This is a genomic window from Chitinophaga deserti, assembly GCF_003149455.1.
Lineage (GTDB): Bacteria > Bacteroidota > Bacteroidia > Chitinophagales > Chitinophagaceae > Chitinophaga > Chitinophaga deserti.
Map to the genome: position 1 here is coordinate 230,687 of NZ_QFFK01000002.1, position 461,373 is coordinate 692,059.

A 461,373-nucleotide genomic window follows, 5' to 3' on the forward strand; every position below is an offset into this window, starting at 1 on the left:
GAAGCCCCTACGAGGTAGAGGGAGCACATCAGCACCAGTACGGCAAGCACCAGCTGCATGAAGGGCAAACCGCGGTTCAGGCGGAGGTATTGTGCCGGGCGGCCCATGGCCCAGGCAAACAGTACGCCGGGCACCAGGAATACGACGAACGTATAGAAAAACTGCGATATACGAAAAGCAGAAACCACGGAGGATTTAGACATTATAGCGGGGTCCTGCGCCTGTACCATCGTGTAGCCCCCGCTGATAGCCGGGAAGATGCCCTGAATGAGCACGCCGAATACTACAAAACAAACCGACATCAGTCCTAATAAAATCGCCAGTTGCCCAAACGGGGAAGCCTTCCGTATAAAGTCCATCATCTTTCGCTGTGGTAAATTTGCGTAAATTTACAGGGCATTTGTCAGTTTGCCGGATAAAAATTCTAACTGGCATTAATTATATGGTGAAAATTGGAGATATAGAACTGGGTGAGTTCCCGCTTTTGCTGGCGCCCATGGAAGATGTCAGCGATCCCCCTTTTCGTGCGGTCTGCAAACAGCAGGGCACCGACCTCATGTATTCAGAGTTTATTTCTTCGGAAGGCCTCATCCGCGATGCTATTAAAAGCCGCATGAAGCTGGATATATTCGAATTCGAACGGCCCGTTGGTATCCAGATCTTCGGGGGCGATGAAGAGCCTATGGCTATGGCCGCCCAGATCGTGGAGGCCGCCAATCCCGATCTCCTCGACATCAATTTCGGCTGCCCAGTTAAAAAAGTAACCTGTAAAGGTGCCGGCGCCGGCATCCTCAAAGATATTCCCAAGATGGTCCGCCTTACGCAGGCCGTCGTAAAAGCCACGAAGCTCCCCGTTACCGTCAAAACCCGCCTCGGATGGGACGATGATACCCGGAACATAGAAGAGGTCGCAGAAAGGCTCCAGGATGTGGGTATTAAAGCCCTCACCATCCACGGCCGCACCCGTACCCAGATGTATAAGGGGCATGCAGACTGGACCCTCATCGGCAAAGTCAAAAACAATCCCCGTATCCAGATCCCCATTTTCGGCAACGGGGATATCTGTACGCCAGAGCAGGCTGTAGCTGCCAGGGCTAAATATGGGGTAGACGGGATCATGATCGGGCGGGCAGCCATCGGCTACCCCTGGATCTTCAACGAAATCAAACACTTCATGGCCACCGGCCGGCATATGCCCCCGCCCACCGTGGCAGAAAGGGTGGCAGTATGCAAAGAACACCTCCGCCGCTCCATCCAGTGGAAGGGCGATGTGGTAGGTATCCTCGAAATGAGAAGGCACTATACGAATTACCTGAAAGGCCTCCCCCATATCAAGGAATTCCGTTCACAATTAGTAACTTGCAATACGGCCCCAGGCATAGAAGAAGTGCTGGATGCCGTAGAATATCAGTACAAAGATCATATATTTGAGAGGACGATGGCCCCAATGGCTGGCTTAGAAGCAACAGCAACATATCCGGAGCGGGAACTGACATGTGACGTTCCGGACTGACCCCAGAAATGAACCATATAAATTGCTTTCACAATGGCCACAATCAAAAACTTGAAAAACGAGGTCTGGAAAGACTTGCAGATTAAAAACAAATCTGCCCTGCGTAAGCGTTACGCAGTTTCCACCATGGGAAGAGTGATGAGTTACCAGGAAAGCAAAGAAGAAGGGCGGCTCCTAAACGGCTCTACCGTGGAAGGCTACACCGTCCTGAACATCAAACCGGCAGATACTTATCAATCCCTCTACCTGCACCGCGAAGTGGCGCGCCTCTTTATCCCCAAAACCTCCCGCACACAGAAATACGTTATCCATCTCGACTACGATAAAAAGAATAATAAAATCTCCAACCTCCGATGGGCCACCAAGGAGGAAATGGAACAGCATCAGCAGAACAGTCCGGCCAAGCTGGCTTACAAAGAGCAGCAGCGCCACCGTACCAAAGGGCTGAAGCTGAATATTGCCAAGGTAAAAAGCATCAAGCGCCTGCTGGATAAGCCGGGGCGCAAAACGATGAAGCAGATCGCGGAACAGTTTTCTATCAGCGAAATGCAGCTTTACCGCATTAAAAGTGGCGAAAACTGGAGCCACGTAACCCTGGATTAACGCCTGAGTCATCAGGAATGGTCATATATTTTGATGTTGTCTGACGATGGTCTCCGCCAAACGGAGACCATCGCCTTTTACGGGCGCTTGCAGGAACGGGGGTTTTGGTGTACCTTACTCTTCCAAATCAGTAGACTATGTCAGGCAAGAAAATCGCCATTATAGGCGGCGGCAACCTCGGTTCCGCCATTGCGGAGGGCCTCCTCAAAAGTGGCTTCTCCAAGGCAGGAGAAATCACCATTACTAAGCGAAACGTCGCCACCCTGGCCGCATTACGCGAGCAGGGCGTTCATGTTGAAACCGATAATGCCAAAGCTATCCGCGAAGCGGACGTGGTAGTGGTGGCCCTCAAGCCATACAACGTGAAAGAAGTACTCACCGAACTCCGCGCTAATTTCGATACAGAAAAACAACTGCTCATTTCAGTGGTTACCGGCGTTTTGCTCGACGACCTTGAAAAGATCACCCTTCCCGGCCTGCCCATCTTCCGCGCCATGCCCAACACCGCCATCGCCATACAGGAATCCATCACCTGCATCTGCGGCCGGAATGTAACCGAAGAACAGACCAATTTCGTGAAACAGATGTTTGACCAGCTGGGCGTTACCGTAGCTATCGACGAGAAGCTCATGGACGCAGCCACCGTACTCGGCGCCTGTGGTATCGCTTATGCACTCCGCTTCATCCGTGCCAGCATTCAGGGCGGAATCGAAATCGGTTTCGATGCCGCCACCGCCAACCTCATTGCCGCACAAACCGTTAAAGGCGCGGCAGAGCTCCTCATCAAAGGCAACCGCCACCCCGAAGCAGAAATCGATAAGGTTACCACGCCCAAAGGCTGCACCATCGCAGGCCTCAACGAAATGGAACACCAGGGCTTCAGCTCCTCCCTCATCAAAGGCATCACCAGCTCCTACAACAAGATCACCAAGGGATAATTCCCCCAACATATTTGCATAAAAACAACAAGGCCGGGATAAGAATATCCCGGCCATTTTATAGTTAAACCTACAACTGTTACACTGTTTGTAACACTATTGTTACTTATGCAAGTATTTTATCAGTTCATCATCGAAGCAGACTGCAAATCGCGTGATTCCAGCTCCTGCTCCGTAGGCGCCACCATCCGCTGACGGATGTAACGCTTCTTGGAAATACGGCCCATGCCGAACTTCGCCATCGTCTTATCCACCACCATATAAATTACCGGCACTACTATCAGCGTCAGGAACATGGATGTGATAAGGCCGCCGATGATTACCCATGCCAGACCATTCTTGGTCGATGCCACACCACCTGTTGCCAGTGCGATCGGCAACATACCAATCACCATCGCGATGGTAGTCATCAGGATCGGGCGGAGACGGGCATGGTTAGCATGGATGAGCGCGTCGTAAGTGCTCTGTCCTTCTTCCTTCATCTGGTTGGTGAAGTCTACAAGGATGATCGCGTTCTTCGCCACAAGCCCGATCAGCATGATCATACCCAGGATGGTAAAGATGTTCAGCGTATTGTTGGTAAGCGCCAGTGCCAGCAGGGCACCGATGATAGCCAGCGGGATGGAGAACATTACCACGAAAGGATAGATGTAGTTGTCGTACAGCGCCACCATGATCAGGTACACCATGATGATGGAAATGAGCAGTGCCATACCCAGTGTGGAGAACGAATCTCCCTGATTTTCAGCATCACCGCCCAGCAGGTAGCTAACGCCCATAGGCTTCGGCATGGTGCTCAGTTTCGCTACGAACTCCTGGGTTACGGTACCGGCAGGGCGGCCCATTACCTGGCTCTGTATGGAAACGGAAGTGCTTTTATCGCGGCGCTCCAGGCGGCTCGGACCAGACCCTTCGGTGATGGTAGCGAACTGCGAGAGCTTCACCAGCTCACCTTTATCGTTCTTAAAATCAATATTGGCCACATCCGCAATGTTGCGGCGGTTAAAGTCGCCATAACGGATGTTGATATCATATTCATACTCACCCTGGCGGAATTTCACTTTGGAGTCATCCGCAGTTCCGCTGAATGCCGTCTGCATCGTACCACCCACATTTTCCAGTGTGAGGCCGAGGGCCGACATTTTATCACGATCCACCTGCACATTGATCTCAGGGTTACCTTCTTCTACAGACAGTTTCACTTCCGTAGCACCTTCTATTTTCTGCAGTTCGGCCATACCCGCTTTCGCAAATTTGAACACACTGTCGAGGTCGGTACCCATTACGATCACATCGATGGGAGCGCGTTCTGCAGTACCCATGATGCTTACGGAAGTAGTTTTCACTTTCACACCGGGAAGGATAGCTTTCAGTTCCTTTTTGATGTGCGTAGCAAGGATGTCTGCAGCTTCACGCTGGTGAAGGTCTACCAGCTGCACGGTTATCTCCGCTTTGTAGGCGGTAGATTGTGAAGCACCGAAACCATCTTCTGAAGTCTGACCCACGGTGGTGATCAGCGAGGTAACTTCAGATTTCTTTTCAAGGAAGGCTTCTGCTTTCAGGGTAGCCTGGTTGGTTTGTTCGATGGATGCATCTTTCGGCATCTCGAGCATCACGATAAACTGACCACGGTCGCCTTTCGGGATAAACTCACCACCGATATATCCGCGGCCTACCAGCTGGAAGGACGCGATCAGGAGTGCAAATACACCTACAAGGGTAACGGTTTTATTTCTCAGCGCCCATTTCAGGCCACCGGTCATCCACTGCGTGAATTTATCCAGCTGGCGTTCGAACCAGAGAATGAATTTCTCGAAGAAGTTTTTACCGGTTAGATGTGTGAGCTTACCGAAGCGGGAAGCGAGCAGCGGTACGATGGTGAACGAAGTCAGCAGGGAGAGCATCGTGGATATCATAACCACCACGCAGAACTCACGGAGGATCTTGCTCACCAGTTCGTTCGTCAGTGAAATGGGGAGGAACACCACCACAATTACAAGCGTAATGGAGGTTACGGTAAACCCGATTTCCTTTACACCATCAAATGCAGCGCGTACTTTATTCTTACCCATCTCCATGTGGCGGTAAATGTTTTCGAGTACCACAATGGCGTCGTCCACAAGGATACCAACCACCAGCGAAAGGCCCAGCAGCGACATGAGGTTCAGCGAGAAGCCGAATAGTTTCATCCCGATGAATGTTGCTACCAGTGAAGCAGGGATGGAGATCATTACGAAGATGGCGTTACGTAAGCTGTGCAGGAACAACATCATTACCGCTGCCACGAGCAGTACGGCAATCACGAGGTCATGGATCACAGAGTCGGCAGACTCCAGGGTGAACACAGAGTTATCGTTCGCGATCTTGATCTTCAGGCCGGCTGCGGCATATTCTTTTTCGATACCGGCGATAGCCTTGTGTACCTGTTCAGATACCGTTACGGCATTCGCATCGGATTGTTTCTGTACCTGCAGGGCAATAGCTGCTTCACGATCTACACGGGCAAGCCTGTCTGCATCTTTCTGCGCATCCTGCACATCGGCTACATCACCGAGGCGCACCTGTGTGCCGGTGGAAGTAGTAGCGAGTACGAGGCCGCGGAGCTGGTCCACATCTTTATATTTACCTGCCAGGCGCACGAGGATCTGCTGATCGGTAGTTTTTACCTTACCGGTAGGGAAGTCGAGGTTGGCGTTGGTAACCGTCTGGCGTACCTGCATGATAGACAGCTTGTACGCTTCCAGTTTCTTAGGGTCGATGTTGATCTGGATTTCTCTTTCCTGGCCACCGATCAGTGTGATCTGGGCTACACCAGGCAGGCGGCTCAGCATGGGCTGGATGCGCTTGTCGATCAGGTCAAAGAATTTCCGGTCATCCATTTTCGCAGTAGCGGAAAGTGTCATGATCGGAAGATCATCAAGGGAGAATTTATTAAGAGACGGAGGTTTGGCATCGCCGGGCAGTTCAGCAAGGATAGCGTTCACCTTCCTTTGTGCATCCTGCAGGCCAATGTCTTCATCAGCATCGTTATTCAGTTCCACCGTAACCATGGAGAGGCTCTCGGAGGATTTGGAAGTCAGTTTCTTAATGTTTTCCATGGAAGCCACGGCGTCTTCGATCTTTTTCGTGACGGTGCTTTCCACTTCGGAGGGCGAGGCGCCCGGGTAAACGGTGGCGATGGTCACGATCGGGGAGGAGAACTTGGGCAGCAGCTCATAGTTCAGCGTCTTGTAACTGAGTACCCCCAGCAGCGTGAGGATGGTGAATAGCACCACCACAACCGTCGGCCTTTTTATCGATATCTCTGTAATCTTCATTGTGTCGGTTTGTTAAGTGAAGCAATCGTCTTACTGGGCCTGTACGGCTACTTTAGCACCGTTGGTCAGGTTGATCTGTCCGCTGATGATAACGGTTTCACCTTCATTCAGGCCTTCGCGGATTTCCACTTTTTCACCATAGATGCGGCCGGCGGTTACTTTGCGCAGTTTGGCAACGTTTCCTTCCATTACATATATCTGGTTGCTGTTAACACCGCCAACGAAAGCGTTGCGGGAAATAAGCATGGAGGGTTCCTGTTCAGGCATTTCGAAATTGGCAGTGCCATACATACCGGCTTTCAGTTGCTTGCCGGCGATGTTGATCACTTCCATTTCCACAGGGTAACTCAGGGTAGCATCGCCTTTGGCAGCGATGAACGTGATTTTACCGGTGTACTGGATTTCGGGGTAAACGTTAGTGGTCACATTCACTTTATCGCCCAGTTTGAGGTTGATCACCTGCAGCTCGGGAACGGTAACGCGCAGCTTAAGGCGGCTAACGTCTACGATATCGAACATTTTGGTACCTGCGGAGAGGTAGGTGCCTTTCTCAACATACTTGGCGTTGATGAATCCGGAGATGGGAGACTTCACATATGTATCGTTTACCTTACGGCTGGCAGCTTCGTAGCGGGAAACGGCCAGGTCGTACTGGAGGCGGGCATCATCCATTTGCTTCTGGGTAACGCCACCGGTTTTGAAAGCGGCTTCATACCTGTCTTTATCTACTTTCAGTTGTTGCAGATTGGCTTTTGCGGAAGCCAGGTCGGTACCTACGATTTCATCGTCGATACGTGCAAGGATCTGGCCCTGCTTTACAACACTGCCCTCGTCTACCATGAGTTGATTGATACGGCCGGCAGCTTCGCTGAGGTAGGTCAGTTCGCGGAACGGCTCAAAGTTGCCGTTGGCAGCGAAGTGCTGATCAAAATCCACACGGGTTGCTTTCTCGGTGAGTACGGGAATATCGCCGGTGTTACTTTGTTTAACGAATTCTGTTTTCGCTGCGTTGGCAGCTTTGTTGGCGTTCAGTTTGTAAATGATCGCCGCGATGGCTGCTATTGTTAAAATGCCGTAGATTAAAACTTTCTTCATGGCTTGCATTAGTTTAAGAGTGAGGGCAGGTTACCGTGTGATTTGATGAGGTCGAGCTCTGCTATTTTATATTGCAGCAGTGCTTCGTTATAGCTGTTCTGTGCTTCGGCAAGGGAAGTTTCTGCATTCAGCAGATCCGTGAGGTTTGCGAGGCCCAGGTTGTAGTTATTCTGAGTGGATGCGTATACCTCATCTGCGAGGGCTACGTTTTCCTTCTGCGTTTTGATGGTGGTCAGGCTGTTGAGGATGTTCAGCCGGGCATTTTCAAAAGCAGTGGTAAGATCCAGTTTATTGGCTTCCAGTTGTTTGGATACCTGCGCGAGGGTAAGCTCAGCCTGCCTTACGCGGCTGCGGCGGGCAAAACCGTCGAAGATGGGAATTTTCAGGGTGAGGCCAACGTTAGCCATGCCAAACCACTGGGCAGTAGTGTTACCACCTTTGAAGAGGTCGAACTTGTTGCTCAGCCCGTTATAGGAATACTGTGCGTTAAACGACAGCTGCGGGAAGTATTCGGAAACATAAGCCTTCTTCTGGAACTGCTGCAGCTCTTCCGTTTTCTTGAGCACTTTAAACTCCGTACGGTTTTCGAGGTTGAAGCTGCCAAAGTCCTGCGTAAGCGCAGCTTTCTGTTCGATATCGCTAAGCGCCATAGCCGGGAACTCCAGATCTTCGGTAACGGGCATGCCCATCACTACCTTCAGGTTGTTCTCATCTACTTTCAGCTGATTGATCAGTTGCGTTTTCTGTGTCTGGTAGTTAACGAGGTTCACTTTGATACGGTCCAGGTCAATACGTTTGGCCAAACCATTATCGAGCTGACTTTGCGTGGTGGCTACCAGCTTCGTCATTTTATCGATATTGCTCTGTACCACGTTTAGTTTTTCCTGGCGTACCAGTACTCCATAATAGAGTGCGGATACATTATATATTACCTTCTCTTTGGTTTGCTGTGTTTGCAGGGCATAATATTCTTCTCCGGAGCGGGCAGCCTGAAGGCCGGTGAATACGCTCTGGTTAAAGAGTTGCTGGGTGAGGGTACCGGAGGCGCTGGCGTTCCAGGTGGTACCTACTTCCAGTGCCATGGGTTTGCCCGGCTCGTTCTGGTTCATTTCGCCGGGGAGTACCATTACCTGTTTCTTGATGTTGTCGGTAATGCTTCCGGTGGCGTTAAGCTGGGGGAGGGCCTGTGCACGGATCTCAGAAGTCTTTTGCTTTCCGATCTGTTCTTCCAGGCGGCTCACGGCCAGCTGCTGGTTATGATCCAGCGCAAAACGGAGGGCATCCTGCAGCGTTAGCTGTTTCGATTGTGCGTAAACGTTCGTGGTCCAGGCAGAGGACAGGAACAAGAACGGTATGATCCATTTTTTCATGCTGTGTATTGTAACGATAGTGTTATGCGGTGATTGAAGAAGGAAGATATTGTTCCAGCAGCGCCTGGCCTTCCGGCGTGGCGATGCCATTTATATAATGAACGGTGATCTGGTACATGACATCGTGCATTTCAAACTGTGCAGCGGGGAACTGCACCGGGTTGAAGAGTGCGTCCATTTGCATGAGCCGGAGGTACACCATGATATCGGCCCGGAGGTTGTTGCGGTACAGCCCTTCGCGGATGCCTCTTTCGAGATTGCTGCGGATGATGGCGGCCACCATTTCGTCTTTGAAGTTCTTCACCTTCTTCCATGCGGAGGGGTGATACTTTTCCAGTTCGAAGAGGAGTACCGGGTTGGTACTGCGGGCCATCCTTTCGGTATGCCCTATGGAAAGCACCAGTTCCTCAATGGCATCGCGGCCGGCATCCTGGCAATCGGCCAGCTGGTTGCAGTAAGTACCGGTCATGAAGTTGGTAACTTCATCGATCAGCTCGTTTTTGTCGGAAAAATGCTCGTACACGGTTTTTTTGGAGATACCGCATTCCTTTGCGATGTCTTGCATCGTAATGCTTTTCACCCCATAAGTTTTGCACAAGCGCAGCGCTGTTTCCAAAATCCTGTCGCGCATCTTACTTTTTTAAAGAATTGATGAATATGTCGGCCAGTTGCACCTGCCACTCTCTCACTCTTTCAAACTCTGCGTCACTGATCTCTTCACTGATATCTTTGTTCACCAGTGACAGGCGCAAGCCGATCATAGCATGCATATACAAGGCGGCCACTTTTTCAGGCTCTGCAGTTACCAACTCACCACGGGCGGCGCCTTTTTCTATGATGTCCGTTATTAACTTAATCTCTCTTTCGCGTGCATTTTCGAATGCTTCATGGGCAAATCGTACCAGTTGCCTGTCTTTCAGCACCTTAAACAGTTCCAGCCGGCAGAATCTGCGGGCAAACTCGTGCCTTACTGCAATGAGCTCCATGAGTGCCTGCCGGGCGGTAGCTGCGGCGTTGGCTTTTTCCCGGAGATCCAGGAAGTAGGTTTCCCCGGCTTTTTCAAGGGCGGCAATGTGCAGCGCCTGCTTGTCGGGGAAATAGTAATACAGGGAGGCTTTGGAGCAATGGAGGTCCTCAGCGATTTCGCTCATGGTCGTTTTCGACGCACCATAGTAAGTGAACCGCTTCAGTGCCGCATCGATGATGCGTTCCCTCATTTCATCCCTGTTTTCAGTCAACATTAACTTTCTGACTTTTTTAGTTACAAAGTCAAAAGTAGAAAGATTTTCGAAATATGGTAAGCAGAGTTGACCATTTAACGCATTTTTAACGATTATGTGACAGTAACGGGTGTTGGAAGTTTCCGGGGTTTCAGAAAATGCAAGTGGTTGAAGAAGAAGGAAGTAACGATCAGTGGGAAATCTGAATATAATTGATTATCAATTACTTAATATAGAAAAGGGTATTTATTCGCACTTATACACAAAAGGGGCTTTTAAAATTACATATTAAAAACAATTGTGTAAAAACGTCATTAATATGGTTTTAGGCGAATTAGCTGCCTGCATAACGGTTTGAAGCTATCACCTGTTCGATTAAATTCACCGGCGGAAACAGGCTGATTTTCAATCAATATTTCTTTGCCGCACTTTCAAATTTTTCAAACAGGTGCCTTTCCTGAGAACTGTGATTTCTAATAAGTGAAGGTTAAAAGGAGAATAACAGCCTCCATTACACATTAAATATATTTGTGTAAAACTGTAGTTAATAAGGTTTTAGAAGGGCGCAAATGATGCATAACTCTTTCCTGGGCGAAAGAAGCGTATTGATAATCAACACCTTAGAACTTCGCGAGAAACTTCAGGGGAGCTAACACCTTCCATTATTGAGGGCTGCCTGTACCCAGTAGCCAGCCTTGCATTTTGGGGCACCTTAATTATCATTCAATTGTCATGTGAGCCACCTTTGAGATACCTTTGAGATACCTTTGAGCCACCTTTGAGATACCCTATATAGGGGTAGCTTTCAGGTAACTTATATATACCTTAAGAATGGGTATTAGATATGTAAGAAAGTCAATACCCCTACTTGCAGGTTACTTCAAAGCAAAGGTTGGTGGCATTGAAACGGCGGGTCAGGATATAAAAAAGGCCCCGGTGCATGGAGCACCGGGGCCGGAAAGACATTATATAGATATCACCTTTACTATTTCAGTTTCTCAAGGGCTGATTTCAGCGCTTCCAGCATAGCAGGGATCTCTTCCTTCACGCAGGTACCTACGCTGAGGCGGTACCAGGGAGAGGTGCGGTCGGAACCGAAGGCGTAGAAAGGCACTACCGCCAGTTTGGCCTCATCGAGGATGTAGCTGGTAACGGCTCCCTGATCTTCCAGTACTTTACCATCAGCGGTTTTCTTCCCTTTCAGGTCGAGCTTAATGGTGAGGTAGATGGCAGCCTGGGGGGCGATGGCGTCTACCGCATGGCCTGCTTTCTTCAGTCCGTCGAAGCCTTCGTAGATTTTTACGAGGCGCTCTTCCACTTCACCTTTGAAGTGAGCGAGGTATTTATCCACGTTTTCTTTCTGAACGAGATATTTGGCGGCAGCTTTCTGCTCGGCCATGGGGCTCCATGCGCCAACGTGGGAGAGGATGGATTTCATCTTGCTCATCACGTGTTTGGGACCGAGTGCCCAACCCACGCGCACACCTGTACCGGCGAAAGCTTTGGACATACCATCGATGAAGATGGTGTAATCCTTCATTTCCGGACGGAGGGATACGGGGTTGTAGTGCTGCGTATCGCCGAAGGTGAGTACCCAGTACATCTGGTCGAACAGCACGTAGAGGGGTTTTTCACCGGCGCTGCGGCTTTTATTTTCTTCCAGTACCATATCGCAGATCTCTTCCAGTTGCTTTTTGGCGAAGGTGGTGCCGGTAGGGTTCTGGGGAGAGCAGAGGGCGAGGAGGGTAGCACCTTTGAGGAGGGGCTTCAGCTCGGCCGCGGTAGGCATAAAGTCGTTTTCCACTTTAGTTTCCAGTACAACGTGCTCACCTTCCAGGAAGTGGGTGTAGTGGTTGTTGTTCCAGGAAGGGGTAGCGTAGATCACTTTCTCGCCACGGTCAACGATGGTACGGTAAGTAGCGTAAATGATGGGACGGCCGCCGCAGGAGATAACGATCTCGCTGAGGGGGTCGTAGTCCAGACCTTCCCTTTCGCTGATAAACCCGCCAACAGCTTTACGCAGTTCGAGGATACCATCAGCCGGAGGATAGTTGGTGTATTTATCCCTGTATGCCTGAATGATTTCGTTTTCAAACTCCAGGGGAATGGGGAAAACCTTGGGATCGAAATCGCCAATGGTGAAATTGTAAATCTTTTCACCCTTAGCCTGCTTTTCCTTGATCTCTCCTGCAAGTTTGATAATTTCGGAACCTATCAGCGTTTCGGCTAAATGAGACAGTTTCATATCCCTTGATTTAATTTTAAATGAATTGATGTTTTTTGCGCCCGCAAAACTAACCGATTTGTCAATAATTTAAAAGAATCCCGGCATTGTTTTCGATATTTTCAATATACACACTATTTTCATGGAATTCATTCAATAATTGATGACTTTACTGCGTTTTTGACAAGCGGCGTTCGTCTTTACCAATTTTGTTTGTGAATCGCAGATGTGGAAAAGCCGGGGGTGGATCATTGGCGAAACTTTCTATCTTTGTTTGCCTTACATTTGCAACAATTATTAAGTAACCTTATGAAGTTTATCGTTTCTTCCTCCACTTTACTGAAACAATTGCAACAGATCAGCGGCGTGATCAACTCCAATACTGTGCTGCCCATCCTGGAGGATTTTCTTTTCCAGATAGACAGGAATGAGCTGACCGTGGTGGCCACCGACCTGGAAACCGTCATGAAGGTAAAGCTTGAAGTAGAGGCCAAAGAAACAGGCCGTATCTGTATCCCCGCGAAAATCCTCATGGATTCCCTGAAGAATTTGCCCGACCAGCCGCTTACGTTCAATATTGATCTGAACTCTTTTGCAGTTGAGATTACTTCCGATAACGGTAAGTATAAGGTGATGGGTGAAAATCCGGAGAACTTCCCTAAAGAGCCTGCTGCGGAAGATGCAACAAACTTCACCATGATCTCGTCTGCCCTGCTCACTGCCATTACCAAAACACTGTTCGCTGTCAGCAACGACGATCTGCGCCCGCAGATGACCGGTGTTTTCTTTGAGCTGCACCCTGATAATATCACCTTTGTTGCAACCGATGCGCACCGCCTCGTGAAATACATCCGTACAGATGTTAAATGCCCTCAGGCCGATACCTTCATCGTTCCCAAGAAGCCGCTCAACCTGCTGAAATCCGCTATTCCGGACAACGACAGTGAGATCCGTATTGCTTACAGCAGCAACCACTTCTTCGTATCCCATCAAAATGCGCAAATGATCTGCCGACTGATCGATGCGCGTTTCCCTGATTATAAAGTAGTTATTCCTAAAGACAATCCTTACCGCCTTACCCTCGTTAAGAGCGATTTCCAGAACGCCCTGAAGCGTGTAAGCGTTTTCGCCAACAAGAGCACCAACCAGGTTGCCCTGAGCATTAGCGGCGCAGAACTGCAGCTTTCGGCCCAGGATGTGGACTTCTCTTTCGAAGGTAACGAGCGTATGAGCTGCCAGTACAATGGCGAAGACATGCAGATTGCCTTCAACGCCAAATTCCTCATCGAAATGCTCCACGCTGCCGAAGGTGATGAAATCACTATCGACCTCAGCGCGCCTACCAAAGCAGGCATTCTCCGCCCGGTTGAAAAAGCAGAAGAGGAAGACCTCCTGATGCTTGTTATGCCGCTGCTGATGAACAACTAAAAAGCTACGTAACCGTACATAGAAAAAGCCGCCTGGTATCAGGCGGCTTTTTTATTTCGTATGAAAAACCATTATATATTAAACAAATCCGGCATTTTTCTCAAAAGCTCCCGAATCCCTCCACGCTTATATTTTTCTTGTTATATAAATAAATCTATGAATGAAATCCTTCCTTCCTGCTGAAGAATTATCTGGGCTGAAATCCGCCACTATTGGGCAAAATGTCGTAATTTCTAAGTGAGAACAAGCATGGTTTTTCATAACTGATCCGCTTACACGACCATTTACCCTGAAATAATGAGTGAGTTTTTTGAACATATACCTTCTCATTACCGCACCGCGATGCTGGTGGCAGGCCTGGTAATTTTATGGTTGATTGAAGGAGTGATCCCGCGAATCAGGTTCGGCAACCACCGCCTCCGGCACGCCGGCACCAATTTGTTCTTTACGCTGACCACTGCTGTTGTGAACCTGGGGTTTGCCTTTATAATTGTAAAAGCATCAGACTGGACTACACATGAGCCATTCGGCCTGCTGTACCTCCTGCAACTGCCCTTATGGCTGCACGCCCTGCTGGCCGTGATGATGATGGACCTGATAGGTGCTTACCTCGTTCATCTGATACAGCACAAAACCGCGTGGATGTGGCATTTCCACAAAATCCACCATACCGATACGGCAGTGGATGCCACCACGGCCCTGCGCCATCACCCGGTAGAAAGTGTTTTTCGTGTAGGCGCACTGTTACTGGCCATCTTAATAACGGGCATCCCCATCTGGATGGTGATGTTTTACCAGTCGCTGTCTGCCCTTATGAGCCAGTTCAACCATGCGAATATTCATTTACCGCATTGGCTGGACAAGGGGCTGAGCTGGATCATCGTATCGCCCGACATGCATAAGGTGCATCACAGCCGTTACCAACCTGAGACCGATTCTAATTACGCGAATATTTTCTCCATCTGGGACCGCCTTTTCGGCACATTTGTGACAGTGAAAGATACCACCAGCCTGCGTTATGGGCTGGATGAATATCTGGATGAGCGTTATCAGCAAATCGGGCCTTTACTGAAGACACCGTGGGAAGATGTGCCGGTTACCAACCAGGCGCCTCAACAGACAGAATTACACCAATAGCCAATTTATTTGATCACTTATAATCCGTACAACAATGCACCACCCAACAAGTCTGCCCAAGATTGCAGGTTTTGCATCCATTTTCATCGGTGTTGTCACCGCAGCATTTTCATTTATCAGCAAATCATCTGAAGCAGCTATTTACATTGGCGCGGCAGGGGTTATGCTTTGCGTGGCATCCGTAATCATTGCCCGCAAGAATATTGATGAACTGCAAATGGCCATAGCCGGCCTGTTCCTGTCTATCGTAGCCACAGGAATAGGTATCTGGCAAATGTATAACCTGTAGGCAAGTAATGCTGAACCGCAAGTTCCTCCCTTCGGGCGCCGGTGCCTAGCCGTACCCGCCTAATGATGAACCTCCCGAATCCTGAATCGGGGAACTTGCGTTGCTATCCTGTTAACACCCGGTTTCCGCAGTGCCCCCTGCCGTCCTGCCACCTCCTTATATCCTTGAAACAACACAGCATAGTTATGCCGTTTCCTTACCGGAAGCAGTGTAGGTGTATTCACTCCTGTCCCCATCTGTAGTGCGGGGAAATTTTCATTGTTGCAAAATGTCGAAGTAGAAGATTGCATTAGCCGCCAGGGCTAATGAACTCCAACGCTGGTGATGTGGGAAGCTATTTCTTTTTCTTCTTTGGAGCAGCCAGGCGGGTGAAGGTTTCCAGGTGTTCCTGCGCCGCATTTACGGGATGCACCCGCAGGGCAGTGTCTGACAGTTCACGGATAATGAGCGTGTCTGTCTGCAGGAAAACAGTATCTGCTTTGGAATATCCTGCGAGGGCGTGCAGGAGGAGGGTATCATTTTTCAGGGTCCAGCTTTGGTATTTGAGGCTTTCCAGCATAATGGAAGACGCTTTGCCTCCTTTGCGGAGATGGAAGCCCAGCATAAGGGTATCCACCCCTTCGGCGGGCTGCACCCATTTGCCGGGCAAAAGGGCAGAGTCTATATGCACCGTATCCAATACAGGGGCGGGGTCCAGCGGCTGTTCTATGAAAACTGTATCGCTACCTGTAACGGCTACACTGTCTTTATGCGTTTCGCCTTCACCACTGTTACAGGCGGCGGCAAGGAGAAGAATCGCAGGCAGGAAGATGCGGGTCATACGAACGGTTGTTTATTATAACATATCAAAGATAGTGCTAAACAGCAGGTTGCGTTTCAATAGCACGGATAATACGGGCAGGATTTCCGCCCGCCAGCACATTGGGAGGAACATCCTTTGTTACCACAGCCCCTGCCGCCACCACCGAATTCTCCCCTATGGTAACTCCGCCAATAATGGTAACGCCCGCTGCAATCCATACATTCTTTTCAATCCTGATGGGCTTACCAATGGTAACGGCACGCCGCTGTACAGGGTCTAATGGATGCCCGGTTGTAATGATACTCACATTTGGGCCGATCATTACATCATTACCGATTTCAAGTCCGCCAAGGTCATAGAAAGTGCAGTTCTGGTTGATAAATACATTCCTCCCCACGCGTATTTCTTTTCCTCCCGCCGTATAAAATGGCGGGATCAGGATAAAACGGTCGTCCACCTGCTGCCCGGTAAGCTCGCTGAACAGCAGCCGTACCTGGTCTGCATCGTCGAAAGTTAAACGATTCATGGAAGCCGTCAGTTTCATCGCTCGCCTGGTATTGGATACCATCTCTGCAGACGCGGGCGTTTGCCGGTGAATAACTTTCACACCCTCATGATTCGTAGTTTCCATACAGTTAAAGTTAGTATTCTCGCATTGAAAAGGAAGGGATCAGTTATACAGTATTTGGAAATTGGAAGGTCAACACTTAGATTTGTGGTCACTTTAGGGGTGTTCCGGGGTTAGACCCGGAACTGAGATGATACCCTCAGTACCTGATGCAGTTCACACTGCCGTAGGGAAAAGTAATACTGAACTCCTTCTCACCACATCCTTAAAGTTTATTGTTTCACTTAAATTCCTTGTAAACATGGAAGTGCATGTAAACAATAAACTTTATGCGGTGCAGCCGGAAACCTCCGTGTCTGCCCTCTTACAGTTTATCCAGCTTTCTTCCGGAAAAGGCATCGCCGTAGCGGTGAACCGCCAGGTAATACCCAGGCCTGCATGGCCCAGTACCCTTTTGATGCCGGACGATCACATCACCATTATTCAGGCCACACAGGGCGGATAACGCCCGTTAATTCACTGCTCCCTTAATACCGAGCGGTAATGGTTCTTTGCGCCCTTCCTGAGCGCAGAGGCCCTCTTATGCCCATACGTAAACACTTAACTCATTTTATTATGCAAAACCTCATCACCCGCACTCCTTTTCCTGCCTCGCAGAAAATCTATGTTCCCGGATCACGGCCCGATATTCAGGTGGCCATGCGGGAAATTTCCCTGTCAGACACCCGCCTGCACGGCCGCCATGGAGAGCAGCGTCCCAATCTTCCCGTTACGGTGTACGATACCAGCGGCCCGTTTACCGACCCTTCCATAGTCATCGATCCCGCAATTGGTATCCCCCGCCTCCGGGAAAGCTGGATCGATGAACGGGGTGATGTATCCATCCTGCCCGCCCTTACATCCGACTACGGCCGTGCCCGCCTGCTCGATCCTGCCCTTGCTCATCTCCGTAACGGCCAGCCGCCCCTGCCAAGGAAAGCACTTCCCGGCTCCAATGTAACCCAGCTCCATTATGCCCGCAAAGGCATCATCACCCCGGAAATGGAATATATCGCCATCCGCGAAAACCAGCGTGCAGACAGTGCTTTCCGTGAAGGAAATCCCCTCTGGCAGCAACACCGTGGTACCGGCAATGCACCGCGCCTCATTACTCCGGAGTTCGTACGCAGCGAAGTGGCTGCAGGCAGGGCCATCATCCCCTCCAACATCAATCACCCGGAAGCAGAACCCATGATCATCGGGCGCAACTTCCTCGTTAAGATCAACGCCAACATCGGTAACTCCGCCGTCACCTCTTCCATCGAAGAAGAAGTAGAAAAAGCTGTATGGGCCTGCCGCTGGGGAGCCGATACCATTATGGACCTCAGCACCGGGAAAAACATTCATGAAACCCGGGAATGGATCATCCGCAACTGCCCCGTTCCCCTCGGCACCGTACCTATTTACCAGGCACTCGAAAAAGTGAACGGTAAAGCGGAAGACCTCAACTGGGAAATCTTCCGCGACACACTCATAGAGCAGGCTGAACAGGGGGTAGACTACTTCACTATCCACGCTGGTGTACTGCTCCGTTATGTTCCGCTCACGGCCAAACGTATGACGGGCATTGTTTCCCGCGGCGGGTCCATCATGGCCAAATGGTGCCTTGCACATCATAAGGAGAACTTCCTCTATACCCATTTCGATGAGATCTGTGAGATCATGAAAGCATACGATGTTGCCTTCTCCCTGGGCGATGGCCTGCGGCCCGGTTCTATTGCCGATGCAAATGATGCTGCCCAGTTCGGTGAGCTGGAAACATTGGGAGAATTAACCAAACGCGCCTGGAAAGAGGATATCCAGGTAATGATTGAAGGGCCGGGCCATGTGCCCATGCACCTGATCAAAGAGAATATGGACAAGCAGCTGGAGCATTGCCATGAAGCGCCTTTCTACACCCTCGGCCCTCTCACTACCGATATTGCCCCGGGGTATGACCATATCACTTCCGCCATCGGCGCAGCCATGATCGGGTGGTACGGTACCGCCATGCTCTGTTATGTAACGCCTAAAGAACACCTCGGCCTGCCGGACCGCGACGATGTTAAAACAGGTGTGATCACCTATAAGCTGGCGGCCCATGCGGCTGATCTCGCTAAAGGACATCCGGGAGCGCAGCACCGCGATAATGCATTGAGCCAGGCCCGCTTTGAGTTCCGCTGGGAAGATCAGTTCAACCTTTCCCTCGACCCTGATACTGCCCGCAGCTTCCATGATGCCACGCTCCCGGCAGATGGTGCCAAGGTGGCCCATTTCTGTTCTATGTGCGGCCCGCAGTTCTGCTCTATGAAGATTTCACAGGAAGTGAGGGAACACGCCGATCGTGAAGCTGCCATGGAAGAGATGTCTAAAGATTTCACCGCAAGGGGAGGAGAGATTTACGCATGATCTGGCTTATCACATCACCGCAGTTTCCGGTAAAGGAAAGCAACTGTAATCCGGCGCTCACTGAAATGCAGATCATCGAATCTGCATTCGGCGCCGGGTTACAGACATTGCTGCTGCGCAAGCCGGGATGGTCGGTTCATGCATATGCGCAGTGGCTGGAGCAACTCCCTGCCCGGTACCATAACCGTGTAATGGCAGCCACCCATCCTTCGCTGGTAGAAACCTACGGATTGAAAGGCCTGCACCTCAGTGAAGATGCCCGTGCCCGTATTGCTCCGTACGAATTACGGAAGTTAAGGGAAGCCGGCAGATGGATCAGTGCTTCCATTCACAGTGGAACTGCAGACACATCAGCTTATGATGCGGTGCTGCTCGGCCCGGTGTTCGACAGTATTTCCAAGCCCGGCCATTGTGCCCTGCAGTTCGATACCATTCCTCCCAATGCGCTGGCACTGGGAGGCGTGCATGCCGGAAACATTAGTGAAGTGAAGGCACGCGGCTTCTGCGGTGCGGCAGTATTGGGAGCGGTGTGGCAACATCCTGATCCTGTGCAGTCCGTTACTCTCTTAACTGAAATGCTGCGTTTGTGGCAGTCCCCATTACCTGTTCTAAAAAATACCCATCCATGAAGAATACCCGCTTACAACTGTTTCGCAAACTGATAAAACCCCTGTTGCCATGTCTTATGTAATGAGCCTTGCCGGCCTCGACCCATCGGGTGGTGCGGGGCTGCTGGCAGATATAAAAACCTTCGAAGCCTGGCGCCTCCGCGGCCTGGGCGTATGTACCGCACTCACCGTACAAACCGACACCGAGTTCCTCGGAGTGGAATGGCTCAGTGCAGACAGTATCATCAATCAGGCGCTGCCTCTCGTGCAGCAATACCCTGTGGATTACTGCAAAGTGGGCATCATTTCACACCCCGATACCCTGGCTGAGGTTATGACTGCCCTGCGTGCCGTACGGCCCGGTATCTCGTTTGTGCTGGACCCTGTATTGCGTGCCTCGGCGGGCTACGTTTTCCATACGGCTATCCATGCAGCATGGGCATCCATCCTGCCATCGCTCACACTCCTCACCCCTAACTACGACGAAGCTGTGGCTATGAGCGGCTTCCCTGATGGAGAGCATGGCGCACGGGCTATGGCCAAGCATTGTGCGGTATTACTCAAAGGCGGTCACCGCCCGTCTAAACCCGGGCACGACACATTGTTTCATGCAAACACGGAAACAGACTTTGCTCCATCTTCTGCCACCGCATATGCGAAACATGGCTCGGGTTGCGTACTGTCTGCCGCCATTACTGCCGCACTGGCCACGGGCATGCCCCTGCCCGAAGCATGCCGTGCAGGTAAAGATTACACGTTCCGCTACCTCATGAGCAGTCCTGCCCTGGTGGGCTGGCACGAATCGGAGGAGCGGCAAACCATTCACTATTAAACCGATTACAATGGAACGACTATTATACATTTCTCAGGAAACGCCCGGCGCATCGCATGCCGATAATATCCTGGCTGCCTGCGAAGCAGGATGCCGCTGGGTGCAGCTACGCATTAAATCCGGCGACCCTTCTGCCGCAGCAATCGCAGCCATGGAAATATGCCGTACATATGGCGCCACCCTTTCCATCAACGATCATCCCGAACTTGCAAAATCAGTAGGCGCCCATGGCGTGCATGTTGGGTTAAACGATATGCCGGTGGCTGAAGCCCGCGCTATTGTAGGGCAGCATATTCTGGTAGGCGGCACCGCCAACACACCTGAATATGCACTCACTCATGCAGCCGCAGGGGCCGACTACATCGGGTATGGCCCTTACCGCTTTACCACCACCAAGGAAAAACTAAGCCCTGTTTTAGGTATAGCAGGATACCAGCGGCTGATGGCAGCACAACCGGGCATCCCCGTTATCGCCATCGGCGGTATTGTAACTGAAGACATACCGGAGCTGCTGGAAGCAGGCGTTTACGGCATCGCCGTTTCCGGATTGATCACACATGCACGCGACAAGAAATCTACCGTGCAGCAAATCCTCGATTGCATATGGACGAACTCATAATTGCCGGGCAGGCTTTCACCAGCCGCCTGTTTATCGGAACGGGCAAATTCGGAGACACCGGTATCATGGAACGGGCACTTCTTGCATCCGGGTCGCAACTCGTAACAGTGGCCCTTCGCCGGGTAGATGCAGGGCATCAGCCCGATAATCTGATGGCCCATCTTCGCCATCCGCTATTCCGGCTGCTGCCGAACACTTCTGGTGTCCGTAATGCGCGGGAGGCCGTTTATGCAGCAGAGCTGGCGCGTGAAGCCCTGGAAACCAACTGGCTTAAACTGGAGATTCACCCCGATCCGCGCTACCTCCTGCCCGACCCGGTGGAAACACTGGCCGCTACAGAAGCCCTTGCTGCCAAAGGCTTTATTGTATTGCCATACATCCATGCCGACCCCGTACTGTGCAAACGTCTCGAATCTGCAGGTGCCGCGGCCGTTATGCCACTGGGTGCTCCCATTGGTTCCAATAAGGGCCTGTGCACCAAAGATTTCCTGGAGATCATTATTGAACAAAGTAATGTGCCCGTGGTAGTGGATGCAGGTATAGGCGCACCCAGCCATGCCGCAGCCGCTATGGAAATGGGAGCCGATGCCGTGCTAGTAAATACCGCCATTGCAGTGGCCGGTAACCCTGTGGCTATGGCAGAAGCCTTTGCTGCAGCAGTAGCCGCAGGAAGGAAGGCATACCTCGCCGGACTGCCTGCATCCAGCAATAGTGCACATGCCAGCAGCCCTGTACTCGCTTTTCTGGATGACGCTGATGACTTTAACACACACCAGTAAATGATGCATATGCCTACATTCGAAACCATTTTCAGGCAATATGAATGGGATGATGTGAAAGGTAAAATCTATTCCAAAACCACGGCAGATGTGGAAGTTGCGCTGCGTAAAAGCCGCCGTGGCACTGAAGATTTTATGGCGCTCATTTCCCCTGCCGCAGCGCCCTTCCTGGAAAGGATGGCGGCACTCAGCGGCCAGCTTACCCGGCAGCGGTTTGGCAAAACCATTCAGCTGTATGCACCTGTTTACCTTTCTAACGAATGCCAGAACATCTGCACCTATTGCGGCTTCAGCCTGAACAATCCTTTACGCCGCAAAACCCTCACCGGTGCAGAAATGCTCCATGAAATAGAAGCAGTAAAAAATATGGGCTTCGGGCACGTGTTGCTCGTAACCGGCGAAGCATGGCAAACGGTAGGTATGGATTATTTCTCCCGCGCGCTGCCCATCTTCAAACAGCACTTCCCGCAGATATCCATCGAAGTGCAGCCTATGGAAGAGGAAGATTACCGCGCCCTAACCCCGCTGGGCCTGCATTCCGTGCTGGTATACCAGGAAACGTATCATGAAGGGGATTATAAAAAGCATCATCCCAAAGGCCGTAAATCCAACTTCGCCTGGCGGCTCGAAACGCCTGACAGGCTTGGCAGGGCCGGTGTACATAAAATTGGGCTGGGGGTGCTGATTGGTTTGGAAGACTGGCGGACAGACAGCTTCTTCACCGCACTGCACCTCGATTATCTCCAACGCACCTATTGGCAAACGCGCTATAGCATTTCGTTCCCCCGCCTGCGTCCGTTTTCCGGCGGACTGCCGCCTAAGTCTATCATGAACGACCGTGAGCTCCTGCAGCTCATCTGTGCATACCGGCTTTTAAGTCCGGATGTGGAGCTTAGTCTTTCCACCCGTGAAAGCCCCCGTTTCCGCGACCATCTCGTTCCACTCGGGGTCACTACCATGAGCGCCGGCAGCCGCACCAACCCGGGTGGCTATGCTGTGGAACCAGACTCACTGGAGCAATTCGAGATATCTGATGAGCGCAGTCCTGCCGCGGTAGCTGAGATGATCCGGCGGCAGGGGTATAGCCCGGTATGGAAAGACTGGGATGATTTCGGGCATTAAAAACAGCGGGTTTAGACAATTTTATGGAAGTTCCGGTGCGAATTGATGGCGGGAGGCTAACTTTGCAGCATGGACCAGTCGAGTGGGAAGATTTATACGCTTCAATTCGGGTTGCTTTGCCTAAGCAACCTGCTATTCTCCGCCAGCTTCAACATGATGATCCCGGAATTGCCTGCCTACCTTACCAGCCTGGGCGGGGCCGATTACAAAGGGTATATCATCGGGCTTTTCACACTCATGGCCGGCCTGAGCCGCCCCTTTTCCGGAAAGCTTACTGATACCATTGGGCGTATTCCCGTAATGGTTTTCGGCTCTGTGATCTGCGTGATCTGCAGCCTGCTGTACCCGCTGGTAAGCACAGTAGGCGCTTTTCTGTTACTGCGCTTCTTCCACGGTTTCTCCACCGGCTTTAAACCCACCGGTACATCCGCTTATGTAGCCGATATGGTTCCATTTAACCGCCGTGGTGAGGCTATGGGTATGGTAGGACTGGCCAGCACCATCGGGCTTTCACTGGGGCCCTCCATCGGTGGATCCATCGCCAATGCATGGGGCATTGTAACAATGTTCCAGATCTCTGCTGTATTTGCCCTTCTGTCTGTCGTGATCCTCATCGGTATGAAGGAAACGCTGCATAACCGGCAATCCTTCAGGCCGGCGCTCCTAAAAATCTCCCGTCACGAAATATTTGAACCTGCGGTAATGGCGCCCGTGGTAATCACCTTTCTCACTTACTTCAGCTACGGTGCTTTATTAACGATTATCCCGGATTTCAGTGCCCACCTCGGGTTGCAGAATAAAGGGCTTTTCTTCACATTCTTCACGGCCAGCTCCATTGGCATCCGGCTGCTGGCAGGCAAAACATCTGACCGATACGGAAGGGTACCGGTATTGAAGATCGCAGCTACACTGATGGCGATATCGATGGTAGTGATTGGATTGGCGCATACGCCAGCGGTATTGCTTGCAGGGGCATTATTGTATGGGGTGTCGCTGGGTTTGAATTCTCCCGCCGTTACCGCCTGGACGATTGACCTTGGCTTACCCGAACACAGGGGCCGTGCATTGGGGAGCATGTATATTGCGCTGGAAGCAGGCATAGGACTGGGAGCATTTTTCTCAGCAGAATGGTATGGCAACAATCCGGAACACTTCGGGAAGGTATTCTTCATCATGGCGGGCGTTACCATTCTGGCAACCATCTATCTGCTTTTCGTGTACCGGAATAAATACGTCCGTTATGCGCGTAAATCCATCCGGTCGCACTACCACAAACCGCGTTAAAACCTTACAGCAGATTCGGCTACCCGCTGCAGTACAAATTTTACTTTCTCCACCACATCACCATCTTCCGTGGCGCGGATATGTACCGGTATCCTTGCCGGCGAGGCCTCCAGTCCCAGTTTTTTGAGCTGGTCGGCATCAGGCTCCACGATATAATCGCCGGGAGGCAATCCCAGATAGTTATAGAAACCATCCGGCTCACTGAGGGGCGAGGCTACCAATGTACCATCGGGCTTTCGTATCTGCACCCGGATACGGCCCAGTCCTTTGCGCTGGCTGGCTTCCTGCAGAAATACGTGCCCTGTAATTTCTCCCACCACCACTACGGGCACTTCCACAAGGCGTACCTGGTTAGGCTCGGCCATCACTTTGATAACTGGGTTACGGATCTTGAAGGCGAGGTTATCGAAGTTGCTATTATTTAGATCGATGAAGTATTGCACATAGGGCTCCATTTCCATGATACAAACAGAAGTGTCCTGCGCGCGGGGTACCAGTCTTCCCCCATTCACACTCATGCGCAGGCCCTGTAACTTAGGCTCACCTTCATCACGGTGGCTATTACCGTTCAGGTCGAGGAAAGCGTAAATAAGCAGGCCTCCGGTGCCCACCAGGCTACGGTTACTAAATGCGGTGTACCCTGTTTTCCCTTCATGCACGAAACTACCTCTTGCCGATTGCACGGTGGTAGTGGTACGATTGCCTTTCAACAAGGACAACCCGAGCTGCCCAAAGGAGAAATCCCAACGCAGCCCAACCTGGAACAACCTGGTATCGCTCCTGAAATTCTCCTCATACGCTGCATTCAGATATCCCCGGCGAAATATGTACTTGCCTACCTCGCACCTGGCAGACATTACTTCGTGACCAGTATAGGCATATTGTATCTGGGGCATCATCAGCACATTACCGGGAAGCCGGAAGGTGAGCCCGAAATTGCTGTATATGAAAGGATCTGCATCCCGCACAAATACCGCGTAAGTGTTAATACTCGTACCCACTTTACCGAAGGAGCCGGACAGTAACATGTCTGTTGTGCTGTAACGCGTATAGCTGGAAATAAGTTGGTTGAGGGTAAGCCTGGAGAACAGGGAAAACTTCTTTGCAAAGAATGGTTTGGCCACCATCACTTTCCGCTCTTCGCGGAAGGAGTAGATGATGGCGCGCTGGCCCTGTTTGTACCTGGTATATTCCGCATCCAGCTGAATGTTCGCAGGCAGGCGGTATGTAAGCAGCCCTTTCCCGCGTACCCCATGTGCATATTCCCCGCTCAGCAACAGGTTCTTCGCCAGCCGGATTGAAGTGGTCACAAATGGGATCGTATTAGCACCGGGGATGGAGCTTTTATGTTCCACTCCAGCCCCCAATGTAAGGAAGCGGGTGAGGCCGTATGAAGCCTGGCCGCGTGAAAAGAAACTGTTCACCGTATCTTCCACAAAGCCCGCACTGGCAGTGTACTCGAATTCTTTGTATGGCAGGAAATTGAAGGGTATGCTTACGTTTTCCTCCATGAGTCTTTCTTCTCCCCATGGCCCGTAAAACCGCAGCCTGATCTGTGAATTGCCATACACCAGCGGCACCTGAAAGGAATACAATCCATTGGCATCAGCTGTGGTATAATCCACCATTGCATTGTTGACGTACAGCTCCACCGTCCAGCCCGGTTCGGTAACATTAGTGAGGGTATATGTACCGAAGGAGCGGCGGTAAGTTGTGGGGGCGTTGGTAACCTGCACGCCTACCACGGGGTCAAAGATGGAAGAAATGGAATTGGTAAATATTTTTCCGGCAATAAACTGGCGCATCAGTGGCTGGTCATTATCCACATACCGCCAGCGGTAATATTGCTGCCGCCTGTCGAAGGGCCCTATTTGCCGCCTGTCTTTATCCGGCCCTGCGGGGATTTGATTATACGCGTAGTTGCTGTAGTTGAGGGAAACGGTGGCTTCGCCGCCTGCCAGTTGAGCGCCGGCCCGGATGTTAGCCCATACATCATTCCCTCCCGGGTTACGCTGGCTTGCCAGAACAGACCAGTCGGCCATCCCGAAGCGGAACAGTGAGAAAGAGCGTTTTATTACAATGTCCGCCTTCAGATCGCCCTGCAGCTGCCGGAGGTTACGCCGCATGAGCTGGCGGCGCATTTCTGTGATGGCGGGCATTTCCATCGTGGTTTTCATGGCCACGGAAAGACTCCTGAAGTTGAAGGTGGCCAGCAGTCCGAATACTGAGCCAAAATATTCCAGCCGAAGATAAATACCTGTTTCGGCCCGCACCAGGTCGTAGGGCTTCAGCAGGTAATGCTGGCCTTTATAGTGAATACGCCCGCCAGGCAGATCAATGAGGTAGGGGTTGGTTTCTTTTACAAAATACCCCGCTACAGAATCGCGGCCTGGCGTGAGGGTATGGCGGATCTTGAGGAAATCAAATACATCGGTGACAGATAGATAAGCCGTATCGTTGTTGATGAGGGCAGGAACTTCCAACCCTCCCAGGCCCTGTACCGACAGGTATACGGAGGTTTCATACAGGATGGGCACATCATCCCCCGGACCTTTCCCCGACGCTCCCCAACACCAGCAACAGGCACATACAAATGCCGCGATACGTTTTACGGCTCGCGGCAACAACCTGGTATGTGGGGTATGCTTCATTCCTGTATAAATGTCAGACTGAAGGTTCCGTTATACGCACCTACCGGATTCGACGGCGGGCTGCCAACTGTAAGGATACCGCCAACACGCACCAGGTTACGGGTAGGTGGAGTAGCGGTGGTTACAAAAGTATCAGAAGTGGAGAACTGCCCTATCGTCATCGTCATTGATCCGCCGTTGCTGCCATTTAATACTACAGCCGGCCCGCGTATGATATGAATAATGGTGCCCGGGTTGGCTTCCACTTCAAAAATGGCCGGAGCAAAAGGGTATCCCATATTAGCACCTACTACCGTTCCCATCACAGTACGTGTACCATCAGGAAAAATAGTGACCGTTCCTCCGGATGGCCCTGAAAAGAAAGCGCCGAAAATCAATCCCTGTCCCGGATCTACATGCACGGCAATGGGCCGCGGGGGCTGCTCCTGGCCGAGCACCGCCGTAGTAGCCGACAATAATGCCAGCGCTGCGATCCATTTTAAATATCCGTACCTGCTCTTCATTACATCATTTTTGTATGATCACTTTTCTGGTTTCTTTTTGATGGCCTGCATGGAACGTTACGATGTACATACCGGCACTATACCCCGAACCCAGCGAATGGCGCCCGCTTCCAGATAGTTCTTTCCGGAAAAGAAGCTGCCCGGTTATGCCGGAAACGGTAACAGTACATCTGTCTCCCTCCACATGCGCAAACGATCCATACAGCTGCCCCCCGTTGCTCCAGGCGCCGAACTCACCGGGCAGGTTATCATCCCCACCGCCCGTGCCATTGCGCGGGCCAAATACGAGGAAGAAGCGGTTACGATGATCGCCGGCGGAAACGTCTGTCCGGTATTGCGCTCCCATAATCATTTCGGTGGTGCGGCGTGCGGAAGAATCGTAGAGGTAGATGCGGCGGCTCGCCGGCATACGCTCCAGTGCTTCGGTGCGGAAAGTGAGCATCCCCGCACGCTCTGCTACAATACGCAGCGGCAGCGTATCAGTAAGTTCCGTACGATTTGGCCATGCGCAGATGGAAAGCTCCCGCCCGCCAGGCCCTTCCATGATGAGGTTGGGAACCCGGGCATCGGTATTTCGCATCTTCAGCGCGTCCATCTCTTCATCATATCCTTTGGTGGCGTGGTCGTCGAAATACAGCACTGCCGGGTCCTGCGGGAAGCCGTCATCCGCAAAGCCAGCAGAAAAGCGGAAGAGCGGTTCTACAGGTGGCGGGCGGCGGTGAAATACCGGCGCCAGATCATTGACCCTTACTGCATTGGTAGCCGTCAATGTGCCCGTTACAGGATACGCGCCATCGCTCACATGGATGAAGAAGCCCTGCATAGAGGGTACAATGCCGTTTGCCACCCCATCACTGGAAATTCCATTGATGTATGAACTGTATGTTCCCACATAACGGTCGGCCGTGCCTGCGTTGAAATAATAAACTGCATTATCGATGTTGGTGCGCGTCCAGCCGGTAACGGCATCCCAGTCTATGGGTGAGGGGTAGGGATTCCCCACCAGGTGAAACCCTTTCGTATACACGCGGTTATTGTTCAGCAGGGTAAGACTTACAGGAGCATTAGTGACCGTACCGCTCATATCCGCCGTAACAGGTGAAGTGGATACGCCGAGGTTAGCGGCATATCCCCGCATGGATGTAAGCGGGTTGGAGGTAGTGGTATAAGCCGTCCACCCCGAAGTGGTTTTGTTTTCGTCGTAGCTATATAACTCAGGGAATGTGGCGGCAAGGTTTACTTCATCTGCCAGCTCATTAACCGTGGCCGACTGAAAAGGCGAAGCGAAATATTTATAGCCGAACCCGGAGGGCAGATAGCGCTGCATGGTTACAGTTCCCGTCACCTGTCCGCCGCCGGCACCGTCTATGAGTGCAGTACGTACGGCTGTAGAGCCCAGGGTAAGGAAGTTCCCTGCGGCCAATGTACCTGTGGTGGCTTTAAGGATACCATTCACCAGCAATGTTCCACCCAGCGTTACGCCTGCAGGGTTATTAATCGTAAGGTTCCTGATTTCGTTACCTGCAAATACAGATGCCGGAATGGTTTGAGCCGTTGTGCCGTTCAGCTCCAGGCTTCCGTTAGATACGGTGAAGGTGCCGCTGTTAGCCAGTACCCCGCTTACTTTCAGCAAACCGGTAGTTACGATTACAGTAGCGCCTGATTGTATGGTGAGGTCGTTTGTAAGTGCGGTGCCGGTGGTAACATCCGGGTAATTAGGCCGGCCTGTGGGGATCACTACATTACTGGTTTGCACGGGCACTACGCCGGTAGACCAGTTCCCATTGGTATACCAGTTGGTGCTGAGGTTACCTGTCCAGTTTATGGCCGCAATCAGCTCTGCTACTGCCAGCATACCCAGTTCAGTTATCCCGGACAGTGAGATGGAGGTGGCGGTTACGGAAGTAACAGGGGGAAGTGTACGTGTGGCTCCCACAACGTTTACACCCTTCAGGTTTGCAGTAACCACGCCGGCATCAAGGTCAGTGGCGTTCCAGTTGAGGGTAGCAGAAGTATTAGTGAAAACGGTACCACCGTTTTCAAATGCCCAATATCGGTTTACGCTCTTTGCCGCATCCATTCCGGAAAGCGATAAACCGGAAATATCGGTACCAATCGTTCTTGCGGTAACACTACCCGCCGTGCTTACGCTGGCAAATGTGAGAGAGGCCGGTGCATAAATAAGACTATCCCCCACTTCAAAACTCCGTACTACACCGGTACCCGTGGCCACCTGTTTCCGCAACCTGCCAAACACCCAGCCCGTGCCCTGTGCAGCATTGGTTACTGCACCGGTCGCAGGAAGAATAACTGTGAAATCACTGGTGCGGATATTCCGTTGAATGAAATTGAGTGTGCCGTTCACAGTAAGGTCTGTGACAAGATTCACAAAGCCGGAGGGCTTCTTCACCGTAAAGTTATTAAATGCGCCGGTGCTGGACAGTTGCTGCTCACCACTACCGTAAAACACCATAGTGTTGCCGGTGTTAGTGAATGTTCCGCCCGTCATCGTCCAGTTGCCGCCGATACTGTCGGCAAAAGCACCGGGGATGAAGTTGCCGTTCGTCAATGTGAAATTGTTTATCACTTTCAGGATGCTTGCAGCGGTTTTATCACCTGCTGCAGATATGACGAGGTTGCCATAAGGCGTGGCTGTTGAAACTGTTTGAGTGGCGCCGGCATACTCCACGGTGCTGAGTGTATCCAGGTGGTAATCGGTAAAAACCGGAAGGGTATTATTTCCGCGGATGATAAGACGTGCATTGTCTTCAATGCTTAATAGTCCTGCATCTTCAGTTATCGCATTTGCCCCGATATCAAATATGCCGGACTCGATCTGTAAAGCCGTCACTGAAGTAATGGGTTTGGTGAGCGTCACCGCTATTCCGCTGCTTTTCCGGATGGTGAGATAATCCAGGTTAAACGATGAAAGAGTACCGCTGCCGATGGCGCCGGCCAGTGCACCGGTCATGGTAAGTACACCGGGCTCCCCAATATAGGTGCCGTTGTTCGTAAAATTGTGGCTGACATTATAATCCGCAACTGCAGTAATGGTTCCGGTAATCAGTACATCATAGAAAGTGGTAGTGGTGCTTCCGGTAATTGCACCATCGGTACTCGTTGAAGTGAGCGTGAAGTTGGAAGTGCCACCATTCAGCGTTCCGTTACTTTCCACATCTTCGCCCACAGTAAAAGTGTACGACCCGGCGTTGAACACGCCCGTGCTGCTGATGAGGAAGCTGCCGTTCATCGTCCAGTTTGCATTAGGCGTAACACCGGAAGAGTTGGTGATTGTTACATTATTCAAGGCAGCCGGTGCCCCGGTTACCGAAATGGCACCTGTGCCTCCAAACACCAGGTTCCCGTTACTGGAAAATGAAGTGCCCGTCAGCTGTATGGTGCCGGGTGCAGCCGGTAAGAAGTTGATAGTGCCGTTGCTGGTAACGGTACCGTTATTTGTGAAGGTGCCGTAAATATTATGTGTGCCGTTTCCGCTGTTGAAAGTAGCGCCGCTGCTGATGTTAAATGCCACCATCACGTTCCATCCCACACTGGCGGTTACACCTGCAGTATTATTGATATTGAGCGTAGCATAAGTGGGACTGCTGGTGGAATTAAGTACCGGCGCCACATTACCGTTAAAGTTCACAATACCGCTGGAATTAGATACAACGGCATTAATGAAACGAATCGTTTGTAACTGAAGTCCGGTAAAGGTAGTAGTGCCATTACTTGTGAGCGACCCGCTGTTGGTAAGGTCTCCGTTAACCGTAGCTACTCCCGCTCCCGCATCAAACGAACCGGTGGAGGTAATATTCAGTAATCCGTTGTACGTACAGTTACTACCGTCTACGGCATAACTGCCATAAACGGTTATCCTGTTGAAGGTGGTGCTGCCGGTAATGGTTTTGGATGTACCATTCAGGGTAAGCGTGCTGCTCCCTGGAGTGTAGGTGCCGCTGTTGATCCAGTTCCCGTATAGATTAACGGTATGTACATCTCCACTGAAAGTGCTGCCGTTATTGATGGTAATATTGCCGTTAACGGTTGCACTGGTCTGAAGTGTTTTAGCTGCGCCGCCCCCGTTACTGAATTCCAGATTACCATAAGTAATAGCTCCCGGCACGGCCTGCGCTACCGTTCCGTTAAACTGTACGGTGCTGGAAGTATTCAGGCTGTAGGAAGAAAATAATGACGGGAAGTTAGCGCTTCCGCCAACAGTAAGCAGGGTACCTGCTCCCATCTGCATGGAGCCGCCTGTGGCGGTTCTGTTAGCAGTAAAAGTACCCAGCGCCAGGGTACCGGTGGAAAGTGTAAGGTTACCGGTCAGGGTGATGTTACCCGTCAGCGATGCCGCACCGGAACTTTTATTGACAACGAAATGATTGAAAGGTGAGGCAGAAACATTCTGCGCTGCTGAACCGGATAATGATACCGTGCCCGAGCCGGGGGAGAAGGTGCCGGCGTTGCTCCAGTTACCTGTAACACCTATTGTGGAAGAGCCGCCAAGTAATGTAGCACCTGAAGCAATCGCCACATTCACTGCGCTGAGGTTAAAACCTTCCAGCGAAAACTGTCCGCCATTCACCGTCAGGTCTCCGGTCATAACAGATGCTCCTCCCAGTAAGCCGGTACCGCCTGTTTTCTGAAAGGTGAGATGGTTGTAATTGACGCCTGCCACATTCTGCGTACCACTGCCACTATAAACTACGGTGCCGCTTCCTCCAGTAAAGGTACCTCCTGTATAAATGTAATTCCCCCCTACAGTCAGCGTACCTGTGCCTGAAAAAATAAGGGAAGCATTGCCCCGCTGCTGCACATTCCCCGATACGCTTACACTGCCGCTGCCTATATTCAGATTAATAGACCTGTTATTGGTTCCTTCAGACATGAGGAAATCGCCATTCACCGTTATACTCTGATTTCCTGCGTTGATAGTATGCTGAGCATCTGCCGCCCAAGAGCCTGAAATGTTGCCACTCGTGGTGAGGGAACCGCCGCTCAGGGTGAGCGTTGCAGCTTTTACACTGGCAAAGTTGAGCCCTTTGATGGATACGGCTGTACTGATTACTGGCTGATTGAGGAAAGTGGAATCGCCAATGATCACGATATCGTTGACGCCGGGCGGGCGTGTTGGTGTTCCTGATAAGACAGACCAGTTGGCCAACGTGTTCCAGTCGCTGCTGATCTTGCCGTTCCACCGCACGATATTGGCAGTAGATGATAATGTCCACCGTCCGTTGATCGCTGTTAATGCACCTGCCGACACCCAGTTATCCGTTGTACTGTTCCCCGATTTACCCTGTGAAGCCCAGCTTCCACCTGAGTTCAGCCATACATTCATAGTACTTTCCGTATTTCCGTTCAGCTCATCATCCTCATAATGGAATTTCATGGATGCAAGTGCTAAATTCAATACGCCGGTAGAAGAAACCGTATACTCTCTGTTAATACTCGCGCCACCGGGAAAATCCGTTACCGGTCCTTTTTTGACAGTAACCGTTACAGACGTAAGTAATGTGGAAAGGGTAATGGTAAGTGTATTGTTCGGACTTTCAAATTCATACACACCTCCAATCAGTGTAAACCCGTGTTGCCTTGTTATAGTACCCATAATGATACCCGGGCCGGTGCGTGTGGTTGTGATAATGATTGCGTTACTCCCCGTATTAATCCATCCCGCATTCATATTTACTGTGGAAACGGTAGTATTGTTAAGCAGGTTAACGGGCGTAGTGCTGCTTGCCTTGGCAAGGGTCAGATTAGCGAAAGTATTTGTACCGCTGATATTGGAGGGCAGCGATCCTGCGAAAGTAATGGTCCCGGTTCCTGCAGTAAAAGTACCTGCCGTGGCCCAGTTACCATACACCGTGTGCGTTGAGCTTCCGGCACTGAAAGTTCCCCCGGCAGCAATATTCATATCGCCATTTACAGTGATAGCCCCGGCTGCGGTTTTGGTAGCACTCCCGCCGATAGTGAGGTGATGATAGGCACCTGCCCTTACGGATTGAGCGCCCGTTCCGTTATAAATAACCGTATTGGGAATATTGGATGTAACATCGAAAGTGCCGGCAGTAACCGTAAACACACCGGCAATGCCCAGCACAGCATTGGCCCCCATGGTAAGAGAAGTTCCGTTGACGGTTACATTAAAAAGATTCGCGGTTCCCCTTACGCTGCTGGTAGCGGTAAAGGTGGCAGTATTGGCCGTGGCGGTGAAACTACCGCCAACATCCAGTGCGTTATTGATGGTAAAATTACTGGCTGTAGAAATAGTGCCCGTTGGCTGTAATGTTCCAAACACAGCAGTGCCACTTCCTGAAATACTTTTAGACGTTCCGCTCATTATCACCGTACCGCCCGTGCCTGTAAAAGTGCCGGTAACCGTCATATTACCATTGACTTTGATTGTTGTGCCCATTGTGGTGGAGGCACCTGAGGCAATAACGAGGTTGTCAAAAACAATATCCGGTCCGGAGATGGATTTAGCGGCTCCGGTCATCGTGAAAGTACCGCCGGTTGCATGTGTAAATGCTCCGGGTTCCACATCTGCAAGATCGCCCGCAACATTAATAGCCGCATCTGCGGTAGCGGTAATATTACTGGCTGCAAAAGTAAGGTTGAAGTAATTATGTGTGCCTGTACCGCTGATGATGCCCCCGCCACCTGCCATGCGTATGGTACTCGTTGCTCCCGTATAGGTTCCCAGCACGGCGAAGTTCCCGGCGATGTTATGCACAAAACTTCCCCCATTGAATGTTGTGCTGTTACCGATGCTTACGCTCCCGTTCACCGTTATTGCAGAGGCAGCAGTAAAAGATACCGAAGTGGCAGTACCGACAGTACTGGTAAGATTCCCCTCCACCCTGAAAGCGGTTCCCGGCAGTGTTTTCACCGCTGCTCCTGTATTACCCGTCAGTAAAAGGTTGCCATATGTTTGGGACGACACCGTTTGCGTGCCGCCATAATACTCCACCGTGCTTGACAAACGAAGGTCTACACCTGCAAAATTCCCAGGGAAGTTGGAGGCCGACATACGCAGGGTAGCCCCATTAAAAACCAGCACCGCGCCTCCCGCAACAGTGGTACCCCGGTTTGCGGTGAAGCCCGCCAGGTCTAAGGCTCCTGATTCCACTTCAATCCTGCCGGTAGCAGTTGTGGTGGCATTCATGGCATTGAGGTTACCAGCCAGAGATTTGATGAACCCTGCTCCCGAAACGCGCAGGGTGGAATAGGTAAGGTTATTACGGACTGTCTGGTTCTTTGTGGTTGCACTATATACTACCACAGATCCTGCGGAGAGAGATACCGTTCCCGTATTGGCATAATTCGCTGCGTAAGTGGCCGCAGTTACATGTAAAACGCCCGTTGCGGCCACGGTTAAAGTACCCGTTCCGGAAACCACCGGTGGCGTGGCATTTTCTGCTGGTATCAGTGTACCGCTGACGGTAAGGTTCACGCTCGTTGAAAAATTCGACTGCATGGTAACGATACTGCCCGCGTTTACGCTCACTCTCCTGAAAGCGGTAACAGTAGTACCGCTGATTGTTTGATTTGCTCCCGCAAAGTTGACCCTTGAAGTGGTTGTAGTACCGGTATATGCGCCGCTGTTGGCCCAGTCCCCTTTTACCGTTACGGTAACGCCCCGGTGAGAAATGGAGCCGCCCGCATTAAGGGTGAGGTTACCGGATATTGTGAGTGCTTTGGAAATGGTGAGTACCGGAGAGCCGGTGGCGCTGATCGTCAGGTTTTTGGTGGCTGCGGAGGTTGAAATAGTAGGCTGAAAACTGCCAGTAAAGCTCCCGTCACCGATCACAGCATCTACTGTGGCGGATGGTACCCCGTTTGTCCAGTTAGACGCCGTGCTCCAGCTGGTGCTTGTAGTTCCTTTCCAGCTGGTGGTTTGCGCGCGCAGAGCGCCTGTACCTAAAAGGCAACAGGCCAGCGCCAGTTGTATCCATCGGCTATAACAAACGGTTTTCATGCATATGGTGTTGTACCCTTCAGGATTTTACGGGCGTAGCGTTAGTGCCGCCCAGGCCAGTGGGGTCTCGGATTTTTCGGGTGCTGTCATATAGGTCACTTCCAGCCTGCCCATCCTGTAATCGGGGCCTGCCGCCAGTGGTATCATGAGTTTTCTCTGTGTGGTGGGCGTGTAAACTGCCACGCCTTTAATTTCCGCCACCTGTGTTCGCTTGCCCTGCGGCGTTAAATAATCTACCCGCACATCGCCGTATACAGAAATGTTCCCTTTCCTTTTGAAGGTAACCTGCAACTGTTTCGCGGCGGGTGTTCCGGCCATCTGTAAACTGTCCAGGCTCACTTCCACATGCTGTTCTCCCGTACGGATGATGACAGGGATGGAAATACCGAAAACCGGTGTAAGCCGGATGGAAATACCCCCTTCGGAAGAATCCTTTTTACTGCCCTGGTCGCCCAGGGCTGCGGCAACCGGCTCTGCCCGCAGGTAAAGATGAGACCGGTATTCGCCGCTTTCCAGATCGCCGGTATTATATACCTGGAGCTTCACCAGCTGGGCCTCATTGGGCGGCAGCACCACGCTTCTGGGGAAAAAGCGTACAAACGGACTGGCAAAGCGCTGCCCGATTTCTGCTTCGGTTATCTGCTCAAACGATCCGTTTTCATGCATTTTGATCTCTATAAATGAAATGATATATCTGGCAGTATCGGAGCCGGTATTGGCGAGGTTGAGTTCATGCATTTTCTTTTTCCCGTCAAAAACCACGCGCATGGGGGTAATAAGCAAATTACCCTGGGCTTTAAGGGGAAGGGCTTTCAAACATCCCCCGGAAAGGAGAACTACTGTAATGATTTGGGTAATTAATCGGAGCTTGGAAGGCATGGGTCATCACATTTGGGAAAAAATAAGTCCGGGCCGCAACTACAGCAGCAAAAGCAATCGTAAAAACCTCCCGGACGGAAAGGGTCCTGACTCGGATTTAGTTATAGTTCACCGTTACGGTAAACGGAACTGTAGTGGCATAATCACCCGCAGGCTGCCCGGCAGCAACATTTAGCGTACCTCCTACATTTAATGTTTGCTCTCCATTGGTGTCGAGCGTACCATTGAGGGAAGGGGTACTGGTGAAAGCAGTTACTGTCATGTTTGGAGCACCTGTCAGTACCAGGTTCACGGCTGTAGACGGCAGGGTAATGGAGTAGGCATAGCCGGCCACCCCTTCTACCAGAAAAGAAGCAGCAGTTACCGTACCTGTTGTGTTAGGCAGGGTTACGCCGCCCGACGGTGTTCTCACACCAGCAGGTGTCATTACTACCGTACCGGGAACGGTGGCACTAACTGCTACATTCCCGAATTCCAGGTCCGTGTTCTTGGTAATTGTGATCGGTGTCACGATGGTTGCCGTGGCATTAGCGGTTGCCGAAGCGGATGCCTGTGCCTTGCTCTGGAGAGAAAATCCTACCAGTAATGTTGAAAAGGTCAATAAGAGGGTCGCGTTTTTCATATGCCCGTTTTTCGTGTGGTGAATCAAAGGTATGAGTGAGTTACACCCCAAAGGGGTGACAGCCACAGGGGGAAACTTATTGCTTAGAAGACGGTTCAGATACGGTTACAACATTCATTAACATTTCAGCCCTCCGATATGTTCACGAATGAAGGCTGAAAATGAGACTTTTGGCAGGCTCATACGCTGTTGTGCCAGCAGCCATACTTGCAATAGGCAGGAGGGGAGGAATTAACAACAATAGAAATTAATCAAAAATGCCCCGCTCAAAGCGCATTTTACCCAGAAATACCTGGGCAATGGCGGCGGCTTTTACTTTAGCGGTAGATATCCGGGGGCCGCTGAATAATTCATCAGCAGTAGCCGTCCAGAGTTCCATCCAGCGGTCGAAATGGGGCTTATCTACCGGCAGCGTGCGGTGCTTGGCATAAGGTGCTCCGAAATATTCCTTTTCTCCCAGCAGCTGTAATCCCCAGAATTTATACATGGTTTCCAGGTGGGCGGGCCAGGCCTGCGGCGCTATGCGCTCATTGAAAACAGGCCCCAGCAACTCATCCTCACGGATTTTGTCGTAAAAGGTATTAACCAGCAGCCGGATATCTTCACTGTGTCTGATGTCGTGCATGGTACAAAGATCGTACGCTATAAGGAATTAAATGATGACGACGGTCAATCCCGCTTACGGATAAACCCGATCTCGTCGCGGGCATCATCTTCCCACTGTATCATTTCTTCGAGGAACTTCCCGATAAACCGGTCTACGGATTCAACCGTCAGCTCTTCCGGCTCCAGGGTATCAAGCGTTTCATTCCGGGGCTTTTCTTCCGACATCCCGTCGATAAATGGGAAGCTGATCCAAACAACAATTTGCCCGTTGCGGGTTTGGGAGAACGACAGGAACCCGCCGATCTTCATTTTCTGTACCACACTGAAAGGCGATTGCTCCACAATGCCACTGGGTTCGTGGTCGAAAAGGAGGTATACTGCCTCGAGGCCCTGCATCATTTCATTGGCTCCTGCCTTCCAGTTTAGGGGGTGGCGGGCAATCACTTCATTGAGATGCTGAATGAGGAATGGCTTAGCCTGCTGCTGCCAGGCCGTACGGCGCTCTTTTACTTTCAGGAGTACACTGGCGTATTGCTCGGTGAGTTTTTTAATGGGTTCCATGCATCAGGGTTTTAAAAAAAGAGGCTGCATCGCCGGAGCGTCCTGCAGCCTCTCTGGTATATTTTTCCTTCCGGAAGAATTATAGTTTTTCGTACAGCTTGCGCAGGCGGTCGCGGGTCATAAGTGTTTGCCAGTCTTTACCGAGGGCATTTTCCCAAAGCGGAGCCAGGCCCATGGATACGTCGATCATTGTTTCGAAGTCAGCATCACTGAGGCCTTTGGTGATGTGCTGGGGAATTTCCACCTGGTGCTTATCCACCATCAGCTTAAATTCCTTCACGCCTGCCGGGTAAAACTCTTCCAGTTTGTCGAACACGATGCAGTTGCCTACACCATGTTTGGTACCCAGGAGATAGCTGAGGCCATAGCTCACCGCATGGGCTACGCCCACCTGAGAATAGGCAATGCTCATACCGCCGGCATAAGATGCCATCATCAGCTTTTCATCTGAGTCTTCGTCCCAGCGATCTTTCTTCAGGTAAATCTCCTGGCAGAGTTCCAGCGCCTTTTCGCCATAGGAGCGGCTGAAAGCGTTCAGGAACGTACCTTCCAGTGATTCGATGCAGTGGATGTAGCAATCCATCGCGGTATAGAAGCGCTGGTTTACAGGCGCGTTGGCGATCAGTTCAGGATCCAGCACAATCTGGTCGAAAGGTGTGAAGTCGGAGTTCATACCCAGTTTACGGGTAGGGCCTGTAAGCACGGTTGTACGGCTCACTTCAGCACCGGTTCCGGAAAGGGTGGGGATGCCGGCTTTATAAACACCGGGCATTTTCACGAGGTCCCAGCCTTGGTAATCGGCCGAAGAGCCGGGGTTGGTCATCATGAGAGAAACTGCTTTCGCCATATCGAGGGTAGAGCCGCCACCGATGCCGATGATGCCGCTTACTTCACCGAATTCGGCTTTCAGCTCATCACGCAGGCGGTCTACGTAAGTAGTTTTAGGCTCATGCGTTACGTCAATGAAAACAACCTTGTCTTTACCACGCAGGGGAATGCGGGAAACGAAGGGCTTGTTGCCTTCAAAGAAATGGTCCACAAAAAATATCATCGGCGCATCACCTTTACGGCGCGGGGCAATGATCTCATCGAGCTGGTTGAACGCACCCCGTCCGAAAATGACGTATCCTACCAGTTTAAAGTTTCTGAATTTCATGTTTTATCCCGGATTTTTTGTGTTTATAGTTGGTCCAGCAATCTGGAGGCTCTATCAAGATCTTCAGGTGTATCAATTTCCACACCCATATAGTCGGTAACGACCATTTTGAGGGGGATGCCCATTTCCAGATAGCGCAGGCATTCTACTTTTTCCGCAGCTTCCAGCGGCGTCATAGGCGTGCGGGTGAACCGGAGCAGGGCTTCGCGGCGGAAAGCATAGATGCCGATATGCTCGTAGTACACGGTGGGCACGTTTTTATCCCGCGGGTAGGGAATCACGGAGCGGGAGAACATGAGTGAGTTGAAATCCTTGTCTACCGCAACTTTCACGAAGTTGGGATCTTCAATATCTTTCCACTCTTTCAGCTCCTGCATGAGGGATGCCACCTGCACTTTTTTGCCGGCTTCTCCTTCAAATACCTGCAGTAGTTTTTCCAGCGGCTCGCGGCGGGTAAAGGGTGTATCTCCCTGAACATTCACTACGATATCCACATCGGTCATTCCTTCCACCGCTTCGGCGATACGGTCTGAACCGCTTTCGTGTTCGCGCTGGCTCATGATGGCTTTACCGCCATTGCGGGTGATTTCTTCAAAAATGATGTCGCTGTCGGTTACTACCATCACTTCGTCGAACACACCGGTATCACGGGTGGATTCGTATGTGCGCCAGATAACGGTTTTGCCTGCAAGCACTGCCATCATTTTGCCGGGAAACCGGGAAGCGGCGTACCGCGCCGGGATCAATGCGATTTTCTTCATGCCGGAAGTTTAAGATTACAACACGCTTTTAACGGCAGCCGTCAGTTTCTCAGCACGCTCGCGCACTTCCTCATCTGTCCATGCAAGACTGATCGGGAAGGAGATGCAACGGCTGATGATGGCGTCGGAAGCGGGGAATTGTTTGGTTTGGTATGCGGCCAGGTCTTTAGCCAGCTGTTCCGGGAATTTGGTGAGGGTAGCACCTTCCTGCAGGTGGTTCCACTTGCGGAAATAATGCCAGTTATTATCGAACCAATGGAATGCAGGCAGGCCGGCAGCTTTAATGGCTTTGGCGGCTGCACGGGCAGTATCCAGGTCGGGGAGGAAGAAGGAAAGATGGGTGCAGCTGTCGCCCGCAGGATCGGGGATACGGCGGAACTCCACCTGCGGAACTGTTGCCAGCGCTTCTTTTACGATACCGTAGTTATTACGGAGGATGGCAAGGAAGCGGTCCAGCTTACGGATCTGCGCAAGGCCCACCGCTGCGTGCAATTCGGAAATGCGGAAGTTGTATCCAAGATGCGGGTGGCCATCGGCGCCACGGTCTGCCCCGCCGAGGTGGTCGTGACCATGATCGGAGTAAGCATCGCATTTAGTATAAACGTCTTTATCGTTGGTGATGATCGCTCCGCCTTCGGCGCAGGTGATCGTTTTCACAAAGTCGAATGAGAAGGTACCGGCATGCCCGATGGAACCAAGAGCGCGGCCTTTGTGGGTGGCGCCGGTAGACTGGCAGGCATCTTCCAGCAGAATGAGGTTATGTTCGCGGCAGATGTCCATCAGTGCATCCATGTCGGCCATGGAACCACACATATGTACGGGCATCACGCATTTTGTACGGGGGGTAATAGCAGCGCGCACAGCATCAGGGGCCAGCGTCATGGTATCATCCACATCTACCAGCACAGGTGTAGCGCCTACAGAAAGCACTGCTTCGAAGCTGGCTACGAAGGTAAAGGTGGGCATAATGATCTCGTCTCCCGCACCCAGGCCAAGAGCAGCCATAGCGGTGGTAAGGGCGGTGGTGCCGCTGGAAGTCAGCTGCGCATATTGCACGTTAAATCGCTCGCAAAGCGCCTGTTCCAGTTCTTTCGCTTTCCAGATCCCTTTACGGGGACCGTCGAATCCGTAACGCATGTAAATCCCTGTTTCCAGGACGTCGTTCACTTCCTTTTTTTCTTCAGCTCCAAATAGTTCAAATCCGGGCATAATGCAAAATTTTTGTAGTCGTGCAAAGGTAGAACAATCCCGGAATGGAAAACCGATAAAAACCGTTAAACTTTTCTATAAAGAAACAGGGGTGATTTTAGCATACTCATTATGATTATCAATACAATACATAATTTTATTATCCGGAAACCACGGAAACCCGGGACAATAATACCTGTCCCGGCGGGATTTCCTTATTTTCATGCATACAACCATCAACACATGCGAAAATTCCTTTTATCAGCCGTCCTCTTTCTGACCGTAGCGGCCTCCTCCCACGCCCAGGACCCGGCAGAAGCGCGCATCCGCCAGCTTATGCAGGCACAACTTAAAGCTTGGAACAATGGCGATATCGTGGCCTTTATGGACACCTACTGGAAATCCGACAGCCTGTTGTTTATCGGCAGCAAAGGACTAACCTATGGCTGGCAGGCTACCCTCGATAATTACAAAAAAGCATATCCCGGGAAAGAAGGAATGGGTTCTCTCGCATTCGACCTGCTGGAATTCAAAAAGCTCGCTCCCGATGCGTATTTTGTAGTTGGCAAGTGGAAGCTCACCCGTAGTATCGGAAACCTGTCGGGACACTTTTCCATCATTCTCCGCCAGATCGATGGCGAATGGAAGATCGTGGCAGACCACTCCAGCTAAACCCGGAACCATGAAAAGAAAGTTTATCCTGATCCCCTTACTTTTTGCCGCCCTGGCGTGCCATGCACAATCTGATGCCGACATCCTCATCCGCAATGCCCGCATTGCCGACGGCACCGGTAACTCCTGGTTCTATGGCGAAGTGTCTGTTAAAAACGGTCGCATCCTCGCCGTAACCCGTCAGCCGCAAACCCTCAAAGCTGCAAAAATCATTGACGCCGGCGGCAGGATAGTAGCCCCGGGCTTCATCGACGTGCACACGCATATTGAAGAAGACGAGTTTAAAGTCCCTACTGCCGAAAGCTTCCTCCTCGATGGCGTTACCACAGTGGTAACAGGCAACTGCGGATCTTCCAACACCGACCTGGGGCGGTATTTCCGGCAGCTGGACAGTATGACCATTTCCATCAACGTGGCATCCCTCATCGGTCATAACGATGTGCGCCGTGCCGTAATGGGCAGTACCGACCGGCGCCCTACTCCCGAGGAGCAGCTCCGTATGGAAGCACTCGTGGAAAAAGCGATGAAAGACGGCGCGGTAGGCCTCAGCACCGGACTCATTTACGTACCCGGCAACTATGCCCAAACGCCTGAAGTGGTAGGCCTCGCCAAAGCTGCTGCACGCTATGGAGGGCTATATGCCACGCATATGCGCAATGAGGGCGATGCGGTGGAAGCAGCCATTGAAGAAGCGCTCACCATAGGCAGGGAAGCCAATATACCCGTGGAAATATCCCACTTCAAAATAGGGGGGAAGCAAAACTGGGGCCGCTCCAAAGTTACCATCGCCATGATTGAGAAAGCACGGCGCGAAGGCCTGGAGGTAACCATCGACCAATACCCTTACACCGCCAGCAGCACCAGCTTACGCACGATGCTGCCCGACTGGGCACTCTCCGGCGGGCACGATTCCGTTGTGTACCGCCTCACCACACCGGCCATACGCAAAAAGATTGCCGCGGAAATGACGGGCATCTACAAAAAACGTCGCCTCAAAAACCTCGACTATGCCGTGGTAGCCTACTTCGAAGCGGATACCACGCTGAATGGTAAGAATATTTCTGAGATCAATAAACTAAAAGGAAGGAAAACCACGATCCCCAATGAAGTGGAAACCGTGCTGGACCTGGTGCAGCAGGGCAGTGCGGGCATGGTGTTTCACGGAATGAGTGAAGATGATGTGAAACGGATCATGCAGTACCCCTTCAATATGTTTGCTTCTGATGCAAGCATCCGCGAATTCAATGTGGGAATGCCGCACCCAAGGGGCTATGGCACCAACGCCCGGGTGCTGGGTAAATATGTGCGGGAAGAAAAAGTGCTGGGGCTGGAAGAAGCGATCCGGAGAATGACATCGCTGCCGGCACAGAAATTCAGGCTGTCTCAGCGAGGATTGCTGGTACCCGGATATGTGGCGGATATCGTGATATTCGACCCCGCCACGGTAAAAGACTTATCTACCTTCTCACAGCCGCACCAGTATTCAACCGGGTTCAGCCATGTGATTGTAAATGGTGAGATAACGATAGAAAACGGAAAACATAACGGTACCCGGAAGGGGCAGGTAGTGCGGCTGGGCCGCTGATCAATCCATTTTATCTTCCGGCCCGAGCGACATCATAAAGCTGCTGATGAGTGACAGCACCACGCTGAACAGCAGTGCCCACCAGAAACTGTCTACCTTAAATCCTTTCACGAGGCTGCTGGCCCATAGTACGATGAGTGCGTTGATCACCAGGAGGAACAGGCCCAGTGTTACTACCGTTACCGGTAGTGTGAGGATCACCAGGATAGGTTTTACGATGAGGTTTAATAACCCCAGCACTATTGCGAGCAACAATGCGGTCGTGAAATCCTGAAGCTTAACGCCGGGAAGTAAATAGGCTGTCAGCAACGCTGCGAGCGCTGTTACGAGTAGCCGGATAATGATTCCTAACATTGGATAAGGTGTTAGTGCTTTATACAAAATACACAAAAAGCATGCTGAATGTTTAGCAGTGGCGCTATCAAATTACGATCAGCTCATAAAAATCTTCCGGACTGAGATACTGGCGCGCCAGTTGCTGCAGCTCTTCTGCGGAGATCGTTTTGATGGTGCGTATGTTGTTGTAGAAATAATTTTCGTCGAGGTCGTTCAGGATAAGATTCTTCCACCGCTGTATTACCTGGAAAGCACCATCGAGGTCACCAAGGATGGAGCCTATCATGAAGTTCCTTACCAGGCTCAGCTCTTCTTCCGGTATAGGCTCGTTACGGAGCTTATCCATTTCCAGATATATTTCCGCTATGGCTTTTTCACACACATCGCGCCCGGCTTCTGTAGTGATGTTCACTGCGCCTGCCTGGCGGAAGTTATACAGCTGTGAATGGATGCCGTAAGTATACCCTTTCTCTTCCCGGATATTGCTCATCAGTCTCGATCCGAAATACCCGCCGAATATGGTGTTCAGCACTAGCATCTTCGGAAAATCAGGGTGGTAGCGGTTCGGGAAAGGCCTTGCAACACGGATGCTTCCCTGTACGCCATTTTCATCGTTGAAGATCCTGTACTTCTTTTCTTCCGATGGCAGGATGGGCATTTCCGGGCGGATGTTATGCCGCTCTCCGTTCCACTGAGTAGAACCGAAATACTGGTTGAGCAGGGGAATAATATTGTCGGGCAAATTACCCGCGAGGAAGATCTTACAATTGCTGTACGTGTAATGCTGCATGTAAAACCCGCGGAGGCTTTCGGTTTGCAGGGCATCGTACGCCATCATGCTGCTTACGCGGCCGTATGGGTGAAATTCTCCGAAGAGGTATTTATCGATATGCCGGTTAGCCACAAACTCGCTTTTCTGCAGGTTCACCGCCAGCTTTTGCTTCATGTTCTGTGTAAAAATGGCAAGCTCCTGCTCCGGGAAAACCGGGTCAAGGATCACTTCCTGCAGCGTAGGCAGCAGTTCCGGAATATGGCGGCTGAGGCAATGAAGGGTATAGGTGGCGTTCTCATGAAAGCAGTTGCGGTTCAGGTAAGCGCCATAATACTCCGTCATTTCATTAATCTCGAGAGCAGAGTGCTTGCTGGTACCGTTCTTCATGAGGAAGTTGGTGGCAGAGGCAACCAGGTTCTCGGATTCGTACCAGCTACCGGCCGGGAACACCAGTTCCAGCTGCAGCGTTTCCTGCTCTGAGGAGCGTACTACGTATACGGGGATACCGTTATCCAGCCGGAATTGCTCCAGCGGCTTGAGTTGTATATCGAAATTTACTGCGTCTTTTATTGCGGGGGCCTGTCTTCTGTTGATCATAGTCTTAATTTCCTGCGTAATAATGGATCGTGTTGACATTGTTGGCGGCAAAGATGGCCTGCGCCTGGTCGCGGATATCCGTCACGGTTACTGCCTCGTACTTCGCGAACTCTGTATTCATATCACTGGCATCGCCGATAAGCTCATAGAAAGCCAGGTTGTTTGCACGGGAAAGGAGCCCCATGTCTTCGAATGCCAGCATGCTCTCCACCCTGTTCTTCACCTTCTGCAGCTCCCGCTCCGGAATAAGCTCATTGCGCAACTTATCCAGTTCTTCTTCTATCGCCTTCTCTGCATCTTTCATCTTCACTCCTTTCACCAGCTTGCCTTCGATGGCCATAAGGCCGGCATCCAGACTGCCAAAGTGATAACAATCGATATTACTGAATAGTTTCTTTTCTTTCACGAGTGCCTGGTGCAGTCGGGAGGAGCCGCCACCGCTGAGCACATCGCTTACCAGATCGGCAGCATAATATTTCGGATCAATGCGCGAAGGCATATGGTATGCCTTATACAAGGCATCCAGCGGCACTTTCGATTTGATCTCGAGGAAATGGGCCTTATCCTGCACGGGCTCCACCGGCAAGTTGCGCACATAGCGCTCTCCGCTGGGGATGTCGCCAAACCATTTCTCCGCCAGCTCTTTCACCTGTGCATGCGTTACCTTACCTGCCACAACAAGAATAGCGTTGCAGGGGCGGTAATGGCGGAAGAAGAAAGATTTCACGTCTTCCAGCTTCGCGTCTTCGATGTGCTTCAGTTCCTTCCCGATGGTCATCCAGCGGTAGGGGTGTGTGGAGTAAGCCAACTCGCGCATCTTGTGCCAAACATCGCCGTAAGGCTTGTTGATGTAGTGCTCCTTGAACTCTTCCGTTACTACTTTCCGCTGCACTTCCAGGCTCTTTTCCGAGAAAGCAAGAGAAAGCATACGGTCGCTCTCCAGCCAGAAAGCAGTTTCCAGGTTTTCTGCGGGCAGCTCTATATAATAATTGGTAAGGTCGTTGGTAGTATATGCATTGTTTTCACCACCGGCCATTTGCAGTGGTTCGTCGTATTCAGGAATATTGACGCTTCCACCGAACATCAGATGCTCGAATAAATGTGCAAAGCCAGTCTGGCGCGGATCTTCGTCCCGCGCACCTACATCGTACAGAACGTTCACCACTGCCATGGGAGTAGTCACGTCTTCATGCACGATCACACGCAATCCGTTATCCAGCGTAAACTTTGAGAAATGAACCATATGCCGAATATATAAAATTATTGACGGCATCCGCCGCAATGGCGGGCCGAAACATGCAAATCTACGACAAAAGCCGTTGCTTACAATATACTGCGGATAGGCAGCTGTTTTACCATCAGCTCGTTATTACGCATGAGGAGCAGCTTGGGGCGCGTGCCGATGTTCTTGAGGATATCGCGGTATAGCTGGAGGTTAGTGGTAAAATTATTATTGATGGCTAGCACAATATCACCCACTTTAAAGCCCGCCTTTTCTGCCGGGGAATTACGGATCACATCCGTCACCTCAATCCGGTTATCAATCAGGTAAATGATGAGCCCGGTGTAGGAATAATCGAACTGATCCCGGAAATGGGTATTGGGAATAATATGGATTTCCTTCTTCGCGTAATTGAGGGTAAGGTTGAAGCGCCGCAACAGATCGTTACCCACCATGCCCGCCAGCGAAGGGTAGGAGGTGATGTTGGTAATATCGTCAAACAGGTAAGTAGGAACGTTGCGGAAGTTGTAGTTGCCGATGCGGAACTCAGACATGGTGGTGATGTACATCTGCATTTTACCCCCGAGGCCCTGCGCTTCGGTAGGTATCACCTTAGCTTTACGCTTCACGAGCAGCGAGCTGTCTTTCACGAACTGGGTACTGAGCAGCAGGCACATGCCCGCGCCGGTATCAAAATAATAGCGGTGGTTGATGTTGCGCTTACCGCTGCGGAGCGGGGCGGTGATAACGGGGATAAACGTTAAGTTGGGCTTCATCAGATGCCCGCCGCGCGGGTACTTGAAAGCGCCGTTGGTATACATGGATATCTCTTCCTTGTCGTAATCTACCTGCATGATATAACGCGAAAGCAGGCTGTACCCGATGATGCCATCGATCTGTATGCCATATACCTGGCTGATGAGTTCGTAATTGTTGATATGGAAATCGAGGCTGTCCGCAGTGAGGCCGGGAAGGTGCAGGGTATTGTCTGCCGCATACACGATATTCTTGCTGGCCACCAGCCCGCGCACCACTTTATCGGAAGGGGTAAGCTTGAGGCCGAGGCGAACGCAGGTAGTAGTGTCGAGCGAGATGCCGGCGCTGCCGGTATCCAGGAGAAACTGGAGGGTATCGGGGTGATCGTTAAGCCGGGCCGACAATACAACCACGCCCCCGTAATACTGCTTGAAGGGAAAGCGGGCCACCAACCGTGCTTCGGGCTCTTTGGTGTTTTCGGTATCCTGGGCGGATATATTACTCGGGACATACAGCAGGCTCAGGATCAGGATGATAACGTGAAAAATGGATTTGGCTCCCATATTGATTTGAGGAAAGGTGCGGGGACGATTGCCGCCCCTTCCAGTTAAATTTAACACTTCCTCCGTTTTCTACCGCGCTGAAATCTTACAAGCGGCAAAATAATTTATGGGGATAGCCTACCTTTGCTGCTAAGATGCAATTACAGGATTTATACGGAAAAGCACAACGGTTCGAATTTCTGACGGCGGAAGAAGGCGTATTCATGTTTCAGAACGCGCCCCTGGCCGAACTGATGGAGATTGCGAATGAGTTGAGGAAGCAGCAGGTACCTTCCGGAAAGGTAACCTGGCAGATAGACAGGAACGTTAATACCACCAACGTTTGTACGGCCAACTGCAAGTTCTGCAACTTCTACCGGATACCCGGTCATAAAGAAGCATATATCACTGATATTGAGGAATATAAGGTTAAAATAGAAGAAACGCTGAAGTACGGGGGCGATCAGTTGCTCCTGCAGGGTGGCCACCACCCCGAGCTGGGCCTCAGCTTCTATGTAAACCTCTTCCGCCAGCTTAAACAGCTGTATCCCACGCTGCGCCTCCACACCCTCGGCCCCCCCGAAGTGGCGCACGTTACCAAGCTCGAAAAAAGCACCCACATCGAAGTACTCCGCGCTCTGAAGGAAGCCGGGATGGACTCCCTCCCCGGTGCCGGTGCCGAAATCCTCAACGACCGTGTCCGCCGCCTTATATCCAAAGGCAAATGCGGCGCAGCCGAGTGGCTCGATGTAATGAGGGCTGCGCATAAACTCAACATCGCCTCTTCCGCCACCATGATGTTTGGCCACGTGGAAACCGTGCTGGAACGCTTTGAGCACCTCGTCGATATCCGGCAGGTACAGTCCGAAAAGCCCGAAGGGCATTACGGCTTCACCGCCTTCATCCCCTGGACCTTCCAGGACGTGGATACCCTCCTGGCCCGTGTACGCGGTGTGCATAACACCTCTTCCGCAGAAGAATACATCCGTATGATCGCCATGAGCCGTATCATGCTGCCCAATATCAAAAACATTCAGGCTTCCTGGCTCACCGTGGGCAAGCAGGTAGCGCAATTGTGCCTCCATGCCGGTGCCAACGACTTCGGTTCTATCATGATCGAGGAAAACGTGGTAAGTGCCGCGGGAGCGCCTCACCGCTTCACCTACCGCTCCATGCAGGATGCTATCCGTGAAGCAGGTTTTGAACCGCAGCTGCGCAACCAGCTGTACGAGTACCGCAATATCCCGGAAACGATTCAGGAGCAGGTGATCAACTATTGATCCTACAAAACTTCAGATACACTGCCGGCCATTGCGCCGGCAGTTTTCGTTAAACCCCTTTCCGAACGTTAAAAATTGTCGTTTTCGCACCCTCATAATTTAAACTATTTTTACTATATTTAAACTATGCATAATCTTCTATTTATAGTAAATTTTGGCTTCTTTCCGGTACGCCTCAACTCCTGATCAAGTCCACCTCATCTCCACCTCATCTCCACCTTATCCACGCACTTAACTAATAGTTGTCCCGTAGTTGTCCCGTACATGCCCCATAGATAACTACTTCTAATTAAATAGATACCAGCTTGTAATTCCATTCTATATGCTTACAAACCATATTCCTTACCGGATCCTTCAAGACTCTTTCAGGGCTTCATGAGGCAGGACCACCTAACGGAAAACACGCAGTTTTATTGTGTTAACCTGTTGCATTGCAATCATTTACAAAACCTTAACAGTTCGGTGAAAGTAATGTTAAAACCCTCCCGCGCCTGTATCTTTTACAACCATTCCAACGTCTAACTGATATTAAAACACCAATACGATGAAGACCAAGATGAAACTATTGAGCGCAGGGATATTGACCGGACTGGTGTTATTCCTCGGCGCATGCTCCAGCACGAAAGTGACATCTTCCTGGAAAGAACCACAAACCTCACTGGACAAAAGCCAGAAGATCATGGTACTCGGCCTCGTAAACGACCGCGAAGGAAGATTGCGTGGACAGATGGAAAAAGAAATGGTGCTCGCACTCAAAAAGCAGGGCTACCAGGCCGTTTCCGCATACGATGAATTCGGGCCCAAAGCTTTTAAAGGGCTGAAGGAAGAACAGGCGCTGAACAAACTCCGGAAAGGCGATATCGATAATGTGCTGACGATTGTAATGCTCGACAAATCGAAAGAAAAGAGTTACGTTCCCGGTAACAACGGCATCTATGGCCCGTTCGGCGGACCCTATTACGGCCGCTGGTGGGGTTATTACAACTGGATGTACGGCAGGGTATATGAACCCGGCTATTACACCACCAACACCCGATACTTCCTGGAAAGCAACCTGTACAGCATCAGGGATAAGCAGCTGCTTTATTCCATACAGACCGAAACCTTTGACCCCGCCTCCGCCGAGCGTATGGCAGTGGTATACACAAACAAGGTGGTATCGGACATGGCTAAACAGCAACTTTTCAGCAGAAACTAAGCGTAGTACAGTACCGTCATAATCAAAATCAACAGGTAACTTGCCTCCGGGTGGGTTACCTGTTGGTATTTTTAGCCGGTTTTATTATGTTTACCCGCCTGACCATATGTTAGAAATACCTGTCAATACCGAAATCCGGCTGCGCCAGCTGCAAACGGAAGATGCGCCGGCCCTTTTCCGGCTTATACATGATTCCCGCAAAACCCTCCGGCGGTTCCTGCCCTGGGTCGATTACAATACTTCTGAAGATCATTCCCTCCGGTTTATTGAACTCATGTTCCGGAAATCGGATGAGCAGGAAGCTGTGGCTTTCGGCATCTGGCATAAGGATGTGCTCTGCGGCGTTATTGACCTCCATGGCTGGGATCACATCCTGCAGAAAGCAGAAATAGGGTACTGGATCGTGAATTCACACCAGGGCAAAGGCATCGTAACAGAAGCATGCCGCGCTTTAATTGATTATTCCTTTTCCACCATGCGGCTCAATAAAGTAGAGATCCGCTTCGTCCTCCAAAACGACAAAAGCGCGCAAATACCCATTAAGCTGGGCTTTGCGCGCGAAGGCATTTTACGGGAAAGTGCTAAGTTACATGGACAGTATGTAGACATGGTGGTGATGGGGATGCTCCGCCACGACTGGCAGAAAACCCGCACCTAGCACGCCTTAAATATCGCAGATCTGAACGCCCTGGCGGAGGGAGGCCAGTTTATCTTCCCGCTTGGGAACAAACTCCTGCGCCACGAACCCTTTAAAGCCGGTATCCACCACCGCTTTCATAATTGCGGGGTAAAACAGTTCCTGTGTTTCATCAATCTCATTCCGGCCCGGCACACCGCCTGTATGATAGTGGGCGATATACTTCTGATTCTCACGAATGGTGCGGATCACGTCTCCTTCCATGATTTGCATATGGTAAATATCGTAGAGCAGTTTAAAGCTATCTGATCCAACTGCCTTACAAAGCTCCACGCCCCAGTTTGTATGGTCGCACTGGTAATCTTTATGATCTACCTTACTGTTCAGCAATTCCATCACCAGGGTCACCTTTTTCTTTTCTGCATAGCCAATTACCTGTTTGAGACCTTCGGCGCAGTTGATGATGCCCTGCTCATCGCTGAGGCCATTGCGGTTTCCGGAGAAGCAGATGAGGTTGGTGAAACCCGCCGCCGCCGTTTTGTCGATCAATCCCTGATAGAATTCCACCAGTGGTTTGTGGTGTTCCGTACGGTTCCAGCCGCGGGAAATACCCCAGTCTTTATTGATGGCGCCCACCATGGCGCAGGTGAGGTCGTATTTCTTAATCGTCTCGAACTGTTCGGGCGAGATGATCTCGATGCTTTTAATGCCCATGTCGCGGGCCGATTTAGCGAGGGTTTCGAGAGGAATACCTCCATAACACCAGGCGCAAACCGAGTGATTTACTTTACCCTTAAGCGGCGCTCCCACAGCAGTTTCGTGGGCGGAAACGCGCTCGGAAAGGGAAGACAGAGTGGTGCCTGCCAATGCCATAGTCGCAACTTTTTTAATCGCATCTCTGCGGGATGAAGGTGTTGTCATAACGGGGAAGGTTTTACAGAAAGTGAAAGTACCTCTTTTTCCCGCTGAATGCAAGCCTGAAATATTGACTGCATACTGGCGGCGGAGCGCATCCAAATGACCAGTTGCATTCGTATATACAGGCAGCACGGGCAAGCATTTGGGGGAATTTTCGGCATGTGTGGCCCGGCGAAGTGTAACATTTTGGCGGGCTATTTGATTATATATATAAAACCCGTGTGTATGGAACGAAAATCTACTCCAAATCTCATCGTTTGCCTGGTGATGGACCTGATAGGTCTGGCCAGTTATGCGGTACCGCTGTTTGGGGAAGTGAGTGATGTGATCTGGGCGCCAATATCGGCAGTTGTATTCTACCGTCTTTTCGGCGGCCCTGTGGGCCTTTTCGGCGGTGCCTTCAACTTCATTGAAGAGCTGTTTCCCGGCCTCGATTTCATCCCTACCTTCACCATTGCACGCCTCGTTGTCTACCTCTCCAATTACTGGCAGGAGCAGGGCAAGAAGCGCATCTTTAACGATTTGTAAGGCGCCAGACGAGCTTCAGGCCAGACCAGACGCCGTCTACCGCACAAACCTTTACGTCTACCAGCCCTAACCCCAGGGCCACTCCCCGGATCACATCTTCCGTTATATCCGTGGGCAGGCCGGAGGATTTTTTCGGCCAGCTAACCCAAATCATCCCATCCTTGGGGATTTCATCTGCCAACACCGGCAATTCCCTTTCCAGCAAAGCCTTTTCCGAATAAAACGCATGTATCATATCCGCATCCTGCTGTACAATTACAGCAGTTACCGGCATGCCCGTCAGCAGTTCGCGGTAATGCGCCGGGGCATGGAGCACCCGCAGGCGGCTTGCTGGTTTAATGCCCAGCTTTTTGAACAGGGGAGTGCCGGAGTAGCCTTCCGTCATAAAAACGCATTTATGGGAAGTTACTCCATTTCGCAGTTCGTCAGAACCGCATGGGAGGCTGGTTGCCGTTTTGCCCGCCAAAGCGGTTAAAGATCCAGGTGAAGGACAGCATGTAATATCTGCGGAGCACCATGTTCCGGGTGTCTTCAATGTAGTTGTCGGCCACCGTACGGTTCACGCTCACGTTCTGGTTCAGCAGGTCGTACACCTGGAAGCGCAGGATACCCTGGCGCTTGGGCAGAAACGTTTTCGCTACAGAGCTGTTGATGCGGGTAAACTGCTGATTGTAACCCTCTCCACGCCCCGTAGTAGCGGTATAATGCACCTGGGAAGCCACCACCACATCCCACGGCAGCTGGATGCTCGCATCGAGGTTAAGGTCGTAGTTAAAGTACTTCGCATTGTTCTGCGGGTTAGCCGAGAAGCGGGCATCGTTGTAATTCACACGTGCCTCCGTTCCTAAAAAGAACTTGTCTTTCACCGACAGATTAAAATTCACGGTTTGTCCCACAGTGAGGTTGTTCGTGAAATTCTTCTTATCGTTTACATAACTGGGGTCGCGCCGGTATCCCACTTCTGTCGTAAAATTAAAAGCCAGCTTCTGCGACTTATCCAGCGGGAGGCCGGTTACTGCAAAGGCATTGAGTGAGTAATTCCCGTTCAGGTTCACAGGTTGCACTATCTGCACCCCATCCGGCCGGAGCGTGTTGCTGTTCACAATCTTGTTCAGGTGCATCATCCCCGTCATCCCCACAAAAAAGCTCCGGTAATTATCCTTGTTGAAAGTATTGTACGTGATGTTCAGCATGTTGTTAAAAGAAGGCTTCAGGTCAGGATTACCCAGGCGGATGAGCAGCCGGTTCGTAAGATCCGGTACAGGCTGCAACTGCTCCATGGAAGGCTGCTGGGTATTTCCTCTATACGACATTTTCAGCCGTTTGTTCTGAGAGAAATTATAGGCAAACTGGGCGGTGGGAGAGATGTTGGTTGTGCGCTGCTCAATGGTTTCTCCTTTGGTAAGGTTACGGCTTTCCAGGAAATTCTGCTGTAGGTTGAAGCCGAGGGTGTAGTTATACTTCAGCTTTTCAGTCCGCAGGTTAAGCCCTGCCTGATGGTAAGCATTGAGGTTATTAAAATGGTTCGTTAAACTATCGTTGAGAATGTCGTATTCCCCGCCGGGCTTGCTTCTGTCCCAGGTATACCGGTCGGAAGAGCTGAACGAATTATTGTATCCGTAATTGATCTCGAGGTAACGGTCGCGGAATACCGGCTCCGTATAACTGATGCGTACCCCGTAGTTTCTGGACATATTTTCCGCCTGCACTTTCTGATCAATGGTATCGAGACGGGTTTGCATATTATCAGAAAAGCGGGTGTATGCTTCGTTGAAGGTGGTTACATCACTGTTGTTATACGCCAGGTTGAAGTTGGCGCTGAGCGTGCGGCCCTTTTTCCGGAACTTCCTGCGGAAGAGAGCCCCGGTATTGATAATAGGCGTTTTCGTTTCCGTAAAAGTGGTACTGCGGTTAGTATTTACGGTATCACGGTCGTTATCAAGGGTGGTACTGAGGCGCTGTGATTGATTTTCGCTGTTATTGAAAGTAAGATTGGGTGTAAGGATCAATGAATAGAAAGAATCGATATCAGATTCTATGCGCATGTTTACATTGTGCGCCATAGCGGTATTCAACCCGTTATTTCCGCCGAATACGTAGCTGGAGGAATCTTTACTGAAGATATTCTGCCTGTCAGACGAGCCTTCTGATTCCGCCTGGCTGTTATTGACATGATAGCTCCCGTTCAGCCTGAACTTAGGGTTTGTGCTGTTGTTGAACTGCAACCCTCCGTTCCAGTTGCGGGTAATACCGCTGCCACCGCCGCCCATTCCGCTCATACCTTCTCCCAGACTGGTTCCGTTGGTATTGTTCCCGCTTCCGATGAAAGCATATTGCTTGTCTTTCCGGAATGCATTGATGTTCATATTGGCAGAAAACCGGCTATCGGTTCCATAGCCCGCTGTAGCCCTCCCGAAGAAACCCCTGCGCTTGTTTTCCTTCACAGTGAGGTTGATAACTTTTTCCGTTTGCCCGTCGGAGATGCCGGTAAACTGTGCCTGATCGCTCTTCTGATCGATGAGCTGTACTTTTTCGAGGATATCGGCAGGCAGGTTGCGTGTGGCCATTTTAGGATCATTCCCGAAGAAAGGTTTACCATCTACCAGCACTTTCTTCACCGTTTCCCCGCCGGCTTTGATGGTACCATCGCGCTCTACGGTGATGCCCGGCAGCTTCTTCAGCAGCTCTTCCACCACGGCATTCTCTTTCGTTTTAAATGAGCCTGCGTTGTATTCGATCGTGTCTTCCTTCAGGGTGATGGGTTGCCGATAGCCTTCCACATCTATCCGGGCCAGGTTAATCCCCTTGGGGACCATGGCAATGTTTCCTACCGAAATAGAAGAAGCAGTATCGGACACGAGGAGGTGGCGGGAGTAGGGGTCAAAACCCATGTAAGATACCACGAGGCGGAGAGGGCCGCGCAGTGTGGCGGTGAGGGTAAACCGGCCGAGGGAGTCCGTCACGGCATGTGCAGCCGTAACGGAATCCTTGCCCAACAGGGCCACCGGGGCATTAGGGAGTGCTTCGCGGGTAGACTGGTCCGTCAACCGGCCCGATAGCCGGTACTCGCGAAGCTGCGCACGGGATGCGGATGCCATCCCGATTGCCAATATGGTCAACAGGTATATCTGCCAGAGTTTTTTCATGAGGGGTGCTGTGTCTTTGTCTTAACTGGGTTTTACTCTGTGTCCTGGATCCGCTTCAGCTGTTCATTGTGAAATGCCTGCATGATGGACCGTTGTTTGTCTTTTAATTCCTGTGCCGTTAGTTTTTGCGCGTCACCGGGCAGTTGTGGCGCATCTGCTACGGGTTTCAGTTCTACTTTCTTCGCTGTATACGACCGTTTGCTGCTTTCCAGTGCCAGCACCACACCTTCGGGGGGCCACACTCCGTTTACGGGAGAAAACAACATGGGTATATCTGTCGTATACCAGATTACAAAAGATTCCTCGCCTACGTTGGCCGTTGCACGGTGGCAGCGGTATCCGGCAATCGTTTTCGTTTTTCCGCTCGTTTTTATTTCTGCCGCGGGCTTGTACGGTTCTTCAGAATACCATACGCCGGTAACGGCAGAATCCTTCCGCTCGGTAAGCACCGAAAGGAACCTTTTATTTATAAGGTCAATATACGTGGCATTACTGACAGGCAGGCGCAGTGATGATGACCGGTCGCTCATTTGCGGTCCGGGGCCTCCTGCGGCAACCGCAGTAGCCGCAAAAGCGGCTTCCCCTCCGCCTCCCGGAGCCCCCAGGGTCATCCGGCGTATCATATTACCCCCGTTCTCCATTTCCAGCCGGCCGAGCCCCCCGGCAAAGGTGAACGTCTGGGTGGTGGTAATGAGGTTCGGCATATCGGGCGGGGGCGTGTTGCTGGAGGTAACCGACCCGTCGGCCCCACGCATCACCATCCTGAACTGACCCGCTTCCAGTTTCGAATTCACCTCATATTCAATCACTCCGGATGGCTGCTGCGCCATTGCGGCAGCGGAGAAAGTAAGGCCCGCCGCCAGTAGTACGATCGTTTTCATGGCTTTTTTCTGTAAAGATGACGCAGTAAGGCCGCCCGGAGGGTTAACCACTCATAACGTTTGTTAATTAGTGTTAAGCGATTCACGGCCGTTGGGGCAGAATGAATAGCTTTACACCCATGCGCCACCGTATCAGAAACATCCTCGTACTCATGTCTGCCTGTATCATCGGCATCCTGGCCCTGCAAGGGTACTGGCTGTACCAGTCGTACCAGATACGGCTGCAGGAATTCCAGCGCGATACCAACGAAGCCCTCCGTACTGCAGTTTTTCACAAACAGTTCGGGGATGCCGGTAAAGTACTCGGCCAGGCTAAATTCAGTTTCACGTTCAATACTACTGCAGACAGTACTCCTGCTGTTGCCGCCCTGCCGGTGCATGTGGAACATTTTGAGGGAGACTCTGTAAACGTCGGTATCGCCGGCGGCACCATGATACGTAAAGGCATCGTAACTGCAGCTCCCGGAGTTCCCGCTACCGCCATGGAAGAATTTGTGGAAGCCGGCGCCGATGGCAACGTGCGATACCGCATGCTCCGCAGAGATACCAATGTAAAACGCCTTACCGATACCCTTTCCCGCCAGATATCCGATGTGCTCGTACGCAGGAACTTTTACCGCAACACCCTCACCATCGATCAGCTGGACAGCCTTTACCGCGCAGAGCTCGTTAACCGGGGCATCTTTACCAACTTCCGCCTCGATACCCTGAAGGCTGTGCCGGCAAAAACGCTGAGCTTTAAAAAGTCGCCCCTCCGCACGGGCGTAATCCCCTTTAATCCTGTCAACAACGTATTTGTATCCGCAGAGTTCGAAAGCCCCATGCCATTCATTTTAGGTAAAATGACCGGGAGCCTCACCGCTTCTGCCGTTTTACTCCTGCTCACCGTATGCTCGTTCCTGTATATGCTCCGCACCATCCTCCGGCAGAAAAGGCTCTCCGAAGTAAGGAACGATTTTATCAATAACATGACCCATGAGCTGAAGACCCCGATTGCCACAGTGTCTGCAGCAGTAGAGGCGCTGGAACGTTTCAACGCCCTCGACGATCCGAATAAAACCGCTACCTACCTCCGTATTTCCCGCCAGGAACTCCAGCGCCTGGGCGACCTCGTGGAGAAAGTGCTCCATATCGCCGCAGAAGAAAAGGAAGACGTAGCCCTCCAGATAGAAACCACAGACCTGAATGATATCATCGCCGATATCATTTCCAACCATCGCCTTAAATCCTCCAAGAAAACTGATTTCACGTACACACTATTATCCGACCCGCTCATCCAGGCCGATCCCACCCATCTTTCCCATGCCATCAACAACCTGGTGGATAATGCTATCAAATATTCGCACGACCATGTTGAAATAACCATACAGGTGGTACGCCGGCCGGGATGGGTGCGCATCACCGTGAAAGATAATGGCATCGGCATCCCCCATGCGTATCAGCATAATGTGTTCGAGAAATTCTTCCGTGTACCTTCGGGCAATCTGCATAATGTAAAAGGATTCGGGCTGGGCCTGAGTTATGTGAAGAAGATCGCAGAAAAGCATGGCGGTACCATCAAAGTAAAAAGCGAACCCGATAAGGGCAGCGAGTTTCAACTGGAAATACCCGCAGCATGAACCAACAGCCAACGATATTACTGATAGAAGACGAATGGCAGCTTGCTCAGATCGTTAAAGACAGTCTTGAAACTCGCGGTTTCCGCATGCTCACGGCTACAGACGGGGAGGAAGGCCTGCGCCTCTTCCGCCAGCAAAAGCCTGATGTGATTGTGCTGGATGTTATGATGCCACGCATGGATGGCTTCACCCTCGCGGCAGAGATCCGCAAAACCGATAAGCAGATCCCCATTATTTTCCTCACCGCCAAATCCCAGACGGCCGATGTGGTAAAGGGCTTCGAACTCGGCGGGAACGATTACCTGAAAAAGCCTTTCAGTATGGACGAGCTCATCGTCCGCATACGCTCGCTGCTGGCTCGTTTCAACGGACAGGCGGCACCAATGCCTCCGGAGGCGGATGAGATCATCATCGGCCAGTTCGTATTCAGCGCACCCAAACAAACCCTCACCCGCAACGGGTACACGGAGTACCTGTCGCACCGCGAATCTGAAGTGCTGTTGAGATTATGCCGTCATAAAAATCAGGTGATGGAGCGCCGCCCCGTATTGCTCGACCTCTGGGGCGACGATAACTTCTTCAACGCACGCAGCATGGATGTGTTCATCACTAAACTGCGCAGGTATCTGAAAGAGGATCCTAAGATTCAGATCGTCAATATCCGTGGGGTTGGGTATAAGTTGATTAGCTGAAGAGGTAGAGCACGTCTTCTTTGGTGAGCTTCTTGATGAACCCGGTATCGTCGGCAATAATGTCTTTCACCAGCGATTTCTTCCGTTCCTGCAGTTCCAGGATTTTCTCCTCCACCGTGTCTTTACAGATCATTCGGTAAGCGAAGATGTTCTTCGTTTGCCCGATACGGTGCGTACGGTCGATAGCCTGTTGTTCCACCGCGGGGTTCCACCAGGGGTCCACGATATAAACATAGTCTGCCGCCGTGAGGTTAAGACCCACACCACCTGCTTTCAGGGAAATAAGGAATACGCGGCACTCCTCATTGTTCTGGAAGTTCTGGATGGCGCGCTCCCTGTCCATAGTGGAAGTAGAGCCGTCGAAATACTCATAAGGGATCTTCTGGTGCGCGAGCCTGTCTTTAATAAGGCCCAGCATACCAAGGAACTGGCTGAACACCAGTACTTTGTGGTTACTGATATTCTCAGAGATCTCACGCGTAAGCTCATGGAGCTTCACGGAGTGGTTGGGATATTTCTCTGTTTCATTGAGGATAGCGGGTGAGTCGCATATCTGGCGGAGCTTCATAAGCCCCTGCAGAATGGTAAGCTGGCTGCGTTCCATACCCTGATCTTCTATCACACCCAATATCTTAGAGCGGTAGGAGTTGCGGTAAGCGTCGTAAATATGGCGCTGCTCCGGATCCATTTCGCAGAAGATAACCGTTTCGATCTTCTCCGGCAGGTCTTTTGCCACCTGTTCTTTTGTTCTGCGGAGTATGAAAGGATAGATGAGCTTCTTGAGGTGATCTTTCCTTTCCTGATCCTGGAACTTATCGATAGGTGTGGCAAATTCATTACGGAAGAAGTCTACACTGCCGAGCATCCCCGGGTTGAGGAAGTTCATCTGCGCGTAGATATCGAAAGTGTTGTTCTGCATGGGCGTACCCGAAAGCGCTATCCTGTTGCGGGTATTGAGCAACTGGGCTGCTTTGGTTACTTTAGACTGGGGGTTCTTGATCGCCTGCGATTCATCAAGTATCACATAGTCGAAATCGATCTTCATGAGCAGCTGCACATCACTGCGGAGCGTGCCGTAGGTGGTGATGATGATATCGAAGGCTCCCAGCTCTTCCGAAATACGGAGGCGGGCAGGACCGTGGTGGATATGATAAGTGATTTCCGGCGTGAACTTCTTGATCTCGTTCTCCCAGTTATAGATCAGCGTGGTGGGGCAAACCACCAGCATGGTAGCTTTATCGTGCGTGTTTTTATAATGCTGGATGAAGGTGAGGGCCTGTACGGTTTTACCAAGACCCATATCATCCGCCAATATACCTCCCCACTTCACCTCATCAAGGTAATTGAGCCACTGGAAGCCGCTTTCCTGGTAAGGGCGAAGGTTTGCTTTCAGGTTGGCCGGCAGGGGCTGGTTACGGATCTCATCAAACTTCAGCAGTTTACGCCGCTTTTCGTCCAGCTCTGCGAGTACGGCATCATCATCAATGAACTCATACAGCTCATCGATCACTGAGAAGTTGTACTTGCTCAGTTTGAGGCCGGCGCCTTTATCTTTTTCTTCCCCTATTTTAAAGAGGAGGGAATATTTCTTCAGCCATTCTTCCGGCAGCAGTCCGAGAGAACCATCTGCCAGCTGTACGTAATTCTGTTTATTAGCCAGCGCCCGTTTGATATCACGGATGCCTACTTTCTGATCGCCATACACTACTTCCACCTGCGCGTCAAACCAGTCTATACCGGAACTGATCTGCAGATTGGTAACGGGTTTGGAAGCAGAGAACCTGAAGTTGCGCAGCTGCTCGAAGCCAAACACGCGGACGTCCATTTCCTTCAGGGCGTCGAAGAAGAGGAAGAACCAGTTGTTCTTGAGCGCTTCTTTGGCACGGAGGAAGAAATAGTTGTAGTTGCTGTTAATGGCGAAGTTGGTATGCAGTGCGCGGATGCGGTTCACGAAGTTATCTTCCGCTTCCTTGTTCCGGTGGATGACCAGTACTTTGCTGCCTTCCTGAACGGTAATGCGCGTTTCATCGTTCCACTCCACATCGTGCCCATGATAGGAGAAGGCAGGCTGGATAACGAATGTTTCCCCCATTTCCTTGAGGTACACACGGCATTCGGGAATAATATCGTCTACCTCTGCCAGCAGGGATGCGTCGTATTGCACGGCGTAATCCTTACCCAGCGGGAGGATGGCTTCTTTCAGAAAATCCTGCCATTCTTCGCTCCGGACGCGGAGGGAATTATTCTCCTGGTATTGCAGCAGGTGAATGGAATCTTTAGGATTCGCGAAGTAATGGATGGTATTGTTATAAAGGAACAACAATGGGCTGGCCCACTGGTTGGCCGATACGTTTACGGATTCGCCTTCAATATCCACCCAGGCAGTTACTTCCACATGATCGCCGGCGTTACCCGCTTTGAAGTAAGGCTTCAGGGGATCACCTGATACCTGCAGCTGCTGGAGGTTCTTGGTTTTGAACGGCTGCCCGTCGCGCAGGATAAATACGAGGCGGTGCTCTGCAAGCATCGGGAACAGCTTGGCCAGCTTGGGCTGTAGGTATTCCACGATGAGTTCCATGGTTTCCATGGGCAGGCCCGATTCGCTTTCGTGCATGATGTTTTCCCAGATACCTGCGAAAGGAGAATTCTTATTGAGATACTTATTGACTTCGCTATGCTGCAGCTTACGGACGGGTGAGATCAGGTCGCGGTCTCTTTCCTTGAAAAGGTAAAAGTCCACATACTTACCAAGATCTATCCGGTTAACCAGTGAAACGAATTCGGTTTCTTCCTCGTTGGCATCGCCGCTCACCAGTTCCATCTGGAAGTAGGGGAACAGTTTATCGTTGGCATTGAGCACCACGCCCAAACGCCGTGTAACGGTGAGCGTTTCTTCCGGCTCAGGGGTATCCATTTTAGTAGCGGCCACTGTTTCCACCTTTTTAATGGTGGGGTCCAGTACGCGCAGGAAGGGTTTACCGTTGAGGTAGGAGAAGGCGAATTTGCCCTCCAGGGCATCGCTGAGGGAATAACCGTAAGAGGAAAGGAGCTTGTTCTTTTCTTTATCCCAGTTACGGAGCGTATCAAAATAGAAAGGGCCGTGGGCAGTGAGGAGCTGCAGGAATAATGCAGTCTTGTGAATACAGAGCGGATGCTCATGCTCATCACAGGTGCAATGCGTATCAAAGTTACGCTCTTCGTTGCGCTGCAGGATTAGGGGATACTTCTTCCCGTCAGCTTTTAGTTCGGCTTCTACTTTTTCGTCTTTGGCGGATTTGATAACAGCCTGTGTTTTACGCAGGATGCGGTCGGCCTCAGAGATAATATGATTGGATGTCAGCAGTTTGATGGTCTTGAGGTCTATCGACTTCATTTTGATCAATGTATGCTGCTGATCGTATTGTGTATCGAAAGCGTCGAAATGATTTCTGTCCAGCATTTCCTGGAGCTGGAAAAGGGCGGCGGCTTCGTGGCGGCAAATGTCTCCCAGGTTATAGGGGCATTGGCAGCGCACGCTCATGGTAGCCGGCTCGTTATATTTACTGATGGTTACTTTATAGTAGTTGGCATGTGTATCGCTCTTTACCCGGAAAGAAGCGGAGCGCAATACCGGATCACCTTCCAGCAGTTCTACACCGCCGGTGGCGAATATGCGTTTCCCCCTCCGGATCACCTCGTCAGTGCCGTTATTATATACATATTTTAATAAGTGGGGTAGCGACATGCTTTTCTTGTGATTGCCTCCTTTTGTATAAGCCGGGGTTATGAGACATTTGGCGCTGCCTGGTTCTACACTCGATTCTTCTGTTAAAACTTACACTGATCTGTACAATGACGGCTCATAAAAAGGCAATCCACAAAAGTAAGCAAAAAAAATCGAAATGAAAGGCTGAAACGGTCCTTAATCCGGCCATATCACAAAAAAATGTACACCTCAAATGAAAAAATATCCATTGAGTACCGGGGGGTCTGCGGTGTACTTTTGTATAAAATAATTCTATGGGAAACACCCTTTCTATCAACGATTCTAAAGGCCTTAACTGGGGCCTCACAATTCTTCGCGTGGGCGTAGGCGTACTGTTCTTTATTTTCGGATGGCAAAAGCTCTCCGGAGGTGCTGAATTATGGACCATGATCGGCGGTTCCATGAACTTCCTTGGTATTTCCTTCGCTCCAACGTTCTGGGGTTTAATGGCTTCCATTGCTGAATTCGCTGGCGGCCTTCTACTGGCCATCGGCCTCTTCACCCGCTGGGCTTCCCTCTCGCTCGTGCTTACCATGATCGTGGCGGTAATCCTGAAAGCCAATACCGGCAGCGGACTGGCAGATGTATCCTCCCCGCTGATGGCATTGCTGATCACCCTCAGTTTCACATTGAACGGAGCCACCAACTGGTCAGTAGATAATTACCTGGCGCAAAAGAAACAATCCGGCGCACTGGCATAACTGTCATTAAACCGGTACCAACCAAAAAGGGTGAGTTTTCATTATGAAACTCACCCTTTTACGTGTATGCTTATTAGCAATTATTTCTCTTTGATCAGCTCGCCGTTCTGCAGGATAGGCAGCACATTGGCTCCGTCTGGCGTAAGGCAGAAGCGGATATCTTCTTCCAGTCCATAGCGGGCCAGGCGCTGGAAGTGCGAGGCCTTCTTCATGAATCCGAAAAGATCGCCCTTCGCGCTATGGTACAGTGTTTCGGCAGCCAGTGCAGAGTCGCAGTTTACATCGAAATGTTCCTTGATGCGGCTCACCACAGCTCCGGCAAACAGCGTATCCTCCATATTCACCCTGTCTTTCCAGGCAGCACATCCCAAGATCACATTCTGCCCCTGGGAAATGAGGTATTCGCAAACGGAAGAAATATTCGGGAACGATCCGGTAATGATCTGCACCGCGTCTTTCGCCATATGCAGCAGTTTGGTACCATTCGTTGTAGTCAGTACCAGTACTTTACCTTCAATAAACTCTACCGGGTACTCGAAAGGGGAATTGCCGTGCAGCAGCCCTTCAGCGATCTTACCGTCGCGCTCACCCGCAGTAATGGCGTTGAGCTGGCGGCCGATGTTCACACATTCTTCTACCGTGGCTACCGGTATCACTTTAGCGGCACCGTTGTGCAATGCAGTACAGATAGTAGAAGTGGCCCGCAATACATCAATGATCACCACAATACTGTTCTTAACATCGAACAGGTGCAGCAGTGCGGGCGACAGGCATACTTCAAGCCTGGGTTTAGTAGTCTCGCTCATTCTTCTTTATTTAATCAAGGATCACACGCCACTTTTCGCTCTCTGCGTATTCCTTGATGATTTGATTGCGTTGTTCCAGCAAACGGCGCATGTATTTCCTCAGGTATAACTTCTCGAACCATTTCCCGAATACACCGTATGGCGTCCCGAATTCCATAATATCGATCATCACCGTTCCATTCTCGATTTCTTTGAAGAAATGTTCGTGCTTCATGTGCGTGAAGTCTCCCTGTTCCATTTCATCACAGAAAAAACCCGGCTTCTGCATGGAGGTGATCCTGGTGGTGAGCTCCCGGGTTTTGGCCAGGTGCTTTGCGCGCCAGGTCACCGTTTCATCGTATTCTATCAGCCCGTTGGTCCGCCCCCGTATAGCTTCTTCCTTAAGATGCGCCATACTGCGCTTGTGCAGGGTGATGCTCCGGCTAAGGTCGAAGACCCGTAGCAACGGTGCATGAATGACCGTGGTCAGATGAATACTTGGCATAGCGGTTATACAATTTTAAAGATATGGTCTTATGGTTGTTGCAGTAACGCTGCGCCGGGCCGGATTGGTATGCCTTCCGCGGGAATTATCCGAGGAAGGGCACTTTTACCACTTTTGCCTTCAGCGCCTTGTCACGCACAGCAATATAGATATCGGAATCCAATGCTGCAAACCCTGTTTTTACATATCCGAGTCCTACCGCTTTCTGGAGGGAGGGCGATTGTGTTCCGGAGGTTACCCTGCCAATCACATTACCTGCTGCATCCTTGATTTCGTAGTCATGACGGGGAATGCCTTTGTCTACCATCTCAAATCCAACCAGTTTCTGCTGCAGTCCTTCAGCTTTCTGCTTTTCGAAAATAGCGCGGGAGGGGAAGTCTTTCGTGAACTTGGTGATCCATCCCAGGCCGGCTTCCATGGGGCTGGTACGGTCGTCGATATCATTACCGTAGAGGCAGAAGCCCATTTCGAGGCGCAGGGTATCGCGGGCGCCGAGGCCTACAGGTTTAATATTATTAGAAGCTCCGGCAGCAAAAATGGCATCCCAGATCTTATCTGCCGCGCCGTCTTTATCTTCAAAGTAAATTTCCGCACCGCCGGCACCGGTGTACCCGGTAGCGCTGATCAGCACATTATCCACACCAGCGAAAGTGCCTTTCACGAAGGTGTAATATTTCAGATTTACGATATCCTTGTCGGTAAGGGTCTGCAGCACGCTGGTAGCGTTAGGGCCCTGGATGGCGAGCAGACAGGTTTTGTCGGAAATGTTCTCCATATCAACATTCTTCGTGTTGAACTTGCTGATCCAGTTCCAGTCTTTCTCAATATTGCTGGCGTTTACTACCAGCATGTAAGTTTTGTTTTCCTCGATGCAATACACGAGCAGGTCGTCTACAATACCGCCATCTTCATTAGGGAGGCAGGAGTACTGTGCTTTACCGGCAGTAAGCTTAGAGGCATCGTTGCTGGTTACCCGCTGGATGAGGTCGAGCGCATGCTCGCCTTTGAGGATGAATTCGCCCATGTGGCTGACGTCAAATACCCCTACACTGTTGCGCACGGCGGCATGTTCGTCGTTGATACCCGTATAGGAAATAGGCATGTTATACCCGGCAAATGGGGCCATCTTGGCGCCCAGCGCAATGTGCTTGTGTGTAAATGGCGTGTTTTTCATGTTCAGCTTTTTCGTTTTTGTTGTAACCCTGTTCAGAGCCGGGCAAATTTAGCATATAATTTATGGATTGGCCAACCGATGGCTCCGGGCCAGACAATCCCATGATAAATAATGAGTTCATCCCGGCTATTCGTCTTATTTTTGCCCAAAATACCGTTGGAGTGAAAAAGCTTTATCTCATCCTGCCCCTGGCGGGTATGGCGCTCACCGCTTACCCACAGAAAAAAGCCGACCGAAAAACCCTCGGCAACCTCCAGGCACATGTAGCCTACCTCGCCTCCGACAAGCTCGAAGGCCGCCGGACCGGCACCCCGGGCGAACAACTGGCCGCCACCTACATTTCCGGACAGATGCAGGCTATTGGCCTCAGCCCCAAAGGCTCCGATGGCTACCTGCAGCAGTTCACCGTCCGCGAAGGACTGGAAGCCGGCCCTAAAGCCCGGTTCTCCATCAACCAGCACCCCCTCAAACCCGGTACTCAATTCCTCCCGCTGCCCTTCAGCGCCCGGAAAAGCGCCAAAGGAGAAGTGCTCCCCGGCGTAAATGAAGTGGATAACGTGTGGCTGATCGATGTAAAAGCTTCGGAAGATGAGATAAACCCACATGCTTCCCCTCTCGAATTTTATCAGAAGAAAACGAAAGAAGCCAAAGAAAGCGGCGCCACCGGCATCGTATTCTTCAATGGTGGAGAAGACCTTCAGACCGTTTCCCGCTGGCTCGATCTCCCGGCCGAAATACTCGCCATCCCTGCCATCTGGGTAGGAGCGGAGGGCAGCAAAACCCTTTCGGCAGACGATGCCAACGGCTTCCAGCTCGATCTTCAGGCCGATCTGGCCCCTTCCAAACGCACCGGTACCAACGTGATCGGTTATATTGATAATGGCGCCCCGGCTACCGTAATCTTAGGAGCGCATTACGATCACCTGGGCTACGGGGAAGATCGTAACTCCTTGGCACCCGACGAAAAAGCCATCCACAACGGAGCAGATGATAATGCTTCCGGCACCGCCGCCCTCCTGGAGCTGGCCCGGATGCTGAAAGAATCCAAACTCAAAAATGCCAACTACGCCTTCGTCGCCTTCTCGGGCGAGGAATTGGGCCTTTTTGGCAGTAAATACTTTGCGGAGAAAGGACCTGTGCCCATGCAGCAGGTTAATTATATGGTGAATATGGACATGGTGGGCCGGCTGTCGGCCGATAAAGGTCTGCAGATCGGCGGATACGGAACCTCGCCCTCATGGGGCGAAGTGGTGCCGGCCGCACTCCCGAAAGGACTGAAAGTGAATTACGACTCCTCCGGACTGGGACCCTCCGATCATGCCTCCTTCTATGTGAAAGACGTGCCTGTGTTGTTTTTCTTCACCGGTACCCATGGAGACTACCACAAGCCAGGCGATGATGCCGAAAAGATCAACTACGACGGAGAGCTTACCATCGTAAAACTCGTTTACGGCATTGTCGAGAAAACCAACAGCCGCCCCAAACTTACTTTCACCAAAACCCGCGATATGCAGCCCATGGGCGGCGATAAAAAGCCTTTTACCGTAACGCTCGGTATCATGCTCGATTATACATTTAACCAGGGCGCCAAGGTAGAGTTAGTGAGTGATAACCGGCCGGCGAAGAAAGCGGGCATCCTCCCGGGAGACGTCATCGTGCAAATGGGTGACCATTACATAAGCGACCCCATGAGCTACCGCGATGCCCTGGCCACATTCAAAAAGGGCGACAAAACCACCGTAAAGGTGAAACGAGGCAGCGAAGCGAAAGTATTTGATATTCAATTTTAAGCCCGTTTTTATAACTTGCGACATGCGTTATTTATTTATAGCTTCAGCCCTGCTGGCATTATCTTGCAATCAGGCGCGTGAGCGTACGGATACCACGAATTACCAGGTGATCACCGAAAAGTGCTATGTGCTGCGCCAGCATCCCATACAGGATAGCGCGGTGAACGTGAAGAAAGACAGTATCGTGCAGTTTCTCAACGGGCGCGGCTTTGCAGCAAAGTTCATCGAAAAGGACAGCCTTATGTTCCGCCGCGCCAATGGCCTGCAGGTAGAAATCATCCTGCCCGATGCGCAAAGTGCCTGGGAGTCTAACGCCATCATCGTGTTCGACCCGCAGCAGAATCCCTTCTTCGTGAACCTGCACAAGGGCACGGCGCAGGTGGAGCACTATGCCGAAGGAAAGTAACGACGGAAATCAGACAGTAAGCCAATAATACTACCCTTGAAATATCCTAATCCCTGACCATGCATCAACACATTCGGGTAACGGCAGAAGCCGTTGTACTCCGGTACTCCTCTAAAGAAGGCATGATGGTGCTGCTAAGCAAGCGTACCATTCCTCCACATATATTTAAATGGGGCCTGCCCGGCGGGTTCGTCCGTAACGATGAGCCGCTGGAAGACTGTGTGCTGCGCGAGCTGAAAGAACAAACCGGGCTCAAAGCCAATTACCTTGAACAAATGAGCACCTGGGGGCACCCCGATCGAGATCCCCGTGGCCGCGTACTCTGCGTGGCGCATCTGGCGCTTGTAAGGCATTCGTCCAGTAAGATCGTGCTGGGAACGGGCACCCAGGAATCCCGATGGTATCCCGTACGTGAGCTCCCCGCCACCGCATTCGACCATGCCGATATCGTTGCCGCAGCCATAGAACACCTCCGCGTTCGCCTGCATACCGAACCGCTGGCATTTGAAATGCTCGACGAAAAGTTCCCCGTTTCGGAACTGGAGAAGTTATACGAATGGGTGTACGACCGCTCGGTAGACCGCCGCAATTTTCAGAAAAAGATCAACGGACTCGGTTTGCTGGCTGCCCGTCCGGAGAAGTTGAAGCATCCTTTACAAGGTCGTCCTGCTCAATTATATAGCTTCAACAGAGACAAATTCAGGGAATTGAAGGAAAGTGGCGCTCCGGTGGAAATATTCTCCTAATAAATTCATTATCAATTTAAATGGATTTTAACACAAAACAGATATTCAGAATATCCAAAATATCTTTCTTTTGTGTACATATTACAGGATTATATACCAAACCCTTACCAACACTGGGTTTCAGTATAAATGACCTAAACTGGTTGAAAATGAGGGGGATCAGGGCCAACTGGTGAATTTTAAGAAGAAGGGCACAGTAAATGCAGGGCACCAGACATGAAAAATTGTGGGCCGGGATCACTTCCCCTGATGACGGCGCTCACCAGATTAAGCGTGGCTGACATGTATCTTTAGTAAAACACATCCCGATATATTCAATCCCTATCCATGACCACATCCCGAATCTTTCAAATTTTTACACGGCCACAGGTACAGTTATTTTTGCTGGCCATTGCCTGCATTATCTGGGGAAGCAGTTATGCTACTCGTGAACCCTATTTTTCTGAAGCACCACTTCACCTGTACTGGCCGCATGTATATTATTATATGTTCGTGGCATTGCTATTCGAATCTTTCCTTTACAAGCTGGCGGAGAAAAACCTGTTATGGAAATGGCCGCAACGTTTCCATGTGGCGATCTGGTTTTGTTTTGCATTGTTGATGTGGTTTATAGAACGGATAAACGAAGATCCCCTGGCTCCCAGAGCGCCGTTTACGCATGTGGCGTTATGTATTGCGCAGTTCCTCATGCTGGCAGGCCATCTGGCGTTTTTTACGCTGCTCACGACCGCAATGGTTCGCGGGCTGCAGAAGGAGCGGAGGGGCTGATAATTATCCACACCCATCCTCCGAAAGCCAGTATTTGCGGGAAATAGGTATTTCCAGGCTGCGCTACTTTTCCACAGCATTATTCTCTGATTATTGCGTTTCCCTATTTTTGCTGCCCGCCTTAAAAAAGCGGTCCTTAGTAACTAATAAAAGAGACGATAACTAACGAACAGGCATATCTTACAATGTGAGACTTTCCTGTAGCAGAGCGTATATCCTGACCTATGAAAAACATCAAGCCACAATTCTCTCTTTAGATGCGCAAATTCCTTTTACCCTGGCGGTTCCATATATGGCTTGCCGTCATTTTCCTGCTTAGTATTGGCTTGATCGACAACGAGCATTTGTTATCGTGGCACTCCTTTGTATTATTGATGTTGTTTTACTACATCCCCGGAACCATGCTGCTTCTCTTGCAGGCTCTGTTCTACAGCCTCACACGCAACTACAGGCAATCATGCGTGTTTCAATACTTGCATATAGCTGCTATGGCAGTTTGCGTGGCAATTACAATTATCCAACCCGGGGCCTTGATTACATTTAATCCAGACGGGCATTATGATTTCCTTCTCACCTATTGCCTGTTATACGGCACCATCATATTTATCCTGAACCTCGTGATTGGATTTGTGCGGGGCACGAAAAACTAAACTATGAACAGAACGAATATATCCCGGATGCTCCTCCGGCCGGAAGGGCTTTTGACTTTAACCGCAGCTATTCTTCAGGTGAAGCATTGGTCGCTTGAAAGCCATGGCCTTCGCCTGCGGGGCAACAATTCCAACTTTGTAACTACTATTGTTTTTGAAAACTGGTATTCTCCCTTTGCTGTAGTGGCTTTGCTTTTCGCCGCGGGCTACTGGCTGGCAAGGCGCTTCCCGCAATGGGGGATTGCGCCTTATGTGTGCGGGGTTTCATTGTTCCTTACCCCCTTGCTGGTGTACAGACTGATCGTTGTATATAACATTGTGTATTTTACAGGAACTCCGTCTTTCTATCTGGCCGGCTTACCTTTCTATACATCCTTCTTGAATACATTGCTGATGCTTGCACTGATAGCATTTGTAGTTGGACAGTTAATATATATTGCCAAATGGGCGGCAGGGTATTTAGAAGAATTTAAAGCAAATGCATGAGTAGTTTACGATGGCTGATAAAGCCTGAGGGTTTACTTATATCGCTCGCCCTGTTATCCATTTGGGTACATGTATCTGTGATGTATCTGGGGCATACGATGCTGCTATGTTAATATGGGCTTTTGCCCCGCTGGCAGTTGCAGGGATCTACTACCTGACTCGTAATTATCGCCAAAGCCGCTTCTGGCAATATGTGCATATTGCTGGTTGCTTTATGCTGCTATTGTTATATTATTGCTGGTCGCCGTTAAATACTGATATTCACTATGAATTTTATTTTTTGAATGATTGGGATTTGAAGTTGGGATGTGAATCCTGTATAGATCAGTATATGAATCTCCTCCCGGTAGTCTCGGCGGTGCTGGCGATATTCTTTTTAGTGGGGCAAATTGCTTTTATAGGTACCCTCATTTATGGAATTGTTCGTGGTAAAAAAACAAGCAATGAATGACTCGAAATTCCTCAATTGGCTCATCCGTCCGGAAGTATTGCTAATTATCATGGCAGCTTTCTTTGCAACCAAGGGTTTAGTGTATTCAAATGAGGCCATAGACGCACATCTTCATGATACTTATTACATAATTGCCTGGCCGCTCTGGGCATTTCCCGGGCCTCTTGTACTATTACTATTTGCGCTGATATACTGGCTGACGCGGAACCTCCGGCAATGGAAAGCATTACAGTATTTCCATGTACTCAGCTTCTTAGTGGCCCCATTCCTGATTTCATTATTAACCACTGATAATAACATACCCGTATCCGGTTCCATACCTGATGACTATTTTGAACGGTATAACAATGTTCAGCGTTGGGGCACGGTTCTACTGGTTATATTACTACTTGGCCAGATCGCTTTCCTCATTAATCTGATTGCCGGCTTCATCCGGGGCAAAAAAAGTCCTGAAGAGGCACAATAAACGCGGTTGCGCCGCGGTGTTCGTTTTTTTTGCATCTTGCGGCCGTATGCGTAAAGTTGTATCCGTCCTGTCTTTGTGTTTACTGGCCACGGGTCTCAAGGCCCAGGATCCTCATTTGGCAACAAAAGCCGAAGATTCCCTGCTGGCTGCGAGGAAGCGCTCCTTCCTCCCGGTTCCCGTACTGGGTTATTCCCCGGAGAAAGGCTTCGAATTCGGTGTGGTGGCCCTATACAGCTACTATGGCGATAAGAAGAACCCCTCGCCGCTTACCCGGAACTCCTCTGCCAGCGTACTCACCACCTTTACCACCAACAGCCAGTTCAAGCTCGATCTCCGGTTCGAAAACTGGACCCGCGATAACCTCTGGCACATCCGTACCAACTTCCGCTACCACGATTTCCCCCTGTACTTCTACGGCATTGGCGATACCACCCATTACGATAACCGCTCTCTCGTAGGTAACAAGCGCTACAAGGTTTCCGCGGAAGCCGAGCGCCGGGTGAGCCGCCACTTTTACGCCGGACTGTCCCTGCTCTTCCAGCACGACAAATATTCTTCCGACGATCCAAAAGGCGTGTACCCCACGGCAGATCTCGTCGATAAAACGGGCGGATATTACACCTTCATCGGCGCTACCGGCATCTTCGACAACCGCGACAATCAGAACTATACCACCAAAGGCTCCTTTGTACGCCTTAACATTTCCTGGGCGCCAGACTTCCTCAGCACGCGGGCGCTCTGGCGCCTCGAGGGCCGGGCCAGCCACTTCTTCCAGCTGTCTAAGAAAAGTACACTCGGGCTGAACGGCTATGCCGTATCCACCCAGGGCGATGTGCCTTTTTATATGATGGGGGAGATGGGGAACGATAATATTATGCGGGGCTACTACACGGGCCGCTACCGCGACAAGAATTATATGGCTGCCCAGGCCGAGTACCGCTACTTCCTCGACCCCGGTATACGGGTCCGGTTCTGGTTTATTGACGCGCACCCTGTATTTGCTTTGGCCGGCTTTGCAGGTGCAGGCACTGTATTCTCCAACCGGAATATCGACATCAATCCCAAGCCTAACTATGGCGCAGGCATCCGCTGGTTCTATGATAAAAGCTCAAGGCTCACTGTCCGGCTGGATTACGGGGTAGGGGAGAAAAGAGCCGGGGAGAAACGCCAAAGCGGTTTCTACCTCTCAATAGCAGAAGCCTTCTAAGCTTCTTTTCTGTTACTCCTAAAGCATTGACAATTAGTACGATAATTGAATTTTGTATTTACCAGCACGCGCTTCCTGCAGGCTGGTCAGGTGGAATTGGAAATCTTTCAAGTTTAGAAATCTTCTAACCCTATTGAAGGTCACTCATGAAATTATTCAGCCAGATAGCTATGGCCTTTCGGCATTCTGCAATATGAGATAAGACCCCGTTAAATATCCACCAATACACCCGGGCTACCCATCTGTTACATCTTTAGTAAATTCAGATACTACAAAAACGCAAAGTCTGGGTCCCGGCCGGCTCCTATTGCCAAAGGCCAAAGGTTCCCTGTTCTCACTAATCAGCCAGCCACATCTAACAATACTTTTCCGCATCAAGTCCACCTCATGACCACCTTATACCCGCGATTGACTGCCTTTATACCCTGATTTCACCCGGTGTAGACTCGGTATTCACTTCCTTTGAACCTGTTCGGGCAGGTTGGGCCCAATCCTTAATCAGGGCATCTGATTTCCTTTTTCTAAGTAAATAACTTCCGGGAGTGGGCGGCTTCGTAGGTTTTTCCTTCAGTTATACCCAACAAAAAGGCAGCCTCCCTTTCGGGAAGCTGCCAGGTATGTAAGCTTTTTAATTTTTCCGGGGAATTACGGTTTTACGTATTTCACCATCGCATACAGGAACATCAGACCAAACAGGATGATGAAAAACCAACAGCCGTAGTGGCCGATCTTATTACCGATCTCGTAAAAGGAATTAAGGAAAACAGTCATCAACATGATATACAGTTTTAAGATTTCGACGGCAAGTTAGGGCATATTCCCCGTTTTTAAAAATTTCAAGACCCTTTTATGACAAGAATCAGCTCTTAGGATTTCTCCTTTTTCACGGTTTCCACCAGCTTGTACGCATACGCACCAACGTCTTGCCGGGGCGGATCGTGAGGGATACGGCTGATTTTCAGGTGATAGACATTCCCCTTTTCAAACTTGAATCCTTCAATTTCTCCCATCAGTTTATCCCAGGTACCTGCATCATCTTTCCGCTCACCATATTGCACCTGGTAGCATTTCACTTTACCGAACCCGGGGCCGTTTTCACATTCCTCTTCCGACTTTACCCAAACCATCAGCTCTTTAGCCGCAGGAGCAGGGGCTTCCTTCTTTTTGAGCGTAAGCCCATCCGTTCCATAATCATCTCCCAGGTACACGAGCGTTTCGCCATCCTGGCGGAAGATGAGGGAGTCTTTTTGCGGGTTACCGCTACCTACAGTTACGAGGGTGATCAGTATTTTACCACTGTCGAGCGTGCTCCAGTTGCCCATCTGCACAATCTCAGGTGTATAATTCATGTAATCGGTGGTCATCTGCGCATCATTGGTGGGCCGCAGCTTCAGGCCAATGAGGCGGCCGGGTGAGGAGGCTGCAGGCAAACTGGCTTCATAGTACCCGTCAAAAACCAGGGGCTCTGTAATAGTAGCCGTTGTGTCGGACGAGGCCTGCTTTCCACTGTTCTGACAGGCCGATAGTGCAAGAGCTCCGGCCATAAGCAGGGTGATATGTGTTTTCATGAACATGATTTTATGCGATAACAACTGAAAGCGGATTGGGTTGAATATTACTTACTGAATAGGGACATTTACCAGCAGGGTGCTGTTAAACAAATCGCCCGGCGCCACCATTTTCTCTTCCAGCGGAATGTTTTTGCCATACCGCTGCTTCATGACCGATTTCACAATGGGCGCCTGCAGATTATAAGATCGGAGCGGCTTAAGCGCGCACAGGTCGATCCCTACTGCGTGGTAAATTTTCCAGACCAGCTCTGAGCAATAAATTTCTGTATCCGTCCAGTTGAAATAGATATCGTACCGCTTCCCCATATAAGTTCCGCCAACATCCCCCATTTTGTGCAAAACTGCAGATGTAAGCAGGGAATCGGCTGCTTTGAGGCGCTTCACGGCAAAGCTCTTCCGGTTACGGAGGCGCCACAGTTCAAGCGTAGTAACGCTTACTGGCTGTACGGCTTCCAGGACCATCCATTTTTCGTTAGACAGGAAGAGGATGCCGCAATGCGTCCATTCGGAGCCGGTAGCTTGGCGGATGGCTTCACATTGGGCAGACTTACTGTCCTGAAAAACGATATCACCCTCACGCAGGTTGCTTTGGGCAGTTGCGGCATAAAAGGGCAGGAGGGCGAAGATGAAAAGAAGGCGGAAGTACATGTGTTTATATTAATGAATGACGTGCGTGAGTAAAATACCCGGCTCCACAAAGGCTTTAGGGCAATGCATCCGTATCCGGTGAAGCGCAGCATCTGCTGCAGACCGGCGGGTGTGCACACCTGCAACAATAGCCATTTTGTTATCCGCAGGCTTTTCATCTTCCGAAAGGCTGTCCCAGTATTCAATACTGAAGCATTCTTCGAAGGACGTGCGCGGGTAATACCCTCCACCGAAAAAGGTTGGAGACGGGTTAACCGGCAGAATGCTGTCGCGGCCCGGTATCCAGGTGCGTTCGAGCGTATCTGTTGGCCATTGAAGTCTTTTTGCTGCGCGAAGCATAATCTTTTGGAGCTGCAGATAATTATAACCGGTATCAGCAACGATAAAAAATGCTTCCATTTCTGCAGGTGTAACGTTATCTGCCGAATCAATAATAGATGCAACAGGGGCATTTGCGCCGGAAGCCGTAGAAACCTTTTTTGATTCGTCCTTCCGCGAAATGCCACATGCACCAGCAATTAACAGAATGGCCGGTAAAAGAATTGATTTGAACATAAGCTGGATGTATTGAATTCAAGCATCATATTCCACAGAATAAAAATACAACAGTAACTACATTAACCCGTCATCAAAAAACAACTTTAACACTTCAAATTAATTCAGGTCCGTACAATTACGCTTTATACATTATTTATATGTTTGTTGCGCGGAACAACTAGCCAGCTCTACCTATCCTATGAAGAATTGAAAGACCAGACTATGCACAGCTAAAGAATCAGCTTTACATCCTATTAACAATCAATGCGTTAACAAAAACTTTACGGAGTAAATAGTTGAAAAAAGGGTGAACGGTTTTACCTTTGCGTCACACTATTGACACAGGATTCACACCTACCCATTAACCGGATCCCTGCGTGGTAATTTTTGACCACTTCCCGAGAAGCCAACTTTTTTGACCGGTTCCCCGAAAAGCCAGCATTTTTTAACGCATTAAACCATTATCAGATAATGTCAAGACACAAGCGTCCTGCATATGCGGGAGTATTGTTGCTGTGCCTGTTGGCGGCAGCATGTACGAAGGAACCATTGGAACAGATTACACCACCGCCACCGGTACCAGTTAAAGACACCACATTCGCCATGAACAATCCTGTAGATGCCGCTTTGCTGCTAAGCCTCGTGAACGACGTGCGTTCAAAAGGCTGCCAGTGTGGCGATACATTCATGGCACCAGCACCTCCGATCTTCTGGAACCGTTCCCTGGAGCGGGCTGCGTACCTGCATAGTAAAGACATGAAGGACTTTAATTACTTCAGTCACCAGGATCGTGAAGGCCAGATGGCAGGCTTCCGCATCTCCAGTATGGGTTATAAATGGGCCGCCTGGGGCGAAAACATTGCGCTGGGAAAGCTTACAGAGAAAACCGTTGTGGCAGGCTGGTTTGGCAGTGTGGTGCATTGCAAGGTTTTAATGAACCCGCGCTTTACTGAAATGGGTGTAGCCAAAGTTGGCAACTTCTGGAGCCAGGAACTGGCTGCTCCTAAAGGAAAATAACAAGGCATCACATATAGCAAAACCATCATAGCGAACTGATTATTAATTTATTAATTTCGTTAACATATTTTTTGCAATCCCCCCGTTTGAATTTCAGGGTAAGGACTTACTTTTGAGTCCTGATTTGTTTTAGCCCTTTCCTCTGAAAAGCCAACGTGCTTAACCTCCTCCTATCAAAGACCCAGTACCTGAAAATTCAAACACTGGGATTATGTTACCGAAACTGGTTCGTTTTATACCTGTATTTGTCAGCGTATGTATGCTGCTGACTGCCTGTTCAAAAGATGTGGCTGTGGAGCCTGATGCCCCGGATACCGGAGCACCTTCCGATCCGCCAACAGTCATCATTGTAGAGAATCAGGCTAATAAAGATGCCGTGCTGCAGCTCGTCAATAATGCGCGCGCCAAAGGCTGCCAGTGTGGAGACACCTGGATGCCTGCCGTATCGCCGCTTACATGGAATACGCTCCTCGAGCTTGCCGCCGCACGCCATAGTAAAGACATGGCCGACAGAAAGTATTTTTCGCACAATACACCCGCAGGCACTACGCCTTCACAACGTATTACCGCTGCCGGATACAACTATAACTGGTGGGGAGAAAATATTGCCTCAGGCCCGCAGTCTGAAGCAGATGTTGTGAAAGGATGGCTCAACAGTCCGGGCCACTGTAAAAATCTCATGAGTCCCAACTTCCGGGAAATGGGCGTTGGCCGTACAGCTAACCTCTGGACGCAGGTATTTGCCGCACCTGCTGCACGTCAGTAACTCATGGAGGCGGCATCTTTTTCCGCCACATCCGCCACAGCAGGTACACAAAGCCCACTGCGCTTAGTACCAGCCAGGTGTAGAAGATGCCCATCAGCAATGGAGTGGAGGTTTCCGGAACAGCATAGCCCAGATAAAGGCCGAAAAAGATGTTGAACATCAGCCAGAACATGCCGATGAACACAGTGCGGACGATCCTGATGAAGAACATCATCAGCTGCCAGTCGAATTGATTACGGGAATCGTCGTCCATATACTAAAGTTACGGAATACATAGTTTACGCAGCGCGGCACTATCGCCCCGGAACACGTTAAAGTCCACCATAGTCCGGATACCGTTGACCCTTCCAATATCGGAATGCTGCCAGAATACCCAGTTCCGCGCACTGCGGGGCTTCTCTTTCTGATAATAATGTGCCACCCAAAGCGGGTAATCATCAAATTCTTTTCCCAGATACGTTTCGTAGAAGTGGATATTGGTATAGATAATGGGCTTTACGCCGTAAGCTTTTTCCATTTCCTCGAGCCAGATGCGTGCCGTGCTGCGGATAACAGCAGGTGGCTGATTGTTGTGTACTTCAATATCCAGCACGGGTGGCAGATCACCCGGTTCCAGCTGTACTACGTTCTTAAAATTGATTACCTGCTTGAGGGGGTCGCGGGTGGAGTAGAAGAAATGATAAGCGCCACGGATGATACCCGCATCGCGGGCTTTATCCCAGTTACGGCGAAAAGTGGCATCCTGGCGGGTGATGCCTTCGGTTGCCTTGATGAATGCGAAGGATATTTTGATATTATCCACTTCCATCTGCTTTACCGCACGCCAGTTCACATTCCCCTGGAACTTGGAGATATCGATACCGTGCACGGAATAATTGACCGGAATATCTATCCCGAATTCTTCGTAGCGTACAAATTCGGTGGGGGCCTGCTGCCGCAAAAGCCACCATATGCCCGTTCCTGCCAGCACCAGCAATAATATGATCAGGAATAACGCGCGGAGGCGTTTCCGGTTCTTTTTAGCCACTGTTTGGGATATTCTATCGGTTGTCCTTTGAAAAATCAGGAGCAAGTATAGGGCAATTTTCGCAAGCTTGCACGAAAGCCGGCTTTGTTGTTGTATTTTTATCGGCCAAACAGGCCACAATATGCCGAAACCGAATATCGACGACGCGCTCAATTTCCTCTCTAAGTTCACATTCCACAGGGCATGGAACGCAGGTAAAGTACTGGGCAGTTTTTATTACAGCAAAATGCGGAAGAAGCCCATTCAATGGGGCTATCCCATTTCAATATCCTTCGAGCCCACCACTTCGTGCAACCTCCGCTGTCCGGAATGCCCGAGTGGCTTAAGAGCCTTTACCCGCCCAACGGGTATGCTCGATAATCAGTTTTTCCGGCAAACGATCGATGAGCTTCACAAAGATCTCATGTACCTCATCTTCTATTTCCAGGGTGAGCCATACCTCAATACCTCCTTCCTCGACATGGTGAAATATGCTTCCTCAAAGGGTATATACACCGCCACGTCTACCAACGCCCATTACCTTACAGATGCTAATGCTAAGAAAACGGTGGAAAGCGGGCTGGACAGACTGATTATTTCTATCGACGGTACTACCCAGGATGTATACACGCAATACCGTGTGGGCGGCCATCTCGATAAAGTGATTGCCGGAGCGAAGAATATCGTTAAATGGAAAAAGGAACTGAATTCGAAGAAGCCTTTTGTGTTCTTCCAGTTCCTGGTAGTGAAGCCTAATGAGCACCAGATAGAAGATGTGAAGCGTCTGGCTGCAGAAGTAGGGGTGGATGAAGTGCGGTTTAAAACCGCGCAGGTATATGATTATGAAGAAGGCAACCGCCTGATCCCAACGATCGACAAGTATTCCCGCTATCATAAGAACGACGACGGTACGTATTCTATCAAGAACAAGATGGAGAACCATTGCTGGCGCCTCTGGCATTCGCCCGTTATTACATGGGACGGGCTGGTGGTACCTTGCTGTTTCGATAAAGATGCTACACACCGGTTAGGTGACCTGAAGCAGAGTAACTTCAAGACCCTCTGGCACAACGAGCAATACGTAAACTTCCGCACCCAGCTGATAAAGGGCAGGAAGCATATTGATATCTGCGCGAATTGTAGTGAGGGAACTCAGGTATGGGGGTAATTATTCCCCATCGGCTTCGGGTTCTGCCCCGTTTCTTTTTTTCCGGTGCCGCCTGTTCCGGAAATTATTGACCAGCTTCATGCCCAGTTTTACCCCGAGGAATTCGAGGGCACCGATGATCATGCTGTTCAGCACCGATTTACCGGCTCCGGATTTAAAGGCAGTTTTGGCTATGCCTCCTACAAGGCCAAGAACGCCACTGTTGGCGATACCCGGCATTACGGAGTTCATGGCCATGGAGCGGTAATTACCCTTCAGATGGTCTACACGCTGGCCCAGCTCATCTTCGAGCCTGAGGCGCTTGCGCTGGAGGCGTTCCACCTCTCTGTCGAGCATATCGATGTCTTTGATCTTAACTTTCGCCATGGGGGAGGGAGTAATGTTTAGTCATTCGCAGCCTGTTTTCTTGCTTCTTTTTTTTCTTCGGCACGCTCTTCCATTTCTTCGATCTCTTCAACCAGTTCTGAAGCGAGCATATTGGCAAGCGGGCGCTGGATAAGGGATTTACGGCCAATGAGGAGTACTACGAAAAGCAGCACAAATACGCCAGCGGCACACGAAAAGCCGAGGGTCATACTGCCGGATCTTTCTCCGATCCAGAATCCCAGTACCATACCGAGAAATACCACAACAAAGAAAAACAGCAGGAAAGCCATGATCAGCGAAAAGAATAATCCCATCGCTTTCGACAGCTTTCCTGCGGCCTGCAATTTGATAATGTCCAGCCGGGTTTCCAGGTATTCCCTGGCTACCTTGCCGGTTTCCGAAAAGTAATTGGAAAAGTTATCTTCCATGCAATGATTTTTTTAAGCGCTGAGGCCTCAGGTTAATTCGTTTTCGATCGCATCTTCGAGCTGTTGCTTCTTGCTGCGGAACTTGTCTTTCAGTTTATCGGCCTGATACTTCAGCTTACCTACAAGTTCGTCCTTTTTGTCGGAATTGAGGAAATAACCAACGGCCACGCCTACAGCGGCGCCCACAATAAAAGAAACGACTGCTTTTGAATTTCTGCTCATGGTATACGCGTTTTTAAAGTGAAAGAATTGGGTTTTCTGGAGTTGGGTTACCAGCACTCCATGTTGCATAATGGTTACAAAATTTGTTCCATAATTGTTCACCTGCCGGGCCAATTGGTTAAATCAGCATTATTCTTGCATTACACCCTCCGGCAACAGCACTTTGCAGAACTGTTAAAATGCCGTAGGTTTGAATAACACCCCCTTAATATATGAGTTACATCGACAACGACCGGCTTAAACAGATCGTTTTCCTGTTGATCATTGCCTTCCTGGGCATTATCCTTTTTAAGGAACTGTATGCATTTTTCCCCGGTTTCCTGGGGGCTTTAACCCTTTATATCCTTTCCCGCAGATGGATGTTCCGCCTGGTGGAATCCCGTAAATGGAAAAGGCCGTGGGCTGCTACGGTTATCATGATACTATCGTTCCTGGTTTTCCTCCTCCCCATAGGCCTGCTGGTTAACATGCTTACCTCCAAGGTAGGCTGGGCCATCAGCCACTCTTCCGAACTGATAGACGGGATGAAAGGCATGAATGAACAGTTGAAAAGTGCCACCGGGATCAACATAATGGCCGAGGGGCGGCTGGCCAAATTGCAGGAATATATCACCAATGTGCTGCCAGGATTCCTCGGTGCCACGTTTAACACCCTCACGGCTGTGGCCATCATGTACTTCATTCTTTATTTTATGCTGGTGAACGCCCGCGAAATGGAAGAAGCGCTGTATGAATACATTCCCCTGAAAGATGAGAATGTGGAGCTCCTGGCCAGTGAGGTGAAGAATATGGTGGTAAGCAACGCCATCGGCATTCCGCTGATCGCCCTCATCCAGGGCGTGGTTTCACTGGTGGGATATTTACTTTTCGGGGTTCCTGAACCGGTATTCTGGTTCGTGGTAACCAGCTTCACGGCTATGCTGCCGGTGATCGGTGCTGCCGCGGTGTATGTACCCATGGGGATTTATCTCCTCGCTATAGGCAGCACCTGGCAGGGTATCGCGGTGTTGGTTTACGGATTCGGAGTGGTAGGTACCTGCGATAACCTTTTCCGTATGATGCTGGCCAAAAAGATCGGAGATGTGCACCCGCTCATCACCATCTTCGGGGTAATCATTGGTGTGAGCCTGTTTGGTTTCGTAGGCCTTATCTTCGGGCCTTTGCTCATCTCCCTCTTTATCGTACTCATCCGTATTTACTCCAACGAGTATCTAGTGAAGAAGCGCGAGGTCAAAGTGGTGAAAACACACCCCACCAAAGAGAAAGTGATGAAGAAAGAAAAGGGCGAGTAAGCTCCCGGTTATTTATAGTAACTATTCTCCTGGATATATTTCCACACAGCGTCCGGCACCATGTACCGGACGCTTTTTCCTTCTTTAAGCCACTGGCGGATGCGGCTGCTCGAAAGATCGAGCAATGGAGCGTCCACAATTTTGCAGTTGGCGCCGAAGGTGTCGGTAACCGGGTGTTCCGGGCGGTTATAGATATATATCTCGTAGTTATCCAGCAGCTGCCGGTAGTTCTTCCACCGGGGGATGTTCTGGAAGCTGTCGCTCCCCATGATCACGGCAAATTGCTGCGTGGGGAACTTTTCGGTGAGATAAGTGAGGGTATCGATGGTAAATGAAGGCCTGGGAAGTGAGAACTCGATATTGCTGACGCGGAGCTTCGGCTCGTCGGCCACCGCCACTTCTGTCAGGTGCAGGCGGTGATGCTCGTTCAGTAAAGAGGCGGACTCCTTCAGCGGGTTGTGCGGCGATACGATAAGCCAAACCTTATCGAGGTCAGTATTGTACGCCATAAAGTTGGCGATGATCATGTGGCCGGTGTGCACGGGGTTGAAGGACCCAAAGTATAAACCGATTTTCATACCGGCAATATACAAGAAAATGCCATTTTACCCGAGGGGTTTGAAATGCTCGAACACATATCCGCAATTGCGGCAATAGTGAATAGCCCTGCATAAGGTAGACCCGAACGGAGACCGGAGGTAAGTATTATCACTGTTGCAATGCGGGCAGGCGGTATGCAGCTCTATCTCTGCACGCTCTTCTCCCTGCTGCAGCTGCGGGGGAGCAATCCCGAATTTCTTCAGCTTTTCATGCGCGCCGGCCGACATGCGGTTGCTGTTCCACGTAGCTTCCCGGTCTATTTCCACCGTCACTTTCGTATCCAGTTCCTTTTCCAGCGCTGTGCGGATGTTCTGCTTAATATAATCTACGGCCGGGCAGGCGGAGAAGGTAGGGATCATTTTAACGTGTACCCCTTCCTCCTCCAGACTAACGCCGGTGATCATGCCCAGATCTATGACGGACAATACCGGAATTTCCGGGTCCATCACCAGTTCTAGTGCTTTGTAAATATCAGATTCTTTGATGTTCATGGTGGGTAATTACCAGGTGGCCTGCGGGTCCATCCGGAAAACGGCACCCATTTCTTCCAGCAGCGGCTGCAGGTATTCAGTATGATATCCTTTCCGGCCGCCATAAACCGGTGTCACGGCATCTTCGGCAGGCAGGTTAAGCCCTGCGGCTGCACAAAGGTTATACACCCTGTCGAGCCACTGCTCTTTTAATATTGCTTCGCCGGGGTAGATCCCTTCGGCAGTTAATATCTCTCCGGCCTCATTATCGGGTTCGAAAATACCCAGCGCAAGCGGGAAGCAGATGTTAAGCGCCGTCTGCATACGTGCATAGCTTTCTTCACCGGCGCGGCAAAGCTGGGTGATCCAGGCATTGGCGTGGAGCGTATGGTATTTGATTTCTCCTTTAAGCTTTTCGGCCAGCGGGCGAAGCGGTGCAAAGGAGCTGTTGCGCAGTTGCTGATACCGGATGGTCTCAGCATGGTCGAACAGGAAGTGGCGCATGAGGCTGAAGTCGTATTCTCCGTTGGGGAGTTCCACGAAGTGGCAGCTGCGGTAATCTTTTTCGTTTCGGAGGAAGGCGAAGGTATCAGGATCCTGACCACCCAGATCTTCCTGTAATATTCTGTACAGCGCCCAGGCGTGGCCTATCTTATCCTGCGCCATGGAGGAGAAGGCAATGTCTTCTTCCATGATGGGACCGAGGCCGGTCCATTCCGAATTGCGGTGCCCCTGGATGAGGGCATCATCGGCCATGGAAGTCAGCAACCGGGCGAGGGCATCATTTTTTGTCATTCGTGGATTTTTTGAACTGGTTGATTTTTTCCATCACTTTAAATCCGCTGGCATCGCGGTAAGTCTTTTCTGCATTGTTGGCGAACATGTCTTCATCTTCGGCATTGAAAGCGAGGATGTCGGCACTGCGTACTACCCAGAGGTTGACGCATTTTTTGCGGCGGGCAAACTGTTCCTTGGCAAATACGAGTGCCAATTGGGCATTAGGTGCATGCACGCAACCTACATGCTCGTGATGGGCACCGCGTTTTTCCTGATGGAATACTTCGAAAGAGTTCCAGTTTTCGCCTTCCTGCACTTCTACAGGCTCACCGGAATCACGGAGATGGAGGCGGTTGACGCGGGGGTCTAAAGACGGTTGGGTCATAGTTGTGCGGTTGTAAAAATTAGGCTACAGGGGCTACGTTTACTTTCTGAGGCGTCATTAATGCTTTACGCACCCAGCGCCCATGCTCTTCTGCCCACTGGCGCACGCTCAGCCGTTCTGCGTTACAGGGACCGCCACCGTTGATTACTTTCTTGAAAAGATCCCAGTCGGGGTCCGAGAACTGCCACTTACCGGTAGCCTCGTCTTTCTTCAGTTCCGGATCGGGGAGGGTCATCCCCAGTTCCCGAATCTTGGGAACATAAGCGTCGAGGAACTGGTTGCGCATATCGTCGTTACTGGCCATTTTCACTTTCCATTGCATCAGCTTTTCGCTGTGAACGGAAGTTTTATCGGGAGGGCCAAAGAAGTGCATAATGGGTTGCCACCAGCGGTTCAGCGCATCCTGCAGCATTTGTTTCTGTGCAGGTGTACCGGTTGCCAGTTCAATGAAAGCATCGTGCCCCTGTTTCAGGTGAAAGCTTTCCTCATAGCAGATACGCTCGAGGGCACGGCAATACGGGCCGTAGGAGCCTTTCGCATTGGCCACCTGGTTCACGATTGCGGCAGCATCAATGAGGAAGCCGATTACCGTTACATCCGCCCAGGTTTCTGCCGGATAATTGAAAACATTCGAATACTTGGATTTACCGCTCAGCAGGTCATTGATCATGGCTTCCCGGCTTTTGCCGAGTGTTTCGGCAGCATTGTAGAGCAGCTGACCGTGGCCGATTTCGTCCTGTACTTTTGCGATGAGTGCCAGCTTGCGTTTAAAGCCCGGCGCCCGGGTGATCCAGGTACCTTCGGGCAAAGCGCCGATGATCTCGGAATGCGCATGCTGTTCAATGAGGCGGATAAGCTGCCTCCGGTATTCAGAAGGCATCCAGTCTCCCGGTTCGATTTTTTCGCCCCTTGCGATGCGGGCTTCGAATTCAGTCAGCTTAACGGGATCGTCGTGCAATTGTTCTTCCTTCAACTGCCGTTTGTTCGGTTCGTCGAAAATGTATCCTCCACCGTACATAATGGTGATTGTTTTGGTATAACGTAAATTACGCTTTTCCCCAGAACCCACCAATTTCCGTTCTCATGGCGGCTTTGCCGGATTTTTTTGGGTCAAATTGATTTGCGAACTTTAGGATACATGCGCCCCTTTTCCGTCATCTTCCTTTCCGCTGCAGGTGCAGTTTTGCCCGCATCACCCTCCGGCTTACTTCCGGTAGGGCGGGAGCAGGTGCTGAAGGTTGTTTTCGTGGAAGATCTTCGTCCTGCAGACCCGAGGTCCGACACCCTTTTCTACCACCAGGGCCATATTACTGCTGATGATTTCAGGGGCACTCCCGGCCCCGGGAGCCGTAGTGATGCAGTAAGTTTCACGAGCTTCGGGTTCGACGGTACCACCCGCAGCTTCCGGGACACCCTGGAAGTAAGGCTTACCCTCCAGGTATTCTGGGTACGCCCCGCCTCCTGGTCGCGTGTAATGCCCCCTTCCGGCCACATCCTCCGCCACGAACAGCTGCATTTCGACATCACACGCCTTGTGGCTGAGCGCTTTAGGAAGAAAATCCTGTCTATGCCCATGACGATCGACGATCACGACAGCCGCATTCAGTATGAATACCTCGAATCTTTCCGGGAAATGAACCGCCTTCAGGACGAATTCGACGACGAAGCCCATCATGGGGCTAATGACCTCGCAGAAAACAAATGGATATTACGCATCCGGCAGGCCCTCAGGCAGGAAGGCGTTACGCCCCCGGAAATGCCCTGAAATTGCCCCGGCGCCATGGATGAGGCTCGCACCTTCAATGCTTACGGAAAACCCCGTTTTATCAACGGAAAAGCCTAATTTCAATCTATATTAAACCACGCTTCAACTTAGCCATGAAAATGCTCCAGATGCTCTCCCGGTACGCCCTTGTGGGTGCAGCAGCGGTTACCACACTGCTCGCCTGTAAAAAAGATAAAAAAGACGGAGGCCCGAACGCCGAACAGAATAAATACGTGAATGAATGGATTTACGCGAATATGAAAGAGATGTATTACTGGTCTGCCAACATCCCCGCATCTCCCGATTATAAACAAACCCCTCCCGCATTCTTCAGCGCTTTGCTTAAAAAGCCGGAAGACCGCTACTCCTGGATCCAGGATAATTTCGAGGAACTATTGGCCAGCCTGAGCGGTGTCAGCAAAGAAAGCGGTCTGGAATACGACCTTTTCCTCGTTGGCAACCAGCCCTCGTACCTCGCGGGAATCGTGGAATATGTAAAGAAAGGAAGTCCTGCTGCCGCTGCAGGTATTGTGCGTGGCGATGTTTTCATCGAAGTTAACGGCCAGCCTGTTGCCTATACAGGCAAGCAGTCTGAAGTAAACGCCTTCGTGGATAAACTGGGCGCCAACCACACCCTCGGCATCCGCAAAGTCGTGAAAGATTCCAAAGGGGAAGACAGTCTCACCGCAGCAAAGGCGGTTCCCCTTACAGTATTAGAACTGGCAGAAAACCCCGTGTACCTCGATTCTGTATATACGATAGAAGGTCAGAAGATCGGATACTTTATGTACAACTTCTTCGCTCCGGATAAGGGAGACGAATCAGCGTCCTACGATAACCAGGTAGATGCGGTATTCGGCCGTTTCAAAGCCGCCGGCGTAAAGCACCTCGTGCTGGACCTCCGCTACAATCCCGGTGGCGATTCCCGTTCTACCATCAACCTCGGCAGCAACATCGTAAAAGGCCTTGATCCTGCAAAGGAATTCTTCCACCGCGATTTCAATCCTACGCTTCAGGCTGCACTGAAAGCAGAATACGGAGAAAGTTACTTCATAAGCAAGTTTACCGCAGAAGCTAATAACATCGGAAACAACCTCACCAGTTTCATCATTCTCACCTCTTCCGGCTCCGCCTCTGCAAGCGAGCTCATCATTAATGGCCTCCGCCCATACATGAATGTGTACCTGATCGGCGATACTACGGAAGGGAAGAACCTCGGCTCCTTCACATTGTATGAGGAAAACGATCCGAGGAACAAATGGGGTATGCAGCCTATTGTTTCCCGTGCATTCAACTCCCTCAACCAAAGCGATTATTCCAATGGCTTTGCACCGCAGGAGAAGTATGTGGAAACCCTGAACCTCGGTGTACTGGGCGATATCCGCGAGCCCCTGCTCAATAAAGCTTTGACAAAAATACTGGGTCATGCTCCCGCCAGAATGGCGAAGACCGATGCTCCCGGCAGCCGTACGATCATGAGAAAAGTAGGTACAAGCCGTAGCTTTAAAGCTTACAGCGGTTTGCTAACAGAACAGTTTCCAAGGAAATAATCATCTCACTTTATATAAAAAAAGGCGCCTGTTACGGCGCCTTTTTTTATGCTATTAATTTTGTCGCGGAATTAATTATTTATCCATCAGCCTTACTACCTCCAGCACTGTATTGGCCGCCTGATAGAAAAACGACGGATGAATACGGGAAAACTCATCACTGGCTTTATGATAATCCGGATGATCTTCCACACCGAAGTAGATGAACGGGATATTCTTTCTGTGAAACACGCCATGGTCGCTCTGGCTGGTCCAGTTCTGGCTGCCTTCCTCAGGCTTGTCGTGCCCGGTAAGCAATATGATCTTCGATTTGGCGGCAGCTGCCTGAATGTATGGTTTTAGCCGGGGATAATGGAATGTACCGCAGGCATAAAGTTCTTTCTTATCGTTGCGGCTTACCATATCGAGGTTGATGTTTGCCACCATCTTAGTGAGCGGCACCGGCGGCCTGTCCAGGAAGGCTTTGGCGCCCTGCAGACCCATTTCCTCGGCATCGAAGGCTGCGAATATCAGGGTATGGCGGGGAGGGTGTTTGGCGAACCAGGCAGCCATACCAAGAATAGCCGCCACACCGGATGCATTATCATCCGCCCCGTTGAAAATACTGTCGGCCTTATTAGCCGCGCCGTTTACACCGATATGATCGTAGTGGGCGGAAATAACGATCACGCTGTCGGTTTTACCGGGGATATAACCATACAGATTAGTGCCCATCGTGCGCACATCTCCACGGGTAAAGTAAAACGGCTGCTCATACGTGCCCGACATAGGCTTGATCCCCGCTTTTTTGAACCTGTCCAGCAAATAGAATTGCGCCATACGGTTTCCTTTGGTGCCCGTTTGTCGTCCTTCAAACTTATTGTCACTAAGGGTTTCCACATCATTCAGCAGCTGGGAAGAGTCTATTTGCGCAAAAGCGCTCTGCGTAATGGCAGCGCAGCATATCAGGGTCAGAAGTGTCTTCATCCGGATGGCATTTTCCCAAATGTAGCGAATAACGGCTGCTAAACATATGCAGTGCTGCCGGAGCGGTATAAAAAAAGCCGGCATCCTGTTGGATGCCGGCTGCTGTATGATCAATAACGATTATTAGATGAAGATGTTATAAACAGCCCAGCTGCAGGCATAGGCCAGGAGGGTCATGTACACGAACTGGATGATGGGGTACTTCCAGCTTTTGGTTTCGCGCTTCACAATGGCGAGGGTACTCATACACTGCATGGCAAAGGCGTAAAAGATCATGAGGGAAAGTCCGGTGGCAAGGTTGTAAACCGGCCTGCCATCGCTCCATTTAGCTGCGGCCATTTTCTCCCGTAAGGTAGCATCGCTTTCTTCTGTATCGCCTACACTGTAAAGGGTGGCCATGGTACCTACGAATACTTCGCGGGCCGCAAAGGAAGTGATGAGTGCAATACCGATTTTCCAATCATAGCCCAGAGGTTTCACTACCGGTTCAATGGCGTGGCCGAGGATGCCTGCGTAGCTGTTAGCCAGTTTGGCAGATTGCATTTCGTGGTTAATATCTTCGATGCGGGCGCTGTCGGTTTCATTGGCAAGAACCTGTTCGTACTTTTCATTTACCGCGTCCATCCTGCCAGCGGGGCCGTAGGAAGCGAGGAACCAGAGTACTACTGATATTACCATGATCACTTTACCGGCATCGGTGATGAAGATTTTCGCTTTTTCGATCATGGTGGTGCCTACGTTTTTCCAGCGGGGAGAACGGTATACGGGCAGTTCCATGATGAAATAACTCTTTTCGCGGATCTTAATAAACAGCTTCATCACGGCGGCTACGATAAACGCCATCACAAAACCCAGCAGGTACAGCGCCATCATGGCAAGCCCCTGCAGGTTAAAGATACCCAGCACAGGAGTATCCGGGATCACGAGGGCGATCATGATGGTATAGATGGGCAACCTGGCGGAGCAGCTCATGAGCGGGGTGATCATGATGGTGATGAGGCGCTCCTTCCGGTTTTCTATACTGCGGGCAGCCATGATGGCGGGTACCGCGCAGGCAACACCACTGATCAGCGGCATAACCGATTTACCGTTGAGGCCTACCTGGCGCATAAGCCTGTCGGTAAGGAAACTGATGCGGGCCATGTACCCTGTATCTTCGAGGATGGTGATCAGCCCGAAGAGGATCATGATCTGGGGGATGAACACGGCGATGCCTCCCAACCCGGCAATAACGCCGTTAATGAGCAGGTCGCTCCAGTTGTTTTCAGGCAGTATGCCGGAAAGCCATCCGCCCACTGCGCCAAAACCGGCCTCGATCAGATCCATGGGGTAGGAGGCCAGCCAGAAAATGCTTTGGAAGAGGAGGAACAACACACCCAGCAGGATAACGTATCCCCAGACACGGTGGAGGAGGATGTTATCTATCCTTTCCGTCTGGAGTTGCTGCTGCAGCGGGTCGGTTTCCACAACCGTACCGTTCATGATATGTTTGATGCGGGCATAACGTTGCATGATCTCGTCTGCCTGCACTTTGGTTTTGTTGAAACGCTGTGCCTGTAAAAGATTCCGGAGCTCCTGCTGCTTTGTGGCATTAATGAAAGGCAGCTCATCGTGATTGGCAGCCACGTGAAGCGCGGCATAATCGCTGGAAACAGGGAAGATCGCTTTCACCCCGTCGATCACTCCGGGGGCCAGCTGATGATTATCGATGAATTCACGTGCGGGAGAACTGAATTTTTCCTGCGCGATCAGTTCTATATTTTTCTTCAGTGGCTGAAGACCTTTATTCTTACGGGGATTGATGGCTACCACAGGCACACCCAGTTCACGCTCCAGCCCGGCCAGGTCTACTTCAATACCTTTCTTCTTGGCGATATCCATCATGGTAAGGCCGATGATTACGGGCATTTTGAGATCTATGATCTGCGAGCAGAAGAGCAGGTTGCGTTTGAGGTTGGATGCGTCGGCTATCACGAGGATCATATCCGGACGGTCCGGACCTTCCGGGTGAAGGAGCACATCATAGGTCACGTATTCATCTGCACTTTTAGGGTACAGGCTGTAGGTGCCGGGCAGGTCGATGATATTCGCTTCCAGCTGCGGCGATATGCGGGCGCTGCCGGTTTTCTTGTCTACCGTAACGCCGGGGAAGTTGCCTACTTTCTGATTTAATCCTGTCAGCGCATTAAAGAGCGAGCTTTTGCCGCTGTTCGGGTTGCCGACCAGCGCAATATTGATTGGTGCCTTCATCCTTATCTGTTCCTCCGGTTTTTTGAATATGCAAAACTAGCAATTAATAAGGGAGGGGAATGATCGGATCGGGAAAAAAGGGCCAGCGGTAAGCCTAAAAAGTAAAACCGCGGTGAAGACCGCGGTTTCTCAGGTTTTAGAAACTAAACTTATTGTGACGAATTGCTTTTTTAGGAAAGTACTGTTGGCGTGCGGAACAGGAAGCCGATGAAGCTTGCTGCTGCAGTTGTTTTCGGAAGGGGCGCAGCTACCGGAACTGTATCCGTCTTCGCAGGGGGCTGGTTACCATCCGGGCCCTGGTAGCGGTAGTTACGGTTCAGCGAATCGCGATGGTGACGCTCGGTGCCGGGGTTTGCGGGCAGTTCCCTTCTTTCCCAGTTACCGTTATCGTTCATTTTCAGATCGATACGCTCATTTTCATCCCAGTTATGCCCTTCATCCCACCAGCGGCCGTAACGGTACCCGTTGATGTGGTAGTGATCGCGAGCCTTGCGGTCGATGATCAGCTCCTTACCAGCGGGAACATATATCGTTAATACTACATGTTGCCCACGGTATTTTGAATTATGGCGGGGGATGGAGAAGCCGGTAGGCAGGTACAGCATGGAATCGTTCTGATTAACCTGGAAGGTAATCTGGCGGGCCAGATCCCTCGCTTCGGAGCTGCTGCCGCCGCGGGATCTCTTTGTGATCTCCATACCGAACTGATCGTTCGGGCTCTTTTCCATGTTGATATGGATCAGATCGATCACAGCAGTATCGTCAGTGATATGCAGATGGTCGAAGATATTATGTTCTTCTATATCCAGCAGATCATCCGCAGGGGATATAATGAGGCGGCCATTGGAGGGCTGCTGTAAGCTGATGGTTTCCCGAACACCGTTGCCGGTAGTGAAATCGCGTGACAATGAAACCGCGAGTGTAATGGCGAGTACGATACCGAGTATCCAGAAGAACCCGAGCGTCATGCCGGCATATTTGTTCGGCATCCTGTTGCCGGTGATTTTACGCACCAAGAAGAGGATAAGGCCGAGGATGGGAATCCCGATCAGGAGGGCAATAACCGGCCAGAAGAGCATGGCCTGCGTGCCGCCAACGAAAATGAGGTCTTTGATCGGCAGGAGGACCGCGGAAAAGGAGGCAGCGGTGATCAGGCCCGCAACCAGCACGAAGAGCATCACGAAACCGAAGAAGAGGAAGAACCCTTTGGCCAGCCAAACGATGGCGTTAGCCAATCCCCGGAAGAATGATTCGATGGCAGATCCGGCATCTCTACCGAACTGTTTTCCGCGGCCCGTAGAAAAATTTCGCATATCGTCCCCCATTCTTTCCATGCGGGCACGGATGGTGCTCATTTCTTCCTGAACGGTCGCTTTAATATTATTCAGATCCACCTTCTCCCCACGCATTTCCAGTTTCTCTGCGGTGGTTTCCGCTTCAGGCGTTGCAAACCAGAGGATCAGATAAAGAAGGATACCACCACCCCACAGCAGCGCTGTGATGACGAAGAGGATACGCAGCACCACGGGATCGATGCGGAAGTAAGCGGCAAGACCAGCGCATACGCCGCCTATCACTTTATTATCCGTATCGCGGTAGAAGCGTTTACGGGGGCGGATGTACTGGTCGTAGTTGAACTGCTGGTTTTCCTGTTTGCCCGCTCCGGAAGAAGCGGAAGCGTTGCCGCCAGCAGGCTGCTCTTCGCTGAATTGCTCAGGAGTACCCATGGAAGCCTTGATCTCGCTCACATCTTCATCAGTGATGCAATGGGCACCTTTACGGATCTTATCCTGGAACACCTCTGCGATGCGGCTTTCGATATCGCTCACAATCTCATCGGCTCCCTCTTCCTGCGAGAAGTATCGCTTGAGGCTGTCCAGGTAGAGCCGGAGCAGCTCATAAGCCGAATCCTCGATGGGAATCAGGCGGCTGGAGAGGTTTATGTTGATAATCTTTTTCATCACAAAATCTGGTTTTTAGGTTTTGGGTGGATGGTAATTTATTGATTTACATTTGGTTGAGTGAGCTGGTGAACAGCGTTAGCCAGTTCGTTCCAGGTGGCCTCCAGTACTTTATAAAAGGATTCCCCTTTATCTGTCATGGAGAAGTACTTGCGTGGAGGCCCCGAGCTGCTTTCTACCCAACGGTAAGTGAGAAATTCCGCATTCTTGAGGCGTGTCAAAAGCGGATATAAAGTCCCTTCCAGGATATCCAGCTTCGCTTCTTTCATTTTTTCAATAATGTCTGAAGGATAAGCCTCGCCTTGCTTGATGATGGACAGAATGCAAAACTCCAGCACCCCTTTTCTCATCTGTGATTGTGTGTTATCTATATTCATGGCAAGTGAGCTTTGTTTTTAAGCTGATCATTCAGCTTGACATAACAAAGATATGAACAATTTAGTACTGTGCAATGCCGAATACCGTTTAATGCAAAATAACTTGTTTAGAACATTACCGGCTTTGGGCATGTAATTGAATACAGGAAAGGGTTTGATGGGAATTCAGGGAAAAGGGAGAGGGGAATGATTTGTGATGAGCGGTAAATGCCAGGGATGAGTAATAGTTTCAAAAATTAACTATAAGTAACAGATTTATAGGGGTTTAAGGGTTATTTAACATTTTTTTGACCCGGAAAAGTATGTTTTATGATGTTCCTGGGTTACTTTTGCTTGAGACTAAAAAGTGTCTTATACAATTCATGAAAAAGTTAATCAGTATTTTCCTCTTTGGCCTGATGTGCATTCAGGTGCTTCCTATTAAGGAAGTAGGGAAACTGCTGTTTAATAATCAGATTGTGGAAGAACATGTGGAAGGCAGTTATGGCTCAAAGGGCATTAAGCTCGCGAGTGATCTGAACTGCCATCGTTATGGAGAAGGCGAAACTGAAATGAACCCCGCCCTTTTCCTGACCACATTCACCTACCGTTTATTTGAGGACATCCCTGCCGGCCCTGTGCAGGAGATTCAGACACCGCCTCCGAACGTGCTTTCTTAAGTACCGTTCGCGCCGCCTGTTCCGGGATTGGCGCATTGACTTTTCATTTTTTTATTTCTCGACACGGAAGACGCATCTGCATGGCCGGATAAGGCTGTTTCGATGTTTCCCTTCATGATCCCCGCACTGCAGGCGGCACCCATGATGCGGCAACTATAGCAAACAGGCTTTATTCAGGCGCAAATCGTTCCGGCATGGCCTGATTGACTGCGGCCGGCCAGAGCGCGCGATGCAGGCTCCGTATAAAAACAAAGCTACATGAGCAAGCAAATTCCTGCTATGTCCAATATTAAGGGCGACCTCTCTGCGGGGCTGGTGGTGTTTCTAATTGCGGTTCCCCTTTGCCTCGGTATTGCCCTGGCATCCGGTGCACCATTATTTTCAGGTCTTATCGCGGGTATCGTTGGTGGTATCGTGGTAGGTTCTTTCAGTGGCTCCCAATTAAGCGTAAGCGGCCCTGCGGCAGGCCTTACTGCCATAGTACTTACCGCTATCGGTAAACTGGGTGCTTTCGAATCATTCCTCCTGGCAGTAGTACTGGCCGGTGCTTTCCAGCTGCTGCTGGGCTTTATCCGCGCCGGGCTGATCGCCAATTACTTTCCGTCTAATGTTATTACCGGTATGCTCACCGCTATCGGTGTTATTATCGTTTTAAAGCAGATCCCCCATGCTTTCGGGTACGACAAGCATTCTGAGGGAGAACTTGCATTCATCCAACACGATGGGGAAAATACTTTTACCTCCATCCTGAGCACCATTAATCATATACAACTGGGCGCGGTTATCATTACCGTGGTTTCCATTCTAATCCTGTTGTACTGGCAGAAGGTTCCGAAACTGAAAGCCATCCCCGCCCCGCTGGTGGCAGTGCTGGTAGGCATCGGCCTTAACGCGCTGTTCATTGCCTCCGGCTCTACGCTGGCCCTGGAGCAAAGCCACCTGGTAACGCTCCCCGTTGCTGACTCTTTCAGCAGCTTCGTTGGCCAGTTCAGCCTCCCCGATTTCAGCAAGATCCTCGACAAGGATGTGATCATCGTTGCGGCAACCATCGCAACCGTGGCCTCCATCGAGACCTTGCTGAACCTCGAGGCTACTGACAAACTGGATCCGCTGAAAAGATATTCCGATCCCAACCGCGAGCTTCGTGCACAGGGTATCGGTAATATGATCAGCGGTCTCATTGGTGGTTTGCCTGTCACTTCCGTGATTGTGCGCTCATCCGCCAACATCAACGCCGGCGGCCGTACCAAAGCTGCTACCGTAATACACGGTATGCTCCTCCTGGTGTGCGCCGCCCTTATCCCGGTATTGCTGAACATGATCCCGTACGCTACACTGGCAGCCGTACTGCTGGTTACGGGTTACAAACTCTGCAAGCCCACTGTCTTCAAACAAATGTTCGCGAAAGGAAAGTATCAGTGGATCCCCTTCCTGGTTACCGTAGTGGTGATCGTGGTTACCGATCTGCTGATGGGTGTGGCCATCGGCCTGGGTGTAAGCGTGCTGTTCCTCCTCTGGGGTAACATGAAAAGCCCTTACTTCTTCCGCAAAGAGCATTACCGTACCGGCGATATGTTTGTACTGGAACTCTCCCAGGAAGTGTCTTTCCTCAACAAAGCCAACATCCTGCTTACGCTGGATAAAATGCCCGATAACAGCACCGTTATCATCGATGCCGCTAAAACGGTATACATCGATCAGGACGTGCTGGATATCATCCGGGAGTTTACCCAGATAAAAGCACCGCAGAAGCATATCAAAGTTGTGCTGCGCGGTTTTAAAGAAGCGTATAAAATAAACAATACAGACCATCTCTTCCTGAACGGAGAAAAAGAATCACCTGTTGCAGTATCCCACTCACAGGGCACGCACAAAGAATTGTTAAAAGAACTATCAGTCAATTAAAAAAATTATCGGAACATGAGAACACACAACAAACTCTCCCAGAGCAATACAACGCCGGAAATGGCACTGCAGATACTGAAAGAAGGTAATGAGCGCTTTGTAAGCAACCTGCGCTTCAACCGCAACCTGCTGCAGATGGTAAATGACACCAAAGAAGGACAGTGGCCGGTAGCTGCAATCGTTAGTTGCATGGATTCCCGCACTTCCGCAGAGCTGGTGTTTGATCAGGGCCTCGGAGATATCTTCAGCATCCGCCTTGCAGGTGCCGTTGTATCCGACAACGTACTGGGCAGCCTTGAGTACGCCTGTAAAGTAGCAGGTTCTAAATTCATCGTAGTGTTGGGCCATACCCATTGCGGTGCCATCAAAGGCGCCTGCGACCATGTGGAAATGGGTAACCTTACCGGCCTGTTGGGCAAAATCCGCCCCGCGGTTTTCCAGGAGAAAACGATTACAGAAAACAGAACATCCAAAAACCACGATTTCGTGGAAGCTGTTACAAATATCCACACCGAGCGTTCGGTGCAGGCTATTCTCGAACAGAGCATCATTCTCGCAGAGATGATCGATAACGGGGAAGTAGGCATTATCGGAGCCATGTATGATGTCGAAACTGGCGTGGTTACTTTCCATGAGCACACCAAACGGATCGGGCATCCGTTAGAAGTTGCGGAAAAAACAGCCTGACCCTGAAAAGTCAAAAGCCGGAAGAGCAGTCGCTTCCGGCTTTTTTTATGCTGTAATATTTTGTAGTCCTACATGAACTTATCGCCTTTATGGCGCTTCACTTCGGCAACATATTCCTTGATCTGCTGCTCGTTCTGCTTTTTGCAGATGAGTAACACATCGTTAGTATCGATCACGATCATATCATCCAGCCCCTGCAGCAGTACAAGCTTATCGTTGGGCGCTTTTACCATGCATTTGGTTGCATCTATCACCATCACGTTTTTACCCTGTACGGCATTCCCGAGATAATCCTTCTCCAGGTTCTCGTATGCGGAAGCCCATGTGCCAAGGTCACTCCAGCCGAAGTTGGAGGGGATCACATACACGTTATCTGCCTTCTCCATGATTCCGTAATCGATGGAAATATTGGTGCACTGGGAGTAGATACGCTCGATTGCCTCCTTCTCTTTGGGAGAATTCAGGGTATCGGCGCTCTGCACAAACAGCTCATCCATTTCAGGAAGATGTGCGGCAAGTGCCTGAAGTATGGATTTAACGTTCCAGACGAAAATACCTGCGTTCCAGAGGAAGTCACCACTTTTCAGGAAGGTTTTGGCCAGTTCCAGGTTGGGCTTTTCCGTGAACGTTTTCACTTTGTATACGTTGTCTGCCACCTGCTCAGTTTCGTACTGGATGTAACCGTAGCCGGTGTCGGGCCGGGTGGGTTTAATACCCAGTGTGAGAAGTGCACTGTGTTTCTGTGCGAACAGGAGGGCGTTCAGGCAGGTTGTGGTGAAAGACATGGCATCCATGATCAGATGGTCTGCCGGTGCGCAGATCATGCTGGCTTTGGGGTCTTTCTTGTGGATCTTATGGGAAATATATGCCACACAGGGTGCGGTATTTTTCCGCGAAGGCTCGCTCACAATATTATCCGAAGGAAGGTTGGGCAATTGCTTGGCCACCGTATCCGAATACTGATGATGGGTGACCACATAAATGTTTTCCTCGGGAATAAACTGGGCAAACCGTTCATAGGTCCACTGCAAAAGCGTTTTGCCGGTGTTCAGGATATCGAGGAACTGTTTCGGATAGTCTGTGCGGCTATAAGGCCAGAATCGGCTGCCAATTCCTCCGGCCATAATGGCCACGTAAAAATGGTTATTCAACGGTGTCATCGTTTAAATAATTCCTTCTCGGATTAAGTCGTGTAAATGTATAATTCCATGATACTGATCACCTTTCATGACCAATAATTGGGTGATGTCGTTCGTTCTCATCATTTCCAGTGCATTTACCGCCAGCTCGTCGTACTGGATGGTTTTCGGGTTGCTGCTCATAATGTCTGCCGCAGTAACGCCGGCGGCATCCATATTCTTTTCCAGCATCCGCCGAAGGTCTCCATCGGTAATAATGCCCCGGAGGCGGTCTTCTGCATCCACAACGCCGGTTACACCGAGCATTTTGGAGGAGATTTCCACAATTACATCGCGAAGCCCGCTTTCAAGGCGCACTTTAGGCACCTGGTGCTGGCGGCTGAGATCGCCTACCTTGAGATAGAGCTTTTTGCCGAGGGTGCCTCCCGGGTGGAACCGGGCAAAGTCTTCTGCGGTAAAGCCTTTCATCTCAATGAGGCAAACGGCCAGCGCGTCGCCCATTACCATTTGTGCCGTTGTGCTGGAAGTGGGGGCCAGGTTATTGGGGCAGGCCTCCTGCGATACGTACGTATTTAGCACAAAATGTGCCGATTGTGCCAGGTAGGAGTCGGTTTTCCCCACTATGGCAACCAGGGTGTTACCTAAATTGCGGACCAATGGTACAAGCACCTTGATTTCGGGAGATTCCCCGCTTTTGGAAATGCAAACCACCACATCTTCAGGCGTAATCATGCCTAAATCACCGTGAATGGCATCTGCCGCATGCATAAACAGGGCAGGGGTACCTGTGGAATTAAGGGTGGCCACGATCTTTTGGGCGATAATGGCACTTTTGCCGATCCCGGTTATCACCACACGGCCCGTGCAGGCCGCTATCAGCTCCACCACACGCTCGAAATCCTCGTTAATGTAGTGTTCCAGGCTTCCGATAGCTGCCGATTCCAGCCTGATCGTGCTTTTTCCTGTTTCCCGAATATTGACGGTTACCTTTTGTTTCATGCGACAAACACAAATTTATCATTTTTTAACCAAGCATCGCGATCCTGTAAATTATATTGACACAACGGGGTTTTTTAAGTAATTTCGTGTCCCCCAAAATTATATGTCAAATATATTTCATCTATGTGCAGCGTATTATCGCTGCAATTTCACTGGATCTAAATAACAAATGTGATGGCTGTTGCAAAGGTAAGTTTGTTGGATGCATTACACGAACATTTTGGGTTTGATACCTTCAAAGGGAATCAGGAGAAGATTATTAATAGCATACTTTCCGGAAAAGATACATTTGTGATCATGCCAACCGGCGGCGGTAAATCTCTCTGCTACCAACTGCCGGCCCTGATGAGCCCCGGAGTAGCGCTCATAGTAAGCCCGCTGATCGCGCTGATGAAAAACCAGGTAGACCTGGTTCGTTCTTACAGCAGCAAGGATAACGTGGCTCACTTCCTGAATTCTACCCTCACTAAGGCCCAGATCAAGAAGGTTCGTACCGATTTGCAGTCCGGCAAAACAAAAATGCTGTACGTAGCGCCTGAAACGCTTACGAAACAGGAAAATATCGACTTCTTCCGCGAGCTGGAGATTTCCTTCATAGCTGTGGATGAAGCTCACTGTATTTCCGAATGGGGGCACGACTTCCGTCCGGAATACCGGCGTTTAAAGGAAATGATCGAAATGATCAGCCCTAAACTCCCCATTATCGCTCTCACCGCTACCGCTACGCCTAAAGTGCAGAGCGATATCATCAAGAACCTGGAACTGCACGAACCGGCGGTTTACATGTCGTCCTTCAACCGGCCCAACCTCTACTACGAGATCCGTCCGAAACGCAAGAAGGAACAAACCATCAAGGAGATCGTTAAGTTCATTCACCTGCATAAAGACAAATCGGGCATCATTTACACGCTTAACCGTAAAACCACGGAAGAGCTGGCCGATATGCTCGTTGCCAACGGTATTAAAGCCGTTGCCTACCATGCCGGACTGGATGCCACCACCCGTGCCCAGAGGCAGGATATGTTCCTCCTGGAAGACGTGGAGGTGATTGTAGCCACGATCGCCTTCGGCATGGGGATCGATAAGCCGGATGTTCGCTTCGTGATCCACTACAACATCCCCAAATCCCTCGAAAACTATTACCAGGAAACCGGCCGCGCAGGGCGCGACGGGCTGGAAGGGAACTGCATCTGCTTCTATTCCTACCAGGATGTACAGAAGCTGGAGCATCTGATGCGCGATAAACCCCTTTCCGAAAGGGAAATGGGGGCACAGCTCATCAACGAAACCGTTGCTTATGCCGAAAGCGCCGTATGCCGCCGCAAAGTGATCCTCCATTACTTCGGTGAAAAATACGATACGGAGAACTGTGGCAAGTGCGATAACTGCCGTAACCCGAAAGAGAAAATCGAAGTCAAGAACCGTGTCGTTATAGCCCTGAAAGCTATCCAGTCTCTCGAAGAACGATTCGGCTCCGACTATGTCGTGAATATCATTACCGGGAAAACGAACCCCCAGATCACCACGTTCCGCCACGATAAGCTGGAGGTATTCGGAGAAGGGAAGGAGTTCGACGCCCATTTCTGGAACTCACTCCTCCGGCAGATGATGCTGGAAGGACTGATCGATAAAGATATCGAAGAATACGGCCTGCTCAAGATCACCGAAAAGGGCCGTAAGTTCATGAAAAAGCCCTACCTCATCCACGTGGCCCTCAACCACCAGTTCGAAGAGGAAGTGGCCGAAGAAGAAGAAAACGCCGCCGCAGAGCCACAGCCTGCAGCAGACCCCGTGCTCTTCGAAATGCTGAAAGATCTGCGTAAGAAAGTGGCGAAAGAGAAAAACCTGCCTCCCTTCGTCATCTTCCTCGAAACATCCCTGGAAGATATGGCCACCCAATTCCCTACCAACACCCAGGAACTCGAAAAGATCCAGGGCGTGAGCAAAGGAAAGGCCATCCGCTACGGTAAACAGTTTATCGACGTAATCTCCAAATTTGTAGAGGAAAATGATATTGTAAGGCCGGACGATTTCGTGCTGAAAAGCGTGGTTAATAAAAGCGGGCTGAAAGTGTTCATCATTCAGAACATTGACAAGAAGATGCCCCTTGAAACCATTGCCCGTAACAAAGAACTTTCCTACTCCCAGCTGCTCGATGAAATGGAAACCATCGTAGCCAGTGGTACCAAACTGAACCTGGACTATTGCATCGACGAAGAGCTGGACGATTACGCACAGGACGAGATACTGGAATATTTCAAAGGCTGCGAAACATCGAGCCTTGCTGTAGCGAAAGAAGAACTGGAAGAAGGCAACTATTCGATTGAACAGTTGAAATTAATGCGCATCAAGTTTTTAGTGGTTTATGGGAATTAAAGAAGTTAAACAACAAATAGGAGACGTACGTTCACAGATTGTGCATCACCCGCTGTACAGGCATTTGCGTACCATTGAAGACGTGCGGAAGTTCATGGAACACCATGTATTTGCCGTATGGGATTTCATGAGCCTGCTGAAAGGATTACAGGGTGCCCTCACCTGTGTAACCACTCCATGGGTGCCGGTAGGCTCTCCTGAAACAAGGTTCCTTATCAACGAAATAGTTACCGGCGAAGAAAGCGATCTGGATTCCACAGGCACCATGCATTACAGCCACTTCGAACTGTACATCCTCGCGATGGAGCAGGCCGGTGCAGATACATCCAGAATCAAAAACCTGGTGGAAGGGATCCGCAGCGGGAAGCCATTGAGCACATTGCTGGAAGGATTCCCCGCTTCCGTGAAAGGATTTCTTGAATTTACTTTCGAAGTAATCAATACCGGCAAGCCGCACATCATGGCTGCCGTGTTTACTTTCGGCCGCGAAGATCTTATTCCTGATATGTTCTATTCACTGGTGAAAGATCTCAACGATCAGTTCCCCGGAAAGTTCGATATTTTCATCTATTACCTCGAGCGTCATATCGAAGTAGACGGCGATCATCACAGCAAACTCGCAGAAAAAATGGTGGATGAACTTTGCGGAAGCGATGAAACCAAGTGGGCTGAAAGTGCCGCCTATGCTGTGAAAGCGCTGGAGTGGAGAAATAATTTATGGAATGGCATTTCTGCAAAAGCAGAAATTTTTGAATAATGTTTTGGAGTTTTCAATAATTGTCCTACTTTTGCAATCCCCTTTACAGAGAAGGGCGCCTTGGTGCGGTAGCTCAGTTGGTAGAGCAATGGACTGAAAATCCATGTGTCGCCGGTTCGATCCCGGCCCACACCACAGAAAAAGAGATCATCGAAAGATGGTCTCTTTTTTTTTATTGTAGCTGGCAGTCTATTTACCGGTTAATAATACTTCATCCCAATCTTGTTTTGCTCATTACAAGCTTCCTCGCAATGTATACCCCTCCCTTTTGAGCATTTGCCATAACAGATTGTGAAATAAATCCTTACCATCCATGGCCTTCCACAATTTCCCCCACCCATTCGGCGGTGAAGGCATCCCCTGATTTTGTTCCCATTCCTCTTCTAAAAGCAACATTTTCCATGATAGATCAGTAAAAAAATTCCCTCTTTTTTTAACGTTGTTGTCCCATTTTCATTTTCCCGTTCCTTATTCTATCATAACTACATAAAGAAATAAAAACGGGGTATATGAAACCAAACGAACAACACAAAAGAGCCTTAATTATATGGCTGGCAATCTATCCTTTGATAACGATTTTAACCCTGTTCCCGGGAGAATACCTGATCCACCTTCCTTTATATGTCAGAACGCTGATTATGACCATCATCGCTGTTCCGCTTATGTTTTACGGCATGGTTCCTATACTGAATAAATTGTTTCACATCTGGCTGAACAACTAAAATAGCGCACATACATCCTTATCATCAATAAAAAGATCAATATGTCAGACAAAATAAAACAAGCCATCATCAACTTTGTAAAGGGTGGCGACAACAGCGATGTTCAATTATTAGACAAAGTATTGCACAAAGACTTCCGGGTTACCAACAACGGCTTTATGGGAATACCAGGCGTAACCATTATCGGGAAGGATAAGTACCTGCAAAATATTCGGGACGGCATTTTTGGAGGCCTCCCAAGAAAAATGCAGATTGAATCAATAGAAGAAAGCGGCACCATCGCCATGGTGAAACTGCGGCTGGAAAGTTCAGAAAACTATTTTGTTTCTTACAATTCACTCGTGCTGGATACAGATAACGAATGGCGGATCGTCAATAATCTGGCAGTCGTTGAAGCAAAAAAGTAAGGCCGCTTTACATTTTTTCATGTTTTGTACGATTTGATAGCGCTGGTGTTTGATCCTAATAACTTTCCGTGTTTTCTAAAATATTCAACCTCACTTCCATTGCGGTTGCAGGAATAGAAATTGTGCCGCGGCGGGTTTAAATATCCTCCGATTCACCCCTGGCACCCCTCTGATGCGTCTTACGTATATTCAGTTACAACAAAATCATCCTTACATGGGAATCATCACTTCCGTTATCACTTTTAAAGGCAAAGTGGGCAATATGATTGCCTACGAGCGCAACGGCAAAACCTGCCTGCGCACTGTGCCTGAAACCGTCAGGCAAACGGCCAATACCCGCCGTTCCGCCAAATGGTTCGGCGCTGCCAGCCGTAAAGGCGCCCTTATCCGCAGCGCACTGGCGCCCGATCTCGACATCCTCTGCGATGGCCATGCCGTGAACCGGCTCAACAGTACCATCGTAACCGCTGGCAGGAACAACCACGCAGCCCTGAAAGGCTTCCGCTTCAATGGGCATACCGGCATCGAAAAGTTCTTCCCCGAGATGCCTGTCTTCTCACAGGATGGTAAGCTGCATATCCCCGCGCAGAAGCTACAGGGCTTTGGAGATGCGGTACGGATGGAGGTAAAGCTCATCGCCACCCGGATCGACTTCACCACCCGCAGCGTTACAGGGATGGATGCAGACGTGCTGCACATCGACCTGGAGCAACCTTTCACAGGAGCGGATTTAACAGTAAACGTACCCGGCAAAGGAACTTTGCTGGTGACCCTGCAGGTGAGGACCTTCCTGAAAGACGGGGTTTCCTACGACAGAAGGCTTAATGCCGCCGAAATCATCGCCGTGGAAGAAGTGGTAACCCCGGAAGTGGTAGCCCCCAAATCGCGCCCCAACAAGCGGCAACCCCACGCTTCACTGGTTACCAAACCCACTATAAACGGTCAGGACCCCGTTCCGCGGGAATAACCCGCAGCCATGAATAAGGATATTTTGTTGTAAGAAGTTCATTATCAATTCATACGGATCCACAATCTACCCGGCAGGCCATCCCTCCGAAAGCCATTCCTATGAGCAGAAGGCACCCTGTTTCCTCCTTACAGGCCTGTTACCAACTAAGCCTTTCCTTCAGATCAAATACTCATCACCTCCGCATCAAGTCCACCTCATGTCCACCTCATCTCCGAACTTAATTGCAGGTTACTACGTAGTTACTACACAGATACTATATAGATACCAGCATGTAACACCATACTTTATCCCTCTTTTAGCCCTTAATTATCCCCCTATTAACTGTGCTTTATTCCGCACACACCAGGTCTTGTCCTCCACATTGATCCCGGTCTGGCCTTAAACTCAACTCCTGATCACCCCACCGGCACGGCTTATATTCCCTCACAAAGAGGCGTCTCCACGGGAACTTACATCCCCCCGACAAGATTTCTACGCCCGATGCTGCTGCTTTGCCATTTCACAACTATCCCGGTCTGGCCTTAAACTCAACTCCTGATCACCCCACCGGCACGGCTTATATTCCCTCACATAGAGGCGTCTCCACCGGAACTTACATCCCCCCAACAAGATTTCTACGCCCGATGTTGCTGTTTTACCATTTCACAATGCACCCGGTACGGCCTTATGCACTACATCTGTAATCCCGCACACACCAGGTCTTGCCCTCCACATTGATCCCGGTCTGGCCTTAAACTCAACTCCTGATCACCCCACCGGCACGGCTTATATTCCCCCACAAAGAGGCGTCTCCACCGGAACTTACATCCCCCAATAAGATATCTACTCCCGATGATGCTGCTTTGCCATTTCACAACGCTCCCGGTCTGGACTTAAGCACTGCACCTGATTACCTAACCGTCAATGCAAACATGCACCTGAACAAAGTCATATCCACCGCGAATGCCCTGCTTCTACAATACCTCAGCTTCCACATTTGACACGCTGGGTTTAAACCCAATATTTGTGCTGTTTTTGCCCTCACATCACAGCCCTGCCTAATTCCTCCCGATGTTACCGCCAGTCTTTATACAAGTATTCCGGTCTGGCCTTATGCTCAACGCCATACTTCCCCGAGCCGGAGGCCGCTCCATCGCAACCTTCACATCTTCCACAGCCCACTGATCCCAAAACTCAACACTCCTTATACTTTTCAACCAAACCACGCGCATCTTTCAAATCCACCCATGCATTTCCGGTAAAAGAAAAGCCCGGCGCAGGCGCCAGGCTTTCCGGATACTTCTAACCTTCTTTATAAAGGAGCATTCACAGTATATACAAATGTTCTGGAGTTCATATTTAACCCCGTAGCCGGCACCAGTGAAAGCCAGATCCTCTTAATAGTTGCCGTAGGCTTCCAACGGATCACGAAGTAACCCGATCCTGCCTTTGGAGCTATCTGCACTTCTCCCTTAGGGGTTATAAACTCATAGTCCACACCTTCTACCGCCTGGTTAGGCTGCGTTGCCGTGGAGTCATTGACTTTATACTTTACCGTTAACGCCACAGGGAAACGCGCTGCTGCCTGTGTAATGGCAATCCTGATCGTATCGTTCGCTTCCACTGCCGGACGGAATGTGCGGGAAGTAGGATTGAAATCCATCCCGGCAGCCGTGAAATTGAAGGTCATCTTCTTAGTGTTTTCGTTTGGCTTTGCATCACCACCATTCAATTCCATCGAGAAGGATTTACCTGCGGCAGCAGGCTTCACTGAAAAGTAAAACCGGTGGTGGCTGCTGTTTGGGGGAATGCTCAGTTGCCCGAATGCATTCTCGAATTCGATATGATCCGGAGCTTTAGCCGTATTCTTCAACCCGGTAGTATCCCAGGTCATCTTCGTTTCTCCTGAAACCTGTGCAGATATCAGCTGCAGCAGGCCGCTGTCGCGCACCGCCACATTCGCAGTGTAGATGGTTTTAGTATTCACGTTAGATGGCGGATTGGAAAACTCTGCCAGTGCCGGACCGCTGTAAATAAATTCGTTGTCTTTCTTACAGGCAGTGAAGCAGAGCATGATGGCCAGGATACCGCCAGTGTATTGTAGTCTTTTCATGATTCGTTTTTTTGCTTGATCTGTTAATACAAGGGGTTCTGTACAAGTTTCTTGTTTACGTCCAGCTCAGCGAGGGGAATCGGCGCTACAAGTTTGAAATCATTATTATCGATCGTAGTCACCCCTTTAATGATTTGCTGGCCGGTACGCAGGAGGTCGAACAGCCGGTGGCCTTCAAAGGCCAGCTCTATACGCCTTTCCCGCAGGATGGCCTGTATAAGTTCATTATCCTCCAGGTTGGTGAGTGCGGGTAACATGGCACGGGTGTGGATTACGTTCAGGTCTGCCAGCGCATTCGGATCTTTACCGTTTATACGCGCACGGGCTTCGGCACGGTTGAGGTAGAGTTCGGAAACACGGATATACATAATATCGTCTCCTCCACGGTAAGCACGGGCTCCGGGCCATTTCTGTGTCCAGTTAACAGCCTGTCCTCCTTTATTCCCTGCAATAATGAGCGGGTTACGGCGGATGTCTTGTGGATAAAAGGCATTCAGCAATTCTGTCCGCGCAATTACATCCCCATAACCATTGTGCACGGGAGAAACATAAGCGAGATACTGGATGGAGTTAGTACCGAGAGCTTCATACGTTTCAAAGCGGGTACCGAAAATAATCTCCGGATGGAGGTTTCCCCACTTGCTTACATACGTGGCACTGTCGTTCACGAAATTGATTCGTACAGACGGGGTATTGAATGGCAGCTTACCCAGTGCTGCAGTAGCTGCGGCTTCTGCTCCGGCCCAATCTCCCTGATAAAGCAGTACGCGGCTTTTGAGGGCAATGGCTGCCAGACTGCTGGCCCGGAAAGGCCCTACCACACCGGTTACCCCTTCGGCACGGCTCAGTTTATTAGCAGCAGAATCAAGGTCTTTTACAATCTGTGTATATACATCCGCCACTTTTGCCCGTTCAGGGAAACCCGGGAATGCAGGATCGTTGGCATCAATGTTTGCTTCCAGCACAATAGGCACACCCAGCTCAAAATCGTGCATGTACAAAGGCGGACGGGCGTATGCTCGCACCAGGTCGAAGTGGTTCAAAGCACGCAGGAAGTAAGATTCCCCTTTGATCTGTTCACTCTCCGCAAAGGAAATACCCGGAACACCATCAATGAACTTGAAGATGTAATTACAACGGAAGATATTCTGGTAACAGGTTGCCCACAATACAAAATGCGAACCGCGTGTGTTCCTGGATTCTCCCACCAGGCGGTTGGAGTTGGTTGCGGCAATATCTGCATTATCTCCCAGCAGCTCCGACTGCAGAATGAAATCGCGCCCATAGTAGCTGGAAACACGCATGTTGTTGTATATAGAAACCAGCGTGGATGTAAATGCGTCTTTACTCTTGGCGGCGTCATCAAGATTCACTGCTTCACGAGGCTTTGTTTCCAATAACTTTTCGCAGGAAACCGAAAGAATGCCGATGCCGGCTATCAGGATATATAAAAATGTTTTTTTCATGTTGTGCTGTTTTAGAAAGTTACCTGTAGGCCGAAAATCACTTGCTTGCTTTGCGGATATACCCCAAAGTCGCCTGTAGTACCGTTGATCAGCTCGGGATCGTAACCGAAGTAATTAGACCAGGTGTAGAGGTTCATGGCAGTTCCGTAGATCCGTGCAGAACTCATACCCATTCTCGCTGCCGTTTTCTTCGGAAGGTTATATGCAAGCGTCAGCTCTTTGATGCGCATGTAATCTCCTTTTTCAAAAAACCGGTCCGATGTACTGTAGGCCGATCCGGTACCGGTAATGGCGCCGGGGTAGAATGGTTTGGAAACAGAGGTAACATCTCCGGGCTTCGTCCAACGTGCCCATTCAGTGGCTAATTGGTTACGGTCGATGGTACCGCCGGAGCGGGATGCAAATTGTTTATCCTGATTATAGATGTAGTTGCCACCAGAGTATTGCAGGAAAACGTTCAGTGAAAAGTTCTTGTAAGAAAACTCATTGGTGATACCTCCATAATAATCGGGGTCAAGCGTACCGTCGAGGTAAACACGGTCGCGGGCAGCAGTGTTATAGGTAATATTTCCAAGAGTATCATACCACATAGGGCGGCCATCTCCTGCATTCACACCGGCATAGCGGTAAGTAAAGATGGAGTTGATGGGTTTACCTATTACAGTGGAGGTACCGATGCGGTCTACACCGTCGAGCAGTTTGGTTACCCTGTTCTTTAAGAAGGTGTGGTTGAAGCGGGTTTGCCACACGAATTCACCGTTGATATTGATCGTCCGCAATTCCAGTTCAAGCCCGCTGTTCTTCAGTGACCCTACGTTCTGCAGAACGGTAGCAAAACCGGAAGTGTTCGGTAATGGTTTATTGAGGAGGAGGTTAGTACGGTTAGCGATGAAGTAATCCGCAACGATATTCACACGGTCGTTCAGCAGGCTCAGGTCTGCCCCGAAGTTGACGCTTTTGTTGGATTCCCATGTAAGATTGGATATGGCCAGCTGGGTAGGCGCGGCACCCGGCAGTCCTTCGTAGGTACCAGACAGGCCGAATAAGGCGCGGCTGGCATAGTTACCGATAAGACTGTTACCTGTTTCTCCATAAGAAATGCGCAGCTTCAGATCGTTCACCACCGGGTTATCGCGCAGGAAGGGTTCCTGTGTAGCTCTCCACATAAATGATACGGAAGGGAACATACCATAACGGTTGTTGGCCCCGAATCGGGAAGAGCCGTCGCGGCGAAGGGTACCGGATAATACATAACGGTCTGCGTAAGTATAGGTAGCCTGTCCAAATCCGCTCAGCATTTTCCAGTCGTTAAAACCTGCGCCTACACCGGTAGGAGTGGCCACGGCGCTGAGGGTGGTAAAGAGGTAGTTAGGGATACCGGTACCGCTCGCATTAATTCCTTTCAGCACATTATAACGGAATTCCCCACCGATCAGGGCAGAGATATTGTGCCTTCCAATTTCCTTGTTGAAGTTGAGTGTATGGTTCGTTTGCCAGTTCAGGATTTCTGTGTCATAGACGTTTACCCGGCCTACCGGTGCACCGGTGCTGTTTCTTGGGTCATCGAAATCATTTTCCTTGATGGTGGTATACTCTGCGCTAAGTGTGCCTCTGTAGATGAAATCATTACTCAGCTGGTAAATAGCGCCCAGGTTTCCGATCATCTTCATGTTGCGGGCCCTGTAAATGTTTTGGCTCCCTACCTGGAGGGGGTTGATGTAATAGCTGCCGAAAAGGCGCTCTCTGTAACTGCCATCATCATTATAGGGCGACGATCCCGGCCATATCAATATCCCGCCACGGTTAGGGTTGTCGAAAGATCCTGCATTGGCAACACCGTTCTGTTGAAACACGGAAATCAGCAGTCCGTTGGTCAGTTGCAGCTTACTGCTTGCTTTATGATCGAGGTTGAATTTAAAGGTACCGCGGGTAAAGTCGCTGTTCACCACCTGGCCCTGGAACTTGTTCAGGGAGCCGGAGAGGTAGAAGTTCGTTTTATCGTTGCCACCGGAAAGATTCAGTTCATAGTTCTGGATTTTGCCTTTGCGGAACAGCTCATCCTGCCAGTCGGTATTGGGAAGACTGTCGTACTTATTCGTTCCCAGCCTGGTAAACATTTCCCTGTCGGCATAGGCTCTTTTATCCGCCTCCGAACCATTGAAGGAATGATATAAAGATTCCCAGCCCAGCTGTACTACCTGCACTGTACTCAGTACGGGAACTTTTTTCAGCATGGTGGCGAAGCCGGAGTATGCACCCACACCTATTTTGGTTTTACCCGCCTTGCCTTTCTTGGTAGTAACCAGAACCACTCCGTTAGCAGCCTGCGCACCGTAGATAGACGCACTTGCAGGATCTTTCAACACCTGGATGGATTCTATATCATCCGGATTGATGCCTGCCAGTGCATTGGAGGTAGGAAAGTTACGGGTCTGGTCTCCTGAGTTGATCTGGATACCGTCTACGATATACAGCGGGTCGAGGCCACCGGTGATGGAACCCACACCCCGTACGCGCACAGAAATAGCGCCGCCGGGCATACCATTACTGGCTATAACCTGCACACCGGCCATCTTACCCTGCATAGCCCGGTCGAAGCTTTGTACAGGCCTGTTCTCAATATCCTTCTTTCCTACAGAACTAACCGCCCCGGTGCCATTGCCTTTGCGCTGCACCTGGTAGCCGGATACGATAAATTCATTGAGTACCTTATTGTCGGGCGACAATTGTACGTTCAGGACAGAAGAAGCGGGAATGGCGTTTTCCTGGGGAGTATACCCCACAAATGAAAAGTTCAGTGCCCGGAGGGTTGCCGGTACTTCCAGTGAAAACAGTCCTTCCGCATTAGTGATTGTACCGTTACCTGTGCCTTTGATAGCGACGGTTACTCCGGGGAGTGGAGCATTGTCTGTCGCATCGGTAACTTTTCCCCTGATTGTGCGTGATTGCGCAATTGCCTCGGAAAGACAAAGCAGCCACACTGCCAGTAGTAGCATTTTTCTCATAGGTCTCTCGTTTAAATTTCAGTTGATTTTGTATGCGCAAATTAGCTTGCCGCGACGTCATTTAGTATGCTTAGTTGCATCGGTAATGACATAAATTTATTTGTAAATCGTTAATTAACATGTTGTTGCAAAACGAAAGGCTGCTTTAAGCACCTGAATTGAAAGCCTTATTTGTTTCATTCCCCGATTATACCGTTCCGGCTCCGGAAGTCTTCATTTCGGCAAGCCGGTGTTTTCAGTAAAGGGCAGAAGGTTTAGCAAAATGAGCAGGCCTCTATACATTAAATAAATTCACATGCTTTCTCCGGGGTGATCCATAAGGGAGGTTGAGTCGTCATTTGATTTCCATTGATAAACAATTCAAACGTTGTAAACGATGGCCGGCTTGGTTTAGCAGGGTGGGTTAATTACATTTAAACATCCGGCGCAAAAGCTCCCGGAACCCATCCACATGAGAATTGGAAAAACTGTTACAACTGCGCTTTGCGGCCTGGCAATTGTTCTCGCATCCTGTGTTTCCACAGAAAAGGCTGCCAACGCTACCGTTCAATGGAAAAAGAAGAAAGTGCTCGTTTATACCAAAAACGGTAAAGGGTTTGTGCATGATAATATTCCCGAAGCGGTGAAAGCCTTTCAGAAGATGGGGAAGGATCACGGGTTTGCGGTAGATGTTTCCGAAGACCCTGCCGTATTTGATACCGGGAAGCTCCTGGCTTATGACGCGCTCGTATTCACTTCCACTAACAATGATGTTTTCGATACCGATGCACAAAAGGTGGCGCTCATGCGTTACATACAATCAGGAGGCGGATTCATGGGCGTGCATTCCGCCATCGGAACGGAACGGAAATGGGACTGGTTCAAACGGATGATAGGAGGGAGCTTTGCCTGGCATGCTAAATTCCAGAAGTTTCGCCTCGTAGCTGTAGACCCTTCGCACCCTTCACTGAAAGATGTGCCCCGTGTGTGGGAGCGGGAAGATGAATGTTATTTCACGAAAGAAATGTACGGAGGTATTCATCCGCTGCTGGTACACGACGTATCCAGCCTGAAGGATGTAAACGATACGGTACTCCTGCGCAACCAGGGTTCGTTCGGTAACTGGTACCCTGCTGCATGGCACCAGGTTTTTGATGGGGGATATGTTTGGTATACAACCCTTGGCCACCGTAAAGAAGATTATACCGATCCCGTATTCGTGAACCACCTTTATCAGGGTCTCCACTGGCTGGTGGGCCGTACCTCACAACGCAACCCCGCCAAAGCATACGCCACTTCTCCGCAAACACCGGTCGACTATCTACGTTAATAATATGAACATGAAGCAATACCGTTACCTGCTGGGTGCATCGCTGCTGATGGCAGCCTGCCAGCCCGGCCAACCAAAAGAAGAGCAAGACATGGTTCACCTGATCACTTTGGCACCCGGCCACTTCCATGCTGCACTGGTGCAAAAAACAGCCACTCCAGGGATAGACAGTGTAGTGCATGTATATGCTCCCGAAGGTCCTGAACTGGAAGCCCATCTCAATCTCATCAGTCAATATAACGGGAGAGCCGATCAGCCAACCAACTGGAAAGAAGAAGTATATACCGGTGCAGACTGGCTGGAGAAAATGAAAGCAGACCGTAAGGGAAGCGTAGTTGTACTCGCCGGTAATAATAAAGAAAAGACGAATTACATCAACGCTGCCGTGAAGGCTGGTATGAACGTACTTGCCGATAAGCCTATGGCCATCACCGAAGCCGACTTCAATTCTCTTCGTGCAAGCTTTGCAGATGCGGCCTCCGCCAAAGTGCTGCTATACGATATCATGACCGAGCGTTCAGAGATCACCAACATCCTTCAGAAGGAGCTGCTGCGCGATGCCACCGTTTTTGGTGAAATACAACCCGGCACACCGGAGCAGCCTGCTATAGAAATAGAGAGCATCCATCACTTCTATAAAATGGTGTCCGGCAAACCACTCCGCCGTCCTACCTGGTTCTTCGACCCCTCTCAGCAGGGCGATGCTTTGGTAGATGTGAACACACACCTGGTAGATCTTTCTCACTGGATGCTTTTCGACACAACTGCTCTTGACTATACTACCGACATCCGGGTGAATAAAGCCGTAAAGTGGAAAACACCGCTCACACGTGCGCAGTTCTCCACCATCACCGGTGCAGAAACATTCCCCGGCTTCCTGCTCCCTTATGTAAAGGATTCTGTAGCCGGTATCGCGGCAAACGGAACGGTAGACTATACTGTGAAGGGCTTCCACATCCGCCTTTCCGCTCTCTGGAATTTTGAAGCACCTGCAGGCGGTGGCGACACGCATTATGCAATTGCACGCGGTACCCGCGCCAATATCGTGATCCGCCAGGGTAAAGAAGAATCCTGGAAACCGGAGCTTTATGTAGAGCCTGTCGTAACCGATACTGCTTTTGCCACAGCATTGGAAGCTTCTGTAAAACGCCTCTCCGCACAACACCCCGGCATCACTATAGAGCCACAGGGCAAACGCTTCCGCATCCTCATTCCGCAGGATCTGAGAACTGGTCATGAAGCGCACTTTGCAGAAGTGCTCCAGCGCTACCTTGGTTTCCTCAAAGCCGGTGCTGTGCCTGCATGGGAAGTAAAAAACATGATCGCTAAATATTATGTGACCACCGCCGGCCAGGCGATGGCTACCGAAATCACTAAATAACTGTCATGCACGATTTCGATCTTTCCGGAAAAAGAGTACTGATTACGGGTGGTGGCTCCGGCCTCGGGCTGGCTATTGCCCACACCTTCGCGCGGTTTGGCGCCGAAGTGATAATAGCCGGCAGGCGTGCAGATGTGCTTGAGCAAGCTGCAGCTTCCATAGAAGGAAATATACGAACCATCGCCTGCGATCTTTCCCAGCTGGAAGTGATCCCCGAACTGATCGATGGTATTGAATCTGCTTTCGGTCCGTTGGATGTACTTATCAACAATGCAGGTATCCATCTCAAGAAAGATGCGCTCGACGTAACTGATTCCGAATTCGAGACCGTACTCCGTACTAATCTGCAGGCAGTGTTTGCGCTTTCCCGAGAAGCCGCCCGGCGGATGACGGCACGCAATAACGGCAATATTATTATGATCAGTTCAATGGCATCGAAGTACGGTATTCCCAAAGTGATTGCTTACACCGCCGCCAAATCTGCAGTAGAAGGGATGACTAAAGCAATGGCAGTAGAATGGTCGCCTTCTGGCGTGCGGGTGAACTGCATAGCACCGGGATTTATTGAAACCGAGATGTCTGCCAAAGCACTGAACAACGACCCCGAGCGCAAGAACCGTGTGTTGGGGCGTACACCCATGCGGCAATTGGGTAAGCCGGAAGATGTGGCACTGGCTGCAGTATTCCTCGCTTCTCCCGCCGCAGGTTTTATTACCGGAGCCAGCCTTGCGGTAGACGGCGGCAATTCAATCGGATTCTGATCACCCTCAATCATATTCCACATGCGACCCAAGAAAAACGCCGGCGGCGGATCGCGCCGGAACTTCCTTAAGAATGCGCTGGCCGGTGCGGCCGGTACAGTGGCACTGAGCCACATCCCAATGATTGTTCCGGCCCATGTTATCAATGGCCCCCTGGCGCCAAGCAACCGGATCAATATAGGCGCTATCGGCAACGGGCGCATCTCCCGTGAGCATGATATGCCCGGTGTCTGGAAGCATGATGCTGCCCGTATCATCGCCGTATGTGACCTTGATAGTAACCGCCTTCAGAGTGCACAAAAGCTCGTGAACGATTATTACACTAAAAAATCCGGTAAGGCATCTAACGGCGTGAAAGCGTATGCTAATTACCAGGAGCTTCTGGCCGATAAAGATATCGACGCAGTTATCATCAGCACGCCCGACCATTGGCACGTGATCCCCGCCGTAGCCGCAGTTCGTGCAGGGAAAGATGTGTATATGCAAAAGCCCGCTTCCCTCACTATTTCTGAAGGCCGCTATCTCAGCAATGAAGTACATAAAGCCGGACGCATCTTACAAATCGGCAGCCAGCAGCGCTCTATGCCACAGTTCAAAAGAGCATGCGAACTGGTGCGCAATGGCAGAATAGGGAAGGTGCATACCGTTTATGTGGGCCTCCCCATCGACGATCCTGCACAAAGCACTCCCGAAAAAGAAATGCCCGTTCCGGCCGGACTGCAGTACGACCAGTGGCTTGGCGAAACACCCTGGACGCCTTATACTCTCAAACGCGTTCATCCCACCAACGATTTCAGCAGGCCCGGCTGGCTCCGCTGCGAACAGTTCGGCGCAGGTATGATTACCGGATGGGGCGCTCACCATTTCGATATCGTGAACTGGGGCCTCGGCTATGAATATACCGGCCCAATCGAAGTTTCCGCCAAAGCGCAATTCCCAACTGCAGGAAACCTTTGGGATGTACACGGCCCTTTTGAATCAGAAAACATTTATGCAGACGGGGTGAAAGTGCTTGCCAGCAACAGCTATCCCAATGGCGTTAAGTTCGTAGGCTCGGAAGGCTGGATCTTCGTTTCCCGCGGAAACTATGCCGCTACGGCCAACGATCCCGCCAGCATGGCCAAAAACAGCAAAGCCCTCGATGCATCCGATCCCAAAATCCTGTCTTCGATAATAGGTGAAAATGAGATCAGGTTTGTTGATAGTAAAGATCATCATGGTAACTGGCTCGAGGCAATTCAAACCCGGCAGCAGCCCATCACACCCATCGAGGTCGGTCACAGGGCTTGTACTGTTTGCCTGCTGAATCACACAGCCATGAAACTAAAGCGCAAACTTTTCTGGGATCCGGTAAAGGAGCGTTTTATGAACGATGATCAGGCAAACGCCACGCTCAGCCGTCCGCAACGATGGCCATATGTGTTGGATTAATATTATTAAAGGCGGCAGTAGCCGCCTTTTTTATTGAGATTAACTTATCAGTTCGAACAATTCATTTTCAATAAATCCTTTTACTTTGTACTACTAGCTTAATAATCATCGTCTTTCGCTTATCCGTTGGCGGCCCCGTTTGCATCTGATACGATCATCCGGGCTTATCGCCAGGGATACAAATGACCTTAACTATGTGCTCCAAAAATCTGTCGTTACATCTGTTGCTCCTTTTTACCGGGATCAGTGCTCCCGCCTATGCTCAAAACCGCCTAACGGATTCACTCCAAAGGGAACTATCAAAACCGGCAATCTCTCCCGGCGAACAATCGCTTCTCTATAGCGAGCTTGCTGCCAGTCTTCGTTTTATGGCGCCGGATAAGGGAATTGAATATGCCCGGCGCGCCGCCTCTTATGCTCGCACCCAGGGCGATGGTAAGTTTGGTGTTCATGCTTACAATAGTCTTTCCCTTTTGCATTTGATGAAAGACAGTTTGCGCCTTGCCATGGTAGCAGCTGACTCCTGCGACTGGTTTGCTTCCCGGACAGAAGATCCCATTGCATTGGCTACAGCTGATTTTCGCAGGGCCGGTATTCACAATATTAATCACCAGCAGGAAGAAACGATTCTGTCTATCCAGCGGGTGTTCCGCCATCTTGGTAAGAAGGAGAATCTGCAGCTGGAAGCACAGGCTTATTATACAATGTATAGTGTATATGCTGAGCTGGACGATTGGGAGAACGAAGAAAAGTACGCCCGCCTTTGCCTGAAAGCAGCATTGCGCAGCAGGGATCCAAATTTAATCGTTACGGGCTGGGAAGCCATGGGCATAGCACATCAGTTCAGGTATGATAATACCGGCGACCGGCGCTTCCTCGATTCCACTTTGTATGCCAACAAACAGGCAATGAACGTTTCGCGGGATTATAAAGATGTAATGATCAATCCTAACGCCATCGCTGCATCGGCACTTAACACCGCTAATTCCTACTTCGAATATTTCGACGGCAAAATGGGTGATTCCGTAATGCTATACACCGGCATTGCCCTCAATGCAGCATTACTGAGCCGCAATGCCGCTATTATAGCCAACTGCTACGGCTTACTGAATGAAGAAGCCCGCAAGCGGGGCCGGCTGGATGATGCGGAAGCGCTGCTGCGCCAGGCCCTCGCTATCCTTGAGAAAGACCTCCGCCCCAATTACTACCCGCTAAGTAACATCTGCCTTTCCCTTGCCGAATTGCTGGAAGAAAGAGGCAGGCATCAGCAGGCACTGGTATATTATAAGAAGTACCTCGACTACTTTAAGAAACGGTATGATGCTGTTAAACTCCGCGAGAGCAAACGGCTGGAAGCACAATTCAGGTACGCTATGAAAGCGGAATCGCGGTCCGTTTCCAAAGAGCTGGGTATACTGCAGCGGGTGCAGCTTTATCTATATATAGGTCTGGCGCTATTGGGAATAATGGGCCTTGTATTTATGATACGGTCGTTCTACTACAGCCGGCGCTATGCCCGGCAGCGGGAAATGTTGCTGGTAAAAGAAAAGGAGGAAGCCCGCCTGCTCCTTCAACTTAAAACCGAAGAGGCCCTCCGTGCTTCCCTCGAAAAAAAGGAAGCAGAAAAGAAAGCCTCAGCGCAGGAAACCATTGCCCAAATCCAGACTGAAAAAGCCGACCGCCTGGAAGCATCTGCTCAGATACTCACCGAAGAGCAGGCCTGGCTAAGGAAAGAGATCTTAGCCGGCAATCTGCAGATCAATCAGAAGAATGATTTCTTTATGGCACTCCGCGAGCGGTTCGGAAAGTCCGTTCCCGACATCGATAAAATCTTTCTGCAGGAAAACCGGCAAAGCGAAGATTTAGATCAGATACGCCGCACATTGCGCGAACTGCACCCATCCTTCTTCCGCCAGCTGGAAGAAAAAGCCGGACAAAAACTCACCCCGCTAGAAGAAAAATACTGCGCATTCATTTACCTGAAACTGTCCAATAAACAAATGGCAGATATGCTTCACGTGGAGCCCAAGAGTATACAGATGTATAAATACCGCCTCAAACAAAAGCTCGGTCTCGATAAATCAGCATCTCTCGATGTATACATTCAATCCATTAATTAATTGGTTATCAATATAATAACTTTTTTTATGTAGAGTAGGCATGATGTAGATACCCTTTCCATCTGATCTTCCCGCCAATCCAACACCTTTGTGAAACGATTGAATTTGTATTGAATAGGACTATGATGACCCAAAATCAACAACCATCCCTGCGGGAAAAACTTTACGCATTATTTCAGATCGACCTTCCCATTCAGGGGGGCAGTGGTGAAGACTTATGTTCCGCAATTAAGATTGAATACACCGGCCCGGCGATGTTTGTTGCCGTGCAATATGAGGTGCTGGAACTTATTTTCCGGGAACGCAACCTGGAATGGGAGGTTCATGAACAGCGCCTTCACCGGGAAAACGGCCGTATATACGATGTCGTTCAGGTAATAGTCCTGAAAGACAATGATGAACACTTCCCGCAACTAATCGAAAACTATCATTTCGACATTACTGATTGCATTGAAAAAGATCTGACGGAAGACAGTCCTATCTGATTCGGCTTTTTGTGCGGCTGGTTTTTATTATTTTCGGACAATGAACCACGCCGCTATTCTGGCTACCCGTCTCTACCGTCAATTTCTATCCCGCCCGTTTCCCGGATCGCCGGCAGAAGTGGCGAGGCATTTATGTGCTATGCAGGCACAGGACTTCGCAGCGGCCAAGTGGGCCATCGGTCTACGTTGCCCCGGTATTACCGATGCGGATGTTGAAAAGTCGCTCGAAGCTTGTGAACTCATCCGTATATCCAGCCTCAGGGGTACGCTTCATTTCATGCATCCGGAAGATGTACGTTGGATTACCAGCCTGGTAATGCCGCGGGTAACTTCACAATGCACCGGCATGTGGAAAAAGCTTGCACTCGATAAATCCGTTTTCGATCGTGTTTTCCACATCATGCAGGATGCATTGAAAAACGGAGCAGCTCTATCCCGTGCAGAACTAAGGGTGATACTGGAAAAAAACCATATCGCTACCGGCGATCATCGCATGAATCAGTTTCTCACACTGGCGGGGCTCGAACAGGTAATCTGTTGCGGCCCGCGGCGTGGAAAAGAATTTACTTATGTACTGCTGGATGAATGGCTGCCTCACGTGCAGGCTAAACCTCCTAAAAATCCTTTGTCCGAACTGGCAGTACGATACATGGCTGGTCATGGCCCCGCCACTGCAGAAGACTTCTCCTGGTGGTGCGGATTTCCTGTAACTCAGTGCCGGCAGGCATTAAACGAAGCCAGCCAACAATTGGAAAGTTTTGTACTGGCAGATCAAACTTACTACCTCACACAGGGTGATCGTATAGAAAAACCAGACGGTAAACTGCGGTTGCTTTCCGGGTTCGATGAGTATTATATAAGTTATGCAGACAGGTCGCTGGTTGCGGGAAAAGCAGCGCAGGAAGTAATGTCGCCCCAGAACGGGATATTACCATATGTTGTAATTGCTAAAGGAAAAATTGTGGGAACCTGGCGCAGAGAAATCAGGAAGCAGCTGGTGGAAATGGAATATATACCTTTTGAGAAAACCAAAACAGGAGAGCGGGCATTATCAACCGCTGCTAAAACTTATGGTAAGTTCATGGGCTTAGCGGCAACATGGATTGAATAAAGATATTCAGTCTGGCCAAAGCTTATTGATTCGTTCCATGATGTAGTTCATCCGTTTCACTTTATCTTTCGACAGTTGTGTAAACTTTGTTCTGAACCGCTTCAGCTCTTGAGAAAACAATCCGAGGCGTAGTACATGGCGCTCCCATTTTTTCACGTGTCTTTTATTATGCAACATCCGGCATTATCCGTTTTTCCATGTATCCCAGCAGTAAACGGTTTGTTAAGGATGTGCAGGAAATAATTATTTTTGAATCATGACCACCAATTCCATTCCGCGGCAAGCCACTACATCCTGGCGATTGAAAGCTATTTTCACCGGCTCTGTCGGCAACCTCGTGGAATGGTATGATTGGTATGCCTATTCTGCATTCGCGATTTATTTTGCACCGGTCTTTTTCCCGAAAGGCAATGCCACCGCGCAGTTACTGAACACCGCAGCTATTTTTGCAGTGGGTTTTCTCATGCGCCCATTAGGGGGCTGGCTCTTCGGCTCCATAGCCGACCGCCGTGGCCGTAAAACCGCTATGACGCTTTCGGTACTGCTCATGTCTTTAGGTTCTTTACTCATAGCCTGCACACCCTCTTTCGCCAGTATCGGCGTGGCGGCACCCGTCATGTTACTACTGGCCCGGCTCATGCAGGGGCTCAGCGTAGGAGGGGAGTATGGCACTTCAGCCACTTACCTTAGCGAGGTAGCCGATCCTGCACGGCGCGGCTTCTTCTCCAGTTTTCAATATGTAACACTCATCGGTGGACAAATACTCGCACTCGGCGTTCAACTGCTTTTGCAACGCATCTTCCTCACTCCGGAAGAACTTGCAGAATGGGGCTGGCGCATCCCTTTCATTATAGGTGCAGCACTCGCAGTTACCGCATTATTCCTCCGCCGTAACATGCACGAATCAGTAAATGTTGAAACTAAAAAGAAAGACCGCGGATCCGTTAAAGCACTCTTCCGCCATCATCCCCGCGCAGTACTAACTGTAGTGGGTTTAACGATGGGTGGAACCGTTGCCTTTTATACATACACCACTTACATGCAGAAGTTTCTCATCAACACCGTGAAACTTTCCAAAGAAGAATCTACCCTTATTTCCCTCATTCTCGTTATCATATTTGCCTGCATGCAACCACTGTTCGGTAAGCTGTCTGATAAAATAGGACGCAAGCCGCTGCTGATAGGCTTCGGAGTATTGGGTACCCTGTTCTCCGTACCGTTGTTAACAGCAATCAGTCATGCCGGTTCTGTATACAGTGCCTTCTTCCTGATCCTTGCTGCGTTAGTTATCGTGAGTGGATATACGTCGATTAATGCTGTAGTGAAAGCGGAAATGTTTCCGTCGGAAGTGCGCGCGTTAGGTGTGGGATTTCCTTATGCCATCACCGTTGCTGTTTTTGGCGGAACCGCAGAGCCGATAGCTTTCTGGCTGAAAGATATCGGTCATGAATCTGGTTATTATTGGTACGTGACTTTCTGTATTTTCATTTCCCTGCTCGTATACGCATACTCGCGCGACAGTCGCAAAGATTCGTATATGGACAAGGAACAATTATAAATTCGTTGCTATGATGCCTTTCGCTGGAATGCCCTACGGCTATCCACCCGCTTACTGTTACCCCCTCACGGAAGGATGCATGTATATTTTGTTCGCACTTTGCTTTTTCCATGCCTGGAAGAAAGGAGTATCAACCATGGCCTATCTCATAGGTGGCCTGGGTTTCGGGCTGCTGCTGGAATATGTAAATGTTGCCACCAGTGCGGGTTATATATATGGTGAGTTCGGAGTAATGTTTGGTAATCATCCCAACGATATTCCACTTTGCATCGGTATGGGCTGGGCAGTAATTATGTATACTGCTCGCCTGGTAAGTGATGCAGCCGGGCTCCCGCTATGGGGTGCTGCAGCACTTGATACACTTCTTGCAATCAACATCGATTTATCGATGGACGTAACTGCTTACCGCCTGCACATGTGGCATTGGGACTGGGAGCACCGTGCCGGCATCGAGCATTCTCTTACCGGACAGTGGTTCGGCATCCCTTACGGGAATTTCTACGGCTGGCTGCTTGTTGTATTCTTCTATTCATCGTTTTCACGATTGCTGGAAAGGGCCAAAGTGGCAAAGTATAAGAGCTGGAAAATAGTTACCCCTTTGCTGGCCATTCTTGCATCGCAGGTTGCATTATACATTGCATTGTTTCCATTATCTGACTGGCTGAAGCGTTTCGGGGTTACCAGTGCACACCGGCTGGTGGCATTGTTAATATTATTCTCAGTGATAGCAGTACTGGGTTGGCGCAGGAGGCAAAAGGGCCGGCAAGAAAACCTGCCTGTGGTAACCTGGCTGGTGCCGGGATGGTTCCATTTATATTTCCTTGCCTGGTTTTTCCTGGCGGGTTTTTATCTTGAGAATCCAGTGATGACCTATTGGACGATTGCCAACCTGATTGCCGGCATAGTTATCCACATTTTGCTGTTCAGGGCATTGAGGCGGACGCAGGCCTAAATTTGATTATTTTTGTAGGAATATGTACCTCACACTTAAGGCACTTCATATCATTTTCATCGTAACCTGGTTTGCCGGGATGTTCTACATTGTGCGGCTTTTCGTGTATTACACGGAAGCGCAGGAAATGGAGGAACCCCGCCGCAGTATTCTTCAGGATCAATACCGGATCATGATGAAAAGGCTTTGGTTTGGGATCACCTGGCCTTCTGCTGTGCTTACATTAGTTTTTGGTCCGTGGGTAGCGCTGATGTTGGGAAGTATGCCGGTATGGCTGTGGATAAAACTCGCTTTTGTAGCAGGACTTTATATTTACTTCTTTTTCCTTCATGGAATATATAAAGATCTGCAGGCTGGAGTTGTAAAGCGCAGCTCTACTCAGCTGCGCGTCTGGAACGAAGTAGCTACTATTTTTCTGGTGGCTATCGTTTTCCTCGTAGTCCTCAAAAGTTTACTTAGCATGATGTGGGCCCTGGTTGGCCTTGCCATTTTTACTGCGGTACTGATGATCGCTATCAAAATCTACAAACGCATCCGCGAAAATAAAAAGTAAGCTGTTACTTTTTCCCCATGGTAACCTGCAGACTTAAGCCGGCGGAATACAGTTTAACTTCACCTTCACCCACACCGCCGAGTGGAATTTTTACATAGGGTTGTATACCCCAGTTCACACGGCCTTTTGTATTTTTCTCCCATCCCGCACTGATATTTAACACGGAAAAATAGTGCTGGTTCTGGTTACTAAAAACGCGTGTGCGTTTATAATAATTGGGATAATAGTAATCATATTTTTCGCGCAGCATGAAATACGTGGATACCCCTGCGCTCACATTCCATCTTCCTGCCGGGCGGTCAGCAAATACATAATGGATATTTAATGGCACATCAATCACATCACAATCTGCATCAATTTTAGTGTATGTTCCAGGGTATGGTGTGTTGTATTCTTTAGGGGAAGCTTTGTATAATTTTTTCGTGTAGGCTGCTCCTGTACTAAAATAGATCCGGTTATTCACATGATACCTGAGCAGTAGGCCTCCGGTAAATCCTGAACGCATACCAGTGAAAGACCGGGTGGTGTTAACATCCGGCCCAAAGTGGATACCACCTTCGAAACCCTTACGGCGCGGGGCTTTCCAGTTATCCCGTATATTATTTGCAAGCAGATTCGTGTCTGCGTTTTCCACATTTACTGGAGGTGTAAGCTGATTGTTTCCTGATTTATTGGCATCAGGTAATGGCTGCGAAGTCTTTTTATCTTTTCCGGTTACGTTAGCTAAAGGAAGGATAGGTTTATCCACATTACCAGGATCGCTTTTGGCAGAATTATTTTCCAGTGGAGTATTTGATGCCTTCAATGTATCGTTATCCACACGGTTCGCATCAGGAATTTGCTTTCTTATGTTGTCAATTTCATTTCCTGCATTGGGGGCCGACTTATTCACATTACCTGCCGGTAATGAATTATTATTCCGTTTAAACAGAGATAACTGATCTCCTGATTTTCTTCCATTCACTTTTTTATTGTTGGAAGAAATTGTTTCAGCAGGATCAGTTGCTTTATCCACATTCTGTTTTTTACCGGATGCAGAATTTTGATGTGTAACAATTGGCGATGACGAATTGCCGGATGGAAGTTTCGTTGCGGTAGAAGGGCTTTGGGAAATTATGTTTGTCTTAGCGGAATCAGTGCTATTGATTACTTCAGAATTATTTGAGACTTTTTCATTTTGTGTGATAACAGGAGCGGGGTTATCCACAGTTTGTGTTGCGAAATACCACCATCCGCTGATTCCTAAAAATAACACGAGTCCGCTCAGCCACCAGAAAAGTGGTCGGCGGCTGCGAGGTCCATCCAGCATTTTTTCCATTCGCTCCCAGGCCATGGGTTCAAATGGTGCTTCCGCATCTTGCAGCTTTTTTCGGATGTTATGTTCAAATTGTTCGCTCATGACGTTTGGACAGCGCCGATGGAACCGGTGCCGGAAATATTCATGGATGTTAAAGCTTCTATTTTTTCTTTGAGGATCCGTTTCGCCTTAAACAAATTGGATTTCGACGTGCCTTCAGAAATTCCCAGCATCGTTGCGATTTCATTATGCTGGAATCCTTCCACTACATACAAATTGAAAACGGTCCGGTAGGCAGGGGGGAGGTGTTGAACCACCAGCAGAATTTCTTCATAAGTCAGTTTACTAATTGCATGATCATCGGGCATGCCCAGATCGTAAACCTGGGTGATGTCTTCCGTAAAAGCGATTTTCTTTCGGCTACGCAAATGATCGATTGCTGTGTTGGCCATTATTTTGCTCAACCAGCTTTTGAAAGGTCGGGACGTATCGTAAGAATCGATGTGGTGAAAAATTTTCAAGAACCCGTCATTTAAAATTTCAATCGCCTCTTCTTTGTTATTCGCATATCGCAAACAGATTGCCATGGCATATCCGAAGAATTGCCGGTAAAGTGCTTCCTGGCTGGAGCGGTTCCAGTTTCTGCAGCCCGTTATGATTGCTGATATGTCCTGCACTGATTTTTTGTTCGGGTCCCGTAACCGCGGGAAATCGGATGGCTAAAATTTTTTTCGGGCGTTTTATATCTTATGTACGGATTTTAATTTCTGATAGTTGCCTCTCGATTAAAAAATACCCATGTAGACTTCCAATTTTTGGCTTATTTTCTCTCATTCAAATTTAAGCCTCTTTTTAGGCTTATTATTCAAACGAAGCTTATTTTGATATAACTACCTCAGTCATGAGGAGATCTTCGAAATTTGAGGACGTTTTTAATTTATTGAAAATCAATTAGTTATAATATTTTCTATCAACGCTCCATTTTTTCATGTGGAACATAAAAAAAGCGCTCCCGAAAGAGCGCTTATTTTTATTCGTTTTTACTTTTTTCTTAACGGCCCATATAAACCATGAGAATTTGTACATCGCTTGGATTCACTCCGCTGATCCTGCTGGCCTGTCCAAGTGTGCGTGGTTTGATGCGCGTAAACTTTTGACGGGCTTCATTAGAAAGTGAAACCAATTTAGAATAATCAAACGTTTCCGGAATTATAAGATCCTCCAATTGGCTCATCCGTTTTACCAGCTCATTTTCTTTCTCGATATACACATCATACTTCACCTGAATTTCTACCTGCTCTAAAACTTCTTTCGAGAAATTTTCCAGTGCTTTCGCCACCTTAGGCAAATGTTGTTGCATAGAAAATATGTCGATACCAGGGCGAAGGAGAATTTGATGCGCTCTTTGTTTCTGTGTAAGTGGCGCCGATCCGCTGGCTTGTAACCATGCATTTGCTTCTTCTGGCTCGAGTGGCAAGTCTTTCAAAATCGCTTTGATCTTATCCACACCTTCCAGTTTTTCCTTAGTTCGCGCCATACGTTCATCGCTAGCTAAACCAATTTCATGACTACGTTCGGTAAGCCGTAAGTCCGCATTATCCTGACGGAGTAATGTACGGAACTCTGCACGCGAGGTAAACATACGGTAAGGCTCATCGGTTCCTTTGTTGATAAGATCATCAATCAGTACTCCGATATATGCTTCACTGCGTTTCAATACGAGTGGCGCCTGGCCGGTTACTTTAAGGTGTGCATTTATGCCTGCCATCAATCCCTGGCAGGCGGCTTCTTCATAACCGGTAGTTCCGTTGATCTGACCTGCAAAGAATAGGTTAGGAACCTGCTTCGTTTCGAGTGAAAATTGTAATTGGGTAGGCGGGAAGTAATCATACTCGATCGCATATCCCGGGCGGAACATTCTAACATTTTCAAATCCGGCTACAAGACGAAGTGCTTTAAGCTGTACATCTTCAGGCAGAGAAGTTGAAAATCCGTTCACATAAATCTCTACTGTATTAAAACCTTCCGGTTCTACGAACAACTGATGCCTTTCACGTTCCGCAAAGCGATTGATTTTATCTTCAATCGAAGGACAATAACGCGGACCGATTCCCTGGATGCGACCCTGATACATGGGTGAGCGGTCAAAGCCGGTCTTCAAAATATCATGGACCTGTTCAGAAGTATAGGTGATCCAGCAGGAGCGTTGTTGATCCGGACGGATCTTTTCTACGTCCATATAACTAAAGCCAACGATTTCATCGTCGCCTTTTTGTTCTTCCATTTTGGAATAGTCGAGTGAACGTCCATCAATTCTGGGAGGGGTGCCTGTTTTAAGCCGGTCGCTTTCAAGACCGAGAGATACGAGTTGTTCTGTAATTCCGGTAGCAGCTTTCTCTGCTACGCGGCCTCCACCAAATTGTTTATCGCCGATATGGATAACTCCATTGAGGAAAGTACCGTTTGTAAGTACAACGGCTTTGGCAGAAATCTCATGGCCTAATCCGGTGATAACACCTTTACACTCTCCATTTTTAATGATGAGGCCCTTTACCATATCCTGGTAGAAGTCCACATTCGGAGTATTCTCCAGCGCTTCTCTCCATTTTGCGGCAAAAAGCATACGGTCGTTCTGCGTGCGTGGACTCCACATAGCGGGACCTTTGCTTCTGTTAAGCATCCGGAACTGGATCATGGACTGGTCGGTCACGATGCCGGAATAACCTCCCAGGGCATCAATCTCACGAACGATCTGGCCTTTGGCGATGCCTCCCATGGCAGGGTTGCAACTCATCTGGGCGATCGTTTGCATGTTCATAGTAACCAGCAGTACCCGGGATCCCATATTGGCAGCAGCAGCGGCGGCTTCACAACCGGCGTGGCCTGCACCAACAACAATAACATCGTAATCAGGGAACATATCTGAATTTTGGAAAGTGCAAAGTTAAGTCAAAAGATTGATGGACAGGGGAGAAGTTGAATAGTACCTGAGCCAATAAAGGAGATTGGATAAGCCTATAGGCAGGCATGGAGCTGATAGCAGGTATGTAATATAATAGGAGTGACTTCGATACTGGATGGCATCTATTTCTTACAGACTAATTCAAAGACACCTGTACCTCCAGATACTTACCTATCTGTTTCAGTCTATTTTCATGGGAGTATTTCAGCAGGGGGAATCCTATATATTCCTACCTGGTACCGTATATTAATGAGGGGTGCTCGTGGCATAACTTTATATCAATTCCCCATCAGGACCATTTGACCAGGAAATAGAGCATAATAGTGGACAAGGATTTGGCTGGCTTAAGCTAAAAAGCTTCCTTTTCAGAAGAGTTGCAGTCTGTTTTGCTTATTCCCTTTTAAGTATTCCCTGCCCGGAAGCCTGAATCCTAATAGTTAGAAGGCACCAAAGCTTCACCAGCACATCCCTGCTTAAATAGAAAACACTTCACTCTTATCGGAATTCAACATTGTAGATACCTTTCCTATTATAACGAACCTCTAACCAGGATAATAGCCGGTCGCTAATGAATACCAGGGATCCTTATTCAGGTCTTAAATACTTACTTCTGGTTCATATCTTCTACTTACGATACAGAAAACCTCTCTGGTAAGATAAATGCGCCTACATAAATTGGTATGATAACCCCTTAAACCCGTTTACAAGAGTAAAGTGTACAAGCTTCCCCACCAGATAGGGCTTACTTAACCATGGTATGAATTGTATCCTTTCAACCATGATTATCCTCTTTATTGTGCAGAGTAGAGGATACCCTTCCGGAATTACTGTGTTCATAAAAGACCCACCCAGGGGAAACATCTATAAAGCACCCAAATGCAAGCGCCTTACTACACTAACCTAAATTCTTTTAAACTTAACCTAAACACCCAATGGGCAGACTGGTTACCACAAGGTAAAATCAACCCCTTTCATTTTCTCACCCCTGACAACTCCCTTGCTGACAATAAAAACCAATTGGGAACACTGGCTTGTTTCTAAGAGAATAAACCAGGGACTACTTAGACCCCAGATTATTGACAAGCCTTCAATACCTGAGTAATATGGTTACAGGAGGGGGGTAGACCTTCTTTCCAGCACTCTATGCTCTAACTATACCCCAATACAACAGATCGATGAAGCTTAAGACCATGTAACCTACCTCTACCGGAACCAATTAAACTTTATTCATGCTTACAGGCTACCTATCTATGTCTGATAAACTATCGATAGGAGCCTCTATTTCGCCCAAGGGCCTTAAACCCTAAACCAATCAACACCTTTACACCTAATTCCTGTACCATATAGACTAGTAAGCCATGTAATCCTCTTATAATGAGCCTTTTTCCATACCCTTACACCAAGAATTCCCAATGAAACCCTATATACCAGGCATGTAAAGGCAGATTTCATCAGTGTAAATACTCTCAACTGGTTGCTGTCCCTTCCCGTGGTTCCCTACCCATTAACCTTAAGGCATAAAATGGCACTACTCAAGAGTATTATTTAAGGATGGCTTAGCCTTAGACCCAGACATAATACATTCCAAGCCCCGGAATACAATAATACCGGAAGGCAGATCTATCAATTCCATACATAAATAGCTACTACAATACCATAAACTGCATATTCCTTCCTCGAATAAGCTTAGGGACACATGAAATCCACACAAAGAGGGGCAATTACCCATTTCATGTCCATATATTCGCCAATCCCCCTGTATACCAGGCTGAATATGGCTATTCTGCCTGCCTTAATCAATAAGTAACTTAATATGCCATTTCATTTCTAGTAGTCCTGCTCAACTTGAGACTCTATCTATAGGTAATACACTACTATCTACCTATTGTTCCACGTGGAACATTCGAAACTTGGTATATTCCCCATGTTCCACGTGGAACATCAATGAAAGTGCCCTATCCCTACCAATCTATAAAGAGAAAACCCAGCCAATCCATTACCATACTCCGATTATCAATGTTTACCTAGCCCAACAGCATTCAAACTCCCTAATAGACACATCCCATAGCGGATTAGCATTACAAAACATTCGTAGCCCCTCAGAAAACCCTGAATCATATGGATCTCTATCCTAAAACATGTGGTTATACCCTAAAACTTAAATGCAGAAGCTATTCTTTGGCCTCATCAAGAGCTCTTTAAAGTACTTAGCCGATTAAAAGCAATAAAGGAACCTAATGTTCCACGTGGAACATGCTCACCTAAAAGAATTCCCTCATTTTTCTAGGTGGATCAACAGCAAACTGACTCTGTCGAAGCATAGCAACATATTGACCTGGCTATTAATAGGAACTAAGCAATATTCAGTTGAATCCATCCTCCTGTAATAGGGGATCGGGCCATACAAGCTTACTAATCCTCATAAAATCTTCTATCCAGGAAGAATCCAGGATTAAAACCAGCGGAATAGTGGTTATGGCACCTATTTAATCTCTCAATAAATGCTTTACCCCTTAAAAAAAGATCGTTTGGTTGGATTCAGATCCTAAATAGTGTTTAGAAACTTTACCAGAGGCTTTGAGTAACCTATAAACCTGTTACCCTCCTAACTCCTTAGCATAGAAATTTCATTATGCACGGTAGCATGCATATACAATAGTTATAGGTAGTTACTTCTGCTCCTAAATCTCATAATATCAGGCACGTAAACAATTGAATTATGAAGGGTATAACTCAATAGATATAAGTTAAAGGCAGAAACCGATACTGAAATCAATAAGTGGGAGGTAATAACAGGCCTTAAAAGCGATAACACGGGACAGAATAAACCAAAAGGGCTATTAAGAATCCTTACCTCGGGTTTTAACAAACATCAAACCTAGCACCAATATCAGAAACTGCAGTTAACTATAGAATATATCCAACAGCCGGCTGGCATAGAGACTCCAGGAAGTGAAAGGTAAACTCACATAAACTCCCATGTATACTGCAATCTAAACCCCTAATTTTACCCATTTCTATAGATACCCACTTTTACCTATTGCAAAAGCACCATAAGCCATTCTATTTTAAACGAACTGGCTGAAACAATTGCCCTCTTACCAAACTAACGAAGAATATATATGAATAACCAGTTGCGACAACTATACCAGTTAGATACTCAATGACCTAATACTGGGGAAATAAACAATTCAGGATACGAGATTGAAAAGGGGAGGGGAATGAACTCTTGCAATATCAGAAAGGCAGAATGAGGCTATAAGTTCCATTAGCGTCCAGAGATCAGGACTCTAACAAATAAAAAAGCTCCCGGTATCAGGGAGCTTAACAGATGATGCATTGATGTTCCACGTGGAACATTAAATATTACCGCCAAAATATGCGTTAAGGTTCTCTTCCTCCTTCTTTCGCATCAGCAATTCTTCCTTCTTGGACTTATCCTTATAACCACATAAGTGCAATGCCCCATGGAAAATAACCCGGTGCAGTTCGTAATCCTCAGTTACATTGAACTTCTTCGCATTCTCCTGTACTCTATCAATACTAATATAAATCTCCCCCTCGGTAACCTCAGGGTTATCCGATAGTTCAAAAGTTACTATATCGGTATATGTATCGTGCTGTAGAAACTCCTGATTGAGGGTTAACAGATACTCGTCGGAGCAAAATACATAGTGTAGACTTTCCAGCCCCTGACCTTCCTTCTTAAACAAATCTTTGAGAAATACCTTTAACCTGGTCCTTTCCTTAAGGCGAAGCTTCACCTCATGTGCAGTAAAATTGATTGCCATTTTGTAAAATTATGCCAAAAAGCATTTGACCCGACTGCTTTTTTTGCATTATGGCCGTTGAGCGGTACCTTTGCCCCGTAATAGCTGGGACGGTAGTCACAGATTGGTTTTAAACTCGCTCAACAAATAGTTATGATTAAACTTTCTTCCCTCACAATTGGTAAAAGTGCAGTAATCCGGGAATTTGAGAAAAGCGATCTTCATATAAAACTCATGGAAATGGGATGTATTCCGGGGGAAACAGTTAAAGTAGAGAAAATAGCTCCCCTCGGAGATCCAATCTCTATCATTGTTGCCGGATATAATTTATCCCTTCGCAAAACTGAAGCAGATCACATCTGGGTTGAAGAGGTTGCATTATAACCAGCCAAACTGAAAATATTCCAAAAGCCGTCTCGCTGAGATGGCTTTTTTTATGCTATTTCCAGACATGAACTTCCCAGTCTGAAATACCCTTTCAGAAAAAAATCGCCTGAATCAATCATCTCGACTATTTAGATATGATCCATGTGTAAATGCAAAATGAAATGTATGGCTTCAAATGCTAAATACTCAGATACAGACATACCTATCCCAGTCCGAATTTTCATTCAGAAAAATCATGTGCGAAACATCTCAGTAAAAGAATTACCTGGCTTTATATAACACCACAAATTATTGAACCCTCAACTCAATAATTTAGACAGCTGTATAAGCAGACATAGCAATCCCATTCCGAAATACTTCAGAAAAAAATGATCTCAAATAAATTCATTGAAACAGAACAGTCGAAGCGAAAGAAGAATTCTATTATGATCCCTCTATCATAATTTCCACTCCATTATATACATCAACAAACTGTATCTGCAGCAATAAAATTTACTGAGTAATTCATCCGAAATTGATTCATGCAAAAGGCATATCAAATTTTGCAGATGATGAACAATGCATGTTTACGCATCATCCAAAACATACAATCACAATTAGACATACCTTCTCCAGTCCGAATCCAATTCAGAAAAAATTCGTGCTGAAGTATATTCAATGAAAAGCTGTACAACTATAAATGCGATGCTCTCCTATGATCCCTCCATCATTAAGAAAACACTCCATTATATATAGACTTACATCTTGTTCAATAATTACACTCCAGACATCTCCAAATGCTCACCAGCATAATTGAACTGCCTCACATGGATTAATGGTTTATTCATCTATCACTTCCTAAACCAATTACATCCCGAAAGGACATAAGCTCTCCAGTCTGAAAAACATTCAGAAAAAACCACTTCCAAAAAACAATCGGGGAGGAGGAGACGGAGCGATTAAAAATCACTACACATACTTTCTCCTTCCGGATAATCTTCCAGAAAACTGAAACAATAATTCTTATGGAAGAAGCATGACCTCATGCCGTAATCCTGGTTAATGCATCTATCACTACATCCACCCCAATTCAAACCAGCTGAGACAAAACTTCCCCTATCCGAAAAATCTTTCAGAAACACAATTCCAAAAACTTCCAAATATTCAATGCAGCGCATCCTTAAATATCCAGGAGAGCGAATCTATCACTTCACACATCCATCATACCTAATGAATCAGCATGACACTTCATGTCCGAAAATCTTTCAGAAAAAAAACAATCCAAAAACAAATGAAACAGGTGAAGAATGTAATCGCCAAAAAAGTGGTGAATGAATCTATCACTTCATACATTCAACTCAGAAACGACAAAACACAATTCTCCCCGTCCGAAAATGCTTTCAGAAAAAGAAACAACCCGCAGCGATAATGATGTTCCATTCTCAAACAGAGGCGTTGGAATGTATGACTTCTTCCACCTGAGTTTTGGACATACTTTTCTCACTCCGAAAATCATTTCAGAAAATCACAAAACAATTCATCGGCAGATAAGAATATCACTTCGTAAAACCAACTGGCCGGATCTATCCATCCGTCAGCCAAACTTTAAGAAAAGACATGACTTACCCGTTCCGAAAAACCATTCAGAAAAAATACCGGTCAGCGGATCTCCTCGCGATAGACATCCACAAACCCAATCAAAAATTCCTGAAACCTATGAGGGAAAGAATTTCAGAATGCGGCAAAAATATCTGTTCCGGAAACCAGACAAAAGCAATAGTTATTCATGTGGAAAAATGTATCCCTTAAATGCGTAAAAATCAGGGGTAAAATAGCTCAATTCAAAAAATAACTCGCCAAATCCCCTACAGTACAGGGTTCATAATGTATATAAAATTGTTAATCATTAATATACCATCACTTTTTACAGCTTAAACTGTAAAAAGCATAAAAAAAACCGCTCAAATATGAGCGGTTTTACAAAGTTTTAAGCCAACACTTTACAATCCGGCTTGTGCACTTATTTCCAGCATACGGTCGATCGGACGCTTTGCAGCAATCCGCAGCGTTTCGTCCATTGTGATTTCCGGCTGCTCATACTCCATGCACAGATACAGTTTCTCGAGGGTATTAAGCTTCATATGAGGACAATCGTTGCAGGCACAGGCATTGTTTGGTGGGGCAGGGATGAACGTCTTGTTGGGGTTCTCCTTCTGCATCTGGTGCAGAATCCCCGTTTCCGTAACCACAATGTATTCCTTCGCATCATCGCGCTGGGTAAATTTCAGCAGTCCGGTCGTAGAACCCACAAAATCAGCGATAGCCAGGATGGGCGCTTCACATTCAGGGTGGGCAATGATCTTGGCTTTAGGATGACGTACCTTCAGTTTAGTGATTTTCTCCAGGCTAAAAATCTCATGCACCATGCAGGCGCCGTTCCACAAAACCATATCACGCCCGGTTTTCTTTATCAGGTATGAGCCGAGGTTACGGTCAGGAGCGAAAATGATGGGCTGGTCTTTGGGCACAGACTCGATGATTTTTTCAGCATTGGAGCTGGTGCAAATGATATCGGAGAGTGCCTTAATGCCGGCTGAGCAGTTGATATAGGAGATAACCAGGTGATCGGGGTACTGTGCCTTAAAGCGGGCAAAGAGGTCGGGCGGCGCACTGTCTGCCAGCGAGCAACCGGCTTTAAGGTCGGGGAGGAGCACTTTTTTCTGTGGACTGAGGATTTTCGCGGTTTCTGCCATAAAGTGTACACCAGCGAAAACAATGATGTCTGCATCAGTTTTGGCGGCCTGCTGACTGAGGCCCAGGCTGTCGCCTATATAATCGGCCACGTCCTGGATATCCGGCTCCTGGTAGTAGTGCGCGAGGAGGATGGCGTTTTTTTCCTTTTTAAGGCGTTCGATTTCAGCAAAGAGATCCAGGCGCACGTCCACCTCCATATCCAGAAATCCCTTTTTCTGCAAATTTTTTTTTGCTTCCGTTAACTCCATAAACATAGCTATAGATTAATTTTTCTTTTTAAAAAAGAAGAAAAGCCCACTACTATTAGGGGTGTGAATTTGGGGGAAACTTGTTTTTTCCCCTTGATACAAATGTAGTTGTTATTATTTTCTTGCGCACTATTCACAGGAAATTAACAACGGCATTCCGCGCCCACGCTGAATTTGGTCTGCTTTATCCACAGTGTTGACAAGCATTTTGTTGAACAACTTTTTCGGACGGCGAGTATTAAGAAAGTGTTAAAACAACCGGGTTTTACACATCGGAAATCTCCGGACCGGATCCGGCCAGAAAAACAAATTTAGTTTTACCTCCGCGGGGTGGTGGCTTTTCCCACAAAAAACAGCCTTAACAACAGGGTTATACACAGCTGTTGTGGAAAAAGCGACCCTTTTTTCTGAAATCATCTGCACCCCCGGTTTTTTTAATAATTTCAGTTTTTGACCCCGATTAATACACAATTTGTTGTGGATTATATAGATGTATTCCTTATTTTGTGGATAACCGCAACACCCGTTCCGCGAAAAAAATCTACCGAAACAGTACACTGGCGGCCGTCTAAACCTGATCTTTAACAACCAATACCTGTGCATTAAAACTTTATGAAATGTGGATAATGTGTGAATGAAGGATAAAAACCACCCCTCCTTAAACCTCTCAAACCCTCTACTGTATTGGCTTTTGGGGTAATAAAAGCTATTTTGCAGTTACAATTAAATTATTCTATTTTTGCTACCTCTTAAAATCAGACTATATATTATATGTCAGTTATTCAGAAAATCAGGGACAAATACGCTGTATGGATCATCGTATTGATCTGTTTGGCCATTGTGAGCTTTTTATTGCAGGACGTATTTTTTGGCAGAGGCAGCATGTTCGGCCAGTCTAATGTAGTAGGCAAGGTGAACGGAGTTGAGCTGAGTAATACGGATTACCAGCGCCGGATTGAAATGACCACGCAGCAAATGCAGCGTCAGTACCCCGGCCAGTCTTTCGATGAAGAAGCACAACAGATTTTCCGTGAACAAGCCTGGAATGGTTTCCTTAGCGAAAATATCATGGAAGAGCAGTACGCTGCCCTTGGCATCGTAGTTACCGATGCAGAATTGCAGGATGCTTTCAGCGCAAAGAATCCTCATCCCATGGTACGTCAGCAATTCACCAATCCTCAGACCGGTGAATTTGACCCTGCAATGATTCAGCAGGTTAACCAGGCTGCAAAACAGGATCCCAATGTTCGCGCACAGCTGCTGGATTTCGACCGCGCAATCGTGGAAACCCAGCGCAACGTGAAATATTACTCCTTAATTAATAAAGGTATCTACTATCCCAAATGGCTGGCTAAGCAACAGCAGGAAGATGCTGCTAAAAATGCCAACATCAGTTATGTACAGGTGCCTTACGTTACTATCGCCGACAGCACAGTTAAAGTAACAGATTCCGAACTCAATAAATACATCCAGGATAACAAAGGCCTGTTTGAAGTTCCGGAAGGCCGTAAGATCGAATACGTTTCTTTCGACGTACTGCCTACTCCTTCTGACTCCGCTGCTGCTTTCACCGAGCTCAACAAGCTGAAGGCAGAAATGGATACCACTCCCGATGTGGCTCAATTCGTAAAACTGAATTCTGAATATAATCAATACGACGGCTTTGTTTCCCGCAGCGCTATCCATGTGCCGAACAAAGATTCCATCATCGACCTGCCCACCGGCGGAACCTTCGGTCCTTATATCGATGGTAACATGGTGGTATATGCAAAAATGCTGGAGCGCAAAAACATGGCTGATACCGTGAAACTGCGTCAGGTATTGATCTTCGCTCAACAGGGTGCAGACTCTGTCGCTAAAAACCGTGCAGACAGTATTGCTACTGTAGTACGTGGTGGTGGCGATATCGCTGCTCTTGCCATCGCTTTCAGCCAGGACCCCAGCGCCAAACAAAATGGTGGTGAAGTAACCCTGGCCCCTCACACCGATGTTCCCCAGGAACTCGCCGAAGTGAAGAAATTCGCGTTTGACGGGACCTCCGGCGAAGTGAAAACAGTAAAACTCCCCATTGGTTATGCAGTGGTGAAGATTACTGAACAGAAAAACATCGGCCCCGCGCTGAAAATCGCATACCTCGGCAAACGTGTAGACGCCAGCTCTTCTTCAAGCAACGATATGCTTACTGCTGCTAACGAATTCGCATCTGCCAATACTTCCCGCGATAAATTTGACAAAACCATCCAACAGAAAGGTCTTGACAAACGGATTGCTGAGAACATCCAACCGATGGATTTCGTATTGCCTGGCCTTGGCTCTGCACGCGAAATCGTAAACTGGGCATATAGCGCCAATAAAAATGATGTGAGCCGCGTGTTTTCACTGGAAGACCGCTTTGTAGTTGCCGTACTCACCAGCATCCGCGAAAAAGGAACCGCTCCGCTCGACGAAGTGCGTCCTGCAGTAGAAGCAGAAGTGCGTAAGCAGAAAAAAGCAGAACAGATTATGGCAAAGCTGGGAACTCCTGCTAACCTCGACGCTGCAGCTAAAGCTACCAATCAGCCGGTACTCACTGCCGAAGGTGTTAACTTCTCCTCCTCTTACGCTCCTGCGCTCAACTTTGAGCCCCGCGTAATTGGTGCAGCATTTAACAAAGCATGGGGCACAAACAAAACATCCGCTCCCATTCAGGGTCAGGCAGGAGTATTTGTGATCCATGTGAATAACTACACCAATACTGACGCTCCTGCGGTAGATTACGCACAGCAGCGCCAGGCCTTCGAAGGCGGTATGCAACAACTGGTTCAGCAGCAACTGTTCCAGAGCGTATTGAAGAAAAACAGCAACGTAAAAGATAACCGCGCTGAATTCTTCCGTTCCAACAACTGATTTTAAGAAATCCAATATGTAAAAAGGCCGGGCAATAAGCCCGGCCTTTTTTGTACCCACCCGGAGGGAAGGGCTGCTTCCCGTAAAATCCGTAAATTTGCAGTATGGACGAAATTGTTAATAAAGTAGCGCAAAGTGCGCTTATCACTATAGATCTCGAACAATATTACCCCCAGGAAGAAATCATCGTTTTTGACCTGAAGGATTACCTGTTCATGGAGCTGATCCTGAAAGAGAAGGATTACCGGGCTGCATTGCTGGCGCACGATTGGGAACAATACCGTGGGAAAGCAGTAACTATTACCTGCACGGCCGATGCCATTATTCCATTTTGGGCTTATATGTTACCAGCGGCTTACCTCGAGCCGGTTGCATCACGCGTGGCGTATGGAGATGAAACCACTTTGCGTAATACAATATTCCTGGAAAAACTCGCAGCCATCGACGCAAATGCTTACCTCGATCAGCGTGTGATTATTAAAGGGTGTGCAGACAAAGCTGTGCCCGAAGGAGCATATGTGGAAATAACCCGGAAACTGCGGCCTGTAGTAAAAAGCCTCATGTACGGAGAGCCTTGCTCCACCGTTCCGGTTTACAAAAAGAAATAACTCAGAACCATCCTCGTTTTCTGAAGAATACAATCATTGCAAGGAAAATAAGGATCATTGCCCCAAGGGTTACAAAATAGCCGTTGGGGTTTTTTAATTCCGGCATGTGATCGAAGTTCATACCATAAATACCCGTGATCACTGTCATGGGAGCAAGGAGCGTGGTAACCACCGTCAGCACTTTCATCACTTCATTGAGCTTTTGGTTCATTTGTGCATGGTATAGCTCCTGCAAGTTGATGACGATATCGCGATAGCTTTCGGCAAGGTCCACTGCCTGTATGATATGGTCCTGCACATCTTTGAAATACTTTTCCGTGTTTTCCTCCAGCAGTGCATTTTCTGATTTCATCAGCCCGCTCATAACATCGCGGACGGGTGTAATGCTGCGCTTGAATTCCATGAGTTCGCGGCGAAGATAATTGACGCGAGCCAGCGTTCTGTTATTAGGCTGGCGCGGAATGATATCTTCCATCAGTTCGATCCGGTCGCCCAGATGATCCATTACCAGAAAGTAATTATCCACGATGATATCGAGCAATGCATACAGCAGGTAATCGGAGCCCGCAAGGCGGAGCTTGGTTCCGGTTGTACGGAGGCGTTCACGGATGGGGTTAAAGACATCATGGTTGGGATCGTCCTGGAAAGAGATAACCACATTTTTGCCAAGCACCAGGCTTACCTGTTCCAACTCCACAGAGGAACTTTCCTGTTTGAAATAGCACATGGGTAAAAGACAGAAAAGATTATTACCAATCTCGTCCATCTTTGCGCGCTGGCCTTCGCTCATGATATCTTCCATGAGCAGGAAGTGGATATTGAAATGCCGGCAGATGGCCTCCACTTCTTCGCGGCGAACTCCGTCTACATTGATCCATTTTTTAGTGTCTGTTTCGGCGAAGCGGAAACAGTCGGCCACGTGGTCGGTAGTTTCTTCATGAAAATATCCGCTATCGTATTCGTATATGGTGATGCGGACATGATCCACCGGTTTGCGGGAAGTAACTGCCGTAACGGGATTAAAATTCATCAACCTTTTTTTACGGACTTTAAAGGGGTTGATGGCGTCCGCTATCGGCTGTATCGGATTTTTGGGCATACCGGAGGAATTTATGCTAATGTACAATTTTTGAAAAAGATGAAAAAAGAACAGCCGCCGAAGTGAGTGACACAACGGCGGCCGGGAAAGGAAAGAAAGCTGATAAACTAAAATCAATCTTCGTCGGTCAGGAGAAAAATCTCTTCGACCGGCTTCTCAAATACTTTGGCAATTTTCAGGGCCAGAATGGTGGAAGGAACATACTTATTGGATTCGATGGTATTGATGGTTTGCCGCGAAACACCCGTCAGGCGGGCAAGCTCATCCTGTGTGAGATTTTTTCGCGCCCGCTCTACCTTAATTAAATTTTTCATGCAGCAGCCTTTTTTTGACGATAAAGAAGATAATGGAACCGGATGATGAAAATGATCAGGATGGTGAACATGTTGTACATCATTACTGCCAGGAAATCGAGCCAATGCCAGATCAGGGATGCAATCAAAAGCAGGATATAATTTGTAATGACGGCAATCTGCAGTGATTCCAGCCGAAGCCTGCTGATGTATTCATCTTCATCTTTTTCACGGCTGTAAGATATGAGCAGTAATGCGCCAAGTAAGAGGAACATTGTGAATTCTTGCAGCGACTCCCCGAAAAAGTCCCGTATCCAGCCTGCCAGGGGAAATGAACCTTCATCTAAAGGCGTGTAAAAAGGAAGACCTACGAATAAGGCCGGAATCATGATCCACCAGCCAATTTTTTTGAAATAGTGCGGTAAGAGATACTTAGGTTTCATGCAATAGCGATTTTATGATACCAAGTTAAGTATTATTTACATAAAGTCAAGTATCTTTTACATTGAGACAAGTTTATTTTACTTTAAAGGGCATAAAAAAAGCCCTCACTCGAGGGCTTTTCCTATTCGAAATGTTGAAAATCAGAAAGTAGGCAGCTCTATCAAAGGGGCTTTACCGATAGCAGGCCGCTCGAAATTATCCCCCAGTTTGGCGTTTGCAGGAACGAATCCGGCAGTCCAGAGGTAAAAAAGACCGTTTTCTGAACCACCTCCGAAATCGAGACGGTCTTTGGCGCGGGCCGTAGCGTCGTTTGTGAAGCGGGCTTTGGTCAGCTCAATCCATTCACCTTCAGGCGTTTTGATCCAGTGGTTACCGAAGTAGCCCTTACGGTACATATGGCCATTCTCGAAACTGAAGTTTTCGAGGAAGGAGTAAAGATGCCCCATATATTTCCCGTCTTTAGGAGCACGGAAGGAGGCAATGAGCTTCCATTCGTTGTGTTCAGGTACGAAGAAATAAGCGGTATACTGTGTGGTAACGCCTTTAGGTACGGCGTGCATCAGGAATTTATAGGTTTGTCCGGCTTTCCAGTTATACACCCAATGGCTGTGGCCACCGGTACCTTCTCCACCAAAACCATGGGCAACCACAGAATCTCCTTTTCCAAGGAGGGTCACCTGGTCTTCATATCGCACTTTGGCCCTGTCGTCGGGTTCCTTACCTGCGTCCCAAACGGAGAAGATAATCCTTCTCTCTTCGGGCCCGTTCACCTGCATACCAAAATAACCACGGTGCCATCCGCACGACATAAAGTAAGTTCCGATCTTATCCTGCCCTTCAGGAACGGTGATTTCCCCGTAGAACCATTCTACCTGCTTGCCTTCGGGCGCAGTGTAGTTAAGGTGAACGGATGCGGAGCGGCGCCAGGGTTTGGCATTAAATTGAATGTCTTTGGTAGCGGCACCTTCGAGTGTTACACCTTTGATATCGGCGTAATGATTACCCTGTTTGGAAATGCCTTTGATGGCGATATCGTAAAAGCCTGATTTCTTCAGTTTGGAAGAAAGCACGGGAATATCCGCAAACTCGCTGCCGGCGGGTACCTGAACAATTTTCTCCGTACCATTCAGGCTAATCCGGAGTGTAGAGGGCGCATCGGCTTTAGCCTGCAGGCCCAGTTTCAGCGCGCCGGTATTGGCTGCATGAAACCAGAAATGAACGGTATTAGAACTGTCGGTCCAGCGTACAACACCATTGCGGCCGGAAATATCTACACCGGTTTCTGCGGGATCGGCGTAAGCGGTGAAACCGGGTATCACCACACGGTCTTGTGCCTGTATGTCGGATGACGCCAGCAATGCGGCGAAGAGTAAGGAGTAGCTTTGCTTTATCATAAAGACAAATAAAATCTCCGCAACGCCGGGAAGCAAACCCGATTGCTAAAAGTGACAAAATCCAGACGCAGCAGTGGTTGTGGGATTACGGGGTGTGAATAACACATTGGCACCAATCCACAAAAATGAGGGAAAAATGGCGGACCATGTCCGGCACTTCGTGCTTCGCCCATTCATTGGCATCGCAGAGGGCGAGGGATTTAACAATACCATTTTCCTGGGTGCCGTAATAGCATCCACCCCGGGAGGCGATAGCGAAACCATTTTTGACAAACCCCGGATGGTCGTGGATGGCGATAGCTCCCAGCGCATCGCTGTTAAGGTAAGAGCGGAGTTCGAAAAGGGGAATGAAAAGTTCGGGGGCACCAATCTTGCGGATGTGAAGATGGCCAAACGCGCGGGTTCCCTCAGCCATTTCGCGGCTGTGATTGATATGGATTTCCTTTATTTCGTCCACTTCCGCACCTACGATTTTAAGTTTGGAGATGTTGACAAATTCTGCCTGTCGCCAGTCGTCTCCGGAAAGGGTTACGGTAAAATCCGGGTAAGCGGGCAAATTGGTCATCGGAGGGAGTTCATTGGAAACTGTAGGTATTGGGAACCAGTAGTCCATAGGTGAACACGAGACTTTACCCGAATATATGACGAAAATTTGTTAAAAGAAAGGGAAACTCAGCCTTTGGGTTTTTTGTATTTGATTTTGACATTGGCCACCCCGGAATTGACCATACCTATCTTCTTCGCTGCTTTCTTTGAAAGGTCGATGATGCGCCCGGCCACAAAAGGGCCACGGTCATTGATCCGGACTTTTACGGTTTTACCATTGTCGAGATTGGTAACTTTTACTTTAGTACCGAAAGGAAGCGTTTTGTGGGCAGCAGTCATCTTGCCCTGGCGGAAGGTTTCGCCATTGGCGGTTTTGCGGCCCTGGAATTTATCAGCATAGAAAGAGGCCTTTCCCGACTGGGCGATCTGGCGGGCGCAGGAGCTGAAGCACAGCAATGCAGCCACTGCGAGTGTTGGCAGGTGTTTTCGTTGGATCATATTCCGCTTTACAATTTCTTGGTCATGATGGCATCGTTCATGAAAAACCCGTTGCCGATGTCTATATCTTCCTCCCCGGTTTTTACAAATCCGGTTCTCTCATAAAAACCGGCTGCTTTATTATCGCGGTTCACATTGAGCGATAACTTTTCCATACCGGCTTCTTTTGCAATACGCTCTACTTCCGTGATGAGGGCTTTACCTACGTTTTTGCCCTGCATGGAAGGGAGCACGTATATCTTGTGCAATTTTGATACCGGTTCGTCTTTATAGTTTAACTCATAACATGCGAAACCTCCGAAAACCCCGTCTGCAGCGGCCAACAGAAATACATTATTCTTCTTCAGCGTTAGCTCGCGCAGTACTTCCAGATCATACATCATTTTCAGCATGTAATTGATCTGCTCGGGAGAGAGTATTTCCCCGAAAGTATGCGGCCAGGTGTCGTAAGCGATCTGTTGCACTATGGAAAGCTGATCCGGCGCAGCTTGCGTAATAATGACCATGAGATATGCTGCTAAATGGTGACATTGCAATTTACAGCATATCAACTTTACGCCGGGGAATTTTGTTAAGTTTGGAAAAAAACACATGCGTGCTCTCCTATGGGTCTTAGCGGCCATGTTCACCCTGCCTGTGAAAGCCCAGCTGAAAGCGGGTTTCGATGCCAATGAATATAAAGACCTGCTTAGTCTCCACCAGAATGGAGATACCGCAGGAATTAAAAATCATCCGGCCGCATACCGGCTTTTATATACCTCGCCCGAAGTGGGCTTTTACAATAAATGGATACTGTGGGAAAGAAGTGACGGGGTAGACGTAATCCAGATACGTGGTACCGTAGCCAAAATGGAAAGCTGGCTAGCGAATTTTTATGCTGCCATGATCCCCGCAGAAGGAACGCTTCAACTCAATGACAGCACCCGATGGAATTATAAACTGGCCGCAGATTCAGGTAAATCATTCGTGCATGTGGGGTGGACGGTAGCCGTTGGCTTCATGTCTGCAGATATTATTGCGCATATTAAGGAACGCTATGCGAAAGGCACACGCCAGTTTATTATTATGGGGCACAGCCAGGGCGGAGCAGTGGCATTCCTGCTGCGTTCATATCTTCACTATCATCCCGACCTTCCCAAAGATATCCGCTATAAAACGTATTGCAGTGCCGCGCCTAAGCCCGGCAACCTTTTCTATGCATACGACTTCGACAACATCACCCGTGATGGCTGGGCATTCCGTATTGTGAACAGCGACGACTGGGTGCCGGAAACACCACTGTCTCTGCAAACCATCCATGATTTTAATACGCCGAGTCCTTTCATGAACGTGAAAGGTGAGTTGAAGAAGCAGAAATTTTTCGTGCGGCTTTACGGCACTATCATTTATAACCGCCTTACCCGTACTACGAACCGCAGTGTGCGCCGCTTCCGTAAAACGCTTGGCAACGGCGTGTTTAAATTATCGAAAAGGCATTTACAGGAAATGCAGCAGCCTGCATATGTTTTCAGCAATAACTACATGACATGCGGTTCGCCCGTTATTTTACTGACGGATGCAGAGTACCAGAAGAAGTTTCCATTTGATGGTAAGAATATCTTCATTCACCACATGCCCGAACGATACTTATATCTGCTCAAAAAATATTATTCCCTGCCAGATTGAACGCTGGAAAAGATTCCGGGGTAATCAGTTACAAGTCCGTCGTTATCGACGGTGATCTCGGCTTTAAAGTCTTTCAGTACTCCTTCGTAGAGGTAACGGTTTTCGCTGAGCCGGGTGTAGAATTGGGTAACGGGTTTGATCTCGTTTTTAAAGACATTGATGTAAAGCGCATCTACCTGTACGCGCTCGCCGATGGGAATATTGAGCCGGCGGATGGGGAGGGTGTTGGTAAACGGGGTGAGGGAGATGTCTACATCTATGCAATGATCCCACTCGTTGCGGGTATGTCCTGTTTGGGACCATTGGCCATTGATGTCGCGGTGAAGGGAGATCCAGGAGCAATCGCCATCCCGCTCGATGGCCATTTCCAGGCCCGACATTTGCCAGGCCCGGTCGGCGATAATATCGTAAGAAACTGAAAACGGCGTGTCTTCCCCAAATCCGACAATGGTTCCGTTAATCCGGATGTCGGTACCAGAGGTATCCATACTGCAGTATTCCATCATTTGGTAGAAAAGTCCTTTCCAGACGATCTGACGTTTCATTGTGCGCTGTTAAAAGTGTCTCCCTGGCGGATGTCGCCGGTTTCGAAACCTTTTTTGAACCAGTACATGCGTTGGGCGGAAGTGCCGTGTGTAAATGCATCGGGTACTACTTGACCGCTGGATTGCTGTTGCAACCGGTCGTCTCCGATGGCATTAGCGGCATTAAGGGCTTCCTCAACATCTCCGGGCTCTATGTAATTGGCTATATTCTTCATGTAATGCGCCCAGAGCCCTGCATAAAAATCGGCCTGTAATTCGAGCTTAACAGACAGCTTGTTGTATTCTGTTTCGCTGAGGCGGCCGCGCATAGACTGAACCTGTTCAGAAATACCTAACAGATTCTGGACATGGTGGCCTACTTCATGTGCGATTACATAGGCCATGGCAAAATCGCCGGGGGCGTTAAGGTTGTTTTTAAGATCGTCGTAAAACGACAGGTCGATATACACCTGGTGATCGGCCGGGCAATAGAAGGGGCCGGATGCGGAGGAAGCACTTCCGCAGGCGCTCTGTACGGCACCGGTGAACATAACGAGAGTAGGCTCCTGGTATTTCTTGCCCATTTCTGCGAAGATCTTGTTCCACACGTCTTCGGTTTCCGCCAGCATGGTTTTGGTGAACTTGGCTGCCTCTGCTTCGCGAGCTTCCTGTTCTGGGGAGAGCTGGCCTTGCTGGGTGGTGGATTGTTGCATATTTACTACCTGTGAGGGATCACCCCCCAGGAAATAAACCAGCAATGCAATCACGATGGTACCAATGCCGCCACCAACAACCAGGCCTCCACGGCCCGATCCTCTGCGGTCATCTACGTTTGTACTTTCTCGGCGTCCTTGCCAGCGCATATGGTTTTCTTTTGGTTAGTACTATAAATTTATGAAATAAATGAGTGCGCCGCTGCTTTTCGGCCTGAAGGGAGGTTGGATTAGGGAAGGAGAGCCTTTTCGGCAGGGTAATAAACTTATTATGCCCCTTATACGGAGCCTGCCCCACGCGCCTAACCCATGATATTTACTGTAGACTGAAGGGCAGTTTCCAGCCAAATGGAGCCGGGCGATTTGTAGCGAGGGGTGTATACCTGCCATGCCCAGCACCCCTGCATGCAGCGTTCGAGTCCTGCAAAGTGACGCTCAAGCAGGGCGGCTTTCTTGGGGAAAAGCATTCCGTATACCTGCACGCGTTTTCTGCAGGTAACGGTTAAACGCAGATATTCTTCCAGGTAACTCCGAACAATTGTGGTACTCTGGCGGATAATATTTGTTAAAGTATATGCTTTACCGTTAAGGGCCACAGCCATCATGAGGTTTGCATCCGATCCGTTGTGGATTACTTCTCTTTCGAAAGAGAACAGATCGTTTGATAAAGCGCCGAATGCAGCCACGGTATAATGTAATTTTCTGAAATCCTCATCCAGCCCGGCATCCGTAAGCCAGCTCCAGTCGAGGTATTCACCATGTGCATATTCTACCCACATAACGATGTGATGCATCCCTGCGGAATGCATCCGTTGTTCAATGTATTCTTCTATCGTTGGGCTGGAAGAATTGTAGCTGCGCCGGGGAACGGAAACATGTTTGGTATAAAGTTGATGAAAGCGGCTAAACCATGCTTTGTGAGAAGTATCCCTGAAATCACGGAGTACGATGGTATTGGCGAATTCTACCGGTAGCACCCCAGCGGGAATTGTTAGTGAAGGATCGTATTTCCCGACGCGGCGTAAGATACGGGCTGCATCCCTTTGCCGGGTAGTGCTTAGCTGAGGAAACACTTCACGCCTCATAACATCGTTCAGATAAAAGTCCACAGTCAGTATTTTCATCATATTCAACATATGCAGCGGATCTGCATCCGGATACAGGAAAAGGGCCCGGGAGATATGATGGCGTGTATCATCCCGCCAGATGCCGTATTGTTCGCCAAAACTTTCGGCTGCAGCACTCAATTCTTCTGCCTGAGGATGAGGATGAAAATGGCGGCACCAGGTATCGAGCCGGAAGTGATCTGGGCAAAAAAGATCCTGCAGGGAATAATGCTGGATTCCGCAGAGTTTCGCGTATTGATTCCGCACATTTTCAAGAACGGCGGCAGCTGTGTCTGAAGCGGGGGCTGACATGGCAAAACGTTGTGTACATGGTTAACTTATCGCGCTATAAAAGATACGAAAACACAAACGTAACAGGGCAGCAGTAAAAACGTAAAGGCCGGGTAAAAACCCGGCCCGGCTGAAGGTTACAACAAAATCTAAACCTGCTTATGAGAAAATTTAAAGTTCAAGATCAGATGGAAAGAAACATCAGTGAGTGATCTTTGCTTTCCAGTTGGGATGTACCCATCAGAAACTCGTCCACTTTTCTTGCACACTCTCTGCCTTCACTAATGGCCCATACTACGAGAGATTGACCGCGGCGCATATCGCCCGCTGCAAATACCTTAGGTATGGAAGTCTGATATTCTTTTTCGGTCGCTTTCACATTACCGCGCTCATCGGTTTCGATAGACAGGTCTTCCAGCATCCCTTTAAATTGGGGATGAACGAAGCCCATGGCCAGGAAAGCCAGTTCGCAGGGCACGGTCCTTTCAGAACCGGCTACTTCTACAAAGCGCCCGGGACGGCCATCTTCGCCGAACGACCAGGTAAGGTCCACCAGCTGGAGGCCGGTAAGGTTGCCTTTATCGTCGCCGATGAAGGCTTTGGTAGCAATAGCCCACTGGCGGTCTGCACCTTCTTCATGGGAAGAAGACGTTTTGAGTACCATAGGGTAAGTTGGCCATGGCATGTAAGGGCTGCGGTCTCCGGGAGGCTTGGGCATCAGCTCCAGCTGGGCGATGCTTTTTGCGCCGTGACGGTTGGAGGTGCCCACACAGTCGGAGCCGGTGTCTCCACCGCCGATCACAACTACGTTCTTGCCTTTGGCGATGATATCTTCTCCTTCTATTTTTGAATTACCTACGCGCTTGTTTTGCTGCTTCAGGAAGTCCATGGCGAAATGCACACCTTTCAGTTCCCGTCCGGGAATGGCGAGGTCGCGGGGAATAGTAGAACCACCGGCGAGCACCACAGCGTTGAATTCGCGAAGAATGTCGTTGATACTAACATTCACACCCACGTTGGCATTGCACTGGAAAGTAATACCTTCTTCTTCCATGAGCGCCACACGGCGGTCGATCACCCATTTCTCCAGTTTGAAATCGGGGATGCCATAACGGAGGAGGCCTCCGGGCTTATCGTCGCGCTCAAAAACGGTCACCAGGTGGCCGGCGTAATTGAGTTGTGCAGCGGCTGCAAGGCCTGCGGGACCGGAACCTATCACGGCAACTTTCTTGCCGGTGCGGATGCGGGGTACCTTGGCTTTAACCAGCCCTTTATCGAAAGCTATTTCAATGATATGTTTCTCGATTTCCTCGATGGCTACCGGCGGCTGGTTGATGCCCAGTACGCAGGCGCTTTCGCACGGCGCGGGACATATGCGGCCGGTGAACTCGGGGAAGTTGTTGGTGGAAGTAAGCACATCGTATGCTTCCTGCCAGTCTTTGCGGTATACCGCATCATTGAATTCGGGGATTACGTTACCGAGAGGGCATCCGCTGTGGCAGAAGGGTACGCCGCAGTTCATGCAACGGGCCGACTGTTCGTTGAGCTTATTCTCAGGGAAGCGCTCCACAAATTCGTTATAATGTTTTACGCGGGACTTAACGTCTGCCTTTCCGGGCAGTTCCCTTGTAAATTCCAGAAATCCTGTTGGTTTACCCATATCTGTCTCTGCTTGGTCGCTTAAATAATTAGTTACGCTTTGCTTTTAACACCTTTTGTGGCGGCGGCTTTTAGGGCTGCCTTGTACTCTTTCGGGAATACTTTCACGAAATGGCGGAGCTGATTTTCCCAGTCGCTGAGAATGAACTTAGCCACGGTGCTGTTGGTGTACGCATGATGCTTCGTGATCAGGTCGTGCAGCTGTGCGGCATCTTCTTCTCCGAGAGGATCGAGGTCGATCATTTCCGGATTGCACTGATTGGCGAAGTTGTTTTTCACATCGTACACGAAGGCGATACCACCGCTCATGCCCGCACCGAAGTTGCGGCCCGTTTCACCAAGGATAACTGCGCGGCCGCCGGTCATGTATTCACAACCATGGTCGCCGGTACCTTCTGTTACAACGGTAGCGCCGGAGTTGCGGACACAGAAGCGTTCGCCGGCTTTACCGCGGATGAATGCTTCGCCGGAGGTGGCACCATACAGGGCAACGTTGCCTGCGATGATATTCTCTTCCGCCTTGAATCCTGCTTCCGTAGAAGGATAGAGGATGAGCTTGGCGCCGGAAAGACCTTTACCGAAGTAGTCATTTGCTTCACCTTCCAGTTCGAGCGTAACGCCTTTCGTGTTGAAAGCGCCGAAGCTCTGGCCGGCAGAACCGGTGAATTTGAAATGGATCGTATCCTCTGGAAGCCCTTCGCTCTTGTAGCTCTTGGAGATTTCGTTGGAAAGGATCGTTCCTACCGTACGGTCGGTGTTCTTCACTTTATATTGACCAAACACACGGGTTTTGCTTTCAAGTGCATCTTTGGCGGCTTTGAGCAATTGCCAGTCGAGCACTTCGGCCAAACCGTGGTCCTGTTCTTCCTGTTTGTAGAGTCCTGTTTCGTCGGAAGCCGGTTCGCGGTACAGCACGGGAGAAAGGTCGAGATGTTTCAGTTTCCAGTGGTCGATGTTATCGCGCACTTTCAGCACTTCTACCTGTCCTACCATTTCCTGTACAGTGCGGAAGCCAAGTTCTGCCATGATTTCGCGGAACTCTGCCACGAGGAACTGGAAGAAGTTTACTACTGCATCTGCAGTGCCGTTAAAGCGTTTGCGCAGATCCGGATCCTGTGTGGCAACGCCAACAGGGCAGGTATTGAGATGGCATTTGCGCATCATGATACAGCCTTCTACCACCAGTGCGGCGGTAGCCACGCCCCATTCTTCAGCACCCAGCAGGGTAGCGATAGCGATGTCGCGGGCAGTTTTAAGCTGGCCATCGGTTTGTACCACTACGCGGCTGCGGAGTTTGTTACGGACAAGGGTTTGGTGCGTTTCCGCCAGGCCCAGCTCCCAGGGCAGGCCTGCGTGCTTGATGGAGCTGATGGGTGAAGCACCGGTACCGCCATCGTGGCCCGATACCAGGATCACATCGGCATGTGCTTTTGCAACGCCTGCGGCGATGGTGCCCACACCGGCTTTGGATACCAGCTTAACACTGATACGCGCTGCGCGGTTAGCATTCTTCAGGTCAAAGATCAGCTGGGCAAGATCTTCGATAGAGTAAATATCGTGGTGTGGCGGCGGAGAAATAAGGCCTACACCGGGAGTGGCATGACGAACCTTACCGATCCATTCGTCCACTTTATGACCGGGCAACTGGCCGCCCTCTCCGGGCTTCGCGCCTTGCGCCATTTTAATTTGCAGCTCGTCCGCATTGGTGAGGTAGTAGCTCGTAACGCCGAAACGTGCGGAGGCTACCTGTTTGATGGCGGAGCGCATGGAGTCGCCGTTGGGCAGCACTTCATAACGCATTTCATCTTCCCCGCCTTCACCCGTATTGCTTTTCGCGCCTATGCGGTTCATAGCAACAGCGAGGGTGGAGTGTGCTTCGTGGCTGATGGAGCCGAAGCTCATCGCGCCTGTGGCAAAGCGTTTCAGGATGCTCTGTGCAGATTCCACTTCTTCAATTGGCACCGGGTTGCGGTTGCGCTTGAAGGTGAGCATGCTGCGCAGTGTAGCGGCTTTCTCGCTCTGATCGTTTACGGCTTTGGAGTATTTTTTAAATAAGCCATAATCGTTCATGCGGGTTGAATACTGCAGCAGGTGGATGGTGGTAGGATTGAAAAGATGGAATTCACCTTTCCGTTTCCATTGGTATACACCGCCCGTAGTGAGGCGCTGAACAGGCGTTTCCTTACGGCCGTAACCCATCCAGTGCTTCGCGAGGGTTTCCTGCGCGATCTCATCGAGGCCAAGCCCTTGAATGCGGGATACGGCTCCGGTGAAGTATTTGTCTACAACAGATTTATTGATACCGAGGATCTCGAAGATCTGTGCACCCTGGTAAGACTGCAGGGTAGAGATACCCATCTTGGAGAATACTTTCAGCAATCCTTCGCAAACTGCTTTAACGTAATTCTTCTTCAGTTTATCCACATCCAGCTCCGACTGTATCTTACCGCGCAGCCGCAGGTCGCGGATGGTGGAAAGTGCCAGATACGGGTTGATGGCGGTAGCGCCGAAGCCAAGGAGGCAGGCGAAATGATGTACTTCCCAAACATCGCCGGCTTCTACCACGATACCTACCTGGCCACGGTAACCTTTGCGGATCAGGTGGTGGTGCACAGCGGAAACCGCCATAAGGCTGGGGATGGCGGCATGCTCTGAATCCAGGGCACGGTCGGAGAGGATGATCACCTCAAAACCATCTTCCACCGCATCTACCGCATAACGGCAGAGACGGGCGAGGCCTTTCTCAAGGGAGCCGGGCTTACCGTCGGCCTTGAAATAGGTATGTAAAGTTTTAGCCTGGAAAATACCGGTGTCGATACTGCGGATTTTCTCCAGCTCGTAGTTGTTCAATACAGGGTGCGGCAAAGCAACAGAGTGACAGTGCAGCGGATCCTCGTCGAGCAGGTTACCGTTGTTGCCAAGGAATGTAGCCAGCGACATTACCAGTCTTTCCCGGATAGGATCGATAGGCGGGTTGGTTACCTGGGCGAACAGCTGCTTGAAGTAGCTCGTCAGGTGCTGGGGCTGATCGCTGAGGATTGCCAGGGGAACATCTGTACCCATGGAGCCGATCGGCTCTTTACCGTCGATAGCCATCGGTGAAATGATCGCTTCCAGATCTTCGGTAGAATAACCGAATGCACGTTGGTACTTAAAGATCTGCTCGTGCTCGAGGTGCGTGAAAGTTACGCGGGGCTCAGGCAGTTCGTCGAGGCGGATCTTATATTTATTAAGCCATTCGGCGTAGGGCTGGGCGGAGCAGATAGCCTGCTTCAGCTCTTCGTCGCCGATGATGCGGCCCTGGTCCATGTCTACGATAAACATTTTACCAGGTTGCAGGCGGCCTTTTTCTTTTACGTTTTTAGGATCGATGGGCAGTACACCGGCTTCGGAAGCCATGATCACCCGGTCGTCTTTCGTTACCACAAATCGGGAAGGGCGGAGGCCGTTCCGGTCGAGGGTGGCGCCGATGATTTTACCGTCGGTGAAGGAGATGGAAGCGGGCCCGTCCCAGGGTTCCATGAGGGAAGCATGGTATTCGTAGAAGGCTTTCTTCACGGGGTCCATGCTTTCGTTACCATCCCAGGCTTCGGGGATGAGCATCATCATCACATGCGGCAGGGAGCGGCCTGTGAGGTTGAGGAGCTCTACCACGTTATCCAGACAGGCGGAATCGGATTGCCCTTCGTCCACGATGGGGGAGAGCATTTCCATTTCCTCTTTGGAGAAGTACTTGGTCAGGAAGGAATTTTCGCCGGCGCGGAGCCAGTTGAGGTTCCCTTTGAGAGTATTGATCTCACCGTTGTGTGCAATGAAGCGGAACGGATGTGCGAGCTTCCAGCTGGGGAAGGTGTTGGTAGCAAAGCGGCTGTGGATAAGACCGAATGCGGATACCATACGCTCGTCGCGCAGATCGGGATAATAATGACCAACCTGGTAAGTAGTGAGCTGGCCTTTATATACGATCGTTTTACCGGAGAAGGAAGCGAAGTAAATCTCGGCTTTATCTTTCGGAATAGAGCAACGTACCGTTTTAGTGATATAATTACGGAGAACGAAAAGCTTCCGTTCGAATTCTTCCGGATCGGAGATGTGATACGGACAGGCGATGAACAGCTGTTCGATTTCCGGTTCTACGGAAAGGGCGGTTTCACCAATGCCATCGGGGCGAACGGGAACTTTGCGGTATCCGAGAATTTCGAGACCCACTTTTTCCGCGCATCGCTGGATGATTTCGCGGCACTCTTCGCGCCAGCGGGGCTCCTTGGGGAAGAAGACCATCCCTACACCATATTTACCTGCATCCGGAAGGCGGATGCCCATTTTAAGACATTCGGCATACAGGAATTCATGCGGCATCTGAATCATGATACCCGCACCGTCTCCCGTGGTACGCTCGCATCCGCAGGCGCCACGGTGTTCCATGTTTTCCAGCATGGTTAACGCATCGCGGATGATCTGGTGTGATTTCCGACCCTTAATATGGGCGGCAAAGCCCGTACCACACGCATCGTGCTCAAATTCCGGACGATATAAACCTTGTTCTTGGCTCACAATTCGCATTGGCTGTTAAATTTTCCTTTTATCCTTTATCAGATACACTACGCCCACAAGCATCTAAGCCCTGGCTTATGCACCGTATTTTGCTTTGGGAACGGTTTAAAGATACTAAAGGAATGCGGTTTATTTTACAGAAAGTTTGATTAAAGCCCGAAAATTTAGAAAAATTTAAAATCGGCAGGTCTTTCATTTGATAAACATAAAAATTGAACCCCGGGTAGGGGCAGGACGGTTCATAAAAAAGGCCGGGGTACAACCCCGGCCGTGAATAACTTGTGTAAAAACAACAATACCTATGGCGCAAACTCAAAGTGGACGGACCCATTAGCGGATTCTACCCTCAACGGATCGCTGATCATGCTCTCGTTGTGCATACGGTCCAATGCCGTAACGATATAAATATAGTTGCGCCCTTTAATATATGACCGGTCTATGAATACAGGGTCCGGCATCTGCTGAACAATAGACAGGATCTTTGTAGGATCATTCACATTCACCACCTGCCCTTCTTCAAACTTATATAATACATAACTCCGCGTCTGCTGCGTGGTATCATCATCAGCCCAGCGTATTTCCAGCCCACCCGCCTTTTCGAATGCATCAGTGAAATAGGGAGCCTTAGGTGCCACATTGTCGAGCCAGGGCATTGTGGGGAGCAGGGCCGGGTAGCGGTATAAATGGTTATGGAGCGAGTCGTTTATGCCGAGTGGATTGCCGTTGAAAGATCTGCTGCTGAAGAACACACTGCCATGAACCGTCTGGTAGGCACGTGTTGCCAGCACCTGGTTGGGCAGCTCGCGCGGATTTCTCCACATGGCGCTACTGCCGATACGGTAGGTTCCATGGCCGATATACATGTGGCGGCCGTAGGCATGCTTCGACCACCAGTCTACCAATACTTCATATGCAACCAGGCGGTGCCCAAATTCCCAATAGAGCTGCGGAGTGAGGTAATCGATCCAGCCGAGGCGCTGCCATTTGATAACATCTGCATAAAGATCGTCGTAGTTGGTAAGGCCCGCGCGGGTGGGGGAGCCCTGGAAATCTTTGTCCTGATTGCGCCATACGCCGAATGGACTGATCCCGAACTTTACCCAGGGCTTAGTTTCCTTGATGGTGCTGCTAAGCATCTGGATAATGGTGTCTACATTGTATCTGCGCCAGTCGTCGAGACCGCGGCCTTTGCCATACAGGCGGTAAGAGCCCTGGTCGGGAAAGTCGCGGCCGGGAAGGCGGTAAGGATAAAAGTAATCGTCGAAATGAACGGCATCGATATCATATCGCTTTACCACGTCACGGATTAATTCTGTAACATATGAGCGGACTTCCGGAATACCGGGATCGAAATACTTCTTGTCTCCATAGGTAACGAACCACTGTGGCCGGGTGCGGGAGATGTGATTGTCTGCCACGCTGCTGCCGCGGATGTTGGCCACGGCACGGTAAGGGTTGAACCAGGCGTGGAACTCCATCCCACGTTTGTGCGTTTCCGTAATCATGAACTCCAGCGGGTCATAATACGGCATAGGAGGCTGGCCCTGCTTTCCGGTGAGATATTCGCTCCATGGCTCGAAGGGAGAAGGGTAGAAGGCATCTGCTGCCGGCCTCACTTGGAAGATGATGGCGTTCATGCCATTCCGCTGGTGGAAATCCAGCAGGTTAATAAATTCCTCGCGCTGTTGTTCGGGCGGCAATCCTTTTCGGGAGGGCCAGTCGATGTTTGCTATCGTGGATATCCAGACAGCCCTGAACTCCCTTTTAGGAGGCAGTTGCGCCTTTGCGGGGCGTAGCAGGCCGCCGAACAGCAATATTCCGGTCAATATGTACTTCACCATTTCCTGTTTCGGTTTACCGTAAACTGCGAAAATAAAGTTCCGGTGGGCAAATCCCAAATGCAGGAAGGATTTGTATTTTGTAAGAAGAATCCACGCATATGAAAAAGCTTCTGCTACCAGGTCTTCTTTTACTTATCATGATATCATCCGCCCGGTCTCAATCTCCGGAGCGCGCAGCCACTGCACTGCTCGCGGAACTGGGGCCGGAGAAAGCGGCGAAAATGACCACCAGCTTTGATTCCGGGGAAAGAACCAGCTGGCATTTTGTACCGAAAGACAGGTTTGGCATCAGGCTGAAAGAGATGTCTGCAAAGCAACAGCAGCAGGCATTTGCCCTGGTGAACCTCTGCCTGAGTGCAGAGGGCGCCCGCAAAGCGAAGGGTGTTGTGTTGTTGGAATCGATTTTACGGGAAGTGGAAAAGCGGCCGCTCAACGATACTTACCGTGATTCCGGGAATTTTTATTTCGCCGTATTTGGTGTGCCCGATGGCAAAGCTCCGTGGGGCCTCCGGATGGAAGGGCATCATGTTTCACTCAACTTTACTATTTACAAAGGACAGATACTGTCTGCCGCTCCGGGTTTCCTCGGGGCTAATCCGGCAATTGTACCGGAAGGCCCGGCCAAAGGGCATCAGCTGCTGAAGGAAGAAACGGTGTTGGCTTTTGCGCTGGTGAATGGTTTGAGCGATACGCAGCAACAGGTGGCAGTAGTGGCAACGAAAGCCCCGGCCGATATTATCACCGGCAACAAGCGGAATGCCTGGCAGCTTGAGCCGCCGGGGATAGCCTGGCAGGATCTGAAGCCGGAACAGCAACGGCAGCTTCGTGCGCTGATAGTTGTTTACATTGGCCGGTATACACGGCTGATGAAAGATATTTTATGGAAAGAGATTGAATCTGCGGGTACTGGGAACATCCGGTTTGCGTGGGCTGGCGGAAAGGTGTGGGGAGAAGGTCATTACTATCGCATTCAGGGGCCTACCTTCCTGATCGAGTACGACAACACGCAAAACAATGGTAATCATGTGCATTCCGTATTCCGGGAGCTTAAAAATGATTTTGGGGATGATGCACTGAAGGAACATTACAAAACCGCACATCGCTGATTTTATAATCCTGGAAATTACTCGCTCATCGTACGCTAATCGCGCTCTAACAGTACTCTAACCGTATTGTAACAGTATTAGCGTGGTAGTAGCTTAGTAGTAGTAAAGCAGGGATACAGTATTGAGTATGGATGGAGAAACTATCCTAAGTATCGGTTGATTTACAGATACTTATGGTAGAATTTGGGGAAACCCCGGCTTTTACACCTTCCGCCCCAGGTATTGGCTATAATCCGGGAGGATCACGGTGTACTCCTGGTGCATCAGGGGGGAGGTCATCAGGAAATCGGCCGATGCCCGGTTGCTGGCCATAGGGATGTTCCAAACCACGCCCAGCCGCAGCAGGGCTTTAATGTCCGGATCGTGGGGCAGGGCCTCCATAGGATCCCAGAAGAAGATAATTACATCGATACGGCCTTCGGCCACAGCTGCGCCTATCTGCTGATCGCCGCCAAGCGGGCCGCTGAGCAGCTTGCGGACAGAAACGTCGAGCGCCTCTTCGATAATCTTTCCCGTAGTACCGGTAGCATACAATTCATGACGTGCAAGCACGGTTTTGTTGTACACCGCCCATTCCAGCAGTTCCGCTTTCTTATGATCGTGCGCAATCAGTGCTATCCTTTTGCGGGCATGCAGGGTTTTAGTCTGTGACATATTGCAAAAATATGCCTGTTTCCTGAGGATACAAGTTCCGCCGGGCATTCTCGCCAAATTTTGTTAATTTTGCAAGAGATAAAATTGGACTAATAATGATCAAAACAGGAAATCCCATCATCAGTATCTATACGGAAATGACGCCGAATCCGGAAACGATGAAGTTTGTGGCGAACAAGCTCCTGTATCCGAATAAATCCATCGATTTTCCCGATGCAGCCAGCACCGGCCCGAGCCCCCTCGCAGCCGAGCTCTTCACATTCCCCTTCATCCGTGGCGTTTTCATCGCGAGCAACTTTGTGACGCTCACGAAAACAAACGATACCGATTGGGCAGACGTGATCCCCACCATCCGCCAGTTCCTCAAAGAATACCTGGAAGATAACCGTGCGGTGATCAACGAAGATGAAATTAAAGCGGCTCCGGTTATGAGCGGCGACGAAAGCGACGTAGTTCAGCGGATCAAAGAACTGCTGGAAAACGCCGTGAAGCCCGCTGTTGAAATGGACGGCGGCGCCATCCAGTTCAAAAACTACGAAGATGGCGTGGTTACGGTAATCCTGCAGGGTTCCTGCTCCGGTTGCCCGTCTTCCATGATCACCCTCAAATCCGGCATCGAAGGAATCATGAAACGCATGATCCCCGAAGTAAAGGAAGTGGTAGCCGAAACTGAATAAGCCATAGTTGAGTGAATGATAGTGTTAAAGGGGCCGTCTCATACAGAGGCGGCCCCTTTGCTATGTACCCCCTTCTAAAAAGATGTCAGAAATACTGAAAAAGGCAGTCAACACGTACTCTGGAGGCCGTCTAAAGGTAGTGTAAAGGCAGTCTGCACCTAGTAGAAAGGTATCCCAAAGGCAGTGACAAGGCAGTCAAGAGGCAGGAATCGCACCCCAAAACGGCCAAAAGCGGCCAAAACGGCCATTTCATTTGGCCACATATCCTTACCTGCCTACTTTCATCATGCAGATGCCCCGTTTTTCGTTTTGTTGTGTAGATTTGGGGCTTTGCACATTTGCAACATCAAACAGTGAATAATGATTAAAGGATTTTTCATCGGATGCACGCTGGCGCTGGCGGGTATTTCCGCAATTGCGCAGCAGACAGACGCCGTGGTGACCTACGGTTTCCGTAACAACGGAAAAGAAGGCCGTGGCGAACAAACACTCCTCATTCAGGGCAAGCGCGTAACCGTGGTCCCCAACGGACGGCAAACGGAACTGCAATATCTCAGCTATGCAGACAAAGCAACCTACCAGCTCCTTCAGGGTAAAGGCGGCACTTTCACATTGAAGAAACCTTTCGGTGAATATGTGAAGCCCGAACTGCTCCCGGGTATTGATACCGTGGCAGGCATCCCCTGCAAAAAGGCGAAAGCCATCATCCGTTCCAATACCATCGAGATCTGGTATACCGACGCTCTTGCCATCAAAGGAAGCCCGCAGATTTCTATTGCACCGGGTCTGGGCCTGATCCTCAAGATCGTCCGCAACGGTAACAGCGAAACCTTCGCTAAAAAGGTGGAATACCGGAAAGTAACGAATGAAGAACTGAAATGGCCTGCATCCTGGGGCAAACTCGTGTCCGAACCGGCTTATCAGCGTCAGGTGATAGACAGCCGTTATGCTACCCTGCCCATCTTCGAACAGGAGCAAATCAGCTGGGGAAACAAGATTGATAACCCTACCGGCTACCCGCTGAATGCAACCTACCATTTCGCAGGCGGCACCGTGATACTGAAGAAAATAAATCTTCCCGCAGTAAAAGGCGGCCAGCGCCTCTTCGCGGAACTGGTGCAATATTCCAACGGCGATGCATATGACCGTACGGGTTCAGTATTCGTAGTGCCTACAGACAAAGCCCGCAGCTTCCTGGAAGGACTGGAGAAAGGCGCCGGTGTATTGCCTTCTTTCAAAGGCCGCAACGGGAAAACCTATCAGGGCTATGTTTCTACAGACGATTACAATGCCCCGCTCGAAGTAATGCGCTTCTTCACACCCTTCGGCGTTCGCCAGTTCAACAAACAGGTGCAGATAGAAGGGTATAACTGGGCAGACTCTGCTGTGTTCAAACAGGATATTACCGACCTGGCTCCCCGCCTGCAGGGCGATGTTTATATCGGTATTTACATTGGCAACTACGACAAAGGCGGGCACAAAGCCAGTCTTTCCTTCAAATATTACCCCGGCTATGATGGTGGCGAAGGCCGCCCCGAGCCTAAGAAGTGGGTACAACCGGTGTTTAACTCTACCAATGTGATGGAAATGGCCGGACAGGAATATGCCACCTTCTTCGACCAGGATTCGCTGACAGTGACGGTGGAAGTACCACAGGGTGTGAAAAACCTTAAGCTGCGCTATATTACAACCGGCCATGGCGGCTGGGGCGGCGGCGATGAGTTTAACCCCAAGCTCAACGAAATATTTGTGGACGGCCAGCGTGCCTATCATTTCTTCCCCTGGAGAGAAGATTGTGCTACCTACCGCCTGCTGAACCCTGCGTCGGGCAATTTCGGCAACGGCCTTTCTTCATCAGATTTAAGCCGCTCTAACTGGTGCCCCGGTACTTTAACATTGCCGGTTGATGTACCTTTGCCGCAGCTCACACCGGGCAAACATACCATCCAGGTAACGATACCGCTGGGGAAACCCGAAGGCGGCAGCTTCAGTTTCTGGAATGTTTCCGGGGTGCTGATCGGCGATCAGGAGTAAGATTATTAACAAGGGCCGCCGCCATGGCGGCCTTTTTTACTTTATATGGCAACATTCTTTCAGGAAGTAATAGACGGTTTCAGACTAATGACGTGGCAGGAAGCCACCGGCGTGATTTTCGGTATCATCAGCGTTTTTTGTTCGCGCGCCAACAGCATATGGGTATACCCCACCGGACTCATCAGTACCGGTATCTATACATTTCTGTTCGCACAACCCGCTGTAGGGTTATATGCGGAAGCAGGACTAAATGCTTATTATTTCATCATGAGCGTATACGGCTGGTATAACTGGACGCGGCAAAGGAACGGGACCAGCGTGGTAGAGATTTCATGGATGAACCGGCGCGACTGGCAGATTGCCATTGGCATCGTAGCTGTAGGCTGGCTGTTTATCTGGTTTGTACTTAAAACGTATACAGACAGTACGGTTCCGGTACTGGATGCGCTGGTATCGGCTACGGCATGGAGTGGCATGTGGCTGCTGGCGAAGCGGAAGATCGAGAACTGGCTGATGCTGAATGTTTCGAATTTCATTGCCGTTCCGCTTTTGCTCTACAAAGGACTTGCACCAACAGCGGTATTAACCGTAATTTTGTTCATCGTGGCCGTCAACGGATATTTCCACTGGCGCCGCATCTACCGCGAACAGCTAAACGAACCTGTGTGAAGAGAATCGTTGTCATAGGCCCGGAGTCTACCGGGAAGAGTACCCTCAGCCAGCAACTGGCTGCCCTGTATAAAACGGAATGGGTGCCTGAGTATGCACGCACTTACCTGGAAACACTGGGCAGGCCTTACATACAGGAAGATCTGTGGCACATGGCGCAGGGGCAGCTGGCGGCTGAAGATGCTGCTGCTGCACGAGGAAAGGAACTGATTGTTTGCGACACCGATCTTTACGTCATCAAAGTTTGGAGCGAAGCCAAGTATGGCGACTGCGACCCGCGCATTCTGGAGCTCATTGCTCAAAGAAAGTACGACGGGTATTTACTTACCTATATCGATATTCCCTGGGAAGATGACCCGCTCCGGGAACACCCCCTCCCCGAAGAACGCACTTACTATTATAATATTTACCGCGACATTGTGATCAATTCCGGAACTCCCTGGGCAGATATCAGGGGTGATTATGACCAAAGACTCCGGTCTGCAGCCGAGGCTGTGCGTGAAATGATGAAAAAATAGAGTAGAAAGGCCCTTTTTTACACTGGTTCGCTGAAACCCTTACTGCTAAGCTTTCTGGTGATTTGACACAATTCCCCCGATTTTTAAAAAAGCCCGATTTTAAATTAGTGGAAGAAATACACAAATATGAAATTGAGCGGGAATAAGGCCTACTTGATAAGTTCTGCAATGTCGGGATCTCCGTTGAGATTACGCATTTGCTGAAGGATGCGTTTCTGCCGCCATGAGGTAATTCGGGCGGGCGGGTTAACGGTGTACTTTACCGGGTTTGGAAGACAAGCGGTGATCATAGCCGCTTCTTCACGGTTAAGGTTGCTGGCAGGTTTTTTATAGTTGGCCTGCGCGGCAGCTTCTACACCAAAGATGCCTTCCCCGGTTTCTGCCACGTTCAGGTACATTTCGAGGATGCGCTGTTTGCTCCAGAGTTTTTCGATCATGAAAGTAAAATAGACTTCCAGGCCTTTCCGGACCCAGCTGCGCCCCTGCCAGAGAAACACGTTTTTGGCAACCTGCTGGCTGATGGTGGAGCCGCCTCTTATTTTTTTACTTTTCTGGTTATGCTTCAGGGCTTTTTCGATAGACTTGAAATCGAAACCATCATGGTCGGGGAACAGCTGATCTTCACTGGCGATCACGGCAAGCTTTATGTGCTGCGACATTTCATCGAGCCGCACATAATCGCGCTGAAAAGGTTTATCGGTGCCGATAAGGGAAAACCAACTGCCAATCATCGTCATGGTAATTGGCGGGTTTACCCAGCGCAGCAGGATGATGTACAACAGTTGGGCAATAAAGAGAATGAGGAATACTCGCTTGATGATCCTACACGTCCTCGGGACGATTCCTTTTAATTTCATCCGGTTTGATTTCAAAACAGGGCGGAAAGTTAGCAAGATTATAGATACGGTCGTAATTTACCGGCCAACATTGCCCGGCAAATGTTTGTTATTAATATAAACTAAAGGAATATGAGACTGGAACTGCATCCGCAAAACCCGAACCCGCGTAACCTGAAAACGATCATCGAATGCCTGCGCGACGGAGGAGTGGTGATATATCCGACAGACACGGTGTATGGGATCGGCTGCGATATTTTCAAGCCGGAAGCCGTAGAGCGGATCGCGAGAATAAAGGGGATCGATCCAAAGAAATCACATTTTTCCTTTATTTGCTACGACCTGAGCCATCTCACCGATTACACGAAAAGTGTGGATACACCACTGTTCCGTATTCTAAAGAAAGCACTTCCCGGTCCATACACCTTTATTTTGCCAGCCAGCCGCCAGGTGCCAAAGTTGTTAAAAACGAAACGCGATACCGTGGGTATCCGTGTGCCCGACAATCTCATTTGCCGCACTTTGGTGAAGGAACTGGGTAACCCGGTAATGAGCGCATCGCTCCCGATAGATGAATATGTGGAAGAATATACCGATCCGGAGATCATCCACGACAAGTTTGGAAAACTGGTGGATATAGTAGTGGATGGTGGTCCGGGTGGCGTACTCATGTCTACCGTGATAGACTGTACCGGGCCTGAACCCGTGGTTGTCCGCGAAGGTGCGGGCGATTGGGAGGCTGTCAGCTAACGATAAAGGAACAACAATATCAGGAATAGAAAAAGGCGCCCCGTCAGGAGGCGCCTTTTTCTGTAATATCTTTCAGTACGATTAGATACCCATTTTCTTCGCGAGTGCTGCGGGGATCGCTTTCTTGTTTACCATGTAGCAGGTAGACTTGTAAGCGAAGTAGGGAACGGAGGCGTAGAAGTAACCGCCGCAACCGTTGGTTGCCCCCCAGGAGTTTTTCACGATGAAGTAGTTTTTACCTTCCTGATCTTTGGCCAGGCCGGTAATGTGCATGCCATGATCGTCCTGCGTTTCGAAGTTATCGAAAGCGAGCTGGCGGTTTTCCTGTGTGATGGCTTTTTCCTTTGCAGGTTTGGTGAAAAGCGACTGGCGCTCTGCATCGGAGTAATCACCCCATTCTTTTTCAGGAACGATAGCAAGGCCGTCTTTAAAAGAAAATCCTCTTTCGCTCACATCGGCAGCCCATGCAAGGGTGTAGCCATTAAGTACGGCCTGTTCTGCGATCTGGGTAAACTCGTTCAGGGGAACGTTGTATACTTTCTCCCAATTCCAGTTATCAGGTACTTCCAGTACAAACTGGGAATAGAAAGGGTGGTGGTTGAATGAGGAGATGATTACGTAATCGTCGGCATTGAGGCCGAGTTCTTTCGCGAAAGACTGTGGAGTATAAGATTTGCCTTTATACTGGAATTGTTCGGGCGCATCGCCGATATAAGCATCGAGCACACCGTTGAAGGCTTTCTGCCAGGCAGGGTTCACGGTTTTTGCATCGCCGAGGGATTTAACCATTCCTTCGAGGAGGCCCAGCATTTCGGCATGGTTATAAGATTTCTCCCGTTTGCCGTCGTAAGCATCCTGCGGTACGAGGCCGAATTGCTTCAGGCAGAGCAGATCGTCGGGGAAACCGCCGCCTTCGCCGAAGTTGGCCTTGCCGTGCATACGAACGTAGTTAGCGGCTTTGAGGGGGTACATTTTCCGTACCACAAACATTTCACTGAGGTTAAGATCTTTGCCTTTACCGGTACGGAGGAGTTCCGACTCAAAGAAGGAAAGGCCGGAGAAAGACCAGCAGGTGCCGGTTTGACCCTGATTTTGTACGGCAAACGCATCCTGGCTTTTGAGGATGGTAAACTGATACTGACTGCCCTCTTTATTGGTAAGCGGCATCGTTTGTGCCATGGCGGCGGTGCTGGCGCAAAGGGCCAGCCCGGTCATCCAAGTCTTCATGCTCATATTTCTTGCAGATTTAGGCGGCAAATGTAGGGGTTCGGGTGGAAATGGGGAAAAAGAGGATGGATGAGCGGTTACCTCGCCTCAAACTCTTCCCGGGATATCTCCCAGCGCCACAGCTCGCCGGCTTCCCGGCCGTTGATCTCCCCGGCAAAGCGCATCCCCGATTTTTGAAGCACCGTAACGGCCGCGTTGTATTCTTCTTCGGTGTGTGCGATTACTTTGGTTACGTAAGGGTGGCTGAAAGCGAAGCGGATGAGGGTGCCTGCCATTTCAGTGGCGTACCCCTGCTCGCGGTATGCGGTGGAAACCTCGTATCCAATCTCTACAATACCCTGGGCATTGGGGCGCCCTTTGAAACCAGCGATGCCAATAAGCCGGTTGTCTTCCTTATGCAGGGCGAGGTAAAAGAACCAGCCCAGCAGGGAAGGGTCGTTGCGGAGTTTGTCGTAGGCCACCAGCACCATTTCAGGGAACTCCGTCCATTGTTCCGGTACATCTGCTCCCAGTATCTGGGCTAATGCTTCATTTCCATGCAAGAGTGCTTCAAAATATTGCAACGTGCATGGCAACAATTGTAACCTTGAGGTTTGGATCATAAGTGAAAACTAGTAAACGATTTGCTGATATGCAAGGGGTCCGGCTTGCACGCAGGGGCTTTGCTGCCACATAATAATTTGTTCACTGCCGGCCGGTACGGAACCGGGATTCCGTACCGGCGGTTATCTAGTTAGGTTTGCTTAAAATATATTCAGATCAATGTGCTTCGAGCCAGTTTTTGCCGGTCCCGATCTCAGCTTCTACCGGTACATCCAGCGGCATAGCGTTGCGCATACCTTCGATGATAAGCGGCTTGATGATTTCGAGCTCGTCTTTATGCGCGTCAAACACCAACTCGTCATGCACCTGCAAAATCATCCGGGAGCGGAAGTTATGCTCGCGGAATGTTTTATGCAGTGAAATCATGGCCAGCTTAATCAGGTCGGCCGCCGTTCCCTGGATGGGCATGTTGATGGCGTTCCTTTCCGCGAAGCCGCGAACCACAGCGTTGGAAGAATTAATGTCTTTCAACCAGCGCTTCCGGCCCATTACAGTTTGCACGTAGCCGTTCTTTTGTGCATATTTTACCTGGTCCTCCATGTACTGTCGGATAGCAGGATATTGAGCAAAGTAGTTGTCGATCAGTGATTTAGCCTCGCTCCTCGGGATGCCCAGGTTTTCACTGAGTCCGAAAGCGCTCTGGCCGTAAATGATACCGAAGTTCACACTTTTCGCATTGCGGCGCATATCCGGTGTTACATCCGCCAGGTCCACCCCGTAAACCTTAGCGGCAGTAGCAGTGTGGATATCGAGCCCGCTGCGGAATGCATCGCTCATATTCTTGTCGCCACTGATGGCAGCGATAATGCGCAATTCAATTTGCGAATAGTCGGCAGAGAGCAGGGTAAATTCTTCGCTGCGGGGAACGAACGCTTTACGCACCTCGCGCCCTCTTTCTGTGCGGATGGGAATATTCTGCAGGTTTGGATTGTTGGAGCTAAGGCGACCCGTAACTGCCACCGCCTGATTATAGGAAGTGTGTACACGATTGGTGCGTGGATTAATCATGGTGGGCAGTGCATCCACGTAGGTGGATTTCAGCTTGCTCAGCTCCCGGAACACGAGAATGTTTTCCACGATGGGGTGTTTGCTGGAAAGCTTGGCCAGCACATCTTCCCCGGTAGCATATTGGCCCGTGCGGGTTTTCTTTGCCTTGGGATCCAGTTGCAGTTTTTCAAACAGTACTTCGCCCAGTTGTTTCGGCGAACCGAGATTGAAGCGGACGCCAGCCTGTTGGAACACGCTTTCTTCTGCTTTCCGGATATCGGTTTCCAGCTCACGGGAATAATCTGTCAGTGCCTGCGTATCGATCTTCACGCCTTCATATTCCATATCGGTGAGTACCTGCAGCAGCGGGGCTTCAATGTCATAAAACACTTTCTGCACATCGCGCTCCTTCAGCATGGGCTCAAACTTATCTTTCAGCTGCAGCGTGATGTCGGCATCTTCCGCAGCATATTCTTTGATCTTTTCGATTTCCACATCGCGCATGGTTCCCTGGTTCTTCCCTTTCTTTCCGATAAGGGTTTCGATGGAAACGGGTGCGTACTGAAGGTATTGCGCGCTAAGCAGATCCATGGAGCGGCGGCCTTCGGGTTCAATGAGGTAATGCGCCAGCATGGTGTCGAACAGTTTGCCTTTTACTTCTATGCCGTACCATTTCAGCACGATCATATCGTATTTGGCGTTTTGGCCAATGAACTGTGCATCGGTACGTTCGAATACCGGACGGAAAGTTTCCAGGATCTTTAATACTTCCTCTCTTGCCGGAGGCAGGGGAATATACCAGCCTTCAGACGGTTTTATGGAAAAGCTCATCCCAACGATATCAACTGCATTGGCATCGGTACCGGTTGTTTCAGTATCAAAGCTGATAATGGGCGCCTGCATGAGCTGTGCCACGAGGGCAGCGTGCTTTTCAGGCGTATCGGCGAGGTGGTAGGTATGCGGTGTGTTTTCAATGTTCCTGTCGGCCACAAGACCCGGTGAATCGATAGCTTCCGCCTGTTGTGCCAGGGAGCTGCCGTTGGTGGGGGCTTCTGTAGGATTGCCGAAGAGGTCCTGCTGAACCGGTTTTCCTGCTTCTCCGCCAAGTGCGTTGAAGGAATCGCCAAGGATGGTTTTGCCGAGGCTTTTGAACTCCAGCTCGGAGAATATTTCTGCCAGCTTTTCTTTATTCACTTCCGTACAGCAGAAGTTTTCTTCATGAAACTCTACCGGTACATCGGTGATAATGGTGGCCAGTTTCTTGGATAGAATAGCACTGTCGGCCCCGGCGCGGACTTTCTCCCCTAGCTTGCCGGGAATCTTATCGGCATTGGCGAGTACGTTTTCGAGGGATTGCCATTCGGTCAGCAGTTTGGCGGCGGTTTTTTCACCAACGCCGGGTATGCCGGGGATGTTATCTACCGAATCGCCCATGAGCCCGAGGATATCGATTACCTGGTTCACATCCGTGATGCCCCAGCGTTCGCACACTTCCTTAGGCCCCATGATTTCTTCCTTGTTGCCCAGTGCCGGTGGTTTCCAGATAAACACATTGTCTTTCACCAGCTGGCCGTAATCTTTATCGGGGGTAACCATGTATACGGTATAACCCTGTGCGGCAGCCTGCCAGGCTACGGTGCCGATAATATCATCGGCTTCATAACCGTCTACTTCCAGCACGGGGATGTTGAAGCCTTCAATGATTCTTTTGATATCGGGCAATGCGGCGAGGAGGTCTTCCGGAGCATCTTCCCGGTTAGCCTTATAATCGGCAAAATCGGTATGCCGTTCTGTAGGCGCATGCGTATCGAAAGCCACGGCTATGTGCGTGGGTTTTTCCTTATTGAGAAGGTGGAGCAGGGTGGTGGTGAACCCAAACTGCGCATTGGTGTTTTTACCCTTGCTGGTGAGCCTGGGGTTCCGGATCAAAGCGTAATAGGCGCGGTATATCAGCGCCAATGCATCCAATAAAAAGAGTTTTTTGCCCATTCGTCAAAAGTAATCAATTACCCATAATTCATAATTTTACGGGATGAAGAAGATTTATTACCTGTCTACCTGCGGTACCTGCAAGAAGATCCTGGAAGAAACGCAGGCCGTGGCGAAAGGGGCGGAACTGCAGGATATTAAGAAAGAAAAGATAACACCGGCGCAGCTGGAAGAAATGCATGCACTGGCAGGCACCTACGAATCGTTGTTCAGCCGCCGGTCGCAACAGTATAAAGCACGTGGCCTGGCCGGCAAAGAATTAACAGAGCAGGATTACCGTGATCTTGTCCTCGAGGAATATACTTTTCTGAAACGGCCGGTAGCGCTGGTGAACGGGAAAATATTTATCGGGAACGATGCAAAAACGACAGCGGCACTGAAACAGGCGCTCTGATTTCGTTAATCAATTCCAAATTATAGATTTCATTAAAGCGATTCTGCGAACTTCCGGACGATGGATTTATAGGCATTCATGTCTTCCGGCCGGCCAAAAGAGCGGAAAGGGAAAGTTTTTGCATCCTCCAGCGCTTTTTGTAACACAAAGCGGTGCTGGGGTATGCTGATGAAGTAACCTTCCTGCATCAGGTGTTTGCCCAGGTATTCCTGTTCAGACTGGCCCGGGGTGGGTATCAGGATGGCTTTTTTGCCGAGTTTGGCGAGGTCCATCAGCGTGGTGTAGCCCGAGCGGGAAATGACGATATCGCTGGCCTGCATGGCGGCGTTCAGGTCGGCAGCATTGAGGTGGCTTACCTGCGAGATGCCCGGGGCGGTATCTTCTTCGCTGGACTGGTCGGGTTTGCCGCTGACAATCAGAGCTTTAATGCCGGGAATCTGGCGGAGTTGATCTTTCAGGATAACTTCCAGTTGGGTGCGTTGTGGTTCCGGGCCGGAGATGAGTGCGAGCACATCATATTTCCGGGAAACGCCCGGCAGTGGCTCAAAGCGGGAGAGGCAGCCGAGGTAAGTGGTGTTGTCCGGCAGTTGTTTCGGGTGGGCGAGGGCGCCGCTGAGGTTGTGTTCCCCGGGGAAATCGGGTACCCAGCAGGCGGAATACTTGTTGATATACCGGTAGTTGATCCGTTGGAGGATGCGTTCGGTGACGCCACCGAAGGGCGTTTTGATCAGCAGCTGATGGGATATAAATATGCAGGGGATATCAGGGTGGTAGAGGCCGAATCGGTTGTCGGAAATAACGGCGTCAATGCCGTGTTCCTGCACTGTTTTGCGGAGCCAGGCCTGTTCGAACCTGATGGCTTTCCAGATTTTAGGGACCTGGCGGATTATTTTAAGGCCGAAAAACAGGCCTTTTTTGCTGTAAGTGATTTGATAACCAGGGAGTGGGAGGATGGTGATGCCGGGAAACTCGCGGGAAAGGAGTGCGGCATGCTTTCCTTCGGCGGCAATAAGTACCACGCAACCAGCGTTTAGTAACTCACGGATCAGCGGAATGTCGCGCGTGGCGTGGCCGAGACCCCAATCGAGGGGTACTACGAGTACTTTTTTTTGCACAGCAGGTTTTGTGGACAAATATTTGAGTATTTATTGCGAAAATAGATTAATTTAGAAATGATCTCTGTTAAGAAAAGGTAAACTCCCACAGCGACAGACTAGCATTTATTGAAGACGCATTTTATTATTGGGCGATGAAAAAGATTATCTGGATTTTAATTTTCTTGACAGTGGGGAGTTTAACGTGGCAAGGTTGCAGTGTGCTGAAGAAAAACGATTGTGGCTGCCCACCCATGCAAAAGGGGCGGATGCGGCACTAAAGTAAACTATCTCCACCTATACCTGCCAGTACAGCGAAAGTTGTGCGCACGTTATTGAAAACACTTGATGTCAACAAACAGCGAAAACAATCAAACGTTATCAGCATGAAGCCTGTAGAGAGGGATTTACTCATTTTATTGCATGAAGACCGCTATAATGAGCAAGAGATCCAGCAGGAGGTGAAGCAAATCAGTGATATGTTGTCACTGGTGGAAACGATGGACTTCCTGGCCGCTGCCACTGAGGTAGCGGATTGCAACAAGCACCGCGTTACAAGTAAACGCCGCGTGCTGGAAAAAGCGTTCTTCCGCAAGGAGCCGAAAGCATTTGAGTTTATTATCCACAAGAATTAACGGGCCCTTATCCGCCCGCCGCACCGGCCCAGGCCTGCCTGCCCCGGTTGCCCGTCCAACAAATCATCCCGTTGTTCCGTAGTAAGTGAAGTAAAGACACAGTTTTAATTCCGGTCAACGCATATTGTCTCTGGTTACTATTTCCACCTCGCAATTTCCTATCCGGACCGCCACCCGCGCGGCCCAATGTCCTACGCTTGCCGTTCAGTAGTTGAACGGCCCCACTTCATGATTTGTAAAATTCTTGTTGTAGGTTTGCGCACAAATAATATCCGTTGTGATGATAGACTTTTCGCACCTGCAAGATTACCTGTCCCCCGTTTCTAAAGCGGAACTGAACGAAGATGAAGAATATGAAGACCTCCAGGTCGGCAGCCTGATCGACAGCTACGAACAGGGCCACATCCCTGACCTCGATGCTGCAGATATCATCTTCATCGGCGCCGGAGACGAACGTGGAAACGGAAAGTCGAATCCCTCCATCATTGCGCCGGACGTGATCCGTAAAGAATTTTACCGCCTCTTTCTCTGGCACCGCGACCTTCGCATTGCCGACGCCGGCAACCTGCTTCCCGGTCGCTCCCAGGCCGATGCATATGCCGCACTTAAAACCGTTGTAACGGAATTTATCGATGCCGGTAAAACCATCGTTATCCTCGGCGGCAGCCACGATCTCACCTACGCTCAATACCAGGCCTACGCCTGCAAAAAATACATCATCGAAGTAAGTGTGGCCGATGCCCTCATCGATCTGCAGGAAACTTCGATAAAGAAGTCGCAACGCTTCCTGCTCGATATGTTTATGGAGCAGCCCAATTACATCCGCCATTACAACCATATCGGTTTCCAAAGCTACTTCGTACAGCCCCGTATGCTCGAAACGCTCGACAAGCTGCGCTTCGATTGCTACCGCCTCGGCAAAGTGCGCGAAAACATTGAAGAAATTGAACCGGTGCTGCGTAATACAGACCTCTTCTCAGTAGATATCTGTATGATCAAACATACCGATGCCCCTTCGCATTCCTTATCTCCTAATGGTTTCAGCGGTGAGGAAGCGTGTGCGCTATCCCGTTACGCAGGCATGAGCACCCAGCTTTCCACTTATGGGATATATGGATATGATCCTTCTAAAGACCGCGACAACCTCACGGCCAAACAGATTTCACAAATGCTCTGGTATTTCCTTGACGGGCGCTCTGTCCGCAACAAGGAAGCGCAACTGAACGAGCGTGAATCTTTCCTGGAATTCCATATTGTATCTACAGACATAGACACTGTTTTCCTGAAGAGCAAGAAAACCGGCCGCTGGTGGATGCAGCTGCCCGATAAGAATTTCGTACCCTGCGCATATACTGATTACCTCATGGCCAGTAACAACGAAATTCCGGAGCGCTGGCTCCGTAGCCAGGAACGGCTGTAAATCCGTAAATTTAGGAGAACGCACAACCTGATCATGTGACGCAATCCCGCAGAGCCAGGCTCGCACGCCTGAATATCATCCAGAATGCACAAGACGCCGTTCTTATCGGAATCGGTGTACTATTGGCCGCCCTCGGCCTCAAAGCCTTTTTGCTGCCCAATGGTTTCCTGGACGGTGGGGTAACGGGTATTTCCCTGCTTACCAACCGCCTCACAGGCTGGTCCATCTCCGTGCTGATCATTATTATTAATGCGCCATTTATATGGCTGGCGTATAAACAGCTTTCACGACTTTTTACGCTGAAAACGATAGTGGCAATTGTGGGGCTCGCGCTTGCGCTGGCCCTCATCAAGGTGCCGGTTATCACACAGGATAAACTGTTGATCGCTATTTTCGGGGGATTCTTCCTGGGTGCGGGTATCGGCATGTCCATCCGCGGAGGTGCAGTGCTTGATGGTACAGAAGTACTGGCCCTTTGGATTTCCCGGAAAACGGTACTCTCCATCGGTGAGGTGATCATGTATTTCAACGTGGTTATTTTCAGTGTAGCCGCTATCCTGATTAATGTGGAAACGGCGCTTTACGCTATGCTCACCTATCTCTCCGCTTCCAAAACGGTGGATTTTGTGATACAGGGTTTTGAAGAATACATTGCACTCACCGTTATTTCCCCAAGGTCAGAACTGATCCGTAAAACATTGACGCTCAAACTGAAAAAGGGGGTTACGGTGTTTAAAGGGAAAAGTGGTTTCGGCAAAAGGGGGGAAGTGGATAATGAGATAGAAATCATCTACACCGTAGTGACCCGCCTCGAAGTACACAAGGTGATCGACGAAATTGAAAAGATCGATGAAAAAGCGTTTATTGTGCAGCATAATATCAATGACACCCGCGGGGGCATGATCAAACGCCGCGCGGGCGCTCACTAAACGCCCATAAATTCCACGCATGAAAAAGTCATTCATCGCCGCCATGCTTACCATTTCCACACTCACCGCCACTGCGCAGGAACGTATCGATCTTTACCCGGATCATCCTGAATGGAAGATACTGGGAGGGAAAGAGATCAATGATGTTCCGCATATCGAATACTACGCAGCTCCGGCCAGTAAAAAGAACGGTGCTGCCGTACTGGTTTGTCCCGGTGGGGGATATACCAACCTCGCGCTGGGCCATGAAGGGAAAGATGTTGCTGAATTCTTCAATGCCAACGGTTTTGATGCCATTGTACTGCATTACCGTTTGAATGGCGGTCCGCAGGCGGGCTCTACTTACCCGGCGCAGTATAACGATGTTACGCTGGCTATGCAGATCGTGAAAAGTAAGGCGAAGAACTGGGGCTTCAGTCCGGATAAAGTGGGCGTACTGGGCTTTTCAGCCGGTGGCCACCTGGCATCCATGCTGACCACCATGCATGTTGCAGCAGAGCCCAATGCGAAATCCGCACACGGGCGCTTCAACTCACGCCCTGCGTTTTCTATCCTCGTATATCCGGTGATTTCGCTGAGTGAAGGTTTCCGTCACAAAGGAAGTGCAAATAACCTCCTGGGTGCAGATGCTTCTAAAGAAAAGCAGGACTCACTTTCCACCCAGAACCGTATTACGGATCAAACGCCGCCTGTCATGCTCATTCACGCCAGCGATGATAAAGGCGTACCGGTAGAAAACAGCCTTGTATTTTACAAAGCACTCCTGCAGCACAATATCCCTGCCACCATGCATATTTATGATCATGGCGGCCACGGCTTCGGCATGGCCCCGAAAGATCCTGTGCTTAACACATGGCCCGCGCTGGTGGTGAACTGGATTAACGGAATGCTGAATAAGTAACGAACGCACCATAAAAAAGAAACCCCGGATCGCAAGGTCCGGGGTTTTTTAATTTCGAAGATTATTCTCAGAGGAAATTGTCCGCATCGCGGTAGGCTTTGATAAGCGCCAGTTCCCCGTCTTTCCCGGGCTTCGCGTTACCATGTTCCATACCCATTACGCCTTTGTAGCCTTTGGCATGGAGGTGCTTGAATACGTTGCGGTAGTTGATTTCACCGGTACCGGGTTCTTTACGGCCGGGGTTATCACCAATCTGGATGTAAGCGATCTCGCTCCAGCAGCGGTCGATCATGGTGATGAGGTTACCCTCGTTTTTCTGCATGTGGTAGATATCATAGAGGATCTTGCAGGAAGGGCTGTTTACCGCGCGGCAGATTTCATAGGTTTGCTCGGAGGTGCGGAGGAAGAGCTCAGGCGTATCGCTGAGGGGTTCCAGTACCATGGTAAGACCGCCTTTTTCGAGGATTTCGGAGCCGGCGCGCAGCGCGTCGATCACATTGCCGGTCTGAATGCCGATGGGCAGGTTGCGCTCGAAGAAGCCGGGTACCACGGTAGCCCATTTGGCATTTACGCGTTTGGCCAGTTCAACAGAGCGTTCGCAGGCTTTGAGGAATACATCGAGGTGTTCTTTTTTACCGGTAGTGAGGGATACTTTCCAGTTTTCGCCGCCGTCGATCACGAACACACCCATTCTCATATTCAGTTTGGCGAGCAGTTCGCCGATTTTATTCTGCTGGGCGGTGTCGCGGCCCAGCATGCCGTTATCTTCAATAGAACGGAATCCCTGATCGTGCATGAACCGGATCTGGTCGAGGAAATCTTCACCACCGGAGTTTTTGAACATACCCTGGTGTGGGGCATAGTCCATATTGAAGGTTTTGCCGGCGGCGGCAGAGTTGTCGGCTCCTTTGGCTGAGCTGGCCAGTGCGGTGGCACCGCCGAAAGTGAGGGCGGAAATGCCCGCGAGGGTAGACTGTTGGAGAAAGCTTCTTCTTTCCATAGCGTGTACGTGTATTTTAAAATGACATTAGCAATGTCGAAAAATATAGCTTTTAATAAGGAAATCCACATGTATTGAATAAAAAATAGACGAACGGCTATTTCACTCGATTTCATGCAACGCCTATAGGCTTTTTTTGACGTTCATAAAATAAATATTGCATTCCCAGCCCGAAATCGATAAATTCACACGCTTTAATTTTTTGCATCGAGATGAGAAGGAAAACCGCGTTATTAGTGATTGGAGGCCTCTGCGCTGCCTCTGTTCAGGCACAGACTACACCTTTTGAGGCTTACGACCAGAAGATCGAAGGCAGCAACGTTACCATCCGTATGGTACCGGTGAAGGCCGGAGAATTCATGCTGGGAAGCCCTGCTACTGAAAAAGGCCGCTCGGAAGACGAAGGCCCGCAGAAGAAAGTGAAGGTAGATGCTTTCTGGATGGGCGCTTACGAAGTAACGTTCGACCAGTACGATCTGTATGCCGATAAAGACAAGGATAAAGCACCGCTCCCCGACGGGATGACGCGCCCCAGCCCTCCTTACATCGATCTTACCCTTGGAATGGGCAAAGCCGGCGGGTATCCTGCCAACAGCATGAGCCAATATGCCGCGCTGATGTATTGCCGCTGGCTATATAATAAAACCGGGGTTTTCTTCCGCCTGCCTACTGAGGCAGAATGGGAATACGCCTGCCGTGCGGGTTCTAAAACCGCTTATCCTTTCGGGAATGAGGCTGCAAAACTGAAAGATTTTGCCTGGACGGCCGACAATTCCGGCGATAAATACCATAAAGTAGGGGAGCTGAAGCCCAATGCGTGGGGCCTTTACGATATGCTTGGCAACGTAGCAGAATGGACGATGGACCAATACGAAGCCGAAGCTTATAAGGCAATAGACGCAGCCAATCCCTGGCTGAAGCCAACGGATAAGAACCCGCGATCTGTTCGTGGCGGCAACTATATGGACCTGGCTACGGCTACCCGCAGCGCATCGCGCCTGATGTCTGACATCGCGTGGAACGACCGCGACCCCCAGATCCCGAAGAGCAAATGGTGGAATGCCGATGCGCCTTTCGTAGGGTTCCGCATCGTTCGCCCCGTTCAGCAACCCACTAAAGAAGAAGCTGATAAGTTCTTCAAGGACATGATCGACCAGTTCGTGGGAGCGCGCTGATCGGTCAAATCTCTGTCAATACATGGATTTTCGGAGGAAGATCCGTATTTTATATAGCTATTGTCTGTTTCATTATACCTTTCACACACGGCGTTTACAGGCGTCCGGTAAAATACCAAACATGGAAAAGGGAAAATTATCTGCATTCCACGATCAAAGTCGCAGAGACTTCGTTAAGAAAACTTCTATCCTCGCTGGGGGAGCACTGGCAGCACCTATCCTGTCTCAGGCCAATTTCTTCTCCGGTTCTGCCGGCGTGATCAAAGTAGCTCTCATCGGCTGCGGCGGTCGCGGCACTGGCGCTGCTGTTCAGGCGCTCAGCACTAAACAAAACGTTCAGCTCGTAGCCATGGCCGACGCTTTCCGCGACCGCCTGGACGATAGCTATAACGGCATCGTAGAAGCCATGAAAAAAACGCCTGAGCGCGTAAAAGTGGCTGACGCTGATAAATTCGTTGGCTTCGACGGTTACAAACAAGCCATCGCAAAAGCAGACGTGGTAATCCTCACCACGCCTCCCGGCTTCCGCCCCATCCACTTCGAAGAAGCAATCGCGCAGGGCAAACATGTGTTCATGGAGAAACCCGTGGCCACAGACCCCGCCGGTATCGCGAAAGTGCTGGAAACCGCGGAAAAAGCAAAAGCTAAAAAACTCAACGTGGTAGTTGGTCTCCAGCGCCACTATATGACCTCTTACCGTGAACTGCACAAACGTGTTCAGGACGGTATGATCGGCGATATCACATCCATCCAGGTATGGTGGAACCAGGGCGCACTCTGGGTGCGCGAGCGTAAGCCTGAGTACTCCGAAATGGAATACCAGATGCGTAACTGGTATTACTTCAACTGGCTCTGCGGCGATCATATCGTGGAACAACACATCCACAACATCGACGTGGGCAACTGGTTTATGGGTAAAACCCCTGTATCAGCTGTAGGTATGGGCGGCCGCGCCATCCGTACCGGTCCGGAAGCAGGTGAGATCTTTGACCACCACTTCGTGGAATACCGTTATGACAATGGCGTGGTGATGAACTCGCAATGCCGCCACTGGAAAGATTCTGTGAGCAAGGTAGACGAAGAGATCGTAGGCACCAAAGGCCGCATCTTCTGCGACCGTGCTCAGATCGTTGACCATAAAGGCAAAACGCTTTATCAGTTCGATCGTAAGCAGCACAACCGTCCTTACCAGGCGGAGCACGATGAACTGTTTGAGGCTATCGCCAACAACAAGTACAAATTCCAGGACGCGCAGATGGGTGCAGAAGCAACGCTTTCCGCTATCATCGGCCGTATGGCTACTTATTCCGGCCAGCAGATCGATTGGGATAAAGCACTGAAATCAGGGATCAACCTGCAGCCGTCGCGCTATGCGTTCGACGCTCCGCCGCCGGTACTTCCCGATGCACAGGGCAATTATGCCTTCGCGAAGCCGGGCGTTACCCGCTACTTCTCCTGATCACACAAGTGAAAAGGCAGCAATATTGGAAAGGGGCCGTCTCAAGAAGATGGTCCCTTTCCTGTTTTTACATTTGGGGTAAAGAGAATACCGGGCAGCGCCCCGAAGGTTTGTGAAGCCTCCAATAGAGGTTTGCCTAACATAACCGGCGAAATGCGGCGAAAACGGCGCTGCAATTTTGCCGGGCATCCCTCCATGCTTATTTTCGGTTAAAGGATATAATTTCCGGAAGGAGAATGCACGGAGGGGGAGATTAGTGCCAATATCAATATTCAAAAACAATAGTATGCCGATACAGAAAAGCAATATTGGAAGTCTTCAGTACATGAAATGCTGCTTCACAGCAGCAGTTGCATTGTTGCTGGGCACCGCAGCCATGGCGCAGCCGAAGAACCTACGCCTCTGGGCGCAGGAAGAGTTGCTGCAGTCTAAAGAACTGCGCAGTGCCCACATTGGCATCAGCATCTACGACCCTGCCACTAAGAAATACTGGTTCCAGCACCAGGACGATAAATTCTTCGTACCGGCTTCCAATACCAAAATCTTTACCCTGTTCGCAGGGCTGCAGCTGCTGGGCGATTCTCTGCCGGGGATGCGCTTCACTGAAAATGATACAGCATTGTATGTACAGGGCACGGCCGATCCATCTTTCCTGCATCCCGATTTTATTTCCCAGCCTGTGCTGGACAAACTTTCCGCAACAGGAAAAAATATCTGGCTGCAACCGGCAGTTATCAAAAACAAACGATTCGGGCCGGGTTGGGGCTGGAGCGATTATGCGGATTATTACCAGCCTGAGCTGAACGAGTGGCCCATGTATGGCAACGTGGCCCGCATCCGCATGAAAGGAGCCAGCTATTCCATGACGCCTGAATTTGAAACGGAACTGATCTACGAACGCCCGCCAGCAGAGCCGCTGGCCGACCGTGAAGAGCGCGAGAATCTCTTCACACTGCACATCCGATCGGATATTCATGCGGAACAATTATATGAAGTGCCCTTCATCACAGGAAGCACCACACAACTGGCGCGCCGCCTGCAGGACACACTCCGCCGCCCCGTTCGCGTAATGGGTACACCTGCGGTTATGCAAGGTGCCGTATTACACAGTATACCTGTGGATACGTTGTTTCAGCCCATGATGCACCGGAGCGATAACTTCTTTGCCGAACAGATCCTCATGATGGCATCGGCCCTCAAATATGACGCAATTGATTCGCGTAAAGTGATCGGGTATCTACTAGACAGCCTGCTGCAAGATTTACCACATCCGCCAAATTGGGTAGACGGGTCGGGGCTTTCGCGCTACAATCTTTTCACTCCCCGCGACTTTGTATCCGTGCTCGATAAAATGTATAAAGCACATCCCAAAGAGCGGCTCTTTCCCCTGTTCCCTTCCGGCGGAAAAGGAACGATGAAGAATTATTACCAATCGCTGCCCAACCGGTTTTATGCTAAAACCGGGACCCTCAGCGGCGTGGTTGCCCTCAGCGGATACATCGTCACCAAATCCGGGAAGACGCTTATCTTCAGTGTTCTCGTCAATAACCACAATACTACCGCCACCAACGTACGCCGCGCAGTAGAACGTTTCCTCGTGCGCACGGCCAATGCCGGATAATGGAACTGGCTTAAAATAAAAATCCCGGCAGATGGTTCGTCTGCCGGGATTTTTAATGTCTGAAGCGGGAAGTGTTACTTCACAATCTTCAGCTCGTTGATGATGTTTTTAGCACCACCCAGTTTATCGATGCACCACAGCACATAACGGATATCCACGTTAATGGTGCGGTTGCTGTTTTTATCGAATTGCAGCTTGTGGCTGAGGGCTTCGTAGTTACCGTCGAACGCGAGGCCGATCAGTTCGCCATTGGCGTTGATAACGGGAGAACCTGAGTTACCACCGGTAATATCGTTGCTGGAGATAAAACCAACCACGAGCGTTTTACGCTTAGCGTCGATGTACTGGCCGAAGTCTTTTTTCTTCACGAGGTCGATGAAGTTCTGGTGAAGATCAAACTCGTAATCTCCGGGTTTGTATTTCTCCATAACACCATCAATGGTGGTTACGTAGTCGTAAGCCACGGCATCGCGGGGAGCGTAAGGTTTCACCTGGCCGTAAGAAAGGCGCATAGTGAAGTTGGCATCGGGGTAGCGGTTAGCCGTAGGAGTGCGGAGGGCTTCACCTTTCAGGTAAAGACGGCCGAGCTCGTTGTTCTCTGCGGTGAACTGTGCGTAGATGGGCGCGTATTTGGTGGAATAATTCTTCACGAAAGCAGAAGCGTAGGCATAAGCCGGATCTTCCTGGAGGGCAACTGCATCAGGCTGGCTGATGAAGGATTTCCATTTTGCATCGTTAAAAATCATAGTGTTGTTAAACACATGAGCGGCCCAGGTGCGGTATGTTTTCTCGTCGGTCAGGTCGCCGTAAGATTTCAGTCCTTCATAGAAACCAATGGGGTGCTGATCTTTCGGGATATCCTGGTAATAACGCATAGCGGTAGCTGCGAGAATTTTCTGATCGGAGGGTTTATTCTCTTCTTTCAGGAAATTGGTGCGGGCAGCATCGGCAGCAGCAGCAGCGGCTTTCACGTTACCATTTTTGAGGATGGTATTTTCCAGCTGTGCGAGGGAGCTGGCGAATGCGGCGAGGGGAGAGCCCAGGGTGCCTTCCATGATATAGAGGCGAACCTTGGCGTAGGGCGACCAGGATTTGTAGATCTTATCGTATTGGGTAAACACGTTCTCGAATTCCGGTTTGCCTTTAGCCCATTGCTGGAACGCGGCTTCCTGCTGCTGTTTGTCTTCGTACACCTGGTACTTCAGCAGTTGTTTGGTTTCGCCGTCGAAGAATTTCCAGTAGTTGGCGATGCCGGCGTAGGAAGATGCGAGCTGCAGTTTAATGGCAGGGTCTTTCTTCATTTCTTCGAACATGTATTTGAGGCGCATGTCGCGGAGAGAAACGATAGAAGGGTTTTCCACTTCGGTTTTCAGCTTCACGCCGAGCGATGTTTCGTAACGGTTGGTGCCGCCGGGGTATCCGAAGATCATGGCGTAATCGTTTTCTTTCACGCCTTTGATGGAAACGGGGAGGAAGTGTTTCGGCTTGAGGGGAACGTTAGCTGCTGCGTATTCCGCAGGTTTGCCGCTGGCGTTGCCATACACACGGAACACGGAGAAGTCGCCGGTGTGGCGGGGCCATTCCCAGTTATCGGTATCGCCACCGAACTTGCCTACGTTTTCAGGAGGCGTGCCCACGAGGCGCACATCGGTATAGCGTTCATAAACGAAGAGGAGATACTGGTTGCCTTTGAACATAGGCACCACTTTCGCTTCGTAACCGTTGCCTTCGGTAGCGGCTTTAATGATTTCGCCATAAGCGGCCTGGAGTTTAGGATTGCGATCGGTGAGGGTGGTGCCTTTAATAGCTTCATCCACTTTAGCGGTCACATCTTCCACCCGAACGAGGAACTGAACGGAAAGCCCTTTAGCAGGGATCTCCTCATTTTTGGAGCGTGCGTAGAAGCCGTCGCGCAGGTAGTTGTTCTGAACGGAGCTGGCAGCGGCAATGGCGCCGTACCCGCAGTGGTGGTTGGTAAAGATCAGGCCTTCGTTGCTCACGATCTCTCCCGTGCAGCCTCCGCCGAAAATGATAATAGCGTCTTTGATGGAAGATTTGTTGATGCTGTAAAGTTGCTCTTTCGACAACTTCAGCCCTTTCTTCACCATATCGGCATATGTTTGTTGCCCCAGCAGGTAGGGGAGCCACATGCCCTCGTCCGCTCTTACCAGCTTCACAGACAGCAAAAGCAGCAACAGGAATAGATTTTTCTTCATATGTTAGATTTTGTAAGGGCCCAAACCTACCGATTTTTTTCATAATTGCCTTACCGCCGGTGGATAGTCAACAATTGGGGTATGCAGGGCGTTAAAATGGCTTGAAGATTGATAAGAGTATAACAACCATAAAACCGCTACTATGAAATTGCAACTACTTTCCGCCTTTGCCGCCATTGCCATCCTGGCCGCCTGCCAGAGCACACAACAACCCACCGGGGGCGATTCTGCCGCTGCGGCATCCGCCATTACTACCGACGGGCAGCCTGCCTGGCCCCTTGCCGGAACCAAATGGGTATTAAAGGAAATCGTGAATGGTCCTAAAGACACGTCGGACTGGGGTAAAGAAATCTACATGCAATTCGTGGACTCCTCTTCGCAGGTCCGTGGCCACCTGGGATGTAACGGCTTCGGCGGTAAATTCCTGGCCACTGCAACCGGTGACCTCCAGGTATCAGACATCATATCTACCCAAATGGCCTGCCCGGCTTTGAATGTGGAGAATGCTTTCAGCCAGGCACTGGGTAATACCAATAAATACACCATCGAAAAAGACCTGCTGAGCATCCAGCGGAACGATACCGTACTGGCAACGTTTACAGCTGCCAAACCCTGATAACCTTTAAAAATCAATGCATATGCACAAAATTCTCATAGTTCTGAGCGCTGCCGCCATACTTACGGCCTGCCAGAATCAAACCACTGCCACCGGGGAGGATACTTCCGCCAATGCGAAGATCCACGAAGGTATGGACACGATTAAGGAAGGCCTGGAAGAAAAGGCCGACACCGCCGGGGCATATCTGCAAAGGCAGAAAGATGCAGCATCGGCCGCCATCAAAGAGAAAATGGATTCACTGGATGTACGTATAGAAGAGCTGAAGAAAGATGGCAGCGCTAAAAGCAGGAAAGCACAGGCTAAGCTGGAAACTGCCCGTCAGGATCTTGCCAAAGCTGCAGAAGATGTGAAGAACAGCACAGCCGAAGCCTGGGATAAAACGAAGGAAGGGCTGGATAAATCCCTGAAGAAGGCTGATAGTGAGTGGCAGGAATTTAAACGTGATTTCAAGGAATTATTCCGCTAAATACAGCGTTTCATACAACGAAAAAGGGCACTCCCGGTAAGGGGCGCCCTTTTCTTATGCTGGTAAATCATTATTTGCCGAGCGTCCAGCCATCGCGGTAAGTACGCTTCACGAACTGGTTGGCATCGTCGAAGTTGGTGATCTTCATGTTCGGGCCATCCCACAGCAGTTTGATATAACGGCCGGGATAATCGAAACCTTTGCCATCAGCTTTAGGCTTACGGATATCATAGCTGCGGATAGCAAGGTTACCCATGAGGATAGTTTCGGTAAGCGGACCGGCGATCTCGAACGGAGCGCTCAGTTCTTTTTTACCGTAACCGGCGATGCAGGCATTTACCCATTGTACGTAGTGACCTTCGGGCACGCGTGCAATGGTTTGTTTTACATTCACTTCCTTGTTGCGGGTAGAGGGCAGCAGGGAAGGGTACATACCATAAGTACCGCACATCATTTTGCCTTTGGAACCTACGAAGATGGCACCGTTGCCACCATCGCCCATCCTTTCGTTGGGGCCCAGTTCTTCAGGACGTGCTGGCTGAATGCCACCATCCATCCAGTGGAGTTTCAGCGGGCCGCGCTTGGTTTCGAAAGACATGATAACGTGGGAAGACGGAGGACAGCTTTCGGGGAAGTAACCCTGTTTGAACTCGTCTACATACACACTGCCTACGCTTGCTTCCGCGGAAACGGGATAGCCGAGGTCGAGCACGCGGAAGGGAGGCTCCACGATATGGCAACCCATGTCTCCAAGGGCACCGGTACCGTAATCCCACCAGCCACGCCAGTTAAAGGGAACGAGTTTGTCTACGAAGTCTTTTTTGGGAGCGGTACCCAGCCAGAGATCCCAGTCGAGGTGCTGAGGGATTTCTGCGCGGGTCTGCGGCCAGGGAATACCCTGTGGCCATACGGGGCGGTTGGTCCAGCAGTAAACGGTATGCACATCGCCGATGAGGCCTGCCTGGTACCATTCCATGAGCTGGCGCACACCGTCGCCGGAAGCGCCCTGGTTACCCATCTGGGTTACCACTTTATATTTTTTGGCGGCCTGCGTGAGCATACGCGCCTCATAAATGTCGTGGGTAAGGGGTTTTTGCACATACACGTGCTTGCCGAGCTGCATGGCAGCCATAGCCTGTACGGCGTGGTTGTGGTCGGGGCTGGAAACGGTAACAGCATCGATGTTTTTATGCTCTTTATCGAGCATCTCGCGGAAGTCGCGGTAATACTTTGCTTTAGGGAACCGTTTTACAGATGCTGCGGCGCGGTTATCATCCACGTCGCAAAGCATAACGATGTCGGCCGGGCCGGTTGCGATTTCTCTGAGATCGCTGTCGCCTTTACCGCCAACGCCGATGCCGGCAACGCGTAATCTGTCGCTGGGGGCGGTATAGCCGGGGCCTCCCAATACATGACGTGGAACGATCATGAAACCAGCAGTAGCAGCAGCACCTGTGGTTAGAAATGATCTACGTGAAATCTGGTTTCTTTTGTTATTTTTTCCCTGAACCATGATTTGATAAATTTTCGTTCAATATAGTAGAAAAATCTTTAGCAAATTGAATATTATCTATAAGTGGCATCCTGTACTGTCCTGTGCTAAATCGATTTTTTAAACATTAGCTGTTTCGTGGTTTTGGAGCGTAAAGCCGTATATCACGAAAGTTTGGGGCCAATGGCTAATTTCCCCTATTTTTAGCGCCATCAAAACAACCTGTTACAACATGTCGACTAGCCGCAAGCATCCGGTAGCTTTACCGTTTTTATTCTTTTCCGAGATGTGGGAGCGATTCGGTTTCTACCTGCTCCTCGCCATCTTACAACTATATTTAACGGACGCTGAGAAAGGCGGATGGGCAATGGACCGGCGCACTGCGGTAGACATATTCGGCACCTTTATCGCATTCGTTTACCTCACTCCCTTCATCGGCGGCCTGCTGGCCGACCGTAAGCTGGGATACACCAAATCCATCATCATAGGGGGTATCCTCATGGGGATCGGGTATTGCGGCCTCGCCGTTAAGGATCTGACGGTATTCTATCTTTCCCTCGCACTCATCTGCGTAGGTAACGGATTCTTCAAACCCAATATTTCCACCCTGCTCGGGAATGTTTATAACGACCCGCAGTACCGCGAACGGAAAGACACCGGCTACAACATCTTCTATATGGGGATCAATATCGGCGCCTTCATCTGTACGTTCTTCGCTGCATATCTCCGTAACAACATTAACTGGGGCGCTGCCTTCATTGCCGCTGGTGTAGGTATGTTCCTTGGGGTTATCATCTTCGCCGCAGGCCTCAAACATTACCGCCACGCCAACGTACTGAAGCCCGCACAGCCGGGCGATATGCCGCTGGGCTCCATTTTTGCCCAGGTATTTGTACCCGTACTCATTGTAGGCGCCATCGGCTGGTTCATCCCCGGAAACATCTTCGGTACCGACTCTACCGATGCGTTCATCTTCGCCTGCCTTCCCATAATTTACTTCTTTACTAACCTGTTGCGCAAAGCATCTGCGTCGGACAAGCAGCCGGTGAAAGCCCTGCTCGCCATTTTCGCAGTTTCAGTAATGTTCTGGGCGGTATTCAAGCAGAACGGTACTGCACTCACCACATGGGCGCAGTATTATACAGACCGTGAGCTGCCGGCTGCAGTGCAGGCTCCCGCCAAGGCGCTCTCCCTCTCCGAAACCGCCACTAACCAAACCACGGAAGTGGTGGCTTACGACGATGAGTTCCGCGTTATCAAAGATGAATCCGGTCAACCTGTGAAAGAACAGGGCAAGCCGGTGTATTTCAGAAACGTGGCACCGGAGAAAATGCCGGCTGAAGGAACGTCTATCAGCCTCGTGAATACAGAACTGTTCCAGTCTGTGAACCCGTTCTTCGTTATTATACTTACACCGCTGGTGGTAGCATTTTTCACCTTCCTCCGCAACCGGAAGAAGGAGCCCACTACTATGACTAAGATCGCATGGGGATTGCTCATATCCTCCCTGTCCACCTTCTGTATGGTAGGTGCTGTAATGGTATGCAACAATGGGGTGGAAAAGGCATCGGCCTGGTGGCTGATTGCCAGCTATGGAGTTATCACTACCGGAGAGCTGCTGCTCAGTCCTATGGGCCTTTCACTCGTATCCAAACTCAGCCCTGCGCGCCTTACATCACTGATGATGGGCGGCTGGTTCCTTGCCACATCTATCGGTAATAAACTCTCCGGCGTACTTGCTGCGATGTGGGACGGGTACGATAATAAAGTAAATTACTTCCTCGTGAACTTCCTCCTGCTCGGCCTCGCCGCAGGCGCCATCTTCCTGATGCTGCGCTGGCTGAACCGGGTGTTCAGGGAAAACGTACACGGATAACCGGGTTTCCGGAAAACAGAAAGCGGTCCAGGCTCAGCCCGGACCGCTTTTTTTATGGGTGGAATAGTTATCAGTCTTCCCAGGTCATGATCTTAGTGCGGTCTTCCTTTTTCAGGCAAACGGCCAGCAGCTTTTCGTCGTACGCGAGGTTGTACTGCTTCAGTACATCATCTGGCACGCCGTCCCATTCATTGGGCGTGTTGCCTTTATAGCCGAGGTCTTTCAGGCCCATCTGGCTGGTGAAAAAGCCGGTGGCTGTGAGGTTGCGGATGAGGTTGAAGAACGATACGCCCTGGCTCATTTCCGGTGCGGCTTTTTCCGGGAAAGCGATCTGGTCAACCATGGCGAGGCGCTTATCGGCTTCGAGGTCTGTAAAGATTTTCCCGTACTGTTTTTGCGACTGCACATCCAGCCAACGGAGCCCGCCGCGCATGGGTAGCTGGTTCTTCGGCTGATCTTTCACGATGAATTCGATGAACTCCGGCACTTTAGCATCTGTTGCGGAGCCGGAAGTTTCATCTTTCGGAATAATGATATCCACGAGCACGGTGATGGTTTTCATTTCCGCGTCGGTGAAGAATTTATCTTTCTGCAGCATTTCGTCGCGCAGCACTTCATCGGGTGTGCGGCCGTAATACTGTGTTTTGGGCGATTTCGCGTTGTCTTTGGTACTGGTTTCGCAGGCGCTGAGGATCACGCCGGATGATACCGAACCTATGAGGAGTGCTTTGAGCGATTCTCTTCTGTCCATAGTGATCAGAGATTTTGTTTTTTCAATTCGTCTACGATATAGCTGGATGCGCGCATGGAAAGTGCGAGGATGGTCCAGGTGGGATTCTTGTCTGCCTGGGATACGAAAGATCCGCCGTCTACCACAAATACATTTTTGGCATCGTGAGCCTGGCTGTACTTGTTGAGTACGGAACGTGAGGGATCGTCGCCCATACGGGTGGTGCCCACTTCGTGGATGATCCTTCCCGGATTTTCGAGGCCGTACATAGATTCTTCGCCGGGTTTACTGCCGAGGGGAATGCCACCCATCTGATGGATGAGCTCCTCGAAGGTTTCGTGCATATGACGGGCCTGTTTGATCTCGTGTTCGCTCCATTTGTAATTGAAGCGCAGTACGGGAATACCGAATTTATCCACCACGTTCGGGTCGATCTCGCAGTAGTTATCTGCCCGCGCAATAGCTTCTCCGCGGCCGGCAAAGCCAACGGTGGAGCCGTAGAAGCGGCGGTAATCATTTTTCAGGCTGGCGCCGTAACCACCCACGGGCTGGCCGCCGCGGTTGGGGTCTTTAGCCTGCAGGCCTTCAATTCCGAATCCGAAACCGTAAGCAGGCATGCCCATGCCTCCCCAGAATTCTAAGTGATATCCGCGGGCGAAATCGAGTTTCTTATTATCGAGCCACCAGGGAATATACATGTGGAGGCCACCCACGCCGTCTTCATTATACCGCTTGCGGTCCATGAGCGAAGGGATGAACGCGCCGCGTGAAGCACCGGTAGAGTCGTGCAGATATTTACCGACCACACCGCTGGAGTTGGCGAGGCCGTTTTTATGAGTGGCAGATTTTGAATTGAGCAGCAGCCGTGCAGATTCGCAGGCGCTGGCAGCCAGTACGATCACACGTGCATTGATCTGGTGCTCCTGCATATCTTCTTTATCCACGTAGCTAACGCCAACGGCTTTACCTGCCGCGTCTGTCACGATTTCGCGTGCCATGGCGCCCACATAAAGATCTACGTTACCGCTTTTCATAGCGGGCTTAACGAGTACGGTGGAAGAGGAGAAGTCGCCATGAATGGAACATCCGCGGCTGCATTGCGAGCAGAAGAAACACGCGCCACGGTCTTTATTGACAGAGCGTGTGAGGATGGAGAGGCGGGAAGGGATCACGGGAATGCCCAGTTTTTCACCGGCCTGTTTCACCATCAGTTCATGGAGGCGTGGCTTGGGAGGAGGGAGGAAGTGGCCATCCGGCTCATTGTATATTCCTTCCTTAGAGCCAAACACACCGATGAGTTTATCTACTTTATCGTACCAGGGCTTTACTTCTTCGTAAGTGATTGGCCAGTCGTCGCCATGCCCGTCTATACTGTAATGTTTAAAATCGTTAGGACCAAAACGGAGGGAGATGCGGCCCCAGTGGTTGGTACGGCCACCGAGCATACGGGAGCGGAACCAGTCGAATTTAGAGCCGTTTTTCTGGGTATACGGTTCGCCTTCAATTTCCCAGCCGCCATATGCTGCGTCGAAGTCGCCGAAGGGCCGGGTAGTGGAAGCGCCTCTGCGCGGAGATTCATAGGGCCATTTCAGTTGGGTCTGTTGCTGGGGATCAGCAGGGTCGTACTTGGGGCCCGCCTCGAGCAGCGCCACTTTCAGCCCCGCGTCAGACAGCACTTTGGCCGCCATCCCGCCACCGGCGCCAGATCCAACGATGCACACATCATACGCTTTCGCCTGTTTTTTAATCTCAAATGCCATTGTAAGTACGTGGATTTTTGTTGTAAGATTTGACCTGTAAGATTTTAAATCTATAAATTAAATACGGAAAATGAAAGCTGTTTTTTACTTTCGGCCTCTATTCTATGACAACAAAATCACCATATATCCTCGGTGTCGATATCGGAACGGGGAGCGCGAAGACCATCGCGGTGACCACTGCGGGCCAGATACCCGCATCCCGCAAGCAATCCTATCCCACCCAGGAGCCGGTTCCCGGATATAGTGAGCAAGACCCTGAAGTAGTGCTCGCAGCCATTATACAGACCATTCGTGAAACCGTCGCGGAAATGGGCCACCCTCCCGCAGCCATTGCTCTAAGCAGCGCCATGCACAGTTTGCTGGCTGTTGATGCGGATGGTGAACCGCTCACGCCGGTGATGACCTGGGCCGACAGCCGGGCCGAAGCTTATGCTGCCGCCCTCCGCCACACACCCGAAGGTCGTGATATTCACCGCGCTACAGGAACGCCTATCCACCCCATGTCTCCCCTTTGCAAGATCCAGTGGCTGCGCGAAGAAGCTCCGCAGATTTTTGATCAGGCCGCTTGCTTTGTAGGTATCAAAGACCTGTTTCTTTTCCGCTGCTTTCACGAATTCATTACAGATTATTCCCTCGCGTCCTGCTCAGGACTGTTTGATATCCGTTCGCTCGACTGGTATGCTCCCGCCCTGAAAGTTGCGGGTATTACCGACGAGCGCCTCCCTATCCCGGTGGAGACAACGCGCCTCCTCATCGGAATGGACCCTGCCATGGCACAGGCCATGGGCGTTCCTCCCGGTACGCTCATCATGGCCGGCAGCAGCGATGGTTGCCTGGCGCAGCTGGGTTCCGGCGCGGTAGAGCCGGGTCATGCGGCACTTACCATCGGCACCAGCGGCGCTATCCGGGTGATGGCGCCCCAACCGGCAGATGATCCCGCTGGCAGAACGTTTTCCTACGTGCTCACTCCGGAACATTACGTAAGCGGTGGCGCCATGAACAATGGCGGCGTAGCGCTGCAGTGGTTCTCAAAAGCCTTCCTGCCCTGGTCTGATTACAACGATTTTCTGAAAACCGCTTTTACAGCGCCTCCCGGCAGCGACGGGCTTCTGTGCCTGCCGTATATGCTTGGAGAGCGTGCCCCGGTGTGGGACAGCCGTGCATCGGGAGCTTTTGTGGGTATGCGCCAGCATCATGGTTCCCCGCATTTCCAGCGGGCGCTGGTGGAAGGGGTCTGCTTTAACCTGCTGAGCGTGGCGGAAGCGTTGGAAAGCGTAACGGGCAATATTCATGAAGTAACCGTGAGTGGAGGCTTTACAGCATCGCCCTTATGGATACAGCTGCTGGCCGATATTTTCAGGAAGCCTATGTTGCTGCATCAGGACGAAGATGCTTCTGCGCTGGGTGCCGCTATGCTGGCCTGGCATGCCCTGGAACAGGCGGATGCATGGCAGTTCAATTCCACGGCAGCAGCGCGCGTTTTTGAGCCGGATACCGCGCATAGCCCCGTGTATCAGCGCAATTACAGAGCATTTGCCATGCTGTACGATCAGCTGAGGGAAGTTTCCGAAATTCTCAGGGAGAAATAAATCCCTCGACCATACTGGAAATGCCGTTTTCTTCTCAGGAGACGGCATTTTTATTACCCCTGAAATCCATCCATGGAATACCGGTCTTTCAGTTAATATGGTATCGGATTTGGAATAATGAACCTTCAGTCAACCTTCAGTGATCCTTCAGTGATCCCCCAGTGAAGCCCCCCTTTGACTGAAGGATCACTGAAGGTTGACTGAACAACGGTCGTTCAACGTGCTGATAGTGAATCATTTGTGAAACGCTGTAAAACAGGCGCTTTCCGGCTGTTTTGATGGTATATTAACCCGGATGGTTGCCAATGAATTATAAAAGGGGGACGGGGAAAAATAACCGGGCTATCTCAAGCAATTGAGACAGCCCGGTTATTTTGAACATCGGGAGATCAGAATCCCCTGTCGAACATTTTTTCCAGATCGTTGAGTTTGAAGGAAATGAATGTTCCCCTGCCACCCGGTGAAACATTGGGCATGGAGCAGGCGAAGAGTTCATCAATGATATTCTGCATTTCGCGGGTAGACAGTGGTTTGCCGGACGGAATGGCGTTGTTGCGGGCCATGCTGCGCACAAGCCGCTCGCGGCGGTTGTGCTTCAGTTCGTTACTGAAATTTTTGAATTGCTCCAGCAGGCCTTCGATGGTAGCCTGTTCGTTCCCTGTCTGAATATCAGCGGGCGTACCGCGGACTACGAAGGTATGCTGGCCGAATGGCTCAAGGTCGTAACCGAGGGCCTGAAGGTCGGGGAGCATTTCATGGAGGATCACGGAGTCTGCAGGGAGCAGCTCCAGCGTTTGCGGGAAAAGGCTCTGCTGTGTTGCGATAGGCTTTTCTGCCAGGGCGCGGAGGTACCGTTCGTACAATATGCGCTCGTGGGCCGACCGCTGATCTACCAGGATGAAGCCAGATTTGATCTGGGAGAGAATGTATTGCTGATGCACCTGCACGGGGCCTTTCTGATCCGTAGCCGCTTCCTGCCAGCGCTCATCAATGACGGAAGCGGTGGAAACGGGCGGGAAATCGTTCTGCGGCATGGGCGGCATCGGAAAATCGTTGTCGCGGGCGGGAGCAGGGCCATACAGCTCCTTCCAGTGCTGAAGGTTGCTGTTATTCGATTTATCGATCACATGAGCCTGGTTGGCGCTGGTGAAGGTTTTATAGATGGAGGTACCGGCCGATTGTGCTTTCTTTTCATCCGTAAACGGCTGCGTAAGCGCATCGAGCTGCTGGATGCCTGGATCCAGGTCGAAGTCGAGGGCCGGCGTAACACTGAACTGCGCCAGAGCGTGCTTGATGGCGGATTGAACGAAAGCGTAGAGGATGCGTTCGTCGTCGAACTTGATTTCCTGCTTGGTGGGGTGTACGTTGATATCAACGTGCGCAGGGTCGAGGTCGATGAAGAGTACGTAAAGGGGAAAGCTGTCTGACGGGATCATTTCCGCAAACGCATTCATCACGGCATGGTTGAGGTAGCTGGATTTGATGAAGCGGTTATTGACGAAGAAGAACTGATCGCCCCGGGTTTTTTTAGCCGTTTCCGGCTTACCCACAAACCCGTGGATGTTCATGTAATCAGTGCTTTCCTTAACGGTAACGAGTTTGGAGTTATAATGCTGGCCGAGGATGGAAACGATCCTTTGTTTGAGGGATCCTTTCTCGAAATGGAACATTTGCTGCCCGTTGCTGTTCAGGGAAAACTGAAGTTGCGGGAAGGCGAGGGCGACGCGGATAAATTCGTCGACGATGTGCCTCATTTCGGCGGCGTTGCTTTTGAGGAAGTTGCGGCGGGCGGGTACGTTGAAGAAGAGGTTCTTCATGGCGATGCTGGTACCGGTGGGTGCCTGGCAGGGTTCCTGGCGGCGGATGACGGAGTTGTCTATTTCGATGAAACTACCCAGTTCTTCGTGTTCGCGGCGGGTTTTCAGCTCCACCTGGCTAACTGCGGCGATGGAAGCGAGGGCTTCGCCACGGAAACCCATGGTCCGGATCTGGAAAAGATCGTCGATAGACCGTATTTTGGAGGTGGCATGGCGTTCGAAACACATCCGTGCATCGGTATCGCTCATTCCGCTCCCGTTATCGATCACCTGAACGAGCTCTTTGCCCGCGTCTCTTATAATGAGTTGGATCTCAGTAGCCCCCGCGTCTACCGCGTTTTCGAGTAATTCCTTTACTGCCGACGCCGGCCGCTGGATCACTTCTCCTGCTGCTATCTGATTCGCAATATTGTCCGGTAATAAGTTGATGATATCCGCCACTTGCCTGCCTTTTGGCGTAAAGTTAGGGAATAAAAAATATTGTTAAATAGATGAGATGCAACAATCCGGAAGGATATACGTTTCGTACCTTTAATGTGCATATCCGGAGCGATTCATATCCAGCATCTCAATAAACGTTCCGGAACTGGTAATGCGCATATTCAATCCGCCACCATGAAAAAGACATGGACTTATCTCATATTGTGCCTGACCATGGCGTTCAGCCATTGCTCTTACTCGCAAGACGGGACTAAAAAATCTAACATGGAAGAACAAAAGAATCCGGTGTACTCCCGCACGGATACTGGTAAAGTCAACCTTACGGACACAGAGTGGAAAAAAATCCTGCCTAAGAATGTTTATGATATTGCCCGCGACAAGGGAACCGAATGGGCATTTACAGGGAAATACTGGGACAGCAAGGAGAAAGGGACTTACTATTGTGCCGCCTGCGGGAATCCGCTATTTGTGTCGGACACCAAATTTGAAAGCGGCTGCGGCTGGCCGAGTTTTTACCAGCCTGTCAGCAAAACGAGCGTGATTTATACGCCCGACAACACGCATGGCATGCAGCGCACCGAGGTGCAATGCGGCCGGTGCAAAGCGCACCTGGGCCATGTTTTCGATGACGGGCCACCGCCAACAGGGCTCCGTTATTGCATTAACTCGGTTATCCTGGATTTCGAGAAAGCGCAGGATGCTGCGAAGAAATTCAACGAGAGAGAAGAAAAGTAGCTTCATCCCTGAAAACCTGACTGTATGCTGCCGGTGCAACCCCTTGCGCCGGCCATCCGGCTTTATTGCAGTTCTCCCCCGGAAAATCGGTAAATTGTGGAAAACCGGCCTCCCATTTGAGAAAATTCCTTCAAATCACCGCCTGGGTTATCGGCATGGCCGTTGCCCTCCTGGCCATCCTGCTCCTTGTGGCGCCAACGCGCGTGCATATCGAGCAATCAGTACTCATTCATGCGCCACCGGCTGCTGTATGGGACCAAACCGTCCGCTTCGATCGTTATAACCGCTGGAGTACACTACAGGAAAGAGAGCCTTCCGCCCAATTCAGGATAGACGGGGTTGATGGTACCACCGGAGCATCCACTACCTGGACCGGCAAAAAGATAGGCTTCGGCCGCCTTCGCCACCTAGCCCTTACGCCCCATACCGAGATCCGCCAGCAACTCGAATTCTTTGAACCCCTCGCATCCGTGTCCGACATCTGCTTCCGCTTTGCCGATACCACCGGCGGCACACGTGTTACCTGGAGCATGGACGCCACTTACTCCCGCCCGCAGAATATCCTGGGCATGTTCATGAAAGATAATCTGGAAACTGATTTCCGCAAAGGACTGATCCGCCTGAAAGCGGCGGCAGAAGCTTCCGTTTCAGCCGGGAAATGATCAAGCCGGCAGATGCCGGCTCGCGCTCATCTTAATTTTTCTCATTCTGCTTTAGCACGGGTGGGCTATGCGGGTGTGTACCCTAATAGACCAATATTGTTATTGAAAATCAGTCTGTTAGAAATCAAGGTGAGGCATTCAGCCCGATCCCTTATTAGAAAGGGCTCTTCAGGAAGCTCGCTGGTTCGGGACTGCGTTACTGTAGAAAAACTTTTAAGTCAACTGGTTTGAGATGCCCGGTTAATAAATATCTGTTCAGTATCAATGATTTAGATATGGCGTCAGTAAATTATCATAGAACCGGAACAGGGCGTTTGGCCTGCATCATAACGTGTGACAGCAAGATGACTTCGCTCGTAATGAATGTACGAACATTTGGGAAAACCGGCAAATAAGTAAGAGGGGAGTGAATCAGGAGCTTATGCCGGCCAATTCGAAGGTATTCGGCTCAAATTCAATGATATCGTAAACGGCGAGCTGGAATTTATCCATCGGGTCCTCAGCGAGGATGGCTTCCACTTCGCGGCGGCTGGAAGCACGGCAAATGATGATGGAACCTGTTTTAGGCTTCCTGCGGCCCGTGAGGATAAAGCGCCCGGCGCGCACCTGCGTTTCAAGGAAAGCATTGTGTGCGTCAAGATAGTGCTCTACGGCCGCCACGGGGCGGATGTACTGTAGGAGGATGAGGTACATAGTCAGTTCAGATATGGTCTTTCAAGAAAATGGTTAAAATACGGATATCTGTCAAAGGTATGTAAATTGTATAAAGTAATCGAGCTAACATCCCGGCAGGTAACAAATTTAGACGCATTAATAAAAAAGCATGTATTTTCGCTCCTAATTCTCAAATCCATTTTTCTTAACATCTTTCTTTTTATGAAACGATCGATCCAGCAAGCGCTCCTTTTTATGGCAGGCGCAGCGGTGCTTTTGTTAGCCGCCTGTTCCAAAGCCCCTGAACAAGGCAAGCATATTCCCAAAAACGCCGCCCTTGTTTTCGGCTTCAAATCCAAACAGATTCAGGATAAACTGTCTAAAGACGGCCTCACTATCGATAAGATTTTCGAGACGCTTCAACAGACAGATACCAGCAACAATTACGCTAAAGCCCTGGCTGATGCAAAGAACTCCGGTATCGACCTGGAGGGAGATGTATTCTTCGCCATGGTGCCCGGTGAAACTCCCGGCAACATGTATTTCACTGCTGTAGCCGGCATCGCTGACGCCGCTAAGTTCGAAGCTTTCATCAAAGAGAAATCCAAGAAAGAAGTTAAAGCAGGTAAAGATTTTAAATATGTGGAAGACGATAACAGCATCGTAGGCTTCACCGGTAAAACCATGATCGGCATTGCAACGATCGATCAGGGTTCCCGCTACTCCGATTCAGAAGATACCACTGCTAAAGCCAGCGGTGTTGCTCTGCTCGAAAAACTGCTCACACTTAAAGCCGATGAGTCTGTAGCTACTGTTCCTTCTTTTAAAGATATCAGCAAAGAAAAAGGCGACCTCCTTTTCTGGATGAGCAGCGAAGCGCTGTACAACATCCAGGGTGCTAACGCTTCCGGTATGGGTGCCCTCATGGCTTCCAACATGAAGAAAATCACTGAAGGCGCATTTACCACTGCTTCCGTAACTTTCGGTACCGGTAAAATCGATGCTGACATGTATTCCTACGCCAGCAAGGAAATGATGGCCATCTTCAAGAAATACCCGATGGAAAAGATCAACACTGAATCCATCGAGAAATATCCTTCCGAGAACATCTTCGGTTACGCAGCTCTCAACATCGACCTCCGTGTGGTTGGTGAACTGCTGAAACTTGTAGGAATGGACGGCCTGGTTAACATGGGCCTCGCTGAAGCCCGTTTCACCCTCGACGATCTGCTGATCGCATTCAAAGGCGAAATGGCCCTCATCGGTTCCGACTTCTCCGTAGTTCCTGATCCTTCCGAGTGGGACAGCACCCGTACCAAGCCTAACGTTAAATGGATCTTCAACCTGAAAGTAGGCGACAAAGCTGCATTCGATAAGGTAATGGCTTCTCCCATGGTAGCTCAGTCTTTCACCAAACAGGGCGACGAATATGTTCCTAACATGCCTCTGGGTGAAGTTGCAGTTTCTATCAACAGCAAACGCGTACTTGCAGGTTCTGATGCAGAGCTGCTGAAAACATACGATGCCGGTACCGGTAAAGCCAAACTGGAAGGCGACGCGCTTTCTACTGCTAAAGGCAGCATCGGTGCTTTCTACCTCGATATCGAAAAGATCATGGCTAACATCCCTGCGAAGGAAATGGACATGCCCGATAGCATCACCAACGATATCAAAGGCCTGTTCAAAACCGTTTCCGCTAAATCCGACCCGGTTAGCGGCGATAAGCAACACTCTTCTGCAGTGCTGACTTTCAAGAACGAATCACAGAACTCCCTCACGCAGCTGTTCAACTTCTCCCGCAAACTGTACAACTATACAGAAGCAAAGAAGAAAGAGCGCGCCGCTATGTGGGGTGAAGAGGAAGCTGTAGCAGTTGACTCAGCAGCAGCAGTTGTGGATACTGCAATTGCCGCACCCGTACAATAAGTATAATCTTATCAGATATTGCGAAGCCGCCTCTTTACAAGGGGCGGCTTTCGTTTTTTGCCTATATTTAAGCTTCACATTCCATTCAACATGCAGATCGAGCTTTCTGCCGTGGTACCGGTACCCCTGCGCGACAGGATCCGGGAACGGCCTTCGGACATCTGGGACCGTACGGTCACCTTCCGGCCCGGACAATTCGTTAAGATCAAAGCACCCTCCGGCACGGGTAAAACCACGCTCGTGCATTACCTCTATCATATCCGGTACGATTATACGGGTACCATTACCGCAGGCGGCAAGCCCTGGGGGCAATATTCTCCCGCACAACTTGCCAGCGTGCGTCAGGAAGCCATCAGCGTTGTGTTCCAGGACCTCCGCCTGTTCGACCAGCTGACGGCGGAGGAGAACATCGAACTGAAGCGCGTGATGATTCCCCAGCCATTGTACCCAGCAGATAAGATCCGCGAGTTCGCAGAATTGCTGGGTGTAACACATGTACTTCAGCAAAGCGCGGCCACCCTGTCTTACGGAGAGCGCCAGCGCATCGCCATCATCCGCGCACTTATGCAGCCGTTTCAATGGCTTATGATGGATGAGCCTTTCAGCCATCTCGACGAAGCCAATACCGCCAAAGCCGCTAAGCTCGTCGAGCAGGAATGCAGGGCAAGGAAGGCGGGCTTCATCCTCACGGACTTAGATCATGATCAACATTTTACTTACGACGTAACCTATCAGCTATAGCATGCAATTCAACCGGATTTTACAAAAGATCATTCGCACAGGCGTGGGCAAAAGCCGCTACTGGATGGCCATTATCGGCCTCGGCGTTGCCATGCTGCTGATTCTTGTAGCCCTGCAGGTACATACCGATTTCAACGAGCTGCTGCATGGTACCCGCAACCAGAATGAAAGAGCAGATTACCTCGTTGTCAACAAACTCATCACCAACGATATGATGGGTAAGCCGGAACTGACGGTTTTCACTGCCGAAGAGCAGAAAGACTTCGCAGCCCAGCCTTTTGTGGAAGCATTTGGCGCCATCACCGCTGCGCAGTTTAACGTTAAGCTCGAGGCCGACCAGCTGGGCTTTTCCACCCTGGCCTTCTTTGAATCCGTTCCCGATACTTTCCTCGATGTGAAAACCGAAGAATGGAAATGGCAGGCCGGCCAGCAAATGCTGCCCATCATGGTGCCCCGCGATTTCGTGAATATGTTCAACTTCGGTTTTGCTTTGGGCAACGGTATTCCGCAGTTCTCCGAAAAAACCATCCAGAGCATGACGCCACAGGTAGTGATATCTCAGGGCATGCAACAGGGACAGTTTATCGGAAAGATCGCAGGTTTCTCTGACCGTATTTCTACCGTTCTGGTGCCGCAGTCTTTCATGGACTGGGCAAATAAGGCTTACGGAACGGGAGAAGTGAAGCTGCCCTCCCGTGTTGTAATCCGTGTGAAAGACCCCAGCAGCATTGAGCTGCGCGATTACCTGGAGAAGCATCATTATTCGACTGACAATGAAAAAACGAAATACAATAAGATCCGCGGCATTGTGCAAACGATCGTGAGCGTGGTAGGGTTTTTCGGACTCGTGCTGCTGATGTTTGCCCTGCTGGTTTTCAGCATGTTCATACAGCTGGTGATCTCTTCATGCAAGAAAGAGATCAGGCTGCTGGTGACGCTGGGTACAGCACCACAAAGACTGCAGCGTTATTTACTGGGGCAACTGGTGCCCGTGTATTTCGTGACCGGGGTGATAGCCCTTGCCGTAGTAGCCGTTGCCCAATGGTGGGCCAGCGGTGTGCTGGAAAAGCACGGCATGTATGTGGCGCCCTGGCCGGGTGTTATGACCATCGCAGCCACTGTGGGCATATTGCTGCTGGTATACATTGTGAACTGGAGAACAGTGCGGAAAGAGATCCGGGCACATACCTGACCGTTATATATGAAATCAATCCTTACCCTCTTCCTCGCCCTTTCCTGCACAGGCTCAGTCCTCGCGCAGCGGACCATCCTGCATTGCGGCAGCCTCATCGACGGAGTGCTCGACAAGCCGCGCAAGAATATGTCCGTCATCATCTCGGGTAATAAAATAACAGCCATTGAATCCGGATATACTGCGCCCGCTGCCGGTGATAAAGTGGTGGACCTGAAGCAGCAAACCGTTATGCCCGGATGGATGGATATGCATGTGCATATTGAATCCGAAACCAGCAAAACGAATTATGCCGACAGATTTGTTCGCAACCCGGCCGACCTTGCTTTCCTCAGCGTACGATATGCACATAAAACGCTCATGACGGGTTTCACTACCGTGCGCGACCTTGGCGGTACCGGTGTGAACATCGCTTTGCGGAATGCTATCGCCAAAGGACTCATCACAGGCCCCAGGATATTTACGGCAGGTAAATCCATTGCCACCACAGGCGGACATGCCGACCCTACCAATGGCTACAGCAGAGAGCTGATGGGTGATCCCGGGCCGGAAGCCGGTGTAGCTAACGGGCCGGATGAATGCCGGAAAGCCGTACGGCAGGCATATAAATTCGGATCAGACCTTATTAAGATCACGGCCACCGGAGGAGTGCTCAGCGTAGCGAAAGACGGCAGCAGTCCCCAGTTTACTGAAGAAGAACTGGCTGCCATCATCAGCACAGCCAAAGACTATAATATGAAAGTGGCTGCACACGCTCATGGTACCGAAGGCATCAAGCGGGCCATCCGTGCAGGAGTTAATAGTATAGAACATGGAACACTGATGGATGACGAAGCCATGAGCCTCGCCATCAGGCATGGTACCTGGTATGTGCCTACTATTACGGCGGGCCGTTCCGTTGCTGATTCCGCAAAGATTCCGGGGTATTACCCTGATGTCGTTAAGCCTAAGGCAGAAGCCATTGGCCCCCAGATTCAGAAAACCTTTGCCAAAGCCTGGAAGAAAGGTGTGAAGATTGCCTTCGGGACCGATGCCGGGGTATACCAGCACGGCCTTAACTGGCTGGAGTTTGTATATATGACTGAGGCTGGCATGCCGGCAATGGACGTCATTAAATCTGCCACCATTAAAGCTGCTGAGCTATTGGGCGAAGAGGCCCGGCTTGGAAGCGTGGAAGTGGGGAAACTGGCAGACTTCACCGCAGTAGACGGCGACCCTCTGAAAGATATTCAGGCCATGGGACGGGTGAGCTTTGTTATGAAAGACGGCTTGATTTTTAAGCAGGGAACCACTAACTTGTCTGCCCTAAATCAATCGGCCATGTCTACACAAAAATTCGTGCACGTTGTAAATTTCTATCTCAAGCCCGGTCTGAGCGCAGCGGAAATTAAGAAATTTGAAGAAGGCGTGAGCACGCTTGAGAAGATCGAGACGCTGACAGTATTCAACGTTGGTAAGCCTGCGGGAACAGACCGTCCGGTTATCGACAGAAGCTACAGCTATTGCCTGCTCACCGTTTTTAATGACGAAGCGGGGCACGACATTTACCAGGAACATCCCGTGCATCTGGAGTTCATAAAGAACTGCAATGAACTTTGGGAGAAAGTTGTGATATTCGACTCCGTAACTATTCCACAATAACCCTACGCGAAAGGGGGCCTTTATGGCTCCCTTTTTTATTCTGCTTTCAACGTCTGAAAGTCCGGCTCATCGTAGTCTACCAGGCTTGGGTGTGGCAGCACAAATGTTTCTTTAGCCCTTACGGAACGGTTTACGTACCGGATTATTAACCCTGTTATCAGCAGATTTATAAGTAATGAAGAGTATTCCACACTTACCAGAACGGCCAATTTCTCCGGTGCGTTCCAGCTTCTGAACACCATAATCACAGTATAAGCAATGCAACTGATGATGGAGTAATAAGTTAAAACCCTGGGGAAAATATCCCGGCGTTTAAATAACAAATACAAAGAAAGAAGGGCACCGCAGAATGTGAAAACCACGAGTAGTGCGTAGCTTATTTCAAGCGACAGGGAAAGGTAATACCCTTTCGGTGCAAATCTAATGGGAACGAATAGCCAGAAATCGTTCTTCCAGATTTGCAATGCAAACAACTCAAAAAAGTAAGCTAAGACGGCGAATATTTCCAATATGGCAATTACAATGAGCCAGCCGCCAATACGCAATGGGCGCGGTGTCGGATATACTACGGGAAGCGAGTGATTCACTATGCGCAAAGCACCAAGTCCGCATATGATAAACGCGGTGATTACCAGAAGAAACGAAAAAAGTAAGTCGAACTGAGGGATTAATTCCATGGGTATAGGTAGTTGTTTTTATCAGAAATCTTATTCCACAGTAAGGGCATAAACGGCAAACGTTGCCAGCCAATGCTCGCCGGCATAATCGCCGCTGGCCACATGCGGAAGGGCTGCGTGAAGGTGCTGTGAAGCCAGTTCCCGGATAGCGGGAGCATGATTGCCGGCATGGCGGGCAATGCCGTAGAGGCACCAGGCACGGCTCAGATTGAGGCCGTCCAGATGTACAAGCTTGCCATCGGTACGGTCGTTAACAGTAGCGATGTGGAACAGCGGCTCATTAGTAAAAAGGCCGGGAAGGAAGTTCTTCAGCCAGACTTTGTATTCCTGCTCAGGAAGGATTCGCCACATGAGATCAGCTTCCTCCAGGCAGGGTGAAAGGAAGTCGTACCCGCCGGGTTCCCAGCTGGCAGGGCAGTTACGGTCGTTCGCATAAAACCGCATGGCTGCAACCCGGATGGAGGACTGCAGGGCTGTATCTTTAGCCGTGGCTGCATAATCCCAGGCGAGGCGCAGGCCAAAAGCAAGATTCGTATGTTCCCCTACGCGGATGGGATAGGCGATCTTTTTAAGGAAATCGCGCCAGGACACACTGAAGTAGCGGGCCATAGGCGCAATATTGGCGGAAAGCTCCCGCGCAAAAGGATCGTTCCAGGTCAGCAGTTCGTTTTGCAGCTGCATCAGCCAGCTCCACCCGTAAATCCTTTCAAAGCCTTTGTTCTCTTTGTTGGAGAAGAGCTGGAGCTCTTTGCGGATGTTAGCGGCCGTGAGGTTCTGGGCAAGTTTTTCTTTTATCTGTGCGGCATTGGGCAGGCCGGGGTACATTTTCAACAGGCGAACGAGCATCCAGTGGCCATGAACGCTGCTATGCCAGTCGTAACATCCGTAAAACGCAGGGTGGTAGGAGATGGGTTTCTGAATGAGGTTCGAATCGGAGAATACGATACCGGTTTTGTAGGGGAACTCATGCTGCATACACTTCAGCGGTAACCCGGAAAGGTGAACCGCTCCGGCCTGTGTGAGGCGGAGGATGCCATTCTGTTCTTCGTAATATTTCGTTTGTGCGTTAGATGTGGTAAAAGCCAGCAGGGCCGCAAGCAGGAAAGTAGCTCTCATCATAGGTTACCGGTTCAATAACAGTTTGATGTAAAAAGATGGTTTGGTTAGTTTTTTACGGAGGTCTACTTCGTAGAACATGCTGGAGATAACATCGCGCAGTTGTTTGTTACGTGTACCGGCTTTCATAAGGAGATTGAAGAGCCGCGGGTAGCGTACCAGCTTCTGCAGTTTGGTACTCAGTCTTAGTTCGGCTCCCAGTACCCGCTGGATGTTACCATCGTAAGCGAGCATAGTTTCCGCGCTGAAGTCATTGGATTGAAGGCATTGTGCAGCCTGTTTGGCGGCAATGCCTCCGCTGTAAATGGCATTACCGATACCTTCGCCGGTAAACGGATCGATGAGGAAGGCAGCATCACCTACGAGCATCCACCGTTCGCCAGACAGCCGCCTTTTGCGGGAGCCGAGGGGCAGGCCGTAGCCTTCGATGGCACTAACGGGTTGGGCATTGCGAAATCTTTCCGCAAAAACCGGATCATTGGCGAGGGTTTCCAGCATAAGGGCTTTAAGATTCACCTTACGGCGGCGCACCGCGTCGGAAGGCATATCTATCCCTACATTGGCTTCTCCATTTGGAAGCGGGAAGATCCAGAGGTAACCGGGCAGCAGGTTTTTCAGGAAATGCAGTTCTATATAGCTGTGTGCATGGGTGCCGGTAACACCGGAGTAATAAGCGCGAACGCCGGCGGCGTAATGCTTCGGCTCCATTCGGATACCCGCCACGTCTTTGGTGAAAGCGGAGTGAGCGCCATTGGCCACGATGATGAGTTTAGCCTTAATGCGCAGGGTTCCCTTTGCATCGGATAGTTCATAACCATCGGGTGTGGGCGTATATTGGTCAATGGAAATCCCTTCTATCAGCTGCACATGCCGGCACTGTTTGAGTTCATCCACCAAAAAATTATCGAAATGAATGCGTTTGCAAACGAAGCCGATGGGGGCATCGGCAGCCGGGTTGTAATTGGGCTTGTAGGGCACATCCATGCCCGTACGTCCGGGAGCTACGAAGGTGACGCCCCAGCTGTTTTCCTTTTCAGTAAGTGCCTGCAGCCGTTTCCCGATGGCGGGATCGATGCGGTTGAGGCCGGCTATGACTTTTCCGCTCAACCCGTCGCCACACACTTTATCGCGGGGGAAAACGGCTTTATCTACCACCACGCAGGAAATCCCGAGCCTGTCGAGCTGAAGGGCAGCGGCAGCGCCTCCGGGGCCTGCGCCAATTATGCAAACGTCCGTGATTGTCATAGCCGGCAAGATACATATTCTGGTGCCGCTGCGGAAAATATATCTTTGCGGCAAATCAGATCTTATGTTTGGAGACTTGTTTGGAAAGCTGCAGGAAGCGCAGCAAAAAATGCAGGAAAGCAAGGAGCGCCTGCGTCATATTCTGGTGGATGCGGAAGCCGGCAACGGCGCCGTGAAAGTGGTGGTAACGGGTGGCCGCGAAGTGCGGAGTGTGGAAATAGACCCTTCGTTGCTGGTGGCAGACCGTAAGGAGGAGCTGGAGGATCTGCTGATCACAGCGCTGAACCGCGGGCTTAAGCAGGCAGAAGAAACCTGGGAAGCGGAAATGAAGGGCATGGCAGGCGGAATGCTTGGCGGTATGGGCCTTCCGGGGATGTAAGGATAAAAAAAAGAACCGGGCCATAAAGGTCCGGTTCCGTTATCCTTATTGCATAATTCTATAAGTCATCAGTTAACCTCTTCAGCTTTCAGCATCTTCTGGAACTTCTTCCGCTCTTCTTCGTCAAGGATGGTTTTACGCATACGGATGTGGTTCGGCGTAACCTCGATACACTCATCCTGCTGGATGTATTCCATACATTCTTCCAGCGTCATCAGGATTTTAGGAGCGATATTGGTGGCCGCGTCACTTCCGCTGGCGCGCATGTTGGTTAATTTCTTGCCTTCGTTAGGGTTTACCACGAGATCGCCGGGTTTGTTGGTTTCGCCGATGATCATGCCACGGTATACTTCTTCACCTGCATCCACGAAGAAAGATCCGCGATCCTGCAGTTTGTCGAGAGAGTAACCGGTAGTGGTACCTGCTTCTTTTGCAACGAGAACACCATTGCTACGGCCGGGGATTGGGCCTTTCCAGGGTTTGTAATCGTTGAAGCGGTGAGCCATAACTGCTTCGCCGGCAGTACCGGTCAGCATTTGAGTACGGAGACCGATGAGGCCGCGGGAAGGAATTTCAAATTCCAGGTGCTGCATTTCACCTTTGGTTTCCATGATGAGCATTTCACCTTTGCGGCGGGTAACCAGGTCAATCACTTTAGAAGCGAATTCCTGGGGAACGTCTACCACGAGGGTTTCATAAGGCTCACATTTCTTACCGTCTACCTGCTTCAGGATAACCTGGGGCTGGCCTACGGTGAGTTCATAACCTTCGCGGCGCATGGTTTCTACCAGTACACCCAGGTGGAGGATACCACGACCGTAAACCAGGAAGGAGTCGGCAGAATCGGTATCAACTACGCGGAGAGCGAGGTTTTTCTCGGTTTCTTTCATGAGGCGGTCGCGCAGGTGACGGGAGGTCACGAACTTACCGTCTTTACCAAAGAAAGGCGAGTTGTTGATGCTGAACATCATGTTCATGGTAGGCTCGTCTACACTGATAACGGGCAGGGCTTCGGGAGCTTCGAAGTCAGCGATGGTGTCGCCGATACCGAAATCTTCCAGGCCTACCACAGCGCAGATATCGCCGGGGTATACTTCTGTAACACGTTTTTTGCCGAGAGCTTCAAAGATGTACAGTTCACGAACACGGGATTTTTTGATAGATCCGTCTACCTGCACCAGTGAAATGGGCATGTTTTCGTAGATCTTACCACGGGTCACTTTACCTACGGCAATACGGCCGAGGAAGGTGCTATAATCGAGAGATGTAATCTGGAGTTGGAGGGATCCTTCGCCGATCTTAGGTTCCGGAACGTGTGTCAGGATACCATCGAGCAGGGGAATGATGTCTTCGCGGGGAGCAATGGTATCGTTGAACCAGCCATTTTTACCGGAACCATAGTAGGTTGGGAAGTTCAGCTGTTCTTCGGTAGCGTCCAGGTTGAAGAAAAGTTCAAAAACGGCGTCATGCACTTCGTCGGGGCGGCAGTTGGGCTTATCTACCTTATTAATAACAACGATGGGCTTCAGGTTAAGCTGCAGCGCTTTCTGGAGTACGAAGCGGGTCTGCGGCATGGGGCCTTCGAAGGCATCCACCAGCAAAATCACACCGTCTGCCATTTTCAGTACACGCTCTACCTCACCACCGAAGTCGGCGTGGCCCGGAGTGTCAATAACGTTGATTTTCACTCCTTTATATTCCACGGATACGTTCTTGGACAAGATAGTGATACCACGTTCCTTTTCAAGATCATTATTATCCATAATAAGTTCTCCGGTTTCCTGATTGGCCCGAAAAACGTTTGTAGAATGTAAGATCTTGTCTACCAGGGTCGTTTTGCCGTGGTCTACGTGCGCGATGATAGCGATGTTTCTGATTTGCATGACAATGAGTAATTTAGCCGTTTCCGAACCCCATCCCGGCACCATTTTACACCGGAAGAAATCGAAAAGAAGGCGCAAAGGTACGAATAAACATGCGAATTTGATGCCACCTCCGGATAAATAACCCGGAAATAACAGATTCCGGACATTTCATCCGGAAGCTAACAATGAACGACTTACGAATGTAGAACGGCTCTTATGTGTGAGGTTATGGAATGATCCTTTGCCCGCCCAGCGCAGCTTCCAGCTGCCGGAAGGCCTGCTGGTTGGCAGGGTTATCGAGGGCCCGCGCAATGTCCAGCTTTTCCCGGGGCGTAAGGTGCCAGCTCAGTGCGGCGGCCTTATCGGCCTGTTGCGGTACATACTGGAAAATCAACCGGGAAAACTTACCGGGATAGCTTTCCTCCATATAATTTATGAGCTGATCCTGGTTGAAATCCTGCATGCTGGTCCAGTGGCTTTGCATGGAAAACAACGGCTCAAACAATAAATCGCTCAGATCTTTCTGCTGCTTGATAGGGCTCATGTCGTTTTTGCGGGAATCCCGCAACTGGATAAAGATAACCCCGGCTGTATTGTCATTGATCCATTTCCGGAAGATGTGCAGGAACCGAAGACTGGTTTCCTGTCCGAAGTTATCACTGATACCGGCATCCATCACATCCACAATAGGCGTGCTTGGCAGGAATACATTTGGCAGCACATAAGGGAAAGTGGCGCTCATACGGATGGCACTTGTTACCCTCAGCTCCTGCGCATCCTGCGCGGCAAAGAACTGTCCGAAGTCCACACCATCCACATCCCGGATGCTCCGTGTGGGATAAAGGTATTCTGGCGCACAGAGGTAGCTGACAGGTTGTGGCGACATATACAGCCTCCGCCCGTCGGCATTAATAGTGGCGCACCATATCAGCAGCGGGATGCGAGCTTCGAATTCCGCCTGTCTATAGTCGCCCAGTTTCTTATTTAATATATGATCGGTATTCAGATTCAACTGCATTTCAAAAGCATACCCACGGTCTTTCGCGTAGGCGTTATGCCCGATGTTGAAATGACGGAATGGCGTTATGACGTCGTTTACGGCAAAGGAGCTGAACACGGAGTTCAGCAGATCGCGGGAAATTTTGTCGCAGTAAGAGCTGTCGTATAAATCGTGCTTTGTCGGCATTCGGCCTTCCTGACGGCGAAGGTATAGCTCACGGAAATAAGTGGCGCCCATCATGCCGCCGGAAGCCCCGGTGATAAGCATGGTATGCTGCAGTAGTTTGCCATTGAGCAAACTGTCGTACCGCTGCAACACGTTCATAGTCCAGGCGGCAGAACGGCTTCCGCCACCACTGGTATTGATCACAATCAAAGGTGGTTTGGATCCTGCGGGGAAACGCTTTTTCCAGTTTTCGAGAATCTTTATGGTATGTTCCTGATCAGCTTTGCTGCGGGCGTCGGTGAAAAATTCCTGCAGGTCGTGCGAACTGTAGGCAGGCCGTCCGGTTTTGTTGTGATAATCGAGACCATATGCTTTATTCCGGTTGTCGATCCACTGGTTTTTTACCATCCAGTTGAGGCCTATTATAATACCGATGAGTACGGGAATGGCCCAGCTTTCCAGGAGGTAAGCGTATGCTCCGGCGAGGCCGATAAGGAACGCAAAGAAGATTAGTACGCTCGCACCGGCGGGGATTCGGAAGGCGGCATAGTCCATCAGGTAGGCCATGATCACGAGGAACACCAGTGCCAGGCCGATGGTGATCATGGCTGCGAAGTGATGCTGACGGAAGATGTTGTCGAGATAATGTTTATTGTAGTGCCCTACATTCCGCGCCCTTCGGATGCGCCATGGACTGGCAAAATAACTTAGCACCGGCAGCGCATTCTCATCATGTTCCTGATTGGGGATGAGCACGGTACGAAGGAAGTTGCGGGGATTACCGAATTTCTTCATGAGCCTGCGGCCGATGTTTTTGTCTGCATTGAAGAAATAAAAGAAAGACACAAACAAGATGGCGAGGTATCCACAGATAAAGCCTTCGGCGAGCAGGAGTATCTGGGGGATGGTGTTGAGTTCCTGCCAGCGTTGGTATTGCCATCCGCGCCATAGCAGCATCAGAAGGAATGCAGCGGGAATGATGGAATTATTGAGGCAGTAGCGGGAGAAAGGTTGTGAGGTGGTGGACAGGAATTTGAACCTGCCGCTGTGAAGTATGAACGTGGTAATGTTCCAGCTCATGGTAAAAATGGCGGCGGCCACGCCCATCACGGTGGTGCTGTAGAAATTCACCTTTCCCATGTATTCAGGGGCGAGATATAATGCATCGCCGCCGTAGGTTTTCGCGAATCCGCCGTTGATGGTGCTGAAGAGTATTGCCCAGAAGATCAGGAGCACCTGATACTTGCGGAAATGCAGCAGCAGCAGCTGGATGGGAAAGGAATAGAAGAATCTTGACCAATATCTTTTCACCTCAGTAAATTAAGGCAAAAATCGCCAATGGAAAATTAATAATATGTCAATGCCGTACGGGTGCGGTGAGATAATTGGCCCAAACGAGTACCATGAGAAGGGCCATGCCGGTGAACTGATGGGCGAGGGCAAAGCCCAGCGGTATTTTCACGGTACTGTTGAGTACGGTAAGCACACCCAGGAAAACCTGCAGCAGAACAGTAAATAGTGCTGCGGCACGGGCGCCTTGCAACTGTGGGATTTTGAGTGATTTAATGTACCAGATGGCGACGAGGATGGTCAGTATATAAGCCAGTCCGCGGTGGATAAACTGGATTGTGATGGGGTTATGCGTAATATCTGCCAGGAATCCGCCCTCAGCAAACATCCCGGGAGGTGCCCAGAACCCGTTTATGGACGGCCAGGTGGTGGCAGCCAGTGCTGCATGCAGGCCTGCCATGAAGCCTCCATATACCAGTTGAACTACCAGGATGGCCAGCATCCAGCCGGAAAGCTTCCGGAGGCCGGGAGCCTCGGCACGGTGCTCAGGGGGAACGCTCAGTTTGAGGGCAAACCAGAGTACGTACCAGAGCAGGCCCAATGCGGCGATAAAGTGGATGGCTAAACGAATATGGCTGACGTAGAGATTTTCTTCATTCAGGCCGCTTTTTACCATGATCCAACCAATGAGGCCCTGGAGCCCGCCGAGGATGAACAGGGTGATCATGGGGCCGATCATGCTGCGGTCGATCTTCTTCTTTATGATGAAATAGATAAACGGCACAAAGAATACGATGCCGATGAGGCGGGCCCAGTTGCGGTGCAGCCATTCCCAGAAGTAGATCCATTTGAAATCGGTCAGTGTAAAATGGCTGTTGATATATTTACTCTGGCCGATTTCCTGGTATTTGGCAAAAGCATCCTGCCATGCCGATTCGGTCATGGGAGGGAGGGCGCCCAGGATGGGCTTCCATTCCGTAATACTGAGGCCGCTGCCGGTGAGCCGCGTGATGCCGCCCAGCAATACCTGCACAATGATCATGGCCACCCCGGTATACAACCAGATAACGATGGCCCGGTTCCCTTTTGTTTGCTGCATGTCCATAAAGCAGCAAAAATATGGGGAAAAACGCACCGGAGCGGATGATTTTTATCAATTCCGGAATCATTCAGCGGGTTTTTGTAATTTTAGCGCCAACAAAACAACTAACCTTGCTGCTGCCTTATTTTCAGGACGAGCTTACAGAAGCCGGCTGCGATGAAGCCGGAAGGGGCTGCCTGGCAGGTCCCGTTTTTGCGGCGGCAGTAATACTGCCGAGGGACTTCAGCCATCCATTCCTAAACGATTCCAAACAGATGACGGAGGGGGACCGGTTTGCGCTGCGGCCTATCATAGAACAGCATGCGTTAGCATTCGCGGTAGCCAGTGTGGATAATGAGGAAATTGATAAGATAAATATCCTGAAAGCCTCGTTCAAAGCGATGCACATCGCTTTGGCACGATTATCGCTACAGCCCCAGTTGTTACTCATTGATGGAAACCGTTTCACTCCCTATGGCAATATCCCTCATACCTGCGTTATTCAGGGCGATGGAAAATATGCATCCATAGCAGCGGCTTCGGTGCTGGCAAAAACTTATCGGGATGATTACATGCATCAATTGCACGCGGAATTCCCGAATTATGGCTGGAAAGACAACAAAGGTTATCCTACCCGCCAGCACAGAGAAGCCATCCGGTCGCACGGCGATACGCCCTATCACAGAAGGTCGTTCCGCCTGTTGCCAGATCAGCTGAGCCTGGACGGGGAGGAAAAGTGGTAAAAAGGAACGAGCCATGTTAAAGCAGACGCAACAACAGAAATTATTACAGAAACTGTCGCCACAGCAGATTCAGCTTATGAAACTGCTGCAGGTGCCTACTGCCAATCTGGAAGAGAGAATCAAGGAAGAACTGGAAGAAAATCCCGCCCTGGAATATAGCGAAGATGGCTCCACTCCCGATGATGAAATGGAAAAACCGGCTGAAGAGTTCGAGAACGGTGAAGATGAATTTGAGCCGGATGGCAGCGAAAGCGAATACGATAATATTGATATCTCAGAATATGTTTCCGAAGGAGACGACGAGATAGCCGACTATAAACTGAGGGACGACAATTACCCCGACCCCGATGAGCAGCGTACCATGCCCATTCGCGTGGAAACCACTTTCCACGATCATTTACTTGACCAGCTGGGGCTGCAAACGCTTGATGAGCGTGAGCGGCGGATAGCCGAACAGATAATCGGATCTATCGACGACGACGGTTACCTGCGCCGTGAGGCTTCCGCGATTGTGGATGATTTGTCTTTTTCCCAAAATGTGGAAACGGATGAGGAAGAAATCCGACAGTTGATAAAATTGATCCAGACCTTCGACCCTCCCGGCGTTTGCTGTGCCGATCTGAAGGAATGCCTCCTGCTGCAGCTGCGGCGCAAAGCGCAGGACGATCCGGGGATAATCTACGCCACCCGCATCCTCGATGATTACTTCGACGAATTTACCAAGAAGCACTACGAAAAGATACAGCGTTCGCTGAACCTCTCCGATGAAGATCTTCGGGAGGCCATCGGTCAGATCATCAAGCTGAACCCCAAGCCCGGTGCTAACCACAGCGTGCTCAACAAGGCCGAAAGCTATGTGATCCCCGATTTCTTTATCCTCAATAACAACGGCAAGCTGGAATTGTCGCTCAACAGCAAGAACGCGCCCGACCTCCGGATTTCCGAAGGGTACCGCGAAATGCTGAAGGAGTACGACAGGGGAGATAAGAAAGACAAGCGCCAGAAGGAAGCGGTATTGTTTATCAAGCAGAAGATTGATGCGGCCAAATGGTTCATCGACGCCATCAAGCAGCGGCAGCATACCTTGCTGAGCACTATGGAGGCTATTATGAACTACCAGTACGACTTCTTCCTCACCGGCGACGAAACTACGATGAGGCCTATGATCCTCAAGGATATAGCAGACGTCACGCAGCTGGATATTTCTACAGTGAGCCGTGTGGCCAATAGTAAATACGTACAAACTGAATTCGGCACTTTCAAGCTGAAATTCTTCTTCTCCGAATCGCTGAGTACAGACAGCGGGGAGGAGGTATCGACCCGGGAAGTGAAGAAAATCCTGTCCGATATGATCGGCGGAGAGAATAAGCGCAAGCCGCTGAGCGATGAGAATCTCACAAAGATGTTGCAGGACAAAGGATACAATATCGCGCGGCGCACCGTGGCCAAATACAGGGAGCAGTTAAACATCCCGGTGGCGCGTTTACGCAAGGAATTATGATGACATTCATGGAAGAGCAGAAAACGACCGTACCTTTTTCGCCCGCCGTCAGGGCAGTTGCAAACGTATTTTCTTACGTATTGCACCCATTATTTATACCGCTGCTCGTAACTTTTCTGGCAGTAACGGCATTGCCGGAGTTTTTCACCGCGTTTAAGGGTAACAGTTTCCGCTGGGAATACGACGTGCTGTTTATACGCGTGGCAGTGGCGAGCGTGTTGTTCCCCATGCTGGTGGTTGTATTGGCGAAGGCATTGGGCTTCGTGGAAAGCATTACACTGGGCGGGCAGCGCGACAGGATCATACCATATGTAGCTTCCATCATATTTTACTTCTGGGCATTCTACACATTCCTCCGCGAGGGGGCGAGCCCGGATTTCTATAATGCTTTCTGGCTGGGGGTGTTCATCGCCGTGGTGATATCCTTTGTGGCCAACAGCTTCGTGAAGATCAGCATGCATACAGTAGGCTGGGGCGGAGTAGTGGGCTTTTTACTGGCTCTCATGTTCGGCATGGGAATGAACGTGGCACTGCCGCTGGCAGGGGCTGTATTGCTGGCCGGCATAGCGGGTTCCTCCCGGCTGATACTGGACGCACACTCACCTGGCGAGGTGTGGTCGGGCTTTGTGGTGGGGGTACTGTCGCAACTGGCGGCTTATCTTATTTTGGGCTAACCTTTCCTTCTTTTTCAACTTTCCGGAAAATTATTTTCACTGCGCATATTCTGTGCGTAGCAGTGCTGCAATTTTGTAATGTCAACAGCAGGGGGCATGCTATTAGAATTAGTATTTCGCAGTAAATGCTAAATTTTTTAGGATAATATCCGGAAATAGTTTTACCTTGCAGTACCAAGCAAATAACAACGAATAAACAATAATACTGACTAACTAATTCAAACAATTATGTCAAACGCCAATACTGAAAAACTGAAGGCTCTTCGCCTTACCATGGACAAAATCGAGAAGGATTTCGGAAAGGGATCCGTGATGATGATGGGAGAGAAAGCGGAGGCGCCGATGGAGGTGATTTCCACCGGATCGCTGGGGCTGGATATTGCCCTGGGTATTGGCGGCTTCCCGAAAGGGCGTATTATAGAGATATATGGGCCGGAGTCTTCTGGTAAGACGACGGTTGCGATACATACAATTGCAGAAGCTCAGAAGAAGGGTGGTATTTGTGCTATCATAGATGCTGAGCATGCTTTTGACAGTTCTTATGCCCGCAGGCTGGGCGTGGATGTGGATTCTCTGTTGATTTCACAGCCAGACCATGGTGAGCAGGCACTGGAAATCGCCGACCGGCTGATTTTGTCCGGCGCGGTGGATGTGGTGGTAATTGACTCTGTGGCCGCACTGGTTCCCAAAGGGGAGCTGGAAGGTGAGATGGGCGAGAGCAAGATGGGTCTTCAGGCACGTCTCATGTCTCAGGCGCTCCGGAAGCTGACGGCTACTATTTCGAAAACGAATTGCTGCTGCATCTTCATTAACCAGCTGCGTGAGAAAATTGGTGTGATGTTCGGTAACCCCGAAACAACAACCGGTGGTAACGCCCTGAAATTCTACGCATCGGTTCGGCTGGATATTCGCCGTATGAGCCAGATTAAAGATGGCGACGAGGCAGTAGGTAACCGTGTGAAAGTGAAAGTGGTAAAGAATAAAGTAGCTCCTCCGTTCCGGCTGGCCGAGTTCGATATCATTTTCGGTGTCGGTATATCCAAAGTAGGTGAACTCATCGATATGGGTGTGGAATACGGCATCATCCAAAAGAGCGGTAGCTGGTTCAGCTACGAAAGCAACAAGCTCGGTCAGGGCCGCGATGCAGTGAAGCAATTGCTGCTCGATAATCCTGAAGTTGCTGCAGAAGTGGAAGCCAAGATCAAAGCGAAACTCGCTGAAGCCGCGGCTGCTGCTCAATGAACGGTCGTAAATGCCGGAGGCAGCATTGCTTCCCTCCCGCAACAACCAACAAAGAAAATAAAGAAAAATTTATAGAACGTTTTTTAAACGTTTGTTTGGGTTAGTTTAGTAGAAGGTCCGTTGTCTAACGGACCTTTTTCATTTTCAATAACCACGATCATCATTGTAAGCATCCCTCGCAATAAAAATCATCGTTCTTTGACCGTCAATCATCCGATTAATTGACATTGGTCAAAAAAACGCAGATGAGCATTCCCCATCTTTGTGCCATGAACAACAAAAAGATCCTCCTGATCCTTGGTCACCCGGATAACGAAAGCTTTTGTAGCGCCATCGCGGAAGCCTATTTAAAGAGTGCAACAGCTGCAGGTCACGACATAAAGCTGCTGCGCCTGGGGGATCTCCCGTTTCAACCAAGCCTGCTGCATGGCTACCGCCAGCGTACCCAATGGGAGCCATGCCTGGAAGCAGCCTGGGCCGATATACAGTGGTGTAATCACATGGTATGGGTTTACCCCACCTGGTGGGGAACCTTCCCTGCAATTATGAAAGGGTTTATTGACCGGCTTTTTCTCCCGGGTAAAGCATTCAGGTACCGGGAAAACTCTCAACTATGGGATAAGCTGCTAAAAGGCAGATCTGCCCGTATCATTACTACCATGGATAGTCCACGCTGGTATAACTGGTTAATATATAGGAATGCAGGACACAACGCAATGAAACGTGCCACCCTGGAATTTTGTGGTGTTAGTCCTGTGAAAGTTACAGCTTTCGGAAAACTCAGGTGGCTCAGTGAAGAAGCGAGAGCTAAAGTTCTCACCAGGATTGAAGTATTGGGCCGCGCAGGAAAGTAACCTGGGAGGAAGTGTTTCGACAAGTATTTTGGAAAAGGAATCACCCGGTTTGTTAACACCCTAAAAACTCGCTTTCGGGAGAAAAATGAAGCAATGGCTTCACACAGTAACCAATGGAAATTAATACTCACTAAGGTGTACATGCATAACCCTTACCGCCGCGAACCCAATACAAATTTGGGTGTTGAAAGTGAAGATGAGCGGTATAACCCAATTTGCAGAAAATCGGGAAAGTATAACCCAGAAGGATGGCGCACTGTATTAAAGGTGCGTCATTCTTCATTTAGCTTCATTGCTCTGCCCGGATACGGCTCAATGTTTCGGAAGACATCCCGAGGTACGAAGCCAGATACTGTAACGGCGCCCGCTGTAATAGCCCCGGTTGTTTTTCCATGAGTTCAAGGTAACGCTCCCGGGCTGACTTAAACCGCAGCGACCGTAATCCATGGTCCATTTCAAGATAATATTGACTGATCATTAGCCGCCCCAGCCTTTCTATCTCGTGGAATGCAGTATAAAGCCGCTCAAGGTCGGCATAGGAAATCGATATGATTTCACTGTCTTCCAGCGTTTCAATATTATAGTATGCCGGCTCTCCGCTTAGCAGGCTGTCCATAGCGCAAACGATACATTGTTCCTGACCCAGTAAAAGTGTTACCTCTTTGTTTTCATGGAGGTAATAGCTTCGCACCATTCCACTGGCTACGATAAATAGGTGGGTAGCCGGCCGTCGGGTCTGTTGCAGCAGGTGTTTTTTCGGATAGCTTTCCAGGATGAGGCAATGACTAATTGCTTCGCGTGCGGCTTCCGTTAGAGGAGAAACTGCTTCGAAGTGATCGAGAGCCCTTGCGATGGCAGGGGAATATATTGATTGACTGGCCATGATATGTGAAGGTATAATATTATGCCGATCGGCCGCTTCATCGTACATTTAAGCAGATAAATATGCCGACCTTATACCAGATACTCGACGTCTCTGAAAATGCCGGCCTCCCGGAAATCAAACGTTCCTTCCGAAGGCTGTCGATGCAATACCACCCTGATCGCAATCCAGGGAATTCCGCAGCGGAAGCACGTTTTCGCGAAATCCTTGAAGCTTATCGCATATTATCTGAACCGGATGAGAGGGTTCGATATGACAGGCAGCTCGCCTGGAGTAGGGTACCGTCCTCACCGCCCTCGCAGCCAGCTCCGGATAATGGCTATGCTGCTCCGAAAAGAAATAATCCTTACACTGAGTACCGCCGCAGTGCAAATACCGCCGCACCTCCTCAGCAGGGCCCGCCACGGCCTTTGCCATGGCGCTTTATGGTTACCATACTTGGGGTAATGATTCTGTTTTTTGTGGGTCTGTACAACTTCGCGCCCAAGCCCAAAGACAACAATGAAGAGTTGAGAATGCCCGATACGCATAGGTTACCGAAGCATGTAGAAGCTACCGATAAGATTCATTTTACCGATGGCAGGGTGCAGCAGTATGAGGATTGGCGAAATGCTTTCAGGCACTTACCATTCATAGAATCGTGGGAACATTTCGGAAATAAAAGCGATGAGGCGCTTTACGTAACCATCTATTATAATCCGGACCGGCATAATTACCAGGATTATGTTTTTATGCAGGATGAGAATGGCGGGTTGCGGCAAATATTCCGGTATGAAGGGGGCACTTATAGAAGGGGCCCACAGATAAAATTGTTTTTTGGACGGGATGTGGAACAAGGTGATTGTTCTGATTGCGAGTTCCCGGGTTTGCCAAACCCTGGGATTGCGGGTATCTATTTGGAGGAAACGGGAGGGGGATATGCGTTTGAAGCCGTGGCAGATTTGCATGAAAAGAAAATCCGGGAGAACCTTTATTGGTTGCAAACCGCACCATTAACCAGGGATTTCGAAATGGAATACCGGATGCGGGAGTATCAACGTCAGTTACTTACCTGGCATTTTTTGCATCGCAGCGATTCTTCAGCAGAAGCAGTTTTTAAGGAATATTACATGCAGGAGGATGCAGCAATACGCTGGCATAACATAGAGCGCCTAATAAAGGTGTATGAAACTAAAATAGCCTCCGACATTTTGATACGTACAGAGGCTATCTGAGCCACCCATCGGAATCGAACCGACGACCTGTTATTTACGAAACAACCGCTCTAACCAGCTGAGCTAGGGTGGCAGGTGTTACAAAAATAATGTCCGGGAGGAAATAAATTATATCCAGTTAAAAAAATCTTTATCTATTCTTGTTTCCCTTCTTCGTCTGTTTCTTCTTCACCTTCAAAGCTTTCATCTTCATCGTCCCCATCATCTTCCATCATTGGTGCACGCTGCTGTGCTGCATCAGCGGCGAGAGCTTCCCACAATACATCCTTTAGTTCCTGCAATCCGGTTTGTGTAACGGAGGATATGAAGACATGCGGTACATCTGCCGGAAGTTCTGCGGAAATAGCTTCCTTTAGTTCATCGTCGAGCATATCGCTTTTGGATATGGCGATGAGGAATTGTTTATCAAGCAGTTCGGGGTTGAATTGTTCGAGCTCGTTCAGGAGGATATCGAATTCTTTTTTGTGATCCGGGCTGTCTGCCGGGATCACGAATAACAGTACAGCGTTACGTTCGATATGGCGGAGAAAACGATGGCCGAGGCCTTTGCCTTCATGGGCTCCTTCGATGATACCTGGCAGGTCGGCCATGCAAAACGAGCGATCGTCGCGGTAATGGACCATGCCGAGCTGAGGGGTGAGGGTGGTAAAGGCGTAGTTGGCAATTTTGGGCCTGGCAGCGGTGATGCTGGACAGGAGGGTAGATTTACCTGCGTTGGGGAAGCCCACGAGGCCTACGTCGGCTAATACTTTCAGCTCAAGGATCTTCCATCCTTCGAGGCCTGGCTGGCCGGGTTGGGCATATTCGGGAGTCTGGTTGGTGGCGCTTTTGAAGTAGGCGTTACCGCGGCCGCCCTGGCCGCCTGGCATGAAGATAATCTCTTCCCCATCGCGCATCACTTCGGCTTCTACTTCCCCTGTTTCTTCATCCCGAACGATGGTGCCGAGGGGAACTTCGATTACAATGTCTTTCCCGTAATGTCCGGTACAGTTGTCGCCACTTCCATTACCACCGTTTTCGGCGAGTACGTTTTTATACCAGCGCAGGTGTAAAAGGGTCCACAGCTGAGCATTTCCACGCAGGATGAGGTGGCCTCCGCGCCCGCCGTCGCCCCCGTCGGGGCCTGCCAGCGCTTTAAATTTGGTGCGCATAAAGTGCCTGCTTCCCGCACCACCGTGGCCGGATTTACAAAATACCCTGATATAGTCTACAAAATTCTCCATGATCTTTACTGATTTGCCGGCCCGGGCGGTGCCGGGTCCAAAAGCAAAACGCAAAGATCGTAAAGTTTGGCTTTACATGATCTTTGCGTTTTAAATATGGTTCCAAACGGGGGCTTGCCTATACGCGAACGCCCATCAGATCGTCGATTTCTTTACTCAGCAGCTCGAAAATGTTATCGATGGAGCCGTCGCCCTTGATTTTCTTCAATTTGCCGTATTTGGCATAGTGATCAGCCACAGGAGCGGTTTTGTTATGATACTCCACGATACGTTTTTTCACCACATCCTCGCTGGCATCGTCTGACCGGCCGGAGGTCTGCCCACGTTCGAGCAAACGGCGAACCAGTTCATCTTCAGGCACTTCGAGGCTCAGAACAGCGGAAATAGCTGTTTTTTTGAGGGCCAGCAGTTTGTCGAGTGCTTCCGCCTGGGCGGTAGTACGCGGAAAACCGTCGAAAATGAAGCCACGGGCTTCGGGATTAGCGTCCAGTTTGGTAGAGATCATGCCGATCACCACTTCGTCCGGTACCAGTAAACCCTGGTCCATAACCTTTTGCGCTTCCATACCGAGCGGTGTTTTCGCTGCGATTTCAGAGCGCAGCAGATCGCCTGTAGACAGGTGAATTAATCCGTACTTCTCGATAATGTTGGCACTTTGTGTTCCTTTCCCGCTACCGGGAGGGCCAAATAGAATTAAATTGACCATGTGTTGCTGATAAAATATGATCACAAGCAATAGGCTTGCGCTTTTTCTGATTTGTTCCGCGACGTTTCTTCTACATTAAGCGCACTAAAAAGGTTCATCTTGTCAACGTCCCGTAAGGTGCAAATATAATAAGAAATTGAATGAGTTGGTAATTAATATTGCAATTACTGAATTGTTGCGAATGTATTAGTCAAATTAATAAAGATAATTCAATAAAAGAAGCAAAAACGTAGACGATCATTAAATCGCTCAGGAAGCCGCTTTGCCATCCGTCCTAAAGATATATTTGATTAATGCAATGCGTTCGCCGTCAGTCAATTCCCGCTGGCGGATGCACGATATTTTTGTTATGTTTATGACATGATGAGATTATTAACGGTAGCGGGGCTGAGCGGGTTGCTCATGGCTGCTTCTGCCCGGCCGGAATCTATCGGCGCGAAACCATACCCCCCTACGGAAATTACCATGAAGGCCGGTCCCGGACCGGCACAACGCTGGGTAGACAGCGTTTTTAACTCCCTCACCCACGAAGAAAGGATCGCACAGCTGATCATGATCCGCGTGCATTCCAACCTCGGTGCCGACCATGTGGCAGCCGTGATGAACGATATCCGCAATGTTAAGGTCGGAGGCCTCGTTACTTTTCAGGGTGGCCCTGGCCGCCAGGCTAACCTCGTAAACCGGCTCCAAGCCACATCGAAAACGCCACTACTTGTGGCAGTAGACGGTGAATGGGGATTAGGCATGCGCTTCGTTGACAGTGTGATCGCATTTCCCCGTAACCTTATGCTTGGCGCTGTTCAGGATAGCGGGCTGATTTATGAAGTAGGAAAAGCCATCGGCGAACAATGCCGCCGTATGGGTATACAATACAATTTCTCTCCCGTACTGGATGTTAATAATAACCCTGAAAACCCGGTTATCAACGACCGTTCTTTCGGGGAAGATAAATATCAGGTGGCCCGCCATGGTGTTGCCATGATCAAAGGCATGCAGGATGTGGGCATTCTGGCCTGTGCCAAGCACTTTCCTGGTCATGGCGATACGGATGTGGACTCACATCACGATCTCCCGGTTATCAGGAAATCCATTGCCAGCCTCGATTCACTTGAGCTTTATCCATTCCGCCGTGCCATCGAGGCCGGGGTGGCCTCTGTTATGATCGCTCACCTCAATGTGCCTGCCATCGATAACAAAGCCAATACTCCAACCTCTATTTCATACAAGACCGTCACCGAAATGCTGAAGAAAGACATGGGCTTCGATGGTATTGTGGTGACCGATGCGCTGGAAATGCAGGGCATCAGAAAATACTATAGTAATGGGCAGGAATCGCTTCAGAGCCTCCTGGCAGGTAATGATCTCATGGAGCTGCCTTCTACCGCACGCGGAAGTGTGCAGGCCATCGCACAGGCCATTAAGAAGGGGCTGATATCCCGAGAAGAAGTATATAGCCGTGTTAAGAAAGTACTCCTTGCCAAATACGAGACAGGCCTGGCAAACCTGCAGCCCATAGATCCTGAAAATATTACGGCAGATCTGAATGCAAATGTACTTCCGCTTCGCCGCCGCATATCAGAAAGTGCTATTACCGTACTGCGTAATGATAACCGCCTATTACCGCTGTCAGGAGTACAGGGACAGCAAAGGATTGCTGTAGTGGCTGTTGGGGTAGACGGTGGCAGCAACACCTTCCTTACCGCAGTGCGTGCGCATCGCCCGGATGTGGCCGGATATGTGTTCAGCCCTAGGCAAACGGAAGCTCAGATTGCAGGGATGGTTAAAGTACTGAAGAAAGATTACGATGCGGTAATAATTGCATTGCAGGACTATAGCCGCCGTCCGGCCAATAATTATGGCATTACGCGCGCAGAAAGGGCCGTGATTAATCAGATTCAGGAAGAAATGCCTGCGGTGACTGTTGCGTTTGGCAACCCTTATGCCATCAGGTATTTCTGCGGATCGCCTACCATTATCGCAGCATATGAAGACGATAGCATCACCCACCGCGCTGCCGCTGATGTGATTTTCGGGAAACTGCAACCCAAAGGCAAATTGCCGGTAACTGTTTGCGAAAACTTCCCCTTCGGTACCGGCCTTACCAGTCTCGTTGCAGAAGGCCCGGCGCAAGCGCTCCAGGTAATTGAGCCGGAATCGGTGGGGTTGAAAAGCGCTATCCTTCAAAGGATCGATTCACTTGCTTATGATATGATCGCCAAAGGCGCAGCTCCCGGCTGCCAGATATTGGCATTGAAAGACGGGAAACTCGTTTATCAAAAAAACTTCGGATTCTATGATTACAGCCAGCGCGAAAAAGTAACAGACAGTTCAGTCTACGATCTGGCATCGGTAACTAAAATCTGCGCCACCACCTTGTCTGTCATGCGTCTTTATGACGAAGGCAAGTTGCAGCTCGACGCAACACTGGGTACTTACCTGCCCTGGGTGCGGGGAACCGATAAGGCGAATCTGACGATCCGGGATGTTTTATTACATCAGGCGGGGCTTGTGTCGTATATCCCATTCTACAAAGAAACGCTTATGCCGAGCGGCTGGCCCGATACCATGCTGTTTGGACCTCATCAGGATTCCCTGCACACGCTGCGGGTGGCAGAAAACCTGTATATGCAGCAGCGCTATGTTGATACGATGTTCCGTCGTATCCTCGACAGCAAGCTGCTACCGGCCGGCCGGCAATATATTTACAGCGATAATGATTTTATTTTTTTGGGAAAGATTGTGGAAGCGCTGACCGGGCAATCGCTAGATCATTATGTACGTGAAACGTTTTATGAGCCGATGGGGATGGAAACCACGGGATTTGAACCCAGAAGCCGCCTGGCGCTGACCCGGCTTGTGCCAACGGAGTTTGAGCCTAATTTCCGGGTCCAGTGGATCCGGGGCGATGTACACGACCCCGGTGCCGCCATGTTTGGCGGTGTGGCAGGACATGCCGGGCTGTTTTCCAGCGCTGGGGATCTGGGGGTGCTGGCGCAGATGCTGCTGAACGGAGGTTCATATGGAGGTACACAATATATCCGCCCCGCTACCATCCAGCAATTCACGGGATATCATTCCGGTATCAGCCGCCGTGGGCTAGGTTTTGATAAGCCGGAAAAGGATAATGCCTCACGAAAAGATGCATATCCCAGCAAGTCGTGCTCCCTGCAAACATACGGGCATACAGGGTTTACAGGTACCTGTTTGTGGATCGATCCTCAGGCTAACCTGGCATTTATTTTCCTTAGCAATCGGGTTTGCCCTAACGGCGGGTCGAATTTCAAGTTGTCGACTTTGAAAGTGCGGGAGAATATGATGGAAACTTTGTACCAGGCAATGTTATAGCATACAAACCTGATCGTAAAATATTGCGGTGCCGGCATTAGTGCCGGCACCGCTTGTTTTTGGTGTTAACAAAACAGGCAGCCGGTGATCGGGGTCACGGGCTGCCTGTGGGGAATTGTGGGCTGGAAGGCCTGGGTTATTCGACGGACACGGCGCGGTTTACCATGTACTGCGTCTTGATAACAACGGATTTTTCCAGTTTATTTTTTCCATTTCTGATTTCGAAGGTATAGTCGCCGTCTTCCAGCTTTTCGAGGTTGTAACGGCCAACAAACCTGGGTGAAGTCAGGTCAAGGGGCTCTTTGTGGAGCGTGTTATTGTTCCCGTCTTTGATATAAAGGGTCAGTTTGTCCTGCAGGGGGTTATCGATCTGTACGAGGAAACGGAGGCCTCTGGAGCCTTCCTGCAGAATGTCGATTTTGCATCCTCTTTTGGCCATGTAGCTGGCTTCTTCAGGTGCTTTTTCTGTGCGTGTTTCACGGTTGCCTGGCTCTGTGGCATAGGCAAAAGCGCGATCCTGTGCAAATGTTTGAATGGAAATGCCGATTACCAGCAATACTGCCGTAAAAAATCGTTTTGGAGCCGCAACAAATGTCTTTTTCATGTGCTAAAATGTTTAATAGTTAACTTTCCTGGATTGGTAAGTGCTTTTTTCTAAATGACACCACAAAGTTCCAGTCTTGTCGTTAAGCCAACATTAAGTGGACATTAAGTAAATATGAGCAGATCGTTGATTTTATGTTACCTGTTTTGGGATAATTTATACTCGAAGAAATAAATAGGATTCGGGGCTGGGGGTATTCGGACTGTCTGTAAGCTGCTGACGCTCTAATGTTGTTAATGATCTGTTAATCAGGAAGACGAAAGTACGACTTAACTATATACAAAAATCAAAGTCCCTGAAATATTTTTTCAGTGGCATAGCGTAACAAATACGCAAACGCCGCCGGTTTAAGAGACCGGCGGCGTTTTACATGCTATTGTCTGTTAATTGATAACGGGTAGTTAATTGTATTTTGGATTTTGCTTCATTTTATCATTTCTCCGGATTTCTGCTGCCATAATTGGTAACAGATAATGCTTTTCTGAGAAGACCCGATCCTGCCCGCTGTTCACCACTTTGTACGTCCATTTCAGTGTATTATCCGGATTTAACTTTCCTAAGATTTCGATGCCATTTGCCGGACCGGAAAACACATTTTCCGCGATCAGCCATCGGCGGGCATCGAAGTAACGGTGCTCTTCGAAAGAGAGCTCGTACCTGCGTTCATAGCGATATGCTTCGGTGAGCGCATCACCAGTTACAGTATTGGGAATTGCAGGCATACCGGCACGGGTACGGATCTGATTGATAAGCGGACGTGCATTATCATATTGCTGAAGGCCAATGTAAGCCTCGGCAGCATTCAACAGGATCTCAGAATAGCGGAACCAGGGCCAGGCCTGATCCCCACGGAAGAACTGTGCATCCAGTGTCAGATCCATGAACTTGCGGATATAATAACCCGTGTATGTGCCATTCCAGTTTTCAATAGTGCTGGAGCGGGTATCCAAACCGGATTGGATAATAATAGTTCCCTGATCGTTCTTCTTTTCGAAGCGCCCGGTTTGGATTTCTCCGATGGGGTCAAGGGCAATCGCATCGCTGGGGCGCTTCTTCCATTTGGCACCATTATAAAGGATTGTGGCGTAAAAGCGGGGATCGCGGTTTGCATATGGGTTGGCGGCATGTGTATTATTAGCCCAGCTGAATTCGGAGCCGTCGGCCATCTGGTAACCGGAAACGAAGTTCTCCAATGGCACATTGCCGCCCCAGTTGTGATATCCGTTAGGACCATTATAAAGATCATGCGAAGTGCCCTGGAACTGCCGGTTGAAGTATCGGGCAAATATGATCTCCGAATTATCCTTGTCCAGAAAGACGCGGGAGTAATTGTCAGTAGCGTTAGACGTTGGTTTGTAAATCGCGAAAACATTTAGGTCGATGATCGCTTTGGCAGCATCCAGGGCTTTCTGATAGCGCTCTGCCTGATGGGCTGGCGTGCTGTTCACATATCCTCTGTACGATTCTGTTGCAGGGATACCTGGTTTGGCAAAAAGCGGGCTGGCAGCAAACAGGAGGATGCGCGACTTTAATGACATGGCTGCATATTTAGTGGCGCGGCCCGGCTGTTCATGTTTGGGAGGAAGGATGGCTGCGGCTTTATCGCAATCTTCCACTATGAAATTCACGCATTCTTCAAAAGATCCGCGGGCAATAAGCATTTCATCGCGGTCGCTGAGTTTAAATGGTTTCTTCACCAGGGGTACTCCACCCCAGTATTTTACCAGTATCTGATAAAAATATGCGCGCAGGTAATGTACTTCCCCGATCAACCTTTGCCGCTGGGCTTCATCAGTAAACGGCACCTGTCCTATCATCTCAAAGAAAATATTACAGTTCCGTATGGCGCGATAATACTTTTCCCATTCGCCAAACTGGCTGCTGAAAGCGCCAAGATCATCAGGCGATAGTGCATCCGTTACTGAAGTTTGTGTGCCATAATTGTGTATAAACCGGCTTTCGTCGGAAACGGAACTGAGCATCACTTCATTGAAACCGTGACGCATTTGCAGGTACAGGTTATTAACGTAGGCATTCACCAGCGGAGGATCTTTCCAAACGTCTTCATCACTGTAATCGTTCAGCGGTTTTTTATTTAGTATGTCTTTGTTGCACGCTGGCGACAATATTATCATCGCCGCAAGAAGCATATATGTAAGGTGTTGCAATGTTATTTTCATGATGCCGGGTTTTTATAAGGTGAGGTTAAGTCCGATGTTGAAGATGCGCGTTTGCGGATAAAATTGCCCGCTGCCGGAAGGGGATTCCGGGTCAAAAATCTTCGCCTTGTCGAAAGTAACGAGGTTTTGTCCGCTCACATAAATCCTGAGGTCTTCGATTCCTACGCGTTTAGCTCAACGAGGGTTTGCCGGACTTTCCCCGTTTGGTGGTAATTAGGATAACACCATTTGCGGCACGAGAACCGAAGATTGCAGCGGAGGCATCTTTCAGTACCGAAATGTTTTCAATGTCGTTCGGGTTGAGCCGCTGAAAGCCATCACGGGGAATTCCGTCGATTACCACGAGCGGGTCTGAATTGTTGAAGGTGCTCCGGCCCCGGATAAGAATGCGGGATCCGTCGTAGCCCGGTTCGCCGCTGTTGTTAAGCGCCATAAGGCCTGATACGCGACCTACTAATGCGTTTGAAACGTTCACTGTGGGCGCCTGTTTGATCTCCGAGCCTTTTACTGTGCTGACAGAGCCTGTTTTGGTCACCTTTTTGGTTGTGCCATACCCGGTTACCACATACTCATCCAGCTGTTTTTCAGTCTCTTTGAGGGTGATGGTAAGCGTGGTGGCTCCGCCAACCGGGTGCTCCTGGTTTTCATAACCGATGAATTGAAGTACCAATACGGCATTGGGCTCTACTCCCAGCAGAGAGAATGTGCCTTTTTCGTCCGTAACGGTGCCTTTGCTCGTTCCTTTCACCACAATGGTTACACCTGGCAGTGAGATGTTCTTTGCATCTCTGACCTTGCCTTTGACTGTGATGAGATTTGTGTTTTGGGTGGTGGATTGAGCGTGAGAGACGGGCATGTCTCCTGAAAAGACGGCGAGCACAGCCATAAGCATGGCTCCGCCATAACGTGGAATAATACGCATAACTGTAACGTGTTGGGTTTGGGTTAAGAAATAGTAACGATTCAGATTTTCATACCCAAGTTATCATGTTTTTCTTTAAATATTTTCTAAATAAGTGTATTAAAGACATGATATATTATTGAAAATATCCGGTAACTTAGTACTGTCACTGCATATTCATGAAAGTAAGATGGCTATTGGCGGCCGCCGTTCTGGCGTTTTCAGCCTGCAAAAAGGAAAAAAGCGAAGAAAGGCCCTATAAGGGCAATGTTTGCGATTACGCACCTTACACCAATGGTTCGTCGTTTACCTTTTATAATATCTCCAGCACTGGAGATACGACTATTTATACGCTAGAGGGTAAAGGAGATTCCCTGCTGAACGGGCAGGCCTGGGCGGTATTGCAGGAACAGATTGGAGGGGATAAAACACTCTTTCGCTGTGGTAACGTAGATTACGAACAACTGGCAGACTTTTCTTTCATCCCCGGCGGCCCCGCAGATCCTGTACGTAGTGTATACCTCCGGGAATCCGTGAACCTCGGTGGTTCATGGACAGAGACCATATTGGTGGATCTCCCTGTTATCGGAAAAGTAAATCTTACGCTCACCAACACCATTATGCAAAAAGGTACTTCCAAAACTGTTCTGGGCCAGCGCTTCGAGAATGTGATCGGTGTACGTACTGATTTCTCAGTTCCCCCGATACTGCCGGCAGAAACGCTGGTAACAAGATATTATGCGAAAGGTGTTGGTATGATTCAGGCAGATACGGATCAGGATACTGCTGTTATCTTCTCTTACAGTATTCCTCAATAACAATTACTCCCCATCCTTCCAGGCCCAAAGATACCTGCATGCATGTGTGCGGTAGGGCGCCCATTTGGCGGACAGTTCAAGCAGCCGTACGCGGTGCAGTTTTTTATCGGCAGGGTCCAGCTTGTAGAGGCGCGTCATCGCCTGCTGGATGCCAAGATCGTCGGTAGGAAACACGTCTTCACGTCCCAGATAAAACATTAGCAACATCTCCACCGTCCATCTGCCTACGCCTTTAATTTGCGTCAGGTAAGTGATCAGTTCGGCGTCGCTCATTTTATGAAGGCGTGCGTCTGTCAGTTTTTCTTCGATTACGAAGCGGGCAACATTGTGAACGTAAGAAACTTTAGCGTTGGATAGGCCGATGGCCCTTAGGGTTTCAGCAGGGGTGTCCAGGATCTGCTGTGGCCTGGGTTCCTTGTTTTTATAAAGGGCAAGGAACCTGCCGTAGATCACTTCCGCCACGCGGGTGGAAAGCTGCTGGCTCATAATAGAACCGATCAGCTTCAGCGCTATGTTTTTCCGCACCGGTATATCGGCCAGCGGGGCGGAAATGATCTTATGCAGTTTTTTATCTTTACGAAGATGCTGAATATATACTTCGTGAGGTGTCATCCTGATACTTATTCGATGGCGTAAGAAACGGTTCCGTCTTTTTCATCCTTCAGCTGGATGCCGATGGCTTGCAGCTGGTTGCGGATCTTGTCGGAAGTGGCGTAATCTTTCCGTCCCTTGGCTTCTTTCCTGATATCGATCAGCAGCTGTAGCACGCCGTCGAGTTTACTGGTATCGGCGGTTTCTTCGGAACGCATTCCCAAAATATCCACGAGGTAAGTATGCCAGGTGCTTTTGAGCAGGGCGAAAGTCGATTCGCTGATTTCGTGCATTTTCAACTGTCCGCCGCGGAGGGAATTAACGATGGGTGCCAGCTCGAAGAGGTTAGCGAGCACGCGTGCGGTGCTGATATCATCGTTCATGGCGGTGGCGCAATCGGCGCAGAATTCGCGAACCTGTTTATCGAGTTCATCATTAATGGGGGCGCCATTTCCGGAATATTCCAGTTTCTGCAGTGTCTCGAATGCGCTCCAGAGGCGTGCAAGCCCTTTTTCAGCGGCCTGCAGGGCTTCATTGGAGAAGTCGAGCGTACTGCGGTAATGCGTCTGCAGAATAAAGAAACGGATGGTCATGGGGCTGTAGGCCTTCTCCAGCAGCGGATGCGTGCCGGCGAAAAGATCCGTCAGACGGATCACGTTGCCATAGCTTTTACCCATTTTCTTACCGTTGATGGTAATCATGTTGTTGTGTACCCAGTAACGGGCCATCATGTCTCCATGGGCTACGGTGCTCTGGGCTATTTCGCATTCGTGGTGGGGGAACTGGAGGTCCATGCCTCCACCGTGAATGTCGAACTGTTTGCCGAGATATTTACCACTCATGGCCGAGCACTCGATGTGCCATCCGGGGAAACCATCGCCCCAGGGGCTGGGCCAGCGCATGAGGTGCTCTGCCGGCGCTTTTTTCCACAGGGCAAAATCTACCTTGTTCCGTTTTTCGTCCTGGTTATCCAACTCACGGGTGGTTTCCAGCTGATCTTCAATGATACGGCCGCTGAGGATGCCGTAGTGATGTTTTTCAGAATATTTTTTGACATCGAAATACACGGAACCATTGGCTTCGTATGCGAAACCGTCGTCCATGATTTTCTTGATCATTTCGATCTGTTCCACGATATGCCCTGTTGCGGTAGGCTCGATGCTGGGTTGCAGGTTGTTGAACTGCTCCATGGCCCAATGGAAGAGGTTGGTGTATTTCTGCACCAGCTCCATTGGTTCGAGTTTTTCCAGCAAAGCGCCCTTTGCGATCTTGTCTTCCGCATCCCTTCCTTCTTCTTCAAAATGCCCTGCATCAGTGATATTGCGGACATAACGGACTCTGTAACCCAGGTGTTGCAGGTATCTGTAGACCACGTCAAACGTGATGAACGGACGGGCATGACCCAGGTGCGACTCTCCTGAAACGGTGGGGCCGCACACGTACATGCCCACATGTCCGGGGTACAAGGGTGTGAAGACTTCTTTTTGTCGGCTTAGGGTATTGTGTAGTTTAAGCTGTTCTGACATATCTTAAGGTTCGAGCGGCGAATTTCGCATTTTATAACCCTAATTTCGAATTTTTTAACCAAAAGCGGAAGACAATCTTATGAATCCTATTCGTCCTCTCCGAGCCGCAGGTTAGTAATTACGGGGTAATGGTCGCTGAGGTCTGTACGGATGGTTCTAAAGCCATGGATGTAAAATGCGGGGTCGGCAAAGATATAATCAATTCGGAGTGTGGGCGAGATTCCGGAGAAGGTACGACCTACACCGCTGCCTTTTCGCAGGAAGGCATCCTGCAGATTGCCACGGATAGTATAGTAAGTGTAGCTGGCAGGAGTATCGTTGAAATCCCCGCAAACTACTACAGGGTGTGGACTGGTACGGATAAAGTCAGCCACTACATTGGCCTGCCGGCTGCGGCGGACGTAGGCATCCCGCATTTTGTTCATAATACCACGGGTGGCAACGAGCCCCGTATCTTTCTGGGCTTTCACCTTACTGATCGACTGATAATCTTCTTTATTGAACCGGAATGATTCTAGGTGCATGTTGATGATACGGATGGTATCTACCCCTTTCAGCACGTCTGCAAAAATGAGGCTTTCGCCGAGTGGACCGGGGGATAGTTTTACCTTATCGGATTTGATGATGGGGTATTTGGAAAAGATGATACTGCCCCAATGTTGCGTTCCATTCCTGTTGAAATCACTGGAAAAGAAGCGGTGTGGCAAACTGAGTTCCCGCGAGATATCTTCCCGGTTATTGAAATCGTTCTTTTTCTCCGAAGTATAGAAATCCTGCAGGCAGAGTACATCAGGTTCGTGACGCTCTATGAGCCGGAAAATGGAATCGCGGACAGGCTTACTGTTTTTTTTACTGTACAAACCGAAAAGGGCCACGTTAAAGCTCATCACGTTGAAACTGCCATCAGGCCGGTCGGCCGTATCCCAGTTCTGCGGCCAGCGGATGGCCACGAAGGAGGATACCGACTTCCAGCCAAGCAGCATTGCCACCAGGGGGATGAGCGCGTATTTAGGATGGAAAATAAGCCAGAAAACGAGGAAAAGCCCCAATACGCCAAGGAGGAACGGGAAGCCAAGGGTGAGGAAACTAATCGGCCAAAACCTTACCGGGGAAATGAAAGGGACCAGGCAGGCAAGGAGGAAAAACACCACAACAAGGATATTAACGGTCAGGAAAAACCCTTTTGTAAAAAGTCTTAAAAATTTCAACAGGTAAAATGTTTGGCTGCTATAAATTTAAATCATTAATTGACAATACTTTAATTATTGTAATGGCAAGTTGTAGGACAGCCGGTTTCGTATGTGAAATCTCTGTATTGTGTGACAAGCGCTACTGCCGGCGAAGAGATAAACGCGCCATCAATGGAAAATGTTGCAACTTCTTTTTCCGGTAGATATCTGCAGCTTCCACAAGTATGCGGTTGTCGGGTAAAATAAAATCGATCCGCAGCGTTGGGGCAATGGCAGAAAAGGTTCTCCCCAGGCCAAAACCGCGCTCCAGCCAGGCATCCTGCAGTTTATTGCCGCGTACGGTATGGTAAGTGTAGGAGAGTGGTACATCATTGAAATCGCCTGTCACGATCACAGGGTCGTCAGTTTTCGTAGTTTCCTGTTGTAGAATATTCGCCTGTTCGGCAATGAGCCTTTTGGTAGCCCTGCGCCCGGCATAAGGGAGGATGGCGCGGGCCAGGTTGTACTGGTTGTTTTTAAACTGATAAGAAGCAAAATGTGCTACTAAGAGCGTCATAGTATCTGAATGAACCAGCAGACGTAGCCGCACGAGGTCTTCGTTCCGGTTATATCCGCCATGAAAAGGGATACGGGCGGTATCTAGAATCGGGAAGCGGGAAAATACGATGGTGCCATAGTACCAAGTGGTCCAGTTATTATAATGCGGAGCAAAATAATGGTAAGGATATTTACCTTTTTCTGCGATAGAAGGCAGATGCCGGTCGCGTTCTTTCCCGGTATTGGTATAAAACTCCTGAATACAAAGGATATCCGGTGAGGCTTCTTTAAGTACTTCTTCGATCTGCCGGACCACCGGAGTGTCTGTCTTGTAATTCAGGAGGCCCATGCTGCTAGAGTTGAAGGTCATCACAGTGAACGACTTATCAGTAGCTGGCACATCTCCCCGGATGCCACCTGCAGCGAAATATGGAACGATGCCTCTGAAAGATAATACGATCGCCAGCAGCAGTACGCGCCATTCTCTACGCCGGGCTGCCATCCAAGAGAATATTGCGATGATAGAAAGGACAAAGAAAACGGGATACAGCAGTCCTGCAAATCCAAGAGGGACGTATTCCAGCGGCCTGAACAACGGCAACCATGCCGAGGCTACAAGCATTCCGGCAAGAACGTACGTTGCTATACGTAGAAAGCGAAATCGGCGGGGTGGGGGCGTAACAGGCATAGGGGGTAGTTCCATTTTATTCTTCTTCGCGGCTGGCGCGGATCAGAATTTCCCTGTCTTCCGGCGACAGGCTTTCCATGCCTTTATCGTTGATTTTATCCAGAATTTCGTTGATGCGATGCTCCGGTACGTGACCGATCTTCACGAAAGGAAGGGGGGTGCTGCGGTTAGGTGGTTCGGGGAAAGTGGCAGTTTCCTCATCCTTCCGGCTCAACTTTTTTTTTGGATGGAAAACATGGGTTACGTTATAAAAGAAGTCGAAGATACTGTCTGCGAAGCTGGGGCCATTTTTAAATGCCACAGATAGTAAGGCTCCCGTAACGGCGCCACCAACCATATACACAAGGTTAGAAAGGCTGCCCTCGCCCAACAAAACAGAAGCGGCGTGGAGTATTAAGAATATGCCAAAGAAGATCCAGATGGGTACTCCGCCACGCCATAATTGGGGGAAAACGCGAAGCCCCGGGGACATGAAAGTAATTCCGGTAGCCATAGCCATAACCCCGGCGTGTGCGCCCATGATACCGCCGCCGGCGGTCACTGGAGGTAATACACCCGGCAGGAGGTTCATTGCAGCAATATAGGTGATGTAGCCGGCAAAACTGCCGAGTACATAAGTAACGGGGATTTGTTTGTAACCAGCCTGTTGTTGGAGTACGCTGCCAAAAACGAACATCCAGACCATGTTGCTGAAGATATCCCAGAAATCCATATGGGCGAACATCGCTGTGAGCAGGGTCCATGGTTTGGACAGAACGGTGCCGGGCGATGCGGAAACGATTGTGTTAGACAGGATGTCTCTCACAAACGCAGGCTCGCCGTACTCTTCCATGAGATAAATTATCTTGATGAAGTACAGGAGAATGAAAACGGTAGTATTTATGAGCAGAAGCTGGGTTACCATGTTTTTCTCTTCCCCCAGGGACAATCCCGGTGTCCGCTCTTTTTCTGCTACTTCCATGGCACTGGTGTTTGTATGCAAAAATACGATTTTTTAAAGGTCATTAACTGCGCGGGTCGCTTCTTTCCCGCCATATCTTCAGCATGATGAATCCGAACAAGGCACCGCCCAGATGCGCGAAATGGGCAATATTGTCGCTATTATTCTGGAACCCGACATACAATTCCCACAAGATATATCCACCGATGAAATATTTCACTTTTATCGGGAAGGGAATGGGAATAATGAACAGGTATTGATTGGGAAACAGGTACCCAAACGCCAGCAACACTCCAAAAACCGCACCGGAAGCCCCTACAGTAGGCACATTTTTATATTGTTCCACGAAATCGGACACAAAATGTTTCGTTTGCCAAACCAGCATATCAGAATCCGGGGGGAGGCGTCCCCAGGCTTCCACGAAACCATGTAACCGGTCCAGGTTATACTTATTGACGATAAAGCGGAAGTTGTCGAGCGTAGGCTGGTCGTAGAAGCGTTGTGCTTCCTTGGCCAGGGTCATGTTATCGTACGTGAGTACTGCCTCATGGCAAAAGGCTGCACCGAGCCCGCAAATGAGATAGAAATTGAGGAATCGTTTCGGACCCCACCGGTTTTCCAGGGTGGCGCCAAACATCCAGAGGGCGAACATATTCGAGAACACGTGCAGGAAATTGCCTTCGTCGTGCAGGAACATGTGGGTGATGAACTGATGGGGGCGAAAGAATTCGGAACCCCAGTATCGCAGGCCAAGGTAATCGGCCAGACTGAAGCCATACAGCTTGCTCAGCCCTACCTGGGTCAGCCAGATAACACCGTTGATGATTAACAAATACTTGATGACCAGTGGCAGATACTGGAATTTTCCGGGTCTCATCTCGCTCATGACCGTTACTTATTCGTGATGGTTACTGTCAATCTCTTTCCTCGTTCTTCCGCTGCAATATTAGTATCTGCGCTGCAGCAGCGCTACATTTTCGATATGGTGGGTATGGGGGAACATGTCCACCGGGCGCACCCTTTCGATGGTATATTTTTCAGCCAGGAGGGCGAGGTCGCGCGCCTGGGTAGCGGGGTTGCAGGAAACGTATACAATACGCGGTGCTGCTACTTCGAGCAGTTTAGCCGTCAGTTTCTCATGCATGCCTGCACGGGGAGGGTCGGTGATGATTACGTCAGGCGTACCATGGGTCGCGAAAAACGCATCGTCAGCAATGTCGATCACATCTCCGGCAAAGAACTCAGCATTCGTAACCCCGTTGGCTGCCGCATTCTCCTTTGCGTCGGCAATGGCTTCGGGGATAAGCTCAATACCTACCACTTTCCCGGCCTGTGGCGATACGAAGATGCCAATGCTGCCGGTTCCGCAATAGAGATCATAAACAGTTTCGCGACCGGTTAACCCGGCAAACTCCCGCGTTACCTTATAAAGGGCTTCGCCCTGATAGGTATTTGTCTGGAAGAAAGACTTCGGGCCGATTTTAAAGGTGAAATCTTCGAGCTTCTCCTCTACATATCCCTTGCCAAACCAGATTTGGGGCTCAAGGTCAAAGATAGTATCGTTCTTTTTGGGGTTGATGGTGTAAAGCAGGGTGGTGATGGCGGGAACCTTTTCCTGCAGGTGATCCAGCAGCCCTTTCAGAGCTTCATCTTCATGATGCACCACCAGGTTGGCCATAACTTCGCCGGTAGTGCATATGCGCAGCACGAGGTTGCGCAGCCAGCCTTCCTGGCGGCGGATATCATAATAAGACAGGTTATGCTTTTCTGCATATGCCCTGATGGTGTTCTTGATCAGATTGGCCGGTTCCTCCATGAGGTGGCAGGTCTGAATGTCGAGTACTTTATCGAACAGCCGGGGGATGTGGAAGCCGAGAGCGTTTCGGCGGGGAATTTCATCCCCTTTTGCAGGCATTTCAGCATCGGTGAGGTAGGCTTTGTTGGAAAAGGTGAATTCCAGCTTGTTACGGTAACGGCGAACTTTTTCCGCGCCCAGGATAGGTTCCAGGGGAGGGAAATTCAGGTGGCCGATCCTGCGGAGGTGGTCTTCTACCTGCTGTTGCTTATAAGCCATTTGCTGATCGTAGGGCAACATCTGCCATTTACAACCTCCGCAGAGGCCGAAATGTTCGCAGAAAGGTTCTGTGCGTTGGGGGGAATAACTCCGGATAAGCGTGGCTTTCCCTTCTGCCCAGTCTTTTTTGTTTTTAGACAGGCGAACGTCTACCACGTCGCCAGGCACTACGCCGCCTTCAATGAAAACGACTTTGCCATCTACCCGCGCCAGGGCTTTGCCTTCTGCGGCATAGCCGGTTACAGGCACATTTTCAAGTACTACATTTTTTTTCCTCACGGGTGCAAAGGTAGGATGGTTTTATTTACTTTTATTGCACCTATGCAAAAACTGCTAACTCTCCTGCTGGGCTGCCTTTGCAGCTATTCATCCCTCTGCGCGCAGGGCTACCAGATCTCCGTTACCCTCCGCAACTACCAATCGGGTACCCTCTATCTCGGCCATTATATGGGCAAAACCACATATGTAATGGACTCCGCACAGATCAACCCGCAGGGTACTGCTGTGATTTCCGGAAAGGAGGTTCTTCCGGGCGGCATCTACCTGATCGTGATGCCCGGAAAGCAAAAGTATTTTGAGATATTATTGGACAAAGACCAGCAATTCTCCATTACGGCAGATACCAGCGATCTGGTTGGAGGCACCACTTATACTGGAAGTGCAGACAATTCACTTTTCTCTGAATACAACCGGTTCATCCAGCAAAACAGCAGCGATCTCCAGCATAAAGCCGCTGCTGCCCGTACTGCGAAGGACTCTGCCGCACTGAGGCCGCTCTCTGAAGCTTTCGGGCAAAAGCTCCAGGAATACCGGGAAAACGTGATCACGAAACACCCGGCTTCACTCCTTGCCAGCCTTTTTAAAGCCATGAAAGAGCCACAGGTACCCCCAATGCCCATGAAGGCCGATGGTACAGCGGATTCCACTTTCCCTTACAGATATTATAAAGGTCATTACTGGGATAATATTAATGTAGCCGACGGCCGACTGGTTCGTACCCCGATTTTGGAGGCACGCCTCGACAGATATTTTAAGAATCTGGTGGCTCCCGTTCCGGATTCTACAATTTATGAAGCCGATCTTTTGCTGGCCAGAGCAAAGAAAGACAAGGAATCATTCAAGTTTGTACTGTGGTGGCTCACGCACACATACGAAACATCGCCGGTAATGGGCATGGATGCCGTGTTCGTGCACCTGGTGGAGAAGTATTATGTACCCGGGGATGCTTACTGGCTTTCTGCGGAGCAACGGGAAAAAGTTATCAGCCGAGCGCTCACTATCGCACCGAACCTTATTGGTCAGCAGGCCGCCCCGATGGAGCTGAAGGATACGTCTGCCCGCAAAGCTTCCCTGTACGATATCAAATCCAAATACACCGTCGTGGTTTTCTGGGACCCTACCTGCGGCCATTGCATAACGGAAGTACCTAAACTCGATTCCGCCTGGAAGGCGAGCTGGAAGAATAAAGGTGTAACCATGGTTGGGGTAAGAACCGATGGTACCCGCGAAGAATGGATCAAGTTTATCAAAGAACACAAAATGTCCGGCTGGATCCACGCCTGGGACCCCGATAATCTTACGAACTACCGCAAATTCTACGATGTGTATGCTACTCCCGTCGTTTACCTGCTCGATGAGAAGAAGAAAATTCTCGCAAAACGCCTCGGTATGTCCCAATTAGATGAGTTCCTGCAACGGGAAGCCGCTGTGGATAAACGGAATTAATTGCACATATAATTCTGATTTACAGAGTGTTAAAACTGCTTTGACAGGCTTTGGCATAGTCTTTGGAATTTACCTGTCATCACCAAAACTTTAGGTTATGACGAAAAAGATGATTTTAACATGTATGGCGATCGGAGTTTCCGTAGCCGCGATGGCCCAGGTAAGAGTAGGTGTAAAAGGCGGCTGGAACGTGGCGAACATTTCCGATGCCAATAGCGGATCAGTTGATAAAAGCCGTTCCGTGAATTCATTTAATGTCGGTGCGATCGCGGATATTCCGCTTTCTCCCATCCTCTCTTTACAACCTGGTGTGTTCTACACCGGTAAAGGCACCAAGCTTGAAAGAGGCGAATCCGGCAGCCTTGCCTACTTTAAAACGACTACTGGTCCCCGTTACATAGAAGTGCCTGTAAACTTAGTAGGTAAGATCCCCGTTGGCAATGATATGCGCATTTTCCTGGGCGCCGGTCCATATGCGGCCTTTGGCGTAGCAGGTAAAAACAAATGGGAATCTACCGTGGCTGGCGCTCATACCAGTGGAGAGAGTAACATTAAATGGGATGACGATACTCCCTTTAATGATGGCGATCCCAACCAGGGTTACGATAAGTATAAAAGATTCGACTATGGTGGTAACCTGATGGCAGGTATGGAGTTCGGTAACTTCCTTGTATCTGCACAGTATGGACTGGGCTTCGGTAAAATACTTTCCGGAACCGACAATAGTTCGGATGATAAGGGTAAAAACCGTGTCTGGAGCTTTTCTGTTGGTTACCTTTTTGGAGGCAGCAAATAAACAATTTACAGTGCCCCGCAGTTTATTTAGTTAATCATTTACTCCCAACAGCAACATTTTCCTAAAACAACAAAAAATAACATGAAAAAAGTTCTCTTGTCCGTTGCTGCCATGCTTTTGGTAGGCGCCACCTTTGCTCAGGTAAAGTTCGGCGTGGTGGCCGGACCGCAATTTTCCAGCCAGACGTACAAAATTAATGGCGATAAGGAAACCAGTGATCTGCTGACCGGGCTCCGTGCCGGTGTCACTGTAGATCTGCCACTGGCCGACGAATTTTTTATCCAGCCCAGCCTGCTTTATTCAGGTAAAGGTGGTAAGGAAAAGATCAACAATCTTACCCTGAAAGAACGTATCCATTACCTCCAGCTTCCTATCAACTTCATGTTCAAACCTGAAGTAGGTGCAGGTAACCTGTATCTGGGTGCTGGTCCGTATTTCGCCATGGGCCTTGGTGGTAAATCCGAGGCAGTAATTGGTGGTAGTGTGGTAAGCAGCGACATCGACTGGGATGATTACCGCAAAAGATTTGATGCTGGTGCCAACCTGCAGTTTGGTTATGAGCTGCCAGTAGGCCTCAACTTCGGACTGTATGCCGACCTTGGCCTGGTTAATATCCGCCAGAATGGTGATAGCGACAACTCCCGCCGCAACACCTCTTTTGGTGTAACCGCTGGTTATAAATTCGGCGGCCGCTAGTATAATAAGCGCATCGCAAACCCCGATATAAGATAAGGGTCAGACGTGAAATTTATTTCATGTCTGGCCCTTCTTCTTTGCCCATAACTCAAATTATCGTGTTTGGCCCGACTTGGAAAATGCACGTTTTAAGTTAATTATTGGTTATTACAAACAACCGTACAACTAAACACAATCTTCTTTGTTGTAGGTTTGCGTCTGCATATTAAAGGACAGTTGAGACGACACAGGACCCCCCGAACCGGATACACTTATAATATTTGGATTTTGCCAACTCTTGCCGATCGTCGACCCAAAACAGGTAATTATGATGAGAACTTTACTCATGTGCATGTTATTGTATGTGGCCCCAGCCGCATTTGGACAAGTTAGTATAGGCGTGAGGGGAGGCTATAATGCTTCCAATGTTGAGATCAGTGGAAACGCTCCTGCCGGAATGGGCATTGGAAAAGGCTATATGAAACCACTGCACAGCTGGCATGCGGATTTTTTGCTGAACATTCCCCTGATGGAAAGATTGTATTTACAGCCTTATATCCGGTACATCCGGAAAGGAGCTGTTATCCGTGATCAATATGCCGGAAAGTCTGATCTGTCGGGCATGCTGATTACCAAAGGTACCCGCCTGGAGCTGGATTACCTGGAGTTGCCGCTGAATATAGTATATAAGCTCCCGGTTGGCCGTGGCCACCTGGTAGGAGGTGTAGGCCCATATGTAGGTTATGGCATAAGGGGGAAATACTCCTTTACCATGGAGCGCGACGGGGAGGAAGTAAGCCGTGACTTCAGGAAAGTACAGTTTTCAGGAAAGGCAGATGATAACCTTGCCGTGATCCGGATGGCTCCCTGGGAAGCAGGCGCTCATTTATCAGTAGGGTATGAGTTTTTCAGCAGTGTTAATATCGCGGTAAACTGTAACATCGGGCTTACCGATACCGATCGCAGCGAGCTTACGCGCAGCCGTAACCAATACGTAGGCCTCAGTGTTGGATTCCTGTTTAACCGGGAAGACTATTAATTATCAAGATAACTATCAACATAAAAAAGGGCACTTCCTCAGGAAGTGCCCTTTTTTTTATTTCCCGGGTAGGGGTAAGGTGATTGTCAGGCGTCATAATAGCAGCAATACATCACCAATAAGTTTTCTAAACAAAGGTGTGACAGTTATAGGGAAACACAGCCATTGCGTATCGACGCAATGGTTTTTCCGTTTTAGAGGATGGATGAAACCACCTGCTGCACAACTTTGGGCTTGCCGAGCGTATAATAATGCAGTACGGGAACACCGGCAGCTTTCAGCTCTTTCGACTGCTGAATGAGCCATTCTGTTCCAACCAATTCCACATCCTTGTCGGTTTTGCATTTGATTACCTCGTTGGCGAACTCATCGGGCATATCCACATGGAAGATCCGGGGCAGTACCGTCAGCTGCTTCTTGGAAGTAAGGGGTTTCAGACCGGGGATAATGGGCACATTAATGCCGTTTTCGCGACATTTGGCTACGAAATCAAAGAATTTTTTATTGTCGAAAAACATCTGTGTAACGATGTAATCGGCTCCTCCATCTACTTTTTTCTTCAGGTAGTTCATGTCGGTCTGCAGATTGGGAGCTTCGAAGTGCTTTTCGGGATAGCCCGCCACGCCGATGCAGAATTTGGTTTTGATACCGCCCTGAAGGTCTTCTTCGAGATACATGCCATTATTCATACATACTACCTGCTCCAGCAGCTCCAGCGCATAGCGGTGGCCATTGGGGTGGGCTTCGAAGAAGGTTTCGTTTTTGGGAGCATCTCCACGCAATACGAGCACGTTGTCGATTCCCAGGAAGTTGAGGTCGATAAGGGCATTCTCCGTTTCTTCTTTGGAGAAGCCTCCGCAGATAAGGTGGGGAACGGCATCTACCTGGTAATGGTTCATGATGGCGGCGCAAATACCTACTGTACCGGGGCGTTTACGGATCTCTACTTTATCAAACGATCCATCGGCCCTTTTCTTGAACATATGCTCGCTGCGGTGGTAGGTCACATTAATATATGCCGGCTTGAATTCCATCAGCGGGTCCAGATGGTCCCAGATGGAATCAATGCTCTTTCCCTTCAGCGGAGGCAGGATCTCGAAGGAGATCAGGGTATCTTTCGCCTGGGCGATATGTTCGGTAACTTTCATGTTGATTGCGGCTTCATTTAAAAAGCCCCGCAAAAATAATATATCCCCCAATAATTAGCTAATAGCCAATAAATGGTTAAAATCCTTCATTTGAAATGGGTAAAACCGTTGTCCATTCGCTGATTTTGTTATTTTTGCCGAGATTCTAACTATGGCATTAAGGATACATACGCAGCAATTGGTGAAGCGTTACCGCAGCAGGACTGTGGTAAACCACGTTTCCGTGGAGGTAACGCAAGGCGAGATCGTAGGGCTGCTGGGCCCTAATGGCGCCGGTAAAACAACCACCTTCTACATGGTTGTAGGGCTGATCAAGCCAGACGAGGGGGAGGTGTTCCTCAATGAAATCAACATCACAAAGCTGCCCATGTATAAGCGGGCGCAGATGGGAATCGGCTACCTGCCGCAGGAAGCCAGTGTTTTCCGAAAGCTCAGTGTGGAAGATAATATCTCCGCCGTGCTGGAAATGACGAAGCTGACGAGGGCAGAGCAGAAAGATAAACTGGAGAGCCTTCTCAGCGAATTCCGCCTGCAGCACGTGCGTAAAAGTCCCGGGGATGTACTCTCCGGCGGCGAAAGGCGCCGTACTGAAATTGCCCGGGCGCTGGCAGTAGATCCCAAATTTATCCTGCTGGATGAACCTTTCGCCGGCATCGACCCTATCGCCGTGGAAGACATTCAGGGAATTGTAGCAAAGCTTAAATACCGCAATATCGGCATCCTTATTACCGACCACAACGTTCAGGAAACACTTTCCATCACCGATCGTGCTTATCTCCTCTTCGAAGGTAAGATACTCAAAGCCGGATCTGCCGAGGAACTGGCGGAAGACGAACAGGTGAGAAAAGTGTATCTTGGCCAGAATTTCGTGCTCCGGAGAAAAGATTATCTCGACGAAGCCGCTAAACAAGTAGAATAACCTGTCAATAAAAACCCTGCTATAAACCGGTATGAAGATATTAAGTCCAGCGCTGTCGCAATTGGCCAGACTACGGATGGGGCGCATCGAGCACTTTATGCAGTACCCCCTGCAGGTACAGCAGCAGGTTTTCCAGAGCCTGCTCAGCGCCGCGCAGTACACCGAGTTCGGTAAACAGTACGGATTCTCCAAAATTTATAAGATAGACGAATTCAAGCAAAGGGTGCCCGTGCATACCTATGAAACCATGAAGCCCTACATTCAGCGCGTCATGGAAGGTGAACAAAACGTTATCTGGAATACGCCCATCAAGTGGTTCGCCAAATCTTCCGGCACCACGGCCGACAAAAGCAAGTTCATCCCCGTTTCCGTAGAAAGTCTCGACGAATGCCACTACCGCGCCGGCCGCGATGTGTTCTCTCTGTATTATAACAATTTCCCGGACGCTGATGTGCTCACCGGCAAATCCCTCGTTATCGGCGGAAGCCACCAGGTCAATAAACTCTCGCCCGACAGCGACAGCTATTATGGCGACCTCAGCGCCGTGATGTTACAGAATATGCCCTTCTATGGCAACCTCCTCCGCACGCCAGACCTTTCCATCGCTCTTATGGACGAATGGGAAGAAAAGATCGAACGGATGGCTAACGCCGTAATCCATGAAAACGTGACCTCCATTGCCGGCGTACCTACCTGGACGATCGTTCTCATCAAACGTATTTTCGAACTTACGGGGAAAGACAATCTGGCCGATGTATGGCCTAACCTCGAAGTATATATGCATGGCGGTGTAAGCTTTACGCCTTACCGCGAGCAGTTCAAAAAGCTCATCCGTAAACCCGACATGAACTATCTCGAATCGTACAACGCTTCCGAAGGTTTCTTCGCAGCGCAGGACGTGATCGGGGAAGAAGGGCTGCTGCTGTTCTTACAGCATGGTATCTTCTATGAGTTTATGCCGATGGAAGAACTGGGGAAAGAGTTCCCCCACACGCTGCAGCTGCATGAAGTGGAAATGGGTAAAAACTATGCACTTGTGATCAGCACCAATGGAGGTCTCTGGCGCTACCTGGTAGGTGATACTGTGCAGTTCGTATCTCTTGCCCCATACCGCATCCGCGTGAGCGGCCGCACCAAATCATTCATCAATGCATTCGGGGAAGAGCTGATAGTAGACAATTCCGACAAGGCCATCGCAGAAGCGGCAGCCGCCACGGGCGCAGTGGTCAACGATTATACAGCGGCACCTATCTATTTTAGTGATGGGGCAACAGGCGGGCATGAATGGCTGGTGGAGTTTGAACAGGCTCCTGCTGATATCAATGCTTTCATCGACATGCTCGACAGTACGCTCAAAACCATCAATTCCGACTACGAGGCCAAACGTCATAAAGATATAGCGCTGGCCAGGCCCACACTTCATTCCCTGAAGCCGGGCACGTTTACGGAATGGCTGAAGAGCAAGGGCAAACTCGGCGGACAACACAAAGTTCCCCGCCTCAACAACGAAAGAAATGTGCTGGAGGAAATCCTCCGGTTTATTGAAAAACAATAGGGAAAGGCTTACTTTAGATATACCTTCACCCAATCAGACTAAAGTTAAAACTACACAGTTACAATGAAATTACTCGACAACAAAGTAGCCATCGTTACGGGAGCAAGCCGCGGCATCGGAGAAGCGATCGCATTGAAATTTGCTGACCATGGCGCACATGTTGCTTTTACGTACGTGAGCTCAGACGAAAAAGCAAAAGCGCTCGAAGCCAAATTACTGGCTAAAGGTGTGAAAGCAAAAGCATACAAGAGCAACGCAGGTGTTTTCGAAGAGTGCGAAGCACTGGTGAATGATGTGGTGAAAGAATTTGGCACTGTTGATATCTGCGTTAATAACGCGGGCATCTCTAAAGATAACCTGCTGCTCCGCATGAGTGCAGACCAGTGGGATGAAGTGATGGACGTGAACCTGAAGAGCGTTTTCAATATGACGAAACTGGTGATCCGCCCTATGATGAAAGCCAAAAGCGGCAGCATCATCAATATGAGCTCCATCATCGGCATGAAAGGCAATGCGGGCCAAAGCAGCTACGCGGCTTCCAAAGCTGGTATCATCGGTTTCTCTAAATCCATTGCTCAGGAGCTGGGCAGTCGCAATGTGCGTGTAAACTCTGTTGCTCCCGGTTTCGTGGAAACTGATATGACCAATTACCTGAAAGATGGTGAGGGTGCAAAAGCCTACCTCGATAAAATTCCCTTGGGCAAATTCGGTTCTCCCGAAGATATCGCCAATGTATGCCTCTTCCTGGCATCAGACATGAGCGCATACGTAACCGGCCAAACGCTGAGCGTGTGTGGCGGTTTGAATACCTGATACAATTTCAACTTACTGATAGCACAAAAGGCCGTCTCAAACGAGACGGCCTTTTCTATTGTGGCAGATCAATTGTCGGATTCCCTATTTAATAACAGCCGGCAACCTCCTTTTATACCCTCGTACCAACCGGGCTAACCAGTAGTTTAAAGAAGGGTTAAAGTAGCTATAAAGAAGGTATAATGTATATAAATGCTACCTAAAGGCAGCGCCATGGCCCTTTTTATGGGAATATATATACATAAGATATAGGTAGCTTAACTATACTTCAACCCTTAATTAGCTACGCTTTAAGGTTAAGCTTAATGGCAGTAATCGCTACGGCTGCCCTGATTCCTGTCACAGAATAGGTAAGCAGGCGGTAAATGTGCAATGTTTTTAAGGATGTGTACTGTTATATGTCATACTTAATATTGGATTAGCCGTTACCGGTTAGTATCTTGCCGGGGTATGAAAAGTATCCGTACAGCTATTGCCTGCGTCCTCATGCTGGGCGCGCTTCCGCTGAAAGCCCAGCGTAAGCCTAATATCGTACTCATTATTTCTGACGACCATGCCTTCCAGGCTATCGGGGCTTATGGCGGCCGCGAAGCCCGCACGCCTAATATTGACCGGCTGGCAATGGAAGGTGTTCGTTTTAACCGGGCGTATGTCACCAACTCTATCTGCGGCCCCAGCCGTGCGGTGATCCTCACAGGGAAGCACAGCCACAAAAACGGGTTTAAAGACAATGAGCACTCCCGCTTCGATGGCAGTCAGAACACCTTCATCAAAGAGCTGGGCAAAGCCGGATACAATACCGCATGGATCGGCAAGTGGCATCTGGAAACGCGGCCGGAAGGGTTCTCTTACTGGCAGATCCTCCCCGGCCAGGGGCATTATTATAACCCCGACTTCCAGATGATGGACGGGTCGCGGAAGAATTTCGAAGGATATGTGTCGAATGTAGTGGAAGATGAAGCGGAGAAATGGCTCAGCGGCCGGGATACCTCCAAACCGTTCTGCCTCGTTATTGGCCATAAAGCCACACACCGCACCTGGATTCCTGATACGACCGATATGGGCGCTTTCGAAAACACCACCTTCGAACTGCCTGCCAACTTCTTCGATAAATACGAAGGCCGGGAAGCCGCACGCGTACAGGAAATGAGCATTTCAGAATCCATGCGTATGGGGTATGATCTCAAGATGTTCGGCGACAGCGCGGAAGCGAACCGGGAAGGCAGTATCAAACGCATGAACCCTGCTCAGCGGGCGAAGTTCGATGCATTTTATAATCCCATTGCGGATGGGCTCAAAACCGTCCGTTTCACTGCCGAGGGCTTCGCACAATGGAAATTTCAGCGTTATATGCGCGATTACATGAGTACGGCGCTATCCCTCGACCGTAACATCGGCCGTACGCTGGATTACCTCGACCGTAACGGGCTTGCGGAGAACACCATCGTAATCTACATGTCTGACCAGGGCTTTTATATGGGAGAGCATGGCTGGTTTGATAAGCGTTTCATGTACGAAGAATCTTTCCGTACCCCTATGATCATCCGTTACCCGGGTAAACTGAAACCGGGCTCTGTCAATAATGACTTCGTGATGAATCTGGATATCGCCCCTACTTTACTGGATGCTGCCGGTGCCGCAGTTACTGCGGATATGCAGGGTAAATCGTTCCTGCCTGTGCTGGCACGGAAAGGAAAAGCGCGCAAGGCAATTTATTACCATTACTACGAAAACGGGGAACACGCAGTATCTCCTCACTTCGGGGTGCGTACGGAGCGCTATAAGCTTATCCGCTTCTATAAGCGTGTAAACGGTTGGGAATTGTATGATCTGAAGAAAGATCCTTCTGAGATGAAGAACGTTTTCAACGATGTCAAATACCGCAAAATCAAAGCAATGATGATATCGGAGCTGCAGGGCCAGATCGGTAAATATGAAGATACCGATGCCATGGGCATCCTGCGGGCAGGACTATAATCCTTTCCCGGCGATCTCTGAACGGAAAAATTCCATGCACTTCCTGTCTTGCAGGGTTACGAATACGGTTTTCCCGTCGTGCCCGCCAAACACCAGGTTGCTGCAGGATTTGCCTTTAAGGGGGATTTCCCGGAACACTTCGCCTTCGGGTGTAAGCATGGCAATAGTGCCTTTACCATAACGTGTAACATAAACATTACCCTCGCGGTCGCATTTCATACCATCGAATCCGAAGTCGGGAAATTCGGCGAAGAGCTTTTTATTGGAAATATTCCCTTTCGCATCTACTGCGAACTTCCAGATCTTACGCTGTACGCTTTCATTGACGTACAGCGTTTTTTCGTCGGGGCTGAGGCAAATACCATTGGTGGTACCCATGTTTCCATCCAGGAGTGTGGGAGTGCCGTCAGGATCAATGCGCCAGATCTGACCGGTCCCGTTCTTCCAGCTGGGGTCGGAGGCGAAGAGCTGGCCCTTTTCATTGATACAGAAATCGTTGGGCTGGTTAAACTGGTCTGAATGGCAGAAAACTGTGACGTCACGGGTTTTCATATTCACTTTCAATATGTTATGCCCCACAAAATCGGCCAGGAGCATATTCCCTGAACGGTCGAACACGATGCTGTTGGCAATACTGCTGTCTGGCAGCGTTACAAAAATATTGCCCCTGCCTGTATGCGGACTGATTAGCCCCACCGTTCCATCCTGCCTGAAATTGACCACGAACAACCTGCCGGCCTTATCAAAATTGGGGCCTTCGATATTGGTGGAAAACATGTTCTCTTTTGTGAGATCACGGGCGGTATAGGGTAAATTCTGACCAAATACGGCCGTTGCAGCAAGGGAAAGGAGCGTGGTGAGGATGGATTTCATTCCGGTAAATTAATTTTTTTGACGGAAAATGGGAAATGCCCCTAATTTGCAGCCCGTATGATTCATGTATCGGATATAAAGGACCTGGAAAGGCTCACTATTCACAAGGTGGGCAACGGAAATAATGACGAGCCTTTGGTGCTTTCCCAGCAACCGCTCGAATTGCAGGACGAAACCATTGGCACCCTGCTGCTCAGCTATTTCATCCAGCCGTTTACCAACAACGCCGAATATTTCCGCTTCACGCACGAGGCCGATATTCAGCTCAATGAGGTATACAAATATTGCAGCCTCATCTTCGAAAACAAGGAAAACTTCCAGGATCAGTCTGTCAATATTGCCAAGCATCTCTATAAACATTCTACCCATCCTAAAATCAAGGGTGGGGAACTGTATATCACTCACTTCAGCAAATGCCAGGTAGATGGTGAGGAAGTGGAGGCAATCGGCATTTTCAAATCCGAAAACCGCGATACCTACCTGAAAGTATTCCTCAACGACGATAACTACCAGCTCAATTACGACGATGGTATTAATATCAACAAGCTCGACAAGGGATGCCTCATTTTCAATGTAGAACAGGAAGATGGGTTTAAAGTCAGCATCGTAGACAGTATCAGCAAGCAAAACGAAGCCGTATACTGGAAAGATGCATTCTTACAGGTGCAGCGCCGGGAAGACAGTTACCATCAAACCGAAACGATGGTGAACCTTTGCCAGCAGTTTATCCAGAAGAAGCTGCCGGAAGAGTTCGAAATGTCGCGTATCGACCAGATCGAGCTGTTAAAGAAATCAGCGACTTACTTTAAAGAGAAGGAAGAGTTTAAGGTGGAAGAATTTGCCGAAGAGGTGCTGGGGCACCCCGATGCTGTGGATGCTTTCCGTGATTACCGCGACCATTACCGTAATGAATACAAGCTGGATGTGCCTGATGAGTTCGAGATCAGCAATCCGGCATTTAAGAAAGGCCAGAAATTCTTCAAAAGCATACTTAAGCTCGACCGCAACTTCCATGTGTACGTTCATGGCAACCGCGAGCTGATTGAGCGGGGGTACGATGAGGAGCGGAGCATGCATTATTACAAACTCTATTTCGAGGAAGAAAAGTAAACATCAGTAATCCAGCTGCTGCTGCAGTTTGTCAAGTTCTTTAAGGGCGTTGAGGATCTGTTCGTCGTAGGGATTGTGCCCTTTTGCAAGGGTATTGTAGTTCCAGATGAAGAGTTGTTTCTGAGTGGAATAGATCTTCCGCAATATCCTGTTTTGTTTCCGGGAATCGGGCGAAAGGCGCATATGGTCGATCTCGTCCATGATACGCAGGTTTTCGTCCATATAGTAAATGGCATAGTTCTTCAGCCATTTCATTCTTTCTTCGTTGGTACGGGCACGGTAAGCGCCGGATGCCATCAGGTAATTCCGGTCCATTTGGGACCGTTTCTCGAGGTATTCCTTCACGTCGCGTGGCGCAAAGATGAAAGCCAGAGTGAACAGGCTGCCACATACCAGCAGCCCTATAGTGGTGAAGATGGTTTTTCTTTTCAGGGAGGTGCGGTGCCTGAGGGCGGGCAGCCATAGGAGCCCAAGGAGCAATCCGGAGAAGAGCCCTCCGAAATGTGCGGCATGGTCGTAATTGGTGGAAAAGAAGATCGAAGCCAGGTTCATCACCAGGTAAATCCCGATGCTGATCAGGAGGGCTTTCCGCTCACGGGGTTCAATGAATTTATGCAGTAAAAGCGCCAGGATAAAGCCAAAGAGGCCGAACACGGAGGCCGAAGCACCCAGCGAAGGGGTTACATCATACCACCAAAGGCTGGCCAATGCTCCTCCAATTCCGCACAGGAGAAACACGATAGCAAACCGGACTCTTCCCAGCAGGGGTTCCAGGTAAATCCCGCACATCATTACCGCGTACATATTGAAAAAAAGATGGAACCCATCTGCATGGAGGAACCCGGCAGTAACCAGGCGCCACGGCTCTCCGAAGAGGGTGAGGGGCTTGTAGTTGGCGCCTATCTGTTCCAGTGCAGTGCCTGATGGCGTCCAGCCACCGCTGTCGGGGAAGAGCCACTTGTTGGTCATGATGAGGAAAACAAGGGCATTAAGCACGATGAGGATCGGCGTCACGAAATAGCCGTTCACCGGTTTAAATACCTGGGCAAATCCATTTACTACGCGGCGGCTCCGTGTAAGGTGGACCGTTTCCTCTTCCGGAAGGATGAGGGAGCGGCGTTCTTCCATGGCATATTGCAGTGCTTCGGGCGAGATGGCGGCATCTATGGTATGAAGGGCGCGCAGGAGGCGGATTACGTTTTGCCGGTTACGTCCGAAATCCAGGATCTGGACGCCGGTAGACACGCTGAAGAGTTCGATATTGTCGTCAGAGAAGTCAATAGATACCTGTTCATTCCAGGATTTGAGGCTGAAATGGGTGAAAGCGGTGAGTGTTTCGGGCGTGGCGGTGCCCACTTCCCAATCGAGGCTTTCTGCTGCGAGCCAGAAAAGGATGAGGCTTTCCTCCCGGGTTCGGTGAGGGAGGGAAGCGTAGGTGCTATATCGGGGTGGGAGGCCGATCATGTATGATACAATAAAGAGAGACGCACGAAAATGTGCGTCTCTGCTATATTACGAAAGTAGTTCAAAATTATTGTTTGTTTTCCGGTTTGGGATCGCGTGGTTCTCTTGGCTCACGTGGTTCGCGTGGTTTCTGATCGCCGCCACGGTTGTCTCTCGGGCGTTGATCTCCACGGGGCTCACGGGGTTTCTGGTCACCGCCACGGTTATCCGGACGAGGCTCGCGCTGTTCACGGGGCTTCTGTTCACCACGGTTGTCGCGGGGCTTTTGTTCACCACCACGGTTATCGGGGCGTGGCTCGCGAGGCTTCTGCTCCCCACGGTTCTCGCGTGGCTTTTGTTCGCCTCCACGGTTATCGGGGCGTGGCTCACGGGGCTTTTGTTCGCCTCCACGGTTCTCACGGGGCTTTTGTTCGCCTCCACGGTTGTCAGGACGCGGCTCACGGGGCTTTTGCTCCCCACGGTTCTCGCGTGGCTTTTGATCGCCACCACGATTGTCCGGACGTTGTTCGCGTGGCTTCTGCTCACCACGGTTTTCACGGGGCTTTTGTTCCCCACGGTTTTCACGTGGTTTCTGTTCGCCTCCGCGGGCTTCAGGACGCCGGGCCTGGGGTTGTTCACCACCTTTGCCTTTATCCTTCTGCTGTTCTTTCTGCTGCTTATCGCGGGTTTTAGCTTTACGTTTCTGCGAAGCTTTTTCGAGGGAGCGAAGGCTGATCTGGCCAACAACGTCGGCAAATCCGAGATCGGCTTCCTTATTCGGCTTCGAGCTTACCACTTCCACGGCCTTCAGCTCATCAGGACGGATGCCCTGAGCGTTGAGCTGGCGGATTTCTTTCACGCGGACGATGGTGAGGGGGTATTGCTTATTACTGTTGTCGTAGGAGTACCACATCAGGTTTTTGAAGATATCCCGTTTCTGCAGAGTGGCCCTGCCGGTAGACGTTTCGATAATATCGCAATCGTCGGGGAATTCTTTCAGGGCATCCAGATAGGTGTCCAGTTCGTAGTTGAGGCAGCATTTCAGACGGCCGCACTGGCCGGAAAGCTTCGCCTGATTGATGGAGAGGTTTTGGTAACGGGCGGCAGTAGTGTTTACCGATTTGAAGTCGGTGAGCCAGGTAGAGCAGCAAAGTTCGCGGCCACAGGAGCCGATACCACCTACTTTCCCTGCTTCCTGGCGGGCACCAATCTGGCGCATTTCCACCTTCACACGGAATTCGGAAGCATATACTTTAATGAGCTCACGGAAATCGACGCGATCGTCTGCCGTGTAGAAGAAAGTTGCCTTACGGCCGTCTGCCTGAATTTCTACTTCAGCCAGTTTCATTTCCAGGCCCAGGTTACGGGCGATGGCGCGGGCTTTGATGAGTGCGTCTCTTTCACGGTTCTTATTCTCAGACATGCGGTGCATATCGTCGTTAGAAGCGCGGCGGAGCACTTTCTTAACTTCAGGCGTATCTTCCACCCTCCGTTTTTTCATCTGCAACTTTACCAGTTCCCCGGTAAGGTTGACCATGCCTACGTCGAAACCGCTTATACCTTCCACTGCCACCATTTCTCCCTTTTCGAAGAATTGTTTGGTGGAGTTTCTGAAGAAATCCTTGCGGCTGCCGTTATTAAAACTTACTTCTAAAATATCGAATGGTGCTAAACTATCGCTCAAGGGAATATTGGAAAGCCAGTCGAAGACGTTGAGGCGGTTACAACCGCCGCTACTACAGCCTCCATTGCTCTTACATCCCGACGGCTTCCCCTCTGCACCCGTACCACATCCGGCACAAGCCATATTATTCAGTTTATTAATTTAAAAAATGTTGATCCCTGGTACCCCAGGTCACTAAAAGTACATATTTACTTTCAGATTCGAAAGGGCCGTATAGGGAAATAGCCGGACAAAGGTACATTAATTTGTTGACAGCTAAACAGGCAGGGATCGGCCTTTGAAGATGTACTGAAGCCTGATGGACAGGGCATGAAACAGGATTTTACCGTTAGCATTCCTTTCGATGTGATAGTATGCATTGTCCAGCTCATCCATGATCTTTCCCATTTGCCCGAGGTTGGCAAGTTTTTTCAGCTTCTCTGCAAAATCGATCTCTTCGGGAGAGAAGGCCAGCTGGGAAGGGTCCATATATTGTACCCGGAGGCTATGCTCCAGTACGTTGATGAAGTATCGGATAAACTGCTTTTGGTTTTCACGGCCCATTTTGGCGCTCGACATATTGTCTACCCATTCCTGCAGTCCTGCCCGATTTTGCATGAAGATGGCATTCAGCCAGTTACGCAATAAATCGTGGTAGTCGTTATCAGAATGGTTGAGCAGGTGCATGGCTTCCCGGTAATTACCGGAAGCAATGGTAGCGATCTGCCTTGCCCGGGTTTCCGGCACCCCGTTCCTTTGTACCAGGGCTTTCACGATCTCATCTTTCCCCAGCGGGTGCACCTTTATCAGTTGGGTGCGCGACAGGATGGTGGCCAGTATCTGCTCCTGGTTTTCCGCCACGAGGATGAAAACCGTATTAACCGGTGGTTCCTCGATGAGCTTCAGCAGCCGGTTACCCTCATTTCCGAGATACTCCGGCATCCACATGAGTAATATCTTATACTTGCTTTCAAAGCTTTTCAGGTTCAGCTTGCGGATAATATCCTGGCATTCATGGGCGGTGATGTTGCCCTGTTTATTTTCAGCACCTATGAACTGAAGCCAGTCGTAAGCATTACCATATGGCTGTTGGGCAATAAAATCCCTCCATTCAGCAGCGTAATCCGTACTCACGGGCTTATCGCCCGATTTGCGGGGGATCACGGGATAGGAAAAATGGATATCGGGATGGATGTACCTGGCGGCTTTCACGCATGCCTGGCATTTACCACAAGCGTCATTTTCCTGACGGTCTTCACAAACGAGATACTGGGCAAAAGCGAGGCCCATGGGTAAACCGCCAGCTCCTTCCGGGGCTAGCATGATCATGGCGTGGCTGAGCCGGTTGTTTTCAACCGCATGCAAAATCTGAGTACGGGTTGCTTCCTGTCCTATAATATCCGCGAAAAACATGGCCGTAAAAATAAGGCATAATTATGGGATCGACAGCAAACAAACCTCGCTGAATTCCCCGGAGATCACCATTGCAGGTGAAACAGTACGGAGGTAATAACGGCCGGTTACAGTCCGCCGTTTTACATCCACAGCACTGATGGTAATAGCGGAAGAGTCTGTAGGTAGCCATTGCAGCTGCGTTCCCTGCCTGAACCCTGCTATAACCCTGCCCAGGGTATCTTTGCTATTGCGGACATAACGGTAAGTGCCAAGGGTAAGACTGTCGTGCCCCTGCCCGCCACCTGCGGCCCAGGCGGTATCGGTAACTTTCAGGAGCAGCTTAACGGAGTCACTGAAATAAGCTTCCTGGCTCAGGACCTTTGCACCAGGCTGGCGTACGAGCGTGGCACTGAGCATTTTAAGGGGTACGTACTGGTTATTGTAAACCACATTGATGGAAGTGCGCTCGCAATTGTCGAGCAGTGTTTTGTCGTAGTCTGAGCAGGAGGGGCATAGGCCTGCAGCACAGCTGAGCGCTGCGAAGGAGTACAGTAGGTGTTTCTTCATGTCGTATTATTTTTCTATGGCCTCCAGCACTTCGTCGGAAGTGGGGGAGGTTCGGGGCTTGAAAACGGCGATCAGCTCACCCTTTTCGTTGAGCAGGTACTTCTGGAAGTTCCAGGTTACCTCTTCAGGGGCGAGTTGTTTAGCTTTGGCTTCTTCTGTCAGCCATTTGTACAGCGGATGGATGTCGCTGCCTTTAACAGATATTTTGGCCGCCATGGGGAATGTAACGGCGTATTCCTTAGAACAGAATGCTTTGATTTCAGCATTAGACCCCGGCTCCTGACCACCAAAGTTGTTGGCAGGGAAGCCTATGATAACAAGTTTCTTCTGGTACTTTTTATAGAGTTTCTCCAGTTCAGCGTATTGGGGCGTATTACCACACTGGGAGGCTGTGTTTACGATGAGGATCTTTTTGCCTTTGTATTTGGAGAAATCGATCTTTCCGCCTTCGAGCGCGTCAACTTTAAAATCATAAACATTGCCGAAAGCGATAGAGAAAAATGCGGAAAGCAGCATTAATTTGAGCATGATCTGGCAGTTTAAGGGGGTGAAATATGGTTAATAACCGGTTGTAAAGATAAGCCGCCCTTCCGGAAATGCAAGCTTATTTGCCTTGCTGGAGATAGTTTTCGAGCGGGAGGCGGTTTGTAAGAGACCGCGCCAGCGTCATTTCATCCGCATATTCCAGTTCGCCTCCGAAAGCGATGCCACGTGCAATGGTAGTCACTTTCACAGGGTAATCTTTCAGCTTCTTTGATAAGTAGTAAATCGTAGTATCGCCTTCGATAGTTGGACTGAGTGCCATGATCACTTCTTCCACACCATATTGCTGTACACGCTCCACCAGCGAGTGGATCTGCAGCTGGTCGGGGCCAATACCATCGATCGGGGAGATGATGCCCCCCAGTACATGGTACACGCCATTGAACTGCTGGGTGTTCTCGATAGCGATCACATCACGGATGGATTCCACTACGCAAACCACTTTATGATTACGCGAAGCGTTGCCACAAATGGTACAGATATCTTCGTCGGAAACGTTGTGGCAGGTTTTGCAGAATTTGATCTGGCGGCGCATTTTAGCGATAACATCCGCAAACAGTTCCACCTGGGCTGTATCCTGCTTCAGCAGGTGAAGCACCAGCCGTAAAGCAGTTTTTTTGCCCACACCCGGAAGGCGCGCAAACTCGCTGACGGCATTTTCTATCAATGCGGAAGAGAAGATCATACGGCAAAATTACGGATAATGGCTATAGTTTGACGTTAGTGGGCACCGTCCAGTTCTTTTTGACGTTGATGGGCTCTTTGAAGGTAAATACGGTTTCCGGCTGCTTTTTCGGGTTGCGGTAATAGATGCCTGTATCCCACTGGCCATTGAAGTTACGGTCCACAATCACGCGGATTTCATACTCCCCGGGCTGGATAAGCCCGCGCTCCCATTTACCGTTCTTCACCACACCGGTATACTTCACTTCCTTTCCACCGGTAACCAGCTGAACCACAAACTGGTAGCTGGTGTCGCTTTGGGGGAGCAGTACTTTTGCACTGTCGCTGATACTAAGCTGTACGGTAACCGTTCCGTAGTCGTCCAGCATTTTGGCTTCAAAACGAACGGTGTCGGCCTTGGCGGTCTGGAGGCCGGTAGTATCGGTCGCGAAACCTGCAGGGAGGATCAGTTGGTAAGGTTTACCCGGTTTCCAGTTATAAGCGAGTTTAAACCGTTTCTGCGTGGTATCTGCCACACTCACGCTAAACTTCACGGGGCGGAGTGTTGTGTCTTCCAGCAGGGAGATAGCACCCGAATCGAGGCTGCGCAGCGGGAAGTTGAAAGACAGAACAAGACTGTCTCCCAGTTCCTGCCGGCCACCATTCAGCTCTGCACTGGCCAGCAATTTGGGTTTTTTCTTGTCGTCTTTCTTTTTCTCCTTCTCCTGCTGCGGTTCAGGTTCAGCCGGGAGGTCCAATTCCTCATACTTGGGTCGGAGAGAATCCGGCTCTTTGAAAAGCGACATATTAATATCCGTCATGGCTTCCTGCAGATCGATTGGCTCCTCGCGGAAAGCGATCAGCTCATCGGGCTGGGTATATTGAAAATCCCGGTCTTCTTCCTTGAGGGCGAAAATCCGGTATTTGCCAGGTTTCAGGTTCTTGAAACGATAACTGCCGTTACCCTTGGTTTTAGCGAGGTACAGTGGCTTTTCCTTCGATACCACACTGTCTTCCAGGATGTTGGAATATAACATTACCGCCACGTTACTATCCGGTTTGCCGGTTTCTGCGATGAGAATGGTGCCGGTGAGGGTAAGGGAGTCCAGGTAATCGCCGGTAGATACTACATATTGGAAGTCCTCAATGGGATTACGTTCGTTTACGTCCTTTACGGCGTCACCGAAGTTAAAAGTGTAGGTGGTATTGGGCTGCAGGGAGTCCTTTATGACCATGGTGATAGTACGCAGCTTGGCTGTAATAGTAGGGGTGCGCTTCAGCGTAGGCGATACGATCAGTTTCTCCAGCACGTTTTCCAGCTCCACATACTCGTTGAACCTGAAGGTAACCTCCTTTTCATTGAACCCGAGGGTAGAATCGGGAGGGGATATATGGAGTACTCTTGGGGCAAGGGTATCCCGCGGCCCGCCTCCGGGCGGCACAATATTGGCGCAACGCGAGAAAAACATGCCGCACACTACCAGTAATATCCATGAGCCAAACCAGCCCAGTTTATATTGATTCATGATTCCTTTTCGCTGAATTTATGATTTGCAAACTTACTGCTTGTTGGCCATTATTTACTCTTCCTCCTCTACCAGGGTGTGCAACGCCACTTCCAGTTTATTGTCTTTCACGAAGTTGCACCAGCGGCAGTCCTCTTTGCCACAGCCGGTATAAAAGTCCTTATTCTGGATATGGATCCAGGTTTCGCGGATCTGCTGGTTCACGGTGGTAATGTCTTCCGGCAGGATGTCGATCTTCTCTTTAAAGTATTCCTTCTGTTTATTCGGTTCCACGAAATCAAACTCGGTACTTACCACATGCCAGTTCTTCTGCTTGTAGTTGTCGAGCAGGATTTTATAGAAAACGGCCTGTCTCCAATAGTCGCCGCCGTTGGGATTGCGGTCGTTGGGCCTGTCAAACTTCTTCAGGTCTTTCTTCGTTTTCTCATAATCCCCCGTCTTATAATCCACCACATTAATTTCACTGCCGTTGAATTCGAGCTTGTCGATCTTCCCTTTAAGCGGCACGCCGTTCACTACTACGTTCCGGATATTGCGCTCAATGCTCACAATACGGTTCCAGTGGGGGAGGTATTTGTCATAATAATTGGTCAGGATATCTTCCCCGTATTCCATCCGCCGGTTAAAGGCCTCTTTGGTGAAGGCTTCGCGGCTGCGGAGCATGCTGTAGCGGAAGTCTTTGATAAACTCTTCCTTTGGCGGGAATTCGTTTTTCTCCTGCATTTTCTGGAAAAGCTTCTCCAGTGCAAAGTGCACCGCGGAGCCAAATTCGGTGTTCTCCGAACGGCCAGAAGGTACGCGGAGCAGGTTCTGGTAAAAGAACGCCAGCGGGCAATGCAGGTAATTATTGAGCGCCGTTACGTTCATGGTAAAGCCGCTCAGCAGGGTATCTATAAACAACTGATCCACTTTTTCGATTTCCGGTGCCTGTTCCTTTCCATATTGCAGGATCTCGAACTGGAACATGGTTTCGTCGTCCATGGTTACCGGAACTACGCTCAGATTGTGATACTGCTGGATCTCGGCCACGAAAACACTGGGTACCAGTGGCTTCCCGTCCTGCTTAAAGTCGGGGTAGGAGATATACAGATGCTTTTCCGCCCGGGTGAGTGCCACATAAAATAAGCGCCGCAGTTCCTGCTGATCGGTGGAAGTGGCTTCCGTGGTAAAAACCGTATCAGGGAACGAAAAGCCCCCGCTCATTTTTTTCTTGTCTTCCCAGATGTTGGAGGTAACGCCTGTCAGGAATACATATTCGAATTCCAGTCCTTTGGATCCATGGGCAGTGAGCAGGTTAACCCCTTTTTCATTACCGGAAACCTGGATGAGTGGGATAGACAGACCGTTGGATTCCATCAGGTCGATGGTTTCGAGGAGCTTTACAATAGTCATGTCTGGATGGCGGCGGGTTTCCTCTTTTACGAAGTCGAACAGCGCCTGCAACACTTTCATGAGCCATATCTTTTCCGGGCTGGCAAGGATGTATGAAAGAATGCCGCCTTCGCTTATGATGGAGGAAAACAACTGCTGCAGGGTGATGTTATGTGCATCGCCTATCCATTTCTCGAGGAGGCGCCCCAGTCGCAGCGCATCATCGTGCGGTGCGAGGGAAAACAGTGTTGGGTTGCGGGTGTTCACCCATTCCTGCAGGTATTTGCGGATGGAGGATTTTTCGCTGTATCCCTTTTCTGCAACTTCTATACTGATGCGCGCGGTTTCAATAGGGGGTACTTTGTAAAAATCGTAGTGCATCAGCTCGAAAAGAATATCGTCACCGCTGTAAGGCGTTTCCAGCTCACGGGCGATATACCGGAGGATCTGCAGGATTTTCCGGGCAAAGGGTATTTCGAATAAATTCTGATTTCTTTTGGAAAAGAATGGCACGCCTTTGAGCCGGAAGTATTGTGCCAGCTCTTCGCCATACTTGTTCTCTTTGTAGATAACTGCGATTTTCCCGGGCATAACGCCCTTTGCAAGTATACGCTCCACTTCGAGTGTTATATGCACCATTTCATCGCGGGGCGTATTGTAACGGCGGATAACCGGCGGAATATTAAGGGGTGTCAGCTTGTCGTTTGCTGCTCTCAGTTGCTTGCTGAGGCCGGGTAGCTTATCTACCAGCCGGGAGCCTTCATTATGGGCAATTACAGACATGGACACGTCCAGGATGTTTTGCACGGAGCGGTAGTTTTCCGTCAGTACCACTGTGCGCAGGTCATGCGCAAGATGATCGTTGGCGAATTGCTCCATATTTTCCACGTTGGCCCCCTGAAAGCGATAAATAGACTGATCGTCGTCGCCCACCACAAATACGTTCGGCTTTTCTTCACCGCTTGTTAGCAGACCAATAAGCATGTTCTGGGTACCGCTGGTATCCTGATATTCATCCACCAGTATGTATTGAAACCGCTCTTTATAATCGAGCAACAGGTTAGGGTTTTCACGAAATACGCGGATCACCCAGTTGATCATATCATCGAAGTCGTAACGGTTGGCTTTGTGCATCAGCTGCTGAAACACGTCGAACTGCTCCACTGCTGCCAGTAACCGGGCCATCTTCTCCCGTTCATTCGCAATCTTATCCTGCTTCAGGTCGCCTTTCTTAAACCGGCCCTGATTACGTTTGTAGGTGTATTCTTCGCGCTCAGGCAGACTTTCCACATACACTTCCACACGCTCCCGGATAAAGGGAACTGTCCAGCCTTCCCGCTTCATGGTTGAAAACAGGCCGGCGAGGTTGCGCATGTCATAATAAACATCGCCACGGTAACGCTTAAGCGGATTTTCTTTGGTAAACCCGTCTATAAGGGTTTTAAGCAGCTGAATTTTCTCCAGATCGGAGATAGGATCCAATACGTTTTTCTCAAAAAGCGACAGGTTGTCCTGAATCACTTCATTACAAAACGAGTGGAAGGTATGGATGTTGACGCGGTAGGCATCCGGGCCGATAAAATCGGTAAGCCGCTTGCGCATGGCAACGGTGCCTGCGTCGGTGTAGGTAAGGCAGAGAATATTGTGGGGGAGGAAGTCGGTATCACGGAGGATCTTGCCGATGCGGGATGCCAGGATCTGGGTTTTACCCGTTCCCGGGCCGGCAATCACCATTACAGGTCCTTCGGTATTGTCTACCGCCTCCCGCTGCGCGCTGTTAAGGCGTGCGTATACTTCGTCGTATCGTTGATTATATTGTTCCTGTTGCGGATTGCTCATGGTTTTGGTAAATATGTGTCCTGTACGATGGCCCGGATGTCGCTCCAGGGCACGAACAGTGTGATCTGTCCTACGGCGTAGGCTGCTATCTCATAAGGGACGAAGTTGAAAACAACGCCTTTGTCGGTCAGATAAAAATTCTCGTTTGGCTCGATGTGCTTTTTGAAAAGGTAAGCTTCATCGAGCGGCTGATTGGCCGGTACTTTATACAGTTTGCGGAAAGATTTATCAAGTGCGGTGCCCAGTACGGGTTTATAGCCGGGCTTGAAAACGTCAGTAACAGTAAGTTTTTTCTTCGCAGCGAGGTCGTAAGCTTCAAAAGAGGTGCCATAGTTGCCATGTGCCCCTCCGCTGTATTCGTATCCCAGTTTGGCAACGGCAAGCAGCGGAAATTTGTTCCAGACAACGCTGGCGGAGGAATTTGTTTCCCAGTTCCAGGAGGCGCCGGGGCCATCTTCATTGCCGGTAGTATCTATGTCTTTTGCATTATCCTGATAACTTTCAAGATATACGAGAACGGCAGATTTGATGGCCTGCACAGGCATCTCTCCCGGTTTAAGTTCGGGGTAGAGGGAGGTGCGCAGGAATTCTATGGTAGCCTGGTCTGCCCCACCAGTGGGCCAAACCATGCTTTCGCTGGCCCTGCCTATAGGGGAGTTGTCTTTGTTGGGGAATAGCTTAGCCGAATCTTCGAATGTATGTACCTCGAAGGCTATAGCATTGTCCATATTCTCTGTCAGCTCAAACTCAAATGTTTTACCATTGCCGGTCCAGGTGCCACGGTATTGCATACCATTAAAAGCACCACTCAGCATATTCTCGTTGTTGATACCGGCGTATTCAGCCAGGATCAGACTGTCGCCGGTTTCCCGTGCAAGAGAAAGGCCGATAGGTTCACCTACTTTGTCGTATACATACCAGCCTTCATATTTGCCCGGGTTGTATTTGATCAGCTGCAGGGTAACGGGCTGCCCGGCGAGGGTGCCTTTAAATTGTTTGTAAAACGAACCGGCAACGGGGGCCTGTACCGGCGCAATGGTAGCAACGGTTGTACTGTCGGTAGTTTCAGCGTTTTTCTTTTGCCCGGACTGGCAGGCAGAAAGGCCTCCCAGTGCCGCAAGCATACAAATCAACATTCTCATGATAGCCGGTAATTACGGGCGTAAATTACCACAAAAGCGCGAATGTGAGCCTTAGCGGAGGTAAGCTTCCTGTACAACCGGTCTGATATCATCCCAGGGCACAAACAGGGAGATTTGTCCCGAAGCGTAGGAGGCGATTTCATAGGGTGTATAACTGAATACCACGCCATGAGAGGTGATAAAGAAGTTGTTGTTCGGCTCAATCTTCTTCACGAAAAGTCCGGCTTCTTCGAGTGTTTGATTGGCCGGAACCTTGAATCTTTTCCGGTATGCCTTCTCCAGTGCAGTGGTTAATGCGGGTTTATAACCGCCTTTAAATACATCAGTGATGGTAAGTTGCTTTTTGCGGGAGAGGTCATACACTACAAAATTAGAGCCCCCGTTACCATGGGCGCCCCCGGTGAAGTCGTATGCCCAGCTCTCGATGGCTAACAGCGGCAATTGGTTCCAGGTCACAACATCGCCACCCTGAGCACTCCAGTTCCAGGATGGGCCGTTGTTCATGCCGGCGGTATCTACATCTTTTGCGTTGCCTTTATAGCTGATAAGGAAGGAGTCTGCCCCGTTTTTAAGACCCAGGGCAGCCGTTTCACCTGGTTTAAGTCCTGGATTGAGGGCTTGCTGAAGGAAGGTGATGGTAGCGTCGTCAGCTCCGCTGGTTGGCCAAACCGTATAGGAGGAAACGGTGGCTACGGGAGAGTTTTCGTTGGACTGGAAGAGTCGGGCAGAATCTTCGTAAGAAACGAGGGAGAAGACGATGGCGCTGTCATTGTTTTCCACCAGGTCAAAATCATAATTGTTTTTCGTTCCGAGCCACTTGCCCCTGAAGTGCCCGTCTGCCGATACCATGCCACGGAATGTATTATCGTCCTGGCTGTATCCCTCCATAAGGATGATACTGTCACCGGGCCCCCGGCTGTAGTCGGGAGTAAGAGAAATAGGCTCGCCATGGGCATCGTAGACGTACCATCCACGTACATCAGAAGAATCGGAACGCTGTAGCAGGAGCGTTACCGGTTGCCCTGCCAGCGTGCCTTTATAGCGTTTAGCCCAGGTGGCCGGCAGTTCGGTGGTTGTGCTGGTACTGTCTGTATTTTGGCCTGGTTTCGGGCTTTGCTGGCAGGCAGTTAAAGCGAGGATAATGGCGGGGAAGAGGTATTTATGCATGGAGGTGTTTTTTACATGTTGATGAAAATTACCCGTTATAGAGACAAGCATCAGCCTCATAAGGTTCAATAAGCCGTAATTTTGCAAAAAAGGAGCCAATATGATCAATCAGAAGATAGCAGACCTCCGGCAGGATTACCGCCGTGCCACGCTTAATGAGCGGGAAGTAGCCTCGCACCCGGTGAAACAGTTCGAACACTGGTGGCAGGAAGTGCTGGCCGGTGAAATCGACGAACCTAATGCAATGACGCTGGCTACCTGTACGGCTGGCGGGCAACCCGCTGCCAGGATCGTATTGCTGAAAAGCTTCGATGAGCAGGGATTCCTCTTTTTTACTAACTATGAAAGCCGCAAAGGCAAAGAACTGGAGGAAAATCCCCGTGCCACGCTGCTTTTCTTCTGGAAAGAGCTGGAGCGGCAGGTTCGGGTGGAAGGAAAGGTGATGCGTGTGCCGCCTGATGTGAGCGACGAATATTTCAATTCCCGCCCTGTAGGCAGCCGTATAGGGGCGATTGCGAGCCCTCAGAGCCAGGTGATTCCCGGCCGGGAAGTGCTGGAAGAAAAGGTGAAATCCCTGGAGGCACAGTACCTGGCGCATGCGCCGCAGCGTCCTGCACATTGGGGTGGTTATGTGGTAGTACCTGAAGTAGTGGAGTTTTGGCAGGGGCGCAGCAGTCGCCTGCACGACCGCCTGCGTTATACGCGGGAGGCAAATGGTAGCTGGAAAATAGAGAGATTGGCGCCCTGATCCGGGCGTATATAACAAGGGGGATACCGGTCATTGGCCTGTAAAGGCGCATGTCCGGAATCCCCCGTTATTTTTGGCTGCTGATAATTAAGCTTTCTTTTTTGCAGCGGCGGCTTTCTTGGTTTTAGCCGGACGGCTTTTACCAAAAGATCCGTTAGAGATCTTGCCTTTCTTGGTTTTGATATCACCTCTACCCATGGTCGAATGATTTTTTTAATTGATGAATGTTAATCGGAATTGCACCCCGGTGGGAGGTCTTCCGACTGCAAAAATAAAAAAAGCAAGAAACATTTGATGTTCCTTGCTTAATAAAGTTGGGTCTCCAACTATTAGATCTTGTCAGACAGTGCTTTACCGGCTTTGAACTTAGCCACTTTTTTAGCCTTGATCTTGATGATCTGACCGGTTTGGGGGTTTCTGCCGTTACGAGCTGCACGCTTAGATACGGAGAAAGTGCCGAAGCCAACCAGAGTTACTTTACCACCTTTTTTCAGGGTGTCGGTAACTGCTTTGGTGAAAGCGTCGAGAGCATCGTTAGCCTGAGTCTTGGTAATGTCAGAGTCTTTGGCAATTTTTTCAATCAATTCGGCTTTGTTCATAGTTAGTTAAGATTTAACTAGTGAGAAAATGTTTGATGTGAGCAAATATAAAGCCTTTTACAAGATTACCAAATTTCAGGAATTTTTTTTCGAGGGCTGAAAAACCCTACAGGTAACGTTTACAGCAGATTCGGGTGTTCACTTTGTTCGATTGATGCGTATCATCGTTTTGCTGAAATGCGCTACTGCATTGAGTTTGAATGCTATTTGCCCTGAAATGCCCGCCTGTGCCAAGTTTTGTGCCAAAACACCGCTTCATTTAAAACAGTGGATTTCCTGTGGATAAGTTATAATGGTTATACAACCTGCATCACGGTCCTGAAGGCTACAAACTGGTCCCCAAACAGGTCAAACGCATGCTGGCGCATACGTGGAGCATGTTCCTGGAGGTAAGTATAATAGTTCTCAAGGGTATCCATAAAGTATTGTGTGGCATATGTAGGCCCTTCCGAATCGTCCTGCTCCAGCAGCCGGCAGATACGATAATCATGGAAAAGGCCCGTGGCCATTATATCCGGGATATGTTCTTCCTTCATCCACTGCACCCAGCGGTTGTTAATTGCATGGGTTACCTTGGTGGTAACGTTATATATTATCATGCCTTTTTCAGTTTAAGGTATACGGGACAATGGTCACTTTGCTTCACCTGCTGCCAGATGGCGGCATCTTCGAGGCGGGGGCGCAGGGCTTCGGTAACGTTTATATAATCGATACGCCAGCCCTTATTATTGTTACGTGCGTTGGCCCGGAAGCTCCACCAGGAGTACTGGTCTGCCGCAGCAGGGTGGAAGTTGCGGAAAGAGTCAATAAACCCGTTGCTGAGCAGCTTGGTCATCCAGGCGCGTTCTTCGGGAAGAAACCCGGAGGAATCTTTGTTGGAAGAAGGATTGTGGATATCGATCGCTTCGTGTGCAATGTTGTAATCTCCTACAACTACCAGGTTAGGCCTTTCTTTACGGAGGAGCTGCAGGTAGTCGTAAAATTCATCCAGCCATTGGTATTTATAGGTCTGTCTTTCCTCTCCTGTAGTCCCGGAAGGGAAATAGGCGTTAATGACGGTGATATCGCCGTAATCGGCTCTGATTACCCTTCCTTCCGCATCACTTTGCATATAACCGTTGCCGTATTGAACATGATCCGGTTTAAATCTGGAGAGGATGGCTACGCCGCTGTAACCTTTTTTCTGGGCAGGATACCAGTAATCGTGGTATCCCAGCTTCTCAAACTGCTGGAAGTCCACGTTTTCGCGGTGGGCTTTCACTTCCTGGAGGCAAATGATGTCTGCAGGGTCAGACTGTAGCCATTCGGTGAATCCTTTGGTCATGGCCGAGCGCAGGCCGTTGACGTTATATGTGACGATCCTCATGCTGATGATGTTTGCGGCAAAAATACAGGTTTCGGTGAAATGGGGGCGCAGGGAAAGAAAGAAGGGAAGGGTATAAGGCGGGAAGGGGTAAAGAGAAGTGGCTGACACCTGACGGCGGCAGCCACTTGCATTGCATGAAATTAAAAAGTACCGGTTTTCGGCTTACAGCGGGCGAACGATACCACCGAGACCACCGAGGATGCTGTTAAGCAGGTTAGTCACGGTGGATAAAAGCCCGCCTACGGGATTACCTTCTCCGCCGCCAAGGATGCCGCCGAGTAAACCATTAAGGAGGCCGCTGAGGTCAACGAGACCGCCTTGCGTGTCAATTGATTCGAGTTGGGTCAGTTCTTCACAACCCAGTTCCTGGAGATTCAAGTTTTCCATGATAGGATGGTTTATGGTTAAAAGAATAGTGGCGCCCAGTACCGCGGGCGCCACCAGGGTTCAGGTTACGACTAGCGCAGGAGGCCACCGCCCAAACCGCCAAGCAGGCTGTTGAGCAGGTTGGTCACAGGAGCCAGCAGAGCGCCCAGACCGCCGAGGCCGGGAAGGCCGCCGCCAGTTCCGGGGAGGCCGGGAAGGCTGCCCAGTAATGCGTTGGTGTCAAGTTGTGCTCCAACGGTGATCTGACCGTTGACGTTAGTAAGGCCGAGGGAAAGGAAGCCCCCGTTCACTTCCTGTGCGGTAGTTGCGTCGAGTTCCTGGCAACCGAATTGTTGAACTTGCAAGTTTTCCATGATTATAGGAGGTTTGGTTAAAAAGCGAGATAGTTGTGTTTTTGGTCAGTTAAATGCTTTATCCCGGATACAGACTGCGGCAACTTATGGAACCGGACTATTATCGGACGGGAATACTATTTCCGTTAACGGCCGTAAATTACGGTGATGCAATCGATCGACGATCGTTCATTTCTGTTCATTTTCAGGCAAATAGCAGTAGATTCTGTTCATTTTTTGAACGGAAGGGGCGTTGACAAGTTATTAACATAGAATCCGGCCGTCAAACAACATATTGATGTGCCGGTTTTTGCGTAAATTATAGAAGCAGCGCCATGTTTGCCGGCCGGATTAACTCCGGAAACTCACAACGATATGACCAGCGTCGCCCCTTTTCCCTCCATCAGCCCCTCCCGACCCTTCGTAAAGGGCCTGTTTATCATCTTTTGCCTGATGATAACCACCATCACAACTTCTGCGCAATCATCCCTCATCAACCAGCTCAAAAGCCGCCTGGTTAATTTGGAAGACAGTAACCAATACAACGATGCCCTTAACGAAATCAGCGCTCTCTATCACGTCACGCATCTCGATTCCTGCCTCCGTTATGCTGAACACGCCCGCGATCTGTCCCGCCGCATCCAGTACCCGAAAGGACTGGCAGACGCCAGCATCAACCTGGGTGCCTGCTTCACATTCCAGAACAATTCCTCCGTTGCCCACCGCCTCTATCTGGAAGCCCTAAGCCTTTATAATTCCCTCGGCGACTCCGCAGGGGTTTGCACCGCCCTCTATTGCATCGGCGGGTATTACCACTACGAAGGCAATAAGCCCCTGGCACACCAGTATATGGAATCTGCCATGGGAGTTGGCAGCAGGCTCCTGAAAGACTCCGTTTGGTCCACCATGCTCGCCAATTACTATATCGTTTTCTCCGGCGATTCCACCAAAGCCGATTCCGCCCGCTGGGCCCTGCACAAAGCGAGAGATATTGCCGTGAGGTACCACGACGATCGTATGATCACCTATACCGGCCTTTTCATTGCACATGAAAAGGTCCGTGAGAATAAGCTGGATGAGGCTATGGAAGATCTTCAGAAACTTACCGCACACGCTGCTGCCGGGAAAATGCATTACCTCGATCTGTATGGCAATGCACAAATGGTTATTTACGCTTCCTTTGCCAAACGTCCTGATTCTATCCTCTATCAGCAACGCATGCTGGATGCCGCCCTGGCCGGCGGATACAAAAAGCTGATGATAAAACCGGTTATTGCCCTGTACGAATATTATAAGAAAACAGATCCCGCCTCCGCCCTCCGTTATGCCGATATTCTGGAAGAAATTGCCTCGCACCAGGAAAATCTGCGCTCACAACAGGAGCAGGATTACATGGAATCTTTCCTAAGAGATCAGGAACTCAGTTATCTGCGGCTCGATCGCCAGATGCGGGAGCAAACGGAAACATACGACCGCATGGAAGGCCGTAACCGGGCTGTGATTCTTGCTTTTATGGCGCTCTGCCTCTTATTGTCAGGCGTATTGTTTTATACTGCCTACCGCTCCCAGCGCGACAGCAAAATCAGTAAGAAACGGATCAGCACAGTACATCGTATGGTAATTGAAAAGAACCAGCTGTTGCATCATCACGACGATTTCAAGAATAAGCTATTGACGATTCTGGCGCACGATTTCCGGCTGCCGCTGAGTCACATCATAAATGTAGCAGAGTTGTTCAGGCAGAAAGACCTGCGCCCTGAGCAGTTCCGGGAGATTGCGAATACCATCGCATCCATGGCAAGCGATACGCTGCAATTGTTTGAAACAGTCCTGAGCTGGATTCGTTCGCAGCTGACGGGTTTCGAGTATAATCCGGAGCCTCATTCGCTGGAAGAATTGTGGCAGGAAGTGGTTGAGCTGTACAGCGCCGATATCCGTGATAAGGGCCTGGCTCTTGAAGTATCGATCCCGCATGGTTTTAGGGTGAAAGGAGACCGGGAGATGATGCAGTTCGTACACCGCAATCTTTTGCATAATGCAATCAAGTTTTCCCTGAAAGCAAGTGCGGTCAGCATCCGGGCTACTGCACAAAATGAACGGGCGGTTATTGCCGTCACCAACGGCGGTTCCGGGATTTCTGAGCTTGATATTTATCACATCTTCGAGTATAAAGTGCCCGGCAAATATGCACGCGAAAGTGCCAGAGGAGCCGGACTGGCACTGATTATCTGTAAGGATTTCATCGAAAAAATGGAGGGCTCAATATCCGTCCGCAGTGACGGAGCATCCTATACCACCTTTGAATATACTTTGATGTTGGGCGAAAATGGAATAAATACCATACCAATAAACTGAATAAAATGAACGGCCGTTTTTTCAGAATTGCCTCCTAAATTGCACTCATTGTTTGAGACGCCAGGTTTCACAATGACAATAAAAATCTCGTCAGGTGAAATTTCATGAGCCATTCACGCAGCCCCGTTGAGTGCTCGCCGGCAAAGATCCGAATAGGGTCACGTTAAACAGTCTTTTACTTTAAGCCTTGCGCTTACCTGAAGTCCTGCCTTAGCAGCGGCATGCATCATGCATGTGTTGTAATGGTTGCGAAAGCGGGGTGGGAAAGCTATACAAGTCACACATAACTAATACAAACATTTAATATATGCGGTTTAGCCGGAAAATATCACAATTGTATAAATGCCTTTCTTCTGTTGATTTGTTTGTCCCTTTAGATGCATCATGGCTGCATGGCTGGAGCGGCTCGTCTCCGCCATGTAGCAGATGCACCTTTTAAATGTGGAGGTACGTCTGAGAATTGATTGTAGTATTATTTAGTAATGAAATCCATTGATTAATGTTTAACCCAAATCCTCCTGAGCGGAGAGATAAAGTACAGTTGATTACAGCCTACTGTTATAATAATAATTTTATGTTGAGAGATGATCAAAATAAACGGTTTGTACTGGAGAGCCTGGCTTTCCTGGTTAATTCGGAGAGAATCTGGTTGTATGGATATGTGTTGCTTGAGAATCAGTTTCATGCCATGTGGCAGCAACGCCCTCCGTGGGACGAGCGGAATGTCCGGCAAACCATGTTACGTTTTACCGCACGTAAAATAAAGTATAATCTCCGTGCTACAAATGAGGATGGGCTGGAACAGTTCCGCAGCCGCCTCCCGGACCGGAAGTATCAATTCTGGGATAAGGAATCTGTGAGGGTGACGATCTCCAGTCTGGATGCGGCTTCACGAATCATGGACAATATGCATGTTGCCCCTGTTGAAATGGGGCTTTGCAGAGAGCAACAGGCATATCCATATTCCAGTGCATGGTTCTATGGCGGTGGAGAGTCTGTGGCAGGGCTTCCGGTACCAGTGATTACACACTTCCATGAAGCCTTCGGGCGCCACAATGAACTGGAATCTCCTGCTATATTATTAGCACCGTACTGCCTGCCATCCCGCGGCACGATAGTAGAACGGAAACCTGGGCAGCGGCGAGGAAAGTCTCCGTTTGGATAACAGTACCATAATTAGTTTTTCATTGCAATAGTTTGATAGAAAACCAACCCGCTTGCGTTATGCAGCCGGGATCGGGGAACCTTTATCCGGATGTGCCGTCTTCCTTTTCACTGGGCATATTGGGTGTTGGGAGGCGGCCTCCGGGAAAGGTGAGTGTAAATGAAGAAAATAATGCATTGACATGTCTAAGCAGAAGGAGAGATGATAATAAGATTTGTAGTAGTTCAATCATGCATTATGTGGATACCGGTTACCGGGGAATGTGTGATGACATTGGCTTGACCGAAAATGATTTTCCATTTGTGTTTTATGGAATTGTAACCATTTGAAAGGTTAAAAAATGGGGTGAAGACTCTTCTTCTGGCCCCTCGTTTCATCATCTGCCAAAGGCTTTGTGCTGCTAATTTCTATAAGGATTTGCAATACAACGGAAGGTAGTATAGGCTGATGGCAACTGTTTAACATGGATGAGGTTTGGGTTTTACACGTAATGGAATAAAAGATGATTTTCCAATTCTGGATGCTTAGGCATTTCAGTCTACGGAGATAAATGAAAGGGTTTTTGAATGTGGGTATTAACTAACCCATGCAGATGGGGAACTTTTAATGGCCGGGGGATTCTTCCCCGGGCAATATTTTAAGTACCGTGAGAATAAAGTTCTTTGATAGTTGGGAGCGGTTTCGGATCTGAAGAAAATTTTGGATTGTCTGATGCAGAATCCTGTGCATATGAAATCCGGCCGGGGGATTCCTCCCCGGGCATTTTATAATCAGACAATCTTTTTCATAAAAGATTTAGGATAGATCAAATACATACATTTTCCATTTTTACCGGTCTGGGGATTCCTCCCCGGGCTCATTTTAACGAATCAAACCTAAGAATTTACAGGGGTTGTAAAATTCTTAATGATTAGCAGACACTCAGGCCAGGAGATTCTTCTCCGGCAATTTAATTACTACGGGTAATAAGTACGTAATGATAAAAGGGATAACTGATTATTTACGCAGTCAACGACGCAAATGCCAGAGATGTAAAGGCCCGGAGACTATTCTCCGGGCAATATCACCCGGGTATAATTAAAGTAATGTCAGCATGAATGCAGATATATTTCACTTACTGGTTGACAAGAAACACTCTGAAAGTCTATGTTCCGGATAGTAATAAATGAAGATGCTGCAGAAAGCTGTAAGTGAAGTATATCTGGATTTTTTTTAGGAATGTCTGGTGTTGGCGGATAGCGTAAAATGAATTTTACATAGCTGATGAATGCAGAATAGTTCAATACTGATTCTTTGACTTTGATTGAAATGACACCTGGGGATTCTTCTCCGGGTAACTATTTTAACCTGAAAGGTAATAGTTGTGGCTACAGATAAAACTTTTTTGTTGACGGGAGCATCCTGTTGACATCCGTTGTACTTAATGACTCATATCGTTTGGATAATTATACGGCCCGGGGATTCTTCCCTGGGCTTATTTAAACGACCAGTAGAAACCAAATACTACATGCGTATGCATAGTCAATACTTCAGAAGTAATATCCAGAAAATTGTCCTTTAAGAATTGCATGATGCAGGTGATAAAGGAATAGGATAAAGCTAACTATTAAGGTGTGAAGAAATTTTCATAAACGATCTACATTTTGATTTGCTTTCGTTCAATTGGTTCTGAGAAGGCCTGGAGATTCCTCTCCAGGCTACACTTAAACTTGTTGTGCATGAATCTACAATGAGATACTTTTTTATGATAACAGTATTAGGCTGGATTTTGAAAGCAATGAGTAAAAAATGGGAGTATTTAACCTTTGAAAGGTTGCTGCAGGTTAATCGTTTCTGTGGAAGGATATATTTATCAAAAATACTTTGGCGCCACAGAAGTAATGTGAGCATATAGTGTAATAAACGAACTATGTGGAAGGATGATTGATAAACAAAGCACCAATATTTAGAGCATAGTCCTGTTTTAGTATCAACTCCATAAACACTCTATTAACGAAAAGTAATTCAATTGCGATGCGAATAAGATCGAATAATCGGTCTGTTGGCCTGGGGATTCTTCCCCGGGCATGTTGATTCGGTGATTGAAACAATAAGTTTGGATCGTTCTAAGCCTGACGCATGGCTTTCTGATTGGGACACCTACAGCAAGAATTATTTAGCAGGCTTTACCAGGTTATTTTCAAACAGTCGAATCCATATACATTGGCACCGGGACTCTTCCCGGAGCCCTGTTTGTCTTATTCTGATGGTGGTGGGCTAAATGAAATCGGATGTTTTATTTCCACTTAGGCTTAATTAATTGTGGCCCGCGGAATCATCCCTGGGCTATTTGTTATAACTGGGGCTGATTTCACCTGGCTAACTGGGCTGGAAATAATATGTGTTTGTATAAGGCGATTGTCTCCGGGATTTGGAGATGTGCAGCGTGAACTGGGTAATTCAATTGGTAAGGAGTTGAGAGTCGTATTAAATAGCTGGATTATTAGAGATGTACCTATTGTGTGCAAAAGAGGTATCATTTCCCTACGAACATGGAATGTTCACTTTAAATAACGGCTGGCTGGCTTATGCCGGCTGCCTTTTACTAAATCCACTCAGGTTGTTGATGAACCGGAGAAAGTGCCGGGAATGACTTGAAAAGGGCAATTCCTGTCATGTTGTGACTTAATTCCTCTGCTCCCGAACTTAAAATGGCAAAGTCGGTTAATCTTTACCAACGATTGCCGGGGCAATTATTCCCGGGATGTCTGGCAAATAAAAGCCGGGAAGCACATGCTCCCCGGCTAAATATCTCAATCTCCGTCCAAATGGGCGGAGGAATTGTTCAAATTAACCTTTTACCAACGTTCCAACATTCCGGCCCATGATCACATGGAGCAGATTGCCCGGTCTGTTCATATCAAATACGATGATTGGCAGTTTATTTTCCTGACACAGGGTAAACGCCGTCATGTCCATGACATTCAGGGACTTCTGATATACTTCGGAGAAAGTAATGGTTTCGTATTTGGTGGCATTGGGATCCTTTTCCGGATCGGCTGTGTAGATGCCGTCTACGCGGGTGCCTTTAAGGATTACGTCCGCCTGGATTTCAATCGCTCGTAGCGATGCAGCGGTATCGGTAGTAAAATAGGGGTTACCGGTTCCTGCCCCGAAGATCACCACACGTCCTTTTTCAAGGTGGCGGATGGCCCGGCGGCGGATATAAGGCTCTGCAATTTGTTCCATCTTGATTGCGGATTGAAGACGGGTATACATACCTTCTTTTTCCAGGCCGCTTTGCATAGCCATTCCGTTGATCACGGTGGCCAGCATACCCATATAGTCGCCTTGTGCCCGTTCAATGCCGGTTTCTGCTTCATTCATTCCACGGTAAATATTCCCGCCGCCTATCACGATGGCTACCTGAACACCGAGGTTGGTAACCGACTTGATATCATGCGCATATTGGGCAATTACCTTCGGGTCAATTCCATAATTACTATCTCCCATCAGAGATTCACCACTCAGCTTGAGCAGGATTCGTTTGTACTTTGGCAACATGTCAACTATGATTATGAGTATTCGCAGAATTTGTTAAATATACAAATCTGCCTCAAAATTATCCCCTGTAAACGTAAAGGCAAAAAAAAGGAGAGAAATTTTCATTCTCTCCTCTATATTTTGCGATTAGCTATTATCCTAATGCTACGCGTTTGAAGGCGGAAACTTTCAGTTCGGCGTCAACAGACTTCAGGTGATCGGCTACGGATTTGTTGCCGTCTTTCACGAAAGCCTGACCCAGAAGGGTGCTTTCTTTCAGGAATTTGTTGATTTTACCGGCAGCAATTTTCTCAGCCATTTCGGCGGGTTTGCCTTCAGCTTTGATCTGCTCGATAGCAATTTCTTTCTCGCGGGCAATTGTTTCAGGAGAAATTCCATCCGCATCAACGGAGAGGGGATTCATGGCTGCAATTTGCATAGCGATGTCTTTCCCTACTTCTTCAGAAACGGGTTTGCTGAAACCTACCAGTACGCCCATGCGGTAGTTACCGTGGATGTAAGCAGTAACGCTGGCAGCTTCCACTCTTTCGAAGCGGCTGAGGGTGATTTTTTCACCGATCTTAGCCACCTGATCATTTACCTTGTCGGCAACGGTTGCACCGTCCAAAGGAGCTGCATTGAGCTCTTCAGCGGTTTGGGTATTATTAGCCAGCGCCAGGTCAGCGATGGATTGTGCAAATTTCACGAAATCTTCGTTCTTGGCCACAAAGTCAGTTTCGCAGCTCAGCAGTACCACAACACCGGCTTTGCCGTCAGCTGAGGTCTTAGCGATTACTACACCTTCTTTGGTTTCGCGGTCGGAGCGCAGGGCAGCCACTTTCTGGCCTTTCTTGCGGAGGTAGTCTACTGCTTTTTCGAAATCACCGTCGGTTTCAACCAGTGCTTTTCTGCAATCCATCATACCGGCTCCGGTTTGCTGACGGAGTTTGTTCACATCAGCTGCTGTAATTGTTGCCATTGTATATAATCAGTTTATATGTTAACGTTTGATGAAATTCCCTTTCGGGATATCTTATAACCGTGAATCGTGAACGATGGTTTTATCATTCACGATTCACGCTATTATTGTTGTCGAAGTCAGCGATTATCTGGAAGGACCAGGTCTGCCTGCACCGGAGGGACGGAATCCACCGCCACCGCCAGGACGATTGCCACCGCTACGGCCGCCACCGCCACCGGGACGGTTGCCACTGCCGCCGCTGCGACCACCACCGCCACCAGGACGATTGTTACCGCCACGGCCGGGTCCGCCGCCGGGACCACCAGGACCACGTTGACCGCCGGGGCCACCAGGTCTGCGACCTCTTTCACCACGTTCGTCACCACCTTCGAGTTCGAACTTGCGGATCTTGTTGTCAGCTTCTTCTTCTTCAACGTCGTCGGTTTTCTCAACAGCGCGCTCAGCCAGACCTTCAGCGATAGCTGCAGCGATGTAGCTAACGATAATGGCGATGGATTTGGTAGCGTCGTCGTTCGCAGGGATTGCGAAGTCTACTTTAGTAGGATCGGAGTTGGTATCCACCATACCGAAAGTAGAGATGCCGAGGCGTTTAGCTTCAGCCAGTGCGATGTGCTCATGGCTGATATCTACGATAAAGAGGGCTGCCGGAACACGTGCCAGTTGAGCGATACCGCCCAGCACTTTTTCCATTTTGTCTTTATCGCGGGAGAGCGTCAGACGCTCTTTCTTGGTAATGTTATCGAAAGTACCGTCTGCCAGCATTTTCTCAATGCTCTGCATTTTCTTCACGCTCTTACGGATGGTGGCGAAGTTGGTGAGCATACCGCCCAACCAGCGTTCAGTCACATAAGGCATGTTCACGCGCTTGGCAGCTTCGGCAACGATTTCTTTCGCCTGCTTTTTGGTAGCCACGAACATGATCTTTTTACCGCTTTTGGCGATGGATTTCAGCGCTGCGGCTGTTTCCTGCAGACCTTCTACGGTTTTGTTCAGGTCGATGATGTGAATACCTTTCTTCTCAGCGAAGATATAAGGCAGCATCTTGGGGTTCCACTTCTTCTTCAGGTGACCGAAGTGTACACCGGCTTCCAGTAACTGCTGCTGTAATGAAGTATTATTTTCCATGTTGTTTTTGTCGAATTGATGGTCAAGAATTGAATGATACAATCATTAACGTTTAGAGAACTGGAAGCTTCTTCTAGCTTTAGCTTTACCGGGTTTCTTACGTTCAACTGATCTCGGGTCACGTTTCAGCAGGCCTGCAGCTTTCAGAGCAGGGCGGAACTCAGGGTTGATCTCGCACAGTGCGCGGGCAATACCCAGTTTCACTGCTTCAGCCTGACCTTTGATACCACCACCTTGTGCATTCACCTTAACATCGAACTTGTCCAGTGCGTCAATGGTCTTGAAAGGCGCTTCAACCTGGTTCTGCAGGTAAATCAGCGCGAAATATGTTTTATAATCTTTGTCGTTCACCAGGATGGTGCCGGTACCTTTGCTCACGTATACGCGGGCAACTGCTTCCTTACGACGGCCGATAGTATTTTTTTGTTTTTCCATTATGCAGGGAATATTAGAAAGTTAAAGACTTCGGTTGCTGAGCAGTATGCGGATGCTCGGCACCGGCGTAAACGAAGAGTTTCTTGTACATGGCACGACCAAGACGGTTTTTCGGAAGCATACCTTTTACAGCACGCTCGATCACCACTTCAGGACGACGTTTCAGCAGGTCTTTAGCAACTTCTGCTTTCTGACCACCGGGATAACCGGAATAAGTCAGATATTCCTTGTCGTTCATCTTGTTGCCGGTAAATACAACCTTCTCAGCGTTGATCACGATGATGTTATCACCACAGTCAGTGTGAGGTGTGTAGTAAGGCTTGTTCTTGCCTCTCAGGATAGCAGCGATCCTGGCGCTCATTCTGCCTACTGTTTGGTTGGTAGCGTCAATCACGTACCAGTCACGCTTTACGTAAGCGTCGTTAGCAGATTTTGTTTTGAAACTTAAAGTATTCATTGCTTATTGATAATAAAATTAAAGTCTCGCCCATTAGGGAGTGCAAAGCTAAGTGGATATTTGATAATAACCAGCAAATAGGAAGGCTTTTTTTGGAGGGGCCTTTGTAATTGATTGATATTCAATAAAGAATTTGTATCTTTTGTTTTAGTGCCTCCCATATCCCGCGCCTTCAGGGCGTTGTAGGGCAACAAAAAGGGCCGGATGCCCGGCCCTTTTGCTATTGCTGTAATACGATTATATATTAATCACGGCTTCTTGCGCCAAGATATATCATTAAATATTGCAATAAGATAACTACGGAAGATACCGCAGCCACCACATAGGTCATGGCAGCCCACCAAAGGGCGTCTTTAGCCTGGTCGTGCTCTTTCTTATAGGTGATACCCGCACTGTCCAGCCAGGCCAGGGCGCGTTTCGAAGCGTCGAACTCCACCGGCAGGGTGACAATTGAGAACAATGTGGTTACCCCGAACAGCAGAATGCCGATCAGCAGGAGGTTCGGGAACATATTCACCATCAGGATGCCCGCTATCAGCACCAGCTGTACCGCATAAGAGCTGAATTGCACCACCGGCACCATTTTGGAGCGGAACTGCAGCCACGGGTAGGCGGTAGCGTGCTGAACGGCATGCCCGCATTCGTGGGCTGCTACCGCCGCCGCCGCTACGCTGGCGGAGTTATATACGTCCGGACTAAGGTTTACCGTCTTATTACCCGGGTTATAGTGGTCGCTGAGGAAGCCTTCTGAAGACAATACCTTTACATCAAAGATGCCGTTGTCTTTCAGCATCTTTTCTGCTATTTCACGCCCGGTCATCCCGGAAGATGTAGGCACTTCGCTGTATTGCTTGAACTTGCTACGCAATCGCCAGCTGACCAACGCACTGATCCCTACGAAAATGAGGGAAATTATCATGATTCCTGGTGTCATCTGAGTCTTGGTTTGTTTTAATGCTGTTAGTAAATGTACGTTATTCCTATCAAATCCCTTACCAGCAGGCCCGGAAGCTGCCATTCGGTTGCCGGGAAGATATTTTAGCCGGTTTTGTCCGGATTCTGAAAATTAACACTGACAGTTTGGCGCAAAAAGTAGGGTTTTCCTGCTTTTTATACCCTTACATGTAAATTTATTTATATTCATAATATATTCAAAAAATCATATGTATTTATCCGCTTTAGCGTACCTCGCTATCAAGGATTTACGAACGTTGCCCGAAAATGAACTGCAAGCGAAATAGGCACCAATAGGGGCTTCCAGCCGACTGACTGCCAAAAGAATTAACACTTTAAAAGTTATCAACATCCATTAAATAAACTTTTTTATTCTCATCCCATTTAGTAATTTAGTCCTGAATTTAATGGGTTAGTAAGTAGAAAGAGTCAGCGGAATCTTCCGTTGGCTCTTTTCTCATTTTTACCAAAATCCATTTTCTCTTCGCTCAATATTTTTCCCATTATTTTTGTTAAATGAGTAAAATCAAAACTGCTTTTTTCTGTCAGAACTGCGGATATGAATCAGCGAAATGGACCGGAAAATGCCCCGCTTGTAATCAGTGGAACACTTTCGTTGAAGAAAAAGTGCAGAAAGAGTTGCCGCTTAGACAACAAGGCTGGAAAACGGAAGATGCAAGACTGCCAAAAACGGTGCATTTGTCGGATGTGGAAGCTATAGAAGAAAAGCGGCTGCATACACCCGATAACGAACTTAATCGTGTTCTTGGAGGTGGCATCGTTGCAGGATCACTCGTTCTTGTCGGAGGTGAGCCCGGCATCGGGAAATCCACGCTGTTCCTGCAAAACGCGCTTTTACTCAAAGGTGTACGCACACTCTACGTAAGCGGGGAAGAAAGTGAGCAGCAGATAAAAATGCGGGCAGACAGGCTGAAGATTCATAACGAAGAATTCTATCTGCTGACAGAGACATCCACACAAACCATTTTTCAGGAAATAAAGAAACTGGAACCCCAACTCGTAATCATCGATTCTATACAAACGCTGCAATCGCCACTTATTGAGTCGGCTCCCGGCAGTGTGTCTCAAATACGCGAAACCGCCGCAGAAATGCAGCGCTTTGCAAAGGAAACCAACACACCCGTTTTTCTCATCGGTCACATTACGAAAGACGGCTCCATTGCCGGCCCTAAAATTCTCGAGCATATTGTAGATACTGTGCTCCAGTTTGAGGGCGATCAGCATTATGCTTACCGGATCCTGCGCACCATCAAAAACCGGTTTGGCTCTACTGCCGAGCTGGGTATTTATGAAATGACGGGAGAAGGATTACGCCAGGTCAGCAATCCTTCAGAGATACTCATCTCCCAACGCGATGATATGCTGAGCGGTGTTGCCATAGCCGCCACAATTGAAGGGCTGCGGCCCATGCTCGTGGAGGTGCAGGCCCTCGTGACGCAGTCTGTATACGGTACACCCCAGCGTACCGCTACGGGATTCGATCTGCGCAGGCTGCAATTGCTGCTGGCAGTACTCGAAAAGCGGGGAGGGTTCCACTTCGGTATGAAAGACGTTTTCCTGAATATCGCCGGCGGTTTACGTGTGGAAGATCCTTCAATTGACCTGGCCGTACTTTGTGCCCTCTTATCGTCTTATGAAGATGTGGGTATCTCCCATAAAGTTTGCTTCGCAGGCGAAGTAGGCCTCAGTGGAGAGATCCGTGCGGTTAACAGGATTGAACAGCGTATCGCGGAAGCGGAAAAGCTGGGCTTCGAGAAAATATTCATCTCCCGGTATAACAAGAAAGGGCTCGATTTCAGTAAATCAAACATTGAAGTAGTGCCGCTCGGGCGGGTGGATGAAGTATACCGGTTACTTTTTTAACCGGAGAGATAAATTGATTTGTTAACTCAAAACCGCCTTTATGTTGCGCTCCGTAATGCAACTGCTGTATCCGCATATCTGTGAGATATGCGGTCAGGAACTTACTTATTCTGAGCAACTGTTATGCCTTAGCTGTTCCCTGCGCCTGCCGGTGTCGGGGTTTCACGACATTCCGGGTAACCCAGTAGAAAAAGCACTCTGGGGCAGAGTTCCAGTTGAGTTTGCTTCGGCAGGTTATGTATTTGGCAGGGAGTCGGGCCTGCAATCACTGATTCATTTGTTCAAGTATGGAGGCCGCCGCGATGTTGCCGTTCACCTGGGCCGGTTGCTGGGGCTGCAATTACAGGAGCATCCCATGCGGGAAAGCTGGACGGGAATTGTTCCTGTGCCGCTGCACTCGTCTAAACTCAGGAAAAGAGGTTACAACCAGTCAGAGGCGCTGATGGAGGGGATGGCTGGCGTAAAGGGATTTCCGGCAGGTATTCGCGGACTGGTGCGCACCGCTAAGGCCGGTTCGCAAACGAAGCGCTCGCGTACAGACCGCTGGGAGAATGTTTCTTCCGGTTATTCCTGGGCAGGACCGAAAATGGAGAATGGACATCTTCTGTTGCTGGATGATGTGCTGACAACAGGGGCAACTATGGAAGCCTGTGCAAGGGCAATTATGGAAAAGTCTCCCGGAGTTAAGCTGAGTGTTTGCTGCCTGGCCTGGGCGGGGAGGTAAGTGTCCGGTTGCTTTGTACTTACTGGTAAGGCCGGTGGCCTGTAGTGGGGTGTTTCAAACAGGTATAAAAAAAATACAGGTGTTCGAAAACACCTGTCTCTGGTAACTATTCCACGTTATGAATACGCAATTGTTGCATTATGTCAACTACAGCTTAAGAGGAAGATTTCTTCACCTGCTTGTCCGGCCGGAACTTTCCCTTCGTCTGCCAGGCAGACGCATGAGGGTTCACATACACGATCCTGAATCCTCCGCCGGTAGCGGTGCGCTCAGCTACAACCTGTTCGAGGCCAAGCTTTGCGAGATGCCGGCTTAACTGCCGGATATCATTGTTGTTCATTTTTTCGGATTTACCTGTTGCTGAATATGTTTCTGATGATGTGGGTTTGCATCAGCGGCACATATAACAACAGCCAGCTGCCGGCCGGCAGTGGTAGGAGAACGCCCTGTGGCGTGTGCCCGGTTCCGTTGATCTTTCCTGTAAAAGCATCGTTCAATGAGTTTTAATGGTTGGTTCCTGTTTTGATTCCGTTGTATTACCCTACAAATATAGTAGACTAATCAGACTAACCAAAATTATTTTTTCATAAGAAGTGTTGACTTAGGTATATGTGTTTGTAAGACAACACATTACGATGGTCAAAAAAGTTCCTTTGTGCTAGAGGGCAACAACTATGCGTAGTGTATCATTTATTATGTAGGAGTTTTCTATCTTTGCAAATGCCCGGAGGTGGATTTGTTTATTGTTCGGCCCCGGGTTTCATCTCTTAAGTGTAACTAATAAACGTACAAGCCATGAAATCTTTGCAACAGTGCGCCGCAGAGCGCATTCTCATCATCGATGGGGCCATGGGCACCATGATCCAGCGATACAAACTCCAGGAATCCGACTACAGAGGCGAGCGTCTTGCTAATCACCCTTCCGACGTGAAGGGTAATAACGAGCTGCTTTCCATCACCCGGCCCGATATTATCGAAGCCATTCATCGTGAGTACCTGGAAGCCGGAGCGGATATTATCGAAACCAACACATTCAGTGCTACTGTAATTGCTCAGGCAGATTACGATCTCCAGCACCTGGCCGTTGAAATGAACACTGCTTCCGTGAAAATAGCGCGGATAGCGGCGGACGATTATACTGCCCGCAACCCCGAAAAGCCCCGCTTCGTAGCCGGCGCCATCGGTCCGCTTAACAAAACGCTCTCCATTTCGCCAGACGTAAATAACCCGGGTTTCCGGTCTGTTACGTTCGATGAAGTGGTAGATGCATATTACGAACAGGTGAAGGCATTGGCGGAAGCAGGAGCAGATATTCTGCTGATCGAAACCATCTTCGACACCCTCAATTGCAAGGGAGCCATCTTCGCAATTAAGAAATACTTCCGCGACTCCGGCCGCCCGGTATTGCCAGTTATGATCTCCGGCACCATCACAGATGCCTCCGGGCGAACCCTCAGCGGCCAAACCCTCGAAGCCTTCTATATCTCCGTTATGCATGCCAAACCCTTCTCCATCGGCCTCAACTGTGCCCTCGGCGGCAACCAGATGCGCCCGTATGTAGAAGAGCTCTCCCAGATTGCCAGCTGCTATGTATCGTGCTATCCTAACGCCGGCCTCCCCAATACATTCGGGGAATACGACGAGGAACCGCATGAAACGGCCTGTATCCTGGAAGACTTCGCACGCGAAGGTTTTGTAAATATTGTTGGAGGATGCTGCGGCACCACGCCCGATCACATCCGCCATATTGCTCAACATGTAAAGGACATTGCGCCCCGGCCCCTCCCGGTCGTGGAAACAACGCTCGCATAAGAACGGGGATTCACCATCATGAGTACAACACATACGATCCGGCCGTTCCTGCGGCTCAGTGGCCTCGAACCACTCGTCGTGAGGCCTGAAACCAACTTCCTCAACGTCGGAGAAAGAACCAACGTTACCGGCTCCAAAAAATTCGCGCGCCTCATTCGCGAAGGATTATACGAAGAAGCACTTTCCGTTGCCCGCCAACAGGTAGAAAACGGTGCACAGATCCTGGATGTGAACATGGACGACGCCCTGCTGGACGGAGAAAAAGCCATGAGCACATTCCTGAACCTGCTCGCTTCCGAGCCCGACATCTCCCGCATCCCGGTAATGATCGACTCCAGTAAGTTCAGCGTTATCGAAGCAGGCCTCAAATGCCTGCAGGGAAAATGTATCGTTAACTCCATCTCCCTCAAAGAAGGAGAGGAGAAGTTCATCGATCAGGCCATCATTTGTCAGAGCTACGGCGCATCAGTTGTAGTAATGGCTTTCGATGAAAACGGACAGGCCGATACACTCGAGAAACGCGTTACCATCTGCCAGCGTGCTTACGACATCCTCGTGCACCAGGTTGGGTTTGATCCGCAGGATATCATTTTCGATCCAAACATCTTCGCCATCGCCACCGGTATCGAAGAGCATAATAACTACGCGGTAGATTTCATTGAAGCCTGCCGCCAGATTAAGCAACGCATGCCGCTTGCCAAAATCAGCGGCGGTGTCAGTAACGTTTCGTTCTCCTTCCGTGGTAATGATGTAATGCGGGAAGCTATGCACTCCGTATTCCTCTTCCACGCCATCCGTGCCGGCCTCGACATGGGTATCGTGAATGCGGGTATGATCCAGATCTATGATGAGATCAATCCCGAAATGCGCGAACTGGTGGAAGATGCCATCCTCAACCGCCGCGACGATGCCACCGAAAGGCTCATCGCCTATGCGGAAACTGTGAAGGCGAAAGGAAAAGTGATTGAGAAAGACGAAACCTGGCGCAAGGGTACGGTAGAGGAACGCCTCAGTCATGCCCTCGTAAATGGTATCACCGATTATATTGAAGCAGACACGGAAGAAGCTCGACTGAAATACCCCCGCCCCCTCGAAGTTATTGAAGGGCCGCTCATGGATGGTATGAACATCGTGGGAGACCTTTTCGGCAGTGGTAAAATGTTCCTCCCGCAGGTTGTGAAAAGCGCCCGCGTGATGAAGAAATCAGTGGCCGTTCTCACACCTTTCATTGAGGAAGAGAAAGCAAGAATGGTAGCGGAAAACGGCGGCGAAATCAAATCTGCCGGAAGAATCCTGCTGGCCACGGTAAAAGGTGATGTGCATGATATCGGTAAAAACATCGTGGGCGTGGTACTAGGCTGTAATGGATACGATATCATTGACCTCGGTGTAATGGTGCCTGCGGAAAAGATTTTGCAGGCTGCCCGAGAACAGAAAGTAGACATCATTGGTTTGAGCGGACTCATCACCCCAAGCCTCGATGAAATGGTTCACATTGCACGCGAACTGAAACGTCAGGGTTTTGACATCCCGCTGATGATCGGTGGCGCTACTACTTCCAGGACGCATACCGCAGTGAAGATCGCACCGGAATACGATAATGGTGTGGTGCACGTACTCGATGCATCGCGCAGTGTTACTGTAACGGGTAACCTGCTTAACAAATCGCTGCATAAGAACTTCCTGAACGGCGTTAGAGAAGAATACCACAAGCTCAACGAGCAATTCAAGAATAAAAAGCCCGTTAAACAATACCTCACACTTGCCGATGCAAGGGCGAATAAAGTTGCGATTGACTGGAACGAATTCAATCCGGTAAAACCCATTAAGCCGGGTATCACCGAGTTCCAGGAATATGACCTCGGCGAAATTGCTGCTTACATCGACTGGCATCCCTTCTTCATAGCCTGGGAGCTGCACGGGAAATTCCCGGCCATCCTGGAAGATGAAGTGGTAGGCAAGGAAGCCACGCATCTCTATAACGATGCACAGGCCATGCTGAAAAAGATCATTGACGAAAAGTGGCTCATCGCCCGTGCAGTTATTGGTCTCTTCCCGGCCAATTCCAATGGTGCAGATACTGTAACTGCTACTGCGGTAGACGGTGCACAGGTGCCTTTGGAATTCCTGCGCCAGCAGATCAAGAAAGCGCCCGGTCAGCCAAACATCAACCTGTCCGACTTTATCGCACCGGCCGAAACCGGGAAGCAGGACTGGATCGGAGGCTTTGCCGTAACAGCAGGTGAAGGCATCGAAAAGTGGTTGGATAAGTTCAAGAAAGAACATGACGATTATTCCAGCATTATGCTTAAAGCGCTGGCCGACCGCTTAGCTGAAGCATTTACCGAACTGCTGCATGAAAGGGTGCGTAAAGAATTCTGGGGTTATGCCACGGAAGAGCATCTTTCCAATGAACAGCTGATCGCAGAAGAATATCTGGGCATCCGTCCGGCGCCGGGTTACCCCGCTTGTCCGGAGCATACCGAAAAATATAAACTGTTCGATCTGCTGGGCGCTACGGCATCAACCGGCATCACCCTTACTGAATCGCTGGCCATGTATCCGGCAGCGAGTGTTAGCGGTTGGTATTTTGCGAACCCGCAATCCAAGTATTTCGGTTTGGGAAAGATAGAGAAGGATCAGCTGGAGGATTATGCAAAGCGTAAAGGCTGGGATCTCGACACAGCTGAAAAATGGCTCCGTCCCAATCTCGACTAGGTAAGGAACGGAACAACATATTTAACGGCGCAATCCCTGGGGATTGCGCCGTTTTTTATTACTTCGCATTTACATCCTGTGCTGCCTGAAGGTCGGCAGCATTAAAGGAATGCAGCAGGCGGTCGCCTGAATAGAAGCGGATATTTTTAACATCTCCGGATTTTGGGAGGGCGCCGAGCCAGGCCATTGCCTTGGTGTATGTGGTTTTCGGTGTATCTACACGGATCGCAAAATGCAGATCCATATTGTCTTCACTTACAAAGCTGCGGGTTAGTTCAATGTGTTGGGTGAGATCGCTGGGCTGGAGCACTACTGCGGCCAGCAGGTTCTGACTGAAATCGATGGTGTCGATTGTGTTCGTCATCGTTTTGGCCATTCCGAAAACTTTCTTCATTTCTTCCGGATTGTTGATTACCCAGCATTGTACGCTGTCACTGAATTTAACGGTGTTGTTGACGAAATAGCCACTCAGTGGGCGGATAACGACATCTTTTTGCATTACCACGTTTGCAGGAGCAGCGTTGGTAGTATCATTGGAAGATGAATGCTCGCCGGATTGCGAGGAATTAGGTCCGCAGGCGGCCAGGAACAGCAGTAAACCCGCTATGGGAAAGAGTTTCATGGTGGTTATTTTGGTGATTCGATGTGAAGGGTACTGCAAACACAGTACCGGGAACACTGCTTTCCATAACAATTTTATGACAGAAGTGGTTGACAAAGAGGGAAACCACGCAGGAAATTGCGTACTACTACGCTTGATTATACCCTCTGGAGGGTATTACCTTTGTGCTATGCAATTAGATCGCATATAGCCCCAAAAAAGCAGTTCAGAAAGTTAAGGTACACACTGTTCAGTTAACCCCAGTTACAGTTTTAGGGCCCCGGCTAAGCCAGGGCCCTTTTTTATTTTGCAAAGATGTTGGAGGTATTATTTCACATCAACCCACATCCCGTTATCGCGAATGAGGTTGATGAGTTCCGTAACGGCTACATCGCTGCTAAGGCCCCGTTTCACAACTTCTTTCCCTCGGTACAGCGTAATTTTTCCCACTCCGCTGCCTACATACCCGAAATCTGCATCGGCCATTTCACCCGGACCGTTTACGATACACCCCATAATGGCGATTTTTACACCTTTCAGGTGGTTGGTTACCGCGCGGATGCGTGCAGTGGTTTCCTGTAGGTCGAACAGGGTACGGCCACAGGAGGGGCAGGAGATATATTCGGTTTTGGAAATACGCGAGCGGGTGGCCTGGAGGATGCCGAACGCCACATTGTTGATAGTTGCCGGGGAAGATGATCCCTCTGCCGCAGTGAGCCACAGTCCATCTCCGAAACCATCTAGCAGCAGAGCGCCGGTTTCAGTTGAGAAATGGATAAGATCTTCGTCTGCGTTTTGCAGGGTACTGTTGCTCTGAAGTATAACCGGCAGGGTTATCTTTTGCTCCATCATCCCTATCAGCAACCGGCGGACCGATGCCATTGCGTGAGCATTGCCGGAGGCAATTACAGGGACTACATTGTCTGGAAGGCCTTTCAGTGACGCCAGGAGCCCTTCACTGTATTGTGCCGCATCTACCTGTACAAAACGCAGACTGGCCGGCGTGTTTGCGAGTGATGCGATATCCTGGAAGTAAGGATGGTATTTCGATTTATCTTCTGCTGATTGCCAGGTTTCGTAACCGGTGATAACCTGTAATGTGCCGGGCAGCGCAAATGGGAGTATTTGATCAGCCGTGTAAATGTAATCTGCGGCACCATCGCTGATGTTCCATTTGTCGGTGGCTTCATCATACTGGTAGCCTACTGCTTCAAGATCTTTAGGGGTGATGGCGCTGATGTGCCTGAGATCTGCCACCACAACAGGTACCTGCTTCCCGCCAATATTGCCAATAGCTGCAGATTCGCGTTTTGTAAACTGGAAAGGAGAGTAGGGGAGCTTTTCAGGATCAGCTATGGGTGTAATGGGTGCATGGCCGGCACGTTGGCTGTACCTGCGCAACAGATCGCGGCACACGGGTAACTCAAGCTCAGGATCTTCGGTAAGGGATACACGGATTGTATCGCCCACTCCATCTTCCAGCAAGGTACCGATGCCTGCGGCCGATTTGATGCGGCCATCTTCCCCGTCGCCCGCTTCGGTAACACCGAGGTGGAGCGGGTAGCAATGGCCAAGTTCCTGCTGCATGGTGCTTACTAGCAGCCTGTAAGCCTGTACCATTACCTGCGGATTGCTGGCTTTCATGCTCAATACGATGTTGCGGTAATGCAGATCTTCTGCGATTCGAAGGAACTCCATTGCGCTTTCCACCATACCCATGGGAGTATCGCCATACCGGCTCATGATACGGTCGCTGAGAGAGCCGTGGTTGGTACCAATGCGCATAGCGGTCCCGTATTCTTTGCAGATGTTTACGAGGGGGGTGAAGCGGTCGCGGATGCGGTCGATCTCCTCCAGGTATTCTGCATCTGTATATTCCAGCAGTTCGAATTTCTTCTTGTCGATATAGTTACCGGGGTTCACACGCACCTTTTCAACGATGCGGGCGGCCACTTCGGCGGCATTGGGTGTAAAGTGGATATCGGCTACCAGCGGGGTGGTATATCCGCGTTTCCGCAGCTCATTTTTGATGGGCAGCAGGTTCTGCGCTTCCTTGATACTGGGGGCTGTGATCCGCACCAGCTCTGCACCGGCTTCAATGCAGCGGATAGACTGTTCCACGGTGCCCATCGTGTCCATTGTATCGGTGGTGGTCATCGTTTGTATGCGGATCGGGTGGTTATTACCGATGATGAGGTCGCCCACTTTTACTTCCAAAGTGGCCAGTCTTTCGTATTTCGTCAATGACGGGCAATATAATTGCATGAATGCTTGATGTTGATCCTTTATAAACGATTGTAATGTAATCTGTGCCTCCCTGGAGAAGCGAATTCAAAATTAGCAAATAATTCCCCGTTCAAGCTACCGGTGCATTTTGTTATTTTATATGAGCGGTAAAGCCCTCGCAGGATAATTTGCCTAGTTTTAGCACGTTTAGCAACCGCCCTGTTTGTAACCGGCGAATTACCATTTCGTCTACGGGCCTGACAATCAATAACCTGTCATTCATTTTGAACAATACTGTGGATACCATACCCTACCAGCAGCTTCCACTTAAAGGGCAGTTCAGCGTTTTCGAAATGGAGAATTTCCAATCGGAATTTGCCGGTGTCCCGCATCGTCATCATGCTTTCCAGATTCTCTGGTTCACGAAAGGCAGTGGTGATCATGTTGTGGATTTTGTGAAGTATGAGCTGGGAGATAATATCCTTTTCCTCCTTCGTCCCGGGCAGGTGCATCAATTGCCTAAATCGGGCTTTTTTGGATACAGCATCACTTTTACCGAACAGTTTTACTGGGAAAATAAGCACGAACGCCAAACCTTATACGATTTTACCACGCTTTTTGATGATTCACAGGAATATGCCCCTATCCATATCAGTCATCCGGCGGCAGAATCTCTCGGAAAAATTATTTCACTTATGCAATCCGAGCAATCGGTGCAGATAGAGGGGAGCAGTACGAGTGTGATCAAACATTACCTGAATGCTTTTTTATTGCTGGCGGAGCGGGAAAAGAAGCATAACGCTGCGAACAGTCCGGACGTACATAATCACGACGCACGGATCATTCAATTGCGGCGGCTGGTGGAGAAAAACTTCCGGCAGGAGCATCAGGCGGGGTTTTATGCTGCACATTTCTCGCTGACAGCCAAGCGGTTAAATGAAATTGCCAAAGAAGCGATCAATAAAACCGTGACGGATATGGTACACGCCCGCCTTATTCTGGAAGCGAAACGGCAGCTGGCGTTCAGCAACCGCAATGTAAAGGAGATATGTTATGAACTGGGTTTTGAAGATCCTGCCTATTTCAGCCGGTTTTTCCGTCATCATGCAGGCATTTCACCACACGAATTCCGGGAATCGGTGTTCAAATAATACAACGAAATTGTCTTTTTGTCCAAACACCGGGGAGAAATACGGAGCTATTTTTACATGCCGTTAAACGGAAACCATGCATTATAACGCGTTTCAGGCGCGTTTTTTTTCATTTGGAAAGGAAAGTAAGCTAAAAAGCCGCCCTACGACCAGGGCGGCTTTTGTTTATTTCCTGGCGCACTCTCTCAAGAAATGTCATATCGGTCATACTTACTGCCATCCTCCTGCCATCCTTCAGTGATCCTTCAGTGGTGTTCAGTGGTGGTACAGGTTTGAGGGTGTTTGACTGAAGGATCACCGAAGGTTCACTGAAGGATTACTGAACAATGCCTGCTGACATCCTGCTGCCATCCTCCATCCATCCTCCATCCATGTTCAGCCACAGCAAGGGTTTGATGAAGGTTGGATGGAGGATGGATGAAGGTTCGATGAAGGATGGATGAATACAAAGAGAGGTCGGCCGGTTGGCACAAATGCCCCGGATGGTCAGTAAAAAGGAGATGAAAATCTAATGGGGAAATTTATTTTCCGATAGAGAAACCACGGCCCAGTACCTCGTGGACTTCGTGAATAACCATAAACGCTTCGGCATCCACGTCTGCCACCACTCGTTTAAGTTCCATCAATTCCTGCTTGCCGATGATGACATAGAGCACTTCCTTGGGATCCTTCGTATATGCGCCATGGCCATGTAGCACGGTAGCGCCGCGGTTCATATTGTGGGTGATTTTTTCAGCGATGATAGCGGAGAAGGGAGAAATGATAGTAACTGCACGTTTGGTATTGAAGCCATCCACAATAAAATCCACCACTCTGGCGCCGATATATACGGCAATGAAAGTATACATGGTACGCTCGATGCCGATCATGAAAATACCGGCAGTGATCACCACTACGTCGAACATAAGGATGGCATTGCCAAGCGTCCAGCCGAAGTATTTGTTTAGCACACGCGCTACAATGGAAGCGCCGCCGGTAGTGCCGCCACTGAGGAATACGAGCCCCAGGCCAATACCAACGAGTAAACCTGCGAAGATGGCTGCTAACAAAGGATCCTGTGTAGGAGGCTGCCTGTTGCCCTCTGTGAGGTAAAGGAAAAGGGAACAAAAGAAAATGGACATCAGGGTGTAGATGATGGTGCGGCGGTTAAGAAGTCGCCAGCCTACTATCATCAGCACGGCATTCATGGCGAGGTTTACAGCCCCGGCCGACCAGCCCCACATGTAATGCGTTAATATGGAAATACCGATAACCCCGCCTTCGGAGAGCTGGCTGGGTATAGCAAGAAAGTTGATGCCGATGGCAAATATGAATGATCCCAGTATGATCAGGAAAATGTTCCTGGCGTGCAGTTTCATGCCGCAAAGGTACAGGGACGGCCGGACATTACCAGTCCTTTTCCACCCCCACGGGCGTGCCCTTGGTCTTCTTCATTTTATCTTCCTGGAGTTTCTTCTCCTGCTGGGCTAATGCCTGTAACAGGCGCTGGGCTTCTTCCTGCGACAGTTTGCTGGGTTTGGGCTTGGGTTGTTGCTGCTCTTTTTCGTCTTTCTGATCCTTCTGGTCCTGCTGGTCTTTTTTGTCCTTCTGGTCTTGCTTGTCCTGTTTGTCTTTATTCTGCTGATCCTGTTTGTCCTGCTTTTTATCCTTGTCTTTTTGTTCTTTATTGTCTTTACCGCCGCCTTGTTGCTGCTGTTGCTTCTTCAGCATTTCCTGCGCATAAGCGAGGTTGTAACGGGCCTGTTCGTCGGCCGGATTGGCTTTGAGGGCTTTTTTATAAGATTGGATACTTTCATCCCATTTTTTGTCTTCCATGAAAGTGTTGCCAATGTTATAAGAAGCATCTGCAGCATTTTCTTTCCTGGTAGGTGTTTTAATGGCGTTAGCGTATTGCTGGCGTGCAGCTTCGTAGCGCTTTTGCTCGTAGAGGGAGTTGCCGAGGTTGAAGTTACCTTCCATTGATTTACCATTACGCTCAAGCGCTTTTTTATAGCTGGCTTCCGCGTCGGCGTATTGTTGCTTTTTATATTGGGCGTTGCCCTGGCGGATCAATTTGGAAGAGCCTTCCTGTGCGGCCGCCGGGAGGGCAGTAGCCAGGGTAACGGTAGCAATAAAGCTTATGGTATGGAGGAAGTTCTTTTTCATGCGGCCTCCGCTTTTTGTATCCCGGGCAGATTGTTGGCATTGCTTTTACGGGTGGTTCCTTCAGGGATGAAGAACTCCAGTACAAGCAGCACCAGGCAGATACCGAGGAAATATTGGAAATAACTATTGTAGTCAGTGAACACGTTTTCTCCGAACTCTTTCTGTTCCATTTTATCGATCCGGTCGGAGAGGGCTTCCACCACTTCATCGGTGTTGTTCAGCAGGTGCAGATACATGCCTTTACCTGTGGAAGCGATCTTTTTCAGCTCTTCTTCGTTGAGTTTAGAGATTACGGTATTACCCTCATTGTCTTTTTTCATACCCCCGGTTTCCGGATCGGGCAGGGGAGAGCCGGTAGGGGAGCCAATGCCTACGGTGTAAATTACTACACCGTTTTCAAGCGCTTTTTTGGCTTCGGCGGAGGCGCCGGCCTGATGATCTTCCCCATCAGAAATAATGATGAGGGCTTTATGTTTACGTTCTTTTTTATTGAATGCTTCGTCGCTCACGCGGATGGCTTCACCTATTTCGGTACCCTGGCGGGGGATGAGGTCGGGCGTAATGCTGCCGAGGAACATGCGGGCGGCGGAATAGTCTACGGTCAGCGGCATTTGCAGGTAAGCATTGCCGGCAAACACGACCATACCGATACGGTCGTTATCCATCTGCTCCATTAGTTTGGTGATGAGCTGCTTGGCCCGGGTAAGCCTGTCGGGCTTGGCATCGGTGGCAAGCATGCTTTTACTCACGTCCAGCGCAATGATCACATCTACCCCTTTCCGGGTGATCTTTTCTACCCGGCTGCCTTTCTGGAGATTGGCCAGGCCGATGACACCGAAAAAGAAGGCGAGGAAGATGAGGATAAACTTCAGGATGAAAAGCTTGCGTGAATATCCGCTGAAGAGTTTCTCCACCATTCCGGGATCACCTATCCGGCGGATAGACCGGCGCTTCCACCAGGAAACCCATACAAACGCAAGCGCCAGTACGATGAGGAGGGCAAACGCCCACAAATACTCTGTATGTTGGAACCGTAACATGTTTTAAAACGCCACTTCCCGGGCAAAGGCCGGGAAGTGCTTCAAAAATAATTTTTTTATAACGTATTACAAGTGCTTATAGCAAGGTTTTACCAGTTTTTTAACACCCTATTTTTCTCCCTTGTAGAATCCTTCGCTGGTAAGGATGTTGCGGGTAAGCTCCATTCCCAGTGTTTTGAGATCGGCAGAAGGGTCTTCCGTCTCGAAATTGAGTACAAAGAAGGAGGGGTGGCGGTTCTCCTCGATCCAGCCGGTCATCCAGCCGATTCTTTTACTGCCGGATTTGCCTTCGCCTGCTTTCCAGGCAAAAATGTATTTATCCGTTTTTTCCATGATCATGAGGCCTGCAGTGAGTTCCTGCGCGCGCCGCTGGTAAGGCAACTGGTTGAAATAGAGCTGTTTGGTGAAGCCGAGCATCTCATCAGGACTGATCTGCAGCGAGTTGTCGAGCCAGAAGGTATCTACCCGGGATATTTTGCGGTTCCCGAAGCCTACGGTATCCATCCACCGTTGGAGGGTATCTTTCCCTATGTTGCGTGCCACTTCCTGGAAGGCGGGGAGGGAAGAATTGCGGAATGCCTGGCGGAAAGGCTCTCCGGCAGAAATCATATTGGTATCGCTGATGGCGCCGGTTTGCAGGCCGGTAATGGAAAGGAACGGCTCAAATGCCCCGGCCGGTGTAAAACGCTCTTTGGCGCGCTCGATATTGTAAACCCGGAAAGTACCCTGGCCGTTATCAAACACCATAAAGCAGCCTTCCAGCTTATGTTTTACAAAGTGTTGCTGCCACTCTTTCGCGTCTTTCACGTTGTTGGGCGTACATGCACCGAACCCGAGGGTGGCGGCGATCAGGAAAAGGCCGATTCGTTTCATCAAGCGGTAAATTTTTATTCAGTGAATGCAAAAGTAAGGTTTCGGGTGGAAAAGCGGGGCTGATGCATATCAGGAATTCAGGAGGCGGGTAGGGAAATCTGCAGGAAAAGGGTTCGCATTGGCTGGTGAAGTTGTTTTAAGCAAAATACCAGGTGCAGGAAGGAAACTTAAATTGTATTCTAATCGCGCTCTAATCGTATTCTAATCGCGCTGTAACTGTATGCCAGGCGCGCTGTAACCGTACTCAAAATGTAACAGCAATACCGGGAAGTTTCATCGTTAAGGTATTATGGAAAGATGAGTGCCGGATATCAGGAGCCCTGAATTACCGGAACTTAGCATCATAAAAAAAGACGGCCGAAGCCGCCTTTGAGGTTGATATAGATATCAAATATTATACTGTTTCAACTGATTTCAATACACCCAGTTCCTTACCGATCTTCGTAAATGCAGCAATTGCCTTATCGAGATGCTCCTTGGTATGAGCTGCACTCAGCTGCACACGGATGCGCGCCTGGCCTTTCGGCACCACAGGATAAAAGAACCCGATCACGTAAATGCCTTCGGCCAGCAGTTTGTCAGCGAATTGCTGGCTCAGCTTGGCGTCATACAACATTACGGGAACAATGGGGTGATCGCCAGGTTTGATGTCGAAACCTGCCGCCGTTATCTTTTCACGGAAGTATTTAGTGTTAAACTCCAGCTTGTCGCGCAGCTCTGTTGTTTCGCTCAGCATATCCAGTACGGCGATAGATGCCCCTACAATGCTGGGAGCCACTGAGTTGGAGAAGAGGTACGGACGGCTGCGCTGGCGCAGAATGTCGATCACGGCTTTGGGGCCGCTGGTGAAACCGCCGGAAGCACCACCAAGTGCCTTGCCGAGGGTGCCGGTAATAATATCCACCCTGCCCATTACACCACGGTATTCGTGGGTGCCGCGCCCGGTTTTGCCGAGGAAGCCGCTGGAATGGGATTCGTCGCTCATTACAATAGCGTCGTATTTATCGGCCAGGTCGCAGATTTTGTCGAGCTGGGCAATGGTACCATCCATTGAGAAGGAGCCGTCGGTAACGATAATACGGCTGCGGCAGCCCTGTGCTTCCTGGAGTTTAGCTTCCAGATCGGCCATGTTATTATGTTCGTAACGGAAGCGCTGTGCTTTGCAGAGGCGCACCCCGTCGATGATGGAAGCGTGGTTGAGTGCATCGGAGATGATGGCATCCTGTTCGCCGAAGAGGGGTTCAAATACCCCGCCGTTGGCGTCGAAGGCGGCTACATACAGAATAGTGTCTTCCGTTCCGAGGAATTTGGAGATCTTCTCTTCCAGCTCCCGGTGAATGTCCTGGGTGCCACAGATGAACCTTACACTGCTCATGCCATACCCATGGGTATCAATGGCTTCACGGGCGGCGGCTACCACTTTCGGGTGGGACGACAGTCCGAGATAGTTATTAGCGCAGAGGTTGATGACGGTATTGCCACCCACGGTGATTTCGGCGCCCTGCTCGGAAGTGATGATCCTTTCCCGCTTGTAAAGGCCGGCGTTTTCGATCTCATCCAGTTCCAGTTTTAAACGATTGACAAAGTTCTGATTCATGTTGCACCTTATTTTTAGCTCTATCTAACAAAGTTAGGGCAATAAATGTATTGAGGATCGGAATGGTAGAAAGGGGGAATCGGTTGGGGAGCAAAAAGTTTGACGGAGGTGTAACATTTAAAACACGGTTTGCGTCATATAATTATCACAGACGGTTGGATTATGACGAGACGAACTGTTTGCTGAGGTTTCCGGCGGGCTTATTGACGGTTTTTTACCCTTTAGGGCGCTTTGCGTCGGGTAAAACGGGCAAAAGGGCGTTGGTTCTTCGTGCATACGATAGAATTGTCATAGGGCTGGAGAGCTGCCGGGAGTAAACCGGGAAACAGCACTATTCAACAATTTGTCGGAACTTAGCACGCTAAAGAACCTATCGCCGGATGACGGAAAAGGAGTACAACAAATGCGTGGATCTGTACAGCGATAATCTCTTCCGTTTCATCGTGAAGAACCTGGGGCATGCCGAAGATGCCAGGGACGTGGTACAGAACGCATTCGAAATATTATGGAAGCACGTTAGTGATGTGCCTTTTGATAAGGCCAAAAGCTATCTGTTTACCGTTGCGTACCATAATATGATTGATCATGTACGCAAGGTGAAGCGCGTTTCGCTTGTAGAAGAGTTCCGGGAAGAAGCAAAAATTACCGATCAGAAGATACATAACGCACGGGCAATCATAGAAAAAGCCCTCGACCGGCTGAGCGACGTTCAACGATCGCTCATCCTGCTGAAGGACTACGAAGGGTATAGTTACGAAGAGATAGGAGAGATCATGCAACTGAATGCCTCACAGGTGAAAGTTTATCTCCACCGGGCCAGGGCGCATCTCAAGGAATATCTGGTGAAAATGGAAAACGTGATTTAGTAAAGGTATTCAAAATCAGGATCTTATGTCAATAGACATTCACATATCAAATTACGAGGAGTTTCTCTACAGTTATGTAGACGGGGAGCTGAATGCCGAAGAATCTGCGGCACTGGAAGCTTTCGTGGCCACCCACCCCCAGGTTCGTGCCGAGCTGGATCAGCTGCTGGCTGTTAAACTCACTCCTGATAACCCCATATTCGATGGAAAGGCAGCCCTTTACCGGCAGCCTGCTGCCCCGGAAAGGAACTACGCTTCCGTGTTACTCGAATACATTGATGGTGAACTGGCACCTGCTGAAGTACGCGCTTTGGAAGCGTTTATGGAAGAGCACCCTGCCCTCCGGGCAGAACTAGCAGTTTGGGAAAAAACACGCCTGCAGGCTGATATGTCCGTTACTTACGGTGATAAGAGCGGGCTTTACCGCCATGCAGAAAAGCAGAAAGTGGTACGGATGGACCGCCGTTACTGGTGGGCCGCAGCTGCAATGCTCGCCGGTTCTCTCTTCCTGCTGCGCAATGCCTTTCAGCCGGATGATACGGCCGTTATTCTTCCCGCTCCCATGGCAAAGGTTCAGCCTGCCCCACCTGCTGCTCAGCCTGCAACCGTTACGCCGGTTACTCCTACAGAAAATGTGGATGTTGCAGCCTTAGCGGAAGCAACAACCGCAAAGCGTGAGGCTGCCACAGCCAAAACTTCCCCGACGAAGAATTTACCCGCAGCTGACAACCGTACTGCTACAAACGAAGCTCCGGTTACCGGAAATCAGGCTTCCGAACCGGTATCAAACAATGCACTTGCCTCATTGACCACGATTGAGCGTTCCGCCCCCCGGCAGGAAGCTCCGGTGGTTAGCGCAGGGATCACTTCCAGTGTTACCGGAATCCGTGAACAGGCAACCGCCCCCGTTAAAACATCCATCGATGTACAGCATACTGCTTCACTTGCTACCGCCCCTCCTGCCGAGCCTCCCGGAGAGCTCATTATGTCAGTAACGGGCAATGGTATTGAAAGTAAAGTGCTCGATAAAGTCACCAATGTGGCGAGGCTTTTCGCCAAGAAACGTAATAACAGATAGTGATTCAACTAACCGGTAAAACGGGATAGATATATGAAGTATAAAATTTTACTCAGTTGCTTACTGGTCTTCGTCTGCTCCGCCGCCCTGGCGCAGAAACAGGCGATCGACACCATTCAGATCAAGGGGCTGGTGATCATCAAAGGCCGCAATGCCGATGGGAAGAACGTGTTCCGGGCTTACCAGGATACGGCTTATGCCCGGCAAAAGCTTAAAAAGAACCTGCACACCCGATGGCTGGTGTTCGACCTCGGCTTTAACAATTACCGCGACCGGAGCGATTACGGTGGCGCCATGGTAATGTCTCTCCATCCTGCAGCCAGTAACTCCAGCTTCCTGGGAACAACCTACGCAAGCCCCAATTACTATGGTAAAAGCTTTGATTATTCGGGTGCCGCCCTCAATAACTTTGCTCCGCGGATGGCCAGCCAGCCTTTATCGCTTTCAGAGTTCAAATTAATGCCGGGTAAATCGGTGAATTTCAACCTCTGGATCCTGATGCAGCGGCTGAACCTGTATAAACATAAGTTTAACCTCATTTATGCGGCCGGACTGGAAATGAACAACTATCGTTTTGCCCGTAACATCAGCTATGTACCGGGTTACCCGACCACGATCATTCGTGATACGGTGAACTTTTCAAAGAACAAGTTGTTTGTACAATATCTGACCGTTCCATTGATGCTGAATTACACAGGCAATCCTGCCAGGCCAAACCGCTCTTTTAAGATGAGCATGGGCGTATCCGGCGGGTATCTGTTGAAGGCACGCACCAAGCAGGTAAGCGAGGAGAGAGGTAAAGTACGGTTGACCGACGAGTTTAGCCTGAATAAATGGCGTTTTGGGCTAACCGGAGAAATTGGTTACGGACCCATCAAACTTTATAGCAATTTCGCCCTGACCCCCCTCCATGATTACGGGCTCGAGCAGTATCCATTTTCAGTTGGTTTTAGGTTTAACGGATTCTAAGTTGTAATTTTGGACCCGATTAATCAGAATCACGGAAACTTGGTTTCTTCAGGTTTTATGGCAAGCAAGCCTGAAGAATGTATCCTATAAAACTGAATAAAACTCCCAAAAAGTAGAGAAGTATGCGTTCTATCCTAATGTTTCTTGCAGTGGTAGGCGGAATAGTGACGATGCACGCGAGTAATCTGAAATTACCGGATACCCCGAATGTCACCCGCACAGGCGATGATGCATCCGCATCCGTAAAGATCCCAGGCAGTGCCCCGGCCCTTCCGGCTCCCGAAGCCACAGAGGAATTGGTGTATATGCCCGATAGCATTTTTCACGAGCATCAGGCCCACAATCTGTACGTTACCGATCACTATCATGTGTTGTATGTGAAAACGGACACCGTTTTCCTGACCACCCAGAGCCCTGAAAAGCGCCGGAAGGTGATGGCAACCAACGTTTTGTTCCAGTAATCCTTTCGAGCGGAAATTTTCCGGATAAGCCATGCCTGCATGGCTGAGGGTTCGTTATATTTGGCGGATAAAACAACCAACCGCCTTATGAGAAAAATGTTTCTGCTCCTGGTATCCGCAACTCTGCTGTGCCAGGCAGCCTTTTCGCAAAGCGCTCCACCCGCCTGGAAAGAGGCACAATCCGGTGGCTACAAGTACCGCTACATCCCGGGCGATCCAATGCAGGCCCGGTTCTACACCCTTCCCAACGGACTTTCCGTTATTCTCAGTGTTAACAAGAAAGATCCCCGCATCCAAACGCTGATAGGCGTCAGGGCCGGATCCAACAGCGATCCTGTTACACACACAGGACTTGCTCACTATCTTGAACACCTCCTCTTCAAAGGCACTTCCAAATACGGGAGCCTCGACTGGGCGAAAGAAAAGCCTTATCTCGACAAAATCGAGAAACTCTACGACACCTATAATCACACTACCGACGAAGCCAAACGAAAGGTCATCTACCGGCAGATAGACAGCGTATCCGGCATTGCCGCTACATTTGCTATCGCCAACGAGTACGATAAAATGATGACCAATATGGGTGCGCAGAATACCAACGCCCACACCTGGGTAGAGGAAACCGTGTACCAGGAAGATATTCCCTCCACCGCCATCGATAAATTCCTCGCCGTTCAGGCAGAGCGCTTCCGCGATCCCCAATTCCGCATCTTCCATACCGAGCTTGAAGCCGTATATGAAGAAAAGAACCGCGGGCTGGATAACGATGGCAGAAAAGTATACGAAACCACCCTTTCCACCCTCTTCCCCACCCATAACTACGGGCAGCAATCCACCATTGGTACCGTAGAACACCTGCGGAACCCCTCACTGATCGAGATCCGCAAGTTCTACAACAAGTATTATGTGCCGAACAATATGTCGGTCATCTTTGCCGGGGACTTTGATCCGGATTACGTGATCAAAAAAGTAGATGCGGCTTTCAGCTACATGAAGCCCAAACCGGTTACGGAATACACCGGTCCTAAGGAGGCGCCTATTGCCCAGCCTATTGTAAAAGAGGTTTACGGGCCGGATGCCGAGAATATCAGCATGGCCTTCCGCATGCCAGGATCTAACGATACCCGCAATACTGTATTGCTTAACGTGGTAGCTTATGTACTTTCCAACGGCAAAGCCGGTCTGCTCGATCTCAATCTGAACAAACAACAGAAAGTACTCCGCGCCTCCATCAGCCTGTACCCCTGGAAAGACTACTCCGTTTTCACGCTTAATGGCCGCGCCAAGCAGGATCAGTCGCTCGATGAAGTGAAAGAACTCCTCGTTTCTCAACTCACAGCGCTCCGCAATGGCGACTTCGATGAATCCCTCATCAAAGCCATTGTGAACAACATCAAGCTCGATGAGATACAGGGCCTCGAAAGCAATGAGACTCGTGCCAATACACTCATGGATGCATTTATCAAGCACAAGGGTAAAAACTGGAATTATGATGTGGGTATGATAGATGCCATGAGTAAGGTTACTAAAAAAGACATCACCGATTTCGCCGCCCGCTTCCTCAACAACAATTACGTTTTGCTCTATAAGCGCAAAGGCGAAGACAAGAACATCGAGAAAGTAGAGAAACCACCCATTACCCCGGTAGCCGTAAACCGCGATGCACAATCCGATTTCCTCAAGAAGGTGGCAGACATGCCTGAGACACCGGTAAAACCCCTCTGGCTCGACTTTCAGAAAGATATCCAGAATGGTAAAGCCGGTCCTGCAGAACTGCTGTATGTACAAAACAAAGACAACAGCCTCTTCCGCCTCCATTACCGGTTTGACATGGGGAACTTTGCCGACCGCCAGCTGGCAACCGCACTTGAATACCTGAAATTAACGGGTACCGATAAATATTCTTCCGAAGAGATCAGCAAACAGTTTTACCAGATCGCCTGCAACTTCAGCACAAATGTGGGCAATGAGGAAACTACCATCACCATTTCCGGTCTCCAGGAAAACTTCGATAAAGCAGTAGAACTATTCGATCACCTGCTTTCCCAGTGTAAGGCCGACGAACAGGTGCTCGCCGGGTTGAAAAACCGACTGTTCAAAACCCGTGCAGACAATAAGCTGAACAAATCGTCTATCCTTACCGGTTTGCGCAGCTACGCCACCTATGGCGCTAAGAACCCTTTCAATTCGCAGCTTTCCAACGATGAGCTGAAGGGGCTTACGGCCGCGGGACTGGTGCAGCAGTTGCACGACCTGGCGAACTACCGGCATAGTGTGATTTACTACGGACCCGCTTCCCAGGCGGATGTGTCTTCATCCGTGGCACGCCTGCACAGGCAACCCGCTACTTTCAAAGAAGCTAAGCCCGCTACTCAGTTTACCCGTACAGTAAGCGCAGGCAACAAAGTACTGTTTGCCGATTATGATATGGTGCAGGCCGAAGTAAGCTGGGTACGCAACACCGATACTTACGATCCTTCCCGGACAGCTGTAGTGGATTTGTATAATAACTATTTTGGTTATGGAATGGGATCTATCGTATTCCAGACCATCCGCGAATCCAAAGCACTGGCTTATTCCACCTACGCTTATTACGCCTCGCCTGCAAAGAAGAACGACCATTATTCGATGCTCGCTTATGTTGGCAGCCAGGCCGATAAGATCAACGATGCGATTGTGGGCATGAATGAATTGCTGACCACGCTTCCTGAGTCTGATAAGGCCTTCGAAACTGCCCGCAGCAGCATGCGCAAAGGCATAGAAACCGAACGCATTACGCAGGACGGAATCGTGTTCAATTACATCAATGCCCGGAAGCTCGGCCTTGATACAGACATCCGCAAATCGGTTTACGAACGCGCAGCGCAACTGCAGTTCAACGACCTGAAGCAGCTTCACCAGCAGGAAGTGTCGGGTAAGCCGTACACTTATTGCATTGTGGCCTCTGAGAAAAAACTGGCGGCCGACGATCTGAAGAAATACGGAGAAGTACAGAAACTTTCTCTCGAAGAAATTTTTGGATATTGATCCGCATTGATATTAAATGACTTGAAAGAGCGCCCCCGGGCGCTCTTTTTTGTTTGCACAATATTCGGATGTAGCCTGCGTTAATCCAGAAAATAACCTACTGTATATCCATGTGGCGCTTTTGCTATCTGTCCATCCTGTTGCCGCTTTTCGCGTTTGAGCACAATAATTCCGATCTCTACAGCGTTCGGCTGAACCCTTCCCGTATCAATGCGGATAAAGTGTTTTTGCTGATCGATAAAAGCGATTACCGGATGTATGTGTATGAGGATGTTACTTTGCTGAAAATCTATAAAGTGGTATTCGGCAGTAACGATCAGTCAGATAAGTTTGCAGAGGGAGACAAGCGTACACCTAATGGTACATTCAGGATTTCGCAAAAGCGGATAGACAACCGGTGGAGCCGGTTTATGTTGCTGGATTATCCCAACAGCGAATCGATGGAGAAGTTTGCCCGCCGCGTATCGCGCGGGGAAGCAAACCCGGGAACTGATCTTGGCGGCGGCATCGGGCTGCACGGGGTGGAATATGCATCCGGGATCAGGGATTATTATGTAGATCAGCGCATTAACTGGACGCTGGGCTGCGTCAGCCTTAAGAACGGAGATATCAATGAGATATTCGAAGTTGTGAAGGTGGGCACTCCCGTAGTGATCAGGCCATAACGAGATACCACGTTAACCATATAAAAGAAAAGAGGGATACCATGGTATCCCTCTTTTAGTTGGTATGTGCAGTATCGTATTACAATCTGGAATGCTTGATTTCTTCCACAACAGAAGGGTCGAGCAGGGTAGAGGTATCGCCCAGGTTGTCCAGCTCGCCTTCCGCGATTTTGCGGAGGATGCGGCGCATGATTTTACCGGAGCGCGTTTTGGGCAGGCCGCTTACAAACTGGATTTTGTCCGGCTTGGCGATGGGGCCAATAATGCGGGCCACGGTTTGCATAATATCTTTCTTAGTGAGCTCGGGATCTTTTACATGAAGTTCCGCGATTACGTAAGCATAGATGCCCTGTCCTTTAATCTCATGCGGATAGCCAACCACCGCACTTTCCACCACACCTGCGTGCATGTTGATGGCGTTCTCTACTTCGGCGGTACCAATACGGTGGCCGCTAACGTTGAGTACATCATCTACGCGGCCGGTGATACGGTAATATCCGTCTTCATCGCGAAGGCAGCCGTCGCCGGTGAAGTAGAGGTTTTCGTATGTCGAGAAATAGGTGGTGCGGCAGCGTTCGTGATCGCCATAGGTGGTGCGGATCATACCGGGCCAGGGGAACTTGATACAGAGGTTGCCGTTTACACCGTTGCCGGTGATTTCCTGACCGTTCTCATCCACGAGGATGGGCTGAATGCCGGGCAACGGGAGGGTGGCATAGCCCGGTTTTTCCGGCGTAATACCAGCGATAGGGGCGATCATGATACCGCCCGTTTCCGTTTGCCACCAGGTGTCGGTAATAGGGCATCTGCCTTTGCCGATCTGGTCTTTATACCAATGCCAGGCTTCTTCGTTGATAGGCTCACCAACGGTACCCAGCGTAGTGAGGGAGCTGAGATCTTTATGATTCACCGGGCCAAGGCCAAAGCCCATGAGGCTGCGGATAGCTGTTGGCGCGGTATAGAGAATGTTAACACGGAACTTGTCTACGATATCCCAGAAACGGCCGGCATCGGGGTAGGTTGGTACGCCTTCAAACATCAGGGTGGTGGCGCCTGCGCTGAGGGGGCCGTACACGATATAGCTATGGCCGGTGATCCAGCCAATATCTGCTGTACAGAAATATACCTGTCCGGGTTGATACTGGAATGTATTGATGAAAGTGTAATTGGCGTAAACCATATATCCGCCGCAGGTGTGTACCACGCCTTTGGGCTTGCCGGTAGAGCCGGAAGTGTAAAGGATGAAGAGCATATCTTCAGCATCCATTTCTTCGGCCGGCACGGGCGGGTTGCCCATGGTTTCAACAGCTTTGATCTCATCTTCCCACCATACATCGCGGCCTTTGAGCATGCTCACCGGCGTGCGGGTACGGGTGCAAACGATCACTCTTTTTACTGAAGGGCAAGCCATCAGCGCATCGTCGATCACGGATTTGAGAGGAATATCTTTAGCGCCGCGGAAAGCACCGTCGCAGGTGATCACCAGGCTTGCCTGTGCATCCTGGATACGGTCAGCGATAGACTGTGCGCTGAAGCCGCCGAATACCACGGAGTGGATGGCGCCGATGCGTGCGCATGCCAGAACGGCGATTGCCAGCTCGGGGATCATCCCCATATAAATACATACACGGTCGCCTTTCTTCACACCATTATTCTTCAGCACATTGGCGAACTGGCAAACCTTATTGTACAATTCACGATAAGTCAAAACACGGTGGCGCTCTTCCGGATCATTGGGTTCCCAGATGATGGCGGGCTGATTGCCCAGTGTGCCCAGGTGCCTGTCGAGGCAGTTTTCAGTAATGTTCAGCTTAGCTCCGGTGAACCACTTTACGTCCGGTTGCTTGAAATCCCACTCCAGCACCTTATCCCACTTGCGGCGCCAGTAAAAATGGTCCGCCACGTTGGCCCAGAATCCTTCAGGATCCGTTACACTGTGCTGCCAGGCCTGTTTGTAATCATCAAAACTCTTGAGTTGGTACGGGTACGACATGATACCAGATAAATTAAATGTTTAATACAGTTTTTTAACGGGCCTTAAATTTAATCAATTAAGTTTGAACAATATCAAATAATGCTTAAATATCATTGGAAGTATTTCAATAACGAAAAACGCCCGTCTTGTAAGACGGGCGTTATATTTTTCATGAAATCCTTGCTACTGGAGGGTTTTCACCCGTTCTTTCACATAGGTATGAATATCCTTCTCATTCTTCGATTCCGGCTTTGCGCTCTTTAAATAAAGCTGGTAGTGCTTTCGCGCCCGCTGAGGGTCTTGTATCTGCTGGTCATAAATCCGCGCGATGCCATACTGTCGCATGGGGTCTTTGAACAGATAATACGCGGTATCGTAGTAGCTGATGGCCGCACGGTATTGTTTCATTTGCTCGAAATTACCCGCCAGTGCAGCATAATAGCTGTCGAGCGATTTGGACTTGGCAGTTGAGATGCACTCCAGCAAAAGCACGTTGCTCTTCTCATAATATTTAATACCTGCATAAGACATGGCGGCATAGAACTTCACTGTTTCCGGAGCATCGCCCAGCATCTCCGTCATCACATCATAGACTTTTATACAGCTGTCGAATTGCTTCAGGTGGTAATAGGTAACGGAAAGATACATGTACGCCATGGGGGCATACGACCGCTGTTCCAGTATCTGTGAACCAAAGCGCACCGCGTCTGCATATTTGTTGAGATTGTAGGATGATTTGACGAGCATGGCATTGATGGAAATATTCGCACTGTCGGTCATGTAGTATTTGTTCAGCACACTGTCTGCCTTCGCGAATTCTTTATCGCCCATGTATTCATCTGCCATAAACGAAACGATCCCCGGATCATAGGGCTGGAGGTGATATGCTTTCTCCATATACACCCTTGCTGAATCCTGCAGGCCAACCACGTTTGTGCATGCCCTGGCCAGCTGTTTCCAATAAGATGCCTGTCCGGGCCGCACTTCTGTCAATTTCTGGAAATGGGGCACGGCGGTGGCATATTGCTGCTGCTGAATGGCGATGTTGCCCAGTTGCTGATGGGCCGTAATGTGGTCCGGCGCTATGGTGAGGATTTTCCGGTATTGGATGGCTGCTTCAGGCAGCTGCATGTTCTGGTATAAAGCATTCGCAAGGATAACAAGGCCATTGGGATGCTGTGGTTGCACGGTGGTTTCCATGTACCGGATCACCTGGTCGTATTGTTGTTCCTGAAGGTAACCCATCAACAGGTTGTTGTCTACCTTGTCCTGCGCGGAAACGGTGGCCGAGATAAGGGTGGCCAATACAAGAAATCTGTATCTCATGGCTGGGAGTTTCTTTAAAACTAAGTATTTAGTTGATTATTCGGAAATTTAGTTTTCAGCCACCGGTGGTACAGGTTTTTCTTCTGCCGGAGGGGCTCCACCGCTCCGGATGTGCACATCCTGCTGGGGGAAAGGGATTTCTATACCGTTACTATTCAGGGATTCGTAGATATTCCGGAGGAGTTCGGATTTTATTGTCAGTGTAACATTGATATCGGTCCAGAATAGCACCCGGAAATCTACCGAGCTGTCGTTCAGTAAATGGATCACCACCAGTGGGGCCGGATGTTGCTGAATGGTTTCCTGTGCTTTTACGGCAGCTTCCAGCAGCGTTTGTACCTGCTTCAGGTCGGAGCCATAGGCTACACCTACAATGAGTTCACTGCGCTTCAGCTGGGTGGTAAGCGTCCAGTTGGTGATATGTTGTGAAAGGAGGTCGCCATTAGGGACGATCACGACAGAGCCTTCCACAGTGGCGATCTTGCTGGCGCGGATGCCGATTTCCTTTACCGTGCCGCTTTGCGCACCCACGTCTACCACATCGCCTATTTCCACCGGCTTTTCGAAAGCGAGGATCACGCCAGATACCAGGTTGTTCACGATATTCTGCAAGCCAAAGCCAATACCCACACTAAGCGCCCCAATAATAATAGTAAGCTTGTCCATGGGGATGCCGGAGGCGGTAAATGCCAGCAGGATACCGGCGCCGAGTACACCCAGGCGGATGAGCAGCACAGCGCTGTTCCACCGGTTCTTTTTAACGGAACCACTGCCATCCTGATGCCCGAAGATGAACATCATTACCTTACTGATCTGGAAAGCTACCCATATAACCGCGATGAATATGAAGATGCTGGAAAAGCTGAAAGTGGTGTTTCCCAGTTTGCGTTCTGCTTCGAGGAAAGTCAGTACTTCGTCGCGGATAATGGCATAGATATTCAGGTTGCGCAGCAGGATGACAAACCATGCAATGGCTGCAAGAAGGTACAAAGTAGAGCGGAGGCTTTCGCGGATGCGGTTAAAGTCGAGGAAAGCGGCGAACCTGCTGTTGGATTTGCTTGCTTCGAGATGGAGGTAGAATGTTTCGAAGAGCAATTGTACCAATACGAGTAACGCCTGGGCCGAAATAAGGCCGAATACGGCGCTGATGCCGAAGAATTTGGCCAGCATTACCCGTCCGAAGAAGTTGCACATCATAGCGGCAAGGATCATGGCAGTGGCCAGGTACACTACCAGCTGGGTGTATTTAGGCCAGTTATATCCCCCTTCCTGCTCCTGCCGTTTCAAAAAGCGCCAGCATACAAACAGCATCACGGCCTGCAATCCAAACTGTGCCCATCTTTCCAGGAAGGAATTCTGGAGGAGGAGATTGAGCAATGCATAGCCGATGTACACGGCCAGCATGGCTCCCCAGAGCCAGCGCATCCATACCGGCATTTCCCGTGCCTGCAGCAGGCCCACGCAAATGGCCAGTACCGTCCAGAGGATAACCATGAAAATGATCGGAGGATTGGTGTACAGGAATGGGCCAATGGTGAGTATAAAGATCAGTGATGTTAACAGCGGTTGCCGGGCAGCATAGCGGGTATTGCCGAAAATGCCTTTTTTGTCGTGATGGTACTTTTTTATCCGGTAAATGCTTGCCAGCAGCCAGCCGAAGTAGACGGTAAAGAGTACAAGATTGAGCAAATGCACATCCCAGTTATATCGGAGGTAAAATGTAAACACGCGGTGCGTGGCGAGGATGGAATTATTCAATACCTGGGGGAAGTCGTTTTCATAATCTCCGGGCCGTGCGCTCCACAGATTATTTTCCTCACGGCCCCAGATGTGCCGCTGGGCATTATTTAGTTTGAAATCCACTTCATCGAGCATATCCGTAATGGCGATGTAATTCATGGCCACGCGGTTTTGCAGGAGGCCGAGGCGGAGAAGACTGTTTCGGTTAGCGGTATCGGCCTGTAACCATTTACGGTTGAGCTGCGACAGCTGGTTAACATACAGGGATTGCAGGCTGGGGTCTTTTGGGAGCCTTTCCAGCACAGTATCGTGCAAAATGTTGTTGATCTCTGTACTCATGTCGGTAACCGCGCGGCTGTACGACGATAGTGATTGCTGCCAGCGGTTATGTTCCTGCTCCATTTCAAGAAGGATGACCTGCAGGGCATAAAGGCTGCGGATATTGAGGAGGCGCGGGTTAGTAAGGATGCTGTTATGAAGGATCTTGACGAGCCTTTCCGATTCAGGCAGTTCGGAGGAGATCTCCAGGGTGTCGAACCCGCGGCGCAGGGTATTGTTCACCCGGTTGAGCATTTTGGTGATATTCTCTACGCGCTGTACGGCATCCGTTACAACAGTATCGGAAGGTTTTTGCTGCGCATCCGGCGTAATGGGTGTTTTGACTGCCTGTGCTGCGGCGCCGGTGAAGCACAGGAGTAAACAGAGGAGCGTGTAAACACGGATATTCATTTCAATGGGTTGTTACTGAAAGTTAACTTAAATGTGGGCGCTGCGGTTCACTTGAAGGCGTAAAAAAGGCCCCGGAGGGCCTTTTCGTAATCAATAAAGTTGATAATGTGTTGATTATTGAGATGCTCCGGGCTCCAGCGCAACCAGCATAACGGTATTTTCTACCGGCGCATCCAGCGTCATTTCCTGGTAGGCGAGGGCAGTGTGGCCTTTCATGCGGGTTACCTCCAGCCGGTGTACCTGGCGGCAGGGGCGGAAGTGTGATTCGGTGCCGTGAACTGTAACGGTCACGTGCCGGATGTTCCTCCCTTCCTGGTGGTGGAGTTCTGAGAGAAAGCGGGAGATGGTGGTGTAAATGGGATGGTCGTCCTGGTTGGTAGTTGAGGTGTTTGGCTGCATGGTTTACTGTTTTTGGGTGTTTGACAATGGTTCCGCCGTCCTGGCGGATTGGAATTGCCGTGACGGTTCAGGGTCGGGCAAAAACGGGCAACACGCGGTTAACGGGTTTTGAAGCGGTTGTTTACATTGCTGATGTTCTTCAGCAGTTTGTCACCTACAGAGATGATCTTATCTCTTTCGGCGTTGGTCAGCGGATAGGTGCCTTTGGCCTTCCTGTAAAATGTGGCATTGCTCCATCCGCACTCCCTGCATACGTGGTCCCGGAACGATTTGGGCAGTTGCACCAGCTCGCTGTGCAGGTAAACCAGTAGGTTGTGTGACGTAATCGGCTTCGTTTCCATGCGATAAATTTTATCATTTTGATTGAACTTGGCACAATTTGTCAATAAAAATGTTATATTGATATTGTCCGTATCACATTTATCATTGACAACGATTACAAGTATAACAAAATATATTTACATTGGAGTCGGTTTCAAAAAATATAATTCATGAAGGCGCGCGTCTGAAACAGATCGTTCGCGACAAAGGCATGAAGATCCTGGATTTCGCCAGGCAGGCCGGTTTCAGCAACCAGATCGCCCATTATTATTTCCGTAAGGAAGCCATTAAGCGATCCACCCTGCTGGAGTTCTGCACAATGTTGGGCATCAGCCTCGACGAGTTCTATGGCTGGACGCACCCGCGCCGTGCCCTCCCTCAGCCGGCACAGGAACAGCATCATGGCCGCCGCCTCGACGAAATGATTGAAGAAAAGGGCCTCAATAAAACGCGCCTCGCTAATCGAATGGCCCTCAGCAGGAGGGCACTCTATAACCTCCTGGAGAAACCGGTATTCACCCCCGATCAGCTCAAGAAAGTGTGCCAGGTGCTGGAAATCAGCCAGAAAGAATTCGTGGGCGGGAATAATGTGGAAGATGGCGGCGCAGAGCTGGTGGAAACCGAAACCTGGAAAGACAAATACTATAAACTGCTGGAAGACTATAACCTTGCACTCCTCGAATTAGCCCGGCTCCGGGAAAGCGCATCAGCCAATTCTTAAAAAAAAGATGCCGCTGCCTTAGTGGCAACAGCATCCTCAGGGTTTCACAGGTCAGGAACTTGAGGGCTTGATGTTAACAAACACCAGAAGAATTCTTATAGCTATTACGGTACAAAAGTATTGGTACTGTGTTACCTGTATATTGCGGATCCGGAAAATTTTCTCCTCAATGAGGAAAAAAACATTCATTTTATATATATTAGCAATCCTATATCTATAAAACTATCCGATCCCTTTGCTATGAAACACTGCCTATCCGCCTTGATCATGTGCCTCATCCTGCTGGTGGGGAAAGCCCAGCAGGCATCTGCTCCCGAAGTAAAAGAGTTTGAGCTCTACTGGAAAAAAGTGCATGCTGCCATCATGAAGAAAGATTACACTGCCGTTTCCCGGTTTATCGAATTCCCGCTCGTTGTCCGTAAAAGCATCTCCGATACGGCTGTTACCACCGTGGATGCCAAAGAATTTGCAAATTTCTTCTCCGCTTATCTCGACATGCCTGCCCGCGACAGCTTTATTAATAAGTACGGACTCCTTAAAAACCGCCGCGATCTCAATGATGACGATAAGTCCATGATCTCTGAAGAATCCGCCACCATGGAGGATTTCGAGTTTCAGAAAGTAGACGGGCAATGGAAAATGGTATACGTTTACGCCACCCAGCCGGAGTGATCTGGGTATTAATTCAAATATAAAATAAACCCCTACCGAGAAATTTACCGGGCTTCTTCCATTTTTTTAACCGGAAAACACAATTATTCCCTTAATTTTGCACGATTTTTTTGTGCGCTCGCAGCGCATGAAAAATCGGAGGTTTTTCATTAAAAACAGCTAATTAAGAAGATGCCCAGAGACACATCAATCAAATCGGTCCTCATTATTGGTTCCGGTCCCATTATTATCGGTCAGGCTTGCGAATTTGACTATTCCGGCTCCCAGGCGGCCCGCTCCCTGCGGGAAGAAGGGATCAAGGTAATACTCATAAACTCCAATCCGGCCACAATCATGACCGATCCCATGATGGCCGACAAGGTTTATCTGTTACCGCTCACCGTGGAAAGCATAGAACAGATTCTTGAAGAGAATGAAATTGACGCAGTACTACCCACCATGGGCGGTCAAACGGCACTCAATCTCTGTAAAGAAGTAGATGAGCTGGGTATCTGGGAAAAATTCAATGTCCGCCTGATTGGGGTAGATATTAAGGCGATCGATAAAGCGGAAGACCGTGAGCAGTTCCGCCAGTGGATGATCCGCATCGGCATCCCCGTTGCTTCTGCCCGCACCGCCAACTCCCTCCTCGAAGGCAAAGAATTTGCACAGGAAATCGGCTTCCCCCTCGTAATCCGTCCCAGCTTCACGCTCGGCGGTACCGGCGGCGGCTTCGTACATGACCGCGATGAGCTCGACGAAAAGCTCGACCGCGGCCTCAAAGCTTCCCCCGTTCACGAAGTGCTCGTGGAAAAAGCAGTACTTGGCTGGAAGGAATACGAACTGGAGCTGCTCCGTGATAAGAACGATAACGTGGTGATCATCTGTACGGTTGAAAACCTCGACCCTATGGGCGTTCACACAGGCGACTCCATCACCGTGGCCCCTGCCATGACCCTTTCCGATACCGCTTTCCAGGACATGCGCAATAAAGCCATCATGATGATGCGCGACCTCGGTAACTTCGCCGGCGGTTGTAACGTACAGTTTGCCATGAACCCGGAAAACGAAGAGCTGATCGCCATCGAGATCAACCCCCGCGTAAGCCGCTCTTCTGCACTGGCCTCCAAAGCCACCGGTTACCCCATCGCCAAGATCGCTTCCAAACTCGCCATCGGTTACACCCTCGACGAGCTGGAAAACCAGATCACCCGCACCACCTCTGCTTACTTCGAGCCCGCGCTCGACTACGTAATAGTAAAAATGCCCCGCTGGAACTTCGATAAGTTCAAAGGGGCAGACGATACCCTCGGCCTCCAGATGAAATCTGTTGGTGAGGTAATGTCTATCGGCCGCACTTTCACCGAAGCCCTTCAGAAAGCCTGCCAGTCGCTCGAGAACGATGCTGTTGGCCTCGGCTACTACGGCAAATCCCTCATGAAGAGCGAACAGCTGCTGGAGAAACTGAAACGCCCCACCTGGGATCGTATCTTCCGCATCAAAGATGCCCTTATGGAAGGTGTTTCCGTGAAATCCATCCACCAGGCCACATTGATCGACCGTTGGTTCCTTCACCAGATCAACGATATCGTGACCCTGGAAAAACAACTGATGGAGCACGACCTCGACTCTGTGCCCCTGCACCTCCTGAAAGAAGCCAAACAAATGGGCTTCTCCGATAAGCAGCTTGCACTCATCTTTACCAACTGTGAAGAAGAGGAAGTATACGAAAAACGTAAAGCGGCAGGCATCACCCGTACCTACAAGATGGTAGATACCTGCGCTGCGGAGTTCGAAGCTAAAACACCTTATTTCTACTCCACTTTCGATACCGAAAACGAATCCATCCCTACTGATAAGAAGAAAGTGATCGTACTCGGCTCAGGCCCCAACCGCATTGGTCAGGGTATTGAATTCGATTACTGCTGCACCCACGGCCTCCAGGCCATCCAGGAATCGGGTTTCGAAGCCATCATGGTTAACTGTAACCCGGAAACGGTATCTACCGACTTTGATATGGCCGACAAGCTGTACTTCGAACCGGTATACTGGGAGCACCTTTGGGAAATCATCGAACTGGAGAAGCCGGAAGGCGTTATCGTACAGCTCGGTGGCCAAACAGCACTGAAGCTCGCCAAGCGCCTCACCGAAAAAGGCATCCGCATCATCGGTACATCGTTCGATAACATGGACATTGCGGAAGACCGCGGCCGCTTCTCCGACATGCTGAAAGAACTGGGTATTCCTTATCCGAAATACGGCACTGCTTACAACACCGACGATGCTATTGAAGTAGCGAAGGAAGTAGGCTACCCCGTACTCGTACGCCCGTCGTACGTACTCGGCGGCCAGCGTATGCGGATTGTTATCAACGAGGAAGAGCTGGAGAAATCAGTACTCAGCCTGCTGAAGCACCTCCCGGGCAATAAGATCCTCATCGATCACTTCCTCGACCGTTGTCAGGAAGCTGAGATCGACGCGATCTTCGACGGCGAGAATTTCCATGTAATGGGTATTATGGAGCACATTGAGCCTGCAGGTATCCACTCCGGCGACTCTAACGCCGTACTGCCAGCGTTCAACCTCACCGGAATGGTGCTGGCAACGATGGAATACTACGCGGAAAAGATTGCCCGTGCGCTCGACATCCGTGGCCTCATCAACATCCAGTTCGCCATTAAAGACGGCAACGTGTTCGTGATCGAAGCCAACCCCCGCGCATCCCGTACCACTCCGTTCATTGCCAAAGCATACCAGGTACCTTACCTCAACATCGCCACCAAGGTGATGCTGGGTGTTAAAAAGCTCACTGATTTCACGATCACTAAAAACCTCACAGGTTATGCGATCAAAGAACCGGTGTTCTCTTTCAACAAGTTCCCCGGTGTGAATAAGGAACTCGGCCCTGAGATGAAATCTACCGGCGAAGCCATCCGTTTCATCAAAGACCTCCGCGACCCTTACTTCCGGACGCTTTACAAAGAAAGAAGCATGCACCTCAGCAAATAAGGGCATGTTTACCATACCGAAAGCCGTATCAGATTTTCTGATGCGGCTTTTTTTTGTGAATTGATATCTTCTGTATATTCAACCTGTACCATTGTTTGTAACCGATGAAAAACCACGTCTGGAAAGCTGCGCCTTTCCTGCGCCTGCTGCCGCTACTGGCACTGGGCGCCCTTGCGGGAACGTACTTCCCGCAGATTCCATGGATCATGATTTGTTTGTGTGTAACGTGCTGGGCATTGCCCTTGCTGCTGCCTCTCCGGATGCGGTATGCATTGCACCCGTTGCAGGGGGCGGGTGTGATGGGCGCCGTGTTTTGTGCTGGGATGCTACTGCCTGCAGTTACCGACATCCGCCAGCATCCGCAGTGGATAGGGCATTACGGAGGTGATACTCTGAGAGTGAGTATTACGCTGATGGAAACCCCTCAACGCAAGGCGCGTTCCTGGAAGGCGGAATGCCGGATAGAAAGCGTGCAGACAAAGGGCATCCCCCAAACTGCTACTGGCAATATGATCCTCTATTTCGCGGAAGACCCCGGACTAAAAGCGGGTAATCGCATCTTCGCCAGTGTAGATGCCGCACTTATCCGCAATTCCGGAAACCCCGGCAGCTACGACTATGCCGCTTATTGCGCACGCCGCGGCATCTGTCACCGCGCCTTCCTTACTAAATATCAATGGCGGCCAATTCCGGGCAATGGATTTTCGAAAGCGGAGCAGTGGCTTTATAACGCACATGCATACACCTTAAAAACACTGGAGGCATATATTCCCGGAAAGGAAAACGCTGGCATTGCGGAAGCGCTGCTGGTGGGCTACCGCGCCAATCTCGATGCAGATGTGGTCCGTGATTATACGAACACCGGTGTTGTACATATCATCGCAATTTCCGGATTGCACCTGGGGCTGATTTACCTGGGCGGTGTGCAGCTGATGCTATGGCTGCCCCAAAGGCGATGGGCCAATATTTTACGTGCAGTTCTCCTGATTGCCGTGTTGTGGTTCTTTTCCCTGCTCACAGGGGCTTCCGCTTCGGTACTCCGTTCCGCGATGATGTTCACGGCAATTGCGGCAGGTAGTTATTTGGTAAACAGGCATGTGTCGTCACATAATAACCTGGCTGCGGCTGCCTTTTTACTGCTGGCCTTTTGCCCGGCATTCCTTACTGATGCCGGTTTTCAGCTGTCGTTCCTCGCGGTTGCAGGGATACAAACCTGTTACCTGCCCCTTTACGGGTGTTGGGCACCCCGGTGGAGCTGGCTCGATAAAATCTGGCAGCTGGTGGCGGTTTCGCTGGCTGCGCAGGTATTCACGCTGCCGGTGTGCCTCTATTATTTCAGGCAGTTTCCCGTGTATTTTCTGCCGGCAAATCTAATAGCGGTACCATGGAGTACGATGTTGCTGTATGGAGAATTGCTGCTGATGGCAATATCGTGGTGGGAAGCAGGCGCGGGCTGGTTGGGATGGGCAATAGGGTGGGGGATAGAGGGGATGAACCTCGCCATTGGCTGGCTCAGTGCATTGCCCGGGGCGGTTTGGAATAATATCCGCATCTCCCTTACCGAAACCTTCATACTCTACGCCGTGCTGTGCAGCGGGGTGGCGGCAGGAATGTTACGCAGTAAAAGATGTTGCTTTGCAACCTGTTTGCTGGCTCTGATTGGATCTGTATTGCATGCCGTTGAAAAAATCAACGCGTTTTCGCACCGGACACTTGTGGTAATGAACATCCCTAAATCAACGGTTGTGGCATGTATCCGGGGGAATACGGCACTCTGGCAGGGAGATAGTTCCGCACAGGTAACTTCCGCTTTGCAGGGAGCGGCCTGGTATTTCAATACGGGCGTTTTCAGCCGGAAGGCTCCCGAAAGGATTGTATGCATCGGCAACAAGCGGCTCCTTATCCTCAACAGCCGGCTTCCTGCCCGATCTACTGCCAACAAAATCAAAATTGATTATATTTTGTTGTCACATAAAGCAGAGGTCAATATCAGCAGGTTGAAAGATTTTTTCATATATGACTTACTGATTTTTGACGCATCCGTCCCGCCTTTCCGGCTACAGGAATGGAAAAATGCGTGTAAGGAACTAACTTTGCGCAGCTTTTCGGTTCCTGATATGGGAGCCTTCGTTGTAAATCTCTAATTATTACTGTGCATGCAGAAGCAAATCAAATCCGCTTTGATCTCCGTGTTCTATAAGGACAACCTGGAGAATATCGTCAAGGCATTGGGCCAGCAGGGCGTAACTATTTATTCTACCGGCGGAACGCAGAAATTCATCGAAGACCTCGGTGTGAAATGCGTAGCTGTAGAAGACCTGACCGCGTATCCGTCTATCCTCGGTGGCCGCGTGAAAACCCTTCACCCCAAAGTATTTGGTGGCATCCTCGCCCGCAGGGATAACCCGCAGGATCTGGAGCAGCTTGCCCAGTACGAGATTCCCGAGATCGACCTCGTGATCGTGGACCTTTATCCTTTCGAAGAAACGGTGAAAAGCACCACTGAAGAGCAATCCATTATTGAGAAGATCGATATCGGCGGTGTTTCCCTCATCCGTGCTGCCGGTAAAAACTATAAAGATGTGGTGATCGTTGCCTCCAAAGATCAGTACGGTTCGCTGGAACAGGTGCTGGTTGAAGGCAAGGGTGCTACCACTCTGGATCAGCGCCGCCACTTCGCTGCCAAAGCATTCGAAGTTTGTGCGCATTACGATACCGCTATCGCTTCCTGGTGGCTGCGTAACGAAGAAGAGAAGGATTACTTCCAGCTCTCCGTTCCCCAGGGCCAGGTTTGCCGTTACGGCGAAAACCCCCACCAGAAAGGCGTTTTCTTCGGTAACCTCAGCGAACTGTTCGATAAGCTGCATGGTAAAGAGCTTTCCTATAACAACCTGGTAGACGTAGATGCAGCCATGCAACTCATCGCCGAGTTCACCGAAACTACTTTCGCAGTGATCAAGCATACCAACGTATGTGGCATCGCGAGCCGCGCTAACCTGTCCGAAGCCTGGGAAGCTGCCCTCGCCGGCGATAAGGAATCCGCTTTTGGCGGCGTTCTGGCCTGCAATAAGGTGGTAGATGCTGCAACTGCACAGTCTATCAACGAAATCTTCTTCGAGATCCTCATCGCCCCCGGCTTTGAGCCCGCTGCACTGGAAATCCTGCAGGCTAAGAAAAACCGCATCCTCCTCCTGCAGAAACAGCCCCTGAAACCTGCGCATATGTTCAAGAACGTACTGAATGGCGTACTGGTACAGGATAATGACGAAGGCAGCTATAAAGAATGGAACGATACCGGCGCCCAGCCTGCTACCGATGCACAGCGTGCCGATCTGGAATTCGCCAACATCGTATGTAAGCACCTCAAATCCAACGCTATCGCACTGGTGAAAGACCGTCAGTTAGTTGGTAAAGGTTGCGGCCAGACTTCCCGTATCGACGCCCTCCGTCATGCCATCGAAAAGGCTAAGCAGTTTAATTTCAGCCTCGAAGGTGCTGCAATGGCATCCGACGCCTTCTTCCCCTTCGACGATTGCGTACGCATCGCCAAGGCCGAAGGTATCAACGCCGTGATCCAGCCAGGAGGTTCCATCCGCGATGCTGATTCCATCAACTTTGCCAAAGAAAACGGCATGGTGATGATCGTGACCGGCATGCGCCACTTCCGCCACTAATCGCTTAGCGAATCAAATTCATATGTGAAAGGCCGCCTTATTAGGGCGGCCTTTCTGTGTTTTACGGCGTTTTCTGAAATTTATCCATTTTGACTGATAGTACCGGTTTGGCAGAACCCGAAAAACCGTTTCAAAACTTGTGTTATTCATTGTCTATGAACAGGTTACAACTTGGTTGCCCCAAACAACAGGTCTGCAAAACCTACTGACATCCTGCTGCCATCCTCCATCCATCCTCCATCGGTATCCAGCAACAGTAAGGGTTTGAGGGTGTTTGGACGGAGGATGGCAGTAGGGTGGATGGAGGATGACAGGAGAATGCACCTTTGATTTCGACCTGAAATGTCTCACGTAGGGCAAAATTTTGTACTATTGCCGGACGCAAATGCCTTTTTTACAGCAACATACCATGCAGGAAGCCGATGACGCCTCACTGGTCCGGGAATACAAGGAAACCGGCCGGCTGGAGGTTTTGGCTGCGCTCTATGAGCGTTATATGGACCTCGTGTATGGTGTTTGCCTCAAGTACCTCGACGATGATAGCGCCAAAGATGCCGTGATGCAGATATTCGAAGAGCTGATCCCGAAAGTGAAACAGCATGATATCCAGGCATTTAGGGGTTGGTTGCATGTGTTGGCAAGAAACCATTGCCTCATGAAGATCCGGAAGGCGGGTACCCGGGGCAGAATTGTAGCCCTGGAAGAGGATGGCTTTATGGAATCGGAGCATAATTATCATCCGGATAGTGGGAATGGACTGGAAGATAACCTCCAGGCCATGGAGCGCTGTATGGAAAAGCTGCCCGCGGAACAGAAGACCAGCGTAGACCTGTTTTACCTGCAGGAAAAAAGCTACCGCGAAGTAGCCGAAATTACCGGCTTCGACATGACCAAAGTAAAAAGCTACATCCAGAACGGAAAGAGGAATCTGAAGATCTGTATGGAGAAAAAATAAATGGCAACGCCGAAAAAACATATCGAGCCTACGGCGGATCTGATCCGCAAATACCTGGCAGGCGAGCTGGACGATAAAACCATGCATGCCCTGGAACGCCAGGCGCTGGACGATCCGTTCCTTGCCGAAGCGATCGAAGGTTACGGCAAAAGCCCTCAGCGCCGGGAGCCTGTGTTAGACGACCTGCGTGCCCGCCTGCAGCAAAGAGTAGCCACGCCGGCTTCCGGTGGGGTAGTTCGGCGTTTAGACCGCCGCTGGCTCGCCGCGGCAAGCATCCTGCTGTTGCTGGCCATTTCTGCAGTGTTGCTTCTGCAAAGAGGACCCGCTGTGAAAGAAGTGGCGCAGGAGCTGCCTGCTGCTAAAGTAAAAGATACCCTTACTCCACAAACACCTGCTGCTGCCATGCAACAGCCGGATACCGCTGTTCCTGCAGCGGCAGATGAAGCCGGGAATACTGCAGCCGATAAAGCCCCCGTTGCTCCTAAAAAGAAACCAGCTCCCCGCCCGGCAGTTAAAGAAGCGGAACTGGCCAAAGCATCTGCCCGGAATGAGGAATTGAGCGACCGTGCTGCCAGATCTGTGGCATCCGCACCGGCTGTAGTAGCCGCTGCTCCGCCTCCTCCTCCCGCAGCGGCATTGGAAAGAGAGCAAAAGGATAACGCCTTTTTTCAGACGCAGGACGCTGCAAAGAACGATACGATATACATCGGCCGCAAAACCTCGCCCCTGGCACGCCAGAACGCACAACCCGATATGGGCCAGAAGCTGGAAGGTAAAGTAGCCGGTGTGGAATCTAAATATTCCTCCTATCATGAATCTGGCGATCTGCGCCTCATCAGTGGTAAAGTACTGGATGCTACCACAGGAGAACTCATGCGTGGTGCTATTGTGCACGAACGCTCTACCAATAAGCGCGTGATTACGGATAGTACAGGCACTTTTGCACTCACCGTTAATGCCGGTGCCCGCACCAGTCTGGATGTGTCGTTCATAGGGTATAAGAACACTGTTGTGCCCGTGCCGATGGATAAAAGTAACCTGAACATCTACCTGCCCGTCAACAGTAATGGACTTTCAGAAGTGGTACTCACGGGCGTAAAAGGCAGGGTGCAGCCTCAGCCCGCTATTGGCCTTAATGCCTACCTGCAGTTCATGAACGCATTGCCTCCTGTACCTGTTGCCGGTTTACCGGATACATTGTCTGGTATGGTAAGGGTAACCTTTACCGTGCATGCAGACAGTTCGCTGCATCAAATCAAAGCCATCCAGCCCTTCCATCCAGCGGCAGGCGCTGCAGCAGAAAAGCGTGTAGATGAGGGCCCGAAATGGACGCCTGTAAAAGGCCGGAAGTCGAAGGTTGAAACCATGATCCCCGTTAAACTCTACCCCCTCCCATAAAAACCGGTCTGAACGCGGTTCATAAAGTGTATTAAAGTCGTTTTGAAGTACTGAAACAGTATTGAAATTGTCTTCTAACCCTATTCTAACCGTATTAAAACCATATACCTGTAGCTATAGCTTGGTATTAGCTTAGCAGGAATACAGCATTGATACAGTAGCCATAAAAAAAGACCGGCAATGCACCGGCCTTTTCAAATATCTCTCAGTTGAATTACTTCTTTCTTTCCTTCCAGAGCTGGTTAAAGGATTTGGGTGCGAAGATGGGTAACTCGCGCTGATCGTCGCCCCAGGCGCTGCCGAAGAGTTTCCCGATCACGAAGTTTTTGGTTTTACCACCCACCAGGTTCATCATCCTGCGGCTGAGGCATGCCTGCTTCCAGCCAAACCAGCCCAGTTTTTCACCCCCACCGGTATGATGCTCTTCCACCGCTTTATGGCGGTTATGGAGCAGCAGCTCGTGCAGATTGATGCGTACGGGGCATACCTCCGTACAGTTGCCGCAGAGCGAAGAGGCGTAGCTAAGGTGCATATATTCACCCACGCCTTTGAGGTGCGGGGTGATCACGGAGCCGATAGGACCGCTATAGGTGGTTTTGTAAGTATGGCCGCCGATGTTTTTATACACGGGGCAGGCGTTAAGGCAGGAGCCGCAGCGGATGCAATAGAGCGCCTCGCGGGCTTCCACATCTTTCAGCAGGTTGGTACGGCCATTGTCGAGGAAGATGACATACATCTCTTCAGGACCGTCTGTTTCTCCTTCCTGGCGCGGGCCGGTGAACACGGAGTTATAGGAAGTGATCTTCTGGCCGGTGCCGTAAGTAGCCAGCAGGGGCCAGAAAAGGGCGAGGTCGGTGATAGAAGGCAGTACTTTTTCGATCCCGATCAGTGCAATGTGTGTTTTAGGGAAAGAAGTAGTAAGCCTGGCGTTGCCTTCGTTTTCAGTGATGGCAATGCCGCCGATGTCTGCGATAACGAAGTTGGCACCGGTGATGCCCACTTCTGCGTCGAGGTACTTCTGGCGGAGTTTGTCGCGGGCTACCAGCGTGAGCTGTTCCGGTGTAAGTGTAGCGGGGGTGCCGAGCTTTTCATGGAAAAGATCCGCTACCTGCTGTGCGCTTTTATGCATCGCCGGGGTCACGATGTGATAAGGGGGCTCCTCATCCAGCTGCTGGATGTATTCGCCCAGATCCGTTTCTATGCTTTCAATATTATTTTCCTGGAGGAAGTCGTTCAGATGAATTTCTTCCGTGGCCATGGATTTACTCTTTACCACGGATTTGCAATTCTTAGCCTTACAGATGGCGAGGATTTCTTCTCTTGCCTGCTCTGCGGTTTCGGCCCAGATCACTTTGCCGCCTCTTTTGATAAAGTTCATCTCAAAATCTTCGAGATGCTTATCGAGGTTCTCAATGGCGCGCCATTTCACATTCTTAGCCCTTTCACGGGCAGTGGTAAGATCGGAAAACTGCGTTTTACCGTTCTTCACTGCGGCGTTGTATTTGCCAATATTGAAGTTGATGGTTTTACGGTGGCCGAGGTCCGCCGCTTTTACTTCACTTTCGCTGAGAAATGTGCTGGCCGTTTTATTCATGGCTGTAAATATAGTCAAAATGTCCACTGGTGGACTTGTTACAGAAAGATTGAGCCTATTGTATAGGACCCTGCAAATATGCTATCAAAGTTTTATTCTTCTGCACTGTACTGTCCTGTAGCGATCTGATCAAGTACGTTGTAGAATTCCTCTCCGTACTTTCTCACGATGGCTTCGTGCAGGAATTTATACACGGGAACCTGCAGCTGGTTACCCAACTTGCATGCCGGTTTGCAGATACTCCATTTGTCGTAGTTAACGGCCTCGAAGGTTTCGTATTTGGTGATGCGGATGGGGTAGAGATGGCAGGAAATGGGTTTCCGGTAATCGGTAGCCCCGGCTTTCCAGGCTTTTTCTATACCGCAGCCCACGTGACCGTTTTCATCGATAGAGGCGTATGCGCAGATGGCGCCGTTGATAACGGGTGTTACATGGCCATGCTCATCATCCCACGTATGGAGGCCGGTGGCTTCCAGTTCGCGGATGCCTTCTTCACGAAGAAAAGGTTTGATGGAAGGGTAGATGCGGCGGAGTGTTTCCAGTTCGGATTCCTCCAGCGGCGCGCCGCAATCGCCCGCTACGCAGCAGGCGCCTTTACAGGCGTTGAGATTGCACACAAAATTCTTTTCGACCACATCATCGCTGATGTATTTGTCATCAATCACTATCATCTTGCTCTCAGTTTGGTCTCCATTTCAGAGTATTGACCATATGCCTGATATCTTCCTCCACAAACCGGTGTACCGGGGCCAGGGAATCGGCATTGGGCTGGGCGTAAAAATACAACGCTCCACGCAAAAAATGGTTGGCAGAATCTGTGGCAAAAAATTGCTTTGCGGAAGCAGCATTGCCCGCTACCTGGTAATACAGGCCGGAAACGCCGTTTGGCGTTGTAAATGCTTCTTCCTCAATGGATTCTGCTTTATAAGTATGTTTATAGCTTAGTTTAAAAGCATCGTTGATCAATGCATCGAGTGCATTTTTCTTTCCGATTACTTTATAGCTCATGTAGATTTTACCATTGAATTGGGGGAACTCAACATTGATCCACCATGGATTTTCGGTTTCTTCTCCGAAAAACAGTGAGTCTTTCACCACGTTGGCGTACACCGGATATTCGAAAGTGTATGGGTAGCCTGCGCTATCGAACAGGCGGTATTGCCGTTCCGGGAGATCGATCCTGAAATAGCCACGCGGCTTGGGCGTTTGGCCTTGTTGCTGGCAGGCGGCGATGAAGAAAACGAAGGTCAGGAGCGGGAGGAGGCGTTTCATTCCGATTCTATGTCTGATTTGATGCTGACCTGTACTTTCTGGATGCGCATTTTGGTGACTTCCAGGATGGTGAAATCGAAGTTGCCATAGCTGATAACGCTGTTTTCTTCAGGGAATTTACCCGAAAGCTCCAGTATGAGGCCGCCGATGGAATCGCTTTCGCCTTTCACCTGTTCAAAGGTATCTGGGGCGATGTTGAGGATGCGGCACACATCGTTCAGCATGGTTTTGCCTTCGAACACATAGGTATGGTCGTTGACTTTATTGTAGTTAAATTCTTCTTCGTCGAACTCATCTTTGATATCACCGATCACTTCTTCCATGATATCTTCCAGGGTCACGATGCCGGAGGTGCCCCCAAACTCGTCTACCACCACGGCAAAATGCATATGGCGGGTCTGGAACTCGTTCAGGAGATCTTCAATGAGTTTGTGCTCATGTACAAAGAACGGCTGGCGCATTACTTCGTGCCAGTCGAACGAATCGCCTTTGCCGAGGTGCTGCAGCAGATCTTTGGTATGGATAACGCCAACGATGGTGTCGAGGTTGTTTTTATAGACAGGTAGCCGGGAATAGTGCAGGTCGGCCACGCGCTGGGTGACTTCACTGAAAGGAAGGTCGTATTCGAGGCCGTTTACATCGAGCCGGGTGCGCATGATCTGTTTTACGGCGATATTGCCGAATTTGAGGATGCCGCGGACGATATTTTTCTCTTCCTGGGAAGCACCGGGTTCCACGCTCATTTCGATCACTTCATCGATCTCACGGTAGTTGATGGGGCGGGAGTTACGGTGAAAGAGGCGGGCTTCGATGTTTTCGCTGAGGTTAACGAAGAAGTTGCTTACCGGTTCCAGCGTGGCGTGGATGAGGTGAATGAGCCAGGCGAAATAGGTGGCAAAGCGCATATTGTTCTGCGTAGCCCATACACGGGGGAGGATCTGCCCGAAGAAGAGCAGCACCAAAGTGATAATGGCGATACGTACCACGAAAGAGACAACCGCGAGTTCCTGGAGGGATTCTACCTGGTAAATGAGGTAGTTCGAGATAAAAATGAAGGCGATGTTGAAAAGGATGTTGGCGATCTGAAGGGATGCCAGCAGGGATTTGGGTTTTTCGAGCAGCCTGGTGATCATGCGGCCGGCATTGTTTTGCCTGGTTTTGAGGACGTTGAGGTCCTTGTAATTCAGGGAAAAGAAAGCGACTTCTGCTCCGGAAACGATAAAGGTTAGCAGGAGCAGTATGAAAATGACCAGCAGGAACACCAGCACATTCACATCAGGGGCCGCGGCCGGTGCCGGGTTTTGTAGGAATACATTCAGTAACGGTAGCATGCTATCCGGGAAATAAGCCAAGTTGTTGAAGCTTTGATCAAAAATAAGGGGAAAGTAATTCAGGTCTTGGTGAGGTGAATCGCTTTCCCGCGTGCAAATATAATAGAATGTCCCGTTACGGCAGGAAAAAGGGGCGGGTCCTGCCCGGGTTGGTTTTCTTTAGAATGGAAGATCGTCGGCCGCTTCACCCATCGGGGGGATCTCTATGCCGGGATATCCTTCGCCGTGATGGCTTTGTCCGCTTTGCGGGCTGCCGGATGCGGATCCGGAACCGTGGGAAATGGCATGGTCGCCATTACCTACATCCATACGCTTGTCGAGCATCACGAGATTATCTCCCACCACTTCGGTGGCGAATTTCTTATTACCCTCCTTGTCTTCCCAGCTGCGGGTACGGAGGCGGCCTTCGATATAAACGAGGCTTCCTTTGTGGAGATACTTTTGGGCCAGCTCTGCGAGGCCCCTCCAGAGCACCACTGTGTGCCATTCTGTCTGGGAAATCAGCTTGCCGGCTCGGTCTTTGAAAGTTTCCGTAGTGGCCAGTGAGAATTTAGCCACTGCTATGTTACCTTCCAGGAACTGAACATCGGGGTCTCTGCCAAGATTGCCAATCAGGATTACTTTATTAACACCTCTCATAATTGTAGGTTTTAACTTCTGTCCTATGTTTAAAAAATCATCTCACGGTCAACCTTATTAAAGTTAATGTTTTTTCCAATCGGCCCCACAAAAATTTCTCGCGCATGGGCACGAATATTTTATATAAGTCGTTATAAATGAATGGTACCGCAATGCAGGTGGCCCGTCAACCTTTGAGAAAGTCAACAATGATCTTCGGAAAAGCGAGCTGATCCAGCTCCGATGCCGGTACTGCCCGGAAGCCTTCGGGTGGTTGCATGGAGGCTGCCTGACTGATGTGGAGGAACCGGGCGTGGATGGTTTGGTGCGTAAGCTGCTGCTTTTTTTCTAGGGATTCGCGGGTGACGGTGAATTTGCCCTTTCCCATGAGCTGCCGGAATTCGGGAGAGGCCAGTAGTTCTGCAGTTGTAACGGGGCCGGGCGTCTCAATCATGGGAAATTCGTGGAGGTTCTGCCAGATGTCTTTGGCGGTACGCTTGCGGACAAATCGCAGTGAACCGTTGTCTGGCAACAAATAATAGAAATATCTTTTTTTTATGCGTAATTTTTTGGATTTTACAGGTACAAGATCTGTTAATCCTTTCTGATAAGCCTCGCAGCGGGGTGCCAGCCGGCACGATTTGCAGAGTGGTTGCTGCGGTTTGCAGACAACGGCCCCGAAGTCCATGATCGCCTGATTATAAGTGCCGGCCTGTTGTTCAGGGAGTACGTCCTGAGCGAGTTGAGTGAAAAGTTTCTTGCCTGCGGTAGTATCCGTTGGCGTATCGATACCAAAGAACCGTGCTAATACGCGGTAAACGTTGCCGTCGAGCACGGCGTGCGGGAGGTTATACGCGAATGAGGCGATGGCGGCTGCGGTGTATGCGCCAACTCCTTTGAGAGCGGCGATGCCGGTATAGTCTTTCGGGAAAATGCCTGCATGATCGTTAGCGACGGTTCTGGCGGCGGCGAGCATGTTTTTGCAACGGGCGTAATACCCGAGGCCCTGCCAGAGGCGGAATACTGCTTCGTCGGGGGCGGCGGCCAGGTCGGTGATGGTTGGGTATTCGGAGATGAAGCGTTCGTAATAGGGGCGTCCCTGTTCTACGCGGGTTTGCTGGAGAATTATTTCGGAGAGCCAGATGCGATAGGGGTCTTTTTCTTTTTTCCAGGGCATGGAACGGTCGTTCTGAAACGTGTTCCAGTTGAGGATACCCTCGGTAAAAAAATGCTTCATATCGGTCATTTGGACAAAATAATTTATATATGTCGAATCATTTGTATATATTCGCCTTCCCGAATCTTTATCTGTATTGAGTTGTAATGATTTACGGGTTGGAAAAGAACGCAAATAAACGTAATTTTATAACCTGCTATCTATAATAAAAAATAGTAAATTTTATTCGCTTGAAAAATAGAGCAATTAAAATTTTTTATTTAACTTTGAAAACAAGTAATCCTCCGCTTCATTATGAGAAAAGCTGATTTGATTAACAACATTGCTGAAAAAACCGGCATCCCGAAAGTAGATGTGTTAGTAACACTCGAAGCCATGTTCAAGGAAGTGAAGGAGGCGTTAGCTAATGGCGAGCATATCTACATCCGCGGATTTGGCAGTTTCATTACTAAGAAAAGAGCTGCTAAGATCGGGCGCAACATCAAGAAGAATGTGGCTGTGGAAATTCCGGAGCACTACATTCCGGCGTTTAAACCGTCGAAAGAATTTGTTGCAGAGGTAAAGAAGCTTAAAAGTTCGTAGATTCGCATCCTAATTTGGAAAAGGGTGCAGAGAAATCAACTTTTGCTGATAGGCCTCGGTATTGCCGCAGTTATCGCTTTGTTCGCATTCGGCAGAATTTCGCCGAAGGTGCATGATCACGACCATGCCGCTAAAGGTATGGCTATGCCACAAGGGAATGCCGCTGTAGCAGCGGATTTCAAGGACTTATTGCAGAAAGCCAGGGAGCGTGTCCCGGCTGAAAAGCTGGGCGAGATTTCGCGCCTGGAGAATGCGGTTGTGCGCGGCGACGTGCAGACGCAGCAGATTGCAGCTTACAGACAATTATACCTGATCTGGGACGGCCTCAACGAGCTCCCCATAGCCGCCCATTATGCCGCCGAAGCGGCTAAGTTGGAAAATTCCGGAAAAAACCTCACCTTTGCAGCCAATTTATTTTTGGACCACCTTTCCCATACGCAGGACCCTGCGGTGAGAATGTGGGAAGTTAACTCGGCCATCGAGCTGCTGGACAGAGCGATTGCGCTTGAGCCTGCCAACGATACGCTGAAACTTAAGAAAGGAACCCTCCTCGTGGATTATACCGGCGAGCCTATGCAAGGCATCGGTTTACTTCGCGAAGTGGCAGAGAAGAACCCGGATTTCCTGGATGCACAGCTTACCCTGGCAAATTTCTCCATCAAATCCGGCCAGTTCGATAAGGCAGTAGAACGGATGCAAAAAGTGCTGGACCGTACGCCCGACGAACCTAAAGCACTCTTCCTGATGGCCGCTGCTTATCAGAGTAAAGGTGAAAACGATAAAGCTATCGAACTGCTCAGGCAGTGCCGGAAGCTGATCAAGGACCCCGCACTGGCGGCCGAGATCGACGAGTATATCAAGAGTATTAAATAATATTTCATAAAACATTAAAAAAATAACAAGCGTATGCCCTGCGGAAAGAAAAGAAAGAGACATAAAATCGCAACTCACAAGCGTAAGAAAAGACTGAGAAAGAACCGCCATAAGAAAGGCAAGAAATAATTCTCCCGTTTCCCCGCCATTTATACAAATCAGATATAGATAGCCGAAGGGGGCTGCGCGATAAATTTTTTAATGCAATCCTGCATGATGTTAGCATTAATCATTAAATTGCTAGTGTCATGCAGGTTGTTTACGTAAGTTCGGCCGCACAGACACCACGGATACCTGTATATCACTGAACCCTTTGCAATCCTCTCTTTAATCATGTACCGTTAACCATCGGTTACATCTGGGAATGCTGTACCCCCTTGTCAACCCACAGAGCACCGAGAGGAAAGCACTAAAGTGAAAGTATTTATGGATAAAATTTTGACGCTTGAATAAGGAATTGATAATAAATGCAGCACCGTCAGGTGTTGAAATTGCATTGCTGGAAGATAAGAAGTTGGTAGAGCTGCATCACGAAAGCGGCAATCCTAATTTTGCAGTGGGGGACCTTTATTTAGGCAAAGTAAAAAAACTGATCCCGGGACTTAATGCGGCTTTTGTAGACGTAGGCTTCGAAAAAGATGCCTTCCTCCATTACACCGATCTTAGCCCTTACATCCGTTCCATCCTCAAGTTCACCAATCAGGCCATCTCCGATAAATCCGGAACTTTCGAATTCGGCAAGTTCAAAAATGAACCCGAAATCATCAAAACCGGGAAAATTACAGAAGTACTCGGCGGAAAACCCAACATCCTCGTTCAGATTCTCAAAGAACCCATCTCTTCCAAAGGCCCCAGGCTCAGCTGCGAAATATCACTGCCCGGCCGGTTTATTGTTATCACTCCCTTTAATAACATAGTGGCCGTCTCCAAAAAGATCCACTCCTCGGAAGAAAGGAAAAGACTCCAGAAGATCGTTGAAGCCATTAAACCACCCAATTTCGGCGTGATCGTCCGCACAGCGGCCGAAGGCAAAAAAACCGCAGAACTTCACGAAGATCTGACCACCCTGGTGTCCACCTGGCACACCATCCAGGAAAACCTCCGCGGCTCACAGGCCCCGCAGAAAATCCTGAGCGAACAAACTAAAACCACCAGCATTTTGCGCGACCTGCTGAACGAAAGCTTCAACAGGATTGTCATCAACGACAAAAACATTTACACAGATACCAAAACGTATATTCAGAAGATAGCGCCCGAAAAGCAGGACATCGTGACCTACTATCACAACGGCGCGCCCATCTTCGATCATTTCGGAGTCACCCGGCAGGTAAAAGCCTCTTTTGGCAAAACCGTCAACCTCGACTCCGGCGTTTATCTTATCATCGAAGCCACGGAAGCACTCCACGTCATCGACGTGAACTCCGGTTATAAAAGCTCCAGCAACAACCAGGAACAAAACGCCCTCGCGTCTAACCTCGAAGCTGCTGCAGAAATAGCCCGGCAACTCCGCCTCCGCGACCTCGGCGGCATCATCATCATCGATTTCATCGATATGAAACTGCCCGAGAACAAAAAGAATGTATACGAGGCCATGGAGAAATTCATGGCGCCCGACAGAGCCAAGCACACCATTCTGCCCATCTCTAAGTTCGGCCTCATGCAAATCACCCGCCAGCGCGTTAAGCCGGAAATCACCATTTCCGTGGCGGAAGATTGTCCCACCTGCAAAGGCACCGGTAAAATCGGCGCCTCCATGCTTATCGTGGAAGACATTGAGAAGAACCTCCAGTATCTCCTCAACCACCAGCACAGCGGCCTCACTATCCGCGTGCACCCCATTCTCTACGCTTACCTCACCAAAGGATGGCTCCGCAGCCGCCAGTGGAAATGGTATTTTGCCTACAAGAAATGGATCAAGCTCCGCGCAGATACCAACTACCATCTCACGGAGTACCACTTCTTTGATGCCAACGACGAAGAAATCAAATTCTGATATTTTCAGGGCGCACCTCACCGGATGCGCCCTTTTTTAACGGCGCCGCTTTCCGGCCCCGGGTTTGCAACATACCCGCAGGATTATTGTTATACCTCCTAAATGCTACTGCACTATGCTGAAAAAAACCTTTTTGCCCGCTTTGATCATCCTTACCCTCTGGGCCTGCCAGCAAGGTCAGAAACGGGTACCCGGCGAAGGGATCAACCGTGATACCACACACTACACCAAAGAAGAATATATCGCCGAAGCGATGGACAGCATCCAGGTCGTGGCATTTCTTGACCACCATGCGGAATTTGCTCCCTATCGCGAAAACATCCTCGACTTCTACCGCAAACGCGCTTTCCACTTCGCGTGGATCGATAGCGCAGGACTCACCGAACAGGCTGGCGGCTTCATGAATATGATGCGCAGCGACGAAAAGTCGGGTATCAGCGACAGCTCCCTCGATAAATCAGGCGCCATGGTATTCTTCGACTCCCTCAGTTCCCAGGGAAGCGATTTCAACCGGAAAGACTCACTCGTGAGACTGACTGAAATATCCCTCACCGGACAGTTCTTCACTTACGCCGATAAAGTATGGGGCGGGATGACAAGTGCCAATTCGAAAGACCTCGAATGGTTCATCCCCCGGAAAAAGATAAATGTGCAGAGTCTGCTCGATTCCGTGATCCGTTATCCTAAAACTGCCATCGCTACCAACGAACCCGTGAACAGGCAGTACAAACTGCTGCGCGATGAACTGCAGCGGCTGGCAAAGCTGGCGAAGGAAAATCCGGCACTGGATTCTATCAGGATAGAGAAAAAGAAAACCTATAAGTCGGGGGATTCGGCGGAAGCAATTGCCGCTGTGAAGAAGCGCCTGCATATGTACGGCGATCTGAAAGATGCGGATACCACTCCGCGCTTCACTCCGCTGCTCGACAGCGCGCTGCGTAATTACCAGATCCGCAACGGGCATAAGGCAGATGGCATAATCCGCGAACAAACGGTGGCCGCGCTGAACCGTCCGCTCCAGCATTACATGCACCAGATCCTGCTCAACATGGAGCGCATCCGCTGGGTGCCGGTGGAAGTAACTACAGATTATCTGCTCGTAAACATACCGGAGTTCCGGCTGCATGCGTATGAAGACGGTAAGCTGGCCTGGAGCTGCAACGTAGTGGTGGGAACCCAGGGTAACAGCACGGTGATTTTCAGTAAGGAAATGAAGTACGTGGTGTTCAGTCCATATTGGAATGTGCCGCCGGGCATCCTTAAGAAAGAAGTGTTGCCAGGCATCAGGAAGAGCGGTAACGCATACCTGGCGCGGCATAATATGGAAATGAGCGGTAGCGGCAACAATATTTCCGTGCGGCAGAAACCTGGCCCTAAGAACTCACTGGGGAAAGTGAAATTCCTTTTCCCGAATGAATATAATATCTACCTGCACGATACGCCGTCGAAAGGCCTGTTCAATGAAGCGAAGCGTTCTTTCTCGCATGGTTGCATCCGCGTATCCGAGCCCAAGAAACTGGCAGAATGGGTATTGCGGAAAGATTCCAGCTGGACTTCGGAAAAGATCGAAGCAGCGATGAATGCAGGGAAGGAAAAATATGTAACGGTAAAAGAGAAGCTGCCCGTGTTTATTGGCTACTTCACAGCGTGGGTAGACAGTGACGGACGTCTTAATTTCCGGGATGATGTTTACGGACACGACGCCAAGCTGGCGAAAATGTTATTTGGAAGATAATCAGGCTTTTTCCGGATGCAGCAGCGGCTTTCCTTGCAGGGGAGCCGCTTTTGTTTTTGGAAGAGGGATGCGTTGCATGAGCACGTATCCGCCGGCCAGTGCAGCGATGCATCCTGCCACCATGATGTAATAAGCAAACGGGGAATCCTGCGCAAAATGCTGGCTGCCTACATTAAGCAGAAGGGCAGCAGCGGCATTATGGGAAATGTGCAGGAGCATGGAAGGGCAGAGGTCGCGGAAGCGCAGGTAGAAGCTGCCGGAAAGCAGCCCGAGCAAAAAAGCGCCGGGCATCTGCGCAGGGTCTGGATGGGCCAGCATATATAAGAGGGAGCTTTGCAACAGGGCAATGCTGCCTGAATACCGGTAAAGGAGCGCCTCCATAATGATACCCCTGAAAAGTATTTCTTCCATCATGGCCATAAGCGCCACGGTGCATATGACCATAACGGCAGAGCCCGCCTGGATGGAAGTAAAACTCATATCAGACCAGATAGGGAGGGGGAGCAATGAACCCAGCCCGTCTTTCACTATCACAAGTGCAATAGCCATGGAAATGCAAAGGACGAACAACTCGGTGTTCATGAACAGCCTTGGTGCCAACTGAAAATTGTCGCGTTTGCGGATAAGGACACAGAGGATAACGCTGACGCCGCCCAGCAGATAAAGCCAGGAAAGAACAACGGGGAATTGCAGAAGATTGAGGCCGGATGCCAGAAACACCACTACGCAGGGAATTATCCAACCGGCGAACAGCGCGATCTGCATACGCCAGGCGCCATTCAAAGACAGACCATGCCTTGTTTTGACATACATATTAGTGCAGCTAAATTTTCTATGGGTAGAGTTGACTAGTCTCGGTTGATACGTTGAGCTAATATAAGCATTTTGCTTGCTTAAAACCTTATTTTTGCGGCATATGGAAAAACAAATCATCAACGCCACCACCGCACCGGCACCTATTGGTCCGTACAACCAGGCTGTTCAGGCGGGCAATATGCTCTTCATATCCGGCCAGATAGCGCTGAACCCGGAAAGCGGGCAGATGGAGAAAGACGACATCATCGCTGAAACGCACCGTGTGATGCAGAACCTCCGGAACATCCTGTCTGAAGCAGGTATGGACTTTTCAGATGTTGTTAAAAGCACCATCTTCATTATGGACATGGGTGATTTCGGGCAGATCAACGAGGTGTATGGTAAATACTTTACCGGATACTTCCCTGCCCGTGAAACCGTTCAGGTTGCCTCATTGCCCAAAGGCGCCAATGTGGAGATATCCATGATAGCCGTAAAATAATTGTTCATGGACATTATTGTTACCGGCGAACGCCAGCGCTGGGAAGCCTTCCGCGATGCCCGCAGCACCGGAAGCCACCACGTGCTGTATGAGCCTGAGCTGCAGCCGCTGAAAGGCGGAGCCGATCTGGTGATCGACCTCTCGCTGGACGAGCGGCCTGAAAACCTGCTGGTATATGCCCTGCAGCCCAACCTCCCTGTGCTGGGCTGCCTCGTGAAAACACCGTCTGCCGCATGGGAAAACTACACCAGCCTGTATGCCTGCAACTGGCTGCCCGGCTTCATCGGTATGCCCCGGCTGGAAGTGGGCCTTTCTCAGAATGCAGACAGCGAAAAGCTGAAAGCAGTGATGGAAGAACTGGGGTGGGAATATGATACCGTAAAAGCATCGGCAGGACTGGTTACACCCCGTACCATCGCCATGATTATTAATGAAGCCTATTTCACGGCAGAGGAAGGCACTGCATCGCGGGAAGACATCGACATTTCCATGAAGCTGGGTACTAATTATCCGTTCGGTCCCTTCGAATGGTGCAGCCGTATCGGCATCCGGAATGTGTGCGAAGTGCTCCGCGCCGTGCATACGGAAACAGGAAATGAACGATACCGTATATGCGCGGCACTCGAAAAAGAATACAACGCATTTATTCAACAACTGGACTAATTCCGACATTGGCACAGATCTTACATATCGACACTGCAACATCCAACGGCTCCGTATGCCTTTCCCGTAATGGCTTGCCGCTTGAAACTATTCATAATACTGATCAGCGCGACCATGCTGCCACGATCACGCAGCTGATCCGCGAGCTTATGGACCGCCATGGTGTAACCCCCGAGTCACTCGACGCCATCGCCGTCAGTGCCGGACCGGGTTCTTACACAGGGCTCCGTGTAGGTACTGCCACTGCCAAAGGACTGTGCTATACCTGGAAAAAGCCGCTGATTGCCATATCGACCCTGCAAATGATGGCCGCCGGCATGCGGGATTTAATGCCGGATCAGGATGTATTGTTTGCCCCTATGATTGATGCAAGGCGGATGGAAGTATTCACCGCTGTATATGATACCCGCCTCGAAGCCCTGCTGCCCCCCCAGGCTATGATACTTGAACAGGGTTCTCTGGATAACTTTATTGCGCAGAAAACTGTCATTTTCTTCGGGGATGGAGCCCCCAAATGGCATGAATTGTTAGGAGAACGCACCAATACACAATTTCCTTCATACCAGATATCCGCTTCCCATATGGTGCAATTAGCTGCGGAAGCCTTTGCTGCAAAGGACTTTCAGGATGTCGCCTACTTCGCTCCCCACTACCTTAAAGCCTTCTACCACCCGGGTAAAAAGTAACATCCGTTGATTTTTTAGCAGATTTTTAGCATTTCCCGGCATCATATTACGCATAGAAACACGTTTATATCTGAAAGGGTGTTCACGGACGGTTAAATATGCCCGGATATGTCATGGAAAGGTCAAATTGTGGAAAAAAGAGGGATATTCCGGTCTATATATTAAAAAAGAAGGTATAGAAATTTTTTTTATTGTGACAGATATTATAATTTTGTATAATCAATATCCGAGATTATTGTCTAATAATCGCGTTTTTACTGTCCGTTGATCCCTGTCATTTCATTATTATTTAAAACTATTTTGCGATGGAAAAACAATTATTAACTACCTCTTCTAATACTCTTATTATTTCTAGAGGTAACAATGAAAAAGATCAGATCAAATTGGATTACATTGCCGTTAAGAAGGCTGCGATGGTGTTGAGAGCAATCAACCATAAGCTTCGCCAGCAAATGATCAAGCTGCTGGAGGACCATAAGCGCATGACTGTAACGGAGATTTATGTGAAACTGCGCCTGGAACAGTCTGTAGCCTCCCAGCATCTCGCTATCCTGCGCCGCGCCGGGATCGTGATTACCGAAAGAGACGGCAAGTTTATCCATTATACCATCAACAAGCAGCGAATTGCCGAAGTGGCGAAATTCGTCGAAGAACTGGTGGGATAATACCAGCATCTTTCTTTTTCATAACCAAGTCCCGCTTTGGGCCACCTACGATACTGAAAAGACCGTCTTCCCCGGAAGGCGGTCTTTTGTTTTTCCCCCTCTTTGACATGGGACTGACACCCGTCCGCGCTCAATTTGCGACTTCTTCGTATTTTTGCCGAAATCAAAAACCATTATGTACATTAAGCAGTTGTATACCGGATGCTTATCGGAAGCCGCCTATTATATCGAGTCGGAAGGAGAAGCCGCCATTATTGATCCCCTGCGCGACATTGAGCCCTACCTCACCCTGGCACATGAAAGAAACGCCACCATTAAGTATATTTTCGAAACACATTTCCATGCCGACTTCGTTTCCGGCCACCTCGACCTTGCTGCGGCTACCCATGCCCCCATCGTATACGGTCCTGAAACGAAAACCGGTTTCCCGGTGCTTATCGCTAAAGACGGTGAGGAGTTCCGCATTGGTAAACTGACCGTGCGTGCCCTTCATACACCGGGCCACACCCTGGAAAGCACCTGTTACCTGCTGATCGACGAAGCAGGGCAGGACCATGCTATCTTCACGGGCGATACCCTGTTTGTTGGCGACGTTGGCCGTCCGGATCTCTTTAGCGGCAACCTCAGCAAAGAAGAGCTGGCGGGTATGCTGTTCGATTCCCTGAACACAAAAATCAAGACCCTGGCCGATCATGTGATCGTTTACCCGGCGCATGGCCCCGGTTCCTCCTGTGGTAAGAACCTCGGTCCCAATACATCTTCCACTATCGGTGAACAGAAACGCGACAACTATGCGCTGCTGGCAGAAGATAAAGCCAATTTCGTAAGCCAGGTTACCGATGGCCTCAGCACGCCTCCGCAATACTTCCCCATCAACGCACAAATCAATAAGGAAGGTTACGATACCATGAACAAAGTAATGGAACGCAGCCTGCAGCCTTTATCTATAGCCGCATTCAGGGAAAAGGCCGACCAGGGCGCCGTGATCCTGGATACGCGCAACGCCAATACCTTCACTGAAGGGTTTGTACCCGGTTCTATCAGCATCGGTCTCGAAGGCCGCTTTGCAGAATGGGCGGGCAGCCTCCTTCCGTTTGATAAGCCCATGATCCTCGTTACCGCGGCCGGGCAGGAAGAAGAAACCATCGTGCGCCTCGCACGCGTGGGTTTCGACAAAGTGGAAGGTTACCTGGAAGGGGGATATGAAGCCTGGCAGAGCGCCGGTGAAAACATCGATATGATCATTTCCGTAGATCCTGACGAGCTGGCTATGGATATCCCGCACGACGAGCACCTGCTGATCGTGGACGTCCGTAAACCTGCTGAATTCGCAGACGGGCATGTGGCAAACGCCATGAACCTAACGCTTAGCGAACTCACCGATCCCGGTTCCATGGCGGATCTCGACGAACATTTCAACCTTTATGTACATTGCCAGGGCGGCTACCGCAGCGTAATCGCATGCTCGATCATGAAGCGCGAAGGGGTGCATAACCTCCGCAATGTAAACGGCGGCTTCGCTAAGATGAAAGACCAGGAAGGTCTTACCATCGAAAAGGAGAAGAACGTTCTCAACTAAGAAATGCAACGAATATGTGATACGAAGCCGGGGCCATGGGTCCCGGCTTCTTCATGTCTGGCAGGTGATTTGCAGATTTAGGGCATATTATCCATATGCCCGACACCGTCCAGATACCCCGGGAAATCATCTCCCTTTTCGATCATACCCTCTGCCGTCCGGCGCGCCAGCAGCTGGAGGATTTCTTTCATGGAGATCAGCTTCCCCTTCCTCTTATTTTGCAACGGCAGGCTGTTCTGAAAACCTTTATCCGCCACTGGAAACACCTCCGGCATTTTGCGTATTCCCGCTATGATTTCGAAGAGGTGCATACTTTCACCACCCAGGCCGACTATTTCGCATATGAATTCCCCGGCGTGTGGGCGAGGCTGTTCCCTGCCACCAACCGGAAGCTTGTACGCAGTAAATGTATACAGTTACTGTTCTTCTTCGAGCGGCTGGATTCGTTTTACTTCCCTATGCCGGAAGGGGTTGAATTCCCGGAAGATTTCCAGGAGAAGGTGGAGCGGATACAAAAGGTACTGGCACGGTTGAAGATAAAAAGGGGGGTAGAGGCTGTTCATAAAGACAGGTTCGGGGATCACCTGGCTTCGGTATTGTTAAATACCCTCCAGGACATGAAGCAGCGGAAGCATCTCGATCCTTTCTGGGAGGCGTTTCACGAATTTGAAATGTATTGGTCGCTGGCGAAAGGGATCATTGAACAGGGGCTTACGTTCCCGGAATTCCATGAAGGGCCGGTGCAGCTGGAAGGGTTCTATCATCCGCTGGTGAAGAATGCCGTCCGGAATGATTTTACGGGCGGGGCCAATATCGTTTTACTGACGGGGCCCAACATGGGCGGTAAATCGACCGCCATGAAGAGCATAGGGCTGTGCATTATGCTGGGCCACCGTGGGTTGGGCATACCGGCAAACAAAGGTGCGTTGCCCATTTTCGATTCCTTCCTTACAGCACTCAATGTTACCGACAACATCTCTACCGGACTGAGCCATTATATGCAGGAGGTCATCTATCTTAAAACCGTAGCCGAAGCCGCCGTGGCGGGCCGGCGATGCTTTGCCATGTTCGATGAATTGTTCAGCGGTACCAACACGGAAGAGGCGGTGGCCCTCCTCGTACAAACGGTACGCGGTTTGCAGCAGTTTTCATCCGGACTGTTCATCATATCCACCCACCTTATTGAGATTCGTCCCGCCCTGGATGGTGTGCCTTATGAAGCGATGCAGATGGAGGCGGAGATTTTGAATGGCCAGCCGAATCAAACATACCGGTTGATGCCGGGATGGTCTGAGCTGAAATTAGGACGCCTGTTATTTACCAATGCCGGTTTGAATGAGTTGCTGGGCAATAACCCATCAATTTAATTTCCCCAATCTAAACATCTCTGCACCCGCGTTGTTGTACTAAATACCCTCTTTATCCCCGCCGAAAGCCAGGCATTTCAATTATAAGGGGCCTGCCCCGGGAAATGCCACTTTAAGGTTGCCTAACACATTGATTATTATTTTTTTAACTGGAAAATAAATGTCCATTAGGACAGGAGTTTTTTACATTCCTTTAAATTTTAATCGTATGAAAAAACGCAAATCCTTGTTACTCGCCTGCCTCGTAGGTATGGGCGTTTTCCTTTACGCTTGCAAACCAAGCGATGCCAAACTTCAGAAAGAAGTTAATGACAAGCTGGCCGCTACCACTCCCGGTGTGATCGCCGAAGTGAAAGGCGGTGTAGCCACCCTCAGCGGGGAAGTATTGGACGATGCAACCAAATCAGCAGCGGAAGCATCGGCCAAAGAAGTGAAAGGCATTAAATCTGTGACCAACAATGTAATGATCACGCCTCCTGCACCCCCTCCTCCGCCCGTAGTAATAAGCCCTGATGATTTGCTGAAAACCAGTGTGGACTCAGCACTGAACGCACACAGCATTACGGGTGTAACGGCTACTATTGCCAATGGAGAAGTTACGCTGACCGGTACTATTGCAAAAGCCGATCTCAAGAAAGTAATGCAGGCTGCAGCGGAAGCGAAGCCTAAAAAGATCAACAATAAGCTGACCCTGCAATAAGCGGCTGACCATCCATTTATCACGCAAAAAAACTACAACATGGCATTACAGGAAAAATATGCATCCCTGATCCAGGCTGCCAACAGTGGCGGTGTTTCCGGATTGCAGGTAGCTGAGCAGAACGGGGTACTGTATGTTACAGGCACCGCACCATCCGGAGCAGTGAAAGATCAGCTCTGGGGAATTTATGAAAAGCTGGATCCCGAAATGCGCGCCGGCGATCTGGTACTGAATATTTCTCTCGCCGAAGGTGCGGAGCAGGAATATGAAGTTCAGTCGGGCGATAACCTCAGCAAAATCGCCAAGAAGTATCCCGGCCTTACCTGGCAGAAGATATTTGAAGCCAATAAGGATAAGATTAAGGACCCCGATATTATTCAGCCGGGATGGAAGCTGAAGATCCCCACTGCATAGTTAACTTATCAGTATTTATAACGAGGGCGGCCCTGTCAGGGCCGCCCTTTTATTTTATTCATTATGCCCGTTTCCAAATTCGGGCTTCCATTCGTGCTTCCAGCGGCGGTGGCTCCACACCCATACTTCGGGCTGTTCGTAAATGTTCTTTTCAAGGAACTTCACGAAGCTTTCCGTTATTTCTCCTTCTTCTGTTTGCGCCGGGTGTTCGAAGGCCAGGGTTAGTTTGGCTTCGTAGTAACCACGTTTCTTCTTCCTGATGTCGGCAAATACCACAGGGATATCATTGCGCCGGGCGCTCATTTCAGGGCCTTTGTAAAAGGCGGTCATCTTATTCAGGAAAGGGTACCAGTAGCATCGGCGCGGGTTGCCGGGGTTCTGGTCTGCCACCAGTGCCAGCAGGTATTGCTTACCCATCCAGGGGGCCATGCCATTGCGCATATCGTTGGCGGGTATAAGTATAGTACCGAACTTTTCGCGGAAATGCCGGAACATCCTGTTCATGGCTTTGTTGGTAAGCGGCATAAACACCACGAGGAAAGGGAACTTAACGCCCTGAATGCAGAACAGGTTGGCCCATTCCCAGTTGAAGTTATGCCCCAGGTGCAGCTGGCAGCTTCTGCCTTCGGCGTATAGTTTGTTGAAAACGGAAAGGTCACAGATGAAGCGTTTGGCCAATGAGGATTTGCTCATCGTCAGCAGCTTGATGGTTTCCACCATCATATCCGTAAGGTTGCGGTAGTATTTGCGGGCCATCCGCCTGATCTCTGCTTCAGGCTTACCGGGGAAAGCCTGTCGGAGGTTTTCCAGCACCACGCTGCGGCGGTAGCGTATAATGTGGTAAACGAATACATAAAGCCCATCGCTGATGAGGTACAACAGCCACAGGGGCAATAAGGAAATGCTGTAACAAAACGCAATTAGAATATAATACATATCCGCTCTCTCTTTTCTCTACAGGATAATATTCTGAACCAGTTCGCTTTTAGACGGGTAATCGGTATTGTAATGGAGGCCGCGGCTTTCTTTACGGAAGGCGGCGCCTTTCACGATAAGGTAGCCTGCGGTAATGAGGTTACGCAATTCACACAGCTGCGGCGATACGGCGGTTTCGCGGTATAGCGCTTCCGTTTCGAGGTGCAGCATATCCAGCCGGCGCATGGCCCTTTCGAGACGCACGTTGGTACGTACAATACCTACGTAATCGCTCATGATCTGCTTCAGCTCTTTGAGGCTTTGCGTGATGAGGATCATCTCTTTGGGAGCATTGGTGCCGAGGGTGTTCCAGTCCGGAACATCGGCCCGGATGGTGGTATGCTCTATCGTTTTTATGGCATCGAGGTAGCAGCGGTGTGCGAATACCATGGCTTCCAGCAGGGAGTTGGAGGCGAGGCGGTTGGCGCCGTGCAGGCCTGTACTGGCAAGTTCGCCGCAGGCATAGAGGTTGCGGATAGATGTGCGGCCGTACTCATCGGTCTTAACACCGCCGCAGCTATAATGGGCTGCCGGGGCTACGGGGATCATGTCTTTCGAAACGTCTATCCCGATAGAGCGGCATTTTTCATAAATGTTGGGGAAGTGATGAATGAACTTCTCCAGATCCATATGCCGGCAGTCGAGGTACACATGTTCGGTACCGGTGATCTTCATTTCGGAGTCTATGGCGCGGGCTACGATATCGCGGGGAGCCAGTGAAAGGCGCTGGTCGTATTTATGCATGAAATCTTCCCCGCTGGCATTCCGGAGGATGCCGCCATCGCCACGTACGGCTTCGGTGATGAGGAACGACTGGCCGCTCACGCCCACCTGGTACAATGCCGTGGGGTGAAACTGGATGAATTCCATGTTTTCGATACGCCCTTTGGCGCGGTACACCATGGCCACACCGTCGCCCGTGGCAATGGTGGGGTTAGTGGTGGTACGGTATACCTGTCCGTTGCCTCCTGTAGCCAGGAGCGTAACGCGGGACAGGATCTTTTCGATCTTATTGGTTTTGAGATTGAGGACATAGATGCCGTAGCATTCGATGTCGAGGGTGGATTTTGTGACGAGGTAGCCGAGGTGGTGCTGGGTGATGAGATCGAGCACGAAGCAGTGGGTGATCACCTCTATGTTTTTGCTGCGGCGCACGGCTTCGAGGAGTGCCCTTTCTATTTCGCGGCCGGTAACGTCTTTATGATGGATAACGCGGAACTCTGAATGACCGCCTTCTTTGCCGAGGGAGAGGTCGCCGTCGGGCGATTTATCGAACTGTGCGCCCCAGGCGATGAGTTCGTTTACGCGGTCGGGGCCTTCTTTCACGACGATCTCTACGATCTTCTCATTGCAGAGTCCGTCGCCGGCGATGAGGGTATCTTCAATGTGTTTCTCGAAGCTGTCGTTCTCCAGATCGTTTACCACGGCTACGCCGCCCTGGGCGTATTTGGTATTGGTTTCATCCTCGCGTGTCTTGGTAATGATGGTTACCTTTTTGTCCGGGAACTCACCGGCCACTTTCAGCGCATACGTAAGCCCGGCGATACCGGAGCCTACTACCAGAAAATCCGTTTGATGCATAGACATCAAAATTAGGCAATAATCAGATTAGTTGGTTTCGGTAAATGTTGGCTTTCTTGCCATTATCAGTGTTCTCCTGCGCAGCGTATAGCCGGAGCAGTCAGGCCTGACGTGGCGGGTTGAGTTCCAGGGTTGTATTTAAAGGAGGCGTCCCATAAGCATTGATGGGAGGCAGGCAGCACCGGAGATGCTAATGTAGGCTGATAATCAATCTTTCAAGCTTATTCAAGTTAGAATGAAGTTAGAATGAAGATAAGATGAAGTTAAGTAGAAGCAGTAATCCTGCATTAAAAATACGAAAACAGTACGGGAACAGTAGGGAAACAGTACGGGAACTATACGGAAACCATGCTATAAGCATGCGGGAACCATGCCGGAACTGTGGAGATAAGGTGGACTTGAGGTGGACTTGATGTGGACTTGATCTGGAGTTAAGGTATATTAAAAACCAGACATATTACAGAGTAATCAGATGCCTGTGCTAAAGGGGTTCTATTATTTCGTATTGATAGCCAGTAGTTTACAGGGAAATTGTATTGTTTGGGCATCCGGTAGTTTGGCTGAATCGAAGGTACGAAAGAAGCTTCAGACTGAAAAGCCCGGCAAAATAAAATGTTTTCCTGCTAAAATGGTCATATCCTGTTCCGCAGATAATACAAACTCCCCGACACCAGGAGCCATTGCGCCACGCCGTAAGTAGCCATTACCACCACGCCGCTATAAGGGAAATCGGCATAAAAAAGCTGGAATGCAAGTACAGAATCGGATACTACAAACAGGAACGCCCCAAAGATGCAGCGCCTCCCATACCAGGGCGCACCGAAACTGAAGGCCCTGACAGACAGTATAAACATCCCCGTAATGACGGCCGTGTAAGCGATAACGGGGATCTTCATGGCGCCTGCAGCAGGCAGCAATATCCAGAGCATAATGCCGGCATAGCCCAGCGCCGCTATCATGGCCATTATCTCAACAACCCCGATCGGAGGGCGGGGTTTTGATGTGGCGAAAAAACCGATATACATCAGGTGTGCTATGAGGAAGCTGACGAGGCCGGGGAGGAAGAATTGCGGGAAGAGCAAAAACACATCGCCCGACCAGGAAAAGATAACGGCTGCGAAAATGAAATTGCGGGAACGGTAATGGAGCTTCCCGCCGAGCACCCATCCGAACACGCCGAGTAATATCATCAGCAGCGGCTTGGTAATGAACCGGGCATGCGGAACGTCAAATACGATCATTCCGATATCCGCAAGCAAAATGAGGAAATATACTGTTATCCAATAGGCAGGCTTCATGTTGTGGAATTGTACCCTCAACTTACACCCTTTTTAATTGGTGAGCAATACGTAAAAAGTTGTACCCTTTTCAGGAATGCTGCTCAGTTTGAGCTGCCCGCCATGCATCTGAATGATCTGCTGGCTGAGGCTCAGGCCAATGCCGGAACCTTTCTTTTTAGTGGTGAAGAATGGAATGAAGATTTTCTCCTGCGCATCGGGGTCTATACCCGGACCGTTATCTGTGATTTCAATAATAACCTGCTGGCCGTTGAACGACCCTTTTACCGTAATGGCCGGCTGGTCTGTCTGATCCAGCGCATCCATGGCGTTTTTAATGAGGTTGATAAGCACCATCTGCAGCTGTGTTTCATCTGCATGTATTTCGATGTTTTCCGGCGAAACGTTTGAACGGTACCGGATGCCCGCGGTTTTAATTTCAGGCAGCAGCAGGTTGCTCACGGAAGTAATGAGTTGCTTCAGGTTGATGGTCGTGAATTGCGGCTTGGGGAGTGTGGTATAATCCCTGTAAGCATTCACGAAGTTCATAATCCCCTTACTGCGGCTTTCGATGGTATCGAGGGCTTCGCGGAGATCTTCCACTGCAATGTTCTGATCGTCTGTAGCCGCCAGGTCGTACTGCACAATATCCTGCATGGTGCCGATGAGGCTCACGATAGGCGTAACGGAATTCATGATTTCGTGGCGCAGGATCTTTGTGAGGTTCTGCCAGGCTTCCAGCTCTTTCTGTTGCAGCTCGGCATGAATGTTCTGGAGCGATATAAGCTTTACCAGCCGCCCCTGCAGGCGTACGCTGGCGGCGTGGATACTCAGCTGCTGGCCGTTTTGTGTGGCATACAATGTTTTTTGTCCGGCGGGGAGCTGCAGCAGCAGCCCGGCAAGATCGGGATGCAGATTCTTCAGTTCGTCTATGTACCGCAGGCGGTAAATGCCCAGCAGGCGGAAGGCGGCGGGGTTGATCAGTTCTATCTTCCCGTCTGCATCAAAAGAAAAAATACCAATGCTGATATGCTGAATGATGGTATCGATATATTTTAGATTGGCTTCCCTTTCCGCGCGGGTTTGGCGGAATGCTTCCAGTACTTCGTTGAACTGATGGTTCAATGCACTGAAGCTCTTACCCAGCTTATTGTCTGCACTAAAGCGGATAGAGAAATCTTCGTAGCGGATGGCTTCGAGGAACAGTGTGAGTTTACGGTTAACCCGGTTGAGGTAATGGTATAAAGACACGACCTGTGCGATGAGGAAAGGCACCACGAGCCAGATAAGGAGCGGGAAGCCAAGAGACCATACCACAAAGCCCGCCGCCACAGTGGCGATGAGCAGGATCAGGCGCAGCAGGATATTGACGCTGAAGCGGTTCATTTTACAGGTTGTATTTTTCCATGCGGCGGTAAAGCGCAGCACGGCTAAGGCCCAGCTCTCGTGCGGCATCGGTGATATTTCCGTTGCACTGTTTCAGCGCCTGTGCGATCATATTCCTTTCCATATCTTCCAGGTTAAAACCGGTATCCAGCTTTTCGGAAGAAGTAGTCGATTTCACGAATACATCTTTAGGCATGAGTGTTTTACCCTGGCAAAGGATCACTGCGCGCTCAATGGCATGCTGCAATTCGCGGATATTACCCGGCCATTCGTAATTCTCCAGCTGGGTAATAAGGGTATCGTGCAAAAAGGCTACGGGACGGTTATACTTCTTACGATACATGCCAAGGAAGTATTCCGCCAGGGGTACAATATCTTCCCGCCTTTCGCGCAGGGGCGGCAAATGCACTTCAATGGTATTGATACGGTAGAGCAGATCCTGCCGGAACTGTCCGGAGGCGGCCAACTGCTGGATGTTCTTATTGGTAGCGGAAATCAGTCTTACATCGATAGGCAGCTGCTTGTTGGAGCCTACCCGGGTAACCTGACGGTTTTGCAGTACCGTCAATAGTTTTGCCTGGAATGGGATAGAGATATTGCCTATTTCATCGAGGAAAATAGTGCCTCCTGCGGCTTCTTCGAAGCGGCCGGCACGGTCGTCGCGCGCGTCGGTAAATGCGCCTTTCACATGGCCGAATAGTTCGCTTTCGAAGAGGGACTCGCTGAGTGCGCCAAGGTCTACCGGCACTATGGGCTTCTCCTTCCGCATACTCAGGGCATGGATATGCCGGGCCAGCAGGTCCTTCCCGGTTCCGTTTTCTCCTAGGATGAGGATGTTAGCGTCTGTTCCGGCAACGCGGCCCACGGTTTCAAGGACCTCCTGCATGGCCGGACTATCCCCGATCAGTACATTATCTGTATGAAGGGTGGCGCCTCCTGCTTTCTTTTCCTGCTTAGCCTGGCTGGCGGCCACGGCAGTTTGCATGGTAGCCAGCAGCTTATCGTTTTCCCATGGTTTGAGTACGAAATCTACCGCACCGGCTTTAATGGCGCGTACGGCCATTTCCACATCGCCATAAGCGGTGAAGAGCACCACTGTGGCTTTGGGATTGATATCAAGTATACGGTCGAGCCATTCGAAACCTTCTTTCCCGCTGGAGAGGTCGCGGGTGAAGTTCATATCCAGCAGGATAACGTCGTATTCGAAATTGGTAACCAGGTAGGGGATTTTCTGCGGGTTCTTTTCAAAGTCCACCTGTGCGAAATGCCTTTTAAGAAGGAGGCGTGCTGCACGAAGAACGTCCGTATCATCGTCTACTATAAGAATTTTACCTTGCTGGATGCTCATGATGTAGGATTAATGCTTTTAAAAGGACAGACAGCAAATCGTATTCCGGTCGTGCCGGGGTTCCCTTGCAGGGATATGTATTTTTTCGCCGGAACTGCCTGCTGTGGCAATATTAAACAATGATTTCCGATCGCCCCGGGATAATTTTATGGTCTTTCCCGGGAGGGTACAGCTGTCCGGAAACGGACACCGCCTGTCCGCTATGGAACAGGCCATGCAGGGGTACTGCCAGCTACATCCGCCATGGAAGCGGGTTTTGCGGATTGGCATGGCTTGGCACATGGATTGACTTTATACTGCCAGCAATTATAGTCATGGATAGACAACTCAAAAAGAAATATTGGACCAAGCAGCGCCTCTTCATTTACGGAGGCGGTGGTGCGGTAGTGCTTCTGCTCCTCTGGAGCTTTATTTTCGCGGACAAGCGCAGCAAGCTCAACGTGGAGAAAGATAAGATCACCGTTTCCCAGGTCACCAAAGGCACCTTCGACGAGTACATCTCCGTTACCGGAGTGGTGCATCCCCTCAAAACCATCCGGCTCGATGCCATCGAGGGGGGATATGTAGCCCGTAAATTCATGGAAGGCGGCAGTATGGTTAAAGCGGGTGATTCTATTCTCCGGCTTGAAAACCAGCGCCTCATGATGGAATTCGTGAACCGCGAAACCGAAATGTACCGCCTCATCAACGAGCTGCAGAATACCCGGCTCCGTCTTAAACAAGACCGTTTCTCCCTGGAGAAAACCCTCAGCGACCTGGACTACCAGGTAGATCAGGCGAAGGATATCTTCGAGCGGAACCATAAACTGTTTAAAGACAAAGTAGTAGCCGAGCAGGAGTACCTTAAAACAAAGCGTGAATATGAGCGCCTGAGCCGCCAGCGCCAGATCGAGGTACAGTCGCAGGAATACCAGCTGGAGAACGCCAAAACCCAGATAGCACAGCTGGAAGGCACAATAGCACGCACACAGCGTAACCTCACCCTGATGAAGGATAACCTGGCCAACCTGGTGGTACGCGCCCCGGTAGACGGGCAGCTGTCGTCCATCAACGTGGAAGTGGGTACCAGCATTCAGGCGGGGCAGAACATCGGGCAGATCGATGACCTGAATGGCTTTAAGATGCGTGCAGAGGTAGATGAGCATTACATCAACCGTATTTTCTCCGGCCTGAAAGCCAATTTTGAATTCAACGGGAAAGCCAATGAAATGGTGATCTCCAAAGTATATCCTGAAGTGAAGAACGGCCGTTTCGAAGTAGACATGCAATTCCAGCAGGCTGCTCCGGAAGGCATCCGCCGCGGGCAATCCTCTCCTATCCGCCTTGAGCTCGGGAAATCATCCGAAGCATTACTTTTGCCTGCGGGCGGCTTCTTCTCAGATACCGGCGGCAACTGGGTGTATGTTGTGGAAAATGGAGGTAAAAGAGCCGCCAAACGTAAGATAACCCTTGGCCGTAAAAACCCGGTGTATTTCGAAGTGCTTGATGGCCTCCGGCCCGGCGACCAGGTAATCACTTCCACTTACGAAAACTTTGGGAACAAGGAAGTCTTGGAATTTTGATCCACCCAAAACCATTACATCAACTTCAATCCGAAACAAATGATCAGAACAGTCAACCTGCAGAAATTATTCACCACAGAAGAAGTGGAAACCACCGCGCTGAATGGCATTAACATGGAAATTCAGGATGGGGAATTCGTTGCCATCATGGGCCCTTCGGGCTGCGGTAAATCCACATTGCTCAATATCCTCGGTTTGCTCGATAACCCTTCCCACGGCGAATATCATTTCTGGGGGCAGGAAGTAGCGCGGATGAGTGAGCGCCAGCGCGCCCAGCTCCGCAAAGGAGCGATAGGATTTGTATTCCAGAGCTTCAACCTCATCGATGAACTGACTGTTTTCGAAAATGTGGAACTGCCGCTGCTGTACCTGAAAGTACCTGCCAGTGAAAGAAAGGCAAGGGTGGAAGTAGTGCTGGAGCGTATGAATATCATGCACCGCCGCAACCACTTCCCGCAACAGCTCTCCGGCGGCCAGCAGCAACGTGTGGCTATTGCCCGTGCAGTAGTGGCAAAGCCTAAACTTATTCTGGCGGATGAGCCCACGGGTAACCTCGATTCCACCAATGGTGAAGAAGTGATGAAACTGCTTCAGGAACTGAACGATGCAGGTACAACCCTCATCATGGTGACTCACTCGCCTTATGACGCCGGGTTTGCACACCGCATCGTTAACCTGTTTGATGGTAAGGTAGTAACTGAAAACATCAAGGAACAGTTTCACGTATAAACTGTAAGATCAAACTTTAAAACTGATTGACTATGGTACCGCATTGCCCTGAACAAATCATCCAGCTCCCGCAGCCGGGCGCTCTGATAGGAAGCTTTTCCTGCGAAAGCACCGCTACGGAAGGATTGCAGGGTATGCTACTTTTTCCTTCCATGTTGTTTCCCCTGCTCCTGATATTGTTTGCCGGAATGTGCCTGTTAAATCAATACCGCCGCAGACAAGTATTTCCTAACCGGACTGCCGGTAACGATTAATATCCTCACCCCCTTATTCAACATGTACATGTTCAGAAATCATATCAAGATCGCATGGCGGAACCTCTGGAACAACAAAGTGTTCGGAGCCATCAATATTGCAGGCCTCACCATCGGGATGACCGCCTGCATGTTCATCCTCCTTTGGGTGGCCAATGAGTTCAGTACAAACCGGTACCACGAGAAGCTGCCGCAGATCTACCAGGTATATGAACATCAGTACTACTCTCACAACGAGATGCTGACCACCACGGCTACACCGGGGCCACTGGTAGACAAGCTCAGGACCGAAGTGCCGGGTATCCGTGAAGCCGCATCCGTGAGCTGGAATGCGGATAAACTCGTTTCTTCGGGTGATAAGAACCTCAAGTTTCAGGGGCATTATACCGACAATTCGTTCTTCAACATATTTACTTTCCCTTTCCTCGAAGGCACGGCGGCAACAGCGCTCGTTCAACCAGGGAATATTGTACTAACCGATAAATCTGCCGAAGCGCTTTTCGGGAGCGATAAAGCATTGGGTAAAACGGTTCGCCTGGAAAACAAGCAGGACTACACCGTGTCTGGCGTAGTGAAGGCTCCTCCTGCAGGGAGCTCGCTCATGTTCAACTTCCTGCTGCCCATGCAGGAACTGAAAGCCGAAAATAAATGGCTGGAATCATGGACCGCCAACGCACCGCGTACTTATGTGCTGCTGGATGCACAGGCCGATCTGGCAAAAGTGAACGCAAGCGCCAAAAATATTATCAAGCGTAATGCAGAAGGCTCCTCCACGGAGGTGTTCCTTTATCCCTATTCGGATGTGTACCTCAAAGGACAGTTTAAAGACGGCATACTGCAACCGGGAAGAATGGAATATGTGAGGCTGTTCATCATTGTGGCGGTGTTCGTATTGCTGATCGCCTGTATCAACTTTATGAATCTTTCCACAGCAAGGGCTGTACAGCGCAGTAAAGAAGTAGGGGTGCGTAAAAGCATCGGGGCAGGAAGACTTTCACTGATCTCGCAGTTCCTCGGAGAATCATTTGCACTGGTGTTTATTTCCTCCATCCTGTCTGTAGGACTGGTTTGGCTGCTGATGCCCGTGTTTGAAAAGATGGTGAATACCACGATGATAGTACCCGTGTTTACCTGGTATAATCTGCTGGGGCTATTATGCCTGGGAGCTTTCACCGGCTTTGCTGCCGGCAGCTATCCTGCATTTTACCTTTCTTCCCTCAACCCGGTATCTACGCTGAAAGGCGGAATGCTGCGGTTGAAATCATCGGCTATCTGGCTGCGGAAAGGGCTGGTAATATTCCAGTTCAGTATATCAACAGTACTTATTGTAGCAGCCACGCTGGTATACCTGCAGGTACAGTTTATCAAGAACAGGAACCTGGGGCTGAACAAGGATCAGGTGGTATTTTTCAATAAGGAAGGCGGAGTGTCTTCCAACATAGAAGCTTTCCGGCATGCGCTGGAAGGGAAGCCCGGAATCGTTTCTTCCATGGTGGCCAACCAGCTGCCCATTGATGTGGGTAACAGCGGGCAGGGCGTATCGTGGCCGGGTAAATCAGAAAGTGAAACGGTGCTGTTTGATAAGCTCGAAGCTACTGACGGGCTGGATAAAACCATGCAGCTCGATATAGTGGAGGGGCGCACTTTTTCGGCAGCTCACCCTACAGATAAAGATGGTGTGATCATAAATGAGACGGCGGCCAGGATTATGAAACTAAAGAAACCTTTTGCCGGACAGAATTTAACGATAGAAGGAAAACAGATGCCCATTATAGGTGTGGTGAAGGATTTCGCGAGCAGGCATTTATCCAGTAAATCGGCCCCCATGCTCATCCTTTATATCGATGAGCCGGGCGGTAAAATACTCGTGCGCATACAGCCGGGTAAAACGGATGAAGCACTGGCAAGTCTCGAAGCTGTATATAAACAATTCAATCCGGAGTATCCTTTCGAAGTTAAGTTCATGGATGTATTCTTCGAAAGAATGTACCGGAGCGAAGCGGTGATCGGAAGATTATCGACCGTGTTTACCGTGCTGGCCATCTTCATTGCCTGTCTGGGTCTCTTCGGGCTGGCGGCATTCACTGCACAGCAGCGCACGAAGGAAATCGGTATCCGCAAGGTGCTGGGAGCTACCGTAACCCAGATACTGGTATTGCTGAGCAAGGATTTCCTGCGGCTGGTACTGGTGGCTGTAGCCATCGCATTGCCGCTGGCAGGGTATTTCATGCAGGGGTGGCTCGAGAAATTTGCAGTGCATATCGAGATCAGCTGGTGGATCTTCGCCGGCACCGCGGTATTATCACTGGTGATGGCTATGATGACGGTTAGTTACCAGTCTATCCGCACAGCAAGGATGAGCCCGGTTAAATCGCTCAGGGCAGAATAACTTTCAACTTCAAACCACGCTATTTATGTGGAAGACATATATCAAAATCGCATTCCGGAATATCTGGAAAGCCAAACAGATAACGTTTGTAAATGTTGTAGGGCTTTCTGTTGCTATCGCAGCGGCCATGCTGTTGTGCATGACGGTGTATAAGGAGTTTTCCTACGACAATTTCCATGAAAAGGGGAACAGGCTATATAGTGTGAGTAAAGTACTGCATGAGCCTGAAAAGATCTCTTACATGCCCAATATGCCGCACCCCATGGGGCCAACGCTGAAGGCGGAAATGCCCGGTATTGTGAATAGCGTTCGTATGGGGAACAACTCGGTTGCATTGCGTGTTAACGGCGAGCTTAAATCTATTTCGACAATATACACGGAGCCTTCCTTCTTCAATATGTTCAGCTTCCCGGTTGTGAAAGGGGAGGCAAAACTCGGGCTTACCGACATCGTATTATCTGAGAAGAGCGCTGTTACGCTTTTCGGAGATTCAGACCCCATTGGCAGGCAGGTGGAGCTGAAAACAGGAGATACATGGAAAGCGCTGACCGTTACGGGTATTCTGAAGAATGCGCCGGAAAATTCCAGCGTTGGTTATGCAACCCTGATACGGCTGGAAAACCACCCCGATTATACTACCAATAACAATAACTGGTTTAATGTAAGCCTCGAAACTTTCGTGGAACTGCAGCCTGGTACAGATCCTGAAACAATCAGGCGTGCCAGTAAGGCCTTCCTTGAAAAGTATTTCGGGGAAGATATAGCCCGGCAGAAGAACGGCGGGGCAAAGCCCGGAGATTACGGAGCTTACCAGCTGCTGGGACTCATCCCCATGAGAGAAGTGCATTTTTCCCCGCACAGCAACCTGGGGGGTGAAAAGAAAATGCTGGTACTGATGCTGCTCTTCATTGCAGCCTTCCTCCTGTTTATTGCCAGCATCAACTTCGTGAATCTTACCCTTGCCCGCTCTTTTACCCGTGCCCGTGAAGTAGGCATGCGTAAAGTGATGGGGGCCGGCAAATGGCAGTTAAGCCTGCAGCTGTGGGGCGAAGCCCTGTTGCTGTTCCTGATTTCGCTGTTAATAGGATCGCTGATAGCCTATCTTTTACTGCCGGGATATAATGCCCTGTTCAAATCAGGCGTAAGCTTCTCGCTGCTCCTGGAGCCTAAATTCATCGCCGGTATCGTGATCACCCTGCTGGTGGTAACGGGCCTGGCTGGCGGATACCCCGCCGCAATTATGGCAAGGGCACAAACGCTTATGGTACTGAAAGGGAAGATGACCACCGGCAAAACGAATTACTTCCGCAACTCCCTGATCGTAACCCAGTTCGTATTCTCCTGCCTGCTCATTATTGCCACGCTGATAGCCTGGCGGCAGATGGATTACCTGAAGAATAAACCTTTGGGCTATAACACCAGCGAAGTGATCAGCGTGCCGGTAGGGCCGAAGGAAAACGGGAAAGCCGTACTGGAGCGCCTCCGGGCCGATCTGAAAGGCCAGCCGGGAATTATTTCCATGACAGGCGCCAATGCCAACTTTGGTATGGGGCTGGACGGGAGCGCGTCAACCTCCATCATCACCTGGGATTCCGAAGGCAGGGAATTGAAGGCGCACTGGCTGGGAATAGATCATGACTATGCAAAAACCATGAGCCTTCAGCTGGTAGACGGGCGTGATTTCTCAACCGCCATGGCCTCAGACTCCAACGGGTTCGTGATCAATGAACAGATGGCACGACAGTTTGGTCCCGGCAAAGGCCAGGTAGGTTTCCGCTTCCATCTGGATGACGAGGACCCTACGGAATACCATGTAGTGGGCATCGTAAAGGATTATCACTTTAAATCCCTCCGTCAGGAAATAGAACCGCAGCTGATGCATGTACTGAACGGGAGCGATAACGTACGCTATATATTCGTTCGGGTAGCGCCCGGCGGGCTTGCTGCTTCTATGGACAGGGTAGCTGCTGCCTGGAACCGTGCCGCGCCGCAAACGCCCTTCATAGGCTCGTTTGTGAATGAGAATACCGACCGGCAGTACCGTACGGAAGCCACGCTTACCAAGATCTTCATCAGCGGCGGCGTGCTTACGATCATAATATCCTGTATGGGCCTCTTTGCCATGGCCGTGCTCATTATTGGGCAGCGCACCCGTGAAATAGGCATCCGTAAGGTGCTGGGGGCAAGTGCCGCGGGTGTGGTAGCGCTGATCTCGCGCGACTTCCTGCTGCTGGTAGGGCTGGCCATCCTCATTGCATCGCCGGTTGCATATTTCCTCATGAACCAGTGGCTGAAGGAGTTTGCCTACAGAACTGATATTCACTGGAGCGTGTTTGTACTGGCGGGCGGATTGGCTATGCTCATTGCCGCACTAACGGTGAGCTTCCAGAGTGTAAGGGCTGCATTGATGAACCCGGTGAAATCCCTGCGGACAGAATAGTATTTACCGAAAAAAAATTACATTCAGATCATGATACAATTGCGCAATATCACAAAGCATTATCCTGTAGGTTTTGGCAAGCACGAAATTTTGAAAGAAGTGAACCTGGAAATAGGGCAGGGGGAGTTTGTGTCGATCATGGGGCCTTCCGGCTCCGGTAAATCGACCCTCCTGCACATATTGGGGATGCTGGAAGATGCGTCTGAAGGGGAGTATCTTTTCCAGAATGAGCCGGTGCATAAGATGAACGACAAGAAAAGAACGCAACTGCACCGGGGTGCCATCGGGTTCGTGTTTCAGGCCTATCACCTGATCGATGAGCTGACGGTGTATGAGAATATTGAAACCCCGCTTTTGTATAAGAACGTGCCCTCGGGAGAGCGGAAGAGCCGTGTTGCGGATATACTTGACCGTTTTAACATGGTGGCCAAGAAAGACCTTTTCCCTACCCAGCTTTCCGGCGGCCAGCAGCAGCTGGTGGGTATTGCACGGGCCATAGTGGCCGAGCCCTCTGTAATTTTCGCGGACGAGCCAACGGGCAATCTCCATTCAGACCAGGCCCGCCAGATCATGGAACTGTTCTCGGAACTCAATAAAAAGGACGGCATCACCATCGTCCAGGTAACCCATTCAGACCTGAACGCCGGCTACGGCAACCGGGTTATTCAGATTAAGGACGGGAAGCTTCAGTAACCCGCCCGATATTTTTCCGGAAGCTAAAAACTCATCATATGATGTTTTGCCTTAAATTCGTGTGGCCCGTTGCCGCACTCAGGAAACATGTGCCTCTTAATCAGGAAACCGGCATGGTATCACAACAATTCAAATATTCTCGTCCGGCTATGAAAACGACGTTCGTTACAACCGCCCTGATTGTGGCATTCTTAATAGCAGTGCAACCTGCCAGAGCGCAGGAAGAAGCCTGGACATACCAGCGTTGTTACGAATACGCCCTTGCCCACAACCTCACGCTGCAGCAAAGCGTGCTGAACAAACGTTTGGCAGAGCTGACGCTGAAAACCGACCGCATGTCTATGCTGCCCACCCTGCAGGGTTCTGCCAGCGGTGGCTATATCTTCGGCCGGTCTATCAACATTACTACCAACCAGTTCGATAACAAGGCAACTTTCAATGCCAGTCTCGGTTTATCTGCCGGGGCCGACCTGTTTAACTGGTTTTCCAAAAGGAATACTGTAGCATCCTCCAAATACGAAGTATACGCTCAAAACTACCTGCTGGAGAAAGCACGGAATGATATGGGCGTAAACGTAGCCAATGCCTTTTTACAGATCATTCTGGCACAGGAGCAGGTAAAGATCAGCCGTTCTCAGGTAGATCTGAGCAAGGCGCAGCTGGAGAATACAAAGAAGCTGGTGCTGGCGGGCTCTGTTCCTGAAAGCAACCAGGCCGATCTGGAAGCACAGCTGGCGCGCGACAGCTCTACGCTCGTTACCGCAGAGAATGCCGCTATATTACGGACGCTCCAGATGAAAGCGCTGCTGAACCTGGGATTTGAAGTACCCTTTACGCCTGGCATCCCTGAAAATGTAGCCGCCCTCCCGGTGATCAACCTCACGGAGAATACGCCGGAAATGATTTTCAGCTCTGCATTGAACATTCAGCCGCAATACCGGTCAGATGAAATGCGGGTTAAATCCGCAGATAAATCACTGGCCGCCGCTAAAGGAGCCATGTATCCCCGGCTTCGTGCCAATGCCGGAGCGGATACCAGGCTGGCAGGCGGTATGAGGTACGAGCAGTTTGGTCCGGATAACTGGGTGACGTACGTTTCCAGCATCGGCTTCCCCAAATCCAACCCGCTCGATACCGTATTCACCTTCGACCGCGTTAATAACCGCGCCACCCGGAAGTATACCGTGGGCCGCCAGCTGTCCGATAACTTTGGTCAGAACATTGGTGTTTCACTTAGCTTCCCTATCTTCAACGGCTGGCAGCTGCGCGGCAACGTGGAGCGCGCCAAAATTGAACTGGAAAACAGGAAACTATCGCTCGACATTAACCGCCTTCAGCTCCGGCAGGATGTTTATACCGCACATGCCGATGCCGTTGGCGCATACCAGAAATACCAGGCCGCCATCACTACGGAAAATGCCTCACAGAAAGCGTTCGACTTCGCAACCAAACGTTTTAACGTAGGCCTCATGAACACCGTAGAGTACGTAACCACTCAAACAAACTTATTTAAAGCGCAGATCGAACGTGTATCTGCCCTCTACGATTATATATTCAAGGTTAAACTATTGGAATTCTATCGCGATCAGAAAATTACGCTGTAGTGTTCCAAGACACAGTAATACAAAGCGTATATGAAGAAAAGGAAAAAACTATTTATATGGATAGGGGCGCTGGCAGCCCTTATCGTCGTATTTGCCCTGGTGCGCGGCTCCGGAAAGGATGAGGGGCTGAAAGTAGCTGTAGACAAGGCTTCGCATAAAGATGTCATCGAAATCGTATCGGCTTCCGGCAAAATTTATCCGGAAGTGGAAGTGAAAGTAAGCTCCGACGTTTCCGGAGAAATCACCCAACTGCTGGTAAAAGAAGGGGATTCCGTTAATAAAGGCCAGACGCTGGCGCACATATACGCGGATATTTATGCCTCCAACCGCGACCGTCAGATAGCCTCACTGTCTCAAACGCAGGCCGAACTGGCTAATTCCACCGCGGCCCTCGCCGCTTTCAAAGCCCGGCTCGATCAGGCAAAAGCTACCTTCGACAGAAATAACCAGCTCTACAAAGAGAAAGTAATCAGCCGTCAGGAGTTTGAAACTGCTGATGCTACGTATAAAGCTGCCCTGTCTGACTACAACGCGGCCAGCCAGCGTATCAATGCCAACAAATTCGCCGTAGCCAGTGCACAGGCTAACGTGGCGGAAGCTAATAAGAACCTTAGCCGTACTACCATTACAGCGCCTACAGGCGGCACCGTGAGCCTCCTTTCCGTAGAGGAAGGGGAACGCGTGGTAGGTACAGGGCAGATGTCGGGTACGGAAATGCTCCGCATCGCCGATATGTCTACCATGGAAGTACAGGTAGATGTGGGGGAGAACGATATCCCGAAAGTAAAAGTGAACGATTCCGCGCTCATTGAAGTGGATGCCTATACCAACCGGAAGTTCAAAGGCCTGGTAACACAGATCGCCAGCTCATCCAAAGGTGCGGCATCTGCATCCAGCACTTCTACATCTTCGGCAGAACAGGTTACCAACTATGTGGTAAGGATCCGCATCCTGCGCGACTCTTATAAGGATCTTCTGGATCCTGCGAATCCCCGCCGCTTCCCTTTCCGCCCCGGTATGAGCGCCAATGTGGATATACAGACACGTACCGAAAAGAACGTGCTCTCCATCCCTATCAACGCAGTTACTACCCGCGATTTGTCTGACACCGCCAAAAAGGAAAAGGCTCCGGCGAAAGGCCCGAAGGAAAAAAATTCCGGGGATAATGCCAATGGCCCTAACAAGGAAGGCAACCAGCAGCGGCAGAACTTCAAGGAAGTTGTTTTCGTGCTGCTGCCCGATAACACGGTGCAGGTGCGCCCGGTAACCACCGGCATCCAGGACGATGATAATATTCAGATCACCTCCGGCCTGAAGGTAGGGGAAAGCGTAGTGAGCGGACCGTATACCGCCGTGTCGCGCACGCTGGAAAACGGGAAGAAAGTAAAGGTGGTACCACGTTCCGAATTGTTCGAGACAACCAAGTAATTATCACCTGAGATATACTACAGGGGCGGCTTTCACGAGCCGCCCCTTTTATTTTGGGATACATCGCAATACAAGGCACAGCCCTGCTGTAAGGTTGAATTTACGTACCTTGCGGCCAATCAAACGGAACAGAAGCGCATGGCTCAACACATCGGCATCATCGGAAGCGGCAGCTGGTCTACCGCAATCGCCAAGATCCTGACAGACAACAATAACCATATCCATTGGTGGATACGCAACGAAGACACCATCCGTCACATGCAATTGCGCCACCACAACAAACATTATCTCACTTCCGTATACTTCGATACCAGTTTAATTTCCCTCAGCAGCCGCGCGGCAGACGTAGTGGCCGCCAGCGATATCGTTATCCTTTCCGTACCATCGGCTTTCCTTCCCGCAGTGCTGGAGCAACTCCCGGCCAATGCGTTCGAAGGGAAAATGGTGATCTCTGCCATTAAGGGACTGGTACCGGTTACCAACCAGCTCATCAACGATTATCTGGCAGACCGCTTCAACGTGCCTGCGGAAAAATACTTCACCATCACCGGTCCCTGCCATGCAGAAGAAGTAGCGAACGAAAAGCTGTCGTACCTCACCTTCTCGGGTTTGGATATGGTGGAAACCGAGGCTATCGCCACGCTGTTTAATAACAGCTACCTGCAAACCATCGTGAACCGCGATGTAACAGGAGTGCAGTTCGCAGCCGTACTGAAGAATATCTATGCCATGGGCGCAGGTATTGCGCACGGGCTTGAATACGGCGATAACTTCCTCAGTGTATTTATCACCAACTGCTTCCGCGAAATGCAGGAGTTCCTCGAAAAGTACGAACAATTCGAAGCCGGCAGCGGCCGCGAAGCCATGGCGCATAACTACAATGCCAGCGCCTACCTCGGTGATCTGCTGGTAACCTGCTATTCCCTCCACAGCCGCAACCGTACGTTCGGTAACATGATCGGCAAAGGCTACAGCGTAAAGGCCGTACAGCTGGAGCTGAACATGATCGCGGAAGGGTATTATGCCAGCCGTTGCATCGCAGAAATTAACGGGCGCATAGGGGCTTATATGCCTATTGCACAAAAAATCTTCGCCATCCTCTGGGAGCAATTACATCCCGAAGAAGCATTCCTTGAACTGGAAAAAGGATTGATCTAAAAGAAAAGCGCGGCAGCAATGCCATCAGCGAAAAACCTGCCTTCGCGTGTGAGGGTAAGGCGGTCCTCCTTTTGCAGCATCCATCCCTTCCTGATAAACTCTTTGCTGGCAGCGAGGAGCTGGTCTTTTTTGTCTGCCCCGAACCGCTCACCCACAGTTACCATGGAGCAACCCGCTGATGTGCGGAGAGAAATCATGATATGCTCATTGAGGGCCATACTGGGGCTCAGCATTTCAATTTCGAAAGGCACTGTGTCTTTCTTAAGGCTCTGGATATAAAGCGGGTTATTGGCCACGTTCCATTGGCGGGATACGCCGTTGAAGGAGTGCGCGGAAGGGCCGAGGCCGAGGTAATGCTTACCCTGCCAGTAACTGCTGTTGTGGCGGGAGTGCATGCCGGGGAGGGCGAAGTTGGATATTTCGTAATGCTCGTAACCGGCTTTTTCCAGCTCTTCCATGAGTATGGCGAAGTGTTTGGCGGCACGGTCGGGGTCGATAGCGGGGATTTTATGGTGCTGGATGAAGTGGTCCAGTGCGGTGCCCGGTTCCACGGTGAGGGCATAGCAGGAGAGGTGGGGGATGTTAAGGGCCACGGCCTGCCTGATATTGGCTTCCCAGCGCTCGTCGGTGAGAGTGGGGCCGCCGTAAATGAGATCGATACTGAAATTCCCGAACCCTGCCGCACGGGCTTCCTGCAGGCATTCTACCGACTGGGAGGCCTGGTGGGCGCGGTTCATCCACTTCAGATCTTCGTCGAAGAACGACTGTACGCCTATACTGAGGCGGTTTACACCGGTTTCCCGGAAGGCGCGGAGAGTGGCAGGGGTGAGATCGTCGGGGTTGGCTTCCAGGGTGATTTCCGCATCGGGAAGCACGTTGTAGTTGGCGCGCAAAACATCCAGCAGGCGCTGGATGGCAGCGGGGCCTAACAGACTGGGAGTGCCGCCCCCGAAGTAGAGGGTAGACACGGGCTCGTTACCAAGGTAAGCGCGCTGGAGCACCGCTTCGGCGGCCAGGCAATCCACCATTTCATCACGCAGCTGAAGCGAAGTAGAAAAGTGAAAATTGCAGTAGTGGCAAGCCTTCTTACAAAACGGTATGTGGAGATAGATTCCGGCCATGCGTGCTTAAGAAAGTTTTGAGATTAATTTGCAAACCTCGAAAATACATGTCAGTTTTGTTGATATTTTTGAATCTGGAAAAGTTAATTGCATTATAAAATTTTGACCGTTGCGAACCTGGATGTTGATATGGCTTCTGATTACCGGCGTCCTTCAAACGATGGCGCAGGCAGACAGTGCTGCGAAAAAGCCCGCGGCTGCGAAGCAGGCCCCGGCGGCTGTGCACAAAAGCACTGTACAGAAAGCTTCCACGCACAAAGTTAAGCCAGATTCCGCTCATAAGGCCGTTCTTCCTGTGGCCGACTCGGTAAAGGCCCTGGCTGCGGACTCATTGCTCCCTGCTGCGCCTAAAGTGCATGCTTATGATACCGTGATGCAGGCGCTCCTCAGGGATAATACTTTCCTGTCCAGAAAAGGGAAAACGGTATTGCTGGATATCAACCCCGTGAGGGAAGACAGGCGGCAGGACTGGCTGGTGTACCTCGTGGCGGGCGTTATCCTCCTGCTGGGTATTATCCGCAGCTCCTACCTCAAGTATTTCAATGACATGTTCCGCGCCTTCTTCAACCCCACGCTGAGCCAGCGGCAGTTGAAGGATCAGTTGTCGCAGTCGCCATTCCCTAACTTTCTCCTGAATTTCTTTTTTGTTATCAGTCTTGGCCTGTACCTGTACCTGCTCATGTACCGCCTCGATTACCCGACGGATGCGATAGCGTGGATGCTTATACCGGGCCTTATGGTGCTGGTAGGGGTTATTTACTTCGTGAAGTATGTGGTGCTGAGGTTTTGCGGATGGCTGTTCGGGAACGAAGAGCTGATCGATGCATACGTTTTTATCCTTTACCTGATCAATAAGGTGCTGGGGATATTGCTGGCGCCGTTTTTAGTGGTTTTGGCCTTCTGTTCTCCTGAAATTGCCAGTATTTGCCTCTATATATCGATATTCTTTATAGTATTACTGGTTGTATACAGGTACGTAAGGTCATATTCGCTCGTTCGTCAATATCTCTCCTTCAGCAAATTGCATTTTTTTCTTTACCTTTGCGCATTCGAAGTAGTGCCGGTTTTAATAATCACAAAGGTACTTTTACTTTGGTTAACTGGTAATCCGTAAGGGTTCCGACATTGTTAACACAAGAGCAAATTCGTATGATGAAAGGCGGGCCAAAAAAAGAGGAAAAACAACTGACGATCCTAATTTCCCAACCTAAGCCAGAAACAGAGAAATCACCTTATTTCGACCTCGCAAAGAAATTCAACGTCCGGTTGGACTTTTTTCCGTTCATTCGGGTAGAGGGTGTTCCTGGTAAGGAGTTCCGCAAACAGAAGGTAGATATTGTCAATCATTCCGCAGTGATTTTCACCAGTCGGAATGCAGTAGATCACTTCTTTCGTATTTGTGAGGAACTTAAGGTCAAAGTGTCGCAGGAATGCAAATACTTTTGCATTACCGAAGCAGTAGCCCTCTATCTCCAGAAATTTATCCTTTACCGCAAGCGTAAAGTGTTTTACGGGGCCGATGGTACCACCAAAAGCCTCCTGGAAGTCATGAACAAACACCGGGAAAATGAGAAATTCCTTTTCCCCAGTTCCGACAGCCAGAAGAACGACATTGAGGCCTGGCTGAAATCCAGCAAGTGCGATTATGCCACAGCGTCTCTGTACAAAACCGTATCGAACGATGTAAAGGAGGTGATGTCGAAAACTGAGTACGACATGATCGTGTTCTTCAGCCCCTACGGCGTTAAATCCCTCTTCGAAAACGTTCCCAAATTCAAACAGAACGGCACCCGCATCGGCGCATTCGGCCCCACCACTTCCGCTGCCGTGGAAGAAGCAGGCCTGAAGCTTGATGTGAAAGCCCCCGCACCGCAGGCCCCCTCTATGGTAGCCGCACTGGAACAATTCCTGCAGGGTCTCAAAAAATAGTAAGTCTTTAAACAGCTATATAGGCCGCCTCCACCCTGAGGCGGCCTTTTTCTTTTATACCCGCCGATTACAGCCCGGCGGGGTAAATTCCGCCATACTTCCTTCCTTCCATATATTTTCCGCTCCGCCCGCTGCCGCCCATCTTTGCAGCCTTCAGTTGGGAGGTGCTCCATTTACTGCTGTTTAATTCGGGGGAACCCCTTGCATACTGTATGGTTAATTAAGGGATAAAGCAGGTTTAAAGTAGGTATAATGTATATCAACGCCATCCAAAGCCGCCACCAGCATGGGTATATATAGCTTTTATATAGGCAACATATACATACTTTAAGCCTTTACTTGTTCCGCTTTACCCTTGGGTTAAACCGGAAGTACGCCCCGGGCAACCCTGCGGCTTGCCGCAATGGAGGCAGGAGTGGGGAAGATGTGCATCGCAGGCGGAGGGTGGACAGGCATAAAAAAAAGGACTGACTTATGCTTTTGAACAGGGACCTGGTTTATTTTCGCGTAAAATCACGGAACATGGCAAACAGATTAGCGAAAGAAAGCAGTCCTTACCTCCTGCAGCATGCGCACAACCCGGTAGACTGGTTTCCCTGGGGCGAGGAAGCTTTTGAAAAGGCGCTGAGCGAAGACAAGCCCATCCTCGTCAGCATCGGTTATGCCGCCTGCCACTGGTGCCATGTAATGGAGCGCGAGAGCTTCGAGAATGAAGCAACCGCTGCCCTCATGAACGAGCATTTTGTGAACATCAAAATAGACCGCGAAGAGCGGCCGGATATCGACCATATCTACATGGATGCCCTGCAGGCGATGGCGGGCCAGGGCGGCTGGCCGCTGAACGTGTTCCTGCTGCCCAACCGGCAGCCCTTCTACGGTGGTACATACTTCCCGCCGGCAGCGGCTTACAACAGGCCCTCCTGGCAAGAGGTGCTCCTGGCAGTGTCCGACGCTTTTAAGACGAAAAGGGCGGATATAGAGCAACAGGCATCTAATCTCACACAGCACCTCGAAAACAGCAACCAGTTCGGTTTAGAGGCCGTGAACAGCCTTATCCCCAAAGAGGAGCTGTTTACCATGGCGCAATGCGATTCCATGGCACTGGCGGTACTTGGACAGGCGGATAAAGAATGGGGCGGGTTCGGAAGGGCCCCCAAGTTCCCGGGAACCTTTTCCATCCAGTACCTGCTGCGCTATTACCGGATGAAGAAAGATGAAGCGGCCCTGCAACAGGCGCTGCTTTCTCTCGATAAAATGATCGATGGCGGCATCAATGACCAGCTGGGCGGAGGGTTTGCCCGGTATTCGACCGACGAGAAATGGCTGGCGCCCCATTTTGAAAAGATGCTTTACGATAATGCGCTCCTGACCGATGTGCTCTGCGAAGCTTACCAGCTTACCGGGCAGCCGCGTTACGCGCGGGCTGTAAAGGAAACGCTGGGCTTCATTGAAAGGGAAATGACATCGCCCGAAGGCGGGTTTTATTCCGCGCTGGATGCCGATTCGGAAGGTGTGGAAGGGAAGTTTTACGTGTGGAGCGAAGAAGAAATACTGGAAGTTTTAGGAGACGACGGGCCTGCCTGTTGCGCTTATTACGATGTGAGCCGCCATGGCAACTGGGAAGATGTGAACATCCTCTGGATGCCGCGGCCCCTTGCGGAAGTAGCTGCCGGACTGGCGATGAGTCCTGAAGAGCTGGAGGCAATCGTGGAGCGTAGCCGTCCCAAACTGCTGGAAGCACGGGCTAAAAGGGTGCGGCCCGGGCTGGATGATAAAATACTGCTGGGCTGGAATGCGCTGATGATACATGCGCTCTGCAAGGCTGCAGGGGCTTTGGGAGAAGAGAAGTATGTGCAGATGGCGGAGCGGGCAATGAGGCTGGTGCTGGACAAAATGCGCCGTGGTGATACGCCGGCCTTCTGGCACACCTACAAAAATGGCGATGCAAGGTATCCTGCATTCCTCGATGATTATGCGGCGCTGATCCGCGCGCTCATTGCTTTACAGGAAGTTACGGGAAACCTCGCCTGGCTGCAGGAAGCAAAATCTGTTACAAACTATGTAACGGCACAATTCGGAGACGACGCCGGGCGTTATTTCTTTTACACCGAAGCCGGACAAAGTGATGTGATTGTAAGAAAGAAAGAAATTTACGACGGAGCGGTACCGAGTGGCAACGCCGTGATGGCGCATAACCTTTGGCATCTGTCCATTGTTTATGACGAGAAGAGCTGGGCCGAAAGGGCGCTGGCTATGACGGGCGGACTGGGGCAAACCGTAATGCGGTACCCTACATCGTTCGGCGTATGGGCTGGGATGGTGCTCCGCCTGGTGCAGGGCGAACCTGAGCTGGCGGTAACCGGGCCGGCATACCTGGAGCGGATGCGGGAGCTGAACAGTTTATACCTGCCTTATAAGGTGATGCTGGGTGCGGAAGGTGATGTGGAAGGGCTGCCTTTGCTGGCCGGAAGGGCTGTGGAAGGTAAAACATTGATATACATATGCAGGGAATATCGTTGTGAGCGCCCCGTAGAATATATATCGGAAATCAATAATTTAATATGAGAATTGTTGTAAATTGCATTCCCTTTGATAAATTAGCGTTTAGGAGGAAAAACAGGCATTGAGAATTTCCAAATAAATATTATATTTATTGTAAATGCGTGTATGGACTTGACAGGTAAGTCTTTACGGTGGATCGTAGGCCGTAAGGCGCCGTGGTAAAATAACAGCGTAAGGGGAGTAAGACATAATAAAATGTTAAAACCTTCGTTTTACTATATTGCGTAGCCTCGAAATGTGTGGTAGAAAAAGTTGGGAGAAAACATACTACGGATTAAAAATAATCATTACATTTGCTATCTTTCTGTGATACAACCAGGTGAAAAGTGTGACTGTAGAAGGTGTCTTGGCGTTTGGCAGAAGCATCTGGCAGGTATAGAAAAAACGTATTCTAATGAAAGTCACCCTTATGAAGCTTAATTATTGTAGTGGGCTGTTGGTTCTGCTGCTGCCGGTGCTCTTGGCCAGTTGCGGTGGCGGGAAGTCCGCCAAAAACGCACAGGGTCAGTTGATAGGCGTTAGTCCCAGGCCGAAGTACACTCCCCCCGTACCTTATGGAATGGTTTATGTTCCTTCAGGAACTTTTCACATGGGGCCGAATGATGAGGATGTGAATTATTCTTTCACAGCGAGGAATAAGTCTATCTCCATCTCCGGTTTTTACATGGATGCCACCGAGATCACGAACAACGAATACCGTCAGTTTGTGAACTGGGTGATTGACTCTATGGCCCACGTACTGATGGGGCATGTGAAGAATGATAACGGGGTGGACTATGTGGACTGGAAGCAGAAGATTAACTGGAAAGACAAATCGACTTACGAAAAGCTCGACGCGATGATGTATTCCGCAGAGGACCGTTTGTACGGCCGTGTGGAGATCGACGTGCGCAAGCTGAAATATCATGAAGAGCGGTTTAACTGGGACAGAGCGAAGCTGCGTGAGAACAAAGACAAGCCGCGTTCTCAGTTCATCGACCGTAAAGACGTGGCCATTTATCCTGACACGCTTTGCTGGATCCGTGACTTCTCTTATGCTTACAACGAGCCCATGACGCGTATGTACTTCTGGCATCCGGCGTTCGACAACTATCCGGTGGTAGGGGTTAACTGGCACCAGGCGAATACATTCTGCGAATGGCGTTCTAAATTCTGGGACGATTACCGCTCTTCCAAGAAACTTTTCACGGAAGATAAATTCCAGCTGCCTTCTGAAGCGCAGTGGGAATATGCAGCCCGCGGCGGCCGTGAGCAGGCTCCGTATCCCTGGGGTGGTTATTACATCCGCAACAAGAAGGGCTGTCTCCTCGCCAACTTCAAGCCCGGCCGTGGTAACTATCCGGAAGACGGTGGTTTCTACACTGTACGTGCCGACGCTTACTGGCCTAACGATTACGGCTTATATAACATGGCCGGTAACGTAGCAGAATGGACGCAGGACATTTATTATCAGAACGCCTATTCCTTCACCTCCGATATGAACCCTTATCTGCGGATGGACATTGCCGACAATGCGCCGCCGAAGATGAAGCGTAAAACCATCCGCGGAGGAAGCTGGAAAGATATCGGCCACTTTCTGCAGAACGGTACCCGTTCTTACGAGTACCAGGACAGTGCGAAGTCCTATATCGGCTTCCGTTGTACCATTGCGTTCCTGAGCCGTTCCAAAAACGATTTCAACAAAAGGAAATAGGAATAAATAGCTGAATCTTGGTGATGAAACCTATCGTTAAATCTATCATTATGAGCACAGCAAGCATGCATCGAGCTTTTTACCTTTTAATCACCCATAAAATTAAATTTTAACCTATGGCTATGAATCCTAACACAGCGAAATGGCTTAATTTCTTTGTATGTATCGCCGCATCGGTGGTGATCATCGGAGCGCTTTTTAAACTGCAGCACTGGCCTGGCGCAGACTTTGCGTTGATCCTCGGTCTCAGCGTGGAAGCCCTCATCTTCTTTGTTTATGCATTCGTTCCTGATAGCAGCGCTCCTGCGGCTCCCGCCGGTGTAGCAGTTGCCGGCAGCCCTACCCTTGCAAAAATGGACAAGATGCTGGAAGAAGCTGACATCACTCCGGTTAACCTGAGCCGCCTGAGCGACAACTTCACTAAACTGGGTACTACTGTCGACAAAATGCGCGATATCTCTGATGTGGTTGCCGCAACCGGTGATTACACGCAGAAAACCCGTGAAGCAGCTACCGCTATCGGTTCTGTAACGCAGGCATATACCAATGCAGCCGCTGCCGTATCTACCTTCAACAATGCTTCCGAATCCACCCGCAACTTCCACGAGCAGGTTCAGTCCATGACCAAAAATCTGGCTTCCCTGAACGCTATCTACGAACTGGAACTGCAGGATACCAATAACCACCTGAAAGCAATGAACAGCTTCTACGGTAACCTGCTCACCGCTTCCAAAGCCATGAGCGGCAGTGTTGATGATGCGAAGAAAACACAGGAGCAAATCACCCTGCTGGCCCGCAACCTCAGCAACCTGAATACCGTTTACGGCAATATGCTCACTGCAATGCAAGGCAGATAAGGTAACGCAATAGTGAATTAACAAGAGACATTCAATTCTAAAACTTGTAGACTACTATGGCATTACCTAAAGATCCCAGGCAGAAGATGATCAACTTCATGTACCTGGTACTTACTGCAATGTTAGCGTTGAACGTATCCGCCGAGATTCTGAACGCATTCGATATCGTAAATAACTCTATCATTAACTCTAACGCATCGATCGGTAACAAGAACGATGTGACCTATAAACAATTCACCAAACTGATGCAGTCTGATGCTGCAAAAGTGGGCCCGCTGAAAGACAAGGCCGAACAGGTGAAGAAATTGTCCGCAGACGCCTATACCTATATTGATTCACTCAAGAAAAAAATTATCGATGCAAGTGGCGGGCTGGATGAACATGGTGAGATCTCCAATAAAGGAGAAACCGAAGCGCCTACCCGCATCATGGAAAATGATAAGAAAGGTCCGGAGCTGCAAAAGCAACTGACCGATCTGCGCACAAAACTCCTCTCCCTGATCAACCCGAAAGACCGTCAGGCTTTCGAAGCCAACCTTCCCCTGCGTATAGTGGAACCCGATCAGAAAGGCCTGGTGAAAAAGAACTGGACTACCTACCACTTTAACTCTGTGCCCGCAGTAGCCGTGGTAACGCTCCTCAGCAAATTCCAGAACGATATCAAGAACTCTGAGGCCATGATCATCGACAAACTGATGAAAGAAGTTTCTGAAAACGACTTCGTATTCGATCAGCTCGATGCATTCGTATCCCTCAACTCTAAGAACTTCACTCCCGGTCAGACCCTGAAGGCTACCGTAGTGATGGGCGCATACAGCAGCACCGTAAACCCTACCATCGTGATCAACGGTACTCCCGTGACTGCGACAAATGGTAAAGGTGAATTTAACCTGCCCCTGAGCGCAATCGGCGAACATACCATTTCCGGTACCGTACAGCTGACCAAGCCCAATGGCGAAGTAATCACCCGTCCTTTCAGCGAGTCTTACAAAGTAGGCGCTTCCGCCACTTCCATCTCTGCTGATAAGATGAACGTGATGTATGTTGCACTGCAAAACCCGATCTCCATCACCGCTGCCGGCGTACCTGCAGAAAAGGTGAATGCTACGATCGCCGGTTGCGGTGGACAGATCACCAAAAAAGGTGCAGGTGAATTCGTAGTAACCGTAAACTCTACCGGTAAAGCCACCGTAACAGTGTCTGCCGAAGTGGATGGCCAGGTTAAAACCCTCGCTACCAAAGAGTTCCGCGTGAAAAACGTGCCCGATCCTTCTATCAAGGTTGGTCTTTCCAAAGGCCCCACCATGAAGGCTGCTGAATTTAAAGTACAACAAGGCCTCCGTGCCGACCTGGAAGACTTCGTATTCGACGGTGTACGCTACGCAGTAGTAGGCTACCGTATGGGTGTGGAGTCCCGCAACCGTCCTTATTCCGAGGGAGATGCTACTTCAGAAATGTGGCCTTCCAACCCTGAGCTGCAGGGAGCTATCCGCGGAATCAAGCCCGGCGACCAGGTGTATTTCGATAACATTAAGGTGAAAGGGCCGGACGGCAGGGTGCGTACCATGCCGAACGTAAACTTCAAGATCAATTAACGATTAAAACCGTTACTGGCTATGCAAGCAGTAATATTGAAAAGGATCAGCCTGAGCGCATTATTGGTGGTTTTGTTTGCCGGTTCGGCAGATGCGCAGCGCCGCACGGGAAGAAGGACGCAGAATCCTCCCCCCGAGCAGGCTCAACCGCAACAACCCGTTACGAACCCGGCTACAGGCAACCCGGTAAACGTTCCGGCGGCTCCCGCTGGTACAGCACCAACATCCCTCCGTCAGGACGGTGTGGGAACACCGGTAGATACGCCGCGTAAATCGCTGCGTATAGACGGGGTATCTGAAAAGAGCCCTATCCGCGACCGTGTGCCCATCGCTTACGACCACATCCGTGAAGATGACAAGTTCTGGGAAAAACAGATCTGGCAGATCATTGATGTGCGTGAGAAGATGAACCTCCCCTTCCAGTACAACGTGGAAGATGAGACAGGTGTAAACCAGCTCCTGATCAATATCCTGCTCGCAGCGATCAAAAACAAGGAAGTGGAAGCCTTCAGTCCGATCGACGACCGTTTCAGCACCCTTATGACTTACGACGAGATCCAGACCAAGCTTTCGGGCGAAGAAAGGACCGTTCGCAGCATAGACCCTGTAACCGGGGAGGAAAAGAACGTAACGATCCGGGATGAGTTCAACCCTGAAACGATCAAGCAGTACAAGATCAAGGAAGTTTGGGTGTTTGACCAGGAAGCCTCCGCGCTGAAGGTTCGCATCCTCGGCATCGCGCCTATGGTTTCCCGTATCAACGACGACGGGTCCGTACGTGCCACCATCCCCCTGTTCTGGCTCTATTATCCCGATCTGCGCCCTGTTCTGGCCAAATACGACGTATATAACCAGAATAACGACGCCTCTACCATGACCTGGGAAGATCTCTTCGAAATGCGCTTCTTTGCCTCCTATGTGGTTAAGGAAAAGAACGCCTTCAACCGTGAGATCAGCAATTACATCAAAGACGGTGTGATGCGCCTCCTGGAAGGCCAGGCCATCAAAGACAAGATCTTTAACAAAGAGCAGGACCTGTGGGAATACTAATCTCCCATTCGTTCAAATCCTGCGAACAATAATGAGAAGCCGCTCCGGGAAACCGGGGCGGTTTTTTTATATCTTGCAACCATGCAGCAACTCCGTTCCGCCATAGAAGCACTAGTGCCGCTTACCGATGAAGTCTGGGAAGATCTGGCTGCCTGCTGGCACCCCATCGCCTGCAAGCGGAAAACGGTGCTCACTGCCGCAGGCGATACGGAACGGTATACGTATTATGTGACAGACGGGTTGCAGCGTGCCTTCGCGCTTGCAGAAGGGCAGAAAGAAGCCACCCTGATGTTTTCCTACCCCGGTTCCTTTTCAGGGATCATTGATTCCTTCTTTCTCCGGCAGCCTTCCCGTTATTACCTCGAAACGCTTACGCAAAGTGCATTTTTAAGGATCTCTTACGACGATGTGCAACGGCTCATGCAGCAGCACCCCTCCATTGCCCGATGGATTCACCTGGGTACCATGCATGCCATGGCGGGTGTGATGGAGCGGCTGATAGAAATCCAGACCCTGGGTGCGGAGCAGAAATTCAGACGCCTGCTGGCACGCAGCCCGCACGTACTCCAAATGATACCACATAAATATCTTGCTTCCTACCTCGGTATCGACCCTGCAACTTTCAGCAAATTGCTGGGAGGTATCCGGTTATAAATCTTGGCGCAGGCAAAGATTTCATCCCGCAGGCCGGCTTACCTTTGCAACGGATCATAATTATTCTTCTCATGCCTACCATTCATTCAGCGACTCTGCTTGGCGAACTCCAGCAGGATGTAAATGAGCTGCGCGCAGCAGCCGACCGGTATCTGGTTCCCCAACCCCACGATATATTGCTTCAGCAGCCGGCTCCCGGCAGCTGGAGTGCCATCCAGTGCTTAGAGCACCTGAATGGCTATGGCCGTTATTATCTGCCGGCCATAGACGACTCCTTCCGCAAATTTCTTTCTCAAAATCGCCCGGTACCTGAAAATTTCAACAGTGGCTGGCTGGGCAACTATTTCACCCAATCCATGGCGCCAAAGCCCGATGGCGGCCTTAAAATGAAAATGACTTCCCCCAAAAATCATCGTCCTGCACCAGCGCTGGATGCTGCGCATACGCTCGATGAATTTCAGGCGCAGCAGGAATGGATGCTGTCGTTACTGCAGGCAGCAAAGAAGGTAGATATCGGAGGAATCCGTATACCGACAACGCTGTCGAAACTGATTGCATTGAAAGCAGGAGATACATTCAGGTTCCTCATCGCGCATGCGCAAAGGCACATGCTGCAGGCTATCCGCAGTGTGGAAAAAGCACGTGGAGCAGATGCTGCTGCGGTCACTTTGCAGTACCTCCGTGAGCCGGTGCGCTAACAAAAAATAAATAAAGCAAAATCGTTTGAAACTCAATGCTGTTGCCGGTTACGGCCGGTTGTAATTTCATGCCGATAACAAATTCTTAACAACGGAAAAGTCACATACACATTACTTTAGTAATGTGATAATATACGTCTGAAATACCGCCGGTACTCACCGGCATCAAAATAAAAATCTGTGTCTTTTAATGGTTAACTTGGGGAATAGAGCCTGGTTCTCAAACCGGGCTCTCTCTTTTGTATGAAGTGAAGAATTTTAGTGCAGATGTGTTGCGTGTTGTGTTTTTATTTCAATGCAGTTTTAGTGAATCCTGTCTGGGATGATGCAGCAGTTAAGCATCCATTCTCCCTTCCATACCATGAAAGTGTTCCCATATCAGCGCTGCTTTTTTCTGTCCTACTTCTTTTACCAGTTCCTCTTTGCTCAGCTGCTTCACTTTATTGACAGAACGGTGGTTTTGCAGTAACTGCGTAGCCGTACTTTCACCAATACCCTTAATGCCTTCCAGTTCGTTTTTAAACGTGCCTTTACTGCGCTGCTGCCGGTGAAAGGTAATGCCGAAACGGTGCACCTCATCGCGGATACGGCGGATCAGCTTCAGGCTCTCACTGTCGTAGGGCAGCTTGATGGAATCCTTATCTCCCGGGAAAAAGATTTCCTCTTCATTTTTGGCAAGGCCCACCACCGTCATGCTGCCGATAAGATCCAGCTTGCGGATGCTGTCCATAGCTGCTCCCAGCTGTCCTTTACCTCCATCAATGATCACCAGCTGGGGGAGGGGCTGCTCTTCGTTCAGTAAGCGGTTATAACGGCGATACACCACTTCTGACATGGAAGCGAAGTCGTTGATGCCTTCCACCGTTTTGATATTGAAATGTCGGTAATCTTTCTTGGAAGCCACACCGTCTTTAAACACCACGCAGGCGGAAACGGGATAGCTGCCCTGGAAGTTGGAGTTATCGAAACACTCGATGTGAAGGGGCAGTTCCTGCAACTCCAGATCGGCCTGCAGCTGGTACAGTACCTTCTTCTTCTCCATATCGCTCTTCCCTTCGAGATGCAGGATCTTTTTCTTGTGCAGCTCTTCCCGGAAATAGTTCACGTTTTTGGTGGAGAGGTCGAGCAGCTTCTTTTTGTCGCCTCCTTTGGGAACAGTTACCTCCACATTTTCTTCCGGGAACTCTACTTCAAAAGGCACTACTATTTCACGGGCAAGGCTCTGGAATGCTTCGCGGAGATAGGCGATGGCGTAAGACATGACTTCTTCATCCGTTTCTTCCAGCTTCTTTTCCAGCGTCACGGTTTTAGTATCGGCGATGGTGCCGTTGAGCACACGGAGATAATTGACATAAGCGAAATTGCCTTCTGACAGAATGGTGAACACGTCTACATTCCCCACGCGGCTGTTCACGATAGTGGAGCGTGCCTGGTAATCCTGTAAGCTGGCGATTTTCTTCTTCTCTATTTCTGCTTTTTCGAATTCCATGTTCATGGCATGTTCCTGCATGCGTGCCTTAAAGATGTTGAGCACGGGCGAAAGGTTACCGCGGAGGATCTCTTTTACCTGCTGCAGCCCGTCGCGGTAATCTTCCAGTGTTTGCAGGCCTTCGCAGGGGCCTTTACAATTGCCCAGATGGTATTCCAGGCACACTTTGAACTTCCCTTTTTTGATGTTCTGTTCGGAAAGATTGAGGTTGCAGGTACGCAGCGGAATGTTGTAGCGGATAACTTCCAGCACTTCGCGTACGCGGCCTACGGATGTAAACGGGCCGAGGTATTCTGACCCGTCTTTAATAACCCGGCGGGTGAGGAATACGCGGGAAAAAGGTTCGTGTTTGATGACGATGAACGGGTAGGTTTTATCGTCTTTCAGATCGATATTATACTTCGGGCGGAATTGTTTGATAAGTGCATTTTCCAGCAGGAAGGCGTCCTTCTCGTTATCCACGATTGTGAATTCAACATGATGGATATTCTCTACCAGTTTGCGGGTTTTATAGTTGTCGTGGTTTTTAACGAAGTAAGAGGAAACGCGTTTACGGAGGCTTTTGGCCTTGCCGATATACAGCAGTTCCCCTGCGGCATCGAAGTATTTGTAAATGCCGGCCTGTGTGGGTATGGTGTGCGATATCTGAGAAAATTCCGCTGCGGTCATGGTTGCTCCTGAGTTAAAGGTCGGAAAAAGGCGGCTGTTTCCATGTTTTCCGCTTTCATGAAGATGATTTTCTGGAAGGAGGAAATGCGCAGCTCCCGGTCGCGCGTGTAAGCGATTTCCTGCCGGTATTCGTAAACCGGGTTTTTGGTGTGGGAGGAAGCCTGTACGTTTTTAATGCGGCGGGTACTGTCTATTTCCACGATGAGCTGGGCGGGCCAGGTTTGCCTGCCGCGGGTACGGTGGATAAAAGTAGTATCGCCTGTGAAATGATTGGGAATGGTATCGATGAAATAGGCATCTGCGAGGGAAGGGCGGCTGATATCTGCATCCATAAGCGGGCGGAAGAGGGCTTCGAGCCCTGCGCTGTCCTGCACTGGTGCGGTTACACTGGCTCCGTTTAGCCGGATGGTTTTGGTGATCCGGAAAGGCATCTTTTTCATCCGTGCGATCTCGTCCCAGCAGTAATTGCCTAATGCCCTGTAGCTATGGTCGCGCTCGCCGGCAGGGGCTGGCTGGCCGGAAGGTAACTGGCAGCCTGCCGTAAGTATGGCAAAGATTCCTGCGATCCTCAATACGATTCTCATACCTGCAAAAGTAATGGCGCCGCCTCAATCGGCCTATAAAAAAAATGCACCGTGAATACGGCGCATCTGATGCATGAGCAAATCTGTCGAGAGCACTAAAAAAATTTATGGGGCTACCAATCAATTTCAGATTGGGAACAGGCCTTACGGCATGTCTGGTGTTAAACGGCGGAGAATTTCGAAAAGTTACAGGGGGGAGAAAATAAAAAAGGGACCGCCGTAGCAGTCCCTTTCCGGTATAACCTGTTGAGTTTAAACGAGGAGGTTGCCCGTCATTTCTTTCGGGATGGGCAGGCCCATGAAGTGAAGGATGGTAGGGGCAAGATCGCCCAGCTTACCGGGCTTGACTTCACCCTTGAAATCCTGGCTGATGATGAAGAAGGGCACGGGATTGAGGGTGTGGGCGGTATTAGGCGTACCGTCTTCATTGATCATGAAGTCGGCATTACCATGGTCGGCCGTGAGGAAAATGGTGTAGTCGTTCAGCAGGGCGGTAGATACTACTTTGGCTACGCAGGCGTCTACCGTTTCCACGGCTTTGATGGCTGCCGGCCATACACCAGTATGCCCTACCATGTCGGCATTGGCGAAATTGAGTACTACAAAGTCGGCCGTGCGCTGCTCCAGTTCGGGGAGGATGGCATCGGCGAGCTCAGGGGCGCTCATTTCGGGCTGCAGATCGTAAGTGGCTACTTTGGGGGAAGGCACCAGGATGCGTTTTTCACCCTCGAAAGGCGTTTCCCGGCCACCGGAGAAGAAGAAGCTTACGTGCGGGTATTTCTCCGTTTCTGCGATGCGGATCTGCGTTTTACCATTCTTTTCCAGCACTTCGCCAAGGGTCATGACGAGGTTATCATTATCGAAAATGACATGTACGCCTTTGAAGGCTTTGTCATATTCGGTCATGGTTGTATAGTGGAGCGCCAGGGGCTGCATGCCAAAGTCGGGGAATGCCTGCTGGGTGAGTACCTCGGTGATTTCGCGGCAGCGGTCTGTCCGGAAGTTGAAGCAGATCACTGCATCGCCGGGCTGAATATTGCCGACAGGCAGCTGGCCGTCGGTTACAATAATGGGCTTGATAAACTCATCGGTAACGCCTTCTGCATAGGATGCCTTTACGGCGAGGATCGGGTCCTGAGTGGGGGTGCCGATGCCGTTTACGAGGGCATCGTAGGCCAGTTTTACCCTTTCCCAGCGCTTATCACGGTCCATGGCGTAGTACCGGCCGGTAATGGTGGCAATACGGCCTGTGGTGGCGGTAAGATGCTGTTGCAGATCTTCCAGGTAGCCGAGGCCGCCTTTGGGATCGGTATCGCGCCCGTCGGTAAAGGCATGGATCAGCACATTGCTGAGGCCACGCTCTTTGGCGATGGAAGTAAGGGCTTTGAGGTGGGTGATATGGGAGTGAACGCCGCCGTCGCTCACCAGGCCGATGAGGTGGAGGGCTTTATTGTTATTGCGGGCATAGTCCATAGCGTCCTGCAGCACCTTGCTGGCGGCGAGTTCGCCACTGCGTACGGCTACGTTAATGCGCTGAAGCTCCTGGTACACGATTCTTCCTGCACCGATATTGAGGTGACCCACTTCGGAGTTCCCCATCTGCCCTTCAGGCAGGCCCACGTCTTCGCCGCAGGTTATAAGGGTGCTGTGGGGGTATTGTTCATAGAGACTGTCTACGAAAGGGGTGTTCGCATGTGCGATGGCATCGGCGGCGGGCACCTGTCCCTGTCCCCAGCCATCCATGATAATCAGGATCGCTCTTTTATTTTCCATACTTTAATCCGTTGTACGTTGTGAATGAATCGGGCAGTGAAATTAATAATACTATCTTTTCCGGGCTTTAAAATTTTATAACAGTGCTTATATTTCAATGACTTATTTTATATTAAATTACTGTAATCTAAAACGCTACGAGATATAGCACAATAATGGTATATTTATTGAACATCAGCAATTTGGCATAGTTTTGGCACCTTCTACGGTTGATAAAAGTATTGCGATCTAAAAAACGGATAATGAAAAAGTTAATCTTAGTGTTGGGGGTATTGCTCGCCGGGGGAATGCTGACAGCTTTTACGCTGTTTGCCAGTCCTTTCGACGAAGTGGTGAGTGCCCTTAAAAAGGGAGATTCAGGTAATCTGAGCAAACTCCTTGACAACACGGTCGAGATCAACATGGCTGGCAAATCGAACTCTTACAGTAAGGCCCAGGCAGAGATCATCCTTAAAGATTTTTTCGGCAAGAACACGGTTAAAGCTTTTGAGTTGCTCCACCGGGGTGGTCCTGAAGGGGGCTCTCAGTTCGGTGTTGGCAATCTCACCACCAGCGGTGGCAACTACCGCACCTCATTTTTTCTACAGAAGAAAGGAAATGCTTTCGTTTTGAACGAACTGCGTTTTGAAAATAAATAACAACAGCAGTACAAACGTATGTAAGGGCTACCCGCAATAGGCGGATGGCCTTTTTGTTTGTAACTTGCCCACTCATTCCCGATTGCGTTATGTTACAGAAAGAAGCATTGGATCAGTTTATACGTGCAGCCCTGGCAGAAGATATTGGCTCAGGCGATCATAGCACGCTTGCCTCCATCCCCGCAGGCGCTACCGGCACCGCAAGGCTTAAGATCAAAGAAGAAGGCGTACTCGCCGGTATGGAAGTGGCAGAAGCGGTATTCCGCCTGCTCGACCCCAATACCGATTTCATCCCTTTCAAGAAAGATGGTGAATCCATGCAGCCGGGAGAAATAGCGTTTGAAGTGACAGCCGGTGTTCGCACCCTGCTCAGTGCAGAAAGGCTTGTCCTTAATTGCATGCAGCGCATGAGCGGCATCGCCACCCTCACCCGTACTTATACCGACCGTCTCAAAGGTTATCATACCCGTGTGCTTGACACCCGTAAAACCACCCCTAATTTCCGCATGCTCGAGAAAGAAGCCGTACGCATCGGAGGGGGGGTAAACCACCGCATCGGACTGTATGATATGATTATGCTGAAAGACAATCATATCGACTTCTCCGGCGGCATCATTCCCGCTGTGGAACGTGTGGTGGCTTACCTGAAAGAGAACAAACTGGATCTGAAAATAGAAGTGGAAGCGCGGAATATCGAAGATGTGCAGGAGATCCTGAAAGTGGGGCAGGTACACCGAATTATGCTCGACAATTTCCGGCCGGAGCAGATTGCTCCCGCGCTGGCACTTATTAACGGAAAATATGAGACGGAAGCTTCAGGAGGTATTACCATCGAAAATGTGGAAGCATATGCAAAAACCGGTGTGGATTACGTGTCGGTAGGTGCCATCATTCATCATGCCGTAAGTCTCGACCTCAGTCTCAAAGCCGTTTTACATCCCTCTGCTTAATCCTTTACCATTGCGGAAAATTCTGATCATCATTAACCGGAAAGCCGGCACCGACCGTGAAAAATCTCTCGGCGCTGCTATTCAGCGGCAACTCCCGGCCGACCGGTTTCAGGTTGAAACCACTTATCTCCAATACCTTGGCCACGGCGCAGACCTCTCCCGTGAAGCTGCCAGCCGTGGGGTAGACACTGTAGTTGCCGTTGGCGGCGACGGGTCTATCAACGAAATTGCACAGGGATTGCTGGGCACGCAAACAGCACTCGCTATTGTACCGCTGGGTAGTGGCAACGGGCTGGCACGTGCACTCAGTATTCCGCTGGATGCGGAAAAAGCACTCGCGATTGTAGCGGAAGGCATTAAAAAGCCCATGGATGCAGGTTACGCAAATGAGCACCTGTTTCTGAGTAATGCAGGCGTGGGTTTCGATGCGGTGATTGCAGATCGTTTCAGGCACAGCAAGAAGCGCGGCCTCGTCAATTACGCACGGCTCGTGGTAGGTGGTTTCGCCGGTTACAAACCTGCAGTATATAAAATCCGGACAGATGACGGGCGGGAAACGGAAGTGCCTGCCTTCCTCATGACAGTAGCCAATGGCAATCAGTTTGGCTATGATTTTAAACTGGCACCGCAGGCCAGCCTGTTCGACGGGCAGCTGGATATCTGCATGGTGCGCCCCTTGCGCTTCTGGGATCTTCTGCCACTGAGCATCAGCTCATTGAGCGGGAAAATCGGGGAGAGCAGGTATATGCAGCATTTTACAGGAAAAGAAATAACAGTGGCAAGCCCCGACCTCTCCTGCCTGCAGGTGGATGGTGATGCGGTGCCACTGACACAAGGGAAAACCGTTCATTTTAATGTTGTGCCGGGAGCGCTGCAAATGGTAGTGCCCAACGGCCGCTAAAAAACGTATGATATGAGCAAGAAGAAATCCTCCTCCAGCGGGATCGTTTACTCCACAGATCCCAACTATTCGTACCGCGAAGAAGCACCGCAGGAACAGGCAACGTTATTGCCAGCAGAACAACGCCTCCGTGTGAAGCTGGATACAAAACAGCGCGCCGGGAAAACTGTAACGGTCGTGGAAGGGTTTGTGGGAATGGAAGCCGATCTCGAAAAACTGGGGAAAGAGCTGAAAACCAAATGCGGAACAGGCGGCAGTGTAAAAGACGGGCTGGTGCTCATCCAGGGCGATTACCGGGACAAGGTGCTCCAGTGGCTGAAAGGCTGGGGGTACAATGTGAAGTAAGCTCCCGGATATAAAAGTATTGAAAAAGGCTGCTCCAGATTGGGGCAGCCTTTTTCGTTTATCCATCAAACGTTTTTAGCGGTTCACCAGTTTCATGGCGCCTTCGCTGTAACGTTCTCCAGAGATCTGATAGCCTGAAAGGGTTGCTTCGATGCGGAATACTTCGTCTTCGGAAAGAAGTATATCCACCGAAGCGGCGTTTTCCTGCAGGTATTTACGGCGCTTGGTGCCGGGGATGGGTACGATATCGTTGCCCTTGGCCAGCAGCCAGGCCAGTGCGAGTTGCGGAAGCGTACAGTGCTTTTCGGATGCAAGATCCTCAAGGGCACTTACGATGCGCAGGTTTTGCTCGAAGGCCTCCTGCTGAAAGCGGGGGAGGTTGCGGCGGAAATCTGTTGGGTCGAGGGAGTTAACATTCCGAAGGTCGCTCGTGAGGGCGCCCCGGCCCAGCGGGCTGTAGGGGATGATGCCGATGCCCAGCTCGCGGCAAACAGGGATGATTTCTGCTTCAAGGTCGCGGACAAAGAGAGAATATTCGCTTTGCAACGCGGCAATGGGGTGTACGGCATTGGCCTTGCGGATGGAGGCTGCAGAAGCTTCAGAGAGGCCGAGGTAGCGCACCTTTCCTTCATTTACCAGCTCAGCCATAGCGCCCACCGTTTCTTCGATGGGTACCTTATCATCAACCCGGTGAGCATAGTAGAGGTCTATCGTATCTACGCCGAGCCTTTTGAGGGAGGCTTCACAGGCCTGTTTGAGGTAGGCGGGTGAACCGTCGAAGTAAGTAGTATTATCGTCGCGGTAACGGAAGCCGAATTTGGTAGCAAGGAATACGTCTTTCCGTCGGGTGGCCAGCACTTCGGAGAGTTGTTTTTCGTTGAGACCGTTGCCATACATGTCTGCCGTATCCCAGAAATTGATGCCAAGATCGAGTGCCAGTTCAAGAGTTGCGCGGGATTCTGCATCATCGCGCTGGCCGTATGCGAAAGCCATGCCCATGCATCCGAGGCCGATAGCGGAAACTTTTTCGTTGGTATTGCCCAGTGTTCTGTACTGCATGTGAGAATAGGATTTGTTAGAAAACAAAGCTACGAAGGGTAAGGTTGATGGAAATTGCAATCGTCAAACCTTTATTTGCAAATTTCCAATCAGCAATTGCAATAGGCAACAGCCTGCGTTTGCAGGGAAATGCAACAATTGTTGCACTTTTATATTTGGGTAAGACGAAAAGAATGTACATCTTGTAAGCCTCCATTTATCGACCAAAATCATGGATTATGTTCCATGGCTGGCATTTTTGGAGAAGATACAGATGTTTGTCTTTACAAATTCCACTTCTCCAAAAAGCCAGTTTATACTGGCTTTTTCCAGTTTTAGCCGGCGAAGATGTATTCTACTTCACCGAAACTCAGCTCCAGTATTTCTTTATTTTTCTCGAGGCAAATGCGGCCATCGGGGAGTACGTCGCGGATAACGCCCTGGAATATTTCGCCATTGATGCGGTATAGCGCGGGATCGTGAAGGCGGTACAGGTTGTTTTTGTATTCCGACAGCATGGAAGGGTAGGATTCCACACTAAGCTGGCTGTACCGTTTTTCGAGGTGGCGGCAAAGGTCCTGTGCCAGTTCGATGGAATCCCATTCGCGGCCGGTGATCTGGCGGAGGCTAACGGGATTGAGGAGATGGTCGGGGAAGTGGGGCGTATTGATGTTGAGGCCCATCCCGGCTATGGCATATTGCCATACGCTTCCGCGTAAAACGTTCTCGATAAGTATACCCCCTGCCTTTCTGTCACGCCAGTAAATATCATTGCTCCATTTGATGCGGGTTTCATCGCCAGCGTATTTCCGGAAGAAATCGAAGGCACCGAGTGCGATGGCTACGCTGAGCATAAACTGTTGATGCAGCCCCAGTGCGGGTTGCAGGACGGTGGTGAGCATGATGTTTTCTCCGGGGGCAGAAATCCATTGTTTACCCCGTTGTCCTTTTCCTGCGGTTTGTTCCATGGCGAACCAGGTATAGCCGGGAGCTACGGGGCCTTCGGCGACCCTTGCCATGGCATAGTTATTGGTGCTGTCTACTGTATTGAGCACATGAAACGGATAGCCTATCACAAATCCTGATTTAACTGTAAAATCAGCAAATTACCATCATTTTAACAATATTTTACCGGCTCATCCGTCTTCTACCATACAAGCGGGCGTTAATTTTAAGCCCCGGTTTAGTAATTTTGGAGATTAAAGACTATTTTTAACAAAAACAGCACTTATTGGCACCCTTGACCATACTGAACAACAGGAAAAAGGCGGTAACCCGCGTTAACAGAAACAGTAAGATTTTTACATCCATCATAAAGGCCATCCAGGAAAAGAAAGGGGATAACATTGTTTCCCTTGATCTGAGAAAGATCCCTGAAGCGGTAGCCGATTTCTTCATCATTTGTGAGGCCAATTCCAGTAATCAAGTTAAGGCAATTGCGGATTTTGTGGAAGAGGAAGTGAAGAACAACACGGACGAATCCCCCTATAAACACGAAGGTTTCACAGCCCAGCAGTGGATCCTGGTGGATTATGTGAATATAGTAGTGCATATTTTCATGCCCGAAACCCGAAAATTCTATAGCCTGGAAGAGATGTGGAGCGATGCAGAACGCATGGAACACCTCGATCATTGAACAAAACCCCGGGTTTTGTATTAATTACTTATATAAAAGACAACTCTCATTCGTAAAGGAGCGAACGATCATGGAAAAAGGAGGCAATAATAACTATAGCAAGGGACCGGATAAGACACCCAAGAAAGGACCAAAGTTCAATATCTACTGGGTTTATGCCTTTATAGGCATAGCTCTGCTGGCCATGAATTTTGTACTGCCGTTCTCCAGTCAGCCTAAAGAACTGACTGGGTTCAAGGAGTTTCAGCAGCGACTGCTCCGCACCGGAGATGTTGACAAGCTGGTGGTGGTGAATAAGGCCCTGGTAGAAGTTTATATCAAGAAAGAACGGCTGAACCAGCCTGATTATGCTGAAGTGGCTAAAGGCCGCCTCGGCGCCCAGAACCCCGGACCGCATTTTCAGTTCACCATAGGCAGTGTGGAAAGCTTCCAGAAAGAGCTGGACCGCGCTCAGGAAGGGATGCCCCTGGCAGACCAGATGAACGTATCCTATGTTCCACGTCAGAACTGGTTCGAGCCCCTGATGCAAATACTACTTCCCATTCTGCTGCTTATCGGTATGTGGGTACTGCTCATGCGTAAAATGGGCGGTCCATCCGGCGGAAGCGGCGGTCCCGGTGGTATCTTCAACATCGGCAAATCCAAAGCTACCCTGTTCGATAAAGGCACCCGTGTAAACATCACATTTAACGATGTTGCCGGCCTCGACGAAGCTAAAGTGGAGGTAATGGAAATCGTGGATTTCCTTAAGAACCCTAAGAAATACACCGCCCTCGGTGGTAAAATACCCAAAGGTGCCCTCCTCGTAGGCCCTCCCGGTACCGGTAAAACCCTCCTGGCTAAAGCCATGGCAGGCGAAGCGCAGGTACCCTTCTTCTCCATGTCCGGTTCCGATTTCGTGGAATTGTTTGTAGGTGTAGGTGCATCCCGTGTGCGCGACCTTTTCAAGCAAGCCCGCGAAAAAGCACCCTGTATCATCTTCATCGACGAAATCGATGCCATTGGCCGTGCCCGTGGTAAGAACGTAATGATGTCGAACGACGAGCGTGAGAATACACTCAACCAGCTCCTCGTTGAAATGGATGGCTTCGGTACCGACAGCGGAATTATCATTCTGGCTGCCACTAACCGGCCCGACGTGCTGGACAGCGCCCTGCTGCGCCCCGGCCGTTTCGACCGCCAGATTTCTATCGACAAGCCCGACCTGTTTGGCCGTGAGCATATCTTCAACGTTCACCTGAAGCCTATTAAAACGTCGCCTAACCTCGACATTAAGAAGCTGGCTTCCATGACTCCCGGTTTTGCCGGTGCAGACATTGCCAACGTGTGTAACGAAGCTGCCCTTATAGCAGCCCGTAAAGGGAAGAACGAAGTAGAGATGGAAGACTTCAACGATGCAATCGACCGTGTGATCGGCGGCCTCGAGAAGAAGAACAAAATCATCTCTCCCGAAGAGAAAGAAGTAATCGCCTACCACGAAGCCGGCCATGCCATCTGCGGTTGGTACCTTGAGCACGCTAACCCGCTTGTGAAAGTGACCATCGTACCCCGTGGCGTTGCTGCACTCGGATATGCGCAATACCTTCCGAAAGAGCAATATCTCTACAATACCGAACAACTGATGGACGATATCTGTATGACCCTTGGCGGCCGTGCGGTAGAAGACATTGTGTTCGGCAAAATATCCACCGGCGCGCAAAACGACCTGCAGGTGATCACCCGTATGGCTTATGCCATGGTGACCGTGTATGGTATGAACGAAAAAGTGGGTAACGTATCTTTCTACGATCCGAACAACGAACAAGCTTTCACCAAACCGTATTCTGAAGAAACGGCGAAAATGATTGACGACGAGGTTCGCATACTGATCGACAAGGCTTACCAGCGCACCAAGGCACTGCTTACCGATAAGCTGCCCAACGTGAAACTGCTGGCGGAAGAACTGCTGAAGAAAGAAGTGTTGTACAAAGACGATCTGGAGCGCCTCATTGGCAAGCGCCCTTACGATACTCATAAAGAACACATCCCTACCAAAGCAGGTATTGGTGTAGAAGGCGTTCACCCGTCAGATATCATCAATCCTTCTCCGGCTAACGTAACAACAGAACAGGACTAAGGCACCATGAAAGTATCTCCAGCCAAAGAAAACATCCTGAAAAGGGTCCGCAACGCGCTCAGCCAGCCCGTGCAGCTCCCGTTCCCTCACGCGGAAGGTAACAACTCCGTGTTTGAAACGGCGCATGATGGTCTCGAGCTGAAGTTTGCGGAAGAGTTTTCAAAACTGCAGGGCAAATTCATCTTCTGCTCCTCCCGTGAGGAACTGGCAGACAATCTCCAGTCTCTTGTGGAAAACAAGGAATGGACGCATGTACAATGCAAAACTCCTGCTATAGAGGCTATCCTGAAGCCGTTTAATCCTGCCTTCCTCAATGTGGGAAATATGGAGGCTATGGATGCTGCGATTACCGATTGTGAGCTGCTTGTAGCCCGCACCGGTTCCATCGTAATGAGTGCAGCGCAACCTTCAGGGCGTGCACTGCCCGTTTTCGCACCCATACATCTCGTGGTGGCATTCACCCACCAGCTGGTGTTCGATGTGAAAGATGGTATTCAGCGTCTGAAAGAGAAATACCAGGGAAATCTTCCCTCCATGATCTCTTTCGCCACCGGCCCTAGCCGTACCGCCGATATCGAGAAAACACTCGTAGTTGGCGTGCATGGCCCCAAGGAAGTGTATGTTTTCCTGCTGGATGAGTAACTACTTCAATTACAACAAATAACGATACATGTAAAATGCAAAAGGAATTCATCACTTTTGCATTTTACATTTCATAAAGAACCATGAACATCCATCTGCCACCTGGCAAACGTGTATATTTCGCATCAGATTTTCACCTCGGCGCTCCCGATATGGCCCGCAGCCGCCAGCGCGAAAAACTTGTAGTACAGTGGCTTGATGAAGCTGCTAAAGATGCGCAGCACATTTTCCTCGTGGGCGACCTGTTCGATTTCTGGTTCGAGTACAAACATGTAATCCCCAAAGGCTACACCCGCCTCCTCGGCAAGCTCGCAGAACTGCGGGATAAAGGCATCGGAATCACCGTATTCATCGGTAACCATGATATGTGGATGGATGGCTATTTCGAAGAAGAGCTGGAAATCCCTGTTTACTTCGAGCCAAGGCAGTACGAGATCGGGGGTAAGAAATTCTATATCGGGCATGGCGACGGGCTGGGGCCTGGCGATCATGGATATAAATTCCTGAAAAAGATCTTCCGCAATCCCGTTTGCCGCTTTTTGTTTTCTTGCATCCCACCCAACTGGGGTATTTCCATGGCTAACTTCTGGAGCCGCAAGAGCCGGGCAGCTACCGGCGAAAAGCTGGAAACTTTCCTCGGTGATAACGAGGAATGGCTGGCAATCTATTCCAAAGAAATTCTACAGAAAGAACATTTCGATTTCTTCATCTTCGGCCACCGCCACCTTCCCCTTGATCTCAAAGTGGGAGAGCATACGCGCTACATCAACCTGGGCGACTGGCTGAATTACAATTCCTACGCCGTTTTCGACGGCAATACTACAGAACTGAAATATTATAAGGCAGAGGCTTAACCTAGTATCTCGTGCAGGATGGGTGGGCTTTGCAGTTCCTTGAAATCGGGGAGGTGCAGCTTGTAGAAGTCCAGGTACGCGTATAGCAGGTTACGCCGGCGTTCCTTGTTCATGAGCACATGCTCCAGATCAGGGATGTGATGTATACTTTGCAGTTTATCTGTCAGTTCACTGTTGGTTTCATCGAGGTAATTGGTGTGATGCGGAGGGAGGTCTACATACGTACCTTCCGCCAGATCAAGGTAAGGCGTGTACTCAGAGTAATGTCCCCCAAAATGGAAACCCAGATGGGCGGCGAAGCGCAAGGTAAAATAGAGTGGGAGATTGGCTGCCACAGCCGTATTCTCCGTATCGAGTGCACGGAAAACCTTTTCCGTAAAGTGATACAGTTCCGGGTCCGGCTCCGGTTGCTTCAGCGATTTCTGCAAAAGTTCTATGAGATACAATGCTACCGTGTTCTTCACGATATTGACGTGCATCGTTGTGTAGATATGCCCCGGTTTGAATTCCGAAATACGCTGGATATTCTTTTGTTCGTGATGATAGACAACAAGGTCCAGGATATTCCCGGGTTGCAGGATATTGCCCTTTGCCGCTTTGGGCCGTGCGGAACGTACGCCGTTAACGATATACGACTGGATTCCGAAGAGTTCGGTGAAGATACTCAGGATCACGCTGGTGTCGCCATATTTAACGGAGCGGAGCACGATGCCCGGTGTTTTGTGCAGCATGTAGCAAAAATCGGTTATCAGCGGATAAATACCAGCTTCGTCACGATTTTTTCCTTGCCGGTTTCATCACTTGCCAATATGAGATAAATCCCACTTTGTGGACGGAAGCCTGTGTAATCCCGCCCGTTCCACGTAGCCTGGCCGCCTCTGGCCCTTGTTTGATACACCAGCTTCCCGCTTACATCCGTAATTTTCACATACGCGTCCCGTACAAGACCGCGGATAGCGATCACCCCGTCGTACCCGGAAGGTACGGGGTTGGGGAATACCAGCGCCCCGGGCTCCTGAGTGTCTGTACCTTCTGTTGCATCTCCCCGCCAGGAAACAAGTCCCGCTGCCGTGGCGAAGAACACTTCTCCCGTTACGGGATCAATGGCAATATGGTGGATGGTATTGTGGGGAATCGGGCTATTGCCGGTATGGAAATGCTGCAGGATCCGGCTTCCGTTTTCACTGATGAGCCAGGCACCGTTGCGGGTACCGGCCCATTTACGGTTGGCGCCGTCTGTTACCAATGAAAGTACGTGCTCATTCTGGAAAAGATAACCTGCAAAATTATCGTTGCGCACCACCGGGAGCCATGCTTCACATGACCCTGCAGAGAAGATTTCCGGGGCGCATTGTATCACTCCTATACCGCGGGCGGTACCGATCCAGATCCACCCGTCACGGTCTTTGGTAAGACAGTAAACCTGGGAAGAGGGAAGGTTCCCGCGGCCGGAGCCTGCCAGAAGTTGCTTCCAGCGGTCGTCCCGGTTGTCCTGTACAGAAGTGCCATGATGCATTACCAGTATACCGCCACCCTGAGGGGAAATGATCCATTTCTGGTCGAGATCGTCGATCAGTATTTGTGAAACTGCATTATTAAGGAGGGAGAATGGGGCGTTGAAGGCTGTCCAGCTCCCTTCTTTACTTTTTACCAGCAACTGCTGTTGGGAAGCCCCGAAGGCGGAAGCCCAGAGGTTACCGGCAGCATCGGCTGCAAGGCCCGCGATGCGTTCGCGGCCAAATGGGCGTTCCTGAAGTGGGGGTGTGCCTTCGCGGAAGGTGAATAACCCGCCTCCATAAGACCCTGCGTATATGGCGCCATTTCCTGCGGCTAGGGCTATGGCATCGGGCAAGGGTGTTCCTGAGGTAAACCATTCCCCTTCGCGGAATATGGAAAGCGGGGAATTGTTCCCGGAAGGCAGCCAGTTTTCATTGACGCCTCCTGCAGCGGCCCAGAGTGTATTGTTGGAGATAAGCATCCCACCGGTTATAGTCCCTGAAGGAGCGTCCGGGGTGAGGTTGGAGTAAGTGCCGTTTTGATGAAAGATGAGGCCGTTCTGGCGATCGGTCAACCAAAGGCCGTCTGTTGTTTCTGCTGCACCTGTTGGCGAGGAAAGGAGTGTATTATCGAAAATTGTTTCCCCATCGTTCCGGAGACGGAGCACTTTGCCGGGGAGCCCTGCAAAAAGTGCGTTTGGAGAACCTTGCAGGAAAGTGATTGGGCCGCGGTCATGGACCCATTTTTCCCAGCCGGCACCCTGAAGGCGAAAGATGGTATCGGCTACCCGGGCGGCCAGCGTAGTGCCTGAGGCTGCCAGCGATAATATGGAGCCTGGTAATGGAGGCGTCGGTTTCCAGTAACCCGGGTCGGCCAGGTTGGGAGCATTTAAAGGAGCGCGGAAAATGCCTTGCGGGGTGGCGGCAAAAATATCCGGTCCTTGAATAGCTGCAGTGGAAACGGGGTGCCCCGGCGTCCAGGTATCGGTGATCCGGTGGTTACGCAAGTCCAGTACAATGATGCCGTCAGTCAAAGGAATAAGCGCTCTGTCGCCGGTTATGATCACAGTACCGGCCGCCTTATCAGGATTTCCGGGGCGCTGTAATACATCGGGGATATTGATGACGCGGCCTTTAGAAAGAAGGTCGATATTCCCGTTCCGGTATGTAATTACCAGCGTCTCAGTTCCGACATGCCAGCCCATGGCAGCTATGCCCGCATCGTGCAGGCCCGTGGCTTTGCCATAACGGGTGATGGCATGTTCACCAGAGGAAACTGAGAACAGCCCCTGCTGTGTGGTGTAAAAAACTCCGTCGCGCCCAATTGTCACTCCAAGGGCTGGTTTTGCGGGAAAATGTTCCCGCCATTGGCCAATCGGAATGTTTTGCGACCTCAATCCATTGGAAATGAGAAGTAAGCAGCATATTAACCAGGTGCGGAACATATTTCAAAAGTAACAATTATGGATTATCTCATATGCATTAATCGCCATGAATGGTTACCTTTATGGCCTTTAACCAATCAAGAATATCTATGTGGCAGCGCCTGGCAGCTTTTGTTTTGAAATTCCGTTTGTGGCTACTGGCTTTGTTATTTCTGGGAACGGGCATCATGGCTTATTTCGCGAGCAGGGTAGAGCTCTCTTATGAGTTTACCGGCGCTATACCGCGTGATAATCCCAAGTGGCTCGTTTATCAGCAGTTCAAGCAACAGTTCGGGGAAGACGGCAATATGATGGTTATCGGGATTGAAACCGATAAGCTTTTCCAGCTGGAATTCTTCCGCGATTATGTAGCCTTAAACGATGCGCTGCGGAAGGTGCCTGCCGTTGAAAATACACTCAGCATCCCGGTGGCCGTCAATCTCGTGAAAGACGACAGTTCCCAGAAGCTGAAAGCGATGCCTTTGTTCCAGCCACTACCGCAAACCCAGGCGGAGCTGGATAGTCTTTCCAAAGTATTCTATTCATTGCCTTTCTATAAAGGACTCCTGTATAGTGCTGACGCCAATGCTTATCTCCTGGCGGTGCATATCAACAAAGAAATCCTTAATTCCAAGAAGCGCATCGAAGTGGTGCAGGCTATTCAGCAGATATCGGAAGAGTTCGGGAAAAAGCACCAGCTGGATGTAAAAATGAGCGGGCTGCCCATGATCCGGACTATCATGGCTACGAAAGTGGCGGATGAGCTGAAGATGTTCCTGAAGATATCTTTTGTATTAACAGCACTGATCCTCCTGCTGTTTTTCCGTTCATTCAGTGCTGTACTCATGAGCATGATTGTAGTGGCGATAGGTGTAATCTGGAGTGTGGGTACCATTGTACTGTGCGGTTATAAAATTACACTGCTGACGGGTTTGATACCTCCGCTGATAGTGGTAATCGGTATCCCCAACTGCGTGTATTTCCTCAATAAATACCATACGGAATACGCTGTTTATGGCGATAAAATGAAATCGCTGGTGCGGATGGTGCAGCGCATGGGTATTGTGACCCTTTTCACCAACCTCACTGCGGCTATTGGTTTCGGGGTGTTTTACTTTACAAATTCCGAAATCCTGAAACAGTTTGGGGTAGTTGCGGGAGTGAATATCATGCTCATCTTCCTCATTTCGTTTATTTTCCTCCCATCGGTACTGAGCTACCTGCCACCGCCTAAAACGAAGCATACCAGCTATCTTGATAATAAAGTATGCCGTTGGGTGCTGGACCTGCTGAACCGCCTTGTGTTCAACTATCGTCCGTGGGTATACGCATTTACCGTTATAATGGTGGTGCTGGCTGTTGTGGGAATGATGCGCCTTCGGCCCGTGGGTTTTATAGTAGATGATATCCCGAAAGAAGATAAGCTGTATAAAGACCTGAAGTTTTTTGAAAAACGCTTCAAAGGTGTAATGCCCCTTGAAATAGCGGTAGACACGAAAAAGAAGAACGGTGTGGTGAATCTCCGCACACTGGAAAAGCTGGATGAACTGGGTAAAATTATTGCTGAACAGCCGGCATTTGCCCGTCCGCTTTCGGTAGCTGAAGGGATCAAATTCGCGAAACAGGCGTATTATAATGGCGACAGCCTCAACTATGCTGTGCCTAATCAGTTCGACATTGGATTCCTTGCGCCTTACCTGCGTATGAAAGGCGGGGCGGATAAATCAGTGTTTACGCAACTGGTATCATCGTTTATGGACAGTACGCGCCAGGTGGCACGCATGAGTGTGAATATGGCTGATGTGGGCTCAGTGGAGCTGCCGCGCCTGCTCGATTCTCTGCGCCCCCGGGTTAATGAGATTTTCGACACGGCGCAGTATAATGTGACGATAACAGGTTCCAGTATAATATTCCTGGAAGGCAGCCGGTTCATCATCAACGGACTGGCGGAAAGTATTGTACTGGCATTTGTGCTGATCATATTCTGTATGCTTTACCTGTTCCGCAGCTGGCGGATGCTGATTATTTCGCTGGTACCTAACATTATACCCCTGCTGGTGACAGCTGGTGTAATGGGCTGGATGGATATCGCTATCAAGCCGTCGACAGTTTTGGTGTTCAGTATTGCGCTGGGCATTGCGATTGATGTGACGATCCGGTTCCTGGTGAATTTCAAGCAGGAGCTGCCGCTGAATAATTACGACATTTCTGCTACTGTAAAGCATACCATCAATGATACGGGTTTGAGTATAATTTACACATCCCTGATTTTGTTTGCGGGCTTTATGATCTTCGCCTTTTCGGAGTTCCAGGGTACTAAGGCGCTGGGCTGGTTAACGAGCCTTACGCTGGTGATGGCAATGGTGACAAACCTGACTATATTGCCTGCAATGTTGCTGTGGATGGAGAAAGCGTTGCAGAAAAAAGCGAGAAAGAAGGAATTGTGGAATGGGCTGGATGATGAAGAGGATCTGGAGATGAAGGAAATCGGGCTGGATGAGGAGAAAGAATAATTCGCTTATCACGTTTAATGACCGTTTAAAAAAATTCATATTAGCCGAACTAGATAAATATTTTATAATCTGTAAGGCAGTAAAATTAAACCCGTGGCTGTTTGTCACGGTTTTTTTGTTTACACAGAGTAAAATAATCTAGTGGGTAGCGTTCATCACGGGCAATTCGCCGTTTATAATAAAGCATTATATATAGCGGAGAAAAAGTTAGAGGTTTAACATGCCATTTCTAACCTCTTAGTCCATGAAGAATAAGTTCCTAAAGGGCGCTCATTTGTCTGAGCGTAAATTTAAGGAGATCCTAAAGCTGTTCTCCGAAGATTTGACTGCCACCCAGATAGCTAATATCAGTGGGGTCAGCCGGGTAACGATAAACAGTTACCTGAAGAAAATCAGGATGCAGATTGTGAAGTACTGCGAGTCTTTACAAACTGACAAACAAGCGGGTGCCTCATCCTGGGGTAACCGTACCCCATCTCTCCATCAGCCGCAAGACATAGCCGTTGCCGTTAAGACCGATGTAGACAGGATCGTTAAGCCTGTGATATTCGGTATTTACAAGAACGACAATAAAGTGTTTACGGAGATTCTCCCGGACGTTAGCCGGTCAATGATTCAGGCGATTGCCCGCGGGCGGTCTGTCCTGGAAACTGTTGGCAGTGCGGAGCGGATCCGCCGGTTCAGCGGTGTGGTGGATTTAAGTCAATATCGTTTGTACCACCTGGGCCAGGCGCATCATGAGGCGGAAAACAAGACCGTGCTGGATGATGTGGACGGTTTCTGGGGATTAACGAAGCATCGCCTTGCAAAGTTCAAGGGACTTAACCGTAACACGGCTTACCTTCATTTGAAGGAGTGTGAATTCCGATACAATTATAGACATGAGGAGCTCTACGCAGTTTTGCTTAATCTTCTCAAGACATATCCACTAAACTTATCTTGACCCGAATTTCTTTCGTGTGACAGTACGCGTGAATTACCGGAAATCCAGTAATTTCACATTACCAAAGTCTGTCGCTTATGAAAAAGAAATCGTTACAACACGTTGTATGCGGGTATTCCGGCATTTCTTCGTGTGCAAGATCTGGTCGGGGAACTGCGTGTAATCTTTTACAGAACAGCATTTCATCGTATAAAAATATTGTGCTTCGCGCTTCTGCGGGGCATCAAAACCATTCTAAAGATCTCGATTTAGATTTTGGTTGATGATAAGCGGGTGATAATCTTGTCGCCTGCTTTTTCTTTTTGTACCAGGCCTATACCCAGCCGTACAAAGGATACAGGCGATATACATATAACTTCTTTTATCGTATGGTTCTCAATGAACTTATCAAGGAAAAAAAGTATTCACTAAAAAAAAATGTATGTCCCCTCCAAAAAAATTACAAATCAATTGCGTTAAAAAAGAGTTAAGTAATTTATATTTGTCTGTTAAAATTCTGTTAAACATCTAAATTATGCTTATGAGGAAAGGTCTAACCGCACTTTTCCTGATCCTGATATGTCTGTCAGGTCAGGTATTGGCGCAGAGCCGAACCATTAAAGGAAAGGTGACTTCCGGAGAAGACGGCTCACCGATCATCGGTGCCACTGTGCTGGCCAAAGGCACGAATGTAGGCACTGTCACCAACGTCGATGGTGATTATTCCCTGAATGTACCCGATGGAGTAACCGAGCTCACCATTAAGTTCATCGGTATGTCCGATGCTACAGCCAAAATCAACGGTGCTATTGTAAATGTTGTCCTGAGAACGGACGTAAGAACACTTACAGAAACTGTTGTAACTGCCAATGCGATCCGCAGGGACAAGCGCTCGCTCGGTTACGCAGCTCCCACAATTAATGCTGAAGAAATCACCCGTGGCCAGAGTGTAAGCCCGCTGAATGCCCTTACCGGTAAAGTAGCAGGTGTGAACATTACCTCCACTGCCTCTGCTCCCGGTTCTTCTTCCCGTATCGTACTCCGTGGTGGTTCTTCCATCAGTGGTGAGAACCAGGCACTGCTGGTTGTGGATGGTGTTCCCATCGACAACTCCAGCGTTATCGGTGGTGAAGACAGCCGTTCGTCGATCGACTTTGGTAACCGTGGTAACGACATCAACCCGGACGATATCGAGTCAGTTTCCGTGCTGAAAGGTCCTGCTGCAGCAGCTCTGTACGGTTCCCGTGCTTCTAACGGTGCCTTGATCATTACCACCAAGAGTGGTAAGAAAGGTGGTCGTGCCAAGCAGGAAATCACCTACAACACTGCCGTAACTTTTTCTAACGTTCTGAAGCTCCCCGACCTGCAGAGCGATTATGGTCAGGGTTACAACTTTGAACCCGATCCGCTGGAGAACTTCTCCTGGGGTCCCAAGTTCGATGGTTCCACTCAACCCTGGGGCCAGTCGATCAATGGTGTTCGTCTGCAGAAGCCCTATATTAACCAGCCCGACAACGTGAAGAAATTCTTCGAACTCGGTAAAGCCTGGAACAACAACCTGTCTCTTGCCGGCGGTACTGAGAAATCTACTTACTACCTTTCACTGAATGCGCTCAACTCCAATGGTGTAATGCCCGGCAACACGGACAAGTATAACAAGTACGGTGTTCGTTTCAACGGTAGCACTGAGCTGAGCAACAAGTTCTCCACCTCAATCGGTGTTAACTACACTAAAATCAACAGCAACATGGTTCAGGGTGGCCAGGGCGATGGTTCTGTGTACGACAACGTACTGCAAACCCCCCGTGACATTCCCCTGCACCAGATGGGCGATCTGAAGAATCCATACTACAGCATGGGCGACGTACTGACTGATGCTGACGGTAACCCTGCATATGGTTACTATGGTAACTACACCCTCAGCCCCTGGTGGATTCTGAAGAACTTCTCCAACCTCAACGACGTGGATCGTGTGACCGGTAACTTTACCATCACCTACAAACCGCTCGATTGGCTGACAGTTACTGAGCGCCTTGGCGCAGACGTATACTCTGACCGTCGCCGTTTGAAACACGCTAAACTTGATGTTGAAGCGATTGACGACGCAGGCAGCGGGTACAATCCTAAAGCCGTTCCTGGTCGTTACGAAGAGAATACCATCAACGTTAGTGATATCGTACATGACCTGATGGTGACTGCGAAGAAAGACTTTACCAAAGACTTTACCGCGAGCCTGATGGTGGGTAACAACATCCGCCAGCGTATCGTTAACCAGCTGAACGCTAATACGAATAGCGCAGGTGGCCTGGTGATCCCCGGATGGTATAACCTGGATAACTCCAATGGTAACGTTCAGTCCGACAACTTCCGCAGCATGCGCCGCCTGGTGGGTCTGTACGGAGAGTTGAACCTGTCATACAAGAACATGTTGTTCCTGGGTGCTACTGCCCGTAACGACTGGTCTTCCACACTGCCTGCGGCTAACCGTTCCTTCTTCTATCCCAGCGTTAACGGTTCATTCGTATTTACTGAAATGCTGAAAGACAGCAAGCTGGGTGAATTCCTGACCTTCGGTAAAATCCGCGCCAGCTACGCTTCCGTGGGTAACGACGCTGATCCTTATCTGCTGAAAACATTCTATGCCAGAACACAGATTCTGGGTGGTTTCGCTAATACGCTGTTTCCCTTCGGTACTACTCCGGGTCTGACCATCGGTAACACGATTGGTAACCCTAACCTGAAACCGGAAAGAACCAACGCATTTGAAGTAGGTACAGAACTGAACTTCTGGGATAACCGTTTGTCTTTAGACTTCTCTTACTATCAGAACCGTTCTAAAGATCAGATCATCCCTGCTCCGATCGCACCTTCTACCGGTTTTACCGCTGAGATCCTTAACACCGGTGTTGTAGAAAACAAAGGTGTGGAAATCGGACTTCGTGTTACGCCAGTGCGTACTGCATCTGGTTTTACCTGGGAACTGTATGGTACTTATACCAAAAACAAAAACGAAGTGGTATCCCTGCTGCCTGGTGTTGAAAACCTCATCATCGGTGGTGTTGGCGGTATGAGCATCGTTGCTGCTGTAGGTAAACCTTATGGTACTTTCTACAGCCAGGATATCCTCCGCGACGATCAGGGCCGTACTGTAATTAATCAGGAAACTGGTCTGCCTGTAACTACTGATCAGCCTGTTTATCTTGGTTCTTACAATCCTAAATGGATGGCTTCATGGGGTACCAACCTCAGCTACAAAGGCTTAAGCCTGAATGTACTGTTTGATACCAAACAAGGTGGTCAGTTCTATTCCCGCACGAGCGACATCATGACTTTCGTTGGTACCACACCGCGTACTACTGAAGGTGGTCGTGACCCACGCGTTGAGCCCAACACAGTTTTCTGGGATGGAACTAAATATGTACCCAACACAACTGTTGAAACTTACTGGGAAGATTTCTGGACCAACCAACAGGTTGTTCCGAACGCAGTACACGTGCTCGATGCATCTTATGTGAAGCTGCGTGAAGTGAGCCTCCTGTATAAACTGCCTAAGACCTTACTGGGACGCACACCGTTTGGTGATGCGAGCATCGGTTTCTTCGGTAACAACCTCTGGATCAAAACTCCGAAAGAAAACATGTTCGCGGATCCGGAAGTTAACTCTGGTGGTGCCGGTAACGAGCAAGGCTTCGACTTTACCGCACAACCTTCGCTGCGTAACTTCGGCTTCAATCTGAAAGTAAGTTTTTAATCCAAAGAGGTAAAAGAGAAAGTCATGAAAAGAAACCAATTCAAATCAATCATAGCAGGCCTGGCGGTGGCAGCGATCATGCTGCCTGGCTGTAAGGATTTCCTTGATATCAATGAAAGCCCGAACAGCACCACTAAAGCCAATCCCGATCAGATTCTGCCTTCTATTCAGGCAGCAGTAGCGCACGTTCAGAACTATCACTACCTGCAGTTCGGTAACTTCTGGTCGCAATACTGGACACAGTCTCCCAATGCCAGCCAGTTCCGCAGCATTGATGCTTACTCGTCCGGTCCGTCCGATTTCGACCGTCCGTGGGCTATCCTGTATGCGAATGCCCTGGCTGATACGGATTCCCTCATCAGCCTCGCGCATCTGAATAAGTTCAAACAGTACGCTGCTGTTGCTTATGTTATGCGTGCGTATTCCTTCCAGCTGCTGACAGATGGTTTCGGCGATATTCCGTTAACAGAAGCGCTCGACGGCCGTGGTAACCGCAGCCCTAAATACGATCCTCAGCGTCAGGTGTACGATAGCATCTTCGCCTGGATTACCAAAGCAACAGCGCTGATGGATGCAACTTCTGCATATCCTCCCGAAGGCGATCTGTTGTTGGCAGGCGATATGGATGCCTGGAAGCAATTTGCTAATACCCTGAAGCTCCGTGCTTACATGCGTATTTCAGAAACTGCAGACTCCGTTAAATCGAAAGCAGGAATACTTGCCATCCAACAAAATGGCTTCGGTTACCTGGAGAATAATGTAAACCTGGAGAACCCCGGTGGTGGCGGTAATATGTTCCCCATCTGGGAAGAGGTACTCACGCTGCAGATCCGTAACCAGACAGCTTCTTCTACCGTTATGGACAAGTTGAAATCTTACAACGACCCTCGTCTCGGCCGTCTCTTCAACCTGAATGCCGGTGCTTATACATCTATGCCTCAGGGTGGTTTCAATGATGTTCCGTCTAACTTCCCCGGCTCCCGTCCTGGTTCAAGGACCCTCGGAGAATTAGTACCGAGCAAAATGATCACCGCCGCAGAAAGCTACTTCCTGCAGGCTGAAGCCGCTCTCCGTGGCTGGGGTGCTGGTAGCGCAGCTGCATTGTATGAGCAAGGTATCCGCGCCAGCTTCGAGACCCTTGAGCTGACTTCCGCGCAGGCTGATGCATATATCGCTCAGCCCGCTGTAGCACTCACCGGCAACCGTGCGCAACAACTCGAAAAAATCATCACGCAGAAGTACTTTGCTGCCACCGGTATGCAAGGCTTTGAGTCCTGGTGCGATTACCGTCGCCTCGGCTACCCCTCCTTCCTCGTAAGGTCGGCTGCCTCCGTGCTCGGTGTTAACAGCAGGCCTCAGCGTTTCGTATATCCTCAGGCTGAGCTTACCCGTAACGCCAACTTCCCCGGTCTGAAAAAGATCGATGAGAGAGTATGGTGGGACGTGCAATAGTCTTTAGATATAATCGGAAAATTATAAGAATCCCCCTGGCTCTGCCGGGGGGATTTCTTTTTAAAGGCCGGCCATGTAACGCCTCATAAGCTGCTTCCTGCACTGGGAGCGGCTTTTTTAACGCTTTACATAAACTATCCGGCGATATTTCCAATAACATAAAAGTGTACTGTCATATCAGTTGAAATTCAGTATCTTGTGTTTTATTCCTGTCATAACCTACGGGGCATTAGACACAAAAAAAAATCTCATGAATAAAACGCTATCGCTATGGCTGCTATCCGCCATCAGCATTCCCGGCGTTGCTCAACAAACCGACAACCGGCCCGATACAACTGTTCCCTCAAAACGGCTTCTTGACGAAGTGGTTATTTCCGGGTACAATACAGCTACCAGAAAGCAATACACTGGTGCAGCCACTATTGTATCAGGGGAAAAACTGCGTCAGTCTCCCATTGCCAGCTTCGATCAGATGCTGCAGGGGCGCGCTCCAGGCCTTTATGTGGCTTCGGCCAGCGGACAGCCCGGAGCAACTGCTAAGATGGTAATCCGCGGTACCGCTACCAATAGCGAAATCAGCGATCTGGTCTCCTCAGCACCACTTTATATCGTAGACGGTGTAGCAGTGGAGCGGGGAGTATTTATTGGACTCAATCCTGCGGATTTCGAATCCGTCAGTATTCTTAAAGATGCCAATGCAACTGCACTTTACGGTTCACGGGGTGCCAACGGCGTAGTGCTTATCACTACCCGCAGGGGCCAGCAGGGAGAGGTTCGCTTCTCCTTTAATACCCGGCATGGCATATCCCAGCCTTCGCGCAGGCATTTTGATATGATGAATACGCAGGAAAGACTGCGTTTTGAGGAGGAAGTAGGGCTGGAGAATAGTAAAAGCATTGGTGCAGGGTGGATCTTCTCAGATAAGAACCCCGCTAACGCAAGCCTTCCGGCCGACCGGAAAGCACGCAATAAAGCCATTCTCGACAGTCTTGGCCGTATTCAGACAGATTGGATGGATTACCTCATCCGTGATGCAGCACCCTTTCATGAATATGAACTGACTGCTAACGGAGGTACAGATAAAGTACGTTTCTATTCTTCGGCCAGCTATCTGTCTCAGCAAGGCATTGCTTACCGCTCCGGGCTTGACAGATATACTTTCCGTACCAACCTTGATGCTAAAGGCCGTAAGCTCAGGTTTTCGGTGAACTCTGCTGTAGGCTATACCGAAAGCGACCTCATTGAGAATGAAAATACGCAAGGTAAAGGCAATCCCTTTGTTGCGGTATATTACGCATTGCCTTACGAGCAGCCTTATGTGAACGGTGTGCTGGTGCATAACGGGAATAAGAGCAACTTTGGAGGCGCTTATGATACCCGCGAAGGCTCTGATGCAATAGAGCGTATGCAAACCACATCTTACCGCGTTAATCAACTGAAAGGCTTGCTGAGTTCCTCACTCAGATACGATGTGAACGATTGGCTGTATGCCACTTTTAATATAGGAATGGACTTCCGGGAGAACCACGATATCCGTACGGCGGCACCGGGTTCTAATGCCGGTAAAGCCGCACCGGGAGGGCAGGGGAGCCACCGCGAAGATATAGCGCGCTCGTTCCAGTTTACTTCTTCTACCGGCCTTACTTACGATAAACTCCTGAACGAGCGCCACAGGCTCATAGTTGCCGGGTTTTATGAGTTCAACCGTATGAAATGGTCGAACCTGGAAGCGACAGGATATGGAATTACACCGGGGCTGGAAGGTACCCTTTCGGGTACTACGCCGGGGTCACCCATTAATGGGTTTATACCGGCTGTGGGCGGTAAGAAAACCGGGGCTGCTCTGGCTTCGTGGGTGGGGCTGGTCAGGTATATGCTTGACGAGCGCTTCAGCCTTAACCTCAGTTATCGCTACGATGGTTCTTCCACCCTGCCGGAGAAAAACCGCTGGCAGCCGTTTTATTCCATTGGTGCGGGTTATGACCTGCCCTGGCTTGAAAAAGTGGAATGGATCAATACGCTCCGTGTGCGCGCCAGCTACGGAAGCTCTGCCGCACCGCCAACTTCTTACTTCGCATATGCTGCAGGTTATGGTGCTTCCCGTTACGACGGTCAGCCCGCAATCGCTCCTGTGGCTGCCGGTAACTCCGACTATGAATGGGAGAAAACGCATATGCTGAATGCCGGGCTGGATCTCGCATTTTTCGATCAGCGCCTTCGCCTGGTAGGTGATGTATATAGCCGTACAACAAAAGGTTTTTTCCTGAGTGAGCAACTCTCCTTGACGAGCGGGTTCTCATCGCGTAATATCAACGCCGGTAGTATCAACAACCGCGGGATAGAACTGGAATTGAACGGTGATATTATCAGAACAAACGATCTGACCTGGACTGCAGGTATCAACTTCACATATAACCGTAACCGTGTTACTGATCTGGGAAGTGCAAATGAGTATCAGCAGGGCACGTTCCTTATTCGTGAAGGGCTGCCTGTAAGAGCGCACTACATTGTTAAGTATGGAGGAGTTGATCCCCAGACAGGGAAAGCCCTATATTATGACCGGAGTGGGAATCTAACCACGAATTACAACATTCCTTTGATGAGTGTAGCTGATTTCGGAGGCTCAGAGCCGCCGGTATATGGTGGATTCTCCACCGGTGTTCGCTGGAAAGGCTTCAGTGCGGATGTGTTTTTTACCTATGCACAAGGTATGAACAGGTATAATTCAATGGATATATTTACATTTAATAACAACGTTTTTGCTTCCAACAACCAGTCGCGTAAATGGCTGGAGCGCTGGCGTAAACCGGGTGATGTAACAAATGTGCCTTCATTTGGAGATGTCCGGAATTACACTTCCATGGATATTCAGGATGCATCGTTCATACGGTTGCGCAATGCACAGGTTTCCTATACACTGCCGGCACATTTCCTCGCTCCGTTGAAAGTCGTGAAAGGTGCTACCATATATGCACAGGGCCATAATCTGCTGACATTTACGAAATGGAACGGCTTTGATCCTGAAGACACAAACGGACAGGCATTTTTCGAATATCCTTCACCGCGCACACTGGTAGCTGGTGTTCGTATCCAGTTCTGATATAAAATAGAGAAACGATGAAATGTAAGTTGCAATATACTTTGCTCACAGCCTGGATCGTGGCGGCCTCCTGCCTCGGCGACCTTGATGTGAAGCCTACAGATATTAAAGATCAGACAGTCGCCTTTACTTCGGTGAGTGATCTGAACGCCGGTGTGCTGGGTGTTTATGCCGGGCTTAACGGACAATCAATTAAGATAAGCTCCCTCGTTTCTGACGAGAACATGACGCCGGTAGAGAATACGAGTGTTGCGGGTGGGCAGATGATGCGGTGGGTACACGACCCCACTACGCCAGATGTATTGCCTGCCTGGCAGAGCAACTACCAGGTGATAGACAGGGCCAATCGTATTCTGGCAGTTATCGACGGTATTCCTGCAGTGGCATCTGACGAAGTGCGCAAGCGCCGGATGAAAGGTGAGCTCCTCGCTTTGCGCGCCTATTGCCATCTGGAACTTATCAGGCATTATGCCATCTCGTATGAGCCGAATGACGGAGGTGTGCCGGTAATGACGGTATCTGCAGCCGGTAAGCCGGAACGGAATACCGTGGGAGATGTGTTTACCCAAATCCGGAAAGATCTTACGGAGGCAAAAGCACTCATTCCTGCTTCATGGGATACCATTACCCGCATTACACGATTGGCAGTGTCGGCCATTGAAGCAAGAACTGCCCTGTACCAGAAAGACTGGAACACGGCCATTGCGGCGGCCAAAGAAGTGATAGATGCTGTACCGCTGGCTACTGCTGCGCAATTTCCTGAAATTTGGAGCGATGTAAAGAAGCATGAGGTGATCTGGAAACTTAAAAGAGAACCGCAGGATGAGCGCTTCGGTAGCTTTTACCGTAACGCATCAGGGATGATTCATTACGCGCCTTCTTTCAAACTTATTGCTGCATTCAATGGGGCGCATGATGTGCGTTTCAATACCTGGATAAGTGATTTAAACCCTGCCCCGGCAGATACACGCTGGGCGGTTATAAAGTATGCAGGCGGACAGCCAGCGAATTTCAACATGGCCGACATCAAGTTATTCCGCGTGTCGGAAATGTACCTGATCCGCGCGGAAGCCGAGGCTATGAAAACCGGTGGCAACCTTGCAAGCGCCAATGCTGATCTGGAAGATCTGAAGAGCCTGCGGATAGATAACTACGTGCATACCGCATATGGAACTGCTGCAGCTGTACTGGCCGCTGTGGAAGAAGAACGCTTCCGCGAGCTCGCATTCGAAGGCCACCGATACTTCGATCTTCGCCGCTGGAAGAAAGACATCGTACGTACTGCACAGGACGTTGCAAATATCGGTGGTGTTATAACGCTTCCCGTTACACGCAAACAATATTTCATGCCCATACCATTGGCAGAGGTGCAGGCAAACCGGAATATGCAACAGCATCCGCTATATATGCAGTAAGGTTATACCACAACAAAAAAACCTGATCAAAAACGGCCCGGCAGCGAGTATGCTCCGGGCCGTTTTTTTATCATGATAATATAGTAGCCAGACACATAATTATTATTTTGTTATGATATGATAAGCAAATAATTATAGCCATTATCCGTTAGTATCTACCTACTTGTTTTCCGGTATTTTTATCTAGTGTGACCGTCATGTTTCTTTTTTGATTAATTTACTAATGTAGCGGTCATGCAGCAGACCATCCAAATCTAAATCGAGCAGTAAGTTTTAAGACCCAGGACGAAGCCCTAAGCGTAGCCCACAAGAACAGCATATTGATATATCCGACGGATTGATCCTGCCTGCACTTATTTCCTATACACGAAAATTTCTTATCAACAAAAATCTAATCGACATGAAAGGAATGTTACTTCTCATTCTCTTTTCGGTTATGCTTATGGGGCAATCTCTCGCCCAATCCCGTACCGTAACGGGGAAGGTTACCGATCAGACTGACGGGTCACCATTACCAGGTGTGACCATTTCCATTAAAGGAACATCAAAAGGAACTATTACCAACGCTAACGGCGATTACCGCATTGAGGTTAACGGGCCGAATGATGTGTTGGTGTATTCATTCATTGGTTTCGCAACACAGGAGATCGCAGTGCCTTCAAGCGGTGTGCGGAACGTAGCGTTGGGGGCAGATGATAAAACCCTCAACGAAGTGGTGGTAACGGGGTATGTTGACATTAACCGGAAAGATGCGACAGCAGCCTCTTCCAAGATCGAAGCCACGCAAATTAACAACCGCCCTATCCAGAGTTTTGATCAGGCGCTGGACGGGCTTGCTGCCGGCGTGAATGTAAACATGCAATCCGGTGTACTGGGCGATGCAGTGGCCATCCGCATCCGCGGCGTAAACTCGATCTCCAACACATCCAACCCCCTGATTGTGGTGGATGGAATCGTTTTGAACACTGCGCAAAACACCAACATTTTTAACGCCGGTAATGGTACGCGTTATAATCCGCTTGCCGACATCAACCCCAACGACATCGAAAGCATTGATGTGCTGAAAGATGCTGCTGCCGCGGCGCTTTACGGTTCCCGCGCAGGTAATGGCGTAATCGTTATCACCACCAAACGCGGCAAACGCGGACAAATAGCAGTGAACTATAACACGCTGCTATCATGGGCCACGGTGCGCCGTGCACCCAAGCTGCTGAATGGCGACGAGTTTCTCGTGATCCAGAATGAGAAATCGGGTAATATGAACCAGCCCAATATAGCCGCTGATTTTGATGAGAACGGTGATGGCAAGCCAGACCGTACCGATTGGATGGATGTGATCTTTAAAACCGGTATGCAGCAAACACACCAGCTGTCATTCAGTGGTGGTACCGACAAATCACAGATCTATGGATCTGCCGAGTACGCCGATATGAAAGGTTTCCTGGTGGGTAACCGCCTGCGCAGAGGATCTGCCAGAATCAATGCGGATGTTACTCCTAAAACATGGCTGAAAGTAGGGCTTTCTGTTTATGCCTCACGCGGGTTGAACAACGGCGTATTGTCTGATGGATTCCTCGCGGGCTCAACAGTGGGTGGATATAATGCGCCTCCCAATGTACCGGTGTATAACAGTACGGGTGCATATCAGGGTTATTATCTTTCGCCATCCAACCGCGATTTGGGTAATGGGGGCAATCGTGTGAGCGAGCGCCTAAACCGCTTTTTCCACCCGCTGGCAAGCATTAATATGGGCCGCAACGATAATGAAACCCGGCGCGTATTGTCCAATATTTATGTAGATGTTACGCCGCTGAAAGGACTGAAACTTACCTCCCGTTTCAGTGTCGATTACCTGCAGAACTTCGAAGACCAATACAGTGGTCCCGATCAGGCGGGGAACGGTTTTAACCTGAATGGTCTTGTACAGGAGAACCTTTACCAGACTCAGCTTTGGAACTGGACCAACCTGGCTAATTACAATCTTACATTCAACGAAAAACACAACATTTCGTTACTGGCCGGCCTGGAGTACCAGTATTCCCGCAACTTCCAGCTGTATACGGGGCAGGCCAATCTTGCTGATGATTACTTCAAATATATTTACGACGGGCTTTCTGCTGGTGATGGCAATTCATTTACAGGCGGTGCACAAACTGCCAATGCATTTGATTCCTACCTCGGCCGTGCAGCGTATAATTATGCGAGCAAGTATTATGCAGAGTTTGTATTTCGTGCAGATGCCTATTCTGATTTCGGGCCGGATAAACGCAGAGGTTATTTCCCCGGCGGATCTATCGGATGGCGTATTTCAGAAGAGAGTTTCCTGAAAGACAATGTTTCCTGGATCAATGACCTGAAGCTGCGTGCCAGCTATGGTCTTGTAGGTAATGGTAATGTGAGTGCCTATGCATGGAGAACCCTCATCGGCGGTGGCCAATATGCGGATGTAAACGGCCTGTCTATGAGCCAGCTCGGCGACCCCGGCCTGCGTTGGGAAACATCCAAGAAGATGGACATCGGTATCGATGCAGCATTCTTCAATAACCGCTTGGGCCTCACGCTGGATTACTTCAATAATGATGTGGATAATCTGGTATTGGATGCGCCTACGCTTAGAACAACAGGTATCCCCGGTTCAGTTGTATCGAGGAATATCGGCGAAATGTGGAACCGCGGTATTGAGATAACAGTGCGCGGTACACCTGTGGCCAGCAAGCAATTCGAATGGAACGTTTCCGCCAACTTTACTCACCTGAAAAATAAGATCACGAAACTGGTTGATGGTAGTGATATCATCAGTGGCTCCAACCGTGCAAGCGTTGGCCGCCCCATTGGTGTTTGGTACATGATTGACTGGGCGGGCGTAAATCCCGAAACAGGATATGGTATGTTCCGTGCAAAAGACGGTACAGTGAAGATGTACAACCCATCGCCCGGTGTAGCTACAGCCAACCGCTGGACTACTCCCGACGGCTCTAAGGTAGTTACGTCAGTTACTGCAAATGATGCCAATTATCTCGAAGGCAAGTCCGGTTACCCCACATGGTATGGCGGCCTGGATAATACGATTACCTATAAAGGATTTTCGCTCAACATTGCCATACAGTTCAGCGGCGGTAACTACATCTTTAACGCCACAAGGCAAGGGCTCATGACCAACTTCCTTAACAACAACCTGCATGAAATGACTGAGCGCTGGACACCTCAGAACAAGAATACCGATGTGCCGAAAATATTCCTGCGTGATGCGGTAACCACGCAAACATCTACCCGCTGGCTGGAGAAGGGCGATTACCTCCGTTTGAAAACTGTAGCGCTTGGGTATGCTTTCCCCGGTATTAAAGAAAAAATCGGGTTGAATACGCTGCGTGTGTTTGTATCGGGAGATAATCTGGCATTGCTTACCAAGTACAAGGGTGCTGATCCTGAGATCAATACCAACCGCACAGCCAACATCGCCTTTGGTGTAGATAACCGTGGCGTGCCGCTTGGCAGAACGATCTCCGTTGGTTTAAACGCATCTTTCTGATCTAAAACTTAATCATCATGAAATATTTACAAATCAAGTATAGTTTCCGATCGGTTCTAACGTATGGACTTTGCGCCGTGTTAATGCTTGGATCCTGTTCAAAGGTTAATGAGCAGGACCCATATGAAGGGGTGAATCCGAGCGATGTTTTTAATAATCCCACGCGCATAGAATCTGCCGCCATCGGTATGTATCACGCATTGCAGAATGCAGAGTTCCTTGGCGGGAGGGCGCTGATTTATATTGATCAGCGTGGAAACGATGTGAATGTATCCGCCTTCTTCGGGCAGATCCCCACGTTCAATATGCTTTCCAATAACGGTACAGCTTTGCTGGCATGGACGGGAGGTTACCGCACCATTTTCGAAGCAAACAATTTCCTGTTTAATGTAGAGAAGGCGGGAAGTGTGCTGAGTGCGGATGAGATCAAACAATATGCTGCAGAAGCTAAATTTGTGCGGGCACTGGTGTACTACTACCTCGTGAACATTTATGCTCAGACATATGGCTTTAGTGCAGATGGCAGTCATTTGGGTATACCCCTGATGACGATGCCGCCTCCTCAAACGGGTGCTGAAGCTTTTGATCCTAAATACCGTGTGGCCAGAAGTACTGTGAAGCAAACGTATGACCTCATCATTAAAGATCTGACAGAGGCGGAGGCAGGCCTGCCTGATGACTGGGGCGATGGATATTTCAACCATGCACGTGCCACCAAGGCGGCGGCCAACGGTTTGCTGTCGCGGGTGTATCTGCTTACAGAGAATTGGGCGAATGTAAATACCGCTGCAGATAAAGTATTGGCATCTCCCTTGGGATATGCACTTGAAAGCGCTCCCTATGCGAATTTCGATAAAGACAAGTATATCTCTTCCTCGGAGATCATCTTTAATATTGCCATGAACAGCAACGATAACCCTAACACCAATAATGCCATTGGACAGCATTATAGCGGCCAGGGAAGGGGAGATATCACGGTTAGCAATTCATACCTCAATCTGCCTAATTTTGGAGCGAACGACCGCAGGAAAAGCGCTGATACAATGATTGTGCAGATAGGCAGCAACCGTTATACCGGTAAGTTTTTCGAAACACCTTTCGATTCGTGGGTACCGGTAATGCGGCTGGCAGAGATTATGCTGAACAAAGCGGAAGCATTGGCGCGTATCAATGCCGGTGTGAGTACCGATGCATTGGATATCATTAACGAGATACGTGCGCGTTCTAATGCCGACCCCATTGCAGTGCCTGCTACCAAACAGGAACTGATTGATATTATCCTTAACGAAAGGAGGATAGAGCTCGCGTTTGAAGGGTTCGGGATGATTGATTTCGTGCGCACGAAGCGGAATATTCCGGCCCGTGGCTCTACCCAGCCGGAACAGGCCTGGAATGATCAGTTCACACCATGGCCGATTCCTTTCCAGGAAACACAACAGAACACCAACCTTGCGCAGAATCCCGGTTATAACTGATAAATCGGAAGGGCCATCTCAGGAAGGTCCGGAAAACCAAAAGGCCGTCTCATTTTATTGAGACGGCCTTTTGGTTATGATGCAGTGATAGCTGCAGATTATTTCAGTACTTCAGCGAGTTTGCTTTCAAGCTGGCTGCCACGGAGGTTAGCCGCAATGATTTTGCCCTGCGGGTCTACCAGGATGTTGGTAGGAATGGCGTTGATGCCATATAATGGAACAACAGAAGATTCCCAGAATTTGAGGTCGCTTACCTGCGGCCAGGTAAGCTGGTCGTCGGCAATGGCTTTTAACCAGGCGCCTTTCTCTTTATCGAGGGATACACCGAGGATAGTGAAGTTTTTGCTTTTGTATTGATTAAAAGCAGCCACTACGTTGGGATTTTCCTGACGGCAGGGCCCGCACCAGCTGGCCCAGAAATCTACCAGTACATATTTCCCTTTGAAGGAGCCAAGGCTAACCTGTTTACCTGCGGGATCCGGAAGCACAAAGTCGGGTGCAACCTGCCCAATCATAGAGGCGGGGCCGCTGCTGGCTTCCGGGGTAGCGCCTTTTTCGAGCGCATCGAGGCCGGAGAGGGTATGTTTTACGAAGCTGTTATCGGGGAAGCGCTTAGCGATTTCCTGGAAGTCCTTTTTATGGGCCAGCCTGTCCTGCGCATCTTCAAACCCGGCCAGTTCCATCGCGAAAATGGCGGGAACGGGGTTGCGGGAAGCACGTGCGGCAGAAAGGAAATGCTCACGGAAGGTTTTCGTTTCCTGTTCCATTGCCTGACGGCGGGCGGTAAGCACACTATCGGGTGTTTTCGCTATACGGAGGCTGTCGATGGTCTGCATTTCTTTGCTGAGCTTCTGCGATTTTTCGCTGTAATAGTTCAGCAGCTGCTGGATTTCGGTGGTGGCTTCGGAGCCTTTCACCTGAATCTTCTCCAGTTCATTGTAATCGCCGGTAATGCTCATATCGCCGGCATCGAGGGCGAGGAAGATATATTTACCGCTTTCGAAGCGGATGGCGTAAAGTCCTTGTTCCGGCACCATACCGTCGAGCGTGATTTTTCCCGAAGCGTCTTTAACGGCGGCGGTATCAACGATTTTGGTGGAGCTTTCCATCACTTCTTCAAGATACACTTTCTCTAGGGGCGTGTTCGCCAGTTGCACATCAATCTTAAACGCTCCTTTCTCCGGGTGACTGTTGCAGCTTGCCAGTAAGGCGGCCGCTCCTGTCAGCCAAATCGCAAATTGTTTCATGGGCTTTTCTTTTATTTGGATTTTCAATCAAAAATAGTCCTAAATCCCCGGAAGGTCTTACCGGAAACGTTAAAATTATGTAGATGGCAGGAGTCTGCCATCCCCTGAAAGTTCCATTTCACTGCGGCGGTGGTACCAACAGTGGGGAGGATGGGGGAAACAGGCCCCCTGCGGGGCTACGCGGGACGACCGATTCGGGATGAACGGTGATGTTAACCGTTGAGGCGCTTGATTAACAGCTCGTTGGTGAGTTTTGGATCGGCTTTACCACCGCTCAGTTTCATCACTTCACCTACGAAAAGCCCGATAAGGCCTTTTTTCCCGGACCGGAATTCTGCAACCTTAGCGGGATACTTAGCCAGTACTTCCTCTATCACAGGCAAAATGCTGCCGGCATCCGTTTCCTGGATGAGATTGAGGGCGGTAGCTACTTCCAGCGGGGTTTTACCGGGCTGCTCGATCATGGCGGGCATAATGCGCGACGATGCTATGGAAAAATTCACCTTTCCATCGTGAATCAGCGCTATAAGTGCGGCTAGGGCCGAAGGAGTAAGCGGGAATTCGGAAATGGCGGCATTACGTTCGTTCAGCCACGATTTCACGGGGCCAAGCATCCAGTTGGACGCTGCCTGGGAATGGGGTGTTTCAGCCATGAGCGATTCGAAATACAATGTAGTATCACGGTCGTCGCAGATCACACGGGCATCGTATTCCCGGAGGCCCAGCTGGCTGGTATAACGGGTCACTTTTTCTTCAGGAAGCTCGGGGAGCGACTGGCGCACCTGGTCGAGGAAGCCGTCGGTAAGGCGGAAAGGCGCCAGATCGGGCTCGGGGAAATACCGGTAATCATTGGCTTCTTCCTTGGAGCGCAGGGGGAAAGAGCTGCCATTGGAGGCGTCAAAGCTGCGGGTTTCCTGCACAATGCGGCCACCTGTTTCCACCAGTTCTATCTGCCGTTTGATCTCATTTTCGATGGCACGTTTCACGTTGCGGATAGAGTTCATGTTTTTCACTTCCACCTTGGTGCCGAGTTCGGTGTCGCCTTTGAGGCGGATGGAAATGTTGGCATCACAGCGCATAGAGCCTTCTTCCATGTTGCCATCGCAGACATCGAGCCAGCGCACCAGACGCCGGAGTTCGGTGAGGTAGGCATAGGCTTCGTCGGCTGAGCTTAGGTCTGGCTCGGTAACGATTTCCACGAGGGGAACCCCTGCGCGGTTATAGTCCACCATGGTATTGTAAGGGTCCTGGTCGTGGATGGATTTACCGGCATCTTCTTCCAGGTGAATACGGTTGAGCTGCACATTGCGGGCCTGGCCGTCTACAAAAATGGGGACATAGCCGCCTACGCAAATGGGCGCGGTATGCTGGCTGATCTGGTATCCTTTGGGGAGATCGGGGTAGAAATAGTTTTTACGGGCGAAAAAGTTCTCTTTCTCTATAGCGCAATGGCAGGCAAAGCCTAATCTGATGGCCAGCTCCACTGCCTTACGGTTCATAAAGGGCAGGGTGCCGGGGTGCCCCAGGGTCACCGGGCTCACGTGGGTATTGGGCAGGCCGCCGAAAGAGGCGGAGTCGCCGCTGAATAATTTGCTGACTGTCAGCAGCTGGGCATGCACTTCCAGGCCAATTACCGCTTCATATTTGTTATAATCAATGCTCGCGCTCATAATGTTAAATCACAGCTGATTCGTACAAAGATATTCAAACTGCAAAAAAGCAGGGAATTTTCACGAAATTGGTAATCCAACAATCACCCTATGGCTGCTATTCACGACATTCACCTGGCCCAGCGCCACTTTTTCGACTCCGGTGCTACCCGTTCCTTATCCTTCCGTAAATCAGCGCTAAAGCAGCTGAAAAAGTCCCTGAAACGCCATGAGGGCGAGATTCTTGCAGCCCTGAAGGCCGATCTGCGTAAAGCGCCTGTAGAGGCATTCGGCAGCGAAGTAGGGCTTTTGTACGACGAGATCGATCATACCCTCACCAATCTCCGGCAATGGATGCGCCCGCAACCGGTGAGCTCGCCTCTTATGCATTATCCCTCTTCCAGCACGGTATATCGCGAACCGAAAGGGCTTACACTCCTTATCGGTCCCTGGAACTACCCCTTCCAGCTGGTGGTAAACCCACTGATTGGCGCCATAGCGGCAGGTAACTGCGCCATCGTAAAACCTTCTGAACTGGCGCCTGCCACAGAAGCAGTGGTAGTTAAAATAATAGCAGATGCCTTTGTCCCCGAACATGTAACTACCGTTACGGGAGATGGTGCAAAAGTAGTTCCGGACATCATGCAGCACCGCTTCGATCATGTTTTCTTCACCGGGAGCATTCCTGTGGGAAAGAAGATATTGGAACTGGCAGCGCCACATCTCACACCGGTAACCCTTGAGTTGGGCGGCAAAAGCCCCTGTGTGGTAGATGCCGGTGCCGATATTAAAACTGCTGCCAAACGGATCATCTGGGGTAAATGCTGGAATGCCGGACAAACCTGTATTGCCCCTGATTATGTGCTGGCCGATAAAAAGATTCTTCCCGAATTACTGGAGCATCTCCGCGAAGCCATCCGGAAATTCTATGGAGACGACCCTGCCAAAAGCCCGGACTATCCCCGCATTATCAACGAAAGACAATTCGACCGGCTGGCCGCATACCTCAACGAAGGAACTGTTTTCTCCGGTGGCCAAACCGACCGTGCCGATAAATACATCGCACCTACCATCCTCACCGATATTAAACCCAATGCCCGCGTGATGCAGGAAGAGATCTTCGGGCCTATACTCCCCATTCTTCCATATAGCGGTACCGAAGAAGCGGTAAAAATGATTGCAGCAAATCCGTATCCGCTATCGCTGTATGTGTTTACGAAGAGCGCACGCACTGCACGAACACTGGTAGAAAAAGTGGCTTTCGGTGGTGGCTGTATCAACAATACACTGGTGCATTTTACAAACCTTGAAATGCCGTTCGGAGGTATTGGTCCGAGTGGTATGGGGCGCTATCACGGGCGCTTTAGTTTCGATGAGTTCACGCACATCAAAGGTGTAATGAAAACCGGCACCTGGCTGGATGTTCCGGTGAAATACCCACCCTTCGGCAATAAGCTTAAAATGCTGAAGATGTTGCAGAAATAGCGTGAGAAAATCCGTTCCAAAATTTTTAGAAAATAGTAGCAGAAAAAGTTTTGTGTTTCATGAATTGTTATTATTGAATCGATCAATAAAATGCAATTCTTATGACATCAAATGTAATTGTAGCAATTGTCCTTGTTTTCGGATTCGGAACGTTGTTTCCTTTCCTTATTTGGCTTTCCCTTCTTTTAGTAAATCGGCTGTTTCCTCCAAAGGAATTTACCATCGTCAGTAGAAAAACCGGAAAGGTGGTAACATTAAAAATGAAGGAGGAGAATGATGCAGAGGATTTACTTGAATTCGGGAGAGTTTTTTTAGGAAAAGAATAAACATAAAATATGAAGTATTCCGATGTAATACAAGGGACCAATGGCCCACTTACAATCAGCGCTGATAGCGTAGCCGGAGCAGGAAGCGGAATGATGATTTTGTATCTGGCACAAAGCTTACCGGATGGAGCAGCTTATAAATCCTGGATTATTACAATGGTGCCGGTAATCACTTTAGTAATAAAACGCTGTTGGAGTTTTTGTGAGCCCGATATAGTTTTTTTATTAAAGAATGGTAGGGCGAATATTGCAAGGAGCAGGTGTTTGAGAAGAATAGATGAACTGATGAATGATCCGGCAATTCAGGATGATATAAAGGCTGATTTAAGTGACATGAAAATGCATGCCCGGGTATCCTCTGTTTTAGATTTGTACAAATATTGGAAAGCGTCTAAGCAGGTACAAAATCAAAACAGGGAATAAAAAAACGGCCCGGGTAAACCCGGACCGCCTCTCTTTGCTTTACACTAAACTATATCTGCCTTATAATTTACAGGTTTTCGGAGCGCAGTTTGCGCGGCACTTTCACTGTCAGTGTTTCGGATTTCCCATTGCGAAGGATGCCGAAATTGATAGTGGTTTTATCTTTCGCTTCGCGGTATCCGGCGGATACTTCGCGGGCGTTTTTAACGGCCTGGCCATCTACGTTTTGAATAACATCTCCGGTTTTGAATCCGGCTTTGTCCGCTGCTGATCCGGTTTCAACGGTTTGCACGGTAGCTCCGTCATTCTCTTCACGGTCTTGTACCTGGAGGCCCAGTTTGGGTTGGGCGTTAGGATTGAAAAGCTCATCGAAGCTGCGGGGCATTGAGAAGGCGCGCGGCTCTTCATCAAGCAGGCGCGGACTGCGATAGCGGCGGCCTTTCATAACATCTTCCGCACTATCGCGCGGCTGTAGTTTCGCTTTTGATTTTTGTTCTTTTTTATCGCGGAGATATGTAACGGTTACATCATCTCCGGGTTGTAGTTTACCGATGGTTTCGAACAGATCCTGCGGCTCACTGATCTTTGTGTCGTTTACTTTTGTTATCACATCACCCACTTTAATACCTGCTTTTGCTGCAGCGCTGCCTTCGGCAACTTCAGTTACGGTGGCGCCTTCGGCAGTAGTTTTCCCGGTAATCACACCAAGTACTGCAGGCCCGGGAGTAACAACATCTTCAAAAGCGATAGCCGGATTTTCGTCAGGGAAATTACCATTGCGCGGGGTAACAATACGTTGCTTCACGGTAATGTTTTCCCCTTTGTATTCCCTGATGGGCTTACCATCCACGAGTACTTCACCATCTTTTATCTCAACGGTTACTTTCGCGTTCTGCGAATCGCCCTTACGTTTAATGATGATCTCATCATACTCTCCCATTTTACCGATTCGCCTGTCCTGTGCGGATACCGCGGACGAGGCCAGGGTAAAAGCGAGGAGAAGAGAGCTGCCGGAAAAGAGGAGTTTACGCATATTGAATCATTTTTTAGTGACAAGGCAAATTTACAGGCAGGAGGGGGTAAAGAAAAGTTAAAAAGAGAAACGGGAAGATAAGGGAATGTTAAAAAGTGAAGGAGACCGGACGATGTTGGCCAAGTCCACCTACTTCAGCCGGGTGGTCACAAATATGACAAGTTTGTAATCGCATACAGGACAATGGGTTTAATAACGAAATGTTTCGTTCTGCCCTGCTTCAACGCCAACATTCAGGCCGGGAAATGCCTTCTAAAGGCTGTGTAAGGCAGTGTAGAGGCTGTCTACCCTTAGTGTAACAGAAGTCTAAAGGCAGTAACAAGGCAGTCCGGAGGTAGTAACACCGTAGTCTAAAGGCAGGAATCGACCATGTTAGCAACCGTATTCAGGGGTTAGTTCCATAAAAAAAGGCTCCCGGAGGAGCCTTTCTATTTAGAGGATGCTTTTCACTTTTTCAATTACCGTACCGAACTGGCTGGTATCCTGTCCGCCTGCGGATGCGAGGGTAGGCTGGCCACCACCGCCTCCTTTGATGAGGCCGGCAATCTGTTCTTTGATAATTTTCTGTGCATTGAGGCCCTTGTCTTTCACGAGGTCGTCGGAAATGAGGACTGCTACCTGTGCTTTCCCGCCTGCATTGGCGCAGAGAACCACGAGGTAGGGGGCAGTAAGCAGGTCTTTCAACGCAATAGCGTATTGCTTCACGGTGTCGGCGCTGGAAGCGTCTACCACTGTTCCGAGGAACTGTACGCCATTCACAGTAACTGCCTGCTGCGGTAATGCGGCGGCGGCCTGCTGGGCTGCCTTCAGTTCGAGAGCAGCCAGTTGCTTTTCGAGTGCAGACTTTTCAGCCACGAGTGTTTCCACAGCCTTAGCGGGTTCTTTAGGGTTCTTAACCGCGGCTTTCACCTCTTTCAGCTGGGCTATCTGTTCATTGATGTAAGCTTCCGCTTTGGCGCCGGTTACGGCTTCAATCCTCCTTACGCCGGCAGCTACCGCGCCTTCGGAGAGGAATTTGAAGATTCCCAGCTCACCGGTATGGCCGATGTGGGTACCACCACAAAGCTCAACGGAATAGTTGGGATCGATGGTTACTACGCGAACGGTTTCGCCATACTTCTCACCGAAAAGGGCCATAGCACCGAGTTCCATTGCGGCATCCCGGGGCATTTCGCGGATGATCACCGGAATGTTCTCACGGATCTTCTGGTTCACGATGGTTTCAATGGCGGCCAGCTCTTCATCAGTCACTTTGGAGAAGTGAGAGAAGTCGAAGCGCAGATAATCCGCATTCACCAGGGAGCCTTTCTGGGCCACGTGAGTACCCAGCGTTTGGCGAAGGGCAGCATGGAGCAGGTGAGTAGCGGAGTGGTGACGGGCAATATCCTGGCGTTTGGTAACGTCCACTTCTGCCTTTACAGGTGCTTCCGGATTGGAGGGCAGCTGGTCGGTAAAATGCACGATGAGGTCGTTTTCCTTCCTGGTATCAGTTACTGCGATGGCTTCTGATCCGAAATAAAGGGTTCCGGTATCGCCTACCTGTCCGCCGGATTCGGCATAGAAAGGTGTTTTATCCAGCACGATTTGGAACTGATCTTTGCCTTTGGCAGAAATGGAACGGTATTTCAGCACTTTGGCATCGGCCGCCAGTTCGGTATAGCCGATGAAAATGCCGGAAGGCTGTTCGCTGAGTAGGGTCCAGTCGCCCATATCGAGCTTGGTGGCTGCGCGGGAACGGTCTTTTTGTTTATTCAGTTCGGTCTTGAAGCCTTCTTCATCCACGCTGAATCCTTTTTCGGAAGCAATGAGCATGGTGAGGTCGAGCGGGAAGCCGTAAGTATCGTATAGTTCAAAAGCCACGGGGCCTTCGATGGTTTTGGTGGCACTGGAGGTAATGGTTTCCAGTCGTCCCAAACCGCTTTCCAGCGTGCGGAGGAAGCTGTTTTCTTCCTCAAACACCACTTTCTTCACGAACTCGAGCTGTTCGGCCAGCTCAGGGAATACCTGCCGGAATTCTTCGGCCAGCTTCGGCACGAGGTCGTGCAGGAGGGGTTGCTTAAAGTCGAGGAAAGAGAAATAGTAACGCACTGCTCTGCGGAGGATGCGGCGGATTACATATCCGGAGCCGGTGTTGGACGGCAGTTGTCCATCAGCTATTGTGAAGCAGATGGCGCGGATGTGATCGGCGATTACGCGGAAGGCGATATCGGTTTTTTCGGTCTGACCGTATTTTTTACCGCAAAGTGCTTCAGTAGCATGAATGAGGGGCATGAACACATCGGTGTCGTAGTTGCTCTGCTTGCCCTGGATCACGCGTACCAGGCGTTCGAAGCCCATACCGGTATCAACGTGCTTTGCAGGCAGGGGCACGAGGGAGCGGTCTTTCATGCGGTTAAACTGCATGAATACGTTGTTCCAGATCTCGATTACCTGCGGATGATCGTTGTTCACGAGGTCTTTCCCGGGAACGGCAGCTCTTTCGGCTTCTGTCCTGCAGTCTACGTGAATTTCGGTACAGGGGCCACATGGACCGGTTTCGCCCATTTCCCAGAAGTTATCCTTTTTGTTACCCATGAGGATACGGTCTTCCGCGATATGGCGCTTCCAGAATTCGAAGGCTTCCGTATCTGCTTCGAGGTTTTCGGAGGCATCCCCTTCAAAAACGGTAACATACAGGCGGTCTTTCGGCAGCTTGTACACTTCTGTGAGCAGTTCCCAGCTCCAGGCGATGGCATCTGCCTTGAAATAATCCCCGAAGCTCCAGTTGCCCAGCATTTCGAACATGGTGTGGTGATAGGTGTCTATCCCTACTTCTTCCAGGTCGTTATGCTTGCCGCTTACGCGGAGGCATTTCTGGGTGTCGGCCACGCGGGGCCAGTTCGCCGGCTTGTTGCCGAGAAAAATGTCTTTAAACTGGTTCATCCCTGCGTTGGTAAACAGCAGGGTAGGGTCGTTTTTCAGAACTATCGGCGCGGAAGGCACGATGTGGTGCCCCTTGGAGGCGAAAAAATCCAGGAACTGTTGCCTGATCTGGGCTGCGGTCATAAAATATTAGTCGGTATTAATATCTAATTTTATAGTTATAATTGCATCCGTCCTAAAATTGGCGTTATTTTGTAAAGATCGCAAAGTGGCTCGCCTGGAAATTGAGACTCAAAAGGTTGAAGTTTTAGCCTAATTCAATTAGGTTTGCGGACCCCGGTTACAACCGTTCAATTTTGGCGCAGGGTGGAATGCGGTGCAAAAATATCGAAATATTCATAACTAGCTAACCGCCATTTTTCCGGGTAAATCAGCCCGGGAACCGGATTGATAATAAATTTTTAAGGGAAGCGTTCTATCGTACGCTTATATCAACCCACAAAAGGTGCATGAAGAAAGTCAAGTATTTCTATAATACACAAACGCTTAAATACGAAAAGCTCGTAGTTTCCGTGAAGGTGAAAGTCCTCCGGATACTCGGTTTCCTGTCGGCCGCCATCGTGACCGGCATTCTTTTTCTCTCCGTATCCTACCGTTTCCTGGATTCTCCTAAAGAAACGATGCTCCGCCGTGACCTCGACAATATGAAGGAAGAATACAACAACCTTCGTGAGCGTATGGGAGAGATGAAATCCCAGCTGGGAGAGCTTCAGCACCGCGATAATGAGATTTACCGTGTGATATTCGAAGCAGCGCCCATCCCGGATAGTGTGCGGGCAGGGCAGAATGTGAAGGAAGACCCCAACCAGTCGCTGGCAGTGAAGCCCGAAAGCGAGATCATCGCCGCCACCCGTAATATGCTGAACGAACTGGGCTCCCGCGTGCAGCTCCAGGAAAAATCTTATTTGCAGATAGAAGACCTGATTAAGAATAAGCAGAAGATGCTGGCCTCCATCCCCGCTATCCAGCCGGTGGCCAACAAGGACCTCGACCGGATCGCTTCCGGCTTTGGCTACCGCATCGACCCGATCTATAAAACCGTAAAATTCCACTCCGGTCTCGATTTCACCGCACCTTCCGGTACGCCTATCTACGCTACGGGGGATGGTACCATTGAGGAATCGAGCCTCAGCGATGTAGGTTATGGCAACCACGTGGTGGTGAACCATGGCTATGGCTACAAATCCCTCTACGGCCACATGGTCCGCATCAAAGCCAAGCGCGGCCAGGCGGTGAAACGTGGCGATGTACTGGGCTGGGTGGGCAGCACCGGTAAATCCACCGGACCGCATTGCCATTACGAAGTCATGAAAAACGGCGTCAAAGTAGATCCTGTCTACTTTTTTTATAATGATCTTACTCCCGAGCAATTCGACCGCATGCTGAAGATCGCCCGTTCGGGCAACCAGTCTTTCGATTAATGGAATGATTATTGAGAGAAAAGGCGGTTCAGTTCATGGGATGGATTCCGTAATATTGTATCCGTAATCTTTTTCATTATCAATTAGTTTCGGTTATGATGCAGCAACTGGACTTATTCGGCCTCCCGACGCAGCCCCCTGCCGTAAAGCCGCCTGTTAACGGAGATCCCGAAAAGGGAACCGGTACCGCCGAGGTACCAGGTACACCGCTACCCGCAGGCGAAGCGCCGGTAAAGGGCAAGAAACGGGGACGAAAAAGTCTCAAAGAGCTGTCCGGCGATCCTCACGTAATCCAGGAACTGGAAAAGCTTACGCTCGACAAACAGTACTACTCTATCAGCGAAGTTGCCGGTATGTTCAGGGTTAACACCTCGCTCATCCGCTACTGGGAAAATGAGTTCGACATTCTCCAGCCTAAAAAGAACAGAAAGGGCGACCGCCTTTTCCGGCAGGAAGATATCCAGCACCTTAAACTCATCTACCATCTGCTGCGTGAAAGAAAGTACACTATCGAAGGCGCCAAACAGAAACTGCGGGAAGATAAGCGTATCGCATCCCGCAACTTTGAAATGGTAAAGTCCCTCGAGAAAGTCAGAACGTTCCTGACGGAGTTAAAAGATCAATTATAAAATAGGACATTATGCGTTTACAAACAGTTTTACTGGGATGCGGCTTGTTGCTGTCAACCGTGACCATGGGCCAGAGCCAGCCCCTCAAGGGTAAATTCGAGATGAAACAGCTCATCAACGATTCTTCCTACGCCTGGTTCTACACCGGCGTCAACCGTTACAACGCCAATTCCACCATGGTCAACTATATCAAGACCAACAAAGATAAAATCCAGCTGGTGGCGCTGGTAAATACTACTGACGAAGCAAGCCGCAAGCTGCTCCCCGAATTCTATAAAGTGATGATCCTCGCCAGTGTGCCCGAAGAAAGCATTCATATGTATGGCACCGATAATTCCGGCAACACCGGAAACGAAAAGGCAGATGGATACAAGGTGAAGAAATACCCTACCATCCTCGTGATGAGAGACGGTAAAGAAGAAGGCCGTATTTCCGGTGCTGCTAAAGCTACCATTGAAGATGATCTGGCTCAGATCCTCATGAAGATGAACGCTAAATAACATTAGGGAATCTCCCTTATAAGTAGAAATCCCCGCCGGTATTACCAGCGGGGATTTCTTTTATTATGATTCATGCCTTTCCTGCAAGGCCATCATGCAATTACAAGTTAGTTACCAGTTAGTTACAAGTTAGTTACATCGTTGCATCTATGGTGCATCTATGCGACAACTACGGGAGAACTTAATACTATACCCGGAGAGAAGGTGGAGGAAAGGTGGACATGATGTGGACTTGATCCGTACATGTAGTTGATAATGACTGTGTTGTGACATGATATAAAACCACACTTTGTGGGCGGTTTTAACGGCTTATGCAGATTCTTTCATGGCCAGTCGTACGCCATTCTTTTCAAGGATACGCAGCGCTTCAAGGTTCACGCGTTCGCGTAATTCAAGGTACGGAATACCATCGAGAATATTGGTCATATAGATGAGCTGCAGCACCAGGGAATCTTTCCCGAAATCGTGAAGGTTTACGTTGAAACCAGGCTCCACATCCGGTTGTGATTTCAGGTAAACCTGCAAATCCCGTACCACGGCGAGCACCGGACCGGGAGGGGTATCGCCTGCCAGTTCCAGTTTCATAGCCACACGTTGCTGCGTGCGGAGGGAAAGGTTGTCGAGTACACTGTCCACCATCTTCTTGTTAGGTACCGTCACAAAGGTTTTTTCCAGTGTACGGATGCGGGTGCTGCGCAGTCCGATCTTCTCTACCGTTCCGGTGATGTTGTCCACCTTCACGCTGTCGCCAACGCGGAAAGGTTTATCGGAGAAGATGATAAATGATCCGATAAGGTTCTCAATACTTTCCTTGGCAGCAAGGGCAAGGGCTGCCGCACCGATACCGAGGCCCGCTACCAGTTTATCTACCAGCTCTTTCCCGAAGAGGATGTTGATGAGGATCATTGCACCAATGATGTATACAATGGCCTTAAAGAAATCACGGAAGAAGATGACAAACTGATCGTCGGTTTTATCGTTGGTAAGGCCTGCCTTTTTTTCCAGTATAAGCGCGAAGAAATCGATCAGGCGCAACAGGATCATAATGAACGTCATGCTCAGTACGATCTTCAGCAAAAGTGCCATCAGCATTTTCAGCGTAAAGGGTTCGGCACGATTGAAGACCACGATGTTTAGTGCTTCAGGAAACACGAGGTGATTACTGGCCATGATAAAGGCCGCCATCAGCAGAAAATACTCGATCGGCTTCAGGAGCAGTTCCACAAAAGCCCGCTGCTCAATAGTGGGCGACCAGTGGCGGATAAGCTTGTAAAGTCCCGCTGCGAGGCCTTTGGAAAGGAAACGCCTTATAAGGAAAATGAAAAATATAATACCCGCTACAAGAAGATAGTTGCGGATGGAATTGTCCAGGATCTGTTGGTTCAGGAAATCATTCATAGCGATGCAAATCTACATAATAAGCGCTTTCAGGTCGAGCAGTTTGGTGGTATTATGCAGGATCTGCACAACCCCGGGCGATTTGCCTTTTTCGAAGCTGCCGAATTTATCACTGATCCCCAAAGCCTGCGCACCATTTAACGTGGCCCATTGCAACATTTGTTCGAGGGGGATTTGCGGGAATTTATTCCGGAGGGTTTCAATTTCGCTCCAGACAGAAAGCTGGTGATTGGATGCAAGACTATCGGTTCCCAAAGTTATCGTTACCCCGGGAGTGCTGCTGAGCATAGGAACATCGGGGAGCATTCCTTCAATATAAATGTTAGCGTTTGGGCAGAGGCACCAGAATGTTTCGCCGTTGCGGGCCAGAGCTGCTTCCACATCGCTGCGGGAGGTGAAAGTATTATGGACGAGAATGAGGGTCTGCCCCTGGTCGAAGTGCCCGATGTAGGAGGGGAGGCTGTTGGTGCCGGAGCCTCCTATGCCGGAAGCATCCATGTTGAAATGTTTGTAAAACCCGAGGAATGGGCCGGATTTGTCGCGGAAGAGTTCGTTTTCTGCCTGTGATTCCTGGTTGTGGATGGATATTGTGCCGTTGCTTTTCAGTCCGTTAATGAGGCGGAACAGGGTAGGCGAAACGGAATAGGGAGCGTGTGGCACGAGGCTGGCCGGGATGCCTGCCTGGCGGAACTGGGCCATTACGGACAGGGAATGCTCCAGCCGATGGGGGGCGAAAGCATCTGCCACCCCCATGCATTCCACGAAGGTGCGCCATTCCATCTGCCGGGCGGTGCGGTGCTTTACGGAAGTGGTAGCGGCGGTATTGGCAATGTCGCCCACGGCTACGATGCCGCTCTGGCGCATGGCTTCCGCGGCATTGTCGATGGCGGATGAAAGCACCTCTGCAGCGGGAGGCTGGCGGTTTTCCATGACAGCCGTCAGAAAGGCGGGGAGGCCAGTGCCCTCCGGGATTACGCCTTTCATGTGCGAGAGTTCAAGATGACAGTGTGTATTAACAAATCCCGGGCTAAGTACGCCTTCTACCTTAATATAATCTTCCCCAACCCACGACAGTGGTACCAGCGCAGAAACAACGCCTTCGTCATCCAGTACCAGCGCCCGGTCGGGGCCATGAAACTTTCTCCCGTCAAAAATATCGTCTGCTGTTATTTTGATCATGAGGGTGAATTTAGGGAATGTTCGCGGGAAGAAGGGTCCGGGGGCGCTCAAAATAAGCGGCAAAAACGTAATTTTGCATCCCGAACCGGCCGCGCAGCATGCTAAATGGCTGGAAATTAATCCGGATAACCGAGTATGATAGATAAACTGGACGCCATCAAAGGCCGTTACGAACAAGTTTCTTTGGCGCTTACCAACCCCGAGGTGGTGAGTGATAACAAAAAATTCAGCAAGCTGAGCAAGGAGTTTCGCCAGCTGGAAAAGATCGTAGTGGCTTACGACGCTTATCGTAAAGTACTGGACGCTATCGCCTTCAACCGTGAAGTGCTCGAAAGCGGCGATGAGGAAATGCGTGAACTGGCCAAGGAAGAAACCGAAGGCCTGGCGGAGCAGAAAGAGCAGATGGAAGCCGATATCCGGAACCTCCTTATTCCCAAAGACCCTCAGGATGAAAAGAACGCTATCCTGGAGATAAGGGGTGGTACCGGTGGAGATGAAGCCGCACTTTTCGCGGGGGATCTCCTTCGTATGTATCTCCGCTATTGTGAAAACAAAGGCTGGAAAACATCTATCATGAATGAGAATGCCGGCGGCGCTGGCGGTTATAAGGAAGCTGTGGTGGAAGTGTCGGGCGATGATGTATACGGAACCCTCAAATTTGAGTCTGGTGTTCACCGTGTACAGCGCGTACCTGCTACCGAGGCATCGGGCAGGGTGCATACATCCGCAGCCACAGTGGCGGTACTCCCTGAAGCGGAGGAAGTGGACGTTGAGATCCGCGACGCCGACATCAAAATGGATACCTTCCGTTCTTCCGGAGCGGGTGGCCAGCACGTTAACAAAACGGAGTCTGCCGTACGCCTTACCCACATTCCTACCGGCGTGGTAGTAGAGTGTCAGGAAGGCCGCAGCCAGCACTCCAACCGCGATATTGCCATGCGCATGCTCCGTACCCGTATTTATGAAGCGGCCGTGCGTAAGCATGAAGATGCGATTGCATCGCAGCGTAAGAGCCTGGTTTCCACGGGCGACCGCTCAGCCAAAATCCGGACTTACAACTTCCCCCAGGGCCGCGTAACCGATCACCGTATTGGTATGACGGTTTATAACCTCGATGCATTTATGAACGGCGATATAGAGGACATGGTGCAGGCCCTTCAATTTGCGGAGAACGCAGAAAAGATGAAGACCGGTGACCAGATGGGCGTGTAAACCGCCTGCCTGTTAATCCCCTGGCAGCGCATGTCCCTTTTGCAACAATTTGCAAAAGGGAACTGTTATTATCCTGCATGTGTCCTGAATCTGTCGGTTTCTAATATTATCCACCCTAAACTTTCACCAAATGTTAGATCAATTATTGCAACTGGTCCGCGAAAATGCGCAGGATACAGTAGTAGCCAACCCTGCCATCCCCAACGAACAGAATGATGCCGTGATAGGCGAAGCTACCCACACTATCGCCGATGGCCTGCAATCTGCACTGGCTAGCGGTAACGTGAAGGAAGTTATGAGCCTTTTCAATGGCAACAGTGCTCCCGATGGAGCTAACCCGCTTGTAAATGGTATCCAGGGTAATTTCATCAAGAACCTTATGGAAAAGTTCAACCTCAACAGCGGCGCCGCTTCTTCACTGGCCGGCTCCCTCATTCCTTCCGTACTGGGTTCTCTCGTAAACAAAACAAAAGACCCTAACGACAGCAGCTTTTCGCTGGACGGGATTATTGGCTCTCTTACCGGTGGCTCCACAAAGGGCTTCAACCTCGGAGGCCTGCTGGGCAAATTTGGCCTGGATAAAGATGGCGACGGAGATGTAGATATGCAGGACCTTACCGCCATGATATCCAACGGTGCAAAACAACAGCAAAGCAGTGGTGGCCTCGGCGGACTGCTGGGTAGCCTGTTTGGGAAATAGCCATTGGGGAAAATCTCCATATCTTTATTACCGTTATCCCTTAATCATTGATTTACACAAATTTACCTGTCGAAAATAAATGTTGGCAAAGAATTTGTTTAGGCTATCATACTCAAACCAATAAAACATACTAAGATGAAAAGATTGAATGCATTTGTGGCGATAGCGATGGCAGGTATTCTTACTTTAGGTTCATGCAGCACGTGGCAGAGCATGGATAATACCAAAAAAGGCGCCGTTATCGGTACCGGTGGTGGTGCAGCTGCCGGCGCAGTAATAGGTAAAGCTGCAGGTAATACCGCCCTCGGCGCTATTATCGGTGCTGCTGTAGGTGGTACCGCCGGTGTACTGATCGGTAAGAAAATGGACAAGCAGGCAGAAGAAATCAAGAACGAAGTGCCCAACGCAACCGTTGAGCGCGTAGGCGAAGGTATCAACGTAACCTTCAACTCCGGTGTTCTTTTCGGTTTCGACAAATCTGACCTCACCTCCACCGCTCAGAGCAACATCCAGGAGCTCGCTCAGGTGCTGAATAAATATCCCGACACCCACGTTCGTGTGGAAGGCCATACAGACGATACCGGTGCCGACGCTTACAACTACAGCCTGTCCGAACGCCGGGCAAAATCTGTAGCTAATTACCTCATTGGCCGGGGTGTTTCCGCTAACCGCGTACAAACATTCTGGTATGGTGAAACACAGCCTAAATTCCCCAACGACAGCGAAGCCAACCGTGCTAAAAACCGTCGTGTGGAATTCTCTATCTACGCTAACGATAAAATGAAATCAGAAGCGAAGAATGAAGCTGGTCAGCAATAAGCTTTTTAGTTGAATTTTCTCATAAGCAGTTTGAACGGTCCTCCCGGCTTTCCGGGAGGATTTTTTTTATGCAATAGTAAAAGCCGTCAGAGACCATGTCCCTGACGGCTTTTCTATATGTATCAATTACTGGAACTACAAAGTATCCAGTCCGGTAAGCAGGATCGCGCAGGCTTTACGGATCTCTTCTTCCGAAATGATCAGCGGCGGTACAAACCGGATGGCATTGGAGGCGAAGAGGAACCAGTCTGTAATCATGCCATTGGCAATGCAATAATCGATCACCTTTTTAGCTGAGGGGAAGTCTTCCACTTCAACGGCCAGCATCAGTCCGCGTGATCTTACCGCCTTTATTTTCGGGTGTTTCAGCAGGCTGAGGAACAGTTTTTCTTTCTCAAACACACCATCGATCATACGCTCTGCCAACAGCGCCTTCATACCTGCAAGCCCTGCAGCGCAGGCAACCGGATGGCCGCCGAAGGTGGTGATATGACCAAGTACGGGCGCGTGGGTGAGGCTCCACATCACATCGCGATGGGTGATGAATGCACCAAGGGGCATTCCGCCGCCGAGGGCTTTGCCGACGAGGAGTACATCGGGAACGATGCCATATTGTTCAAAGGCCCATAGTGTACCATTACGGCCCAGGCCACATTGAATTTCGTCGAGGATGAGGAGTGTGCCGGTTTCGGTACACCTGGCGCGCAGGGCTTGCATCCATTCAACAGAAGGTGCGAGTACCCCGGCTTCGGCCTGTACCGTTTCTGCAATCACACAGGCGGTGCGTGTGGTGATCTTTTCCAGCATATCCATATCGTTATGCTGTAAGTGTTGCACATCGGGCAGGAGGGGGCGGTAGGCGTTACGCCAGTATTCGTCCCCGATAATACTCAGAGAGCCCTGTGTGGAGCCGTGGTAGCTGTTTTTGAATGCGATAATTTCCGTGCGGCCGGTATGGCGCTTAGCCAGCTTCATGGCACCTTCGGTGGCTTCGCTGCCGGAATTCGTGAAGTATACTGAGTTGAGCGTTTCCGGGAGATGTTGGGTGAGGAATTGAGCATATTGCACCTGGGGCGACTGCACGAATTCTCCATACACGATGAGGTGCATATAAGTTTCTGCCTGTTCACGGATGGCTTTTACCACATCAGGATGGCAATGGCCTACGTTGCAGACGCTGATGCCGGCAATCATATCGAGGTATTGCCTGCCGGAGGCGTCCCACATATACATTCCCTGCGCTTTCACCATTTCGAGTGCCAGGGGGGCGTCGGAAGTTTGCGCCACATGCTGTAAAAAAAGCTGCCTGTTATTCATTGGGGCGAAGTTAGTGAAGTTCTATATTTGTATCATGCCAGTAATATTACCAGTGAAGGGTGTACACCCGCAAATGGGCGACAATTGCTTTATTGCGCCAAATGCCACTATCGTGGGCGATGTAGTAATGGGAAAAGATTGCAGTGTGTGGTTCAATGCCGTGGTTCGCGGAGATGTGAACAGCATCCGTATGGGCGATAAAGTGAATATCCAGGATGGCGCCGTGATCCATGCAACTTACGAGAAAACGAAAACTACCATCGGTAACAATGTTTCTGTAGGCCATAATGCTATTGTGCACGGCTGTACGGTGGAGGATAATGTGCTGATAGGTATGGGGGCCATCGTGATGGATAATGCCCATATCGGGTCTAATACCATCATTGCCGCAGGTGCTGTGGTACTGGAAGGTACACAGGTGGAAGCGGGGTGCATTTACGCCGGGGTTCCCGCTAAAAAGGTGAAAACCATCAGCCAGGAACTTATTCATGGAGAAATCGACCGCATCGCCAATAACTACATCATGTATGCCGACTGGTTCCGCGACCAGGTTTAAGACATGTTATGAATAAGTATTATATTGCAGGTCTAATCCCGGACCTATGAAAAATAAATGGCTCATCGGCCTTTGGGCGGCCTTCCTCCTTGCGGGCTGCGCCTCTCAGAAGCAAGGCTGCCCCGGCAGTACATTTTACAATTCCGGCAACGCCAAACAGAACAGCAAGGCCGGAAAGCAAATGAAACTATTCTAAAAACCCCTGCCATGCGGAACCTTGTCGTATGCTTGTTTGTATTATCCGTGCTGGCAGCCGCCTGCAGATCCCAGAAAACGGGATGCCCCACGCCTAAGCGCAACCTGGGTGCGGAGAAAGTGATGGATGAGATGAGTGCGCCTAAAAAGAAAGGGCTCTTCAGAAGAAATTAATCGTAATCATTTTCATTGATCGTGGCCAGGATGGTGGCATAGCTCACGTACCGGTCCAGATCGATATCGCCTGCTTCTACGGCGGCTTTAACGGCACAGCCAGGCTCATCGAGGTGGATGCAGTTATTAAACTGGCATTGGGGGATGTAAGATTGCATTTCCAGGAAATAATGCGAAAGCTCGGTTTTCGGAATATCAACGATCCCGAATTCCCGGACGCCGGGAGTATCGATGAGGCGGCCCCCGAAAGGAAGATCAAACATCTCCGCGAAGGTGGTAGTGTGCAGGCCTTTACCGCTCCAGCCGCTCACCTGTTTGGTTTTGAGCTGCAGCCCGGGCATCAGCCCGTTGATAATGGTGCTTTTACCTACGCCGGAATGCCCGGATATGAGTGACGTTTTATCTTTCAGTAATTCCCCCAGTTCATCTATCCCTTTTCCTGTTGCAGCGCCCGTCAGCAGCACGGTGTATCCGATTTCTTCATACACGGCCTGCCAATGTTCGAACTGCTCCATTTCCTTTGCGCGGTACACATCCATTTTGTTGAAAACGAGGATAACGGGTATATGATAAGCCGCTGCGGTAATAAGGAAGCGGTCGATAAAGCCCTGCGAAGTACGTGGCTCGCGCACGGTGGCTACAAGCACTGCTTGATCGAGGTTAGCGGCAACGATATGCTTTTTGTGCTTGCCCTGGGGAGAGCTGCGCACAATATAATTACGGCGGTTTTCGATTCCGGTGATGATGGCGGTACCCTCTTCTCCCGGCTCCATCTGGAGCGTTACCCGGTCGCCCACGGCGATGGGGTTGGTGGAAGTGATATCCTCATCAATTTTGAATATCCCTTTTATCCGCGCCTGGTAAAAGTCGCCGGCATCAGTTTTGGCGGCGTACCAACTGCCGGTAGATTTATAGATCGTTGCTTGCACGGTGTAAAGATAAAGCAAATCCGGACTAGGGCAGCCGCTTGAAAAGCGTATACCGTAATACTGCTTCCAGGAGGATGCAGGCGAGGGCGATCATTGCCAGGGGGAAGAAATGCTCTTTGAAGCGTTTATAAGAGGTGATTTCCACTTTTGTCCGCTCCAGTTTATCGATCTCATGGTAGATATCCTGCAGGGAAGTATTATTGGTAGCCCTGAAATAACGCCCGCCGGTTTCCCCGGCGATTTTTTTCATGAGCGGCTCATCGATCTGTACATCCACCATCTGCATCTGTACGCTGCCATCGGGCATGGTGGCGGGTGAAGGCGCTTTGCCGATAGTGCCGACGCCGATGGTATATACTTTCACTTTATAAGCCTTGGCGATCTCCAGTGCAGTGAGCGGGTCTACCAGGCCGGTGTTATTCACACCATCTGTCAGCAGGATAACAATTTTGCTTTTGGCTTTGCTTTCCCGTAACCGGTCTACCGACGTAGCAAGGCCCATCCCGATGGCGGTACCGTCTTGCAGCATGCCGCTGCGGATGGCCATGAGCTGCTGTTTAAGCACGCCATGATCGCTGGTGATGGGGCATTGGGTGAAGCTCTCTCCGGAGAAGATGACGAGGCCTATACGGTCGCTGATACGGCTGTCAACAAAGTCCATAGCCGTTTTCTTGGCGGCTTCCATACGGTTGGGCCTCAGGTCTTCCGCGAGCATGGAGCCTGAAATATCGATGCCCAGCACAATGTCAATCCCTTCACTGTCGATGTTTTCGGAGGTATTGGATGTTTGCGGGCGTGCGAGTGCTATTACCAGTGCTGTGAATGCGAGGATGCGCAGTACGGGCAATATGGGCCTGAAACGGATTTTCCAGGATACGGGAATATCTTTCAGGCCTTGCAGTGAGGATACTTTTACCGAGCCCTGGAACTTACGGCCGGCACTCACGCTCCACCAGATAAAGACGGGGATGAGTAACAGCAGCCAGAAGAAGGCCGGGTATGCGAATGTTATATCTTTCCAGAGTTCCGGATTCATGTTTCTTTTTACTGGTTTGTGCCGTTGACCGGCAGTTCGGTTTTAGGCATGGCGGAGGCACGTGTCCATTCAACTACGGCCACGGCTTTGCGCAGCGTATCCTCATGCTCCTGCGGTGTGGGCTGGAGCTTGGCGAACTTGGCAAGGTCGGCAAGACTGAGGATGCTGTAAATCTCATTGCGCTGCTGGTTCAGGATAGTAACCGGCTTGATGTCGTTCATCAGTTCGGCGGTAGTCTGTTCCAGTGCGGGTATATTAAACTGCTGCTCAAAATAGGTGCGCAGCACGCCGGTCAGTTCAGTATAGTAACCTTTAACATCGGTTTGCCAGGGTTGTTCCTTTTCCAGCTTTGCGAGGGCTTCGAGGGCCAGCTCAAACGGAGGCTTGGCGGGTACCACGGCAATGGGCTTCGGAGCTTTCTTCCGGTTGCGCCACATGGTGAAGTACAGTACGATGAGTGTTATCAGCAGGAAGCCGCCGAGGAAGTAGAACCAGTAATCGAGCCAGTTGAACTTTACAACGCGCAGCGGTTTGATGGGCTTGAAGGCCTTGGTGGTATCTACGGCTACGGTACTAACGTCAATGAAGATGGGGTCTGTGAATACAGAATCGTACGACCCGTCGGTAACGGAATACACCTCAAATTTCATGGGAGGCAGTTCCCAGCGGCCGGAGTCGAAGCTGGTGAAGGTGACGGCCTGCCGCCAGATCTTCTGGTTTTCATCAGTGCCGGTGGTATCGAGCTGGCTGCGTTCCACGATCTCGATGTGATTGGCAGAGTCGGGGATGTTAGGGAAGATCACCTTAATGTTGGCGCCTTTAAGGGCGTACAGCATTACTTTGGCGGTGAGGTTCACCTTTACAGGCTCCCCGATGCGGATGCGTGTGGTGTCGGCCTTAGCCGTTACCTTAAAATAATCCTGGTATTGCTCCTGCTCCTGTTCCTGCGCGAAAGCGCCGCCACAAAGGCAGCAAAGCAATACGGTGGCGAATATGTTCTTGATGAATTTCATCCGGTCTTGATCGTGCTCGTTTTATCGATTATACCCTGTTCAGGAAAAAGGTTTGCAGTGCTTTCACGTAATCTTCATCGGTACGGATACTGATCAGTTCGGCCCCGCTTTTCATGAATGCGTTGCGGCAATATTGCGCGTGCTGCTGAAACTGACGGTCGTAGTAGGCGCGTACTTTTTTGTCGCTGGAGTCTACCCACTGCGAGGTGCCGGTTTCGGCATCCGTCATGCGGATGAGCCCTGCATCGGGGAGTTCTTTATCGCGGCGGTCGTATACCTGCACCCCTACCACATCGTGCCTTTTGCCTGCGATGTTCAGTGCATCCTGGTAATTGCCGGAGAAGAAATCGCTCAGCAGAAACACGATGCTTTTCTTTTTGGTGGCGTTGTTAAAGAACCGCAGCGTTTCTGCGATGTTGGTTCCTTTTTTCTTCGGCTCGAAGGAAAGCAGTTCGCGGATGATGAAGAGGATGTGCGACTTTCCTTTCTTTGGCGGGATGTATTTCTCCATGCCGTCGCTGAAAAAGATGACGCCTACCTTATCATTGTTCTTGATGGCGGAAAAGGCGAGCACGGCGCATAGTTCGGTAACGAGACTGCGCTTGGTTTGCCTTGTGGTACCAAAGGTTTCGCTCTCGCTCACGTCTACCAGCAGCATCACGGTGAGCTCGCGCTCTTCTTCGAATATTTTGATGTAGGGACTGTTGAAACGTGCGGTCACGTTCCAGTCGATGGCCCTTACGTCGTCGCCAAAATGGTAATCGCGTACTTCGCTGAACGACATACCGCGGCCTTTGAAGGCACTGTGGTATTCACCGGCGAAGATGTGGTTGGTAAGCCCTTTGGTTTTTATTTCCAGCTGGCGGACCTTCTTTAATATTTCTGCTGTATCCATCTGTTGACGGGTTTATGGGATCAGGGCACTTCCACTGCGTTGAGGATCTCGCTGAGGATGTTTTCGCTGGTCACGTTTTCGGCTTCGGCTTCATAGGTGAGGCCTACACGGTGGCGCATCACATCGAAGCAAACACTGCGTACGTCTTCAGGGATCACATAACCGCGGCGTTTCATGAAGGCATAGGCTTTGGAAGCCAGGGCCAGGTTGATGGAAGCACGGGGCGATCCGCCGTAGGCGATGAGCGGTTTCAGTTTAGCGAGCTTATAATCTTCAGGGTTACGGGTGGCGAACACCACGTCGAGGATGTATTGTTCGATTTTCTCGTCCATATACACCTGGCGAACCAGCTTGCGGGCAGCGAGGATTTCTTCGGGCCGAACCACGGGGCTGATCTTAGCCTGGCCTTCAGGAGCCAGGTTTTGCCGGATGATGTGGCGTTCCTCTTCCTTGGTGGGGTATCCGATCACGACTTTGAGCATGAAACGGTCTACCTGCGCTTCGGGTAGGGTATAAGTACCTTCCTGCTCGATGGGGTTCTGCGTGGCAAGCACGAGGAACGGTTCTTCGAGTTTGAAGGTGGTATCGCCGATGGTTACCTGCTTTTCCTGCATGGCTTCCAGAAGGGCGCTCTGCACTTTGGCGGGGGCGCGGTTGATCTCATCTGCCAGAATGAAGTTGGCGAAGATGGGGCCTTTGCGCACCATGAATTCGTTCCGCTGCTGGTTATAGATCATGGTACCCACCACGTCTGCAGGAAGCAGGTCGGGCGTGAACTGGATGCGGGAAAACCTTGCGTCGATGGCAGACGACAGGGATTTGATGGAAAGGGTTTTGGCGAGGCCGGGCACGCCTTCGAGCAGCACGTGGCCCTGGGCAAGCAGCCCGATCATAAGGCGCTCCACCATGTATTTCTGGCCCACGATCACTTTGTTGATCTCCATATTAAGGAGGTCCACAAAGGAACTGGCCTGGTGAATCTTTTCGTTGATCTGACGAATGTCGTTCGAGGTATTTTCCATGAATTGTTATTTCAAGGTTGCTAAAATAAGGATTCTGCCATTTAAACCTACTACCATGGCGGGATTGCGCAGTTAAAAACCTGTTAAATCGCGCACGCGGGAGGATTTCCGGTTAAAGCAGATATGATTTACAAAAAATTCCAATTTAAGAATACGCAGTGATATTTACATCAATTTTTTACGTAAACCGTACATTTGTCGTCCGTTAGCCCCTGCAATAGGAATGCCAGAGAGGGGAGGCGGATTAAAAGCCATTGAAAATGAACAACGACGATTTCGATATACGCTGGAAGAAAGTGGAGGACATGCTCACTGAACGTTTCGGGAAAACCCCCAACATGGAAGCTTTGCTACTGATGATTGGGGTACAGGAGCTGAACAGTCCGAAGAAGAAATTCACCAAAGAGCAAAAGCAGGACCTGATGCACATTGCGGTGTGCGTATTGCTGACCCGGAGTGGTTATTTTGAGCCGGAAGGCCGTGATAAGGACGGATGGCCCCACTTCAAAGAACTGCAGCCCGTTCCCAAAATGGGCCTCGAAGAGCAGGAAAGATTCCTGAAAGAGCACGTGATCGATTACTTTGAAGAAGGAGAATTTGAATAGCCCGGTTCCGCAATAATGCCGAAGGGTGCGACGCAACGGCGGCACGGCCCTGAACTGAAGCCGATTACACCAAAAAGCCCATGAATAAAAAGCTACCCCTCTTACTGCTGTTGATCCTGGCCGGCATGGCCGCACAGGCCCAACGCAACCGGAAAGTAAAAATGTACACGCCGTACGGCAAAATGGTGATCAGGTTGTATGACCAGACGCCCAGGCACCGCGATAACTTCATCAAACTGGTGAAGGCACATTATTACGACAGCGTACTGTTTCACCGGGTGATTAAGAATTTCATGATCCAGGGCGGCGACCCCGACAGTAAGAACGCCAAACCGGGTGTTGCGCTCGGCAACGGCGGGCCCAATTACCGCGTACCGGCAGAGTTCCAGCTGGATCTCTACCACCGCAGGGGAGCACTGGGAGCGGCGCGGGATAATAACCCCACCAAAGAATCTTCAGGCAGCCAGTTCTACATCGTTCAGGGTAAGAAATGGACAGAAGGCGGGCTGGATACATTGGAGCAAACCCGGCTCGGAGGCCGAAAACTGCCGGTAGACCAGCGGGAGGTGTATAAAACCTGGGGCGGATCGCCACACCTTGATCAGAACTATACCGTATTCGGACAGGTGGTGAAAGGGTATCATGTGATCGACAGTATTGCCGCACAGCGTACAGGCCCTGGCGACAGGCCGGTACAGGACGTACGGATGAAAATACGGCTCAAAAAGAAGTTCTTTTTCTTCTAGGTCTGTCATTTTAACGTTTTGAAAATGACAAACTTTTTATAATTCTGGACGTAATCTTTATTTTTACCGCTCAAAATCAAACTTGACATGAATTTTCCGTCGAATCTGCGTTACACCAAAGACCACGAGTGGGTGTTATTAGAAGGGAACAGTGCAAAAATCGGTATCACCGAATTTGCACAGCGCGAACTGGGCGATATCGTGTTTGTGGACATTGCCACAACCGGTAAATCGCTGGGTGCTGAAGAGGTTTTTGGCACGGTAGAAGCCGTGAAAACCGTTTCCGACCTGTTCCTGCCCGTAGCCGGCACAATCGGTGAGGTTAATCCTGAGCTGGAAAGCAGCCCTGAACTGGTTAACTCCGATCCTTACGGCGACGGTTGGATGGTAACTGTCACCGTGAACAATCCCGCCGATGTAGAAGGCCTGCTCACTGCAGACCAATACCAGGCGCTTGTAGGAGAGTAATTGTATGCCTGAATTACAGTCTGCTAATCATAAAGACACAAGAAGCATGAGGATGATCCGCTATTATCTGCCCGCAATGGGATGGGTCATCCTCATTCTTTTTTTATGCACGCTTCCCGGAAAAGCGGTGCCCAGCGTCGGGTTCCTGGATATGCTGCATATCGATAAGGTGGCGCATTTTTTCCTTTTCGGAGGGATGGTGTTGCTGCTGGCGTACGGGTATTACCGGCAGAAAGGTTCCATCAGCACACGGATGCTGTCATTGATCGTATTAGCGGTAACGGGGTATGGACTGGCAATAGAGTTTATCCAGAAGTACCTCATTCCCAACCGCAGCTTTGATCTGTGGGACCTCGCTGCAGATGCGGCAGGCGCTATTGCAGGAGCACTCATATTCCGGTTTATAGGCCGGCGGTTCCTCCAGTAACGAACGTTTACCTTACTGAAAATTGAAAATGTATGCGCCTAAAAAGGGCGCATTTTTTTGTACCCCCAAATCTTCGGATTTCCGGGATATTCTCGGAGTTTGAAGTGAACTTCTCAGCTTTTCGGAGATTTTGACCGGCGTATTTCCCTGCACCTTAATATTGCAGAAATCATTGTTAACCTTGTACGATTTGAAAAATCCCTTTAGAATGAATTTAGGCAGAACGATCCGGCGTTTGCGGGAGTACCGCAACCTTACGCAGGAATACATGGCGGCAAAGCTGAAGATGGGCCCAACTGCATATGGCAATATAGAACGCAATGAAGTGAAGCGGCTGACGATTGAGCGGTTGATGCAGATTGCAGATGTACTGGGCGTACATTTTTCAGAGCTGTTCCAGGAGCCGCCGCCACCACAGCACCAGCGGAAGCTGAAGCATGCCCTGCAGGAAAAAGATCTGCAGGACGTGCTGGCGTATTTCCGGCAAGACAAGCTGCTGATGAAGGAAATGATGATTTCCCTGCGCGATTCCGTTCACAAAATGGATCAGCTGATGAGTGAACACATGCGCATCATGCGTTCCATGCTGGCACCCCTTCGCGAAAACTCAGCACGCCGTGCTGCAGAGCTTAAAGAGAAAAATGATCAGAACTGAAGACGGAAGCTGCCGAAGATGCCGAACTTCTTATTGTTAACCTCTTCCGGGAGCGGCTTGGGTGCCACTCTCCACACAAAATCGATGCGGATGAATTTGAGGATATTCTCCACGCCGGTACCCACTTCAATGTAAGGGTTGCCCTGTAAGGTTTTGAAGGGATAGTCGGACTGTAAGTTGAGTGCGCGGTTCTCATTACTGAGGCGGCCTATCACTCCTTTGGCTGTCCAGAACTGGCGGAATTTAAGCTTCCGTACCAGCGGAATGTAATTGAATATACCACTGCCAAGGGTATGCTCCAGGTTAAAGCCCGCATACTGATCGCTGATGAACTCATATCGGTTCATCATATTGAACGCATACTTGTTGTAATAGTAAATCTCGTTACCGGGATGTATCTCCAGCAGCGGATAAGGCAGCGTGGCATTGAAAATTTTACCGCCGAAGAAGTTATAGTAAAGCTGTCCGAACGGTGCCACCTTCAGGTAGTCAGACACAGTGGCGGAAGCCTTGTGATAGGAATAATTGCTCTTCCAGATACCCTTCACACCCAATGCATATTTCAGCTCCACAATGGGATATTTGCTGCCGAGGCTGAAGCGGTAGTAATTACCCTCCAGGAACTCTTCCCGGAATGCATACCGCAGTTTAACAGACACCTCCAGGTTGGTATACGGATCGGTTTTACCGCCGGAATGAGGGAAGATGTTGCCGCCCGGTAATGGGTCGTATGGCATATACTGCTTGTGAACCACCGCAAAATGATGGGAGAAGCCGCTGTAATATTCTTTGTAAAACTCAGCACGCTTTTCTTCTATCTGCATGAACTTCTGCGGTACGCCGGGCTTGCGGATAGCCAGTGTAAAGATGTTATCCGTACCCACTTCATCGTAATAGCTCGCACCATTGTCGAGGTCGCGGATGAAGGACCCGTAAACGTACATACGCGGATGGCGGTTCAGCAGGTATAATGCGGATAGCTTGCCTTTAAAACGATCGTCTCCGAAACCATAGGCCAGGTAGCCATTCAGGTAAAGGTCTTTATGGAAGTCGGGAGTAGTACCAAGATCGAGGCGCGTACGGAAGCCCTCGAGCCGGTTCTGGGAAAAGAGGTACCAGTACGGCCCCCATTCGAGCGGACCGAAAGGTTTATAACCGGTGGCAAGGAAGCGGATGGTATTGGAATACTTCTGGAAGAGAGGGATCTTCTGCAGTGTGTCCACCATTTTATAAATCGACTGCTCATTATGGCTGAGCGCTTCATGCCGGTGATCGTTCCAGAAGGAATCGGTGCGTGCCCTTGCACTATCGGCCACCACAATGTTTTGCGGATAACGCTTTTCTGAGAACAGATTGGTAACGGCGGTATCGTTGTAAACGAGATCCTGGTAAGTAGTGGTTTTCCTGCCTATGAACTCAATGGTTTTAGTAGGCTTGGGGCTGGGCGTCCAGAAGTCTACGATGAATTTATCTTTCGCGAGGAACCATCCGCTGCTGTCTGCCAGTTGCCTGAACTCCTGCACCAGTGATATCTTACGGACGAAGTTGATGTTTGCATCGTTCGGGACAGACATGCTCATTTTCTGAATGGCAAATGTAGAGTCCATCACCCAGAGGTCGCCGATGAAAGCGTTTTCACCTTTACGGCGCGGCTCAAAGTTCATGCGGATGTAACGCTGGTTGGCGATGTACTGTGTATCGGTGATGCGGTAATTGTAGAAGATGGTGCCGCTGGAGCTGATAGGGCTTACGAAGCTTTTATCGAATACCGGAATGTAGTTGTCGTACACGTTGATGTTCTGATACATGCCACCGAGGAACTTGGTCACGCTTTCATTATCGAGGCCCGAAGTGCGGGAGGCTTTGATGATCTCCTTTGTTTTCCTGGGATTGCGCTGGAAGTAGTAATCCGAAATGCTCTCCGTAATGAACACGGGGAGGAAAGGCTGGTTTTCGGTAGTACTGTCAATATTCTTGAGAATGAAGGAGAACGGTTTGGTGAAGCGGTTTTTGGAAAGCTTAACGGTGTTGAGGTTTTTGATGTCGAGCTCCAGCTTATTATAGATTTCGTATTTATAGCTTTCGAGGCGGTCGTAGTTATTGAACGGTTTGCGGCGGATGATGTTGCGAAGGAGAATGATGGCGAAGTTAACGTTGGCTTTGATCTCATATGTTTTGAGAGAAACATCGCCACGGGATATTTCGAAGTTGAGCGTTTGATCTGCCAGTTTTTTATCGACAAATAAAACGGTACGCTGGTACCCCATTACACGAACGAGCAAAGAGTCTGAAGGGATGGAAGGAAGTTCGAAGAGGAAACCGCCATTGGCGTCGGTAACCATGCCCGTGTTGGTTCCCACAAATTGGAGTGTGGCGAATGGGATCAGTTCCTGGGTGTGCGCGTCTTTTACTATTCCCCTGACTTTATGCTGCGCATGGATGGGTAAGAAGCTGATGATCGTAATTACAAAAGCTATGGTTCGTTTCCAGCCGTTCATTTGCGAGGCAAATTAGATATTTTCGGACGAATTAATGGGACTGTTGTTAAATGGGACAGTTTTATAACAAAGATGCTTCCGAAAGCCCATTATCCGGAAACTCCTGAAACCACGGAAACCAATACCCTTTTCAAAGACGCCTGTTCCCGGGCTTACCCCTATCCATGATACAATAACATGCCAAATTTCTCTTACAGGGCTTCCATGCCCCATTTTCCATAAATATGACTAGCTTTGATGCACAAAGTGCTTTATCTATGAATGAGCAACAACATCTCGATACCCTTAAAGACATTAAGCGCATTATGGAGCGCAGTACCCGGTTTATGTCGCTCAGCGGACTGGGAGGTATAGGTGCAGGGCTGAGTGCCCTTATAGGCGCCTGGTTTGCCTGGCGTACTTTGGTGGCCTACCGGGCGTCATCAGTTCTCGACGGCGGTGTTTACGACCCTGCTGCTTCTGACCAAACGTATACGGAAGAGGGGATACTGCTCAAACTGATCCTCATCGCCGCGGCGGTATTGCTGTGCGCCCTTACCACAGGGTGCTATTTTACCTGGCGTAAAGCCCGTCAGCAGGGCCTCCCTATCTGGGACCCCACGGCGCGTAAAGTTATCATCCACCTCGGCATACCGCTGGTGGCAGGCGGCCTCTTTATACTCGGCATGATATACAACGGCATCTACTACCTGATCGCCCCTACGTGCCTGGTGTTCTACGGCCTCGCCCTCATCAATGCCAGCAAATTCACTATGCCCGAACTACGGTACGTTGGTTTCATTGAAACCCTCCTTGGCATCCTCGCCACTTTCTGGCTGGGCTTCGGACTCCTGTTCTGGGCCATCGGGTTTGGACTGGTACATATTTTATATGGCATCATCATGTGGTGGAAATACGAACGCGCTCCTGAAGCGGCATAAACCCCTGTTTGCATGAATCCGATCGAGCATCTGAATAAACTGTTTGAAAGCCGCATCCGGCTGGGTGTGATGAGTATGCTGATGGTCAATGAAGAAGTCAGTTTCAACGACCTGAAGTCTATGCTGGACGTAACTGATGGTAACCTGGCCTCCCACCTGTCTACCCTAGAGGAAAACGCGTATATCAAAGTTCACAAGGGATTTGTGGGCAGGAAAACCAATACCACCTATTCCATCACCAAAGTGGGCGAAAAGGCCTTCAAGGGCCACCTCGCCGCATTGGAAGCCATGATCAAATTTACGCAGTGATGAACCGGAGAACAGGTACTACCTCCAGCTTCCGCCATGCCTTCCGCGGCATTTTCACTGCCCTCCGCAGCGAACCTAATGCCCGCATCCATCTCGCAGCCACTGCGGCAGTAATTGCAGCCGCCTGCTACTTCCGCTGCTCCCCGGGCGAATGGGCCGTACTCGTCATCGCCACCGGTAGTGTATGGACGGCCGAACTGCTCAATACCGCCATCGAAAAATCGATGGACCTTCTCCACCCCGATCATCACCCCCTCGTTAAGAATATTAAGGATATGGCTGCCGGTGCAGTGCTTATTGCGGCCATCGCGGCAGTGGTTGCCGCAGGGTGCATCTTCCTTCCTAAAATGCTATAAAAAAAGCCGGCTTCATCAGCCGGCTTTTTTGTGTATAGTAATCTCTTATGTTTTAGAAATCTACCCCCAGTGCGAAGGTCAGCTGTGGCTTGCCACGGAAGAACCCGGTCATGGGCCAGCCTGCATCGAAGCGGGCGAAATAACCCAGTACCGTGGTACGCGCACCAAATCCATAACCACCAACGAAGGGCCCGAGGAATCCGTCTTTGATACGGATCACCACGCCTTCGGCAGTCGTGTATTCGGTGTAGTTGGCATCTTTAAACTTCAGCTTCTCGTTCCAGGCTGTACCAAGATCCACGAAAGTCATCAGCTGGAAGTTGCGGAGGAATGCACTGTTGATCGGCTTGTCAATAAACGTGGTGAACACCGGCAGGCGAAGCTCCGTATTGATCAGCATTACGTTATTACCGTTGCGGATATTCTGTTTGTAACCACGCATGTTAACAGCCAGCGTCTGATATGCATAGTTTTCGTTGGGGTTGGGAGCCCGGTTGCCGTAGATGTCCGGCTTGATCATCCAGTTGTCTACACCACCCAGGAAGTAGATCAGCTTGCGGGTGCCCCACGAAAGGTCAGCGGCAAAGCGGGTAGCCCAGATGAAGTTACGGTGTATCTCCACGTAATGACGGGCATCAATACCCATGTTGTAAGTGAATTTACCTTTAGGCGTAACCTGGCCGAAGAGAGTGTTGCGGTTGCTTTGCACCTGTGCAATCATATCCATATACACCTTGTAGCGGGTGCCTTTGTAGATGTTGATGGCGGGGTTGAGCACATTGTCGTGCACATATTCCAGGCGCGCCAGTACGGCGGATTCCTTGTAGTTCTTTTCTTTCAGCGATGCTTCGTCGTTGGCAAGAACTACCAGCTCATCGGTACGGAGGCCGGCCTGGAGGCGAAGACTGCGCACCTGGTCAAACGGATAGCGTACTTCCGCCTGGTAGATGTTGGTTTTGTTCTTGATGGGAAGGCTGCTGCCATCCTGGAACTCAAATGCCGCCTTTTCCACCTTGCGGTAGTACGTCAGCTTATAGTCGAAGCGTTTCTTCAGGTAAGAGAACGAGAACATGTATTCCGTACCATCGAGGGCGAGGGGGATACGGAATGCACCGCTGAACTTGAAGTCTTCCATCAGGTCGCTGATGCCCAGGCGGATGAGGCCATTCACCGGATCCTGCAGGCGGATGGGCCCCTGCGGCCAGCCGAAGTAAGGCTGGTAGCGGTTCATGAGCACAGAGTTATCGATCTGCGTTACCAGGTAATCGGAGCTGAACTTCAGGCGGTAATTACCCAGGCGTGCACTTTTCAGGATACCCGGTTCTTTCTTCTCTGCAAGCAAAAGCGGTGCATCTTCTCCTTTGGAAGTATCTACAGGCTCGTTACCAAATTCGTTCTGGAAGAAGTTGGGCTGCTTGGCAGCAGTATCCTGCTTCGCATAGTAACTGGGCAGCCCCAGGCGTAAGGAGTCATCGCGCATTTGCTGCAGCCTGAAGTTGGTGGGGCGGGCAGATACATTGCGTTTCCGCAGCGTGTTGGTATCCACTTTCAGCTTATACAGGCGCTTCCAGTCTCCGATCTGCACCACTTCAGATACCATACCCTGATCTCCCGCAATCCGCGATTCCTTGATACCAAACGAGTAGTTGGTAACGGGGAACACATACGTAGAGTCGTTGGTGATGGTAATGGCCTGTATGGAATCAGGAGCCGTGGCGCCATAATCCATCAATGCAGAGTCGAGATCTTCCTTGTCGGGGTTGTAAAGTATTTCAGCACCCACGAAGTAGAGAGAATCCACCCCTGCTCTTTCAGCCCTGAAGAAACCGGCGTAGCGGTTGGCGATACCATTGGCATCGCTCACGAAGGTGAAGTGAGTGGTGTTATATTGTACGGGCAGCCGTGCATTGCCATAGGGCAGGTTGGTAAGCTGCGAGATTTGCTTTTCGGAAGATTTGTTCCAGTTATCCACCATAAAGATGTTGTACCGGTTATGCGGCATCACGGTGTCGGAAGTACGGGCTTTGGGACTAGGGCGGTTGGAGGAATAGATGATCCCGCTTTTACCGGGGAATGCGGCAAAGGAGGGGTCGAGGTCGTCCCAAACGTCGTTCGTGATCTGGTCTACCTTACCATTGGTGATGCTGTAGGTAAAGATGTCGGTATGCCCATTACGTACGGCGGAGAGCAGGAGCGAGTTATCGAACTCGAAGAAGTACTTCATGTCGATGATCCTTTCAAACATCGGAAGGTCCTGCTTAATGGTGATTTTCGAGATCAGGTCGTAAATCATGAGGCGTGTTTTGCCTTCTGATTCATAAACTACGGCCAGGCGGTTACCTTTCTGGTTCCATGCGAGGAGGGGATAGTTGGGATCCAGCTTGGAAGTGAGTTGTTTAACACCGCTTTTCAGGAGCACCTTTTGGGTGGTCCATCCGAGGTTGATCTTCACTTTATAGGTGCCTTTGCTGTATTCCACGAGGGCTACCATGCTGTTTTTAGGGTTGGCCTGGAAGCGGTAGTAATCCTTTTCGCCTCTTTTACCCAGTTCTTTGGAGATGACCCCGGTACCACGGGTTACCTGCCGGCGGCGGCGCCCGTCTTCCTGGTAGCGCTTCCTGAACCACATCATGAAGTCGGCCTGAGCGGCTTTGGGTTTCATATGCAGCACCTGCTCGAATCCTTTTTTAAGACCGCGGTTGATACGGGTGATGTACATGAGGTAAGGCACGGCATCTTTCCCGTACTTGCTTTCCACATAATACCAGAAAGCCTGGCCGGCCAGGAGGGGTTTATCGAAAGTAAGCTGGTTGAAGGTGTTATATCTGCCGGAGTTGAGGACGGATTTCAGCTGATCGTCCAGCTGGGGATTCCAGTTTTCGGCGGCGTAGGCGATAAAGCCATCGGTGAACCAGTTGGGGAAGTCGATCAATACGGCATTACCGGCAAATTCGCCGATATCTTCACCGAAAAGGAGGGTTTCGAGCATTACCCGGGCTATACCCTGGCGGATCTGGCGGCGGAGGTTGGCATGGTCGCCATCGAAATACACCAGCAGCTTGTTACCTACCAGCTTGGTTACACCACCTGTGTTCTGCCAGTCTACCCCTATCCCTACGTTGGATTGTTTAAACTCGGCAAAGTTGTTGTACACAATAATATTCACTTTCTGCCGAAAGGTAAATTCCATGAATTCCTCCAGCTGGGGGAGTTCCTTTTCCGCGCATTGGGCAACATACTTTCCGAGCTCCAGGCCATTCTGGGCGAAGTAGGTGTTGAAGTGCCGGGTGGTATAGAACCGCCACTTGAAGTTCTTGTATTGCACCCGGTTCTGCCCGAATTCCACCGTATTCGTCTGTGCCTGAACGTGAACATAACCTATCAGCAGGAAGAATAAGCATGGAATAAATGACCTAGTAATAAATCGGTTCATACGGAAAGTATTGATAATATTGTGTTGCGAATTAAAATTAGTAAAAAACGTCAACAATGTTTGAAATCAGGTGCTTCACGGTTAATCCTTTTCAGGAGAATACATACGTACTAATTAACGAAAAAAAGCAGTGTATCATTATAGACCCGGGATTTTATTATGAAGAAGAGCGGGCAAAGTTCATCAGGTTCATGGAAGACAATGGGTTGACTGTAGCCCGGTTGCTCAATACGCACTGCCATCTGGACCATATATTCAGCAACAGGCTGGTACAGAAAATGTTTGGTAAAGGCCCGGAAATACACCGTTTAGACCAGGTGGTGCTCGACCGGGCGCCCCAATCTGGCCAGATGTACAACATTCCCTTCGAGCCGTCTCCCGAGCCGGCAGGCTACCTCGAAGAAGGGGATAAGGTGATTTTGGGAGAAGATGAGCTGGAAGTGATCCTCACCCCCGGCCATTCCCCCGGCAGCATTTCTTTCTACTGCGCTAAACAAAACTTTGTAATTGCGGGAGACGTGTTATTTAAACAGAGCGTAGGCCGTTCCGACTTTCCCGGAGGTAATTTTGAAACACTGGCTCGTAGTATCCGGGAAAAGCTCTACAAACTGCCAAACGATACCATCGTGTATTCAGGCCATGGTCCCGAAACTACGATCGGGTTCGAGAAGTTACACAACCCCTTTGTGCCGGAAGACCCCTCAACCCGCCTTGCGTAACAGCAGCCGGGCAATATTTTTCCTTTCCGGCCAGGCTATAACGGCCAGGTATACACCCATCCCCGCCACACCGGCGATCTGGATGGGCCAGAAACCGAATCCTTCCACACGCAGCAGGTTCTGCAAAACATAAATCACCCCCGCCAGCGCGAGGTATCCCAGAATGCGGGGTACCTCGTAAGGCACCGGGTAATACTTCTGCCCCAACAGGTACGACGCGGCCATCATAGACCCATAGCAGGCAAACGTTGCCCAGGCAGAGCCGGTATAGCTGAACTGCGGAATCCACCAGATATTCAGAATGATGGTTACCAGCGCCCCGCCCAGCGTGATCCACACCCCCATGAGGTTGCGGTTGGTTAGTTTATACCAGATGGTAAGATTGTAGTAAATGCCCAGAAACACCGTGGCCATGGCCAGCACAGGTACGATATTAATACCCTCGGCATACGACTTATCCGCCCCACGGGTGATGAACCATACCCAAACTTCCTGGAACAGTGCCACCACGAGGAAGATGGCTCCCATGAACATAGTGAAGTACTTCATAACCCGGGCATAGGTTTGCTGCGCATCCTGACGGCCACTCTGGTTGAAGAAGAACGGCTCCGCACCCATCCGGAATGCGGTAATACTGATGGTAACCAGCACCGCCAGCTTGTAGTTAGCGGAGAAGATACCCAGCAAACTCATCGATACCTCCCGGGTAGCAGGGTATACCTGCGGGAAAATAAGGCGGCTCAGCATCTCGTTGATCATCCCACCGATACCGATGGCTACCAGCGGCCAGCTGTAGAGGATCACCTCTTTCCATAACATTTTATCGAACTTCCAGCGGAAAGCGCTGTATTCTTTAGAAAGGAACAGCAGCGAACAGGCACTGGCGATCATATTGGCGATCACGAAATACTCCACGCCAAGGTCTGGGTTATACCATGAAAGGTATCCTGCCGCATGGAGCCTGGGCGCATATTTCAGGAGGAACACCGTCAGCACGATCTGCACCAGGATGGTGGCAAGCTTCACAGCGGCGAACTTACGGGGCCTGCCTTCCTGCCGCAGCCGGGCGAAAGGAATAGTGGTGAGGGTATCGAAGAAGAGGACGCCCGTGGCCAGCATCACGAGGTGACTGCGGCCGGGGAAGCCCAAACCATCTGCCAGTACGGGAGAACCAATCAGCAGCACACCTGAAAACAGGATCGTGCTCACGATCATGGAAACACTCAGGGTATTATATAACCGGTCTTTATCGACAGATTGCGTAAACCGGAAATAACTGGTTTCCAGCCCGTAGGTGAAAATAACGTTGCAGAAAGGGATAAAGGCATACAGCTGGCCCACTTCGCCGAACTTATCGGCCGGGAACACGCTGGTGAGGAAAAGCTGGAGGATGAAGCCCAGGAATCGGTGTAGGATGGTAGGTATGCCATACCAGATCGTTGCTCCTGCCAGTTTCTTGATATTTCCCATTCGTCGGTTTTAATCCAATATAAATAATCGTATCAATAGTCGCCCCCCGATCCCGGGCGGCGGTTTTGTTTCTTCTCGCTGAGTCGCTTCTTGAACTGAAGACGCTTTTCTTTCATGGCTTTGGTAGGCTTCACCTTTTTACGCTGCTTCGGTACAAAGAGGCCCTTTTCCAGCAAGGCGTTCATCTTCCGGATCACTTCCCCTTTATTACCCAGCTGCGAGCGTTCCGTTTGCGATTTCACCTGCAGCAGCCCGTCGGCATTCAGCTTGCCGCCAAGGTTCTGCAACAGCAAAGCCTTCTGCTCATCCGTGAGCAGGTCAGATTCCGCGATGTTGAAATATCCTTCCACCATCGTTTCCACCTTATTCACGTTCTGGCCGCCCTTCCCGCCACTGCGGGCCGTTTTGAATTTTATTTCCTGAGTCACGTCAAGCATAACACATTCCTTATCTTTAACCGCAAATGTAAATCCTTCCACTGTATATTTTATGAGAGCTGTGATTCAAAGGGTGACCCGGGCCGATGTAACGATCGGCGGGCAGGTTAAATCCGCCATCGGCGGCGGCCTGCTTGTACTACTGGGTATCGAAGACGCCGATACGGCGGAAGATATTGCCTGGCTGAGTGCCAAAATAGCCAACCTCCGCATCTTCAATGATGAGAACGGGGTGATGAACCGCAGCGTACTGGAAACCGGGGGAGAAGTACTCCTCATCTCCCAGTTTACCCTCCATGCCTCCACTAAAAAAGGCAACCGCCCCAGCTACCTCCGCGCCAGTAAGCCCGATACGGCCATCCCGCTGTACGAAAGCACCATTGCAAGGCTGGAGGCCGACCTGGGGAAAAGCATCGGTACCGGTACCTTCGGGGCAGACATGCAGGTGTCTCTCCTGAACGACGGGCCCGTTACCATCATTATAGACACTAAAAACCGCGAATAAATGACCATCCAGGAAGCGCAGCAGCGGGTAGACCAATGGATCAATACCACCGGCGTCCGCTATTTTTCCGAGCTCACCAATATGGCCATCCTCACTGAAGAGGTGGGGGAAGTGGCCCGGATCATTGCCCGCCAGTATGGCGACCAGTCGTTCAAGCCCTCAGACCGCGATAAGAACCTGCCGGATGAACTGGCCGATGTGCTCTGGGTAATTCTCTGCCTCGCTAACCAGACCGGTACCGACCTCACGGCAGCGCTGGAGAAGAACTTTGAGAAGAAAACGGTGCGGGATGCCCAGCGGCACCAGGATAATGAGAAACTCCGGGGCTAAAGCATGAATTTTTAATACAATACGTTGTTTCAAAATAGGATTTTATCTTTGCGCGACTATGGCTACAGATCAGAACAAGTTCCAGGCGATCATTTCGCACTGTAAGGAATACGGTTTCATTTTCCCGTCCAGCGAGATTTATGACGGGCTGAGCGCGGTGTACGACTATGGTCAGTACGGTGCCGAGCTGAAAAAGAATGTGCGCGACTACTGGTGGCGCAGCATGACGCAGATGCACGAGAACATCGTGGGCATAGATGCGGCCATTTTCATGCACCCCACAGTTTGGAAAGCTTCCGGGCACGTCGATAACTTCAGTGACCCGATGATCGATAATAAAGACAGCAAGAAACGCTACCGTGTAGATCACCTGATCGAAGGTTATGCAGATACACTGCCTGAAGCAGAGAAAGATGCCGTAATTGCTGCCATGGAGAATTATTTGAAGGAGAACGATTACGCAGGCCTGAAATCTTTCATCGAAGAAAAGAAGATCGCCTGCTCGGTGAGTGGTACCGTTAACTGGACCGATATCCGTCAGTTCAACCTCATGTTCTCTACCGAATTCGGCGCTGTGGCTGCAGAGAACGAAGGCGATAACAAAGTTTATCTCCGTCCGGAAACTGCACAGGGTATATTCGTAAACTTCCTGAACGTACAGAAAACGGGCCGTATGAAGATCCCGTTTGGTATTGCGCAGGTAGGTAAAGCATTCCGTAACGAGATCGTGGCACGCCAGTTCGTGTTCCGTATGCGTGAGTTTGAGCAGATGGAGATGCAGTTCTTCATCCGCCCCGGCACCCAGCAGGAATGGTACGCTTACTGGAAGGAAGAACGTATGAAATGGCATAAGAGCCTCGGCCTGAAAACAGAACACCTCCAGTTCCACGACCACGCCAAGCTGGCCCACTATGCCGATGCTGCGGTGGATATTGAATATAACTTCCCCATTGGTTTCAAAGAGGTGGAAGGTATCCACAGCCGTACCGACTTTGACCTGAGCCAGCACCAGAAATTCTCTGGTAAAAAGCTCCAGTACTTCGATCCGGAGATCAACCAGAACTACGTTCCTTACGTAATCGAAACCTCCATCGGCCTGGACCGTTGCTGCTTCATGGTGCTTTCCGAAGCATACGAAGAGCAGGACCTGAGCACACCTGAGAAACAGGATTCCCGCGTGGTACTGAAGTTCCCCGCTAAACTGGCTCCCATCAAACTGGCCATTTTCCCGCTGACCAAGAAAGATGGTTTGCCCGAAATTGCGAAAGAGCTGATGGCAGAATGTAAAATGAACTTCTACAGCTTCTACGAGGAGAAAGACGCTATCGGCAAACGCTACCGTCGTCAGGATGCGATTGGTACACCGTTCTGCGTTACCATCGATCACCAGACCAAAGAAGACGGGACCGTAACCATCCGCTACCGTGATACCATGGAGCAGGAGCGTGTACCCATGAGTGAAGTGAAGAATATCGTAATGAAAGCAATCATGAGCTAAAATACTCGGATCAAGATAACGAAGCGCCTCCCGCGAGGCGCTTTTTTTATGCCCTATTCCCCTAAAACCAGGCACTTCTACCTCCTTCCGGCCTATTTTATGACATCATCCCGGGTTATCACGGGCAAGAGCGGCATTAGATAAAAGGTTAAAGTACCCATAACAAAGTGTTAAAGGGTGTATATCCTATGTATATGTTTCCTGGGGTAAACAATATGAAACCCTGTATGGGAGAGCGTTTATAGGCTGTTGATATACATTATACCTACATTAACCCTTCTTTAAGTATGCTTTATCCCTTCTTTAAGCCTGACCAAACCCTTTGGATAGTGGAAGGGTACAAATAAAAAAAAGGCCGTCTCAAAACTGAGACAGCCTCCTGTTATTGCGATAATCAAACCGTTCCTGCGATAATAATCAGCCGTACAGTTCGAGGTGTATGTCGTGACGGTCGTAGCCCATGGCCTGGATGCGCTGCTTTGCCTCGTCGATCATCACCTTCCAGCCGCAAAGGAAAAAGTGTGCGGGTCGGCGGTCGGCCAGGAGTTCTTCATATACCTGGTGAACATAGCCACGATGGCCCGTCCAATCCGGACTATCTTCCCGTGAAAGGGTGGGGTGGTAGTGGAAGCCGGGCATCTCGGCGGCAAGGGCGCGCATTTCGTCTTTGTACAGAATGTCTTTCTCGTACCGGGAGCCGTAGATCAGGTGTATGTCCGGATGTGCGATCTGGTTCTTGTGCAGGAACTTCGCCATAGAGCGGAAGGGGGCGATGCCCGTGCCGGTACAGATAAGGAACAGATCGCGGTCGGGGGCTTCAGGGAGTACGAAGTTGCCCAGGGGGCCGCGGAGGATCAGCTCGCTGCCTTCCTTAATCTCGTTAAAGATATATGTGGTGCCTGCCCCGCCTTCCAGCAGTACAATCACCAGCTCTATCTCCGACGAACCGTTTGGGTGGGAGGCGATGGAATAGCTCCGCCAGCGCTTGTTCTTCTTTTCGTGGATGGGCAGGTCCAGCGTTACAAACTGGCCGGCTTTGAAATGAAATGCTTCCTTTTCGGGGATGTGAATCCAGTACCGCCTCGTATTATCCGTCTCATTCACAATCTTCGTTACCACGCCTGTATACCATTGTTCGAGCATGCATGAAGTATTTATGTAAGATGAGTAAAGCCAATACCCATAAATTACGCTTTTTCCGGGAAACCCGGGTCTTTCTCCTGTAATCCTCCATCCAACCTTCTTCCATCCTCCATCCAACCTATATCAAACCCTTGCTATTGCTGGACATGGATGGAGGATCGATAGAGTATGGCAGCAGGATGTCAATAGCCTCCTCCGGGGAAACGGCCATTATACCAGGCCGGTATAGAAGTTGAAAATGCCTTATCTTTGCATCCTTCATGAATTTGCAGGGAGTATTACAATTATTTGAGAAAGACCCCCGCCTGAAATCACTGGCGGACGGGATTCTTATGCCTGCTCCCCGGTATTTTCACCTCACCGGCCTCACCGGAAGCGCCGCTGCCTTCGTAGCCACCGCCCTCCGCAACAACTCCGACGCCAATCATCTCTTTATCCTGAACGACAAGGAAGAAGCCGCTTATTTCCATAACGACCTGGAACATCTTTCCCAGGCGCTGGATATCTTCTACTTCCCCGACTCTTTCAAGAAAACAGGCGTGTTCTCCGAATACAACAGCAGCCATAGTATGCTGCGTACCGAGGCCCTCATGAAGCTCACCGGGCCGCAAACACACCGTAAAGTGATGGTTACCTACCCCGAAGCACTCTTCGAAAAAGTGGCGGGTAACACGGCATACAACACCAACATGGTGTCTGTAAAAGTGGGAGAGAACCTTAAAGTAGACGACCTCCTTGCCAAACTGGTGGAGTGGGGTTTCGAACATTCCGATTTCGTATACGAACCAGGGCAATACGCCGTACGCGGCGGTATCCTTGATATATATTCCTTCGGGAACGATAAGCCTTACCGCTTTGAGCTGTTTGGTGATGAGGTGGATTCTATCCGGCTCTTCGATCCCGAAACACAGCTTTCCGAGCGCAAGCTCATGCAGGTGACCCTCATCGCCAATATGGATACCAGGGCCACCGCAGTTGAGAAAATGTCGCTGCCCGAATTCCTCCCGGCAAACACCATCGTATGGATCAAAGATCCGGCGTATGTACAGGGCGTGATCGGGCAAATGGAACAGCGGTACGACGACTGGCTGCAAACCGGCCGCGCCACAGATGTATCCGACGATACTGCCATTCAGCTGAAGGAAGAAGATGTTGAAAAGGCGGATGTGCTCATGAACCAGCTGCTGCACCGCCACTGTATTGTGACCGGGGCACATTTCAATTTTGAGCAGGTGCCGGCGGGTGTGGAAGAGATCTCTTTCAAAACCATAGAGCAGCCGGTATTTAACCGCCAGTTCGATCTGCTGATAAAAGACCTGTCTGCACAGAACGCCGCTAAAACTGCATTGTTCATTTTCGCGGAAAACCCGCGGCAGCTGGAAAGGCTCCGTAGCATCTTCGAAGACCTGAAAGCCGATTTCCTCTTCTATCCCATCCCCGTACCCATCAGTGCAGGATTTGTGGATACAGGACTGAAAATCGCCTGCTATACCGATCACCAGATCTTCCAGCGCTTTCACAAATACAAAGTGAAGCAGGCCTACAACAAGAACAAGGCCATCACCCTCAAAACCTTACAGGAACTGCAGTCTGGCGACTTCGTGACCCACATCGATCATGGCGTGGGCGTGTATAGCGGCCTGCAGAAAATAGAGGTGGCAGGGAAGATGCAGGAAGCGATCCGTATCATCTACAAAAACAATGATCTGCTGTATGTGAACATCAACTCACTGCATAAGATCAGCAAATACACCGGCAAAGAAGGCGTTACGCCCAAAGTGAATAAGCTCGGCAGCGATGCGTGGGAGAAGCTGAAAGAGAAGGCGAAAACCGAAGTGAAGGATATCGCCAAAGATCTCATTAAGCTCTACGCCGCACGTAAAGCACAGGAAGGCTTCCAGCATACGCCGGATACCTATCTGCAAACAGAGCTCGAAGCGTCTTTCATTTATGAAGACACGCCGGATCAGTCTAAAGCCACTTCAGACGTGAAGCGGGATATGGAATCCCCCTCACCGATGGACCGCCTCGTATGTGGCGACGTGGGCTTTGGTAAAACCGAAGTGGCCGTACGCGCTGCTTTCAAAACCGTGGTGGATGGCAAACAGGCCGCTGTGCTGGTACCCACTACTATCCTCGCTTTCCAGCACTGGAAAACATTCTCGGACCGGTTGAAAGACTTCCCATGTACCGTAGATTACATCAACCGTTTTAAATCTGCCAAACAGAAAAAGGAAACGTTGCAGAAGCTGGCGGAAGGGAAGATCGATATCATCATCGGTACGCACGCCCTGCTGGGTAAGGAAGTGAAGTTCAAAGACCTTGGCGTAATGGTGATCGATGAAGAGCAGAAGTTTGGCGTAACTGCCAAGGAAAAGCTGAAGCTGATGAAGGTGAACGTGGATACGCTTACCCTCACGGCAACGCCTATCCCGCGTACCCTGCAGTTCTCACTCATGGGGGCACGCGATCTTTCCATCATCAACACACCGCCGCCTAACCGGCAGCCCATCGAAACGGAAGTAATGGTGTTCGACAAGGAGCAGATCCGCGACGCTATTTACTACGAAACCGAACGTGGCGGCCAGGTATATTTCATTCATAACCGTATTAACGGTCTCCGTGAAATGGCGGGCCTTATACAGGAGCTGTGTCCGGATCTGAGCATTGCCACTGCACATGGCCAGCTCGAAGGGCATAAGCTCGAAGAAGTGATCCTCGATTTCATCGACCGCAAGTACGACGTACTGGTGTGTACCAATATCGTGGAAAGCGGGGTCGACATTTCAAATGCCAATACCATTATCATCAACAACGCCCATCACTTTGGCCTGAGCGATCTGCATCAGCTGCGTGGGCGTGTGGGCAGAAGCAATAAGAAAGCATTCTGTTACCTGCTGGCACCTCCTATGAGCACCCTGCCGTCCGACAGTCGCAAGCGTTTACAAACACTCGAGCAGCACAGCGAGCTGGGCAGTGGCTTCCAGATAGCGATGCGCGACCTCGATATCCGTGGCGCGGGTAACCTGCTGGGAGGTGAACAAAGTGGCTTTGTAGCGGAGATTGGGTTCGACATGTATCAGAAGATCCTTGACGAAGCTATCCGCGAACTGAAGCAGACCGACTTTAAGGATCTCTTCAAAGATCAGCTGGAAGAGAAGAAAGATTATGTATCGGACTGTACCATCGATACAGATCTGGAAATTCTTATCCCCGATACATATATTGAAAGCATTCAGGAAAGACTGAACCTCTACCAGGAGCTGGATAATATCACACAGGAATCCAGGCTACAGGAGTTTGCTGCCGGACTGCAAGACCGTTTTGGTGAAGCACCAGCTCCCGTAGAAGACCTGTATACCACCATCCGCTGCCGTTGGATGGCCATTGCATTAGGTTTTGAGAAGATGATCCTGAAAGAGGAGACCCTCCGCTGTTATTTTATTAATAACCCCGACAGCCCCTATTTTGAATCGCCCACATTCCAGCACATCCTGCATTATATACAGACGCGTACCAACAATGCACGGCTGAAGCAGGTAGGTAAAAACTTTATGCTGATTGTGGATCGGATCGACTCCATGACCAAACTGCACGACTTCCTCCGGAAAATGACCGACGCCCGCAATTAACATTTGTAACATATATTTGTTTTAATCGTTACACCGGCTGACACAAACATTTTACCTGACTAAAAATTAAAGAAAAGTTAAAGCCGGCGATCGCATATGGAAACACATCCATTCCCTGCATCCTGCTGGTGAATTTAAAACTGAAAGCAATGAAAAGATTAACCGTACTTTTAATGGCCCTTGTTATGACAGCAACTTCCTTTGCACAAACTACCGACAACAAGCCTCCGGTAAAGAAGATTGAAGTAAACGGCAGTGCCGAACTGGAAATCACGCCTGATGAGATCTACTTTAACATCACCCTGCGCGAATACATGAAAAATAAAACGCAGAAGGTATCGATCTCCGAACTGGAACAGAAGCTGCAGAAAGCTGTTGAAGCTGCAGGCATCCCGAAAGCAGATTTCACTATCGCCAACGTATTTGGTTACAACTACGAGCAATGGTGGAAAAAGAAGAAAGATGCGCCTGACTTCATGGCCCGCAAACAATACCGTTTGAAACTGGCCCGTCTGGACAAGATCAACAGCATCCTCGCAGCTGTGGATGAAGAAGGTATCGAAAGTGCTAACGTAGCATCTTTCAGCAGCAGCAAAATGGAAGAATACCGCAAGCAGGTGAAGATCGCCGCACTGAAGGCTGCTAAAGCCAAAGCGGAATACATGGTAGCTGCTATTGACGAGAAGCTGGGTGGCGTAATCGAAATCCAGGAGTTTAACACTGATCAGTACAGCGATGTACGCCCTGAAATGGCGAACATGATGGCCCGTAAAGCCGTAGCTTATGATGCTGCAGGTGGTGCTCCCGATTCCGATATCGATTTCAAGACCATCAAGATCCGTGCGGAAGTGCGTGCCGTATTCGGTATTAAATAACTAATCACAACGCAAACGAAAAAAGGGCTGCCGGTATCACCGGTAGCCCTTTTTCATTGTCTTGATGGTAGGTCACATAACGCCAAAAGGCGTATGACGCTGTCTAATTTCTACTGTCGTTTTAACTGTCTTTTCAGTCTATTTTGCTACTCGCGGCCTTTAGCCGAAGTCAGGTAAGTTGGGATAAATAGGACGGACTTATGTTGCGATGGTTTTTCAATTCTATTTCGTGTGTTTCAGCACCGTTACTTCGAACTTTCCTTCTGTCACGGTCTTTTTCTTATCAGCATCCACATCATGGATCATTACACCTGAAAAAGTGCCTTTGGCTTTGGTTTCGCTTACAGATTCTATGATGATGGTGGCGCTGGCGCCCAGGCCGGTATCGTCGGCAGCATAACCCAGGCCGTCGCTCAGGCGCTGAATCCAGCCAATAGTATTATAGCCGAAATCGTTCAGGCGGTAAGTGCCGGGCTTCAGCTCTTTATTAAGGAAGGAAACGTTGACGGTGAGGAACTGGTTGTCTGTCGTCATCCCGCTCACAATGAGATGGCTCATAATATCGTTGGCGGTGTCGTACAAACTGCCGGTCAGCTGTTTGGATACTGCGAGCTCCTGCCCGTCGATTTTCATGGACAGGTAACCCTGGCTGCGGTTGTCCTCGAAAATATCTTTCTTCTTGCATGCGGTCAGGCACATGGCTGCCGCCAGGCCAAGGGCCGGCAGAATGCTTGCGATTTTCATAGGTATACGATTCTAAAGGTACAGGTGTTGCTAGCGGGTGCAATATACGCAGCAAATACAAATTATAAAAATTAATTATAAATAAAGTTTGGGGATGGGGGAGAAGGGCAGGAAAAAAGAAAGGCCGTTTCCCTGTTTAGCGGAAACGGCCTTTGCTGTAATGTATTCTTTCCGAGCTTATTAAGCGTCGATCTTAGCGTATTTAGCGTGCGATTCAATGAATTCGCGGCGCGGGGGAACTTCATCGCCCATGAGCATGGTGAAAACACGGTCGGCTTCAAACATGTTGTCGATAGACACTTGTTTCAGCGTACGCACATCCGGATCCATGGTAGTATCCCAGAGCTGCTCTGCGTTCATCTCACCAAGACCTTTATAGCGCTGGATGGTAACACTGTCTTCTTTACCACCGCCTGCGAGGCGGGTAACGGCAGCTTTGCGCTGTTCGTCGTTCCAGGCATACTGGAACTCCTTGCCTTTCTTTACCTGGTACAGCGGGGGCTGGGCGAGGTAAACATAACCCTGCTCCACCATTTCGCGCATATAGCGGAATACGAAAGTGAGGATAAGGGTGGCGATGTGGCTACCGTCCACGTCAGCATCCGTCATGATGATCAGCTTGTGGTAGCGGAGTTTGGAGAGGTTAAGGGCTTTATCGTCTTCGGGCGTTCCGATAGTTACGCCGAGGGCGGTAAAGATATTCTTGATCTCTTCGTTCTCGTAGATTTTATGCTCAAGTGCTTTTTCCACGTTGAGGATTTTACCGCGGAGGGGCAGGATAGCCTGGAAGTTACGGTTACGGCCCTGTTTGGCAGTACCACCCGCGGAGTCTCCTTCGACAAGGAACAGCTCACATTTCTTGGGATCGTTATCGGAGCAGTCTGCCAGTTTACCGGGGAGGCCGCTGCCGGTCATTACGCTTTTACGCTGAACCATCTGGCGGGCTTTCCGGGCTGCTTCACGCGCCTGGGCTGCCAGAACCACCTTGTTGATGATCTGCTTGGCTTCTTTCGGATGCTCTTCGAGGTAGGCGTCCAGTACGTTAGCAACGGCACTGTCCACAATACCCATTACGTCGGAGTTACCCAGCTTCGTCTTGGTTTGTCCTTCAAACTGCGGTTCGGGAACTTTTACGCTCACGATGCAGGTGAGGCCTTCCCGGAAGTCGTCGCCCGTAACTTCCACTTTGGATTTCTCGAACAGCTTGTTCTTATCGCCATACGATTTGAACACGCGGGTGATAGCCCTGCGGAAGCCGGCCACGTGGGTACCGCCTTCGATAGTATTGATATTGTTTACGTAAGAGAAGATATGCTCGTTGAACGAATCGTTGTAGAGCAGGGCTACTTCTACGGCAACGTTAGAGTTTGCATCGTGCGTTTCGATATAGATAGGAGAGGGCAGCAGCGGGTTACGGCGGCCGTTCTTATCGATCAGCTGTACGAATTCAACGATACCGCCTTCGCTGAAGAAGGTTTCGCTGAAGATGTTGCCATTCTCGTCTTTCTCGCGCTCATCGTTCAGTGTGATACGGATGCGGCGGTTGAGGAAAGCCAGTTCACGGAGACGGCCTGCGAGGGTTTCGCGGTTATATACCGTTTCAGTGAAGATGGTGGCATCGGGCTTAAAGTGAACGATGGTACCGGTGATATCGCTCTCGCCGATCTCACGGACAGTATACTGGGGGTGCCCCATTCTGTATTGCTGTTCGAAGATCTTGCCTTCGCGGTGAACGGTAACATGCAGGGGATCGCTCAGTGCGTTTACGCAGGATACGCCCACACCGTGCAAACCGCCGGATACTTTATAGGTGTTTTTATCGAACTTACCACCGGCGTGCAGTACGGTCATCACCACTTCAAGCGCAGAACGCTTTTCTTTCTGGTGCATGCCCGTGGGGATGCCACGGCCGTCATCCTTCACGCGGATGGAGTTGTCTTCACAGATTGTTACATCAATGTTCTTGCAGTAACCGGCGAGGGCTTCGTCGATGGAGTTGTCAACCACCTCATATACAAGGTGATGCAAACCCTTGACGCCAATGTCGCCAATGTACATCGCCGGGCGCTTACGCACGGCTTCCAGCCCTTCCAATACCTGAATGTTATCGGCGCCGTAATTATTGTTAGCAGGAGGTGCTTGCACTAATTCTTCACTCATATTTTTAGCTGAAAATCTTTTTTGAACAAATCCATTGAATATCCAGCAAAAATACGGAAAATCAGGCTAATTTCCATGAAAAACAAGCCTAATTTGAGGGGTGTGTATAGCCTGTGGAAAGCTTAGCCGAGGGCACCCGAGGCAACGTCGGTAAGAACCGTTTGTTTTATGCCCGTAAAGATGGTTTTCCAGACCAGGTTGAAGAACGACTTCTGAGGGTCGCGGGTAAACTGGGGCTTGGCCACCCTTAAGGGCTGTCCGCGGGAAGGGTTTTCATTATGGAGTACCATCAGGTTGGCAATGAGGCTTACCAGCCCTTTCTTCCGCTTTTTCCCCTTCGCCTCTATATCTTTCAGCATTTCAATCTTCAGGTCATCATACTTTAAGGTGAGTGTGCCCGCCGCGGAACGTTCATTTCCCCTGATATTGAACTCCATTTCCTGTATCCTGGCAGAGCGGATGGCCACATCCCCCATGGCCCGGGTGGCAGGGTTCATTTCCTTGCCGTCCATATCATTCAGTTTTCCGCTTACGCCAAAGGCGCCCTGGGCACTGTTCAGTGTAAAGTCGAAATGGGCACGGAGCTTACCTGTGCGCATGAGAATGGCGTGGAGGTCTACGGTGGCATGAGGGTGCTTTGCCACCATGGAGTCGATATTGGATATATGCCGGAAAGTGCCCCCGGCCTGGTGGAAAGCAATTTCGCCGGTTTGACCGTTCTTAGGGTTTACTTCGGCATACGTAACATTAACACCCTGGGCCGTAAGGGTATCTATGCGCAGGGGCATCTCCAGTTTCATGAGCAGCTGGTTAGGGAACTGGCCGTACTTATTACCTGGTGGCATGGGAAGCCCGCGGTTGCGGTATACATTCAGCTCTCCCCCGTCTATATTCGCCTTGCGGATGATGGCCTGCTGCTGCAGTATGTGCCCGAGGTGGATGCCTTCTGCCGTTAAATTATTGAATGCCAGCTGAAAACGGTCCTTTTGGGTGCCGATCTGCTTGTCGAACTGCGCTTTATTATACCGGGGATCTAACCGTACGCTGCCCACTGCCAGCTTTTTGGCTACGGCATTAAAGGAGATGTCTGACAGGCGGAGCCAGTATAGACTGTCAGGTGTCCGGTATTCCCATTTTTTGAGGCTGACGGTGAAGTCCTGGGCGTAAAGCACCCGGGAAAGATCGTTCTGGGTGATGGAATCTATGGCGAGATTGCGTAGAACCACGTCGAGGTTGCCCAGTTTCGTGATTTTACGGCTGCTGTCTTTCCGGATCTGTGTAAACGCGAGGCTGGTATTGGCCAGTTCTATTTCCCCGATGCGGAATTGCCTGATGGAGCGTGATACGGATTCATAGAAACTGCGCCGCGGAGTGGTATCCTGGCTGCGCATGTCGTGGATAATGACCAGTTCCGGATCGCGGAGGCGGAAGGAGGTGGCATCCACTTCTTTATGAAGGAAGTAGCGCCATATTTTAAAGCCTGTCACCTGTACGCGGCCCAGCTTGGCGTTATACAGTACTTCCGGCGCCCGGTGTTCTTTCACGAGCTTTTCGTAAACCGCCGAGTCGGGAATGAGGGCAACATGCTGGATAGCCACACTTCCTGTTAGCAGGTTGAGGCTAATTTTGCCGTAGGCGAGCGTATAGAGGCTGTCTGACCCTTCCGCCACATATCTGCGGAGCTCCTTGTCGAGGAGGCTTTTCCAGTGGGAGCTGAGGTACCACCCTGTTATAAGGAGGATGGCAGTTAGGGTGCCGGCGGAGATGAGGATGATTTTCCAGGATTTCTTCATGTGTAAGCTACTGGTGCTAAATTTATACCAATTCCCCTGAAAGGTCTGTCAATTGTAACGTCTTTGTCAGACTGATAAGATAATAACAATCATTCCTTACTTTTGTCGAGCTTTTTATGAAAGAAATACAGGAAATATTACAACTCGCGATGGCGCAGCCCGCTATGAGCGACCAGCTGGAGCTGGCGGTAACCGAATCAATAGCGGTTCCGGATTGCCTGGATTTCACCCTGCAACGGTATGTGTATGATCGTCCGCTTCCTGTGGAAGATGTGGCGATGGTAGTGTACCAGCCCGCCAAGCGGGGCAAAAGCGCTGCTATAGAGCTGCGTTATTGCGTGGCAGGGAATAAATACTGTAAGAAACCTAATTGCAGCGACCGTGTATGTGTTGAAGGACTCAAAGCGGCCGATTGCTCCAGTGATAAAATGCCTTCGATCGATCTGATCACTGTGCGTTTTCATCCCGGGTTTATCCAGTCTTTACAGAAAAGCAATACCAGCAGCACATTATTCGAGCTGCAATCGCGCAAGCCATTCATGAAAACCATTCAGCCCTGTACCAAATCCAAAGCGGTACTGGAGCAGATGGTGCATCATAATTATGAAGGGGTGTTGAAAAACATCTTTTTACAGAGCAAATCGCTTGAATTGCTCCTTTTCAGTTCGGACCAGTTTATCCAGAACGATACGGAAGAGCGCTACGGCTGCCGCTTCCTGACGCAGATGGAAGACCGTGCGAAAATTGATAAAGCCCGTTCCATCCTCCTGGAACAGCTGGATGCGCCTATCACGATCCGTGAACTGGCGCGCAAAGTGGCGATGAACGAATGTTACCTGAAGAAAGGATTTAAAGCCATGTACGGCACTACCATCTATGATTATTTCCAGAAGGAAAGGATGGAAAAGGCGCGCGGGCTCCTTTATGAGAAGGGTATGTCGGTTTCTGAAGTAGCCATGATGATGGGGTACTCCTGTATTTCACATTTCTCTACCGCCTTTAAAAAGCATACAGGCCTGAAACCCTGTGAGTTATTACTTCGCTAAGGCGTTTTTCCCGGTACGATCATTTCTTTTCCCGATTTGACTATTGCATTTTTCAGGATCGTTGCATCTTTGTAAAACGATACTGGATATCAATCTGGTTTCCTCATAAGCTTCCTTATCAGATTTGACCTAAATCGGAAGGGCTTGCGGTTAGTAAAGCCATTAAAGCGGCGCCTTATCAAACACCACTCACGACAAAGAGAGGGCGCTGCGATCCGTAAGTTTTTCCACCGTAATTTGCATAAAGCCGTTACTTTTCTGTAGCGGCTTTTTTTATTCCCACGCTTTAAACTTCCCGAAATATCCAGCTGCATCAAACGAAATTGTGGAAGCAATAGCGGTAAATATTTCACAGCCGTGAAATTTCATCTACAGCTGTTGCAGTTACGTTTTGGCAGTGGTTCTTTTATAATGGGATTAATAATTGTTGAAATGACAGGAGTGTTGAGCAGTATGGGTTTGTTAACATGCGTGTGAGAAGAGGCCGATGCAGATATATAAAGTGCAAAAGTGTTTGAAAAAGAATATAGTAGGGAAGAAACGGGAGTTATGGGCAAAGAAAAACCCCGCCCAAAAGAGCAGGGTCTGTCCTATTTATCCCTATACCTATGAAATACTTAATTATGTGTTGTAAGTACTACTAATCAACAATAGTGCCAGCATCATTAAGCAGTACCGTTTTGGCAGTGCCATTTTCTTCGATGTTGACTTTGTAGTACGATGCTACGTCTGCTCTTTCAATTTTCCACCCTTCTTTAACAACGGCAGACGGATATTTGTTCTTCAAAGTTCCCAAAACAGTTTCGGGCACGGTGCCATTCGCATATTCACTGCGGGTAGCAATCCAGCTGCCTTCGGCATTGTACTCAACGGCGGTCTTAACACTGTCTTTATTAAAAGACGCGATCCAGTTGCCGCTGGCAGTTTTAGCCCAGGCTGCATCTGCAGTACCCGCATATTGGGCATTCTGCAAAAATGCTTCTTTAACAGGCGCCGGGGCCTCTACTTTCTTAGCTGTAGTTTTGGATTTTTTGGTGGATTTCTGTTGCGAAAACGCTATGCCGGAAGTGAAGATAGCTGCGCAAAGAAGTAACGTTACTCTTTTCATAAAAGATATGGTTTTTCTCTGTTATACGGTCTTCCCTTTCGATACCAAAACCTTGCCAAAAACGCAAAGTAAGTACAGTTTATTGTAAATTACCCAATTTGCCTGTCATTTTTTTTAAAATTCCATTATTTTTTATGGCTGACAGGCCCGCGGGGAAAGCTCCGGCTATTTTCGTAACTTCGCAGAATTTTAAAATCCATTCATTAACAACCAGGTGGGTATCGAATATGGCCAGCAAATATCAGGAATATAACCAGCTGAATTTACCGCAAATAGAACAGGAAATCAGGAAGGAATGGGAACAGCACCAGATCTTCGAAAAAAGCGTGTCTAACCGCGACGGCGCCATTCCCTTCGTGTTTTATGAAGGTCCTCCAAGCGCCAACGGCCTCCCCGGTATCCACCACGTGATCTCCCGGTCCCTTAAAGATCTTGTTTGCCGCTATAAAACCATGAAAGGCTACCAGGTAAAACGCAAAAGCGGCTGGGATACCCATGGCCTACCCGTTGAACTGGGCGTGGAAAAAGCACTCGGCATCACTAAAGAAGATATCGGCAAAAAAATCTCCATCGCCGAATACAACGAAACCTGCAGAAAAGAAGTATTAAAATATAAAGATGTCTGGGAAGAACTGACCCGTAAAATGGGTTATTGGGTTGATCTCCAGCATCCATACATCACTTTCGAGAACGATTACATCGAAAGCCTCTGGTGGTGCATGCAGCAGCTCTATAAAAAAGGCCTGCTCTATAAAAGCGTCTCCATCCAGCCTTATTCCCCCGCCGCAGGCACCGGCCTCAGCTCTCATGAGCTTAACCAGCCCGGCACTTATAAAGATGTGAAAGACACTACAGTAGTGGCTATGTTCAAAGCCATTGCTTCCGATAAATCACAATTCCTCTTCGACGCCGCAGGCGCAGGAGAAGAAGTGTTTTTCCTCGCCTGGACCACCACCCCCTGGACGCTGCCGTCCAACCTCGGTCTTACCGTAGGCGAAAACATAGATTACCAGCTGATCAAAACCTTCAACCCCTACACCCACCTCCCCGTGAACGTAGTGGTAGCAAAAGATCTTGCCGGCAAATACTTCAAGGCCGAAGGCGAAAATGGTGACTTCGCTGCCTGGACCCCTGAAGATAAAATCATCCCCTGGAAAGTAGTTGCCGGCTTCAAAGGCCGCCAGCTCGAAAATATCCGTTACGAACAACTGCTGCCATTTGCTCAACCCGAAGAAGGCGATCCCTTCCGCGTGCTGCTGGGCGATTTCGTAACTACCGAAGATGGTACCGGTATCGTGCATACCGCACCTGCTTTCGGCGCAGACGATAACCGTGTAGGTAAAAAATACGGCATCGGCATCCTCACACTGGTAGACCGCCAGGGTAAATTCACCGATAACGTAGGAGAATTCTCCGGCCGCTATGTGAAGAACTACAAGAACGAAACTGATTATAAAGACGTTGATGTAGACATCGCCGTAAAACTGAAGAAAGAAAACCGCGCTTTCCGCGTGGAAAAATATGAACACACCTATCCCCACTGCTGGCGGACAGACAAACCGGTGCTCTATTACCCCCTCGATGCCTGGTTCATCCGTACCACCGCGGTGAAAGACCGGATGGTGGAACTGAATAAAACTATCCAATGGAAACCTGCCGCTACCGGCAGCGGCCGTTTTGGCCAGTGGCTGGAGAATATGGTGGACTGGAACCTCAGCCGCAGCCGTTATTGGGGTACGCCCCTGCCTATCTGGCGTACGGAAGACGGGACCGAAGAGATCTGCATCGGTTCCATAGCCGAACTGAACGACGGTATCCGGAAAGCGAATGAAGTATTGGGTGGCGATGTGAACAAGGCTTACCTGCACGACGGCATTCTCGACCTGCATAAACCATATGTGGATGAGATCATTCTCGTGAGCCCCTCCGGCAAGCCCATGCGCCGTGAACCTGATCTGGTAGACGTATGGTTTGATTCCGGCGCCATGCCTTATGCACAATGGCATTATCCCTTTGAGAATAAAGATAATATCGATAAAGGGCAGGCCTTCCCGGCAGATTTCATTGCTGAAGGCGTGGATCAGACCCGTGGATGGTTTTATACCCTGCACGCACTGGGTGTAATGCTGTTCGATAATGTGGCATATAAAACAGTGGTATCCAACGGATTGGTGCTGGATAAAGACGGCAACAAGATGAGCAAGCGTTTGGGCAATGTGGTGGATCCGTTCCAGACCATCGACCAATTCGGTGCTGATGCTACCCGCTGGTATATGATTACGAACGCTTCCCCGTGGGACAATATGAAGTTCAACGTGGAAGGTATAAAGGAAGTACAGCGTAAGTTGTTCGGTACCTTATATAATACCTACAATTTCTTCGCGATGTACGCCAACCTGGACGGGTTCCGTTTTGAGGAGAAGTACATTCCGCTGGAGGAGCGCCCTGAAATCGACCGTTGGATCATATCCGTACTGAATACCCTGGTGAAACAGGTGACAGGCAATATGGACGAGTTTGAGCCTACCCAGGCGGGCCGTGCAGTGCAGGAGTTTGTGGATGAACACCTTAGCAACTGGTACGTAAGGCTTTGCCGCCGCCGGTTCTGGAAAGGGGAGTACGAGCACGATAAGATCAGCGCGTTCCAGACATTGTATGAGTGCCTTGAGAAGGTATCTCAGCTGATGGCGCCTGTATCACCGTTCTTCTCCGACTGGTTGTACCGCAATCTGAACAGTGTCAGCGGTTTACGTTCCGAGGGTTCTGTGCATTTGTCCAATTTCCCGGCAGTGAACGAAGCTGCGGTTGATACGGAGCTGGAGGAAAGGATGCAGCTGGCGCAGGATATTTCCTCGCTTGTACTGAGCCTGCGGAAAAAAACCAACAATAAGGTGAGACAGCCGTTGCAAAAGATCCTCATTCCGGTTACGGACGAGCATATGAAGGCACAAATCACGCTTGTTGAGCACCTGATAAAAAGTGAAGTGAATGTAAAAACTATTGAGTATCTTACGGAAACGGAAGGGTTCATCAAGAAAAAGATTAAGCCAAACTTCAAATCTCTCGGTACCCGTATGGGTGCAAAAATGAAGGCTGTAGCAGCCGCGATAAGCGGAATGGAGCAGCACGATATTGCAATATTGGAGAAAGAGGGCGAATTTGGCTTAATAGTTGAAAATGAGCGTATTCCGATTGTGCTGAGCGATGTAGACATCATTTCTGAAGATATACCGGGGTGGACAGTAGCCAATAAGGGAATGTTAACCGTGGCCCTGGATATCACCATTTCACCTGAATTATTAGACGAGGGCAATGCGCGAGAGCTGGTGAACCGCATTCAGAAGATACGGAAGGACAGTGGATTTGAATTAACCGACAGGATCAATGTTAAAGTGCCGGACGTTCCGGCCCTGAAATCGGCGTTAATGAACTTTAATGACTATATTTGCACGGAAATTTTGGCAGATAGTTTGGAAATAGTGCCGCAATTACAGGAAGGAACGGAAGTAGAAGTTAACGAATTTAAATTCAACGTATTAGTTAACAAAAAACGCTAATCCCATGGCAACAAAGAAGAAGGTTGCTGGTAAGACTATCAAGAAGGCGGCTCCTGCGAAGAAAGCGGTAGCAAAGAAAGTGGCAGCGCCTAAGAAGGCGGCGGCCAAAGCTGCCCCTGTGAAAAAGAAGCCGGCTGCTGCGCCTAAAAAGGCAGCGGCGAAGAAACCCGCGGCTAAAGTTGTGAAACCTGCTCCGAAGAAAGCTGCAGCTAAGAAAGCGGCAGTGAAAGCATCCCCTTCCAAGAAAGTTGCGCCGGCAAAGAAACCGGCGGTTGTTGCCAAGAAAGCGGCTCCTGTCGTGAAGAAAGCGGCTGTTAAAGCTGCTCCCGCAGCGAAAAAGGCCGTAGTGGCGAAAGCCCCGGTAAAGAAACTGGTGAAGGCCGTTACCGTTAAAGCGGTGCCGGTACCTGCACCCAAATCCAAAAAGGCACCTGCAACTAAAACGGTGGTTGCCGAAAATGGGCCGATTATTGCTAAACCCGTAGAAAAAGTAGATATAATGGCAAAGAGCAAACAGGAAAAATCAGAAAAGGAGCCGGTAAAGAAGGCCAAAGCAGAAGAGCCTGCGAAACGGGTTGCTGAGAGACCTTCTGGAAAAACGACTTCCCGCTCAGCCGGAAGCTCCCGTTCGTCCGCTAAAGCCGTGGCTTATGTACCGGAATTCACGAAATCCGTACTCGATCAGCCCGATGCACCCGCAGGCCCTACTTATCGCTATAGCGATCCTGAGCTGCTGGAATTCAAGGAAATTATCCTGAAGAAACTGGAAGCAGCCAAGAAAGAACTGGTTTTCCTCCAGGGTCTTATCACGCGCAAAGACGAAGCCGGTACTGATGATACCGAAAACAAATACATGAGTATGGAAGACGGCTCCGGTTCCCAGGAACGTGAGCAGCTCAACCAGATGGCAAGCCGCCAGATTCAGTTTATCGATCACCTCGAGAAAGCACTCGTTCGTATCGAAAACAAAAGCTACGGCATCTGCCGCGAAACCGGTAAGCTCATCGAAAAAGCCCGTCTCAAAGCAGTTCCGCATGCTACCCTCAGCATCGAAGCGAAACTCGCCAAAAGCAAATAACCGAAAAGCAAAAAATAATAGAAAGGCTGTCCGTCTGGACAGCCTTTTTTATTTGACTGCCGTTATGCATCAGCGTGAGCCATACAATCAATTGTTTGCATTGATCAGGTTGGCCACTACACTTACCATCACATCTTTATCATCCGGATTGCTTTCTGCAATCATTAATGTAAGCGCCACCAAAGCATTATCCGCTATCCGCCTGGAGCCATCCTTATTGTACAGGATATGGTTCTTGTCCATATACCAGACAAACATAAAAGCAGCAATACGCTTATTGCCATCTGTGAAAGAATGATTCTTTACGATGAAATACAATAAATGCGCTGCTTTCTCTTCTATACTCGCATATAGATCGCGCCCGTCAAACGTTTGATGGATAGCAGCGATAGAACTGCGGAAAGATGCATCTTTCTCATTACCGAAGAGCGCAGCGCCGCCAACGCTATCCTTCAATGCTGCTATTGCCTGCATAGCCTCTTCATAAGTTGGAATAAAGGATGGCCCCGGCCGTACGTTCTCCAGCGTCAGCGTCCGGTGATCGTACCGGTCCAGTATTTCCAATGCATACGCATATGATTTGATTACACGGATTAAATCGGTAGTTTCATCATTGGATAACTGGTTTGTCTCCAGCAGTTTTCCCATTAAATGGATGGTGTTCGTTAAAGTTGTCAGATTCTCGGGCTGCCTGCGGAGCTTTTGTTCATTCAGGACATAGCCACTTAACATATACGCTTTGAGTACTTTGTTTGCCCAAATCCTGAATTGAGTACCCCGCAAGGATTTTACCCGGTATCCCACTGAAATAATCACATCCAGGGAGTAGCGTATTGTTTTACGTTTGATAGATCTGGCGCCTTCTTTTTGAACTATTAAGTTTTCCTTAATAGTTGACGGCTTGTCTAATTCTTTGGAAGCATAGATTTTGTTTAAATGAATGTTGATATTTGGAATTGTTGTGTCAAACAATTCCGCCATTTGTAGTTGAGTGAGCCATACGGTTTCATCTTCAACAGTTACTTCAAGACAAATATTCTTGTCTTCAGTTTGATAAAAAATAACAGGATCTTGATGTTTCATTTTTTAAGGTGTTTGTTAACAGATTTGTTGTTCATTAGCTTTCGTTCAATTAGTTCCAATGTTTCAAACACGATGCGGTCAAAGATCAGCCTGTTGAGCTGTGTGATGGTCCGGGCTAACGTTCGTGACCAATTCCGGTTACGATAAAAGACAGGGCCGCCCGGAAGAGCAACCCCTTCTTCATTTTGCTATTGTAATCCCGGCATATCGCAGGATTCCGTTAAGCGATGAGTAAACAGTAGTGTAATTAATTGCGTTGAAGGAAATTTGAGACCGTGAGAGCACGGCCTCCTCGGTTAATCCCATGTGATGATGATGTAGTTAGCATTCATCAAAATCAACACAGCGAAACTAACGAGTAATGTAACCCGACAGTGAAAAAAAGGGTGAGAATATATCAGTGCGGGAAGAGGATTTCTCCGAATTTCGGAGAAACTAAAAAACGCTTCCCCGTTTGGACGGAGAAGCGTTTAAAAATATGGGTTCAAATATTTGTTATGCGGGCTTCAATGCTTTTTCATCACAGTCGGGTGAGCCGCTGAATGCTTTCTTCACCTGCCTTGCAGCAAGGTATAAAAGGCCTGCTGTGGCAATGGCTGCCAGGCTTCCCAATCCGATGTTTACTGCCTGGCTCTTCGTTGGCCAGCGTTTATTAACACGCTCAGGACTAGCCTGTGCAATGTCCAGTAACGGCGCCATACAATTATCTTCTATTACTTTATCAGCCACCGTAGCTGCTTCTACATATTGTGGATGATACGCCACACCAATGCCCGCATCCTGCAACAGTTCAGCATCGGTTTCACCATTGCCTACATAAATGATATTCTGCGACTGGATGTGGTATTTATCCGAAATGTACCGGAGGATATTGCTCTTGCAATATTGTGTGTTACCGTTTTTACCATTGAGGAAATAATCGGGTACAGTGATTTCTCCGGTAGCTACACTGTGAACAAGGTGCATTCGGTTGGCAAATGCGAAATCCGCTCCCAGCTTGTTTTTCATGTGATTGGCAACACATTCGAACCCATCAGTAATAAACCCGCATATATATCCGCGCCGCTTGAGTTCGCGGATTACATGCCGGATATCCGGCGTTACGGGAATAGCATCGGCCACCTCCAGCAACTCTGCAAGGTTGCGCCCCTGGAAGAGGGCGGCACTGCGCGTGAGTATGGAAAGCGGATCGGTATAATGTTGCAGTACCTGCACGAGGGAGTCTTCCTGATCAAACGCGGCTGCAGCAGTAAACAGGTAGTTTTCCCGGAAAATGGTTTCGTCGAGGTTAAAGATTACCATCTTCTGCAGCTTGTCGATCGATTCGAGAATGGAATACTCCATTTGCTCGCGGATGATGTTGATATTACCCAGTGTTTCGAGATTCTGCTGCGGAATGCTTTCTGCTTTACGAAGAATGGTACGGCTAACTTCACGGCTCATTTTACTGAGCTGTTCCCATGTTTGCATCGCGTTCTCAAGCCGGCCGATGTTGACTTCGCTGATACGGGCACCCATCAGGTGCATGTCAATCAGCAACCCTATGTCTACCCCGTAATCATTTTCAAAATGCACCTGTTGCAGCATATGCTTGCGGGCGGCTATCATACCACTCAGCGGTTGGTTAAAGTGCGCCAGTTCCGGGAACAGGATACTCAGCAGCGGTTTGGCAACCAGCTGTGTTACACGGCCCGCCTGGCGCTCAAAGTATGACTTGGTGAAATCGGCTTCATCATTTACGATAGCATCTGTCAGCAGCTCCACCATGTTATCAGGGTAGGTGAGGATATCACCGTCCACATACATGATGATATCATGTTTGGCTGCCATCATTCCTTCGCGCATGGAAATTCCTTTTCCGCGCTGGCTGCTGGTAATAACACGCACCCGTTCCTTGAGGGCTTCGTCTACCGTATTATCGGTGGAGTTGTCATCAACTACAATAATTTCTATGGTTCGGGAAGTTTTTCGGATGGTTCGGATAACCTGCCGGATGGTTGCGCCCTCATTGAGCACGGGTATAACGACTGAAATCATAGGCGTCAATAATGGTTTTTGTGAACAATTACAGTGCCCTGTGGCAGGCACTTGTCCCCAAAAATGATACCATAATGGGAGAGGGCCTGCGTGAGAACCGCTAAAAAAAGGCTAATTTTACATCACATCAGGCTTTGGATGCATGGATTGTTCAGCTTAAACGGTGTATATATGCAAGAAACAAAAAGACAAAAGCAGGTAGGACAGCTCGTGCAGCAAGAGCTCAGCGATATTTTCACCCGCATGGGCTTTAACGTGACAGAAGGAGGAATGATTTCCATTTCTTCGGTGAAGATGACGCCCGATTTGCTGGAAGCACGTGTTTACCTGAGCATGTTCCAGATTAAGAATCCTGTTGAAATGCTGGGGCGTATGAATGAGCGCATGAGTGAGATCCGCCGTGATCTGGGAAACCGGGTAGGCAAGCAATTGCGCCGTGTGCCGGAACTTACTTTCTTCCTCGATGATACGCTCGATCATGTGTTCAAGATGGAAGAGCTGTTCAAAAAGATCAATGACGATAAACCTCAGCAACCCTAATCCGCGTTCCCTCCCGCATGATCTGGCAGTTCGCTACACGCTATTTCCGCGCCCGTAAATCCACCACCGCGATTAATATCATCGCATGGGTGAGTATGAGCGCTATTGCTGTGGGTACCGCAGCCCTTATTACCGTGCTCAGTGTATTCAACGGATTTACTGGGCTGGTTAAATCACTCTACTCTTCCTTCTACCCCGATCTGCGTGTGGTTCCCGCCACCGGCAAAACTTTCATGCTTACCCCTGAGCAGCTGAAGCAGATCGCTACTGTGCCGGGTGTTGCCCATATATCTGCAACAGTAGAAGAAAAAGCCGTAGTGATCAACGGGGAAAACAAGAAACAGACCATCGCCGTTATTAAAGGTGTTGACAATAACTTCACACAGGTTGCCAAAGTGCAGGATAAAATGGTGACCGGTGCATATTCTTTGCGCGATTCCAGCGGCCCGCTTGCAGTAATGGGGCTTGGTGTGGAAATGGGCCTTGGCGTGAATGTGGAGCAAAGCCGTGTGCCTTTAAGTATTTATATGCCCCGCCGTGATGAAGCTGCTTTCAGTGCAGTAATGCCCGATCAGTCTGTAGCTTCCGGCACCGTGTTCCCTTCCGGTTCATTCGCCATCCAGCAGGAATTCGACAGTAAATACATACTGGTGGATATTAAATTCCTGCAAAACCTCCTCGATATGCAGCCCGGCGAAATGACGGCCGTGGAGATAGCTTTGCAAAAAGGCGCCCGGGAAGGCAGCGTACAAAATGCCCTGGAAGAGTTATTGGGTGAAGGAGTAAAAGTTCAAACACGGGTACAGCAGCATGCCACAATTTACAACGTGATGCAGGTAGAGAAGTGGGTGACGTACGTGTTCCTTAGCTTTATCTTAGTGATCGCAGCATTTAATATGATCGGCTCGCTGTCGATGCTGGTAATAGAAAAACAGAAAGATATCACCATTCTCAAAGCCATGGGTGCCCGGTCGGCCACCATCAGGAGGATATTCCTCGCCGAAGGCCTTCTCATTGCCGGAGCCGGAAGTATTATAGGATTTACCCTGGCTATTATAATTTGTCTTGTGCAACAGCACTTCGGCCTCATCAAGCTGGGCGGGGGTACCTTTCTCATAGATGCATTCCCGGTAGAGATGCATTTGAATGATTTCGTATTGGTGGCTATAACGATTCTGGTAATCGGAACGCTGGCGAGCTGGTACCCGGCACACCGTGCTGCAAGGCAAACAATCTCCCTCAAAGCAACATAGCTTGTCATTTAATCGCATTCAGGGCGGTTATGTGCCAATTTTTACTTTCCCAAATTGTATTTTGATCTAAACCGAATGCATGCTGAGTGCTTGCTAAGTGCATGCTGAGTGCTTGCTAAGTGCTTGTTAAGTGCATGAATACTGCATGCTGAGTGCATCCTGAGTGCTTGTATAGTGCTTATTTAGTCCTTGAAAACCTTTTGAATACTCCTTGTCGTTAACTCGTACTTAGCATGATATTAACTTGAATAAGCTTGTAAAGCCTTAGGGGATTAATTGTAATGATAGGGGAGTAAAGCAACAGTATCACATCCGTTTTGGCAGGAGGATGTTTATATTGACTGCTGAAATTCAGTTACTTGTGATACATTTTCATAAAAAAAGCGTACCGGTTGGTACGCTTTTCTTTTATGCGGAAATTGCTTGTTATTAGTAATCACCGAGTGTTTCGGGCAATTGCGCCAGTGCTTTAGCGAGCTGCTCGTTGTTGGGAGCAATACCATGCCACTCGTGGGAACCCATCATAAAATCAACTCCTGCACCCATGATGGTTTTCATGAGGATAACAATGGGCTGGCCTTTACCGGTGAGGCTTTTAGCCTTTTCGAGGGTGGCAACCACATCATCCATGTCATTTCCGTTCATGGTGAGTACTTTCCAGCCGAAGGAGAAGAATTTGGCATCGAGGTCGCCGAGGCTCATCACTTTATCGGTAGGACCGTCGATCTGCTGGCCGTTGTAATCCACGGTAGCGATGAGGTTATCGATTTTGTGGTGGGCGGCAAACATGATAGCTTCCCAATTCTGGCCTTCCTGGAGCTCGCCGTCGCCATGGAGGGAGTAAACGATTTTGCTGTCGTTATTGAGTTTCTTAGTGAGGGCGGCGCCGCAGGCAACGCTGAGGCCCTGACCGAGGGAGCCGGAGGCTACACGAACGCCGGGAAGGTGTTCATGGGTGGTAGGGTGACCCTGCAGGCGGCTGTCCAGTTTACGGAAAGTAGCCAGCTCAGGCACCGGGAAATATCCGGAACGGGCGAGGGCGCTGTAGAAGACGGGGGAAATGTGTCCGTTGGAGAGGAAAAACAGGTCCTGGTTTTTACCGTCCATTTCAAAGGGCACGGGCTGGTGCTCCATAACCTTGAAATACAGGGCCGTAAAATAGTCCGTACAACCGAGCGATCCACCCGGATGGCCGCTTTGTACGGCATGTACCATTCTAACGATGTCCCGCCTGATCTGGGAGGCTATATCTTTCAGTTCTGGCATGATAATTGGCATTTTTAACTCCGCAAAAGTAATAAGAAATTCCCCGCTTTTTCAGTGATTATATGATTTTTTGAAATTGGGCGAAAGTCGGGCCGTGAAATTTCTTGATACACATATCGCTGAATTCAATATCTTTGCACGACAACCCCCCGTATGGAGAATGTAATTATCGCAACTATCCTGAGTTTCGTTATAACCTACTTTGCTATCCCGGTGTTGATCCGGGTGGCTGAACTGAAGCACCTTTATGACGAACCGGACGAGCGCAAATCGCATAAAGTACGAATTCCCACGCTAGGTGGCCTGGGCTTCTTTGCAGGTTTCATATTGGCTTCCGCCGTATGTGTACCATCCAAAGATAGTTTCCCCCTGCAGTATCTGCTGGCCTCCTTCTTCGTGATCTTTTTCGTAGGAATGAAAGACGACCTTGTAGGGCTGTCTCCTGTCAAGAAACTGGTAGGACAGCTGGTGGCCGCCTTTGCCATTATTTACCTTGGTAATCTCCAGATTTCCAACATGTACGGCTTCCTTGGAATAGAAGAACTTCCTTATCATTTCAGCCTCCTCCTCACTTACTTCACCTTTATCGTTGTTATCAACGCCTTTAACCTGATTGACGGGATCGACGGGCTGGCTGGCAGCATCGGGCTGGTAGTAGCTGCAGTACTGGGCGCTTATTTCCTGTTTGCCAACGAACTCCTGTATGCCGTAATGGGCTTCTCACTCGCGGCTGGCCTTGCAGGCTTCCTTATCTATAATATTACTCCCGCTCGCATTTTCATGGGTGATACCGGCTCACTGCTGGTTGGCCTTGTTAATGCTACCCTGATAGTCAAGTTTATTGACGTTGCAGGCAACCCTGCCGGCGCCATGCCCTTACAGGCAGTACCCGCCATCGCATTTGCCGTGCTGATCATACCCCTGTTCGATACACTGCGTGTATTCACCATCCGTATGGCCCGTGGGCGCAGTCCTTTTACGGCCGACCGTCACCACATCCACCACTACATGCTTGCATTGGGGCTTAGCCACCGTCAGGCAACCGGTGTGGCAGTGGTTTCCAACATTGCATTTATTCTACTCGCATATAACCTCCAGGGCATCGGCACTACCGCGCTGCTGTTTCTGGTAGGGGGCCTGGCGCTGGGGGGCACATCTGTGCTCTTCGTCCTTAAGCGCCGTAAAGAAATCGCTGCAGAACAAGCTGCCGCTGCGCTCGCATTTGCTGCAGAACAAGCTGCTTCCGAAGTTCAGGCTGCTATTTCCAAGCCCAAAATCCTTCGCGTCAATACCGAAACTGTTATGCAGGACAAATAGTTCTGTTTTGCTTTGGCTCCATGCTTACGATCGTCGGTCCTTTGACGATTAAAAGATTTCATGTAGGTTTGCAAGCACTTTAAGTAAATATTCTTATGCAAGACGAACTTAATTTAATTCTGGACGACGCGAAAGATTCCATGCAGAAAGCAATTTCCCACCTGGAAGCAGAGCTCACCAAAATACGCGCCGGTAAAGCCAATCCTGTGATCCTTGATGGCATCACTGTAGATTATTATGGCGCACCTACCGCCCTCAACCAGGTTGCCAACGTAGCCGTTGCGGACGCACGTACCCTCACCATCCAGCCTTGGGAAAAGAATATGCTGCAGGCTATTGAAAGAGCCATCATCGCTTCCAATATCGGCCTCAATCCTCAGAACGATGGTCTGATCATCCGCCTCTTCCTCCCCCCGCTTACCGAAGAGCGCCGTAAAGAACTGGTGAAGAAAGTTAACGGAGAAGGTGAACACGCTAAAGTAGCCATCCGCAACATCCGCCGCGATGCTATTGAAGCCATCAAAAAATTGCAGAAAGACGGGTTAAGTGAAGACACCGCTAAAGATGCTGAAGCTGGTGTACAGGATCTGACAGACAAACACATTGTGCTGGTAGATAAGCATTGTGCGCAGAAAGACAAAGAGATCATGGCTATTTAATCCATGCCCATTATATTGAGAAGAGACAGGTGATTGCCTGTCTCTTTTTTATTTCCGGTTAACGAGGTATACCCCGCTCATAATCACGCCCAGGCATACCACCTGCCAGATGTTTACAGATTCTCCTGCTAACAGCCCCCAGCCAATAGCCACCACCGGCAAACCATAGGTAACCATGCTGGCGAAAATAGCTCCGGCAGAGCGGATCAGCTGGTAAAAGAGGAGAGAAGCAATACCTGTTCCTATAAGGCCAAGGGTGCAACTGGCTGCGAGGCTCATCCAGGGCTGCTCCGTCTCCCGGAATGTAGTGCCGAAATTGCTCAGCAGCAGCACCGGCAGGGCAAAGAGCCCCATAAAGAATAGGGAGATTGATACCAGCTGAAGGCTCTGAAACTCCTTCAGGTAATGATGCACCAATGCAATATTAAGCCCGTAACAGGCAGTAGCCAGGATCACCAGGAAGCCGTAATACCAATAAGCATTCGCACCCACCCCTTTTACCAGGAATAACAAAATTACCCCGGCAAAACCGATCATCAGTCCCATTACCTGCCGCTTCAGAACGGGGGCGCTAAACAGCGCCAGACTGAATATAAGCGCGAACACCGGAGTGAAGGAATTGAGCATACCAGCCAGCGAACTGTCTATCCGGGTTTCGGCTATACAGAACAAATAAGCCGGAATTCCGTTACCTAATAAACCGGACAGAATTATTACAGGTATTTTGGAGGTGGGGGTTTGCCGGATAAACTTTAAAAAGAAGGGCAGCAGCGCCAGTCCTGCGGAGATCAGCCGGATGCTCGCCACCTGGTAGGGGGAAAAAGAAGTAAGTCCCAGTTTCATGAGGATAAACGAACTGCCCCATGTGAGAGACAGGAGCAGGAAAATCCCCCAGTTCATTAGACGTTGGTTCATAGTGAGGCAAAGGTACCGATTCCGATTTTTGCCAATGTTAAAGTATATTAAGAAAAATTCAACATATGCCATCGATCCGTCTTGCCGACATCCCGACTACCGCTCCTAAAAAGTTAGATAAGGAGCAAACGAAGGAAGAGATGATCCTCATCCTCAAAGAACTCGACGAATTACAGAACCTGCTGTATGCCGAGCACAAGCATAGTTTACTCGTTGTACTGCAGGGGATGGATGCCAGCGGGAAAGATGGTGTGATCCGTGATGTATTCGGAACCATGAACCCTATGGGGGTGCTTGTGCAGCCATTCAAAGCCCCTACTGCCCAGGAGGCCGATCATGATTTCCTGTGGCGTATTCACCAGCATGCCCCGGCCAAAGGGATGATCCAGGTATTTAACCGGTCTCATTACGAAGATGTGCTGGTGCAGCGGGTGCATAAATGGGTGGATGAAGATGTGATCACAAAGCGTTTCTCCGCTATTAACGATTTCGAGAAACTATTGCGCGACCACAACAGCACGCATATTCTCAAATTCTACCTCCATGTATCGCCCGAGGCGCAATGGAGCCGGCTGGAGGAACGTACGCAGGACCCGCGTAAAATGTGGAAGTATAATGAGAAGGATTTTGCTGAAGCGAAACTTCATAAAAAGTACCAGAAGGCATATGATGATGTATTCAGGCATTGCAGCAAAATTCCATGGATCATTGTACCCGCAGATCATAACTGGTACAAAGAATACCTGATTGCAAAAACGGTGAGGGATACACTGAAATCGCTGAAAATGAAGTTCCCCCGGTTACCGAAAAACAAAAATAATCAGGATGTCAAACCATAATTCTGTAAAATTGCACTGTATTTCAATCCTTTTCTAACCTTCAAAACCTTTGCGTATGTCTTTTTTCGGTGAGTTTAAAGCCTTTGCCATGAAGGGGAATGTGATCGATCTGGCTGTGGGTGTTGTTATCGGCGCTGCTTTCGGTAAGATCGTGAATTCCCTGGTGGAATCGATAATCATGCCGGTTGTTGGTATCCTTAT

At 49.9% G+C, this 461,373-nt stretch carries 392 protein-coding genes, 2 tRNA genes and 1 riboswitch (2 of these 395 only partly in view); of the genes, 206 read left to right on the forward strand and 188 right to left on the reverse strand.

Features of this window, described 5'->3' with window-relative positions; translation table 11 throughout:
• Positions 1-362, reverse strand: the beginning of a protein-coding gene (locus tag DEV76_RS04950; protein ID WP_109695726.1) for a CPBP family intramembrane glutamic endopeptidase. 562 nt of this gene lie to the left of the window's left edge; only the first 362 of its 924 coding nucleotides appear in the window; its start codon is at positions 360-362; the stop codon falls past the left edge of the window.
• 80 nt (positions 363-442) lie between these two features.
• Here DEV76_RS04950 and dusB point away from each other — a divergent pair, with 80 nt between their 5' ends.
• The 3 genes from dusB (at position 443) to proC (ending at position 3,054) form a co-directional block, all read left to right on the forward strand.
• A complete protein-coding gene (gene dusB / locus DEV76_RS04955; RefSeq protein ID WP_109695728.1) occupies positions 443-1,513 on the forward strand; it encodes a tRNA dihydrouridine synthase DusB in 1,071 nt (356 codons plus the stop codon).
• A 33-nt stretch (positions 1,514-1,546) separates the two neighbouring features.
• Entirely contained in the window at positions 1,547-2,116 is a 570-nt protein-coding gene (locus DEV76_RS04960; RefSeq protein ID WP_109695730.1) for an HNH endonuclease, read from the forward strand.
• Positions 2,117-2,253: 137 nt separating this feature from the next.
• Positions 2,254-3,054 (forward strand): pyrroline-5-carboxylate reductase, encoded by an 801-nt coding sequence (gene proC / locus DEV76_RS04965; protein ID WP_109695732.1) that lies wholly within the window; start codon positions 2,254-2,256, stop codon positions 3,052-3,054.
• 122 nt (positions 3,055-3,176) lie between these two features.
• Here proC and DEV76_RS04970 read toward each other — a convergent pair whose 3' ends face one another.
• The 6 genes from DEV76_RS04970 to DEV76_RS04995 form a co-directional block, all read right to left on the reverse strand.
• Positions 3,177-6,371: an efflux RND transporter permease subunit gene (locus DEV76_RS04970; protein WP_109695734.1), complete on the reverse strand. Its 3,195-nt coding sequence runs from the start codon at positions 6,369-6,371 to the stop codon at positions 3,177-3,179.
• Positions 6,372-6,401: 30 nt separating this feature from the next.
• The gene (locus DEV76_RS04975) at positions 6,402-7,466 is read right to left on the reverse strand and encodes an efflux RND transporter periplasmic adaptor subunit (protein WP_109696659.1); all 1,065 of its coding nucleotides are present in this window, start codon (positions 7,464-7,466) and stop codon (positions 6,402-6,404) included.
• Positions 7,467-7,474: 8 nt separating this feature from the next.
• Complete coding sequence (locus DEV76_RS04980) at positions 7,475-8,836, reverse strand: TolC family protein (RefSeq protein WP_109695736.1); 1,362 nt, start codon at positions 8,834-8,836, stop codon at positions 7,475-7,477.
• A gap of 22 nt (positions 8,837-8,858) precedes the next feature.
• Positions 8,859-9,467, reverse strand: coding sequence for a TetR/AcrR family transcriptional regulator (locus DEV76_RS04985; RefSeq protein ID WP_109695738.1), 609 nt, complete (start codon positions 9,465-9,467; stop codon positions 8,859-8,861).
• 1 nt (position 9,468) lies between these two features.
• Positions 9,469-10,053 (reverse strand): TetR/AcrR family transcriptional regulator, encoded by a 585-nt coding sequence (locus DEV76_RS04990; RefSeq protein WP_198651946.1) that lies wholly within the window; start codon positions 10,051-10,053, stop codon positions 9,469-9,471.
• Between the two features lie 988 nt (positions 10,054-11,041).
• Complete coding sequence (locus tag DEV76_RS04995; protein ID WP_109695742.1) at positions 11,042-12,301, reverse strand: pyridoxal phosphate-dependent aminotransferase; 1,260 nt, start codon at positions 12,299-12,301, stop codon at positions 11,042-11,044.
• Between the two features lie 288 nt (positions 12,302-12,589).
• Between DEV76_RS04995 and dnaN the strand changes: the two genes are divergently transcribed.
• From dnaN to DEV76_RS05010, 3 genes are all read left to right on the forward strand, one after another.
• Positions 12,590-13,708: a DNA polymerase III subunit beta gene (dnaN, locus tag DEV76_RS05000; protein ID WP_109695744.1), complete on the forward strand. Its 1,119-nt coding sequence runs from the start codon at positions 12,590-12,592 to the stop codon at positions 13,706-13,708.
• A 297-nt stretch (positions 13,709-14,005) separates the two neighbouring features.
• Positions 14,006-14,845 carry a sterol desaturase family protein gene (locus DEV76_RS05005; protein ID WP_109695746.1) on the forward strand — a complete coding sequence of 280 codons (840 nt, stop codon included), beginning with the start codon at positions 14,006-14,008 and terminating at the stop codon, positions 14,843-14,845.
• Between the two features lie 34 nt (positions 14,846-14,879).
• Positions 14,880-15,134, forward strand: a complete 255-nt coding sequence (locus DEV76_RS05010; RefSeq protein WP_109695748.1) for a hypothetical protein — start codon at positions 14,880-14,882, stop codon at positions 15,132-15,134.
• A gap of 334 nt (positions 15,135-15,468) precedes the next feature.
• Here DEV76_RS05010 and DEV76_RS05015 read toward each other — a convergent pair whose 3' ends face one another.
• Both DEV76_RS05015 and DEV76_RS05020 read right to left on the reverse strand, forming a co-directional pair.
• Positions 15,469-15,954, reverse strand: coding sequence for a lipocalin family protein (locus DEV76_RS05015; RefSeq protein WP_109695750.1), 486 nt, complete (start codon positions 15,952-15,954; stop codon positions 15,469-15,471).
• Positions 15,955-15,991: 37 nt separating this feature from the next.
• On the reverse strand, positions 15,992-16,567 hold the full coding sequence (locus tag DEV76_RS05020) for a sugar O-acetyltransferase (protein WP_109695752.1): 576 nt from the start codon (positions 16,565-16,567) through the stop codon (positions 15,992-15,994).
• A gap of 85 nt (positions 16,568-16,652) precedes the next feature.
• Positions 16,653-16,754: riboswitch (TPP riboswitch) on the forward strand.
• 51 nt (positions 16,755-16,805) lie between these two features.
• On the opposite strand from DEV76_RS05020, the gene thiS reads away from it, so the two are divergent.
• The 8 genes from thiS (at position 16,806) to DEV76_RS05060 (ending at position 24,175) form a co-directional block, all read left to right on the forward strand.
• Positions 16,806-17,009, forward strand: coding sequence for a sulfur carrier protein ThiS (gene thiS, locus DEV76_RS05025; RefSeq protein ID WP_109696661.1), 204 nt, complete (start codon positions 16,806-16,808; stop codon positions 17,007-17,009).
• A 110-nt stretch (positions 17,010-17,119) separates the two neighbouring features.
• Positions 17,120-18,931 carry a phosphomethylpyrimidine synthase ThiC gene (gene thiC, locus DEV76_RS05030; RefSeq protein ID WP_109695754.1) on the forward strand — a complete coding sequence of 604 codons (1,812 nt, stop codon included), beginning with the start codon at positions 17,120-17,122 and terminating at the stop codon, positions 18,929-18,931.
• 65 nt (positions 18,932-18,996) lie between these two features.
• Complete coding sequence (locus tag DEV76_RS05035; protein WP_157962721.1) at positions 18,997-19,560, forward strand: thiamine phosphate synthase; 564 nt, start codon at positions 18,997-18,999, stop codon at positions 19,558-19,560.
• Positions 19,561-19,609: 49 nt separating this feature from the next.
• Positions 19,610-20,371, forward strand: coding sequence for a hydroxymethylpyrimidine/phosphomethylpyrimidine kinase (locus DEV76_RS05040; RefSeq protein WP_109695758.1), 762 nt, complete (start codon positions 19,610-19,612; stop codon positions 20,369-20,371).
• 10 nt (positions 20,372-20,381) lie between these two features.
• A complete protein-coding gene (thiE, locus tag DEV76_RS05045) occupies positions 20,382-20,990 on the forward strand; it encodes a thiamine phosphate synthase (protein WP_109695759.1) in 609 nt (202 codons plus the stop codon).
• On the forward strand, positions 20,975-21,769 hold the full coding sequence (locus DEV76_RS05050; protein WP_109695761.1) for a thiazole synthase: 795 nt from the start codon (positions 20,975-20,977) through the stop codon (positions 21,767-21,769). Before thiE ends, DEV76_RS05050 begins: the two co-directional genes overlap by 16 nt.
• A gap of 9 nt (positions 21,770-21,778) precedes the next feature.
• Positions 21,779-22,891 carry a 2-iminoacetate synthase ThiH gene (gene thiH, locus DEV76_RS05055; protein WP_109696664.1) on the forward strand — a complete coding sequence of 371 codons (1,113 nt, stop codon included), beginning with the start codon at positions 21,779-21,781 and terminating at the stop codon, positions 22,889-22,891.
• A gap of 69 nt (positions 22,892-22,960) precedes the next feature.
• Entirely contained in the window at positions 22,961-24,175 is a 1,215-nt protein-coding gene (locus tag DEV76_RS05060; RefSeq protein WP_109695764.1) for an MFS transporter, read from the forward strand.
• On the opposite strand, the gene DEV76_RS05065 is transcribed toward DEV76_RS05060, so the two are convergent.
• The 10 genes from DEV76_RS05065 to DEV76_RS05110 form a co-directional block, all read right to left on the reverse strand.
• Complete coding sequence (locus tag DEV76_RS05065) at positions 24,172-26,826, reverse strand: hypothetical protein (protein ID WP_109695766.1); 2,655 nt, start codon at positions 26,824-26,826, stop codon at positions 24,172-24,174. The two genes, DEV76_RS05060 and DEV76_RS05065, sit on opposite strands and share 4 nt — an antisense overlap.
• On the reverse strand, positions 26,823-27,329 hold the full coding sequence (locus DEV76_RS05070; RefSeq protein WP_109695768.1) for a DUF4402 domain-containing protein: 507 nt from the start codon (positions 27,327-27,329) through the stop codon (positions 26,823-26,825). The genes DEV76_RS05065 and DEV76_RS05070 overlap by 4 nt, the downstream gene beginning before the upstream one ends.
• A gap of 4 nt (positions 27,330-27,333) precedes the next feature.
• The gene (locus DEV76_RS05075; protein WP_109695771.1) at positions 27,334-35,313 is read right to left on the reverse strand and encodes a hypothetical protein; all 7,980 of its coding nucleotides are present in this window, start codon (positions 35,311-35,313) and stop codon (positions 27,334-27,336) included.
• Positions 35,314-35,340: 27 nt separating this feature from the next.
• Positions 35,341-36,081, reverse strand: coding sequence for a fimbrial biogenesis chaperone (locus tag DEV76_RS05080; RefSeq protein ID WP_157962722.1), 741 nt, complete (start codon positions 36,079-36,081; stop codon positions 35,341-35,343).
• Between the two features lie 208 nt (positions 36,082-36,289).
• A complete protein-coding gene (locus DEV76_RS05085; RefSeq protein ID WP_109695776.1) occupies positions 36,290-36,814 on the reverse strand; it encodes a DUF4402 domain-containing protein in 525 nt (174 codons plus the stop codon).
• A gap of 247 nt (positions 36,815-37,061) precedes the next feature.
• Entirely contained in the window at positions 37,062-37,439 is a 378-nt protein-coding gene (locus DEV76_RS05090; protein WP_109695779.1) for a group III truncated hemoglobin, read from the reverse strand.
• A gap of 44 nt (positions 37,440-37,483) precedes the next feature.
• On the reverse strand, positions 37,484-37,981 hold the full coding sequence (locus tag DEV76_RS05095) for a hypothetical protein (protein WP_109695781.1): 498 nt from the start codon (positions 37,979-37,981) through the stop codon (positions 37,484-37,486).
• 79 nt (positions 37,982-38,060) lie between these two features.
• Entirely contained in the window at positions 38,061-39,137 is a 1,077-nt protein-coding gene (locus DEV76_RS05100; protein WP_109695783.1) for an iron-containing alcohol dehydrogenase family protein, read from the reverse strand.
• A gap of 23 nt (positions 39,138-39,160) precedes the next feature.
• Entirely contained in the window at positions 39,161-39,898 is a 738-nt protein-coding gene (gene kdsB, locus DEV76_RS05105; RefSeq protein ID WP_109695785.1) for a 3-deoxy-manno-octulosonate cytidylyltransferase, read from the reverse strand.
• A 15-nt stretch (positions 39,899-39,913) separates the two neighbouring features.
• Positions 39,914-41,107, reverse strand: coding sequence for a DegT/DnrJ/EryC1/StrS family aminotransferase (locus DEV76_RS05110; RefSeq protein WP_109695787.1), 1,194 nt, complete (start codon positions 41,105-41,107; stop codon positions 39,914-39,916).
• A gap of 222 nt (positions 41,108-41,329) precedes the next feature.
• On the opposite strand from DEV76_RS05110, the gene DEV76_RS05115 reads away from it, so the two are divergent.
• Both DEV76_RS05115 and DEV76_RS05120 read left to right on the forward strand, forming a co-directional pair.
• Complete coding sequence (locus tag DEV76_RS05115; protein WP_109695789.1) at positions 41,330-41,758, forward strand: YybH family protein; 429 nt, start codon at positions 41,330-41,332, stop codon at positions 41,756-41,758.
• 10 nt (positions 41,759-41,768) lie between these two features.
• Positions 41,769-43,343, forward strand: a complete 1,575-nt coding sequence (locus DEV76_RS05120; protein WP_109696666.1) for an N-acyl-D-amino-acid deacylase family protein — start codon at positions 41,769-41,771, stop codon at positions 43,341-43,343.
• Here the strand turns inward: DEV76_RS05120 and DEV76_RS05125 are convergent, their stop codons facing one another.
• From DEV76_RS05125 to DEV76_RS05140, 4 genes are all read right to left on the reverse strand, one after another.
• A complete protein-coding gene (locus DEV76_RS05125) occupies positions 43,344-43,697 on the reverse strand; it encodes a phage holin family protein (RefSeq protein WP_109695790.1) in 354 nt (117 codons plus the stop codon).
• A gap of 67 nt (positions 43,698-43,764) precedes the next feature.
• The gene (locus DEV76_RS05130) at positions 43,765-45,048 is read right to left on the reverse strand and encodes a M16 family metallopeptidase (RefSeq protein WP_109695792.1); all 1,284 of its coding nucleotides are present in this window, start codon (positions 45,046-45,048) and stop codon (positions 43,765-43,767) included.
• Positions 45,049-45,052: 4 nt separating this feature from the next.
• Complete coding sequence (locus DEV76_RS05135) at positions 45,053-46,291, reverse strand: M16 family metallopeptidase (protein ID WP_109695794.1); 1,239 nt, start codon at positions 46,289-46,291, stop codon at positions 45,053-45,055.
• A gap of 80 nt (positions 46,292-46,371) precedes the next feature.
• The gene (locus tag DEV76_RS05140; RefSeq protein ID WP_109695796.1) at positions 46,372-47,589 is read right to left on the reverse strand and encodes an aspartyl protease family protein; all 1,218 of its coding nucleotides are present in this window, start codon (positions 47,587-47,589) and stop codon (positions 46,372-46,374) included.
• Between the two features lie 134 nt (positions 47,590-47,723).
• Between DEV76_RS05140 and mqnC the strand changes: the two genes are divergently transcribed.
• The 3 genes from mqnC to DEV76_RS05155 all read left to right on the forward strand — a co-directional run bounded on the left by mqnC (position 47,724) and on the right by DEV76_RS05155 (position 50,704).
• Positions 47,724-48,848, forward strand: coding sequence for a cyclic dehypoxanthinyl futalosine synthase (gene mqnC / locus DEV76_RS05145; RefSeq protein WP_109695798.1), 1,125 nt, complete (start codon positions 47,724-47,726; stop codon positions 48,846-48,848).
• Between the two features lie 544 nt (positions 48,849-49,392).
• Positions 49,393-50,046 (forward strand): hypothetical protein, encoded by a 654-nt coding sequence (locus DEV76_RS05150; RefSeq protein ID WP_157962723.1) that lies wholly within the window; start codon positions 49,393-49,395, stop codon positions 50,044-50,046.
• 106 nt (positions 50,047-50,152) lie between these two features.
• Complete coding sequence (locus tag DEV76_RS05155) at positions 50,153-50,704, forward strand: GNAT family N-acetyltransferase (RefSeq protein ID WP_109695801.1); 552 nt, start codon at positions 50,153-50,155, stop codon at positions 50,702-50,704.
• Between the two features lie 6 nt (positions 50,705-50,710).
• Here DEV76_RS05155 and DEV76_RS05160 read toward each other — a convergent pair whose 3' ends face one another.
• Positions 50,711-51,604, reverse strand: coding sequence for a hydroxypyruvate isomerase family protein (locus tag DEV76_RS05160; RefSeq protein WP_109696668.1), 894 nt, complete (start codon positions 51,602-51,604; stop codon positions 50,711-50,713).
• A gap of 222 nt (positions 51,605-51,826) precedes the next feature.
• Between DEV76_RS05160 and DEV76_RS05165 the strand changes: the two genes are divergently transcribed.
• Positions 51,827-52,129, forward strand: coding sequence for a hypothetical protein (locus DEV76_RS05165; RefSeq protein WP_109695803.1), 303 nt, complete (start codon positions 51,827-51,829; stop codon positions 52,127-52,129).
• On the opposite strand, the gene DEV76_RS05170 is transcribed toward DEV76_RS05165, so the two are convergent.
• The 3 genes from DEV76_RS05170 to DEV76_RS05180 are packed head-to-tail and all read right to left on the reverse strand — an operon-like array spanning position 52,116 to position 56,156.
• Positions 52,116-52,514, reverse strand: coding sequence for a DUF3052 domain-containing protein (locus DEV76_RS05170; RefSeq protein WP_109695805.1), 399 nt, complete (start codon positions 52,512-52,514; stop codon positions 52,116-52,118). The two genes, DEV76_RS05165 and DEV76_RS05170, sit on opposite strands and share 14 nt — an antisense overlap.
• 40 nt (positions 52,515-52,554) lie before the next feature.
• Positions 52,555-55,275, reverse strand: a complete 2,721-nt coding sequence (locus tag DEV76_RS05175; protein WP_109695807.1) for an outer membrane beta-barrel protein — start codon at positions 55,273-55,275, stop codon at positions 52,555-52,557.
• A 32-nt stretch (positions 55,276-55,307) separates the two neighbouring features.
• Positions 55,308-56,156 (reverse strand): hypothetical protein, encoded by an 849-nt coding sequence (locus tag DEV76_RS05180; protein WP_109695809.1) that lies wholly within the window; start codon positions 56,154-56,156, stop codon positions 55,308-55,310.
• 119 nt (positions 56,157-56,275) lie between these two features.
• Between DEV76_RS05180 and DEV76_RS05185 the strand changes: the two genes are divergently transcribed.
• Both DEV76_RS05185 and DEV76_RS05190 read left to right on the forward strand, forming a co-directional pair.
• Complete coding sequence (locus DEV76_RS05185; protein WP_198651947.1) at positions 56,276-57,775, forward strand: sensor histidine kinase; 1,500 nt, start codon at positions 56,276-56,278, stop codon at positions 57,773-57,775.
• The gene (locus DEV76_RS05190; protein WP_109695813.1) at positions 57,772-58,467 is read left to right on the forward strand and encodes a response regulator transcription factor; all 696 of its coding nucleotides are present in this window, start codon (positions 57,772-57,774) and stop codon (positions 58,465-58,467) included. The genes DEV76_RS05185 and DEV76_RS05190 overlap by 4 nt, the downstream gene beginning before the upstream one ends.
• Here the strand turns inward: DEV76_RS05190 and DEV76_RS05195 are convergent.
• Positions 58,460-62,191, reverse strand: coding sequence for a DEAD/DEAH box helicase (locus DEV76_RS05195; protein WP_109695814.1), 3,732 nt, complete (start codon positions 62,189-62,191; stop codon positions 58,460-58,462). The genes DEV76_RS05190 and DEV76_RS05195 overlap by 8 nt on opposite strands.
• Before the next feature lie 275 nt (positions 62,192-62,466).
• Here DEV76_RS05195 and DEV76_RS05200 point away from each other — a divergent pair, with 275 nt between their 5' ends.
• A complete protein-coding gene (locus DEV76_RS05200) occupies positions 62,467-62,913 on the forward strand; it encodes a DoxX family protein (protein ID WP_109695816.1) in 447 nt (148 codons plus the stop codon).
• Positions 62,914-62,993: 80 nt separating this feature from the next.
• Here DEV76_RS05200 and DEV76_RS05205 read toward each other — a convergent pair whose 3' ends face one another.
• From DEV76_RS05205 to gcvT, 3 genes are all read right to left on the reverse strand, one after another.
• A complete protein-coding gene (locus tag DEV76_RS05205) occupies positions 62,994-63,719 on the reverse strand; it encodes a 2-phosphosulfolactate phosphatase (protein WP_109695818.1) in 726 nt (241 codons plus the stop codon).
• A 10-nt stretch (positions 63,720-63,729) separates the two neighbouring features.
• A complete protein-coding gene (locus tag DEV76_RS05210) occupies positions 63,730-64,203 on the reverse strand; it encodes an SRPBCC family protein (RefSeq protein ID WP_109695820.1) in 474 nt (157 codons plus the stop codon).
• A gap of 85 nt (positions 64,204-64,288) precedes the next feature.
• Positions 64,289-65,377 carry a glycine cleavage system aminomethyltransferase GcvT gene (gcvT, locus tag DEV76_RS05215; protein WP_109695822.1) on the reverse strand — a complete coding sequence of 363 codons (1,089 nt, stop codon included), beginning with the start codon at positions 65,375-65,377 and terminating at the stop codon, positions 64,289-64,291.
• A gap of 161 nt (positions 65,378-65,538) precedes the next feature.
• On the opposite strand from gcvT, the gene DEV76_RS05220 reads away from it, so the two are divergent.
• The 9 genes from DEV76_RS05220 to DEV76_RS05255 all read left to right on the forward strand — a co-directional run bounded on the left by DEV76_RS05220 (position 65,539) and on the right by DEV76_RS05255 (position 72,347).
• Entirely contained in the window at positions 65,539-67,167 is a 1,629-nt protein-coding gene (locus tag DEV76_RS05220; protein WP_198651948.1) for a M20/M25/M40 family metallo-hydrolase, read from the forward strand.
• Between the two features lie 22 nt (positions 67,168-67,189).
• On the forward strand, positions 67,190-67,573 hold the full coding sequence (locus tag DEV76_RS05225) for a hypothetical protein (RefSeq protein WP_109695826.1): 384 nt from the start codon (positions 67,190-67,192) through the stop codon (positions 67,571-67,573).
• Between the two features lie 59 nt (positions 67,574-67,632).
• Positions 67,633-68,319 (forward strand): NUDIX hydrolase, encoded by a 687-nt coding sequence (locus DEV76_RS05230; RefSeq protein ID WP_232826881.1) that lies wholly within the window; start codon positions 67,633-67,635, stop codon positions 68,317-68,319.
• 327 nt (positions 68,320-68,646) lie between these two features.
• Positions 68,647-69,087 carry a hypothetical protein gene (locus tag DEV76_RS05235; protein WP_157962724.1) on the forward strand — a complete coding sequence of 147 codons (441 nt, stop codon included), beginning with the start codon at positions 68,647-68,649 and terminating at the stop codon, positions 69,085-69,087.
• A gap of 257 nt (positions 69,088-69,344) precedes the next feature.
• On the forward strand, positions 69,345-69,737 hold the full coding sequence (locus DEV76_RS05240; RefSeq protein ID WP_109695832.1) for a hypothetical protein: 393 nt from the start codon (positions 69,345-69,347) through the stop codon (positions 69,735-69,737).
• 3 nt (positions 69,738-69,740) lie between these two features.
• Positions 69,741-70,223, forward strand: a complete 483-nt coding sequence (locus tag DEV76_RS05245) for a hypothetical protein (protein ID WP_109695834.1) — start codon at positions 69,741-69,743, stop codon at positions 70,221-70,223.
• 106 nt (positions 70,224-70,329) lie between these two features.
• The gene (locus tag DEV76_RS25855; protein ID WP_157962725.1) at positions 70,330-70,674 is read left to right on the forward strand and encodes a hypothetical protein; all 345 of its coding nucleotides are present in this window, start codon (positions 70,330-70,332) and stop codon (positions 70,672-70,674) included.
• On the forward strand, positions 70,637-71,140 hold the full coding sequence (locus tag DEV76_RS05250; RefSeq protein WP_109695836.1) for a hypothetical protein: 504 nt from the start codon (positions 70,637-70,639) through the stop codon (positions 71,138-71,140). The genes DEV76_RS25855 and DEV76_RS05250 overlap by 38 nt, the downstream gene beginning before the upstream one ends.
• A gap of 115 nt (positions 71,141-71,255) precedes the next feature.
• Positions 71,256-72,347 carry a BamA/TamA family outer membrane protein gene (locus DEV76_RS05255; RefSeq protein WP_198651949.1) on the forward strand — a complete coding sequence of 364 codons (1,092 nt, stop codon included), beginning with the start codon at positions 71,256-71,258 and terminating at the stop codon, positions 72,345-72,347.
• Between the two features lie 645 nt (positions 72,348-72,992).
• Here the strand turns inward: DEV76_RS05255 and DEV76_RS26255 are convergent.
• The 4 genes from DEV76_RS26255 to DEV76_RS05270 form a co-directional block, all read right to left on the reverse strand.
• Positions 72,993-73,124: a hypothetical protein gene (locus tag DEV76_RS26255; protein WP_262509823.1), complete on the reverse strand. Its 132-nt coding sequence runs from the start codon at positions 73,122-73,124 to the stop codon at positions 72,993-72,995.
• An 89-nt stretch (positions 73,125-73,213) separates the two neighbouring features.
• Complete coding sequence (locus DEV76_RS05260; RefSeq protein ID WP_157962726.1) at positions 73,214-73,915, reverse strand: DUF4377 domain-containing protein; 702 nt, start codon at positions 73,913-73,915, stop codon at positions 73,214-73,216.
• Between the two features lie 51 nt (positions 73,916-73,966).
• Positions 73,967-74,566: a YiiX family permuted papain-like enzyme gene (locus DEV76_RS05265; protein WP_109695841.1), complete on the reverse strand. Its 600-nt coding sequence runs from the start codon at positions 74,564-74,566 to the stop codon at positions 73,967-73,969.
• 9 nt (positions 74,567-74,575) lie between these two features.
• Positions 74,576-74,965 (reverse strand): hypothetical protein, encoded by a 390-nt coding sequence (locus DEV76_RS05270; RefSeq protein ID WP_198651950.1) that lies wholly within the window; start codon positions 74,963-74,965, stop codon positions 74,576-74,578.
• A gap of 609 nt (positions 74,966-75,574) precedes the next feature.
• On the opposite strand from DEV76_RS05270, the gene DEV76_RS05275 reads away from it, so the two are divergent.
• Both DEV76_RS05275 and DEV76_RS05280 read left to right on the forward strand, forming a co-directional pair.
• Positions 75,575-76,120, forward strand: a complete 546-nt coding sequence (locus DEV76_RS05275; protein ID WP_109695845.1) for a CAP domain-containing protein — start codon at positions 75,575-75,577, stop codon at positions 76,118-76,120.
• 211 nt (positions 76,121-76,331) lie between these two features.
• Entirely contained in the window at positions 76,332-76,886 is a 555-nt protein-coding gene (locus DEV76_RS05280) for a CAP domain-containing protein (RefSeq protein ID WP_109695847.1), read from the forward strand.
• A gap of 1 nt (position 76,887) precedes the next feature.
• Here DEV76_RS05280 and DEV76_RS05285 read toward each other — a convergent pair whose 3' ends face one another.
• Positions 76,888-77,139 carry a hypothetical protein gene (locus DEV76_RS05285; RefSeq protein ID WP_109695849.1) on the reverse strand — a complete coding sequence of 84 codons (252 nt, stop codon included), beginning with the start codon at positions 77,137-77,139 and terminating at the stop codon, positions 76,888-76,890.
• Between the two features lie 9 nt (positions 77,140-77,148).
• A complete protein-coding gene (locus DEV76_RS05290) occupies positions 77,149-77,913 on the reverse strand; it encodes a glycoside hydrolase family 25 protein (protein WP_232826882.1) in 765 nt (254 codons plus the stop codon).
• Positions 77,914-78,034: 121 nt separating this feature from the next.
• Here DEV76_RS05290 and DEV76_RS05295 point away from each other — a divergent pair, with 121 nt between their 5' ends.
• Complete coding sequence (locus DEV76_RS05295; protein ID WP_109695851.1) at positions 78,035-79,060, forward strand: SPASM domain-containing protein; 1,026 nt, start codon at positions 78,035-78,037, stop codon at positions 79,058-79,060.
• Here the strand turns inward: DEV76_RS05295 and DEV76_RS05300 are convergent, their stop codons facing one another.
• From DEV76_RS05300 to DEV76_RS25860, 3 genes are read right to left on the reverse strand one after another with little or no spacing between them, the layout of a single operon-like run.
• Positions 79,061-79,426: a hypothetical protein gene (locus DEV76_RS05300; RefSeq protein ID WP_109695853.1), complete on the reverse strand. Its 366-nt coding sequence runs from the start codon at positions 79,424-79,426 to the stop codon at positions 79,061-79,063.
• Between the two features lie 17 nt (positions 79,427-79,443).
• Positions 79,444-79,854, reverse strand: a complete 411-nt coding sequence (locus DEV76_RS05305; RefSeq protein WP_109695855.1) for a hypothetical protein — start codon at positions 79,852-79,854, stop codon at positions 79,444-79,446.
• A gap of 27 nt (positions 79,855-79,881) precedes the next feature.
• Positions 79,882-80,076, reverse strand: a complete 195-nt coding sequence (locus DEV76_RS25860) for a YtxH domain-containing protein (RefSeq protein WP_157962727.1) — start codon at positions 80,074-80,076, stop codon at positions 79,882-79,884.
• Between the two features lie 212 nt (positions 80,077-80,288).
• On the opposite strand from DEV76_RS25860, the gene DEV76_RS05315 reads away from it, so the two are divergent.
• Entirely contained in the window at positions 80,289-81,368 is a 1,080-nt protein-coding gene (locus DEV76_RS05315; RefSeq protein WP_109695859.1) for an AI-2E family transporter, read from the forward strand.
• 8 nt (positions 81,369-81,376) lie between these two features.
• Here the strand turns inward: DEV76_RS05315 and nadD are convergent, their stop codons facing one another.
• The 5 genes from nadD to paaA are packed head-to-tail and all read right to left on the reverse strand — an operon-like array spanning position 81,377 to position 84,618.
• Positions 81,377-81,946 carry a nicotinate (nicotinamide) nucleotide adenylyltransferase gene (nadD, locus tag DEV76_RS05320; RefSeq protein WP_109696672.1) on the reverse strand — a complete coding sequence of 190 codons (570 nt, stop codon included), beginning with the start codon at positions 81,944-81,946 and terminating at the stop codon, positions 81,377-81,379.
• Between the two features lie 27 nt (positions 81,947-81,973).
• A complete protein-coding gene (gene paaD, locus DEV76_RS05325) occupies positions 81,974-82,459 on the reverse strand; it encodes a 1,2-phenylacetyl-CoA epoxidase subunit PaaD (RefSeq protein ID WP_109695862.1) in 486 nt (161 codons plus the stop codon).
• Between the two features lie 9 nt (positions 82,460-82,468).
• Complete coding sequence (paaC, locus tag DEV76_RS05330) at positions 82,469-83,233, reverse strand: 1,2-phenylacetyl-CoA epoxidase subunit PaaC (RefSeq protein ID WP_109695864.1); 765 nt, start codon at positions 83,231-83,233, stop codon at positions 82,469-82,471.
• The gene (locus DEV76_RS05335; protein ID WP_109695866.1) at positions 83,220-83,600 is read right to left on the reverse strand and encodes a 1,2-phenylacetyl-CoA epoxidase subunit B; all 381 of its coding nucleotides are present in this window, start codon (positions 83,598-83,600) and stop codon (positions 83,220-83,222) included. The genes paaC and DEV76_RS05335 overlap by 14 nt, the downstream gene beginning before the upstream one ends.
• Before the next feature lie 19 nt (positions 83,601-83,619).
• On the reverse strand, positions 83,620-84,618 hold the full coding sequence (gene paaA / locus DEV76_RS05340; protein WP_109695868.1) for a 1,2-phenylacetyl-CoA epoxidase subunit PaaA: 999 nt from the start codon (positions 84,616-84,618) through the stop codon (positions 83,620-83,622).
• A 120-nt stretch (positions 84,619-84,738) separates the two neighbouring features.
• Between paaA and DEV76_RS05345 the strand changes: the two genes are divergently transcribed.
• A complete protein-coding gene (locus tag DEV76_RS05345; protein ID WP_109695870.1) occupies positions 84,739-85,365 on the forward strand; it encodes a DUF922 domain-containing protein in 627 nt (208 codons plus the stop codon).
• 113 nt (positions 85,366-85,478) lie between these two features.
• Positions 85,479-86,915, forward strand: coding sequence for a S41 family peptidase (locus DEV76_RS05350; protein ID WP_109695872.1), 1,437 nt, complete (start codon positions 85,479-85,481; stop codon positions 86,913-86,915).
• A gap of 75 nt (positions 86,916-86,990) precedes the next feature.
• Here the strand turns inward: DEV76_RS05350 and DEV76_RS05355 are convergent, their stop codons facing one another.
• The 4 genes from DEV76_RS05355 to DEV76_RS05370 form a co-directional block, all read right to left on the reverse strand.
• On the reverse strand, positions 86,991-87,881 hold the full coding sequence (locus DEV76_RS05355; protein ID WP_109696674.1) for a M28 family peptidase: 891 nt from the start codon (positions 87,879-87,881) through the stop codon (positions 86,991-86,993).
• Between the two features lie 123 nt (positions 87,882-88,004).
• Complete coding sequence (gene feoB / locus DEV76_RS05360) at positions 88,005-90,131, reverse strand: ferrous iron transport protein B (protein WP_109695874.1); 2,127 nt, start codon at positions 90,129-90,131, stop codon at positions 88,005-88,007.
• Positions 90,132-90,301: 170 nt separating this feature from the next.
• A complete protein-coding gene (locus DEV76_RS05365; RefSeq protein ID WP_109695876.1) occupies positions 90,302-92,092 on the reverse strand; it encodes a PspC domain-containing protein in 1,791 nt (596 codons plus the stop codon).
• A gap of 38 nt (positions 92,093-92,130) precedes the next feature.
• Complete coding sequence (locus tag DEV76_RS05370) at positions 92,131-92,469, reverse strand: PadR family transcriptional regulator (protein WP_109695878.1); 339 nt, start codon at positions 92,467-92,469, stop codon at positions 92,131-92,133.
• A 362-nt stretch (positions 92,470-92,831) separates the two neighbouring features.
• Between DEV76_RS05370 and DEV76_RS05375 the strand changes: the two genes are divergently transcribed.
• The 3 genes from DEV76_RS05375 (at position 92,832) to DEV76_RS05385 (ending at position 95,720) form a co-directional block, all read left to right on the forward strand.
• Positions 92,832-93,128, forward strand: coding sequence for a hypothetical protein (locus DEV76_RS05375; RefSeq protein WP_109695880.1), 297 nt, complete (start codon positions 92,832-92,834; stop codon positions 93,126-93,128).
• A gap of 258 nt (positions 93,129-93,386) precedes the next feature.
• Positions 93,387-95,033 carry a SulP family inorganic anion transporter gene (locus tag DEV76_RS05380; protein WP_109695882.1) on the forward strand — a complete coding sequence of 549 codons (1,647 nt, stop codon included), beginning with the start codon at positions 93,387-93,389 and terminating at the stop codon, positions 95,031-95,033.
• Between the two features lie 15 nt (positions 95,034-95,048).
• Positions 95,049-95,720, forward strand: coding sequence for a carbonic anhydrase family protein (locus tag DEV76_RS05385; protein ID WP_109695884.1), 672 nt, complete (start codon positions 95,049-95,051; stop codon positions 95,718-95,720).
• A gap of 68 nt (positions 95,721-95,788) precedes the next feature.
• Here DEV76_RS05385 and DEV76_RS05390 read toward each other — a convergent pair whose 3' ends face one another.
• Both DEV76_RS05390 and DEV76_RS05395 read right to left on the reverse strand, forming a co-directional pair.
• Entirely contained in the window at positions 95,789-96,880 is a 1,092-nt protein-coding gene (locus DEV76_RS05390; RefSeq protein ID WP_109695886.1) for a mannose-1-phosphate guanylyltransferase, read from the reverse strand.
• Between the two features lie 3 nt (positions 96,881-96,883).
• Positions 96,884-97,858, reverse strand: coding sequence for a KpsF/GutQ family sugar-phosphate isomerase (locus DEV76_RS05395; RefSeq protein WP_109695888.1), 975 nt, complete (start codon positions 97,856-97,858; stop codon positions 96,884-96,886).
• A gap of 174 nt (positions 97,859-98,032) precedes the next feature.
• On the opposite strand from DEV76_RS05395, the gene recQ reads away from it, so the two are divergent.
• From recQ to DEV76_RS05420, 6 genes are all read left to right on the forward strand, one after another.
• Positions 98,033-100,234, forward strand: a complete 2,202-nt coding sequence (gene recQ, locus DEV76_RS05400; RefSeq protein WP_109695890.1) for a DNA helicase RecQ — start codon at positions 98,033-98,035, stop codon at positions 100,232-100,234.
• Entirely contained in the window at positions 100,224-100,991 is a 768-nt protein-coding gene (locus DEV76_RS05405; RefSeq protein WP_109695892.1) for a DUF3050 domain-containing protein, read from the forward strand. Before recQ ends, DEV76_RS05405 begins: the two co-directional genes overlap by 11 nt.
• Before the next feature lie 62 nt (positions 100,992-101,053).
• Positions 101,054-101,126 (forward strand) — tRNA-Phe (locus DEV76_RS05410).
• Between the two features lie 374 nt (positions 101,127-101,500).
• A complete protein-coding gene (locus DEV76_RS25865) occupies positions 101,501-101,713 on the forward strand; it encodes a hypothetical protein (RefSeq protein ID WP_157962728.1) in 213 nt (70 codons plus the stop codon).
• Between the two features lie 41 nt (positions 101,714-101,754).
• A complete protein-coding gene (locus DEV76_RS05415) occupies positions 101,755-102,120 on the forward strand; it encodes a nuclear transport factor 2 family protein (RefSeq protein ID WP_109695894.1) in 366 nt (121 codons plus the stop codon).
• A gap of 214 nt (positions 102,121-102,334) precedes the next feature.
• Positions 102,335-103,087 (forward strand): hypothetical protein, encoded by a 753-nt coding sequence (locus DEV76_RS05420; protein ID WP_109695897.1) that lies wholly within the window; start codon positions 102,335-102,337, stop codon positions 103,085-103,087.
• Between the two features lie 1,294 nt (positions 103,088-104,381).
• Here DEV76_RS05420 and DEV76_RS05425 read toward each other — a convergent pair.
• From DEV76_RS05425 to DEV76_RS05435, 3 genes are read right to left on the reverse strand one after another with little or no spacing between them, the layout of a single operon-like run.
• Positions 104,382-105,182: a hypothetical protein gene (locus tag DEV76_RS05425; RefSeq protein WP_109695899.1), complete on the reverse strand. Its 801-nt coding sequence runs from the start codon at positions 105,180-105,182 to the stop codon at positions 104,382-104,384.
• 23 nt (positions 105,183-105,205) lie between these two features.
• The gene (locus DEV76_RS05430) at positions 105,206-106,648 is read right to left on the reverse strand and encodes a RagB/SusD family nutrient uptake outer membrane protein (protein WP_109695901.1); all 1,443 of its coding nucleotides are present in this window, start codon (positions 106,646-106,648) and stop codon (positions 105,206-105,208) included.
• 11 nt (positions 106,649-106,659) lie between these two features.
• Positions 106,660-109,653: a SusC/RagA family TonB-linked outer membrane protein gene (locus DEV76_RS05435; protein WP_109695903.1), complete on the reverse strand. Its 2,994-nt coding sequence runs from the start codon at positions 109,651-109,653 to the stop codon at positions 106,660-106,662.
• A gap of 451 nt (positions 109,654-110,104) precedes the next feature.
• On the opposite strand from DEV76_RS05435, the gene DEV76_RS05440 reads away from it, so the two are divergent.
• The 10 genes from DEV76_RS05440 to DEV76_RS05485 all read left to right on the forward strand — a co-directional run bounded on the left by DEV76_RS05440 (position 110,105) and on the right by DEV76_RS05485 (position 121,314).
• Positions 110,105-110,962, forward strand: coding sequence for a ThuA domain-containing protein (locus DEV76_RS05440; RefSeq protein ID WP_109695905.1), 858 nt, complete (start codon positions 110,105-110,107; stop codon positions 110,960-110,962).
• 10 nt (positions 110,963-110,972) lie between these two features.
• Positions 110,973-112,343, forward strand: a complete 1,371-nt coding sequence (locus tag DEV76_RS05445; RefSeq protein WP_109696676.1) for a putative oxidoreductase C-terminal domain-containing protein — start codon at positions 110,973-110,975, stop codon at positions 112,341-112,343.
• A gap of 5 nt (positions 112,344-112,348) precedes the next feature.
• Positions 112,349-113,104, forward strand: a complete 756-nt coding sequence (locus DEV76_RS05450) for an SDR family NAD(P)-dependent oxidoreductase (RefSeq protein ID WP_109695907.1) — start codon at positions 112,349-112,351, stop codon at positions 113,102-113,104.
• Between the two features lie 21 nt (positions 113,105-113,125).
• Positions 113,126-114,535 (forward strand): Gfo/Idh/MocA family protein, encoded by a 1,410-nt coding sequence (locus tag DEV76_RS05455; protein ID WP_109695909.1) that lies wholly within the window; start codon positions 113,126-113,128, stop codon positions 114,533-114,535.
• A gap of 194 nt (positions 114,536-114,729) precedes the next feature.
• Positions 114,730-116,655 (forward strand): tetratricopeptide repeat protein, encoded by a 1,926-nt coding sequence (locus DEV76_RS05460; RefSeq protein ID WP_157962729.1) that lies wholly within the window; start codon positions 114,730-114,732, stop codon positions 116,653-116,655.
• Between the two features lie 122 nt (positions 116,656-116,777).
• Positions 116,778-117,140: a hypothetical protein gene (locus DEV76_RS05465; protein ID WP_109695913.1), complete on the forward strand. Its 363-nt coding sequence runs from the start codon at positions 116,778-116,780 to the stop codon at positions 117,138-117,140.
• A gap of 40 nt (positions 117,141-117,180) precedes the next feature.
• Positions 117,181-118,251, forward strand: coding sequence for a winged helix DNA-binding domain-containing protein (locus DEV76_RS05470; RefSeq protein ID WP_109695915.1), 1,071 nt, complete (start codon positions 117,181-117,183; stop codon positions 118,249-118,251).
• Between the two features lie 256 nt (positions 118,252-118,507).
• Positions 118,508-119,809, forward strand: a complete 1,302-nt coding sequence (locus tag DEV76_RS05475) for an MFS transporter (protein ID WP_109695917.1) — start codon at positions 118,508-118,510, stop codon at positions 119,807-119,809.
• Between the two features lie 10 nt (positions 119,810-119,819).
• Positions 119,820-120,761, forward strand: coding sequence for a carotenoid biosynthesis protein (locus DEV76_RS05480; RefSeq protein WP_109695919.1), 942 nt, complete (start codon positions 119,820-119,822; stop codon positions 120,759-120,761).
• A gap of 22 nt (positions 120,762-120,783) precedes the next feature.
• Complete coding sequence (locus tag DEV76_RS05485; RefSeq protein WP_109695922.1) at positions 120,784-121,314, forward strand: CopD family protein; 531 nt, start codon at positions 120,784-120,786, stop codon at positions 121,312-121,314.
• Between the two features lie 4 nt (positions 121,315-121,318).
• On the opposite strand, the gene DEV76_RS05490 is transcribed toward DEV76_RS05485, so the two are convergent.
• The 4 genes from DEV76_RS05490 to ybeY form a co-directional block, all read right to left on the reverse strand.
• Positions 121,319-122,713 (reverse strand): outer membrane beta-barrel protein, encoded by a 1,395-nt coding sequence (locus DEV76_RS05490; RefSeq protein WP_109695924.1) that lies wholly within the window; start codon positions 122,711-122,713, stop codon positions 121,319-121,321.
• Positions 122,710-123,288, reverse strand: coding sequence for an RNA polymerase sigma factor (locus DEV76_RS05495; protein WP_109695926.1), 579 nt, complete (start codon positions 123,286-123,288; stop codon positions 122,710-122,712). Before DEV76_RS05495 ends, DEV76_RS05490 begins: the two co-directional genes overlap by 4 nt.
• A gap of 374 nt (positions 123,289-123,662) precedes the next feature.
• Positions 123,663-125,531, reverse strand: coding sequence for a tRNA uridine-5-carboxymethylaminomethyl(34) synthesis enzyme MnmG (mnmG, locus tag DEV76_RS05500; protein ID WP_109695928.1), 1,869 nt, complete (start codon positions 125,529-125,531; stop codon positions 123,663-123,665).
• 3,401 nt (positions 125,532-128,932) lie between these two features.
• Positions 128,933-129,364 (reverse strand): rRNA maturation RNase YbeY, encoded by a 432-nt coding sequence (ybeY, locus tag DEV76_RS05510; RefSeq protein WP_109695932.1) that lies wholly within the window; start codon positions 129,362-129,364, stop codon positions 128,933-128,935.
• A gap of 132 nt (positions 129,365-129,496) precedes the next feature.
• Between ybeY and DEV76_RS05515 the strand changes: the two genes are divergently transcribed.
• Positions 129,497-129,727 (forward strand): FeoA family protein, encoded by a 231-nt coding sequence (locus tag DEV76_RS05515; RefSeq protein ID WP_109695934.1) that lies wholly within the window; start codon positions 129,497-129,499, stop codon positions 129,725-129,727.
• 1,313 nt (positions 129,728-131,040) lie between these two features.
• Positions 131,041-131,526 carry a hypothetical protein gene (locus DEV76_RS25870; RefSeq protein WP_157962730.1) on the forward strand — a complete coding sequence of 162 codons (486 nt, stop codon included), beginning with the start codon at positions 131,041-131,043 and terminating at the stop codon, positions 131,524-131,526.
• A gap of 183 nt (positions 131,527-131,709) precedes the next feature.
• Here DEV76_RS25870 and nadA read toward each other — a convergent pair whose 3' ends face one another.
• Positions 131,710-132,684: a quinolinate synthase NadA gene (nadA, locus tag DEV76_RS05525; protein WP_232826883.1), complete on the reverse strand. Its 975-nt coding sequence runs from the start codon at positions 132,682-132,684 to the stop codon at positions 131,710-131,712.
• 798 nt (positions 132,685-133,482) lie between these two features.
• On the opposite strand from nadA, the gene DEV76_RS05530 reads away from it, so the two are divergent.
• Both DEV76_RS05530 and DEV76_RS05535 read left to right on the forward strand, forming a co-directional pair.
• Complete coding sequence (locus DEV76_RS05530) at positions 133,483-135,597, forward strand: peptidylprolyl isomerase (RefSeq protein WP_109695938.1); 2,115 nt, start codon at positions 133,483-133,485, stop codon at positions 135,595-135,597.
• A gap of 104 nt (positions 135,598-135,701) precedes the next feature.
• Complete coding sequence (locus DEV76_RS05535; protein ID WP_109695940.1) at positions 135,702-136,205, forward strand: DUF2480 family protein; 504 nt, start codon at positions 135,702-135,704, stop codon at positions 136,203-136,205.
• A gap of 1 nt (position 136,206) precedes the next feature.
• On the opposite strand, the gene corA is transcribed toward DEV76_RS05535, so the two are convergent.
• The 7 genes from corA to DEV76_RS05570 form a co-directional block, all read right to left on the reverse strand.
• Positions 136,207-137,235 carry a magnesium/cobalt transporter CorA gene (corA, locus tag DEV76_RS05540; protein ID WP_232826884.1) on the reverse strand — a complete coding sequence of 343 codons (1,029 nt, stop codon included), beginning with the start codon at positions 137,233-137,235 and terminating at the stop codon, positions 136,207-136,209.
• Positions 137,236-137,417: 182 nt separating this feature from the next.
• A complete protein-coding gene (locus DEV76_RS05545) occupies positions 137,418-137,618 on the reverse strand; it encodes a helix-turn-helix transcriptional regulator (RefSeq protein WP_109695944.1) in 201 nt (66 codons plus the stop codon).
• On the reverse strand, positions 137,615-138,040 hold the full coding sequence (locus DEV76_RS05550; protein WP_109695946.1) for a hypothetical protein: 426 nt from the start codon (positions 138,038-138,040) through the stop codon (positions 137,615-137,617). The genes DEV76_RS05545 and DEV76_RS05550 overlap by 4 nt, the downstream gene beginning before the upstream one ends.
• A gap of 141 nt (positions 138,041-138,181) precedes the next feature.
• Positions 138,182-139,435, reverse strand: coding sequence for a DUF3472 domain-containing protein (locus tag DEV76_RS05555; RefSeq protein WP_109695949.1), 1,254 nt, complete (start codon positions 139,433-139,435; stop codon positions 138,182-138,184).
• 85 nt (positions 139,436-139,520) lie between these two features.
• Positions 139,521-140,000 carry a hypothetical protein gene (locus tag DEV76_RS05560; protein WP_157962731.1) on the reverse strand — a complete coding sequence of 160 codons (480 nt, stop codon included), beginning with the start codon at positions 139,998-140,000 and terminating at the stop codon, positions 139,521-139,523.
• Between the two features lie 107 nt (positions 140,001-140,107).
• A complete protein-coding gene (locus tag DEV76_RS05565) occupies positions 140,108-140,479 on the reverse strand; it encodes a septal ring lytic transglycosylase RlpA family protein (RefSeq protein WP_109695953.1) in 372 nt (123 codons plus the stop codon).
• A gap of 8 nt (positions 140,480-140,487) precedes the next feature.
• On the reverse strand, positions 140,488-140,985 hold the full coding sequence (locus tag DEV76_RS05570) for a GNAT family N-acetyltransferase (RefSeq protein WP_109695955.1): 498 nt from the start codon (positions 140,983-140,985) through the stop codon (positions 140,488-140,490).
• Positions 140,986-141,070: 85 nt separating this feature from the next.
• Between DEV76_RS05570 and DEV76_RS05575 the strand changes: the two genes are divergently transcribed.
• Positions 141,071-142,144 (forward strand): lipase family protein, encoded by a 1,074-nt coding sequence (locus tag DEV76_RS05575; protein WP_109695957.1) that lies wholly within the window; start codon positions 141,071-141,073, stop codon positions 142,142-142,144.
• On the opposite strand, the gene DEV76_RS05580 is transcribed toward DEV76_RS05575, so the two are convergent.
• The 3 genes from DEV76_RS05580 to DEV76_RS05590 form a co-directional block, all read right to left on the reverse strand.
• The gene (locus tag DEV76_RS05580) at positions 142,126-142,689 is read right to left on the reverse strand and encodes a putative glycolipid-binding domain-containing protein (protein WP_109695959.1); all 564 of its coding nucleotides are present in this window, start codon (positions 142,687-142,689) and stop codon (positions 142,126-142,128) included. The two genes, DEV76_RS05575 and DEV76_RS05580, sit on opposite strands and share 19 nt — an antisense overlap.
• Positions 142,686-143,531: a KPN_02809 family neutral zinc metallopeptidase gene (gene ypfJ / locus DEV76_RS05585; RefSeq protein WP_109695966.1), complete on the reverse strand. Its 846-nt coding sequence runs from the start codon at positions 143,529-143,531 to the stop codon at positions 142,686-142,688. Before ypfJ ends, DEV76_RS05580 begins: the two co-directional genes overlap by 4 nt.
• 152 nt (positions 143,532-143,683) lie before the next feature.
• Positions 143,684-144,508, reverse strand: a complete 825-nt coding sequence (locus DEV76_RS05590) for a terpene synthase family protein (protein ID WP_157962732.1) — start codon at positions 144,506-144,508, stop codon at positions 143,684-143,686.
• A 9-nt stretch (positions 144,509-144,517) separates the two neighbouring features.
• Between DEV76_RS05590 and DEV76_RS05595 the strand changes: the two genes are divergently transcribed.
• The gene (locus tag DEV76_RS05595) at positions 144,518-144,784 is read left to right on the forward strand and encodes a hypothetical protein (RefSeq protein WP_109695970.1); all 267 of its coding nucleotides are present in this window, start codon (positions 144,518-144,520) and stop codon (positions 144,782-144,784) included.
• Positions 144,785-144,962: 178 nt separating this feature from the next.
• On the opposite strand, the gene DEV76_RS05600 is transcribed toward DEV76_RS05595, so the two are convergent.
• From DEV76_RS05600 to DEV76_RS05610, 3 genes are all read right to left on the reverse strand, one after another.
• Positions 144,963-146,438, reverse strand: a complete 1,476-nt coding sequence (locus DEV76_RS05600; protein WP_109695972.1) for a glutamate synthase subunit beta — start codon at positions 146,436-146,438, stop codon at positions 144,963-144,965.
• A 32-nt stretch (positions 146,439-146,470) separates the two neighbouring features.
• Positions 146,471-151,000, reverse strand: coding sequence for a glutamate synthase large subunit (gene gltB, locus DEV76_RS05605; protein ID WP_109695973.1), 4,530 nt, complete (start codon positions 150,998-151,000; stop codon positions 146,471-146,473).
• 290 nt (positions 151,001-151,290) lie between these two features.
• Positions 151,291-152,832 (reverse strand): glycoside hydrolase family 10 protein, encoded by a 1,542-nt coding sequence (locus tag DEV76_RS05610; protein WP_109696680.1) that lies wholly within the window; start codon positions 152,830-152,832, stop codon positions 151,291-151,293.
• A gap of 98 nt (positions 152,833-152,930) precedes the next feature.
• Here DEV76_RS05610 and DEV76_RS05615 point away from each other — a divergent pair, with 98 nt between their 5' ends.
• Positions 152,931-153,938, forward strand: coding sequence for a DUF3500 domain-containing protein (locus tag DEV76_RS05615; protein ID WP_109695975.1), 1,008 nt, complete (start codon positions 152,931-152,933; stop codon positions 153,936-153,938).
• Between the two features lie 201 nt (positions 153,939-154,139).
• Here DEV76_RS05615 and DEV76_RS05620 read toward each other — a convergent pair whose 3' ends face one another.
• The gene (locus tag DEV76_RS05620) at positions 154,140-154,592 is read right to left on the reverse strand and encodes a methylglyoxal synthase (protein ID WP_109696682.1); all 453 of its coding nucleotides are present in this window, start codon (positions 154,590-154,592) and stop codon (positions 154,140-154,142) included.
• 95 nt (positions 154,593-154,687) lie between these two features.
• Here DEV76_RS05620 and DEV76_RS05625 point away from each other — a divergent pair, with 95 nt between their 5' ends.
• The 4 genes from DEV76_RS05625 to DEV76_RS05640 all read left to right on the forward strand — a co-directional run bounded on the left by DEV76_RS05625 (position 154,688) and on the right by DEV76_RS05640 (position 158,490).
• Positions 154,688-155,269, forward strand: a complete 582-nt coding sequence (locus DEV76_RS05625; protein WP_109695977.1) for a NifU family protein — start codon at positions 154,688-154,690, stop codon at positions 155,267-155,269.
• 360 nt (positions 155,270-155,629) lie between these two features.
• Positions 155,630-157,303, forward strand: coding sequence for a PNGase F N-terminal domain-containing protein (locus tag DEV76_RS05630; RefSeq protein ID WP_109695980.1), 1,674 nt, complete (start codon positions 155,630-155,632; stop codon positions 157,301-157,303).
• A gap of 45 nt (positions 157,304-157,348) precedes the next feature.
• The gene (gene pnuC, locus DEV76_RS05635) at positions 157,349-157,972 is read left to right on the forward strand and encodes a nicotinamide riboside transporter PnuC (protein WP_109695982.1); all 624 of its coding nucleotides are present in this window, start codon (positions 157,349-157,351) and stop codon (positions 157,970-157,972) included.
• Positions 157,969-158,490: an AAA family ATPase gene (locus DEV76_RS05640; RefSeq protein ID WP_109695984.1), complete on the forward strand. Its 522-nt coding sequence runs from the start codon at positions 157,969-157,971 to the stop codon at positions 158,488-158,490. Before pnuC ends, DEV76_RS05640 begins: the two co-directional genes overlap by 4 nt.
• Before the next feature lie 149 nt (positions 158,491-158,639).
• Here the strand turns inward: DEV76_RS05640 and mtgA are convergent, their stop codons facing one another.
• Entirely contained in the window at positions 158,640-159,347 is a 708-nt protein-coding gene (gene mtgA, locus DEV76_RS05645) for a monofunctional biosynthetic peptidoglycan transglycosylase (RefSeq protein ID WP_109695987.1), read from the reverse strand.
• Positions 159,348-159,458: 111 nt separating this feature from the next.
• On the opposite strand from mtgA, the gene DEV76_RS05650 reads away from it, so the two are divergent.
• Complete coding sequence (locus DEV76_RS05650) at positions 159,459-160,076, forward strand: L-threonylcarbamoyladenylate synthase (protein ID WP_109695989.1); 618 nt, start codon at positions 159,459-159,461, stop codon at positions 160,074-160,076.
• Positions 160,077-160,157: 81 nt separating this feature from the next.
• Here DEV76_RS05650 and DEV76_RS05655 read toward each other — a convergent pair whose 3' ends face one another.
• The 3 genes from DEV76_RS05655 to polA all read right to left on the reverse strand — a co-directional run bounded on the left by DEV76_RS05655 (position 160,158) and on the right by polA (position 164,882).
• Positions 160,158-161,309: a C1 family peptidase gene (locus tag DEV76_RS05655; protein ID WP_232826885.1), complete on the reverse strand. Its 1,152-nt coding sequence runs from the start codon at positions 161,307-161,309 to the stop codon at positions 160,158-160,160.
• A 71-nt stretch (positions 161,310-161,380) separates the two neighbouring features.
• Entirely contained in the window at positions 161,381-161,905 is a 525-nt protein-coding gene (locus DEV76_RS05660) for a GNAT family N-acetyltransferase (protein WP_109695992.1), read from the reverse strand.
• Positions 161,906-162,062: 157 nt separating this feature from the next.
• On the reverse strand, positions 162,063-164,882 hold the full coding sequence (gene polA, locus DEV76_RS05665) for a DNA polymerase I (protein ID WP_109695993.1): 2,820 nt from the start codon (positions 164,880-164,882) through the stop codon (positions 162,063-162,065).
• Between the two features lie 43 nt (positions 164,883-164,925).
• Between polA and DEV76_RS05670 the strand changes: the two genes are divergently transcribed.
• Complete coding sequence (locus DEV76_RS05670) at positions 164,926-165,276, forward strand: arsenate reductase family protein (protein WP_109695996.1); 351 nt, start codon at positions 164,926-164,928, stop codon at positions 165,274-165,276.
• 32 nt (positions 165,277-165,308) lie between these two features.
• Here DEV76_RS05670 and DEV76_RS05675 read toward each other — a convergent pair whose 3' ends face one another.
• Entirely contained in the window at positions 165,309-166,391 is a 1,083-nt protein-coding gene (locus tag DEV76_RS05675; protein WP_157962735.1) for a glycosyltransferase, read from the reverse strand.
• Between the two features lie 365 nt (positions 166,392-166,756).
• On the opposite strand from DEV76_RS05675, the gene DEV76_RS05680 reads away from it, so the two are divergent.
• From DEV76_RS05680 to DEV76_RS05695, 4 genes are all read left to right on the forward strand, one after another.
• Positions 166,757-167,005 carry a hypothetical protein gene (locus DEV76_RS05680; protein WP_142680039.1) on the forward strand — a complete coding sequence of 83 codons (249 nt, stop codon included), beginning with the start codon at positions 166,757-166,759 and terminating at the stop codon, positions 167,003-167,005.
• Positions 167,006-167,285: 280 nt separating this feature from the next.
• Positions 167,286-168,425, forward strand: a complete 1,140-nt coding sequence (locus DEV76_RS05685) for a formimidoylglutamase (protein WP_109696001.1) — start codon at positions 167,286-167,288, stop codon at positions 168,423-168,425.
• 35 nt (positions 168,426-168,460) lie between these two features.
• Positions 168,461-169,354 carry a YitT family protein gene (locus tag DEV76_RS05690; RefSeq protein ID WP_109696003.1) on the forward strand — a complete coding sequence of 298 codons (894 nt, stop codon included), beginning with the start codon at positions 168,461-168,463 and terminating at the stop codon, positions 169,352-169,354.
• A 19-nt stretch (positions 169,355-169,373) separates the two neighbouring features.
• Positions 169,374-170,255, forward strand: coding sequence for an alpha/beta hydrolase (locus DEV76_RS05695; protein WP_109696005.1), 882 nt, complete (start codon positions 169,374-169,376; stop codon positions 170,253-170,255).
• A gap of 67 nt (positions 170,256-170,322) precedes the next feature.
• On the opposite strand, the gene DEV76_RS05700 is transcribed toward DEV76_RS05695, so the two are convergent.
• The gene (locus DEV76_RS05700; RefSeq protein ID WP_109696007.1) at positions 170,323-171,255 is read right to left on the reverse strand and encodes a hydroxypyruvate isomerase family protein; all 933 of its coding nucleotides are present in this window, start codon (positions 171,253-171,255) and stop codon (positions 170,323-170,325) included.
• Positions 171,256-171,467: 212 nt separating this feature from the next.
• On the opposite strand from DEV76_RS05700, the gene DEV76_RS05705 reads away from it, so the two are divergent.
• The 3 genes from DEV76_RS05705 (at position 171,468) to DEV76_RS05720 (ending at position 175,510) form a co-directional block, all read left to right on the forward strand.
• Positions 171,468-172,430, forward strand: a complete 963-nt coding sequence (locus DEV76_RS05705; protein ID WP_109696009.1) for a formylglycine-generating enzyme family protein — start codon at positions 171,468-171,470, stop codon at positions 172,428-172,430.
• A 121-nt stretch (positions 172,431-172,551) separates the two neighbouring features.
• The gene (locus DEV76_RS05710; protein ID WP_109696011.1) at positions 172,552-173,889 is read left to right on the forward strand and encodes a Gfo/Idh/MocA family protein; all 1,338 of its coding nucleotides are present in this window, start codon (positions 172,552-172,554) and stop codon (positions 173,887-173,889) included.
• Between the two features lie 286 nt (positions 173,890-174,175).
• Positions 174,176-175,510: a D-alanyl-D-alanine carboxypeptidase/D-alanyl-D-alanine-endopeptidase gene (locus tag DEV76_RS05720; protein ID WP_109696015.1), complete on the forward strand. Its 1,335-nt coding sequence runs from the start codon at positions 174,176-174,178 to the stop codon at positions 175,508-175,510.
• 74 nt (positions 175,511-175,584) lie between these two features.
• On the opposite strand, the gene DEV76_RS05725 is transcribed toward DEV76_RS05720, so the two are convergent.
• Positions 175,585-177,726, reverse strand: coding sequence for a S46 family peptidase (locus DEV76_RS05725; protein ID WP_109696016.1), 2,142 nt, complete (start codon positions 177,724-177,726; stop codon positions 175,585-175,587).
• A gap of 142 nt (positions 177,727-177,868) precedes the next feature.
• Here DEV76_RS05725 and DEV76_RS05730 point away from each other — a divergent pair, with 142 nt between their 5' ends.
• Together DEV76_RS05730 and DEV76_RS05735 are read left to right on the forward strand one after the other, a co-directional pair.
• A complete protein-coding gene (locus DEV76_RS05730; RefSeq protein WP_109696018.1) occupies positions 177,869-178,342 on the forward strand; it encodes an META domain-containing protein in 474 nt (157 codons plus the stop codon).
• A gap of 22 nt (positions 178,343-178,364) precedes the next feature.
• The gene (locus tag DEV76_RS05735) at positions 178,365-178,811 is read left to right on the forward strand and encodes a lipoprotein (protein WP_157962736.1); all 447 of its coding nucleotides are present in this window, start codon (positions 178,365-178,367) and stop codon (positions 178,809-178,811) included.
• A 70-nt stretch (positions 178,812-178,881) separates the two neighbouring features.
• Here the strand turns inward: DEV76_RS05735 and DEV76_RS05740 are convergent, their stop codons facing one another.
• On the reverse strand, positions 178,882-180,324 hold the full coding sequence (locus DEV76_RS05740) for a Gfo/Idh/MocA family protein (RefSeq protein WP_109696022.1): 1,443 nt from the start codon (positions 180,322-180,324) through the stop codon (positions 178,882-178,884).
• Between the two features lie 211 nt (positions 180,325-180,535).
• Between DEV76_RS05740 and DEV76_RS05745 the strand changes: the two genes are divergently transcribed.
• A complete protein-coding gene (locus tag DEV76_RS05745; protein ID WP_109696024.1) occupies positions 180,536-182,179 on the forward strand; it encodes a peptide MFS transporter in 1,644 nt (547 codons plus the stop codon).
• A 70-nt stretch (positions 182,180-182,249) separates the two neighbouring features.
• Here DEV76_RS05745 and DEV76_RS05750 read toward each other — a convergent pair whose 3' ends face one another.
• Both DEV76_RS05750 and DEV76_RS05755 read right to left on the reverse strand, forming a co-directional pair.
• Positions 182,250-182,930: a gluconate 2-dehydrogenase subunit 3 family protein gene (locus tag DEV76_RS05750; protein WP_109696026.1), complete on the reverse strand. Its 681-nt coding sequence runs from the start codon at positions 182,928-182,930 to the stop codon at positions 182,250-182,252.
• Between the two features lie 5 nt (positions 182,931-182,935).
• Complete coding sequence (locus DEV76_RS05755; RefSeq protein ID WP_109696028.1) at positions 182,936-184,669, reverse strand: GMC family oxidoreductase; 1,734 nt, start codon at positions 184,667-184,669, stop codon at positions 182,936-182,938.
• Positions 184,670-184,773: 104 nt separating this feature from the next.
• On the opposite strand from DEV76_RS05755, the gene DEV76_RS05760 reads away from it, so the two are divergent.
• On the forward strand, positions 184,774-186,258 hold the full coding sequence (locus DEV76_RS05760) for a gluconokinase (protein ID WP_109696030.1): 1,485 nt from the start codon (positions 184,774-184,776) through the stop codon (positions 186,256-186,258).
• Positions 186,259-186,647: 389 nt separating this feature from the next.
• Here the strand turns inward: DEV76_RS05760 and mutL are convergent, their stop codons facing one another.
• On the reverse strand, positions 186,648-188,516 hold the full coding sequence (gene mutL, locus DEV76_RS05765) for a DNA mismatch repair endonuclease MutL (protein ID WP_109696032.1): 1,869 nt from the start codon (positions 188,514-188,516) through the stop codon (positions 186,648-186,650).
• A gap of 174 nt (positions 188,517-188,690) precedes the next feature.
• On the opposite strand from mutL, the gene msrB reads away from it, so the two are divergent.
• Both msrB and DEV76_RS05775 read left to right on the forward strand, forming a co-directional pair.
• Entirely contained in the window at positions 188,691-189,251 is a 561-nt protein-coding gene (msrB, locus tag DEV76_RS05770) for a peptide-methionine (R)-S-oxide reductase MsrB (protein WP_198651951.1), read from the forward strand.
• A gap of 116 nt (positions 189,252-189,367) precedes the next feature.
• The gene (locus DEV76_RS05775) at positions 189,368-189,913 is read left to right on the forward strand and encodes an SRPBCC family protein (protein WP_109696036.1); all 546 of its coding nucleotides are present in this window, start codon (positions 189,368-189,370) and stop codon (positions 189,911-189,913) included.
• Positions 189,914-190,324: 411 nt separating this feature from the next.
• On the opposite strand, the gene DEV76_RS05780 is transcribed toward DEV76_RS05775, so the two are convergent.
• The gene (locus DEV76_RS05780) at positions 190,325-190,606 is read right to left on the reverse strand and encodes a YciI family protein (RefSeq protein WP_109696038.1); all 282 of its coding nucleotides are present in this window, start codon (positions 190,604-190,606) and stop codon (positions 190,325-190,327) included.
• 183 nt (positions 190,607-190,789) lie between these two features.
• On the opposite strand from DEV76_RS05780, the gene DEV76_RS05785 reads away from it, so the two are divergent.
• The 4 genes from DEV76_RS05785 (at position 190,790) to DEV76_RS05800 (ending at position 196,067) form a co-directional block, all read left to right on the forward strand.
• Positions 190,790-192,493: a DUF4836 family protein gene (locus DEV76_RS05785; RefSeq protein WP_109696041.1), complete on the forward strand. Its 1,704-nt coding sequence runs from the start codon at positions 190,790-190,792 to the stop codon at positions 192,491-192,493.
• A gap of 90 nt (positions 192,494-192,583) precedes the next feature.
• A complete protein-coding gene (locus DEV76_RS05790; protein ID WP_109696044.1) occupies positions 192,584-193,234 on the forward strand; it encodes an ATP-binding cassette domain-containing protein in 651 nt (216 codons plus the stop codon).
• A 1-nt stretch (position 193,235) separates the two neighbouring features.
• A complete protein-coding gene (locus tag DEV76_RS05795; RefSeq protein ID WP_109696046.1) occupies positions 193,236-194,426 on the forward strand; it encodes an FtsX-like permease family protein in 1,191 nt (396 codons plus the stop codon).
• A gap of 9 nt (positions 194,427-194,435) precedes the next feature.
• The gene (locus DEV76_RS05800) at positions 194,436-196,067 is read left to right on the forward strand and encodes an amidohydrolase family protein (protein WP_157962737.1); all 1,632 of its coding nucleotides are present in this window, start codon (positions 194,436-194,438) and stop codon (positions 196,065-196,067) included.
• A gap of 35 nt (positions 196,068-196,102) precedes the next feature.
• Here the strand turns inward: DEV76_RS05800 and DEV76_RS05805 are convergent, their stop codons facing one another.
• From DEV76_RS05805 to DEV76_RS05815, 3 genes are read right to left on the reverse strand one after another with little or no spacing between them, the layout of a single operon-like run.
• Positions 196,103-196,744, reverse strand: coding sequence for a DUF2569 family protein (locus tag DEV76_RS05805; protein WP_109696048.1), 642 nt, complete (start codon positions 196,742-196,744; stop codon positions 196,103-196,105).
• A gap of 30 nt (positions 196,745-196,774) precedes the next feature.
• A complete protein-coding gene (locus tag DEV76_RS05810; protein ID WP_109696050.1) occupies positions 196,775-197,863 on the reverse strand; it encodes a DUF2891 domain-containing protein in 1,089 nt (362 codons plus the stop codon).
• 3 nt (positions 197,864-197,866) lie between these two features.
• Positions 197,867-199,105, reverse strand: a complete 1,239-nt coding sequence (locus DEV76_RS05815) for an NAD(P)/FAD-dependent oxidoreductase (protein ID WP_109696052.1) — start codon at positions 199,103-199,105, stop codon at positions 197,867-197,869.
• Positions 199,106-199,169: 64 nt separating this feature from the next.
• Here DEV76_RS05815 and DEV76_RS05820 point away from each other — a divergent pair, with 64 nt between their 5' ends.
• A complete protein-coding gene (locus DEV76_RS05820; protein WP_109696054.1) occupies positions 199,170-199,484 on the forward strand; it encodes a YbaB/EbfC family nucleoid-associated protein in 315 nt (104 codons plus the stop codon).
• A gap of 68 nt (positions 199,485-199,552) precedes the next feature.
• On the opposite strand, the gene typA is transcribed toward DEV76_RS05820, so the two are convergent.
• The 3 genes from typA to DEV76_RS05835 all read right to left on the reverse strand — a co-directional run bounded on the left by typA (position 199,553) and on the right by DEV76_RS05835 (position 204,909).
• Entirely contained in the window at positions 199,553-201,367 is a 1,815-nt protein-coding gene (gene typA / locus DEV76_RS05825; RefSeq protein WP_198651952.1) for a translational GTPase TypA, read from the reverse strand.
• Positions 201,368-201,575: 208 nt separating this feature from the next.
• Positions 201,576-203,825 carry a patatin-like phospholipase family protein gene (locus DEV76_RS05830; protein ID WP_109696058.1) on the reverse strand — a complete coding sequence of 750 codons (2,250 nt, stop codon included), beginning with the start codon at positions 203,823-203,825 and terminating at the stop codon, positions 201,576-201,578.
• A 46-nt stretch (positions 203,826-203,871) separates the two neighbouring features.
• Positions 203,872-204,909, reverse strand: coding sequence for a COX15/CtaA family protein (locus tag DEV76_RS05835; RefSeq protein ID WP_109696060.1), 1,038 nt, complete (start codon positions 204,907-204,909; stop codon positions 203,872-203,874).
• 107 nt (positions 204,910-205,016) lie between these two features.
• Between DEV76_RS05835 and DEV76_RS05840 the strand changes: the two genes are divergently transcribed.
• The 5 genes from DEV76_RS05840 (at position 205,017) to DEV76_RS05860 (ending at position 209,899) form a co-directional block, all read left to right on the forward strand.
• Positions 205,017-205,628: a ribonuclease HII gene (locus tag DEV76_RS05840; protein ID WP_109696686.1), complete on the forward strand. Its 612-nt coding sequence runs from the start codon at positions 205,017-205,019 to the stop codon at positions 205,626-205,628.
• 13 nt (positions 205,629-205,641) lie between these two features.
• Positions 205,642-207,129 (forward strand): RNA polymerase factor sigma-54, encoded by a 1,488-nt coding sequence (gene rpoN, locus DEV76_RS05845; RefSeq protein ID WP_109696062.1) that lies wholly within the window; start codon positions 205,642-205,644, stop codon positions 207,127-207,129.
• On the forward strand, positions 207,126-207,803 hold the full coding sequence (locus DEV76_RS05850) for a hypothetical protein (protein ID WP_157962738.1): 678 nt from the start codon (positions 207,126-207,128) through the stop codon (positions 207,801-207,803). Before rpoN ends, DEV76_RS05850 begins: the two co-directional genes overlap by 4 nt.
• A gap of 228 nt (positions 207,804-208,031) precedes the next feature.
• A complete protein-coding gene (gene recA, locus DEV76_RS05855) occupies positions 208,032-209,045 on the forward strand; it encodes a recombinase RecA (RefSeq protein WP_109696066.1) in 1,014 nt (337 codons plus the stop codon).
• Between the two features lie 245 nt (positions 209,046-209,290).
• Positions 209,291-209,899 (forward strand): NAD(P)H-dependent oxidoreductase, encoded by a 609-nt coding sequence (locus DEV76_RS05860; protein WP_198651953.1) that lies wholly within the window; start codon positions 209,291-209,293, stop codon positions 209,897-209,899.
• Positions 209,900-210,188: 289 nt separating this feature from the next.
• Here the strand turns inward: DEV76_RS05860 and DEV76_RS05865 are convergent, their stop codons facing one another.
• A complete protein-coding gene (locus DEV76_RS05865) occupies positions 210,189-210,782 on the reverse strand; it encodes a Crp/Fnr family transcriptional regulator (protein WP_157962739.1) in 594 nt (197 codons plus the stop codon).
• 62 nt (positions 210,783-210,844) lie between these two features.
• Here DEV76_RS05865 and DEV76_RS05870 point away from each other — a divergent pair, with 62 nt between their 5' ends.
• Positions 210,845-211,996 carry a DnaJ domain-containing protein gene (locus tag DEV76_RS05870; RefSeq protein WP_109696072.1) on the forward strand — a complete coding sequence of 384 codons (1,152 nt, stop codon included), beginning with the start codon at positions 210,845-210,847 and terminating at the stop codon, positions 211,994-211,996.
• Here DEV76_RS05870 and DEV76_RS05875 read toward each other — a convergent pair.
• The 3 genes from DEV76_RS05875 to DEV76_RS05885 form a co-directional block, all read right to left on the reverse strand.
• Positions 211,996-212,069, reverse strand: a tRNA-Thr gene (locus DEV76_RS05875). The genes DEV76_RS05870 and DEV76_RS05875 overlap by 1 nt on opposite strands.
• A gap of 61 nt (positions 212,070-212,130) precedes the next feature.
• On the reverse strand, positions 212,131-213,219 hold the full coding sequence (gene obgE, locus DEV76_RS05880) for a GTPase ObgE (RefSeq protein ID WP_109696688.1): 1,089 nt from the start codon (positions 213,217-213,219) through the stop codon (positions 212,131-212,133).
• 118 nt (positions 213,220-213,337) lie between these two features.
• Positions 213,338-213,925, reverse strand: coding sequence for an adenylate kinase (locus DEV76_RS05885; RefSeq protein ID WP_109696074.1), 588 nt, complete (start codon positions 213,923-213,925; stop codon positions 213,338-213,340).
• Positions 213,926-214,285: 360 nt separating this feature from the next.
• Between DEV76_RS05885 and DEV76_RS05890 the strand changes: the two genes are divergently transcribed.
• On the forward strand, positions 214,286-217,270 hold the full coding sequence (locus tag DEV76_RS05890) for a glycoside hydrolase family 3 N-terminal domain-containing protein (RefSeq protein ID WP_109696077.1): 2,985 nt from the start codon (positions 214,286-214,288) through the stop codon (positions 217,268-217,270).
• A gap of 136 nt (positions 217,271-217,406) precedes the next feature.
• Here the strand turns inward: DEV76_RS05890 and DEV76_RS05895 are convergent, their stop codons facing one another.
• From DEV76_RS05895 to DEV76_RS05905, 4 genes are all read right to left on the reverse strand, one after another.
• Positions 217,407-217,874: a hypothetical protein gene (locus DEV76_RS05895; protein WP_157962740.1), complete on the reverse strand. Its 468-nt coding sequence runs from the start codon at positions 217,872-217,874 to the stop codon at positions 217,407-217,409.
• A gap of 401 nt (positions 217,875-218,275) precedes the next feature.
• Positions 218,276-220,054, reverse strand: coding sequence for a RagB/SusD family nutrient uptake outer membrane protein (locus DEV76_RS05900; RefSeq protein WP_109696081.1), 1,779 nt, complete (start codon positions 220,052-220,054; stop codon positions 218,276-218,278).
• Between the two features lie 12 nt (positions 220,055-220,066).
• On the reverse strand, positions 220,067-220,192 hold the full coding sequence (locus DEV76_RS26260) for a hypothetical protein (RefSeq protein WP_262509825.1): 126 nt from the start codon (positions 220,190-220,192) through the stop codon (positions 220,067-220,069).
• A gap of 31 nt (positions 220,193-220,223) precedes the next feature.
• Positions 220,224-220,976 carry a TonB-dependent receptor plug domain-containing protein gene (locus DEV76_RS05905; protein WP_109696083.1) on the reverse strand — a complete coding sequence of 251 codons (753 nt, stop codon included), beginning with the start codon at positions 220,974-220,976 and terminating at the stop codon, positions 220,224-220,226.
• Positions 220,977-221,134: 158 nt separating this feature from the next.
• On the opposite strand from DEV76_RS05905, the gene DEV76_RS05910 reads away from it, so the two are divergent.
• Positions 221,135-221,773 (forward strand): hypothetical protein, encoded by a 639-nt coding sequence (locus DEV76_RS05910; protein WP_157962741.1) that lies wholly within the window; start codon positions 221,135-221,137, stop codon positions 221,771-221,773.
• Between the two features lie 3 nt (positions 221,774-221,776).
• Here DEV76_RS05910 and DEV76_RS05915 read toward each other — a convergent pair whose 3' ends face one another.
• From DEV76_RS05915 to rlmD, 7 genes are all read right to left on the reverse strand, one after another.
• Positions 221,777-222,385 carry a DNA-3-methyladenine glycosylase family protein gene (locus DEV76_RS05915; protein WP_198651954.1) on the reverse strand — a complete coding sequence of 203 codons (609 nt, stop codon included), beginning with the start codon at positions 222,383-222,385 and terminating at the stop codon, positions 221,777-221,779.
• Positions 222,386-222,393: 8 nt separating this feature from the next.
• Positions 222,394-223,890, reverse strand: coding sequence for a cysteine--tRNA ligase (gene cysS / locus DEV76_RS05920; RefSeq protein ID WP_109696089.1), 1,497 nt, complete (start codon positions 223,888-223,890; stop codon positions 222,394-222,396).
• 86 nt (positions 223,891-223,976) lie between these two features.
• A complete protein-coding gene (locus tag DEV76_RS05925) occupies positions 223,977-225,098 on the reverse strand; it encodes an endonuclease/exonuclease/phosphatase family protein (RefSeq protein WP_109696091.1) in 1,122 nt (373 codons plus the stop codon).
• 121 nt (positions 225,099-225,219) lie between these two features.
• Positions 225,220-226,119 carry an endonuclease/exonuclease/phosphatase family protein gene (locus tag DEV76_RS05930; protein WP_157962742.1) on the reverse strand — a complete coding sequence of 300 codons (900 nt, stop codon included), beginning with the start codon at positions 226,117-226,119 and terminating at the stop codon, positions 225,220-225,222.
• 202 nt (positions 226,120-226,321) lie between these two features.
• Positions 226,322-227,287 carry a rhomboid family intramembrane serine protease gene (locus DEV76_RS05935; RefSeq protein WP_157962743.1) on the reverse strand — a complete coding sequence of 322 codons (966 nt, stop codon included), beginning with the start codon at positions 227,285-227,287 and terminating at the stop codon, positions 226,322-226,324.
• A 22-nt stretch (positions 227,288-227,309) separates the two neighbouring features.
• Complete coding sequence (locus DEV76_RS05940; protein WP_232826886.1) at positions 227,310-228,131, reverse strand: rhomboid family intramembrane serine protease; 822 nt, start codon at positions 228,129-228,131, stop codon at positions 227,310-227,312.
• 60 nt (positions 228,132-228,191) lie between these two features.
• Positions 228,192-229,598, reverse strand: a complete 1,407-nt coding sequence (gene rlmD / locus DEV76_RS05945) for a 23S rRNA (uracil(1939)-C(5))-methyltransferase RlmD (RefSeq protein ID WP_109696097.1) — start codon at positions 229,596-229,598, stop codon at positions 228,192-228,194.
• Between the two features lie 42 nt (positions 229,599-229,640).
• Here rlmD and DEV76_RS05950 point away from each other — a divergent pair, with 42 nt between their 5' ends.
• The 4 genes from DEV76_RS05950 to DEV76_RS05965 all read left to right on the forward strand — a co-directional run bounded on the left by DEV76_RS05950 (position 229,641) and on the right by DEV76_RS05965 (position 233,554).
• Positions 229,641-231,044 carry a TlpA family protein disulfide reductase gene (locus DEV76_RS05950; RefSeq protein WP_198651955.1) on the forward strand — a complete coding sequence of 468 codons (1,404 nt, stop codon included), beginning with the start codon at positions 229,641-229,643 and terminating at the stop codon, positions 231,042-231,044.
• A 97-nt stretch (positions 231,045-231,141) separates the two neighbouring features.
• Positions 231,142-231,840, forward strand: a complete 699-nt coding sequence (locus DEV76_RS05955; RefSeq protein ID WP_109696100.1) for a porin family protein — start codon at positions 231,142-231,144, stop codon at positions 231,838-231,840.
• Between the two features lie 81 nt (positions 231,841-231,921).
• On the forward strand, positions 231,922-232,536 hold the full coding sequence (locus DEV76_RS05960; RefSeq protein ID WP_232826887.1) for a porin family protein: 615 nt from the start codon (positions 231,922-231,924) through the stop codon (positions 232,534-232,536).
• Between the two features lie 307 nt (positions 232,537-232,843).
• Complete coding sequence (locus tag DEV76_RS05965) at positions 232,844-233,554, forward strand: outer membrane beta-barrel protein (RefSeq protein WP_109696102.1); 711 nt, start codon at positions 232,844-232,846, stop codon at positions 233,552-233,554.
• A 194-nt stretch (positions 233,555-233,748) separates the two neighbouring features.
• Here the strand turns inward: DEV76_RS05965 and metF are convergent, their stop codons facing one another.
• The gene (gene metF / locus DEV76_RS05970; protein WP_109696104.1) at positions 233,749-234,702 is read right to left on the reverse strand and encodes a methylenetetrahydrofolate reductase [NAD(P)H]; all 954 of its coding nucleotides are present in this window, start codon (positions 234,700-234,702) and stop codon (positions 233,749-233,751) included.
• Between the two features lie 151 nt (positions 234,703-234,853).
• On the opposite strand from metF, the gene lptB reads away from it, so the two are divergent.
• From lptB to DEV76_RS05990, 4 genes are all read left to right on the forward strand, one after another.
• Positions 234,854-235,621, forward strand: a complete 768-nt coding sequence (gene lptB / locus DEV76_RS05975) for an LPS export ABC transporter ATP-binding protein (protein WP_109696106.1) — start codon at positions 234,854-234,856, stop codon at positions 235,619-235,621.
• 31 nt (positions 235,622-235,652) lie between these two features.
• Positions 235,653-237,176, forward strand: a complete 1,524-nt coding sequence (locus DEV76_RS05980; protein ID WP_109696108.1) for a GH3 auxin-responsive promoter family protein — start codon at positions 235,653-235,655, stop codon at positions 237,174-237,176.
• Positions 237,177-237,239: 63 nt separating this feature from the next.
• Positions 237,240-237,989 carry a 3-oxoacyl-[acyl-carrier-protein] reductase gene (gene fabG, locus DEV76_RS05985; RefSeq protein ID WP_109696110.1) on the forward strand — a complete coding sequence of 250 codons (750 nt, stop codon included), beginning with the start codon at positions 237,240-237,242 and terminating at the stop codon, positions 237,987-237,989.
• A 450-nt stretch (positions 237,990-238,439) separates the two neighbouring features.
• Entirely contained in the window at positions 238,440-239,966 is a 1,527-nt protein-coding gene (locus DEV76_RS05990) for a sulfatase family protein (RefSeq protein ID WP_109696112.1), read from the forward strand.
• On the opposite strand, the gene DEV76_RS05995 is transcribed toward DEV76_RS05990, so the two are convergent.
• The gene (locus tag DEV76_RS05995) at positions 239,961-240,839 is read right to left on the reverse strand and encodes an SMP-30/gluconolactonase/LRE family protein (protein ID WP_109696114.1); all 879 of its coding nucleotides are present in this window, start codon (positions 240,837-240,839) and stop codon (positions 239,961-239,963) included. The genes DEV76_RS05990 and DEV76_RS05995 overlap by 6 nt on opposite strands.
• 57 nt (positions 240,840-240,896) lie before the next feature.
• On the opposite strand from DEV76_RS05995, the gene DEV76_RS06000 reads away from it, so the two are divergent.
• Positions 240,897-241,949 carry a nucleoid-associated protein gene (locus DEV76_RS06000; protein WP_109696116.1) on the forward strand — a complete coding sequence of 351 codons (1,053 nt, stop codon included), beginning with the start codon at positions 240,897-240,899 and terminating at the stop codon, positions 241,947-241,949.
• Positions 241,950-241,952: 3 nt separating this feature from the next.
• Here DEV76_RS06000 and DEV76_RS06005 read toward each other — a convergent pair whose 3' ends face one another.
• From DEV76_RS06005 to DEV76_RS06050, 10 genes are all read right to left on the reverse strand, one after another.
• The gene (locus tag DEV76_RS06005) at positions 241,953-243,413 is read right to left on the reverse strand and encodes a rhomboid family intramembrane serine protease (RefSeq protein WP_109696118.1); all 1,461 of its coding nucleotides are present in this window, start codon (positions 243,411-243,413) and stop codon (positions 241,953-241,955) included.
• A 67-nt stretch (positions 243,414-243,480) separates the two neighbouring features.
• Positions 243,481-245,199, reverse strand: a complete 1,719-nt coding sequence (ricT, locus tag DEV76_RS06010) for a regulatory iron-sulfur-containing complex subunit RicT (RefSeq protein WP_109696120.1) — start codon at positions 245,197-245,199, stop codon at positions 243,481-243,483.
• A 132-nt stretch (positions 245,200-245,331) separates the two neighbouring features.
• Positions 245,332-246,468, reverse strand: coding sequence for a DNA polymerase III subunit (locus tag DEV76_RS06015; protein ID WP_109696122.1), 1,137 nt, complete (start codon positions 246,466-246,468; stop codon positions 245,332-245,334).
• A 21-nt stretch (positions 246,469-246,489) separates the two neighbouring features.
• Positions 246,490-247,017: a hypothetical protein gene (locus tag DEV76_RS06020; protein ID WP_109696124.1), complete on the reverse strand. Its 528-nt coding sequence runs from the start codon at positions 247,015-247,017 to the stop codon at positions 246,490-246,492.
• Positions 247,018-247,023: 6 nt separating this feature from the next.
• Positions 247,024-247,545 (reverse strand): glutathione peroxidase, encoded by a 522-nt coding sequence (locus DEV76_RS06025; RefSeq protein WP_109696126.1) that lies wholly within the window; start codon positions 247,543-247,545, stop codon positions 247,024-247,026.
• A 76-nt stretch (positions 247,546-247,621) separates the two neighbouring features.
• The gene (recR, locus tag DEV76_RS06030) at positions 247,622-248,245 is read right to left on the reverse strand and encodes a recombination mediator RecR (protein WP_109696128.1); all 624 of its coding nucleotides are present in this window, start codon (positions 248,243-248,245) and stop codon (positions 247,622-247,624) included.
• Between the two features lie 22 nt (positions 248,246-248,267).
• On the reverse strand, positions 248,268-249,749 hold the full coding sequence (locus DEV76_RS06035) for an Ig-like domain-containing domain (RefSeq protein WP_109696130.1): 1,482 nt from the start codon (positions 249,747-249,749) through the stop codon (positions 248,268-248,270).
• A gap of 54 nt (positions 249,750-249,803) precedes the next feature.
• On the reverse strand, positions 249,804-252,959 hold the full coding sequence (locus DEV76_RS06040; RefSeq protein ID WP_109696132.1) for an ATP-dependent helicase: 3,156 nt from the start codon (positions 252,957-252,959) through the stop codon (positions 249,804-249,806).
• Positions 252,956-254,101 carry a DUF3298 and DUF4163 domain-containing protein gene (locus DEV76_RS06045; protein WP_109696134.1) on the reverse strand — a complete coding sequence of 382 codons (1,146 nt, stop codon included), beginning with the start codon at positions 254,099-254,101 and terminating at the stop codon, positions 252,956-252,958. The genes DEV76_RS06040 and DEV76_RS06045 overlap by 4 nt, the downstream gene beginning before the upstream one ends.
• Before the next feature lie 51 nt (positions 254,102-254,152).
• Positions 254,153-255,268 carry a DUF3298 and DUF4163 domain-containing protein gene (locus DEV76_RS06050; RefSeq protein WP_198651956.1) on the reverse strand — a complete coding sequence of 372 codons (1,116 nt, stop codon included), beginning with the start codon at positions 255,266-255,268 and terminating at the stop codon, positions 254,153-254,155.
• Positions 255,269-255,368: 100 nt separating this feature from the next.
• On the opposite strand from DEV76_RS06050, the gene pdxH reads away from it, so the two are divergent.
• Positions 255,369-256,016 (forward strand): pyridoxamine 5'-phosphate oxidase, encoded by a 648-nt coding sequence (gene pdxH, locus DEV76_RS06055; protein WP_198651957.1) that lies wholly within the window; start codon positions 255,369-255,371, stop codon positions 256,014-256,016.
• Positions 256,017-256,103: 87 nt separating this feature from the next.
• On the opposite strand, the gene DEV76_RS06060 is transcribed toward pdxH, so the two are convergent.
• The 6 genes from DEV76_RS06060 to DEV76_RS06085 all read right to left on the reverse strand — a co-directional run bounded on the left by DEV76_RS06060 (position 256,104) and on the right by DEV76_RS06085 (position 258,721).
• A complete protein-coding gene (locus DEV76_RS06060) occupies positions 256,104-256,214 on the reverse strand; it encodes a 30S ribosomal protein THX (protein ID WP_109696138.1) in 111 nt (36 codons plus the stop codon).
• A gap of 131 nt (positions 256,215-256,345) precedes the next feature.
• The gene (locus tag DEV76_RS06065) at positions 256,346-256,615 is read right to left on the reverse strand and encodes an HU family DNA-binding protein (RefSeq protein WP_109696140.1); all 270 of its coding nucleotides are present in this window, start codon (positions 256,613-256,615) and stop codon (positions 256,346-256,348) included.
• 296 nt (positions 256,616-256,911) lie between these two features.
• Complete coding sequence (locus DEV76_RS06070; RefSeq protein WP_109696142.1) at positions 256,912-257,214, reverse strand: DUF4286 family protein; 303 nt, start codon at positions 257,212-257,214, stop codon at positions 256,912-256,914.
• Positions 257,211-257,981, reverse strand: a complete 771-nt coding sequence (locus DEV76_RS06075) for an exodeoxyribonuclease III (protein WP_109696696.1) — start codon at positions 257,979-257,981, stop codon at positions 257,211-257,213. Before DEV76_RS06075 ends, DEV76_RS06070 begins: the two co-directional genes overlap by 4 nt.
• A 162-nt stretch (positions 257,982-258,143) precedes the next feature.
• Positions 258,144-258,368, reverse strand: coding sequence for a hypothetical protein (locus tag DEV76_RS06080; RefSeq protein ID WP_109696144.1), 225 nt, complete (start codon positions 258,366-258,368; stop codon positions 258,144-258,146).
• A gap of 71 nt (positions 258,369-258,439) precedes the next feature.
• Positions 258,440-258,721 carry a hypothetical protein gene (locus DEV76_RS06085; RefSeq protein WP_109696146.1) on the reverse strand — a complete coding sequence of 94 codons (282 nt, stop codon included), beginning with the start codon at positions 258,719-258,721 and terminating at the stop codon, positions 258,440-258,442.
• 354 nt (positions 258,722-259,075) lie between these two features.
• Here DEV76_RS06085 and DEV76_RS06090 point away from each other — a divergent pair, with 354 nt between their 5' ends.
• Positions 259,076-261,055 carry a sensor histidine kinase gene (locus DEV76_RS06090; RefSeq protein ID WP_109696148.1) on the forward strand — a complete coding sequence of 660 codons (1,980 nt, stop codon included), beginning with the start codon at positions 259,076-259,078 and terminating at the stop codon, positions 261,053-261,055.
• A 574-nt stretch (positions 261,056-261,629) separates the two neighbouring features.
• Positions 261,630-262,220 carry a hypothetical protein gene (locus DEV76_RS06095; RefSeq protein ID WP_157962744.1) on the forward strand — a complete coding sequence of 197 codons (591 nt, stop codon included), beginning with the start codon at positions 261,630-261,632 and terminating at the stop codon, positions 262,218-262,220.
• A gap of 2,829 nt (positions 262,221-265,049) precedes the next feature.
• Here the strand turns inward: DEV76_RS06095 and pyrH are convergent.
• The 6 genes from pyrH to DEV76_RS06125 form a co-directional block, all read right to left on the reverse strand.
• The gene (gene pyrH / locus DEV76_RS06100; RefSeq protein WP_109696152.1) at positions 265,050-265,763 is read right to left on the reverse strand and encodes a UMP kinase; all 714 of its coding nucleotides are present in this window, start codon (positions 265,761-265,763) and stop codon (positions 265,050-265,052) included.
• Between the two features lie 133 nt (positions 265,764-265,896).
• Positions 265,897-266,721 (reverse strand): translation elongation factor Ts, encoded by an 825-nt coding sequence (gene tsf / locus DEV76_RS06105; protein WP_109696154.1) that lies wholly within the window; start codon positions 266,719-266,721, stop codon positions 265,897-265,899.
• A gap of 126 nt (positions 266,722-266,847) precedes the next feature.
• Positions 266,848-267,849, reverse strand: a complete 1,002-nt coding sequence (gene rpsB / locus DEV76_RS06110; RefSeq protein ID WP_109696156.1) for a 30S ribosomal protein S2 — start codon at positions 267,847-267,849, stop codon at positions 266,848-266,850.
• 45 nt (positions 267,850-267,894) lie between these two features.
• A complete protein-coding gene (gene rpsI, locus DEV76_RS06115) occupies positions 267,895-268,284 on the reverse strand; it encodes a 30S ribosomal protein S9 (protein ID WP_074241452.1) in 390 nt (129 codons plus the stop codon).
• A 13-nt stretch (positions 268,285-268,297) separates the two neighbouring features.
• A complete protein-coding gene (gene rplM / locus DEV76_RS06120; RefSeq protein WP_109696158.1) occupies positions 268,298-268,741 on the reverse strand; it encodes a 50S ribosomal protein L13 in 444 nt (147 codons plus the stop codon).
• A 244-nt stretch (positions 268,742-268,985) separates the two neighbouring features.
• Entirely contained in the window at positions 268,986-269,675 is a 690-nt protein-coding gene (locus DEV76_RS06125) for a zinc metallopeptidase (RefSeq protein WP_109696160.1), read from the reverse strand.
• Between the two features lie 536 nt (positions 269,676-270,211).
• Between DEV76_RS06125 and radA the strand changes: the two genes are divergently transcribed.
• Both radA and DEV76_RS06135 read left to right on the forward strand, forming a co-directional pair.
• Positions 270,212-271,579, forward strand: a complete 1,368-nt coding sequence (radA, locus tag DEV76_RS06130; protein WP_109696162.1) for a DNA repair protein RadA — start codon at positions 270,212-270,214, stop codon at positions 271,577-271,579.
• 40 nt (positions 271,580-271,619) lie between these two features.
• The gene (locus tag DEV76_RS06135) at positions 271,620-272,303 is read left to right on the forward strand and encodes a ComF family protein (protein ID WP_157962745.1); all 684 of its coding nucleotides are present in this window, start codon (positions 271,620-271,622) and stop codon (positions 272,301-272,303) included.
• Between the two features lie 154 nt (positions 272,304-272,457).
• Here the strand turns inward: DEV76_RS06135 and DEV76_RS06140 are convergent, their stop codons facing one another.
• Positions 272,458-272,643: a hypothetical protein gene (locus DEV76_RS06140; RefSeq protein WP_109696166.1), complete on the reverse strand. Its 186-nt coding sequence runs from the start codon at positions 272,641-272,643 to the stop codon at positions 272,458-272,460.
• 455 nt (positions 272,644-273,098) lie between these two features.
• On the opposite strand from DEV76_RS06140, the gene DEV76_RS06145 reads away from it, so the two are divergent.
• Positions 273,099-274,115 (forward strand): homocysteine S-methyltransferase family protein, encoded by a 1,017-nt coding sequence (locus tag DEV76_RS06145; RefSeq protein WP_109696168.1) that lies wholly within the window; start codon positions 273,099-273,101, stop codon positions 274,113-274,115.
• Positions 274,116-274,133: 18 nt separating this feature from the next.
• Positions 274,134-276,833 carry a methionine synthase gene (gene metH / locus DEV76_RS06150; RefSeq protein WP_109696170.1) on the forward strand — a complete coding sequence of 900 codons (2,700 nt, stop codon included), beginning with the start codon at positions 274,134-274,136 and terminating at the stop codon, positions 276,831-276,833.
• Positions 276,834-276,891: 58 nt separating this feature from the next.
• On the opposite strand, the gene DEV76_RS06155 is transcribed toward metH, so the two are convergent.
• On the reverse strand, positions 276,892-277,455 hold the full coding sequence (locus DEV76_RS06155) for a hypothetical protein (protein ID WP_157962746.1): 564 nt from the start codon (positions 277,453-277,455) through the stop codon (positions 276,892-276,894).
• A gap of 306 nt (positions 277,456-277,761) precedes the next feature.
• On the reverse strand, positions 277,762-279,699 hold the full coding sequence (gene ispG / locus DEV76_RS06160) for a (E)-4-hydroxy-3-methylbut-2-enyl-diphosphate synthase (protein ID WP_109696174.1): 1,938 nt from the start codon (positions 279,697-279,699) through the stop codon (positions 277,762-277,764).
• A gap of 245 nt (positions 279,700-279,944) precedes the next feature.
• Here ispG and DEV76_RS06165 point away from each other — a divergent pair, with 245 nt between their 5' ends.
• On the forward strand, positions 279,945-280,811 hold the full coding sequence (locus DEV76_RS06165; protein ID WP_157962747.1) for a helix-turn-helix domain-containing protein: 867 nt from the start codon (positions 279,945-279,947) through the stop codon (positions 280,809-280,811).
• Between the two features lie 521 nt (positions 280,812-281,332).
• On the opposite strand, the gene DEV76_RS06170 is transcribed toward DEV76_RS06165, so the two are convergent.
• The 5 genes from DEV76_RS06170 to kbl form a co-directional block, all read right to left on the reverse strand.
• On the reverse strand, positions 281,333-282,169 hold the full coding sequence (locus tag DEV76_RS06170; RefSeq protein ID WP_109696178.1) for a YitT family protein: 837 nt from the start codon (positions 282,167-282,169) through the stop codon (positions 281,333-281,335).
• A gap of 28 nt (positions 282,170-282,197) precedes the next feature.
• Positions 282,198-282,956 (reverse strand): tetratricopeptide repeat protein, encoded by a 759-nt coding sequence (locus tag DEV76_RS06175; RefSeq protein WP_109696179.1) that lies wholly within the window; start codon positions 282,954-282,956, stop codon positions 282,198-282,200.
• Complete coding sequence (locus DEV76_RS06180) at positions 282,953-283,996, reverse strand: VWA domain-containing protein (protein WP_109696181.1); 1,044 nt, start codon at positions 283,994-283,996, stop codon at positions 282,953-282,955. Before DEV76_RS06180 ends, DEV76_RS06175 begins: the two co-directional genes overlap by 4 nt.
• Before the next feature lie 108 nt (positions 283,997-284,104).
• Positions 284,105-284,869, reverse strand: a complete 765-nt coding sequence (locus DEV76_RS06185) for a penicillin-binding transpeptidase domain-containing protein (RefSeq protein ID WP_109696183.1) — start codon at positions 284,867-284,869, stop codon at positions 284,105-284,107.
• 394 nt (positions 284,870-285,263) lie between these two features.
• A complete protein-coding gene (kbl, locus tag DEV76_RS06190; RefSeq protein WP_109696185.1) occupies positions 285,264-286,466 on the reverse strand; it encodes a glycine C-acetyltransferase in 1,203 nt (400 codons plus the stop codon).
• 380 nt (positions 286,467-286,846) lie between these two features.
• Between kbl and DEV76_RS06195 the strand changes: the two genes are divergently transcribed.
• From DEV76_RS06195 to DEV76_RS06220, 6 genes are all read left to right on the forward strand, one after another.
• Positions 286,847-287,332: an RNA polymerase sigma factor gene (locus DEV76_RS06195; RefSeq protein ID WP_109696186.1), complete on the forward strand. Its 486-nt coding sequence runs from the start codon at positions 286,847-286,849 to the stop codon at positions 287,330-287,332.
• Between the two features lie 25 nt (positions 287,333-287,357).
• Complete coding sequence (locus DEV76_RS06200) at positions 287,358-288,410, forward strand: anti-sigma factor family protein (protein WP_109696188.1); 1,053 nt, start codon at positions 287,358-287,360, stop codon at positions 288,408-288,410.
• 33 nt (positions 288,411-288,443) lie between these two features.
• Positions 288,444-289,379: an outer membrane beta-barrel protein gene (locus tag DEV76_RS06205; RefSeq protein WP_109696190.1), complete on the forward strand. Its 936-nt coding sequence runs from the start codon at positions 288,444-288,446 to the stop codon at positions 289,377-289,379.
• Positions 289,380-289,501: 122 nt separating this feature from the next.
• Positions 289,502-289,840: a hypothetical protein gene (locus DEV76_RS06210; protein WP_157962748.1), complete on the forward strand. Its 339-nt coding sequence runs from the start codon at positions 289,502-289,504 to the stop codon at positions 289,838-289,840.
• 87 nt (positions 289,841-289,927) lie between these two features.
• Positions 289,928-292,867: a M16 family metallopeptidase gene (locus tag DEV76_RS06215; RefSeq protein WP_109696698.1), complete on the forward strand. Its 2,940-nt coding sequence runs from the start codon at positions 289,928-289,930 to the stop codon at positions 292,865-292,867.
• A 110-nt stretch (positions 292,868-292,977) separates the two neighbouring features.
• On the forward strand, positions 292,978-293,532 hold the full coding sequence (locus tag DEV76_RS06220; RefSeq protein WP_109696195.1) for a L,D-transpeptidase family protein: 555 nt from the start codon (positions 292,978-292,980) through the stop codon (positions 293,530-293,532).
• Between the two features lie 79 nt (positions 293,533-293,611).
• On the opposite strand, the gene acs is transcribed toward DEV76_RS06220, so the two are convergent.
• The 5 genes from acs to DEV76_RS06245 all read right to left on the reverse strand — a co-directional run bounded on the left by acs (position 293,612) and on the right by DEV76_RS06245 (position 300,042).
• The gene (acs, locus tag DEV76_RS06225; RefSeq protein WP_109696197.1) at positions 293,612-295,525 is read right to left on the reverse strand and encodes an acetate--CoA ligase; all 1,914 of its coding nucleotides are present in this window, start codon (positions 295,523-295,525) and stop codon (positions 293,612-293,614) included.
• Between the two features lie 165 nt (positions 295,526-295,690).
• Entirely contained in the window at positions 295,691-296,833 is a 1,143-nt protein-coding gene (locus tag DEV76_RS06230; protein WP_109696199.1) for a tetratricopeptide repeat protein, read from the reverse strand.
• A gap of 48 nt (positions 296,834-296,881) precedes the next feature.
• On the reverse strand, positions 296,882-299,302 hold the full coding sequence (locus tag DEV76_RS06235) for a mechanosensitive ion channel family protein (protein ID WP_109696201.1): 2,421 nt from the start codon (positions 299,300-299,302) through the stop codon (positions 296,882-296,884).
• Positions 299,303-299,416: 114 nt separating this feature from the next.
• A complete protein-coding gene (locus DEV76_RS06240) occupies positions 299,417-299,701 on the reverse strand; it encodes a hypothetical protein (protein ID WP_109696204.1) in 285 nt (94 codons plus the stop codon).
• A gap of 98 nt (positions 299,702-299,799) precedes the next feature.
• Positions 299,800-300,042: a hypothetical protein gene (locus DEV76_RS06245; RefSeq protein WP_109696206.1), complete on the reverse strand. Its 243-nt coding sequence runs from the start codon at positions 300,040-300,042 to the stop codon at positions 299,800-299,802.
• A gap of 122 nt (positions 300,043-300,164) precedes the next feature.
• On the opposite strand from DEV76_RS06245, the gene DEV76_RS06250 reads away from it, so the two are divergent.
• The 7 genes from DEV76_RS06250 (at position 300,165) to DEV76_RS06280 (ending at position 310,430) form a co-directional block, all read left to right on the forward strand.
• On the forward strand, positions 300,165-300,743 hold the full coding sequence (locus tag DEV76_RS06250) for a helix-turn-helix transcriptional regulator (protein WP_109696208.1): 579 nt from the start codon (positions 300,165-300,167) through the stop codon (positions 300,741-300,743).
• A 240-nt stretch (positions 300,744-300,983) separates the two neighbouring features.
• Positions 300,984-301,415: a hypothetical protein gene (locus DEV76_RS06255; protein ID WP_157962749.1), complete on the forward strand. Its 432-nt coding sequence runs from the start codon at positions 300,984-300,986 to the stop codon at positions 301,413-301,415.
• 171 nt (positions 301,416-301,586) lie between these two features.
• Positions 301,587-304,403, forward strand: coding sequence for a carbamoyl-phosphate synthase large subunit (gene carB / locus DEV76_RS06260; RefSeq protein WP_109696212.1), 2,817 nt, complete (start codon positions 301,587-301,589; stop codon positions 304,401-304,403).
• A gap of 104 nt (positions 304,404-304,507) precedes the next feature.
• Entirely contained in the window at positions 304,508-306,547 is a 2,040-nt protein-coding gene (locus DEV76_RS06265) for a ComEC/Rec2 family competence protein (RefSeq protein ID WP_109696214.1), read from the forward strand.
• A 12-nt stretch (positions 306,548-306,559) separates the two neighbouring features.
• Positions 306,560-308,077 (forward strand): bifunctional phosphoribosylaminoimidazolecarboxamide formyltransferase/IMP cyclohydrolase, encoded by a 1,518-nt coding sequence (gene purH / locus DEV76_RS06270; protein WP_109696216.1) that lies wholly within the window; start codon positions 306,560-306,562, stop codon positions 308,075-308,077.
• 385 nt (positions 308,078-308,462) lie between these two features.
• Positions 308,463-309,032, forward strand: a complete 570-nt coding sequence (locus tag DEV76_RS06275) for an RNA polymerase sigma factor (RefSeq protein WP_109696218.1) — start codon at positions 308,463-308,465, stop codon at positions 309,030-309,032.
• A complete protein-coding gene (locus DEV76_RS06280; RefSeq protein WP_109696220.1) occupies positions 309,033-310,430 on the forward strand; it encodes a carboxypeptidase-like regulatory domain-containing protein in 1,398 nt (465 codons plus the stop codon). It begins immediately after the preceding gene.
• Positions 310,431-310,644: 214 nt separating this feature from the next.
• On the opposite strand, the gene DEV76_RS06285 is transcribed toward DEV76_RS06280, so the two are convergent.
• The 6 genes from DEV76_RS06285 to mutY all read right to left on the reverse strand — a co-directional run bounded on the left by DEV76_RS06285 (position 310,645) and on the right by mutY (position 316,482).
• Positions 310,645-312,024 (reverse strand): LutB/LldF family L-lactate oxidation iron-sulfur protein, encoded by a 1,380-nt coding sequence (locus DEV76_RS06285; protein WP_109696222.1) that lies wholly within the window; start codon positions 312,022-312,024, stop codon positions 310,645-310,647.
• A 92-nt stretch (positions 312,025-312,116) separates the two neighbouring features.
• Positions 312,117-312,695, reverse strand: a complete 579-nt coding sequence (locus DEV76_RS06290) for a DUF3109 family protein (RefSeq protein ID WP_109696224.1) — start codon at positions 312,693-312,695, stop codon at positions 312,117-312,119.
• A 7-nt stretch (positions 312,696-312,702) separates the two neighbouring features.
• Positions 312,703-313,296, reverse strand: a complete 594-nt coding sequence (gldD, locus tag DEV76_RS06295; protein WP_109696226.1) for a gliding motility lipoprotein GldD — start codon at positions 313,294-313,296, stop codon at positions 312,703-312,705.
• A complete protein-coding gene (gene gldE, locus DEV76_RS06300; protein ID WP_109696700.1) occupies positions 313,293-314,627 on the reverse strand; it encodes a gliding motility-associated protein GldE in 1,335 nt (444 codons plus the stop codon). Before gldE ends, gldD begins: the two co-directional genes overlap by 4 nt.
• 159 nt (positions 314,628-314,786) lie before the next feature.
• The gene (locus tag DEV76_RS06305) at positions 314,787-315,266 is read right to left on the reverse strand and encodes a single-stranded DNA-binding protein (protein WP_109696228.1); all 480 of its coding nucleotides are present in this window, start codon (positions 315,264-315,266) and stop codon (positions 314,787-314,789) included.
• Between the two features lie 166 nt (positions 315,267-315,432).
• Positions 315,433-316,482, reverse strand: coding sequence for an A/G-specific adenine glycosylase (gene mutY, locus DEV76_RS06310; protein ID WP_109696702.1), 1,050 nt, complete (start codon positions 316,480-316,482; stop codon positions 315,433-315,435).
• A gap of 234 nt (positions 316,483-316,716) precedes the next feature.
• On the opposite strand from mutY, the gene DEV76_RS06315 reads away from it, so the two are divergent.
• The 4 genes from DEV76_RS06315 to DEV76_RS06330 all read left to right on the forward strand — a co-directional run bounded on the left by DEV76_RS06315 (position 316,717) and on the right by DEV76_RS06330 (position 321,605).
• A complete protein-coding gene (locus DEV76_RS06315; RefSeq protein ID WP_029464490.1) occupies positions 316,717-317,004 on the forward strand; it encodes an HU family DNA-binding protein in 288 nt (95 codons plus the stop codon).
• A 24-nt stretch (positions 317,005-317,028) separates the two neighbouring features.
• A complete protein-coding gene (locus tag DEV76_RS06320) occupies positions 317,029-317,877 on the forward strand; it encodes a tetratricopeptide repeat protein (protein WP_157962750.1) in 849 nt (282 codons plus the stop codon).
• A gap of 445 nt (positions 317,878-318,322) precedes the next feature.
• Positions 318,323-319,870 carry an Rne/Rng family ribonuclease gene (locus DEV76_RS06325; RefSeq protein WP_109696232.1) on the forward strand — a complete coding sequence of 516 codons (1,548 nt, stop codon included), beginning with the start codon at positions 318,323-318,325 and terminating at the stop codon, positions 319,868-319,870.
• Positions 319,871-319,985: 115 nt separating this feature from the next.
• A complete protein-coding gene (locus tag DEV76_RS06330) occupies positions 319,986-321,605 on the forward strand; it encodes a L,D-transpeptidase family protein (protein ID WP_109696234.1) in 1,620 nt (539 codons plus the stop codon).
• Here the strand turns inward: DEV76_RS06330 and DEV76_RS06335 are convergent, their stop codons facing one another.
• Positions 321,606-322,418, reverse strand: a complete 813-nt coding sequence (locus DEV76_RS06335; RefSeq protein ID WP_157962751.1) for a CPBP family intramembrane glutamic endopeptidase — start codon at positions 322,416-322,418, stop codon at positions 321,606-321,608.
• A gap of 103 nt (positions 322,419-322,521) precedes the next feature.
• On the opposite strand from DEV76_RS06335, the gene DEV76_RS06340 reads away from it, so the two are divergent.
• From DEV76_RS06340 to DEV76_RS06375, 8 genes are all read left to right on the forward strand, one after another.
• Positions 322,522-322,902 carry a RidA family protein gene (locus DEV76_RS06340; protein WP_109696238.1) on the forward strand — a complete coding sequence of 127 codons (381 nt, stop codon included), beginning with the start codon at positions 322,522-322,524 and terminating at the stop codon, positions 322,900-322,902.
• A 6-nt stretch (positions 322,903-322,908) separates the two neighbouring features.
• A complete protein-coding gene (locus tag DEV76_RS06345) occupies positions 322,909-323,565 on the forward strand; it encodes a 3-hydroxyacyl-CoA dehydrogenase family protein (protein WP_109696240.1) in 657 nt (218 codons plus the stop codon).
• Between the two features lie 8 nt (positions 323,566-323,573).
• Positions 323,574-324,251 (forward strand): tRNA (adenosine(37)-N6)-threonylcarbamoyltransferase complex dimerization subunit type 1 TsaB, encoded by a 678-nt coding sequence (gene tsaB, locus DEV76_RS06350; protein ID WP_109696242.1) that lies wholly within the window; start codon positions 323,574-323,576, stop codon positions 324,249-324,251.
• A gap of 305 nt (positions 324,252-324,556) precedes the next feature.
• Positions 324,557-324,916, forward strand: a complete 360-nt coding sequence (locus DEV76_RS06355) for an ArsR/SmtB family transcription factor (RefSeq protein WP_074241384.1) — start codon at positions 324,557-324,559, stop codon at positions 324,914-324,916.
• A 175-nt stretch (positions 324,917-325,091) separates the two neighbouring features.
• Positions 325,092-326,495 carry an MBL fold metallo-hydrolase gene (locus DEV76_RS06360; RefSeq protein WP_109696245.1) on the forward strand — a complete coding sequence of 468 codons (1,404 nt, stop codon included), beginning with the start codon at positions 325,092-325,094 and terminating at the stop codon, positions 326,493-326,495.
• 95 nt (positions 326,496-326,590) lie between these two features.
• Positions 326,591-327,862: a MutS-related protein gene (locus tag DEV76_RS06365; RefSeq protein WP_109696247.1), complete on the forward strand. Its 1,272-nt coding sequence runs from the start codon at positions 326,591-326,593 to the stop codon at positions 327,860-327,862.
• Between the two features lie 208 nt (positions 327,863-328,070).
• Positions 328,071-328,562 (forward strand): BON domain-containing protein, encoded by a 492-nt coding sequence (locus tag DEV76_RS06370; protein ID WP_232826889.1) that lies wholly within the window; start codon positions 328,071-328,073, stop codon positions 328,560-328,562.
• A gap of 39 nt (positions 328,563-328,601) precedes the next feature.
• Positions 328,602-328,976, forward strand: a complete 375-nt coding sequence (locus DEV76_RS06375) for a LysM peptidoglycan-binding domain-containing protein (RefSeq protein WP_109696249.1) — start codon at positions 328,602-328,604, stop codon at positions 328,974-328,976.
• Positions 328,977-329,030: 54 nt separating this feature from the next.
• Here DEV76_RS06375 and DEV76_RS06380 read toward each other — a convergent pair whose 3' ends face one another.
• The 5 genes from DEV76_RS06380 to DEV76_RS06400 form a co-directional block, all read right to left on the reverse strand.
• Positions 329,031-329,912, reverse strand: a complete 882-nt coding sequence (locus tag DEV76_RS06380) for a lysophospholipid acyltransferase family protein (RefSeq protein WP_109696251.1) — start codon at positions 329,910-329,912, stop codon at positions 329,031-329,033.
• A gap of 18 nt (positions 329,913-329,930) precedes the next feature.
• A complete protein-coding gene (gene nadB / locus DEV76_RS06385; protein ID WP_109696706.1) occupies positions 329,931-331,532 on the reverse strand; it encodes an L-aspartate oxidase in 1,602 nt (533 codons plus the stop codon).
• A gap of 632 nt (positions 331,533-332,164) precedes the next feature.
• A complete protein-coding gene (locus DEV76_RS06390) occupies positions 332,165-332,830 on the reverse strand; it encodes a lysoplasmalogenase (protein ID WP_109696253.1) in 666 nt (221 codons plus the stop codon).
• Between the two features lie 33 nt (positions 332,831-332,863).
• Entirely contained in the window at positions 332,864-334,195 is a 1,332-nt protein-coding gene (locus tag DEV76_RS06395) for a sensor histidine kinase (RefSeq protein ID WP_109696255.1), read from the reverse strand.
• A gap of 1 nt (position 334,196) precedes the next feature.
• Positions 334,197-335,543 carry a sigma-54-dependent transcriptional regulator gene (locus DEV76_RS06400; protein WP_109696258.1) on the reverse strand — a complete coding sequence of 449 codons (1,347 nt, stop codon included), beginning with the start codon at positions 335,541-335,543 and terminating at the stop codon, positions 334,197-334,199.
• A 314-nt stretch (positions 335,544-335,857) separates the two neighbouring features.
• On the opposite strand from DEV76_RS06400, the gene DEV76_RS06405 reads away from it, so the two are divergent.
• From DEV76_RS06405 to DEV76_RS06445, 8 genes are all read left to right on the forward strand, one after another.
• Positions 335,858-337,105 (forward strand): efflux RND transporter periplasmic adaptor subunit, encoded by a 1,248-nt coding sequence (locus DEV76_RS06405; protein ID WP_109696260.1) that lies wholly within the window; start codon positions 335,858-335,860, stop codon positions 337,103-337,105.
• A gap of 39 nt (positions 337,106-337,144) precedes the next feature.
• Positions 337,145-337,834, forward strand: coding sequence for an ABC transporter ATP-binding protein (locus DEV76_RS06410; protein WP_109696262.1), 690 nt, complete (start codon positions 337,145-337,147; stop codon positions 337,832-337,834).
• 282 nt (positions 337,835-338,116) lie between these two features.
• On the forward strand, positions 338,117-340,477 hold the full coding sequence (locus DEV76_RS06420) for an ABC transporter permease (RefSeq protein WP_198651959.1): 2,361 nt from the start codon (positions 338,117-338,119) through the stop codon (positions 340,475-340,477).
• Positions 340,478-340,502: 25 nt separating this feature from the next.
• Complete coding sequence (locus DEV76_RS06425) at positions 340,503-342,917, forward strand: ABC transporter permease (protein ID WP_109696268.1); 2,415 nt, start codon at positions 340,503-340,505, stop codon at positions 342,915-342,917.
• 30 nt (positions 342,918-342,947) lie between these two features.
• A complete protein-coding gene (locus DEV76_RS06430; protein WP_109696270.1) occupies positions 342,948-343,610 on the forward strand; it encodes an ABC transporter ATP-binding protein in 663 nt (220 codons plus the stop codon).
• Positions 343,611-343,759: 149 nt separating this feature from the next.
• A complete protein-coding gene (locus DEV76_RS06435; protein WP_198651960.1) occupies positions 343,760-345,214 on the forward strand; it encodes a TolC family protein in 1,455 nt (484 codons plus the stop codon).
• Between the two features lie 30 nt (positions 345,215-345,244).
• Positions 345,245-346,642, forward strand: a complete 1,398-nt coding sequence (locus DEV76_RS06440; RefSeq protein ID WP_109696274.1) for an efflux RND transporter periplasmic adaptor subunit — start codon at positions 345,245-345,247, stop codon at positions 346,640-346,642.
• 138 nt (positions 346,643-346,780) lie between these two features.
• Complete coding sequence (locus tag DEV76_RS06445) at positions 346,781-347,800, forward strand: NAD(P)H-dependent glycerol-3-phosphate dehydrogenase (RefSeq protein WP_109696276.1); 1,020 nt, start codon at positions 346,781-346,783, stop codon at positions 347,798-347,800.
• Here the strand turns inward: DEV76_RS06445 and hemW are convergent.
• Positions 347,797-348,921 (reverse strand): radical SAM family heme chaperone HemW, encoded by a 1,125-nt coding sequence (gene hemW, locus DEV76_RS06450; protein WP_109696278.1) that lies wholly within the window; start codon positions 348,919-348,921, stop codon positions 347,797-347,799. The genes DEV76_RS06445 and hemW overlap by 4 nt on opposite strands.
• A gap of 121 nt (positions 348,922-349,042) precedes the next feature.
• Between hemW and DEV76_RS06455 the strand changes: the two genes are divergently transcribed.
• From DEV76_RS06455 to DEV76_RS06495, 9 genes are all read left to right on the forward strand, one after another.
• Positions 349,043-350,035 (forward strand): DUF4271 domain-containing protein, encoded by a 993-nt coding sequence (locus DEV76_RS06455; RefSeq protein WP_109696280.1) that lies wholly within the window; start codon positions 349,043-349,045, stop codon positions 350,033-350,035.
• Between the two features lie 38 nt (positions 350,036-350,073).
• A complete protein-coding gene (locus tag DEV76_RS06460; RefSeq protein WP_232826890.1) occupies positions 350,074-350,850 on the forward strand; it encodes a uroporphyrinogen-III synthase in 777 nt (258 codons plus the stop codon).
• Between the two features lie 522 nt (positions 350,851-351,372).
• Complete coding sequence (locus DEV76_RS06465) at positions 351,373-353,415, forward strand: thioredoxin domain-containing protein (RefSeq protein WP_109696284.1); 2,043 nt, start codon at positions 351,373-351,375, stop codon at positions 353,413-353,415.
• Positions 353,416-353,821: 406 nt separating this feature from the next.
• Complete coding sequence (gene porK / locus DEV76_RS06470) at positions 353,822-355,105, forward strand: T9SS ring complex lipoprotein PorK/GldK (protein ID WP_109696286.1); 1,284 nt, start codon at positions 353,822-353,824, stop codon at positions 355,103-355,105.
• 122 nt (positions 355,106-355,227) lie between these two features.
• Positions 355,228-355,962, forward strand: coding sequence for a type IX secretion system motor protein PorL/GldL (gene porL / locus DEV76_RS06475; protein WP_232826892.1), 735 nt, complete (start codon positions 355,228-355,230; stop codon positions 355,960-355,962).
• Positions 355,963-356,018: 56 nt separating this feature from the next.
• The gene (gene porM, locus DEV76_RS06480) at positions 356,019-357,557 is read left to right on the forward strand and encodes a type IX secretion system motor protein PorM/GldM (protein WP_109696290.1); all 1,539 of its coding nucleotides are present in this window, start codon (positions 356,019-356,021) and stop codon (positions 357,555-357,557) included.
• A gap of 21 nt (positions 357,558-357,578) precedes the next feature.
• On the forward strand, positions 357,579-358,607 hold the full coding sequence (gene porN / locus DEV76_RS06485; protein ID WP_109696292.1) for a type IX secretion system ring subunit PorN/GldN: 1,029 nt from the start codon (positions 357,579-357,581) through the stop codon (positions 358,605-358,607).
• A gap of 81 nt (positions 358,608-358,688) precedes the next feature.
• A complete protein-coding gene (locus DEV76_RS06490; protein ID WP_109696294.1) occupies positions 358,689-359,261 on the forward strand; it encodes a Crp/Fnr family transcriptional regulator in 573 nt (190 codons plus the stop codon).
• A gap of 71 nt (positions 359,262-359,332) precedes the next feature.
• Complete coding sequence (locus tag DEV76_RS06495; protein ID WP_109696296.1) at positions 359,333-359,959, forward strand: DinB family protein; 627 nt, start codon at positions 359,333-359,335, stop codon at positions 359,957-359,959.
• Positions 359,960-360,293: 334 nt separating this feature from the next.
• Here the strand turns inward: DEV76_RS06495 and uvrC are convergent, their stop codons facing one another.
• The 3 genes from uvrC to gpmI form a co-directional block, all read right to left on the reverse strand.
• A complete protein-coding gene (gene uvrC, locus DEV76_RS06500; RefSeq protein WP_109696298.1) occupies positions 360,294-362,117 on the reverse strand; it encodes an excinuclease ABC subunit UvrC in 1,824 nt (607 codons plus the stop codon).
• Positions 362,114-362,701 carry a hypothetical protein gene (locus DEV76_RS06505; protein WP_109696300.1) on the reverse strand — a complete coding sequence of 196 codons (588 nt, stop codon included), beginning with the start codon at positions 362,699-362,701 and terminating at the stop codon, positions 362,114-362,116. Before DEV76_RS06505 ends, uvrC begins: the two co-directional genes overlap by 4 nt.
• A 252-nt stretch (positions 362,702-362,953) precedes the next feature.
• Complete coding sequence (gene gpmI, locus DEV76_RS06510) at positions 362,954-364,474, reverse strand: 2,3-bisphosphoglycerate-independent phosphoglycerate mutase (protein WP_109696302.1); 1,521 nt, start codon at positions 364,472-364,474, stop codon at positions 362,954-362,956.
• Between the two features lie 242 nt (positions 364,475-364,716).
• Here gpmI and DEV76_RS06515 point away from each other — a divergent pair, with 242 nt between their 5' ends.
• The 4 genes from DEV76_RS06515 (at position 364,717) to DEV76_RS06530 (ending at position 367,308) form a co-directional block, all read left to right on the forward strand.
• A complete protein-coding gene (locus DEV76_RS06515) occupies positions 364,717-365,112 on the forward strand; it encodes a DUF4783 domain-containing protein (protein ID WP_109696304.1) in 396 nt (131 codons plus the stop codon).
• Between the two features lie 89 nt (positions 365,113-365,201).
• Positions 365,202-366,062 carry a carboxylating nicotinate-nucleotide diphosphorylase gene (nadC, locus tag DEV76_RS06520; RefSeq protein WP_109696306.1) on the forward strand — a complete coding sequence of 287 codons (861 nt, stop codon included), beginning with the start codon at positions 365,202-365,204 and terminating at the stop codon, positions 366,060-366,062.
• A 10-nt stretch (positions 366,063-366,072) separates the two neighbouring features.
• The gene (locus DEV76_RS06525; protein ID WP_157962752.1) at positions 366,073-366,963 is read left to right on the forward strand and encodes a diacylglycerol/lipid kinase family protein; all 891 of its coding nucleotides are present in this window, start codon (positions 366,073-366,075) and stop codon (positions 366,961-366,963) included.
• A gap of 12 nt (positions 366,964-366,975) precedes the next feature.
• Positions 366,976-367,308 (forward strand): translation initiation factor, encoded by a 333-nt coding sequence (locus tag DEV76_RS06530; RefSeq protein WP_109696310.1) that lies wholly within the window; start codon positions 366,976-366,978, stop codon positions 367,306-367,308.
• A 75-nt stretch (positions 367,309-367,383) separates the two neighbouring features.
• Here the strand turns inward: DEV76_RS06530 and DEV76_RS06535 are convergent, their stop codons facing one another.
• Both DEV76_RS06535 and DEV76_RS06540 read right to left on the reverse strand, forming a co-directional pair.
• Positions 367,384-368,367: an aldo/keto reductase gene (locus DEV76_RS06535; RefSeq protein WP_109696312.1), complete on the reverse strand. Its 984-nt coding sequence runs from the start codon at positions 368,365-368,367 to the stop codon at positions 367,384-367,386.
• A 314-nt stretch (positions 368,368-368,681) separates the two neighbouring features.
• Positions 368,682-369,422: a biotin--[acetyl-CoA-carboxylase] ligase gene (locus DEV76_RS06540; RefSeq protein WP_109696314.1), complete on the reverse strand. Its 741-nt coding sequence runs from the start codon at positions 369,420-369,422 to the stop codon at positions 368,682-368,684.
• A 155-nt stretch (positions 369,423-369,577) separates the two neighbouring features.
• Between DEV76_RS06540 and rsfS the strand changes: the two genes are divergently transcribed.
• The 4 genes from rsfS to DEV76_RS06560 all read left to right on the forward strand — a co-directional run bounded on the left by rsfS (position 369,578) and on the right by DEV76_RS06560 (position 373,594).
• Entirely contained in the window at positions 369,578-369,982 is a 405-nt protein-coding gene (gene rsfS, locus DEV76_RS06545) for a ribosome silencing factor (RefSeq protein WP_109696316.1), read from the forward strand.
• A gap of 70 nt (positions 369,983-370,052) precedes the next feature.
• On the forward strand, positions 370,053-372,098 hold the full coding sequence (gene ftsH, locus DEV76_RS06550; RefSeq protein WP_109696318.1) for an ATP-dependent zinc metalloprotease FtsH: 2,046 nt from the start codon (positions 370,053-370,055) through the stop codon (positions 372,096-372,098).
• Positions 372,099-372,104: 6 nt separating this feature from the next.
• The gene (locus DEV76_RS06555) at positions 372,105-372,740 is read left to right on the forward strand and encodes a LutC/YkgG family protein (protein WP_109696320.1); all 636 of its coding nucleotides are present in this window, start codon (positions 372,105-372,107) and stop codon (positions 372,738-372,740) included.
• 83 nt (positions 372,741-372,823) lie between these two features.
• Positions 372,824-373,594: a UDP-2,3-diacylglucosamine diphosphatase gene (locus DEV76_RS06560; protein WP_109696322.1), complete on the forward strand. Its 771-nt coding sequence runs from the start codon at positions 372,824-372,826 to the stop codon at positions 373,592-373,594.
• Here the strand turns inward: DEV76_RS06560 and recO are convergent.
• Both recO and porZ read right to left on the reverse strand, forming a co-directional pair.
• A complete protein-coding gene (recO, locus tag DEV76_RS06565) occupies positions 373,591-374,325 on the reverse strand; it encodes a DNA repair protein RecO (protein WP_109696325.1) in 735 nt (244 codons plus the stop codon). The two genes, DEV76_RS06560 and recO, sit on opposite strands and share 4 nt — an antisense overlap.
• 17 nt (positions 374,326-374,342) lie before the next feature.
• On the reverse strand, positions 374,343-376,535 hold the full coding sequence (porZ, locus tag DEV76_RS06570; protein ID WP_109696327.1) for a type IX secretion system anionic LPS delivery protein PorZ: 2,193 nt from the start codon (positions 376,533-376,535) through the stop codon (positions 374,343-374,345).
• Between the two features lie 89 nt (positions 376,536-376,624).
• On the opposite strand from porZ, the gene DEV76_RS06575 reads away from it, so the two are divergent.
• From DEV76_RS06575 to DEV76_RS06610, 8 genes are all read left to right on the forward strand, one after another.
• A complete protein-coding gene (locus tag DEV76_RS06575; RefSeq protein WP_109696330.1) occupies positions 376,625-379,027 on the forward strand; it encodes an efflux RND transporter permease subunit in 2,403 nt (800 codons plus the stop codon).
• Between the two features lie 244 nt (positions 379,028-379,271).
• Entirely contained in the window at positions 379,272-379,970 is a 699-nt protein-coding gene (locus DEV76_RS06580) for a hypothetical protein (RefSeq protein WP_109696332.1), read from the forward strand.
• A 520-nt stretch (positions 379,971-380,490) separates the two neighbouring features.
• Complete coding sequence (locus tag DEV76_RS06585; RefSeq protein WP_109696708.1) at positions 380,491-383,700, forward strand: SusC/RagA family TonB-linked outer membrane protein; 3,210 nt, start codon at positions 380,491-380,493, stop codon at positions 383,698-383,700.
• A gap of 24 nt (positions 383,701-383,724) precedes the next feature.
• Positions 383,725-385,152 (forward strand): SusD/RagB family nutrient-binding outer membrane lipoprotein, encoded by a 1,428-nt coding sequence (locus DEV76_RS06590; protein WP_109696334.1) that lies wholly within the window; start codon positions 383,725-383,727, stop codon positions 385,150-385,152.
• A gap of 250 nt (positions 385,153-385,402) precedes the next feature.
• Positions 385,403-388,252, forward strand: a complete 2,850-nt coding sequence (locus DEV76_RS06595; RefSeq protein ID WP_109696336.1) for a SusC/RagA family TonB-linked outer membrane protein — start codon at positions 385,403-385,405, stop codon at positions 388,250-388,252.
• A 17-nt stretch (positions 388,253-388,269) separates the two neighbouring features.
• On the forward strand, positions 388,270-389,667 hold the full coding sequence (locus DEV76_RS06600) for a RagB/SusD family nutrient uptake outer membrane protein (protein WP_109696339.1): 1,398 nt from the start codon (positions 388,270-388,272) through the stop codon (positions 389,665-389,667).
• A 400-nt stretch (positions 389,668-390,067) separates the two neighbouring features.
• Complete coding sequence (locus tag DEV76_RS06605; protein WP_109696341.1) at positions 390,068-393,196, forward strand: SusC/RagA family TonB-linked outer membrane protein; 3,129 nt, start codon at positions 390,068-390,070, stop codon at positions 393,194-393,196.
• A gap of 17 nt (positions 393,197-393,213) precedes the next feature.
• Positions 393,214-394,671: a RagB/SusD family nutrient uptake outer membrane protein gene (locus DEV76_RS06610; RefSeq protein ID WP_109696343.1), complete on the forward strand. Its 1,458-nt coding sequence runs from the start codon at positions 393,214-393,216 to the stop codon at positions 394,669-394,671.
• A gap of 98 nt (positions 394,672-394,769) precedes the next feature.
• Here the strand turns inward: DEV76_RS06610 and DEV76_RS06615 are convergent, their stop codons facing one another.
• Both DEV76_RS06615 and gatB read right to left on the reverse strand, forming a co-directional pair.
• Positions 394,770-395,918, reverse strand: coding sequence for a TlpA disulfide reductase family protein (locus tag DEV76_RS06615; RefSeq protein ID WP_198651962.1), 1,149 nt, complete (start codon positions 395,916-395,918; stop codon positions 394,770-394,772).
• Between the two features lie 212 nt (positions 395,919-396,130).
• Positions 396,131-397,588 carry an Asp-tRNA(Asn)/Glu-tRNA(Gln) amidotransferase subunit GatB gene (gatB, locus tag DEV76_RS06620; protein WP_198651963.1) on the reverse strand — a complete coding sequence of 486 codons (1,458 nt, stop codon included), beginning with the start codon at positions 397,586-397,588 and terminating at the stop codon, positions 396,131-396,133.
• A 90-nt stretch (positions 397,589-397,678) separates the two neighbouring features.
• On the opposite strand from gatB, the gene DEV76_RS06625 reads away from it, so the two are divergent.
• The 3 genes from DEV76_RS06625 to DEV76_RS06635 all read left to right on the forward strand — a co-directional run bounded on the left by DEV76_RS06625 (position 397,679) and on the right by DEV76_RS06635 (position 399,801).
• The gene (locus DEV76_RS06625) at positions 397,679-399,052 is read left to right on the forward strand and encodes an aldehyde dehydrogenase (RefSeq protein ID WP_109696347.1); all 1,374 of its coding nucleotides are present in this window, start codon (positions 397,679-397,681) and stop codon (positions 399,050-399,052) included.
• A 101-nt stretch (positions 399,053-399,153) separates the two neighbouring features.
• Entirely contained in the window at positions 399,154-399,378 is a 225-nt protein-coding gene (locus DEV76_RS06630) for a hypothetical protein (protein ID WP_109696349.1), read from the forward strand.
• A gap of 9 nt (positions 399,379-399,387) precedes the next feature.
• Entirely contained in the window at positions 399,388-399,801 is a 414-nt protein-coding gene (locus tag DEV76_RS06635) for a hypothetical protein (RefSeq protein ID WP_109696350.1), read from the forward strand.
• A gap of 67 nt (positions 399,802-399,868) precedes the next feature.
• On the opposite strand, the gene DEV76_RS06640 is transcribed toward DEV76_RS06635, so the two are convergent.
• Complete coding sequence (locus DEV76_RS06640; protein WP_109696352.1) at positions 399,869-400,834, reverse strand: PDZ domain-containing protein; 966 nt, start codon at positions 400,832-400,834, stop codon at positions 399,869-399,871.
• A gap of 432 nt (positions 400,835-401,266) precedes the next feature.
• Positions 401,267-403,879, reverse strand: coding sequence for an alanine--tRNA ligase (alaS, locus tag DEV76_RS06645; protein WP_109696354.1), 2,613 nt, complete (start codon positions 403,877-403,879; stop codon positions 401,267-401,269).
• Positions 403,880-404,205: 326 nt separating this feature from the next.
• Here alaS and DEV76_RS06650 point away from each other — a divergent pair, with 326 nt between their 5' ends.
• The 3 genes from DEV76_RS06650 (at position 404,206) to DEV76_RS06660 (ending at position 406,306) form a co-directional block, all read left to right on the forward strand.
• Positions 404,206-405,177 carry a M23 family metallopeptidase gene (locus DEV76_RS06650; RefSeq protein WP_109696357.1) on the forward strand — a complete coding sequence of 324 codons (972 nt, stop codon included), beginning with the start codon at positions 404,206-404,208 and terminating at the stop codon, positions 405,175-405,177.
• A 95-nt stretch (positions 405,178-405,272) separates the two neighbouring features.
• Entirely contained in the window at positions 405,273-405,806 is a 534-nt protein-coding gene (locus DEV76_RS06655) for a MerR family transcriptional regulator (RefSeq protein WP_232826893.1), read from the forward strand.
• Positions 405,807-405,817: 11 nt separating this feature from the next.
• Positions 405,818-406,306 (forward strand): YbbN family protein, encoded by a 489-nt coding sequence (locus DEV76_RS06660; protein ID WP_157962753.1) that lies wholly within the window; start codon positions 405,818-405,820, stop codon positions 406,304-406,306.
• Positions 406,307-406,615: 309 nt separating this feature from the next.
• On the opposite strand, the gene DEV76_RS06665 is transcribed toward DEV76_RS06660, so the two are convergent.
• Both DEV76_RS06665 and DEV76_RS06670 read right to left on the reverse strand, forming a co-directional pair.
• Complete coding sequence (locus DEV76_RS06665) at positions 406,616-407,704, reverse strand: mechanosensitive ion channel family protein (protein WP_109696361.1); 1,089 nt, start codon at positions 407,702-407,704, stop codon at positions 406,616-406,618.
• A 12-nt stretch (positions 407,705-407,716) separates the two neighbouring features.
• Positions 407,717-408,883: an amidohydrolase family protein gene (locus tag DEV76_RS06670; protein ID WP_109696363.1), complete on the reverse strand. Its 1,167-nt coding sequence runs from the start codon at positions 408,881-408,883 to the stop codon at positions 407,717-407,719.
• Between the two features lie 135 nt (positions 408,884-409,018).
• On the opposite strand from DEV76_RS06670, the gene prfA reads away from it, so the two are divergent.
• The 3 genes from prfA to DEV76_RS06685 all read left to right on the forward strand — a co-directional run bounded on the left by prfA (position 409,019) and on the right by DEV76_RS06685 (position 411,614).
• Positions 409,019-410,095 (forward strand): peptide chain release factor 1, encoded by a 1,077-nt coding sequence (prfA, locus tag DEV76_RS06675; RefSeq protein WP_109696365.1) that lies wholly within the window; start codon positions 409,019-409,021, stop codon positions 410,093-410,095.
• A gap of 130 nt (positions 410,096-410,225) precedes the next feature.
• The gene (locus DEV76_RS06680) at positions 410,226-410,795 is read left to right on the forward strand and encodes a hypothetical protein (RefSeq protein ID WP_109696367.1); all 570 of its coding nucleotides are present in this window, start codon (positions 410,226-410,228) and stop codon (positions 410,793-410,795) included.
• 135 nt (positions 410,796-410,930) lie between these two features.
• Positions 410,931-411,614: an OmpA family protein gene (locus DEV76_RS06685; protein WP_109696369.1), complete on the forward strand. Its 684-nt coding sequence runs from the start codon at positions 410,931-410,933 to the stop codon at positions 411,612-411,614.
• 135 nt (positions 411,615-411,749) lie between these two features.
• Here the strand turns inward: DEV76_RS06685 and DEV76_RS06690 are convergent, their stop codons facing one another.
• The gene (locus tag DEV76_RS06690) at positions 411,750-412,931 is read right to left on the reverse strand and encodes an aspartate aminotransferase family protein (protein ID WP_109696371.1); all 1,182 of its coding nucleotides are present in this window, start codon (positions 412,929-412,931) and stop codon (positions 411,750-411,752) included.
• A gap of 34 nt (positions 412,932-412,965) precedes the next feature.
• Here DEV76_RS06690 and DEV76_RS06695 point away from each other — a divergent pair, with 34 nt between their 5' ends.
• The 3 genes from DEV76_RS06695 to DEV76_RS25880 are packed head-to-tail and all read left to right on the forward strand — an operon-like array spanning position 412,966 to position 413,856.
• The gene (locus tag DEV76_RS06695) at positions 412,966-413,487 is read left to right on the forward strand and encodes a gamma carbonic anhydrase family protein (RefSeq protein ID WP_109696374.1); all 522 of its coding nucleotides are present in this window, start codon (positions 412,966-412,968) and stop codon (positions 413,485-413,487) included.
• 46 nt (positions 413,488-413,533) lie between these two features.
• Positions 413,534-413,683 carry a hypothetical protein gene (locus tag DEV76_RS25875; protein ID WP_157962754.1) on the forward strand — a complete coding sequence of 50 codons (150 nt, stop codon included), beginning with the start codon at positions 413,534-413,536 and terminating at the stop codon, positions 413,681-413,683.
• A gap of 11 nt (positions 413,684-413,694) precedes the next feature.
• Positions 413,695-413,856 (forward strand): hypothetical protein, encoded by a 162-nt coding sequence (locus tag DEV76_RS25880; protein ID WP_157962755.1) that lies wholly within the window; start codon positions 413,695-413,697, stop codon positions 413,854-413,856.
• Here the strand turns inward: DEV76_RS25880 and rsgA are convergent.
• The 5 genes from rsgA to DEV76_RS06720 are packed head-to-tail and all read right to left on the reverse strand — an operon-like array spanning position 413,853 to position 418,751.
• Positions 413,853-414,785, reverse strand: a complete 933-nt coding sequence (gene rsgA / locus DEV76_RS06700; protein WP_109696714.1) for a ribosome small subunit-dependent GTPase A — start codon at positions 414,783-414,785, stop codon at positions 413,853-413,855. The two genes, DEV76_RS25880 and rsgA, sit on opposite strands and share 4 nt — an antisense overlap.
• A 25-nt stretch (positions 414,786-414,810) precedes the next feature.
• On the reverse strand, positions 414,811-415,821 hold the full coding sequence (locus DEV76_RS06705) for a vWA domain-containing protein (protein WP_109696376.1): 1,011 nt from the start codon (positions 415,819-415,821) through the stop codon (positions 414,811-414,813).
• Positions 415,822-415,829: 8 nt separating this feature from the next.
• The gene (locus DEV76_RS06710; RefSeq protein WP_109696378.1) at positions 415,830-416,834 is read right to left on the reverse strand and encodes a hypothetical protein; all 1,005 of its coding nucleotides are present in this window, start codon (positions 416,832-416,834) and stop codon (positions 415,830-415,832) included.
• A gap of 28 nt (positions 416,835-416,862) precedes the next feature.
• On the reverse strand, positions 416,863-417,729 hold the full coding sequence (locus tag DEV76_RS06715) for a DUF58 domain-containing protein (RefSeq protein ID WP_109696380.1): 867 nt from the start codon (positions 417,727-417,729) through the stop codon (positions 416,863-416,865).
• Between the two features lie 20 nt (positions 417,730-417,749).
• Positions 417,750-418,751 carry an AAA family ATPase gene (locus DEV76_RS06720; protein ID WP_109696382.1) on the reverse strand — a complete coding sequence of 334 codons (1,002 nt, stop codon included), beginning with the start codon at positions 418,749-418,751 and terminating at the stop codon, positions 417,750-417,752.
• A gap of 260 nt (positions 418,752-419,011) precedes the next feature.
• On the opposite strand from DEV76_RS06720, the gene DEV76_RS06725 reads away from it, so the two are divergent.
• The 5 genes from DEV76_RS06725 (at position 419,012) to DEV76_RS06745 (ending at position 421,652) form a co-directional block, all read left to right on the forward strand.
• Entirely contained in the window at positions 419,012-419,356 is a 345-nt protein-coding gene (locus DEV76_RS06725) for a hypothetical protein (RefSeq protein WP_109696384.1), read from the forward strand.
• 80 nt (positions 419,357-419,436) lie between these two features.
• Complete coding sequence (locus tag DEV76_RS06730) at positions 419,437-420,102, forward strand: peptidylprolyl isomerase (protein ID WP_109696386.1); 666 nt, start codon at positions 419,437-419,439, stop codon at positions 420,100-420,102.
• A gap of 87 nt (positions 420,103-420,189) precedes the next feature.
• On the forward strand, positions 420,190-420,570 hold the full coding sequence (gene gcvH, locus DEV76_RS06735; protein WP_109696388.1) for a glycine cleavage system protein GcvH: 381 nt from the start codon (positions 420,190-420,192) through the stop codon (positions 420,568-420,570).
• A 46-nt stretch (positions 420,571-420,616) separates the two neighbouring features.
• Positions 420,617-420,997: a VanZ family protein gene (locus DEV76_RS06740; protein ID WP_157962756.1), complete on the forward strand. Its 381-nt coding sequence runs from the start codon at positions 420,617-420,619 to the stop codon at positions 420,995-420,997.
• A 208-nt stretch (positions 420,998-421,205) separates the two neighbouring features.
• On the forward strand, positions 421,206-421,652 hold the full coding sequence (locus DEV76_RS06745; RefSeq protein WP_109696392.1) for a helix-turn-helix domain-containing protein: 447 nt from the start codon (positions 421,206-421,208) through the stop codon (positions 421,650-421,652).
• Here the strand turns inward: DEV76_RS06745 and DEV76_RS06750 are convergent.
• A complete protein-coding gene (locus tag DEV76_RS06750; protein WP_109696394.1) occupies positions 421,643-424,150 on the reverse strand; it encodes a DUF5686 family protein in 2,508 nt (835 codons plus the stop codon). The genes DEV76_RS06745 and DEV76_RS06750 overlap by 10 nt on opposite strands.
• Before the next feature lie 257 nt (positions 424,151-424,407).
• Here DEV76_RS06750 and DEV76_RS06755 point away from each other — a divergent pair, with 257 nt between their 5' ends.
• Genes DEV76_RS06755 through DEV76_RS06765 form a run of 3 tightly spaced genes read left to right on the forward strand, consistent with a single transcriptional unit; the run spans position 424,408 to position 425,735 of the window.
• Positions 424,408-425,070, forward strand: a complete 663-nt coding sequence (locus DEV76_RS06755; protein WP_109696396.1) for a hypothetical protein — start codon at positions 424,408-424,410, stop codon at positions 425,068-425,070.
• Positions 425,071-425,082: 12 nt separating this feature from the next.
• Complete coding sequence (locus tag DEV76_RS06760; protein WP_109696399.1) at positions 425,083-425,379, forward strand: winged helix-turn-helix domain-containing protein; 297 nt, start codon at positions 425,083-425,085, stop codon at positions 425,377-425,379.
• Entirely contained in the window at positions 425,379-425,735 is a 357-nt protein-coding gene (locus DEV76_RS06765; protein ID WP_109696401.1) for a diacylglycerol kinase family protein, read from the forward strand. Before DEV76_RS06760 ends, DEV76_RS06765 begins: the two co-directional genes overlap by 1 nt.
• Positions 425,736-425,787: 52 nt before the next feature.
• Here the strand turns inward: DEV76_RS06765 and DEV76_RS06770 are convergent, their stop codons facing one another.
• Positions 425,788-429,168 (reverse strand): TolB-like translocation protein, encoded by a 3,381-nt coding sequence (locus tag DEV76_RS06770; RefSeq protein WP_232826894.1) that lies wholly within the window; start codon positions 429,166-429,168, stop codon positions 425,788-425,790.
• Positions 429,169-429,224: 56 nt separating this feature from the next.
• On the opposite strand from DEV76_RS06770, the gene DEV76_RS06775 reads away from it, so the two are divergent.
• Positions 429,225-429,887, forward strand: a complete 663-nt coding sequence (locus DEV76_RS06775; protein WP_109696403.1) for an MBL fold metallo-hydrolase — start codon at positions 429,225-429,227, stop codon at positions 429,885-429,887.
• Here DEV76_RS06775 and DEV76_RS06780 read toward each other — a convergent pair.
• Together DEV76_RS06780 and arfB are read right to left on the reverse strand one after the other, a co-directional pair.
• The gene (locus DEV76_RS06780) at positions 429,870-431,357 is read right to left on the reverse strand and encodes a lipopolysaccharide biosynthesis protein (RefSeq protein WP_109696405.1); all 1,488 of its coding nucleotides are present in this window, start codon (positions 431,355-431,357) and stop codon (positions 429,870-429,872) included. The two genes, DEV76_RS06775 and DEV76_RS06780, sit on opposite strands and share 18 nt — an antisense overlap.
• A gap of 32 nt (positions 431,358-431,389) precedes the next feature.
• A complete protein-coding gene (arfB, locus tag DEV76_RS06785; RefSeq protein WP_109696407.1) occupies positions 431,390-431,794 on the reverse strand; it encodes an alternative ribosome rescue aminoacyl-tRNA hydrolase ArfB in 405 nt (134 codons plus the stop codon).
• A gap of 52 nt (positions 431,795-431,846) precedes the next feature.
• On the opposite strand from arfB, the gene dtd reads away from it, so the two are divergent.
• Genes dtd through DEV76_RS06800 form a run of 3 tightly spaced genes read left to right on the forward strand, consistent with a single transcriptional unit; the run spans position 431,847 to position 434,127 of the window.
• Positions 431,847-432,299 (forward strand): D-aminoacyl-tRNA deacylase, encoded by a 453-nt coding sequence (gene dtd / locus DEV76_RS06790; protein WP_109696409.1) that lies wholly within the window; start codon positions 431,847-431,849, stop codon positions 432,297-432,299.
• Positions 432,300-432,629, forward strand: a complete 330-nt coding sequence (locus DEV76_RS06795) for a nucleotide pyrophosphohydrolase (protein WP_109696411.1) — start codon at positions 432,300-432,302, stop codon at positions 432,627-432,629.
• Positions 432,630-432,687: 58 nt separating this feature from the next.
• Entirely contained in the window at positions 432,688-434,127 is a 1,440-nt protein-coding gene (locus tag DEV76_RS06800; RefSeq protein WP_109696413.1) for a glycine--tRNA ligase, read from the forward strand.
• Positions 434,128-434,544: 417 nt separating this feature from the next.
• Here DEV76_RS06800 and DEV76_RS06805 read toward each other — a convergent pair whose 3' ends face one another.
• On the reverse strand, positions 434,545-435,270 hold the full coding sequence (locus tag DEV76_RS06805; protein WP_109696415.1) for a ferredoxin--NADP reductase: 726 nt from the start codon (positions 435,268-435,270) through the stop codon (positions 434,545-434,547).
• A gap of 260 nt (positions 435,271-435,530) precedes the next feature.
• Here DEV76_RS06805 and mfd point away from each other — a divergent pair, with 260 nt between their 5' ends.
• Both mfd and DEV76_RS06815 read left to right on the forward strand, forming a co-directional pair.
• Positions 435,531-438,902 (forward strand): transcription-repair coupling factor, encoded by a 3,372-nt coding sequence (gene mfd / locus DEV76_RS06810; protein WP_109696417.1) that lies wholly within the window; start codon positions 435,531-435,533, stop codon positions 438,900-438,902.
• 149 nt (positions 438,903-439,051) lie between these two features.
• Entirely contained in the window at positions 439,052-439,777 is a 726-nt protein-coding gene (locus DEV76_RS06815; protein WP_109696419.1) for an SIMPL domain-containing protein, read from the forward strand.
• 222 nt (positions 439,778-439,999) lie between these two features.
• Here the strand turns inward: DEV76_RS06815 and DEV76_RS06820 are convergent, their stop codons facing one another.
• The 3 genes from DEV76_RS06820 to DEV76_RS06830 form a co-directional block, all read right to left on the reverse strand.
• Positions 440,000-440,521, reverse strand: coding sequence for a hypothetical protein (locus DEV76_RS06820; protein ID WP_109696421.1), 522 nt, complete (start codon positions 440,519-440,521; stop codon positions 440,000-440,002).
• Between the two features lie 180 nt (positions 440,522-440,701).
• Positions 440,702-442,681, reverse strand: a complete 1,980-nt coding sequence (gene gyrB / locus DEV76_RS06825; RefSeq protein WP_109696423.1) for a DNA topoisomerase (ATP-hydrolyzing) subunit B — start codon at positions 442,679-442,681, stop codon at positions 440,702-440,704.
• A 122-nt stretch (positions 442,682-442,803) separates the two neighbouring features.
• Positions 442,804-444,474 (reverse strand): AsmA family protein, encoded by a 1,671-nt coding sequence (locus tag DEV76_RS06830; protein WP_109696425.1) that lies wholly within the window; start codon positions 444,472-444,474, stop codon positions 442,804-442,806.
• A gap of 116 nt (positions 444,475-444,590) precedes the next feature.
• On the opposite strand from DEV76_RS06830, the gene DEV76_RS06835 reads away from it, so the two are divergent.
• Positions 444,591-445,520: a helix-turn-helix domain-containing protein gene (locus tag DEV76_RS06835; RefSeq protein ID WP_109696427.1), complete on the forward strand. Its 930-nt coding sequence runs from the start codon at positions 444,591-444,593 to the stop codon at positions 445,518-445,520.
• A gap of 640 nt (positions 445,521-446,160) precedes the next feature.
• Here DEV76_RS06835 and DEV76_RS06840 read toward each other — a convergent pair.
• Positions 446,161-446,628, reverse strand: coding sequence for a PepSY-like domain-containing protein (locus DEV76_RS06840; RefSeq protein ID WP_109696430.1), 468 nt, complete (start codon positions 446,626-446,628; stop codon positions 446,161-446,163).
• 134 nt (positions 446,629-446,762) lie between these two features.
• Here DEV76_RS06840 and ileS point away from each other — a divergent pair, with 134 nt between their 5' ends.
• Complete coding sequence (gene ileS, locus DEV76_RS06845) at positions 446,763-450,185, forward strand: isoleucine--tRNA ligase (protein ID WP_232826895.1); 3,423 nt, start codon at positions 446,763-446,765, stop codon at positions 450,183-450,185.
• A gap of 4 nt (positions 450,186-450,189) precedes the next feature.
• Complete coding sequence (locus DEV76_RS06850; RefSeq protein ID WP_109696432.1) at positions 450,190-451,263, forward strand: TraR/DksA family transcriptional regulator; 1,074 nt, start codon at positions 450,190-450,192, stop codon at positions 451,261-451,263.
• 87 nt (positions 451,264-451,350) lie between these two features.
• Here the strand turns inward: DEV76_RS06850 and rhuM are convergent, their stop codons facing one another.
• Positions 451,351-452,346: a RhuM family protein gene (gene rhuM, locus DEV76_RS06855; protein ID WP_109696434.1), complete on the reverse strand. Its 996-nt coding sequence runs from the start codon at positions 452,344-452,346 to the stop codon at positions 451,351-451,353.
• A 495-nt stretch (positions 452,347-452,841) separates the two neighbouring features.
• A complete protein-coding gene (locus tag DEV76_RS06860; RefSeq protein WP_109696436.1) occupies positions 452,842-454,383 on the reverse strand; it encodes a glycosyltransferase in 1,542 nt (513 codons plus the stop codon).
• Between the two features lie 171 nt (positions 454,384-454,554).
• Here DEV76_RS06860 and rbfA point away from each other — a divergent pair, with 171 nt between their 5' ends.
• Entirely contained in the window at positions 454,555-454,923 is a 369-nt protein-coding gene (gene rbfA / locus DEV76_RS06865; RefSeq protein WP_109696720.1) for a 30S ribosome-binding factor RbfA, read from the forward strand.
• A 17-nt stretch (positions 454,924-454,940) separates the two neighbouring features.
• Positions 454,941-456,176, forward strand: a complete 1,236-nt coding sequence (locus DEV76_RS06870; protein ID WP_109696438.1) for an FtsX-like permease family protein — start codon at positions 454,941-454,943, stop codon at positions 456,174-456,176.
• 429 nt (positions 456,177-456,605) lie between these two features.
• On the opposite strand, the gene DEV76_RS06875 is transcribed toward DEV76_RS06870, so the two are convergent.
• Entirely contained in the window at positions 456,606-457,442 is an 837-nt protein-coding gene (locus DEV76_RS06875; RefSeq protein WP_109696440.1) for a transketolase, read from the reverse strand.
• A 153-nt stretch (positions 457,443-457,595) separates the two neighbouring features.
• On the opposite strand from DEV76_RS06875, the gene DEV76_RS06880 reads away from it, so the two are divergent.
• Together DEV76_RS06880 and frr are read left to right on the forward strand one after the other, a co-directional pair.
• Complete coding sequence (locus DEV76_RS06880; protein WP_109696443.1) at positions 457,596-458,759, forward strand: glycosyltransferase family 4 protein; 1,164 nt, start codon at positions 457,596-457,598, stop codon at positions 458,757-458,759.
• A gap of 95 nt (positions 458,760-458,854) precedes the next feature.
• Positions 458,855-459,418, forward strand: a complete 564-nt coding sequence (frr, locus tag DEV76_RS06885) for a ribosome recycling factor (protein ID WP_109696446.1) — start codon at positions 458,855-458,857, stop codon at positions 459,416-459,418.
• 48 nt (positions 459,419-459,466) lie between these two features.
• Here the strand turns inward: frr and DEV76_RS06890 are convergent, their stop codons facing one another.
• Positions 459,467-460,333, reverse strand: a complete 867-nt coding sequence (locus DEV76_RS06890; protein WP_198651964.1) for a DMT family transporter — start codon at positions 460,331-460,333, stop codon at positions 459,467-459,469.
• A 65-nt stretch (positions 460,334-460,398) separates the two neighbouring features.
• Here DEV76_RS06890 and DEV76_RS06895 point away from each other — a divergent pair, with 65 nt between their 5' ends.
• Entirely contained in the window at positions 460,399-461,172 is a 774-nt protein-coding gene (locus DEV76_RS06895; RefSeq protein ID WP_109696448.1) for a PPK2 family polyphosphate kinase, read from the forward strand.
• 55 nt (positions 461,173-461,227) lie between these two features.
• Positions 461,228-461,373 carry the 5' portion of a large-conductance mechanosensitive channel protein MscL gene (gene mscL / locus DEV76_RS06900; RefSeq protein ID WP_109696449.1) on the forward strand. 229 nt of this gene lie beyond the right edge of the window, so only the first 146 of its 375 coding nucleotides appear in the window; it begins with the start codon at positions 461,228-461,230; its stop codon lies beyond the right edge, outside the window.

Bases quoted from the DNA above. Each gene is read 5' to 3' on its own strand.
- dusB (WP_109695728.1), top strand. From the start codon at position 443: ATGGTGAAAATTGGAGATATAGAACTGGGTGAGTTCCCGCTTTTGCTG.
- DEV76_RS04960 (WP_109695730.1), top strand. From the start codon at position 1,547: ATGGCCACAATCAAAAACTTGAAAAACGAGGTCTGGAAAGACTTGCAG.
- proC (WP_109695732.1), top strand. From the start codon at position 2,254: ATGTCAGGCAAGAAAATCGCCATTATAGGCGGCGGCAACCTCGGTTCC.
- DEV76_RS04970 (WP_109695734.1), bottom strand. From the start codon at position 6,371: ATGAAGATTACAGAGATATCGATAAAAAGGCCGACGGTTGTGGTGGTG.
- DEV76_RS04975 (WP_109696659.1), bottom strand. From the start codon at position 7,466: ATGAAGAAAGTTTTAATCTACGGCATTTTAACAATAGCAGCCATCGCG.
- DEV76_RS04980 (WP_109695736.1), bottom strand. From the start codon at position 8,836: ATGAAAAAATGGATCATACCGTTCTTGTTCCTGTCCTCTGCCTGGACC.
- DEV76_RS04985 (WP_109695738.1), bottom strand. From the start codon at position 9,467: ATGCGCGACAGGATTTTGGAAACAGCGCTGCGCTTGTGCAAAACTTAT.
- DEV76_RS04990 (WP_198651946.1), bottom strand. From the start codon at position 10,053: ATGAGGGAACGCATCATCGATGCGGCACTGAAGCGGTTCACTTACTAT.
- DEV76_RS04995 (WP_109695742.1), bottom strand. From the start codon at position 12,301: ATGAAACTGTCTCATTTAGCCGAAACGCTGATAGGTTCCGAAATTATC.
- dnaN (WP_109695744.1), top strand. From the start codon at position 12,590: ATGAAGTTTATCGTTTCTTCCTCCACTTTACTGAAACAATTGCAACAG.
- DEV76_RS05005 (WP_109695746.1), top strand. From the start codon at position 14,006: ATGAGTGAGTTTTTTGAACATATACCTTCTCATTACCGCACCGCGATG.
- DEV76_RS05010 (WP_109695748.1), top strand. From the start codon at position 14,880: ATGCACCACCCAACAAGTCTGCCCAAGATTGCAGGTTTTGCATCCATT.
- DEV76_RS05015 (WP_109695750.1), bottom strand. From the start codon at position 15,954: ATGACCCGCATCTTCCTGCCTGCGATTCTTCTCCTTGCCGCCGCCTGT.
- DEV76_RS05020 (WP_109695752.1), bottom strand. From the start codon at position 16,567: ATGGAAACTACGAATCATGAGGGTGTGAAAGTTATTCACCGGCAAACG.
- thiS (WP_109696661.1), top strand. From the start codon at position 16,806: ATGGAAGTGCATGTAAACAATAAACTTTATGCGGTGCAGCCGGAAACC.
- thiC (WP_109695754.1), top strand. From the start codon at position 17,120: ATGCAAAACCTCATCACCCGCACTCCTTTTCCTGCCTCGCAGAAAATC.
- DEV76_RS05035 (WP_157962721.1), top strand. From the start codon at position 18,997: ATGCAGATCATCGAATCTGCATTCGGCGCCGGGTTACAGACATTGCTG.
- DEV76_RS05040 (WP_109695758.1), top strand. From the start codon at position 19,610: ATGTCTTATGTAATGAGCCTTGCCGGCCTCGACCCATCGGGTGGTGCG.
- thiE (WP_109695759.1), top strand. From the start codon at position 20,382: ATGGAACGACTATTATACATTTCTCAGGAAACGCCCGGCGCATCGCAT.
- DEV76_RS05050 (WP_109695761.1), top strand. From the start codon at position 20,975: ATGGACGAACTCATAATTGCCGGGCAGGCTTTCACCAGCCGCCTGTTT.
- thiH (WP_109696664.1), top strand. From the start codon at position 21,779: ATGCCTACATTCGAAACCATTTTCAGGCAATATGAATGGGATGATGTG.
- DEV76_RS05060 (WP_109695764.1), top strand. From the start codon at position 22,961: ATGGACCAGTCGAGTGGGAAGATTTATACGCTTCAATTCGGGTTGCTT.
- DEV76_RS05065 (WP_109695766.1), bottom strand. From the start codon at position 26,826: ATGAAGCATACCCCACATACCAGGTTGTTGCCGCGAGCCGTAAAACGT.
- DEV76_RS05070 (WP_109695768.1), bottom strand. From the start codon at position 27,329: ATGAAGAGCAGGTACGGATATTTAAAATGGATCGCAGCGCTGGCATTA.
- DEV76_RS05075 (WP_109695771.1), bottom strand. From the start codon at position 35,313: ATGAAAACCGTTTGTTATAGCCGATGGATACAACTGGCGCTGGCCTGT.
- DEV76_RS05080 (WP_157962722.1), bottom strand. From the start codon at position 36,081: ATGCGCGTGGTTTTTGACGGGAAAAAGAAAATGCATGAACTCAACCTC.
- DEV76_RS05085 (WP_109695776.1), bottom strand. From the start codon at position 36,814: ATGAAAAACGCGACCCTCTTATTGACCTTTTCAACATTACTGGTAGGA.
- DEV76_RS05090 (WP_109695779.1), bottom strand. From the start codon at position 37,439: ATGCACGACATCAGACACAGTGAAGATATCCGGCTGCTGGTTAATACC.
- DEV76_RS05095 (WP_109695781.1), bottom strand. From the start codon at position 37,981: ATGGAACCCATTAAAAAACTCACCGAGCAATACGCCAGTGTACTCCTG.
- DEV76_RS05100 (WP_109695783.1), bottom strand. From the start codon at position 39,137: ATGAAATTCAGAAACTTTAAACTGGTAGGATACGTCATTTTCGGACGG.
- kdsB (WP_109695785.1), bottom strand. From the start codon at position 39,898: ATGAAGAAAATCGCATTGATCCCGGCGCGGTACGCCGCTTCCCGGTTT.
- DEV76_RS05110 (WP_109695787.1), bottom strand. From the start codon at position 41,107: ATGCCCGGATTTGAACTATTTGGAGCTGAAGAAAAAAAGGAAGTGAAC.
- DEV76_RS05115 (WP_109695789.1), top strand. From the start codon at position 41,330: ATGCGAAAATTCCTTTTATCAGCCGTCCTCTTTCTGACCGTAGCGGCC.
- DEV76_RS05120 (WP_109696666.1), top strand. From the start codon at position 41,769: ATGAAAAGAAAGTTTATCCTGATCCCCTTACTTTTTGCCGCCCTGGCG.
- DEV76_RS05125 (WP_109695790.1), bottom strand. From the start codon at position 43,697: ATGTTAGGAATCATTATCCGGCTACTCGTAACAGCGCTCGCAGCGTTG.
- DEV76_RS05130 (WP_109695792.1), bottom strand. From the start codon at position 45,048: ATGATCAACAGAAGACAGGCCCCCGCAATAAAAGACGCAGTAAATTTC.
- DEV76_RS05135 (WP_109695794.1), bottom strand. From the start codon at position 46,291: ATGGTTCATTTCTCAAAGTTTACGCTGGATAACGGATTGCGTGTGATC.
- DEV76_RS05140 (WP_109695796.1), bottom strand. From the start codon at position 47,589: ATGGGAGCCAAATCCATTTTTCACGTTATCATCCTGATCCTGAGCCTG.
- mqnC (WP_109695798.1), top strand. From the start codon at position 47,724: ATGCAATTACAGGATTTATACGGAAAAGCACAACGGTTCGAATTTCTG.
- DEV76_RS05150 (WP_157962723.1), top strand. From the start codon at position 49,393: ATGAAGACCAAGATGAAACTATTGAGCGCAGGGATATTGACCGGACTG.
- DEV76_RS05155 (WP_109695801.1), top strand. From the start codon at position 50,153: ATGTTAGAAATACCTGTCAATACCGAAATCCGGCTGCGCCAGCTGCAA.
- DEV76_RS05160 (WP_109696668.1), bottom strand. From the start codon at position 51,604: ATGACAACACCTTCATCCCGCAGAGATGCGATTAAAAAAGTTGCGACT.
- DEV76_RS05165 (WP_109695803.1), top strand. From the start codon at position 51,827: ATGGAACGAAAATCTACTCCAAATCTCATCGTTTGCCTGGTGATGGAC.
- DEV76_RS05170 (WP_109695805.1), bottom strand. From the start codon at position 52,514: ATGACGGAAGGCTACTCCGGCACTCCCCTGTTCAAAAAGCTGGGCATT.
- DEV76_RS05175 (WP_109695807.1), bottom strand. From the start codon at position 55,275: ATGAAAAAACTCTGGCAGATATACCTGTTGACCATATTGGCAATCGGG.
- DEV76_RS05180 (WP_109695809.1), bottom strand. From the start codon at position 56,156: ATGAAAACGATCGTACTACTGGCGGCGGGCCTTACTTTCTCCGCTGCC.
- DEV76_RS05185 (WP_198651947.1), top strand. From the start codon at position 56,276: ATGCGCCACCGTATCAGAAACATCCTCGTACTCATGTCTGCCTGTATC.
- DEV76_RS05190 (WP_109695813.1), top strand. From the start codon at position 57,772: ATGAACCAACAGCCAACGATATTACTGATAGAAGACGAATGGCAGCTT.
- DEV76_RS05195 (WP_109695814.1), bottom strand. From the start codon at position 62,191: ATGTCGCTACCCCACTTATTAAAATATGTATATAATAACGGCACTGAC.
- DEV76_RS05200 (WP_109695816.1), top strand. From the start codon at position 62,467: ATGGGAAACACCCTTTCTATCAACGATTCTAAAGGCCTTAACTGGGGC.
- DEV76_RS05205 (WP_109695818.1), bottom strand. From the start codon at position 63,719: ATGAGCGAGACTACTAAACCCAGGCTTGAAGTATGCCTGTCGCCCGCA.
- DEV76_RS05210 (WP_109695820.1), bottom strand. From the start codon at position 64,203: ATGCCAAGTATTCATCTGACCACGGTCATTCATGCACCGTTGCTACGG.
- gcvT (WP_109695822.1), bottom strand. From the start codon at position 65,377: ATGAAAAACACGCCATTTACACACAAGCACATTGCGCTGGGCGCCAAG.
- DEV76_RS05225 (WP_109695826.1), top strand. From the start codon at position 67,190: ATGCGTTATTTATTTATAGCTTCAGCCCTGCTGGCATTATCTTGCAAT.
- DEV76_RS05230 (WP_232826881.1), top strand. From the start codon at position 67,633: ATGCATCAACACATTCGGGTAACGGCAGAAGCCGTTGTACTCCGGTAC.
- DEV76_RS05235 (WP_157962724.1), top strand. From the start codon at position 68,647: ATGACCACATCCCGAATCTTTCAAATTTTTACACGGCCACAGGTACAG.
- DEV76_RS05240 (WP_109695832.1), top strand. From the start codon at position 69,345: ATGCGCAAATTCCTTTTACCCTGGCGGTTCCATATATGGCTTGCCGTC.
- DEV76_RS05245 (WP_109695834.1), top strand. From the start codon at position 69,741: ATGAACAGAACGAATATATCCCGGATGCTCCTCCGGCCGGAAGGGCTT.
- DEV76_RS25855 (WP_157962725.1), top strand. From the start codon at position 70,330: ATGTTAATATGGGCTTTTGCCCCGCTGGCAGTTGCAGGGATCTACTAC.
- DEV76_RS05250 (WP_109695836.1), top strand. From the start codon at position 70,637: ATGGAATTGTTCGTGGTAAAAAAACAAGCAATGAATGACTCGAAATTC.
- DEV76_RS26255 (WP_262509823.1), bottom strand. From the start codon at position 73,124: ATGTTGATGACTGTTTTCCTTAATTCCTTTTACGAGATCGGTAATAAG.
- DEV76_RS05260 (WP_157962726.1), bottom strand. From the start codon at position 73,915: ATGAAAACACATATCACCCTGCTTATGGCCGGAGCTCTTGCACTATCG.
- DEV76_RS05265 (WP_109695841.1), bottom strand. From the start codon at position 74,566: ATGTACTTCCGCCTTCTTTTCATCTTCGCCCTCCTGCCCTTTTATGCC.
- DEV76_RS05270 (WP_198651950.1), bottom strand. From the start codon at position 74,965: ATGGAAGCATTTTTTATCGTTGCTGATACCGGTTATAATTATCTGCAG.
- DEV76_RS05275 (WP_109695845.1), top strand. From the start codon at position 75,575: ATGTCAAGACACAAGCGTCCTGCATATGCGGGAGTATTGTTGCTGTGC.
- DEV76_RS05280 (WP_109695847.1), top strand. From the start codon at position 76,332: ATGTTACCGAAACTGGTTCGTTTTATACCTGTATTTGTCAGCGTATGT.
- DEV76_RS05285 (WP_109695849.1), bottom strand. From the start codon at position 77,139: ATGGACGACGATTCCCGTAATCAATTCGACTGGCAGCTGATGATGTTC.
- DEV76_RS05295 (WP_109695851.1), top strand. From the start codon at position 78,035: ATGCCGAAACCGAATATCGACGACGCGCTCAATTTCCTCTCTAAGTTC.
- DEV76_RS05300 (WP_109695853.1), bottom strand. From the start codon at position 79,426: ATGGCGAAAGTTAAGATCAAAGACATCGATATGCTCGACAGAGAGGTG.
- DEV76_RS05305 (WP_109695855.1), bottom strand. From the start codon at position 79,854: ATGGAAGATAACTTTTCCAATTACTTTTCGGAAACCGGCAAGGTAGCC.
- DEV76_RS25860 (WP_157962727.1), bottom strand. From the start codon at position 80,076: ATGAGCAGAAATTCAAAAGCAGTCGTTTCTTTTATTGTGGGCGCCGCT.
- DEV76_RS05315 (WP_109695859.1), top strand. From the start codon at position 80,289: ATGAGTTACATCGACAACGACCGGCTTAAACAGATCGTTTTCCTGTTG.
- nadD (WP_109696672.1), bottom strand. From the start codon at position 81,946: ATGAAAATCGGTTTATACTTTGGGTCCTTCAACCCCGTGCACACCGGC.
- paaD (WP_109695862.1), bottom strand. From the start codon at position 82,459: ATGAACATCAAAGAATCTGATATTTACAAAGCACTAGAACTGGTGATG.
- paaC (WP_109695864.1), bottom strand. From the start codon at position 83,233: ATGACAAAAAATGATGCCCTCGCCCGGTTGCTGACTTCCATGGCCGAT.
- DEV76_RS05335 (WP_109695866.1), bottom strand. From the start codon at position 83,600: ATGACCCAACCGTCTTTAGACCCCCGCGTCAACCGCCTCCATCTCCGT.
- paaA (WP_109695868.1), bottom strand. From the start codon at position 84,618: ATGTACGGTGGAGGATACATTTTCGACGAACCGAACAAACGGCAGTTG.
- DEV76_RS05345 (WP_109695870.1), top strand. From the start codon at position 84,739: ATGCGCCCCTTTTCCGTCATCTTCCTTTCCGCTGCAGGTGCAGTTTTG.
- DEV76_RS05350 (WP_109695872.1), top strand. From the start codon at position 85,479: ATGAAAATGCTCCAGATGCTCTCCCGGTACGCCCTTGTGGGTGCAGCA.
- DEV76_RS05355 (WP_109696674.1), bottom strand. From the start codon at position 87,881: ATGAAGACACTTCTGACCCTGATATGCTGCGCTGCCATTACGCAGAGC.
- feoB (WP_109695874.1), bottom strand. From the start codon at position 90,131: ATGAAGGCACCAATCAATATTGCGCTGGTCGGCAACCCGAACAGCGGC.
- DEV76_RS05365 (WP_109695876.1), bottom strand. From the start codon at position 92,092: ATGAAAAAGATTATCAACATAAACCTCTCCAGCCGCCTGATTCCCATC.
- DEV76_RS05370 (WP_109695878.1), bottom strand. From the start codon at position 92,469: ATGAATATAGATAACACACAATCACAGATGAGAAAAGGGGTGCTGGAG.
- DEV76_RS05375 (WP_109695880.1), top strand. From the start codon at position 92,832: ATGAAAAAGTTAATCAGTATTTTCCTCTTTGGCCTGATGTGCATTCAG.
- DEV76_RS05380 (WP_109695882.1), top strand. From the start codon at position 93,387: ATGAGCAAGCAAATTCCTGCTATGTCCAATATTAAGGGCGACCTCTCT.
- DEV76_RS05385 (WP_109695884.1), top strand. From the start codon at position 95,049: ATGAGAACACACAACAAACTCTCCCAGAGCAATACAACGCCGGAAATG.
- DEV76_RS05390 (WP_109695886.1), bottom strand. From the start codon at position 96,880: ATGACACCGTTGAATAACCATTTTTACGTGGCCATTATGGCCGGAGGA.
- DEV76_RS05395 (WP_109695888.1), bottom strand. From the start codon at position 97,858: ATGAAACAAAAGGTAACCGTCAATATTCGGGAAACAGGAAAAAGCACG.
- recQ (WP_109695890.1), top strand. From the start codon at position 98,033: ATGGCTGTTGCAAAGGTAAGTTTGTTGGATGCATTACACGAACATTTT.
- DEV76_RS05405 (WP_109695892.1), top strand. From the start codon at position 100,224: ATGGGAATTAAAGAAGTTAAACAACAAATAGGAGACGTACGTTCACAG.
- DEV76_RS25865 (WP_157962728.1), top strand. From the start codon at position 101,501: ATGAAACCAAACGAACAACACAAAAGAGCCTTAATTATATGGCTGGCA.
- DEV76_RS05415 (WP_109695894.1), top strand. From the start codon at position 101,755: ATGTCAGACAAAATAAAACAAGCCATCATCAACTTTGTAAAGGGTGGC.
- DEV76_RS05420 (WP_109695897.1), top strand. From the start codon at position 102,335: ATGGGAATCATCACTTCCGTTATCACTTTTAAAGGCAAAGTGGGCAAT.
- DEV76_RS05425 (WP_109695899.1), bottom strand. From the start codon at position 105,182: ATGAAAAGACTACAATACACTGGCGGTATCCTGGCCATCATGCTCTGC.
- DEV76_RS05430 (WP_109695901.1), bottom strand. From the start codon at position 106,648: ATGAAAAAAACATTTTTATATATCCTGATAGCCGGCATCGGCATTCTT.
- DEV76_RS05435 (WP_109695903.1), bottom strand. From the start codon at position 109,653: ATGAGAAAAATGCTACTACTGGCAGTGTGGCTGCTTTGTCTTTCCGAG.
- DEV76_RS05440 (WP_109695905.1), top strand. From the start codon at position 110,105: ATGAGAATTGGAAAAACTGTTACAACTGCGCTTTGCGGCCTGGCAATT.
- DEV76_RS05445 (WP_109696676.1), top strand. From the start codon at position 110,973: ATGAAGCAATACCGTTACCTGCTGGGTGCATCGCTGCTGATGGCAGCC.
- DEV76_RS05450 (WP_109695907.1), top strand. From the start codon at position 112,349: ATGCACGATTTCGATCTTTCCGGAAAAAGAGTACTGATTACGGGTGGT.
- DEV76_RS05455 (WP_109695909.1), top strand. From the start codon at position 113,126: ATGCGACCCAAGAAAAACGCCGGCGGCGGATCGCGCCGGAACTTCCTT.
- DEV76_RS05460 (WP_157962729.1), top strand. From the start codon at position 114,730: ATGTGCTCCAAAAATCTGTCGTTACATCTGTTGCTCCTTTTTACCGGG.
- DEV76_RS05465 (WP_109695913.1), top strand. From the start codon at position 116,778: ATGATGACCCAAAATCAACAACCATCCCTGCGGGAAAAACTTTACGCA.
- DEV76_RS05470 (WP_109695915.1), top strand. From the start codon at position 117,181: ATGAACCACGCCGCTATTCTGGCTACCCGTCTCTACCGTCAATTTCTA.
- DEV76_RS05475 (WP_109695917.1), top strand. From the start codon at position 118,508: ATGACCACCAATTCCATTCCGCGGCAAGCCACTACATCCTGGCGATTG.
- DEV76_RS05480 (WP_109695919.1), top strand. From the start codon at position 119,820: ATGATGCCTTTCGCTGGAATGCCCTACGGCTATCCACCCGCTTACTGT.
- DEV76_RS05485 (WP_109695922.1), top strand. From the start codon at position 120,784: ATGTACCTCACACTTAAGGCACTTCATATCATTTTCATCGTAACCTGG.
- DEV76_RS05490 (WP_109695924.1), bottom strand. From the start codon at position 122,713: ATGAGCGAACAATTTGAACATAACATCCGAAAAAAGCTGCAAGATGCG.
- mnmG (WP_109695928.1), bottom strand. From the start codon at position 125,531: ATGTTCCCTGATTACGATGTTATTGTTGTTGGTGCAGGCCACGCCGGT.
- ybeY (WP_109695932.1), bottom strand. From the start codon at position 129,364: ATGGCAATCAATTTTACTGCACATGAGGTGAAGCTTCGCCTTAAGGAA.
- DEV76_RS05515 (WP_109695934.1), top strand. From the start codon at position 129,497: ATGATTAAACTTTCTTCCCTCACAATTGGTAAAAGTGCAGTAATCCGG.
- DEV76_RS25870 (WP_157962730.1), top strand. From the start codon at position 131,041: ATGAATCTATCACTTCATACATTCAACTCAGAAACGACAAAACACAAT.
- DEV76_RS05530 (WP_109695938.1), top strand. From the start codon at position 133,483: ATGTCAGTTATTCAGAAAATCAGGGACAAATACGCTGTATGGATCATC.
- DEV76_RS05535 (WP_109695940.1), top strand. From the start codon at position 135,702: ATGGACGAAATTGTTAATAAAGTAGCGCAAAGTGCGCTTATCACTATA.
- corA (WP_232826884.1), bottom strand. From the start codon at position 137,235: ATGAATTTTAATCCCGTTACGGCAGTTACTTCCCGCAAACCGGTGGAT.
- DEV76_RS05545 (WP_109695944.1), bottom strand. From the start codon at position 137,618: ATGAAAAATTTAATTAAGGTAGAGCGGGCGCGAAAAAATCTCACACAG.
- DEV76_RS05550 (WP_109695946.1), bottom strand. From the start codon at position 138,040: ATGAAACCTAAGTATCTCTTACCGCACTATTTCAAAAAAATTGGCTGG.
- DEV76_RS05555 (WP_109695949.1), bottom strand. From the start codon at position 139,435: ATGATAAAGCAAAGCTACTCCTTACTCTTCGCCGCATTGCTGGCGTCA.
- DEV76_RS05560 (WP_157962731.1), bottom strand. From the start codon at position 140,000: ATGACCAATTTGCCCGCTTACCCGGATTTTACCGTAACCCTTTCCGGA.
- DEV76_RS05565 (WP_109695953.1), bottom strand. From the start codon at position 140,479: ATGATCCAACGAAAACACCTGCCAACACTCGCAGTGGCTGCATTGCTG.
- DEV76_RS05570 (WP_109695955.1), bottom strand. From the start codon at position 140,985: ATGGTCATTATTACGCAAGCTGCGCCGGATCAGCTTTCCATAGTGCAA.
- DEV76_RS05575 (WP_109695957.1), top strand. From the start codon at position 141,071: ATGCGTGCTCTCCTATGGGTCTTAGCGGCCATGTTCACCCTGCCTGTG.
- DEV76_RS05580 (WP_109695959.1), bottom strand. From the start codon at position 142,689: ATGAAACGTCAGATCGTCTGGAAAGGACTTTTCTACCAAATGATGGAA.
- ypfJ (WP_109695966.1), bottom strand. From the start codon at position 143,531: ATGCGCTGGCAAGGACGCCGAGAAAGTACAAACGTAGATGACCGCAGA.
- DEV76_RS05590 (WP_157962732.1), bottom strand. From the start codon at position 144,508: ATGATGAAAATACTGACTGTGGACTTTTATCTGAACGATGTTATGAGG.
- DEV76_RS05595 (WP_109695970.1), top strand. From the start codon at position 144,518: ATGCAGCGGATCTGCATCCGGATACAGGAAAAGGGCCCGGGAGATATG.
- DEV76_RS05600 (WP_109695972.1), bottom strand. From the start codon at position 146,438: ATGGGTAAACCAACAGGATTTCTGGAATTTACAAGGGAACTGCCCGGA.
- gltB (WP_109695973.1), bottom strand. From the start codon at position 151,000: ATGCGAATTGTGAGCCAAGAACAAGGTTTATATCGTCCGGAATTTGAG.
- DEV76_RS05610 (WP_109696680.1), bottom strand. From the start codon at position 152,832: ATGGTGAAGTACATATTGACCGGAATATTGCTGTTCGGCGGCCTGCTA.
- DEV76_RS05615 (WP_109695975.1), top strand. From the start codon at position 152,931: ATGAAAAAGCTTCTGCTACCAGGTCTTCTTTTACTTATCATGATATCA.
- DEV76_RS05620 (WP_109696682.1), bottom strand. From the start codon at position 154,592: ATGTCACAGACTAAAACCCTGCATGCCCGCAAAAGGATAGCACTGATT.
- DEV76_RS05625 (WP_109695977.1), top strand. From the start codon at position 154,688: ATGATCAAAACAGGAAATCCCATCATCAGTATCTATACGGAAATGACG.
- DEV76_RS05630 (WP_109695980.1), top strand. From the start codon at position 155,630: ATGATTAAAGGATTTTTCATCGGATGCACGCTGGCGCTGGCGGGTATT.
- pnuC (WP_109695982.1), top strand. From the start codon at position 157,349: ATGGCAACATTCTTTCAGGAAGTAATAGACGGTTTCAGACTAATGACG.
- mtgA (WP_109695987.1), bottom strand. From the start codon at position 159,347: ATGAAATTAAAAGGAATCGTCCCGAGGACGTGTAGGATCATCAAGCGA.
- DEV76_RS05650 (WP_109695989.1), top strand. From the start codon at position 159,459: ATGAGACTGGAACTGCATCCGCAAAACCCGAACCCGCGTAACCTGAAA.
- DEV76_RS05655 (WP_232826885.1), bottom strand. From the start codon at position 161,309: ATGAGCATGAAGACTTGGATGACCGGGCTGGCCCTTTGCGCCAGCACC.
- DEV76_RS05660 (WP_109695992.1), bottom strand. From the start codon at position 161,905: ATGATCCAAACCTCAAGGTTACAATTGTTGCCATGCACGTTGCAATAT.
- polA (WP_109695993.1), bottom strand. From the start codon at position 164,882: ATGGGCAAAAAACTCTTTTTATTGGATGCATTGGCGCTGATATACCGC.
- DEV76_RS05670 (WP_109695996.1), top strand. From the start codon at position 164,926: ATGAAGAAGATTTATTACCTGTCTACCTGCGGTACCTGCAAGAAGATC.
- DEV76_RS05680 (WP_142680039.1), top strand. From the start codon at position 166,757: ATGAAGCCTGTAGAGAGGGATTTACTCATTTTATTGCATGAAGACCGC.
- DEV76_RS05685 (WP_109696001.1), top strand. From the start codon at position 167,286: ATGATAGACTTTTCGCACCTGCAAGATTACCTGTCCCCCGTTTCTAAA.
- DEV76_RS05695 (WP_109696005.1), top strand. From the start codon at position 169,374: ATGAAAAAGTCATTCATCGCCGCCATGCTTACCATTTCCACACTCACC.
- DEV76_RS05700 (WP_109696007.1), bottom strand. From the start codon at position 171,255: ATGGAAAGAAGAAGCTTTCTCCAACAGTCTACCCTCGCGGGCATTTCC.
- DEV76_RS05705 (WP_109696009.1), top strand. From the start codon at position 171,468: ATGAGAAGGAAAACCGCGTTATTAGTGATTGGAGGCCTCTGCGCTGCC.
- DEV76_RS05710 (WP_109696011.1), top strand. From the start codon at position 172,552: ATGGAAAAGGGAAAATTATCTGCATTCCACGATCAAAGTCGCAGAGAC.
- DEV76_RS05720 (WP_109696015.1), top strand. From the start codon at position 174,176: ATGCCGATACAGAAAAGCAATATTGGAAGTCTTCAGTACATGAAATGC.
- DEV76_RS05725 (WP_109696016.1), bottom strand. From the start codon at position 177,726: ATGAAGAAAAATCTATTCCTGTTGCTGCTTTTGCTGTCTGTGAAGCTG.
- DEV76_RS05730 (WP_109696018.1), top strand. From the start codon at position 177,869: ATGAAATTGCAACTACTTTCCGCCTTTGCCGCCATTGCCATCCTGGCC.
- DEV76_RS05735 (WP_157962736.1), top strand. From the start codon at position 178,365: ATGCACAAAATTCTCATAGTTCTGAGCGCTGCCGCCATACTTACGGCC.
- DEV76_RS05740 (WP_109696022.1), bottom strand. From the start codon at position 180,324: ATGGTTCAGGGAAAAAATAACAAAAGAAACCAGATTTCACGTAGATCA.
- DEV76_RS05745 (WP_109696024.1), top strand. From the start codon at position 180,536: ATGTCGACTAGCCGCAAGCATCCGGTAGCTTTACCGTTTTTATTCTTT.
- DEV76_RS05750 (WP_109696026.1), bottom strand. From the start codon at position 182,930: ATGGACAGAAGAGAATCGCTCAAAGCACTCCTCATAGGTTCGGTATCA.
- DEV76_RS05755 (WP_109696028.1), bottom strand. From the start codon at position 184,669: ATGGCATTTGAGATTAAAAAACAGGCGAAAGCGTATGATGTGTGCATC.
- DEV76_RS05760 (WP_109696030.1), top strand. From the start codon at position 184,774: ATGACAACAAAATCACCATATATCCTCGGTGTCGATATCGGAACGGGG.
- msrB (WP_198651951.1), top strand. From the start codon at position 188,691: ATGAAAAAGACATGGACTTATCTCATATTGTGCCTGACCATGGCGTTC.
- DEV76_RS05780 (WP_109696038.1), bottom strand. From the start codon at position 190,606: ATGTACCTCATCCTCCTACAGTACATCCGCCCCGTGGCGGCCGTAGAG.
- DEV76_RS05785 (WP_109696041.1), top strand. From the start codon at position 190,790: ATGAAACGATCGATCCAGCAAGCGCTCCTTTTTATGGCAGGCGCAGCG.
- DEV76_RS05790 (WP_109696044.1), top strand. From the start codon at position 192,584: ATGCAGATCGAGCTTTCTGCCGTGGTACCGGTACCCCTGCGCGACAGG.
- DEV76_RS05795 (WP_109696046.1), top strand. From the start codon at position 193,236: ATGCAATTCAACCGGATTTTACAAAAGATCATTCGCACAGGCGTGGGC.
- DEV76_RS05800 (WP_157962737.1), top strand. From the start codon at position 194,436: ATGAAATCAATCCTTACCCTCTTCCTCGCCCTTTCCTGCACAGGCTCA.
- DEV76_RS05805 (WP_109696048.1), bottom strand. From the start codon at position 196,744: ATGGAATTAATCCCTCAGTTCGACTTACTTTTTTCGTTTCTTCTGGTA.
- DEV76_RS05810 (WP_109696050.1), bottom strand. From the start codon at position 197,863: ATGATGAGAGCTACTTTCCTGCTTGCGGCCCTGCTGGCTTTTACCACA.
- DEV76_RS05815 (WP_109696052.1), bottom strand. From the start codon at position 199,105: ATGACAATCACGGACGTTTGCATAATTGGCGCAGGCCCCGGAGGCGCT.
- DEV76_RS05820 (WP_109696054.1), top strand. From the start codon at position 199,170: ATGTTTGGAGACTTGTTTGGAAAGCTGCAGGAAGCGCAGCAAAAAATG.
- typA (WP_198651952.1), bottom strand. From the start codon at position 201,367: ATGCAAATCAGAAACATCGCTATCATCGCGCACGTAGACCACGGCAAA.
- DEV76_RS05835 (WP_109696060.1), bottom strand. From the start codon at position 204,909: ATGGACATGCAGCAAACAAAAGGGAACCGGGCCATCGTTATCTGGTTG.
- rpoN (WP_109696062.1), top strand. From the start codon at position 205,642: ATGTTAAAGCAGACGCAACAACAGAAATTATTACAGAAACTGTCGCCA.
- DEV76_RS05850 (WP_157962738.1), top strand. From the start codon at position 207,126: ATGATGACATTCATGGAAGAGCAGAAAACGACCGTACCTTTTTCGCCC.
- recA (WP_109696066.1), top strand. From the start codon at position 208,032: ATGTCAAACGCCAATACTGAAAAACTGAAGGCTCTTCGCCTTACCATG.
- DEV76_RS05860 (WP_198651953.1), top strand. From the start codon at position 209,291: ATGAGCATTCCCCATCTTTGTGCCATGAACAACAAAAAGATCCTCCTG.
- DEV76_RS05865 (WP_157962739.1), bottom strand. From the start codon at position 210,782: ATGGCCAGTCAATCAATATATTCCCCTGCCATCGCAAGGGCTCTCGAT.
- DEV76_RS05870 (WP_109696072.1), top strand. From the start codon at position 210,845: ATGCCGACCTTATACCAGATACTCGACGTCTCTGAAAATGCCGGCCTC.
- obgE (WP_109696688.1), bottom strand. From the start codon at position 213,219: ATGGAGAATTTTGTAGACTATATCAGGGTATTTTGTAAATCCGGCCAC.
- DEV76_RS05885 (WP_109696074.1), bottom strand. From the start codon at position 213,925: ATGGTCAATTTAATTCTATTTGGCCCTCCCGGTAGCGGGAAAGGAACA.
- DEV76_RS05890 (WP_109696077.1), top strand. From the start codon at position 214,286: ATGATGAGATTATTAACGGTAGCGGGGCTGAGCGGGTTGCTCATGGCT.
- DEV76_RS05895 (WP_157962740.1), bottom strand. From the start codon at position 217,874: ATGAAAAAGACATTTGTTGCGGCTCCAAAACGATTTTTTACGGCAGTA.
- DEV76_RS05900 (WP_109696081.1), bottom strand. From the start codon at position 220,054: ATGAAAATAACATTGCAACACCTTACATATATGCTTCTTGCGGCGATG.
- DEV76_RS05905 (WP_109696083.1), bottom strand. From the start codon at position 220,976: ATGCGTATTATTCCACGTTATGGCGGAGCCATGCTTATGGCTGTGCTC.
- DEV76_RS05910 (WP_157962741.1), top strand. From the start codon at position 221,135: ATGAAAGTAAGATGGCTATTGGCGGCCGCCGTTCTGGCGTTTTCAGCC.
- DEV76_RS05915 (WP_198651954.1), bottom strand. From the start codon at position 222,385: ATGACACCTCACGAAGTATATATTCAGCATCTTCGTAAAGATAAAAAA.
- cysS (WP_109696089.1), bottom strand. From the start codon at position 223,890: ATGTCAGAACAGCTTAAACTACACAATACCCTAAGCCGACAAAAAGAA.
- DEV76_RS05930 (WP_157962742.1), bottom strand. From the start codon at position 226,119: ATGGCAGCCCGGCGTAGAGAATGGCGCGTACTGCTGCTGGCGATCGTA.
- DEV76_RS05940 (WP_232826886.1), bottom strand. From the start codon at position 228,131: ATGAGCGAGATGAGACCCGGAAAATTCCAGTATCTGCCACTGGTCATC.
- DEV76_RS05950 (WP_198651955.1), top strand. From the start codon at position 229,641: ATGCAAAAACTGCTAACTCTCCTGCTGGGCTGCCTTTGCAGCTATTCA.
- DEV76_RS05955 (WP_109696100.1), top strand. From the start codon at position 231,142: ATGACGAAAAAGATGATTTTAACATGTATGGCGATCGGAGTTTCCGTA.
- DEV76_RS05960 (WP_232826887.1), top strand. From the start codon at position 231,922: ATGAAAAAAGTTCTCTTGTCCGTTGCTGCCATGCTTTTGGTAGGCGCC.
- DEV76_RS05965 (WP_109696102.1), top strand. From the start codon at position 232,844: ATGATGAGAACTTTACTCATGTGCATGTTATTGTATGTGGCCCCAGCC.
- metF (WP_109696104.1), bottom strand. From the start codon at position 234,702: ATGAAAGTTACCGAACATATCGCCCAGGCGAAAGATACCCTGATCTCC.
- lptB (WP_109696106.1), top strand. From the start codon at position 234,854: ATGGCATTAAGGATACATACGCAGCAATTGGTGAAGCGTTACCGCAGC.
- DEV76_RS05980 (WP_109696108.1), top strand. From the start codon at position 235,653: ATGAAGATATTAAGTCCAGCGCTGTCGCAATTGGCCAGACTACGGATG.
- fabG (WP_109696110.1), top strand. From the start codon at position 237,240: ATGAAATTACTCGACAACAAAGTAGCCATCGTTACGGGAGCAAGCCGC.
- DEV76_RS05990 (WP_109696112.1), top strand. From the start codon at position 238,440: ATGAAAAGTATCCGTACAGCTATTGCCTGCGTCCTCATGCTGGGCGCG.
- DEV76_RS05995 (WP_109696114.1), bottom strand. From the start codon at position 240,839: ATGAAATCCATCCTCACCACGCTCCTTTCCCTTGCTGCAACGGCCGTA.
- DEV76_RS06000 (WP_109696116.1), top strand. From the start codon at position 240,897: ATGATTCATGTATCGGATATAAAGGACCTGGAAAGGCTCACTATTCAC.
- DEV76_RS06005 (WP_109696118.1), bottom strand. From the start codon at position 243,413: ATGATCGGCCTCCCACCCCGATATAGCACCTACGCTTCCCTCCCTCAC.
- ricT (WP_109696120.1), bottom strand. From the start codon at position 245,199: ATGGCTTGTGCCGGATGTGGTACGGGTGCAGAGGGGAAGCCGTCGGGA.
- DEV76_RS06015 (WP_109696122.1), bottom strand. From the start codon at position 246,468: ATGTTTTTCGCGGATATTATAGGACAGGAAGCAACCCGTACTCAGATT.
- DEV76_RS06020 (WP_109696124.1), bottom strand. From the start codon at position 247,017: ATGAAGAAACACCTACTGTACTCCTTCGCAGCGCTCAGCTGTGCTGCA.
- DEV76_RS06025 (WP_109696126.1), bottom strand. From the start codon at position 247,545: ATGCTCAAATTAATGCTGCTTTCCGCATTTTTCTCTATCGCTTTCGGC.
- recR (WP_109696128.1), bottom strand. From the start codon at position 248,245: ATGATCTTCTCTTCCGCATTGATAGAAAATGCCGTCAGCGAGTTTGCG.
- DEV76_RS06035 (WP_109696130.1), bottom strand. From the start codon at position 249,749: ATGAATCAATATAAACTGGGCTGGTTTGGCTCATGGATATTACTGGTA.
- DEV76_RS06040 (WP_109696132.1), bottom strand. From the start codon at position 252,959: ATGAGCAATCCGCAACAGGAACAATATAATCAACGATACGACGAAGTA.
- DEV76_RS06045 (WP_109696134.1), bottom strand. From the start codon at position 254,101: ATGAGAATGTTGATTTGTATGCTTGCGGCACTGGGAGGCCTTTCTGCC.
- DEV76_RS06050 (WP_198651956.1), bottom strand. From the start codon at position 255,268: ATGCATAAATACCTCTTCCCCGCCATTATCCTCGCTTTAACTGCCTGC.
- pdxH (WP_198651957.1), top strand. From the start codon at position 255,369: ATGATCAATCAGAAGATAGCAGACCTCCGGCAGGATTACCGCCGTGCC.
- DEV76_RS06060 (WP_109696138.1), bottom strand. From the start codon at position 256,214: ATGGGTAGAGGTGATATCAAAACCAAGAAAGGCAAGATCTCTAACGGA.
- DEV76_RS06065 (WP_109696140.1), bottom strand. From the start codon at position 256,615: ATGAACAAAGCCGAATTGATTGAAAAAATTGCCAAAGACTCTGACATT.
- DEV76_RS06070 (WP_109696142.1), bottom strand. From the start codon at position 257,214: ATGATAATATATAACGTTACCACCAAGGTAACCCATGCAATTAACAAC.
- DEV76_RS06075 (WP_109696696.1), bottom strand. From the start codon at position 257,981: ATGAGGATCGTCACATATAACGTCAACGGCCTGCGCTCGGCCATGACC.
- DEV76_RS06080 (WP_109696144.1), bottom strand. From the start codon at position 258,368: ATGGAAAACTTGAATCTCCAGGAACTGGGTTGTGAAGAACTGACCCAA.
- DEV76_RS06085 (WP_109696146.1), bottom strand. From the start codon at position 258,721: ATGGAAAACTTGCAAGTTCAACAATTCGGTTGCCAGGAACTCGACGCA.
- DEV76_RS06090 (WP_109696148.1), top strand. From the start codon at position 259,076: ATGACCAGCGTCGCCCCTTTTCCCTCCATCAGCCCCTCCCGACCCTTC.
- DEV76_RS06095 (WP_157962744.1), top strand. From the start codon at position 261,630: ATGTTGAGAGATGATCAAAATAAACGGTTTGTACTGGAGAGCCTGGCT.
- pyrH (WP_109696152.1), bottom strand. From the start codon at position 265,763: ATGTTGCCAAAGTACAAACGAATCCTGCTCAAGCTGAGTGGTGAATCT.
- tsf (WP_109696154.1), bottom strand. From the start codon at position 266,721: ATGGCAACAATTACAGCAGCTGATGTGAACAAACTCCGTCAGCAAACC.
- rpsB (WP_109696156.1), bottom strand. From the start codon at position 267,849: ATGGAAAATAATACTTCATTACAGCAGCAGTTACTGGAAGCCGGTGTA.
- rpsI (WP_074241452.1), bottom strand. From the start codon at position 268,284: ATGGAAAAACAAAAAAATACTATCGGCCGTCGTAAGGAAGCAGTTGCC.
- rplM (WP_109696158.1), bottom strand. From the start codon at position 268,741: ATGAATACTTTAAGTTTCAAAACAAAATCTGCTAACGACGCTTACGTA.
- DEV76_RS06125 (WP_109696160.1), bottom strand. From the start codon at position 269,675: ATGACACCAGGAATCATGATAATTTCCCTCATTTTCGTAGGGATCAGT.
- radA (WP_109696162.1), top strand. From the start codon at position 270,212: ATGAGTAAAATCAAAACTGCTTTTTTCTGTCAGAACTGCGGATATGAA.
- DEV76_RS06135 (WP_157962745.1), top strand. From the start codon at position 271,620: ATGTTGCGCTCCGTAATGCAACTGCTGTATCCGCATATCTGTGAGATA.
- DEV76_RS06140 (WP_109696166.1), bottom strand. From the start codon at position 272,643: ATGAACAACAATGATATCCGGCAGTTAAGCCGGCATCTCGCAAAGCTT.
- DEV76_RS06145 (WP_109696168.1), top strand. From the start codon at position 273,099: ATGAAATCTTTGCAACAGTGCGCCGCAGAGCGCATTCTCATCATCGAT.
- metH (WP_109696170.1), top strand. From the start codon at position 274,134: ATGAGTACAACACATACGATCCGGCCGTTCCTGCGGCTCAGTGGCCTC.
- DEV76_RS06155 (WP_157962746.1), bottom strand. From the start codon at position 277,455: ATGAAACTCTTTCCCATAGCGGGTTTACTGCTGTTCCTGGCCGCCTGC.
- ispG (WP_109696174.1), bottom strand. From the start codon at position 279,699: ATGCAATTATATTGCCCGTCATTGACGAAATACGAAAGACTGGCCACT.
- DEV76_RS06170 (WP_109696178.1), bottom strand. From the start codon at position 282,169: ATGAAACTGCACGCCAGGAACATTTTCCTGATCATACTGGGATCATTC.
- DEV76_RS06175 (WP_109696179.1), bottom strand. From the start codon at position 282,956: ATGAAAAAGAACTTCCTCCATACCATAAGCTTTATTGCTACCGTTACC.
- DEV76_RS06180 (WP_109696181.1), bottom strand. From the start codon at position 283,996: ATGTTACGGTTCCAACATACAGAGTATTTGTGGGCGTTTGCCCTCCTC.
- DEV76_RS06185 (WP_109696183.1), bottom strand. From the start codon at position 284,869: ATGAAACGAATCGGCCTTTTCCTGATCGCCGCCACCCTCGGGTTCGGT.
- kbl (WP_109696185.1), bottom strand. From the start codon at position 286,466: ATGAATCAGAACTTTGTCAATCGTTTAAAACTGGAACTGGATGAGATC.
- DEV76_RS06195 (WP_109696186.1), top strand. From the start codon at position 286,847: ATGACGGAAAAGGAGTACAACAAATGCGTGGATCTGTACAGCGATAAT.
- DEV76_RS06200 (WP_109696188.1), top strand. From the start codon at position 287,358: ATGTCAATAGACATTCACATATCAAATTACGAGGAGTTTCTCTACAGT.
- DEV76_RS06205 (WP_109696190.1), top strand. From the start codon at position 288,444: ATGAAGTATAAAATTTTACTCAGTTGCTTACTGGTCTTCGTCTGCTCC.
- DEV76_RS06210 (WP_157962748.1), top strand. From the start codon at position 289,502: ATGCGTTCTATCCTAATGTTTCTTGCAGTGGTAGGCGGAATAGTGACG.
- DEV76_RS06215 (WP_109696698.1), top strand. From the start codon at position 289,928: ATGAGAAAAATGTTTCTGCTCCTGGTATCCGCAACTCTGCTGTGCCAG.
- DEV76_RS06220 (WP_109696195.1), top strand. From the start codon at position 292,978: ATGTGGCGCTTTTGCTATCTGTCCATCCTGTTGCCGCTTTTCGCGTTT.
- acs (WP_109696197.1), bottom strand. From the start codon at position 295,525: ATGTCGTACCCGTACCAACTCAAGAGTTTTGATGATTACAAACAGGCC.
- DEV76_RS06230 (WP_109696199.1), bottom strand. From the start codon at position 296,833: ATGAGATACAGATTTCTTGTATTGGCCACCCTTATCTCGGCCACCGTT.
- DEV76_RS06235 (WP_109696201.1), bottom strand. From the start codon at position 299,302: ATGAATATCCGTGTTTACACGCTCCTCTGTTTACTCCTGTGCTTCACC.
- DEV76_RS06240 (WP_109696204.1), bottom strand. From the start codon at position 299,701: ATGCAGCCAAACACCTCAACTACCAACCAGGACGACCATCCCATTTAC.
- DEV76_RS06245 (WP_109696206.1), bottom strand. From the start codon at position 300,042: ATGGAAACGAAGCCGATTACGTCACACAACCTACTGGTTTACCTGCAC.
- DEV76_RS06255 (WP_157962749.1), top strand. From the start codon at position 300,984: ATGAAACACTGCCTATCCGCCTTGATCATGTGCCTCATCCTGCTGGTG.
- carB (WP_109696212.1), top strand. From the start codon at position 301,587: ATGCCCAGAGACACATCAATCAAATCGGTCCTCATTATTGGTTCCGGT.
- DEV76_RS06265 (WP_109696214.1), top strand. From the start codon at position 304,508: ATGAAAAACCACGTCTGGAAAGCTGCGCCTTTCCTGCGCCTGCTGCCG.
- purH (WP_109696216.1), top strand. From the start codon at position 306,560: ATGCAGAAGCAAATCAAATCCGCTTTGATCTCCGTGTTCTATAAGGAC.
- DEV76_RS06275 (WP_109696218.1), top strand. From the start codon at position 308,463: ATGCCTTTTTTACAGCAACATACCATGCAGGAAGCCGATGACGCCTCA.
- DEV76_RS06280 (WP_109696220.1), top strand. From the start codon at position 309,033: ATGGCAACGCCGAAAAAACATATCGAGCCTACGGCGGATCTGATCCGC.
- DEV76_RS06285 (WP_109696222.1), bottom strand. From the start codon at position 312,024: ATGAATAAAACGGCCAGCACATTTCTCAGCGAAAGTGAAGTAAAAGCG.
- DEV76_RS06290 (WP_109696224.1), bottom strand. From the start codon at position 312,695: ATGATAGTGATTGATGACAAATACATCAGCGATGATGTGGTCGAAAAG.
- gldD (WP_109696226.1), bottom strand. From the start codon at position 313,296: ATGAAACGCCTCCTCCCGCTCCTGACCTTCGTTTTCTTCATCGCCGCC.
- gldE (WP_109696700.1), bottom strand. From the start codon at position 314,627: ATGCTACCGTTACTGAATGTATTCCTACAAAACCCGGCACCGGCCGCG.
- DEV76_RS06305 (WP_109696228.1), bottom strand. From the start codon at position 315,266: ATGAGAGGTGTTAATAAAGTAATCCTGATTGGCAATCTTGGCAGAGAC.
- mutY (WP_109696702.1), bottom strand. From the start codon at position 316,482: ATGAAGCATTTTTTTACCGAGGGTATCCTCAACTGGAACACGTTTCAG.
- DEV76_RS06315 (WP_029464490.1), top strand. From the start codon at position 316,717: ATGAGAAAAGCTGATTTGATTAACAACATTGCTGAAAAAACCGGCATC.
- DEV76_RS06330 (WP_109696234.1), top strand. From the start codon at position 319,986: ATGCTGAAAAAAACCTTTTTGCCCGCTTTGATCATCCTTACCCTCTGG.
- DEV76_RS06335 (WP_157962751.1), bottom strand. From the start codon at position 322,418: ATGTATGTCAAAACAAGGCATGGTCTGTCTTTGAATGGCGCCTGGCGT.
- DEV76_RS06340 (WP_109696238.1), top strand. From the start codon at position 322,522: ATGGAAAAACAAATCATCAACGCCACCACCGCACCGGCACCTATTGGT.
- DEV76_RS06345 (WP_109696240.1), top strand. From the start codon at position 322,909: ATGGACATTATTGTTACCGGCGAACGCCAGCGCTGGGAAGCCTTCCGC.
- DEV76_RS06355 (WP_074241384.1), top strand. From the start codon at position 324,557: ATGGAAAAACAATTATTAACTACCTCTTCTAATACTCTTATTATTTCT.
- DEV76_RS06360 (WP_109696245.1), top strand. From the start codon at position 325,092: ATGTACATTAAGCAGTTGTATACCGGATGCTTATCGGAAGCCGCCTAT.
- DEV76_RS06365 (WP_109696247.1), top strand. From the start codon at position 326,591: ATGCCCGACACCGTCCAGATACCCCGGGAAATCATCTCCCTTTTCGAT.
- DEV76_RS06370 (WP_232826889.1), top strand. From the start codon at position 328,071: ATGAAAAAACGCAAATCCTTGTTACTCGCCTGCCTCGTAGGTATGGGC.
- DEV76_RS06375 (WP_109696249.1), top strand. From the start codon at position 328,602: ATGGCATTACAGGAAAAATATGCATCCCTGATCCAGGCTGCCAACAGT.
- DEV76_RS06380 (WP_109696251.1), bottom strand. From the start codon at position 329,912: ATGTATTATATTCTAATTGCGTTTTGTTACAGCATTTCCTTATTGCCC.
- nadB (WP_109696706.1), bottom strand. From the start codon at position 331,532: ATGCATCAAACGGATTTTCTGGTAGTAGGCTCCGGTATCGCCGGGCTT.
- DEV76_RS06390 (WP_109696253.1), bottom strand. From the start codon at position 332,830: ATGAAGCCTGCCTATTGGATAACAGTATATTTCCTCATTTTGCTTGCG.
- DEV76_RS06395 (WP_109696255.1), bottom strand. From the start codon at position 334,195: ATGAACCGCTTCAGCGTCAATATCCTGCTGCGCCTGATCCTGCTCATC.
- DEV76_RS06400 (WP_109696258.1), bottom strand. From the start codon at position 335,543: ATGAGCATCCAGCAAGGTAAAATTCTTATAGTAGACGATGATACGGAC.
- DEV76_RS06405 (WP_109696260.1), top strand. From the start codon at position 335,858: ATGGATAGACAACTCAAAAAGAAATATTGGACCAAGCAGCGCCTCTTC.
- DEV76_RS06410 (WP_109696262.1), top strand. From the start codon at position 337,145: ATGATCAGAACAGTCAACCTGCAGAAATTATTCACCACAGAAGAAGTG.
- DEV76_RS06420 (WP_198651959.1), top strand. From the start codon at position 338,117: ATGTTCAGAAATCATATCAAGATCGCATGGCGGAACCTCTGGAACAAC.
- DEV76_RS06425 (WP_109696268.1), top strand. From the start codon at position 340,503: ATGTGGAAGACATATATCAAAATCGCATTCCGGAATATCTGGAAAGCC.
- DEV76_RS06430 (WP_109696270.1), top strand. From the start codon at position 342,948: ATGATACAATTGCGCAATATCACAAAGCATTATCCTGTAGGTTTTGGC.
- DEV76_RS06435 (WP_198651960.1), top strand. From the start codon at position 343,760: ATGAAAACGACGTTCGTTACAACCGCCCTGATTGTGGCATTCTTAATA.
- DEV76_RS06440 (WP_109696274.1), top strand. From the start codon at position 345,245: ATGAAGAAAAGGAAAAAACTATTTATATGGATAGGGGCGCTGGCAGCC.
- DEV76_RS06445 (WP_109696276.1), top strand. From the start codon at position 346,781: ATGGCTCAACACATCGGCATCATCGGAAGCGGCAGCTGGTCTACCGCA.
- hemW (WP_109696278.1), bottom strand. From the start codon at position 348,921: ATGGCCGGAATCTATCTCCACATACCGTTTTGTAAGAAGGCTTGCCAC.
- DEV76_RS06455 (WP_109696280.1), top strand. From the start codon at position 349,043: ATGTTGATATGGCTTCTGATTACCGGCGTCCTTCAAACGATGGCGCAG.
- DEV76_RS06460 (WP_232826890.1), top strand. From the start codon at position 350,074: ATGAAAGGCGGGCCAAAAAAAGAGGAAAAACAACTGACGATCCTAATT.
- DEV76_RS06465 (WP_109696284.1), top strand. From the start codon at position 351,373: ATGGCAAACAGATTAGCGAAAGAAAGCAGTCCTTACCTCCTGCAGCAT.
- porK (WP_109696286.1), top strand. From the start codon at position 353,822: ATGAAGCTTAATTATTGTAGTGGGCTGTTGGTTCTGCTGCTGCCGGTG.
- porL (WP_232826892.1), top strand. From the start codon at position 355,228: ATGAATCCTAACACAGCGAAATGGCTTAATTTCTTTGTATGTATCGCC.
- porM (WP_109696290.1), top strand. From the start codon at position 356,019: ATGGCATTACCTAAAGATCCCAGGCAGAAGATGATCAACTTCATGTAC.
- porN (WP_109696292.1), top strand. From the start codon at position 357,579: ATGCAAGCAGTAATATTGAAAAGGATCAGCCTGAGCGCATTATTGGTG.
- DEV76_RS06490 (WP_109696294.1), top strand. From the start codon at position 358,689: ATGCAGCAACTCCGTTCCGCCATAGAAGCACTAGTGCCGCTTACCGAT.
- DEV76_RS06495 (WP_109696296.1), top strand. From the start codon at position 359,333: ATGCCTACCATTCATTCAGCGACTCTGCTTGGCGAACTCCAGCAGGAT.
- uvrC (WP_109696298.1), bottom strand. From the start codon at position 362,117: ATGACCGCAGCGGAATTTTCTCAGATATCGCACACCATACCCACACAG.
- DEV76_RS06505 (WP_109696300.1), bottom strand. From the start codon at position 362,701: ATGAGAATCGTATTGAGGATCGCAGGAATCTTTGCCATACTTACGGCA.
- gpmI (WP_109696302.1), bottom strand. From the start codon at position 364,474: ATGGAAAATAAAAGAGCGATCCTGATTATCATGGATGGCTGGGGACAG.
- DEV76_RS06515 (WP_109696304.1), top strand. From the start codon at position 364,717: ATGAAAAAGTTAATCTTAGTGTTGGGGGTATTGCTCGCCGGGGGAATG.
- nadC (WP_109696306.1), top strand. From the start codon at position 365,202: ATGTTACAGAAAGAAGCATTGGATCAGTTTATACGTGCAGCCCTGGCA.
- DEV76_RS06530 (WP_109696310.1), top strand. From the start codon at position 366,976: ATGAGCAAGAAGAAATCCTCCTCCAGCGGGATCGTTTACTCCACAGAT.
- DEV76_RS06535 (WP_109696312.1), bottom strand. From the start codon at position 368,367: ATGCAGTACAGAACACTGGGCAATACCAACGAAAAAGTTTCCGCTATC.
- ftsH (WP_109696318.1), top strand. From the start codon at position 370,053: ATGGAAAAAGGAGGCAATAATAACTATAGCAAGGGACCGGATAAGACA.
- DEV76_RS06555 (WP_109696320.1), top strand. From the start codon at position 372,105: ATGAAAGTATCTCCAGCCAAAGAAAACATCCTGAAAAGGGTCCGCAAC.
- DEV76_RS06560 (WP_109696322.1), top strand. From the start codon at position 372,824: ATGAACATCCATCTGCCACCTGGCAAACGTGTATATTTCGCATCAGAT.
- recO (WP_109696325.1), bottom strand. From the start codon at position 374,325: ATGCTGCACAAAACACCGGGCATCGTGCTCCGCTCCGTTAAATATGGC.
- porZ (WP_109696327.1), bottom strand. From the start codon at position 376,535: ATGTTCCGCACCTGGTTAATATGCTGCTTACTTCTCATTTCCAATGGA.
- DEV76_RS06575 (WP_109696330.1), top strand. From the start codon at position 376,625: ATGTGGCAGCGCCTGGCAGCTTTTGTTTTGAAATTCCGTTTGTGGCTA.
- DEV76_RS06580 (WP_109696332.1), top strand. From the start codon at position 379,272: ATGAAGAATAAGTTCCTAAAGGGCGCTCATTTGTCTGAGCGTAAATTT.
- DEV76_RS06585 (WP_109696708.1), top strand. From the start codon at position 380,491: ATGAGGAAAGGTCTAACCGCACTTTTCCTGATCCTGATATGTCTGTCA.
- DEV76_RS06590 (WP_109696334.1), top strand. From the start codon at position 383,725: ATGAAAAGAAACCAATTCAAATCAATCATAGCAGGCCTGGCGGTGGCA.
- DEV76_RS06595 (WP_109696336.1), top strand. From the start codon at position 385,403: ATGAATAAAACGCTATCGCTATGGCTGCTATCCGCCATCAGCATTCCC.
- DEV76_RS06600 (WP_109696339.1), top strand. From the start codon at position 388,270: ATGAAATGTAAGTTGCAATATACTTTGCTCACAGCCTGGATCGTGGCG.
- DEV76_RS06605 (WP_109696341.1), top strand. From the start codon at position 390,068: ATGAAAGGAATGTTACTTCTCATTCTCTTTTCGGTTATGCTTATGGGG.
- DEV76_RS06610 (WP_109696343.1), top strand. From the start codon at position 393,214: ATGAAATATTTACAAATCAAGTATAGTTTCCGATCGGTTCTAACGTAT.
- DEV76_RS06615 (WP_198651962.1), bottom strand. From the start codon at position 395,918: ATGAAACAATTTGCGATTTGGCTGACAGGAGCGGCCGCCTTACTGGCA.
- gatB (WP_198651963.1), bottom strand. From the start codon at position 397,588: ATGAGCGCGAGCATTGATTATAACAAATATGAAGCGGTAATTGGCCTG.
- DEV76_RS06625 (WP_109696347.1), top strand. From the start codon at position 397,679: ATGGCTGCTATTCACGACATTCACCTGGCCCAGCGCCACTTTTTCGAC.
- DEV76_RS06630 (WP_109696349.1), top strand. From the start codon at position 399,154: ATGACATCAAATGTAATTGTAGCAATTGTCCTTGTTTTCGGATTCGGA.
- DEV76_RS06635 (WP_109696350.1), top strand. From the start codon at position 399,388: ATGAAGTATTCCGATGTAATACAAGGGACCAATGGCCCACTTACAATC.
- DEV76_RS06640 (WP_109696352.1), bottom strand. From the start codon at position 400,834: ATGCGTAAACTCCTCTTTTCCGGCAGCTCTCTTCTCCTCGCTTTTACC.
- alaS (WP_109696354.1), bottom strand. From the start codon at position 403,879: ATGACCGCAGCCCAGATCAGGCAACAGTTCCTGGATTTTTTCGCCTCC.
- DEV76_RS06650 (WP_109696357.1), top strand. From the start codon at position 404,206: ATGAAGAAAGTCAAGTATTTCTATAATACACAAACGCTTAAATACGAA.
- DEV76_RS06655 (WP_232826893.1), top strand. From the start codon at position 405,273: ATGATGCAGCAACTGGACTTATTCGGCCTCCCGACGCAGCCCCCTGCC.
- DEV76_RS06660 (WP_157962753.1), top strand. From the start codon at position 405,818: ATGCGTTTACAAACAGTTTTACTGGGATGCGGCTTGTTGCTGTCAACC.
- DEV76_RS06665 (WP_109696361.1), bottom strand. From the start codon at position 407,704: ATGAATGATTTCCTGAACCAACAGATCCTGGACAATTCCATCCGCAAC.
- DEV76_RS06670 (WP_109696363.1), bottom strand. From the start codon at position 408,883: ATGATCAAAATAACAGCAGACGATATTTTTGACGGGAGAAAGTTTCAT.
- prfA (WP_109696365.1), top strand. From the start codon at position 409,019: ATGATAGATAAACTGGACGCCATCAAAGGCCGTTACGAACAAGTTTCT.
- DEV76_RS06680 (WP_109696367.1), top strand. From the start codon at position 410,226: ATGTTAGATCAATTATTGCAACTGGTCCGCGAAAATGCGCAGGATACA.
- DEV76_RS06685 (WP_109696369.1), top strand. From the start codon at position 410,931: ATGAAAAGATTGAATGCATTTGTGGCGATAGCGATGGCAGGTATTCTT.
- DEV76_RS06690 (WP_109696371.1), bottom strand. From the start codon at position 412,931: ATGAATAACAGGCAGCTTTTTTTACAGCATGTGGCGCAAACTTCCGAC.
- DEV76_RS06695 (WP_109696374.1), top strand. From the start codon at position 412,966: ATGCCAGTAATATTACCAGTGAAGGGTGTACACCCGCAAATGGGCGAC.
- DEV76_RS25875 (WP_157962754.1), top strand. From the start codon at position 413,534: ATGAAAAATAAATGGCTCATCGGCCTTTGGGCGGCCTTCCTCCTTGCG.
- DEV76_RS25880 (WP_157962755.1), top strand. From the start codon at position 413,695: ATGCGGAACCTTGTCGTATGCTTGTTTGTATTATCCGTGCTGGCAGCC.
- DEV76_RS06705 (WP_109696376.1), bottom strand. From the start codon at position 415,821: ATGAATCCGGAACTCTGGAAAGATATAACATTCGCATACCCGGCCTTC.
- DEV76_RS06710 (WP_109696378.1), bottom strand. From the start codon at position 416,834: ATGAAATTCATCAAGAACATATTCGCCACCGTATTGCTTTGCTGCCTT.
- DEV76_RS06715 (WP_109696380.1), bottom strand. From the start codon at position 417,729: ATGGATACAGCAGAAATATTAAAGAAGGTCCGCCAGCTGGAAATAAAA.
- DEV76_RS06720 (WP_109696382.1), bottom strand. From the start codon at position 418,751: ATGGAAAATACCTCGAACGACATTCGTCAGATCAACGAAAAGATTCAC.
- DEV76_RS06725 (WP_109696384.1), top strand. From the start codon at position 419,012: ATGAACAACGACGATTTCGATATACGCTGGAAGAAAGTGGAGGACATG.
- DEV76_RS06730 (WP_109696386.1), top strand. From the start codon at position 419,437: ATGAATAAAAAGCTACCCCTCTTACTGCTGTTGATCCTGGCCGGCATG.
- gcvH (WP_109696388.1), top strand. From the start codon at position 420,190: ATGAATTTTCCGTCGAATCTGCGTTACACCAAAGACCACGAGTGGGTG.
- DEV76_RS06740 (WP_157962756.1), top strand. From the start codon at position 420,617: ATGAGGATGATCCGCTATTATCTGCCCGCAATGGGATGGGTCATCCTC.
- DEV76_RS06745 (WP_109696392.1), top strand. From the start codon at position 421,206: ATGAATTTAGGCAGAACGATCCGGCGTTTGCGGGAGTACCGCAACCTT.
- DEV76_RS06750 (WP_109696394.1), bottom strand. From the start codon at position 424,150: ATGAACGGCTGGAAACGAACCATAGCTTTTGTAATTACGATCATCAGC.
- DEV76_RS06755 (WP_109696396.1), top strand. From the start codon at position 424,408: ATGAATGAGCAACAACATCTCGATACCCTTAAAGACATTAAGCGCATT.
- DEV76_RS06760 (WP_109696399.1), top strand. From the start codon at position 425,083: ATGAATCCGATCGAGCATCTGAATAAACTGTTTGAAAGCCGCATCCGG.
- DEV76_RS06765 (WP_109696401.1), top strand. From the start codon at position 425,379: ATGAACCGGAGAACAGGTACTACCTCCAGCTTCCGCCATGCCTTCCGC.
- DEV76_RS06770 (WP_232826894.1), bottom strand. From the start codon at position 429,168: ATGAACCGATTTATTACTAGGTCATTTATTCCATGCTTATTCTTCCTG.
- DEV76_RS06775 (WP_109696403.1), top strand. From the start codon at position 429,225: ATGTTTGAAATCAGGTGCTTCACGGTTAATCCTTTTCAGGAGAATACA.
- DEV76_RS06780 (WP_109696405.1), bottom strand. From the start codon at position 431,357: ATGGGAAATATCAAGAAACTGGCAGGAGCAACGATCTGGTATGGCATA.
- arfB (WP_109696407.1), bottom strand. From the start codon at position 431,794: ATGCTTGACGTGACTCAGGAAATAAAATTCAAAACGGCCCGCAGTGGC.
- dtd (WP_109696409.1), top strand. From the start codon at position 431,847: ATGAGAGCTGTGATTCAAAGGGTGACCCGGGCCGATGTAACGATCGGC.
- DEV76_RS06795 (WP_109696411.1), top strand. From the start codon at position 432,300: ATGACCATCCAGGAAGCGCAGCAGCGGGTAGACCAATGGATCAATACC.
- DEV76_RS06800 (WP_109696413.1), top strand. From the start codon at position 432,688: ATGGCTACAGATCAGAACAAGTTCCAGGCGATCATTTCGCACTGTAAG.
- DEV76_RS06805 (WP_109696415.1), bottom strand. From the start codon at position 435,270: ATGCTCGAACAATGGTATACAGGCGTGGTAACGAAGATTGTGAATGAG.
- mfd (WP_109696417.1), top strand. From the start codon at position 435,531: ATGAATTTGCAGGGAGTATTACAATTATTTGAGAAAGACCCCCGCCTG.
- DEV76_RS06815 (WP_109696419.1), top strand. From the start codon at position 439,052: ATGAAAAGATTAACCGTACTTTTAATGGCCCTTGTTATGACAGCAACT.
- DEV76_RS06820 (WP_109696421.1), bottom strand. From the start codon at position 440,521: ATGAAAATCGCAAGCATTCTGCCGGCCCTTGGCCTGGCGGCAGCCATG.
- gyrB (WP_109696423.1), bottom strand. From the start codon at position 442,681: ATGAGTGAAGAATTAGTGCAAGCACCTCCTGCTAACAATAATTACGGC.
- DEV76_RS06830 (WP_109696425.1), bottom strand. From the start codon at position 444,474: ATGAAGAAATCCTGGAAAATCATCCTCATCTCCGCCGGCACCCTAACT.
- DEV76_RS06835 (WP_109696427.1), top strand. From the start codon at position 444,591: ATGAAAGAAATACAGGAAATATTACAACTCGCGATGGCGCAGCCCGCT.
- DEV76_RS06840 (WP_109696430.1), bottom strand. From the start codon at position 446,628: ATGAAAAGAGTAACGTTACTTCTTTGCGCAGCTATCTTCACTTCCGGC.
- ileS (WP_232826895.1), top strand. From the start codon at position 446,763: ATGGCTGACAGGCCCGCGGGGAAAGCTCCGGCTATTTTCGTAACTTCG.
- DEV76_RS06850 (WP_109696432.1), top strand. From the start codon at position 450,190: ATGGCAACAAAGAAGAAGGTTGCTGGTAAGACTATCAAGAAGGCGGCT.
- rhuM (WP_109696434.1), bottom strand. From the start codon at position 452,346: ATGAAACATCAAGATCCTGTTATTTTTTATCAAACTGAAGACAAGAAT.
- DEV76_RS06860 (WP_109696436.1), bottom strand. From the start codon at position 454,383: ATGATTTCAGTCGTTATACCCGTGCTCAATGAGGGCGCAACCATCCGG.
- rbfA (WP_109696720.1), top strand. From the start codon at position 454,555: ATGCAAGAAACAAAAAGACAAAAGCAGGTAGGACAGCTCGTGCAGCAA.
- DEV76_RS06870 (WP_109696438.1), top strand. From the start codon at position 454,941: ATGATCTGGCAGTTCGCTACACGCTATTTCCGCGCCCGTAAATCCACC.
- DEV76_RS06875 (WP_109696440.1), bottom strand. From the start codon at position 457,442: ATGCCAGAACTGAAAGATATAGCCTCCCAGATCAGGCGGGACATCGTT.
- DEV76_RS06880 (WP_109696443.1), top strand. From the start codon at position 457,596: ATGGAGAATGTAATTATCGCAACTATCCTGAGTTTCGTTATAACCTAC.
- frr (WP_109696446.1), top strand. From the start codon at position 458,855: ATGCAAGACGAACTTAATTTAATTCTGGACGACGCGAAAGATTCCATG.
- DEV76_RS06890 (WP_198651964.1), bottom strand. From the start codon at position 460,333: ATGAACCAACGTCTAATGAACTGGGGGATTTTCCTGCTCCTGTCTCTC.
- DEV76_RS06895 (WP_109696448.1), top strand. From the start codon at position 460,399: ATGCCATCGATCCGTCTTGCCGACATCCCGACTACCGCTCCTAAAAAG.